The organism is Variovorax sp. GW821-FHT09B05, assembly GCF_059418265.1.
Window position 1 is genome coordinate 1 of sequence record NZ_JBWKPN010000003.1, and the last position, 441400, is coordinate 441400.

The 441400-nt window shown below is 70.4% G+C and carries 414 protein-coding genes, 1 pseudogene and 1 riboswitch (1 of these 416 cut by a window edge); of the genes and pseudogenes, 168 read left to right on the forward strand and 247 right to left on the reverse strand.

Features of this window, described 5'->3' with window-relative positions; all coding sequences use genetic code 11:
- Positions 1-107 precede the first annotated feature (107 nt).
- From kdpE to rrtA, 10 genes are all read right to left on the reverse strand, one after another.
- On the reverse strand, positions 108-800 hold the full coding sequence (gene kdpE, locus AC07RM_RS08395; protein ID WP_093355193.1) for a two-component system response regulator KdpE: 693 nt from the start codon (positions 798-800) through the stop codon (positions 108-110).
- A 5-nt stretch (positions 801-805) separates the two neighbouring features.
- Positions 806-3565, reverse strand: coding sequence for a DUF4118 domain-containing protein (locus AC07RM_RS08400; protein ID WP_495334174.1), 2760 nt, complete (start codon positions 3563-3565; stop codon positions 806-808).
- 25 nt (positions 3566-3590) lie between these two features.
- Positions 3591-3728 carry a hypothetical protein gene (locus AC07RM_RS08405; RefSeq protein ID WP_296793447.1) on the reverse strand — a complete coding sequence of 46 codons (138 nt, stop codon included), beginning with the start codon at positions 3726-3728 and terminating at the stop codon, positions 3591-3593.
- Positions 3718-4125 carry a hypothetical protein gene (locus AC07RM_RS08410; RefSeq protein WP_093355188.1) on the reverse strand — a complete coding sequence of 136 codons (408 nt, stop codon included), beginning with the start codon at positions 4123-4125 and terminating at the stop codon, positions 3718-3720. The genes AC07RM_RS08405 and AC07RM_RS08410 overlap by 11 nt, the downstream gene beginning before the upstream one ends.
- A gap of 61 nt (positions 4126-4186) precedes the next feature.
- Positions 4187-4768: a potassium-transporting ATPase subunit KdpC gene (gene kdpC / locus AC07RM_RS08415; RefSeq protein ID WP_296793449.1), complete on the reverse strand. Its 582-nt coding sequence runs from the start codon at positions 4766-4768 to the stop codon at positions 4187-4189.
- 12 nt (positions 4769-4780) lie between these two features.
- A complete protein-coding gene (kdpB, locus tag AC07RM_RS08420; protein WP_093355182.1) occupies positions 4781-6877 on the reverse strand; it encodes a potassium-transporting ATPase subunit KdpB in 2097 nt (698 codons plus the stop codon).
- A 13-nt stretch (positions 6878-6890) separates the two neighbouring features.
- Positions 6891-8696: a potassium-transporting ATPase subunit KdpA gene (gene kdpA / locus AC07RM_RS08425; RefSeq protein WP_495334175.1), complete on the reverse strand. Its 1806-nt coding sequence runs from the start codon at positions 8694-8696 to the stop codon at positions 6891-6893.
- A gap of 1 nt (position 8697) precedes the next feature.
- Positions 8698-8796 (reverse strand): K(+)-transporting ATPase subunit F, encoded by a 99-nt coding sequence (gene kdpF / locus AC07RM_RS08430; RefSeq protein WP_057593567.1) that lies wholly within the window; start codon positions 8794-8796, stop codon positions 8698-8700.
- Positions 8793-8915, reverse strand: coding sequence for a hypothetical protein (locus tag AC07RM_RS08435; RefSeq protein ID WP_256223059.1), 123 nt, complete (start codon positions 8913-8915; stop codon positions 8793-8795). Before AC07RM_RS08435 ends, kdpF begins: the two co-directional genes overlap by 4 nt.
- A 122-nt stretch (positions 8916-9037) precedes the next feature.
- On the reverse strand, positions 9038-9634 hold the full coding sequence (rrtA, locus tag AC07RM_RS08440) for a rhombosortase (protein ID WP_398497295.1): 597 nt from the start codon (positions 9632-9634) through the stop codon (positions 9038-9040).
- A 134-nt stretch (positions 9635-9768) separates the two neighbouring features.
- Here rrtA and AC07RM_RS08445 point away from each other — a divergent pair, with 134 nt between their 5' ends.
- A complete protein-coding gene (locus AC07RM_RS08445) occupies positions 9769-11901 on the forward strand; it encodes a M14 family zinc carboxypeptidase (protein WP_495334176.1) in 2133 nt (710 codons plus the stop codon).
- Between the two features lie 18 nt (positions 11902-11919).
- On the opposite strand, the gene AC07RM_RS08450 is transcribed toward AC07RM_RS08445, so the two are convergent.
- The 14 genes from AC07RM_RS08450 to AC07RM_RS08515 all read right to left on the reverse strand — a co-directional run bounded on the left by AC07RM_RS08450 (position 11920) and on the right by AC07RM_RS08515 (position 23858).
- Complete coding sequence (locus AC07RM_RS08450) at positions 11920-12321, reverse strand: PaaI family thioesterase (RefSeq protein WP_495334177.1); 402 nt, start codon at positions 12319-12321, stop codon at positions 11920-11922.
- Positions 12322-12383: 62 nt separating this feature from the next.
- Positions 12384-13097 (reverse strand): phytanoyl-CoA dioxygenase family protein, encoded by a 714-nt coding sequence (locus AC07RM_RS08455; protein ID WP_495334178.1) that lies wholly within the window; start codon positions 13095-13097, stop codon positions 12384-12386.
- 102 nt (positions 13098-13199) lie between these two features.
- The gene (locus tag AC07RM_RS08460) at positions 13200-14228 is read right to left on the reverse strand and encodes a MerR family transcriptional regulator (RefSeq protein ID WP_495334179.1); all 1029 of its coding nucleotides are present in this window, start codon (positions 14226-14228) and stop codon (positions 13200-13202) included.
- Positions 14229-14310: 82 nt separating this feature from the next.
- A complete protein-coding gene (locus tag AC07RM_RS08465) occupies positions 14311-15420 on the reverse strand; it encodes a YeeE/YedE family protein (protein ID WP_495334180.1) in 1110 nt (369 codons plus the stop codon).
- A 50-nt stretch (positions 15421-15470) separates the two neighbouring features.
- On the reverse strand, positions 15471-17198 hold the full coding sequence (gene soxB / locus AC07RM_RS08470) for a thiosulfohydrolase SoxB (RefSeq protein WP_495334181.1): 1728 nt from the start codon (positions 17196-17198) through the stop codon (positions 15471-15473).
- Between the two features lie 22 nt (positions 17199-17220).
- Positions 17221-17886: a sulfur oxidation c-type cytochrome SoxX gene (gene soxX / locus AC07RM_RS08475; RefSeq protein WP_093355166.1), complete on the reverse strand. Its 666-nt coding sequence runs from the start codon at positions 17884-17886 to the stop codon at positions 17221-17223.
- An 11-nt stretch (positions 17887-17897) separates the two neighbouring features.
- Positions 17898-18701, reverse strand: coding sequence for a sulfur oxidation c-type cytochrome SoxA (soxA, locus tag AC07RM_RS08480; RefSeq protein WP_093355164.1), 804 nt, complete (start codon positions 18699-18701; stop codon positions 17898-17900).
- A 9-nt stretch (positions 18702-18710) separates the two neighbouring features.
- A complete protein-coding gene (gene soxZ / locus AC07RM_RS08485) occupies positions 18711-19022 on the reverse strand; it encodes a thiosulfate oxidation carrier complex protein SoxZ (RefSeq protein ID WP_172705585.1) in 312 nt (103 codons plus the stop codon).
- Positions 19023-19072: 50 nt separating this feature from the next.
- Positions 19073-19528: a thiosulfate oxidation carrier protein SoxY gene (gene soxY / locus AC07RM_RS08490; protein ID WP_093355161.1), complete on the reverse strand. Its 456-nt coding sequence runs from the start codon at positions 19526-19528 to the stop codon at positions 19073-19075.
- Positions 19529-19577: 49 nt separating this feature from the next.
- Positions 19578-20636, reverse strand: coding sequence for a c-type cytochrome (locus tag AC07RM_RS08495; RefSeq protein WP_398501401.1), 1059 nt, complete (start codon positions 20634-20636; stop codon positions 19578-19580).
- Positions 20620-21963, reverse strand: a complete 1344-nt coding sequence (gene soxC / locus AC07RM_RS08500) for a sulfite dehydrogenase (RefSeq protein WP_495334182.1) — start codon at positions 21961-21963, stop codon at positions 20620-20622. Before soxC ends, AC07RM_RS08495 begins: the two co-directional genes overlap by 17 nt.
- A gap of 19 nt (positions 21964-21982) precedes the next feature.
- Positions 21983-22294 (reverse strand): c-type cytochrome, encoded by a 312-nt coding sequence (locus AC07RM_RS08505; RefSeq protein ID WP_093355153.1) that lies wholly within the window; start codon positions 22292-22294, stop codon positions 21983-21985.
- Between the two features lie 155 nt (positions 22295-22449).
- Entirely contained in the window at positions 22450-22920 is a 471-nt protein-coding gene (locus AC07RM_RS08510; RefSeq protein WP_495334183.1) for a thioredoxin domain-containing protein, read from the reverse strand.
- Positions 22917-23858, reverse strand: coding sequence for an MBL fold metallo-hydrolase (locus AC07RM_RS08515; RefSeq protein WP_495334184.1), 942 nt, complete (start codon positions 23856-23858; stop codon positions 22917-22919). The genes AC07RM_RS08510 and AC07RM_RS08515 overlap by 4 nt, the downstream gene beginning before the upstream one ends.
- Positions 23859-23982: 124 nt before the next feature.
- Here AC07RM_RS08515 and AC07RM_RS08520 point away from each other — a divergent pair, with 124 nt between their 5' ends.
- Positions 23983-24399: a DsrE family protein gene (locus tag AC07RM_RS08520; RefSeq protein WP_261215120.1), complete on the forward strand. Its 417-nt coding sequence runs from the start codon at positions 23983-23985 to the stop codon at positions 24397-24399.
- 22 nt (positions 24400-24421) lie between these two features.
- On the opposite strand, the gene AC07RM_RS08525 is transcribed toward AC07RM_RS08520, so the two are convergent.
- Positions 24422-24748, reverse strand: a complete 327-nt coding sequence (locus AC07RM_RS08525) for an ArsR/SmtB family transcription factor (protein ID WP_093355146.1) — start codon at positions 24746-24748, stop codon at positions 24422-24424.
- A gap of 284 nt (positions 24749-25032) precedes the next feature.
- Here AC07RM_RS08525 and AC07RM_RS08530 point away from each other — a divergent pair, with 284 nt between their 5' ends.
- The 5 genes from AC07RM_RS08530 to AC07RM_RS08550 are packed head-to-tail and all read left to right on the forward strand — an operon-like array spanning position 25033 to position 32131.
- A complete protein-coding gene (locus AC07RM_RS08530; RefSeq protein WP_495334185.1) occupies positions 25033-26139 on the forward strand; it encodes an efflux RND transporter periplasmic adaptor subunit in 1107 nt (368 codons plus the stop codon).
- Positions 26136-29246: a MexW/MexI family multidrug efflux RND transporter permease subunit gene (locus tag AC07RM_RS08535; protein ID WP_495334186.1), complete on the forward strand. Its 3111-nt coding sequence runs from the start codon at positions 26136-26138 to the stop codon at positions 29244-29246. The genes AC07RM_RS08530 and AC07RM_RS08535 overlap by 4 nt, the downstream gene beginning before the upstream one ends.
- Entirely contained in the window at positions 29243-30742 is a 1500-nt protein-coding gene (locus AC07RM_RS08540; protein WP_495334187.1) for an efflux transporter outer membrane subunit, read from the forward strand. The genes AC07RM_RS08535 and AC07RM_RS08540 overlap by 4 nt, the downstream gene beginning before the upstream one ends.
- Positions 30743-30792: 50 nt before the next feature.
- Complete coding sequence (locus AC07RM_RS08545; protein WP_495334188.1) at positions 30793-31503, forward strand: helix-turn-helix transcriptional regulator; 711 nt, start codon at positions 30793-30795, stop codon at positions 31501-31503.
- 46 nt (positions 31504-31549) lie between these two features.
- Positions 31550-32131, forward strand: coding sequence for a superoxide dismutase (locus AC07RM_RS08550; protein WP_296799746.1), 582 nt, complete (start codon positions 31550-31552; stop codon positions 32129-32131).
- Between the two features lie 58 nt (positions 32132-32189).
- Here AC07RM_RS08550 and speB read toward each other — a convergent pair whose 3' ends face one another.
- The 8 genes from speB to AC07RM_RS08590 are packed head-to-tail and all read right to left on the reverse strand — an operon-like array spanning position 32190 to position 38917.
- The gene (gene speB / locus AC07RM_RS08555; RefSeq protein WP_495334189.1) at positions 32190-33134 is read right to left on the reverse strand and encodes an agmatinase; all 945 of its coding nucleotides are present in this window, start codon (positions 33132-33134) and stop codon (positions 32190-32192) included.
- 13 nt (positions 33135-33147) lie between these two features.
- Positions 33148-33792: a cupin domain-containing protein gene (locus AC07RM_RS08560; RefSeq protein ID WP_093355130.1), complete on the reverse strand. Its 645-nt coding sequence runs from the start codon at positions 33790-33792 to the stop codon at positions 33148-33150.
- Positions 33793-33832: 40 nt separating this feature from the next.
- The gene (locus AC07RM_RS08565; RefSeq protein ID WP_495334190.1) at positions 33833-34549 is read right to left on the reverse strand and encodes a DUF1989 domain-containing protein; all 717 of its coding nucleotides are present in this window, start codon (positions 34547-34549) and stop codon (positions 33833-33835) included.
- A 7-nt stretch (positions 34550-34556) separates the two neighbouring features.
- The gene (locus AC07RM_RS08570; protein WP_495334191.1) at positions 34557-35894 is read right to left on the reverse strand and encodes a M20 family metallo-hydrolase; all 1338 of its coding nucleotides are present in this window, start codon (positions 35892-35894) and stop codon (positions 34557-34559) included.
- Positions 35891-36697 (reverse strand): amino acid ABC transporter ATP-binding protein, encoded by an 807-nt coding sequence (locus AC07RM_RS08575; protein WP_495334192.1) that lies wholly within the window; start codon positions 36695-36697, stop codon positions 35891-35893. The genes AC07RM_RS08570 and AC07RM_RS08575 overlap by 4 nt, the downstream gene beginning before the upstream one ends.
- Before the next feature lie 8 nt (positions 36698-36705).
- On the reverse strand, positions 36706-37371 hold the full coding sequence (locus AC07RM_RS08580; protein WP_093355121.1) for an amino acid ABC transporter permease: 666 nt from the start codon (positions 37369-37371) through the stop codon (positions 36706-36708).
- A complete protein-coding gene (locus tag AC07RM_RS08585; RefSeq protein WP_495334193.1) occupies positions 37368-38033 on the reverse strand; it encodes an amino acid ABC transporter permease in 666 nt (221 codons plus the stop codon). The genes AC07RM_RS08580 and AC07RM_RS08585 overlap by 4 nt, the downstream gene beginning before the upstream one ends.
- Positions 38034-38083: 50 nt before the next feature.
- Positions 38084-38917 carry a transporter substrate-binding domain-containing protein gene (locus AC07RM_RS08590; protein ID WP_495334194.1) on the reverse strand — a complete coding sequence of 278 codons (834 nt, stop codon included), beginning with the start codon at positions 38915-38917 and terminating at the stop codon, positions 38084-38086.
- 338 nt (positions 38918-39255) lie between these two features.
- Here AC07RM_RS08590 and AC07RM_RS08595 point away from each other — a divergent pair, with 338 nt between their 5' ends.
- Positions 39256-40239, forward strand: coding sequence for a Bug family tripartite tricarboxylate transporter substrate binding protein (locus AC07RM_RS08595; RefSeq protein ID WP_495334195.1), 984 nt, complete (start codon positions 39256-39258; stop codon positions 40237-40239).
- A gap of 63 nt (positions 40240-40302) precedes the next feature.
- On the opposite strand, the gene AC07RM_RS08600 is transcribed toward AC07RM_RS08595, so the two are convergent.
- From AC07RM_RS08600 to AC07RM_RS08650, 11 genes are all read right to left on the reverse strand, one after another.
- Complete coding sequence (locus tag AC07RM_RS08600; protein ID WP_495334196.1) at positions 40303-40701, reverse strand: hypothetical protein; 399 nt, start codon at positions 40699-40701, stop codon at positions 40303-40305.
- Between the two features lie 175 nt (positions 40702-40876).
- Positions 40877-41134: a hypothetical protein gene (locus AC07RM_RS08605; protein WP_203203827.1), complete on the reverse strand. Its 258-nt coding sequence runs from the start codon at positions 41132-41134 to the stop codon at positions 40877-40879.
- A gap of 11 nt (positions 41135-41145) precedes the next feature.
- A complete protein-coding gene (locus tag AC07RM_RS08610) occupies positions 41146-41910 on the reverse strand; it encodes an SDR family NAD(P)-dependent oxidoreductase (protein ID WP_495334197.1) in 765 nt (254 codons plus the stop codon).
- A gap of 73 nt (positions 41911-41983) precedes the next feature.
- On the reverse strand, positions 41984-43432 hold the full coding sequence (locus AC07RM_RS08615) for a GDSL-type esterase/lipase family protein (RefSeq protein ID WP_495334198.1): 1449 nt from the start codon (positions 43430-43432) through the stop codon (positions 41984-41986).
- Positions 43433-43533: 101 nt separating this feature from the next.
- Complete coding sequence (locus AC07RM_RS08620; RefSeq protein ID WP_495334199.1) at positions 43534-44523, reverse strand: branched-chain amino acid ABC transporter permease; 990 nt, start codon at positions 44521-44523, stop codon at positions 43534-43536.
- An 11-nt stretch (positions 44524-44534) separates the two neighbouring features.
- A complete protein-coding gene (locus AC07RM_RS08625) occupies positions 44535-45410 on the reverse strand; it encodes a branched-chain amino acid ABC transporter permease (RefSeq protein ID WP_495334200.1) in 876 nt (291 codons plus the stop codon).
- A gap of 45 nt (positions 45411-45455) precedes the next feature.
- A complete protein-coding gene (locus tag AC07RM_RS08630; RefSeq protein WP_495334201.1) occupies positions 45456-46661 on the reverse strand; it encodes an ABC transporter substrate-binding protein in 1206 nt (401 codons plus the stop codon).
- A 33-nt stretch (positions 46662-46694) separates the two neighbouring features.
- Positions 46695-47402: an ABC transporter ATP-binding protein gene (locus AC07RM_RS08635; RefSeq protein ID WP_495334202.1), complete on the reverse strand. Its 708-nt coding sequence runs from the start codon at positions 47400-47402 to the stop codon at positions 46695-46697.
- A complete protein-coding gene (locus AC07RM_RS08640) occupies positions 47402-48172 on the reverse strand; it encodes an ABC transporter ATP-binding protein (RefSeq protein WP_057598721.1) in 771 nt (256 codons plus the stop codon). Before AC07RM_RS08640 ends, AC07RM_RS08635 begins: the two co-directional genes overlap by 1 nt.
- A 46-nt stretch (positions 48173-48218) precedes the next feature.
- The gene (locus AC07RM_RS08645) at positions 48219-50024 is read right to left on the reverse strand and encodes a tannase/feruloyl esterase family alpha/beta hydrolase (RefSeq protein WP_495334203.1); all 1806 of its coding nucleotides are present in this window, start codon (positions 50022-50024) and stop codon (positions 48219-48221) included.
- A gap of 97 nt (positions 50025-50121) precedes the next feature.
- The gene (locus AC07RM_RS08650; protein ID WP_495334204.1) at positions 50122-51054 is read right to left on the reverse strand and encodes a 3-hydroxyacyl-CoA dehydrogenase family protein; all 933 of its coding nucleotides are present in this window, start codon (positions 51052-51054) and stop codon (positions 50122-50124) included.
- 299 nt (positions 51055-51353) lie between these two features.
- Here AC07RM_RS08650 and AC07RM_RS08655 point away from each other — a divergent pair, with 299 nt between their 5' ends.
- Complete coding sequence (locus AC07RM_RS08655; protein WP_495334205.1) at positions 51354-52778, forward strand: sigma-54 interaction domain-containing protein; 1425 nt, start codon at positions 51354-51356, stop codon at positions 52776-52778.
- 12 nt (positions 52779-52790) lie between these two features.
- Here the strand turns inward: AC07RM_RS08655 and AC07RM_RS08660 are convergent, their stop codons facing one another.
- Together AC07RM_RS08660 and AC07RM_RS08665 are read right to left on the reverse strand one after the other, a co-directional pair.
- Positions 52791-53261: a hypothetical protein gene (locus tag AC07RM_RS08660; protein ID WP_208509088.1), complete on the reverse strand. Its 471-nt coding sequence runs from the start codon at positions 53259-53261 to the stop codon at positions 52791-52793.
- Positions 53258-54046, reverse strand: coding sequence for a Crp/Fnr family transcriptional regulator (locus AC07RM_RS08665; protein WP_093344129.1), 789 nt, complete (start codon positions 54044-54046; stop codon positions 53258-53260). Before AC07RM_RS08665 ends, AC07RM_RS08660 begins: the two co-directional genes overlap by 4 nt.
- Before the next feature lie 85 nt (positions 54047-54131).
- On the opposite strand from AC07RM_RS08665, the gene AC07RM_RS08670 reads away from it, so the two are divergent.
- The 7 genes from AC07RM_RS08670 to AC07RM_RS08700 all read left to right on the forward strand — a co-directional run bounded on the left by AC07RM_RS08670 (position 54132) and on the right by AC07RM_RS08700 (position 62846).
- Complete coding sequence (locus AC07RM_RS08670; protein ID WP_093344192.1) at positions 54132-56105, forward strand: AMP-dependent synthetase/ligase; 1974 nt, start codon at positions 54132-54134, stop codon at positions 56103-56105.
- Between the two features lies 1 nt (position 56106).
- A complete protein-coding gene (locus AC07RM_RS08675; RefSeq protein WP_093344128.1) occupies positions 56107-56889 on the forward strand; it encodes an ABC transporter ATP-binding protein in 783 nt (260 codons plus the stop codon).
- Position 56890: 1 nt separating this feature from the next.
- Positions 56891-57820, forward strand: a complete 930-nt coding sequence (locus AC07RM_RS08680) for a branched-chain amino acid ABC transporter permease (RefSeq protein WP_422099660.1) — start codon at positions 56891-56893, stop codon at positions 57818-57820.
- Positions 57821-57823: 3 nt separating this feature from the next.
- The gene (locus tag AC07RM_RS08685; RefSeq protein ID WP_057597141.1) at positions 57824-58888 is read left to right on the forward strand and encodes a branched-chain amino acid ABC transporter permease; all 1065 of its coding nucleotides are present in this window, start codon (positions 57824-57826) and stop codon (positions 58886-58888) included.
- Between the two features lie 65 nt (positions 58889-58953).
- Positions 58954-60285 carry an ABC transporter substrate-binding protein gene (locus AC07RM_RS08690; RefSeq protein ID WP_093344125.1) on the forward strand — a complete coding sequence of 444 codons (1332 nt, stop codon included), beginning with the start codon at positions 58954-58956 and terminating at the stop codon, positions 60283-60285.
- A gap of 148 nt (positions 60286-60433) precedes the next feature.
- On the forward strand, positions 60434-61246 hold the full coding sequence (locus AC07RM_RS08695) for an ABC transporter ATP-binding protein (RefSeq protein WP_093344123.1): 813 nt from the start codon (positions 60434-60436) through the stop codon (positions 61244-61246).
- 352 nt (positions 61247-61598) lie between these two features.
- Positions 61599-62846, forward strand: a complete 1248-nt coding sequence (locus AC07RM_RS08700) for a phenylacetate--CoA ligase family protein (RefSeq protein WP_431511084.1) — start codon at positions 61599-61601, stop codon at positions 62844-62846.
- Here the strand turns inward: AC07RM_RS08700 and AC07RM_RS08705 are convergent.
- Together AC07RM_RS08705 and AC07RM_RS08710 are read right to left on the reverse strand one after the other, a co-directional pair.
- Entirely contained in the window at positions 62837-63862 is a 1026-nt protein-coding gene (locus AC07RM_RS08705) for a hypothetical protein (RefSeq protein WP_495334206.1), read from the reverse strand. The two genes, AC07RM_RS08700 and AC07RM_RS08705, sit on opposite strands and share 10 nt — an antisense overlap.
- A 75-nt stretch (positions 63863-63937) precedes the next feature.
- Complete coding sequence (locus AC07RM_RS08710) at positions 63938-65050, reverse strand: citrate synthase/methylcitrate synthase (protein ID WP_209540502.1); 1113 nt, start codon at positions 65048-65050, stop codon at positions 63938-63940.
- An 83-nt stretch (positions 65051-65133) separates the two neighbouring features.
- Between AC07RM_RS08710 and AC07RM_RS08715 the strand changes: the two genes are divergently transcribed.
- Positions 65134-66300: a citrate synthase gene (locus AC07RM_RS08715; protein ID WP_495334207.1), complete on the forward strand. Its 1167-nt coding sequence runs from the start codon at positions 65134-65136 to the stop codon at positions 66298-66300.
- 9 nt (positions 66301-66309) lie between these two features.
- Here the strand turns inward: AC07RM_RS08715 and AC07RM_RS08720 are convergent, their stop codons facing one another.
- From AC07RM_RS08720 to AC07RM_RS08730, 3 genes are all read right to left on the reverse strand, one after another.
- Positions 66310-66888, reverse strand: a complete 579-nt coding sequence (locus tag AC07RM_RS08720) for a type 1 glutamine amidotransferase domain-containing protein (protein WP_296774690.1) — start codon at positions 66886-66888, stop codon at positions 66310-66312.
- A gap of 125 nt (positions 66889-67013) precedes the next feature.
- Positions 67014-68480, reverse strand: a complete 1467-nt coding sequence (locus AC07RM_RS08725; RefSeq protein WP_495334208.1) for an NAD-dependent succinate-semialdehyde dehydrogenase — start codon at positions 68478-68480, stop codon at positions 67014-67016.
- 118 nt (positions 68481-68598) lie between these two features.
- On the reverse strand, positions 68599-69780 hold the full coding sequence (locus AC07RM_RS08730; RefSeq protein ID WP_093344114.1) for a M48 family metalloprotease: 1182 nt from the start codon (positions 69778-69780) through the stop codon (positions 68599-68601).
- 263 nt (positions 69781-70043) lie between these two features.
- On the opposite strand from AC07RM_RS08730, the gene AC07RM_RS08735 reads away from it, so the two are divergent.
- Complete coding sequence (locus AC07RM_RS08735; RefSeq protein ID WP_093344113.1) at positions 70044-71021, forward strand: tripartite tricarboxylate transporter substrate-binding protein; 978 nt, start codon at positions 70044-70046, stop codon at positions 71019-71021.
- 91 nt (positions 71022-71112) lie between these two features.
- Here AC07RM_RS08735 and AC07RM_RS08740 read toward each other — a convergent pair whose 3' ends face one another.
- Complete coding sequence (locus AC07RM_RS08740; RefSeq protein WP_495334209.1) at positions 71113-73242, reverse strand: PQQ-dependent dehydrogenase, methanol/ethanol family; 2130 nt, start codon at positions 73240-73242, stop codon at positions 71113-71115.
- Between the two features lie 134 nt (positions 73243-73376).
- On the opposite strand from AC07RM_RS08740, the gene AC07RM_RS08745 reads away from it, so the two are divergent.
- The gene (locus AC07RM_RS08745; protein WP_495334210.1) at positions 73377-74639 is read left to right on the forward strand and encodes a helix-turn-helix domain-containing protein; all 1263 of its coding nucleotides are present in this window, start codon (positions 73377-73379) and stop codon (positions 74637-74639) included.
- A 10-nt stretch (positions 74640-74649) separates the two neighbouring features.
- Here AC07RM_RS08745 and AC07RM_RS08750 read toward each other — a convergent pair whose 3' ends face one another.
- Positions 74650-75498 carry an IclR family transcriptional regulator gene (locus AC07RM_RS08750; RefSeq protein WP_495334211.1) on the reverse strand — a complete coding sequence of 283 codons (849 nt, stop codon included), beginning with the start codon at positions 75496-75498 and terminating at the stop codon, positions 74650-74652.
- A gap of 123 nt (positions 75499-75621) precedes the next feature.
- Here AC07RM_RS08750 and AC07RM_RS08755 point away from each other — a divergent pair, with 123 nt between their 5' ends.
- The 4 genes from AC07RM_RS08755 (at position 75622) to AC07RM_RS08770 (ending at position 79398) form a co-directional block, all read left to right on the forward strand.
- Complete coding sequence (locus AC07RM_RS08755; protein WP_495334212.1) at positions 75622-76893, forward strand: 3-isopropylmalate dehydratase large subunit; 1272 nt, start codon at positions 75622-75624, stop codon at positions 76891-76893.
- Positions 76890-77405 (forward strand): LeuD/DmdB family oxidoreductase small subunit, encoded by a 516-nt coding sequence (locus AC07RM_RS08760; RefSeq protein ID WP_261215390.1) that lies wholly within the window; start codon positions 76890-76892, stop codon positions 77403-77405. The genes AC07RM_RS08755 and AC07RM_RS08760 overlap by 4 nt, the downstream gene beginning before the upstream one ends.
- An 81-nt stretch (positions 77406-77486) precedes the next feature.
- On the forward strand, positions 77487-78359 hold the full coding sequence (locus AC07RM_RS08765; protein WP_093344104.1) for an isocitrate lyase/PEP mutase family protein: 873 nt from the start codon (positions 77487-77489) through the stop codon (positions 78357-78359).
- A 43-nt stretch (positions 78360-78402) separates the two neighbouring features.
- Positions 78403-79398: a Bug family tripartite tricarboxylate transporter substrate binding protein gene (locus tag AC07RM_RS08770; RefSeq protein ID WP_398499964.1), complete on the forward strand. Its 996-nt coding sequence runs from the start codon at positions 78403-78405 to the stop codon at positions 79396-79398.
- On the opposite strand, the gene AC07RM_RS08775 is transcribed toward AC07RM_RS08770, so the two are convergent.
- The 10 genes from AC07RM_RS08775 to AC07RM_RS08820 all read right to left on the reverse strand — a co-directional run bounded on the left by AC07RM_RS08775 (position 79395) and on the right by AC07RM_RS08820 (position 91971).
- Positions 79395-81794, reverse strand: coding sequence for a membrane-bound PQQ-dependent dehydrogenase, glucose/quinate/shikimate family (locus AC07RM_RS08775; protein ID WP_495334213.1), 2400 nt, complete (start codon positions 81792-81794; stop codon positions 79395-79397). The two genes, AC07RM_RS08770 and AC07RM_RS08775, sit on opposite strands and share 4 nt — an antisense overlap.
- Before the next feature lie 166 nt (positions 81795-81960).
- The gene (locus AC07RM_RS08780; RefSeq protein ID WP_093344100.1) at positions 81961-83136 is read right to left on the reverse strand and encodes an ROK family transcriptional regulator; all 1176 of its coding nucleotides are present in this window, start codon (positions 83134-83136) and stop codon (positions 81961-81963) included.
- Between the two features lie 23 nt (positions 83137-83159).
- Positions 83160-83960: an ATP-binding cassette domain-containing protein gene (locus tag AC07RM_RS08785; RefSeq protein WP_495334214.1), complete on the reverse strand. Its 801-nt coding sequence runs from the start codon at positions 83958-83960 to the stop codon at positions 83160-83162.
- 2 nt (positions 83961-83962) lie between these two features.
- On the reverse strand, positions 83963-85153 hold the full coding sequence (locus tag AC07RM_RS08790; protein WP_093344098.1) for a sugar ABC transporter permease: 1191 nt from the start codon (positions 85151-85153) through the stop codon (positions 83963-83965).
- A 135-nt stretch (positions 85154-85288) separates the two neighbouring features.
- Entirely contained in the window at positions 85289-86311 is a 1023-nt protein-coding gene (xylF, locus tag AC07RM_RS08795; protein ID WP_495334215.1) for a D-xylose ABC transporter substrate-binding protein, read from the reverse strand.
- Positions 86312-86544: 233 nt separating this feature from the next.
- Positions 86545-88515 (reverse strand): penicillin-binding protein 2, encoded by a 1971-nt coding sequence (gene mrdA, locus AC07RM_RS08800; protein WP_203203792.1) that lies wholly within the window; start codon positions 88513-88515, stop codon positions 86545-86547.
- A 26-nt stretch (positions 88516-88541) separates the two neighbouring features.
- Positions 88542-89324 carry a hypothetical protein gene (locus AC07RM_RS08805; protein WP_495334216.1) on the reverse strand — a complete coding sequence of 261 codons (783 nt, stop codon included), beginning with the start codon at positions 89322-89324 and terminating at the stop codon, positions 88542-88544.
- Positions 89321-89842, reverse strand: a complete 522-nt coding sequence (gene mreD, locus AC07RM_RS08810; protein WP_093344091.1) for a rod shape-determining protein MreD — start codon at positions 89840-89842, stop codon at positions 89321-89323. Before mreD ends, AC07RM_RS08805 begins: the two co-directional genes overlap by 4 nt.
- The gene (mreC, locus tag AC07RM_RS08815) at positions 89839-90843 is read right to left on the reverse strand and encodes a rod shape-determining protein MreC (protein ID WP_495334217.1); all 1005 of its coding nucleotides are present in this window, start codon (positions 90841-90843) and stop codon (positions 89839-89841) included. Before mreC ends, mreD begins: the two co-directional genes overlap by 4 nt.
- Positions 90844-90927: 84 nt before the next feature.
- Complete coding sequence (locus AC07RM_RS08820) at positions 90928-91971, reverse strand: rod shape-determining protein (RefSeq protein WP_057591261.1); 1044 nt, start codon at positions 91969-91971, stop codon at positions 90928-90930.
- A 224-nt stretch (positions 91972-92195) separates the two neighbouring features.
- Between AC07RM_RS08820 and gatC the strand changes: the two genes are divergently transcribed.
- From gatC to gatB, 3 genes are read left to right on the forward strand one after another with little or no spacing between them, the layout of a single operon-like run.
- Positions 92196-92495, forward strand: coding sequence for an Asp-tRNA(Asn)/Glu-tRNA(Gln) amidotransferase subunit GatC (gatC, locus tag AC07RM_RS08825; protein WP_057591262.1), 300 nt, complete (start codon positions 92196-92198; stop codon positions 92493-92495).
- Positions 92492-94006 carry an Asp-tRNA(Asn)/Glu-tRNA(Gln) amidotransferase subunit GatA gene (gene gatA, locus AC07RM_RS08830; protein ID WP_495334218.1) on the forward strand — a complete coding sequence of 505 codons (1515 nt, stop codon included), beginning with the start codon at positions 92492-92494 and terminating at the stop codon, positions 94004-94006. Before gatC ends, gatA begins: the two co-directional genes overlap by 4 nt.
- Before the next feature lies 1 nt (position 94007).
- Complete coding sequence (gene gatB / locus AC07RM_RS08835; protein ID WP_208511591.1) at positions 94008-95498, forward strand: Asp-tRNA(Asn)/Glu-tRNA(Gln) amidotransferase subunit GatB; 1491 nt, start codon at positions 94008-94010, stop codon at positions 95496-95498.
- A gap of 80 nt (positions 95499-95578) precedes the next feature.
- Here gatB and AC07RM_RS08840 read toward each other — a convergent pair whose 3' ends face one another.
- Entirely contained in the window at positions 95579-96289 is a 711-nt protein-coding gene (locus AC07RM_RS08840) for a DUF4124 domain-containing protein (protein ID WP_296774658.1), read from the reverse strand.
- Between the two features lie 12 nt (positions 96290-96301).
- Positions 96302-96985: an orotate phosphoribosyltransferase gene (pyrE, locus tag AC07RM_RS08845; protein WP_093344081.1), complete on the reverse strand. Its 684-nt coding sequence runs from the start codon at positions 96983-96985 to the stop codon at positions 96302-96304.
- 11 nt (positions 96986-96996) lie between these two features.
- Between pyrE and AC07RM_RS08850 the strand changes: the two genes are divergently transcribed.
- A complete protein-coding gene (locus AC07RM_RS08850; RefSeq protein WP_057591267.1) occupies positions 96997-97800 on the forward strand; it encodes an exodeoxyribonuclease III in 804 nt (267 codons plus the stop codon).
- Between the two features lie 64 nt (positions 97801-97864).
- Positions 97865-98509 carry a Fic/DOC family protein gene (locus AC07RM_RS08855; RefSeq protein ID WP_495334219.1) on the forward strand — a complete coding sequence of 215 codons (645 nt, stop codon included), beginning with the start codon at positions 97865-97867 and terminating at the stop codon, positions 98507-98509.
- On the opposite strand, the gene AC07RM_RS08860 is transcribed toward AC07RM_RS08855, so the two are convergent.
- The 11 genes from AC07RM_RS08860 to AC07RM_RS08910 all read right to left on the reverse strand — a co-directional run bounded on the left by AC07RM_RS08860 (position 98493) and on the right by AC07RM_RS08910 (position 108851).
- Complete coding sequence (locus AC07RM_RS08860; RefSeq protein ID WP_495334220.1) at positions 98493-98657, reverse strand: hypothetical protein; 165 nt, start codon at positions 98655-98657, stop codon at positions 98493-98495. The two genes, AC07RM_RS08855 and AC07RM_RS08860, sit on opposite strands and share 17 nt — an antisense overlap.
- An 82-nt stretch (positions 98658-98739) precedes the next feature.
- Positions 98740-100242 (reverse strand): amidohydrolase family protein, encoded by a 1503-nt coding sequence (locus AC07RM_RS08865; RefSeq protein WP_495334221.1) that lies wholly within the window; start codon positions 100240-100242, stop codon positions 98740-98742.
- An 8-nt stretch (positions 100243-100250) separates the two neighbouring features.
- A complete protein-coding gene (locus tag AC07RM_RS08870) occupies positions 100251-101294 on the reverse strand; it encodes an ABC transporter substrate-binding protein (RefSeq protein WP_495334222.1) in 1044 nt (347 codons plus the stop codon).
- A gap of 26 nt (positions 101295-101320) precedes the next feature.
- Positions 101321-101737: a DUF3830 family protein gene (locus AC07RM_RS08875; protein WP_203203782.1), complete on the reverse strand. Its 417-nt coding sequence runs from the start codon at positions 101735-101737 to the stop codon at positions 101321-101323.
- A gap of 21 nt (positions 101738-101758) precedes the next feature.
- Positions 101759-102541, reverse strand: a complete 783-nt coding sequence (locus tag AC07RM_RS08880) for an ABC transporter permease (RefSeq protein ID WP_495334223.1) — start codon at positions 102539-102541, stop codon at positions 101759-101761.
- Positions 102538-103422 carry an ABC transporter ATP-binding protein gene (locus AC07RM_RS08885; RefSeq protein WP_093344071.1) on the reverse strand — a complete coding sequence of 295 codons (885 nt, stop codon included), beginning with the start codon at positions 103420-103422 and terminating at the stop codon, positions 102538-102540. Before AC07RM_RS08885 ends, AC07RM_RS08880 begins: the two co-directional genes overlap by 4 nt.
- Positions 103423-103430: 8 nt before the next feature.
- On the reverse strand, positions 103431-104585 hold the full coding sequence (gene atzD / locus AC07RM_RS08890) for a cyanuric acid amidohydrolase (RefSeq protein WP_495334224.1): 1155 nt from the start codon (positions 104583-104585) through the stop codon (positions 103431-103433).
- Between the two features lie 61 nt (positions 104586-104646).
- The gene (allB, locus tag AC07RM_RS08895; protein ID WP_495334225.1) at positions 104647-106116 is read right to left on the reverse strand and encodes an allantoinase AllB; all 1470 of its coding nucleotides are present in this window, start codon (positions 106114-106116) and stop codon (positions 104647-104649) included.
- A gap of 17 nt (positions 106117-106133) precedes the next feature.
- Complete coding sequence (locus tag AC07RM_RS08900) at positions 106134-106925, reverse strand: SDR family NAD(P)-dependent oxidoreductase (RefSeq protein WP_495334226.1); 792 nt, start codon at positions 106923-106925, stop codon at positions 106134-106136.
- 38 nt (positions 106926-106963) lie between these two features.
- A complete protein-coding gene (locus AC07RM_RS08905; RefSeq protein WP_495334227.1) occupies positions 106964-108004 on the reverse strand; it encodes an ABC transporter substrate-binding protein in 1041 nt (346 codons plus the stop codon).
- A 1-nt stretch (position 108005) separates the two neighbouring features.
- Positions 108006-108851, reverse strand: coding sequence for a cysteine hydrolase family protein (locus AC07RM_RS08910; RefSeq protein ID WP_495334228.1), 846 nt, complete (start codon positions 108849-108851; stop codon positions 108006-108008).
- 155 nt (positions 108852-109006) lie between these two features.
- Between AC07RM_RS08910 and AC07RM_RS08915 the strand changes: the two genes are divergently transcribed.
- The gene (locus AC07RM_RS08915) at positions 109007-109912 is read left to right on the forward strand and encodes a LysR family transcriptional regulator (protein ID WP_296774638.1); all 906 of its coding nucleotides are present in this window, start codon (positions 109007-109009) and stop codon (positions 109910-109912) included.
- 1 nt (position 109913) lies between these two features.
- Here the strand turns inward: AC07RM_RS08915 and AC07RM_RS08920 are convergent, their stop codons facing one another.
- Positions 109914-110813, reverse strand: coding sequence for a LysR family transcriptional regulator (locus AC07RM_RS08920; RefSeq protein WP_296774636.1), 900 nt, complete (start codon positions 110811-110813; stop codon positions 109914-109916).
- A gap of 72 nt (positions 110814-110885) precedes the next feature.
- Here AC07RM_RS08920 and AC07RM_RS08925 point away from each other — a divergent pair, with 72 nt between their 5' ends.
- Entirely contained in the window at positions 110886-112136 is a 1251-nt protein-coding gene (locus AC07RM_RS08925) for a flavin-dependent oxidoreductase (protein ID WP_495334229.1), read from the forward strand.
- 34 nt (positions 112137-112170) lie between these two features.
- Positions 112171-113133 (forward strand): tripartite tricarboxylate transporter substrate binding protein, encoded by a 963-nt coding sequence (locus tag AC07RM_RS08930; protein WP_495334230.1) that lies wholly within the window; start codon positions 112171-112173, stop codon positions 113131-113133.
- Positions 113134-113154: 21 nt separating this feature from the next.
- On the opposite strand, the gene AC07RM_RS08935 is transcribed toward AC07RM_RS08930, so the two are convergent.
- The 16 genes from AC07RM_RS08935 to AC07RM_RS09010 all read right to left on the reverse strand — a co-directional run bounded on the left by AC07RM_RS08935 (position 113155) and on the right by AC07RM_RS09010 (position 129100).
- Positions 113155-113925: a GntR family transcriptional regulator gene (locus AC07RM_RS08935; protein ID WP_490878394.1), complete on the reverse strand. Its 771-nt coding sequence runs from the start codon at positions 113923-113925 to the stop codon at positions 113155-113157.
- 29 nt (positions 113926-113954) lie between these two features.
- The gene (locus tag AC07RM_RS08940) at positions 113955-114623 is read right to left on the reverse strand and encodes a cysteine hydrolase family protein (protein WP_203203771.1); all 669 of its coding nucleotides are present in this window, start codon (positions 114621-114623) and stop codon (positions 113955-113957) included.
- 13 nt (positions 114624-114636) lie between these two features.
- A complete protein-coding gene (locus AC07RM_RS08945; protein ID WP_495334231.1) occupies positions 114637-116202 on the reverse strand; it encodes an ABC transporter ATP-binding protein in 1566 nt (521 codons plus the stop codon).
- A gap of 295 nt (positions 116203-116497) precedes the next feature.
- Positions 116498-117208, reverse strand: coding sequence for a biuret amidohydrolase (gene biuH, locus AC07RM_RS08950; protein WP_495334232.1), 711 nt, complete (start codon positions 117206-117208; stop codon positions 116498-116500).
- On the reverse strand, positions 117205-118206 hold the full coding sequence (locus tag AC07RM_RS08955; RefSeq protein WP_209540466.1) for a formamidase: 1002 nt from the start codon (positions 118204-118206) through the stop codon (positions 117205-117207). Before AC07RM_RS08955 ends, biuH begins: the two co-directional genes overlap by 4 nt.
- Positions 118207-118249: 43 nt before the next feature.
- A complete protein-coding gene (locus AC07RM_RS08960; RefSeq protein WP_057592790.1) occupies positions 118250-119173 on the reverse strand; it encodes an ABC transporter permease in 924 nt (307 codons plus the stop codon).
- On the reverse strand, positions 119170-120246 hold the full coding sequence (locus AC07RM_RS08965) for an ABC transporter permease (RefSeq protein ID WP_495334233.1): 1077 nt from the start codon (positions 120244-120246) through the stop codon (positions 119170-119172). The genes AC07RM_RS08960 and AC07RM_RS08965 overlap by 4 nt, the downstream gene beginning before the upstream one ends.
- Before the next feature lie 117 nt (positions 120247-120363).
- Positions 120364-121482 carry a BMP family ABC transporter substrate-binding protein gene (locus AC07RM_RS08970; RefSeq protein WP_208508764.1) on the reverse strand — a complete coding sequence of 373 codons (1119 nt, stop codon included), beginning with the start codon at positions 121480-121482 and terminating at the stop codon, positions 120364-120366.
- A 45-nt stretch (positions 121483-121527) separates the two neighbouring features.
- Positions 121528-121914 (reverse strand): oxalurate catabolism protein HpxZ, encoded by a 387-nt coding sequence (hpxZ, locus tag AC07RM_RS08975; RefSeq protein WP_495318556.1) that lies wholly within the window; start codon positions 121912-121914, stop codon positions 121528-121530.
- 23 nt (positions 121915-121937) lie between these two features.
- Positions 121938-123365, reverse strand: coding sequence for an AtzE family amidohydrolase (locus AC07RM_RS08980; RefSeq protein ID WP_495334234.1), 1428 nt, complete (start codon positions 123363-123365; stop codon positions 121938-121940).
- Entirely contained in the window at positions 123362-123577 is a 216-nt protein-coding gene (locus AC07RM_RS08985) for a DUF4089 domain-containing protein (protein ID WP_203203763.1), read from the reverse strand. The genes AC07RM_RS08980 and AC07RM_RS08985 overlap by 4 nt, the downstream gene beginning before the upstream one ends.
- A 14-nt stretch (positions 123578-123591) precedes the next feature.
- Positions 123592-124425 carry an ABC transporter ATP-binding protein gene (locus AC07RM_RS08990; RefSeq protein ID WP_203203762.1) on the reverse strand — a complete coding sequence of 278 codons (834 nt, stop codon included), beginning with the start codon at positions 124423-124425 and terminating at the stop codon, positions 123592-123594.
- Positions 124422-125249 carry an ABC transporter permease gene (locus AC07RM_RS08995; protein WP_495334235.1) on the reverse strand — a complete coding sequence of 276 codons (828 nt, stop codon included), beginning with the start codon at positions 125247-125249 and terminating at the stop codon, positions 124422-124424. Before AC07RM_RS08995 ends, AC07RM_RS08990 begins: the two co-directional genes overlap by 4 nt.
- Positions 125250-125253: 4 nt before the next feature.
- Positions 125254-126255, reverse strand: a complete 1002-nt coding sequence (locus AC07RM_RS09000) for an ABC transporter substrate-binding protein (protein ID WP_495334236.1) — start codon at positions 126253-126255, stop codon at positions 125254-125256.
- A 38-nt stretch (positions 126256-126293) separates the two neighbouring features.
- Positions 126294-128009: an allophanate hydrolase gene (gene atzF, locus AC07RM_RS09005; RefSeq protein WP_495334237.1), complete on the reverse strand. Its 1716-nt coding sequence runs from the start codon at positions 128007-128009 to the stop codon at positions 126294-126296.
- 236 nt (positions 128010-128245) lie between these two features.
- Positions 128246-129100 carry a M48 family metallopeptidase gene (locus AC07RM_RS09010; protein WP_495334238.1) on the reverse strand — a complete coding sequence of 285 codons (855 nt, stop codon included), beginning with the start codon at positions 129098-129100 and terminating at the stop codon, positions 128246-128248.
- 89 nt (positions 129101-129189) lie between these two features.
- Between AC07RM_RS09010 and AC07RM_RS09015 the strand changes: the two genes are divergently transcribed.
- From AC07RM_RS09015 to curA, 9 genes are all read left to right on the forward strand, one after another.
- A complete protein-coding gene (locus AC07RM_RS09015) occupies positions 129190-130569 on the forward strand; it encodes an AmpG family muropeptide MFS transporter (protein WP_495334239.1) in 1380 nt (459 codons plus the stop codon).
- A gap of 127 nt (positions 130570-130696) precedes the next feature.
- Positions 130697-131902, forward strand: coding sequence for a beta-ketoacyl-[acyl-carrier-protein] synthase family protein (locus AC07RM_RS09020; protein ID WP_495334240.1), 1206 nt, complete (start codon positions 130697-130699; stop codon positions 131900-131902).
- Positions 131899-132720: a beta-ketoacyl synthase chain length factor gene (locus tag AC07RM_RS09025; protein ID WP_296774613.1), complete on the forward strand. Its 822-nt coding sequence runs from the start codon at positions 131899-131901 to the stop codon at positions 132718-132720. Before AC07RM_RS09020 ends, AC07RM_RS09025 begins: the two co-directional genes overlap by 4 nt.
- 13 nt (positions 132721-132733) lie before the next feature.
- Positions 132734-134383, forward strand: a complete 1650-nt coding sequence (locus AC07RM_RS09030) for an NAD(P)/FAD-dependent oxidoreductase (RefSeq protein ID WP_495334241.1) — start codon at positions 132734-132736, stop codon at positions 134381-134383.
- Between the two features lie 66 nt (positions 134384-134449).
- On the forward strand, positions 134450-135172 hold the full coding sequence (locus AC07RM_RS09035; RefSeq protein WP_093344026.1) for a response regulator: 723 nt from the start codon (positions 134450-134452) through the stop codon (positions 135170-135172).
- A gap of 85 nt (positions 135173-135257) precedes the next feature.
- On the forward strand, positions 135258-136442 hold the full coding sequence (locus AC07RM_RS09040; RefSeq protein WP_395349371.1) for an ATP-binding protein: 1185 nt from the start codon (positions 135258-135260) through the stop codon (positions 136440-136442).
- Positions 136443-136522: 80 nt separating this feature from the next.
- Positions 136523-137794, forward strand: coding sequence for an O-antigen ligase family protein (locus AC07RM_RS09045; protein ID WP_495334242.1), 1272 nt, complete (start codon positions 136523-136525; stop codon positions 137792-137794).
- Positions 137795-137847: 53 nt separating this feature from the next.
- On the forward strand, positions 137848-138483 hold the full coding sequence (locus tag AC07RM_RS09050; protein WP_495334243.1) for a TetR/AcrR family transcriptional regulator: 636 nt from the start codon (positions 137848-137850) through the stop codon (positions 138481-138483).
- A 109-nt stretch (positions 138484-138592) separates the two neighbouring features.
- Positions 138593-139630, forward strand: a complete 1038-nt coding sequence (gene curA / locus AC07RM_RS09055) for an NADPH-dependent curcumin/dihydrocurcumin reductase (protein ID WP_495334244.1) — start codon at positions 138593-138595, stop codon at positions 139628-139630.
- On the opposite strand, the gene AC07RM_RS09060 is transcribed toward curA, so the two are convergent.
- From AC07RM_RS09060 to AC07RM_RS09070, 3 genes are read right to left on the reverse strand one after another with little or no spacing between them, the layout of a single operon-like run.
- On the reverse strand, positions 139627-140751 hold the full coding sequence (locus tag AC07RM_RS09060; protein WP_495334245.1) for a DUF2827 family protein: 1125 nt from the start codon (positions 140749-140751) through the stop codon (positions 139627-139629). The two genes, curA and AC07RM_RS09060, sit on opposite strands and share 4 nt — an antisense overlap.
- Before the next feature lie 42 nt (positions 140752-140793).
- Positions 140794-141003 (reverse strand): zinc-finger domain-containing protein, encoded by a 210-nt coding sequence (locus AC07RM_RS09065; RefSeq protein WP_057592770.1) that lies wholly within the window; start codon positions 141001-141003, stop codon positions 140794-140796.
- A gap of 5 nt (positions 141004-141008) precedes the next feature.
- The gene (locus AC07RM_RS09070; protein ID WP_495334246.1) at positions 141009-141962 is read right to left on the reverse strand and encodes a branched-chain amino acid transaminase; all 954 of its coding nucleotides are present in this window, start codon (positions 141960-141962) and stop codon (positions 141009-141011) included.
- Between the two features lie 214 nt (positions 141963-142176).
- Here AC07RM_RS09070 and AC07RM_RS09075 point away from each other — a divergent pair, with 214 nt between their 5' ends.
- The gene (locus AC07RM_RS09075; protein ID WP_495334247.1) at positions 142177-143163 is read left to right on the forward strand and encodes a recombination-associated protein RdgC; all 987 of its coding nucleotides are present in this window, start codon (positions 142177-142179) and stop codon (positions 143161-143163) included.
- Positions 143164-143179: 16 nt separating this feature from the next.
- Here the strand turns inward: AC07RM_RS09075 and AC07RM_RS09080 are convergent, their stop codons facing one another.
- Complete coding sequence (locus AC07RM_RS09080) at positions 143180-144391, reverse strand: M20 aminoacylase family protein (protein ID WP_495334248.1); 1212 nt, start codon at positions 144389-144391, stop codon at positions 143180-143182.
- Positions 144392-144435: 44 nt separating this feature from the next.
- On the reverse strand, positions 144436-145749 hold the full coding sequence (locus tag AC07RM_RS09085) for an MFS transporter (protein ID WP_495334249.1): 1314 nt from the start codon (positions 145747-145749) through the stop codon (positions 144436-144438).
- Between the two features lie 290 nt (positions 145750-146039).
- Between AC07RM_RS09085 and AC07RM_RS09090 the strand changes: the two genes are divergently transcribed.
- Together AC07RM_RS09090 and AC07RM_RS09095 are read left to right on the forward strand one after the other, a co-directional pair.
- Complete coding sequence (locus AC07RM_RS09090; protein ID WP_422099616.1) at positions 146040-147098, forward strand: asparaginase; 1059 nt, start codon at positions 146040-146042, stop codon at positions 147096-147098.
- Positions 147099-147114: 16 nt separating this feature from the next.
- Positions 147115-148062 (forward strand): LysR family transcriptional regulator, encoded by a 948-nt coding sequence (locus tag AC07RM_RS09095; RefSeq protein WP_296774586.1) that lies wholly within the window; start codon positions 147115-147117, stop codon positions 148060-148062.
- On the opposite strand, the gene AC07RM_RS09100 is transcribed toward AC07RM_RS09095, so the two are convergent.
- From AC07RM_RS09100 to AC07RM_RS09120, 5 genes are all read right to left on the reverse strand, one after another.
- Positions 148059-148499, reverse strand: a complete 441-nt coding sequence (locus AC07RM_RS09100) for a glycerate kinase (RefSeq protein WP_495334250.1) — start codon at positions 148497-148499, stop codon at positions 148059-148061. The genes AC07RM_RS09095 and AC07RM_RS09100 overlap by 4 nt on opposite strands.
- A 460-nt stretch (positions 148500-148959) precedes the next feature.
- The gene (gene radA / locus AC07RM_RS09105) at positions 148960-150351 is read right to left on the reverse strand and encodes a DNA repair protein RadA (protein ID WP_490876689.1); all 1392 of its coding nucleotides are present in this window, start codon (positions 150349-150351) and stop codon (positions 148960-148962) included.
- Between the two features lie 52 nt (positions 150352-150403).
- Positions 150404-151357, reverse strand: coding sequence for a D-2-hydroxyacid dehydrogenase (locus tag AC07RM_RS09110; RefSeq protein ID WP_495334251.1), 954 nt, complete (start codon positions 151355-151357; stop codon positions 150404-150406).
- Entirely contained in the window at positions 151354-152355 is a 1002-nt protein-coding gene (locus AC07RM_RS09115) for a Bug family tripartite tricarboxylate transporter substrate binding protein (protein WP_495334252.1), read from the reverse strand. Before AC07RM_RS09115 ends, AC07RM_RS09110 begins: the two co-directional genes overlap by 4 nt.
- Positions 152356-152392: 37 nt before the next feature.
- On the reverse strand, positions 152393-153166 hold the full coding sequence (locus tag AC07RM_RS09120) for a class II aldolase/adducin family protein (RefSeq protein ID WP_203203739.1): 774 nt from the start codon (positions 153164-153166) through the stop codon (positions 152393-152395).
- 112 nt (positions 153167-153278) lie between these two features.
- Between AC07RM_RS09120 and AC07RM_RS09125 the strand changes: the two genes are divergently transcribed.
- The gene (locus AC07RM_RS09125; RefSeq protein ID WP_057592759.1) at positions 153279-154196 is read left to right on the forward strand and encodes a LysR family transcriptional regulator; all 918 of its coding nucleotides are present in this window, start codon (positions 153279-153281) and stop codon (positions 154194-154196) included.
- A gap of 4 nt (positions 154197-154200) precedes the next feature.
- Here the strand turns inward: AC07RM_RS09125 and AC07RM_RS09130 are convergent, their stop codons facing one another.
- A complete protein-coding gene (locus tag AC07RM_RS09130) occupies positions 154201-155127 on the reverse strand; it encodes a LysR family transcriptional regulator (protein ID WP_296774573.1) in 927 nt (308 codons plus the stop codon).
- Between the two features lie 74 nt (positions 155128-155201).
- On the opposite strand from AC07RM_RS09130, the gene AC07RM_RS09135 reads away from it, so the two are divergent.
- From AC07RM_RS09135 to AC07RM_RS09225, 19 genes are all read left to right on the forward strand, one after another.
- A complete protein-coding gene (locus AC07RM_RS09135; protein ID WP_495334253.1) occupies positions 155202-156902 on the forward strand; it encodes an FAD-dependent oxidoreductase in 1701 nt (566 codons plus the stop codon).
- The gene (locus tag AC07RM_RS09140) at positions 156899-157885 is read left to right on the forward strand and encodes a Bug family tripartite tricarboxylate transporter substrate binding protein (RefSeq protein WP_057592757.1); all 987 of its coding nucleotides are present in this window, start codon (positions 156899-156901) and stop codon (positions 157883-157885) included. The genes AC07RM_RS09135 and AC07RM_RS09140 overlap by 4 nt, the downstream gene beginning before the upstream one ends.
- An 89-nt stretch (positions 157886-157974) precedes the next feature.
- Positions 157975-158406 carry a homoprotocatechuate degradation operon regulator HpaR gene (gene hpaR, locus AC07RM_RS09145; RefSeq protein ID WP_093343992.1) on the forward strand — a complete coding sequence of 144 codons (432 nt, stop codon included), beginning with the start codon at positions 157975-157977 and terminating at the stop codon, positions 158404-158406.
- Positions 158403-159059: a fumarylacetoacetate hydrolase family protein gene (locus tag AC07RM_RS09150; protein WP_495334254.1), complete on the forward strand. Its 657-nt coding sequence runs from the start codon at positions 158403-158405 to the stop codon at positions 159057-159059. Before hpaR ends, AC07RM_RS09150 begins: the two co-directional genes overlap by 4 nt.
- Positions 159056-159808, forward strand: a complete 753-nt coding sequence (locus AC07RM_RS09155) for a fumarylacetoacetate hydrolase family protein (protein ID WP_261211948.1) — start codon at positions 159056-159058, stop codon at positions 159806-159808. Before AC07RM_RS09150 ends, AC07RM_RS09155 begins: the two co-directional genes overlap by 4 nt.
- 76 nt (positions 159809-159884) lie before the next feature.
- On the forward strand, positions 159885-160868 hold the full coding sequence (locus tag AC07RM_RS09160; protein WP_208513299.1) for a Bug family tripartite tricarboxylate transporter substrate binding protein: 984 nt from the start codon (positions 159885-159887) through the stop codon (positions 160866-160868).
- A gap of 13 nt (positions 160869-160881) precedes the next feature.
- Complete coding sequence (gene hpaE / locus AC07RM_RS09165) at positions 160882-162348, forward strand: 5-carboxymethyl-2-hydroxymuconate semialdehyde dehydrogenase (protein WP_057592752.1); 1467 nt, start codon at positions 160882-160884, stop codon at positions 162346-162348.
- Positions 162345-163319 (forward strand): tripartite tricarboxylate transporter substrate binding protein, encoded by a 975-nt coding sequence (locus AC07RM_RS09170; RefSeq protein ID WP_495334255.1) that lies wholly within the window; start codon positions 162345-162347, stop codon positions 163317-163319. Before hpaE ends, AC07RM_RS09170 begins: the two co-directional genes overlap by 4 nt.
- Before the next feature lie 2 nt (positions 163320-163321).
- The gene (locus AC07RM_RS09175; protein ID WP_489041056.1) at positions 163322-163657 is read left to right on the forward strand and encodes an aromatic ring-opening dioxygenase subunit LigA; all 336 of its coding nucleotides are present in this window, start codon (positions 163322-163324) and stop codon (positions 163655-163657) included.
- Positions 163654-164481 carry a DODA-type extradiol aromatic ring-opening family dioxygenase gene (locus tag AC07RM_RS09180; protein ID WP_093343981.1) on the forward strand — a complete coding sequence of 276 codons (828 nt, stop codon included), beginning with the start codon at positions 163654-163656 and terminating at the stop codon, positions 164479-164481. Before AC07RM_RS09175 ends, AC07RM_RS09180 begins: the two co-directional genes overlap by 4 nt.
- A gap of 13 nt (positions 164482-164494) precedes the next feature.
- A complete protein-coding gene (locus tag AC07RM_RS09185; protein WP_495334256.1) occupies positions 164495-164902 on the forward strand; it encodes a 5-carboxymethyl-2-hydroxymuconate Delta-isomerase in 408 nt (135 codons plus the stop codon).
- 17 nt (positions 164903-164919) lie between these two features.
- Complete coding sequence (hpaH, locus tag AC07RM_RS09190; protein WP_203203728.1) at positions 164920-165723, forward strand: 2-oxo-hept-4-ene-1,7-dioate hydratase; 804 nt, start codon at positions 164920-164922, stop codon at positions 165721-165723.
- 17 nt (positions 165724-165740) lie between these two features.
- Positions 165741-166565: a 4-hydroxy-2-oxoheptanedioate aldolase gene (gene hpaI, locus AC07RM_RS09195; RefSeq protein WP_209540432.1), complete on the forward strand. Its 825-nt coding sequence runs from the start codon at positions 165741-165743 to the stop codon at positions 166563-166565.
- A 69-nt stretch (positions 166566-166634) separates the two neighbouring features.
- Positions 166635-167831, forward strand: a complete 1197-nt coding sequence (locus tag AC07RM_RS09200) for an ATP-binding protein (protein ID WP_495334257.1) — start codon at positions 166635-166637, stop codon at positions 167829-167831.
- Positions 167828-169789 carry a hypothetical protein gene (locus tag AC07RM_RS09205; RefSeq protein ID WP_495334258.1) on the forward strand — a complete coding sequence of 654 codons (1962 nt, stop codon included), beginning with the start codon at positions 167828-167830 and terminating at the stop codon, positions 169787-169789. The genes AC07RM_RS09200 and AC07RM_RS09205 overlap by 4 nt, the downstream gene beginning before the upstream one ends.
- Positions 169789-171519, forward strand: coding sequence for a dihydroxy-acid dehydratase (ilvD, locus tag AC07RM_RS09210; RefSeq protein WP_495334259.1), 1731 nt, complete (start codon positions 169789-169791; stop codon positions 171517-171519). The genes AC07RM_RS09205 and ilvD overlap by 1 nt, the downstream gene beginning before the upstream one ends.
- Positions 171520-171553: 34 nt before the next feature.
- Positions 171554-172543, forward strand: coding sequence for a Bug family tripartite tricarboxylate transporter substrate binding protein (locus AC07RM_RS09215; protein ID WP_208510155.1), 990 nt, complete (start codon positions 171554-171556; stop codon positions 172541-172543).
- 18 nt (positions 172544-172561) lie between these two features.
- Positions 172562-173362: a class II aldolase/adducin family protein gene (locus tag AC07RM_RS09220; protein ID WP_495334260.1), complete on the forward strand. Its 801-nt coding sequence runs from the start codon at positions 172562-172564 to the stop codon at positions 173360-173362.
- Between the two features lie 16 nt (positions 173363-173378).
- Positions 173379-174356, forward strand: a complete 978-nt coding sequence (locus AC07RM_RS09225; protein ID WP_495334261.1) for a 2-dehydropantoate 2-reductase — start codon at positions 173379-173381, stop codon at positions 174354-174356.
- Positions 174357-174396: 40 nt separating this feature from the next.
- Here the strand turns inward: AC07RM_RS09225 and AC07RM_RS09230 are convergent, their stop codons facing one another.
- Positions 174397-175101: an alpha/beta hydrolase gene (locus tag AC07RM_RS09230; protein ID WP_495334262.1), complete on the reverse strand. Its 705-nt coding sequence runs from the start codon at positions 175099-175101 to the stop codon at positions 174397-174399.
- Positions 175102-175130: 29 nt separating this feature from the next.
- On the reverse strand, positions 175131-176072 hold the full coding sequence (locus tag AC07RM_RS09235) for a DMT family transporter (protein ID WP_495334263.1): 942 nt from the start codon (positions 176070-176072) through the stop codon (positions 175131-175133).
- A 112-nt stretch (positions 176073-176184) separates the two neighbouring features.
- Here AC07RM_RS09235 and AC07RM_RS09240 point away from each other — a divergent pair, with 112 nt between their 5' ends.
- A complete protein-coding gene (locus tag AC07RM_RS09240) occupies positions 176185-177105 on the forward strand; it encodes a LysR family transcriptional regulator (RefSeq protein ID WP_495334264.1) in 921 nt (306 codons plus the stop codon).
- A gap of 3 nt (positions 177106-177108) precedes the next feature.
- Here AC07RM_RS09240 and AC07RM_RS09245 read toward each other — a convergent pair whose 3' ends face one another.
- The 6 genes from AC07RM_RS09245 to alr all read right to left on the reverse strand — a co-directional run bounded on the left by AC07RM_RS09245 (position 177109) and on the right by alr (position 183920).
- Positions 177109-178104 carry a tripartite tricarboxylate transporter substrate binding protein gene (locus AC07RM_RS09245; protein WP_093343960.1) on the reverse strand — a complete coding sequence of 332 codons (996 nt, stop codon included), beginning with the start codon at positions 178102-178104 and terminating at the stop codon, positions 177109-177111.
- A 34-nt stretch (positions 178105-178138) separates the two neighbouring features.
- Complete coding sequence (locus tag AC07RM_RS09250) at positions 178139-179347, reverse strand: acyl-CoA dehydrogenase family protein (RefSeq protein WP_495334265.1); 1209 nt, start codon at positions 179345-179347, stop codon at positions 178139-178141.
- A gap of 14 nt (positions 179348-179361) precedes the next feature.
- Positions 179362-180972 carry an AMP-binding protein gene (locus AC07RM_RS09255; RefSeq protein ID WP_495334266.1) on the reverse strand — a complete coding sequence of 537 codons (1611 nt, stop codon included), beginning with the start codon at positions 180970-180972 and terminating at the stop codon, positions 179362-179364.
- Positions 180973-181077: 105 nt separating this feature from the next.
- A complete protein-coding gene (locus AC07RM_RS09260) occupies positions 181078-182070 on the reverse strand; it encodes a LysR family transcriptional regulator (RefSeq protein ID WP_495318486.1) in 993 nt (330 codons plus the stop codon).
- A 15-nt stretch (positions 182071-182085) separates the two neighbouring features.
- The gene (locus AC07RM_RS09265) at positions 182086-182814 is read right to left on the reverse strand and encodes a hypothetical protein (protein WP_495334267.1); all 729 of its coding nucleotides are present in this window, start codon (positions 182812-182814) and stop codon (positions 182086-182088) included.
- On the reverse strand, positions 182811-183920 hold the full coding sequence (alr, locus tag AC07RM_RS09270; protein ID WP_495334268.1) for an alanine racemase: 1110 nt from the start codon (positions 183918-183920) through the stop codon (positions 182811-182813). Before alr ends, AC07RM_RS09265 begins: the two co-directional genes overlap by 4 nt.
- Positions 183921-184098: 178 nt before the next feature.
- Between alr and lplT the strand changes: the two genes are divergently transcribed.
- Genes lplT through AC07RM_RS09285 form a run of 3 tightly spaced genes read left to right on the forward strand, consistent with a single transcriptional unit; the run spans position 184099 to position 186829 of the window.
- Positions 184099-185403 carry a lysophospholipid transporter LplT gene (lplT, locus tag AC07RM_RS09275; protein WP_093343952.1) on the forward strand — a complete coding sequence of 435 codons (1305 nt, stop codon included), beginning with the start codon at positions 184099-184101 and terminating at the stop codon, positions 185401-185403.
- 33 nt (positions 185404-185436) lie between these two features.
- Positions 185437-186327 (forward strand): DMT family transporter, encoded by an 891-nt coding sequence (locus AC07RM_RS09280; protein WP_495334269.1) that lies wholly within the window; start codon positions 185437-185439, stop codon positions 186325-186327.
- Positions 186328-186337: 10 nt separating this feature from the next.
- Entirely contained in the window at positions 186338-186829 is a 492-nt protein-coding gene (locus AC07RM_RS09285; RefSeq protein WP_208509048.1) for a glutathione peroxidase, read from the forward strand.
- A gap of 3 nt (positions 186830-186832) precedes the next feature.
- Here the strand turns inward: AC07RM_RS09285 and AC07RM_RS09290 are convergent, their stop codons facing one another.
- Positions 186833-187252, reverse strand: a complete 420-nt coding sequence (locus AC07RM_RS09290) for a carboxypeptidase regulatory-like domain-containing protein (protein ID WP_296774536.1) — start codon at positions 187250-187252, stop codon at positions 186833-186835.
- A gap of 184 nt (positions 187253-187436) precedes the next feature.
- Between AC07RM_RS09290 and AC07RM_RS09295 the strand changes: the two genes are divergently transcribed.
- Positions 187437-187664, forward strand: coding sequence for a hypothetical protein (locus AC07RM_RS09295; protein WP_495334270.1), 228 nt, complete (start codon positions 187437-187439; stop codon positions 187662-187664).
- Between the two features lie 4 nt (positions 187665-187668).
- Here the strand turns inward: AC07RM_RS09295 and glcF are convergent, their stop codons facing one another.
- The 9 genes from glcF to AC07RM_RS09340 form a co-directional block, all read right to left on the reverse strand.
- Complete coding sequence (gene glcF, locus AC07RM_RS09300) at positions 187669-188904, reverse strand: glycolate oxidase subunit GlcF (RefSeq protein ID WP_495334271.1); 1236 nt, start codon at positions 188902-188904, stop codon at positions 187669-187671.
- Positions 188905-188947: 43 nt separating this feature from the next.
- The gene (locus AC07RM_RS09305; RefSeq protein WP_093343938.1) at positions 188948-189760 is read right to left on the reverse strand and encodes a YoaK family protein; all 813 of its coding nucleotides are present in this window, start codon (positions 189758-189760) and stop codon (positions 188948-188950) included.
- A gap of 9 nt (positions 189761-189769) precedes the next feature.
- The gene (gene glcE / locus AC07RM_RS09310; RefSeq protein ID WP_495334272.1) at positions 189770-190891 is read right to left on the reverse strand and encodes a glycolate oxidase subunit GlcE; all 1122 of its coding nucleotides are present in this window, start codon (positions 190889-190891) and stop codon (positions 189770-189772) included.
- Positions 190891-192393 (reverse strand): FAD-linked oxidase C-terminal domain-containing protein, encoded by a 1503-nt coding sequence (locus AC07RM_RS09315; protein ID WP_495334273.1) that lies wholly within the window; start codon positions 192391-192393, stop codon positions 190891-190893. The genes glcE and AC07RM_RS09315 overlap by 1 nt, the downstream gene beginning before the upstream one ends.
- 145 nt (positions 192394-192538) lie before the next feature.
- Positions 192539-193432, reverse strand: coding sequence for a LysR substrate-binding domain-containing protein (locus AC07RM_RS09320; RefSeq protein WP_431511014.1), 894 nt, complete (start codon positions 193430-193432; stop codon positions 192539-192541).
- 10 nt (positions 193433-193442) lie between these two features.
- Entirely contained in the window at positions 193443-194372 is a 930-nt protein-coding gene (locus AC07RM_RS09325) for an SMP-30/gluconolactonase/LRE family protein (RefSeq protein WP_495334274.1), read from the reverse strand.
- Positions 194373-194647: 275 nt separating this feature from the next.
- Positions 194648-196069 (reverse strand): ammonium transporter, encoded by a 1422-nt coding sequence (locus AC07RM_RS09330; protein ID WP_495334275.1) that lies wholly within the window; start codon positions 196067-196069, stop codon positions 194648-194650.
- Between the two features lie 29 nt (positions 196070-196098).
- A complete protein-coding gene (glnK, locus tag AC07RM_RS09335; RefSeq protein WP_007833403.1) occupies positions 196099-196437 on the reverse strand; it encodes a P-II family nitrogen regulator in 339 nt (112 codons plus the stop codon).
- A gap of 66 nt (positions 196438-196503) precedes the next feature.
- A complete protein-coding gene (locus AC07RM_RS09340; protein WP_093343929.1) occupies positions 196504-197382 on the reverse strand; it encodes a TorF family putative porin in 879 nt (292 codons plus the stop codon).
- Between the two features lie 214 nt (positions 197383-197596).
- On the opposite strand from AC07RM_RS09340, the gene AC07RM_RS09345 reads away from it, so the two are divergent.
- On the forward strand, positions 197597-199135 hold the full coding sequence (locus tag AC07RM_RS09345) for a YifB family Mg chelatase-like AAA ATPase (protein ID WP_495334276.1): 1539 nt from the start codon (positions 197597-197599) through the stop codon (positions 199133-199135).
- A gap of 53 nt (positions 199136-199188) precedes the next feature.
- Entirely contained in the window at positions 199189-199731 is a 543-nt protein-coding gene (locus AC07RM_RS09350; RefSeq protein ID WP_495334277.1) for a cysteine hydrolase family protein, read from the forward strand.
- A 16-nt stretch (positions 199732-199747) separates the two neighbouring features.
- Here the strand turns inward: AC07RM_RS09350 and AC07RM_RS09355 are convergent, their stop codons facing one another.
- From AC07RM_RS09355 to tssJ, 6 genes are all read right to left on the reverse strand, one after another.
- Positions 199748-201742 (reverse strand): serine/threonine-protein kinase, encoded by a 1995-nt coding sequence (locus AC07RM_RS09355; protein WP_495334278.1) that lies wholly within the window; start codon positions 201740-201742, stop codon positions 199748-199750.
- Positions 201743-201770: 28 nt separating this feature from the next.
- Entirely contained in the window at positions 201771-202505 is a 735-nt protein-coding gene (gene tagF / locus AC07RM_RS09360; protein WP_371268813.1) for a type VI secretion system-associated protein TagF, read from the reverse strand.
- Entirely contained in the window at positions 202487-206167 is a 3681-nt protein-coding gene (gene tssM, locus AC07RM_RS09365; RefSeq protein ID WP_495334279.1) for a type VI secretion system membrane subunit TssM, read from the reverse strand. Before tssM ends, tagF begins: the two co-directional genes overlap by 19 nt.
- A 1-nt stretch (position 206168) precedes the next feature.
- Positions 206169-207506, reverse strand: coding sequence for a DotU family type VI secretion system protein (locus tag AC07RM_RS09370; protein ID WP_296774708.1), 1338 nt, complete (start codon positions 207504-207506; stop codon positions 206169-206171).
- A gap of 8 nt (positions 207507-207514) precedes the next feature.
- Entirely contained in the window at positions 207515-208897 is a 1383-nt protein-coding gene (tssK, locus tag AC07RM_RS09375; protein ID WP_398494808.1) for a type VI secretion system baseplate subunit TssK, read from the reverse strand.
- Between the two features lie 189 nt (positions 208898-209086).
- Positions 209087-209602 carry a type VI secretion system lipoprotein TssJ gene (gene tssJ, locus AC07RM_RS09380; protein ID WP_093343917.1) on the reverse strand — a complete coding sequence of 172 codons (516 nt, stop codon included), beginning with the start codon at positions 209600-209602 and terminating at the stop codon, positions 209087-209089.
- A 124-nt stretch (positions 209603-209726) separates the two neighbouring features.
- Between tssJ and AC07RM_RS09385 the strand changes: the two genes are divergently transcribed.
- The 3 genes from AC07RM_RS09385 to AC07RM_RS09395 are packed head-to-tail and all read left to right on the forward strand — an operon-like array spanning position 209727 to position 213168.
- Complete coding sequence (locus AC07RM_RS09385; protein ID WP_093343915.1) at positions 209727-210143, forward strand: TssQ family T6SS-associated lipoprotein; 417 nt, start codon at positions 209727-209729, stop codon at positions 210141-210143.
- A 45-nt stretch (positions 210144-210188) separates the two neighbouring features.
- Complete coding sequence (tagH, locus tag AC07RM_RS09390) at positions 210189-212357, forward strand: type VI secretion system-associated FHA domain protein TagH (protein ID WP_495334280.1); 2169 nt, start codon at positions 210189-210191, stop codon at positions 212355-212357.
- Positions 212350-213168 (forward strand): PP2C family protein-serine/threonine phosphatase, encoded by an 819-nt coding sequence (locus AC07RM_RS09395; RefSeq protein ID WP_296774505.1) that lies wholly within the window; start codon positions 212350-212352, stop codon positions 213166-213168. The genes tagH and AC07RM_RS09395 overlap by 8 nt, the downstream gene beginning before the upstream one ends.
- Before the next feature lie 25 nt (positions 213169-213193).
- Here AC07RM_RS09395 and AC07RM_RS09400 read toward each other — a convergent pair whose 3' ends face one another.
- The 28 genes from AC07RM_RS09400 to AC07RM_RS09535 all read right to left on the reverse strand — a co-directional run bounded on the left by AC07RM_RS09400 (position 213194) and on the right by AC07RM_RS09535 (position 248468).
- The gene (locus AC07RM_RS09400; protein ID WP_093343911.1) at positions 213194-213574 is read right to left on the reverse strand and encodes a DUF4150 domain-containing protein; all 381 of its coding nucleotides are present in this window, start codon (positions 213572-213574) and stop codon (positions 213194-213196) included.
- 13 nt (positions 213575-213587) lie between these two features.
- Entirely contained in the window at positions 213588-214250 is a 663-nt protein-coding gene (locus AC07RM_RS09405; RefSeq protein ID WP_495334281.1) for a DUF3540 domain-containing protein, read from the reverse strand.
- A gap of 43 nt (positions 214251-214293) precedes the next feature.
- The gene (locus AC07RM_RS09410; protein WP_495334282.1) at positions 214294-215343 is read right to left on the reverse strand and encodes a pentapeptide repeat-containing protein; all 1050 of its coding nucleotides are present in this window, start codon (positions 215341-215343) and stop codon (positions 214294-214296) included.
- Entirely contained in the window at positions 215340-217859 is a 2520-nt protein-coding gene (locus AC07RM_RS09415; RefSeq protein ID WP_495334283.1) for a DUF2169 family type VI secretion system accessory protein, read from the reverse strand. The genes AC07RM_RS09410 and AC07RM_RS09415 overlap by 4 nt, the downstream gene beginning before the upstream one ends.
- A gap of 45 nt (positions 217860-217904) precedes the next feature.
- Positions 217905-218366 carry a hypothetical protein gene (locus AC07RM_RS09420; RefSeq protein WP_296798780.1) on the reverse strand — a complete coding sequence of 154 codons (462 nt, stop codon included), beginning with the start codon at positions 218364-218366 and terminating at the stop codon, positions 217905-217907.
- Positions 218367-218380: 14 nt separating this feature from the next.
- Positions 218381-220774, reverse strand: a complete 2394-nt coding sequence (locus AC07RM_RS09425) for a type VI secretion system Vgr family protein (RefSeq protein WP_398494796.1) — start codon at positions 220772-220774, stop codon at positions 218381-218383.
- A gap of 15 nt (positions 220775-220789) precedes the next feature.
- A complete protein-coding gene (gene tssH / locus AC07RM_RS09430) occupies positions 220790-223510 on the reverse strand; it encodes a type VI secretion system ATPase TssH (RefSeq protein ID WP_495334284.1) in 2721 nt (906 codons plus the stop codon).
- On the reverse strand, positions 223507-224691 hold the full coding sequence (gene tssG / locus AC07RM_RS09435; RefSeq protein ID WP_495334285.1) for a type VI secretion system baseplate subunit TssG: 1185 nt from the start codon (positions 224689-224691) through the stop codon (positions 223507-223509). Before tssG ends, tssH begins: the two co-directional genes overlap by 4 nt.
- The gene (gene tssF / locus AC07RM_RS09440) at positions 224688-226568 is read right to left on the reverse strand and encodes a type VI secretion system baseplate subunit TssF (protein WP_495334286.1); all 1881 of its coding nucleotides are present in this window, start codon (positions 226566-226568) and stop codon (positions 224688-224690) included. The genes tssG and tssF overlap by 4 nt, the downstream gene beginning before the upstream one ends.
- Entirely contained in the window at positions 226568-227125 is a 558-nt protein-coding gene (tssE, locus tag AC07RM_RS09445; RefSeq protein WP_495334287.1) for a type VI secretion system baseplate subunit TssE, read from the reverse strand. The genes tssF and tssE overlap by 1 nt, the downstream gene beginning before the upstream one ends.
- Complete coding sequence (locus AC07RM_RS09450; protein ID WP_495334288.1) at positions 227125-227991, reverse strand: type VI secretion system accessory protein TagJ; 867 nt, start codon at positions 227989-227991, stop codon at positions 227125-227127. The genes tssE and AC07RM_RS09450 overlap by 1 nt, the downstream gene beginning before the upstream one ends.
- Before the next feature lie 257 nt (positions 227992-228248).
- Entirely contained in the window at positions 228249-228731 is a 483-nt protein-coding gene (locus AC07RM_RS09455) for an Hcp family type VI secretion system effector (protein ID WP_057593445.1), read from the reverse strand.
- Positions 228732-228776: 45 nt separating this feature from the next.
- Positions 228777-230282 carry a type VI secretion system contractile sheath large subunit gene (tssC, locus tag AC07RM_RS09460; RefSeq protein ID WP_093343894.1) on the reverse strand — a complete coding sequence of 502 codons (1506 nt, stop codon included), beginning with the start codon at positions 230280-230282 and terminating at the stop codon, positions 228777-228779.
- A 34-nt stretch (positions 230283-230316) separates the two neighbouring features.
- Positions 230317-230883 (reverse strand): type VI secretion system contractile sheath small subunit, encoded by a 567-nt coding sequence (gene tssB / locus AC07RM_RS09465; protein WP_093343892.1) that lies wholly within the window; start codon positions 230881-230883, stop codon positions 230317-230319.
- 60 nt (positions 230884-230943) lie between these two features.
- A complete protein-coding gene (gene tssA, locus AC07RM_RS09470; RefSeq protein ID WP_495334289.1) occupies positions 230944-232035 on the reverse strand; it encodes a type VI secretion system protein TssA in 1092 nt (363 codons plus the stop codon).
- A 180-nt stretch (positions 232036-232215) separates the two neighbouring features.
- Positions 232216-233406: a fumarylacetoacetate hydrolase family protein gene (locus AC07RM_RS09475; protein WP_495334290.1), complete on the reverse strand. Its 1191-nt coding sequence runs from the start codon at positions 233404-233406 to the stop codon at positions 232216-232218.
- A 98-nt stretch (positions 233407-233504) separates the two neighbouring features.
- Positions 233505-237260 carry a molybdopterin cofactor-binding domain-containing protein gene (locus AC07RM_RS09480; RefSeq protein WP_495334291.1) on the reverse strand — a complete coding sequence of 1252 codons (3756 nt, stop codon included), beginning with the start codon at positions 237258-237260 and terminating at the stop codon, positions 233505-233507.
- On the reverse strand, positions 237257-237763 hold the full coding sequence (locus AC07RM_RS09485; protein WP_495334292.1) for a (2Fe-2S)-binding protein: 507 nt from the start codon (positions 237761-237763) through the stop codon (positions 237257-237259). The genes AC07RM_RS09480 and AC07RM_RS09485 overlap by 4 nt, the downstream gene beginning before the upstream one ends.
- Positions 237741-238901 carry an ABC transporter substrate-binding protein gene (locus AC07RM_RS09490; protein ID WP_431510991.1) on the reverse strand — a complete coding sequence of 387 codons (1161 nt, stop codon included), beginning with the start codon at positions 238899-238901 and terminating at the stop codon, positions 237741-237743. The genes AC07RM_RS09485 and AC07RM_RS09490 overlap by 23 nt, the downstream gene beginning before the upstream one ends.
- Positions 238902-238981: 80 nt before the next feature.
- The gene (gene pncA, locus AC07RM_RS09495; RefSeq protein WP_495334293.1) at positions 238982-239707 is read right to left on the reverse strand and encodes a bifunctional nicotinamidase/pyrazinamidase; all 726 of its coding nucleotides are present in this window, start codon (positions 239705-239707) and stop codon (positions 238982-238984) included.
- Between the two features lie 76 nt (positions 239708-239783).
- Positions 239784-240527 carry an ABC transporter ATP-binding protein gene (locus AC07RM_RS09500; RefSeq protein WP_490878132.1) on the reverse strand — a complete coding sequence of 248 codons (744 nt, stop codon included), beginning with the start codon at positions 240525-240527 and terminating at the stop codon, positions 239784-239786.
- The gene (locus tag AC07RM_RS09505; protein ID WP_495318425.1) at positions 240524-241288 is read right to left on the reverse strand and encodes an ABC transporter ATP-binding protein; all 765 of its coding nucleotides are present in this window, start codon (positions 241286-241288) and stop codon (positions 240524-240526) included. The genes AC07RM_RS09500 and AC07RM_RS09505 overlap by 4 nt, the downstream gene beginning before the upstream one ends.
- The gene (locus AC07RM_RS09510; RefSeq protein WP_495334294.1) at positions 241285-243216 is read right to left on the reverse strand and encodes an ABC transporter permease; all 1932 of its coding nucleotides are present in this window, start codon (positions 243214-243216) and stop codon (positions 241285-241287) included. Before AC07RM_RS09510 ends, AC07RM_RS09505 begins: the two co-directional genes overlap by 4 nt.
- A gap of 142 nt (positions 243217-243358) precedes the next feature.
- Positions 243359-244564 (reverse strand): ABC transporter substrate-binding protein, encoded by a 1206-nt coding sequence (locus tag AC07RM_RS09515; protein ID WP_093343883.1) that lies wholly within the window; start codon positions 244562-244564, stop codon positions 243359-243361.
- A gap of 73 nt (positions 244565-244637) precedes the next feature.
- Positions 244638-245222, reverse strand: a complete 585-nt coding sequence (locus AC07RM_RS09520; protein WP_495334295.1) for an amino acid synthesis family protein — start codon at positions 245220-245222, stop codon at positions 244638-244640.
- Positions 245223-245268: 46 nt separating this feature from the next.
- Complete coding sequence (locus AC07RM_RS09525; protein ID WP_057593420.1) at positions 245269-245913, reverse strand: amino acid synthesis family protein; 645 nt, start codon at positions 245911-245913, stop codon at positions 245269-245271.
- A gap of 21 nt (positions 245914-245934) precedes the next feature.
- A complete protein-coding gene (locus AC07RM_RS09530) occupies positions 245935-246840 on the reverse strand; it encodes a UPF0280 family protein (RefSeq protein ID WP_495334296.1) in 906 nt (301 codons plus the stop codon).
- A gap of 2 nt (positions 246841-246842) precedes the next feature.
- Positions 246843-248468: a 6-hydroxynicotinate reductase gene (locus AC07RM_RS09535; protein WP_495334297.1), complete on the reverse strand. Its 1626-nt coding sequence runs from the start codon at positions 248466-248468 to the stop codon at positions 246843-246845.
- 305 nt (positions 248469-248773) lie between these two features.
- On the opposite strand from AC07RM_RS09535, the gene AC07RM_RS09540 reads away from it, so the two are divergent.
- From AC07RM_RS09540 to AC07RM_RS09550, 3 genes are read left to right on the forward strand one after another with little or no spacing between them, the layout of a single operon-like run.
- Entirely contained in the window at positions 248774-249547 is a 774-nt protein-coding gene (locus AC07RM_RS09540) for a ferredoxin--NADP reductase (protein ID WP_093343879.1), read from the forward strand.
- A gap of 19 nt (positions 249548-249566) precedes the next feature.
- Positions 249567-250337, forward strand: coding sequence for a TetR/AcrR family transcriptional regulator (locus AC07RM_RS09545; protein ID WP_093343877.1), 771 nt, complete (start codon positions 249567-249569; stop codon positions 250335-250337).
- The gene (locus AC07RM_RS09550; protein ID WP_296781948.1) at positions 250283-251482 is read left to right on the forward strand and encodes an amidohydrolase family protein; all 1200 of its coding nucleotides are present in this window, start codon (positions 250283-250285) and stop codon (positions 251480-251482) included. The genes AC07RM_RS09545 and AC07RM_RS09550 overlap by 55 nt, the downstream gene beginning before the upstream one ends.
- A gap of 12 nt (positions 251483-251494) precedes the next feature.
- Here AC07RM_RS09550 and AC07RM_RS09555 read toward each other — a convergent pair whose 3' ends face one another.
- The 5 genes from AC07RM_RS09555 to AC07RM_RS09575 form a co-directional block, all read right to left on the reverse strand.
- A complete protein-coding gene (locus AC07RM_RS09555; protein WP_495334298.1) occupies positions 251495-251896 on the reverse strand; it encodes a GtrA family protein in 402 nt (133 codons plus the stop codon).
- A gap of 4 nt (positions 251897-251900) precedes the next feature.
- Entirely contained in the window at positions 251901-252917 is a 1017-nt protein-coding gene (locus AC07RM_RS09560) for a glycosyltransferase family 2 protein (protein WP_296781950.1), read from the reverse strand.
- Positions 252914-254659, reverse strand: a complete 1746-nt coding sequence (locus AC07RM_RS09565; RefSeq protein WP_495334299.1) for an ArnT family glycosyltransferase — start codon at positions 254657-254659, stop codon at positions 252914-252916. The genes AC07RM_RS09560 and AC07RM_RS09565 overlap by 4 nt, the downstream gene beginning before the upstream one ends.
- A gap of 148 nt (positions 254660-254807) precedes the next feature.
- Positions 254808-257522: a methionine synthase gene (metH, locus tag AC07RM_RS09570; protein WP_495334300.1), complete on the reverse strand. Its 2715-nt coding sequence runs from the start codon at positions 257520-257522 to the stop codon at positions 254808-254810.
- Positions 257523-257582: 60 nt separating this feature from the next.
- A riboswitch (S-adenosyl-L-homocysteine riboswitch) is annotated at positions 257583-257712 on the reverse strand.
- A 69-nt stretch (positions 257713-257781) separates the two neighbouring features.
- Positions 257782-258219 carry a PACE efflux transporter gene (locus AC07RM_RS09575; RefSeq protein ID WP_093343867.1) on the reverse strand — a complete coding sequence of 146 codons (438 nt, stop codon included), beginning with the start codon at positions 258217-258219 and terminating at the stop codon, positions 257782-257784.
- A 116-nt stretch (positions 258220-258335) separates the two neighbouring features.
- On the opposite strand from AC07RM_RS09575, the gene AC07RM_RS09580 reads away from it, so the two are divergent.
- From AC07RM_RS09580 to AC07RM_RS09590, 3 genes are read left to right on the forward strand one after another with little or no spacing between them, the layout of a single operon-like run.
- The gene (locus AC07RM_RS09580; protein ID WP_296793981.1) at positions 258336-259253 is read left to right on the forward strand and encodes a LysR family transcriptional regulator; all 918 of its coding nucleotides are present in this window, start codon (positions 258336-258338) and stop codon (positions 259251-259253) included.
- A 53-nt stretch (positions 259254-259306) separates the two neighbouring features.
- On the forward strand, positions 259307-259567 hold the full coding sequence (locus tag AC07RM_RS09585; RefSeq protein ID WP_495318403.1) for a prevent-host-death protein: 261 nt from the start codon (positions 259307-259309) through the stop codon (positions 259565-259567).
- Complete coding sequence (locus AC07RM_RS09590; RefSeq protein ID WP_296781955.1) at positions 259567-259986, forward strand: type II toxin-antitoxin system VapC family toxin; 420 nt, start codon at positions 259567-259569, stop codon at positions 259984-259986. The genes AC07RM_RS09585 and AC07RM_RS09590 overlap by 1 nt, the downstream gene beginning before the upstream one ends.
- A 21-nt stretch (positions 259987-260007) precedes the next feature.
- Here the strand turns inward: AC07RM_RS09590 and AC07RM_RS09595 are convergent, their stop codons facing one another.
- From AC07RM_RS09595 to AC07RM_RS09660, 14 genes are all read right to left on the reverse strand, one after another.
- On the reverse strand, positions 260008-261057 hold the full coding sequence (locus tag AC07RM_RS09595; protein ID WP_495334301.1) for a homocysteine S-methyltransferase family protein: 1050 nt from the start codon (positions 261055-261057) through the stop codon (positions 260008-260010).
- 57 nt (positions 261058-261114) lie between these two features.
- Complete coding sequence (locus tag AC07RM_RS09600) at positions 261115-262320, reverse strand: MFS transporter (protein ID WP_495334302.1); 1206 nt, start codon at positions 262318-262320, stop codon at positions 261115-261117.
- On the reverse strand, positions 262317-263456 hold the full coding sequence (locus AC07RM_RS09605; RefSeq protein ID WP_495334303.1) for a histidinol-phosphate transaminase: 1140 nt from the start codon (positions 263454-263456) through the stop codon (positions 262317-262319). The genes AC07RM_RS09600 and AC07RM_RS09605 overlap by 4 nt, the downstream gene beginning before the upstream one ends.
- A complete protein-coding gene (locus AC07RM_RS09610; protein WP_495334304.1) occupies positions 263453-264841 on the reverse strand; it encodes an FAD-binding oxidoreductase in 1389 nt (462 codons plus the stop codon). Before AC07RM_RS09610 ends, AC07RM_RS09605 begins: the two co-directional genes overlap by 4 nt.
- Positions 264842-264848: 7 nt before the next feature.
- On the reverse strand, positions 264849-265664 hold the full coding sequence (hutG, locus tag AC07RM_RS09615) for an N-formylglutamate deformylase (RefSeq protein ID WP_495334305.1): 816 nt from the start codon (positions 265662-265664) through the stop codon (positions 264849-264851).
- 13 nt (positions 265665-265677) lie between these two features.
- Complete coding sequence (locus tag AC07RM_RS09620; protein WP_495334306.1) at positions 265678-267060, reverse strand: formimidoylglutamate deiminase; 1383 nt, start codon at positions 267058-267060, stop codon at positions 265678-265680.
- A complete protein-coding gene (hutI, locus tag AC07RM_RS09625) occupies positions 267057-268292 on the reverse strand; it encodes an imidazolonepropionase (protein ID WP_495334307.1) in 1236 nt (411 codons plus the stop codon). Before hutI ends, AC07RM_RS09620 begins: the two co-directional genes overlap by 4 nt.
- Before the next feature lie 25 nt (positions 268293-268317).
- A complete protein-coding gene (locus AC07RM_RS09630; RefSeq protein WP_495334308.1) occupies positions 268318-268899 on the reverse strand; it encodes a HutD/Ves family protein in 582 nt (193 codons plus the stop codon).
- Positions 268900-268901: 2 nt separating this feature from the next.
- Complete coding sequence (gene hutU, locus AC07RM_RS09635; protein ID WP_495334309.1) at positions 268902-270626, reverse strand: urocanate hydratase; 1725 nt, start codon at positions 270624-270626, stop codon at positions 268902-268904.
- 53 nt (positions 270627-270679) lie between these two features.
- The gene (gene hutH, locus AC07RM_RS09640; RefSeq protein WP_057593441.1) at positions 270680-272245 is read right to left on the reverse strand and encodes a histidine ammonia-lyase; all 1566 of its coding nucleotides are present in this window, start codon (positions 272243-272245) and stop codon (positions 270680-270682) included.
- A gap of 64 nt (positions 272246-272309) precedes the next feature.
- Positions 272310-273089, reverse strand: coding sequence for a histidine utilization transcriptional repressor HutC (gene hutC / locus AC07RM_RS09645; RefSeq protein WP_495318382.1), 780 nt, complete (start codon positions 273087-273089; stop codon positions 272310-272312).
- 4 nt (positions 273090-273093) lie between these two features.
- Complete coding sequence (locus AC07RM_RS09650; protein WP_208511007.1) at positions 273094-273882, reverse strand: ABC transporter ATP-binding protein; 789 nt, start codon at positions 273880-273882, stop codon at positions 273094-273096.
- 5 nt (positions 273883-273887) lie between these two features.
- The gene (locus tag AC07RM_RS09655; protein WP_431510975.1) at positions 273888-274763 is read right to left on the reverse strand and encodes an ABC transporter permease; all 876 of its coding nucleotides are present in this window, start codon (positions 274761-274763) and stop codon (positions 273888-273890) included.
- 43 nt (positions 274764-274806) lie between these two features.
- A complete protein-coding gene (locus AC07RM_RS09660; protein ID WP_495334310.1) occupies positions 274807-275769 on the reverse strand; it encodes an ABC transporter substrate-binding protein in 963 nt (320 codons plus the stop codon).
- Between the two features lie 373 nt (positions 275770-276142).
- Here AC07RM_RS09660 and recQ point away from each other — a divergent pair, with 373 nt between their 5' ends.
- Positions 276143-278017 carry a DNA helicase RecQ gene (recQ, locus tag AC07RM_RS09665; RefSeq protein WP_093343842.1) on the forward strand — a complete coding sequence of 625 codons (1875 nt, stop codon included), beginning with the start codon at positions 276143-276145 and terminating at the stop codon, positions 278015-278017.
- Positions 278018-278023: 6 nt separating this feature from the next.
- On the opposite strand, the gene AC07RM_RS09670 is transcribed toward recQ, so the two are convergent.
- The 3 genes from AC07RM_RS09670 to AC07RM_RS09680 form a co-directional block, all read right to left on the reverse strand.
- On the reverse strand, positions 278024-279214 hold the full coding sequence (locus AC07RM_RS09670) for a nucleoside hydrolase (RefSeq protein ID WP_495334311.1): 1191 nt from the start codon (positions 279212-279214) through the stop codon (positions 278024-278026).
- Positions 279215-279472: 258 nt separating this feature from the next.
- Positions 279473-281044, reverse strand: a complete 1572-nt coding sequence (locus AC07RM_RS09675; RefSeq protein WP_495334312.1) for a S41 family peptidase — start codon at positions 281042-281044, stop codon at positions 279473-279475.
- 148 nt (positions 281045-281192) lie between these two features.
- Positions 281193-283517, reverse strand: coding sequence for an ATP-binding protein (locus AC07RM_RS09680; protein WP_495334313.1), 2325 nt, complete (start codon positions 283515-283517; stop codon positions 281193-281195).
- Positions 283518-283633: 116 nt separating this feature from the next.
- On the opposite strand from AC07RM_RS09680, the gene AC07RM_RS09685 reads away from it, so the two are divergent.
- The 3 genes from AC07RM_RS09685 to AC07RM_RS09695 all read left to right on the forward strand — a co-directional run bounded on the left by AC07RM_RS09685 (position 283634) and on the right by AC07RM_RS09695 (position 287115).
- Positions 283634-284833 carry a threonine ammonia-lyase gene (locus AC07RM_RS09685; RefSeq protein ID WP_495334314.1) on the forward strand — a complete coding sequence of 400 codons (1200 nt, stop codon included), beginning with the start codon at positions 283634-283636 and terminating at the stop codon, positions 284831-284833.
- Positions 284834-284962: 129 nt separating this feature from the next.
- A complete protein-coding gene (locus AC07RM_RS09690) occupies positions 284963-285115 on the forward strand; it encodes a hypothetical protein (protein ID WP_177239348.1) in 153 nt (50 codons plus the stop codon).
- A gap of 149 nt (positions 285116-285264) precedes the next feature.
- Positions 285265-287115 (forward strand): phosphoenolpyruvate carboxykinase (GTP), encoded by a 1851-nt coding sequence (locus AC07RM_RS09695; protein ID WP_208511002.1) that lies wholly within the window; start codon positions 285265-285267, stop codon positions 287113-287115.
- A gap of 84 nt (positions 287116-287199) precedes the next feature.
- Here AC07RM_RS09695 and AC07RM_RS09700 read toward each other — a convergent pair whose 3' ends face one another.
- Positions 287200-287745 (reverse strand): hypothetical protein, encoded by a 546-nt coding sequence (locus AC07RM_RS09700; protein ID WP_093344175.1) that lies wholly within the window; start codon positions 287743-287745, stop codon positions 287200-287202.
- A 102-nt stretch (positions 287746-287847) separates the two neighbouring features.
- Here AC07RM_RS09700 and AC07RM_RS09705 point away from each other — a divergent pair, with 102 nt between their 5' ends.
- Complete coding sequence (locus AC07RM_RS09705; RefSeq protein ID WP_093343834.1) at positions 287848-288828, forward strand: LysR family transcriptional regulator; 981 nt, start codon at positions 287848-287850, stop codon at positions 288826-288828.
- Positions 288829-288857: 29 nt separating this feature from the next.
- On the opposite strand, the gene AC07RM_RS09710 is transcribed toward AC07RM_RS09705, so the two are convergent.
- A complete protein-coding gene (locus AC07RM_RS09710; RefSeq protein ID WP_177239347.1) occupies positions 288858-289031 on the reverse strand; it encodes a hypothetical protein in 174 nt (57 codons plus the stop codon).
- A 126-nt stretch (positions 289032-289157) separates the two neighbouring features.
- Between AC07RM_RS09710 and AC07RM_RS09715 the strand changes: the two genes are divergently transcribed.
- Complete coding sequence (locus AC07RM_RS09715; RefSeq protein ID WP_495334315.1) at positions 289158-289964, forward strand: metallophosphoesterase; 807 nt, start codon at positions 289158-289160, stop codon at positions 289962-289964.
- Between the two features lie 81 nt (positions 289965-290045).
- Positions 290046-290450: a phage holin family protein gene (locus AC07RM_RS09720; protein ID WP_093343829.1), complete on the forward strand. Its 405-nt coding sequence runs from the start codon at positions 290046-290048 to the stop codon at positions 290448-290450.
- Positions 290451-290463: 13 nt separating this feature from the next.
- On the opposite strand, the gene AC07RM_RS09725 is transcribed toward AC07RM_RS09720, so the two are convergent.
- From AC07RM_RS09725 to AC07RM_RS09740, 4 genes are all read right to left on the reverse strand, one after another.
- Positions 290464-291078, reverse strand: coding sequence for a TetR/AcrR family transcriptional regulator (locus AC07RM_RS09725; RefSeq protein ID WP_495334316.1), 615 nt, complete (start codon positions 291076-291078; stop codon positions 290464-290466).
- An 82-nt stretch (positions 291079-291160) separates the two neighbouring features.
- A complete protein-coding gene (locus AC07RM_RS09730; RefSeq protein WP_093343828.1) occupies positions 291161-292645 on the reverse strand; it encodes a sensor domain-containing diguanylate cyclase in 1485 nt (494 codons plus the stop codon).
- A 134-nt stretch (positions 292646-292779) separates the two neighbouring features.
- Positions 292780-293943, reverse strand: coding sequence for an ABC transporter substrate-binding protein (locus AC07RM_RS09735; protein ID WP_495334317.1), 1164 nt, complete (start codon positions 293941-293943; stop codon positions 292780-292782).
- 125 nt (positions 293944-294068) lie between these two features.
- Entirely contained in the window at positions 294069-295655 is a 1587-nt protein-coding gene (locus AC07RM_RS09740) for a phospholipase D family protein (protein ID WP_495334318.1), read from the reverse strand.
- 108 nt (positions 295656-295763) lie between these two features.
- On the opposite strand from AC07RM_RS09740, the gene AC07RM_RS09745 reads away from it, so the two are divergent.
- The gene (locus AC07RM_RS09745) at positions 295764-296993 is read left to right on the forward strand and encodes a nucleoside recognition domain-containing protein (protein ID WP_495334319.1); all 1230 of its coding nucleotides are present in this window, start codon (positions 295764-295766) and stop codon (positions 296991-296993) included.
- Here AC07RM_RS09745 and AC07RM_RS09750 read toward each other — a convergent pair.
- The 6 genes from AC07RM_RS09750 to AC07RM_RS09775 are packed head-to-tail and all read right to left on the reverse strand — an operon-like array spanning position 296975 to position 302869.
- On the reverse strand, positions 296975-297730 hold the full coding sequence (locus tag AC07RM_RS09750; RefSeq protein ID WP_203203635.1) for an IclR family transcriptional regulator: 756 nt from the start codon (positions 297728-297730) through the stop codon (positions 296975-296977). The genes AC07RM_RS09745 and AC07RM_RS09750 overlap by 19 nt on opposite strands.
- A gap of 56 nt (positions 297731-297786) precedes the next feature.
- Positions 297787-298662: an HpcH/HpaI aldolase/citrate lyase family protein gene (locus AC07RM_RS09755; protein WP_495334320.1), complete on the reverse strand. Its 876-nt coding sequence runs from the start codon at positions 298660-298662 to the stop codon at positions 297787-297789.
- On the reverse strand, positions 298662-299849 hold the full coding sequence (locus tag AC07RM_RS09760; protein WP_495334321.1) for a CaiB/BaiF CoA transferase family protein: 1188 nt from the start codon (positions 299847-299849) through the stop codon (positions 298662-298664). The genes AC07RM_RS09755 and AC07RM_RS09760 overlap by 1 nt, the downstream gene beginning before the upstream one ends.
- Positions 299840-301135 (reverse strand): acetyl-CoA hydrolase/transferase family protein, encoded by a 1296-nt coding sequence (locus AC07RM_RS09765; protein WP_495334322.1) that lies wholly within the window; start codon positions 301133-301135, stop codon positions 299840-299842. Before AC07RM_RS09765 ends, AC07RM_RS09760 begins: the two co-directional genes overlap by 10 nt.
- Entirely contained in the window at positions 301132-301596 is a 465-nt protein-coding gene (locus AC07RM_RS09770) for a MaoC family dehydratase (RefSeq protein WP_495334323.1), read from the reverse strand. Before AC07RM_RS09770 ends, AC07RM_RS09765 begins: the two co-directional genes overlap by 4 nt.
- A gap of 40 nt (positions 301597-301636) precedes the next feature.
- Entirely contained in the window at positions 301637-302869 is a 1233-nt protein-coding gene (locus tag AC07RM_RS09775; RefSeq protein WP_495334324.1) for a CaiB/BaiF CoA transferase family protein, read from the reverse strand.
- A 227-nt stretch (positions 302870-303096) separates the two neighbouring features.
- Between AC07RM_RS09775 and AC07RM_RS09780 the strand changes: the two genes are divergently transcribed.
- The 3 genes from AC07RM_RS09780 (at position 303097) to AC07RM_RS09790 (ending at position 305992) form a co-directional block, all read left to right on the forward strand.
- On the forward strand, positions 303097-304263 hold the full coding sequence (locus AC07RM_RS09780) for an acyl-CoA dehydrogenase family protein (protein WP_209540356.1): 1167 nt from the start codon (positions 303097-303099) through the stop codon (positions 304261-304263).
- Between the two features lie 72 nt (positions 304264-304335).
- Complete coding sequence (locus tag AC07RM_RS09785; RefSeq protein ID WP_398495517.1) at positions 304336-305304, forward strand: Bug family tripartite tricarboxylate transporter substrate binding protein; 969 nt, start codon at positions 304336-304338, stop codon at positions 305302-305304.
- Positions 305305-305308: 4 nt separating this feature from the next.
- Entirely contained in the window at positions 305309-305992 is a 684-nt protein-coding gene (locus tag AC07RM_RS09790; RefSeq protein ID WP_495334325.1) for a nitroreductase, read from the forward strand.
- A 12-nt stretch (positions 305993-306004) separates the two neighbouring features.
- Here AC07RM_RS09790 and AC07RM_RS09795 read toward each other — a convergent pair whose 3' ends face one another.
- Positions 306005-307009, reverse strand: coding sequence for an AraC family transcriptional regulator (locus AC07RM_RS09795; protein WP_495334326.1), 1005 nt, complete (start codon positions 307007-307009; stop codon positions 306005-306007).
- Positions 307010-307073: 64 nt separating this feature from the next.
- Here AC07RM_RS09795 and AC07RM_RS09800 point away from each other — a divergent pair, with 64 nt between their 5' ends.
- A complete protein-coding gene (locus AC07RM_RS09800) occupies positions 307074-308102 on the forward strand; it encodes an SDR family oxidoreductase (protein ID WP_495334327.1) in 1029 nt (342 codons plus the stop codon).
- An 18-nt stretch (positions 308103-308120) separates the two neighbouring features.
- Here AC07RM_RS09800 and AC07RM_RS09805 read toward each other — a convergent pair whose 3' ends face one another.
- The gene (locus AC07RM_RS09805; protein WP_495334328.1) at positions 308121-309011 is read right to left on the reverse strand and encodes a helix-turn-helix domain-containing protein; all 891 of its coding nucleotides are present in this window, start codon (positions 309009-309011) and stop codon (positions 308121-308123) included.
- A 187-nt stretch (positions 309012-309198) separates the two neighbouring features.
- On the opposite strand from AC07RM_RS09805, the gene AC07RM_RS09810 reads away from it, so the two are divergent.
- Entirely contained in the window at positions 309199-311400 is a 2202-nt protein-coding gene (locus AC07RM_RS09810; RefSeq protein WP_495334329.1) for a DUF6351 family protein, read from the forward strand.
- A gap of 7 nt (positions 311401-311407) precedes the next feature.
- Here the strand turns inward: AC07RM_RS09810 and AC07RM_RS09815 are convergent, their stop codons facing one another.
- The gene (locus AC07RM_RS09815) at positions 311408-313399 is read right to left on the reverse strand and encodes an alkyl/aryl-sulfatase (protein ID WP_495334330.1); all 1992 of its coding nucleotides are present in this window, start codon (positions 313397-313399) and stop codon (positions 311408-311410) included.
- A gap of 107 nt (positions 313400-313506) precedes the next feature.
- Here AC07RM_RS09815 and AC07RM_RS09820 point away from each other — a divergent pair, with 107 nt between their 5' ends.
- Genes AC07RM_RS09820 through AC07RM_RS09830 form a run of 3 tightly spaced genes read left to right on the forward strand, consistent with a single transcriptional unit; the run spans position 313507 to position 315473 of the window.
- The gene (locus AC07RM_RS09820) at positions 313507-314430 is read left to right on the forward strand and encodes a LysR family transcriptional regulator (RefSeq protein ID WP_495334331.1); all 924 of its coding nucleotides are present in this window, start codon (positions 313507-313509) and stop codon (positions 314428-314430) included.
- A 30-nt stretch (positions 314431-314460) separates the two neighbouring features.
- Positions 314461-314970: a flavin reductase family protein gene (locus tag AC07RM_RS09825; protein ID WP_208511032.1), complete on the forward strand. Its 510-nt coding sequence runs from the start codon at positions 314461-314463 to the stop codon at positions 314968-314970.
- Positions 314967-315473, forward strand: coding sequence for a BON domain-containing protein (locus AC07RM_RS09830; protein ID WP_093343813.1), 507 nt, complete (start codon positions 314967-314969; stop codon positions 315471-315473). The genes AC07RM_RS09825 and AC07RM_RS09830 overlap by 4 nt, the downstream gene beginning before the upstream one ends.
- Before the next feature lie 4 nt (positions 315474-315477).
- Here AC07RM_RS09830 and AC07RM_RS09835 read toward each other — a convergent pair whose 3' ends face one another.
- Entirely contained in the window at positions 315478-315810 is a 333-nt protein-coding gene (locus tag AC07RM_RS09835; protein ID WP_495334332.1) for a DMT family transporter, read from the reverse strand.
- A 164-nt stretch (positions 315811-315974) separates the two neighbouring features.
- On the opposite strand from AC07RM_RS09835, the gene AC07RM_RS09840 reads away from it, so the two are divergent.
- Entirely contained in the window at positions 315975-316877 is a 903-nt protein-coding gene (locus AC07RM_RS09840; protein ID WP_495334333.1) for a DMT family transporter, read from the forward strand.
- Positions 316878-316890: 13 nt separating this feature from the next.
- A complete protein-coding gene (locus AC07RM_RS09845) occupies positions 316891-317832 on the forward strand; it encodes a glutaminase (protein ID WP_208511028.1) in 942 nt (313 codons plus the stop codon).
- Between the two features lie 6 nt (positions 317833-317838).
- Here AC07RM_RS09845 and AC07RM_RS09850 read toward each other — a convergent pair whose 3' ends face one another.
- Positions 317839-319038 carry an AGE family epimerase/isomerase gene (locus tag AC07RM_RS09850; RefSeq protein WP_495334334.1) on the reverse strand — a complete coding sequence of 400 codons (1200 nt, stop codon included), beginning with the start codon at positions 319036-319038 and terminating at the stop codon, positions 317839-317841.
- A 218-nt stretch (positions 319039-319256) separates the two neighbouring features.
- Positions 319257-320243 carry an NAD(P)H-binding protein gene (locus tag AC07RM_RS09855; protein ID WP_495334335.1) on the reverse strand — a complete coding sequence of 329 codons (987 nt, stop codon included), beginning with the start codon at positions 320241-320243 and terminating at the stop codon, positions 319257-319259.
- Between the two features lie 96 nt (positions 320244-320339).
- On the opposite strand from AC07RM_RS09855, the gene AC07RM_RS09860 reads away from it, so the two are divergent.
- The 13 genes from AC07RM_RS09860 to AC07RM_RS09920 all read left to right on the forward strand — a co-directional run bounded on the left by AC07RM_RS09860 (position 320340) and on the right by AC07RM_RS09920 (position 333622).
- Positions 320340-321269: a LysR family transcriptional regulator gene (locus AC07RM_RS09860; protein ID WP_495334336.1), complete on the forward strand. Its 930-nt coding sequence runs from the start codon at positions 320340-320342 to the stop codon at positions 321267-321269.
- Positions 321266-321766 carry a hypothetical protein gene (locus AC07RM_RS09865; protein ID WP_495334337.1) on the forward strand — a complete coding sequence of 167 codons (501 nt, stop codon included), beginning with the start codon at positions 321266-321268 and terminating at the stop codon, positions 321764-321766. The genes AC07RM_RS09860 and AC07RM_RS09865 overlap by 4 nt, the downstream gene beginning before the upstream one ends.
- A 411-nt stretch (positions 321767-322177) precedes the next feature.
- The gene (urtA, locus tag AC07RM_RS09870; protein WP_495334338.1) at positions 322178-323371 is read left to right on the forward strand and encodes an urea ABC transporter substrate-binding protein; all 1194 of its coding nucleotides are present in this window, start codon (positions 322178-322180) and stop codon (positions 323369-323371) included.
- A gap of 5 nt (positions 323372-323376) precedes the next feature.
- Positions 323377-324279: an urea ABC transporter permease subunit UrtB gene (urtB, locus tag AC07RM_RS09875; protein ID WP_093343802.1), complete on the forward strand. Its 903-nt coding sequence runs from the start codon at positions 323377-323379 to the stop codon at positions 324277-324279.
- Between the two features lie 10 nt (positions 324280-324289).
- The gene (urtC, locus tag AC07RM_RS09880) at positions 324290-325339 is read left to right on the forward strand and encodes an urea ABC transporter permease subunit UrtC (RefSeq protein WP_296799857.1); all 1050 of its coding nucleotides are present in this window, start codon (positions 324290-324292) and stop codon (positions 325337-325339) included.
- 14 nt (positions 325340-325353) lie between these two features.
- Positions 325354-326136, forward strand: coding sequence for an urea ABC transporter ATP-binding protein UrtD (gene urtD, locus AC07RM_RS09885; protein ID WP_281081428.1), 783 nt, complete (start codon positions 325354-325356; stop codon positions 326134-326136).
- A gap of 13 nt (positions 326137-326149) precedes the next feature.
- Positions 326150-326839, forward strand: a complete 690-nt coding sequence (gene urtE / locus AC07RM_RS09890; protein ID WP_495334339.1) for an urea ABC transporter ATP-binding subunit UrtE — start codon at positions 326150-326152, stop codon at positions 326837-326839.
- Positions 326840-326884: 45 nt separating this feature from the next.
- Entirely contained in the window at positions 326885-327922 is a 1038-nt protein-coding gene (locus AC07RM_RS09895) for an aliphatic amidase (protein WP_057592372.1), read from the forward strand.
- A gap of 11 nt (positions 327923-327933) precedes the next feature.
- Positions 327934-328944, forward strand: coding sequence for an alpha/beta fold hydrolase (locus AC07RM_RS09900; protein ID WP_208511018.1), 1011 nt, complete (start codon positions 327934-327936; stop codon positions 328942-328944).
- Positions 328941-329759 (forward strand): CbbQ/NirQ/NorQ/GpvN family protein, encoded by an 819-nt coding sequence (locus tag AC07RM_RS09905; protein WP_093343794.1) that lies wholly within the window; start codon positions 328941-328943, stop codon positions 329757-329759. Before AC07RM_RS09900 ends, AC07RM_RS09905 begins: the two co-directional genes overlap by 4 nt.
- Complete coding sequence (locus AC07RM_RS09910) at positions 329756-331408, forward strand: nitric oxide reductase activation protein NorD (RefSeq protein ID WP_495334340.1); 1653 nt, start codon at positions 329756-329758, stop codon at positions 331406-331408. The genes AC07RM_RS09905 and AC07RM_RS09910 overlap by 4 nt, the downstream gene beginning before the upstream one ends.
- A 96-nt stretch (positions 331409-331504) precedes the next feature.
- Positions 331505-332659, forward strand: a complete 1155-nt coding sequence (locus tag AC07RM_RS09915) for an ABC transporter substrate-binding protein (protein WP_057592369.1) — start codon at positions 331505-331507, stop codon at positions 332657-332659.
- 345 nt (positions 332660-333004) lie between these two features.
- A complete protein-coding gene (locus tag AC07RM_RS09920; RefSeq protein WP_281081426.1) occupies positions 333005-333622 on the forward strand; it encodes an ANTAR domain-containing response regulator in 618 nt (205 codons plus the stop codon).
- Positions 333623-333628: 6 nt separating this feature from the next.
- Here AC07RM_RS09920 and AC07RM_RS09925 read toward each other — a convergent pair whose 3' ends face one another.
- Positions 333629-334519: a LysR family transcriptional regulator gene (locus tag AC07RM_RS09925; protein ID WP_495334341.1), complete on the reverse strand. Its 891-nt coding sequence runs from the start codon at positions 334517-334519 to the stop codon at positions 333629-333631.
- A 109-nt stretch (positions 334520-334628) separates the two neighbouring features.
- Here AC07RM_RS09925 and AC07RM_RS09930 point away from each other — a divergent pair, with 109 nt between their 5' ends.
- Positions 334629-334850, forward strand: a complete 222-nt coding sequence (locus AC07RM_RS09930) for a DUF1127 domain-containing protein (RefSeq protein WP_057598545.1) — start codon at positions 334629-334631, stop codon at positions 334848-334850.
- A gap of 53 nt (positions 334851-334903) precedes the next feature.
- Complete coding sequence (locus AC07RM_RS09935) at positions 334904-336613, forward strand: hypothetical protein (RefSeq protein ID WP_495334342.1); 1710 nt, start codon at positions 334904-334906, stop codon at positions 336611-336613.
- Positions 336614-336620: 7 nt separating this feature from the next.
- Here the strand turns inward: AC07RM_RS09935 and AC07RM_RS09940 are convergent, their stop codons facing one another.
- From AC07RM_RS09940 to AC07RM_RS09955, 4 genes and pseudogenes are all read right to left on the reverse strand, one after another.
- Positions 336621-337022: a RidA family protein gene (locus tag AC07RM_RS09940; protein ID WP_208511139.1), complete on the reverse strand. Its 402-nt coding sequence runs from the start codon at positions 337020-337022 to the stop codon at positions 336621-336623.
- An 84-nt stretch (positions 337023-337106) separates the two neighbouring features.
- Positions 337107-337700 (reverse strand): uracil-DNA glycosylase family protein, encoded by a 594-nt coding sequence (locus AC07RM_RS09945; protein ID WP_208511138.1) that lies wholly within the window; start codon positions 337698-337700, stop codon positions 337107-337109.
- A 5-nt stretch (positions 337701-337705) separates the two neighbouring features.
- Positions 337706-338545, reverse strand: a complete 840-nt coding sequence (locus AC07RM_RS09950; RefSeq protein ID WP_495334538.1) for an isocitrate lyase/PEP mutase family protein — start codon at positions 338543-338545, stop codon at positions 337706-337708.
- A gap of 111 nt (positions 338546-338656) precedes the next feature.
- Positions 338657-339523: pseudogene (locus tag AC07RM_RS09955) on the reverse strand (LysR substrate-binding domain-containing protein); the annotation flags it as partial.
- Positions 339524-339628: 105 nt separating this feature from the next.
- On the opposite strand from AC07RM_RS09955, the gene AC07RM_RS09960 reads away from it, so the two are divergent.
- On the forward strand, positions 339629-340504 hold the full coding sequence (locus tag AC07RM_RS09960) for a fumarylacetoacetate hydrolase family protein (protein ID WP_495334343.1): 876 nt from the start codon (positions 339629-339631) through the stop codon (positions 340502-340504).
- The gene (locus AC07RM_RS09965) at positions 340501-341100 is read left to right on the forward strand and encodes a VOC family protein (RefSeq protein WP_495334344.1); all 600 of its coding nucleotides are present in this window, start codon (positions 340501-340503) and stop codon (positions 341098-341100) included. The genes AC07RM_RS09960 and AC07RM_RS09965 overlap by 4 nt, the downstream gene beginning before the upstream one ends.
- 17 nt (positions 341101-341117) lie before the next feature.
- Here the strand turns inward: AC07RM_RS09965 and AC07RM_RS09970 are convergent, their stop codons facing one another.
- The 3 genes from AC07RM_RS09970 to AC07RM_RS09980 are packed head-to-tail and all read right to left on the reverse strand — an operon-like array spanning position 341118 to position 345029.
- Positions 341118-342497, reverse strand: a complete 1380-nt coding sequence (locus tag AC07RM_RS09970) for an L-serine ammonia-lyase (protein WP_495334539.1) — start codon at positions 342495-342497, stop codon at positions 341118-341120.
- A 4-nt stretch (positions 342498-342501) separates the two neighbouring features.
- Positions 342502-343671, reverse strand: coding sequence for a M20 aminoacylase family protein (locus AC07RM_RS09975; RefSeq protein ID WP_057592360.1), 1170 nt, complete (start codon positions 343669-343671; stop codon positions 342502-342504).
- A 20-nt stretch (positions 343672-343691) separates the two neighbouring features.
- Entirely contained in the window at positions 343692-345029 is a 1338-nt protein-coding gene (locus AC07RM_RS09980) for a DUF3100 domain-containing protein (protein ID WP_495334345.1), read from the reverse strand.
- Positions 345030-345167: 138 nt separating this feature from the next.
- Here AC07RM_RS09980 and AC07RM_RS09985 point away from each other — a divergent pair, with 138 nt between their 5' ends.
- Positions 345168-346142 (forward strand): LysR family transcriptional regulator, encoded by a 975-nt coding sequence (locus tag AC07RM_RS09985; RefSeq protein WP_495334346.1) that lies wholly within the window; start codon positions 345168-345170, stop codon positions 346140-346142.
- 56 nt (positions 346143-346198) lie between these two features.
- Positions 346199-346654, forward strand: a complete 456-nt coding sequence (locus AC07RM_RS09990; protein ID WP_495334347.1) for a CopD family protein — start codon at positions 346199-346201, stop codon at positions 346652-346654.
- Here AC07RM_RS09990 and AC07RM_RS09995 read toward each other — a convergent pair.
- From AC07RM_RS09995 to AC07RM_RS10005, 3 genes are all read right to left on the reverse strand, one after another.
- A complete protein-coding gene (locus AC07RM_RS09995) occupies positions 346651-347091 on the reverse strand; it encodes a VOC family protein (protein WP_495334348.1) in 441 nt (146 codons plus the stop codon). The genes AC07RM_RS09990 and AC07RM_RS09995 overlap by 4 nt on opposite strands.
- A 13-nt stretch (positions 347092-347104) precedes the next feature.
- Positions 347105-348337 carry a CaiB/BaiF CoA transferase family protein gene (locus AC07RM_RS10000; protein WP_495334349.1) on the reverse strand — a complete coding sequence of 411 codons (1233 nt, stop codon included), beginning with the start codon at positions 348335-348337 and terminating at the stop codon, positions 347105-347107.
- A 66-nt stretch (positions 348338-348403) separates the two neighbouring features.
- Positions 348404-349603 (reverse strand): acyl-CoA dehydrogenase, encoded by a 1200-nt coding sequence (locus AC07RM_RS10005; protein WP_495334350.1) that lies wholly within the window; start codon positions 349601-349603, stop codon positions 348404-348406.
- Positions 349604-349779: 176 nt separating this feature from the next.
- Here AC07RM_RS10005 and AC07RM_RS10010 point away from each other — a divergent pair, with 176 nt between their 5' ends.
- The 4 genes from AC07RM_RS10010 to AC07RM_RS10025 all read left to right on the forward strand — a co-directional run bounded on the left by AC07RM_RS10010 (position 349780) and on the right by AC07RM_RS10025 (position 354553).
- The gene (locus AC07RM_RS10010) at positions 349780-350682 is read left to right on the forward strand and encodes a LysR substrate-binding domain-containing protein (protein WP_493207219.1); all 903 of its coding nucleotides are present in this window, start codon (positions 349780-349782) and stop codon (positions 350680-350682) included.
- Between the two features lie 5 nt (positions 350683-350687).
- Complete coding sequence (locus AC07RM_RS10015; protein ID WP_495334351.1) at positions 350688-351620, forward strand: AraC family transcriptional regulator; 933 nt, start codon at positions 350688-350690, stop codon at positions 351618-351620.
- A gap of 66 nt (positions 351621-351686) precedes the next feature.
- Entirely contained in the window at positions 351687-352397 is a 711-nt protein-coding gene (locus tag AC07RM_RS10020) for a 2OG-Fe(II) oxygenase (protein ID WP_495334352.1), read from the forward strand.
- 188 nt (positions 352398-352585) lie between these two features.
- A complete protein-coding gene (locus tag AC07RM_RS10025) occupies positions 352586-354553 on the forward strand; it encodes an adenylate/guanylate cyclase domain-containing protein (protein WP_495334353.1) in 1968 nt (655 codons plus the stop codon).
- 126 nt (positions 354554-354679) lie between these two features.
- Here AC07RM_RS10025 and AC07RM_RS10030 read toward each other — a convergent pair whose 3' ends face one another.
- Positions 354680-355138, reverse strand: a complete 459-nt coding sequence (locus tag AC07RM_RS10030) for a YbaY family lipoprotein (protein WP_495334354.1) — start codon at positions 355136-355138, stop codon at positions 354680-354682.
- A 7-nt stretch (positions 355139-355145) separates the two neighbouring features.
- Positions 355146-357140: an acetoacetate--CoA ligase gene (locus tag AC07RM_RS10035; protein WP_495334355.1), complete on the reverse strand. Its 1995-nt coding sequence runs from the start codon at positions 357138-357140 to the stop codon at positions 355146-355148.
- Between the two features lie 100 nt (positions 357141-357240).
- On the opposite strand from AC07RM_RS10035, the gene AC07RM_RS10040 reads away from it, so the two are divergent.
- From AC07RM_RS10040 to fahA, 7 genes are read left to right on the forward strand one after another with little or no spacing between them, the layout of a single operon-like run.
- Positions 357241-357993, forward strand: a complete 753-nt coding sequence (locus AC07RM_RS10040) for a TetR/AcrR family transcriptional regulator (RefSeq protein WP_296788579.1) — start codon at positions 357241-357243, stop codon at positions 357991-357993.
- Positions 357990-358934, forward strand: a complete 945-nt coding sequence (locus tag AC07RM_RS10045) for an ABC transporter substrate-binding protein (RefSeq protein ID WP_495321176.1) — start codon at positions 357990-357992, stop codon at positions 358932-358934. Before AC07RM_RS10040 ends, AC07RM_RS10045 begins: the two co-directional genes overlap by 4 nt.
- Positions 358931-359788, forward strand: coding sequence for an ABC transporter ATP-binding protein (locus tag AC07RM_RS10050; RefSeq protein WP_495334356.1), 858 nt, complete (start codon positions 358931-358933; stop codon positions 359786-359788). Before AC07RM_RS10045 ends, AC07RM_RS10050 begins: the two co-directional genes overlap by 4 nt.
- Complete coding sequence (locus AC07RM_RS10055) at positions 359781-360551, forward strand: ABC transporter permease (RefSeq protein ID WP_495334357.1); 771 nt, start codon at positions 359781-359783, stop codon at positions 360549-360551. Before AC07RM_RS10050 ends, AC07RM_RS10055 begins: the two co-directional genes overlap by 8 nt.
- Positions 360548-361333 carry an ABC transporter permease gene (locus tag AC07RM_RS10060; RefSeq protein WP_398498275.1) on the forward strand — a complete coding sequence of 262 codons (786 nt, stop codon included), beginning with the start codon at positions 360548-360550 and terminating at the stop codon, positions 361331-361333. The genes AC07RM_RS10055 and AC07RM_RS10060 overlap by 4 nt, the downstream gene beginning before the upstream one ends.
- A gap of 56 nt (positions 361334-361389) precedes the next feature.
- Positions 361390-362196 carry a cyclase family protein gene (locus AC07RM_RS10065; protein WP_093343754.1) on the forward strand — a complete coding sequence of 269 codons (807 nt, stop codon included), beginning with the start codon at positions 361390-361392 and terminating at the stop codon, positions 362194-362196.
- 13 nt (positions 362197-362209) lie between these two features.
- A complete protein-coding gene (gene fahA / locus AC07RM_RS10070; RefSeq protein WP_495334358.1) occupies positions 362210-363544 on the forward strand; it encodes a fumarylacetoacetase in 1335 nt (444 codons plus the stop codon).
- 210 nt (positions 363545-363754) lie between these two features.
- Here fahA and AC07RM_RS10075 read toward each other — a convergent pair whose 3' ends face one another.
- The 3 genes from AC07RM_RS10075 to AC07RM_RS10085 form a co-directional block, all read right to left on the reverse strand.
- Positions 363755-364699 carry an NAD(P)/FAD-dependent oxidoreductase gene (locus AC07RM_RS10075; RefSeq protein ID WP_495334359.1) on the reverse strand — a complete coding sequence of 315 codons (945 nt, stop codon included), beginning with the start codon at positions 364697-364699 and terminating at the stop codon, positions 363755-363757.
- Positions 364692-365150, reverse strand: a complete 459-nt coding sequence (locus tag AC07RM_RS10080; protein WP_093343749.1) for an Rrf2 family transcriptional regulator — start codon at positions 365148-365150, stop codon at positions 364692-364694. Before AC07RM_RS10080 ends, AC07RM_RS10075 begins: the two co-directional genes overlap by 8 nt.
- Positions 365151-365226: 76 nt before the next feature.
- On the reverse strand, positions 365227-365901 hold the full coding sequence (locus AC07RM_RS10085; protein WP_495334360.1) for a 4'-phosphopantetheinyl transferase family protein: 675 nt from the start codon (positions 365899-365901) through the stop codon (positions 365227-365229).
- A 68-nt stretch (positions 365902-365969) separates the two neighbouring features.
- On the opposite strand from AC07RM_RS10085, the gene AC07RM_RS10090 reads away from it, so the two are divergent.
- The 3 genes from AC07RM_RS10090 (at position 365970) to AC07RM_RS10100 (ending at position 369184) form a co-directional block, all read left to right on the forward strand.
- Positions 365970-367169 carry a helix-turn-helix domain-containing protein gene (locus AC07RM_RS10090; RefSeq protein WP_495334361.1) on the forward strand — a complete coding sequence of 400 codons (1200 nt, stop codon included), beginning with the start codon at positions 365970-365972 and terminating at the stop codon, positions 367167-367169.
- A 148-nt stretch (positions 367170-367317) separates the two neighbouring features.
- Positions 367318-368331: an alpha/beta hydrolase family protein gene (locus tag AC07RM_RS10095; protein WP_495334362.1), complete on the forward strand. Its 1014-nt coding sequence runs from the start codon at positions 367318-367320 to the stop codon at positions 368329-368331.
- A gap of 196 nt (positions 368332-368527) precedes the next feature.
- Complete coding sequence (locus AC07RM_RS10100) at positions 368528-369184, forward strand: adhesin (RefSeq protein WP_495334363.1); 657 nt, start codon at positions 368528-368530, stop codon at positions 369182-369184.
- 65 nt (positions 369185-369249) lie between these two features.
- Here the strand turns inward: AC07RM_RS10100 and AC07RM_RS10105 are convergent, their stop codons facing one another.
- The 5 genes from AC07RM_RS10105 to AC07RM_RS10125 form a co-directional block, all read right to left on the reverse strand.
- On the reverse strand, positions 369250-369699 hold the full coding sequence (locus tag AC07RM_RS10105; RefSeq protein ID WP_495334364.1) for a MaoC family dehydratase: 450 nt from the start codon (positions 369697-369699) through the stop codon (positions 369250-369252).
- A gap of 31 nt (positions 369700-369730) precedes the next feature.
- A complete protein-coding gene (gene boxA / locus AC07RM_RS10110) occupies positions 369731-371014 on the reverse strand; it encodes a benzoyl-CoA 2,3-epoxidase subunit BoxA (RefSeq protein WP_495334365.1) in 1284 nt (427 codons plus the stop codon).
- Between the two features lie 50 nt (positions 371015-371064).
- Complete coding sequence (gene boxB, locus AC07RM_RS10115; protein WP_093343739.1) at positions 371065-372492, reverse strand: benzoyl-CoA 2,3-epoxidase subunit BoxB; 1428 nt, start codon at positions 372490-372492, stop codon at positions 371065-371067.
- A 31-nt stretch (positions 372493-372523) separates the two neighbouring features.
- Positions 372524-374200, reverse strand: coding sequence for a 2,3-epoxybenzoyl-CoA dihydrolase (gene boxC / locus AC07RM_RS10120; RefSeq protein ID WP_495334366.1), 1677 nt, complete (start codon positions 374198-374200; stop codon positions 372524-372526).
- 190 nt (positions 374201-374390) lie between these two features.
- Positions 374391-375326, reverse strand: coding sequence for a helix-turn-helix transcriptional regulator (locus AC07RM_RS10125; protein ID WP_495334367.1), 936 nt, complete (start codon positions 375324-375326; stop codon positions 374391-374393).
- A gap of 162 nt (positions 375327-375488) precedes the next feature.
- Here AC07RM_RS10125 and AC07RM_RS10130 point away from each other — a divergent pair, with 162 nt between their 5' ends.
- The 11 genes from AC07RM_RS10130 (at position 375489) to AC07RM_RS10180 (ending at position 387709) form a co-directional block, all read left to right on the forward strand.
- Entirely contained in the window at positions 375489-375989 is a 501-nt protein-coding gene (locus AC07RM_RS10130; protein ID WP_495334368.1) for a DUF4863 family protein, read from the forward strand.
- 124 nt (positions 375990-376113) lie between these two features.
- Positions 376114-377664 carry a 3,4-dehydroadipyl-CoA semialdehyde dehydrogenase gene (locus AC07RM_RS10135; protein ID WP_495334369.1) on the forward strand — a complete coding sequence of 517 codons (1551 nt, stop codon included), beginning with the start codon at positions 376114-376116 and terminating at the stop codon, positions 377662-377664.
- 59 nt (positions 377665-377723) lie between these two features.
- Positions 377724-379271, forward strand: coding sequence for a benzoate-CoA ligase family protein (locus AC07RM_RS10140; RefSeq protein ID WP_495334370.1), 1548 nt, complete (start codon positions 377724-377726; stop codon positions 379269-379271).
- Entirely contained in the window at positions 379268-380074 is an 807-nt protein-coding gene (locus tag AC07RM_RS10145) for an alpha/beta fold hydrolase (protein ID WP_495334371.1), read from the forward strand. The genes AC07RM_RS10140 and AC07RM_RS10145 overlap by 4 nt, the downstream gene beginning before the upstream one ends.
- A complete protein-coding gene (locus AC07RM_RS10150; protein WP_495334372.1) occupies positions 380071-381246 on the forward strand; it encodes an ABC transporter substrate-binding protein in 1176 nt (391 codons plus the stop codon). Before AC07RM_RS10145 ends, AC07RM_RS10150 begins: the two co-directional genes overlap by 4 nt.
- Positions 381247-381394: 148 nt before the next feature.
- Positions 381395-382267 carry a branched-chain amino acid ABC transporter permease gene (locus tag AC07RM_RS10155; protein WP_093343724.1) on the forward strand — a complete coding sequence of 291 codons (873 nt, stop codon included), beginning with the start codon at positions 381395-381397 and terminating at the stop codon, positions 382265-382267.
- A 26-nt stretch (positions 382268-382293) separates the two neighbouring features.
- Positions 382294-383286 carry a branched-chain amino acid ABC transporter permease gene (locus AC07RM_RS10160; RefSeq protein ID WP_495334373.1) on the forward strand — a complete coding sequence of 331 codons (993 nt, stop codon included), beginning with the start codon at positions 382294-382296 and terminating at the stop codon, positions 383284-383286.
- Between the two features lie 8 nt (positions 383287-383294).
- Complete coding sequence (locus tag AC07RM_RS10165) at positions 383295-384047, forward strand: ABC transporter ATP-binding protein (protein WP_093343723.1); 753 nt, start codon at positions 383295-383297, stop codon at positions 384045-384047.
- Between the two features lie 85 nt (positions 384048-384132).
- Positions 384133-384834, forward strand: coding sequence for an ABC transporter ATP-binding protein (locus AC07RM_RS10170; protein WP_057595313.1), 702 nt, complete (start codon positions 384133-384135; stop codon positions 384832-384834).
- A gap of 12 nt (positions 384835-384846) precedes the next feature.
- Entirely contained in the window at positions 384847-385746 is a 900-nt protein-coding gene (locus AC07RM_RS10175) for a helix-turn-helix domain-containing protein (RefSeq protein ID WP_093343721.1), read from the forward strand.
- An 88-nt stretch (positions 385747-385834) separates the two neighbouring features.
- The gene (locus AC07RM_RS10180) at positions 385835-387709 is read left to right on the forward strand and encodes a tannase/feruloyl esterase family alpha/beta hydrolase (protein WP_495334374.1); all 1875 of its coding nucleotides are present in this window, start codon (positions 385835-385837) and stop codon (positions 387707-387709) included.
- Between the two features lie 19 nt (positions 387710-387728).
- Here AC07RM_RS10180 and AC07RM_RS10185 read toward each other — a convergent pair whose 3' ends face one another.
- A complete protein-coding gene (locus AC07RM_RS10185; RefSeq protein WP_495334375.1) occupies positions 387729-388187 on the reverse strand; it encodes a hypothetical protein in 459 nt (152 codons plus the stop codon).
- A 160-nt stretch (positions 388188-388347) separates the two neighbouring features.
- Between AC07RM_RS10185 and AC07RM_RS10190 the strand changes: the two genes are divergently transcribed.
- Positions 388348-390279 carry a sigma-54-dependent Fis family transcriptional regulator gene (locus AC07RM_RS10190; RefSeq protein ID WP_495334376.1) on the forward strand — a complete coding sequence of 644 codons (1932 nt, stop codon included), beginning with the start codon at positions 388348-388350 and terminating at the stop codon, positions 390277-390279.
- A 10-nt stretch (positions 390280-390289) separates the two neighbouring features.
- Here AC07RM_RS10190 and AC07RM_RS10195 read toward each other — a convergent pair whose 3' ends face one another.
- The 3 genes from AC07RM_RS10195 to AC07RM_RS10205 are packed head-to-tail and all read right to left on the reverse strand — an operon-like array spanning position 390290 to position 393045.
- Positions 390290-391195, reverse strand: coding sequence for an aminotransferase class IV (locus AC07RM_RS10195; RefSeq protein WP_495334377.1), 906 nt, complete (start codon positions 391193-391195; stop codon positions 390290-390292).
- Between the two features lies 1 nt (position 391196).
- Positions 391197-392042 (reverse strand): alpha/beta fold hydrolase, encoded by an 846-nt coding sequence (locus AC07RM_RS10200; RefSeq protein ID WP_495334379.1) that lies wholly within the window; start codon positions 392040-392042, stop codon positions 391197-391199.
- A 22-nt stretch (positions 392043-392064) separates the two neighbouring features.
- Positions 392065-393045 carry a tripartite tricarboxylate transporter substrate binding protein gene (locus tag AC07RM_RS10205; RefSeq protein ID WP_495334380.1) on the reverse strand — a complete coding sequence of 327 codons (981 nt, stop codon included), beginning with the start codon at positions 393043-393045 and terminating at the stop codon, positions 392065-392067.
- 103 nt (positions 393046-393148) lie between these two features.
- Here AC07RM_RS10205 and AC07RM_RS10210 point away from each other — a divergent pair, with 103 nt between their 5' ends.
- Positions 393149-394222: a GlxA family transcriptional regulator gene (locus tag AC07RM_RS10210; protein ID WP_495334381.1), complete on the forward strand. Its 1074-nt coding sequence runs from the start codon at positions 393149-393151 to the stop codon at positions 394220-394222.
- Between the two features lie 48 nt (positions 394223-394270).
- On the opposite strand, the gene AC07RM_RS10215 is transcribed toward AC07RM_RS10210, so the two are convergent.
- Positions 394271-395632, reverse strand: coding sequence for a hypothetical protein (locus AC07RM_RS10215; RefSeq protein WP_495334382.1), 1362 nt, complete (start codon positions 395630-395632; stop codon positions 394271-394273).
- A gap of 351 nt (positions 395633-395983) precedes the next feature.
- Between AC07RM_RS10215 and AC07RM_RS10220 the strand changes: the two genes are divergently transcribed.
- The gene (locus AC07RM_RS10220) at positions 395984-397786 is read left to right on the forward strand and encodes an NAD(P)/FAD-dependent oxidoreductase (protein ID WP_495334384.1); all 1803 of its coding nucleotides are present in this window, start codon (positions 395984-395986) and stop codon (positions 397784-397786) included.
- Between the two features lie 12 nt (positions 397787-397798).
- Here AC07RM_RS10220 and AC07RM_RS10225 read toward each other — a convergent pair whose 3' ends face one another.
- Genes AC07RM_RS10225 through AC07RM_RS10235 form a run of 3 tightly spaced genes read right to left on the reverse strand, consistent with a single transcriptional unit; the run spans position 397799 to position 399088 of the window.
- Positions 397799-398509 carry a Crp/Fnr family transcriptional regulator gene (locus AC07RM_RS10225; protein ID WP_093343707.1) on the reverse strand — a complete coding sequence of 237 codons (711 nt, stop codon included), beginning with the start codon at positions 398507-398509 and terminating at the stop codon, positions 397799-397801.
- Between the two features lie 13 nt (positions 398510-398522).
- Entirely contained in the window at positions 398523-398903 is a 381-nt protein-coding gene (locus AC07RM_RS10230; protein ID WP_495334385.1) for a DUF1090 domain-containing protein, read from the reverse strand.
- Positions 398900-399088: a hypothetical protein gene (locus AC07RM_RS10235; RefSeq protein WP_143129162.1), complete on the reverse strand. Its 189-nt coding sequence runs from the start codon at positions 399086-399088 to the stop codon at positions 398900-398902. Before AC07RM_RS10235 ends, AC07RM_RS10230 begins: the two co-directional genes overlap by 4 nt.
- Between AC07RM_RS10235 and AC07RM_RS10240 the strand changes: the two genes are divergently transcribed.
- From AC07RM_RS10240 to AC07RM_RS10255, 4 genes are read left to right on the forward strand one after another with little or no spacing between them, the layout of a single operon-like run.
- Positions 399060-399980, forward strand: coding sequence for a beta-keto acid cleavage family enzyme (locus AC07RM_RS10240; protein ID WP_203203555.1), 921 nt, complete (start codon positions 399060-399062; stop codon positions 399978-399980). The two genes, AC07RM_RS10235 and AC07RM_RS10240, sit on opposite strands and share 29 nt — an antisense overlap.
- 38 nt (positions 399981-400018) lie before the next feature.
- Positions 400019-401224: an ABC transporter substrate-binding protein gene (locus tag AC07RM_RS10245; RefSeq protein ID WP_495334386.1), complete on the forward strand. Its 1206-nt coding sequence runs from the start codon at positions 400019-400021 to the stop codon at positions 401222-401224.
- Positions 401221-402168 carry a 3-hydroxyacyl-CoA dehydrogenase NAD-binding domain-containing protein gene (locus AC07RM_RS10250; protein WP_495334387.1) on the forward strand — a complete coding sequence of 316 codons (948 nt, stop codon included), beginning with the start codon at positions 401221-401223 and terminating at the stop codon, positions 402166-402168. Before AC07RM_RS10245 ends, AC07RM_RS10250 begins: the two co-directional genes overlap by 4 nt.
- Before the next feature lies 1 nt (position 402169).
- Positions 402170-403978 carry a feruloyl-CoA synthase gene (locus AC07RM_RS10255; protein ID WP_495334388.1) on the forward strand — a complete coding sequence of 603 codons (1809 nt, stop codon included), beginning with the start codon at positions 402170-402172 and terminating at the stop codon, positions 403976-403978.
- Positions 403979-403981: 3 nt separating this feature from the next.
- Here the strand turns inward: AC07RM_RS10255 and AC07RM_RS10260 are convergent, their stop codons facing one another.
- The gene (locus tag AC07RM_RS10260) at positions 403982-404794 is read right to left on the reverse strand and encodes a PaaX family transcriptional regulator (RefSeq protein ID WP_398500652.1); all 813 of its coding nucleotides are present in this window, start codon (positions 404792-404794) and stop codon (positions 403982-403984) included.
- Positions 404795-404873: 79 nt separating this feature from the next.
- Here AC07RM_RS10260 and AC07RM_RS10265 point away from each other — a divergent pair, with 79 nt between their 5' ends.
- Both AC07RM_RS10265 and AC07RM_RS10270 read left to right on the forward strand, forming a co-directional pair.
- A complete protein-coding gene (locus AC07RM_RS10265) occupies positions 404874-405665 on the forward strand; it encodes a crotonase/enoyl-CoA hydratase family protein (RefSeq protein ID WP_431510904.1) in 792 nt (263 codons plus the stop codon).
- Between the two features lie 37 nt (positions 405666-405702).
- Positions 405703-407229: a class I adenylate-forming enzyme family protein gene (locus tag AC07RM_RS10270; RefSeq protein ID WP_495334389.1), complete on the forward strand. Its 1527-nt coding sequence runs from the start codon at positions 405703-405705 to the stop codon at positions 407227-407229.
- On the opposite strand, the gene AC07RM_RS10275 is transcribed toward AC07RM_RS10270, so the two are convergent.
- Positions 407230-408654, reverse strand: a complete 1425-nt coding sequence (locus AC07RM_RS10275; RefSeq protein ID WP_495334390.1) for an aminotransferase-like domain-containing protein — start codon at positions 408652-408654, stop codon at positions 407230-407232.
- 143 nt (positions 408655-408797) lie between these two features.
- Here AC07RM_RS10275 and AC07RM_RS10280 point away from each other — a divergent pair, with 143 nt between their 5' ends.
- The 3 genes from AC07RM_RS10280 to AC07RM_RS10290 all read left to right on the forward strand — a co-directional run bounded on the left by AC07RM_RS10280 (position 408798) and on the right by AC07RM_RS10290 (position 412029).
- Positions 408798-410087, forward strand: coding sequence for a hydroxymethylglutaryl-CoA reductase, degradative (locus tag AC07RM_RS10280; RefSeq protein ID WP_495334391.1), 1290 nt, complete (start codon positions 408798-408800; stop codon positions 410085-410087).
- A gap of 101 nt (positions 410088-410188) precedes the next feature.
- Positions 410189-410644: a hypothetical protein gene (locus tag AC07RM_RS10285; protein WP_296788478.1), complete on the forward strand. Its 456-nt coding sequence runs from the start codon at positions 410189-410191 to the stop codon at positions 410642-410644.
- Positions 410641-412029 (forward strand): tripartite tricarboxylate transporter permease, encoded by a 1389-nt coding sequence (locus AC07RM_RS10290; protein WP_177239342.1) that lies wholly within the window; start codon positions 410641-410643, stop codon positions 412027-412029. Before AC07RM_RS10285 ends, AC07RM_RS10290 begins: the two co-directional genes overlap by 4 nt.
- On the opposite strand, the gene AC07RM_RS10295 is transcribed toward AC07RM_RS10290, so the two are convergent.
- The gene (locus AC07RM_RS10295) at positions 412026-413345 is read right to left on the reverse strand and encodes an AsmA family protein (protein WP_495334393.1); all 1320 of its coding nucleotides are present in this window, start codon (positions 413343-413345) and stop codon (positions 412026-412028) included. The two genes, AC07RM_RS10290 and AC07RM_RS10295, sit on opposite strands and share 4 nt — an antisense overlap.
- Before the next feature lie 365 nt (positions 413346-413710).
- On the opposite strand from AC07RM_RS10295, the gene AC07RM_RS10300 reads away from it, so the two are divergent.
- The 5 genes from AC07RM_RS10300 (at position 413711) to minE (ending at position 417553) form a co-directional block, all read left to right on the forward strand.
- Positions 413711-414136, forward strand: a complete 426-nt coding sequence (locus AC07RM_RS10300; protein ID WP_093343687.1) for a hotdog fold thioesterase — start codon at positions 413711-413713, stop codon at positions 414134-414136.
- Positions 414137-414185: 49 nt separating this feature from the next.
- The gene (locus AC07RM_RS10305) at positions 414186-415469 is read left to right on the forward strand and encodes a solute carrier family 23 protein (protein ID WP_431510899.1); all 1284 of its coding nucleotides are present in this window, start codon (positions 414186-414188) and stop codon (positions 415467-415469) included.
- A 154-nt stretch (positions 415470-415623) separates the two neighbouring features.
- Positions 415624-416391 (forward strand): septum site-determining protein MinC, encoded by a 768-nt coding sequence (minC, locus tag AC07RM_RS10310; protein ID WP_093343684.1) that lies wholly within the window; start codon positions 415624-415626, stop codon positions 416389-416391.
- A gap of 64 nt (positions 416392-416455) precedes the next feature.
- Positions 416456-417271 (forward strand): septum site-determining protein MinD, encoded by an 816-nt coding sequence (gene minD, locus AC07RM_RS10315; protein ID WP_093344160.1) that lies wholly within the window; start codon positions 416456-416458, stop codon positions 417269-417271.
- Positions 417272-417274: 3 nt separating this feature from the next.
- Positions 417275-417553, forward strand: a complete 279-nt coding sequence (gene minE, locus AC07RM_RS10320; protein WP_093343682.1) for a cell division topological specificity factor MinE — start codon at positions 417275-417277, stop codon at positions 417551-417553.
- A 1-nt stretch (position 417554) separates the two neighbouring features.
- Here minE and AC07RM_RS10325 read toward each other — a convergent pair whose 3' ends face one another.
- Entirely contained in the window at positions 417555-419162 is a 1608-nt protein-coding gene (locus AC07RM_RS10325) for a rhodanese-like domain-containing protein (protein ID WP_495334394.1), read from the reverse strand.
- Between the two features lie 2 nt (positions 419163-419164).
- Positions 419165-420145, reverse strand: coding sequence for a Bug family tripartite tricarboxylate transporter substrate binding protein (locus AC07RM_RS10330; RefSeq protein WP_495334396.1), 981 nt, complete (start codon positions 420143-420145; stop codon positions 419165-419167).
- Between the two features lie 136 nt (positions 420146-420281).
- Between AC07RM_RS10330 and AC07RM_RS10335 the strand changes: the two genes are divergently transcribed.
- Positions 420282-421259 carry a fatty acid desaturase gene (locus AC07RM_RS10335; RefSeq protein WP_431510896.1) on the forward strand — a complete coding sequence of 326 codons (978 nt, stop codon included), beginning with the start codon at positions 420282-420284 and terminating at the stop codon, positions 421257-421259.
- A 16-nt stretch (positions 421260-421275) separates the two neighbouring features.
- Here AC07RM_RS10335 and AC07RM_RS10340 read toward each other — a convergent pair whose 3' ends face one another.
- Together AC07RM_RS10340 and AC07RM_RS10345 are read right to left on the reverse strand one after the other, a co-directional pair.
- The gene (locus AC07RM_RS10340; protein WP_495334399.1) at positions 421276-422193 is read right to left on the reverse strand and encodes an alpha/beta hydrolase; all 918 of its coding nucleotides are present in this window, start codon (positions 422191-422193) and stop codon (positions 421276-421278) included.
- Positions 422194-422398: 205 nt separating this feature from the next.
- A complete protein-coding gene (locus AC07RM_RS10345) occupies positions 422399-423001 on the reverse strand; it encodes a TetR/AcrR family transcriptional regulator (RefSeq protein WP_093343675.1) in 603 nt (200 codons plus the stop codon).
- Positions 423002-423177: 176 nt separating this feature from the next.
- Here AC07RM_RS10345 and AC07RM_RS10350 point away from each other — a divergent pair, with 176 nt between their 5' ends.
- Positions 423178-424122, forward strand: coding sequence for a CysB family HTH-type transcriptional regulator (locus AC07RM_RS10350; protein ID WP_057591795.1), 945 nt, complete (start codon positions 423178-423180; stop codon positions 424120-424122).
- Positions 424123-424298: 176 nt separating this feature from the next.
- Positions 424299-424562, forward strand: a complete 264-nt coding sequence (locus AC07RM_RS10355) for a hypothetical protein (RefSeq protein ID WP_093343673.1) — start codon at positions 424299-424301, stop codon at positions 424560-424562.
- 92 nt (positions 424563-424654) lie between these two features.
- On the opposite strand, the gene AC07RM_RS10360 is transcribed toward AC07RM_RS10355, so the two are convergent.
- Together AC07RM_RS10360 and AC07RM_RS10365 are read right to left on the reverse strand one after the other, a co-directional pair.
- Positions 424655-425065 (reverse strand): RcnB family protein, encoded by a 411-nt coding sequence (locus tag AC07RM_RS10360; RefSeq protein WP_093343671.1) that lies wholly within the window; start codon positions 425063-425065, stop codon positions 424655-424657.
- A 155-nt stretch (positions 425066-425220) separates the two neighbouring features.
- Complete coding sequence (locus AC07RM_RS10365) at positions 425221-425817, reverse strand: dihydrofolate reductase family protein (RefSeq protein ID WP_093343670.1); 597 nt, start codon at positions 425815-425817, stop codon at positions 425221-425223.
- Positions 425818-425965: 148 nt separating this feature from the next.
- On the opposite strand from AC07RM_RS10365, the gene AC07RM_RS10370 reads away from it, so the two are divergent.
- The 4 genes from AC07RM_RS10370 to AC07RM_RS10385 all read left to right on the forward strand — a co-directional run bounded on the left by AC07RM_RS10370 (position 425966) and on the right by AC07RM_RS10385 (position 428039).
- Positions 425966-426394 carry a winged helix-turn-helix transcriptional regulator gene (locus tag AC07RM_RS10370; RefSeq protein WP_296788452.1) on the forward strand — a complete coding sequence of 143 codons (429 nt, stop codon included), beginning with the start codon at positions 425966-425968 and terminating at the stop codon, positions 426392-426394.
- 106 nt (positions 426395-426500) lie between these two features.
- Entirely contained in the window at positions 426501-426917 is a 417-nt protein-coding gene (locus AC07RM_RS10375; RefSeq protein WP_495334400.1) for a VOC family protein, read from the forward strand.
- Between the two features lie 20 nt (positions 426918-426937).
- Positions 426938-427291, forward strand: a complete 354-nt coding sequence (locus tag AC07RM_RS10380) for a DUF6176 family protein (RefSeq protein WP_495334402.1) — start codon at positions 426938-426940, stop codon at positions 427289-427291.
- Between the two features lie 109 nt (positions 427292-427400).
- Positions 427401-428039 carry a GDSL-type esterase/lipase family protein gene (locus AC07RM_RS10385; RefSeq protein ID WP_093344157.1) on the forward strand — a complete coding sequence of 213 codons (639 nt, stop codon included), beginning with the start codon at positions 427401-427403 and terminating at the stop codon, positions 428037-428039.
- A gap of 16 nt (positions 428040-428055) precedes the next feature.
- On the opposite strand, the gene AC07RM_RS10390 is transcribed toward AC07RM_RS10385, so the two are convergent.
- The 3 genes from AC07RM_RS10390 to AC07RM_RS10400 are packed head-to-tail and all read right to left on the reverse strand — an operon-like array spanning position 428056 to position 429564.
- Positions 428056-428430, reverse strand: coding sequence for a hypothetical protein (locus AC07RM_RS10390; RefSeq protein ID WP_495334403.1), 375 nt, complete (start codon positions 428428-428430; stop codon positions 428056-428058).
- A 29-nt stretch (positions 428431-428459) separates the two neighbouring features.
- Positions 428460-429041 (reverse strand): cob(I)yrinic acid a,c-diamide adenosyltransferase, encoded by a 582-nt coding sequence (locus AC07RM_RS10395; protein ID WP_208513809.1) that lies wholly within the window; start codon positions 429039-429041, stop codon positions 428460-428462.
- A gap of 13 nt (positions 429042-429054) precedes the next feature.
- A complete protein-coding gene (locus AC07RM_RS10400; RefSeq protein WP_296788655.1) occupies positions 429055-429564 on the reverse strand; it encodes a DinB family protein in 510 nt (169 codons plus the stop codon).
- Between the two features lie 212 nt (positions 429565-429776).
- Here AC07RM_RS10400 and AC07RM_RS10405 point away from each other — a divergent pair, with 212 nt between their 5' ends.
- Positions 429777-431201, forward strand: a complete 1425-nt coding sequence (locus AC07RM_RS10405; RefSeq protein ID WP_093343662.1) for an FAD-binding oxidoreductase — start codon at positions 429777-429779, stop codon at positions 431199-431201.
- Between the two features lie 100 nt (positions 431202-431301).
- Here AC07RM_RS10405 and AC07RM_RS10410 read toward each other — a convergent pair whose 3' ends face one another.
- The 10 genes from AC07RM_RS10410 to AC07RM_RS10455 all read right to left on the reverse strand — a co-directional run bounded on the left by AC07RM_RS10410 (position 431302) and on the right by AC07RM_RS10455 (position 439560).
- Entirely contained in the window at positions 431302-432207 is a 906-nt protein-coding gene (locus tag AC07RM_RS10410) for a CsgG/HfaB family protein (protein WP_093343661.1), read from the reverse strand.
- A gap of 105 nt (positions 432208-432312) precedes the next feature.
- A complete protein-coding gene (locus AC07RM_RS10415; RefSeq protein ID WP_495334405.1) occupies positions 432313-433275 on the reverse strand; it encodes a ParB/RepB/Spo0J family partition protein in 963 nt (320 codons plus the stop codon).
- Positions 433275-433823: an RBBP9/YdeN family alpha/beta hydrolase gene (locus AC07RM_RS10420; protein ID WP_490876244.1), complete on the reverse strand. Its 549-nt coding sequence runs from the start codon at positions 433821-433823 to the stop codon at positions 433275-433277. Before AC07RM_RS10420 ends, AC07RM_RS10415 begins: the two co-directional genes overlap by 1 nt.
- Before the next feature lie 42 nt (positions 433824-433865).
- A complete protein-coding gene (locus tag AC07RM_RS10425) occupies positions 433866-434783 on the reverse strand; it encodes a ParA family protein (protein ID WP_093343656.1) in 918 nt (305 codons plus the stop codon).
- A 9-nt stretch (positions 434784-434792) separates the two neighbouring features.
- Positions 434793-435407: a LysE family transporter gene (locus AC07RM_RS10430; RefSeq protein ID WP_490876246.1), complete on the reverse strand. Its 615-nt coding sequence runs from the start codon at positions 435405-435407 to the stop codon at positions 434793-434795.
- Positions 435408-435554: 147 nt separating this feature from the next.
- Positions 435555-436193: a 16S rRNA (guanine(527)-N(7))-methyltransferase RsmG gene (gene rsmG / locus AC07RM_RS10435; RefSeq protein WP_495334406.1), complete on the reverse strand. Its 639-nt coding sequence runs from the start codon at positions 436191-436193 to the stop codon at positions 435555-435557.
- On the reverse strand, positions 436190-438142 hold the full coding sequence (gene mnmG, locus AC07RM_RS10440; protein WP_495334408.1) for a tRNA uridine-5-carboxymethylaminomethyl(34) synthesis enzyme MnmG: 1953 nt from the start codon (positions 438140-438142) through the stop codon (positions 436190-436192). Before mnmG ends, rsmG begins: the two co-directional genes overlap by 4 nt.
- A gap of 170 nt (positions 438143-438312) precedes the next feature.
- On the reverse strand, positions 438313-439197 hold the full coding sequence (locus tag AC07RM_RS10445; RefSeq protein WP_495334409.1) for a transglutaminase-like domain-containing protein: 885 nt from the start codon (positions 439195-439197) through the stop codon (positions 438313-438315).
- Between the two features lie 28 nt (positions 439198-439225).
- Positions 439226-439375, reverse strand: coding sequence for a hypothetical protein (locus tag AC07RM_RS10450; protein ID WP_177239341.1), 150 nt, complete (start codon positions 439373-439375; stop codon positions 439226-439228).
- Positions 439375-439560 (reverse strand): DUF1328 domain-containing protein, encoded by a 186-nt coding sequence (locus AC07RM_RS10455; RefSeq protein ID WP_057591813.1) that lies wholly within the window; start codon positions 439558-439560, stop codon positions 439375-439377. Before AC07RM_RS10455 ends, AC07RM_RS10450 begins: the two co-directional genes overlap by 1 nt.
- 177 nt (positions 439561-439737) lie before the next feature.
- Here AC07RM_RS10455 and gstA point away from each other — a divergent pair, with 177 nt between their 5' ends.
- On the forward strand, positions 439738-440346 hold the full coding sequence (gene gstA / locus AC07RM_RS10460) for a glutathione transferase GstA (RefSeq protein WP_093343648.1): 609 nt from the start codon (positions 439738-439740) through the stop codon (positions 440344-440346).
- Between the two features lie 237 nt (positions 440347-440583).
- On the forward strand, positions 440584-441400 hold the 5' portion of the coding sequence (locus AC07RM_RS10465; RefSeq protein WP_495334411.1) for an alkene reductase. 287 nt of this gene lie beyond the right edge of the window; the window shows 817 of its 1104 coding nt (coding positions 1-817); it begins with the start codon at positions 440584-440586; its stop codon lies beyond the right edge, outside the window.

Sequence of the window (441400 nt, forward strand, 5' to 3'; positions counted from 1 at the left end):
GCGAAATCAAGGAGGAGGCCGAAGGCCGGGGGACATTCGCGGAGGGAAGTACCCGCTGTCCTGTGCACGCGCCCCGACTCGTCATCGGGTTTCAAGAAAGACGCGCCCTACACGACCAGCCGATACCCCACCGCAGTCTCCGTCAGCAGATGCCGCGGCTGCGCCGGATCGTCCTCGAGCTTCTGCCGCAGATGCCCCATGTAGATCCGCAGGTAGTGGCTCTGGTCCGTGTGCGACGGTCCCCAGACCTCGCGCAGCAGCTGGCGCTGCGTCAGCACGCGCCCCGCGTTCGCGGCCAGCACCGACAGCAGCCGGTACTCGGTCGGCGTGAGGTGCACCTCGGCACCCGCGCGGCGCACGATGCGCGCGGCGCGGTCGAGCTCGATCTCGCCGAAGCGGAACAGCGCCTCGGGCACCTCCTCGCTGCTGGCCGCGCGCGGGCGCCGCAGGTTGGCGCGCACGCGCGCGAGCAGTTCGCCGGTGCCGAAGGGCTTGGTCAGGTAGTCGTCGGCGCCGGCGTCGAGTGCGGCGATCTTGTCGGCCTCGTCGCTGCGCGCCGACAGCACGATGATCGGCACCGCCGACCAGCCGCGCACGTCGCGGATCAGCGAGACGCCGTCGCCGTCGGGCAGGCCCAGGTCGAGCACCAGCAGGTCGGGCTGTCGCGTGCCGGCCGCGGCGAGGCCATCGCGCAGCGTGCCGGCCTCGTGCACCAGCCAGCCCTCGGCCTCGAGCGCGCCGCGCACGAAGCGACGGATCTGCGGCTCGTCCTCGATCACGATGGCGGTGGGGGCTGGCATGGGGGTCAGAGCGGGGCTTCGGCCGGTTCGGGCGGCTCCCGGCGCGGGAGCGTGACCGTGAATTCTGCACCGCCGCCGCGCGCGTTGGCGGCCACGATCTCGCCGCCATGGGCGCTCACCACCGCCTTGCAGATCGCCAGCCCCAGCCCCACGCCCGGCGTGGCCGATTCGACCTCGCCGCGCGTGAACTTGTCGAACAGCTTCTGCTCGTGGCCCAGCAGCGCCGCGGGCAGGCCGGGGCCGTGGTCGCGCACGCTCAGCACCAGCGTGCCGGGCTCGGCGCGCGCGCCCACCACGATCGGCGGCGCGCCGTACTTGGTGGCGTTCTCGAGCAGGTTCACCAGCACGCGCTCGATCAGCACCGCATCGAACTCGACCAGCGGCAGCCCGGCATCGAGCGCGGTCTGGACCACGGTGGCGCCGAGCGCGGTGCGCGCCGCGCGGATGGCCGAGCCCACCACCTCCTCGACCGACTGCCAGTCGCGCCGCAGGTTGACCGCGCCGCCCGCGATGCCGCTCTCGAGCCGTGCCATGTCGAGCAGGTTGTTGACCAGCGCATGCAGCTCGTGCGCCTGCGCGACGATCGCGCGCGCCGCCTCGGCGTGTTCTTCCGCCGGCAAGGTCTGCAGCGATTCGGCCAGCGCGATCAGCGCGGTCAGCGGCGTGCGCACGTCGTGCGAGATCGCACCCAGCAGCGCATTGCGCAGCCGCTCCGATTCGATCTCGACCACCGCCTGCTGCGCCACCTCCACGTAGTGCACGCGCTCGAGCGCGATCGCGATCTGCCGCGCCAGCGTGTCGAGCTGCTGCGCCTGCTCGGGGATCAGCAGCCAGCGCGGCTGCGCCGGCTCGAGCGCGAGCACGCCGCGCACGCGCATCGGCGCCTGCAGCGGCACGTAGTGCCAGGGCTGCGCGGCCAGGGTGGCGGTGGCGAGGCCCGCGCTCTGGCCGTGGCGGAAGGCCCAGTCGGCCACCTGCGCGTCGAAGCCCGGCGGCGGATCGGGCGGCGCCACCAGCTGGTCGGCGGCATCGGTCACCAGCACCAGCGCATTGCCGCCGAAGTGGCCCTGCACCGCGGCCGCGCCGAGCGCGACCACCTGCGTGCTCTCGAGCGCGGCCGAGAGCTCGCGCGTGAGCTCGAACAGCGAGCGCGCGCGGCGCTCGCGGCTGGTCGACACGCCGGCCGCGAAGCGCAGCCCGGCCGTGAGCTGGCCCACCAGCAGGCCCACGCCCAGCATGATCGCGAAGGTCAGCACGTACTGCACATCGCTGACCGCGAACGACAGCCGCGGTGGCACGAAGAAATAGTCGAAGGCCGCGACGTTGAGCAGCGCCGCCAGCGCCGAGGGCCCGCGCCCGAAGCGCATCGCCACGCCCACCACGCCGAGCAGGAACAGCATCACGATGTTCGACAGCTCGAGCACGCCGGTCAGCGGCGTGCACAGCAGCGTGAGCGCCACGCTGGTGGCCGCGGCCCAGGCATAGCCGGGCCAGTGGATCGGCGCCTTCTCGTGGTCGTCGCTGTCGATGCGGGCCCCCGCTGCCCCCAGCGGCGAGCGCGACAGCCGCCGCGCGCTGTCGGCGCGGCCCACCTCGAGGATGTCGAGCGCCGGCGCCAGCTGCGCGAGCGCGCGCGCCAGCGGCACCTGCGCCGCCATCCACAGGCGACGCCAGCCGGTGGCCGGCTCGGCGCGCCCGAGCACCAGCGTCGCGCAGTTGAGCCGGCGCGCCTGCTCGGCGAGCTGCTCGGCCACGTCGGAACCGGTAAGCACCGCGGTGGCCGCGCCCAGCTCCTCGGCCAGCTGGAGCACCGCGAGGATGCGGTCGCGCTCGGCCGCGGCCAGCCGCTGCAGCCGCGGGGTTTCGACGTACACGGCATGCCAGCGCACGTTGAGTTGGCCCGCGAGCCGCGCCGCGGTGCGCACCGTCTGTGCCGCGCCCTCGTGCGGGCCGACGCACGCGAGGATCGCGCCCGAGGTGTGCCAGGCCTGCAGGCCGGTGCCCTTGCCGTGGCCGCCGGCGCCCGGGCCCGACTGCTCGATGCGCCAGCCGCGCACGTCGTCCTCCACGTGCTCGGCGGTGCGGCGCAACGCGATCTCGCGCAGCGCGATCAGGTTGCCCTTGCGGAAGAAGTTCTGCGCCGCGCGCTCGGCCTGCTGCGGCAGGTAGACCTTGCCGGCCGCGAGCCGCGCCGTGAGCTCGTCGGGCGTGACGTCGACCAGCACCACCTCGTCGGCCTCGTCGAGCACCGAGTCGGGCACGGTCTCGTGCACCCGCACGCCGGTGATGGCGCCGACCGTGCCGTTGAGGCTCTCGAGGTGCTGCACGTTGAGCGCCGACCAGACCTCGATGCCGGCGGCCAGCAGCTCCTGCACGTCCTGCCAGCGCTTGGCATGGCGCGAGCCGGGCGCGTTGGTGTGGGCCAGCTCGTCGACCAGCAGCACCGCGGGCTGGCGCGCCAGCGCGGCATCGAGGTCGAACTCGGCCAGCGTGCGGCCGCGGTAGGCGATCTCGCGCAGCGGCAGGGCATCGAGCCCCGCCAGCAGCGCGGCGGTCTCGCCGCGGCCGTGGGTCTCGACCACGCCGATCAGCACGTCGCGCCCGGCCTTGCGCTCGCGCTGCGCGGCGCTCAGCATGGCCCAGGTCTTGCCCACGCCGGCGCTGGCGCCGAAGTAGATGCGCAGCTTGCCGCGCCGCGCGCGCGCCTCGTCGCTGCGCAGCTGGGCGATCAGCGCGTCGGGGTCGGGGCGGGACAGCTCGCTCATCGGGAGCGCAGGTTAGCGCATCGGCTCATCGCGCGGCACCGTCCTTGCGCCGGGCGCGGTGCTCGTGGCGCCGCGCGGTGCGCGACAGCACCAGCCAGGCGAAGCCCAGCGGCACGAACAGCGCCGCCAGCGCGAGCAGCGCATGGAACCAGTCAGTGGCCATGGCGCAGTCCGCAGCGCGCGAGGTGCTCGCGCCAGCTCACCAGCCGGCCGATCTCGCCCGAGGGCACGCATTCGATCAGCCGGTGCAGCACGTCGGCGTAGCTGCGCATCGGCAGGCGGATCATCAGCCGCACGCAGGGTGCGTCGCTCTCCTGCGAGCTGCAGCCGTGCAGCAGCGGTTCGCAGCGCACCACGCCGGCGTCGGCGCAGCCGGCCAGGCTGCGGCGCACGCGCAGCGCGTCGGCACAGCTGACGGTGACGTCGAGCACGTGGAAGCTGTCGCCGCCGGCCTTGCGGGCAGCGGCCGGCACCGGCGCCGCCGTGGCGGCGATCGCGGCACCGGCCGCGGCGGGACTTCGGAAATACACGGGATGTTCACGGTAAGCGGCGTAGGCCATACAGGTCTCCTTTGCCTGGATCTGCTTTGCGGGTTGCGGGTTGCGGATTGCGATGCGGGGTTCAGCGCTTGTCGAGCGCGAGGTTCAGCGCCAGCACGTTCACGCGCGGCTCGCCGAGCAGCCCCCACAGCGGCTGCTGGGTCTGGCGATCGATCAGCGCGTTGACTTCCCCCAGCGGCAGGCCGCGCTCGCGCGCGACGCGCTGCGCCTGGTAGCGCGCCGCGGCGGGGCTGATGTCGGGGTCGAGGCCGCTGCCCGAGGCCGTCACCAGGTCGACCGGCACCGGCGCGGTGTTGCCCGGGTCGGCCGCGCGCAGCGCTTCCACGCGCGCCTTCACGGCGTCGGTCAGCGCCGGGTTCAGCGGGCCCTGGTTCGCGCCGCCCGAGGCGCTCGCGTTGTAGGGCTGCGGCGCGGTGGCCGAGGGGCGGCCCCAGAAGTGCTTGGGGTCGCTGAAGTTCTGGCCGATCAGCTTCGAGCCGACGGTGGTGCCGTCGAGCACGATCAGGCTGCCGGCCGCCTGCGCGGGGAAGGCCGCCTTGGCGGCGCCGGTGACGGCCATCGGGTAGATCAGGCCGGTGAGCGCGCTCAGCAGCGCGAAGACGACGATGGCGGGGCGGACGATGCCGCCGGTGGTGTTGCTCATGATGGGAACTCCTCAGACCAGGTGAATGGCGACCAGCAGCCAGTCGATCAGCTTGATGCCGATGAAGGGAACGAGCAGGCCGCCCAGGCCGTAGATGGCGAGGTTGCGGCGCAACAGCGCGGCGGCGCCCACCGGCCGGTAGCGCACGCCCTTGAGCGCCAGCGGGATCAGGAACACGATCACCAGCGCGTTGAAGATCACCGCCGACAGGATGGCCGACGACGGGCTCGCGAGGCGCATCACGTTGAGCGCCGCGAGCTGCGGATAGGTCGAGACGAAGATCGCGGGAATGATCGCGAAGTACTTCGCCACGTCGTTGGCGATCGAGAAGGTGGTCAGCGAGCCGCGCGTCATCAAGAGCGCCTTGCCGGTCTCCACCACCTCGAGCAGCTTGGTCGGGTTCGAGTCCAGGTCGACCATGTTGCCGGCCTCCTTCGCGGCCTGCGTGCCGCTGCCCATGGCCACCGCCACGTCGGCCTGCGCGAGCGCGGGCGCGTCGTTGGTGCCGTCGCCGGTCATCGCGACCAGCCGGCCCTCGGCCTGGTACTTGCGGATCAGCGCCAGCTTGTCCTCGGGCGTGGCCTCGGCCAGGAAGTCGTCCACGCCGGCCTCGGCCGCGATCGCGGCGGCGGTGAGCCGGTTGTCGCCGGTGATCATCACCGTCTTGATGCCCATGCGGCGCAGCTCGGCGAAACGCTCCTTGATGCCGGTCTTGACGATGTCCTTGAGCTCGACGATGCCGAGCACGCGGTCGCCCTCGGCCACCGCCAGCGGCGTGCTGCCGCGGCGCGAGGCTTCCTCGGAGGCGCGCAGCAGCTCGGGCGCCATCGTGCCGCCGAGCGCCTCGACGTGCCGGCGCACCGCCTCGACCGCGCCCTTGCGCAGCACGATGGGATCGGTGTCCAGGCTGTTCGGCGCGGCCGGCAGGTCGACGCCGCTCATGCGGGTCTGCGCGGTGAAGGCCACGAAGCGCGCGTCCTCGACCGGCGCGGGTTCCAGCCCGTCGCGGCGCGCGAGCTCCACGATGCTGCGGCCCTCGGGCGTCTCGTCGGCCATCGAGGCCAGCATGGCGGCGCGCGCGAGGCGTGCCTTGGTGACGCCGGGCGCCGGCAGGAAGGCGCTGGCCTGGCGGTTGCCGTGCGTGATGGTGCCGGTCTTGTCGAGCAGCAGCACGTCGACGTCGCCGGCGGCTTCCACCGCGCGGCCCGAGGTCGCGATCACGTTGGCCTGCATCATGCGGCTCATGCCCGCCACGCCCACGGCCGACAGCAGGCCGCCGATGGTGGTGGGGATCAGGCACACCAGCAGCGCGACCAGCGCGGTCAGCGAGACCACCGTGCCGGCGCCCGCGGCTTCCACGCTGAACACCGAGAACGGCAGCAGCGTGACCGTGACCATCAGGAACACCAGCGTGAGCGCCACCAGCAGGATGGTCAGCGCGATCTCGTTGGGCGTCTTCTGGCGGCGCGCGGCCTCGACCATGCCGATCATGCGGTCGAGGAAGGACTCGCCCGGGTTCACCGCGATGCGCACCACCAGCCAGTCGGACAACACGCGGGTGCCGCCGGTCACGGCCGAGAAGTCGCCGCCCGACTCGCGCACCACCGGTGCCGATTCGCCGGTGATGGCGCTCTCGTCGACCGAGGCCACGCCTTCGATCACCTCGCCGTCGAGCGGGACCACGTCGCCGGCCTCGACCAGCACCACGTCGCCCTTGCGCAGGTTGGGCGCCTGCTCCGGGAGCCACTTCGCGTCGCGCTGCGGCTCGGCCAGCTTCTTGGCCCAGGTGTCCTTGCGCAGCCCGCGCAGCGAGGCGGCCTGGGCCTTGCTGCGGCCCTCGGCCAGCGCCTCGGCGAAGTTGGCGAACAGCACCGTGAACCAGAGCCACACGGTGACCGCGAGCACGAAGGTCGGCGACATGCCGGTGTCGCCCGGGAAGCTCAGCGTGTGGATCCACAGCAGCGTGGTGAGGATGCTCCCGATGTAGACGATGAACATCACCGGGTTGCGCCACTGGGTGCGCGGGTTCAGCTTGGCGAAGGCGCCGCGCAGCGCGGGGCGCACCAGTGCCGCGTCGAACAGCGACAGGGAAGTCTTGGTTGTGGTCATGACGTGCTCCTCCTTACTTCCAGAGCACCAGGTGCTCGACGATCGGCCCGAGGGCCAATGCCGGCACGTAATTGAGCAGACCGACCAGCAGCACGGTGCCGATCAGCAGGGAAACGAACAGCGGCCCGTGCGTGGGCAGCGTGCCGGCCGTGACCGGAAGACGCTTCTTGGCGGCCAGCGAACCCGCGATGGCGAGCACCGGCACGATCATCGCGAAGCGGCCGAACCACATCGCCAGGCCCAGCAGCGCGTTGTAGAAGGGCGTGTTGGCCGACAGGCCCGCGAAGGCGCTGCCGTTGTTGTTGGCGGCCGAGGTCAGCGCATAGAGGATCTCGGAGAAGCCGTGCGCGCCGGGGTTGGCGATGCCGGCCTTGCCCGCGCCCGAGACCACCGCGATGGCGGTGCCCACGAGCACCAGGATCGGCGTCACCAGGATCGCGATCGACAGCAGCTTCATCTCGCGCACCTCGATCTTCTTGCCGAGGTACTCGGGCGTGCGGCCGATCATCAGCCCGGCGATGAACACCGCGAGCATCGCGAAGATCAGCATGCCGTACAGGCCCGAGCCGACGCCGCCGAACACCACCTCGCCGAGCTGCATCAGCACCAGCGGCACCATGCCGCCGATCGGCGTCAGCGAGTCGTGCATGAGGTTGACCGCGCCGCACGAGGCGGCCGTGGTCACGGCGGCGAACAGCGCCGAGGCGTCGATACCGAAGCGCACTTCCTTGCCTTCCATGTAGCCGCCCGACTGCAGCGTGCTCGCCACCTGGTCGACGCCCAGCGGGCCGAGCAGCGGGTTGCCGGCCTGCTCGGCGGGCGTGAGCACCATCACCGCGACCACGAACATGATCGCCATCGCCGCGAACACCGCCCAGCCCTGGCGCATGTCGCCCACCACGCGGCCGAAGGTGAAGCACAGCGCCGCGGGGATCAGGAAGATCGCCAGCATCTGCAGCAGGTTCGACAGCGCGGTCGGGTTCTCGTAGGGGTGCGCCGAGTTGGCGTTGAAGAAGCCGCCGCCGTTGGTGCCGATCATCTTGATCGCCTCCTGCGAGGCGACCGGGCCCATGGCCAGCGTCTGCGTGGTGGTGGTGGCGTCCTCCATCACCGGCGCGCCCTTGTCGTCCTTCAGCGGCTGGCCATCGGGGCCGGCCTTGGGCTGCTGGAACGCGGTCGTCTCGAGCGTGGTCGCTGCCTTGTACTCGTCGAAGTTCTGGATCACGCCCTGGCCCACCAGCACCACCGCCAGCACGAAGGAGATCGGCACCAGCACCCACAGCGTGACGCGCACGATGTCGGCCCAGAAGTTGCCGACCAGGCCCTTGCCCTGGCCTTCGCCGCGGCGCGCGAAGCCGCGCACCAGCGCGAACGCCACCGCGATGCCGGTCGCGGCCGACACGAAGTTCTGCACCGTGAGGCCGAGCATCTGCGTGAGGTAGCTCATCGTCGACTCGCCCGCGTAGCCCTGCCAGTTGGTGTTGGCGACGAAGCTCACGGCGGTGTTGAAGGCCGAGTCGGGCGACACCGCGCCCATGCCGGCCGGGTTGAGCGGCAGCAGCCCTTGCAGCCGCTGCAGGCCGTAGACCACGATCGCGCCGACCGTGTTGAAGGCCAGCAGCGCCATCGCGTAGACGCGCCAGTTCATCGACTGCGCCGGCGCCACGCCGGCCAGCTTGTAGAACGGGGATTCGACGCGCGCCATCCAGCGCGGCACGCGTTCGTTGCACAGCGCCGCGAGGAACCTGCCGACCGGCCAGGCCAGCAGCAGGAGCAGCGCGAAGAAGAGGGCCAGCAGGCCCCAGGCCGAGGCGCTCATCTCAGAACTCCTCGGCGCAGATCAGCGCGAAAACCAGGTAGGCGAACAGCACCACGGCGATCAGCGCGCCGAAGCCGTAGAGGACGTCGAGGCCGATCACGATGCGTCTCCCTCTTTGGCTGCCGGCGGGTTCGGTCCCTCGAGCCGGTTCAGCCCGACGACCATGGCCGCCACCACGACCCATAGCGCCAGCAAGGCGCTCATCCAGACGATGTCCATGCATCACTCCTGCTATCAAAAAGATGAATTGCAGTCTCGGCAGATGCGCGTCAAAACGGGGGAAAGAGTCGGTGGGGGGGCCGTAAAGAAAGCGTAAAAACGCCGCCCGGGGCGGCTTTGGATCAGGCGGGGGAACGGCTGCGCGGCGCCTGCGCGAGCACGAGCAGCACGGCGCATGCCGCGCCATAGAGATGCGCCTGCACCAGCACCTCGCCGCCGATCAGTGCACGCTGTGCCTCGGTGGGCTCGCTCCACAGCTGCCAGCCGATGCGGGCCGCCACGACGGCCAGTGCCAGCCGGGCCGGCAGGTCGCCGCGCCAGGCCTGCGGCGCGAGCACCCAGACGAACAGGCCGTACAGCACGCCCGACAGCCCCGCGTAGTCCGCGACCCGGGGCGATGCCAGCAGCAGCAAGGCGCTCACGCCGAGCGCCAGCGCGACGAAGGCGCCGGCCCAGGCGCGCGCGCCGGCGCGGTCCTTCGCGAACGCCGCGCACACGGCCAACCCGCCAAGGTTCAGCAGGCAATGCGTCCAGCCGAGGTGCACCAGGTGCGCCGTGAGCAGGCGCCAGAGTTGTCCGCCGAGCACGGCCGAGCGCTCGTAGCGCAGTGCCTCGTAGACCGGCTCGCCACCCGCCTGCAGCGCGAGCATCAGGCTCGCGAGCACGACGGGGCCGCGCCAGCGCGCGGGCACCGGCGAGGAGGACGGCGGGTCTTGCATGCGCGGCAGTGTATCGGCGCGACTTCCACAGCCTGCCCGCGCGCGGAATCCGGGTAATCACTATCGAACCCCGGCCGATGGGCCTTCAAGCTGTGGTCGGCCAATTTTTGTTCAACAAAACAAGGGGAATTGTCATGAGGATCAGTCATCGCATCTCACGTCCCACGCAATGGTCCATCGTGCTCGCCGCCGCCATCGCGGCCGGCCATCCGGTGTCGGCGCAATCGCCCGACACCGGCGACTGGGTCCAGGTCTATTCGATCGTCGTGCCCTACGCCAGCGACAACGATCTCAACGCCCTGACCCGGCTGCTCGACCATGCCTACGTGGACCAGAAGGCCCGCACGGTGTCGGCGGAGGTCGGCCCGGGCGAACTGGCGCAGCTGCGGATGCTGGGCCTTCCCGTGCAGATCAACGAGGCCGAGACGGCCCGGATCCGCGACTACATCACCAAGGGCGTGGGCAAGCAGGCCTCGCCCGCACCGGACACCACGCCGGGCACGAAGAAGATCTCCGACGGCGGTTCGCATGCGGCCTGCTACCGCACCGTCGGGCAGGTCTACAGCAGCTTCGACGAGCTGGCCGCCAAGTATCCGAAGCTGGTGAAGGTGCAGACGCTCGGCAAGACCTGGATGGGCGGCCAGTACCGGCAACCCGGCACGGACTCCGACAACAACACGAATTCGTCCTGGGTCAACCTGCTGGTCAAGTACCTGCCCGCGAGCGTTCTCAACACCTTCAACCTGAGCCTGTTTCCCACCGAGCCCTACCCGATCCGCGTGATCGTGGCCGGCAACTTCGAGAAGCAGGACGCGCAGGCGCAGAAGCCGCCGAACATGGTCTGGACCGGCGGCATCCATGCCCGCGAGTACGCCCCGCAGGAAGTCGGCATGAAGTACATCGAGTGGTTGCTCGACAACTACGAGACCGATGCGAACGCCCGCATGATGCTCGACACCAACCGCTACCACTTCGTCGTCCACAACCCCGACGGCCGCTCGATCGCCGAGCAGCAGATCACGGCCCGGCAGCGCAAGAACACCAACTACGCCACGGCCGCCTGCAGCACCGCACGCAGCGGCGGGGTCGACCTGAACCGCAACTACCCCTTCGGCTGGCGCACGGGCGGGCCCGGGGCTTCCGACAACCAGTGCGCCGAGGACTATCGCGGCACCGCGGCCGTTTCCGAGCCCGAGACGCAGGTGGTGCTCGACTACGTGCGCGGCAGCTGGAACCAGGCCGCCTGCAAGTGGGAGGGCGGCGCGCTGCCCGACGGGCGGCCCAAGAGCGCGACCTATTGCAACGCGCAGAACCGCGACAACGGCGGTGCCGGCGAGTTCGACTGGAAGACCGGCGCCGACGAGAACTACGGCGGCGGGGTGTTCATCGACCTGCACAGCGCGGCGCGCGCCATCCTCTGGTCCTGGGGCGTGCGGCGCTCCGAGAACGAGAACAACATCCAGACGCCCAACAACCTCGGGCTGGCCACCATCGCGCAGCGCATGGCCTATCACAACAAGTATTCGGCGCAGCAGGTGCTCGGCTACGACACCGAGGGAACGACCAAGGACGCCGTCTACGGCTACCTGGGCGCGCCTTCGTACACGGTGGAGATGGGCCGCTCCTTCTACGAGAGCTGCGACAACTTCAACAAGGAGGTCTATCCCGAGAACTTCAACGGCTTCCACTACCTGAGCCGCGTGCTGTACCGGCCCTACCAGTTGCCGCAGGGACCGGACACGGTCGACGTGAAGATCGCCGCCGAGGCCGTGCAGGCGGGAACGAAGGCGCTCGTCACCGCGACCGTGGACGACAACCGCTACCTCTATTCGAAGCCTGGCCAGTCGGACATTCCGGCGCCGCCGGTGCCGGTCGTCAAGAAGATCAAGACGGCGCTGGCCTATGTCGGCAAGCTGCCGTGGGAGGCCGGCGCGGTCGGCATCCCGCTGGCGCTCTCGGCCTCGGACCAGGCCAGCCCCGGCCTCGAGGAAGCGACCCGGACCGCGAGCGGCATGCTCGACACCACGGGCCTCGCACCGGGCCGCCACATGGTCTACGTGCAGGGCATCAACGAGGACGACAAGCCCGGCTCGGTGTCGGCCGCGTTCCTGAACGTCAAGGCCGCGCCCGAGGTGACGCCGGAACAGCCGGTGATGCCGATCGCATTCCCCTTCCGCAGGAGCGGCGGCGCGCTGGACCTGGTCGACCTGGCGCTGGCCGCGCTCGGCGTGGCGGGCCTGGTGGCCGCGCGCCGGCGGCGTCGCTGATCGCGCGCGGCGGGGCGCTCAGGCGCCTCGTCGCACGAGCTTGCCGGTGGACGAGGCGCGCGCGATCAGCCGGCCATCGAGCGACCAGAGGTCGGCCTCGAGGAACACCACGCTGCGGCCCCAGCGCAGGATGCGCGCCTCGGCCTCGAAAGTGGCGACGTCGGCCCGGTCGAGGAACGAGATCTTGAGCTCGAGGCTCGCGAGGCCGGCCGCAGCGTCCTTCGCGTTCACCGCGAAGGCCATCGCGCAATCGAGCCATGCGGTGACCAGCCCGCCCTGCACCACCGTGCCGTTGCTGTGCGCGAACTCGGGCCGCGCGGTGAAGCGCACGCGCGCGAGGCCGGCCTCGGCATCGCTGCGCAGCAGCTGCGAAAAGCCGATGGTGTGCATCAGCGCGCTCGGGAATTTTTCGATGTCCATGCGGGGATTTTCGCGTGGCCGATGCGCGCGGCCTTGACGCCTCGGCGTCTCGTCGCGGCGCGTCAGGTGCCGAAGATGCAGCGCGTGGTCGCCATCATCCGCGGCTGCTTCGTCGCATTGACCGAGGGCGTGTGCAGCACGCGCATGTCCATCAGGAACACGTCGCCGGCGCGGCCGCACATCTCGACGATGGCCAGGCCCTGCTCGCCCAGGCGGCGCTCCAGGTCCGCCGGGTCCTTGAGCAGTTCGCGCAGCGCGGGTTGCGAATCCGAGGCCGGCCGCCGCGTGTCGATGCGGTGCGAGCCCGCGAGCGCGAGCGTGGCGCCGCCATGCGGTGCCACGTCGTCGATCAGGAAGAAGGCCTGCACGCCGGGCAGCGTATCCTGCGGCCGCGCCGCGAGGTCCACATGCCAGTTCAGGGCCTGCAGGGTCCAGTCGCCTTGCCCTGGCGGCGACAGCAGCAGCTGCGTGCCCGGGTGGCCCGTGGCGGCGGCGGACGGCGGGGCGCGGTGGCCGAGCTTCGCGATGAAGTCGAGCAACGCCGGCGTGACCAGCGCCTCGTGCAAGCCGGGCAGGTTCACGAGCGCCGAGAGCTTGCCGATCTGCTGGAACAGCGGCAGGCGCTGCACCGCGCTCAGGCCACCCTTGGCGCCGGCCAGGCGCTTGAGTTCGTCGCGCAGCTTCTGGCGCAGCGGAGCCACGCGGGGCTTCGGGTGGAAGCCTTCGAGGTGGAGACAGCCGTGGGTCCTGAAATGATCGATCTGCGTGGGGCTCATGAAAGCATCCAGGGGAACTCCCGGCAGTGGAACACGCTGACGGCCCGGCGTCAGCCAGCGGGATCCGACATGCGCGCCGGCAGGATCGGGAGCGGGTCGTTCTCAGGCCACCTTCGGCCGCCACGCGATCACGCCCTGCGTGCGCGCGCGCACCTCGGGCGTCGCGAGGCAGGTGGCAACGGCCTCGTAGCCCGGTGCGCCTTCGAAGGGCGCGACATAGGTCGGCGGGCTGTGGTTGGCCGGGCACAGCAGGATCGACTCGTGCGCGCCGACCGCCGCGAGATCGAGGAAAGCGCTCGATCGCGTGAGCAGGAACAGCGGCCGCGCCTCGGCACCGCGGCGGCGCAGGTGGGCGATCAGCGCTTCCTGGGTCGCGTGGTCGAGGCCCTGCTCCACCATGTCGACGACGATGGCGGCGGGGCCTTCGGCCTCGAGGCCGGCCAGCAGCGCGGTCAGGGCCTCGGATCCGGTGGCGCCGTCCTCCACGAGCCAGGCCAGCGCGGCATCGACGCGCGATCGCAGGGCGGCGTCTTCACGCAACCGCGTGGCGGTGGCATCGCCCTCGGCGCGGTCGAGCGGCAGGAAGATCGCGCCCGGCAGCCGCTCGGCAATGCGCAACGCGAGCCGCGTCTTGCCGCTGCCCAGCGGGCCGACGATGTGGTTGATGGGCCGGATGTCGCTCAGCGCGAAGCGTTCGCCGCCCCAGGGCCAGGGCAGCTCGAATTCGAGCGCGGGCCGGGTGTCGGGCTGCAGCAGGCGCGCGAGTTCGCCGGGCGCGGGCAGGCGTCCGCGCGCGAGTTCGTCGCGCAGGCCACGCACTTTCTCCAGCGTGGCGTCGAGCTCTCGCGCCTTGGCTTCGAGCGCCGCCTGGTGCGCTGCCAGGGCCGGCGCCAGCCCTTGCGCATCGCCCTCGAGCACACGCGCCACCTGCGCGAGGCTGAGGCCCAGCGCGCGCAGCGCGACGATCTCGGTGGCGCGCGCCATCTCGGCGGGCCCGTAGGAACGCCAGCCTGCGGCCGTACGCGCCGGCACCAGCAGGCCGCGCTGCTCGTACAGCCGCAGGGCCTTGGCGGACACGCCGAGCCGGCGCGCGGCCTCGGACGGATTCAGGAAACGGGAAGAAGGGGTCACGGGATCACCTCGGTTTTGCTGCGATGCCGTGTTTATCGAGGTGGCCGCAGGGGCCGGGTCAAGCATGGCGCGCGCAACGCGATCAAAGGTCGCGCTGTAACTGCCAGGCTTGGTACTTGAGGCTCGCCACCGCGCCCGCGACGATGCCGACGATCGCCGGCAGGCTCGCGAGGCTCAGCGTGGAGAGCGCGCTCAAGCCCTGGCCGATGGTGCAGCCCATGGCGGTGACGCCGCCGATGCCCATCAGCACGGCGCCGCCCAGGTGGTGCGCGAGGTCGCCGCTGCCGGCGAAGCCCTCCCAGCGGAACTCGCGCGTCCACAGCGCCTGCGCGGCGGCACCCACGATCACGCCGGCCACCGAGGCGATACCCAGGGTCAGCAGCTTGTTGGCGTCGCTGTAGAACATCAGCCAGTCGAGCGCATAGGCCACGGGCGTGACGAAGCTCAGCGCCTCGGCGCGGCCGGAGTTGGTGGCGAGGAACACGTGCTCGAGCGTGAGCGGATGCTCCTCGACCACGGCCCAGTGGCCGCTGAGCCACCAGGCGGCCACCACCAGTGCGCCGATGGCGAGCCCGCCCGCGAGGCTGCGCGCATCGCGCCGGCCCCAGGTGGCCCAGGCGATCAGCGCGCCACCCGCGACCAGCCCGATCGCGAGCCGCAGCGGCGCGGCCTGCATGCGCAGCGCGCCGGCCAGCACCTCGGGCAGCGAGGCATTGACGGCCAGCTCCAGGTGCACCGCGTCGACGGTGGCCACGCGCAGCACGGCGGTGATGCCCTTGAGCGTGGCGAAGGCCGCGATGCCCATCACCAGCAGCACGACCAGCGCCTTGAGGCTGCCGCCGCCGACGCGCACCAGCGTCTTGTTGCCGCAGCCCGAGGCCAGCACCATGCCGAAGCCGAACAGCAGGCCGCCGACCAGCGCCGAGAGCCAGAGGATGCGGTTCGATGCATAGAGCGTGCGGTCGGCATCGACCCAGCCCGCGAACACCAGCGCCGAGAAACCGATCAGCGCGACGCCGCCGGCCGCGGCCCATTGCCGCACGCGCGTCCAGTCGCCGAGGTTGACCACGTCGCTGATGGCGCCCATGGTGCAAAAACGCGTGGCGCGCGCCACGGCGCCGAACACGGCCGAGAGCGCGAAGGCGGCCGCGAGCGCGAACGAGGTGAGGAGGGAGACCTGCTCGACAGACATGCGGCGATTCTAGGGAGCGCGGCGCGGGGCCACGCGCCCGCCGACGGCCGTCAGGCCAGCCCCGGATTGGGCGCGACGTTCTTCAGCACCGGCGCCTCGGGCGCGCGCGCGGCCACCAACTTGCGCGACTTCAGCCAGGGCTCGATCACCTCCCACACCGGCTTGTTGCCGGCGCTGCGCGCCTCCTCGCTGACCGGCGCCCAGCCCGCCACCTTGTAGGTGCGGCCGGCCTCGATGGGCTTGCCGTCCAGGCGCATGTCCTGGATGCGCTGGCCCATCGCGGCCGTGGGATCGCAGGCGTACTGCAGGCCGCCCACGCGCACCATGTCGCCGCCCTGCTGGTAGTAGGGGTCGGGGTTGAACAGGTTGTCGCAGACGTCCTCGAGCACGGTCTTGAGCATCTCGCCGCTCATCGGCGTGACGGTGGCGTACGAGTAGGTGGTGGCGGTCATGTCCATCAGCCATTCGCGCGTGATGGGCTGGCCCGGCAGCAGCGAGGTGCCCCAGCGGAAACCGGGCGAGAAGGCGATCGGCGCGTCCTGCACCTCCATCAGCGCGTCGAGCAGCAGCTGGTCGCCGGTGCCGTTGAAGTTGCCGCGCCGGTACAGCGTGCCGTCGGTGTGCGCCAGGGTTTCGGACAGCTTCGCTTCGTAGGGCGCGCGGATGCGCGTGATCAGCGCGTCCATCTCGCGGTCGGCCGGGATCAGGTCGGAGAACACCGGCAGCAGGCGATAGCGGAAGTCGCTGACCTTCTTGCCCTTGACCTCGAAATCGAGCACGCCGAGGAACTTGCCGTTGGAGCCGCCGTTGACCACGATGGTCTGGCCGCCGGCATTGCTCACCAGCGTGGGCATGGGCGTGCCGTCGTGCGTGTGACCGCCGAGGATGGCGTCGACGCCGCGCACGCGGCTGGCCATCTTGAGATCGACGTCCATGCCGTTGTGCGAGAGCACGACCACCACCTGCGCGCCCTTGGCACGCGCCTCGTCCACCACGCGCTGCAGGTTGTCGTCCTGGATGCCGAAGGTCCAGTCGGCCACCATGTAGCGCGGGTTGGCGATCGGCGTGTAGGGAAAGGCCTGGCCCACGATGGCGCAGGGCACGCCGTTGATCTCGCGCATGACGTAGGGCTTGAAGACCGGGTCGCCGAAGTCGGCGGTCTTGACGTTCTGCGCGACGAACTCGACGCGGCCCGCAAAGTCCTTCTCGATGATCTCCTTCACGCGCTCCATGCCGTAGGTGAACTCCCAGTGGCCGGTCATCACGTCGACGCCGAGCAGCTTGCAGGCATCGACCATGTCCTGCGCCTGGGTCCACAGCGAGGTGGCCGAGCCCTGCCAGGTGTCGCCGCCGTCGAGCAGCAGCGCGCCGGGCCGGCTGGCCTTGAGCTGCTTCACCAGGGTGGCGAGGTGCGCGAAGCCGCCGACCTTGCCGTAGCGCTGTGCCGCACGGTCGAAGTCGAGGTGCGTGAGCGCATGCGCCACGCGCGTGCCGGGCGCGACGCCCGCGGCCTTGAGCAACTGCTCGCCGACCAGGTGCGGCACCTTGCCGCGCATGCTGCCCAGGCCGATGTTCACGCTGGGTTCGCGGAAGTACAGCGGCTTGAGCTGCGCATGGCAGTCGGTCATGTGCAGCAGCGACACGTTGCCGAAGCGCGGCAGCACGTACATCGCATCGACGGCACCGGCCGCGCCGGCGCCGTCGTGGCGCCCCAGGCCCAGGCCGGCCACGCTGCCGGCGCCCAGCAGTTGCAGGAACTCGCGCTTGGAAAGGTTCATGGAAACGGCGGGCCCTCTGCGTCTATCGGTTGACCGGCGACTGCGGATCGAGCAGCAGCCCCATCACGTCGCGGATCTGTGCTTCGTCGAGGATGCCCGAATGGCCGACGCGCGGCATGTTCGAGCAGGCGTTGTAGGCGCGCGCGTTCCAGAGCTTGCCCCAGGTGTAGTCGACGATCGGCTTCGAGGCCGCGGCCGCCGGGTCGCTCACGCCGCGCAGCTTGCCGTACTGGTAGAGGCTGGGGCCGAGGGTGCCGAAGGAGATCTCCTCCTTCGACATCTGGTGGCAGTTGTAGCAGTTGCCGCCGTTGGCCGGGCCCTTGGCGGAGGCGGCCGCGTCGGTCCAGGTCAGGCCGCGCCCGTTCTGCGCGATCTTCTCGCCCTCGCGCCAGTCGCCGACGAACCTGCCGTCGGCGGGCCAGCGGATGGTCTTCATGTTGGCCGCCTCGATCTCCTTGGCGGTCTTCTCGTCGAGCGGCTTGCCGCTGGCGTCGGCCTCGCTGCAGGCGCGGTTGGCCGGGTCCTGCACGAGGCGGTCGACCTTGGCGATGCCCTGGTCACGGAACGAGCTCTTCAGGGCCTCGGCCGTGTAGCGGTCGATGTCGGCCGCGCTGTCGGCGCTCGCGCAGCCGAACAGGGCCAGCGCGCAGGCGACCGCGACGGCGCCCAGGATGTGGTCGGCATTCATGTCGCGTTCCTTCAGCGCTTGATGGCCGGGGCCGTGGTCTTCACGCCCTTGCCGTTGACGCCCATGTACACGGCCAGCGCGATGGTCACGTCGCTGGCATAGCCCGGGTAGGGAAAGCGCTGCTGGCGGAAGCAGTCGTTGAGCCGCCGCTGCATGCCCCAGAGCTCGCCCGAGGACACGCGGTAGGCCGGCCAGGCACCGAAGCCGTCGCCGGCACCGGGGCTCTTCGTGAGGTTCGGCAGGTCCTGCAGCCGGATGCGCTTGTCGTCGGCGCCATGGCAGGTGGCGCAGGCGAAGTCGTGCGGGCCGGCGCGCAGGAAGAACAGGCGCTTGCCCACCTCGTAGGCGCGACGCTCGCTCGCATGCGACTGCGGCAGGTTCAGCGCCATGCCCTTCGACTCGGCCGAGATCCAGGCCACCAGCGCCTCGAGGTTCTTCTGCTCGCCGCTGCCGAACGGCGTCTTCGCGATCTCGGCGGCATCGAAGCCCTGCAGGGTCTGCATGCAGGTCAACAGGCGCGACTCCATGTCCTGCACGCGGCCGGTGTCGGCGAAGTGGCGCGGCAGTTCGGCGAACGCGCCCTTGACCACGCCCGGGCCCTTGCCGAGGTCGCACTTCTCGAGCGAGGCCCCCTTGGGCCCGCGCTTCTGCTTCCAGAGGTCTTCGCCCTTGGCCTCGAACAGCTCGGCCGGGTTGCCGTCCTGCAGCAGCGCGCGGTACTCGGCGATGCCTTCGGCGGTGGTCTTCTGCGCGGCGGCATGCAGCGACAGGCTGCCCGCCAGCAGCAGCAGGCACGGGAGTGGGATCTTGCGCATGGCGACCGCCTAGCTGACGGTGGCTTCGTCGGTGCGGGTGTCGCCGCGGTTGTCCTTCCAGGTCACCGAGATCTTGTCGCCCGCCTTCGCGCCCTTGAGCGTGAACTGCATGAACGGGTTCTTCGAGACCGCGGGGCCCCAGTCGGCCGTGAGCACGGTCTTGCCGTTGAGCGAGGCCGTGACCTCCTGGATGAACCAGGCCGGGATGGTCTTGCCCGCGGCGTCCTTGCGCTGGCCGGTTTCCATCTCGTGCGCCATCAGGATGCGGACGGTCGTCTTGTCGCCCGCGGCCTGGGCGCGGATGCGCATGGGATCTGCCATGGTGGGTCTCCTTCTCTCGTTGTTTCTTCGTGGGGGGACTGGCGCCGGCGTCAGCCGCCGCAGCCGCCCAGCGTGACCTTGACTTCCTTCTTCGCGAACAGCGCCTTGCCGTCGTTCATGACGGCGATCGCGTACACGTCGGAGGACTGGCCCAGCTTGGCGCGCGTGGTGAAGTTCGCCTCGACGAACTCCGAGGTGTTGAAGATCGCGACCACCGCGTTCGGGTTCTTCTCGACCAGCAGCATCAGCTGCTTCACGCCGGCCAGCGAGGTCGCGACGCTCAGCGGCACCACGGCGCCGTTCTCGGCGATGTCGGGGCCGGTGATCGTGACCTCCTTGCTCTCGGTGGGCGTGCCCGCGCCGATGGCCTTGAGCGCATCGGCCACGCTCTTGGCCTCGAAGGCTTCCTTGGTATAGGCCAGCGCGCTGGCCGGCAGCCAGGCGCCGGTGGCGGCGAGGCCCGCGAGCGCGGCGGACTGCTGGAGGATCTGTCTGCGGTTCTTCATGGCTTGTCTCCTGTCGAATCGATGGTGGGCCGGGTGCGCCGTTGCGATGTCATGGCCCGGCGCTTTCGGCGAGCCAGCGCGCCACGGCCCTGGCATCGTCGTCGCCGATGGTCTGCGGCGGCATCGGGATCGCACCCCATACGCCGCTGCCGCCGCTCTTGATCTTCTCGAGCAGGTGGTCGACCTGGCCCGGGTATTTCTTCGCGATGTCGGAGAAGGCGGGGCCGACGAGCTTCTGCGTCATGCCGTGGCAGGCGACGCAACTGTTCTTCTCGAGCACGGCGAGCGGGGCCTTCGAGGTGGGCGCGGCGGCTGCCGGCGCGCCGGTCTTCGCGGCCGGCGCGGTGTCGATGCCGCGCTGCGGGCCCACCAGCCGGTTCTGCTCGGCGAGGTTGCCGTGGCTGCCGCGCGCATGCGGCGGCAGCTGCGACACGGTCTGCGTGGCAGGCACGCAGTCGCGCATGCAGGCGACCGCCGCCACGTCGGGTTTCGCCGCGCGGCCGAACTCGTTGCCCGGCCACATCGCATGCGCGGTGGTGGTGCCGTTGCGATTCGGCATGCGCGCCTGCACCTCGCGGATGTTGCGGTCCGACAGCGTGAAGTCGTCGGGCACGATGCCGCCGAGGTTCAGCATGTAGGCGGTGACGGCGAACACGTCGTCGGGCGTCAGCGACTTGGGCTGGTTCCAGGGCATGGCGCGGTAGACGTAGTCCCAGACGGTCGAGAGGCTCGCCACCTTCATCAGCGTGGTGCGGCCCGGGAAGGCCGGGTCCTTGAGCCGCGCGACGTGGCCGGTCTTGATGTCCTCGGCCGTGGTGCCGCCGACGATGGGGCTGAACACCTGGTTCGATTCGCCGAACACGCCGTGGCAGGAGGCGCACTTGCCCTCCCAGATGTCCTGGCCGCGCGCGACCGAGCCCGAGCCCTTGGGCAGGCCCTTGAAGTCGGGGCGCACGTCGATGTCCCAGGCCGCCACTTCCTTCGGCGTGGCGTCGCGCCCGATGCCCGGGTAGGCGGCCTTCGGTTGCGCCCAGGCGGCGATGCAGACGCCGCAGCCCGCGATCGCCAGCAGCGCGCGCAGCACGATGCGGCTAGCCGAGCTGGACATTCGCCACCTCCCCGCTCGCCTGCACCTGCCAGGACTGGATCGCGTTGTTGTGATAGATCGAGCGTGTGCCGCGCACCGCGCGCAGCTGGCGGTAGCTGGGCTGCACGTAGCCGGTGTCGTCCATCGCGCGGCTCTGGATGATCGCGGGCGAACCGTCCCACGCCCAGTCGATGTTGAAGCGCGTGAGGCACTTCGAGAGCACCGGCGACTCGAGCCGCGCGCTGCGCCAGTTGCGCCCGCCGTCCACGCTGACGTCGACGCGCTTCACCTTGCCGCGCCCCGACCAGGCCAGGCCGGTGATGTTGTAGAAGCCCTTGTCCAGCAGCGTCTGCCCGCCCGAGGGCGTGGTCACCACGCTCTTGCATTCCTGCACGCTGGTGTACTGGCGATGCTGGCCGTCGGGCATCAGGTCGACGTAGTGCACGGTCTCGTCCTTGGTGCCGTAGGGCATGTCGCCGAGCTCGATGCGGCGCAGGTACTTGACCCAGCTCACGCCCTGCACGCCCGGCACCACCAGGCGCAGCGGATAGCCCTGCTCCGGCCGCAGCATCTCGCCGTTCTGGCCGTAGGCCACCAGCACCTCGCCCGAGCGCACCAGGCTCATCGGGATGGTGCGCGTCATCGAGGAGCCGTCCGCGCCCTCGGCCAGCACGAAGCGCTCGCCCTTGAGGTCGGCGCCGGCCATCTCGAGCAGCGTGATCAACGGCACGCCCGTGAATTCGCTGCACGACAGCATGCCGTGCGTGTACTGCGCGGTGGGCACCGCGACATTGCCCCACTCCATGCCGGTGTTGGCGCCGCACTCGATGAAGTGGAAGCGCGACACCGAGGGCAGCCGCATCAGCTCGTCGAGCGTGAAGACCTTCGCGGCCTTCACGAGGCCGTTGATCATCAGGCGGTGCTTCGAAGGATCGATGTCCCACCAGCCCTGGTGATGGCGCTCGAAGTGCAGGCCGCTGGGCGTGACGATGCCGAACAGCGACTGCAGCGGCGCGAACGAGACCGAGGCCTGCGCGGTCGGCGTGAGGCCGGGGCTCTGGCGGCGCTGTACGTTGGCCTCGTACTTCGAGGGCTTGCCGTAGCCGTCGGTGACCACGGGCTGGCCGAGGCCGGTGCTGTGCGCGGGCAGTTGGAGGATCGCGGGATCGCCATCGGCCTGCGCGAACGCCGACGTTGCCGCGCCGCCCGCGACGGCGGCCGCGAAGGCACCGCGGATGAAATCGCGGCGGCCCTTGCGCGCTTCCGAGAACACGGTGCGCACGCCCTGCGCGTCGACGAAGTTCTCGGGCGCCTTGCGCACCTGGCCGGGCTGCTGGATGTTGCTCATCGCAGGCCTTCGCAACCGCCTACTTGGCGCCGCCCAGCACCCACGCGGCCAGCGACTTGGCGTCGGCCTCGCTCAGCGCGGGCTGGCCCGGCATCGGCACCGGGCCCCACTTGCCGCTGCTGCCCTTCTGGATGCTCGCGGTGAGCACGGCCAGCGCATCGGACTGGCCCGCGTACTTCTTCGCGACGTCCTGGTAGGCCGGGCCCACGAGCTTCTTGTCGGTCGCGTGGCAGGCGAGGCAGGCATTCTTCTGGGCCAGCTCCTTGCTCGCATGCGCCTGGACGCAGATCAGCAATGCGGCGGCGACCGCGAGCGACGGCAACAACTTCAATTTCGTCTCCTCGAAACTCGCATCGAAGCTGCCAGTTTCATCGTTAAATAAGTAAATCGTTATGTATTGATTTTAGGAGTCCGTGCGTCGATGGGAAGGGCTTCGTGCCTGGGGGAAACCCGCTCGGCACGCTCATGCATAACGCTAGCTCGCGATCACACGCGCACGGCCGCGCGGGCCTGGTTCAACCGCTGCTCGAGGTAGGCGCCGTAGAAATCCGAGGCCCCGCCCGCGAGCCGCTCGGCGACCTCGCGCGCGCCGCGGCCGAAGAACAGCAGCGTGGGCGCGACCGCGATGCCCCAGGCCGCGAGCATGGCCTCGTGCGTGCGCGGCGTGCCGTCGAAGTCGCGCACCATGCGGCGGTCGCGCAGGTCGATCTGCACCACGGGCAGGCCCGTCGCCAGCTCGGGCATCAGGTAGTGCTCGCGCACGATGCGGCAGAAGGGACAGCCGCGCAGGCTGGCCATCACGACCAAAGGCTGTGAACGCGCGAGCGCACTGGCGAGCGCATCGGCCAGCGAGTCCGGCGCGGGCAGCGCCGACTCGGCCGCATGCGCCACGGGCCATGCGCAAGACAGCGCGATGCCGGCGAGGGCCAGGCGCCGTGTCGGGCCGCGCGCGTTCATCGCGTCTCCTGCTCCATCAGCAGGTAGGTGTTGTAGGCATTCATGCGGTTCGCGGCCTTGAACAGCGGCATGGCTTCGTAGCGCGACCAGTCGGTGGCCGCATAGGCTTCCTCGAAGGGCGTCATGTCGGCCGCGGCCTTGCGCATGGCCTCGCGCAGGAACACGAGGTAGTCGCGTGTGAGCTGCAGGTCCTGCTTCGGATCGGAGGAGGCCGGCCCGTGGCCCGGCACGATGGTGCGCGCGTCGAGCGCGAGCAGCGCATCGAGCGCCGCGATCCAGTGGCGGCTGTCGGCCGTGCCCACGTAGGGAATGCGGTTGCGGAACACCACGTCGCCCGAGAACAGCACCTGCTGCCGCGGCAGGTAGATCGCGAGGTCCTCGGGCGTGTGGGCCGGGCCCGCGGGCTGGATCACGAAGCGCGTGCCGCCGATCGTCATCTCGGTGCGGCCCTCGAGCCAGACATCGGCCGGCACCAGCCGCGTGTTCTCGTCGATCCACGGCGCGAGGTCCTTGCGCGAGGCCTCCAGACGCAGCCGCGCCGCGTCGGAGTACAGGTAGGTCCTGGCCAGCGCATGCGCGATCACCCGCGCGCCCAGCGCCTTGAACACCTGCAGGCCGTAGATGTGGTCGGCGTGGTAGTGCGTGAGGATCACGTGGCTGATCGGCTTGGGCGTGATGCGGCGAATCTCCCGCACCAGCCGCTCGGCCGCGGCCGGCGAGCCGAGCGCATCGATCAGCACCACGCTGTCGCGCGTGACGACGAAGCCCGCGTTCGAGATGAAGTTCTGGTTCTCGGCCGAGCCCAGTGCCGGCACGCCCTGCACGTAGTAGACATCGGGCGCGACGGCGCGCGGCGCGATGTCGGGCGCGGCACCCGCGCTCGCCACGAAGAGGCCGAAGGCCAGCGGCAACAGCGCGCGAAGAAGGAGCGGGAACATCGTGGCGTCTCTCTTTTTTCCATCGTCGCGCGATGCATCGCCGCGCGACCCCGGACTTGCCCGGCTGTAAATATAAGTAGAAGATGATATTTTGGGGACCACGACAACGACCGAGGGTTTCCCCATGAGACAGGCATTCATCGCGTTCCTTCTCGCCATCGCGGCCTCGTTCGCCGGCGCGCAGCAGGTGGTCAAGGCGGTCTATCACGTCAACACCGGCGTGGAGACCAGCGCGGCCATCCTCGCCAACATCACGAACCACCTGAACGCCGACCCGAAGGCGAAGATCGTGGTGGTCACGCACGGGCCCGGCATCGATTTCCTGCTGAGCGACGCGAAGGACAGCAAGGGCCGCGAGTTCAGCGGCCCGGTGAGCGCGCTGGCCGCGCGCGGCGTGGTGTTCGACGTCTGCAACAACACGCTGACCACGCGCAACATCGACGCGGGCCGGCTGCTGATGGAAGCGAAGGTGGTGCCCTCGGGCGTGGCCGAGGTGGCACGGCTGCAGGCGCAGGAAGGCTACGTCTACCTGAAGCCCTGAGGGCGGCGGCCCGGCACGGGCCTCAGGCCTGCTCGATGGCGATCTGCACGCAGATGCTGCGGCACAGCGCCACCACGGTCTCGTTCGCGATGCTGTAGTAGATGCTCACGCCCTCGCGGCGCCGCGCGAGCACGCCTGCCTGGTAGAGGGTGTTGAGGTGCTGCGACATGTTGGGCTGCGTGGTGTCGATCTCGGCCAGCAGCTCGCTCACGTTCTTCTCGCCGTTGCACAGCAGGCTGACGATCTTCAGCCGCATGGGCGCGGCCATGGCCCGGAACAGCTCGGCAGCGATGTCGAAGACCTCGTCCTCGGTGACGGCCGCGGGCTTTTTTCGGGACTTGGTGGCCATGCTGAAAGATTCCTGAGCAGGCCGCAATGTACATCGGCCCCCGGCTCCGCGCGCAATGCACGGCCGCCGCGCCGGTGAATCGCGCGCGCCGCGCGCGTCACAAACCGCCCCCATGGCCCGTCTTCGAAGCAGCGGCATGTGCCGCTCGACTTTCGGAGATTCCAGATGCACGACACGACCCGGATAGCCCGCCTTCATCGGGGGCATTGCTTTCCTTTATTCGACAGGCCCGCGCGAGCCCGCCAATAATCCAAGCACTTTCTTTGATTAATAATGGTAAGATCATGAACGCACGATCAAGGGCCTGGCTCGGAGCCGGCCTCGCGGCAGTGGTGGTGGGAGGGGCCGGCTACGGCCTCGTGGCGAAATCGAAGGCGGCCGACGGCGGCGGTGGCGGCATGCCGCCGGCGCAGGTGGCGGTGGCCGTCGCGCGGCAGACCGAACTGCCGCGCTTCCTCGGCGGCATCGGCACGCTGGAGGCGAACCGGCAGGTGGAAGTGCCGGCCGAAGCGGAGGGGCGGATCGCGAAGATCCTCTTCACCGCGGGCGCCGAGGTGCGCGCGGGCCAGCTGCTGGTGCAGCTCAACGACGCGCCCGAGCAGGGCGACCTCGAACGCCTGCAGGCGCAGCGTGCCAATGCCAGGGCGCTGCTCGAGCGCACGCGCCGGCTGCTGCCGCAGCAGGCCGCCACGCAGGAGCAGCTCGACCAGGCGCAGGCCGGCTACGACCAGGCCAGCGGCGAACTGCGGCGGCTGCAGGCGCAGATCGCCCAGAAGCGCATCGTGGCGCCCTTCGACGGCCGGCTGGGCCTGCGCAAGGTCAACCTCGGGCAGTTCGTGCGTGCCGGCGATGCGCTGGTCTCGCTGACCGATGCCCGCACGCTGCTCGCGACCATCACCCTGCCCGAGGCCGCCCTGCCCGCGCTCCAGCGCAACCAGCAGGTGCTGCTCAACGTCGACGCCTGGCCCGGCCGCGCCTTCCAGGCCCGGCTCAGCGCGATCGAGCCGCAGATCGGCAGCGACACGCGCACCGTGCGGCTGCAGGCCGCGATCGACAACGCCGACGGCGCGCTCGCGCCCGGCATGTACGTGAGCGCGCGCGTGGCGCTGCCGCCGCGCGCCGACGCCATCACCGTGCCCGAGACCGCCCTCACCTACAGCACGCACGGCGACTCGGTCTACGTGGTGCGCCCGGCCGACAAGGGCGAAGGCTTCGTGGTGCAGCAGCTGTTCGTGACGGCCGGCGACCGGCAGGACGGCCAGGTGGTGATCGAGAAGGGCCTGAAGGCCGGCGAGCGCGTCGTGACCTCGGGCCAGCTGCGCCTGTACGGCGGCGCCGCGGTGCAGCCGATGGCGCAGGACACGCTGGCCGCGCAGGAGCGCAAGTCATGAGATTCACCGACCTGTTCGTGCGCCGGCCCGTGCTGGCGCTGGTGGTGAGCACGCTGATCCTGCTGCTGGGCGCGCGCGCCCTCGGCTCGCTGCCGGTGCGCCAGTACCCGCTGACCGAGAGCACCACGCTGACCATCACCACCCAGTACCCGGGCGCCTCGCCCGAGCTGATGCAGGGCTTCGTCACGCAGCCGATCGCGCAGGCGGTGGCCACGATCGAGAACGTCGACTACCTGTCGTCCTCGTCCACGCTGGGCCGCAGCGTGATCACCGTGCGCATGAAGCTCAACGCCGACGCCAACCAGGCGCTCACGCAGGCGATGGCGCAGGTGAGCCAGGTCAAGTACCGGCTGCCGCAGGAGGCCTTCGACCCGGTGATCCTCAAGTCATCGGGCGAGGCCACGGCCGTGGCCTACGTGGGTTTCTCGAGCAAGACCATGGGCGTGCCCGCGCTCACCGACTACCTCTCGCGCGTGGTGCAGCCGCAGTTCGCGTCGATCGAGGGCGTGTCGGGCGTGGAGGTCTCGGGCGGCCAGACGCTGGCGATGCGCGTGTGGCTCGACGCCAACCGCATGGCCGCGCGCGGCATCTCGGCCGGCGAGCTGGCCGACGCGCTGCGCCAGAACAACGTGCAGGCGGCGCCGGGGCAGGTCAAGGGCCTGTACGTGGTGTCGAACATCCGTGTCAACACCGACCTGGTGAACGTGGCCGAGTTCCGCGACATGGTGATCAAGCGCGACGGCGATGCGCTGGTGCGCCTGGGCGACGTGGCCACGGTCGAGCTGGGCGCGGCGAGCGCCGACGTCAGCGCGATGATGGACGGCGACAAGGCCATCTACCTCGGCCTGCAGGCCGCGCCCAACGGCAACCCGCTGGTGATCGTGAAGCGCATCCGCGAGCTGCTGCCCGGCATCAAGCAGAACCTGCCCGCGGGCGTGGAGGTGCAGCTGCCGTTCGAGCTCGCGCGCTTCATCGAGGCCTCGATCGACGAGGTGCGCCACACGCTGCTCGAGGCGGTGGTGATCGTGGTGCTGGTGATCTTCCTGTGCCTGGGCTCGGTGCGCGCGGTGCTGATCCCGGTGGTGACGATCCCGCTGTCGATGCTGGGCGCCGCGGCGCTGATGCTGGTGTTCGGCTTCTCGATCAACCTGCTCACCCTGCTGGCGATGGTGCTGGCGATCGGGCTGGTGGTGGACGACGCGATCGTGGTGGTGGAGAACGTGCACCGCCACATCGAGGAAGGCAAGTCGCGCGTGCAGGCCGCGCTGATCGGCGCGCGCGAGGTGGCCGGCCCGGTGATCGCGATGACGCTCACGCTGGCCGCGGTCTATGCACCCATCGGCCTGATGGGCGGGCTCACCGGCTCGCTGTTCAAGGAGTTCGCCTTCACGCTCGCGGGCGCGGTGGTGGTGTCGGGCGTGATCGCGCTCACGCTGTCGCCGGTGATGAGTTCCTTCCTGCTGCCTCAGGACGCCACCGGCACGCGCATGGCGCGGCTGGCCGAGGGCTTCTTCCACCGCCTGGCCACCGGCTACGGCCGCGTGCTCGACGTGTCGCTGCGCCACCGCTGGGTGACGGGCGCGCTGGCCGCGGTGGTGCTGGTGAGCCTGCCCTTCCTCTACAACGCCGCGCAGCGTGAGCTCGCGCCCGGCGAGGACCAGGCCATGGTGCTGACCGCGATCAAGTCGCCGCAGCACGCCAACATCGACTACGTCGAGAAGTTCGGCAAGAAGTGGGACGACGTGTTCGCCGCGCTGCCCGAGAACACCGGCCGCTGGCTGATCAACGGCTCCGACGGCGTGTCGAACTCGATCGGCGGCGTGCAGTTGTCCGACTGGAAGGACCGCAAGCGCAACGCCGACCAGATCCAGCACGAGGTGCAGGGCAGCATGGGCGCGGTGGAAGGCAGCAACATCTTCGCCTTCCAGCTGCCCTCGCTGCCGGGCTCCACCGGCGGGCTGCCGGTGCAGATGGTGATCCGCAGCCCGGGCGACCACCGCAGCGTGTTCGAGGCCATGGAGGCGCTCAAGAAGTCGGCGCGCGAGAGCGGCAAGTTCGCCGTGGTCGACAGCGACCTCGAGTTCAACAACCCGGTGGTCGAGGTGCGCGTGGACCGCGCCAAGGCCAACAGCCTGGGCGTGACCATGAAGTCGATCGGCGACACGCTGGCCGTGCTGGTGGGCGAGAACTACGTCAACCGCTTCGGCATGGACGGCCGCTCCTACGACGTGATTCCGCAGACGCCGCGCGAGCAGCGGCTGACGGCCGAGGCGCTGTCGCGCTACTTCGTGAAGAGCGCGAGCGGCCAGCCGGTGCCGCTGGCCAACCTGGTGCAGCTGTCGACCAGCGTGGGCCCGAACAAGCTCACGCAGTTCAACCAGCTCAATGCCGCCACCTTCCAGGCCATTCCGATGCCCGGCGTGACCATGGGCGACGCGGTGGCCTTCCTGAGCGCCGAGGCGAAGAAGCTGCCGGCCGGCTTCAGCTACGACTGGCAGTCCGACGCGCGCCAGTTCACGCAGGAGGGCTCGGCGCTGGTGCTGGCCTTCGTGTTCGCGATCGTCGTGATCTACCTGGTGCTGGCCGCGCAGTACGAGAGCCTGCGCGACCCGCTGATCATCCTGGTCAGCGTGCCGATGTCGATCTGCGGCGCGCTGGTGCCGCTGGCGCTGGGCTTCGCGACCATCAACATCTACACCCAGATCGGGCTGGTGACGCTGATCGGGCTGATCAGCAAGCACGGCATCCTGATGGTGGAGTTCGCCAACGAGATCCAGATGCGCAAGGGCTTCGACCGCCGCGCCTCGATCGAGGAGGCCGCGCGCATCCGCCTGCGGCCGATCCTGATGACCACGGCCGCGATGGTGGTGGGCCTGGTGCCGCTGCTGTTCGCGAGCGGCGCGGGCGCCAACAGCCGCTTCAGCATCGGGCTGGTGATCGTGGTCGGCATGCTGGTGGGCACGCTGTTCACGCTGTTCGTGCTGCCCACGATGTACACGCTGCTGGCGCGTGACCACCGCGCCGCGGGCCAGTCGAAGCGCGCGGCCGAGCTCGAGGCGCTGGAGGACGGCCCCGCCGCGCCGGCCACGGCAGGCGGCCACGCATGACGCATCGGAGAACGACCATGAAGGCCTTGACCCTTTCCCTGTCGACGCTGGCCACGGCGCTGCTGCTGGCCGGCTGCGCGGTCGGCCCGCGCTACGCGGCGCCCGAGACCTCGCCGGTGACGATCGCCGCGCCCGAACGCCACCTGTTCGCGCCCGACGCGGTGCAGCGCGACTGGTGGCGCCAGCTCGAGGATGCGCAGCTCGACGCGCTGATCGAGCGCACGCTGGCCGCCAACCACGACATCCGCATCGCGCAGGCGCGGCTGCTCGAAGCCCGCGCCGTGCAGGACGAGGCCGAGCTCGACCGCTGGCCCACCGTGACGATGGGTGCGAGCAAGACCCGCAGCATCGCGCAGGGCAACGGCGTGCCGGCCGAGGCCCGCACGCTGGCCGAGAGCAGCCGCCTCGGCTTCGACGCCGGCTGGGAGATCGACTTGTTCGGCCGCCTGCGCCGGCTCGACGAGGCCGCCAGCGCGCGCGCCGAGGCGCAGGCTGCCGACCTCGAGCAGGCGCGCATCGTGGTGGTGGCCGAGCTCGCGCGCAACTACTACGAGATGCGCGGCGCCGAGCAGCGGCTCGCGGTGACGCAGCGCACGCTGCAGAGCCTGCGCGACAGCCTGCGCGTGACCGAGGCCCAGGTCGGCATCGGCCGCGGCCTCGCGGGCGACCTCGCGAGCGCGCGCGCCAACCTCGCGAGCACCGAGGCCCAGCTGCCGCTGTTCGAGACCGCGCGCCGCCAGGCCGCGCACCGCGTGGCGGTGCTCGCGGCGCTGCAGCCGGCCGAGCTCGAGCCGATGCTCGCGCCGCGGCCGCTGCAGCTGCTCGCCAAGCGGCTGCCCGTGGGCGACCTCGGCGACCTGCTGCGCCGCCGGCCCGACGTGCTGCGCGCCGAGCGCGGCCTGGCCGCGAGCACGGCCGACGTGGGCGCGGCCACGGCCGCGCTGTACCCGCGGCTCGACATCGGCGGCTTCCTCGGCTTCATCGCGCTGCGCGGCTCGGACCTGGGCAGCGGGTCGAGCCGCGCCTTCAGCCTCACGCCGGGCCTGAGCTGGCCCGCGCTGCGGCTGGGCTCGGTGCGCGCGCAACTGCGCGGCGCGCAGGCCCGCGCGCAGGGCGAACGCGCAGCCTACGAGCAGACCGTGCTGCGCGCCATCGAGGACGTGGAGAACGCACTCACCGGCTACGGCCAGAACCAGCAGCGGCTGCAAAGCCTGGTGGTGGCCTCGGAACAGAGCGCGCGCGCGGCCGAGCTGGCCGAGGTGCGCTACCGCGAAGGCGCCGCGCCCTACCTGTCGGTGCTCGACGCGCAGCGCACGCTGCTGCGCGCGCAGGATGCGGTGGCCGAGGCCGAGACCGCCTCGTACACCAGCCTGGTCGCGCTCTACAAGGCCGTGGGCGGCGGATGGCAGGCACCCGATGCCTCGACCGCGGGCCGCGACGAGGGCGCGGCCAAGGGGCTTTCGGGCGTTTCTGCGAAGGACGCCCCAAGCACCTGACAATGCAAGGGTTGCCGCCTTTCCGTTCCGCTCCCCACGAAGACCGCGCCATGTCCGCCAACGACACCGCCGACGCCAAGCCCGCCTGGACCCCGCACCAGCCGGCCGACCGCATCCTCTCGACGCTCAAGACCCGCGGCGCGCTCGGCATTCCCGACATCGCCAAGGTGCTGCAGGTCACGGTGGAGGCGGTGCGCCAGCAGATGGCCAAGCTGCAGGCCGAGGGCCTGGTCGACGCCGAGAGCCGCAGCGCCGGGCGCGGCCGGCCGACGCAGATCTGGCGGCTCACGGCCTCGGGCCACGCACGCTTTCCCGACACGCATGCCGAGATGACGGTGCAGATGATCAGCGCCGTGATCCAGGTGTTCGGCGAGAAGGGCATGGACCAGCTGATCGGCGCGCGCGAGGAGACCATGCGCAGCACCTACCGCGAGGCCCTGCGCGGCGCGCGCGGCATCGGCGCGCGGCTCGAGCGGCTGGCCGAGGTGCGCAGCCGCGAGGGCTACATGGCCGAGTACCGCGCCGACGACGAGGGCGAGGGCTTCCTCTTCATCGAGAACCATTGCCCGATCTGCACCGCGGCGCGCGCCTGCACGGGCTTCTGCCGCAGCGAGTTGCAGCTCTTCGACGAGGTGCTCGGGCCCGACGTGAGCGTGAGCCGCGTCGAGCACGTGCTCGCGGGCGCGCGGCGCTGCGCCTACCGCGTCGTTCCCAAGGCCGGCGACAAGACCCGCATCAAACCAAGCAAGGGCGCCGACTGAGCGCCCCCCGCCTCTTTTTCTTTTTATCAACCAGAAGGACCCCACGATGGAACACACCCTGCCTCCCCTGCCCTACGCCCTCGACGCGCTGGCACCCGAGTACTCGAAGGAGACCCTCGAGTACCACTACGGCAAGCACCACAACGCCTATGTGGTGAACCTCAACAACCTGCAGAAGGGCACCGAGTTCGAGTCGCTCACGCTCGAAGAGATCGTCAAGAAGTCCAGCGGCGGCATCTACAACAACTCGGCCCAGATCTGGAACCACACCTTCTTCTGGAACTGCATGAAGCCGCAAGGCGGCGGTGCTCCCAGCGGCGCGCTGGCCAAGGCCATCGACGCCAAGTGGGGCAGCTTCGATGCCTTCAAGGAAGCCTTCGTGAAGTCGGCCGTGGGCAACTTCGGCTCGGGCTGGACCTGGCTGGTGAAGAAGCCCGACGGCAGCGTGGACATCGTGAACACCGGCGCCGCCGGCACCCCGCTGACGACCGCCGACACGGCGCTGCTGACGGTCGACGTCTGGGAACACGCCTACTACATCGACTACCGCAACCTGCGTCCCAAGTTCGTGGAGACCTTCCTGGCCAAGCTGGTCAACTGGGACTTCGCCGAGAAGAACTTCGGCTGATCGACCCCGGGGTCGATCGGGTTCGGGGCGTGCCCGCGAGGCGCCCCGAACCCCTGCTTCAGCGCCGCGAAGCCACGCTGCGCGCCAGCAGGCAGAGGATCTCGTACATCAGCGTCGCGCCCAGCAGCGCGGTGCTGCCCGAGGGGTCGTAGGGCGGCGACACCTCGACCACGTCCCCACCCACGAAGTCGAGCCCGTCGAGGCCGCGCAGCAGGCCCAGCGTCTCGCGCGTGGTCATGCCGCCGATCTCGGGCGTGCCGGTGCCCGGCGCGAACACCGGGTCCAGCCCATCGACATCGAGCGACAGGTAGGTCGGCCCGTCGCCGACGATGCGCCGCGCCTCCCGCACGATCGCCTCGACGCCCCTGGCCTCGAACTCCTCGATGAAGACCACGCGCATGCCGCTGTCGAGCGAATAGCGCCAGCCCTGGTCGGAGTTCTGCGCGCCGCGGATGCCGATCTGGATGGTGCGCTTCGGGTCGAGCAGCCCGGCCTCGACCGCGCGGCGGAATGGCGAGCCATGGCTGAACTTGGAACCGAGGAAGTCGTCCCAGGTGTCGGTGTGCGCATCGATGTGCACCATGCCCAGCGGCCGGAGCGGCTTCATCGCCTGGAACACCGGGAAGGTGATCGAGTGGTCGCCGCCCGCGGCCAGCACCGTCTTGCCGGCCGCGAACAAGGGCTCGAAGAAGCGGCGGATGTCCTCGTGCGAGCGCTCGAGGTGGAACACGTCGGTGAAGGGCACGTCGCCCACGTCGGCCACGCGGCAGGCCTCGAAGGGATTGAAGCCGGTGACGTGGTGGATGGCGCGCGTCATCGACGACATGTTGCGGATCTCGCGCGGGCCGTAGCGCGCGCCGGGACGCGCCGTCACGCCGCCGTCGAAGGGCACGCCGGCCAGGGCGATGTCGAAGTCCTCGAGGCGTTGCGCGAAGGGCACGCGCATGAAGGTCGGGATGCCGCTGTAGCGCGGCAGCGTCTGCATGGCGGTGTCTGTTTGCATGGCGGGAACGGGTTCAGAACGTGGCCGGGGTGTTGGTCCACAGCACCCGGGTCTGGGTCTTGCCGGGATTGCGGTAGCTGTGCGGCACGTCGCTGGAGAAATAGAAGGAGTCGCCGGCCGACAGCCGGTAGACCTCGTCGCCCAGGCGCAGCTCGAACTCGCCCTCGATCACGTAGCCCATTTCCTCGCCGACGTGCGCGATCTGCTCCAGGCTCTCGGCCTTGGGCTCGAGCACGTGGATGTCGGCCTGCAGCAGCTGGCCGCGGATCGGCACGATCACGCGCTCGAGCTTCACGCCGCGCTTCTTGCCGCGCAGGCCGGTGAACTCGATCACGGGGCGTTCGGAGGCGCGCGTCACCGGCGACATGGGCGGCGCGAACGAGGCCGTGAGCTCGGCGACGTTGGTGTCGAGCGCGCGCGCGAGGCGGTGCAGGTTGGCCAGCGAGGGCATGACCTGGCCGCGCTCCACGCGCGACAGCAGGCTTTCGGAACAGCCGGCGGCATCGGCGAGCGCCTTCAGCGTGAGACTTCGCACCATGCGCGCATGCTTGAGCCGCGGGCCCAGCGCCGACAGCGCGAGGTCCGGGTCTGCGTCCACCGGTGCCGGCGAGGCGGCGGCGGCAGCGGGAATGGCGGTGGTCTTCTTGGCAGTGCGCATGGCGTCGAGTCGTCAGTGGGCCGGCGGCGCGCCGGAAAGCTCAGGCATCCGCCAGCACGGTGAAGTGCACTTCGACCGGGCGGTTGTCGTTGATGGGAACGATGTCCTGCGGGCAGGCCGACATGACGACCACGCAGTCCATCTCGGCGCGCAGATCCACATGGTCGCCGGCCTTGGAGACGGGCGGCAGCCAGTCTACGCCGCCGCCCGGGCCCACCGGGATGTTCATCCACAGGTTGAGCGGCTGCGGCACCTCTCGCGCGCGCAGGCCGATGGCCTTGAGCGCCATGCGCATGTTGTCGGCGCAGTTGTCGTGGTACTCGGTCACGCCGAGGTTCTGGTAGCGGTAGGCGTCGCAGGCGGCCATGAGCGTGTCGTGCACGCCGGGCGAGGTGTCGGCCACGAGCGTCATGATGGGACGGCGGCGGTTGGTGGCGAGCGGATCGCCGGCCCTGGGCATGATGCGGTCGATCACGGCGCGCGCATGCTCCATCGACATGAACTCGCTGAGGTCGTCGGCCTTGAAGGCCCAGAAGTCGCACACCTGGCTGCCGTGCGTGTTGATGACGCGGATCACCTGGCCCTTGGAGAGCCGCACGGCGCGGCCGTTGCGCGCGGGCACTTCGTAGCGCTTGCCGAGTTCGGGCGTGCCGTCGGCCGACACGGGCTCGCGCAGCGTGCGGTTGGCGCCGACGGGTTCGCCGTTGTCGGCCACATGGGCATGGGTGTGGGAAGAGGAAGTGGCTTGGTCGTCCATGGTCTGGCTAGTCCTTTGAAGCTTCGGGAGGGGTGGAGGAAACGAGCGGCCCGGCCAGCCGCGCGAGGCACCAGGCCAGGGCGCGCGTGCAGGCCGCGAGGTCGTCGATGGGGGTGTCTTCGTCGGGGTGGTGGCTCACGCCGCCACGGCTGGGCGCGAACAGCATCGCGCTGGGGCAGAAGCCGGCCAGCGGCATGGCGTCGTGGAAGGCGCCCGACAGCATCTCGCGGTGGCTCAGTTGCAGCGCGGCGCAGGCCTCGCGCGCCAGGCCCGCGAGCGCGGCATCGAAGCGCACGGTGGGCTTGTCCTGCAGCACCTCGAGCTGGCCGCCGGCCGGCAGCGCCGTATCGACGAGCACGCGCACCGCATCGAGCGCGGCGGCCTCGGGATGGCGCGCATCGACGGTGAAGACGACCCGGTCGGCAATGGTGTTGATCGACCCGGGGCTGCACTCCCAGCGACCGATGGTGAGGCGCAGCCGGTCGTCGCCGCACCGCGCCGCGTGCTCGAGCAGCGCATGGGCCATGCGCACGGCCTTGGCCTGCGCGTCGTCGCGCGCGGCCAGCGGCGTGGTGCCCGCGTGCGCGCTGCGCCCCGGCACCGTGATGCGGAACCAGCGCACGCCCTGGATCGCGCTCACGCAGCCGACCTGCAGGCCCTCGGCCTCCAGCACCGGGCCCTGCTCGATGTGCGCCTCGATGTAGCCATGCACCGGGCGCGCGAGCGGCGTGTCCATCCAGGCCCAGCCCTGGCGCAGTGCTTCCGCGCGCAGGTCGTCCACGGCGGCATCGCGCGCGGCCTCGAAGCGCAGGCCGTCGCCGTCGCGCACGCCGAGGAAGGCCTCGAGCCGCTGCGGCGCGGTGAAGGCGACCGAGCCCATCAGCCCGGGCGCGAAGCGCGAGCCTTCCTCGTTGGTCCACATGGCGACGTCGATCGGCCGGCGGGTGCGCAGGCCGAGGCGGTCGAGCGCATCGAACACCTCCAGGCCCGCCGCGACGCCGAAGGCGCCGTCGAGCCAGCCGCCCAGGGGCTGGGTGTCGATGTGGCTGCCGGTCATGGCTGGAGACAACGTCGGGTCCTGCCCGTCGCGCCGGACGAACACGTTGGCGGCGGCGTCGATGCCGACGCGGTAGCCGGACCGGCGCGCGAACGGCTGCACCAGCCAGCGCCGCGCGGCCAGCTCGTGCGCGCACAGCGCCTGCCGCGCCACGCCGCCGCCGGTGCCCGCGCCGACGGCGCCATGCGCCGCCAGGCCACGCAGCCGGGCCTCGAGGCTCGCGGTGCCGACCGCGCGCGCCACGTCGCCCGCGAGGGCCGCGTCCCGCATCTCGTCGAGCGCGTTCATGCGAGCGCTCCCGCCGCGGGCTGGCCGAGGCTGCGGCGAATCCACGGCTGCAGGAAGGCCTGGATGCGCGGATGGGTCGGCGCGTGGATCACCTCGCGCGGCGTGCCGATCGTCACGATGCGGCCCTTCTCCATGAACACGATCCGGTCCGACACCTCGGCCGCGAAGCTCATCTCGTGCGTGACCATGATCATGGTCATGCCGCCGCGCGACAGCGACTTGATCACCTCGAGCACCTCGTCGACCAGCTCGGGATCGAGCGCGGAGGTCGGCTCGTCGAGCAGCATCACCTCGGGCCCGACCGCGAGCGCGCGCGCGATGCCCACGCGCTGCTGCTGGCCGCCGCTGAGCTGGGGCGGCCGCGCATCGGCCTTGGCCGACATGCCCACGCGCGCCAGCGCCTCGCCGGCCACGGCCCGGGCCTGGTCCGCGCGCAGCCCCTTGGCCAGCGTGAGCGGCGCCATCACGTTGGCCAGCACCGTCATGTGCGGCCACAGGTTGAACTGCTGGAACACCATGGCCACCGGCGCGCGCACCTCGGCGACGACGCGCTCGCTCTCGCGGGCCAGCGCGCCGGCCGCGTTGCGGCGGTAGCCGAGCAGCGCGCCGCGGATGCGGACCTCGCCCTCGTCGTAGGCCTCGAGGAAGTTCATGCAGCGCAGCAGCGTGGTCTTGCCCGAGCCCGAGGGGCCGATCAGCGACAGGACCTCGCCCTTGCGGATGTCCAGGTCGATGTCCGACAGCACGCGCTGCGGGCCGAAGGACTTGCCGACGCCGCGCAGGGAGACGATGGGAACGGTCACGGGAGCATTCATGGACGGGAGCTTTCTCGAAGGGCGGCCCAGGCGCGCAGCGTGCCGGCCGCGCGGTTGACGAGCAGCGACAGGCCCCAGTAGCTCAGCGCCAGCAGCAGGTAGGGCTCGACGTAGACGAACTGCTCCGACACCACCTTGCCGGCGGTCATCGTCAGTTCGGGATAGGTGATGACCGAGGCCAGCGCGGACTCCTTCATCAGCAGGATGGTCTGGCTCGCGATCAGCGGCAGGCTGGCGCGCAGGGCCTGCGGGCATTCGATGGTGGCGAAGATCTGGCGCGAGGACAGGCCCATGCAGCGCGCCGCCTCGATCTGGCCGCGCGGAATGCTCTGCCAGCAGGCGCGGAAGATCTCGGCGAAGTAGGCGCCGCCGTAGACCGCGAGCGTGAGGCCGGCGGCGGCGAAGGGGTCGAGCGACAGGCCCGCGCTCGGCAGGCCGAAGTAGACGATGAACAGGTGGATCAGGAACGGCACGCCGCGCCACACCGCGGTGTAGGCGGTGTAGAGCCAGCGCGCCGCGCGCCAGCCGGTTTCGCGCAGCGCATGGAAGGCGAAGCCCACGACCAGGCCACCCGCCAGTCCCGTCAGCGTGAGCAGCACGGTGCGCAGCGCGGCCGCGCCGAACGCGGGCAGCAGCTGGCCCAGGAGCGCCGTGTCGATCATGGCCGCTCCATCCGGCCGCGCAGCCAGTGGCCGAGCCACAGCACCGCGCCGGTCATCAGCAGGTAGCACAGGCCCACCGAGACATAGACCTCGAGCGGCCTGAAGTTGGCCGCCACGATCTGCCGCCCGCCGCGCGCCAGGTCGGCCACCGAGATCACCGAGACGATGGCCGAGCCCTTCACCACGTCGACGCCCTCGGACACCACGGCCGGCCACACGGCCCGCGCGAGCTGCGGCAGTTGCACGTGGCGGAAGATGCGCGCGGGCGGCAGGCCGAACGAGGCCGCGGCCTCGATCTGCCCGGCCGGCACCGCCACCAGCCCGGCGCGCAGGATCTCGCACTGGAACGCGGCGGAGTTCAGGCCCAGCGCGACGATGGCCACCAGCAGCGGCGGCAGGTCGAGGCCGTAGGCGCTGGGCAGGTAGAAGAGCATGAGCAGTTGCACCAGCAGCGGCGTGCCGCGAAAGAAGCTCAGGTAGGTTCGCACCGCGGCCGGCAGCACGCCCCGGCCGCCGCGCCGCAGCGACAGGCCCAGCAGCACCGCGCCCCAGGCGAAGCCCAGCGCGATGGCCGCGATCGCCACGCTCAGCGTGGTGACGGCGCCCTGCAACAGCACGGGCAGGTAGGCGGCCAGCCGCTCGAGAAGGGTCGTTGCGTTCATCGGGAGCGCGGTGGTACGGGGTCAGGAAGCGTCGTGCGGAGCAGGTCCGCTCACATCTGCGGCACCGGCACCGCGTCGGTGGGCACCTCCATCGGGAAGCCGAACCACTTCATCTGCAGTTCCTTGAGCTGGCCGCTCTTCTGCGCACGCGCGATGCCGTCGCTGAAGAACTTGACCAGCGGCGCGCTGTCGGCGTCCTTGCGGCCGACCCAGCCGAAGTAGGTCTTGGGACCGATGGGCGCGGGCATCACCGCGTAGATGTCGCCACGCGTCTTCACCAGCGTCGCCAGGTTGGAGAGCGACTGCGCCACCGCCACCAGCCGGCCGGCGGCCAGGTCGGCATAGGCCTCGTCGAAGCTCACGTACTCGCGGATCGTGACCGCGGGCTTGCCGTCGGCCTGCAGCTTCTTCGCATAGTCCTGCAGCGCGCGCAGCTGGGCCGAGCCGGCCTGCGAGCCGACCGTCTTGCCGGCGATGCCCGCGGGGTCGGTGAGCGCGGCGTCGTCCTTGCGCTTGACCAGCGCCGTCGTGGCGTCGGCGATCGGCACGGTGAACGCGAACTTGTCGGCGCGCTCCTTGGTGAGCGTGACCGAGGTCACGACGAAGTCGAAGCGCTTGGTCGCCAGGCCCGGCAGGATGCCCTGGAACGGCACGTCGAACTGCTTGACCTTGACCTCGGGCAGGTCGGCCAGGATCAGGCGCATCAGGTCGGGGCCGTAGCCCACGATCTTGCCGTCCTGCAGGTACTCGAAAGGCGCGAACTGCGCCTCGGTACCGATGACGATTTCTTTCTTGCTCTTCACCGTTTCCAGCATGTCGGCGCCGTGCGCGGCACCGAGCAGGAACAGGGAAAGAACGCCGGCGATTGCGCGATGGAACAGCATGAGCAGGGCCCTCGGGTGTGGATTGAAGCAGGTGTGGACAGATTCAGCAAGCAACTTGCATTCATGCAAGTCACTTGCTTGGACACACAAGTTCCATGCCAGCCCGAATCGGTCCAGCGGCACGGCCGTGGTGCCGACAGCGGCGCAAAAAGGAACAGGAGACGGCGCGAGGCGCACTAAGGGGGTGCAAAATCGGTGCAAGCCGCCACGCCTGGAGAAGACGGCCATCGCGAACCGCGAAATCCCGCACGGGGTCGTTCCGGCACACTGCACCCTGGTGCAGCGATGCGATGGCTTCCAGGCTGCAACCCGATTCGTCCAGATACAGAGACAAACCCATGATCCGACAACTCATCCGCCCGCTGGCCCTCGCGCTGGCGCTTCCGCTGGCCTTCGGCGCCGCCTCCACCGCCCAGGCCCAGGCCTGGCCTGCCAAGCCGATCCGCATGATCGTGCCCTTCCCGCCCGGCGGCGGCACCGACATCCTGGCGCGCCTGGTGGCCCAGAAGCTCACCGAGACCAACCACTGGACCGTGGTGCCCGACAACCGCGCGGGCGCCGGCGGCACCATCGGCATCGCCGAGGCCGCGCGCGCCGCGCCCACGGGCTACGACATCGTGATGGGCCAGAAGGACAACATGGTCGTCGCGCCCTGGCTCTACAAGAACCTCAGCTACGAGCCGACCAAGGACCTGGCCGCGGTGGCCCACGTGGCCTTCACGCCCGTGGTGATCGTCACGCAGGCCAACTCCAGGTACAAGACGCTCGACGACGTGGTGAAGGCCGCGCGCGCCGCGCCGGACACCATCACCTACGGCTCGCCCGGCAACGGCACCACCATCCACCTGGCCGGCGAGATCTTCAACGGCGCGGCCAAGATCAAGATGCGCCACGTGCCCTACAAGGGCTCGAACGCGGCCATGATGGACGTGCTCGCGGGCAACGTCGACCTGATGGTGTCGTCGGTGCCCTCGGCCATGGCCCAGATCAAGGCCGGCAAGCTGCGCCCGCTGGCCGTGACCTCGGCCAAGCGCAGCAGCTCGCTGCCCGACACGCCCACCGTGGCCGAGCTCGGCTACAAGGGCTTCGACGTGAGCACCTGGTATGGCCTGTTCGTGCCGGCCAAGACGCCCAAGGAAGTGATCGCCACGCTGAACGCCGAGGTCAACAAGCTGCTGGCCACGCCCGAGATGCAGGCCGCGATCATCGCGCAGGGCGCCGAGCCGCAGAGCATGACGCCCGAGCAGTTCGGCGCGCTGCTCAAGACCGACTACGAGAAGTGGAAGGGCATCGTGCAGGCCTCGGGCGCGACCATCGAGTAAGCGCGCGACCGCGGACGAAGAAGGAGGGCGCGCTGCGCCCTCTTTTCGTTGGAGGACGGCGCCTCAACGCGCGGACACGGGCATCGGCGCGGGCGGCAGTACCAGCGATGCGCCCGAGCGCGAGGCCCGCTCCCAGCCCGGATGCTGCTGCGCGCGCTCCAGCTCGGCCGTCACTTCGGCGCGGGTCTTCGGCTTGTCATTGCTCACCGGAACCGGCGCGCCATAGGCCAGGAAGCCCTTCCATTTCGGATCGTTCTGCGCGGTCGCCAGCTCCTGGTCGACCTGGCCCGTCGACTTGCCCGCGCCGGCCAGTTCCGCATGGGTCTTGATGCCCGTTTCGTTGGCCGCGAAGTGCGAGGGTGCATCGACGTGCTGCGAGCTCTGCTGGGCGGAGGCCATGAGCGGCATGAAGCCGGCGATGGCGGAGGCTGCCGCGAGCGCGGCGATTCTTCTGTTCGACATGCATATCTCCTTGGGATGTTCCCCGCGGCTGGATGTCAGGCGCGGGGGTGGAGATACGGCGATGCGTTCTGGCTTGCCATGCGCGGGGCGTCGATCTCTCCACGCCCACACACTAGAAACGCAAACGGACGCGGACTTATCCGCCCGGTTACGTTCTCGTCATCCGAGGCCCGGCTCAGTCCGGCACGAACTTGCGGTTGAACACCGCCACGTCCGACTCCAGCTCGAAGGCCGCGAGCTGGCCCATCTTGCCGTCGCTGAGGCGGCAGGCCGCGAACAGGCTGTGGCGGCCCTGGAAGCCGAACTCGTCCATCACGATCAGTGCGTACGGGTACGGCACGAAGACCTGGTGCGTGAAGACGATGCGGTGCTGGTTGCGCGGCGAGGGAAAGAGCTTGTACTCGCCGGTGTCGATGCCCTGGGCGGTGGCCATGGCGCGGGTGCTCAGTCCGGATCGCGCACGTCGGCCACCGGCTTGGCGCCGAAGTCCGCGCGCGCGAGGTACTTGAGCACCTTCGCGGCCGCGCTCGCGGGGCTGTCGAGCAGGCCCTCGCTCTTGAGCTTCTCGAAGCGCGTGCGGTCCGGGAAGTTCTCGGCCGAGGCGCCACGCAGTTGCACCTGCATGTCGGTGTCGACCACGCCGGGCGCCAGCGACACGATGCGCGCGCCGTTCGGCAGGTTCGCTTCCTCGAGCGCGACCGCGCGCGAGTAGTGGTCCATGCCGGCCTTGGCCGCGCAGTACGGCGCCTGGCTGCCCATGGCGTTGCGGCCCAGGCCCGAGGAGATGTTGAGCACCTTGCGCGCACCACGCCAGCCGCGCGTGCCGCCGAGGAAGGCCGCCGTCAGCAGCAGCGGCGCTTCGAGCCCGATGCGCAGCGCCTGCGACAGCTCGCCATCGACCGCGGACGCGAGCGGCGCCGGATTGCCGACCGTGCCCGCGTTGTTGATCAGCGTGACGGCGTCGAAGCGCTGCGCGTCCTGCGTGGCCAGCCATTCGCGCAGGCGCGCGGCGGAGGCGACGGGGTCGGACAGGTCCTGTTCCCATTGCACGAGTTCGACGCCGGCCGCCTTCGCCTGTTCGGCGAGTTCGGGGCTCTGGCGGCGCGAGATGCACAGCAGGACGTGGCCGGGTTGCAGCAGCTGTTCGGCCATGGCGCGGCCGAGGCCGCGCGATGCGCCGGTGATGAGGTAGAGGTGGGAGGTGGGCATGGGGGCGATGATAGTGAAGCGCCCGGAAACGGCAGCGCCAGGGTCTTCTGCCCCGCCTCCCCACCCGAAGCATTCAATTCGGCAACGGCGGAAACGCCAGCGCGTTGCAGGGCTCGGCCGGCTGCACCTTCTTTTCGTAGAGCATGTCGTAGGCCAGGGTGCCCATCACGTCGAGGCCCCGCGTGTTCAGGTGGATCGGGCTCCTGGGGTCGTAGCAGGCGGTCGCGATCCCCAGCGGCATGCGGTCCGGATTGCCGACGACGGTGGCGAAATCGATGACGCTGTCGAAATAGCCCGAGGTCTTGATCCAGTCGTTGATCTGCCGCCACTTGAGGTCGCTGGACGCCGAGTAGTAACCGGTCGGCACCGGGTTGCCATCGACACCGACGATGTCGCCGATCGGCGTGTTCACGCCGCCATGGATCCGAATCTTGCGAAAGCGCGCCAGGTCGATGAAGTACTTGTAGCGCTCGATGATGTCGGCCGCGGAGGACTTCGAAAGGTCGTTGTCGCCTGCGAGGATGATGATGTCCGTCGGATCGCGGGACAGCACGTCGCGCTGGAAGCGGTCGAACAGCGAGGGGCCGTTGTTCGCGTTGAACATCGAGTTGCCGCTGATGCCCGCGTTGCCCACGCCCAGCGGCTCGCCACTGCCGTTGGCCAGCTTCGACAGCACGGCGGGCCACGGACTCTGGATGCCCACGGCGCTGTAGCCGGCCGTGATCGATTCGCCCACGGCCACGACCACGCGTGTCTTCTCGGGCGCGAGCACCTTGACCTCGCTCAGGTGGAAGACGCCGTTGAAGGTCTCGAACGCTGGCGCGACGGCCGACAGCGAGGCTTCGGCCGCCACGTCGCGGTTCCTCACCACGTAGAAACCGGGCAGCGGAACGGCGGCGTTCATGTGCATGTCGGCGTACTGCACCTGGCCCTGGAAGTGCAGGCTGATCATCAGGTCGGAGAGCATGGGCACCGTCATCGCGACGGGGTCGCTCAGCAGCTCCTCGCCGGCGGGCACCTCGGCCAGCGTCTTGCCGCCATCGAAGGTCAGCACCCGGCGCGTGGCCAGATCGATGGCGGTCGGATCGGAGGGTTGCGAGCCATCGGGCAGCGCCACGCTCGCGTGGTCGATGCGCAGCGTGGTGGCGCCGAACACATTGGACAGCCGCACCCGGACGCCCTCGCCGCCCACGCTCGTGCGGATGCGCACGCGCACCGTGTCCGAGTCGTTGTTCTGCAGGCGGTTGGCATACATGGCGGCCTGCCATGTCGTGGCCCAGCGGGTCTTCTTTTCGGAGGGCACGGTCGGCGGCGGCTCCTCGGGCGGTGCGACCGTGGGCTGGGTGCCGGGCGGTGCCACGGCGTTGGCGGCGGCGATCGCCGCGGCATCAAGCCGCGCATTGCTGTCTCCGCCACCACCGCATGCCGTCAACAAGCCGACGGCCAGGGCCGCCAGCATCCGGCGCCAAGCCTTCTCGAAAGAACGCTGGCCTGCCCACACTGCTTCGAGTGCTTTCTTCATGATGCCTCCTTGGGTGTCCGGTTGCCCGGGTTGAGATGACTTCTGGGGTGGGATGCCTCGCTGCTGGTGATGAAGGTCGAAGGGCGGCGATCAGCGCGCCATCATTTCTTCTCCCGGCACCGGTCGATGAACGCGATGACCTCGCCCATGATTCCCTTGCGGAAGGCCAGCACGCAGATCACGAAGATCAGGCCCGTGACCATGGTCACCGACTCGCCCAGCGTGTTGAACCAGTCGATGGTGGTGATGCGCGCGAGCAGGTTGCCCAGCTCGCCGATCTTGTTCTCCAGCAGCACGACCACGGCCGAGCCCACCAGCGGACCCGACAAGGTGCCCAGGCCGCCCACCAGCGTCATCAGGATCACCTGGCCCGAGGCCGTCCAGTGCACGTCCGACAGGGTCGCGAAGCCCAGCACCAGCGTCTTGAGCGAACCCGCCAGGCCCGACAGCGCCGCCGAGATCACGAAGGCCAGCAGCTTGAAACGCGCCACGTCGTAGCCCAGCGACAACGCGCGCGGCTCGTTCTCCTTGATGCCCTTCAACACCTGGCCGAACGGCGAGTGGATGGTGCGCACGATCAGCAGGAAGGCGGCAGCCACGATCGCCAGCGCGACGTAGTACATCGTCAGGTCGTTGCTCAGGTCGAGCAGGCCGAACAGCTTGCCGCGCGGCACGCCCTGCAGGCCGTCCTCGCCGCCCGTGAACTTCGCCTGCAGCGCGACGAAGAACATCATCTGCGCCAGCGCCAGGGTGATCATCGCGAAGTAGATGCCCTGGCGGCGGATGGCCAGCACGCCGAACAGCCAGCCCAGCAGCGCACCCACCAGCGTGCCCGCGATCAGGCCCAGCTCGGGCGTGAGGCCCCAGACCTTGATCGCATGGCCGGCCACGTAGGCCGAGCCGCCGAGGAAGGCCGCATGGCCGAAGGACAGGAGACCGGTGAAGCCCAGCAGCAGGTTGAAGGCCGAGGCGAACAGCGCGAAGCACAAGAGCTTCATCACGAACACCGGGTAGGCGCCGAAGAACGGCGCCAGCACCAGCGCGACGAACAGCAGGCCGTAGACGACGGTGGAGATCTTTTTCATGTTCATGCCGCCTGCTCTCACTTCTCTTTGCCGAACAGGCCGGCAGGACGCACCAGCAGCACGATGACCATGATCACGAACACGACGGTGGACGAGGCCTCGGGATAGAAGACCTTGGTGAAGCCCTCGATCACGCCCAGCCCCAGCCCGGTGAGGATGGCGCCCATGATCGAGCCCATGCCGCCGATCACGACGACGGCGAACACCACGATGATCAGGTTCTGGCCCATCAGCGGCGAGACCTGGATCACCGGCGCGGCCAACACGCCCGCGAAGGCCGCCAGGCCCGCGCCGAAGGCGTAGGTCAGCGTGATCATCAGCGGCACGTTGACGCCGAAGGCCTCGACCAGCCGCGGGTTCTCGGTGCCCGCGCGCAGGTAGGCGCCGATGCGGGTCTTCTCGATCACGAACCAGGTGGCGATGCACACGACCAGCGAGGCCACGACCACCCAGGCGCGGTAGTTGGGCAGCACCATGAAGCCCAGGTCGGTGGCGCTCGACAGCGCCTCGGGCGCGTCGTAGGCCAGGCCCGAGACGCCGTAGATGGAGCGGAACACGCCCTCGATGAGCAGCGTGAGACCCAGCGTGAGCAAGAGGCCGTAGAGATGGTCGAGCTTGTAGATCCAGCGCAGCAGCAGCCGCTCGATCAGCACGCCGAACAGGCCGATGACGATGGGTGCCGCGATCAGCATCACCCAGTAGTTGATGCCGAAATGTTCCATCGCCATCCAGGTGAGCACCGCGCCGAGCATGAACAGCGCGCCGTGCGCGAAGTTGATGACGTTGAGCAGGCCGAAGATGACGGCCAGCCCGAGGCTCAGGATGGCATAGAAGGAGCCGTTGACCAGCCCCAGGAGGAGCTGGCTCAACAGGGCGGGGAGGGAAATGGTCATAGGGGATTCAGCAGGCGCGGGCCCGAGCGGGCCCGCGGGGGTCGGTCATTTCCAGAGCGCGCACTTGCTCTCGGCCTTGGTCGTGAAGATCTGGTCGCCCGGCAGCGTCTTGAGCACCTTCAGGTAGTCCCAGGGCTTCTTCGACTCGGACGGCGACTTCGCCTCCACCAGGTACATGTCGTGGATGAAGCTGCCGTCGGCGCGGATCTGGCCCTTGCCGTAGAAGTCGTCGATCTTCATGCTCTTGAGCTGTGCCATCACCTTGTCCGCGTCGGTGGTCTTGGCAGCGGCCACGGCCTTCAGATAGGTCATCGTGGCCGAGTAGTCGGCGGCCTGCACGTCGGTCGGCATGCGCTTGGTCTTCTCGTAGAAGCGGTTGGCGAACTTGCGCGTGTCGTCGTTCAGGTCCCAGTACCAGCTCGTGGTGTGCAGCAGGCCTTCGGTGTTCTTCAGGCCCAGGCTGTGGATGTCGGTGAGGAACACCAGCAGGCCGGCGGTCTTCATGGTCTTGTTGATGCCGAACTCCCTGGCGGCCTTGATCGAATTGATGGTGTCGCCGCCGGCATTGGCCAGGCCGAGGATCTGCGCCTTGGAGTTCTGCGCCTGCAGCAGGAAGGAGGAGAAGTCGGACGCGTTGAGCGGGTGCTTGACGCCGCCCACCACCGTGCCGCCCTTCTCCTTGATCACCGTGGTGGTGTCGGCCTCGAGCGCGGCGCCGAAGGCGTAGTCGGCCGTCAGGAAGAACCAGCTCTTGCCGCCGCGGTCGACCACCGCCGCGCCCGTGCCCTTGGCCAGCGCGACGGTGTCGTAGGCGTAGTGCACGGTGTAGGGACTGCACTGTTCGTTGGTGAGCGCGGAGGACGCGGCGCCGTTGTTGAAGTGCACGCGCTTCTTCTCGGTGGCCACCTTCGCGGTCGCGAGTGCGGTGCCGGAGTTGGTGCCGCTGAACACCATGCTCAGGCCCTGCGTGTCGATCCACTCGCGCGCCTTCGAGGCGGCGATGTCGGCCTTGTTCTGATGGTCGGCCGTCAGCAGCTCCACGGGCTGGCCGTTGACCTTGCCGCCGAAGTCGTCGATGGCCATCTGGATCGCCATCGCGGCGTTCTTGCCCTCGAGGTCGGCGTAGAGGCCGGACATGTCGGTGATGAAGCCGATCCGGACCTTCTCCTGCGCCTGTGCCGCGCTGGCCGCGCCGAGCGCCAGGATGCCGAGGCCGATGGCGGTGGCGATGAATGGGTTGCGTTGTTTCATGGGATTGCCTCCTTGGTGGATGAATGGGGGTCGCTAGACGCCGAGCAGCTCGGTGAGCACGGGCATCCTGGCTTCGAGTTCTGAAGCGCCGAACTTCAGGGCGATACGGCCGTGCTCCATCACGTAGAAGCGATCGGCCAGCGGCGCCGCGAAGCGGAAGTTCTGCTCCACCATCACGATGGTGTAGCCCTTGGAACGCAAGGTCGTGATCATTCGCGCCAGCGCCTGCACGATCACCGGCGCCAGGCCTTCGGAGATCTCGTCGAGCAACAGCAGCTTGGCGCCGGTGCGCAGGATGCGCGCCACCGCAAGCATCTGCTGCTCGCCCCCCGACAGCCGCGTGCCCTGGCTGTGGCGCCGCTCCGCCAGGTTCGGGAACATCGCGTAGATCTCGTCGACCGACATGCCCTGCCCCGCGCCCTTGAGCTCGGGCGGCAGCATCAGGTTCTCCTCGCACGACAGGCTCGCGAAGATGCCCCGTTCCTCGGGGCAGTAGCCGATGCCCAGGTGCGCGATGCGGTGCGTGGGCATCGCGATCGTTTCCTTGCCGTTGACTTCGATGCTGCCCTTGCGGGCGCCCGTCAGGCCCATGATCGCGCGCAGCGTGGTCGTGCGGCCCGCGCCGTTGCGGCCCAGCAAGGTGACGACCTCGCCCGGTTGCACCACCATGTCGACGCCGTGCAGCACATGCGATTCGCCGTACCAGGCCTGCAGGCCCTTGATCTCGAGTGCGGCGGTCATCAGTGCGCTCCCTGCAGTTGGCCGTCGGTGGTGCCCATGTAGGCTTCCATGACCTGCGGGTTCTTCGAGACCTCGGCGTAGGGGCCCTCGGCCAGCACGGCGCCACGCTGCAGCACGGTGATGGTGTCGGCGATGGTCGAGACCACGCTCATGTTGTGCTCGACCATCAGGATGGTGCGCCCGGCCGACACGCGCTTGATCAGCTCGGCCACGCGGTGCACGTCCTCATGGCCCATGCCCTGCGTGGGTTCGTCCAGCAGCATCAGCTCGGGCTCCATCGCGAGCGTGGTCGCGATCTCGAGCGCGCGCTTGCGGCCGTAAGGCAGGTTCACGGTCTGCTCTTCGGCGAGTTCTTCGAGGCCCACCTCCGCGAGCAGCTCGCGCGCCCGGGCGTTGAGCGGCTCGAGCGACTTCTCGCTCTTCCAGAAGTGGTACGAGGTGCCCAGGCGGCGCTGCAGCCCCAGGCGCACGTTCTCCAGCAGCGTGAGGTGCGGGAACACGGCCGAGATCTGGAACGAGCGGATGATGCCGCGCCGCGCGATCTGCGCGGGGCGCTCGCCCGTGATGTCCTGGCCGTTGAACAGGATCGTGCCGCTGGTGGGCTCGAGGAACTTCGTGAGCAGGTTGAAGCAGGTCGTCTTGCCTGCGCCGTTGGGTCCGATGAGCGCGTGGATCGAACCGCGCACGACCGAGAGGTCGACCTTGCTGACAGCAGTGAAGCCCTTGAACTCCTTGGTGAGCTGGCGTGTTTCGAGAATGCAGCCGCTCATCGACGGGCCTCTTCGCGCGGCGTGGTCTGGTTCATGCGCGCCTCGTTCATTCGTTGACGCACGAGAAGCTCGCCGCTGCATTGACATCGCCGCTGCCCTTGTATTGGGGCCAGGCCGGGTAGTCGCAAAGCGGCCGGGTGCGGCGGGGCACGCTCGCGGTCATGGTCACGGGGTCGATCGGGGCGTCGGTCACGGTCATCGCGGTCGGTGCCGTGCCCTTCTCCACCCAGTTCTCGAGCGCGCTCAGCGAATCCCAGCTGGCGTTGAACACCGTGCCGACGGCATGCGCGTAGCCCGGGATCTGGTAGTAGCGCATGAAGCCCTTCACGCGCTCCGCACCCATGGTGGCGCGCACCCGGTTGAAGTACTGGTCGGTGGCGCGCGTGCTGACCAGCTGATCGGCGGTGCCATGCGCCATCAGCAGCTTGCCGCCGTTCGCGGCGAACGCCGAGAGGTCGGCCTGGTTGATGTCCTGCAGCCCCGTGAGCTCGGCGATGCGTGCCTGCCAGGGGCCTGGATTCTCGGGATCGAGCGTCAGCGAATCGAAGCCGGGGTTCTTCGTCACGAAGAAGCGCACCCACTGGTCCCAGAAGTTCGAGTGGAAAGGCGCGAACGCGGGCATCGGCGAGGCGGGCGGCTGCGCTCCCAGGCCCAGGTAGGCGACGGTCGTCTGGCCGATGCCGGACCGACCGAACTCGGCGCCCCAGGCATTGAAGCCCGGATACTGGTTCTCGCCGCTGCCGAGCGGGTAGTTGAAGACGGCCGGCGTGTCGATCACCTTGAAGGCGGCGATCTGCGCATCCGACAGGCAGTCGTCTGCCGTGTCGGCACCGCCCGGGCAGCGCAGCGGCTTTCCATCGAGCAGCGCGGTCGCGGGATCGAAGCGCTGGTTGCAGGCGTTCTGGTTGCCGATCACTCCGTCCTTCACGCCGTCGATGGCATCGCAGGCCTGCATCGCCGCGTCGAACAGCGCGCCGCGCTTCGCGAGGCTGGGATAGGCACCGGGCTGGGCCAGCGCGCGCGTGATGCGGCCGAACTGCAGGTCGAGGCTGGCCGCGTTGAAGGCCGGGTAGAGGACGATGGCGCCGTTGAAATCGGTCGGCCATTTCTGCACCACCGCGAGCGCCTCGCGGCCGCCCGACGAGCCGCCCGCGAAGTAGCTGCGTTGCGGGCGCTGGGCATAGCGCTGCTCGATCAGGAACATGGCCGCGTCGCGCGTCTTCTTCAGCGCTTCGAACGAGAAATTGCGCAGCGCTTCCGTGTTGAGTGCGAAGGCCCCGGGGTTCTTGGCGTCCGTGTTCGCATCGTGGCCCGAGTCGCTCGCGAACACCGCATAGCCGCGCCCGACGGGGTCGAGTGCATCGACGGGACCGGCAGGCACGTTGCCGGCGACAGCGGGAATGCTGCCGTCATAGCCGCCACCGCCGTACATCATGGCCTTGCGGTTCCACTCGGTGGGCAGCAGCAGCGTCAGCTTGATCGGCGGCGCGGCGGGATCGACCGGCGCGATCTCGGCGCTGAGCTTGCAATGCTCGCCGTAGTTCTTCGGCGCCTTGCCGCCCGCGGGCACCAGCGTGGCCGCCGTCACCTTGGCGCCGCCGGTGGCGAGCGCGATCGCCGAGGCGGGAACGGTGAGCTTCGCCATCTGCTCGCAGTTCAGCGGCGTGGCCGCGGCCGGCGCGGGTGCCGGCGCCGGCGCCGGAACCGATGGCTGGGGGACGAAGGCCACGCCATTGCCGCTGCCGCCGCAGGCGCCCAGCAGGGCCGCGATGGCCAGCGTCGCGGCGACGGGAATGCGCGGCACGGCGCGCGTCGCGCGGCGTGGCGGTGGGAACGGGATGCTTCGGTTCATGCTTGTCTCTCTTTGGGGTGAAGTCGAGAAATCGCCATGCGCGCATGGCCTGCGGGAAACACGGGGCGTCGCGGTCGAAGGCCGCGAGCGGCGGGCATCAGCGCGGCGGACGTTCCCGCGCCAACATGCCCTGGCGGCGTTCGCGCACCGATTGCCAGTGCGCGTCGGTCCATTCGTAGAAGCCATGGCCGGAGCTCGCGCCGCATCGGCCGGCCGCCACCAGGGTCTGCAGCAACTGCAGCACCGATTCGTTCTTCTCGAGCTGCGGCATCAGGTGGCCGCCGATGTCGAGGAAGGTGTGCAGACCGCCGAGGTCGGCCGTCTCCAGCGGACCGAAGGACGCATAGCGCTTGCCGATGCAGGCGCGCACGACCGCGTCGACGGTGGCCGCGTCGGCCACGCCGCTTTGCACCAGGTGGAGCGCTTCGCGCAGCACCGCGAACTGGATCCGGTTGCCGACGAAGCCGGGCGCCGCCTTGCTCAGCAGCACCGCCTCGAAGCCCGCGCTTTCGAGCCGGCCGCGAAGGGCCGCGCAGGCCTCGGGCGCGGTGGCTTGCGCCGGCACGAGTTCGACGAACGGGATGACATGCGGCGGATTCCAGAAGTGCGCGACGAGAAAGCGCTCGGGATGTGCCATGCGCTCGCACAGCACGTCCGGCATGAAGCCGCTGGTGTTGCTCGCGATCAAGGCATAGGAGGGCAGCACGGCCTCGAGCTCGGCATAGAGCGCGTGCTTGACCTCGAGCCGCTCGACGACGGCCTCGAACACGAGCGTGGCATCGGCCAGCGCCGCGAGTTCGGCCACGACGCGAATGCGCGCGCGGGCCGCGTCGCGCTCGGCCTCAACGATGCGGCCCGCGGCCATCAATTCCTCGAGGATTTTGTCCGCCAGCGCGGGCAGCTCGGCGCGTCGCGCTTCGCTGAGATCGAACACATCGACCGCTTCACCGGCGAGTGCCAGGCAGCTCGCGATGCCCACGCCCATGAGGCCCGCTCCCACCACGGCCACGCGTCGATTGATCTCGTTCATGCAACTTGTCTCCAGCATCTTGTGGCGCCGAAATCGCTCGGCCCTTGGCGCTGGTTTTGCAGAAAGCGTGCCCGTCGATCGCGGCCGTCGCGGCGCGCGTGTTTCTCATTCGGGCGCTTCGCGTAAACCCGAATGCCGCGAGCGCGCGCGACGCTGTGCAAGCGATGTCCAATACTGTCCAGGCCAATGCACACGACGTCCAACAACTGGACATCGATTCGGAGCGTCTAAAGTCACGCCCCTGCGCGCCACCGCCGCGCGTCATGGACATTCGCACCCGCGAACCAAGGGAGTCAGCCATGCTGCAGATCAAGGGAGACCAGGCCTTCGACCTGGCGAGCATCCGGGGCCAGGCCCTGCAGTCCTTCTTCGAGCTGTTCGGCCAGCTCGCCGAGGGCGCCTTCGTGATCGGGCGCGATGGCAAGGTCATCTGGGCCAATGCGCGCTACCTGGCCTTCATCGGCCTGGAGCCCGACCGGCCGGTGGTCGGCCAGCACATCTCGACGGTGGTGCCCGCGACCCGCATGCCCGAGGTGGTCGAGACCGGCCGCTCGATCCCCTTCGACCTGGTCGAGGTCAACGGGCGCTGGGCCGTGGTGTCGCGCTTTCCGATCAAGAACGACGCGCAGGAAGTCATCGGCGGCTTCTGCTTCGTGCTGTTCGACGAGCTCGATCCGCTGCGGCCGATGCTCGCGCGCATCCAGCAGCTGCAGAACGAGCTCGAGCGCACGCGCTCGAAGCTCAACCAGCTGCGCCGCACGAAGTACGAGTTCAGCCACTTCGTCGGCTCGAGCCCGCAGGCCGCGCAGGTGCGGCGCAGCGCGCGGCAGGTGGCGGCCACCGACTCCACGGTGCTGCTGCTCGGCGAGACCGGCACGGGCAAGGAGATGGTCGCGCAGGGCATCCATGCGGCCTCGCGGCGCGCGCGGCAGAACTTCATCGGCGTCAACGTGGCGGCCATTCCCGAGGAGCTGATGGAGGCCGAGTTCTTCGGCTCCGCGCCGGGCGCCTACACCGGCGCCCATCCCAAGGGCCGCACCGGCAAGATGATGCTGGCCGACAAGGGCACCTTGTTCCTCGACGAGATCGGCGACATGCCGATGCGCATCCAGGTCAAGCTGCTGCGCGCGCTGCAGGAGCGCGAGATCGAGCCGATCGGCGGCAACACCGTGATCCCGCTCGACCTGCGCGTGATCGCGGCCACCAGCCGCGACCTCCGGCAACTGGTCGAGACCGGCCAGTTCCGCGCCGACCTCTACTACCGCCTGAGCGTGGTGCCGATCCAGATCCCGCCGCTGCGCGAGCGGCTCGAGGACCTGCCCGAGCTGGTCGACCTGCTGCTGGCCGAACTCTGCGCCACGCTCGGCATGCGCGAGAAGGACATCGCGCCCGACGCGCTGGCGCTGCTCGCGAAGTTCGGCTGGCCCGGCAACGTGCGCGAGCTGCGCAACGTGCTCGAGCGCGCCTGCGTGGTGTCTGGCGATGCCTCGGAGCTGCGCGCCGAGCACATGCTGCTCAACGACGGCGCGCGGCCAGCGGCAGTGCCTGCAACGGCCGCGCCGCTGCGCCACGACCTGCACGCCGCCGTGAACGAGACCGAACAGAAGGCCTTGCTCAATGCGCTGCAGGAGACCAAGGGCAACAAGCTGCTCGCGGCCCGCCTGCTCGGCATCAGCCGCTCGACGCTCTACAACAAGCTCAAGCAGATGGCGCTCGAGCGCTAGCGGCCCGCGCGTTCAGCCGCCGCGGAACTGCCCGCGCAGGAAGTTGCGGTGCCGCGCGATGTGCCCCATCTGCGCGGGCGCGATGGTGCCGCCCAGGTCGTTCTCGTCCGCGCCGTTGAGCACCGCGTTCGCATGCGCGAGCGCGCGCGCCACGATCTCCTCCTCGCTCACGCCGAGCTGCGCGCCCAGGTCCAGCGCCACGCGCCGCATCGCGCGCTGCGACAGCATCCACATCGCGCCGAAGCGGTCCCAGGCAAGTGCGGACTCGCCGGCCTTCTCGTGCTCGGCGAGGATGTCCTTGAGCGGCTTGGCGAGCAGCGCGTCCATCGCCTCGAGCCGCTCGCTCAGCGCGGCGTTGCGCTCGGCCAGCTGCTCGGGCGTGGGCCCCGGCTCCGCCGCCTTGGGCGCGGGTGGCGGCGGTGGCACGAAGCCGGCCACGTTGGCATCGGCGGGAACGATCTGGAGTTGGTCTTGCAGGCTCATGATTTCTTTCCGTGGCCGGTGTCTGTGGAGGAAGTCTTGCGGCTCGTCATCGCCGTCGCGCGCAGCCCGGGCAGGTCGAGCACGCGCAGGCCGCCGTACTCGACGCGGATCAGGCCCTGCGCCGACAGCCCGTTGAGCGCCTCGTTCACGCGCTGGCGCGACAGGCCCACGAGGTAGGCCAGTTCCTGCTGCGTGATGCGCAGGACCTCGCCCACGCCCGGATAGAGCACCGGGTTGAACAGCGAGACCAGGTTGCGCGCCACGCGCGCGTCGGGGTTGTTGAGGCGGTCGATCTCGAGCGCGGCGATGAACTGGCCCAGGCGCTCGTTGAGCTGGTTCATCACGAAGCGGTTGAAGCCGATCGAATGATCGAGCAGCCAGTGGAAGCTCTCGATCGGCAGGCCCGCGACGAGGCTGCGCCGCAGCGCCTGGATGTTGTAGCGGTAGGGCTCGCGCTTCATCACCGTGCCTTCGCCGAACCAGCCGCCGGGCGGCACGCCGGTGTAGGTGACCGAGCCGCCATCGGCGTTGTCGTTGCTCATCTTGAGCAGGCCCTCGACCACGCCGAACCAGTAGGTGGGCGAGCGCCCCACGCGGCACACGAGATCGCCGACCTCGGCCTCGCCGACCACCAGCGCGGCCTCGGCGCGGCGGCGCTCGGGCGCGGTGAGCGTGAGCAGCCAGGGGATGCCGTCGAGCTCGGCGGCATTGGGCGGACGCACGCGGTCCTTGATCGAACTGCCCGCGGCGAGGGGGAGGTTGAGCGAGGGGCTGCCGGTCGGCATCGGGAAACTCCGGGGAGTAGTGTCCCTAGGATTGTCGTTGGAACGACAACTGGACGTCAAAGTGCGGCCCTACGATCCGCGCACCGTGCAAACAAACGCCCTCACCTTTCCCCGCCTGCTGCTTGCGCATGCGCAAGCGCAGCCCGAGTCGCCCGCGGTGCGGGAGAAGGACCTCGGCATCTGGCAGACCTGGACCTGGCGCGCCGTGGCGCAGGAAGTGCGCGAGATCGCGTGCGGCCTCGCGAGCCTGGGCTTCCAATCCTTCGACAACCTCGCGATCGTCGGCGCCAACCGTCCGCACCTGTACATGGCGGTGGTCGCGGCGCAGAGCCTGCGCGGCGTGCCGGTGCCGCTGTACCAGGACGCGGTGGCCAACGAGATGGTGTTCATGCTCGACGACGCGGCCATCGACTTCGTGGTGGTCGAGGACCAGGAGCAGGTCGACAAGCTGCTCGAGTGCCGCGACCTGCAGGCCGAGCGCGTGGCGCGCGGCGAGGGCCGCCAGGGCATCCGCCACATCATCTACGACGACCCGAAGGGCCTGCGCCACTACGACCAGCCCGGGTTGATCGGCTACGAGCAGTTGCGCGAGCTCGGCCGCGCCTACGACCAGGCGCATCCGGGCGTGTTCGACGCCGCGGTGGCCAGCGGCGAGGCCACCGACGTGGGCGTGATCCTCTACACCTCGGGCACCACCGGCCGCCCCAAGGGCGTGTGCCAGACGCATGCGAGCTTCATCGCGGCGGGCCGCGGCGGCGTGGAGACCGACAGGCTCGGCCCCGGCGACAACATCATGAGCTACCTGCCGATGGCCTGGGTCGGCGACCACCTGTTCTCGGTGGCGCAGTGGCTGGTCGGCGGCTTCACGCTCAACTGCCCCGAGTCGGCCGCCACGGTGATGAACGACATGCGCGAGATCGGCCCGAGCTACTACTTCGGCCCGCCGCGCACCTTCGAGGGTCTGCTCACCGCCGTCTCGATCCGCATGGAGGACGCGGCGGCTCCGAAGCGCTGGCTCTATGCGAAGTTCATGGCGCTCGCGCAGCGCGTGGGCGCCGACATCCTCAACGGCCAGCCCGTGGGCGCCGGCGACCGGCTGCTGTACGGCCTGGGCAACCTGCTGGTCTACGGGCCGCTGCGCAACGTGCTGGGCATGAGCCGCATCCGCGTGGCCTATACCGCGGGCGCGGCGATCGGGCCCGACCTGTTCCGCTTCTACCGCTCGATCGGCGTCAACCTCAAGCAGTTCTACGGCCAGACCGAGACCTGCGCCTATGTCTGCCTGCAGCAGGACGGCAAGGTCAAGCTGCAGACCGTGGGCACGGCCGCGCCGGGCATCGAACTCAAGATCGCCGACGACGGCGAGGTGCTGGTGCGCGGCGTCTCGGTGCTCAAGGAGTACTACAAGCGCCCCGACGCCACGGCCGAGGTGCTCGATGCGAACGGCTACTTCCACACCGGCGACGCCGGCGTGCTCGACAGCGAGGGCCACCTGCGCATCATCGACCGCGCCAAGGACGTGGGGCGGCTCGCGGGCGGCGCGATGTTCGCGCCCAACTACATCGAGAACAAGCTCAAGTTCTTCCCGCAGATCAAGGAAGCCGTGTGCTTCGGCCATGCGCGCGACGAGGTCAGTGCCTTCGTCAACATCGACTTCGAGGCCGTGGGCAACTGGGCCGAGCGCCGCGGCCTGGCCTACGGCGGCTACGTCGACCTGGCCGGCAAGCCCGAGGTGCTGGCGCTGATCGCCGAGTGCCTCGGCAAGGTCAATGCCGACCTGGCCGCGGAAGCCGGCATGGGCGAGACGCAGATCGCGCGCTTCCTGGTGCTGCACAAGGAGCTCGACCCCGACGACGACGAGCTGACCCGCACGCGCAAGGTGCGCCGCGGCTTCATCGCCGAGAAATACGCGGTGCTGGTCGAGGCGCTGTATGGCGGCAAGACCGAGCAGTTCATCGAGACCCAGGTGAAGTTCGAGGACGGCCGCACCGGCGCGGTGAGCGCGACCCTGAAGATCGTCGAGGCGAAGCGCTTCCCCGGCATGGCAAAGGCGGCCTGACATGGCAAGAAAAACCGGCGACGTCATCCTGGACGTGCAGAACATCTCCCTGAGCTTCGGCGGCGTGAAGGCGCTGACGGACATCAGCTTCAACGTGCGCGAGCACGAGGTGCGGGCCATCATCGGGCCCAACGGCGCGGGCAAGAGCTCGATGCTCAACTGCATCAACGGCGTGTACTGGCCCCAGCAGGGCTCGATCACCTTCCGCGGCCAGACCTTCAAGCACATGAACTCGCGCCAGGTGGCAGAGATGGGCGTGGCGCGCACCTTCCAGAACCTCGCGCTGTTCAAGGGCATGAGCGTGCTCGACAACATCATGACGGGGCGCAACCTCAAGATGAAGAGCGGCCTGCTCGCGCAGGCGCTGCGCTGGGGCCCGGCCGAGCGCGAGGAGCTCAAGCAGCGCGAGTTCGTCGAGCACATCGTCGACTTCCTCGAGATCCAGGCGCACCGCAAGACGCCGGTCGGCCGCCTGCCCTACGGCCTGCAGAAGCGCGTGGACCTGGGCCGCGCGCTCGCGATGGAGCCGCAGGTGCTGCTGCTCGACGAGCCGATGGCCGGCATGAACGTGGAGGAGAAGCAGGACATGAGCCGCTTCATCCTCGACGTGAACGACGAGTTCGGCACCACCATCGTGCTGATCGAGCACGACATGGGCGTGGTGATGGACATCTCCGACCGCGTGGTGGTGCTCGACTACGGCAAGAAGATCGGCGACGGCACGCCCGACGAAGTGCGCAACAACGAAGACGTGATCCGGGCGTACCTGGGCGTGGAGCATTGACATGGGCTTTTTTCTTGAGACCCTCTTCGGCGGCCTGATGGTCGGCATGCTCTATTCGCTGATAGCGATCGGCTTCGTGCTGATCTACAAGGCCTCGGGCGTGTTCAATTTCGCGCAGGGCGCGATGGTGCTGTTCGCGGCGCTCGCGATGGCGCGCTTCGCCGAATGGATCCCGCAGTGGCTGGGCTTCCAGAGCCTGATCCTCGCGAACATCCTGGCCTTCGTCGCGGCGATGGCGATCATGGTGGTGGTGGCCTGGCTGATCGAGCGGCTCGCGCTCAGCAAGCTCGTGAACCAGGAAGGCATCACGCTGCTCATGGCCACGCTGGGCATCGCCTACTTCCTCGACGGCCTGGGCCAGACGCTGTTCGGCAACGACATCTACAAGATCGACGTCGGCATGCCGAAGGAACCGCTGATGGTGCTCGAGAGCACCTTCCAGGGCGGCCTGCTGCTGAGCCAGGAGGACCTGATCGCGGCGCTGGTGGCGGCGGCGCTGGTGGTGGTGCTCGCGATCTTCTTCCAGAAGACCGCCACCGGCCGCGCGCTGCGCGCCGTGGCCGACGACCACCAGGCGGCGCAGTCGATCGGCATTCCGCTCAACCGCATCTGGGTGATCGTGTGGTCGGTGGCCGGCTTCTCGGCACTGGTGGCCGGGATCATCTGGGGCTCCAAGCTCGGCGTGCAGTTCTCGCTCTCGCTGGTGGCGCTCAAGGCACTGCCGGTGGTGATCCTCGGCGGCCTGACCTCGATCCCCGGCGCGATCATCGGCGGCCTTTTGATCGGCGTGGGCGAGAAGCTCTCGGAGATCTACCTCGGGCCGATGCTCGGCGGCGGCATCGAGATCTGGTTCGCCTATGTGCTGGCGCTCGTGTTCCTGCTGGTGCGGCCGCAGGGGTTGTTCGGCGAGAAGATCATCGATCGGGTCTGAGACATGTTCTATAGAGAAAACGGGCAGTTCAAGTCGACCTACCGCGCCGACCAGCAGATCTTTCCGATCCTGCAGGACCGCGTGGCGATCCTCGCGCTGCTCGCGGTGGCCTTCATCGCGGTGCCGCTGGGCGTGTCGGACTACTGGATGCGCGCCATCCTCACGCCCTTCCTGATCCTTTCGCTCGCGGCCATCGGGCTCAACGTGCTGGTGGGCTACTGCGGCCAGATCTCGCTGGGCACCGGCGCCTTCATGGCGGTGGGCGCCTACGCGGCCTACAACTTCCACGTGCGCATAGACGGCATGCCGCTGATCGCCTCGCTGCTGCTGGGCGGCCTGTGCGCCACGGTGATCGGCGTGCTGTTCGGCATCCCGAGCCTGCGCATCAAGGGGCTGTACCTCGCGGTCGCCACGCTGGCGGCGCAGTTCTTCACCGACTGGGCCTTCCTGCGCATCCAGTGGTTCACCAACAACTCCTCGTCGGGTTCAGTCAGCGTGGCGGGCCTCAACGTGTTCGGCATCCCGATCGAGTCGCCGGTGCAGAAGTACCTGTTCTGCCTCGCGCTGGTGGTGATCTTCGCGCTGCTCGCGAAGAACCTGGTGCGCAGCGCGATCGGCCGCGAATGGATGGCGATGCGCGACATGGACGTGGCGGCCGCGGTGATCGGCATCCGCCCGGTCTACGCCAAGCTCACGGCCTTCGCGGTCAGCAGCTTCATCGTCGGCGTGGCCGGCGCGCTGTGGGGCTTCGTGCACCTGGGGGCCTGGGAGCCCGCGGCCTTCAGCATCGACCGCTCGTTCCAGCTGCTGTTCATGGTGATCATCGGCGGCCTCGGCTCGATCATGGGCTGCTTCTTCGGTGCCGCCTTCATCGTGCTGCTGCCGCTGCTGCTGAACCAGCTGCCTGGCTGGCTGGGCTTCTCGATCTCGACCGCCCTGGCCTCGCACCTCGAATACATGATCTTCGGCGCGCTCATCGTGTTCTTCCTGATCGTGGAACCGCACGGCCTCGCGCGGCTGTGGTCCACGGCCAAGGAGAAGCTGCGGCTGTGGCCCTTCCCCCATTGAGCTTTTCAAGCGTTTTTTCGGCGTTGACAACCCGGCACCGCGGTGCCCCCAAAAAGGAGACAGGCATGAAACTGAAATCGCTCGCTCTGACCGCCGCCCTGGTGGCCGGCACCCTCGGCACCGCGCTGGCGCCCTCGCTCGCACAGGCACAGGCCAAGGAGCAGTTCTTCCCGCTGCTGGTCTATCGCACCGGCCCCTATGCACCCAACGGCACGCCCTGGGCCAACGGCAAGCAGGACTACCTGAAGCTGGTGAATGCGCAAGGCGGCATCAACGGCGTGAAGATCTCGTACGAAGAGTGCGAGACCGGCTACGCCACCGACAAGGGCGTGGAATGCTACGAGCGCCTCAAGGGCCGCCCGGGCGTCGCGCTGTTCGACCCGCAGGCCACCGGCATCACCTTCGCGCTGACCGACAAGGTGCTGACCGACAAGATCCCGCTGATCACGCTGGGCTACGGCCTCGCGGCCTCGCAGGACGGCGGCGTGTTCAAGTGGAACTTCCCGCTGATGGGCAGCTACTGGACCGCGGCCGACATCCTGATCCAGCACATCGGCAAGAAGGAAGGCGGCCTCGACAAGCTCAAGGGCAAGAAGATCGCGCTGGTCTATCACGACTCGCCGTTCGGCAAGGAACCGATCCCGCTGCTGCAGGAGCGCGCGAAGCAGAACGGCTTCGAGCTCTCGCTGATCCCCGTGACCGCGCCCGGCGTCGAGCAGAAGTCGGCCTGGCTGCAGGTGCGCCAGCAGCGTCCCGACTACGTGCTGCTGTGGGGCTGGGGCGTGATGAACTCCACCGCGCTCAAGGAAGCCGTGGCCACGGGCTACCCGCGCGAGAAGATGTACGGCGTGTGGTGGGCCGGCGCCGAGCCCGACGTGAAGGACGTGGGCGCGAATGCCAAGGGCTACAACGCACTGGCGCTCAACACCTCGGGCACGCAGCCCAAGGTGATCCAGGACATCCTCAAGCAGGTGCACGAGAAGGGCCAGGGCACGGGTCCGAAGGACGAGGTGGGCTCGGTCCTCTACACGCGCGGCGTGATCATCCAGATGCTGTCGGTCGAGGCCGTGCGCCGCGCGCAGGAGCGCTTCGGCAAGGGCAAGGTCATGACCGGCGACCAGGTGCGCTGGGGCTTCGAGAACCTCGCGCTCGACCAGAAGAAGCTCGACGCACTGGGCTTCTCGGGCGTGATGCGTCCGGTGAGCACCTCGTGCCAGGACCACATGGGCTCGACCTGGGCGCGTGTCCACACCTGGGACGGCGCGCAGTGGGGCGGCATGTCGGACTGGTACCAGGCCGACGAGCAGATCATCAAGCCGATGGCGAAGGCCGCGGCCGACAAGTACGCAACCGAGAAGAAGCTCACGCGCCGCGACGCGGCTGACTGCCAGAGCTGACGCTCTGGCAGGTGCCAGGGACCGACGGCACCCTCCCCCTACCCCCTCCCGCCAGGCGGAAGGGGGCCTGCCTCCCCTTCATGGGAGGCGGCATCCGCAAGCGCAGCGTCTCGTTCCACGTGCGCTTGCGGATGTCCGAAAGAACACCATGAGCCAACCCAACATCCTTCTCGACGTCAATGGCATCGAGGTCATCTACAACCACGTGATCCTGGTGCTCAAGGGCGTGTCGCTGAGCGTGCCCGAGGGCGGGATCGTGGCGCTGCTGGGCGGCAACGGCGCGGGCAAGACGACGACGCTGCGCGCGGTGAGCAACCTGCTCGCGGGCGAGCGCGGCGCGGTCACCAAGGGCACGATCGAATTGCGCGGCGAGCGCATCGAGGCGCTGTCGCCGGCCGAGCTGGTGAAGCGCGGGCTGATCCAGGTGATGGAAGGCCGCCACTGCTTCGCGCACCTGACCATCGAGGAGAACCTGATGACGGGCGCCTACACGCGCACCGACGGCAAGGCCGCGGTGCAGCAGACGCTCGAGAAGGTCTATGCCTACTTCCCGCGCCTGAAGACGCGGCGCACCTCGCAGGCGGCCTACACCTCGGGCGGCGAGCAGCAGATGTGCGCGATCGGCCGCGCGCTGATGGCCAACCCGACGATGGTGCTGCTCGACGAGCCCTCGATGGGCCTGGCGCCGCAGATCGTGGAGGAGGTGTTCGAGATCGTGAAGGACCTCAACACCAAGGAACGCGTGACCTTCCTGCTGGCCGAGCAGAACACCAACATGGCGCTGCGCTACGCCGACTACGGCTACATCCTCGAGAACGGCCGCATCGTGATGGACGGCGCGGCGCAGAGCCTGCGCGAGAACGAGGACGTGAAGGAGTTCTACCTGGGCGTGGGGGGGGCGGATCGCAAGAGCTTCCGGGATGTGAAGAGCTACAAGCGGCGCAAGAGGTGGCTGGCTTGATGTTCTTTCCTGCCGTCTGTGCGGTCCCTGCCGTCTACGGGTGGGGGTGGGCTCGCGCCGACGGGGTACTCCCCTCCGCGAATGTCCCCCGCCCTTCGGGCTCCTCCTTTATTTCGCTGCGGGGAGTACCCCATCGACGCGAGCCTGGGCACGACCGTCGAACCGGCCGCACCACCCGAGCGCTTCTCGTGCACAGGGTATCGGGTGCTTCCCGCAGCGAAATCAAGGAGGAGGCCGAAGGCCGGGGGACATTCGCGGAGGGAAGTACCCGCTGTCCTGTGCACGCGCCCCGGACGCCCCTCTCGAAGCAAGACAGCAGAAATCCGAATTGAACAGATTGAAGGGTACGGACATGACCGACCACTACGACGCACTAGAGATCCGCGACCCTGCCGAACGCGAACGCGACCTGCTGGCCGCGCTGCCCCGACAGATCACCCAGGCCCAGACCGCCGCGCCCGCCCTCTCGAAGATCCTCGACGGCATCCAGGCCGCCGACGTCACCACGCGCGAGGCCCTCGCGAAGCTGCCGGTCACGCGCAAGTCGGAACTGCTCGAACTCCAGAAGCAAGGCCGCGAGAACGATCCCTTCGGCGGCTTCTCGGCCATTGCGCGCGGCACCCGCATGCCGCGCATATTCGCGAGCCCCGGCACCATCTACGAACCCGAGGGCGAGGCGCGCGACTACTGGCGCACCGCGCGCGCGCTGCATGCCGCGGGCTTTCGCAGCGGCGAGCTGATCCACAACAGTTTCAGTTATCACATGACACCGGCCGGCTCCATCATGGAGAGCGGCGCGCGCGCCGTCGGCTGCACCGTGTTCGCGGGCGGCACCGGCCAGACCGAGCAGCAGCTCGAGGCCATGGTCGACCTCAAGCCCGAAGGGTATGCCGGCACGCCGAGCTTTCTCAAGATCCTGCTCGAGAAGGCCGAGGAGAAGGGCCAGAAGCTGCCCTGGCTCACCAAGGCCCTGGTCTCGGGCGAGGCCTTCCCGCCGAGCCTGCACGACTGGATCGCCGCGCGCGGCGTGAAGGGCACCCAGTGCTATGCCACCGCCGACCTCGGCCTCATCGCCTACGAGACCAGCGCGCGCGAAGGCCTGGTGCTCGACGAGGGCGTGCTGGTCGAGATCGTGCGTCCCGGCACCGGCGACCCCGTGCCCGACGGCGAGGTCGGCGAGATCGTCGTGACCACCTTCAACCCCGACTATCCGCTGGTGCGCTTCGGCACCGGCGATCTCTCGGCCGTGCTCGCGGGCACCTGCCCCACGGGCCGTACCAACAAGCGTATCAAGGGCTGGCTCGGCCGCGCCGACCAGACCACCAAGGTGCGCGGCATGTTCGTGCATCCCTCGCAGGTGGCCGAGATCGCGCGGCGCTTTCCCGAGATCCAGCGCGCGCGGCTCGTCGTGTCGGGCGAGATGGGCGACGACCAGATGAACTTCCGGCTCGAATGCGCGGGCGCGCCCGAGGGCCTGGTGGTGCGCATCGCCGAGGCCGTGCGTGAAGTGACGAAACTGCGCGGCACCATCGAACTGGTGGCGCCCGGCAGCCTGCCGAACGACGGCAAGGTGATCGAGGACGCGCGCAGCTACAAGTAGCGCCGGTACAGCCGGCGCGTCATGCCGCGCGCCAGCAGCACCGTGAGCACCGCGTAGAGCGCGATCAGCACGGCCATGAAGCCGGCCATCGCGCCGATGCCCTGCAGCGCCTTGATCGTGCCCACCGCGAGCGCGAACCACAGGAACGCGAAGACGATGCAGCCGAGCTGCACCAGCACGAAGCTCAGCAGCGCCGCCGACACCGCGCGGAACGGGCGCACCGGCCACAGGCCCGGACGCGTGCCCAGCCAGCCGCCCCAGACCGCGAGCGCGCAGACCACGACCGGTGGCAGGGCCCAGGTCAGCAGCAGCGCCCAGGGCCCGCCATCCTGCGAAGCACCGGCCCAGCGCGCCACGGCGAGCGCGCTCCAGACCTGCAGCGACGCGAACAGCGCGCCCACCAGCAGCGCCACCGCGGCGCGCGGCGAGGCACCGGCCGGCACCGTCGAGACTTCATCGGGCGCGCGCGCATCGAGCGCCTCGGCCGTTGCGGAACGGCTGCGGCGCAGCGCGAAGCGGGCCGCGAGCCAGAGGCCCAGCACGAGCACCCCCAGTTGCACCAGCGACTGCAGCAGCGCCGCCAGCCCCAGGCTCAGGCGCGGCATGGCCTCGGCATAGCGGCCGCCCGGCATGAACATCAGCTGTAGCTCGTAGAACAGCGGCGTGAGCGCGAGGTGGTTGAGCACCAGCACCAGCAGCCAGGCACCGCCGAAACGCAGCCGCGCGCCGCTCGACAGCGCCACCCGCGGCACACCGAGCCGTTCGAGCGCCTGGCGGCCATGGCTCCAGGCCAGGCCGCCGATCAAGGCCCACGACATCGCCGTGCTCGCGACCAGCAGGATCCACACGCCGGCCTGCGCATAGGCGCGGCGGATCTGCGCCGCATCGTCGGTGCCCGGCAGCAGCAGCATCGCCAGGTTGATCACGAGCAGCACGGCATCGAGGCCGACCGCGATCAGCGCGAAGTCGCGCGGCAGGCGCAGCGCGCGGGCATGGGCGGGGTCGGCGGTCGTCATCGGTCGGTACGTCGTGTCGCTGGAAATGGCAGTCGACACGAGCGTATCGGAGGACGGCGGGACCGCCGTGTAGGCTCAGTGCGCGAGTGCGGGTTCCCGCGCGGCGGGTTCGGGCCCCACGTAGACCGACTGCGGCCGGATCAGCCGCCCCTTCTTCACCTGCTCGCGCGCATGCGCGAGCCAGCCCGCGGTGCGACCGGCCGCGAACACGCAGGTGAAGCTCTCGCGGCCGAAGCCCAGCGCCTCGAGCAGCAGCGCCGTGTAGAACTCGACGTTGGTCTCGAGCGGCCGGTCGGGCTTCTTCTCGCGCAGGATCGCGAGCGCGGCCTGCTCCGCGGCCTCGGCCAGCGCGAAGCGCGCGGCATCGACCCCGCCCTCGGCGCTGAGCCGCTTCAGCGCGCCCTTGAGCGCATCGGCGCGCGGATCGCGCACGCGGTAGATGCGATGGCCGAAGCCCATCAGGCGCTGGCCCTCGGCCACGGCCGCCTCGAGCCAGGCGCGCGCCCGCTCCGCGCTGCCGATGGCATCGAGCGCATCGAGCACCGGCCCGGGCGCGCCGCCATGCAGCGGCCCCTTGAGCGCGCTGATGCCCGCGAGCACCGCCGAGGCCAGGCCCGCGCCGGTGGACGCCACCACGCGCGCCGCGAAGGTCGAGGCATTGAGGCCGTGGTCGCAGACGGTGACGAGGTAGGTGTCGAGCGCCGCCGCCTGCGCGGCCGTGGGTGCGCGGCCATGCAGCATGCGCAGCATGTCGGCCGCGTGCCCCAGGCCTTCGTCGGGCGCGAGCGCCGGCACGCCGAGCCGCCAGCGCATCACCGCGCCGGTGTAGACCGCCGGGCCGGCCAGCAGGCGCAGCGCGGTCGCGAGGTCGTCGCCGTCGGGCAGCCGCGCGAGCAGCGCGCGCACCGCCTCGATCGCCGGCAGGCGGCGCAGCTGCGCCTCGTCGCCGGGCTGCAGCCGTTCGAAGGCTTCGCGCCGCGCGCGCCCCAGCGCGACGCGCAGGCTGGCGGCATCGGGCGCGCGTTCGAAGAAGCCCTCGAACAGCGCGGCCGCCACGTCCTCGAACTGCCAGCGGCGCGCGATCTCGTCGAGCGTGTGGCCGCGGATCACCAGCCGGCCCGCCGCGCCATCCACCTCCGACAGCACGGTGTGCGCCGCCACCACGCCTTCGAGTCCATCGTCGTTCATCGTTTCATGCTCCATTCGTGTTCACGATGCGGACGATTCTGGCGCCGCTAACATTGACGTCAATCTTGATCCATTTCATCAACATGACCCGCTCCTCGCCCTGGCTTCCCGCCGCCGAAGCGCTCGCCCTGATGCAGGTGCGGCCCCAGACGCTCTATGCCGGCGTGAGCCGCGGCCGCATCCGCGCCAAGCCCGATGCCGCCGACCCGCGGCGCAGCCTCTACCACCGCGACGACGTGCAGCGGCTCGCGGCGCGCGCGCAGGGGCGGCGCAGCAGCGAGGCGGTGGCGAGCGAGGCGATCCAGTGGGGCGAACCGGTGCTGCCCTCGGCCGTATCGACCGTGGCCGGCGGGCGGCTCTGGTACCGCGGGCAGGACGCCTGCGCGCTGTCGATCGAGGCCACGCTCGAGGACGTCGCGGGCCTGCTGTGGGAATGCGCGCCGCCGCGCCTGTCTTCCGATCAGGCCGGCGCGCGCGACGGCATGCCGCCGCTGCAGGCAGGCCTGCGCGCGCTCGCGCTGCGCGCGGCGGTCGACCCGCCCTCGCGCGGCCGCTCGCCGCAGGCCCTGCGCGCCGAGGCCGCCGATGTGGTGGGTACGCTGGCCGATGCGCTGATCGGCAAGGTGCCCGCGAATGCCGCCACGCAGCCGCTGCATGCGCGCCTCGCCGCGGCCTGGCGCCGGCCGCGCGCCGCTGCGCAACTGCGCCGCGCGCTGGTGCTGCTGGCCGACCACGAACTCAATGCCTCGACCTTCGCGGCGCGCGTGACGGCCTCCACCGGCGCCTCGATCGCGGCCTGCCTGCTGACCGGCCTTGCAACGCTGACCGGCCCGCTGCATGGCGGCGCGGCGCGCGCGGTGCAGGCGCTGGTGCGGCAAGCCGAGCAGTCGAGCGCCGACACGGCCGCGCGCGAATGGCTCGCGCACGACCGGCCGCTCGCGGCCTTCGGCCATCCGCTCTATCCGGCCGGCGATGTGCGCTGCGCCGCGTTGCTCGAGGAGCTCAAACTACCACCGGCCTTCGCGGCGCTGCGCGAGGCCGGCGAGCGCCTCGTGGGCGAGCCCGTCAACATCGACTTCGCGCTGGCCGCGCTCGCGGCCGTGCACAAGCTGCCGGCCGATGCGCCCCTGGTGCTGTTCGCGCTCGCGCGCAGCGTGGGCTGGACCGCGCATGTGCTCGAGCAGGCGGCGACGGGCCACCTGATCCGGCCGCGGGCGCGCTACACGGGGCCGGCCGTCGCGCAGGACTGAAGCGCGGACTCAGTGGTGCTGCAGCGCTGCCTCGTGCGCCAGCTCGAACAAGCGCACCATCTCGCGGTTGAAGGCCGGCAGGTCGTCGGGCTTGCGGCTGGTCACGAGCTCATGGTCGACCACGACCTCCTGGTCGCTCCAGCGCGCGCCCGCGTTGCGCAGGTCGGCGCGCAGCGAGGGCCACGAGGTCATGCGCCGGTCCTTCACGCCGCCGGCATCGATCAGGGTCCAAGGTCCGTGGCAGATCGCCGCGATCGGCTTGCCGGCTTCGACGAAGGCGCGCACGAACGCGACCGCCTTCTCGTCGATGCGCAGGGCATCGGGATTGACGACGCCGCCGGGCAGCAGCAGCGCATCGAAGTCGTCGGGGTTCGCGGTCTTGAGCGGCACGTCGACCTCGAAGGTGTCGGCCGGGTCGTGGTGGTTCCAGCCGCGCACGCTGCCGTCGAGCGGCGAGACGACCTGCGTCTTCGCGCCCGCAGCCTCCAGCGCCTTGCGCGGCTCGGTCATCTCGACCTGCTCGAAGCCGTCCGAGACGAGGATCGCGACCGTCATTCCGTCCAGTGAAGAGGTGGTGATGGTGGGCATGGTGAATCACTCCTTAGGTGGGTTTCTCGAGGCAATGAAACTTCACCCTAGGCCCGTGCCACGCATGCCGCATCGGCCGGCGCCGGCCGCCGTTGTCGGACAGTTCGACGGCCGGCAACCTCCGCTTACTTGTCGAGACCGGCGAGACAGACGTACTTCACCTCGAGGAAATCGTCGAGCCCGTACTTCGAGCCCTCGCGCCCCAGCCCCGACTGCTTGACGCCGCCGAACGGCGCCTCGGCGGTCGACACCAGGCCGGTGTTGACGCCGACGATGCCCGACTCCAACGACTCGGCCACGCGCATGATCCGGCCGATGTCGCGGCTGTAGAAGTACGCGGCGAGGCCGAACTCGGTGTCGTTGGCCGCGGCGACGGCCTCCTCCTCGGTGTCGAAGGCGAAGATCGGCGCCAGCGGGCCGAAGGTCTCCTCGCGCGCGAACAGCATGTCGGCGCTGGCGCCGCCGATCACGGTGGGTTCGTAGAACAGGCCGCCGAGCGCATGGCGCTTGCCGCCGGCCAGCACCTGGCCGCCCTTGGCCACGGCATCGGCCACGTGCTCCTCGATCTTCTCGACCGCCTTGGCATCGATCAGCGGACCCTGATTGACGCCGGCCTCGGTACCGTCGCCGACCTTGAGCGCCTGGACCTTGGCCACCAGCTTCTGCGTGAAGGCCTCGAGCACGCCGCGCTGCACGTAGAGGCGGTTGGCGCAGACGCAGGTCTGGCCGGTGTTGCGGTACTTCGAGACCATCGCGCCCTCGACGGCCGCGTCGATGTCGGCATCGTCGAACACGATGAAGGGCGCGTTGCCGCCGAGCTCGAGCGAGAGCTTCTTGATGGTGTCGGCCGACTGCTTCATCAGCGTGCGGCCGACCTCGGTGGAGCCGGTGAAGCTGAGCTTGCGCACGATCGGGCTGCGCGTCATCTCGCCGCCGATCTTGCTGGCCGAACCGGTGAGCACCGACAGCAGGCCCTTGGGCACGCCCGCGCGCTCGGCCAGTTCGGCGAAGGCCAGCGCCGAATACGGCGTCTGCGTGGCGGGCTTGACCACCATCGCGCAGCCCGCGGCCAGCGCCGGGCCGGCCTTGCGCGTGAGCATCGCGGCCGGGAAGTTCCAGGGCGTGATCGCGGCCGTCACGCCCACGGGCTGCTTGAGCGCGAGGATGCGGCGGTCGGCCTGCGGCGCGGGAATGGTGTCGCCGTAGACGCGGCGCGCCTCCTCGGCGAACCACTCGATGAACGAGGCGGCGTAGGCGATCTCGCCGCGGCTCTCGGCCAGCGGCTTGCCCTGCTCGGTGGTCATGATCAGCGCGAGGTCGTCGACGTTGGCCAGCATCAGGTCGTTGAGCTTGCGCAGGATCGCCGAGCGCTCCTTGGCGGGCAGCCGGGCCCAGCTCTTCTGCGCCTTCTCGGCGGCCGCGATGGCGCGCTCGGTCTCGGCCGTGCCGCACATCGGCACGGTGCCGATGGTCTCGCCGTTGGCGGGGTTGGTCACGGCGACGGTGGTGCCGTCGTCGGCATCGATCCAGGCGCCGGCAACGTAGGCCTGCTGGCGCAGCAGGGTCGGGTCTTTGAGTCGAAGGGCGGGCATCGGGCAGGGTCTCCGGGTCGTCGTTGCTGAAAGGGGAAACGACGAGGGGACCACGCCCGGGCCCGGGCCGCAAGCCGTGCGCGCCAAATCCGCGCGTGCGGCTCGGGTTTGGCGACGCCTACTTGCAGCTCGCGGGCAGCGCCTTCTCGGCCAGGCCCTCGCCCGCGCCGCAGGTCCAGCGCAGGCCGTTGCCCGAGGGCGCGGGCTCCATCAGCAGCGTGCCGCGCGCGGTCTGCACCTCGACCACCATGGTGTCGCTGTCGAGCCGCAGCGCGGTGCCGTCGGGCAGGGTCTCGGGCAGTCCCGCGGCCTCGAGGCTCTCGGGGATCTCCTCCTTCTCGCGGTAGTACTCGGCGAGCGCGAGGCGCACCGGCGCACCGTTGGCCCAGGCCTGCGCGACCACCGCGCGCGACTGGTAGTCCTGGTAGGCGGGCAGCGCCACCGCGGCCAGGATGCCGATCACGGCCACCGTCACCAGGATGCCGAGCGCGCCGCCGCCAGCGCGGCCCGCGTAGGGCACGAACAGGCCCAGCAGGTAGGCCGCGGGATTGCGCTCGGGCAGCCGCGCGGCCGGGTCGATGGCACGCGCCACGCGCTTGGTGAGCCAGGGGTAGCCGCCGACCACTTCGTGGAACGAGCCCCAGAAGCCGGCATTGGCGCGCGACTGCGCCGCATAGGCATTCATGTCGACGTTGCGCCACTGGTGCGCGCCGGCGGCCAGCGCGAGCAGCGCGCGCGGCGCGGAATCGAGCTGCTCGCAGCAGGCGGCGCCGTGCAGGTCGCAGGTGTATTCCTTGGCGCGCGCATAGGCCGCGCCCAGGAGCGGCAGCCACAGCACCGGCGCGCGCCAGAAGTGGCCCGTGAGGTGCTTGCGCCGGATGTGGCCGAGCTCGTGGCCGATGTAGAAGTTGATGCCGTCGGGCTGCGGCTCCATCGCGTCGACCACGTCCGACAGCAGGATCACGAAGTCGCGCCCGAGGAAGCGGGTGGCGAAGGCGTTGAACATGCCGTCGCCGTGCAGCAGGTAGGCCTCGGGCGGCGTGGCGATGCCGAGCCGGGCGCAGCAGGCCTCGAAGCGCGCGTTGAGTTCGGGCAGTTGGGTCGGCGAGAGCTTCACGCCGGTGCCCTTGATCCAGGCGATCAGCGCCGAGTGCGCGAAGCAGTAGCCGATGAAGCCCATCAGCAGGTAGAGCAGCAGGATGCCGAAGGTGCCCACCAGCAGGGCCAGCCAGACCAGCAGGCCGAGCACGAGCGTGATCGCGCCGAGCGTGCGCTCGCGCGGATAGACCAGAGGATCCATGTGTGTTTTCCCTTCTTTTGTCGCGGCCCGGCGGGCCGCACCGTCGTTGCGGTATGCGCGCCCCCCATGGCGCGTCTCCCAGGGAAACATCATGCCCGAGCCGCGCGGCGCAACGGTGGCGCCCCTCCTTCCGCAGGAGCCTCTGCCCGCCTTGCCATGTGGACTAGGGCTTGTGGGGATTCGTCAGGGCATGGTCAGCCTTTAAGATCGCGCCCGCTTTCAATTTCCCTTCATTCCTTTTTCCTCTTCCGGGGGTCCTCTCCATGAAAAAACTGCTAGCCCTGACGGCGATCGCCGCTGTTGCCATCGGCGCCCACGCCCAGGACTACCCGAGCGGCAAGCCCATCAGCATCGTGGTGCCCTTCGCCGCCGGCGGCCCCACCGACCGCGTCGCGCGCGACCTCGCCGAGGCGCTGCGCAAGCCGCTCGGCGGTGCCAGCGTGGTGATCGACAACGTGCCCGGCGCCGGCAGCTCGATCGGCGCGGCCAAGGTGGCGCGCGCGGCACCGGACGGCTACACGCTGCTGCTCAACCACATCGCGATGTCGACCATCCCGACGCTGGTGCGCAACGTGCCGTTCAAGGTCGAGAGCGACTTCGAGTACCTGGGCATCATCAACGACGTGCCGATGACGCTGATCGCCAAGCCCAGCCTGCCGGCCAACAACTACAAGGAACTGACCGACTGGATCGGCGCCAACAAGGGCAAGATCAACCTCGGCAACGCGGGCGTGGGCTCGGCCTCGCACCTGTGCGGCCTGCTCTACCAGAGCGCGATGAAGACCGAGATGACGCCCGTGCCCTACAAGGGAACGGCGCCGGCCATCACCGACCTGATCGGCGGCCAGATCGACCTGCTGTGCGACCAGACCACCAACACCTCGCCGCAGATCGAGGGCAAGAAGGTCAAGGCCTATGCCGTGACCACGCCCAAGCGCCTGACGGTGCCGCTGCTCAAGGACCTGCCCACGCTGCAGGAGTCGGGCCTGAAGGACTTCCAGGTCACGATCTGGCACGGCCTCTATGCGCCCAAGGGCACGCCGGCACCGGTGCTGAAGAAGCTCAACGACGCGCTGAAGGTCGCGCTCAAGGACCCCGACTTCCTGAAGAAGGAAGAAGCGCTGGGCGCCGTGGTGGCGGTCGACGGCCGCATCGAGCCCGATGGCCACAAGAAGTTCGTGCAGGCCGAGATCGCCAAGTGGAGCCCGATCATCAAGGCCGCGGGCGTGTACGCCGACTGATCGATCGCGTCGCTCGCATCAACGACGAAGCCGCCGGCCCTCGCGGGCCCGGCGGCTTTTTTCATGGGCCGCCGAGCGCGGCCCGGCCGGTTCACTTGGGGCGGATCGCGTCGGCCGTGCCCTGGATGAAGGCCTTGATGCTCTCGATGTCGTCGGCCGAGAGCTTGCCCGTGAAGTCGGGCATGCCGCGCGCCATCGCCGGGCCCTTGAGCACGAACTTGTCGAGGTTCTCGATGTAGGCGGAATCGAGGTAGCCGAGGTTCGGGATGTTGCCGCCGCGGTCCACGCCCGGCACGCCATGGCAGAAGACGCAGTTGCTGACGTAGAGCATGGTGCCGGCCTGGACCTTGGCCGGGTCGTACTTCACGCCCTGCACCAGCTTGCTCATGCGGTACTGCACGAAGTCCGGCATCTTGGCGGTGCCGCCGACCGCGAAGGTGTAGACGGTGCCCGGGCCCTGGCGCTCGGTGGCGCGCTGCGCGAGGCCGTACACGCCGCCCCAGCCCACGGCCACCGACACGTACTGCTTGCCGTCGACCATGTAGGTGGCGGGCGCGGCGACCACGCCGGTGCCGGTGGGCGTCTCCCAGAGCTTGTCGCCGTTGCGCGCGTCGTAGGCCACGAGCCGGCCGTCGGCCGTGCCCTGGAACACCAGGTTGCCCGCGGTGGTCAGGGTGCCGCCGTTCCACGGCGAGGCGTAGTCCACGCCCCAGGCCTCCTTCTGCTTGACCGGATCCCAGGCCACGAGGCGGCCGAAGGGCTTGCTGGTGGGCGGCTCGACGTTGGCGAACTTGCCGGTGTTCCAGCCCAGCGCCGCATGCGGGCGGCCCGGCGCGTTCTGGTCGAACTTCCAGTCCTTGTCGTCCATCAGGTTCAGCGGCACGTGCTGCGCGGGCAGGTAGGCCAGGCCGGTCTGCGGATTGAAGGACATCGGGTGCCAGTTGTGCGCGCCGAAGGGGCCGGGGATGCTGTCGCCGGGCTTCTCGTTCTGGCGCGCGGCGGCGATCTCGATCGGGCGGCCGTTCTTGTCGAAGCCGGTGGCCCAGTTGACCTCGACGAAGTTCTTCGCCGAGATGAACTTGCCGTTGGTGCGGTCGATGACGAAGAAGAAGCCGTTCTTCGGCGCATGCAGCACCACCTTGCGCTGCTTGCCGTCGACCTTGATGTTGGCCAGGATCATCGGCTGCGTGGAGGTGTAGTCCCAGTTGTCGCCGGGCGTCTCCTGGTAGTGCCAGACGTACTTGCCGGTGTCGGGATTGAGCGCGACCACCGAGCCCAGGTAGAGGTTGTCGCCGCCCTTGGGGCTGCGCGCCTTGTGGGCCCAGGGCGAGCCGTTGCCGGTGCCGATGTACATCAGGTTGAGCTCGGGGTCGAAGGCCATCGAGTCCCACACGGTGCCGCCGCCGCCGGCCTCCCAGTACTTGCCGTCGGGGTCCCAGGTCCTGGCGGCGCGCGCCATGGCCTCGTTCTCGAAGGGCTTGGCCGGATCGCCGGGCACGGTGAACCAGCGCCACTTCTGTTCGCCGCTGGCCGCGTCGTAGGCCGTGATGTAGCCGCGCACGCCGTACTCGGCGCCGCCGTTGCCGATGATCACCTTGCCCTTGAACACGCGCGGCGCGCCGGTGATGGTGTAGCTGCCCTTCTGGCCCTCGATGGTGTTCTTCTCCCAGAGCTTGCGGCCGCTGGCGGCATCGAGCGCGATCAGGCGGCCGTCGTAGGCGCCCACGTAGACCTTGCCCTCATACAACGCAACGCCTCGGTTCACCACGTCGCAGCAGCCCCTGAAGCCTTTGGACTTATCGACCTCGGGATCGAAGGTCCACAGCTTCTGGCCGGTGCGCGTGTCGATCGCATGCACCACGCTCCACGAGGCCGTGACGTACATGATGCCGTCGACCACCAGCGGCGTGGCCTCGACGCCGCGCGTGGACTGCAGGTCGTAGGACCAGACCAGGCCGAGCTGCTTCACGTTGCCCGCGTTCACCTGGTCGAGCTTGCTGAAGCGGGTCTCGGCGTAGTCCAGGCCGATGCTGGGCCAGTCGGGCGTCTGCTTCTGCGCCGCGTTGGCGCGGATGAAGCTGCCGTCGACACGCTGGGCGGCCGCGGCGGCACGGTCCTGCGGCGAGGGCCCGCTGCCCTGCGCCGCGGCGATCGATGCGACCGCGAACAGACATGCGGCGGCCAGCGCCGGCAGCCCGGAGGAATTCCTTCTTCTCGTCATCGTGGGTCTCCTTGTGCCCAGAGAATCGTCCGAGCGGCGCATGCGTTCACCTTCGGGATTTCCCCGATCCGGTGCTGTTCCATTGCGGAACACATTCGATGCTGGTCCCCGGTCCCCCAAGGAGGCGATGGCACATGACCCTCGACAGGCTGGGCACGGCGAACGCGCCGCGCCAACTCTTCGCCACCACGCCGGCACAGCGCGTGGCGCTCGCGCGGCAGCAGTTCTTCGAGGAAGGCGTGCGGCCCTCGGGCCTCGTCGGCGAGGCGGTGCTGCAGTCGTGGATGCGCTGCAGCCGCACCCACAGCGACCGCCAGCGCATCGTGCCCTTCGATCCCGTGACGCCGAGCCGGCTGCATGCCACGCTGGCGCGCAACCGCGAGCTGCTCGAGGTGGCGCGCCAGGAACTCGCGAGCATGGAGCACTCGCTCGCGGGCACCGACTGCCGCGTGATCCTCACCGACCGCGACGGCGTGGTGGTGCACGTCACGCACGAGCCCGCGCCCGCGCACCAGCCGGTGCTGCGCAAGACCGCGCGCGTGGGCGTGAACATCTCCGAGCGCGTGGTGGGCACCACCGCGCCCGGCATCGTCGCGAGCACCGGGCTGGCCTGCACGGTCGACGGCGCCGAGCACTACTTCGACGTGCTGCGCGAGATGCAGTGCGCGGCGGCGCCGATCCGCGACGTCGACGGCCGGCTCGCGGGCGTGCTCGACCTCACGGTGGAGGCGCAGCGCTTCGGCTTCGACGCGGCCTCGATGGTGGCGGTCTATGCGACCACGATCGAGAACCGCCTGCTGCAGGCGCAGTCGCGCGAGCACCTGATCCTGCGCTTCCAGGCCAGCCCCACGCTGCTGGGCACGCCGCTCGAGGGGCTGGCCGGCATCGCGGCCGACGGCACCATCGCCTGGCTCAACGGCGCGGGCGCGCGGCTGATCGGCCACCTGCCCGAGCATGCCGACGAGCGTGGCGTCGAATGCCTGCTGGGCCACGACCTCGCGAGCCTGCTGCGGCTGGGCCGGCGCGAATCGGCGCAGCCGCTGCGGCTGGCCAGCGGGCTCGGCGTGTGGGTGCAGGCGCAACTGCAGGGCGCGAACGGCATCGACTTCCGGCATGCGGTGGCGCTGCCGCAGCGTGTCGAGGTGCCGGCGCCGGCGCAGGAGCCGGTGCAGCAGATGCAGCAGGACGACGCAACAGTGTTGCAGCCCGCCGATGCGCCGGCCGCGCCGCAGGCCGGCACGCTGCGCGAGCACAGCCGCAAGCTGATCGAGGAGACGCTGGCCGCGCACGGCGGCAACGTGTCGCAGGCGGCGCGGCAGCTGCGCGTGTCGCGCGGCACGCTGTACCGGCGGCTGCGCAGTTGGGAACAGGGGGGCGACGAGCCGGGCGACGCCTAGCTCGTTCTCCTCACTCGCCCTCGCGGCCCGAGCCCGCCTCCACCGGCTGCGATTCGAGCAGCACGCAGATCGCGCGCACCTGCTGCTCGATGATCTTCGCCACCTCGGCGCGCCGCGCCGGTCCCATGCGGCTGGAGATCGCGGCCACGCTCACGGCCGCGATCGGGTTGTCGGGCGGAAAGGCGACGCCGATGGCCGCCGCGCCCGGCGTGGCCGCGCTGTCGAGGAAGGAGTGGCCCTGCGCGCGCGTCTGCGCGATCGCCTCGCGCAGGAAGCCCGGCGCGAAGGCGGCGCCGAACTTCGCATAGCGTGCCTCGTTGGAGGCCACGATCAGTTCGGCTTCGGCCTCGGGCAGCGCGCTGAGGATCGCGAGGCCGCCCGCGCCCACGCCCATCGGCCGGCGGATGCCGACGTCGAGCGTCAGCGCCTTGATCGGATAGGCACCGAGCGCGCGGCTGGTGCAGATCGATTCGGGGCCGCGCCGCTCGCTCAGGTAGACCGTGTCCTGCGTGAGTTCGGCGATGGTGCGCAGCGCCGGCTCGCAGAGCTCGCTCAGGTGGTAGCGCGGCTGGGCCAGCATGCCGAGCTCGTGCAGCAGCGGCCCCAGGTGGTACTTGCGCGTGAGCAGGTCGCGCACCAGCAGGCCCTCGACCTCGAGCCGCTGCAGCATGCGAAAGCAGGTCGACATCGGCAGGCCGCTCAAGTTCACGACGTCGGCGATGCGCATGCCGCGCCGCCCGCGCGAAGCCACCACGCGCAGCATGCCCACCACGCGCTCGATGCTCTGCGTACCCGAGCGCGCGCCGCCGGCGGTCGGTGGCGAATCGGTCTTGGCGGTGGTTCGGCGTTTAGTTTCCACGATGCGGCAGTAATTCGGGTTGCTCCCCAATAGGGAGGAAGTTGGCTCGACTGTAATCGGTGGATCGAAATACAAGGACTGCCACATCGTGGAAGTCGAAAGCCGAACAAGATGCCCCAGACGATGACCGAGAAGATCCTGGCCCGCGCCGCCGGCAGGCCGCGCGTGGTGCCCGGCGAGGAGATCACGGCGCGGCCCGATTTCGTGATCGCCTACGACTTCCCGGGCTACACCGACGTGTTCTTCAAGGAGACGCGCGAGGACTTCGGCATCGAGAAGGTGTCGAGCCCCAAGCGCTTCGTGCTGTTCATCGACCATATGGTGCCGGCCACCGCGCCGAAGGAAGAGGAGCTGCACAAGATCACCCGCGCCTGGGGCAAGGAACAGGGCGTGCCGGTGCACGAGCGCGAGGGCATCGGCCACCAGGTCGCGGCCGAGCTCGGCTATGCCACGCCGGGCGCCTTCGCCGTGCACTTCGACGGCCACGTGAGCCAGCTCGGCGCCTTCGGCACCTTCGCCTTCGGCGCGCGCAAGGGCGTGCTCGAGTCCTTCGTGACCGAGACGCTGACCCTGACCGTGCCCGCGACCGTGAAGGTCGAGCTCACGGGCACGCTGCAGCCCGGCGTGATGGCGCGCGACGTGTTCCATCACATGGTGCGCGTGATGGGCCCGGCCTCCTGCCGCTTCAAGGTGGTGGAACTCTGCGGCCCGGTGATCGACGCCATGAGCATCGAAGGCCGCCAGACGCTCTGCGGCCAGGCCATGTTCCTGGGCGCGACCACGATGCTGATCGCGCCCGATGCGAAGACGCTGGCCTATGTGCAGGGCCGCTCGAAGATCGCGCTCGATCCGGTCTACCCCGATGCCGATGCGACCTACGACAGCGTGGTGACGATCGACGTCTCGGCGCTCGAGCCCATCGTCGTGATTCCGCCGAGTCCCGCCAACACGCGCGACCTCAAGGACTACACCGGCGTGGAGGTGCACACCGGCTACCTGGGCTCGTGCGCCAGCGGCCGGCTCGAGGACCTGCGCATCGCGGCCGAGGTGCTGCGCGGGCGCCGCATCCAGCCGGGCTTCCAGCTGCACGTGGTGCCGACCTCCAAGGCCATCATGGCGGCGGCCGCGCGCGAGGGACTGATCGAGGTGCTGGTCGAGGCCGGCGCCTTCATCAGCTCGCCGAGCTGCGACTACTGCTTCGGCCGCATCGCGACCATGAGCGACGGCCAGCGCGCCGTGTCCACCGGCACGCTCAACACGCCCGGGCGCATGGGCAGCGTGGATTCGGAGATCTACATCTGCAACGCGGCGGTGGTCGCGGCCTCGGCGCTCGAGGGCCGCATCGCCGACCCGCGGCCCTACCTGGCGGCCGCGCGCGAAGGAGTTTCCGCATGAGCCTCGAGAACCTGCGCGGCCGCGCGGCCTGGGTCTTCGAGGAAGACGACTACGACATCGACCTGATCGTCGGCGTGCGCAACATCAAGATCACCGACGTGAAGGAACTGGCCGCGCTGGCCATGGCCGACTACATGCCCGGCTTCGCGGCCGGCGTGCACAAGGGCGACCTGCTGGTCGGCGGCCACAACTTCGGCTACGGCCATCCGCACTACCCGGCCATGCGCGCCATGCGGCACCTGGGCATCGCGGCGGTGATCGCCGAATCCTTCTCGCCGGGCTTCTTCCGCGGCGAGACCAGCATGGGCTTTCCGCTCGTGAGCTGCCCGGGTATCCGCGCGGCCACGGCGCGCGGCGACGAACTGACGGTCGACTGGGACACCAACGAAGTGAGGAACCTGCGCTCGGGTCAGACCTTGATGCTGCAGCCCTTCTCCGAATCCGAGCGCGGCATGCTCGACGCGGGCGGACTCATCCCCTACCTGAAGCGCCGCGTGGTCCCCGCGAGCTGAGCCCTTCTTCTTTTTCCTTGCAGTGAGTTCATGGCGCAGCGCCCATGTCGGGTCGCCACGCCCTTTTTCTGGAGACACACGATGACTTCATCCCGCCAGGCGCTGCGCCAGCGCATCACCCACGGCCCGACGCTCTGGTTCGGCGGCGCGCAGGACGCGCTGTCGGCCCTGCTGGTCGACCAGTCCGAGTTCGACGGCATCTTCAGCACCGGCTTCGGCGTCTCGGCCGCGCTGCTGGGCCAGCCCGACATGGAGCTCTACACGCTGAGCGAGAACGTCGCCACCGTGAACCGCATGGCGAACGTGGTGCGCAAGCCGATCTTCGTCGACGCCGACACGGGCTACGGCAGCGTGCTCAACGTGGGCCGGGCCGTGCGCGAATTCGAGAAGGCCGGCGCCGCGGCGCTGCAGCTCGAGGACCAGGTCAGCCCCAAGCGCTGCCCGGCCGCGGCGGCGCCCTCCACGCTGGTGTCCATCGACGACGCGGTGGCGCGCATCAAGGCGGCGCTCGATGCGCGCCTCGACCCCGACCTGCTGATCGTCGCGCGCACCGATGCCCAGGACCCGGGCGAGGCGCTCGAGCGCGCCGCGCGCTATGCCGAGGCCGGCGCCGACCTGATCCAGCCGATCTCGCGCACCTTCGAGCGCCACGAGCAGCTGGTGCAGCTGCGCGAGGCCTGCGGCCGCCGGCTGTCGCTGATGCTGATGGCCGGCACCTGGATGACGGCGCTGACGCGCGAGCAGATCGAGAGCGTGGCGGCCTTCGCGAGCTATCCGATCGCGGGCCTGCTGACCACCGTGCACACGGTGCAGGCCAACCTGCGCGAACTGGCGCGCCGCCGCTCGGGCGATTTCGCCGACCTGCCCTTCGCCCAGACCTCGATGGCCGACTTCAAGCACATCATCGGCTGGCATGCGCTCGAGGAGCGGCAGGCGCACTACGAGGTCCGCTGAGCCGGCACCACCCGTTTTCCCACCAGAAGAATCAGGAGCACACGTGCGTACCCTCACCCTCATCGGCCGTGTCCTCACGGCGGGATCCCTGGCCCTGGGCCTGGGCGGCGCCGCCCTGGCGCAGGACGCGGCCTATCCGACCAAGCCGATCCGCCTGGTCGTTCCCTACCCGCCGGGCGGCGCCACCGACGTGGCCGCGCGCATGCTGGGCCCGCGCCTGCAGGAGGAGCTGGGCCAGACCGTGCTGGTCGACAACCGGCCCGGCGCGGGCGGCAACATCGCCATGGTCAACGTGGTGCAGAGCCCGCCCGACGGCTACACGCTGGCGGTGACGCTCACGGGCATGCTGTCGATCAACCCGGTCATCTACAAGAAGGCGGGCTTCCAGGCGTCGGACTTCGTGCCGGTCGCGCGCGTGTCGCTGGCGCCGCTGCTGCTGGTGGTGCCCGAAAAGTCGCCGTACAAGAACGTGCAGGAGCTGCTGGCCGCGGGCAAGAAGGCCGGCAAGGGCGGCATGCCCTACGGCTCGGCCGGCGCGGGCGGGCTCTCGCACCTGGCGTCGGAAGCCTTCAACGCCAACGCCGACGGCAACTTCACGCACGTGCCCTACAAGGGCGGCGCGCCGCTGGTGCAGGCGCTGATGGCCAACGAAGTGAGCTGGGGCCTGCTGGGCACGGGCGACGTGCGCAGCTTCATCCAGTCGGGCAAGCTCAAGGCCATCGGCCAGCTGCGCAACGGCCGCTCCGAGCTGTGGCCCGAGGTGCCGACACTGACCGAGCAGGGCGTGCCCGGCGGCGTGGACTTCGACGTCTGGTTCGGCGTGGTCGCGCCCGCGAAGACGCCGCCCGCGGTGGTCAAGCTGCTCGGCGAGAAGATCGCCAAGATCACGGCCGAGCCGGCCTTCCGCAAGCGGCTCAACGACCTCGGCGGCGTGGCGCCCGCGACCGGCAACACGCCCGAGGCCTTCGCCGAGGTGCTCAAGCGCGAGCTCGCGATCCTGCCGAAGGCGGCGCAGGACGCGGGGCTGCAGCTGGACTAACGCTTGGGCAGCGCGTACGCGATCACGTGGTCGCCCGTGCGCGTGCCCAGCGAGCCATGGCCGCCCGCGGCCACCACCACGTACTGGCGGCCGTCGCCGCCCTCGTAGGTCATCGGCGTGGCCTGCCCGCCCGCGGGCAGGCGGCTGCGCCAGAGCTCCTTGCCGCTGTTCACGTCGTAGGCGCGCAGGTAGTAGTCGAGCGTGCCCGAGAGGAAGGCCACGCCGCCGCCCGTGAGGATCGGGCCGCCGAGGCTGGGCACGCCCATCGCGAAGGGCAGCGGCAGCGGCGAGCTGTCGCGCACGGTGCCGTTCTTGTGCTTCCAGAGGATTTGGCCGCTGCGCAAGTCGGCGGCGGCCACGTGGCCCCAGGGCGGCGCCTGGCACGGCAGGCCGAGCGCCGAGGTGAAGGGATGGAGCTTCACCGCGAAGGGCGCGCCGAAGTTCTCGTTGAGCGCGGGCAGGCTGCCCTCGGGCGGCTTGCCGCCCTGCACGTAGAGCGTGCTGTCGTCGGCGCGCGGGACCAGCGTGGAGACGAAGGCCAGCGAGGCCGGCGTGGCGAACGCGATCTGCCGCTGCGGATCGACCGCCACGCCGCCCCAGTTGAAGACGCCGAAGTTGCCCGGATAGATCAGCGAGCCCTGCGTCGACGGCGGCGTGAAGCGGCCCTCGTAGCGCAGCCGGTGGAAGGCGATGCGGCAGGCCAGCTGGTCGAACACGGTGGCGCCCCACATGTCGGCCGGCCGCAGCGCGGGCGGGTCGAAGGACAGGCCCGACACCGGCTGCGTCGGCGCCGTGCGGTCGCCCTGCGCGGCGCCCTGCGGCGCGGCCTGCTCGCGCACCGGCACCACGGGCTGGCCGGTGCGTCGGTCGAGCACGAACAGCTCGCCCTGCTTGGTCGGCTGCACCAGCGCCGGCACGCGCACGCTGCCCACGCGCAGGTCGACCAGGCTGGGCTGCGCGGGCACGTCGTAGTCCCAGAGGTCGTGGTGCACGGTCTGGAAATGCCAGCGCACGCGGCCGGTCGCGAGGTCGAGCGCGACCACCGACGACGCATAGCGCTCGGCCCCCTCGGTGCGCTTGCCGCCCCACTGGTCGGGCGGCTGGTTGCCCATGGGCACGTAGACCATGCCGAGCTTCTCGTCCACGCTCGAGATCGACCAGCTGTTGGGCGAGTTGACGGAGTAGGTCCGACCCGGGCCGATCGGCGCGGTGTCCTCGGGCCGGCCCGAGTCCCAGTTCCACACCAGCGCGCCGGTCTCGATGTCGAAGGCGCGGATCACGCCCGAGGTCTCCTGCGTCGAGACGTTGTCGAGCACGGTGCCGCCCACCACGATCAGCGAGCGCGTGACCACCACCGGCGAGGTCGCGTAGTACGAGCCCGGCTTCACGTTGGGCATGTTCTTCCACAGGTCGATCTGGCCGCTGCCGCCGCCGAAGCGCGCGCAGGGCTTGCCGCTCTCGGGATCGAGCGCGAGCACGCGGCCGTCGGCCGTGGGCATGAACAGCTTGGCGGCGCAGGCGCCGTCGGCCGAGAGGTTGGGCGACGGGGCCGCGGCCGGCGGCGGCTGGTACGAGAGGCCGCGGCAGGTGAGATGCTGCAGCGCGAGCGAGGGCGCGATCTTCGGCGTGTGGCGCCACAGCTCCTGGCCCGTGGTCGCGTTGAGCGCCACCACCGACTGGTGCGGCGTGCAGAGGAACAGCCGCTCGCCGACCTTCAGCGGCGTGACCTCGAAGGTGGTCTCCTCGGGATCGCCGGGCTGGCCGCGCACGTCGCCGGTGCGGTAGTGCCAGGCCTCCTGGAGCTGCGACACGTTGACCGGCGTGATCTGGCCCAGCGTCGAATAGCGCTGGCCCATGGCGGTGCCGCCGTAGGCGGTCCAGTCGGCGCCGGCGGGCGGCAGCGCCTCGCCGGTGAAGGGCGGATCGGCCTGCGGCGCGATGCCCTCGAGGCGCTCGTCGCCGCGCACCCACGACAGCACGGCCGCCACCGCGAAGGCCGCGAGCACCAGGCTCAGCGCCCGGCGCGACGCCACGATGCCGGCACCGTCGCGCCGCGCGAGCGCACGCGCGACCCAGGGCGTGAGCAGCAGCAGGCCGAGCAGGAAGAACAGGTCGCCGCGCGCGGCCATCGGCCACCATGCGAGCCCCACCTCCCACAGCGCCCAGGCCAGCGTGAACGCGACCACCAGCGCATAGACCATCAGGCCGCGCCCGCCGCCGCGCGGCAGCAGCAGCGCGGTGGCGACGAGGCCCAGGCCCGCGAGCAGGTAGTACCAGGAGCCGCCGAGCGCGATCAGCCAGCCGCCCGCGACGACGAGCCCCAGGCCGGCCAGTCCGATCAGCAGCGCGAGGACGAGGAGCAGCGCGCTGGCGCGGGGACGGGTGGACGAGGGCATGGCAGGGACTCCGGAACGGCGGGCAAGCGCGCACCGTAGTCCCGTGCGCGCCCCGCCGGCGTAGGCGGTTCGCGCATGTGCCTCCCGGCGCGGTGCGGCAGATCGCGCGCACGGGGACCAAGGTATGCAGCGCGCGGGCGCGGCGTGGACGAAGGTACTCGCGAACTCAGACCCGCGCGCTCAGGCCCGCGCGCGCATGGGCCAGCGCCGCCCGCGCGCGCCGCGCCCGCGCATCGGGCTGCAGCGGCCGCAGGTACTCGTGCAGCGCGAGCGCGGCCGCGCCCACCGCGGGCGCGAGCGCGTCGTAGCGCGCGGTGCGCAGCTCGGGCGCGGGCATGCCGGCGCCGTCGGCATGGTGCTTGACGCTCGCGAAGGCGGCCTGCGCGAAGCCGCGGTGCTCGGCGCAGGACTTGCCGCCGAGCACGATGGCGCGCGGATTGAAGGTGACCCAGAGGTTCTGCAGCAGCACGCCGAACAGCGCGGCGGCGCGCTGCATGTCCACGCCCTCGCGCGCCAGCACGCGGGCACCGAAGAAGGCCTCGGCGCAGCCGCGCCGGCCGCACGAGCACGGCGGGCCGTCGAGCTCGAGGATGGTGTGGCCGATCTCGCCGGCCATGCCCTGGGCGCCGGTGAACAGGCGGTCGTTGAGCACCACGCCCGCGCCCACGCCGACGTCGCAGTTGACGAAGATCAGCGGGTCCTCGCCCTCGCCCGCGGCGAACTCGTACTCGCCGAGCGCGGCGGCATCGGCATCGTTCTGCAGCTGCACCGTGACGCCCGTGAGGCCGGCCGCGGCCAACGCGTCCTCGAGCATCGGCAGCAGGCGCACGTTGCGCCAGCCGAGGTTGGGCGCGAAGCGGACCTCGCCGGTGCAGTCGTCGACCGCGCCCGGCACGCACACGCCGATGCTCGACAGCCGCAGCCCGCGCTCGGCCAGCCGGCGGTGCGCGGCCGCGGCCATGCGCGCGACCTGCGCGCAGGTGCCGGCCGGCGCGCTGTCGGCCAGCGCCTGCTCGTCGGAATGCAGCACCTCGCCCTGCAGCGAGACGCAGGCCAGCCGCGCCGTGTCGACCGCGATCTCGATGCCCATGAGCGCGCGCACGCCGACATTGATCTGCAGCGGGGTCGAGGGCCGCCCGAGCCCGTCGGCCACCGCGGCGCCCGATTCGCTGAGCCAGCCCTCGTCGAGCAGCTCGCGCACCAGCAGGCTCACGGTCGACTTGGTGAGGCCGCTCTCGCTCGCGAGCCGCGCGCGCGACAGCCCCGGCTGCGCGCGCAGGAGCCGCAGCAGCACGCTGCGGTTCATGCGCTTGAGCAGTTGCTGGTCGCCGATGGTCTTCATGCGCGGGGCCGGGTGGGAAAGCCTCAGGCCGTGGCCACCGCCGTCGCCGCATGCGGCGCCTGCTCGCGGCCCTCGGGCCGCTTGCCCGCGATGATCATGCCGAGCACCTCATCCTCGGTGACGTCGGCGGTGCGGTAGGTGCCGACCAGCTTGCCGTTCTTCATCACCGCGAGCCGGTCGCTCAGCGAGAACACGTCGGGCATGTCGTGGGTGATCAGGAAGATGCCCACGCCGTCGTCCTTGAGCTGCTTCACGAGCCGGCCGACCATCGCGGTCTCCTCGGGGCCGAGCGCGGCGCAGGGCTCGTCCATGATCAGGATGCGCGCGTTGAAGTACAGCGCGCGCGAGATCGCCACCACCTGGCGCTGGCCGCCCGAGAGGCGGCGCACCGGGATGCGGATGTTGGTGAAGTTCTTGTTCAGGCGCTGGAACACCTTGCGCGCCTGCACTTCCATGAAGTGGTCGTCGAGCGTGTTCCAGGCCGTCATCTTCTCGCGGCCCAGGAACAGGTTGGCCACCGAGTCGAGGTTGTCGGCCAGCGCCAGGGTCTGGTAGATGGTCTCGATGCCCTGCGCCTGCGCCTCGGCCGGGGTGCGGATGTTGACCTTGTCGCCCGCGATGCGCACCTCGCCCGAGTCGATCGGGTAGGCGCCCGCGAGCATCTTCATCAGCGTGGACTTGCCGGCGCCGTTGTGGCCCAGCAGCGCCACCACCTCGCCCGGATAGAGGTTGACGCTCACGCCGTCGACCGCCTTCACGCCGCCGAAGGCCTTGCGGATCTCCTGCAGCTCGACCAGCGGCCGGGTCTTGTCGATCTCGGCCATCTTCAGTTCTCCCCGAATTTGCGGCGATAGAGCACGTCGAACACCACGGCCACGATCAGCACCTGGCCGATGATCACCATGCGCTTGCCGATCGGCACGTCGAGCAGCAGCATGCCGCTGTCGAGCGACTGCATGATCAGCGCGCCCAGCACCGAGCCGAAGATCGAGCCGCTGCCGCCGGCCAGCGCGGTGCCGCCAATGACGGCCGCGGCGATCACGTAGAGCTCCATGCCGGTGCCCAGCGAGTTGGTGCCGGCGTTCAGGCGCGCGATCGAGACGATGGCCGCGATGGTCACCAGCACCGCGAGCAGCGCGAACAGCATCAGCGTGACGCGCTTGACCGGAATGCCCACCAGCGCCGCCGCATCGGGGTTGCCGCCCATCGCGAAGACGTAGCGGCCGAAGCGCGTGCGGTGCACGATGAACGACAGCACGATCGCCACCACGGCCCAGATCAGCACCGGGATCGGGATGCCCTGCGGCGCGTCCTTCGAGTCGATCTTGTAGTGGTTCATCACGGCCGCGAACAGCAGCACCACGGCCGCCGGCACCGCGGTCAGCAGCAGCTCGATCCACAGCGGCTCGTTGGGCATCTCGTGGCGCGTGCGCGCGCGGCGCTTCTGCACCATGCGCGCGAACAGCACCACGGCCACCAGCCCCGCGATCACCCAGCTGGCCGTGACGCCGATGCCGCCGTCGTAGCCGCCGCCCAGGCGCTGGAAGAACTCGTCGTTGACCGGCTGGGTCTTGCCGTCGGCCACCAGGAAGGCCGCGCCGCGGAACGACATCAGGCCGCCGAGCGTGACCACGAACGAGGGCACGCCGAGCACCGCCGTGAGCCAGCCCTGGTAGATGGCCACCAGCAGCGCCACCGCGAGCCCCGCGAGGCAGGCCGTGGGCCAGGACCAGCCCGAGGTGTACTGCAGGTAGGCGATCAGCACGCCCACGAAGCCCATCACCGAGCCGACCGACAGGTCGATGTGGCGCGCCACGATGATCAGCACCATCACGGTCGAGACGATGCCGACCACGGCCGTCTGCTGGGCCACGTTGTAGAGGTTCTCGGGCGTGAGGAACACGCCGCCCGACATGAGGTTGAAGGCGATCGCCAGCACCGCCAGCAGCACGCACATCAGCACGAGCCGCAGGTCGATGCCGGTGCGGCGCCACCAGCCTGGGGTTGGATTGCTCATTGGAGGACTCCCTCGGAGAAAACGGGATGGGCGGCGGCGGTCATGCCGGCCCGTCGGGGACGAGGCCCGCGCCCTGCCGCGGATCGCGCGCGGCGCGGCGGGACGCACCGCGCGGTGCGTCCCCCTGCCCTGTTCTTACTTGCAGGCCGCCGGCGCGTTCGCGCCCGAGACGCCCTTGCAGAGTTCGTCCTTCTTGATCCAGCCGGCCTTGACGACCACGTCGAGGTTGTCGCGCGTGACCGGCACCGGCGTCAGCAGGCGCGAGGACAGCGAGACCTTCTTCGGGCCCGAGTTCCAGGTGCCGGCCTTCTCGACCGGCTTGCCCTGCGACAGCGCCAGCGCGGCGCTGGCGGCCTCGCGGCCGAGCTCGCGCGAGTCCTTGAAGATGGTGGCGGTCTGCGTGCCCAGCGCGATGCGGTTGAGCGCCGCGAAGTCGGCGTCCTGGCCCGACACCGGGATGCCGCGCAGGCCCTTGGCCGTGAGCGCGGCCACCGCGCCGCCGGCCGTGCCGTCGTTGGCGGCCACCACGGCATCGACCTTGTTGCCGTTCTTGGTGAGGATCTGCTCCATGTTCTTCTGCGCCACCTCGGGTTTCCAGCCCTCGGTGTATTCGTCGCCGACGATCTTGATGTCGCCCTTCTTGATGGCATCGGCCAGCACTTCCTGCTGGCCCGCGCGCAGGAAGTCGGCGTTCGGGTCGCTCGGCGAGCCCTTGATGATCACGTAGTTGCCCTTGGGCTTGACCTTGAGCACCTCGCGCGCCTCCATGCGGCCGACCTCGACGTTGTCGAAGGTGATGTAGAACACGCCGGGCGCCTCGATCAGGCGGTCGTAGGCCACCACGGGCACCTTCTGGCGCGTGGCCTTGTTCACCGCGGGCAGGATCGCGTCCTTGTCCATCGCCAGCACGATCAGCGCCTTCGCGCCCTTGGCCATCAGGCCCTCGATGTCGCCGAGCTGCTTCTCGGGCGAGCCGCCCGCATCGGCACTGATGTACTTGGCGCCGAGCTTCTCGAGCTGCGCCTTGATCGCGGCCTCGTCGGTCTTCCAGCGTTCTTCCTGGAAGTTGGACCAGCTCACGCCGACCACGGTCTGGGCCATGGCGCCCACGGCCGTCAGACCGAAAGCCATGGCGGCCAGGGTGTGTTTCAGTTGCATCGATGTCTCTCCAGTGTTGAGTCGCCCGGTGCAGGCGGCCTGTGCGTCGGGACCGGCGCGAGAAGGCCGGAACCCGCCCCATGCCACGCCTGTTGTTCGCCGCGGACCCGATTGAGAACCTTGGCGCTACTTAGTTTGGCTGGCGAACTAACTATCCCATCGCAGGCGCGGCGGGGGCATCGGGGAATTCCCCGAGCAGGTCGGACGGACGGGGGAAAAGGAGGCGCCCCGGCTCAGGGCGCGGGTGCGTTCGCCGGCGCGGGGGCCGGCCAGGCGACCTCGCTGGCCACGCGCGGCTTGCCCATCGGCGCGCCGGCCTTGCCGATGCGCACGGCCGCCATGTCGGCCTCGCTCGGGTACTGGTCCGAGAGCCAGTAGTCGAACACGCGGCGCGCGATCGGCGCGGCGGCGCCGGCGCCCCAGCCGGCGTTCTCGACGATCACGGCGAGCGCGATCTTGGGATCGTTGACCGGCGCGAAGGCCATGAACAGCGCGTGGTCGCGCTGGTGCTCCTCGAGCGCGCGCGCGTTGTACTTGGTGTTCTGCGCCTGCGTCACGGCCTGCGCCGTGCCGGTCTTGCCGGCCGCCTGGTAGCCCGCGCCCGCGAACACGCTGCGCGCGGTGCCGCTGGTGACCACGCTGGTCAGGCCCTCGCGGATGACAGCGATGTTGGCCGCCGTGAGGCCCAGGTTCACGCCCGGCGGCTGCGGCAGCGGCACCACCTGGCCGCTGACGGTGTCGCGCGTGGCGAGCGCGAGGTGCGGCTTGTGCTTGATGCCGCCGTTGGCCACGATCGCGGTGGCCTGCGCGAGCTGCAGCATGGTGAAGGTGTTGTAGCCCTGGCCGATGCCCAGCGAGATGGTCTCGCCCGCGTACCACTTCTTCTGCTCGGGCCGCTTGTAGGTGTTGCGCTTCCACTCGGTGCTCGGCAGCACGCCGCGCACCTCGCCGCCGAGGTCGATGCCGGTGATCTGGCCGAAGCCCAGCGGCTTCATGAAGTCGTGGATCATGTCCACGCCCATCTCGTTGGCCAGCGAGTAGTAGTAGATGTTGCTCGACAGCTGGATCGAGCGGCGCATGTCGACGCCGCCCAAGTTGCCCTCGGGGCTGCCGAAGCGGTGGCCGCCGAAGTTGAAGTAGCCGGGGTCGTTGACCACCACGCTGGCGCCGCGCTTGCCGGTCTGCAGCGCGGCCAGCGCCATGAAGGGCTTGTAGGTGGAGCCGGGCGGGTAGGTGCCGCGCAGCGCGCGGTTGAGCAGCGGCTTGTCGATCGACTCGGTCAGCGCCTGCCAGCTCTCGGTGTCGATGCCCTCGACGAACAGGTTGGGGTCGAAGGTGGGCTTGCTCACGAAGGCCAGCACCTCGCCGGTCTTGGGATCGATCGCCACCAGCGCGCCGCGCCGGTCGCCGTACATCTCCTCGACCAGCTTCTGCAGCTTGATGTCGATCGACAGCATGACGGTGTTGCCCGGCGTGGCCGGATGGCTCGCGAGCCGGCGCACCGCGCGGCCGCCGGCCGAGGTCTCCATCTGCTCGACGCCGGTCTGGCCGTGCAGCGTCTTCTCGTAGCTCTGCTCGATGCCGAGCTTGCCGATGTAGTCGGTGCCCTTGTAGTTGGCCTGCTCTTCCTCGTCCCAGTCCTCCATCGCGATCTTCTCGCGCTGGTTGATGCGGCCGATGTAGCCGAGCACGTGCGAGCCCAGCTCGCCCTGCGGATAGTTGCGGAACAGCCGCGCCTTGATCTCCACCCCCGGAAAGCGGTAGCGCTGGGCCGCGAAGCGCGCGACCTCCTCGTCGCTCAGGCGGGTGCGGATCGGGATCGAGTCGAAGCTGCGCGAGTCCTCGCGCAGGCGCTTGAAGCGGCGCCGGTCGCGCGGCGAGACCTCGACCACCTGCGTCAGGTCGTCGATGGTCTGCTCCACGTCGCCCACCTTCGAGGGCGTGATCTCGAGCGTGTAGGCCGAGTAGTTGGAGGCCAGGATGATGCCGTTGCGATCGAGGATCAGCCCGCGGTTGGGCACCACCGGCACCACGGCCGTGCGGTTGCTCTCGGCCTGCTCGGCCAGGTCCTCGTGGCGCGTGACCTGCAGGTAGATCAGCCGCGACGACAGCAGCCCGAAGGCGAACAGCACCGTGAGGCCGATCACGATCACGCGGCGCTTGAAGCGCGCGAGGTCGGCGGCGACGTTGCGGATTTCGGTCATGGGCGGCGAACGGTCAATGGATGAGCTTAGGCTTCATGCGGTGGCGAGGCAACCGGCCCGGTATCGCCGGTGCCGGCGGGCACGAAGTCCACCGTGGCGCCGAGCGCGCGCAGGCTGCGCAGGTCGGCTTCCAGATGAGTTTGGAAACCGCTGCACAGTTCCAGCGGCAGCGCCTTGAGCAGCGCGAGCGCGCGTGCCGGCGCGACGCCGAGCAGCCGCACCAGGCATTGCGCGACCTCGACGCGGCGCGCGCCCGCGTCGCGCAGCACCAGCGCGCCGCGCGTCCAGTGCGCGGGGTCGACCGGCGCGGACGCCTCTTCCTCTTCGGGCGCGTCCATGGCCTCGGCGAGGTTGGCGCGGATCTCGCGCCAGGGCGCGCCCTCGGTGCCGGGCTCGCGCTCGATGCGCGCGAGCATCGCGCCCTGGTCGTCGCCCAGCGCCGCCAGCGCCTGCAGCAGCGCGCCGAAGCGCTCGATCGACGCGGCCACGGGCGACGGCGTCCAGCGGCCGGCCGAGGCCGGCGCCCACCAGACCGGATAGCCCGCGTCGGCCTCGCGCAGGTCGATGAAGTAGGGATCGCGAAAGTAGTTGGCCGCCACCGCGAGCCAGGCGGGATGCCACTGGCCCGGCGCCTCGCCGCTCAGGTCCTCGCCGGTGTGGCCGTGCGAGCGGTAGCCGACCTGGAAGGCCTCGATGCCGCCCGGCTCGGGATACCACTGCGGCAGCCCGAGGTCGCCGACCACGAGGGCGGCATCCACGAAGGCCTGCACGGACGGCGGCAGGGAAGGCCCGGCGACGGACATGCTCACAAGGGACGGTTTTCGTCGGGCTCAGGCGTGCGTCGCTGCGGCGCCAGCAGCACGAAGGTGGCCAGCGGCCACAGCGCGGCCTCGACCGCCGGCGAGATCAGCACCGACCAGCCCGGGAACACCCCGCCGCCGAGGATGCGCGTGACGATCTCGATCAGCTGCGACAGCGCGAACAGCGGCAGCACCTGCAGCGCCTGCGACAGCACCGGGTACCAGAGCAGGCGGCGGTGGATGGTGATCGCGAAGAAGCCCAGCGTGGTGTAGGACAGCGCATGCTGGCCGAGCATCGAGGCCTGGTGCACGTCCATCAGCAGGCCGAAGACGAAGGCGGCGCCGATACCCACGCGCATCGGCTGGTGCACGCCCCAGAACACGATCGCCAGCGCGAGCAGGTCGGGCATCCAGGCGGCGCGGCCGATCGGGACCATGTTGATCAGCAGGGCCACCACCAGGCTGCCCCACATGAACACGGGGCTGACGGGCAGCAACAGCTGCTGCTGGCCGGGTCGCTTGATCATCGCGCGGCCTCCGCGGGTTTCTTGGCGGCGGCGCCGTTCTTCTCGGACGCCTTCTCCGCGCCCTTGACGGCCGCGCCGGCCTTGCCTTCTGCCTTCTTCGGGCGCGGTGCCGGCGCGGCCGCGGCCGCCGGCGGCGGTGCCGAGGGCGCGCCCGTGGGCTGCAGCACCAGCACGTAGCGCGCGGCCATCACGTGCGCGAGCGGCACGCAGTAGATGCGCGCGAAGGCCGAGTCGGCGCGGCGCTCGATGCGCTCGATCTTCGCCACCGGCAGGCCGGCGGGATAGATGCCGTCGACGCCGCTGGTGGACAGCAGGTCGCCCTCCTGCAGGTCGGCGTTGGCGGCCATGAAGCGCAGCTCGAGCCCGCCGCCATGCGCCGAGGCATCGCCGAAGGCCACGCTGCGCACGCCGGTGCGGGTGTTCTGCACGGGAATGGAGAGGTCGCGGTCGATCACCAGCGTGACCTCGCTCGTGAAGGGCTGCACCGCCGTCACCTGGCCGAGCACGCCCTGCGCGTCGATCACCGGCGAACCCGGCGCCACGCCCTGGGCCAGGCCCTGGTCGATGACGATCTTGCGCGTGTAGGGGTCGGCCGCGTCGTACAGCACCTCGGCCGCGCGGCCCGGCGTCTGCTGCAGCTGGCGCAGCTCGAGCAGCGCGCGCAGCCGCGCGTTGTCCTGCGCCAGCGTGTCGGCCTGGCTCGCGCGCTCGGCCTGCAGCATCAGCGCCTTGCGCGCGTCGGCCTCGTTCTTCTGCGCGGTCTGCAGGTCCTCGAGGTAGCCGCCGGCGCCCACCACGAACTGCACGGGCTTGAGCGCCACCCACTGCACCGGGTAGAGCACGGCCGCGATGGCCTGGCGCACCGGCTGCACGATGTGGAAGCGGGCGTCCGCCACCATCAGGAAAAGCGCGAGCGTGCTGAAGAAGATCAGCTTGCTCAGCGCCGATGGCCCCTGGTTGAACAGGGGTGGCGCGGTGCGGTCGAGCGTGCCCAGGGGCATGGGATCAGGTCGGGTGCTGCGGCATCAGATGACAAAAGGCCGGCCCGCGCAAGCGGGGGCCGGCCGATGGAGGCGGCGCTGCATTCACTCGCTCGTGAAGATGCTTCCCAGCCGGTCCATGCGCTCGAGGGCTATGCCGCAGCCGCGCACCACGCAGGTCAGCGGGTCCTCGGCGACCAGCACCGGCAGGCCGGTTTCCTCGGCCAGCAGGCGGTCGAGGTCGCGCAGCAGCGCGCCGCCGCCGGTGAGCATCATGCCGCGCTCGGCGATGTCGGCGCCGAGTTCGGGCGGGGTCTGCTCGAGCGCGTTCTTGACGGCCGAGACGATGTTGTTGAGCGGGTCGGTCAGGGCTTCCAGCACTTCGTTGCTGCTGATCGTGAAGCTGCGCGGCACGCCCTCGGAGAGGTTGCGGCCCTTGACTTCCATTTCCTTGACCTCGGAGCCCGGGAAGGCCGAGCCGATGCTCTTCTTGATGACCTCGGCCGTGGGCTCGCCGATCAGCATGCCGTAGTTGCGGCGGATGTAGTTGATGATGGCCTCGTCGAAGCGGTCGCCGCCGACGCGCACCGAGCCCTTGTAGACCATGCCGCCGAGGCTGATGACGCCCACTTCGGTGGTGCCGCCGCCGATGTCGACCACCATCGAGCCCGAGGCTTCGCTCACGGGCAGGCCGGCGCCGATGGCCGCGGCCATGGGTTCCTCGATCAGGTAGACCGAGGTCGCGCCCGCGGCCTCGGCCGCGTCCTTGATGGCGCGGCGCTCGACCTGGGTGGAACCGCAGGGCACGCAGATGATGATGCGCGGGCTCGGCGTGAGCAGCGTGCGCGGGTGCACCATCTTGATGAACTGCTTGATCATCTGCTCGGTGATCACGAAGTCGGCGATCACGCCGTCCTTCATCGGGCGGATGGCTTCGATGTTGCCCGGCACCTTGCCGAGCATGGCCTTGGCCTCGCGGCCGACGGCCTGGATCACCTTCTTGCCATGCGGACCGCCTTCGTGGCGGATGGCGACGACCGAGGGTTCGTCCAGCACGATGCCCTTGTTGCGGGCGAAGATGAGCGTGTTGGCGGTGCCGAGGTCGATCGCGAGGTCGGTGGAGAAGTACCGACGGAAAGCTCCAAACATGTGCGGAATCCTCTGGAGCACGGGCTGCGCATCGGCAGAACGTCGCTCACTCTATGGGTGTTTTGGGGGTGCTGGAAGGGTGAATTTGATCGTTTTTGCAGCAAAAGCCGGCGCGTTCGCGGGGGTTGCGGCAAAGGCGGGATAATACCCGAATCCCCTCTGAATCCCGTGTTGGCGGCCCTTGCGGCGCGCTATTTACCTCCGGTTTTTCGGCCGGTTCCACCATGTCCCTTTCCGCTTCCGATATCGCCCGCATCGCCTCCCTGGCGCGGCTGCAGCTCGCCCCCGACGAAAGCGAGCGCATGCTCAGCCAGCTCAACGGCTTTTTCGACGTGGTCGAGCGCATGCGCTCGGTCGACACCACCGGCGTCGAGCCCCTGGCCCATCCCGTGGCCGCCATCGAGGACATCGTCCTGCGCCTGCGCGAGGACGTCGTGAGCGAGCCGGACAACCGCGAAGCCAACCAGCGCAGCGCCCCCGCCGTCGAAGCCGGCCTGTTCCTCGTGCCCAAGGTGATCGAATGAGCGGCGCCAAGGACCTGCACCACCTCGGGGTGGCCGCGCTGGCGAAGGCGCTGGCCGGACGCGAAGTCTCGGCCGTCGAGGCCGCGCAGCACTTCCTGGGCCGCATGAAGACCCACCAGGCGCTCGGCAGCTTCGTCGAAGTGAACGAGGACGCGACGCTGGCCCAGGCCCGCGCGGCCGACGCGTCGATCGCGGCCGGCAACGCCCCGGCGCTGGCCGGCGTGCCGATCGCGCACAAGGACATCTTCGTCACCACCGATTTCGCCACCACCGCGGGCTCGAAGATGCTCGCGGGCTATCGCTCGCCCTTCGACGCCACCGTGGTGCGCCGCCTCGCCGAGGCCGGCACCGTCACGCTGGGCAAGCTCAGCTGCGACGAGTTCGCGATGGGCTCGGCCAACGAGAACGTGGCCGTGCCCGCCGTCGGTAACGACCGGGCCGTGCCGGTGCGCAACCCCTGGAACCTCGAGCGCATCCCGGGCGGCTCCTCGGGCGCCAGCGCGGCCGCCGTGGCCGCTCGCCTCGCGCCGGCCGCCACCGGCACCGACACCGGTGGCTCGATCCGCCAGCCGGCCTCGTTCTGCGGCGTGACCGGCATCAAGCCCACCTACGGCCGCGCCTCGCGCTACGGCATGGTGGCCTTCGCCTCCAGCCTCGACCAAGCCGGCCCGATGGCCCGCTCGGCCGAGGACTGCGCGCTGCTGCTGTCGGCCTTCTGCGGCCCCGACCTCGACCGCGACTCGACCTCGCTCGACCGCCCGGCCGAGAACTTCGGCCGCTCGCTGAACGACTCGCTCGAGGGCCTGCGCATCGGCGTGCCCAAGGAGTTCTTCGGCGAGGGCGTGGCGCCCGGCGTGCGCGCCGCCATCGATGCAGCGCTGTTGCAATACGAGAAGCTCGGCGCGAAGCGCGTCGAGGTCTCGCTGCCGCGCACCGAGCTGTCGATCCCCGTCTACTACATCATTGCCGCGGCCGAGGCCTCGAGCAACCTGAGCCGCTTCGACGGCGTGAAGTTCGGCCACCGCGCCAAGGACTTCTTCGACCCCGCGAGCAAGAAGACCGCGCTCACGCAGATGTACGAGCGCACGCGCGCCGAAGGCTTCGGCGACGAGGTCAAGCGCCGCATCATGATCGGCACCTACGTGCTCTCGCACGGCTACTACGACGCCTACTACCTGCAGGCACAGAAGGTGCGCCGCATGATCGCCGACGACTTCCAGCAGGCCTTCAAGCAATGCGACGTGATCGCCGGCCCGGCCGCGCCGACCACCGCCTGGAAGATCGGCGAGCACGGCGACGATCCCGTGGCCGACTACCTGGCCGACATCTTCACCTTGCCGGCCTCGCTGGCCGGCCTGCCCGGCATGAGCCTGCCGGTGGGCTTCGACGGCGGCATGCCCGTGGGCCTGCAGCTGATCGGCAACTACTTCGGCGAAGCGAAGCTGCTCAACGCGGCACACCGCTTCCAGCAGGCCACCGACTGGCACACGCGCACGCCGGAGGGCTTCTGACATGAGCGAGACCGTGAACACCTTCGAAGCACAGCAACAGGGCCGCCCGACCGGCCCGCTGGTGCGCGGCTATGAAGTCATCATCGGCTTCGAGACCCACGCCCAGCTCTCGACCGCGAGCAAGATCTTCAGCCGCGCCTCCACGGCCTTCGGCGCCGAGCCCAACACGCAGGCCTGCGCGGTCGACCTCGCGCTGCCCGGCACGCTGCCCGTGATGAACAAGGGCGCGGTCGAGCGCGCGATCCGGCTCGGCCTCGCGCTCGGCTCGCACATCGCGCCGCGCAGCGTGTTCGCGCGCAAGAACTACTTCTATCCCGACCTGCCCAAGGGCTACCAGATCAGCCAGTTCGAGATCCCCGTGGTGCAGGGTGGCTCGGTGAGCTTCTTCGTCGGCGAGGAACAGAAGACCGTGCGCCTGGTGCGCGCCCACCTCGAGGAGGACGCGGGCAAGTCGCTGCACGAGGACTTCGTGGGCCAGAGCGGCATCGACCTCAACCGCGCCGGCACGCCGCTGCTCGAGATCGTGACCGAGCCCGACATGCGCTCCACCGCCGAGGCCGTGGCCTATGCGAAGGAGCTGCACAAGATCGTGACCTGGATCGGCATCTGCGACGGCAACATGCAGGAAGGCAGCTTCCGCTGCGACGCCAACGTCTCGGTGCGCCGCCCCGGCGAGAAGCTCGGCACGCGCCGCGAGATCAAGAACCTGAACAGCTTCAAGTTCATGCAGCAGGCGATCGACTACGAGATCAGCTGGCAGATCGACACGCTCGAGGACGGCGGCAAGATCGAGCAGGCCACCGTGCTGTTCAATCCCGACACCGGCGAGACGCGCGCGATGCGCGCCAAGGAAGACTCGTCCGACTACCGCTACTTCCCCGACCCGGACCTGCCGCCGCTGGTGATCGCCGCCGACTGGATCGAGCGCGTGAAGGCCGAGATGCCCGAGCTGCCGCGCGTGATGGCCGAGCGCTACGTGCGCGACCATGGCCTGTCGGCCTACGACGCCGCGCAGCTCACGCAGGGCCCCGCGCTCGCGCGCTACTTCGACGACGCGGTGAAGGCCGGCGCCACGCCCAAGCTCGCGAGCAACTGGATCACCGGCGAGATCGCACGCCGCCTCAATGCCCAGGAGATCGGCATCGAGGCCGCGCCGGTCAGCGCGGCGCAGCTCGGCCAGCTCGTGAAGCGCATCGCCGACGGCACCTTGCCGAACAACGCCGCGCGCCAGGTGTTCGAGGCGCTGTGGACCGGCGAAGGCAGCGACGTCGACGCGATCATCGAGGCCAAGGACCTGAAGCCGATGAACGACGCCGGCGCGCTCGACGCGATCCTCGACGAGGTGATCGCGAAGAACGCGAAGAACGTCGAGGAGTACCGCGGCGGCAAGGAAAAGGCGCTCAACGGCCTCGTGGGCCAGGTGATGAAGGCCAGCGGCGGCAAGGCCAATCCGGCGCAGGTCACGGAACTGCTGAAGGCCAAGCTGGCCTGAGCCCGGGCTTCGTCCCGGCACGACGGTGAAGCTGGCCCCGCGCGGGCCGCTTCACCGTTTTTTCTTTTGGGGAATGCCGGTCAGCGCGCGGTGGTCGCGGTCTCGCCCGACCACAGCTGCTTGAGCCGCACGCGCTCCTCGTCGAAGCGCGCGTTGACGCGCTTCTTCTCGTCTTCCTGCTCGCCGATGAAGCGGTTCTGCACCGCCACGCTCTTGGCGTTGTCGTCGAGCCGGCGCCGCAGCACGCCAGGCGCCTTGCTCGCGTCGCCCTTGTAGAACTCGAGTTCCTCGTCGATCTTCTTGCGGTCGTCGGCCAGTTCGGACAGCCGCTTGCGCGCCGCCTGGATCACCGCGTCGACCTGCACCAGCGCCTCGCCGCGCTCGCGCTCGTGGGCGGCGGCGTTCGGATAACGGATCAGCAGCGCGCGCTCGCGCCGGCGCTCGTCGGCGATGCGCGCGGCCTGCACCGCGGCCTCGCGCGCGCGGTCCTCGCGCTCGGCCTGCTCGCGCGCCGTGTAGGTGGGCTCGAGCCGGCGCCGCGTCATGCCGCTCGGGCTCAGCTCGCGCTGCTCGCGGTCGCTGCACTCGGCGATCGGCCGGTCGGCGGTCAGGGTGCGGCCCTTGGCATCGACGCACGAATAGATGCCCGCGGCGCTGGGCACCGGCGCGCCCTTCTGCGCCTGGGCCAGCGCCAGCGTGCAGCCGGCGGCGAGCACCGCGGCCAGCGCGGCACGGGCGTTTCCGATGGCGCGGAATCGGCTGTGGCGGGCGCGGCGCGGCAGGCGGTGCATCGGGCGTGTCCTTCAGAGGGCGCCGTAGCGCGTGCGGTAGGCGAGCACGCGCTCGCGGTGGGTGCCGAGGTCGGCGGCCGCGCCGCCCGAGAGGTAGCTCAGCAGGTCGTCGAGGGTGGCGATCGCCACCACCTGCAGGCCGAGCTGGTTGCGCACGTACTGCACGGCGCTGTGGTCCACGTCGACGCCGTTCTCGGTCGCCTTCTCCTGGCGGTCGAGCGCGATCGCCACCGCGTGCGGCACCGCGCCCGCGGCCTGGATCGCGGCGATCGACTCGCGCACCGCGGTGCCCGCGGACATCACGTCGTCGACGATCAGCACCCGGCCCTGGAGCGGCGCGCCGACCAGGTTGCCGCCCTCGCCGTGCGCCTTGGCTTCCTTGCGGTTGTAGGCGAAGGGCACGTTGCGCCCGCGCCGCGCGAGCTCGGCCGCCACCGTGGCGCCCAGCGGGATGCCCTTGTAGGCCGGGCCGAAGATCATGTCGAACTCGAGCCCGCTCTCGATCAGGCGGTCTGCATAGAATCCCGCGAGCCGCGCGATCTTGGCGCCGTCGTCGAAGAGGCCCGAATTGAAGAAATAAGGACTCATGCGGCCGGCCTTGGTCTTGAACTCGCCGAAGCGCAACACGCCCGCGTCGAGCGCGAACTGGACGAAGTCCTGCGCCACCGCACTGCTTTTCTCACCATCTACAGCCATCGGAATTCCTTGTGTTCAAACTGACCAGTCTCAATCTCAATGGCCTGCGTTCGGCCGCCACCAAGGGCGTTGCCGACTGGGTGGCCGAATTGGCGCCGGATTGTATTTGCATGCAGGAGATCCGGGTCCAGGCCAGCGACATCGAAGGCCGCTTCGAGGAGATGGCCGGCCTCAAGGGCCACTTCCATTTTGCCGAGAAGAAGGGCTATGCGGGCACCGCGATCTACACGAAGCACGTGCCCAGCGAGGTGGTGGTGGGCTGGGGCGACGCCGAATTCGACGCCGAGGGCCGCTACCTCGAACTGCGCTTCGACACGCCGAAGCGCAAGTTCTCGGTCATCAGCTGCTATTTCCCGAGCGGCAGCTCGGGCGAGGAGCGCCAGCAGGCCAAGTTCCGCTTCCTCAAGGGCTTCTTCCCGCACCTGGTGGCGCTGAAGAAGCAGCGCGAGTTCGTGCTGTGCGGTGACATCAACATCGCCCACAAGGAGATCGACCTCAAGAACTGGCGCGGCAACCAGAAGAACAGCGGCTTCCTGCCCGAGGAGCGCGCCTGGATGACGAAGCTGCTCGACGCCGGCGCCGAGGGCGCGGGGCTGGTCGACGTCTACCGCATGCTCAAGCCCGACACCACCGGCGAGGCCTACACCTGGTGGAGCAACCGCGGCCAGGCCTATGCCAACAACGTGGGATGGCGGCTCGACTACCACCTCGCCACGCCGAAGACCGCCGCGCTCGCGCGCACCGAGCAGATCTTCAAGACCATCAAGTTCAGCGACCACGCGCCGATCACGCTGGAGTACGACTTCACGCTCTGAGCGACGCCTGGGCGCTGGCAGTCATACCCACAGGCGCGCACCCGAGGGCCGGACCCGACGCGCAATGACCAACCGCTATCAAACCACCGGCCCCGAAGGCGAGTTCGAGCCCGGCTCGAACTGCCAGGTGCTGCGCAACCTGGTCGGCATCGCGTCCGCTGACGACATGAACGACCTCGAACTGCAGCTGCTGAGCGCGCTGTACGACGAGGTGCTCTTGCGGAATCTGCCCGACCGCCCGTTGACGGTGGCCGACCTTCGGCGCTGGCACCGCGTATGGCTGGGCAATGTGTACCCATGGGCGGGACAGGAACGCTCGGTCAACCTGGGCAAGGGCGGCTTCCAGTTCGCCACCGCCGCGCTGCTGCCGGGCTTGCTCAGCGACTTCGAACGGGAGTGCCTGACGAAATGGACGCCCTGCGGCGAGCTGGCGCCCGACGAACTGGTACATGCCATTGCCGTGACGCATGTGGAGCTGATCGTGATCCACCCGTTTCGTGAGGGCAATGGACGCTTGTCACGCCTGCTGGCCGATGTGATGGCCGTGCAGGCCGGCCATGAGCCGCTGGACTACAGCAGTTGGGAGCAGAACAAGCCGGCCTATATCGGCGCGATTCACTCTGGTTTTTCAGGGGACTACGGCCCCATGGGTCAGCTCGTGGCCCGGGCCATCGCCGATGGCGATGCCAGCCTCAGCGAGCCAGCTTGATGTGAGGAAAGCGCACGGCGGGTTGCTGCAACCGGCGCTCGAGCTGCGCGACATCCTGACCTGTTTCCACCGCCGTGGAACTGGCCACCGACCGCAGCACGGCCTTGCGGCTCGGTGCTTTGCGTTGCGGTACGGAGGGTTTGGTCATGCTGTGATTTCGCCAGGCGAAGGCTTGAATTTTATCGGAATCACATGCGTTGCGCCTCCCCGCCTCCCCTTGAGCACGGCCTTCAGCCGCAACAGCGCCCGATCCGCCCCTCGCGGTACAGCGGCCCCAGATCCTCCGCCAGCGCCCCCAGCGTGCGGCGCCATTGCGCATGCGAGGGATCGGCCGCCAGCGCCGCGCGCATGCGCGCCAGCAGCTCGGCGCGCAGCGCGGGCTCGTCGATGCCCAGCACCCGCCCGGCATCGACCGCCAGCCGCCCGCCGACCAGCACCTGCGCCACGTGACGGCCGCTGGCGCGCGCGAGCACCAGCTCGAGCGGATCGATGTCGTCGAACAGCGCGTCGTCGTCGAGCGCCTCGAGGTCCAGCAGCACCAGGTCGGCCGGGGCGCCGGTCGCGATGCGGCCGCCCGACACCAGCGCGCCGCCCACGCTGCGCGGGCCGTGGCCGGCCGCGAAGGACCAGAGCTGGGCCGGGGTCATCGCGCGCTCGTAGCCCCAGCCGCGGTGCAACGCGTAGGCCAGGCGCATCTCGCGCAGGGCGTCGTCGTCCTCGTCGAAGGCCATGCCGTCCAGCCCCATGGCCACGCGGCTGCCCTGGCGCAGCATCTCGGCCAGCGGCGCGATGCCCGACTGGAGGCCGAGGTTCGAGCTGGTGTTGACGGCGATGGTGGCGCCGCGCTCGGCGATCAGCGCGAGCTCGTCGGGCCGCGCCCAGGTGCAGTGGGCGAGCGTGAGGCGCGGGCTCAAGAGGCCGATCGCATCGAGGAAGCGCACGATGCCGCCCGGATGGTGGGCATCGGCCCAGTCGCGCTGGTAGCGCGTCTCGAGCAGGTGCATGTGGACCGGCCGGCCGGTATCGGCCGAGGCGCGCGCGATGGCCTCGAGCAGCGGCGTGCCGCACCACTGGACCGCGGTCGGGCCGTACTGCACGGTGACGTGCGCGCCCAGGCCCTCCTCCTCGACCATGCGGGCCACGGCGTCGACCTGCGCGAGCTGCCGCGCGGGCTCGACCGGCTGCACCGCGAGGCGCCGCGCGACCGCGTCGCGGATGCCGGGGCGCAGCAGGGCCAGCACGGCGGCATCGTCGTCGTAGGCGATGCCATGGCGGTCGCGCATCGCGACCGCGAAGCCGATGCGCACGCCGACGTCGCGCGCGGCACGCGCTACCGCCCGCGCCTCGTCGACGTAGTCCATGCCGCCCTGCACGCGCGTGTAATGGACCATCAGGTTCGTCACGCCATGGCGCAGCGAACGCGCGAACGAGGTGGCGGCGCAGAGGTAGGGGTCCATGCCCGGCACCGAGCCCAGGAAGGGCAGCCAGCTCTCGAGCGGCTGGCCGAAGGCGCCGAGCGTGGCGCTGCGGAAGGTGCGTGCATGGTCGTGCGCATTGGCCAGCGCCGGCAGCGCGAGCCGGCGCGGCGCGGGGCCGGCGGCATCGCGCGGCGCGATCGCGCCGAAGCGTTCGCCCTCGAGCACGATGCGCATGCCGGCCTGCGCGGGCCGCAGGCCCGGCTCGGCCAGCAGCCAGGCGCAATCGATGGCGTCGGAATGCGGGGCGAGGCTCATGCCGGGCCTCAGCTCGCCGCCACCCGGCGCGCGGCTGCGGGCGGCAGGAAGCGCCGGTCGAACACCTCTCCGGGCGCGGGCGCGCGCGGCAGCTCGAAGGCGGTGCGCAGCTGCGCGATGGCGCGGCCCATGCGCGCGTCGTCGACATCGCCGATGCCGGCCTGCGCGACCGCGGGCGTCAGCATCACGGTGCGCAGCGTGTAGAGCAGGCGCCGCTTCTCGAGCGCGGCATCGAGCAGCGGCTCGCGCTTGGCGAGCGCGGCGATGGCCGCGTCGGGATCGGCGATCGTGTCGAGCACCGCGCGGTGGATCGCGCGCACCAGCCCGGCCACGGCCTCGGGCCTGTCGCGCAGCAGTGCGCGCGACACCATCACGCCGTTGCCGTAGAGGTCCACGCCATGGTCGGCGTAGTGGAACCAGCGGATGTCGCGGTCGGGGTCGACGCCCTGCGCCACCAGGTTCATGTAGCTGGTGACCGAGAACACGGCCGAGCCGTCGACATGGTCCTTGAGCAGCATCTGCTCCTGCAGGTTGGGCGCCATGGCGGTCCACTGCACCTTGGCCGGGTCGATGCCCGCGCGCGCCGCGATCACCGGGAACATGCGCGCCGCGGCGCCGCCGGCCGGGCTGCCGAGCGTGCGGCCCTCGAGGTCCTTGAGCGTCTTGATCGGTCCCGACGCCTTCACGATCAACGCGAAGGGCGCACGGTCGTAGAGCATGTAGACCATCACCGGCGCGTCGGCCGGCCGCGTGGCGGCGTTCTGCACGATGGCGTTCATGTCGCCGAAGGCGGCCTGGTAGGCACCGTTCATCACCTTGGTGACGGCGGCCGCCGAGCCGTCGCCCTGGTCGATGCTCACGGCCAGCTTTTCGGCCGCGAAGTAGCCGCGGTCCTGCGCGAGGTAGTACCAGGCATGGATGCCCTGCAGCTTCCAGTCGAGCACGAACTTGATCGGCGTGGGCGCCTGCGCGAAGGCACGCGGCGCGCCGAGCGCGGCCGCGAGCGCGGGCAGGGCCGCGAGCGCGCCGCGGCGCGAGAGGGTTTGCAACATGGAAGCTCCTTGGTCTTGCGTGAAGTTCAGGCGGCCTCGAAGCGCACGTCCTGCGCGCCCTCCCACAGCACCCGCCGGCCGAGTTCGCGCAACTGCTCGCGCCCCTCGACGATGCTCAGGAAGTGGTTGCCCGCGAGCTGGCCCATGCGGCTCGAGAAGCTGCAGGCGCCATAGGCCAGGATGATCTCGGTCTCGCTGTAGCCGCCCGGATAGAACAGGATGTCGCCCACCGACGGATGGCTGGTGTGGTTCTCGAAGCCCACGCCGAGCTGGAAGTCGCCCAGCGGCACCCAGCAGCCCTCGCCGCTCCAGCGCACGTGGATCAGCTTCTGCCGGTAGGGCAAGAGCTTCGAGAACGCGGCCACGGTGAGGGGCGCGTCGGGATGGGTCTGGGCCACGAAGCGCAGGTCGCCCGCGGTGATGAGGATGCGTGTGGAAGTCATGTCGGTCTCGTCGTGGGGGAGTCAGGCCATGGCCATGTCGGTCTTGCGCTGGGCCCAGCCCGTCATGCGCCGTTCGACGAGGGCCGACACCGCATACAGCAGCACGCCCATCGCCGCGAGCAGGAACAGGCCCGCGAACACCATCGGCACGTCGAAGTTGCCGCTGGCGATCATCATCACGGTGCCGATGCCCTTGTTGGCCGCCACGGTCTCGCTGAGCACCGTGCCCACGAAGGCCAGCGTGATCGCGATCTTGAGCGAGGCGAACAGGTAGGGCAGCGTGCGCGGCAGACCCACGTTCCAGAGGATGTCGCGCTTGCGCGCGCCGAGCACGCGCAGCACGTCCTCGAGCTCGGGCTCGGTGCTCGCGAGGCCGGTGGCCACGTTGACCACCACCGGGAAGATGCTGATCACCATCGAGGTCAGGATCGCGGGCACGGCGCCGGCCCCGAACCACACCACGAACAGCGGCACCACCGCCACCTTCGGGATGCTCGAGAAGCCCACCAGCAGCGGATAGGTCACGTCGTAGGCCAGCTTCGAGGAACCGATGGCCACGCCGATCAGCACGCCCGCGGCCACGCCCAGCACGAAGCCCGCGAGCGTGGTGTAGAGCGTCTGCACGGTGTGCGGCCACAGCAGCGGCATCTTCTCGAGCAGCACGTGGGCGATCTGGCTCGGCCGCGGCAGCACCAGGTCGGAGATGCCGCCGGCCAGGCAGGCCAGCTCCCACAGCACGAAGAAGCCGAGCAGCGCGCCGGTCGACAGCAGGCGCTGGCGCAGCACGGGGGAGATCGCGTTCATGCCGCCACCTCCGCGACCAGCGGCTCGGCCGCCGCACCTTCGGGCACCGCATCGCCACCGCGGCGCGCCTGCGCGATGCGCATGCGCAGCTGCTGCACCAGCGCCGCGAACTCGGGCGCATAGCTGCTCTCCAGCGTGCGCGGCCGCGCGAAGCCGACCTCGCGCGTCTCGAGGATGCGGCCCGGCCGCGCGCTCATCACGCAGATGCGGTTGGCCAGGTAGGCCGACTCGCGCAGGTCGTGCGTCACCAGCAGCACCGTGGGCCGGCGCGCGATCCACAGCGACTGCATGATGTCCCACAGCTCCTCGCGCGTGAACTGGTCGAGCGCGCCGAAGGGCTCGTCGAGCAGCAGCAGCTCGGGCTCGTGCACCAGCGCGCGGCACAGCGAGGCGCGCTGCAGCATGCCGCCAGAGAGCTGCCAGGGCCGCTTGTCGCCGAAGCCCTTCAAGCCGACCTGGGCCAGCAGCGCATCGGCGCGCTCGGCGTACTCGCCGCGCTTCTTGCGCCGGTAGTCCTGGCGAAACGGCTCGACGATCTTCAGCGGGATCATCACGTTCTCGCGGATCGTGAGCCAGGGCAGCATGGTCGGGTTCTGGAACGCGAGGCCGATGCGCAGCCGCGGCGCGGCCGAGGCATGGCTGCCCGCGGGCGTGCGCACGCCGACGGCACCCACCTCGCGCCCGCCCGCGATCACGGCGCCGGCGCTGGGCCGCAGCAGCCCGGCCACCAGCTTGAGGATGGTCGACTTGCCGCAGCCGCTGGGGCCGACCAGCGCGACGAAGTCGCCCTTGTCGATGCCCAGCGTGGTGTGGTCCAGCGCGATGGTGCCGCCGCCGTAGCGCAGCATCACGTCCGACAGTTGGATGAAGGCTCGTTCCATGGTCGCTTTCAGGAAGAAGGAGAGGACGCGTGCGCGTCCTCGACGCGCACGATCGCGGCCACCGGACCGCCGCCCGCCGGCCCCTGGTGCTCCGCGCCGCCCGAGACATAGAGCGCGGTGTGGCCGGCCAGCGAGGCCAGCACGCCGCCGACCACCGCGCGCGCATGGCGCGTGGCGTGGATGTCGGAGTCGTTGAGCATGGTGTGGCGCTCGCCGCGCACGCGGCCGTCGGGACTGGCCTCGGCCTTGGCGAGCAGGTTCACGAGCCGGCGCGAGACGGCCTGCGCATCGCGCTCGGCATCGAGGCCGAAGGCGTCGCGCAACAGCGCGCGCACGCTGTGGCCATCGATCGCGTCGCGCATCACGCCGTGGGCGATGCGCAGCGCCGAGGCGCTGGCGCGCGCCTCGCCGAGCACGATGACCACGTTGCCCTCGAGCTCGATGCCGGCCGAGGCCGAGGCGCGCGCCGAGTAGGCGCTCCAGTCGGCCATCACGCTGGCGTCGCCGATCCCGGCGCGCGCCACCTCGCCGAGCGCGACCGCCACGCCGAGCGCCGAGGCGCCGCGCGAGTAGCCCATCGACTCGTAGCTGTCGTGCGTGACCGGCGCGGCACCGCGCGCGAGCGCGGCCGCCACCTTGGCCGAAGTCAGCAACGGGCACTTGACCTGCACGAAGTGCACGTCGTGCGTGCCCTCGATGCCCGCGTCGCGCATCGCCGCGGCCACGGCCTCGGCGGTGGCGTCGATCTGCGCGGCACGGCCCATCTCCTCGGGCAGGAAATCGCGCGTGTGCGCGACGCCGACCACCAGCCGCTTCTCGCCATGCGCGGGCACGGCCTCGTCGCGCCAGCGCCGCGCGAACACGGTGAAGTGCGGCGAGAGCACGCCCTCGGTGCCGCCCGACATCACGAGCGCCACCTGGCGGTGCACGGCTTCGGGCGTGCAGCCGAGCGCGCCCGCGAGCAGCTGGCACCAGGCCGCGGAGGCGTACTCGCGCGTGAAGTCGTTGACGCAGCCGTTGCCCTCGGTCTTGCCCATCACCGCGACGATCTCGGACGGCACCAGTTCGCCCGCGTCGATCAAGGCTCGCGCGCCGCGCAGGTCACCGGGCCCGCTGCACGGAATGCGCCAGACGCGCACCTCCTGGATGCGATCTGCGGTCATTGAAGTACCTTCGTGCTTCGCACTGCGGTGCGAGCTTGCTTGGGGCGGCCCGGCGCGGCGCTCATGCCGCGTTCCAGTCGATCTCGCCCACCGGCACCGCATTCGCGGGCACGCCCGGCGGCGTCTCGAGGATCGCGCTGCTGTAGTGCTCGGTGTTGCGCGGCCTGGCCACCGGCATGCGCTGCACGCTCTTCACCGAGCGGCCCCAGCCCGCGGCCTCGGCCACCAGCCGGCCGTCGCGCATCACGAAGCGCCCGCGCAGCAGGGTGTGCAGCGGATAGCCGCGCACCGCGCGGCCGTTCCACGGCGAGATCTTGCTGATGCTCTGCAGCTTGTTCTGCGACAGCACGCCCGCGCGGTTCATGTCGACGAAGGCGATGTCGGCATGCGCGCCCGGCGCGATCACGCCCTTGGTGCCGTACAGGCCCCAGGCCTTGGCCGGGTTGACCGAGCTCCAGCGCACGTAGTCCATCAGCGAGGCGCGGCCGCGGTTGACCTCGGTCAGCATCAGCGGCATCTGCGTCTCCACGCCCGGGAAGCCGCAGTCGCAGTCCCAGATGCTCTCGCGCGTCTTCTCCTCGGGCGCGTGCGGCGCATGGTCGGTGGCGATCATGTCGAGCGTGCCGTCCATCAACGCGTCCCACAGCGGCTGGTTGTGGCGCGGTTCGCGGATCGGCGGGTTCAGCCGCATCACGCCGCCGAGCGTGCGCATGTGGTCGGTGTTGAGCAGCAGGTACTGCGGGCAGGTCTCGGCCGTCACGTCGACGCCGCGCGCGCGCGCCGCGCGCAGCAGGTAGAGCGAATCGGCCGCGCTGTGGTGCGCGATGTGCACGCGCGCGCCGGTCCATTCGGCCAGGGTGAGCACGCGGCCGATGGCCTCGATCTCGGCCACCGCGGGCCGCGCCGCCAGGTGCGCCATCGCGTCGATGCGCCCGGCCGCCTGCATCTTCTTCTGGCGCCGGAACAGGATCGAGGAGTTCTCGGCATGCACCACGGTGCGGATGCCCAGCGGCGCGAGCTTCTCGAAGCCCTCGAGCAGCGCGCCGTCGGTGGGCGCGGGCAGGTTGCCGAAGGTGTTGCCGACGAAGGCCTTGAAGCTGGTCACGCCGGCCTCGAGCAGTTCCTCGAGCCGCTCGACGGTGTCGTCGCCCAGCAGGCCGTGGATGCCGAAGTCCACGTACGAGGACTCGGCCGCCTTCTGCTTGAGGCGCAGCGCCTCGACGGTGCCGGTCGGCGGGTTGGTGTTGGGCATCTCGAACACGGTGGTCACGCCGCCGAGCGCCGCGGCCGCCGAGCCGGTCTTCCAGGTCTCCTTGTTCGGATAGCCGGGATCGCGGAAATGCACGTGGCTGTCGATGGCGCCCGGCAGCAGGTGCAGGCCGTCGGCGCGCATCTCCTCGCGCGCGCTCGGCATGGTGTCGTCGTGGCCCACGGCCACGATGCGCTCGCCGGCGATCGCGACGGCGGCTTCGAAGATGCGGTCCGGCGACACCACCTGGGCGCCGCGGATGACGAGGTCGACTTCCTTCATGCTTCGTTCCCCCGCGTTCAGAGCATGGCCCAGCCGCCATCGACCGGCAGGTCGACGCCGGTGATCTGGCGCGAGACTTCGCTGGCCATGAACAGGCAGGCGTTGGCCACGTCGGCGTCGGTGGAGACGCGGCGCAGCGCGTAGTCGGCCGCATGGCGCGTCATCGCCTCCTCGAGCGTGATGCCCAGCTTCTCGGCCATGTTGGCGCACACCTTCTCGCGAAAGCGCGGCCCGTCGACCATGCCCGGCGCGACGCAGTTGACGTTGATGCCGTGCGGCCCGGCCTCGAGCGCGAAGCTCTTGGTGATGCCGCGCAGCCCCCACTTCGAGGCCGAGTAGGCGAGCCGGCCGGCGCGCCCGCGCATGCCGAAGGTGCCGCCGACGTTGACCACCTTGCCGCTGCGGCGCTCGATCATCGAGGGCAGCACCGCGTGCATGGTGTTGAAGCAGCCCGTCATGTTGAGCTGCACGATCTCGTCGAACTCCTCGCTCGTGGTCTCCCAGCCGGTCTTGCCGATCGGGCCCGAGCCGCCGGCCACGTTGACCAGGATGTCGATGCGGCCGAAGGCCTCGAGCGCATGCGCGGCCAGCGCCTCGGTCTGGGCGCTCTGCGTGAGGTCGCAGGGCACCACGATGGCGGCCACGCCGAGCGCGCGCGCTTCGGCGGCCACGGGCTCGATGGCGGCGGTGTCGCGGCCGGCCAGCACCAGCTTCGCGCCTTCGCGCGCGAAGGCCAGCGTCACGGCGCGCCCCATGCCCTTGGCGGGGCCGGTGATGAGCGCTACCTTGTCCTTGAGTTGCAGGTCCATGTTCGTGTCTTTCTCTGTTCGTGTCGTTGTGGCGGGGTTCAGGGCTGGCGGTCCAGGCTCGAGGGCCGCTCGGCGCGCGCGGGCAGGAAGCCGCGGTCGAAGACCTCGGCCACCGTGGGCTTGCGCGGCAGCTTGTTGGCATCGGCCACGATCTCGATCGCGCGCTGCATGCGCGCCTCGTCGATGTCGCCCAGGCCGATGCGCGCGATCTCGGGATGGCTCATGTCGTTGCGCAGGGTGGCGAGCAGCTTCTCCTTCTCGACCTCGCGCTTGAGCAGCGGCTCGCGCTTCATCACCGCGGCCACGCCGGCATCGGGATCGGCGATCACGTCCTTGATCGCGCGGTTGAGCGCCTTCACGAAACCCTGCACCGCCTTCGGGTTGTCCTTCACGAAGGCGCGCGAGAAGAACACGGCGTTCGAATAGAGGTCCATGCCGTGGTCGCCGTAGCGGATGAAGCGCAGGCCCTTCGCGGGATCGAGGCCCATGGCCTTGGCGCTGAAGCTCACGGTGGTCACGTAGCCGAAGGCAGCGTCGATCTGGCCGCGGCTGAGCATCTGCTCGCGCAGGTTGGGCGCCATGTTGGTGATGTTGACCTTGGCGGCGTCGACGTTGGCGATCTTCGCGAAGGCCGGGAACAGCTTGAGCGCGCCGTCGTTGGCCGGGCCGCCGATGGTCTTGCCCTCGAGGTCCTTGGGCGTGCGGATCGGGCTGTCCTGCTTCACCACCAGCGTGAAGGGCGGCGTGTTGTAGAGCATGTAGACCGCCACCGGCGCATCGGCCGGGCGCTTGGAGGCCAGGTCGATCAGCGCGTTCACATCGCCGAAGCCGGCCTGGTAGGCGCCCGCGGCCACCTTCGGGATCGAGGCGGCCGAGCCCTCGCCCTGGTCGATCTCGACGTCGAGGCCCTCGGCCTTGAAGTAGCCCTTGTCCTGCGCGGTGAAGAACCAGGCCTGCGCGCCTTCGTACTTCCAGTTGAGGACCATCTTGACCGAGGTCTGGGCGGCGGCGCCGGTGGCGGCCAGCGCGAGCGCGCAGGCCGAGAGCAGCGCGGGCATGGGGCGGCGGAAGAGGGACATGTCAGGACTCCTGGTGGGGCGGGGTGGATGCGGTGCGGCGCGAACGCTTCGGCAGCGAGGCCATGAGCGCTTCGGCCGTGGCGACGAAGCCGTGCAGCTGCTGCACGATGAAATGGATGCCGCGCGTGACGTAGGCCGGCGACGGCGTGTTGCAGGCGTCCTTCAGCAGCACGCAGTCGTAGCCGAGGAAGGCCGCGTCCTGCAGCGTGGAGAACACGCAGCGGTCGGTGTTGATGCCCGCGAACAGCAAGGTGGTGATGCCCTGCTGGCGCAGCAGGCTGTCGAACTCGTTGTCCCAGAAGCCGCTCAGGCGATGCTTGTGCACGGTGATGTCGGAGGCGGCGACCTCGAGCTCGTCGACCACGCGCGCGCCCCATTCGCCGCGCACCAGCGAGCGGCCGTGGTCGATCGGCGAGCGCTCGGCATAGCCCACGCCGTCGGCGCTGCGCTTGCCCTTGAAGTGGATGGTGGGGCTGAGGTTGCGCGCATCGGCGCGGATGCCCCAGTTGAGCCACACCACCGCGCCGCCGGCCGCGCGCCAGGCGGGCAGCAGGCGCGCGATGACGGGAATGGGCTTGCGCGCGGCCTTGGTGCCCAGGCCCTTCTGCGCGAACCAGCCCTCCGGGTGACAGAAGTCGTTCTGCATGTCGACCACCACGAGCGCGCTGCGCGCGAGGTCGAAGCGCACCGGCTGCGGCTGCGCATCGATGCGCACCGGAACGGGCCGCCTTGGTGCGCGCACCAGGCTCACGCCCTGCGCGTCGAGCGTCCAGGCGTTGTGCGCGGCGGGGCCGAAGCGCGCCGGCTGTTCGTCTTTGGTGCGTGGGGACGGCGATGGGCGTTTCATGCCCGACCACCACGCAGTCACCGTGCCAGAAGGTGCTCCGAATCCATACCGTTTCGCGGACCCTGCGTTGCCGCAACGGCAACGCACGTCCGGAGCCGCCATTGGCCCGGATCGTGCAATCGCCCGCGGCCACCCCCTCCACACGACGATCCGCCATGAACCACCTGCGCTTCCTGCGCTATGCCGACGAGGTCGCCCGTGCGGGCTCGATCCGCCAGGCCGCCGAACGGCTGCATGTCGCGCCCTCGGCGGTGAACCGCCGCATCCAGGACATCGAGGAGGAGCTCGGCACGCCGATCTTCGAGCGGTTGCCGCGCGGCATGCGGCTGACCACCGCGGGCGAGCTGTTCATGCGCTACGTGCGCGGGCGCGCGGCCGACCTCGAGCGCGTGCGCTCCGAGATCGAGGAGCTCAAGGGGCTGCGCCGCGGCACGGTGCGGGTGGTGGCGAGCCAGGCGCTGGCGCCGCGCTTCCTGCCCGCGGCGATCCACGACTTCCGCCGGAGCCATCCGCTGGTGGCCTTCGAGGTGCGCATCGGCGACCACGTGCAGGCCGCCGAGGCGCTGCGCAGCTTCGGCACCGACCTCGCGCTGGTGTTCAACCTCGCGCCCGAGAGCGACATCGAGCGCCTGACCTCGGTCGAGCAGCGGCTGATGGCGCTGATGCATGCGCGCCATCCGCTGGCCATCGCCACCGGCACGGCCACCGGCGTGCGGCTGCGCGACTGCGCCGAGTACCCGGTGGTGCTGCCCAACCGCGACACCGGCGGGCGCCAGCTGATCGAGCGCTTCCTCGCGCGCAGCTCGACCCGCATCGACGCCATGGTGGAGAGCAACAGCTTCGAGTTCCTGCGCGGCTGCGTCTACGACCGGCGCTCGATCTCGTTCCAGATGGCGATCGGCGCGCTGCCCGACGACCGCGAGGTGGTGGTGCGCGAGATCGAGGACCGCGGCTTTCCGCGCGGCGAGCTGGTGCTCGCGAACCTGCGCGGGCGGCAGCTGCCGGTGATCGCCTATGCGTTCGCGGAGTTCCTGGGCAAGCGGCTGGCGGCGCTCGACTGACTCAGTGCGAGAGCGCCGGCAGCGCTTTCCTCAGCGTCTCGCTGAAGGCCCGCAGCGCCTCGGTCTCGTGCGCGCCGCGCTTGGTCACGCGGAAGAAGTCCATGCCCACGCGCGGCTTCACGAGCACGTCGGTCCGCACGCGGTGGCGGCGGCAGGCCGCGAGCGCGAAGGTGGGCATCACGGCGGTGCCGAAGCCGGCCTCGACCATCGAGATCAGCGTGCCGAAGAAGTTGAAGGCGGGCCGCTGCGCGTCGGCCAGGCCCATCTCGCCGAGCTGGCGGTCGATCACCTTCTGGATCGGGTTGCCGGGCGGCAGGCCGATCAGCGCGGCGCCGCGCAGCGCCGACCAGGGCGCGCTGCCGACCGGCTCGCCGTCGGCCGCGGCCTGCGTCACGCGCATCAGCTCGAAGCGGCCCACGGGCGTGCGGTCGAGGCTGGGCGCGGCTCGGAAGAAGAAGCCCAGGCCGAGGTCGGCATCGCCCGCCTCCACCATCGCCTCGACGTCGCGCAGGTCGGCATCGAACAGCCGCAGCGCGACTTGCGGATGCGCCTCGCGGAAGCTCGCGAAGACCCAGGGCAGCAGGTGCGACGACACCAGCGGCGTGGCCGCGATGCGCAGGGTCTGGCGCGCCGCGTCGCCCTCGGCGCCGAGCTCGGCCGCCACGTCGTCGAGGTCGGTCAGCAGCCGCTCCACCACCGGCAGCAGGCGCCGGCCGGCCGGCGTGAGGCTCACCATGCGCGTGGTGCGGTCGAACAGGCGGCAGCCGAGCTGCTTCTCCATCTCGCGGATCAGGATGCTCAGGCCGGCCTGGGTGATGTGCGCCTGCTCGGCCGCGCGCGTGAAGTTGCCGATGCGCGCCACCTGCAGGAAGGCGCGCATCTGGCGCGTGCTCAGGTTCATAAGGATTCATGATAAATCCATATCACATCTAAATTTCCCCTATGGCTTGTTTCAGGTCCCAATACGGCCCCCATGAGCACCGCATCCAACGAAGTCATCATCCTGGGCGCCGGCATCGGCGGCCTGACCCTCGCGCTGAGCCTGCACCAGGCCGGCATCGCCTGCCGCCTCTACGAGGCCGTGCCCGAGTTGCGCCCGCTGGGCGTGGGCATCAACCTGCTGCCGCACGCGGTGCGCGAGCTGTCCGAGCTGGGCCTGCTCGAGGCGCTCGACCGGGTCGGCGTGCGCACGCAGGAGGCGGTGTTCTTCACCGAGCACGGCCAGCTGGTGTTCCGCGAACCCGCGGGCCGGCATGCGGGCTACGACTGGCCGCAGTACTCGATCCACCGCGGCGACCTGCAGACCGTGCTGCTCGAGGAGACGCTGAAGCGCCTCGGCCCCGACAGCGTGCGCTGCGGCCACCGCTGCACCGGCATCGAGCAGGACGACGCGGGCGTGACGGTGCATTTCGCCGACGGCCGCGCGCCGGTGCGCGGCGCGGTGGCGATCGGCTGCGACGGCATCCACTCGGCGCTGCGCAAGCAGCTCTATCCCAACGAAGGCGCGCCGCGCTACTCGGGCATCAACATGTGGCGCGGCACGGCCGCGTGGCAGCCGTTCCTCACCAGCGGCAGCATGGTGCGCGCGGGCTGGCTCACGGTCGGCAAGATGGTGATCTACCCGATCCGCAACGACATCGACGCGCAGGGGCGCCAGCTCGTGAACTGGGTGGCCGAGATCCACGCGCCGCAGCCCGCGATGCGCGACTGGAGCCGCGCCGGCCGGCTCGAGGACTTCCTGCCCGCCTTCGCCGACTGGCACTTCGACTGGCTCGACGTGCCGGCGCTGATCCAGGCCTCCGACACCATCCTCGAGTACCCGATGGTCGACCAGGACCCGCTGCCGCGCTGGACCCACGGCCGCCTCACGCTGCTGGGCGACGCCGCGCACCCGATGGTGCCGCGCGGCTCCAACGGCGCGGGCCAGGCGATCATCGACGCGCGTTTTCTCGCGGGCGCGATGAAGCGCGAGGGCGTCGGCCAGGCCGCGCTCGAGAGCTACGACCGGGTGCGCGTGAAGGCCACCACCGAGGTGGTGCTGACCAACCGCAGCAACCCGCCCGACACCATCCTGCGCGAGGTGTTCGAGCGTTCGGGCGGCAAGCGCTTCGACAGGCTCGACGAGATCGTGACGCAGCAGGAGCTGCAGGCGATCTCGGACCACTACAAGCGCGTGGCCGGCTACGACCCGGCCGCGCTCAAGCAGCGCGCCTCGTACCTTTGAACCCATCCCACAAGAACATGCCCACGGAGACACCATGCGCCTTCTGACCAAGACCCTCGCCACCCTGCTCACCGCCGCCAGCGCCATGGCGGCCCATGCCTGGCCCGACCAGGCCGTGACGCTGGTCGTGCCCTACACGCCCGGCACCGGCATCGACCTGATCGCGCGCCAGCTCTCGGCGCGGCTGCCCGCGGCGCTGGGCCAGCCGGTGGTGGTGGAGAACGTGGCCGGCGCCAGCGGCAACATCGGCAGCGAGAAGGTGGCGCGCGCCAAGCCCGACGGCTACACGCTGATGGTGCAGGTCAACACGCTGGTGATGAACAAGAGCCTCTACAAGACGCTGGCCTACGACCCGGTGGCGGACTTCACGCCGGTGTCGCTGACCTCCTGGGGCACGCTGCTGCTGGTGACCAACCCGAACACGCAGAAGGCCACCACGCTCGCGCAGCTCGTGGCCGCGGCCAAGTCGCATCCGGGCCAGCTGACCTACGCCACGCCCGGCGTCGGCACGCCGCACCACCTGTCGATGGCGCTCTTGATGCAGGGCACCGGCACCGAGCTGCTGCACGTGCCCTACAAGGGCACCGCGGGCGCCGTCACCGACCTGCTCGGCGGGCGCATCGACGCGATGTTCCTGCCGGTGCACGTGGCGCTGCAGCACATCCAGGCCGGCAAGCTCAAGGCGCTCGCCACCGGCAGCAGCCACCGCCTGCCTCAGCTGCCCGACGTGCCCACCCTGGCCGAGGCCGGCGTGACCGCCGACAACGTCGACATGTGGTACGGCGTGCTCGCGCCCAAGGGCACGCCGGCCGACGTGGTGGCGCGGCTCAACAAGGAGATCGCCGCGGTGCTGAAGTCGCCCGAGGTCGCGAAGTCCTTCGAGGCGCAGGGCATGGTGCCCGCGAGCTCGACGCCGGCGGAGTTCGGCACGCTGATCCAGAAGGATGCGCAGCGCTGGGCGGCGGTGGTGAAGAAGGGGAACATCACGGCGGATTGAGCCGGCGCCCCGAAAGCGCCCTCAGCGCGGCGCGCGCCCCGCGTGCCGCGCCAGGTGCACCTGGTGCAGCGTGATCTTGCGCACCTCGGCCTGGCTGGTCTCGATGTGGGCGCGCAGCAGCATCGCGGCCTGGTCGCCGCGGTTGGCGCGCACGGCCTTGAGGATCTTGGCGTGCTCGTCGTAGGTGGCGTCGATGCGCGGCTGCTGCGTGAAGTCGAGGCGGCGGATGATGCGGATGCGGTCGGTGACGTCGCGGTGCACGCGCGCCATCTCGGCATTGCCCGCGGCCGCGACCAGTGAGCAGTGGAAGGCCTCGTCCCAGGCAGCGACCTGCGCCATGTCGGTGCTGCGCTGCGCGGCGGGCACCAGCCAGATGGCCGCGAGCTCGTCGAGCAGGCTGCGGTCGACGCGGCGGTCGGCCTCGCACAGGCGGTGCACGGCCGATGTCTCCAGGATCATGCGCAGGTCGTAGAGCTGCTCGAACTGCTCGAAGTCGAAGGGCAGCACGCGCCAGCCGCTGCGGAACAGCACCTCGACGAAGCCCTCCTGCTGCAGCCGGAACAGCGCCTGGCGCACCGGCGTGCGCGAGACGCCGAGGCGGTCGCTGATCTCGTTCTCGGTGAAGCGGTCGCCCGGCACGAGGATGAACTCGGCCACGTCGCGCTTGAGTTGCGCATAGACCTCGTCGGCGCGCGTGCGGAACACGACCGCGTCGGCGGCCACCGGCGTGGACGCGGGGGCGGTGGGTTCGGCGGCTTCGGTGCCGGGGCGGGGACGGGCGATGGTCGACACGGGGCGAATGGTAGTCGCTGCGGCGCGCTTCATGCGCCGCCGAGCGCTTCGATGAGCTGGCCGCCGGTCGCGGTCCAGCCGACGATGCCGCCCTGGGCGCGCACCATCTCGACGGTGGCGGCCTTGAAGGCCGGGAAGTAGCTCTCGGTGCAGTCCTCGAGCAGCAGGCCGTCGTAGCCGCGGTCGTTGGCCTCGCGCATGCTGGTCTGCACGCAGACCTCGGTGGTGACGCCGCCGAACAGCAGGTGGGTGATGCCGCGTGCCTGCAACAGCTCGTGCAGCTCGGTGGCGTAAAAGGCCCCCTTGCCGGGCTTGTCGATCACGATCTCGCCGGCCACGGGCGCGAGCGCCTCGATGATCTGGTTGCCGGGCTCGCCGGCCACGAGGATGCGGCCCATCGGCCCCTCGTCGCCGATGCGCAGCGTGGGATTGCCGCGGTTGCGCTTGGCCGGCGGGCAGTCCGAGAGATCGGGCCGGTGCGCCTCGCGCGTGTGGACGACGAGACCGCCGGCCGCGCGCCACGCGGCGAGCACGCGCTGCGTGGCCGGCACGATGGCCTCGAGCAGCGAGACGTCGTTGCCCAGGGTCTCGCCGAAGCCGCCGGGCTCGATGAAGTCGCGCTGCATGTCGATCAGCACGAGCGCGGTGGTCTTCGGGTCGAAGTCGTAGGGGAAAGGAAGTGCCTGCGCGATCTGCATGTTGGATGTCCTTCTAGTGCCCGCCACCCATGTGCGCCCCGATCACGTGCCGCTCGGCGCCCGCGGCGGCGGTCTCGTGGACCACGCGGCCCTCGCTCATGACGACGATGCGGTCCGACAGCTCGAGCAGCTCGTCGAGGTCCTCGCTGACCAGCAGCACCGCCCCGCCCTTCTCGCGCACCTGCACGATGCGCGCATGGATCTCGGCCACGGCCGCGAAGTCGAGGCCGAACACGGGGTTGGCCGCGATCAGCACGTTGATGTCGCCCGCGAGTTCGCGCGCGAGCACGGCGCGCTGCACGTTGCCGCCCGAGAGGCTGCGGATGGGGGCGCCTTCGCCCTGCGTCTTGACGCCGTACTCGGCGATCCATTCGCGCGCCCGTGCGCGCCAGCGCGAGAAGCGCAGCAGGCCGCCGGCCGCGAGCGGCGCTCGGTCGAAGTCGCGCAGCGCCATGTTCTCGGCCACGCTGAGGTCGCCCACGCAGGCGTTGCGCAGCGGCTCCTCGGGCAGGCTGCGCACCTTGAGTTCGCGGTTCTCGGCGCGGCTCGCGCGGTAGGGCGTGCCCATCACGCGCACCCGGCCCGCGAGGCGCGGGCGCTGGCCGACCAGTGCCTCGACCAGTTCGCGCTGGCCGTTGCCCGAGACACCCGCCACGCCGAGGATCTCGCCCGCGCGCACCGACAGGCTCAGGTCGTGCAGCGCGAGCGTGCCGCGGTCGCCGAGCGCGCGCAGGCCCTCGACCTCGAGCGCGACGGGCGCATCGGCGGCCGGCGCGCGGCGCGTGGAGGCAGCGGCCTGCGCCGGGACCGCGGCGGTCTGCTGCGCGCCCATCATGGTCGCGGCGAGCAGCGCCGGGCTGGTGTCGGCCACGCGGCCGTGGTGCACGGCCTTGCCGCGCCGCAGCACCGTCACGCCGTCGGCATAGGCCATGACCTCGCGGAACTTGTGCGTGATGATCAGCACCGTGCACAGCCCGCTGCGCGCGAACTCGCGCACATGGCCCAGCACCTCGTCGGCCTCCTGCGGCGTGAGCACCGAGGTCGGCTCGTCGAGGATCAGCAGGCGCGGCTTCAGGTAGAGCTGCTTGAGCAGCTCGAGCTTCTGCTTCTCGCCCGCGGCCAGTTCGGACGGCCGCGCATCGAGGTCGAGGCGGAACGGCGTGGTGGCCAGGAAGGCCTCGAGCTCGGCGCGCTTGGCCTTCCAGTCGATCACCGCGGGCGTGCGGCCGCCGGCCAGCAGCAGGTTCTCGGCCACGGTCATGCCCGGCGCCAGCGTGAAGTGCTGGTAGACCATGCCGATGCCGAGCGCGCGCGCGACGATCGGGTTGGCGATGTCCTGCTCGCGGCCGTCGATCAGGATGCTGCCCTCCTCCGCGCGCTGGAAGCCGGCCACGCACTTGACCAGCGTGCTCTTGCCCGCGCCGTTCTCGCCGAGCAGCGCATGCACGCTGCCGGGTTCCACGCGCAGGGTCACGCTGTCCATCGCGGTGAAGGCGCCGAAGCGCTTGGTGAGGCGGTAAGTGTCGAGCGCGAGCGCGCCGGTGCCTGGGGGGAGGCCGCCGATGGCGTGGGTGCTCATGTCTTTACTCCGAGGCTTGGTTCGGGGCGCGTGCACAGGCCGCCGGGTACTCCCCTCCGCGAATGTCCCCCGCCTTCGGCTCCTCCTTGATTTCGCTGCGGGGAGTACCCGACGCCCTGTGCACGAGAGGCGCAGCGGTGGTGCGGCCGGCACAGGCGCTGCGCCCCTCGATCACGTCGCTGGGGTGCCTTGCGCAGCGAAATCAAGGAGGAGGCCGAAGGCCGGGGGACATTCGCGGAACAAGGCACCCCAGTGGCGTGATCGCGCCCCGGCCTGCCACAGAGAAGATCCGCGCTCATAACTCCGCCAGCAAAGCCTGCGACGAAGCATGCGCCCCGAACACCCCACCCTGCATCGTGATCATCTTGAGCGCCGCGAGGTGGTTGCCATGGTCGGTCGCCGCCGTGCAGTCCGACAGCAGCAGGCATTCGAAGCCGCGGTCGTTGGCGTCGCGCATGGTGGTGTGCACGCAGACGTCGGTGGTGATGCCCGCGAGGATCAGGTTCTCGATGCCGCGCGTGCGCAGGATCAGCTCGAGGTCGGTGGCATAGAACGAGCCCTTGCCGGGCTTGTCGATCACGGTCTCGCCGGGCAGCGGCGCGAGCTCGGGAATGATTTCCCAGCCCGGTTCGCCACGCACCAGGATGCGCCCGCAGGGACCGTCGTCGCCGATGCCCACGCCGTTGGCGCCGATCTGGCGCGAGCGCCAGCGCTTGTTGGCCGGCAGGTCGGCGAGATCGGGTCGGTGGCCCTCGCGCGTGTGGATCACGTGATAGCCCAGCGGCCGCAGCGCCGCGAGCGTGCGCGCGATCGGCTGGATCGGTGCCTGCACCAGCGACAGGTCGTAGCCCATCACGTCGACATAGCCGCCCTTGCCGCAGAAGTCGGTCTGCATGTCGATCACGATCAGCGCCGTGTTGTCGGGCCGAAGCGCGCCGTTGTAGGGCCAGGCATAGGGTTCGGCCGCGACGTGGCGCTGCACGGCGGCGGTGTCGGTGGTGCTCATTGCTCGGGTCCTGCGTAGCTGCGTTCGGGCGGCGCGAAGCCGCAAGGCGTGCCGTCGGTCACCTTCACCTCGGCGCTCCAGGGCAGCCGGTAGGTGCCCGCGGCCATGTCGCGCATGTAGGTGTAGGGACAGTCCTGCGCCCCGCCCTTCACCGCCACGTAGCCACGGTGGTAGAGCTGGTAGATGTTGTTCTCCACGCCCCAGCCGGTACGCGCCTCGCGCACCAGGTCGGGCCGCAGCTCGGCCGTGACGATCTCGTCGACGCGGCCCCCGCCCTCGACCAGCACGGTGCCGTCGAAGTTGCAGAACATGCCCTCGCCCATCGAGTCGAAGCTGCCGTCGCTGCCGCTGAGGCACACGCTGGCCGTGTAGGCGAGGTTGCAGAAGGCATTGGCCTGGTTGGTGATCTTCCAGGCATGGCGGATCGGCGCCGTGTAGCCGGCCGTGCGCAGGATGATCTCCGCGCCCTTGTACGCGGCCTCGCGCGCCATCTCGGGGAACATGCCGTCGTGGCAGATGATCAGCGCGAGCTTGCTGCCGTTGGGGCCGTCGCACACCGGCACGCCGAGGTTGCCGGGCTCCCAGGGCTCGACCGGCACCCACGGATGCAGCTTGCGGTAGTAGAGCCGGATCTCGCCCTGGTCGTCGATGATCAACCCGCTGTTGTAGGGGTTGCCGCGCGGGTTGGCTTCCATGATCGAGAAGCAGCCCCAGATGCGGTGCTCGATGCAGGCCCGCTTGAAGGCCGCGACCTCGGGGCCGTCGAGCGTGCACATGATCTCGGGGTTGGTGTCCATCGAGAGGCCGTGCAGCGCGTACTCGGGGAACACCACCAGGTCCATGGTCGACTGGTTGCGGCGCGCCTTGCCCACCAGCGCGCAGATGCGCGCGGTCTGGGCCGCGAGCTCGGCGCGCGTCTTCACGTTGGGCAGCTGCAGCTGCACCAGGCCGACGACGACGCCGTTGGCCGATTTGTTGAGTCCGCCGAGGCCGCTCATGGGCGATGTCCTTGTGTGATGGGTTCTGTGGTCATGTCGAAGCTCAGTTCCTGGTGGCCGACAGCTCGCCGGGGCTGCCCGCGGCCGCGCTGCCGGGGCGGCAGGTCAGCACCAGGATCGCCAGCGTGAGCACGTAGGGCACGGTGTTGAAGAGGTGGTAGCCCCAGCCGATGCCGATCGACTGCAGCGCGGGACCGATGGCGCCGGCGCCGCCGAAGAGGAAGGCCGCGCCCACGCAGCGCAGCGGGCTCCAGCGCGCGAAGATCACCAGCGCCACCGCGATCAGGCCCTGCCCGCTCGAGATGCCCTCGTTCCAGCTGCCCGGATAGAACAGCGTGAGCGAAGCGCCGCCGAGCCCCGCGATGAAACCGCCCGCGGTGGTGGCCGCGATGCGCAGGCCCGACACCGAATAGCCGAGCGCGCGCGTGGCCTGCGCCGAATCGCCGGCCATGCGCACCAGCAGGCCGATGCGCGTGCGCGCGAAGCCCCACCACAGCAGCAGCGCGAGCGCCAGGCCCACCGGCACCAGTGCGTTGAGCTGCAGCGCCGAACGCACCACCGGGTTGTCGCTCCAGAAGCCCAGCGGGATCGCGGGAATCTGCGGCGCCTGCGGCTGGATCAGCGGCTTGCCGAGGTAGAACGCCAGGCCGGTGCCCAGCAGCATCAGCGCGATGCCGGTGGCCACGTCGTTGACGCGGTCGAGCGAACACAACAGGCCGTGCAGCAGCGCGAGCGCCGCGCCCGCCGTGGCGCCGATCAGCACGCCGAGCCAGGCCGAGTCGGTAAGGTAGGCGCCGCCGAAGGCCGCCATGGCCGACAGCACCAGCACGCCTTCGAGGCCGAGGTTGATGCGGCCCGACTTCTCGGTGAGGCACTCGCCCAGGCTCACGAACAGGAAGGGCGCACCCACGCGCAGCGCGCCGCCGACGATGCCGGCCACGAGCGCGATCCACTGGTCGGCGGTCATGCTGCAGCGCTCCTGTCGTACTGCTTGGCTTCGGGCAGCATGCGATCACCGAACTTCTTCCAGTTGACCGTGCGCAGCCCCTCGCTCGCGAGGATCAGCACGAAGGCGATGCCCTGCAGCACCAGCACCGAGGCATCGGGCAGGCCGACGCGCCGCTGCAGCAGGCTGCCCGCGGCGCCGAAGCCGCCGAACAGGATCGCCACCGGCACGATGGCCGCGGGGTTGTGGCGCGCGATGAAGGAAACCAGGATGCCCGCGTAGCCGTAGCCCGCGATCAGCGAGGCGTTGGCGTTGGTGTGCACCGCCGCCACCTCGATCGCGCCGGCCACGCCCGCGCAGGCGCCGCCGAGGCCGCAGGCACCGAGGATCAGCCGCGTGGCCGGCAGCCCCACGAGCTGCGCGGTGCGCGGGTTGCCGCCCACCACGCGCACCGAGAAGCCGGAAGGCGTGGCGCGCAGCCAGGTCGCGAGGCCCAGGCAGGCGACGATGCCGACCACCAGGCCCCAGTGCACGTCGGAACCGCCGATGCCGCCGATCAGCAGGCCGTCGGGCAAGGTGTGGGTCGAGGGCTTGTTGAGGCTCGCGGGATCGCGCAGCGGCCCTTCGACCAGGTGCTTGAAGATGCCGATCGCGATGTAGGCCAGCAGCAGGCTGCTGATGGTCTCGTTGATGCCGCGGTACTGGCGCAGCCAGCCCGCGAGCATGATCCACAGCGCGCCCACGGCCGCGCCCGCGATGCACAGGAGCGTGATGCCGGCCACGCCCGAGGGCAGCGGCAGTGCATGCGCGAGCGCCGCGCAGGCCAGGCCGCCGAACACCAGCGCGCCCTCGCCGCCGATCACGATCAGCCCGGCGCGCGCGGGCAGCGCCACGCACAGGGCCGTGAGCATCAGCGGCGCCGCGCGCTGCAGCGTGTTCTGCCACGAGAACCAGTCGCCGAAGGCGCCCTTGAACAGCGTGGTCCAGACCTCCACCGGATCGACGCCCGCGAAGGCGACGACCAGGCCGAAGACCAGCAGCGCCGCCGCGATGGCGAAGACCGGGAGGGCGAATTCCTTGAATGCGCTACGCATGACCGCTTTCTCGAAAGGGGGAGAATCGGCCGCCGCCGGGCCGCCCCAAGGCGGGCCAAGCCTCCCCCTCGGGGGGTGGCGAAGCACACGCAGTGGCAAGCCGGGGGGCCAACATTGCTAGACCGAGCCGAGCACGCCTTCGACCAGGTAGTTCATCTTCTCGAGCTCGAGGTCGGTCTGCTTGAGCACCTTGCCCGCGGGCACCACCACCGCGCCCTTGTTGTCCTTGATGCCGTCCTTGAAGATGTCGAAGCTGCCCGCGATCATCTTCGCCTTGATGTCGTCGGCCTGCTTCTTCGCGGCGTCCGGCACCATCGGGCCGTAGGCCGACATCTTCACGTAGCCTTCCTTCAGGCCGCCGCGCAGGAAGTTGGGATGCGGCTTGCCGGTCTGCGCGGCCTCGATCGCGGTCTTGTAGGCGGTGAGCCAGTTCCACTCGGCGCCCGTGAGGTAGGCGTTCGGCGCGAGCTTGGCCTGGCTCGCGTGGTAGCCGCAGACCATCTTGCCGCGCTTGGCGGCCGTCTCGACCACCACCTTGGGGCCGTCCACGTGCATGGTGAACACGTCGCAGCCCTGGTCGGCCAGGCTGTTGGTGGCCTCGGCCTCCTTCACGGCCATCGACCAGTCACCCGTGAAGATCACGCTGCAGGTGATGTTCGGCTTGACCGAGCGCGCACCGAGCGTGAAGGCATTGATGTTGCGCAGCACCTGCGGGATCGGCTTGGCCGCGACGAAAGCGATCTTGTTGCTCTTCGTCATGTGGGCGGCGATCACGCCGTTGAGGAACTGGCACTCGTCGATGTAGCCGAAGAAGCTGCCGACGTTCTTCGGATGCTTGCCCTCGGTCCAGAGGCCGCCGCAGTGCGAGAAGCGCACGTCGGGGTTCTTGGGCGCGACGGCCAGGATGTGCGGATCGAAGTAGCCGAAGGAGGTCGGGAACAGCAGCTTGGCGCCGTCCTGCGCGATCATGCCCGACATGGTCTTCTGCACGGCCGCGGTCTCGGGCACGTTCTCCTCTTCCACCAGCTTGATGCCGGGCAGCTTCCTGATCTCGGCCGCGGCCTGCGCGTGCGCCTGGTTGTAGCCGTAGTCGTCGCGCGCGCCGACGTAGATCACGCCGACGGTGAGCGGCTTGGCCTGCGCGCGAGCGAAGGGGCTCAGCGCACCGAGGGTGCCGGCCGCGCCGAGGGCGGCCAGGGTCTTGAGGGAATCGCGGCGATTGGGTTGGCTCGTCATGCTGTGCTTTCGGGAGGGTGGAGGTGGGGGTGCAAGAAATGGGCCTCAGGCGCCGAGCAGGCTCACGTGCGCGGCGACCACGCGCCAGCCCTGGTCCGTGCGCATCCAGGTCTGGCTCTGGCGGCCGGTGCGTTCGCTGCCTTCGCGGCGGAACTCGCAGTTGGCGGTCGCGAAGTCGCGGCCGTAGGTGGTGACGACGACGCGCAGCAGCTCGCGCGCGAGCCCCTGCGCGGGGCGCGATGCGCGGAAGGCCTGGATCGCCTCGTAGCCGTAGAGGTTCTCGGTCGCGCCGTAGCGCAGCGTGGTCGGGCTGGCCCAGAACAGTTCGTCGAGCACCTCGACCTCGTTGTTCACCAGCGCGTGCTCGTAGCGCGCGAACACGGCCTCGACTTCGGCGAGCACGTCGGGCAGGTTGATCTCGGGAGTGGTCATGAAGCTGGGTTGTCCGTCGGTCGTCAAAGGGTGGCCACGGGCGCGCGCGCCACGCCCGCGTCCTCGAGCGCCGCGGCCACGCGCAGCGCGAGGTCTTCGCGCCAGGGCGCGGCGATCAGCTGCACGCCGATCGGCAGCCGCGCATGCGCGCCCCACACCGGCACGCTGCACACCGGCAGGCCGATGCACGAGATTGGCTGGGTGAGCAGCCCCATGTTGGGCCGCACCGGCAGGCTCTGGCCGTTGATCTCGAAGCGCTCGGCGCCCACCGGCGTGGCGGCGCTCGGCGTGGCGGGCGCGAGCAGCACGTCGAAGCGGCCGAACACGCGCGCCACCGCCTCGGCATAGGCGCGGCGCACGCGCTGGGCGCGCGCGATCCAGGCGGCCGGCAGCAGCGCGCCCGCGAGGAAGCGGTCGCGCGACAGCGGTTCGAAGTCGTGCGCGCGGCGGCGCAGGTCGCCGAGGTGCAGCGCCGCGCCTTCGGCGTTGGTGATCAGGAAGGCGGCCGCGCGGCCGGCCTCGACCAGCGGCAGCTCGACGCTGGCGTGCGCGGCGAGCGCATCGGCCACGCGGTCGACCGCGGCGTTGGCCTCGGCGCCCGCATTGGCGCGGAAGTAGCCGCCGAGCACGCCGATGCGCAGGCCCTGCGTGCCGCGCACCAGCAGCGGCGCCACCGGTTCGACCGCGCGCTGCGTGCAGCCGGGGTCGCGCCGCCCGGCGGGATCCTCCGGCCCCTGCATCGCGTCGTAGGCCAGCGCGAGATCGCGCGCCGAACGCGCGAAGGGCCCGAGGTGATCGAGGCTGGAGACGAAGGGATAGCTGCCGCTGCGCGGCAGCCGGCCGAAGGTGGGCTTGAGGCCGAACACGCCGCACAGCGAAGCCGGCACGCGGATCGAGCCGTTGGTGTCCGAGCCCAGCGTGAGCGCCACCTGCCCCGCAGCCACGGCCGCGCCCGAGCCGCCCGAGGAACCGCCCGCGATGCACGAGAGGTCGTGCGGATTGCGCGTCGGGCCCTCGTGGCTGTTCTCGGTGGTGAAGCCGTAGGCGTACTCGTCCATGTTGAGCGCGCCGACCAGCACCGCGCCCGCGCGCTCGAGCCGGCGCACCAGCAGCGCGTCGGCATTCGCGGGCGCGGCCTCGCGTTCGATCTTCGAGCCGGCCAGCGTGGCGATGCCCGCGATGTCGAACAGGTTCTTGACCGCGAAGGGCACGCCGAGCAGCGGCAGTTCGCGCGTGCGCTCGGCCGTGGCCGAAGCCAGCGAGGCATCGACTTGCGCGGCGCGGCGCAGCGCGCGTTCGCGCAGCACGGCGGTGAAGGCGTTGACGCGGCCGTCGGTGGCCTCGATGCGCGCGAGACTGGCTTCGGCCAGCGCGCTGGCGCTGACCTCGCCGCGGCGCACCGCCTCGGCCATGGCGCTTGCGTCGCTGGCGATCAGGCTGGCGGCGTTCATCGGCCGGCCTCCGAGGGCGAAGCCGGTGCCACGGGCACGAACTGCACCGCGGCCTCGTCGTGCACCGACAGTGGCACCGCCTCGACGGTGGCCGCGAAGCCGGCCGCGAGCGCGAAGTAGCGCAGCACGCCCTCGCGGTGGGCGGGCGAGAGCGGGAGGCCGAGCGCGGCCGCGGCCGCGTCGACGTGGCGTTCGATCTGTTCGGGCGTCATGGCGTCGTCTCCTCTCAACGGCGCACTTCGCGCTGGAAGATGTCGAGGCTGAGCTTCTTCATCGCGACGAAGCTCTCGGTGCTCAGGGTCTCGACCGTGCGCGGGCGCGCATCGCCGTAGCGCAGGATCTCGGCCACCTTGGTCGGGCGCTTGGTCAGCAGCAGCACCTCGTCGGCCAGGTACACCGCCTCCTCGAGGTCGTGCGAGACCAGCAGCATGGTGGTGCCGGTCTGCATGAACACCTCCTGCAGCTTCTCGCGGATGAACAGGGTCATCTCGAAGTCGAGCGCCGAGAAGGGCTCGTCGAGGAACAGCACCTCGGGGTTCGGCGCGAGCGCGCGCATGATCGACGCCGTCTGCTGCTGGCCGCCCGAGAGCTCGTAGGGAAAGCGCTTGAGGTCGAACTTGACGTCGAAGGAAGCGACCAGCTCCTCCATGCGGCGATCGACCTCGGCCTTGCTGCGGCCTTCCAGCTTCAGCGGATAGGCGATGTTGTCGATGGTGCGCATCCACGGGAACATCGCCTCGCGGTAGTTCTGGAACACGTAGCCGATCTTGGTGTCCTTGCGTTGCTTGCCGTCGAACAGGATCTCGCCGCTGTCGATGGGGATCAGCCCCGCGATCATGTTGATCAGCGTGGACTTGCCGCAGCCGTTGGGCCCGAACACCGAGACGATGCGGTGCTTGGGGATGTCGAGGTCGAAGTTCTCGTACAGCGGCCAGCCCGCGAAGTACTTGGTGAGGCCGCGGATGGTGATGTGGGTGCCCGCCGGGCCGGGCTTGAACACCGGCTTGGGCACGTCGGCATACACCGGGCCGTTGACGACGATGTCGGGCGTGGCTTTCATCGGCCGCTCCAGTGAACGATGCGGCGCTCGGCCACGAGGAAGAGGATGTTGAGCACGTAGCCCAGCGCGCCGGCCGCGAGGATGGCGGCATACATGCTCTTGACGTTGAGCACCTGCTGCGCGTCGATGATGCGGTGGCCCAGGCCGTTGTCGGAGCCGATGAACATCTCGGCCACGATCACGATCACCAGCGCCATCGAGACCGCCGAGCGCAGGCCCACGAAGCTGGGCTGCAGGCTCTCCCACACCAGCACGTCCTTGAAGATCTGCCAGCGCGAGGCGCCCATCACGCGCGCCGCCATCACGCGCTGCTTGCGCGCGTTGATCACGCCGTAGGCGCTGTTGAACACCACGATCAGCAGCGCGCCGAAGGCCGCGATCGCCACCTTGTTGATGTCGGACACGCCGAAGATCAACAGGAACAGCGGGATCAGCGCCGACGAGGGCGTGGAGCGGAAGAAGTCGATCAGGAACTCGACGCTGCGGTAGGCGCGCTCGTTGCTGCCCAGCAGCACGCCCAGCGGCATGCCGACGACGGCGGCGATCGCGAAGGCCTGCACGGTGCGCCACACGGTGACGGCGAAGTCGAGCAGCAGCGGCCCGCCGGCCAGGCCGGTGATGAGCGCGGCCACGGTGTCGGCCGGCGAAGGCAGCAGGATCGGCTTGATGAAGCCGAGCCGCACCACCAGGTCCCAGACGATGAACAGGACGACCGGCCCGATGGCCGGCAGCCAGCGCTCCCAGGCGGGCGCCTTCGGTGCCGCGGAGGCGGCGTTGCCCGCGGGCGGCGCCCAGGGCGAAGCGGTGGTGCTGCTGTCGGCCATGGCGTCAGGCCTTGTAGAGCAGGCCGTCCACCAGGACCTTCTTCTCGAAGATCCCCTTCTCGGTGAACAGGTCGTAGAACTTCTGGAAGTAGGCGACGTCGCTGGGCTTGAACTCGTTGTAGAGCATGTACGAGGCCAGCGGCACCTCGGCCGTGAGCTTGCCCTCGATGGCGGTGTAGCCCTTCATGTACTGGCGCGCCTCGTCGGGCTGGCCGCGCACCAGTTCCACGCCGCGCGCATAGGCGGCGATGTACTTCTTGGCGGCGTCGGGGTTCTTCTTGAGGAACTCGGTCGTGAGGCTGGCGGCGCCGCCGTGCCACGGCGCCATCGGGTCGCCGAGGATGTAGCGCGCGACCACGCCGGCCTCGAGCACGCGCGTGGTGCCGTTCATGCGGCCCACGGTGCCGGTGGGCTCGAGCGTGTAGCAGGCATCGACCTGCCCCGCCACCAGCGCGGCCACGTGCTGGCCGATCGGCAGCTCGCTGACCGACACGCCCTTGGCGCCCGCGCGCTCGAGCATGGTCTTGCACAGCGTGACGTTCTGGATGCCCGGACCCGAGGCCACCTTCTTGCCCGCGAGCTCGGCCATGGCCTTGATCGGGCTGTCCTTGGCGACGATGAACTCGTCGAGCACGAACTTCGCGTTGCTCGGGTTGGTGCAGAAGATCTTGAACAGGCCCGGCTGCGCGATCTCGCCGATCGCGAGGTTGGCCGAGCCGGTGCCGTTGGCGCTGCCGTCGCAGCGGCCCGCGAGCATGGCTTCCATCACCTGCTGCGCGCCCGCGAACTTCTGCGGTTCCACGTCGAGCCCCGCGTCCTTGAAGAAGCCGCGCTCGACCGCCGCGAAGAAGGGCAGGCCCGCGGCCACCGGCCAGAAGCCGACGCGGATCTTCGGTGCCGCCTGGGCGCGCACGATCGCCGGCGCGGCGAGCACCGCGAGGCCGGCGGCGCCGGCCTGCAGCAACTGCCGGCGCGAGGCGGTGGAAGGAAGGTCGGAGATGGACATGGAAGACTCCTCGGTCTGGGTTCGAAGACAACAGGGATTCAGGCGGCGCGGCTCGCGAGGTAGGCGCGCCAGCCGCCATGGCGCGTGACCTCTTCGGCGCCGGCCAGCGCATGGCCCTCGCAGATGAAGCCGTGCACCCAGCGGCCGTCGGCCAGTTCGACGCTGCCCAGGCCCAGCGGCGCGGGGATCAGCGCGAGGAAGCCGCCGACCTCGGCCAGCGGCAGGTCCCACACCTCGAGCGCGATCGCGGCGCCGCCCTCGGCGCTGCGCTGCAGGCCGGGCTTGGGCGGCACGGTGCCGGGCAGCGCGTACAGGCGGTAGCGCGGCGCGGTCTGGATGGCCTCGCGCAGCACGGCACCGCGCTCGGTGAGCTGGCCGTTGAGCGGCATGCCGCTGAGGTGCGCGCCGACCACCGCGATCGGCAGCGTCGCGGCCGGCACTGGTGCGAGGCCACGGATCGGCCGCGGCGCGGGCAGCGGCTCGCCGGTCGCGCCCTGCGCGAGGCCGGTGGCATGGTGGTAGCGCTGGCCCAGCTCGGCCAGCGCGAGGTCGCTGCCGCAGCGGCCGATCAGCGTGATGCCGAAGGGCAGGCCGTCGGGCCGCAGGCTGCTGGGCACCGAGAGCGCGGCGTAGTCGAGCAGGTTGACGAAGTTGGTGTAGGCGCCGAGATTGCGGTTGAGCGCCACCGGGTCGGCGCGCATCGCGTCGCGCGTGTAGTGCGTGGGCGCGGTGGGCACCAGCAGCACATCGATGTCGCGCCACATCGGCTCGGCCTGCTGCGCGAGCGCGCGCAGCCGGGTCTGGGCCTCGAACACGTCGGCGGCGTTGTAGCCACGGCCCTGCGCGAGGATGCCGCGCACGGGCTCGACCACCTCGGCCTCGTGGCGGTCGAAGAAGGCGCGCACCGCGGCATAGCGCTCGGCCACCAGCGCGCTGTCGTAGAGCAGCGCGGCGGCCTCGGCCAGCGGCGCGAAGGGCACGGTGATGGCGGTGCCGCCCAGCGCCTCGAGGCGCCGGCGCGCATCGGCGAAGGCGGCCTCGGCGAGCGTGTCGCCGAAGAAGGCGAGGCGGTCGGGCACGCCGAAGCGGAAGGCGGCGGGGAAGGGCTTGGCATCGAGCGCGATGTCGCGCGAATAGGGATCGCGCGCATCGAAGCCGAGCGCGGCCTGCAGCACCTCGACCGCGAGCGCGACGGTGCGCGCGAAGATCGAGACGCAGTCGACGCTCTGCGCAGCCGGCACCACGCCGGCGGTGCTCAGCAGCCCGCGCGAGGGCTTGAGGCCGACGATGTTGTTGAGGCCCGCGGGCACGCGGCCCGAGCCGGCCGTGTCGGTGCCGAGCGCGAAGTCGGCCTCGCCGGTGGCGACCACGCGCGCCGAGCCCGAGCTCGAGCCGCCCGAGACATAGCGTGCATCGAAGGCATTGCCGACCTCGCCATAGGGCGAGCGTGTGCCATTGAGGCCGCAGGCGAACTGGTCGAGGTTGGTCTTGCCGAGCAGCGACGCACCGGCGTCGAGCAGCCGCTGCACCACGGCCGCATGGGCGGCCGGCAGGCGGTCGAAGGCCGGGCAGGCGGCGGTGGTGGGCACGCCGGCGACGTCGATGTTGTCCTTGACGGCGAAGCGCAGGCCCGCGAGCGGGGCGGGGGCGGAAGCGGGCGTGGCTTCGTGCGTATCGTCGTTCTCGCGCGTCAGCGGCTGCGCGAAACGCAGGATCCACGCCGCGGCGGCCGGGTCTTTCTCGTCATGCACCATGATCAGGCATCCAAACTTGTGTACAAGTCGAGATGCAAGCAGCGTGCCAGCGCGCGCGGGCCGCTGATGGGCGCCTGCGGCGTCAGTCGCTCAGCTATCTATGTGTGTGGCTCCCTCCCCCGCTGGGGGAGGGTTGGGGTGGGGGCACCGGGCCTTGCAACAGCGCAGACCGCATCCACCGCCCGGAGCCCCCATCCCGGCCTTCCCCCAGCGGGGGAAGGAGGAAGACAGGGCTCTCAGCTCTTTTTCGCGTCCCGGTACAGGTTCTCCACCTTCGGCAGATTCGCCTGCAGCTTCGCGATCCGGTCCGGCCCGCTCGGGTGGGTGGAGAGGAAGCTCAGCCCGCCCTGGTTCTTCGAGGCCGTGGCCATCTTGTTCCACAGCGACACCGAGGCCTTCGGGTCGTAGCCGGCGCGCGCCGCGAGTTCCAGGCCGACGAGGTCGGCCTCGGTCTCGTCGCCGCGGCTGAACTTGAGCGTGAGCAGCTGGGTGCCCGCGCGCGCGGCGAGGTCGCCGACCTGCCCCAGGCCGAGCAGCTGCGCACCGATCGAGAGCGCGGCGCCGGTGCCCGCGCTCTTGGCCATGCGGGCGCGCGCATGCTCGCGCAGCGCATGGGCCATCTCGTGGCCCATCACCATCGCGACCTCGTCGTCGGTGAGCTTGAGCTGGTCGAGGATGCCGGTGAAGAAGGCGATCTTGCCGCCCGGCAGGCAGAAGGCGTTGATCTGCTTGCTGCCGATCAGGTTGACCTCCCACTTCCATTGCCGCGCCCGGCTGTTCCAGGGCGTGGCGAAGGGGATCAGCCGGTTGGCGATGGCGCGCAGCCGCTGCAGCTGCGGATTGCCGTCGCCCGCGAGCGCGTTCTTGGCGCGCGCCTGCTGCAGCAGCTCGCCGTACTGCTGGCCGCCCGCGGCCTCGATGCGGTCGGCCGGCACGAGGTTGCGCGCCACCGAGGCATTGCCGACGTCGACCTGCGCGAGTGCCGGCCCGCTCAATGCCGCGCCGGCCGCGGCCAGTAGAAAGGCCCGCCGCGGCTGCCAGGGGGAAGCGGGGGAGCCGATTGGAACGGAGCGATCGCAGCGTGTGCACATATGGGGCCGGATGATAGGAACAAATGAAGACGCCTTGGTGGATGACCCGGCGGCCGACAGGCGCGGCGCTCATGGACAATCGCCCCCACATGTCTTCCGTCCCGCCCGCCGAATCCACCGCCGCCGGTTCGCCGCCCTGGCGCGACGCCCTGAAGGTCTACCTCGAACCCGCCACCCTGCGCATGCTGGCGCTGGGCTTCTCGGCCGGGCTGCCGCTGCTGCTGGTGCTGGGCACGCTGAGCTTCCGGCTGCGCGAGGCCGGCATCGACCGCGCCACCATCGGCTACCTGAGCTGGGTCGGCCTGGCCTACGGCTTCAAATGGGTCTGGGCGCCGCTGGTCGACCGGCTGCCGCTGCCGCCGCTGACCACGCTGCTCGGGCGCCGGCGCGGCTGGCTGCTGCTCGCGCAGGGGATGGTGATCGCGGGGCTGGTCGGCATGGCGGTCAACGATCCGCGCCAGGGGCTCATGCCGATGATCTGGTGCGCGCTGCTGGTGGCCTTCGGCTCGGCCACGCAGGACATCGCGCTCGACGCCTTCCGCATCGAGTCGGCCGAAACCCGCAAGCAGGCGGCGCTGGCCGCGGCCTACCAGACGGGCTACCGGCTCGCGATGATCTGGGCCGGAGCCGGGGTGCTGTGGGTGGCGGCCTGGGCCGAGGTCGCGCCGGCCGCGGCAGCGGCGGGCGCGGCGGCCGGCGCAGCCTACCAGAACGGCGCCTGGAAGACGGCCTACCTCGTGATGGCCGGCTCCATGTTCGTGGGCGTGCTCACGGTGCTGCTGTCGCCCGAGCCCGCAAAGCGCTCGCTGTCGGCGCCGCGCAATGCCGCCGAATGGCTGCGCGACGTGCTGGTCGAGCCCTTCGCCGACTTCATCCGCCGCTACAAGTGGCAGGCGGTGCTGATCCTGTCGCTGATCGCGATCTACCGCATCAGCGACGTGGTGATGGGCATCATGGCCAACCCCTTCTACGTCGACATGGGCTTCACCAAGGACGAGGTGGCCACGGTCAGCAAGATCTACGGCGTGGTCATGACGCTGGTGGGCGCCTTCGTCGGCGGCGTGCTGTCGATGCGCCTGGGCGTGATGCGGGTGCTGATGCTGGGCGCGGTGCTCAGCGCGGCGAGCAACCTGCTGTTCGCCTGGCTGGCCTCGCGCGGCCACGACCTGACGGCGCTGATCGCCGTGGTCTCGGCCGACAACCTCGCGGGCGGCATCGCCTCGGCGGCCTTCATCGCCTACCTCTCGAGCCTCACCAACATCAGCTACTCGGCCACGCAGTACGCGCTGTTCAGCTCGCTGATGCTGCTGCTGCCGAAGTTCATCGCCGGCTACTCGGGCGTGTTCGTCGACGCCTACGGCTACAGCACCTTCTTCTATGCGACCGCCCTGCTCGGCGTGCCGGTGCTGGTGCTGGTGGCGCTGGCCTCGCGCACGCTGGCGGCGAGTCCGGACAGCGGGAAATCCTGACCCGGCCCCATAGGAAACCGCCGACACGGCCCCACCCCCGCAACTGGTAGGCTTTGCGCTGCTTTCCCCAGACCCGACCACAAGAACTACTCCTCCAACCGCGTCACCGCCCAGCCACGCCCACACCGTGCCCGCCCGCATTCCCCCCCTCCAGATCAGCGCCTACACGGCCACCTCGGCCGTCGGCGTCGGCAAGGAGCCGCTTGCCGAAGCGCTCGAGCATTCGCGCAGCGGCCTGCGCGCCAACGACTTCGGCCCCGCGCCGCTGCCGACCTGGATCGGCCGCGTCGACGGCCTCGAAGAGATCCGCCTGCCCGAGGCCTTCGCGCGCTGGGACTGCCGCAACAACCGGCTGGCCTGGCTCGGCCTGCAGGCCGACGGCTTCCTCGAGGCGGTGGCCGCGGCGCGCCGGCGCCATGGCGCGGCGCGCATCGCGCTGATCCTCGGCACCTCGACCTCGAGCATCGGCGAGACCGAGCTGGCCTACACCCAGCTCGACGCCGACGGCCATTTCCCGCCCGCGCAGCGCCGCCCGGCGGTGCACACGCCGCATTCGCTCGCGATGTTCGTGCAGGAAGTGCTGGGCCTCGAAGGGCCGAGCGAGACCATCTCCACCGCCTGCTCGTCGAGCGCCAAGGTGTTCGCCTCGGCCGAGCGGCTGATCCGCCTGGGCCTGGTCGACGCGGCCGTGGTCGGCGGCGTCGACACGCTGTGCGGCAGCGTGCTGTTCGGCTTCAACTCGCTCGAGCTGGTGTCCGGCGGGCCGTGCCGGCCCTTCGATCCGGACCGCGACGGCATCAGCCTGGGCGAGGCCGCGGGCTTCGCGCTGCTCGAGCGCGCCGACGCCGCTTCCGCCACCGGGCTGCAACTGCTGGGCTACGGCGAGGCCAGCGACGCGCACCACATGTCGACGCCGCATCCCGAGGGCCTGGGCGCCGAGCGCGCGCTCGACGAGGCGCTGGCGCGCGCCGGCCTCGCGCCCGAGGCGATCGACTACATCAACATGCACGGCACCGCGAGCCAGAAGAACGACGAGGTCGAGGGCGCGCTGGTGGCGCGCCGCTTCCCGGCGCGCACGCATGCGAGCTCGACCAAGGGCTTCACGGGCCACACGCTGGGCGCCGCGGGCATCGTCGAGGCGGTGATCAGCCTGCTGGCGATCGAGCGCGGCCTGATGCCGGGCACGGTCAACTCGGCCGCGCTGGACCCGGGCTTCGGCCCGCAGATCCGGCTCGCGCCGGCGCACGGCGAGGTGCGCTACGCGCTCTCCAATTCCTTCGGCTTCGGCGGCAACAACTGCGCGCTGGTGTTCGGCAAGGCGATGGGCGCATGAGCACCACACCGACGATCTACATCGAGGGCCCGGCCTTCTGGGCCCCCACCCTGCCCGGCTGGGAGGCCGCGCGCGCGGCCTTCCGCGGCGAGGGCGCGCTCACCGATCCGCCCGCGAAGCGCCCGGCGCCGCAGGTGCTGGCCCCGGCCGAGCGCCGCCGCGCGCCCGACACCGTGGCGCTGGCGCTCGAGGTGGCGGCCGCCGCCATCGCCGGCTCGGGCCGGCAGGCCGCCGACCTGCCCTGCGTGTTCGTCTCGGCGCACGGCGACCTGTCGATCAACGACTACATGTGCAGCACGCTCGCCACCGATCCCTCGGTGCTGTCGCCCACGCGCTTCCACAACTCGGTGCACAACGCCGCCGTGGGCTACTGGACCATCGGCACCGGCTGCATGGCCGCGAGCAATTCGATCTCGGCCTACGACAGCAGTTTCGGCGCGGCCCTGCTCGAGGCCGCGGCGCAGTGCGCGGCCGACCGCGAGGCGGTGCTGCTGGTGGGCTACGACGCGCCCGCCTCCGGCCCGCTGGCGGCCGTGACGGGCAGCCAGGGCCAGCTCGCGCTGGCGCTGGTGCTGGCGCCCGAGCCCACCGAACGCACGGTGGCGGCGCTCGACTGGTCGCTGGCCAGCGACGGCGCGGCCGGCACGGCGCCCACCTCCGAGGCAGCGAAAACGCTCGCGCAGGTCAACCCGATGGCGCAGGCGCTCGGCCTGTTCGAGGCGCTGGCGCGGCTCGACGGCCGCACCGATGCGCCGGTGACGCTGCCACTGTCCCCCACCCTCTCGCTGAGACTGCTGCTGCGGCCCGGCGGGCATTGACGGAAAACCCCGAATGAAGCCGACCGCCCCTCGTTACGACGCAGTGATCATGGGTGGCGGTCTGGCAGGGCTCACGCTCGCGCTGCAGCTGCGCCAGCGCTTCGACGACCTCTCGGTGCTGGTGCTCGAGCGCCGCGCGCACCCGGTGCCGCATGCGGCGCACAAGGTGGGCGAATCGTCGGTCGAGATCGGCGCCCACTACTTCGACACCGTGCTGGGCCTGAAGCCGCACTTCGAGAACGCGCAGCTGCGCAAGTTCGGCTTCCGCTTCTTCTTCAGCGAGGGCCGGCGCGACATCGACGGCGTGACCGAGATCGGCGCCAGCCGCTACCTGTCGGTGCCCAGCTACCAGATCGACCGCGGCATCCTCGAGAACTACCTCGCGCAGGAGGCCGCGCGCCACGGCGTGCACTTCGCCGACGACGCCTTCGTGCGCCGCATCGAACTGGCCGAGGACGGCGCCACCCACCACCGGCTGCAATGGACCCAGGGCGGCGAAACCCGCGACACCGAGGCGCGCTGGCTGATCGACGCCTGCGGGCGCGCCGGCCTGCTCAAGCGCAAGCTGGGGCTGGCGCAGCCCAACGACCACGACGTGAACGCCGTGTGGTTCCGCATCGGCGAGCGCATCACCATCGATCACTGGAGCGACGACGAGGCCTGGCGCGCGCGCTGCGACCCGCAGGCGCGCTGGCTCTCGACCAACCACCTGGTGGGCGCGGGCTACTGGGTGTGGCTGATCCCGCTGGCCTCGGGCTCGCACTCGGTGGGCATCGTGGCCGACCAGAAGCTGCATCCGCTGGCCACCATCGACACCTTCGACAAGGCGATGGACTGGTTCGCGACCTACCAGCCGCGACTGTTCGAGGCGCTCGACGGCAAGCGCCACCTGCTGCAGGACTTCGCGTTCCTGCGCCACTTCTCGTACGGCTGCAAGCAGGTGTTCTCGGACCGGCGCTGGGCGCTGACCGGCGAGGCCGGCCTGTTCCTCGACCCCTTCTATTCGCCGGGCAGCGACTTCATCGCGATCGGCAACACCTACATCACCGACCTGATCGCGCACGACCGGCGCGGCCGCTCGATCGAGGCGCGCGCGCAGCTCTACGACCAGATCTACCACTCGTTCTACGAGAGCACGCTGGCGCTCTACCAGGACCAGTACCCGCTGTTCGGCGATCCCGAGGTGCTGCCGGTGAAGGTGATCTGGGACTACGCCTACTACTGGGGCGTGCTGTCGCAGATCTTCTTCCAGGGCCGGCTCACCGACCTGGCACTGCTGGGCGCCGTGCGCGACGAGCTGCAGCATTGCCAGCGCCTCAACATCGCGGTGCAGGCGCTGCTGCGCGCCTGGTCGGGCGCGAGCGAGAAGCGCAACCGCGCGGCGATGCTCGACCAGGCCGCGATGCCGTGGTTCGCCGAGCTCAACCGCAGCCTCAACGACCGGCTCGACGACGCGGCCTTCAAGGCGCGCATCCGGGCCTCGACCGCGCAGCTGCGCCGGCTGGCCGGCGAGATCCTGGCGCGGGCGCGCGACTGCGACCCGGCGCTCGAGGCCGCCGCGCTCGAGGCCCTGCTCGCGCAGCCCGAATACCGCGGCGCCCAGCGGCTTTCGGCGGCCCCGCAGGACGACGGCGCTATGCTTTTCGCAGTGCCGGCCGGTTGACACCGCGGCACCAGGTTTACCCAACTTTACGGAGCGTTCAAGCCAGCTTGCTCCCGGTGGAACACCATGAAGCGCATGAGCACCCCCCAACTCCTGATGATCGAAGACGACCAGCGCCTGGCGCAGATGGTCGGCGAATACCTCACCCAGTCGGGCTTCGGCTTCAACCATGCCGGCGACGGCGCCAGCGGCCTCGAGCAGCTGCAGCAGCACGCGCCCGACCTCGTCATCCTCGACCTGATGCTGCCCGACACCGACGGCCTCGAGGTCTGCCGCCGCATCCGCGCGCTGCCGGGCGCGATCTCCAAGGTGTCGGTGCTGATGCTGACCGCCAAGGGCGACCCGATGGACCGCATCATCGGCCTGGAGATCGGCGCCGACGACTACCTGCCCAAGCCCTTCGAGCCGCGCGAGCTGCTGGCGCGCATCCGCGCCGTGCTGCGCCGCCGCGGCGAGAGCAGCACCGAGGCCGAGGCGGCGTCGATGATGCGTTTCGGCACGCTCGAGATCGACCGCAACGCGCGCACCGTCTCGGTGGCCGGCCAGGTGGCCGACCTCACCTCCTACCAGTTCGACCTGCTGGTCGCGATGGCCGAGCGCGCGGGCCGGGTGCTCACGCGCGACCAGATCATGGAAGCCGTGCGCGGCCGCGAGCTCGAGGCCTTCGACCGCTCGATCGACGTGCACATGGGCCGCATCCGCGCGGCGATCGAGGTCGACGCGAAGAATCCCAAGCGCATCCTCACGGTCCGCGGCGTGGGCTACGTGTTCGCCAAGCAGCAGGACTGAACGGCCGACGGATGATTTCCGTCCCGCTCGTGGCACCTCTCCAGAAAAAGCGGCCGGCCCCGGCCGCCGCACTCCCCACCTCCCCATGATCAATCTGTACTCCCGCCACCTCTACGTGCGCATCTGGCTCGCGGTGGTCGGCGGCGTGGTGATCCTCACGCTGATGGCCAACTGGATCGTGCGCGTGGCGGCCGAGGCCGAGCGCGAACGGCTGGCGCCGGTGCCGCGCGAGGTGGTGGTGCTCGACGCGCAGGACAAGCAGATCGGCGCCGGCAAGGCATTGCGCGTGCCGGGCCAGGGGCTGGAATTCGACGTGACGCTCAGCGACGGCAAGGAGATCACGCTGCGCGTGGCGCCGCGCGAGCGCGCCACCGGCACCAGCGGCTTCGCGCCCTGGCGCACGCCCTTCGGCCTCGGCTGGATGATCGCGCTGGTCGGCGTGGCGGTGGCGCTCGGCGTCTATCCGATCGTGCGCCGGCTCACCAAGCGGCTCGAGACGCTGCAGCGCGGCGTGCAGCGTTGGGGCGAGGGCGATCTGTCGGTGCGCGTCACCGAGGAAGGGCAGGACGAAGTGGCCGATCTCTCCAAGCGCTTCAATGCATCGGCGGTGCGCATCGAACAGCTGGTGCGCTCGCACAAGTCGCTGCTGGCGAATGCCTCGCACGAACTGCGCTCGCCGCTGACCCGCATCCGCATGAGCCTGGAGCTCATGGGCGACCAGCCGAGCCCCGCGGCGCGCGCCGAGATCTCGCGCAACATCGCCGAGCTCGACCAGCTGATCGACGAGATCCTGCTGGCCAGCCGGCTCGACGCCAGCGAGGCCGACATGGGCACCATCGAGGCGGTCGACCTGACCGGCCTGGCCGCCGAGGAATGCGCGCGCGTCGACGCCGAGCTCGACCTGGTGGAAGGCACCGACAACGCGGCGCTGACCGTGCCCGGCGTCTCGCGGCTGCTGCGCCGCGTGATCCGCAACCTGCTCGAGAACGCGCGCCGCTACGGCGCCGGCGAGATCTCGGTGGAGCTCGGCAGCGCCGACGGCCAGGCCACGGTGCGCGTGAACGACCGCGGCCCGGGCGTGCCGGCCGCGCTGCGCGAACGCATCTTCGAGCCCTTCTACCGGCTGCCGGGCGCGAGCGAGCGCAACGGCGGCGTCGGCCTCGGGCTGGCGCTGGTCAAGTCGATCACCGAGCGCCATGGCGGCACGGTGCGCTGCGAGGACCGGCCCGGCGGCGGCGCGAGCTTCGTGATCCGGCTGCCGCGCGGCTGAAGCACGGCGCGGCCAAGCCCCGCGCGCCCCGGGGTGAAGTCAGGTTGCGCCGGAATGCGGCCCCCTAGAATTCGCGCCCTATGCAGAGATCGCACATCGTCCGGCCCGCGGCCATGTTCTGGGGGCTCGCGGTGTACATGCCGGTCGGCGTCACCTACCTCTCGGCCCTGCTGCTGCTGGTCGCCCTGCTGGTCGCGGGCAGCGGCCGCGAACGCATCGCGCGGCTGCGCGCCAATCCGCTGTGGTGGCCGGTCGTGGCCTATGTGGCCTGGACCCTGATCGTGCTGGCCATCCGGCCGCACTACCCCGAGACCCCCTCGAACCTGGTGCACGGGCTGCGCATCGCGGCCACGCTGCTGATGGCGATGGCGCTCGCGCGCGACGAGGCGATGTGGGCGCTGCGCGGCTTCCTGCTGATCTCGGCGCTCAACCTGCTGCTGGTGGTGGTGTTCTACGCGGTCGGCGGCTTCCACATCTGGGCGCCGCTGCGCGGCGTGGTGATGGAGGTCGGCAACAAGTCGATCAGCAACGCGCTGCTGTTCAGCGTGGTGGCATCGACGGCGGCGGTCTGGGGCCTGTCGCAGATCGCGGCGCACCGGGCGCTGCGCGCGCTGCCGGCCTTCGCGCTGGTGCTGCTGCTGATGGCGGTGGTGGCGCTGCCGCTGACCTCGCGCACCTCGGTACTGGCGCTGCTGCTGGTGCTGCCGCTGGTGTGCATCCACCAGTGGCGCAGCCACCTGAAGGCGCTGTCGGCGGCGCTGATCGTGGGCGCCGTGGTGCTGGGTGCGGGCCTCTACCAGCTGCCGCAGCTGCAGCAGAAGGTCGAGGTCGGCATCCAGGAGATCGAGAAGGCGCAGGCCGGCGAGATCTTCCACGGCAGCATGGTCATCCGCTACTTCATGTACCGCGACACCGGCCGCATGATCGCCGACCGGCCGCTCACCGGCTGGGGCATCGGCGGCTGGACCGAGCAGTGGCACCAGCGCGGCCCCTCGCTGTTCGCCGACTCGAACATGCCGCACAACGACTTCCTCTGGATGGGCGCGCAGGGCGGCCTGCCGGGCCTCTTGAGCCTGCTCGCGATCATGGTCGCGGCCGTCTGGCAGGCCTGGAAGCGGCCCGACATCGCGGGCCGCTATGCGCTGGCCGCGACCCTGATCGCGCTGATCGCCTCCTGCGTGAACTCGGCGCTGCGCGACGCCCAGATCGGGCTGGCGCTGCTGTGGATCGCGATGGTCTACCTGCGGCTGGCGCAGGAGCGGCAGGACCCCGAGCCCTGGCGCGACCTCTGGCCGGGCCGGCGGATCGGCGGCGAATCCGAGGCCTCGAAGCGCGCGGCGGCGCCGGGCTGACTCCGGAATCTCGTACTAGACGACTGGTCTAATCGGCGCTAGAGTTCGGCGCCATGACTGCCGTCGCCACGCCTCCCGACGTTCGCCGCCACATCCTCGACGTGGCGCATCCGCTGCTGCTGCGCAAGGGCTTCACGGCCGTCGGGCTGGCCGAGGTGCTGAGCCTGGCCAAGGTGCCGAAGGGCTCGTTCTATCACTACTTCGGCTCGAAGGAGTCCTTCGGCGAGGCGGTGCTCGAGGCCTATTTCAGCGACTACCTCGCCCGCACCGACGCCCTGCTGGCCGAGTCGGGCACGGGCGCGCAGCAGCTGGTCGCCTACTTCCAGGACTGGCTCGACTCGCAGACCGGCGACGACGCCCAGAGCCGCTGCCTCGTGGTGAAGCTGGGCGCCGAGGTCTGCGACCTGTCCGAGACCATGCGCGCGGCGCTGGACCGCGGTATCCGCCAGATCACCGACCGGCTCGCGCGCTGCATCGAGACCGGCCGCGCCGACGGCTCGCTGCCGGCCGCCGAGGCCGGCGATCCCGCGCAGACCCAGGCCCAGACCCAAGCCGTTTCGCTCTACCAGAGCTGGCTCGGCGCCAGCCTGCTCGCGAAGATCGCGCGCGACCGCGCGCCGCTCGACCGCACCATGGCCGGCACCCGGCTGGCGCTGGGTCTGGTCCCCGTTCCCACCCCGGTCGGCTGAAAGGCGGGACGACCGATGTCGCTCCCGCCTTTTTTGCGGCCCTTTTCTAGACGACCGGTCTAATTACCTGCCAGGTCATCGCCCTTCCACCACCCAGGAGCTCCTGCCCATGCCCCAAAGCGACACCGTCAACCGCCGCCTCGTCCTCGCCGCGCGCCCGCGCGGGCTGCCCACACCCGCGCACTTCCGCCTCGAGGAGGGCGCCGTGCCCGCGCCCGCCGAGGGCCAGGTGCTGCTGCGCACGCTGTACCTCTCGCTCGACCCCTACATGCGCCAGCTGATGGACGAGGTCGCGCCGATCTACGCGGCCTCGGTGCCGCTGGGCCAGCCGATGGTGGGCGGCACGGTCAACCGCGTCGTGGCCTCGAGGCATCCGCGATTCAGCGTCGGCGAGCTCGTGCTCGGCAACGCCGGCTGGCAGGACTACGCGCTGTCCGACGGCCAGGACCTGATGCCGCTGGGCGACATGGCGCGCCCCTCGCTCGCGCTCGGCGCGCTCGGCATGCCGGCCTTCACCGCCCACGTCGGCCTGCTCGACATCGGCCAGCCCAGGCCCGGCGAGACCGTGGTCGTGGCCGCGGCCACCGGCGCCGTCGGCGCGATGGTCGGGCAGATCGCCCGCTTGAAGGGCGCGCGCGTGGTCGGCATCGCGGGCGGCGCGGACAAGTGCCGCCACGCGGTCGACGTGCTGGGCTTCGACGCCTGCCTCGACCGCCACGATCCCGCGCTGGCCGAGCGCCTCGCCGCGGCCTGCCCGAAAGGCATCGACGTCTATTTCGAGAACGTCGGCGGACCGGTGTTCGACGCGGTGCTGCCGCTCTTCAACATCGGCGCACGCGTGCCGGTCTGCGGCCATATCGCCGACTACAACGCCGACGGCGAAACCCAGGGGACGAACCGCCTGCCGCTGCTGATGGCCTCGCTGCTGCAGAAGCGCATCCGCATGCAGGGCTTCGTCATCCTCGACCACTACGGCGACCGCTTCGAGGCCTTCCGCCGCGAGATGGGCGACTGGATCGAACGCGGCGAGGTGCAGCCGATGGAAGACGTCGTCGAGGGCCTGGAGAACGCGCCGGCCGGCTTCATCGGCCTGCTGCAGGGGCACAACTTCGGCAAGCGCGTGGTGCGCGTGGCCGACAAGACCTAGCTCGAGAACAGCGCGCGGATGCGCGCGTCGTGCGCCTCGATGTTCGGCGCGTGCGCCGGAGCTAGCGTGCGCAGGAAGGCCGCGTTGGCCTGCGCCTGCGCATCCAGCTGCGCATCGTGCGTCTCGGCCGCGCGCTCGATCGCGGCGGCCGCCTCGAAGACCTCGAACTCGGGGTAGTAGTAGCCCACCTCGCGCAGGAACGGCGAGTTGTGCACCAGCGCGTAGTTGCCGTAGAGCGCCTCGTACAGCAGGTAATTGAGGCCGTTCTCCCACTGGTGCGACACCACGATGTCGGTGTGGTGCGCGGCCCATTCGACGAAGGGCCCCCGCGGATCGGCCGTGGCCTTGCCGTCCTGCACCATCCGCAGCCCCAGCGCGATGTGCTTGAAGGCCGTGTTCTCCTTCTTGTCGAAGGTGTTCGTCATGTAGACGTGCTGCACGAGCTCGGGCCGCCGCACATGGCATTCGTTGGCCGCCAGCATCGGGATCAGCGAACTCTTCACCACGTTGAGGTTCGGCTCGAAGAAGGCGATGCGCTTGGCCCGGCCCTGGTTGCGGTAGCCGAAGCGTGCCTTGAGCTCGGCGTTGGCCGCGAGGCTCCGGTCGAGGAAGTACGGCGACCACACGTGCGGCAGCACGTGCACCGGCGCGCGGTACACGGCCTCGAAGTAGCTCTTGCAGGTGTGGGCGTGCTGCGGGTTGGTCCAGAGCTCGTCGAACTGCACGCGGTGCGGGTTCGGCAGCCAGGGATTGGCCTGGAAGTTGATGGTCTCGACCGCCACCACGTAGTCGTTGCCGAAGCGGTACGACACGCAATGCCCGCCGCGCTGGCGCACCGCCTCGACGTGCGTCGGGTGCACCAGCGCATTCATCTCGATCAGCAGGTCGGTCTGGTGGACCACCGCCGAGAGCGGCCGCAGCGCGCCGGCCAGTTCGCCGAGCATCATGCCCTCGGCATAGGCGGCGACGCCGTCGCCGTGCACCAGCCAGACCTCGCCCACCAGCGGCGAGCGCTTCAGCAGCATGTAGAGGTACACGCAGTGCTGGTTGGCGCCGTTGAACCAGATCGATTGCCGTGCATCGGCCCGGATCTCCATCGTGATCGCGACGTTGATCTTCATGGATGTTCCGGGCCTCCCCCGGTCTCTTTTTCTAAGGTTGCGTCAGTGCCGCGCCGACACCACCTCGCCGGCCTTGAGCCGGTAGGTGGTGCCGCAGTACGGGCACCTGGCCTCGCCGGTGCGCGCCACGTCCAGGTAGACCTTGGGGTGGCTGTTCCAGAGCTTCATGTCGGCCTTGGGGCTGGGGCAGAACACGCCGCCCTGGTGGTTGAGCTCCTTCGCGAGGAGTTCGACGACTGCAGTGGTGGACATGTTCTTCAGACCTTCGTGAGCCAGTGGGCGTACTTGGGATTCTTGCCGTTCACGATGTCGAAGAAGGCCGCCTGGATCTTCTCGGTCACCGGGCCGCGCGCGCCGCCGTCGCCGCGGTTGCCGATCTCGACGCGGTCGAGTTCGCGGATCGGCGTGACTTCGGCCGCGGTGCCGGTGAAGAAGGCTTCGTCGGCGATGTAGACCTCGTCGCGCGTGATGCGCTTTTGCACCAGCTCGATGCCCAGGTCCTTGCACACGTGCAGGATGGTGTTGCGCGTGATGCCGTTGAGCGCGCCGGCCGACAGGTCGGGCGTGTAGACCACGCCGTTCTTGACCACGAACACGTTCTCGCCCGCGCCTTCCGACACGAAGCCGCTCGCGTCGAGCAGCAGCGCCTCGTCGTAGCCGTCGTCCAGCGCTTCCATGTTGGCGAGGATCGAGTTGGTGTAGTTGCTGACCGTCTTGGCCTGCGTCATCGTGATGTTGACGTGGTGGCGCGTGTAGCTCGAGGTCTTCACGCGGATGCCGCGGCGCATGCCTTCCTCGCCGAGGTAGGCGCCCCAGGACCAGGCCGCGACCATGGCGTGGATCTTGTTGCCCTTGGGGCTCACGCCGAGCTTCTCGGAGCCGATCCAGATCAGCGGGCGCAGGTAGCAGCTCTCGAGCTTGTTCTCGCGCACGACCTGCTTCTGGGCCTCGTTGAGCTGTTCCTGCGTGAACGGGATCTTCATGCGCAGGATCTTGGCGCTGTTGAACAGGCGCTCGGTGTGCTCGGCCAGGCGGAAGATCGACGTGCCGCCGTCGGCCGTCTTGTAGGCGCGCACGCCCTCGAAGGCGCCGCAGCCGTAGTGCAGCGTGTGGCTCAGCACGTGGATCTTGGCGTCGCGCCAGTCCACGAGTTCGCCATCCATCCAGATCTTGCCGTCACGGTCGTCGAGCGAGGGGGGGATCGAGCTCATTTCCTGATTCCTTTGGGAGCTTTTGCAGAAAGCCTTCAGCGGGGGGAGGCTGTGGGGTGCGGCCTGAAGGCCGCCAAAGCCGCCGATTTTACGGCGCCGTGCCACGCTTGCCTGACCGGCGCCCCGGGCCATGCACCGCCGGTGGCGCGAACCGGCCCGGGGCCGCGACAATGGCCGGTTCCGCCAAACAAGCGATTGAAGGGAAAGATTCTCCGTGTCCGTATTCAAGAACGTCATCGTCTACCGCATCGAGCCCGGCTGGTCGCAAACGCTGGCCGAGGCCGAGGAAGGCCTGGGCAAGCAGCGCTTCGAGCCCTGCGGCGCCTCGCAGGAGAAGTCGGCCGGCTGGGTCGAGCCGCGCGGCGAGGCCCACGGCCCGCTGGTGGAATCCATCGACGGCCAGTGGCTGCTCGAGTACATGATCGAGAGCAAGTCGGTGCCGGGCTCGGTGGTGCGCCGCAAGCTCGACGAGCGCTGCGCGCAGATCGAGGCCACCACCGGCCGCAAGCCCGGCAAGAAGGAAAAGAAGGACCTCAAGGAGGACATCACGCACGGGCTGCTGCCGATGGCCTTCACGCGCACCGCGCGCGTCACGGTGTGGGTCGACCAGGCCGAGCGCCGGCTGGTGGTCAACAGCTCCAACGCGGCGCGCGCCGACGAGGTGGTCAGCAGCCTGGTGCAGAACTTCACGGGCTTCGGCACCATGCAGCTCAACACCCAGATCGAGCCGGCCGCCGCCATGTCCGAATGGCTGGCCTCGCAGGAGCCGCCCGCGGGCTTCACCATCGACCGCGAGTGCGAGCTCAAGGCCACCGACGAGTCGAAGGCCGTGGTGCGCTATGCCAAGCACCCGCTCGACATCGACGAGGTCAAGCAGCACATCGCCGACGGCAAGCGCCCGACCCGCCTCGCGCTGACCTGGGACGACCGCGTGTCCTTCGAGCTCACGCACGGCCTGCAGATCCGCAAGATCGTGTTCCTCGAGGGCACCGACGAAGGCGCCGGCGGCGGCAAGAAGGAAGACAACTTCGACGCCGACGTGGCGATCGCCACCGGCGAGCTGGGCCAGCTGGTGCCGGCGCTGCTCGACGCGCTCGGCGGCGAGGCGGCCTTCACCGCGGCGCCGGCCGAGGAAGCGCCGAAGGCCGCTGCCAGCGCGACGGCCGTGACCACGGCCGAAGAGGAAGACGCGCCGTTCTGAGCCGGCGCGGCCGGCGTCAGGCCACCAGGTAGGTCTGCGCCAGCCGCACCCAACAGGCCGCGCCCAGCGGCAGCACCTCGTCGTTGAAGTCATAGCCGGGGTTGTGCACCATGCAGCCGCCGAACTCGCCTTCGCCGTTGCCCAGCAGCACGTAGCAGCCGGGCAGCTCGGCCAGCATCCAGGCGAAGTCCTCGCTGCCCGCGAAGCCGCGCGGCACCGTGGCCGCCACCTTGTCCGCGCCCACCAGCGCGGCGCACACCTCGGTCATCAGCCGGCTCTCGGCCTCGGTGTTGACCACCGGCGGCACCAGCGGCCGGTAGTCGATGGAGGCCTCCACGCCATGCGCCTGCGCGGTCAGCGCGACGATCTCGCGGATGCGCGACTCGACCAGCGCGCGCGTCTCGGGCCGGGCCGCGCGCACGTTGAGCCCGAGCGCGACGGACTGCGGAATCACGTTGTGGGTGGCACCGCCCCGGATGAAGCCGACCGACAGCACCGCCGTGTCGTCGGGCGCGACGTTGCGCGCCACCACGCTCTGCAGCGCGGTCACGGTGGCGGCGGCCGCCACCACCGGGTCCTGCGCGCGGTGCGGCATGGCGCCATGGCCGCCCTTGCCCTGGATCGTCACGTCGGCCACGTCGGATGAGAGCGTGACCGGCCCCGCCTGCACGATGAAGCTGCCGGCCGGCACGCCGGGCGCGTTGTGCAGCGCATAGACCGCGTCGCAGGGAAAGCGCTCGAACAGGCCGTCGGCGATCATCGCGCGCGCGCCGCAGAGGTTCTCCTCGTCGGGCTGGAAGATCAGGTTCAGCGTGCCGTCGAAGTCGCGGCTCTTGGCGAGCGCCTTCGCGGCCGCGAGCAGGATCGCCGTGTGGCCGTCGTGGCCGCAGGCATGCATGCGGCCGTGCTGCCGGCTCGCGTAGGGCAGGCCCGTGGCCTCGACGATCGGCAGCGCGTCCATGTCGGCGCGGATGCCCAGGCGCCGCGTGCCGCTGCCGAGCTTGAGCTGCCCCACCACGCCGGTCCTGCCGATGCCGGTGTGCACCTCGTAGCCCCATTCGCGCAGCAGCCGCGCGACCAGTTCGCTGGTCGCGCTCACCTCGAAGCCGAGTTCGGGCTCGGCATGGATCCGGCGCCGGATGTCGACGAAGGCCTCGGTGTCGATCTCGATCGGCGGCAGCAGGCGGGACAGGAGCTTGGTGGTCTGGAGGCTGAGTTCGCGGGTCATGGGAGGGATTCGTTTCGCGGGAAGGAGGGAGAGGAAGGCGGCGCTCAACCGACGCGCCGCTCGCGCAGGCTCAGCAGCGCGCCGATGCTCAGCACGCCGCAGGCCATCATGTAGAAGGCCGGCGAGAGCGGGTTGCCGGTCTGGGCCAGCAGCCAGGTCACGATGAACTGCGAGGAGCCGCCGAAGATCGTGACGCCCACGCTGTAGATCACCGAGATGCCGCTGGCGCGCACGCCGATCGGCAGCATCTCGAGCAGCATCAGGAACATCGGCGTGGTGCCGATGTTCACGCTCGCCGTGAGCAGCGCCGACAGGCACAGCACCAGCGGCACGCTCGGATGGTGGCTGATGAGCCAGAACACCGGGCCCACCGCGACCAGGCTGAACAGCAACGAGCCGATCGCCAGCGGCTTGCGGCGCTCGAGCCGGTCGGCCAGCCGGCCCGCCACCAGCGACACCACGAACAGCGTGATGCCGGTGACGCAGCCCGACAGCAGCGACAGCGAGGGCGGCATCTTCAGCACGCGGATCATGTAGGTGGGCATGAAGAACACCACCAGGTACATGGTGGCCGTGCCCGCGGTGGTCGCGAGGATGCCCTTGAACACGGTGCCGCCGTGCGCGCGCAGCAGCCGGCCGATCGGGCTCGACTCATGGCTCTCGGCCTGGTGCGTTTCCTCGAGGTGCGAGCGGATGTAAAGGCCCACCGGCGCGATCAGCAGCCCCAGCAGGAAGGGCAGGCGCCAGCCCCAGCTCTCGAGCGAGGCCTGCGGCAGCAGCGCATACAGCAGCGCGCCCGTGAGCGCGCCGGCCAGCGCCGACAGGCCCTGGCTCGCGAGCTGCCAGCTGACGCGGAAGCCGCGGCCCTTGACGCCGCCGGCCTCCATCAGCATCGAGGTCGCGGCGCCGACCTCGCCGCCGAGCGAGAAGCCCTGCAGCAGCCGGCCCGCGACGATCATCAGCGAGCCGAACACGCCGGCCGAGGCATAGGTGGGCGCGAGCGCGATGCACAGCGTGCCGGCCACCATCAGCGCGATGGTCAGCGTCATCGCGGCCTTGCGGCCCTTGCGGTCGGCGTAGTTGCCGATGATCACGCCGCCCAGCGGCCGCATCACGAAGCCGATGCCGAAGGTGGCGACCGCGAGCAGCAGCGAACCGAAGGCGCTCTCGGAGGGAAAGAACAGCTTGCCGATCAGCAGCGCGAAGAAGCTGTAGACGGTGAAGTCGTACATCTCGAGCGCGTTGCCGATCGAGCAGGCGGCGATCAGCCGGAACTGGCTCTGGCCGCCCTTGGTGGCGGTGGCGGGTGGGGAAGAGGCCAGCACGGGGCTGGCAGGCAGGGCGGCGGCTTCGCTCATTCGATCTCCACGGGGCGTTGTTGCGGACGACGGATTCGCGAAGCGCGAACTTCATGCGGCGCATGGCACCCCGAACCCGTGGCGGCGGAGTATTCAGGCAAAGCGCGGCGGCGAGGAATCACAAATTTTCATGCCGATAACCAAAAGGCATCCCCCGCAGAAGCAGGGCCGCGAAGCCATCGGTGGAACTACCGAGATGGCGCATCGCGCGCCATTCGCGGGCATGGCGCCTTCACAATGGCGCGTCGGCGCCCTGCCGCTTCCCAGCCCTCGAGAAAAAGGACAACACCATGAAGCTCATCCGCCACTGCCTCTGCCTGCTGGCCCTCGCGCCCTGCTGCATGATGGCCGCCTCGGCCCAGGGCAGCCGGCCCGTCGTGCAGTTCATCGCCACCGGCGGCACCATCGCGATGAAGGTCGACCCCGTCACCAAGGGCGTGGTGCCCGCGATCTCGGGCGACGACCTGATGCAGACCGTGCCCGATGCCGGCAAGTACGCCACCATCGAGGTCAACAACTTCTCGGCCATGTCGGCCAACTACGTCGAGCCCAAGTGGTGGACGCGCCTGACCAAGGCCGTGGACGACGCGCTCGCGCGCCCCGAGGTGGCGGGCGTGGTGATCGCGCACGGCACCGACACCATGGAGGAGACGGCCTACTGGCTCGACCTGACGGTCAAGTCGAACAAGCCCGTGATCCTGATCGGCGCGCAGCGCAATGCGTCCTCGAGCGACTTCGACGGCCCGCGCAACCTGCTCAACGCGATCCGCATCGCCACCACGCCCGAGGCCGTGGGCCAGGGCGTGATGCTCGCGATGAACAACCAGATCAATGCCGCGCGCACCGTGACCAAGACCCACACCGGCAACGTCGAGACCTTCAAGTCGGGCGACTTCGGCTTCATCGGCGAGGTCTGGGACGACAAGGTGGTGTTCTCGCGCACCGCGCTGCGCCGCCAGCACATCGACATCGGCAGCGCCGAGATGCCGCGCGTGGAGATCCTCGCGATGTTCGGCGGCGCCGACGGCTCGCTGCTGCGCTACGCGGTGGACCAGGGCGCGAAGGGCATCGTGGTGCAGGCCGTGGGCATGGGCAACATGAACGTCTCGATGTACGAGGCCGTGAAGTACGCGCTCGGGCGCGGCGTGCCGGTGGTGATCGCCACCCGCGTGCCGAACGGCCGCACCATGCCGCTGTACGGCTTCGTCGGCGGCGGCAAGACCACCTTCGATGCCGGCGCCGTGATGGCCGGCGACCTGAGCCCGCAGAAGGCGCGCCTGCTGCTGATGCTCAAGCTGCACCAGGGCGTGAGCGACAAGGCCGGCCTGCAGGCGGCCTTCGACCGTTGAGGCCCGGGCGCGCGCGATGAAGCTGCAGCAGTTGCGCGTGCTGCTCGCGGTGGCGCAGCACGGCAGCATCCACGAGGCGGCGCGCAGCCTGCACACCACCCAGCCGGCGCTGTCGAAGGCGATCGCCGAGCTCGAGCGCGAGCTCGGCGTCACGCTGATGTCGCGCTCCACGCGCGGCGTGAGCCTCACGCCCTACGGCGCGGCACTGGTCAAGCGCGCCAGCGTGGTCGAGCAGGAGCTGCGCCATGCGCTCGAGGACATCGAGGCGATCCGCGGCCACGACGAGGCGCGGCTGGACATCGGCTTCACCGCGGTGGCCTCGAACGGCCCGCTGCCCGAGGCCATGGCCGCGTTCCGCCAGCGCTTTCCCAACGTGGCGCTGCGCGCCTTCGAGATGCGGCCGCAGCAGATGCTCGAGGGCCTGCGCGAGGGCCGGCTCGACCTCGGCCTGATCTCGACCTGCAGCGGGCCCGGCTCGAACGTGTTCCAGTGGGAGCCGCTGTTCTCGGTGGCGATGCACCTGTCGGTGCGCGCCGGCCATCCGCTGCGTCGCGTGCGCAAGCTGCGGCCGCTGCTCGATGCCGACTGGCTGGTGCTCGACCCGGTCGACGATCCGTTCAGCCCGCTGGTCAGCACCATGCGCCTGCACGGGCTCGAGATGCCGCGGCGCATGGTGCAGAGCGCCTCGAACCTGCTGGGCCTGCAGCTCGCCACGCAGACCGACCTGGTCAGCATGTGGTCGGACGCGGTGTTCCACGGCGCCGGGCCGCTGCGGCTGAGCGGCGACGCGCTCGAGCGGCTGCCGATCACCGACGAGCTGCCCGACTTCGAGGTCTACCTGGTCTACCGCTCGGCCGACCTCATGACGCACGTGTGCACCGAGTTCGCGAAGGAGGCGCGCCACCATGCGCGCATCAACCCGCCGTGGCGCGCGCCGCGCGGCGCACGCAAGAGCGTCGATTAGGCCGACGGAGACGCCGGCGCCTCGGGCTCGTCGTCCTGGACCTCGGGCCGCGTCAGCGTCCAGCCCTGCAGCTTGCCGCCGTTGAACACCGTGTCGACGTACGAGCCGCCGGCATCGGTCCAGCGGTAGTGCTCGGGCTGCTGGTCCTGCGGCGAGCGCAGTTCGCCGAGCGCGCGCGTCATCGCGACCACGTGCATCAGCGTCACGCCCGGCTTGAGCTTGGCATTGAGCATCACCGAGCTGGCCACCGTGCCCACGGGCCGGTCGGCCGCGCGCTTGAGCACCTGCATCGCGCGGTTGAAGTGCATCAGCAGGAACATCACGATCACGCCGGCCGCCAGGGCCACGCCGCCCCAGCCATAGCTGCGCCAGGCCACGCCGAGCACGACGAGCGCCCCCACGGGCACGAGAAACTTCTGGAAATTCATGGCCCGCATTGTCGCCGCGCCGGCGCGCCGGGGTAGCGGACCCGGCTACCGCCAGGCGCATCTCGCGCTACCGGGCCACAAAGCCGCCCGCGCCGCGGGCCGTCGCGGGCACATTTCGCCGCACGGGCATCGGCCCGGGCCCCGCAGACACCGCAGATGAACATTCCACGCTCCGTCACCTTCGTCCGGCTCAGCCTCGCCGCCCTGCGCGGCGCCGGCGAACCCCGGCACGAAGGCGGCCGCGGCGGCCCACGTTGTCAGGGAGAGGCCGCCGTCGGCGGCCGGAACGCGATGGACCCGGCCCCGTCGCCCGGCGGCCAATGCCGGCGCGACGGCGGCCCGGCGTTCACGCCACGCAGCGACGCACGAATCAGGGGGTAGGAGGTTGGGAGCTCGCCGGGCGCGCCGCCACCGATGCGCCAGGCGTTTTTTCACGGGCCGTTGCGGCCCGTTTTTTTTGGGCGCTCGCTCACTCGAGCCCGCGCACCACGTCCATCGCCTCCTCGATGCGGTCCACCGCATGGATCGTCAGGCCCTCGATGTCCTTCGTGCCCTTGCGCGGCGCATTGGCCCTGGGCACCACCGCGATGCTGTAGCCCAGCTTGGCGGCCTCGCGCAGCCGCTCCTGGCCGCGCGGCGCGGGCCGCACCTCGCCCGCCAGGCCCACTTCGCCGAAGGCGATGAAGCCCTTGGGCAGCGGCTTGCCGCGCAGGCTCGAGGTGATGGCCAGCATCACCGCGAGGTCGGCCGCCGGTTCGCTGATGCGCACGCCGCCGACCGCGTTGACGAACACGTCCTGGTCCATGCAGGCCACGCCCGCGTGGCGGTGCAGCACCGCCAGCAGCATCGCGAGCCGGTCGCGGTCCAGGCCCACCGACAGCCGGCGCGGGCTCGGCCCGCCGTCGTCGACCAGCGCCTGGATCTCGACCAGCATCGGCCGCGTGCCCTCGAGCGTGACCAGCACCACGCTGCCGGGCACCGGCTCGGTGTGCTGGCTCAGGAAGATCGCGCTCGGATTGGCCACGCCCTTCAGGCCGCGCTCGGTCATCGCGAACACGCCGATCTCGTTGACCGCGCCGAAGCGGTTCTTGATCGCGCGCACCAGGCGGAAGCTCGAGTGCGTGTCGCCCTCGAAGTACAGCACCGTGTCGACCATGTGCTCGAGCACGCGCGGGCCCGCGAGCGCGCCCTCCTTCGTGACGTGGCCCACCAGCACCACGGCCGTGCCGCTGGTCTTGGCGAAGCGCGTGAGGTGCGCCGCGCATTCGCGCACCTGCGCCACCGAGCCCGGCGCCGAGGTGAGCTGGTCGGAGTAGACGGTCTGGATCGAGTCGATCACCGCGATGGCCGGGCGCGTGGCATCGAGCGTGGCGATGATCTTCTCGAGCTGGATCTCGGCCAGCACCTGCACCTGCGAATGGTCCAGGCCCAGCCGCTTGGAGCGCAGCGCCACCTGCGCGCCGCTCTCCTCGCCCGTGACGTAGAGCGCGTTCTGCCCCGCGCGCTGCAGCGCATCGACCGCCTGCAGCAGCAGGGTCGACTTGCCGATGCCCGGGTCGCCGCCGATCAGCGTGACGCCGCCGGCCACCACGCCGCCGCCGAGCACGCGGTCGAGCTCGTCGAGGCCGGTGGGCGTGCGCGCGACGTCGCTGGCCTCGATCTCCGAGAGCACCGCGAGTTCGGAAGCCCCGGCGAGCGACGCGAACTGCGTGCCGAAGCGGTTGTTGGCCGGGGCGTTCGCGCCGCCGGCCGCTTGTTCGATCAGTGTGTTCCAGGCGCCGCAGCTCGGGCACTTGCCGAGCCACTTGGCGCTGGTGCCGCCGCATTCGCTGCAGACGTAGATGGATTTGTCCTTGGCCATGGCCGGGAGTTTAGGGCGTGGCCCCGCGCCACCGCGGCGCGGGGACGCTCGCTCAGCACACGCGGTTGACCAGCGCGCCCACGTCGCCCGCCGCCAGGGCCGCCGCGTTGTCGAGCAGCATCGGCAGCACCTGCTGCGCATAGACGTCGCTCAGGCCGCCGATGTGCGGCGTGGCGATCACGTTCGGCAACCGGCGCAGCGGATGGCCGGCCGCGAGCGGCTCGGTCTCGTAGACGTCGAGCCCGGCGCCGGCGATCACGCCACCCTCGAGCGCCGCGAGCAGCGCGTGCTCGTCGACCACGCCGCCGCGCGAGAGGTTGACGAGGAAGGCATGCGCCGGCATGGCCGCTAGCACCGGCGCATCGATCAGGTGGTGGGTGCGCGCATCGTGCGCAGTCAGCACCACCACGAAATCGGCCTGCGCCACCACCTGTTGCAGCCGTTCGCGCCCCTGCACGTCGTCGAAGCCGTCGATAGGCGCGGGCGTGGCCGAGATGCCGCTGACCCGCATGCCCATCGCCTGGCAGCGCCGCGCCAGCTCGCGCGCTACATGACCGGTGCCGACCAGCACCGCGTGCCGGCGCCACAGCAGCGGCTGCGGCCAGCGGTTCCAGGCGCCTTCGCGCTGGTCGCGCAGCATGCGCGGCAGGTCGCGCGCCAGCGCCATCATCATCAGCAGCGCCAGCTCGGACATCTGCGGGCCATGCACGCCGCGCGACGAGGTCACGAGCGTGCCGGGCCGCAGCGCGGGCGAGCCGGTGATGGTGTCGGTGCCCGAGGTCAGCGCATGGACCCAGCGCAGCGCGGGCCCGGCCGCGAGCATCGCGTCGTCGACCCACGGGCCCGAGACCACCAGCGCCTCGACCTCGGCCAGCAGGCGCAGCGCCTCGGCCCGCTCGGTGGTGGCGTGCACCTCCAGCGCCGGGCAGCGCGCGCGCAGGGCCTGCGCATAGAACCCGGCCTCGCCGTTGAAGACCAGCAGCGAGCGCAGCGGCGGCGCCGTCATTCGAGCTTGATGCCGGCGGCCTGGATCACGGCGCGCCACTTGGCATTCTCCGAGGCGATGAACTCGGTGAAGCGGGCCTGCGAGGACGGCGCGGGCTCGACGCCGATGAGCGCCAGCTTCGCACGCACGGCCGGATCGGCGATGACCTTGTTGAGCTCCAGCGCCAGCCGGTCGACGATGGGCTGCGGCGTGCCCTTGGGCACGGCCAGGCCGGCCCAGGTGTCGAAGTCGATCTCGCCCACGCCCGCCTCGGCCAGGGTCGGCGCCTCGGGATAGAGCGCCGAGCGCGTCTTGCCCGCGGTCGCGATGATCTTCGCGCGGCCGCCCTGCACGTGCGGCAGCGCGGCCGGCAGGTCGGCGAACATGAACGACACGCGGCCGGTGGCGACCTCGGGCGCGGCCTGCACCATGGCCTTGAACGGCACCGCCGTCATGTCGGCCTTGAGCTGGCGCTTCATCAGCTCCGAGCCCAGGTGGCCGCCGCTGCCGCTGCCGCCGATCGCGAACAACAGCGGCTGGCTGCGCGCCGCCGCGAGGAACTTCGGCATGCTGTCGAGCGGCCCGCCGGCCTCGACCATCAGGAACAGCGGGAAGTGCACCAGCTGCGTCACCGGCGTCAGCGCATCGCTCGCATAGGGCAGCTTGTCGTAGAGGTTCGGGATCACGGCCATGGTCGACAGCGCCGCGAAGAACACGGTGTAGCCGTCGGGCGCCGCGGAAGCAGCCGCGGCCGCGCCGATCACCGTGTTGCCGCCGGGCCGGTTGTCGATCACGATCGGCTGGCCCAGCGCCACCGAGAGCTTCTCGGCAATGATGCGCGAGCTCTGGTCGGTGCCGCCACCGGGCGTGTAGGGCACCACCCAGCGGATCGGCTTGCTCGGCCAGGCGGCCTGCGCGCTCGCAGTCATGGCGCCCGCGGCCAACTGCAAGGCCACGGCGGCCATGCCCAGCAGCGCGGCCGCGCGGCGCGGCCATCCATCGGTCTTCTTCTTCGTCATCGTGTGTCTCCTGTCGTTCTCGTTGGGGCTGCCGGCTTCAGGTCGCGTACGACGGATCGATGCGGTCCAGCAGCCGGCGCAGCGCCGGCCAGTCGTTGTCGCGCGCCGAGCGGCCGGGCCGATCGAGCGCCTGCGCCACCTTCTCGGCGATCTCGTCGCTGCATTCGATGAGCTCGGCGCCACCCGACTGCGCGCGCACCTGCGCCTCGCAGGCGCGCTCGAGGTAGTAGAGGCGCTCGAAGGCCTCGCGGATGGTGTCGCCCGCGGCCAGCAGGCCGTGGTTGCGCAGGATCATCACGTTGTGCGGGCCGAGGTCGCGCACCAGCCGGTCTTGCTCGCTGAAGTCGAGCGCCACGCCTTCGTAGTCGTGATAGCCGATGCGGCGGTGGAAGCGCATGGCGTGCTGCGACAGGTTGAGCAGCCCGCGCCGCTGCGCCGCCACCGCGATGCCGGCGGCGGTGTGGGTGTGCAGCACCGCGTGCAGGTCGGGGCGCGCGCGGTGGATGCAGCTGTGGATCAGGAAGCCCGCGGGATTGATGCCGATGCCGGTCGGGTCGAACACCACCTCGCCGTCGATGTCGACCTTGACCAGGCAGGAGGCCGTGACCTCGTCGAACAGCACGCCGTAGGGGTTGATGAGGAAATGCGCCTGCGTGCCCGGCACCTTGGCCGTGAGGTGGGTGTAGATCTGGTCCGTCATGCGGTAGTAGCCGGCCAGCCTGAAGGCCGCCGCCAGATCGACGCGCTGCTGCCACTCCGCGTCGGACACGGCGGCGCGCGTGTGCGCGAATGAAAAGCCCGAGCCGTTCATCGAGTCTCCTGTTGTCGTTGGCGCCCTCCGGATGCAGGGCATGGGCGCGATTGGAGCGGAGGACGCAGCGCGAGAGAATCGAAACTTATTTTGCAAGCGTCGAAATAAATTCATGAATCACGATGGCTCGATCCCCGGCACCAGCCTGCGCCAGCTGCGCGCCTTCGTGGAGGTCTATCGCTGGCGCAAGCTCAGCGCGGCGGCCGACCGGCTCTACCTCACGCACTCGGCCGTCAGCGTGCTGGTCCGCCAGCTCGAGGCCGCCACCGGCACCAGCCTGTTCGACCGCACCACGCGCTCGCTGAGCCCGACCGAGGCCGCGCACGAGATGCTGCCGATCGCGGAGCGCATCCTGCGCGACGTGCGTTCGCTCGAGACCGGCTTCCGCGGCCAGGCCGCGCCCAGCGGGCGCATCGGCATCGCGGTCACGCCGACCATCGCGCTGACGCTGGTGCCGCCGGTGATCCGGCATTTCAACGACCTGCATCCGGGCGTGCGCGTGCAGCTGGTCGACTGCGAGACCGAGCAGTTCGTGCCGCGCATCCTCTCGGAGCAGGTGGACTTCGGCATCGGCTCGCCCGACCAGGAGGTGGCGGCGCTGAGCCAGCGCACGCTGATCCACGACCACCTGGCGCTGGTGTGCCTGCCCAGCCATCCGCTGGCGCGCCGCCGCCAGGTGCGCTGGAGCGACCTCGCGGGCCATGCGCTGATCACGGTGAAGGCCGGCTACGGCATCCGCAATGCCATCGACCGCACCGCGCGCGCGGCCAACGTGGCACTCGACATCCAGCAGGAGGTGTCGCTGTTGACCACCGCGCTCGCGATGAGCGCCTCGGGCCTGGGCGCGTCGATCGTGCCGGCCGAGCTGGTGGCGCAGTGCGGCTTCAAGGAACTGGTGGCGCGCAAGATCCACGCGCCGGTGGTGACGCGCAACATCTCGGTGGTCGCCAAGCGCGACCGCACGCTCTCGGTGGCCGCCAAGACCTTCATCGAGACCATGCAGGCCTACCTGGCACGGCCGCGCGCCTGAGCCTTCAGATCGCGAATTCGCTCGCCAGCAGGTCGGCGAAGGCGGCCGCGGCCGGCGACAGCGAGCGGCCCTGCCGCGTGACCACCGCGATGTTGCGCGCCACGGTCGGCCGGATCAGCCGGCGCGCGACCAGCCGCGAGGGATCGGCATGCGCGAGGATCGACGCCGGCAGCAGCGCCGGCCCGAGCCCGCCCGCAGCCATCGCGAGCGCGGTGGTCAGCAGCGTCACCTCGTAGGCGATCTCGAGCCGCACGCCGGCCTCGGCGGCCGCGGCATCGATGCTGTTGCGCACGCCGTAGCCGGGCTTGACCGTGATGAGCCGCAGCGCCGCGAGCTGGCGCCAGGTGATGCCCGCGGCGCCGCCGGGCAGCGGCAGGTCGCGGTCGGCGATCACGGCGAGGTGGTCGTGCACGAACACGCGCTCGTCCAGGCCCGGCGTGCGCGCCTGCAAGGTGCCGACGCCGAAGTCGACCTGGCCGCTGAGCACGGTCTCGACGAACTGGCTCGGCGCGCAGTCGTCGATCGCGACCTTCACCTCGGGATGCTGCTGCGTGTAGCGGCGCAGCGCGCGCGGCATCAGCGTCTGCGCGATGGTGGAGGTGACGGCGATGCGCAGGCGGCCGCGCCGCCCGGCCGCGAGCTCGGCCATGCCGCTGCCCAGCGCGTCGAGCTCGGCCAGCACGCGCTCGGCATGGCCGATGGCCTCGTCGGCCGCGGCGGTGCGGTGCAGGCTGCGCGTGGTGCGGTCGAACAGCCGCACGCCGAGCCGGTCCTCGAGCTCGCGCAGCAGCACGCTGACCGCCGGCTGGGTGAGCGACAGCGCCGCGGCGGCGCTCGACAGCTGGCCGCTGTGATAGACGGCCGCGAAGGCGCGCAGCTGGCGCACCGAGGGCACGCCGCGCATTGATAAAGGCTTTTTATGAATGGCCATGAAAGTTTCACTTCTGTCGGATGGCACTTCGGCACTGTAATGGCCGCCGTCCACAACGAGAGACAAACGAACCCATGACAGAACCATTGCAGGCGCAGGTGCTGATCGTCGGCGGCGGGCCGGTCGGCCTCACGCTGGCCATCGACCTGGCGCAACGCGGCATCGACGTGCTGGTCACCGAGATCCGCCACCGCGGCGAGCCGCCGAACGTGAAGTGCAACCACGTGTCGGCCCGCTCGATGGAGATCTTCCGCCGGCTCGGCGTGGCGCAGGCACTGCGCGACGCGGGCCTGCCGGCCGACTATCCGAACGACGTCGCCTACCGCACCACGGTGACGGGCCCCGAGCTCTCGCGCATCCCGATCCCCGCGCGGCGCGAGCGCTACACCGCCACCGGCGGCCCCGACACCTGGTGGCCCACGGCCGAACCGCCTCACCGCATCAACCAGATCTTCCTCGAGCCGGTGCTGTTCGCGCATGCCGAGGCCACGCCGGGCCTGCGCATCCGCAACCGCACGCGCATCGACGACTTCGAGCAGGACGACGAGGGCGTGTGGGCGACCGGCGTCGACCTCGACGACGGCAGCGCGGTGCGCATCCGCTGCAGCCACCTGATCGGCTGCGACGGCGGGCGCTCGACCGTGCGCAAGAAGATCGGCGCCAACCTGCGCGGCACCGACGTGGTGGGCCGCGTGCAGTCGACCTACTTCCGCGCACCCGCGCTGCTGGGCCTGCTGAAGAACAAGCCGGCCTGGGCCACCTTCGCGCTCAATCCGCGGCGCTGCGGCAACGTCTATGCGATCGACGGGCGCGAGACCTGGCTGCTGCACAACTACCTGCTGGCGGACGAGACCGACTTCGAATCGATCGACCGCGACTGGGCGATCCGCCAGATCCTCGGCGTGGGTGCCGACTTCGAATACGAGGTGATCTCGAAGGAGGACTGGATCGGCCGCCGCCTGGTGGCCGAGCGCTTCCGCGACCGCCGCGTCTTCATCTGCGGCGACGCGGCCCACCTGTGGATCCCGATGGCGGGCTACGGCATGAACGCCGGCATCGCCGACGCGATGAACCTGTCGTGGCTGCTCGCGGGCCACCTGCGCGGCTGGCTCGCCGAGGCCGCGCTCGGCGCGCACGAGGCCGAGCGCCAGCCGATCACCGAGCAGGTCTCGAAGTTCGCGATGAACCATGCGCTGGCCCTGCAGAAGCAGCGCGAGGGCGTGCCCGAGGGCATCGAGGCACCGGGCCCCGAGGGCGACGCGTTGCGCGCCGCGCGGGGCCAGGCGCTGTACGACCTCAACGTGCAGCAGTACTGCTGCGGCGGGCTGAACTTCGGCTACTTCTACGACGCCTCGCCGCTGATCGCCTACGACGGCGAGGCCGCGCCGGCCTACACCATGTACGACTTCAAGCCCTCGACCGTGCCCGGCTGCCGCACGCCGCACCTGTGGCTGGCCGACGGCCGCTCGCTCTACGACGCGATGGCCGCGCTCGGCGAGGGCTACGTGCTGCTGCGCCGCGACCCGGCGCTCGATGTGGCGCCGCTCGCGGCCGCGGCCGCCGCGCGCGGGCTGCCGCTGCGCGTGCTCGACATCGACGGCCCCGAGGCCGCCGCGCTCTACGACCGCGCGCTCGTGATCTCGCGCCCCGACCAGCACGTGGCCTGGCGCGGCGATGCCGTGCCGGCCGATCCCGCGGCGCTGGTCGACCTGCTGCGTGGCGCGACGCCAGCCGCCGCTTCCGAATCCAACGAAGAAAGAGAGACATCCGCATGAACCGCCGCCACGCCCTGCGCCAGCTCGGTGCCCTGTCCGCCGCCGCCTGCGCCGCCGGCCCGCTCGCCGCGCTGGCGCAGAACGACAAGCCCATCACCATCGTCGTGCCCTACGCGCCCGGCGGCACCACCGACATGCTCGGCCGGCTGATCGCGCAGCAGCTCGGCACGGCGCTCGGCCGCACCGTGATCGTCGACAACAAGCCCGGCGCGGGCACCGCCATCGGCGCGTCGCAAGTGGCGCGCTCGGCGCCCGACGGCTCGACCTTGCTGGTGGCCACCAGCACCACGCTCGCGATCAATCCCTGGCTCTACAAGAAGCTCTCGTACGACCCGGCCAAGGACTTCGCGCCCGTGGGCCTGATCGGCGCGGTGCCGCTGATGGTGGTGGTGCATCCCTCGGTGCCCGCGCGCACGCTGGCCGAGCTGGTGGCGCTCGCCAAGTCCAAACCTGAAGGCCTGAGCTACGGCTCGGCCGGCAACGGCAGCCCGCAGCACCTGGGCGCCGAGATGTTCAAGTTCGCGACCGGCACCGCGATGACCCACGTGCCCTACAAGGGCAGCGCGCTCGCGCTCACCGACCTGCTCGGCGGCCAGCTGCAGCTGATGTTCACCGACATCGCGCCGGCGCTGCAGCACGTGCGCAGCGGCAAGCTGCGCGCGCTGGCCGTGACCTCGAAGAAGCGCCAGCCCACCTTCCCCGACGTGCCGACGGTGGCCGAGTCGCGGCTGCCGGGCACCGCCGATTTCGAGGCCGTGGCCTGGCAGAGCATCGTCGCGCCCGCGGGCACGCCGGCGCCGGTGGTCGAGCGGCTGAGCCAGGAGATCGCGAAGGTGATCGCCCAGCCCGCGTTGCGCCAGAAGCTCGAGAACGACGGCTTCGAGCCCGGCTCGAGCACGCCCGCGCAGCTCGCGGCCTACATCCGCAGCGAATCGGAACGCTGGGGGCAGGTGATCCGCGCCTCGGGCGCGACCGTCGATTGACGCAAGCCACCCTGGCCCGCGCGGGCCAGGGTTATCCCGTAGCCGTGTTTTTTTGCCGATCATTTAACATGTTAAATAAATCGATCGACATGAGCACCGCCTTCACCCACCGCAACCTTCCGCGCCTGCTGCTGCAGGCGCGCGAAGCCGTCATGGCCCACACCCGGCCCAGCCTGCGCGTGCATGCGCTGTCGGACCAGCAGTGGCGCGTGCTGCGCGTGCTCGGCGAACACGGCGCGGTCGAAACCGGCCGCGTGGCGCGCGAGGCCTTCATCCTCGGGCCCAGCCTCACGGGCGTGCTCGCACGCATGGAGCGCGACGACCTGATCACGCGCAGCCGCGACCCGGCCGACCAGCGCCGCACCGTGGTCGAGGCCACGCCGCGCGGCATGAAGCTGGTGAACAAGCTGTCCTCGAGCATCGAGGCGCACTACCAGTGGATGGAGCAATCCCTGGGCAAGGACAAGCTCGGCCAGCTCTACGAGCTGCTCGACGAACTGATCGCACTGGAACAGCCATGAGCCCCCCTTCTTCACCTTCTCATTTCCTTCCCGCCGGCACCGTCTACGGCACGCTGCTCAACTTCCGCGCCGAGGTGGAGGCGCTCGCGCCGCAGATGAGCGCCCCGCCCCACAAGGCGCCGCCCAAGGCGCCGGTGCTCTACGTCAAGACCGCCAACACCTGGAGCCCGCATGGCGCCGCGATCCCGGTGCCGGCGAACGTGCCCGAGGTCGAGGTGGGCGCGAGCATCGGCATGGTGGTGGGCGCCGACGGCGACATCGAAGGCTTCGTGCCGATGAACGACCTGTCGGTACCGCATGCGAGCTTCTTCCGCCCGCCCGTCAAGTTCAAGTGCCTCGACGGCTTCCTTGGCATCGGCCCCGCGCTGCGCGACGCGCAGGAGGTGGACGATCCCGCGGCGTTCCGCGTCGAGGTGCGCATCAACGGCGAAGTCAGGCAGACGCTGGACTTCTCCACCCTGGTGCGCCCCGCGCGCCAACTGCTGGCCGAGGTCGGCGAATTCATGACGCTGGCGCACGGCGACGTGCTGATGCTCGGCTGCGGCGCGGGCCGGCCGCTGGCACGCGTGGGCGACCGCATCGAGATCTCGGCCCCGGGCTTCGAGACGCTCACCAACACCCTGGTTGCAGAAGAGACGGGAGCCGCCGCATGAAGCACGCACGCATCCGCTACGAGAACGCCGTGCACGAGGCCGTCGAACACGACGGCGCGCTGCGGCTGGCCGATGGCCGCGTGGTCGGCTTCGACGCCGTCGACTGGCTGCCGCCGCTCGCGCCCACGCCGCGCCCGCGCACCATCCTCGCGCTCGGCCTCAACTACGCCGACCATGCGAAGGAACTCGAGTTCAAGGCGCCCGAGGAGCCGCTGGTCTTCGTCAAGGGCCAGAGCGCGCTGATCGGCCACCGCCAGAAGACCTTCCGCCCGGCTGGCGTGCAGTTCATGCACTACGAGTGCGAGCTCGCGATCGTCATCGGCAAGACCGCGCGCCATGTGAAGCGCGACGACGCCTACGACTTCATCGGCGGCTACACCGTGGCCAACGACTACGCGATCCGCGACTACCTCGAGAACTGGTACCGCCCCAACCTGCGCGTGAAGAACCGCGACACCTGCACGCCGATCGGCCCCTGGCTGGTCGATGCGAAGGACGTGGCCGACCCGATGGCGCTCGCGCTGCGCACCACGGTCAACGGCCAGGTCACGCAGCAGGGCAACACGCGCGACATGATCTTCGACGCGCCCTTCCTGATCGAGTACTTCAGCCGCTTCATGACGCTGTCGCCGGGTGACCTGATCCTCACGGGCACGCCCGACGGCGTGGTCGACTGCCAGCCCGGCGACGAGATCGTGACCGAGATCGAGGGCATCGGCGCGCTGGTCAACACCATCGCGGCGGCCTGATTTTTTCCCGCGCGCCCGCGCGGCGCGCTCTCCTTTTCCATTCACACGCCCAAGAAATCAGCGGAGACGACACGACATGATCACCGGCAAGAAGCTCCTCCAGTCCGTGGCGGCCGCAACGATGGCGCTGGCCGTCTCGGCCCTCGCCGTCGCGCAGACCGCCTACCCCGCCAAGCCGGTGCGCTGGGTGGTCGGCTATCCGGCCGGCGGCGGCACCGACTTCCTCGCGCGCACCGTGGGCGCGCAGGTGTCGCAGCAGCTGGGCCAGCCTGTGCTGGTCGACAACCGGCCCGGTGCCGGCGCGATCATCGCGTCGGAGAACGTGGCGCGCTCGGCCGGCGATGGCTACACCGTGTTCTCGGCCGACAACGGCGTGCTGGTCTACAACCCCGCGCTCTACAAGAAGCTGCCCTACGACGCCGAGAAGGACTTCGCGCTGGTCGGCATGATGGGCCGCTCGCCGCTGATCATCACGGCCGCGCCCAATGCGGGCATCGCCGACGCCAAGGCGCTGCTGGCCGCGCTCAAGGCCTCGCCCGGCAAGTACAGCATCGCGACGCCGGGCACCGGCAGTCCGCACCATCTCGCCTACGAACTGTTCCAGCGCGAAGCCGGGGTGTCGATGCTGCACGTGCCCTACAAGGGCGGCGCGCCCGCGCTGCAGGACCTGATGGGCGGCCAGGTCGCGCTGATGATGCTCGACCTGCCCAGCGGCGTGAGCGCGGTCAAGGCCGGCAAGGTGGTGCCGCTGCTCGCCATGTCGGCCGAGCGCGTGCCGCAACTGCCGAACATTCCCACCGCCAGGGAACTGGGCTTCGCCAACGTCGAGGCCTACACCTGGCAGGGCCTGGTCACACCCGCGGCCACGCCGAAGGAAGTGCAGGCACGGCTCGGCACCGAGCTGCAGAAGGCCATGGCCGATGCCGGCGTGCGCCAGAAGCTCTACGACGCCGGCTGGGAGGCCCGCCCCGCCGACGCCACCGAAATGACGCGCTACACCGATGCGGAGCGCAAGAAATGGCATGCCTTGATCAAGGCACGCGACATCAAACTGGACTGAACCGGATTCCCTCATGCAACAGATCGACCATCTCATCGGCGGCAAGTCCGTCAAGGGCTCGGACTACTTCGAGACCGTCAACCCCGCCACGCAGGAAGTGCTGGCCGAAGTCGCCTCCGGCGGCGAGGCCGAGGTGAACGCGGCCGTGGCCGCCGCCAAGGAAGCCTTTCCCAAGTGGGCCGGCATGCCCGCGCCCGAACGCGCGAAGCTGATCCGCAAGCTAGGCGACCTGATCGCGAAGAACGTGCCCGAGATCGCGCAGACCGAGACCAACGACTGCGGCCAGGTCATCGCGCAGACGGGCAAGCAGCTGGTGCCGCGCGCGGCCGACAACTTCTACTACTTCGCCGAGATGTGCACGCGCGTCGACGGCCACACCTACCCCACGCCCACGCACCTGAACTACACGCTGTTCCACCCGGTCGGCGTGTGCGCGCTGATCAGCCCGTGGAACGTGCCCTTCATGACCGCCACCTGGAAGGTCGCGCCCTGCCTGGCCTTCGGCAACACGGCCGTGCTGAAGATGAGCGAGCTCTCGCCGCTGTCGGCCGCGCGCCTGGGCGAGCTGGCGCTCGAGGCCGGCATTCCGCCCGGCGTGCTGAACCTGGTGCACGGCTACGGCAAGGAAGCGGGCGAGCCGCTGGTGGCGCACCCCGATGTGCGCGCGATCTCGTTCACCGGCTCCACCGCCACCGGCAACCGCATCGTGAAGAGCGCGGGCCTCAAGAAGTTCAGCATGGAGCTCGGCGGCAAGAGCCCGTTCGTGATCTTCGACGACGCCGACCTCGACCGCGCGCTCGACGCGGCCGTGTTCATGATCTTCAGCAACAACGGCGAGCGCTGCACGGCCGGCTCGCGCATCCTGGTGCAGCAGTCGATCTACGCCGACTTCGCCGCCAAATTCGCCGAGCGCGCCAGGCGCATCACGGTGGGCGATCCGCTCGACGAGAAGACCATCGTCGGCCCGATGATCTCGCAGGCCCACCTGGCCAAGGTGCGCAGCTACATCGAGCTGGGCCCGAAGGAAGGCGCCACGCTGCTGTGCGGCGGCCTCGAAGCACCGAGCAACCTGCCCGACCGCGTGAAGAAGGGCAACTACGTGGTGCCCACGGTGTTCGCCGACGTCGACAACCGCATGAAGATCGCGCAGGACGAGATCTTCGGTCCGGTGGCCTGCCTGATCCCGTTCCGCGACGAGGCGCATGCCATCGAGCTCGCCAACGACATCCAGTACGGCCTGTCGAGCTACGTCTGGACCGAGAACATCGGCAAGGCGCACCGCGTGGCCGCGGCCGTGGAGGCCGGCATGTGCTTCGTCAACAGCCAGAACGTCAGAGACTTGCGCCAGCCCTTCGGCGGCACCAAGGCCTCGGGCACCGGCCGCGAAGGCGGCACTTGGAGCTACGAAGTGTTCTGCGAACCGAAGAACGTGGCGGTGTCGATGGGCTCGCACCACATTCCGCACTGGGGCGTGGCATGAGCCTCGGCCGTCGCACCCTGCTGCAGGGCACGGCGGCCCTGGCCGCGCTGCCGATGCTGGTGCGCGCCCAGGCCGCGTGGCCGGTCCGGCCGGTGCGCATCGTCGTGCCCTTCCCGCCCGGCGGCACCACCGACTTCGTCGCGCGGCTGGTCGGCACCGAGCTCGCGAAGACCCTGGGCCAGCCCGTGGTGATCGAGAACAAGCCCGGCGCGGGCACGGTGATCGGCGTCGACACGGTCGCCAAGGCCGCGCCCGACGGCTACAGCTTCGTCTGCGTGGCCAACAGCTTCGCGGCCAACCAGACGCTGGTGCGCAAGCTGCCCTACGACACGCTGAAGGACCTGCGCCCGGTGGCGCTGATGGGCATGTCGGAACACGTGCTCGCCACCCATCCGGGCAGCGGCCTCAAGACGCTGGCCGACCTGCGCGACCAGGCCAAGGCGAAGCCCGGCACGCTGAGCTTCGCCTCCTTCGGCAACGGCACCTCGGCCCACCTGTCGGGCGAGATGCTCAAGCTGCAGATGGGCCTGGACATCGTGCACGTGCCCTACAAGGGCCAGGGCCCGGCGCTGACCGACCTGCTCGGCGGCCAGGTCACGATGATGTTCGGCAACTGGCCCGAGTTCCGCGGCCACGTCGAGGGCGGCAAGCTGGTGGCGCTGGGCATGGCGACCGCGCAGCGCTCGCAGTACGCGCCGAACATTCCCACGCTGGCCGAACAGGGCGTGGCGATCGAGTCCAATTCGTGGAACGGCCTGCTGGCGCCCGCCGGCACGCCCGACGCCGTGGTGCAGCGCGTGAACGCCGAGGTCAACCGCGCGCTCGCGGGACCGGTGGTGACCGAGGCCTTCCGCAAGGGCGGCATCGCGTCGCTGTCGGGCTCGCCCGAGCGCTTCGCGGTCTTCGTCCAGAGCGAGATCGCGAAGTACGGCGACGTGATCCGCAAGGCCAACATCCAGATCGAGGGCTGACCATGAGCCTCTATGCGATGCAGAAATTCCTGTTCGCGCTCAACCGCGATGCCGAGGTGCAGCGGCGCTATGCCGAAGGCGGCGACACGCGCAAGGCGCTGCTCGGCGGCTACGACCTCAGCGACGAGGAGCGCGAGGCCATCGACGGCGGCGACGTCGGCAAGCTCTACGTGCTGGGCTGCAACGGGCAGCTCTTGATGCACTTCGCGCCGCTGCTGGGCATCCCGTGGGCCGACTACCTCGAGGCCATGCGCGAGGGCGTGCGCAAGTACGGGCCGGTGCGCGCCGGCATCTATGCAATGACGACAAGCACAGACGAAAAGGTGGCGGGCGTATGAGTCTCGTATTCGCAGGCGTGTGCAGCCACGCCCCCGGCATCACCGGCCGCGCGCATCTCGCCGACCCGGCGGTGAAGGACGAGTTCCACGCGCAGTTCCATCGCTTCGGCGAGGCCATGCGCGCGACCAAGCCCGACGCGGTGATCGTGATCGCGGCCGAGCATTTTGCGAACTTCTTCATGAACAACATGCCGGCCTATGCGATCGGCATGGCCGACAGCTACGAGGGCCCGATCGAGGACCCGAAGTGGCTCGGCATCGAGAAGCACACCATCCCGGGCGACGCCGCGCTGTCGCAGCGGCTGATCCGCGAGGTGATGCAGACGGTGGACGTGGCCTATGCCGAGGAATGGAAGTTCGACCACGGCATCATGGTGCCGCTGAATTTCCTCACGCCGAACTTCGACACCAAGGTGATCCCGGTCAACATCAACTGCCAGGGCCCGCCGCTCACGCCGCTGCACCGCGCCTGGGCCTTCGGCGAGGCGCTGCGCCGCGCCTGCGACAAGGTGCCCGAGCGCATCGCGCTGGTGGGCACCGGCGGCATCTCGCACTGGCCGGCCACGCCCGACTCGGGCAAGGTCAATGCCGAGTGGGACGCCGAGTTCATGCGCCGCTGGTGCGCCAACGACCGCGAGGCGCTGCTGTCGCTCGACGACTACGGCGACGAGGCGACCTACCGCGAGGCCGGCCAGGGCGGCTTCGAGATCCGCACCTTCCTCAGCGTGGCCGCGGCCGCGCGCGGCCAGGGAGAGATCTTCCACATGAAGGCCATTCCGATCTTCGCGGTGACCTGCACGGCCGCGACGATGTCGGTGGTTTGAACGGAGCACGACCATGCCGCACCTGGTGATCCTCTACACGCCCAACATCGAGGCCGAGACCGACATGTCGGCGCTGTGCCGCACGCTGGCCGACACCATGCTCGAACAGCGCGACGAGGCCGGCAAGCCCGTGTTCCCGATCGGCGGCACGCGCGTGCTGGCCTACCCGGCCGCGCACTACGCGGTGGCCGACGGCCAGGCCGACTACGCCTTCGTCTACCTCAACCTGCGCATGGCCGCGGGCCGCTCCGAGGCCGTGAAGAAGAAGGCCGGCGACGAGCTGCTGGCCAAGGTGCGAAGCCACTTCGAGCCCGTCTTCTCGCAACGCCACATCGGCATCACGCTGCAGATCGACGAGAGCCCCGGCCAGGTCTACGACGGCAAGCACAGCAACCTGCATCCCCTGTTCAACAAGAGCTGACCCCCCCACACACCGCCATGCTTTCTTCCGACACCATCGCCCGGCTCGCGGCCGAACTGCACGAGAGCGAACGCTCGCGCGTGCAGGTCGAGCACTTCTCCAAGCGCTTTCCCGAGATGACCATCGAGGACGGCTATGCGATCTCGCGCGCATGGGTCAAGCAGAAGATCGCCGAGGGCCGCGTGGCCAAGGGCCACAAGATCGGCCTGACCTCGCGCGCCATGCAGCAGTCGAGCCAGATCACCGAGCCCGACTACGGCACGCTGCTCGACGACATGTTCTTCGAGCAGGGCAGCGACATTCCCTTCGCGCGCTTCATCGCGCCGCGCATCGAGGTCGAGCTGGCCTTCATCCTCGGCAAGCCGCTCAAGGGCCCGGGCGTGACCATCTTCGACGTGCTCGCGGCCACCGACTACGTGGTGCCGGCGATCGAGATCATCGACGCGCGCATCGAGCAGTTCGACCGCCACACCAAGGCGCCGCGCAAGGTCTTCGACACCATCGCCGACAACGCGGCCAATGCCGGCATCGTGATCGGCGGGCGGCCCGTGAAGCCCGACGCGGTCGACCTGCGCTGGGTCAGCGCGCTGCTCTACAAGAACGGCGTGATCGAGGAATCGGGCGTGGCCGCGGCCGTGCTCAACCATCCGGCCACCGGCGTGGCCTGGCTCGCGAACAAGCTCGCGCCCTGGGACGAGCACCTGGAAGCCGGCGAGGTCGTGCTCGGCGGCTCGTTCACGCGCCCGACCACCGCGCTGCCCGGCGACACCTTCCATGCCGACTACGGCCCGCTGGGCGCCGTGTCGTTCCGCCTCGTCTGACCTCCTCGGAATACCTCATGCAAACCCCCATCAACCTGTTCAAGAAGGCCATGGCCGAGAAGCGCGCCCAGATCGGCCTGTGGGTCGGCCTGGCCGACGGCTACGCGGCCGAGATCCTGGCCGGCACCGGCTACGACTGGCTGCTGGTCGACGGCGAGCACGCGCCCAACGACGTGCGCTCGGTGCTCGCGCAGCTGCAGGGCATCTCGAGCGCCTGGTCGGCGCTGCCCGAGGGCGCGACCCGGCCGCAGCCGATCGTGCGCGTGCCCGTGGGCGACACCACGCTGCTCAAGCAGTACCTCGACATCGGCGCGCAGACGCTGCTGGTGCCGATGGTCGACACCGCCGAGCAGGCCGCGCGCATGGTGCAGGGCATGCGCTATCCGCCCGAGGGCATCCGCGGCATGGGCAGCGCGCTCGCGCGGGCCTCGCGCTGGCAGGCCTATCCCAATTACCTGCACGAAGCCAATGCCCAGACCTGCCTGCTGGTGCAGGCGGAGACGGTGGAGGCGATGAAGAACCTCGACGCGATCGCGGCCACGCCCGGCGTCGATGGCGTGTTCATCGGCCCGGCCGACCTGTCGGCCTCGATGGGCTTCGTGGGCCAGCCCAACCATCCCGAGGTGCAGGCGGTGATCGCCGACGCGGTCGCGCGCATCCAGAAGGCCGGCAAGGCCGCGGGCATCCTCTCGACCACCGAGGAGCAGGCGCGCAAGTGGCTCGCGGCCGGCGCCACCTTCGTGGCCGTGGGGGTGGACACCATCGTGCTGGCCGCGGCGGCGAAGCAGCTGCTCGCCAAGTACAAGGACCGTGCAGCAAGCCCCGAATCGTCGAGCTATTGAGCCGCGCCCGGACCGCTGTCGCCTTGAACGCATGATAAATTTGACGTACGTTAAATCCATCGTACTTCAATGAAAATCAATCCAGGCGGAGCGCTGGCGCTCGAAGACATCGTCGGCAGGGACACCCTGGTCGCCCAGGTCATGGACGCCCTGGAAACCCAGAGCCTGCAACTGGTCGCGGAGCGGCGCATGGGCAAGACCCATGTGCTCAGCAAGCTGGAGGCCCAGCGGCGCGATGGCTGGGTCATGGTCAAGCGCGATCTCGAAGGGGTCCGCAGCGCGAACGAGTTCGTGCAGTACGTGATGTCGGACCTGCACCCGCTGCTCGGCAAGGTCAAGCAGTTCAGGGAATGGCTCGCGAGCATCGGCTCGGAAGCGGCCGGGCTGAAGATCGGCCCGGTCACATTCCCCAACTTCACGGCCAAGACCTGGAAGCAGGGCCTGGTCGATACCCTGGCGCACCTCGGTGAATCGGCGCAGACCGAGCAGGTGGTGTTCCTGTGGGACGAGCTGCCCATGATGCTGCAGAACCTCGCGAAGACCGCGCCGCAGGAGGCGATGGAACTGCTGGACGTGCTGCGCAGCATCCGCCAGCAGAACCCCAAGGTGCGGATGGTGTTCACCGGCTCTGTCGGCCTGCATCACGTGGTCCGCCATCTGAAGCAGCAGGGCTATGTCAACGCGCCGGTCAACGACATGGCCACGATGGAAGTCCCGCCGCTGGCCCATGCCGATGCGGCCTCGCTCGCCCTGCGGCTGTTCAACGACAACCGCATCGCACTGGCCGACGATGCCGTGGCGGATACGGTGGCGACGGAGGTGGACGACATCCCGTTCTACATCCACCATGTGCTGAGCAAGCTCAAGTCGAAGCATGCGGGCTCGGGCTATCGCGTGACGAGCGACGACGTGCGCAAGGAAGTGGCCGAGGCCATCCGGTCCGCGCTCGATCCCTGGCATCTGAAGCACTACGAGGAGCGAACGCAGGAGTACTACGCCGGCGACCGCGCCGCTTGCCACGCCCTGCTGGACGCGGTGGCGTCCACGCCGGATTCGATGCCGATGCAGTCCGCCATCAACCGCGCCAAGGGCACCGTTGCGGCGCTGGAGCGGGAGAGCTGGCTCGAGCTCACGCACCTGCTCGAGCGCGACTACTACTTCGTTCGCGACCCCGACAGCGGCAACCTTCGGTACAAGTTCAGCATCGTGGCGCGCTGGTGGCGCTGGCATCGCGGTGTGTCCGTGAATGACGGAGCCGGCGCATGAAGAAGACCGGCAAGCCCTCCGCGGTGCCGACGCCGATGACGCAGAAGGCGTTGTACCTGTCGCACTTCACGCCGAGCATGATGCAGCCCGACACGCTGCAGCAGATGCTCGTGCAACGACAGCCGCTGATCGATGCATGCTACGACGACGTCGTGCACAGCGTGGCCACACGGTCGAAGCACCACTACCTCTTCGTCGGCCCGCGCGGCATCGGCAAGACGCACCTGATCTCGCTCCTGCATCACCGGCTTTCCCAGTCGAAAGAGGTTCGCGAGAAAGGCTTGATCGCCTGGATGCGCGAAGAGGAATGGGGCGTGACCAGCTTCTTCGAGCTGGTGCTGCGCATCCTGCGCACGCTCGACCAGAAGCAGCCGGAACTGGGCATCGCTGCGCGCACCACGCCGCTGTACGAGCTGACGCTCAAGCAAGCCGAGGCACAGGCCTCGTCGCTGCTGCTCGACGTGCTCGGCGACAAGACGCTGATCGTGCTGCTCGAGAACCTCGACGACCTGTTCGACCAGTTGGGCGACGCCGGGCAGCGGCAGTTCAGGGCCTTCATCCAGAACCACCCGCAGTTGGTGCTGGTCACCACGACGCCCTCGTTGTTCGCGGGCGTGAGCCTGCAGAAGTCGCCGTTCTACGGCTTTTTCGACATCCAGGCCCTGAAGGAATTCAGCCTCGAGGACGTCGTCGACCTGCTGAAGAAGATCGCCGTGGAACGCGGCGACGAGGCGCTGGCCGAGTTCATCGGAACGCCCGAAGGCCATGCACGCATCCGCGCCGTGCATCACCTTGCGGAAGGCAATCCGCGCATCTACGTGATCTTTGCGCAGTTCCTGAGCCGCGAGGCGCTCGACGAACTGGTGCAGGCCGTGATGCACACGCTGGACGAACTCACGCCCTACTACCAGGCGCGGATGAAGGAGCTTTCGGGCCAGCAGCGAAAGATCGTGGAATACCTCGTCAGCTATCGCGGCGCGGCACCGGTCAAGCAGATTGCCAAGGCCTGCTTCATCACGCACCAAACCTGTTCGGGGCAGCTCAAGCAGTTGCGCGAGAAGCGCTATGTGCGTTCGATCGAGCAGGGGCGCGAGAGCTACTACGAGCTGACCGAGCCGTTGATGCGGCTGTGCATGGAGGTCAAGTCGCAGCGAGGTGAGCCCATTGGGCTGTTCGCCGACTTTCTTCGGATCTGGTACTCGGAAGTAGAGCTACAGGAATGGCTTGACGGTCCTGAAAATTCGGGGGCATTGGAACACGCATATGTCTTGCGCGCGCTAACCTTGGCAAAGACAGATCAAGGCATTCATCCAGTTCTTGAAGCACAGATTGCTGTACTCCAAACACATTTCAAAGAAGATGATTTTGGAAAAGCGGCTGCCATCATCGATGAGATCGCAGCAACATCACCGATCAATGAGATCTCCAACCAGATTCGTTTGATCCTACTTCTGAGTTTGGCTCATACCTCACCAGCTGCCAAACACCAGATCCAGTTAGCTCCTGCAGCGGCATACCAATCGATCTCCTTCAGCATCCAAAAAAATGAAAGCGTGATCAGCAAGTCAAATGCTGTTTCCGTATATATCGGGTTATTGGCTGCAAGCATCAACCTCTTTCAAATCAATGAGTCTTTGGGAACAACCGCGCTGCGATTGCTTCGCAAGTTGTTGCAAAAATTCCCCTCTCATGCAGCCTTTGCTATTTTTAAAATTTCCACAGTCTTCGGCACCGAGGCGGCAGGGCAGATCCTTCGAGAAATTCTTTTGGGTGAGGGAACACTTTCGAAAGGCGATTCGCGCTTTAAGCTTTTGGACTCTCTCGAAAGAATGAGCAACTCGGCTGTAAATTGGCTCAAAACGCGTGACGATAGACATCTGTTGTCATTGCCCAGAGAGGAACGCAAGCTGGTCATGAGTCTTCGCCTCACAGAGAACGTATCCACCTTGGAACACTGATGACAACCCCATCTTTCAAGCCGCGCTTCCGTTCCGCCACCATCCGCGAGGGCACGATCCGCGCGACCACGCGCAGCTTCCTGCATGCGCTGGGCCAGGACGACGAGGACATCGAGCGCCCGCACGTCGGCGTGTTCCACACCGGCGGCGAGATGAGCCCGTGCAACCTGAACCTGCGCGAGCAGGCGCAGCATGCCAAGACCGGCATCTACGCGGGCGGCGGCACGCCGCACGAATGCCCGGTGGTGTCGGTCAGCGACGGGCTGACCATGGCGCACTCGGGCATGCGCTTCTCGCTGATCTCGCGCGAGCTGATCGCCGACAGCGTGGAGGCCTCGGTGCGCGGCCACCAGTGGGACGGCATCTTCGCGATCGGCGCCTGCGACAAGAACCTGCCGGGCCTGATGATGGGCATGGTGCGCTGCAACGTGCCGAGCGTGTTCGTGCACGGCGGCTCGGCGCTGCCGGGCCAGATGCCCGGGCCCGACGGGCGCGACCTCAACGTGGTCGACACCTACGAGACCATCGGCAAGGTGCTGGCCGGCACGGCCACGCACGACGAGCTCGACGCCATGAGCCGCGCCTGCCTGCCCACGGCCGGCGCCTGCGCGGGGCAGTTCACGGCCAACACCATGGGCATGGTGTCGGAGGCGCTGGGCCTCGCGCCGATCGGCTCGAGCATGGTGCCGGCGGTGTTCAGCGAGCGCGCGCCGCTGATGCGCCGCGCCGCGAAGACGCTGATGAAGGCGGTGATGGGCGACAGCCCGCTGCCGCGCGAGATCGTCACGCGCAAGGCGCTCGAGAACGCCTGCGCCGTGGTCTCGGCCACCGGCGGCTCGACCAATGCCGCGCTGCACCTGCCGGCGATCGCGCACGAGGCCGGCATCCGCTTCCACCTCGACGACGTGGCCGAGGTGTTCGCGCGCACGCCGCTCATCGCCGACCTGCGCCCGGGCGGGCGCTACCTCGCGCGCGACGTGTTCTACATCGGCGGCGCCGGCGTGATCCTGCGCACGCTGCTCGAGCAGGGCTTCCTGCACGGCGACGTGCTCACCTTCACCGGCCGCACCATGGCCGAGGAACTGGCCGACGCGCTGGCGCCCGACGGCCGCGTGGTGCGCGAGGCCGGCAACCCGATCACGCGCGACGGCGGGCTGGCGGTGCTCAAGGGCAACCTCTGCCCCGACGGCGCGTTGCTCAAGACCGCCGGCCTGCAGACGCTGGTGCACCGCGGCCCGGCGCGCGTCTTCGATTCGGAGGAACAGGCGCAGACGGCGGTGCAGAACCGGCTGTACGAGGCCGGCGACGTGATCGTGATCCGCAACGAGGGCCCCAAGGGCAGCCCCGGCATGCGCGAGATGCTGGGCATCACCGCCCTGCTCTACGGCCAGGGCATGGGCGACAAGGTGGCGCTGCTGACCGACGGGCGCTTCTCGGGCGCCACGCGCGGGCTGTGCATCGGCTATGCCGGGCCCGAGGCGGCCGACGGCGGCCCGATCGCGGCGCTGCGCGACGGCGACCTGATCGCGATCGACGCGCGCGCGGCGGCGCGCACCATTTCGGTGGAACTGACGGACGAGGAGATCGCGCGGCGCCTCGCCGGACGTGAGGTAAACGCGGGGGTCCCGCGCGGTGGCTTGCTGGAAAAATACGCGCTCACCGTGCGCCCGGCCCACCAGGGCGCGGTGACCCATTCGGGCGCGGTCACCTGGCTGCGCGACGAGTCCTGACCCCCAACCACCGTTACCCGGAGACAGAACCATCATGAGCTTCACCCGCCGCCAGCTGCTGCAGTCCACCGGCGCCTCCGCGCTGCTTGCCGGCATCGGCCAACGGGCCTTCGCGCAGGCCGGCATCGAGACCGCGACCATCGTCACCGGCTTCGCGGCCGGCGGCACCTCGGACACCATCTGCCGCCGGGTCGCGACCAAGCTGAGCCCCGACTACGCGCGCGCGGCCGTGGTGGAGAACCGCACCGGCGCGGGCGGCCAGATCGCGGTCGGCTACGTCAAGGGCCGCCCGGCCGACGGCACCACGATCCTGCAGACGCCGACCTCGATCCTCACGATCTATCCGCACATCTACAAGAAGCTGCCGTACGACCCGATGGTCGACCTCACGCCCGTGACCATCGGCTGCATCTTCGACTTCGGCTTCGCGGTCGGCCCGGCCGTGCCGGCCAGCGTGAAGACCGTGCCCGAATTCCTGGCCTGGGCCAAGGCCAACCCGGCCGGCGCCAACTACGGCTCGCCGGCGGCCGGCTCCACGCCGCACTTCATCGGCGCGCTGCTCGGCAAGAAGGGCGGCGTCGAGCTCAAGCACGCGGCCTACCGCGGCACGCAGCCGGCCATGCTCGACCTGCTGGGCGGCAACATCTCGGCGGTGTCGGGCCCGATCGGCGACATCACGCAGCACCTGCCCACGGGCAAGGTGCGCATCCTCGGCGTCTCGGGCGCCAAGCGCAGCCGCTTCGCGCCCGACGTGCCGACCTTCGGCGAGCAGGGCATCCAGGACATGGCGCACAGCGAGTGGTTCGCCTTCTTCCTGCCGGCCAAGGCCTCGCCCGAGCTGGTCGCGAGGCTCAATGCCTCGATGAAGAACGCGCTGGCGCAGAAGGACGTGGTCGACGGCCTCGGCACCTTCGGCCTGGAAGCCATGTCCTCCACGCCCGCCGAGCTGACCGAACTGTTGAAGAAAGACACCGCCAAGTGGGCGCCGATCGTCAAGGAAGTCGGCTTCACGGCTGAAGGCTAACCGTATGAAGGAACTGCAATGACCCCTCTCGCCACCACCACGCCGTCGTCCGCGTCGGCCCTGGTCCATCCCTCGATCCATCCCGACGAGCGCGCCGCGCGCGAAGAGCTCGCGGCCTGCTACCGCATCTTCGCGATGCTGGGCTGGACCGAGATGATCTACAACCACATCACGGTGCGGCTGCCCGACAGCGTGACCGGTGGCGAGAAGCAGTTCCTGATCAATCCCTTCGGCCTGCACTACAGCGAGGTCACGGCGAGCAACCTGGTGAAGATCGACCTGCAGGGCCGCGTGCTCGACGGCTCGACCTTCCCGGTCAACCCGGCCGGCTTCACGGTGCATGCCGCGATCCACGACGGCCTCGAGGGCGCGCACTGCGTGATGCACACGCACACCACCGCGGGCGTGGCCGTGGCCTGCCTGCAGGGCGGCCTGCAGCAGACCAACTTCTACACCGCGCAGCTGCACGGCATGGTGGCCTACCACGAGTTCGAGGGCATCACCATCCACGCCGACGAGGGCCCGCGCCTGCTGCGCAGCATCGGCGACCGCAACGCCGTGATCCTGCGCAACCACGGCCTGCTGGCCTGGGGCCAGACGCTGCCGCAGACCTTCGCGATCCTCTGGACGCTGCAGCGTGCCTGCGAGATCCAGATGGCGACCTTCTCGATGGGCGCCGCGATCCCCGTGAGCGAGGAGATCGCGCGCCGCTGCACGCGCGACGCGCTGCAGTTCAGCCCCGCGCACGGCGCCGGCCAGGACGTGTTCAATGCCCTGGTGCGCCAGGTCGACCGCATCGATCCTTCCTACCGCGCCTGACCGCTACGATCCGACCATGAAGATCTGCATTTACGGCGCCGGCGCGATCGGCGGATGGATCGGTGTCGGCCTCGCGCAAGCGGGCCAGCGCCTCAACGTGGTGGCGCGCGGCGCCACGCTCGAAGCGCTGCGGCGCGACGGCCTCTCGCTGATGCGCGGCGACGTGCGCACGCGCGTGCCGGTCAACGCGGTGGCCGACCCCGAGGAACTCGGCGTGCAGGACCTGGTGGTGATCGCCGTCAAGGCGCCGGCGCTGGCCGGCGTGGCCGAGCGCATCGCGCCGCTGATCGGTGCCGACACCATGGTGCTGACCGCGATGAACGGCGTGCCCTGGTGGTTCCTCGAAGGCGGCTTCGGCGGCCCCATCGCGGGCCACCGCCTGGGCGCGGTCGATCCCGACGGCGCAATCGCGAAAGCCATTCCCGCCGCCAACGTGATCGGCGGCGTGGTGCATTGCAGCTGCTCGCTCGACGCGCCCGGCGTGGTGCGGCACCACTTCGGCAACGGCCTGATCGTGGGCGAGCCCTCGGGCGAGGCCACGCCGCGCGTGAAGAAGCTGGTCGAGCTGCTGCAGGCCACGGGCATCGAGACCACGCTGTCGCCGCAGATCCAGCGCGACGTCTGGTTCAAGCTCTGGGGCAACATGACGGTGAACCCGATCAGCGCGCTGACCGGTGCCACCACCGACCTGATCATGGGCGACGACTACGTGCGCGGCTTCATCTCGGCCGTGATGCTCGAGGCCAAGGAGATCGGTCGCCGCATCGGCATCGAGATCGCGCAGAGCCCGGAAGACCGCCACGCGGTCACGCGCAAGCTCGGCGCCTTCAAGACCTCGATGCTGCAGGACGTGGAGGCCGGCCGCTCGGTCGAGCTCGACGCCCTCGTGACCGTGGTGCGCGAGCTCGGCGAGCTGACCGCCGTGGCAACGCCGTTCACCGATGCGCTGCTGGGGCTGGCGCGCCTGAAGACGCGGCAGCTCGGCCTGTACTGAGCTGCACCGAGCGGCGCTGGCCCTGGCCCTGGCGCTGGCGTTATGCCAGCGTGCGCAGCGCGGCCTCGAGCACGCGCGCGTGGTCCCGCGGATGCGCGGGCAGCCATTCGTGCAGCTTGTGGCCCGCGCCCGCGAGCCGCAGCACTTCCACGCTCTTCGCGCGCCGCGCCCGCTGCGCGTACTGCGCGAGCACCGCGGCGGGAATGACCGCGTCCTCGCCGCCGAGCACCAGCAGCAGCCGGCCCTCGAAGCGATCGAGCGCGGCGAAGGCCGGCGAGGCCGCGTAGTCCTCGTCGCGGGTCGCGCGCAGGAGGCCCTGGAAGCGCGGGCCGAAGGGCGCGCCCTCGGCCTCGGCCACGTAGGCGGCCGGGCAGAACAGCACCAGCGCGGGCGGGTTCAGCACCGGGATCAGCGCGCAGGCGATGTGGCCGCCCATGCTGCTGGCGATCAGCGACATCGGCCGGCCCGGCGCCACCTGCTCGGCGACCGTCCGTGCCTGCGCCACGCGGTGCGCGAGGCTCGAGCCCTCGAGCTGCCCATCGCTCTCGCCATGGCCGCGGAAGTCGAAGGAGGCGCAGGGCACGCCGCCCTGTACCAAGCCGTCGAGCAGGTAGCGGATGCCGCGCCGCGAGGCCTGGACGCCGCCGCCATGCAGCGCCAGCACGCGCGGCGGCTCGCCCGCGGCATTCGGAAGGATCGAGCCCCGCAGGGTGTGGGGGCCGTGGGCCACGGAGAAATCGGTCATGCGCTCCGAGGATGCCATGCCCGGCGGGCTCAGCCTCGGCGCGGCGGCAGCGTGACCCACCACGCGGCCGCGACGATCATCGCGCCGCCGATCCAGCCGCCGGGCCCTACCCGTTCGCCGAAACCCCAGACCGCGATCAGCGCGCCGAACACCGGCTCGCTGCCCATCAGCAGCGACACCCGGCTCGGGCTGGTGCGCGAGGCCGCATGGTTCTGCGCGAAGAAGGCGAACACGGTGCACAGCAGCACGAGATAGGCCATGCCCCACCAGAACGAGGCCGTGGCCGGCGGCATATGCCAGGTGCCGCCCGACACCGCGAGCGCCAGCGCGGCCGCGCCCAGGGCCATGGTGCCCGCCTGCACCGCGGTCAGCGTGAGCGCCGGCAGCGCATGGCGGCCCGCGAGACGGCGCGTCAGGCAGACCATGAGGGCGCGCAGCACGGCGGCCGCGACCATCAGCGCATCGCCCCAGCCCAGGCCGGCCGAGCTGGCCGAGGCATGCGCGCTCAGCGACAGCAGCGCGGCGCCCGCGAGCGAGATCGCCGCGGCCGCGAACACGCGCGGCGCGGGCCGCTCGCCGAGCAGCCACCATTCGGCCAGCGGCGTGAAGGCCACGCACAGGCTGATCAGGAAGGCGGCGTTGCTCGCGCTGGTGAGCGAGACGCCGAAGGTCTCGCAGACGAAGATCGCGAGCAGGTTCGCGCCCAGCAGCCCGCCCACCGCGAGCCCCTGCCGCCACTGCGGCCCCACCAGCGGGCGCAGCGCGGGCAGCAGCACGAGGAAGGTCAGGCCGAAGCGCAGCGCGATGAATTCGAGCACCGGCAGTTGCAGCGTGGCCTGCTTGGCGACCGCATAGCTGCCGCCCCAGACCGCCGCCACCAGCAGCAGCATGAGTTCGGCCATGCCGAAGCCGGGCCGGGCCGGCACGCCGCCGGGGGTGAGGGCGATGCCGCCCGCGCGCTTTGAATCCATACTCCGCCTGTTCGATGCCGGTGCCCGCGCGCCATGCGCAGGGCCCGAGGCGGAATTGTTCCGGGCATCGATCGCGGCGAGTAGCCATCCGCAGGAACAGGACTGTTGCACCGTGGGACCGAATTCATTCCTCAAGGTACTGCCCGAGATGGTGGCCTTCCTGCGCGTGGCCGAGCTCGGCAGCTTCTCGGCCGCGGCCGACCTGCTGGGCATCACGCCCTCGGCCGCGAGCCGGCAGGTGAAGCGGCTCGAGAGGGAGATCGGCGTGCAGCTGCTGCAGCGCACGACGCGCCAACTGCGCCTGACCGAGGCCGGCGCCGAGGCCTTCGAGCGCTGCCGCGAACTGGCGGCCGCGGCGCAGGACACGATGGCGCTGGCGCAGCGCTTCTCGGCCGAACCGCGCGGGCTGGTGCGGCTGAGCGCGCCCAAGGCCTTCGCGCGCCGGGTGCTGCATCCGCTGGTGCTGGACTTCCTCGCGCGCCATCCCGCGGTCGACGTGCAACTGATCGTGGAGGACCGCGACATCGATCCGATCCGCGAGGGCGTCGACCTCGTGGTGCGGCTCACCACCGAGCCGCCCGAGGGGCTGGTGGCGCGCCGGCTGATGGCGGTGGCGCACATCCTGGTGGCCGCGCCCGCGTACCTCGAGGGCCATGCGGCCATCGCGCACCCGCGCGACCTCGCGGCCCACAGCTGCCTGTCGCTGGGCGAGCACGAGCGCGACAACCACTGGCGCTTCAGCCGCCCCGGCGAGGACGACGTGGAGGTGACGGTGCATGGCCGCTACATCGCCAACCACAGCGAGATGCGCATGGAGGCCGCGATGGCCGGCCTGGGCGTGGCCTGCGTGCCGGCCTTCTCGGCGCAGCAGGCCCTGGGCGAGGGCCGCGTGGCGCGCGTGCTCGGCGACTGGGAGTTCCGCGGCAACTACCACGGCCATGCGTGGATCCTCTATCCGCCGAACCGCTTCACCGTGCCCAAGTGCCGGGTGCTGATCGACCACCTCGTGGCGCACCTCGGCACCGAGGGCTGAGCCTCACTGCGGCTGCAGCCCCGCCTGCTTCATCATCGTCTCGGTCAGCGCCATCTCCTGCGTGAAGCCGCGCGTGTACTCGCGCGCGCCCTGCGGGCTGGCCAGGCCGCCGTTCTCGGCCAGCGTGGCCTGCACCGCGGGCTGCGCGAGCGCCTTCTCGAAGGCCGCGCGGATGCGCTCGGCGATCGCATCGGGCGTGCCGGCCGGCACCGAGATGCCGCCCCAGGAGGTCAGCTCGACGCCCTTCACGCCGAGCTCGGCCAGCGTGGGCACCTCGGGCAGTGTCGGGTTGCGGCGCGCGCCCGCGATCGCGAGCGCCTTGAGCCTGCCGGCCTGGATCTGCGGCGCGGCCACCGACAGGATCGGCGTGCCGAACACCACCTGCTGGCCGAGGATGGCGTTGACCAGCTCCGAGGCGCCCTTGTAGGGCACGTGCGTGGCCTGCGCGCCGAGCGCGTTCAGCAGCAGCTCCACGCCGAGGTGCGAGGGCGTGCCGACGCCGCCCGAGGCGTAGTCGAGCTTGCCGGGGTTCGCGCGCGCCTTCGCGGCCAGCTCGGCCAGGCTCGCGATGCCGGCGTTGGCGTTCACCACCAGCACGATGTCGGAGGTGGTGAGCCGCATGAGGTGGCGGAAGTCCTTGAGCGCGTCGTAGCCGGGGCTGCGGTACATGCGCATGTTGGCGGCCATCGGCGCGGCCGAGTAGATCCAGGTGTAGCCGTCGGCCGGCGCGCGCGCCACCAGCCGCGCGCCGATGTTGCCGCCCGCGCCGCCCTTGTTCTCGATCACCACCGGCTGGCCCAGCAACGGGCCCACGGCCTCGGCCAGCACGCGTGCCGTGATGTCGGGGCCGGTGCCCGCGAGGTAGGGCACGACCCACTTGATCGGGCGCTCGGGCCAGGGCGCGGCGGCCGCGCGGGCACGCGAGGCGGCCGGCAGCGCGAAGGCGGCCAGCGCGGCGGAAGCGGTGCCGAGGAAGCGGCGGCGGTCCGTGAAGCACATGGGGTTGTCTCCTTGTCGTTCTTGGTTGATGCGTTCAGCCCGGAAGCTCGCCGAGCAGCTCGCGCGCGATGGTGTTGCGCTGGATCTCGCTGGTGCCGGTCAGCACGCGGTACATGCGCAGCATGCGGAACAGGAACTCCACGCGCCGGCCCTGCACGATGCCCTCGCCGCCATGGATCTGCACCGCGCGGTCGGCGATGCGGAAGGCCGACTCGGAGCAGAACAGCTTGGCCATCGAGGCCTCGGCGCGCGCCTCCGAGCCGGCATCGATCTGGCGCGCGGTCGCGAGCATCAGCGCGCGCGCGGCCGCCAGCTCGGTCGCCATGTCGGCGAGCATGTGCTGGATCGCCTGGAACTGGCCGATGGCGCGGCCGAACTGGCGCCGCCGGCTCGCGTACTCGCAGGCATCGCGCAGCGCCACCGCGGCCAGCCCCACCATCGCGGGGCAGTGCAAGAGGCGGTTGACCGTGATGCGCCCGAGCGCGAGCGCGAGGCCGCGGCCGGGTTCGCCGACGAGGTTCGCCACCGGGATGCGGCAGTCCTCGAGCACGATGTCGCCGGTGTGCGACTGGCCCGCCATGGTCTTGTAGCCGGCCTCCACGCGCACGCCGGGCTGCGCCAGGTCGACGAAGAAGGCGCTGACCTCGCGCAGCGCCGGGTCGCTCGCGGTGGAGGCCATCAGCACCGCGAAGTCGGCGAAGGGCGAGCCCGAGATGAAGCGCTTGCGGCCGTTGAGCACGAAGTGCTCGCCCTCGCGCACGGCGCGCGTCTGCACCGCGCCCGCGTCGGAGCCGGCCTCGGCCTCGGTCAGCGCGAAGCAGATCGCCTTCTCGGCGCGCGCCACCGGCACGATGAAGCGCTCCATGTGGTGCGGCGTGGCCTTGCGCACCAGCGCGCCCACGCGCGGCGGGCCGCTGAGCTCGCCGAGCACGTGCGGTGCCAGCGGCGAGCCGCTCGCGTAGATCGCTTCCTTCACGAGCGCGTGGTCGAGCACCGAGAGGCCGAGCCCGCCCATGGCTTCGGGCAGGGTCATGCCGTAGAAGCCCAGCGCCTGCGAGCGGCGCCAGACCTGTCGCAGCAGTTCGCGGCTCGCGCCGTGCTCGTGGTCGATGCCGTGCGCGCGCACCAGGTCGGCGAGCTCGCCATGCAGGAAGTCCTCGATGCGCGCGATCAGCTCGGCCGCGCGCGCGGAACCTTCGAAGGGCCGCGCGTTCGCGCCGGACGACGAAAGGGATGCGTTCATGTCCTTTCCTTCCTTCAATTGACCATGCGGCTCTGGCCGGCCCAGTACGGCGCCTGGATCGCCTTGCGCGCGACCTTGCCGTTCGGGTTCTTCGGCAGCGTGCCCACGAACTCCACGCGGCGCGGCCGCTTGAAGCCGCCGAGCCGCTCGGCGCAGAAGGCATCGAGCGCGCCGCTGTCGAGCGCATGGCCGGGCTTGAGCACCACGTGCGCGGCCACGGCCTCGCCCCACTTGTCGTCGGGCACGGCGAACACGCAGGCATCGGCGACGGCCTCGTGCTGGTAGAGCACGGCCTCGACCTCCGAGGGATAGACGTTGAAGCCGCCGCTGATCACCATGTCCTTCTTGCGGTCGACGATGTAGACGAAGCCCTGGTCGTCGGCGCGCGCGAGATCGCCCGTGTGGTAGCGGCCGTCCTTCAGCACCTCGGCCGTGAGCTCGGGCGCGCGCCAGTAGCCGGCGAACACGTCGGGGCCGCTGACCACGATCTCGCCGATCTCGCCGCGGGCCACGGGCTGGCCCGCGTCGTCGACGATCTCCACCAGCGACTCGAGGAAGGGCCGGCCGCACGAGGCCAGCCGCCCGGGCGCGGCGGCGCGCGCGAACAGGTGGTCCTCGACGCCGAGGCCGCAGACGCCCGAGGTGGTCTCGCCCGCGCCATAGCCCTGCGACAGCACCGGGCCGAACACGTCCATGGCGCGCAGGATGCGCGCGGGCGCCATCGGCGCGGCGCCGTAGCCCAGGCGCTGCAGGTCGGGCAGCGGGCGGTAGCGACCCTCGAGCTCGGCCAGCAGCATGTTGATCATGGTCGGCACCATGAAGGTGTGGGTCACGCGCTCGGCCTTCATGTCGGCGAGGAAGCGGCCGGGCTCGAAGCCCGCGAACAGCCGGATGGTGGCGCCGCTGCACAGCGCGGGCACGATCTGCATGCCCGAGGCATGGGTGACCGGACCGACCAGGCCCAGCAGGTGGCCTTCGCGCATGCCTTCGGAGCGCACGAGGAACTTGCGCAGCTGCGCGAGCCGGTTGCCGAAGGTCTGCATCGCGGCCTTGAGCACGCCCGAGGAGCCCGAGGTGTAGTGCAGCACGGCGAGTTCGTCGGCCTCGACGCGCGCGGCCTCGAAGGCGTCGCTGGCGCGGCCGAGCGCGCCCTCATACGAAGCGGCGTCGCCCTCGGGCACGTCGACGAACAGCAGCATGGGGCGCGCGTCGCCTTTCAGGTGCGGCAGGAAGCTTTCCGCGCGCTCGGCCGTGGTGACGATCAACGCGGCGCCGCTGTTGGCGACGATCTCGCCGACCTCGGCGGGCGAGAGCCGCGCATTGAACGGCGCCTTGACCAGCGCGGCCTTGTAGCAGGCCAGCTCGACCTCGACGATCTCGATGCAGTTCGGCAGGTAGATGCCGACGCTGTCGCCGCGCGCGAGGCCCAGCCCCAGCAGCGCGTTGGCGAGCCGGTTGGAACGGCGATCGAGCGCCTCGTAGCTGAGGCTGCGGGATTCGGTGCGCAGCGCGATCCGCGGGCCGTGCAGGCGCGCGCAGCGCGAAACGAGTTCGCCGACGTTGGCGACCCGGGGGGTGGTCTGTGGCAAGGGGTGTCTCCTGGAGGCAGGCATGCGTTCGTGCATGCGATGCGCCACTGTCCGCCAAAGCGCTTCGTCACAGGAAATACCGTTTGCTGATGCCGAGCCATCAATCGCATTGATGGCCTGGCTTGCGAGAAGCGCGTCGCGCTATGCCTCGGGCTCGACCTCGGCGAGCAGCTCGGCCTCCCAGCGGCCCTCGGCGATCAGCCGCGCGGCCTGCCGCACCAGCGCGCGCGCCACCACCTGGGCGGCGGGATCGGGCGCGCGGTCGGCCGGCGTGGCGATGGCGTAGCTGCGCTGCAGCGCGGGCCGCACCACGCGCGCCGCGATCCAGCCTTCGCCCGCGGGCGGGTTGTCCGACAGCGCGCAGGCCGGCGTGAAGGTGAAGCCGGCGCCGCAGACATAGAGCGAGCGGATCACGCGCGCCGAATCGTGCTCGTGCGCGAGGTTGAGCGCCACGCCGAGCGTGGCCGCGGCCTCCTCCACGCGCTGGCGGATCGCGAAGCGGCGCGACTGCAGCACCAGCGGCAGCCGGGCCGCGTCGGCGAAGTCGATCTCGGGTCGCGGCGCGGGCCGGGCCTTGCTGCGCCGGCCGGCGCGCAGGCGCGGCGCCACGCTGCCGTCGCGGTCGAAGCCGCAGGCGAAGATGGCCTCGCGCGCGAGCGGGCGGCAGGCCAGGCCCTCGACCTGCGGCGTGTCGACCAGGATGCCGACGTCGGCGCGGCGGTCGAGCATGGCCTTCTTCACCATCAGGCTCAGGTCGTCGAGCACGAACACGCGGATGCGCGGATGCGAGGCCTTGAGCTCGGCCAGCACCGGCCCGAGCAGCAGCGAGGCCAGCAGGAAGGGCACGGCCACCGTGACCGAGCCCTCGGGACCCTGCGGCAGGCGCTGGATGCGCTCGCGCACCGCGTCGGCATCGGACAGCAGGCGCCGCGCGTCCTCGTAGAGCTGCAGGCCCGCGGGCGTGGGCGTGACGCCCGCGTGCGAGCGGTCGAACAGCTGCGCGCCGAGCTCGGCCTCGAGCTTCTTGATCTGCGCCGTGAGCGCCGGCTGCGCGATGTAGAGCGTGCCCGCGGCGCGCGAGAGGCTGCCGGCCTCGAGCACGGCGATGAAGTAGCGCAGGGTGCGCAGGTCCACGGTGCGGGCCTCGCCTCAGCGCCCGAGCAGCATGCGCACCGCCTCGGGCAGGCTGCGCGCCTCGGGCAGGAAATGGTCGAGGGTGGCGCCGAGGATCACGGCGCAGGCGACCGCGCCCAGCAGCGGCTTCCAGGTCAGCCGCACCGCCGCCAGGAGCCAGCCCTCGCGCGCCACGCGCACCGCGGCGCGCGCCGAGACGTACGAGAACGCCACCTCGATCGCCACGGCCAGCAGCGCGTCCCAGCTGAAATACAGCAGCACCAGCGAACCGGCGCCGAGCACGACCGCGATGCCGACCAGGAAGATCGCGACCACCGGCACGACCACCACGGCGCCCTCGTCGGCACCGCCGGCGACCTCGAGCGCGCCGCTGGCGGCGTCGGACAGCAGGCCGCCGTCCGCCCTGGCCCCCGAGCGCGCGAGCGCGCTGCCCGCGTCGAAGGCCAGCTCGCCGGCATCGGCCGCGTCACCGAGGTCGGCGCGCCCCTCCACCAGCCGCTGCGCCCACCAGCGCAGCACCAGCAGGTAGCCGAGGTAGCCCACGCCCAGGGTCATGAAGTAGCGCACCGCCAGCGACTGCACGCCCAGCAGATGCATCTGCAGCGCCGAGGCGCCCCACATCAGCAGCAGCGTGAAGCTGCCGATCAGGATGCCGTGCGTGCGCAGGCTGTGGTGGCGGTGCAGGTCGCGCTCGACCTGCGTCTCCCAAAGGCGCACCGAGCGCCAGTTGGAGAGGACCTTCATCGGTCGTGGTCGACGGTCTCGGGTGCGAAGGGCACGCGCTGGGCCACCGCGCACATCAGCTCGTAGCCCACGGTGCCCGCGGCCCGCGCCACCTCGTCGATGGGCAGCACCGCATCGTTGACGGCCGAGCGGCCCCACAGCGTGACCTCGCTGCCGAACTGCGCGTCGGGCACGGGCGTGAGGTCGACCGTGATCATGTCCATGCTGACGCGCCCGACCATGCGCGTGCGCACGCCGTTGACCAGCACCGGGGTGCCGGTGTCGCAGTGGCGCGGATAGCCGTCGGCATAGCCGACCGCCGCGATGCCGATGTGGAGCGGCGCATCGGCCGTGAAGCGCGAGCCGTAGCCGATGGTGTCGCCCGGTTGCAGGGTCTGCACGCCGATCAGCTTGGTCGACAGCGTCATGGTGGGCTGCAGCTGCCAATGGGCGGCATCGTTGGCCGGGAAGTCGGGGGCGCTGCCGTACAGCACGATGCCGGGGCGCACCCAGTCGGCGCGCGTGCTGTCGGCATGGCGCAGGGTGGCGGCGCTGTTGGCGATCGAACGCTCGCCCGGCAGGTCGCGCGCGGCGCGCTCGAAGGCCTCGACCTGGTGCGCGATGCCGCGCTCGCCGTCGGCGTCGCTGAAGTGGGTCATCAGCGAGATCTCGTCGACCTGGGTCAGCGCGTTGAGGCGGGTCCAGGCGGCGGCGAAGCGCTCGGGCGTGAAGCCCAGGCGGTTCATGCCCGAGTTCATCTTGAGGAATACGCGGTGCGGCTGCAGGGTCTTGTGGGCCGCGAGCATGTCGATCTGCTCGTCGCAGTGCACCGTGTGCCAGAGGTCGAGCCGCGAGCACAGCTCGAGGTCGCGCGCCTCGAACACGCCCTCGAGCAGCAGCACCGGGCCGCGCCAGCCCAGCGCGCGCACGCGCTGCGCCTCGGCCAGGTCGAGCAGCGCGAAGCCGTCGGCGCCGCGCAGCCCCTCGTAGACGCGCTCGATGCCGTGGCCGTAGGCATTGGCCTTGACCACCGCCCAGACGCGGGAATCGAGCGCATTGCGGCGCACGCGCTCGAGGTTGTGGCGCAAGGCGGCGGTGTGAACCGTGGCGAGAATGGGGCGGGGCATGGCGAAGGGTCTTTGAAAACGATTTGCAGACCACGTTTTAGCATCTTCGGGAATGGGGTCGAATACGCAGAAGCTGCCTGCAGGGCCTGTCGTACCCCCATGCTATAACCGCCCACTCGCCTTCCACGCGACACTTTTTCACTACTGCCAGCGACCCCCCTGGCCAGCCAGCCCATCGATGAAGCGCGGTTTCTACACGATCATGTCGGCCCAGTTCTTTTCGTCGCTGGCCGACCAAGCGCTCTTCGTCGTTGCGGTCGATCTCATGCGAAACGCCGGCGCGCCCGAATGGCAGCGCGCGGCGCTGGTGCCGATCTTCGCCGTCTTCTACGTGGTGCTCGCGCCGCTGGTGGGCGCCTTCGCCGATGCGCTGCCCAAGGGGCGGGTGATGTTCGTCAGCAACGCCATCAAGGTGTTCGGCTGCCTGATGATGCTGTTCGGCTCGCACCCGCTCCTGTCCTATTCGATCGTCGGCCTGGGCGCGGCCGCCTATTCGCCGGCCAAGTACGGCATCCTCACCGAGCTGCTGCCGGCCTCGCAGCTGGTCAAGGCCAACGGCTGGATCGAGGGCCTGACGATCGCCTCGATCCTGCTGGGCATCGTGCTCGGCGGCTCGCTGGTGGGGCACGCGGTGTCGAGCAAGCTGCTGGCCTTCGACATGCCCTTCATCGACACCGGCATCGATTCGCCGGCCGAGGCCGCGCTCTCGGTGCTGATCGTGGTCTACATGGTCGCGGCCTGGTTCAACACGCGCATTCCGCACACCGGCGTCGAGATGCGGCCGATGCGCTCCAACCCCGAGCACAGCCTGGCGCGCAACCTGGTCGGCCTGCTGCCCGACTTCTGGCACTGCAACGCCCGCCTGTGGCGCGACCGCCTGGGCCAGATCTCGCTGGCCACCACCACCCTGTTCTGGGGCGCGGGCGGCAACCTCAAGTACATCGTGCTGGCCTGGGCCTCGCTGGCGCTGGGCTACAACACCACGCAGGCCTCGATCCTCACTGGCGTGGTGACCATCGGCACCGCCGTGGGCGCCATCGTGGCCTCGATGCGCATGCGGCTGGACATGGCCACCCGCGTGATCCCCATGGGCATCGCGATGGGGCTGATGGTGATCTGCATGAACTTCATCGGCAACGTGTGGCTCGCGGTGCCCTTCCTCATCATCCTGGGCGGCCTCGGCGGCTTCCTGGTGGTGCCGATGAACGCGCTGCTGCAGCACCGCGGCCACAACCTGATGGGCGCCGGCCGCTCGATCGCGGTGCAGAACTTCAACGAGCAGGCCTGCATCCTGCTGCTCGGCGGCTTCTACAGCGTGTGCACCGGCCTGGGCCTGTCGGCCTACGGCGCGATCAGCGCCTTCGGCTTCGTGGTGGCGGGCTGCATGTGGATCATCAAGCGCTGGCACGAGAACAACCTCAAGAAGTACCCCGAGGAAGTCGAGCACCTGCTCGCCATCGCCCGCAGCGACAAGCACCACTGAGGGCCCGGCTATGCTCGGCGGTTTGCCCGCCCGATGCCCGCCCTCGCCCTGATCTTCAATGCCTTCGTCTGGGGGCTGTCGTGGTTTCCGTTCCGCCACATCGAAGGCCATGGCCTGCATCCGGTGTGGACCACCTGCCTGATCTACCTCGCGATCGCCACCGTGGTGGGCCTGCTGCGCCGCGGCGCCTGGGCCGGTTTCGCCGCCTATCCGATGCTGGTGCTGCTGGGCCTCGCGGCCGGCTTCACCAACGTGGGCTTCAACTGGGCCGTGACGCAGGGCGACGTGGTGCGCGTGGTGCTGCTGTTCTACCTGATGCCGCTGTGGAGCGTGCTGCTGGGCTGGGCCGTGCTGGGCGAGCGGCCCACGGGCGGATCGCTGGCGCGCGTGGCGCTGGCGCTGGCCGGCGTGGCGGTGGTGCTCAAGACGCCGGGCACCGACTGGCCCGTGCCCTCGAGCCTGCCCGACTGGCTCGGCGTGGCGGCGGGCTTCGGCTTCGCGGTCACCAACATCGTGCTGCGCCAGCTGCGCGCGGCGCCCGGCGAATCGCGCGCGCTCGCGATGTTCTGCGGCTGCGCGGTGGTGGCGGGCACGGCCGCGCTGACCGGCACCGCGCTCGGCGCCTTCGCGCCGCCCACTACCGCTTCGCCGGGCTGGATCGGCTGGGCCGCGCTGCTGGGCTTCGGCTTCGTGATCGCCAACGTCTGCCTGCAGTACGGCGCCGCGCGGCTGGCGGCCAGCGCGACGGCGGTGATCATGCTGTCGGAGGTGCTGTTCGCGAGCGTGTCGTCGGTGGCGCTGGGCGCGGCCACGATGAACTCGCGCATCCTCGCGGGCGGCGCGCTGATCGTGGCGGCCGCGGTCTGGTCCTCGTTTGCGCGAACGCCCGCCGCGAGCGAAGATCGCGCTCCTTCGACCCCTTGAGGAAATCCCCATGACCAGCGTCTACGACTTCGAGGCCAGACAGATCGACGGCCAGCCCGTGAGCCTCGCCGCCTACAAGGGCAAGGTGCTGCTCATCGTCAACACCGCGAGCAAGTGCGGCTTCACGCCGCAGTTCGCGGGCCTCGAGGAACTGCACGAGAAGTACGCCGGCCAGGGCCTCGCGGTGCTGGGCTTCCCGTCGAACCAGTTCGGCGGCCAGGACCCGGGCACCAACGAGGAGATCGGCGCCTTCTGCATGAAGAACTACGGCGTGAGCTTCCAGATGATGGAGAAGATCGACGTCAACGGCAGCGGCGCCGCGCCGCTGTACCAGTGGCTGGTGAAGGAGAAGCCGGGCCTGCTGGGCAGCACCGCCATCAAGTGGAACTTCACCAAGTTCCTGGTCGGGCGCGACGGCCAGGTGCGCAAGCGCTATGCGCCGCTCGACACGCCGGCCTCGCTCTCGCGCGACATCGAGGCGGCGCTCGCCGCCTCCGCCTGACGCTCAGTACCTGAAGCTCGCGGTCGTCGAGCCGCTGCCGACCGTGACGGCCTGGCTCTTCGACTCGCCGCCCTGGGTGGTCGCGACCACCGTATAGCGGCCCGCGGGTATGTCGACCAGGCACACCGGCCCCGAGGCGCGCAGCGAGAGCGCGGCGGCGCCGTCCGCCCCCTTGATCTCGACCTGCAGGTCGGCCAGGTAGGCGCCGTCGGCGCGCGCGAACAGCAGCGCCAGCGGGTGTTCCTTCATCGCGGCGCGCATGGCCTTCGACTCGTCGGAGCCGATGCCGCCGCAGACGTAGCGCGTGGCGCCCTCGCCCTTCCAGGCGGGCATGGCGGATTGCGCCTGGGCGCTGGTGAAGGCACCGGCCGCGAGCGACAGGAAGGCGGCCGCGAGCGCGGCACGGGTGGGAAAGCGGGACATGGGATGTACTCCTTGGCGCGATGGATGCAGAAATGATGCGCCGGCGCCACAGTCGAGCGAGTCGGACCAGGGCGCGGCAGCGTGTGCGGCGGTGGCGCAGCCGGCCGGAAGCGCCAGGACGACCGGACCCGCTACAGTCGGCGCTCCCGCACTTCCACGCCGCCGTCCTGGCGCCCGTCACGCCATGCGCCATCGCGCCACTCCGCTGATCCTCCTGGCCCTGGCGGCCGTTCTCGCCGGCTGCGCGACCCGCACCGCGCCGCGCGTGACCATGCTCGGCGACGGCGTGCTGCGTTCGCCGAGCCCCGAGGAGGCCGAGGCCTACTGCCGCAACTTCGGCGCGCCGCTGCGCTTCGTGCCGCCGACCACGGGCCGCGCGCCGCAGGGCGAGGTCACCTACCGCTGCGATTGAGCCGTCACGCAGCCGGCTGCAGCGCCGCGTCGAGCAGCTCGACCCAGTGCCGCACCGGCAGCTCGCCGCTGCCGCTCTGCAGGTGCGTGATGCAGCCGATGTTGGCCGAGGCGATCGCCACCGGCTGCAGCTGCTTCAAGTGGCCCAGCTTGCGGTCGCGCAGCGGATAGGCGAGCTCGGGCTGCAGCACCGAGTAGGTGCCGGCCGAACCGCAGCACAGGTGCGATTCGTTCATCGCCACGCGCACATCGAAGCCCAAGGCACGCAGATGAGTCTCGATGCCGCCGCGCAGCTTCTGGCCGTGCTGCAGGGTGCAGGGCGGGTGGTAGGCGATGGTGCCGGGCGTCGCGCGCACGCGTGGCTTGAGCGCGGGCACCAGGTCGGGAAGCAGCTCGCCGAGGTCGCGCGTGAGCTCGCTGATGCGCGCAGCCTTCAGCGCGTAGGCCGGATCGTTGCGCAGCACGTGGCCGTACTCGCGCACGGTGACGCCGCAGCCCGAGGCGTTCATCACGATGGCCTCCACCTCGTTGCGTTCGACCAGCGGCCACCAGGCGTCGATGTTGGCGCGCATCTGCGCCTTGCCGCCCTCCTGGTCGTTGAGGTGGAACTTCACCGCGCCGCAGCAGCCGGCCTCGGGCGCGAGCACGGCCTGGATGCCGCCCGCGTCGAGCACGCGCGCGGTGGCGGTGTTGATGTTCGGCATCATCGAGGGCTGCACGCAGCCCGCGAGCATCAGCACCTTGCGCGCATGCGTGGCGGTGGGCCAGGCACCGGCCGCCTGCTTCGCGGGCACCTTGGCCTTCAGTGCCTCGGGCAGCAGGCCGCGCACCGACTGGCCCAGCTTCATCGCGGGGCCGAACAGCGGCGAGGGCAGGCCTTCCTTGAGCACCCAGCGCGTGGCCGATTCCATCGCGGGACGCGGCACCTTCTCGTCGACGATGCGCCGGCCGATGTCGACCAGGTGGCCGTACTGCACGCCGCTCGGGCAGGTGCTCTCGCAGTTGCGGCAGGTCAGGCAGCGGTCGAGGTGCAGCTGCGTGCTGCGCGTGGGCGCCTGGCCCTCGAGCACCTGCTTGATCAGGTAGATGCGCCCGCGCGGGCCGTCGAGCTCGTCGCCGAGCAGCTGGTAGGTCGGGCAGGTGGCGGTGCAGAAGCCGCAGTGCACGCACTTGCGCAGGATGGCCTCGGCCTCGCGGCCGTCGTCGGTGCCGCGGAATTCGGGAGCGAGCTCGGTTTGCATCGTGGGGTCGGTTCTTGTCGTTGTCTCGTGAAACTCGCCGGCCTCAGGGGCCGGAGGACGCGTCGTTCTTGCGCCGCGGGCGGATCGCGCCGAGCAGTTGGCGCAGGTGGGCCGAACGCCGCACGTCCTCGATGAAGGGCGGCAGCGACAGCGCCAGCAGCAGCGCCGCCAGCGGCACCACGCAGACGAAGCCGACGTAGGTGAAGCCGGCCGCGCCGACGATGCCGCCCGTGACGAACATGCCGACCAGCCCCGCGAACAGCCGCAGCCGCGCGCCGTTGTGGCGCACCGGTCCCGCCAGGGTTTCGCCGGGCTTCGCGCGGCGGTTCCAGTACAGCAGCTTGCCGAGCTCGATGCCGAGGTCGGTGAGGTTGCCGGTCATGTGGGTGGTGCGGATGCGGCCGCCCGAGGTCTTGGAGCCCACCGCGTTCTGCAGCCCCATGATGAAGGACAGCAGCAGCACCGTGAGCGGCACCGCGAAGGGCGTGTGCCAGGTCAGCGTGATCGCGCCCATCAGGCCGAAGGGCAGCATCAGCGCCGACTCGAGCAGCAGCGGCAGCGCATAGACGCTGCGCAGATGGTGCTGGCGCGCCCAGTTGACCAGCAGCGCCGAGACCGCCGCGCCCGCCACGAAGGCCAGGATCGCGCCCAGCGCATTGAGCAGCAGGGTCGCGTTGCCGAGCACCAGGCCGTCGGCCACCTGCGAGGTGAAGCCGGTCATGTGCGAGGTGTACATGTGCAGCACCAGGAAGCCACCCGCATTGACGGCGCCGGCGTTGAACGCGAGCAGCAGGCCGAGCATGTGGTTGGTCGAGGGCGCGCGATGGCGGCCGGTGAGAAAGCGCAGGCGCCGCATGGGGGTCGTTCAGTCGAAGGCGTGGAGCCGGCCGCAGTCGAACACGGCGTGCGGATCGAACTCGCGCATCAGCGCGCGGTGGATGCGCTCGACGGCGGGCTCGAGCCGGTCGAAGCGCGGCACCGCGGCTTCGCTGCCCGCAGGCAGGCGGAACAGCGTCGCATGCCCGCCCGCCGCGCGCGCGGCCTCGCGGAGGCGCGCGGCCGCGGCCGGCGTGGGCGGTGCCTTGTACCAGCGCTGGCCACCATGCCACTCGACCAGCGGCGCGCCGAAGGCCTCGAGCCCCAGCACCGGCGCGGTCTGCGGCACCGACAGGCGCCACAGCGCATCGGGTCCGGCCGCGGTGTCGAACCACGGCAGGCTCTGCTCGCGCAGCGACTGCCAGTCGGCCGCGGCGCGCTCCTTGTCCTTGCGTTCGCCGCCGAGGTGCGCGCACGCGGCCTCGACCGCCGCCACCGCGCCACGCAGCCGCAGGTAGAGCGCGCCGGCGCCCGCGTACTCGAACCAGCAGCTCGCGTTGAGCGGCAGCGGCCGGCCGCCCCATTCGTTGAGCAGCCGCAGCGCATCGGCCTGGTCGCAGGCGAACTCCAGCGTGGCCTCGGCCGGCGGCACCGGCAGCACCTTGAGGCTGACCTCGGCGATCAGGCCCAGCGTGCCGAGCGAACCCGCGAGCACGCGCGAGACGTCGTAGCCCGCCACGTTCTTCATCACCTGGCCGCCGAAGCTCAACACCTCGCCGCGGCCGTTGACCAGCGTGGCGCCGAGCACGTAGTCGCGCACATTGCCCACGCTGGCGCGCGACGGGCCCGCGAGGCCCGCGGCGACCATGCCGCCGACGGTGGCATCCGCCGCGAAGTGCGGCGGCTCGAAGGCCAGGCACTGGCCCTTCTCGGCCAGCGCCGCCTCGAGCTCGGCCAGCGGCGTGCTCGCGCGCACGGTCACGACCAGCTCGCTGGGCTCGTAGCTCGCGATGCCCGCGAGCAGGCGCGTGTCGAGCAGCTCGCCGCGCGGCGCCTCGCCGTAGAAATCCTTGCTGCCGCCGCCGCGGATGCGCAGCACGGTGCCGTCGGCGGCCGCGGCGCGGATGCGCTCGACGGCCTGGCCCAATGCGTGATCGATGCCGCTGCTCATCAGAACCTCGGCAGCTCGGGATGCGGCAGCCGGCCGCCGCGCACCACCTGCTTGCCGTACTCGGCGCAGCGCTGCAGCGTGGGGATCACCTTGCCGGGGTTCAGCATGCCCTCGGGATCGAAGGCGCGCTTGACGCCGAACATCTGCTCGTTCTCGGCGGCCGTGAACTGCACGCACATGCTGTTGAGCTTCTCGACGCCCACGCCGTGCTCGCCCGAGACGGTGCCGCCCATCGCGACGCTGGTCTCGAGGATGTCGGCGCCGAACAGCTCGCAGCGGTGCAGCTCGTCGGGGTCGTTGGCATCGAACAGCACCAGCGGATGCAGGTTGCCGTCGCCCGCGTGGAACACGTTGCAGCAGCGCAGGCCGTACTTCTGCTCCATCGCCTGGATCGCGAGCAGGATGTCGGCCAGCCGCTTGCGCGGGATGGTGGAGTCGAGGCACATGTAGTCGGGGCTGATGCGGCCCGAGGCCGGAAAGGCGTTCTTGCGCCCGCTCCAGAAGCGCATGCGCTCGTCCTCGCTGTTGCTGACCGCGATGGCGGTGGCGCCGCAGCCGCGCAGCACGGCCGTCATGCGGCCGATCTCCTCCTCGACCTCCTCGGGCGTGCCGTCGGATTCGCACAGCAGGATGGCGGCCGCGTCGAGGTCGTAGCCCGCGTGCACGAAGTCCTCGACGGCGGCGGTCATGGGCTTGTCCATCATCTCGAGCCCCGCGGGGATGATGCCCGCGGCGATCACCGCGGCCACCGCGTCGCCGGCTTTGCGCACGTCGTCGAAGCTGGCCATGATGCAGCGCGCCAGCTGCGGCTTGGGCACCAGCTTCACCGTGACCTCGGTGGTGACGGCGAGCATGCCCTCGCTGCCGATCACCAGCGCCAGCAGGTCGAGGCCGGCGGCATCGAGCGCCTCGCTGCCGAACGCCACCGGCTCGCCCTCGGCCGTGAAGCCGCGCACCTGGAGCACGTTGTGCAGCGTGAGGCCGTACTTGAGGCAGTGCACGCCGCCCGAGTTCTCGGCCACGTTGCCGCCGATCGAGCAGGCGATCTGGCTCGAGGGATCGGGCGCGTAGTAGAGGTTGTAGGGCGCGGCCGCCTCGCTGATGGCGAGGTTGCGCACGCCGCACTGCACGAGCGCGGTGCGCGCGACCGGGTCGATCTTGAGGATGCGGTTGAACTTGGCGAGCGACAAGGTCACGCCCATCTCGTGCGGCATGGCGCCGCCCGACAGCCCCGTGCCCGAGCCGCGCGCCACCACCGGCACGCCCAGCCCGTGGCAGGTGCGCAGCACGGCGGCCACCTGCGCCTCGGTCTCGGGCAGCGCCACCACCAGCGGCCGCTGGCGGTAGGCCGTGAGGCCGTCGCACTCGTAGGGCGTGGTGTCCTCGGCATGCCAGATCAGCGCATGCGCCGGCAGGTGGGCCTGCAGCGCGCGCACGACCTGCGACTGGCGTTCTGTCTTCTGGAGCGACGCATGCTGCGTCGGGCTCGGGGGCGCGTTCATGGGCGAAGTCTCTTCTCGGTGTTCTTCTGCGGATGCCTGGCGGGGGCCGGCCCCCCACTCTAAGGAAATGCGCGGCCTCCGGGTTGAAGGATTTTTGCGGCGGACTTGAGGAATCTTCGCCGCGCCGCGCGGGCCCGGACCGTGTTCAGCGCAGCGCCTGCACCAGCCAGTCGGCGAAGGCCGCGCACTCCCAGCGCTCGAGCGCGCCCGGCTGCCAGCACAGCGTGTGGCGGTGCGGCGAGCGCACGGCATGCTCCGACAGCGCCACCAGCCGGCCCGATTCGAACCAGGCCGCGCCCATCTTCTGGCGCACCAGCGCCACGCCGAAGCCGCTGGCGGCCGCGTCGTAGACCAGGCCCAGGTCGTTGAACTGCGAGCCCAGCTGCGGCTCGGGCTGGTCGATGCCGCAGCTCGCGAACCAGGTGCCCCAGGGTTCGAGGGGGCTGCGGATCAGCCGCGCGGCCGCGATCTCGGCCGCGGTGCGGAAACCGTGGAACGGGCCGAACTCGTTGAGGTAGCTCGGGCTGCAGGCCGGCACCACCAGTTCCTCGAGCAGCGGGCGGTGCTCGCAGTCGGCGTAGTTGCCGCCGCCGTAGCGCACCTCGAGGTCGGCCGGCTCGGCGGTCACGTCGAGCAGCGGGATCGACACCTGCAGCACCAGGTCGATGTCGGGATAGATGTTGCGGAACAGTTCGAGCCGCGGCATGAGGAACTGGCGGCTGAAGGTCGGCGTGACCGCGAGCCGCAGCCGCGTGGCGGCGCGCTGGCCCGCCGCCGCGTTGCCGCCGCCGGCATGCGCCTGCAGCGCGGCCAGGCCGGTGCGCACGTTGGCGAGGTAGGCCGCGCCGTCGGCCGTGAGGCTGAAGTCGCCGCGGCCGAACAGCTTGAAGCCCACGTGCGACTCGAGCTGGCGGATGCGGTGGCTGACAGCGCTGGCGGTCACGCAGAGCTCGTCGGCCGCGCGGCCCGCGTGGCGCAGCCGCGCCAGCGCCTCGAAGGTCACGAGGCACTGGATCGGCGGGATGTGCTGCAGGGCCATGCGGCGCGGACTAGTCCTCGAAGAAATGGACCGGCAGGCCGGGCGTCTCGACGCGCATCGACAGCACCATGCCCGAGGCGGGTTTCTGCGCCAGTTCGGCCTCGGGCCGGCCCTTGCGCGCGGTGGTGACGAACAGCGTGCGCAGGTCGTCGCCGCCGAGGCAGGGCATGGTCGGGCACTGCACCGGCAGCGCGAAGGCCGCCACGACCTCGCCCGAGGGCGCGAGGCGCAGCAGCTGCGCGCCCTCGAACATCGCGACCCAGTAGTGGCCCTCGGCATCGACCGTGGCGCCGTCGGGCCGCCCGCCATAGGCCAGCGCCGAACCGGGCGCCCAGCCTTCGGGCTTGGCGTCGAACTGCTTGAAAACGCGGCCGTGCGAGAGCGTGTTGTGCGCGGCGTCCCAGTCCCAGGCGCGCACCGCGTGGGCCGGCGTGTCGGCCCAGTAGAGCGTGCGCGCGTCGGGCGAGAACGCGAGGCCGTTGGCCGTGGTCACGCCCTCGGCCATCTGCGAGAGCATTGGCGACTGGCCGTCGTCGCGGCGCGCGTCGAGGCAGTAGAGCGCGGCATTGGCCCGGTCCTTCGCCTCGTTGATGCTGCCGGCCCAGAAGCGGCCCAGCGCGTCGCACTTGCCGTCGTTGAAGCGCATGGTGGCCGCGTCGTGCTCCACGCGCGCGATCGCGGCCAGCGTGCCGCCCCATTCACGCGCGCGGTAGATGCCGTCGCGCAGCGCGATCACCAGGCCGCCGCTGCGCGCGGGCGCCATGCAGCCGGGTTCGGTCGGCAGGTCCCAGCGCTCGACCGCGCCGCCGGGGCCGACCTCGCCGCGCGTGCGCAGCACCGCGCGGCCGGGAATGTCGAGCCAGTACAGGGAACGTTCCTGCGGGTGCCAGAACGGCGATTCGCCGAGGGCGCTGAGGCTGTTGTCCAGGGGGGTCCACATGACGGGGATTGTGCCCCCGCGCCACGGCCCGCCGCTGTCGGACCGCACCGGGCCGCGCCGGGCCGAGGACAAAAAAAAGCCCGCTCGCACCGGAGTGCTTGCGGGCTGAACATCCAAAGGAGACTCTCGCTGAAAAAAATGGGCTTCAGGAAACCTTGGAAGGACCTTGGAAGTACCTTGGAAAAACAGGGTGGTGGTCTGGTGGTGGACCGCGGGTCCCTTCCTCTGGAGCGAGGAACCCGCGGTGTCCTTGTCGCGTGTCGGAGCTTGTCCGATCAGCGGTTGTAGGCGGTTTCGCCGTGCGACGAGATGTCGAGGCCTTCGCGCTCTTCCTCTTCGGTCACACGCAGGCCGAGCACCAGGTCGGCGATCTTGAAGGCGATGAACGCCACGACGCCGGACCAGACGATGGTGAACAGCACGCTCTTGATCTGGATCCAGACCTGGGCGCCCATCGAGAAGGTGTCGGGGGTCAGGCCGCCGGTGCCGCCGAGGCCCTGGGCCGCGAACACGCCGGTCAGGATGGCACCCAGGATACCGCCCACGCCGTGGACGCCGAACACGTCGAACGCGTCGTCGGCACCGAGCATGCGCTTGAGACCGCCCACGCCCCAGAGGCAGACCAGGCCGGCCAGCAGGCCCAGCACGATCGAACCCATCGGGCCGACGAAGCCGGCGGCAGGGGTCACTGCGACGAGGCCGGCGACGGCGCCCGAGGCGGCACCCAGCATCGAGGCCTTGCCCTTGTGCAGGCTCTCGCCCAGGATCCAGGACAGCGCGGCGGCGGCGGTGGCGAGCACCGTGTTCACGAAGGCCAGGCCGGCGGCGGCGTTGGCGGCACCCGCCGAGCCGGCGTTGAAGCCGAACCAGCCGACCCACAGCAGCGAGGCGCCGACCATGGTGAGCGTGAGCGAGTGCGGCGTGAAGGCTTCCTTGCCGTAGCCCACGCGCTTGCCGATCATGTAGGCACCGACCAGGCCGGCCACGCCGGCGTTGATGTGCACCACGGTGCCGCCCGCGAAGTCGAGCGCTCCGTCCTTGCCGAGCAGGCCGCCGCCCCAGACGATGTGGGCCATCGGCACGTAGGCGAAGGTGAACCACAGCACCGAGAACAGCAGCACGGCCGAGAACTTGGCGCGTTCGGCGAAGGCGCCGACGATCAGCGCCACGGTGATGGCGGCGAAGGTGCCCTGGAACGCGACGAACACGTACTCGGGGATCGTCGTGAGCGCACCGAAGGTCTCCTGCGACACGCCCTTGAGGAAGATCTTGTCGAAGGTACCGACGAAGCTTCCTTCACCCGTGAAGGCGAGGCTGTAGCCGTAGATGGCCCACAGGATGCTGATCAGCGAGAAGATCACGAAGACCTGCATCAGCACCGACAGCATGTTCTTCGAGCGGCCCAGGCCGCCGTAGAACAGCGCGAGGCCGGGGATGGTCATCAGGATCACGAGCAGCGTGGAGGTCAGCATCCAGGCGGTGTCGCCCGAATCGACCTTGGGTGCCGGTGCCGCGGCCGGTGCGGCGGCGGGCGCGGCAGCAGCCGGTGCCGCTGCGGCGGGCGCCGCGGCCGGTGCCGAGGCCTCGGCGGCCGGCGCCGAAGCGGCGGCGGCGGGCGCGGGCGTCTGCGCGAAGCCGGTGGTGCCGGCGGCAAGCACGCTCAAGCCGAGCGCGAGGGAGACAAACAGTTTTTTCATGGACGTTGTTCTTTCGGGCCTGGACTCGATCAAAGGGCTTCGCGGCCCGTTTCGCCGGTGCGGATGCGCACGACCTGCTCGAGGTTGTAGACAAAGATCTTGCCGTCGCCGATCTTGCCGGTGCGCGCGGCACCTTCGACGGCTTCGATCACGCGGTCGACGAGGTCATCCGAGACCGCCGCCTCGATCTTGACCTTGGGCAGGAAGTCGACGACGTACTCCGCGCCGCGGTAGAGCTCGGTGTGGCCCTTCTGGCGGCCGAAACCCTTGACCTCGGTGACGGTGATCCCCTGCACGCCGATGGCCGAGAGGGCTTCGCGCACTTCGTCGAGCTTGAACGGTTTGATGATGGCTGTGACCAGCTTCATGAGTTGCTCCTTTGGATGGAAAGAATTCGCGCGGCAGCATGGGCCGCGCCTCGTTGTGTTGCGTGCTTACAGCGTCTTCGTCAGCGTGAGGATGAAGCGCGGCTTGTTGGGCGAGTAGACCTGCTGCACGGTGTAGAAGCCGAAGTCGTACAGCGGGCCGGCCGCGACGTTGAACGCGTCCTTCTTGTTCGCGCCCTGCACCGAGCCGGTGAGCGTGAGACCGCCGCCGAAGTCGTAGGTGGCGCCCACGTTGTAGTCGACGTAGTTCTTGGCGGCCGTGTTGTGGCGGATGTCGCTGGAGAAGCGGGTGAAGCCCACGGCGGCCTTGAGCGTGACCTTGGGCACGATCTCCTTGCTGTAGCTCAGGTTCAGGTAGCCGGTGTTGCGGCCCTTGAGGCCCGAACCGTTCTTGTTGCCGGCGTAGCCGAAGTAGTCCTTCGACACCGTGTGCGAGTACTTGGCCGTGAACGAGCCGAAGGTTTCGTTGGCGTAGGTGGCCGCGCCGTAGAGCTCGGTGGTGTTGCCGAGGGAGTTGCCCGGGTAGATGTAGGTCAGCGCACCGACGTCCATGTCCAGCGGGCCGGCCTTGAACTTGTAGCCGCCGTACAGGTCGACCTCGACGCTGTTGCCCTTGAGCCAGTTGACGCTGGAGTTCCAGTTGCCGACATAGAAGCCGCTCTCGCCGAAGGCGTAGTCGAAGCCGCCCTGGATGGCGGGCTTCACGCCGCGGGTCTTGGCGAAGTCGTCCCGGCCGATCATGTCCTGGTCCTGGCCGCGGAACTTGTAGTTCGTGGTCAGCGAGATGTTGGCCGTGATCGGAGAAGCAGCGGGTGCCGCTGCAGGCGCCGCCGCAGCGTCTGGGGTGGCCTGCGCCAGGGCGGCGCCCGACGTGGTCAATGCGGTGGCCAGGACGATCAGGGCCTGGGCGGCGGAACGGTGCGTCATCGGGAACTCCTCGCAAGTAGTGTTGTGGAACCTGATGACCCTCAAAGCAGGGAGCGTGCCAAAGTGCACATCCCCCGGTGACCGGTTGAAGCGCGCCCAAGGAAGCCAGCCAAAAATGGTTACAAGCGCAAGGCTTTGTGCCTTGCACCGAAAAAAGAACAAGACGCCCGCGACGACCGGAATCGGGCGCACCAATATAGGGAGGAAGCAGAGAATGAGTCTGTCTTTGGTGCAAAGCCGCGCCTTGCTCGGGCTGGAAGCGGCCAGTGTCACGGTCGAGGTGCATCTGGCCAACGGCCTGCCGAGCTTCACGCTGGTCGGGCTGGCCGAAACCGAGGTCAAGGAAGCGCGCGAGCGCGTGCGCTCGGCCATCCAGAACGCCGGGCTGGAGTTCCCGCACAACAAGCGCATCACCGTCAACCTGGCGCCGGCCGACCTGCCCAAGGACTCGGGCCGCTTCGACCTGCCGATGGCTCTGGGCATCCTCGCGGCCAGCGGCCAGATCGAGGGCGCGCGGCTCGCGGGCCACGAGTTCGCGGGCGAGCTCTCGCTGTCGGGCGAGCTGCGGCCGGTGCGCGGCGCGCTCGCGATGGCGCTCGCGCTGCACACGCGCGGCATCGCCACCCGGCTGGTGCTGCCCGCGCCCAGCGCCGACGAGGCCGCGCTGGTGCCCGGCGGCGAGGTCTACGGCGCCAGGCACCTGCTCGACGTGGTGCGGCGCTTCCTGCCGGCCGATGCGCAAGCCGACCTGGAGGCGGACGACGAGGGCTGGTCGCGCGCCCATGCGTCCACGCAAGCCGATGCCCCCGCCTATGCCGACATGGCCGACGTGAAGGGCCATGCCGGCGCCAAACGCGCGCTCGAGATCGCCGCGGCCGGCGGCCACAGCCTGCTGATGATGGGCGAGCCGGGCTCGGGCAAGTCGATGCTGGGCCAGCGCTTCGCGGGCCTGCTGCCGCCGATGCGCATCGATGAAGCACTCGAGAGCGCCGCCATCGCGAGCCTCGGCGGCCGCTTCTCGACCGAGCGCTGGATGCACCGGCCGACCGCGTCGCCGCACCACACCTCGAGCGCGGTGGCGCTGGTCGGCGGCGGTTCGCCGCCGCGGCCCGGCGAGATCTCGATGGCGCACCACGGCGTGCTGTTCCTCGACGAATTCCCCGAGTTCTCGCGCGCCGCGCTCGAGGCGCTGCGCGAGCCGCTCGAGACCGGCACCATCACCATCGCGCGGGCCGCGCGGCGGGCGGATTTTCCGGCGCGCTTCCAGCTCATCGCCGCGATGAACCCCTGCCCTTGCGGTTTTCTGGGCGCGCCCACGAAAGCCTGCCGCTGCACGCCCGACCAGGTGGCGCGCTACCAGCGCAAGCTCAGCGGCCCCTTGCTCGACCGCATCGACCTGCACATCGAAGTGCCCGCGGTGTCGGCGCAGCAACTGCTCGACGCACCCGCGGGCGAGACCACGGCCGCCATCCGCGCGCGCGCAGCCGCCGCGCGCGAGCGCGCGATCGAACGCCAGGGCCGGCCCAACCAGGCGCTGCAGGGCGCCGACATCGATCGCCATGCGTCGCTCGGCGACGAGGCGCGCCGCTTCATGCACACGGCCGCCGCCCGGCTCGGCTGGTCGGCGCGCAGCACGCACCGCGCGCTCAAGGTGGCGCGCACCATCGCCGATCTCGCGGGGGCACCGGTCATCGAGACGGCGCACGTGGCCGAGGCGGTGCAGTACCGGCGGGCGCTGCAGAAGGGCCTGTAGCGCCCGGCACATCGCTTAGAGTGCGGCGCAGTCCCGCTCACTTCAGGCTCGCCATGACCGACCGCGCCCTCCTCGTCATCGACATGCAGAAAGGCATGCAGGAACCGCGCGCGGGCCGCCGCAACAACCCCGACGCGGAAGCCCAGGTGCAGCGCCTGCTCATGCACTGGCGCACCACCGGCCGCCCCGTGGTCCATGTGCGTCACATGTCGCGCTTCGCCGAGTCGGTGTTCTTCCCGGGCCAGCCCGGCGCGGAATTCCAGGACGCACTGGCACCGCTGCGCGCCGAGCACGTGGTCGAGAAGAACGTGACCGATGCCTTCACGCACACGGGCCTCGAGCGCTGGCTGCGCGTGCGCGGCATCGAGGCGCTCGTGGTGGTCGGCGTGGCCACCAACATGTCGGTCGAGGCCACGGCGCGCACCGCGAGCTGCCTCGGCTTCGCGGTCACGGTGGTGTCCGATGCCAGCTTCGCCTTCGACCGCGCGGGCATCGATGGCGCAACTTTCGGCGCGGAGCAGGTCCATGCGATGGCGCTGGCCAACCTGCAGGGCGAGTACGCGCAGGTGGTGACCGCGGCCAGCCTGCTCGGCTGACCGCCGCCTTCGCCCCTTACTTGAACTCGTGGCTCACCACCGGCGCTGACTTGCTGTCCTGCACCGTCACGCGCTGCCGGTAGACCTCGAGGTCGCCGTTGCGCACCTCGATGTTGTAGATGCCGGGGCGCAGCGACAGCGACTTGAGCGGCGGGCTCACGCCGCGGTCGGCGCCGTCGACGAAGACCTGGCCCCAGGGCCGGATGTTGAGCGTCACGCGGCCCATGCCGGCCGCGGCGCCCGGCACGGGCGGAACCGCCGTGCCGCCCGCGACCGGGGTTGTTGCACCCGGCGCTCCCGGCACGCCAGGCGTGCCCGGCGGCACGGTGCCCGGCACCACGGGCTGCGTGGAGGCCGGCTGCGCGAGCCGGTTGAGCTCGGCGATGGCATTGCGCGCATCGCGCGCATGCGGGCCGCGGCGGTAGCGGCGCAGGTAGGCCTCGTAGCCCTCGCGCGTGTTCTCGGCCTGCGCGAGGTTCCAGTCCTCGGCCTCGCTGATCGCCAGCGCGGGCTCGGGCGGCGGGCTCGCGGGCGTCACGGGCACGTTGTCGAGCGGGCTCAGCGCGCCGTTGCTGCCCGGCGCGGTGGCCGGCGGCACGGCGGTCGGCGAGTTGCCGCCGGTGGGCGCGGCCGCGACGCCGGCACCGCCATCGGTCGACGGCGGCTGCGAGGCGGCGGGCACCGTGGCCGAAGCCGGCGCGGCGGGCGGCATCACGGCGGGCGGCGAGGCGGGGTTCGACATCGGCGCGCCCGGCGGCGGCACCGGCGGTGCCATCGCGGTGCTGGTGGGCGGCGGCGACTGCGTGATGCGCAGGCCGATCCAGCTGCCGACCGCGACCAGCGCCACCAGCAGCACGCCGACCAGGCCCCAGCGCGGCAGCGAGGATTTCTTCGCGGGCCGGCGCGCGGCCGGCGCGCGGGCCGGCGGCGCGACCGGCGGCAATGCCTCGAAGGGCGCGGGCGCGGAGACAGGCGCATACGACTCGGGCAACGCGACGGGCACCACGGGCGCCGCTGCCGGCGCAGGCACCGCGGCCACGCCCGCCGCGTGCACCGGCGCCGCGAGCCCGCCTACGTAGATGTCACCGAGCTTGCTGAGCCCGAGCTCGGCCGCGAAGGCCGCCACGGTCTGCGTGCGGTCCTTGCTGTGCACGGCCAGCGTGTGGTCGACCGCGGCGCAGAAGGCCGGGCTCAGGTCGGGCCGGTTCAGGCTCGCGAGCGGCACGTAGGCGTCCTGCACGCTGCGCACCACGGCCGAGGGCGGCGGGTGGCCGGTGACGGCGCGGTAGAGCACCGCGCCCAGCGCGTAGAGATCGGTCCAGGCGCCCTGCAGCAGCGTGTTGTCGTCGGCGTACTGCTCGATCGGCGAGTAGCCCGACTTCACCATCACCGCCACCTCGTCGACCAGGTCGGCGATCGACTTGCGCGCCGCGCCGAAGTCCAGCAGCACCGGCAGGCCGTCCTGCTGGATGAAGATGTTGTCGGGCGCGATGTCGCGGTGGAAGCAGCCGCTGCGGTGCAGCGTCTCGAGCGCGCCGAGCAGCGGCCCGAGCATGCCGAGCAGCCAGGCTTCGGAGATGGTGCCGGGCTCCTCGTCGGCCAGCCGGCGCAGGGTGCGACCCTTGTAGAGCTGGATCGCCATGTAGGCGGTCGAATTCGATTCCCAGAAGCGATGCACGCGCACCAGCGCGGGATGGCTGAACTGCGCGAGCGTGCGCGCCTCGTTGATGAAGCTGCGCAGCCCGGCCTGGAAGGTGGCCGTGAGCCGGTCGGAACGCACGTGCACGCTGTCGTCGCCGATGCGCCGCGCGAGCATCGAGGGCATGTACTCCTTGATCGCGACCTCGCGCTGCAGCGAGTGGTCGTAGGCCCGGTAGACGATGCCGAAGCCGCCTTCGCCGATCACCTCGAGCAGCTCGAACTCGTCGAGCCGGTGGCCGATGGCCAGCGGGTGGGGCCGCTCCTGCGGGTCGGTGCCCACCGGAGGGCCGGTGCGTCCTTCCGTCGTCATTCTTGTTCCTCCTCATGCATCGGGACTCTCACGCCCATGGCACGTGCCCCTGGGAAAAAAGCTTCGAGAACAGCGGCGTGTTGAGCCCGCCGCCATGCGCCGCGGTCCGCAGCGGCGAGCCGTCGGCCTGGTTGGTCCACCAGTAGCTCGTGCTTCCGAACGCGTCGAAGCACAGTGGAAGCTCCGGCCAGCCCAGCCGCTGCTGGGCGCCCTCGCCCGCCGACGTAGGCCCGAGGATCGAAAGAATGTCGTCCGAGCCGCCACTGGCCGGCTGGAAGCCGCCATGGCCCGCGGCCAGCACCTGCGCGTCGAACTGCTCGGGCGCCACGCCATGGCGGATCGCCTGCAGCATGGCGTTGCCGCAGCGCCAGTACCAGGCGGCCGCGCCTTCGAGCACCGCGGGCCGGTAGGCGCGCGCATCCACCTGCAGGCTCACGCACACCGGGTAGTAGCGGCCCACGCGGTCGCAGCTCGGCGCGATGCAACCGAACTGCACCGCGTTCACGCCCTGGGTGGCGGGGATCGCGAAGTTCCACACCGGCGCCACCGCGTAGTGGCGCGTCATGGCATCGGGCCAGCGCTTGAAGGCACCCAGGCCGTTCTGCATCCAGCGATCCCACCAGGCCTGCAGCTCGCGCGACATGCGCCGGTGCAGGAAGTCGCCGGCCGCGGGCAGCTTGCCGTACCAGCCGACCTGCTCGTCGCCCGGCACCCAGGCCGGCTGCGCCGCCGCGCCGGGGTTCGTCACGAGCGCCCCGGGCACGAGAAGCCGCTCATCTGCGACAGCCGCAGCGGGTTGTAGACGCTGTTGGCGGTCACGTTGAGCACCACCTTGCGGCCCTGCAGGTCGAAGCTGGCATTGAACGATTCGCTCGAGCCGCCCGGCGAGATCGAGGCCTTGTCGAACAGCCGGTGCAGCGCCCACGGGCCCTCGGTGACGATGCCGCCGGCCGGCGTGCCGCTCGAGGTCGTGACCTGCAGCCGCACCTGGTTGCTGTTGCGCGGACCGGGCCACTTGACGGTGGTGGGCGCCTGCGGCCCGTGCGCGTAGCGCACCGTCTGGCCGTCGATGTCCAGCGTCATCTGCGTGAGGCCGGCGTCCATGTCCTCGGGCCGGATGTCGATCGAGAACGAGGGCGTGCGCCCGCCCGCCATGCCCGAGAAGAACACGTCGCGGATCGCCTGCGCCTTCTGGAACGCATCGAGGTAGGCCGAGCGGCCCGAGGCACTGCCGTCGACGCCGCGCTTCCAGGTCCACGGGTTGCTCGAGGTGTCGACCTGCGTCATGAGGTTCTTCTGGAAGAAGTCGTCCATCATCCCGCCCGGCGCGAACAGGTTGGCGAAGTCGCCCGCGGCCACGTCGCGGCTGGAGCCGCGCGAGAACGGATAGCGGCCCGCGATCGCCTGGTTGCAGAAGTTGCCGATGGTGGCGGCCGCGTTCTGCCCGATGTTCTGGCGCGTGACCGCGGCCGCCTTCGACGAGGCGGTGGCCGAGAGGTCGTTGAGCATGCCCTGGAACGGCACCGGCATGCGGCCGGCCTCGGCCTGCACCTTGGTCACGGCGTCGCTGGTCGGCGGGATGTTGCCGCTGCGCAGCGCGGTGTCGGTGGCCGTGAGGTAGTTGTAGAGCTCGTTGATCAACGCGGCGGTGGCATCGATCGGTGCCTGCCCGCCCTGCTTGGGCGCGGTCACCATGCGGCGCAGCGGCTCGAAGTGGTTGTCCACCAGCGACTCGGGCCGGTCGGGCACGGTGTTGCGGCGCTGGCTGCCGTCGGGCTGGCCGATGAGCTGCTCGATGCGCTCGCGCGTGGTCTGCACGCGGTTCTGCGCCTGGTCGAGCAGGCTGCGCGCGGCCTCGTCGTGGTTGCGCAGCAGGTCGGTCTCGCGCGCGGCGCCGCGGATGATGCGCGACATCGGCGACTCCGAGGTCGAGAGCACGCGCGTCATCTGGATGCTCTGCAACAGCGAGCGGCTGTCGGCCAGCCGGATGTCGGCCAGGTAGTCGTCCCAGACCCGGATGTAGTCGGTGAGATAGAGCCGGCGCACCTCGCGCAGCAGCAGCTCGCGCGAGGTGATGTCGGTGATGCCGGGCGCGCGGATCTGCAGCACCCAGCGGTCCTCCTGCTCGAGCGCGAGCGTGGTCTCGGCCATGCGCTTGTCGAAGATGTCCCAGTAGCCGCGGTAGGTGAACAGCGTGGGGATGCCGTCGGTCAGCGGCTTGCCGCTGGCGCGCCGCACCACCAGCGCCGACTCGGCGCCACCGGCCTCGGCGATGGTGAAGGCATTGGGCTGGCTGGTCTGCAGCAGGATGCGGCGCAGCCGCGCGTACGAGCGCTGCGCCAGCGGCACGCCCGCGAGGCGCTCGCGCGTCTCGGTGATCAGGCGCTCGTCCTTCGCGAACGGCGAGCTCACGACGCGGCCACCGAACAGCGCCTTCAGGTGCGACTCGAGGTTGGTGCGCTGCTCGCGCGTGAGCGCGGCGCCGACCTTGCGGTCCACGTCGGTCAGCAGCCAGGCCTGCAGGAAGTCGGCGTCGTAGCGCTCGGCGTCGTACAGCATCAGGTAGGCCTTGAGCGCCTCGTAGCTGTACTCGGGGTTGTTCTTCGAGGCCTCGCGCAGCGACTGCTCCACGCGCTGCGCGGCCTGCGGCAGCAGCACGCTCTCGAGCGCGCGCTGGTAGACGCCATCGGTCGCGGCCTGCAGCTTCTCGCCCTGGTAGAGGCCGAAGCGGTAGCCCAGTGGCGGATCGCCGATGTCGAACTTCTCCGACTTCGGCAGGTCGCGCAGCCGGTCGAGGATCAAGAGCGAACTCGCGAGGTCGCCGCTCGAGTCGACCACGGTCGGCAGCTCGCCGCGCGCCGCGGCGCGGTTGAAGGACTTCGCGTTGCCGTCGACCTCGGCCACGTACTCCTTGTTGTTGTGCCAGCTGTTGACGCAAGCGCCCAGCAGCGCCACCAGCAGCACGCCGATCACGCTGTAGCCCACCAGGTCGGCCGCGCGCTTGCGCCGGTACCAGCGCAGGTTGGTGCCGGCCACGCCCGCGTCGCGGAAGATCACCTGCTGCAGCAGCTCCTTGAGGAAGTAGCTCTTGCCCGGGCCCGGCGGCGGCGCCGGCGGCGCGTTGACCTGCAGGTAGCGCTTGATCGCGCCCATCACGCGGTCGAAGGCCGTGCCCTCCTGCGTTCCGCTGGTGAAGTAGACGCCGCGCAGCATCGGCGCGGTCTCGAACTTCGACGGGTTGAAGACGTCGGCCAGGAAGGTGCCGAGGATGTCCTCGAAGCTCGCGAACTGCTGCGGCAGCAGGTAGGCCTGCGCGCGGCGCATCGGGTCGGGCTCGGCGGCCAGCAGCTCGGGCAGGCGCTCGTCGAGCCGCTGGTGCAGCAGCCGGTACTCCTGCTGGAAGCGCTCGCGCAGGTCGCTGCCCTCGAGCGTGGTGGCGGTGCCCGCGCGCTGGTCGCCCTTGGCGGGCTTGGCGCTGGCGGCGCTCGCGTCGATCGGGAAGGTGAAGCCCCAGACCTGCGCGCGCTCGGCGCGGCTCAGGCCGCCGAAGTACTCGTTGAAGCCGGCCAGCAGGTCGGCCTTGGTCACCATCACGTAGACCGGGAAGTTGATGCCCAGGTCGTTGCGCAGCTCGAGCAGCCGCTTGCGCAGCGCCATCGCGTGACGCGCGCGCTGCGCGTCGTCGGCCAGCGGCAGGTCGGCGATGCTGATGGTGAGGATCGCACCGTTGATCGGCTGGCGCGGACGGAACTTCTTGAGCAGCTCGAGGAAGCCCTTCCACTCGCCTTCGTCGGTCTCGCGGTTGCTCTCGTGCGTGGTGTAGCGCCCGGCCGTGTCGATCAGCACCGCGTCGTTGGTGAACCACCAGTCGCAGTTGCGCGTGCCGCCGATGCCGCGCACCGCGGCCTTGCCGAGCTGGTCGGCGAGCGGGAAGTCGAGGTCGGAGTTGACCAGCGCCGTGGTCTTGCCCGAGCCCGGCGCGCCGATGAAGATGTACCAGGGCAGCTGGTAGAGGTACTGGCGGTCGAAGACCGAGAAGCGGCCCGCGGCCTTGCCCTCCTCGCCCGGCCCGAAGCGCATGTTGCGCAGGATCGAGGTGGCGTCGTTGAAGCCGGTCTGCAGCTCCTTGATCTCGGGCGCCTCCTCGGGCTTGGCCTCCTTCTCCTTCTTGGAGGGCGTGCGCAGCTGGTTCAGCAGCTGCGCGTTGAGGCGGCGCTCGCGCCACTTGCGGTAGGCCACGCGCACCAGCCAGATCGCGAACATCAGCGCGATCACGACGATGCGCACGAACTCGCTCTCGAGCGGCCGGTAGCGGCCGACCGCGATCACCGGGCCGATGATCCAGATCAGGAAGGCCAGCGCGACCAGGCCGAAGAAGACCCAGAGGTCGCGGCTGACGAGGAAACGGAAGAACGCGCGCAGCATCTCAGCGTCCTCCCTGCGGTGCCACCGGCGCGACCAGCAAGGTCACTTCCACGCGGCGGTTGCGCGCGCGGTTGGCCGGCGAGTCGTTCGGCACGATCGGGTCGGCATCGCCGCGGCCCTCGGCGCGCAGCCGGTCGGGGCGCGTCATGCGCGCGCCGATCATCTTGCGCACCGAGTCGGCCCGCGCCTGCGACAGGTGCCAGTTCGACGGGAAGCGCACGCTGCGGATCGGCTGGTCGTCGGAGTAGCCGTTGATCAGCACGCTGCCATCGACCGCGTTGAGCGCCTCGGCCACGCGGTTGAGCACCGGCACGTAGCGGTCGAGCACCTTGTCGGCGCCCGAGGCGAACAGGCCGTCGCCGCGCAGGATCACCACGCTGCGGTCGGCCTCGTCGCGCACGCTGACCAGGCCCTCGCGGATCTCGGCCTCGAGGAAGCGCTGCAGCCGCGGTTGCGGCGCGGGCTGTGCCACCGCGCGCTGCGTCTGCGGCAGGCGCACCGCGTTGATCGCGGAGAAGGCGCCGTCGGAGGTGCCGCCGAGGTTGAAGGTCAGGAGCGCGAAGGCGATCATCAGCAGCACCGCTGCCACCGCGCCCACGGCCCACACCGGCAGCCAGTTGCGCGTGCGGCGCACCGGCGCGCTGGTGTCCTGCCAGTGCGGCGACAGCGGCACGGCGATCTCGCCGCGCGTCTGGCGGATGATCTGCAGCAGGCGCTGCTTGAGGGTCTCGAGCTGCGAGCGGCCGTTGTCGATGACGCGGAAGCGCCCCTCGAAGCCCATCGCGAGGCAGAAGTAGATCAGCTCGATCAGGTGCAGGTGCTGCTGCGGGTTCTGCACCAGGCGCGAGAGCAGCTGGAAGAACTTCTCGCCGCCCCAGGTCTCGTTGTGGAACATCACCAGCAGGCTCTGCGAGGACCAGATGCTGCCGCCCCAGGGCGTGAGCGCGGCCGCCTCGTCGACGGCGGTGCACAGGCAGTAGCGCGCGCCGATGATGACCTCGGGCGAGATGCCGCTGTGCTGCGCGCGCGTCTCGAAGCGGCGCACCTCGTCGACCAGGTGCTCGCGCAGCTGCGCGGGCGAATCGTGGTGGCCGGTGGCGCGGATCTGCGGGATCAGGTCGAGCAGCGGGTTGGCGGCGGCCACCAGCGGGTTGTTGCCGGCCAGCGCGGTGTCGCCCGCATGCGGGCGCCGCGTGTCGTGGAAGGCGGTGAAGGCCTGCGGCTGCTCGCCGAGGCCGCGCGGCGCGTTCAGCGGGTTGTTGCCCGCGTTGCTGCCGCCGCCCGGATTCGGCGGCACGAAGCCGCCCGGCCCGACGGCCACGTCGTTGATGCCGTTCATGCGATCGCTCACGGACGGATGGCCCAGAACTCCATGGCCAGGCCGGGGAACTCGCCGGCCAGGTGCATGGCCACGCCGCCCGACTTCTCGAGCTGGCGCCACATGTCGCCGCTCTTGTCGAGCTCGAAGTAGTGGTAGCCCGCGTTGTAGGGAATCTGCCGCGGCGCCACCGGCAGCGGCCGCACGGTCACGCCCGGCAGCTGCAGCTGTACCAGGTCGCGGATGCGCTCGACCGAGCCGATCTTCACCTGCGTGGGGAAGCGCTGCTGGATCGCATCGGCCGGCAGGTCGGCATGCACCGCGAGCACGAAGCCCGCGTTGCGCACCAGCACCGGGTCGGGCATGCGGCCCACGCGCACGCCGTGGCTGCGTTCCTCGAGCTCGATCGCGATCGCGCTCTGCTCGAGCACCGCCGACAGCGAGCGGCGCAGCTCCTCCATCAGCGGGCGGATGCTCTCGTTGAGGTTGTCGTGGTCGTACACCGGCCACACCACGGGCCGCCGCGTGGGCGAGGTGTGCGTGGCCAGGTGGCAGGCGAGCTTGAACCAGTCGATGAACAGTTCCTCGGGATGCACCTGCACCGCCTGCTGCGCATGCCAGGTGAGCGCGAGGTAGCGGTTCACGAGCTCGAGCAGCAGGAAGTCGGACACCTCGCTGACGCCGCCGCGCCCCGGCTGCGAGAGCCGCGAGGCCAGCGCCTCGGAACGCTGCGTGAGCAGGCCGTGCAGCTCGGCCACCATGCTGCGCAGCATCGGCTGCGCCGACACGTCGAGCACCGGCGGGATGTAGTTCGCGTCGATCACCAGCTTGTGGTCGGTGCGGCGCTCGATCACGCGCAGCGCGCCGATCGCCTGCCACTCCGCGGTCAGCGACGAGGCGCGCACCAGCCGCAGCCGCGGCGCCGCAAGCTGCAGCACCGCCGGTCCCAATGCAACTGCGTTGCCATCGGCGACTTCGCGCTCGACCACGTGGAAGCGCGCGGCCGAGGTCGTGTCCTCCGCGAAGATGACCTCCTCGCCTCCGGGCCGGCGCAGCGGCAGCGCGAGCACCACGAGCTCGTCGGTCAGGTCGCCGGGCACGTCGTAGGGAACGGGTGCGTCCTCGACGCCGAAGGAGAACGGCGTGCCATCGGGCATCACGCCCGCGCCGCCGAGCAGCGAGACGCGGCCCAGCGCATGCGCATCGCGATCGATGTCCAGGTGCAGCCAGCCCCAGTACGCACCCTGCAGCCCCGCGGTGCGGCGCGTCACGTACTGCTCGACATAGCGCTCCAGTTGCTGGAAGTGCTGCGGCCGCAGGTACATGCCCTCGGACCACACCACGCGATTCGCCAATGCCTGCGGATGGGCGCCCGTTCTGCTGATGGCGCCCGGATTGCGAACTGTCACCAAAGAAAACCTCCTGGAGTGCGGCCACTGTCGTGCGGGCGGTCCATCGTCGCGACGGCCTCCCTGCATGGGCGCAATGCGTGTCGATGCTACACGGCGATGTTTACGATTTGCACCGTTTTTGCAGCGTCGAGGTGTCGGCCTACGTGCGGCGCACTTTCGTACTAGGGCGTTCGTGCAAGTGCTACGAAATCACGTAGTCGGCAACAGTTCGATACCGCTCTTGCGGATCACGATGCGAACCTTTTGTTCACTCGGAGAGAACTGCCAGACCTTGTAGAGGTTCGTCTGCTTGGGCTCCTTGAGCGGCAGCACGAGGCGCCAGCGTGCGTTCTCGAGCTTGCGGTAGCCCGCGATCACGCCGATGGCGCGCGAATCGAGGCCGGCCTCGCGCTTGAATGTGCGCTCCTCGCCGCTGCGCAGAATGGCCTGGTCGGCATTCACGAGTTCGGCCGCGAGCGTCTCGCGATCGCGGTCCTGCAGTGCAAAGTAGTCAGCCGTTTCGAAGTTGCCCGAGGACTTGAGTTCGAAGACCTTCACGAGGATCGGCGCGGCCTGCCCGCGGCCATCGGGATTGACGCCGTCGTCGACCTTGATCGACACCGCGTAGGGCGTGGGCATGGACTTGGCCGTCGATGCACAGCCGCCGAGTCCGGCGAGCCATGGCGACGTCACGATCGCACTTCGCAACAGGGTTCGTCGATGCATGGGTTCTCCATCGAAGTTCGCACCTATAGTATCGAGACGTCATGCAGGGCCGATGTCGGCCGACGTGCCGTCATATCGATGCGGCACAGTATCCAGGCTTAACTTTGCAAGGCAGGAGAGAAGATTGAAGTCATTGCTGTGCGCTCTGTTGATCCCGCTCTTTCTGATCGCAGGCTGCGACACCACGCCGAAGGCCCCCGTCGATCCAGGCCCGCCGCAACCCGAACGCCTGAGCCAGCAGGTCGCGCGCACCACGCTCGAACGCGCGCAGCAGGCCTATGACGACGGCGACTACGCGAAGGCCATCTCCACGCTCAAGAGCGGCGGCGTGTCGGTGTTCGATGCAGCCGAGCCCACCACGCGGCTCGCCGCGATGAAGCTCGAGGCCTTCAGCTACTGCGTGGCCAACCAGCTGCCCGAGTGCCGCACGCAGTTCCTCAAGATCCTCGACGCCTTCCCCTCCTTCGATCTCAGCATCGCCGAGCGCAAGCATCCCGTGTGGGGCCCCGCGTTCGAAGCCGCCAAGAAGATGAAGCGCTGACGGGTCTCCCACGCCAGGAGCCCGTGTCATGAATTGGGAGATGCCATGCGTTGGACGGTGATCGAACATGCGGGCAGGCCGGTGGCCGCGGGCCCGTCGGCCCTGCTCGCGGCCCCGGGCGGCACCATCGGCCGCAGCCCCGACAACCACCTCGTGCTGCCCGACGAACAGCGGCAGATCTCGCGCCTGCAGGCCACGGTGCGCTTCGACGACGAAGGCCGCGCGGTGCTGCGCAACATGAGCGCGGTGCTGCCGATCAGCGTGAACGGACAGACGCTGCGGCACGACCAGGAGTCGCCGATCGCCGAGGGCGATCGCGTGACCATCGGCAGCTACGTGCTCGAGGCCGCGCCCGCGAGTGCAGCAGCCACGAGCCGCGCGGCGCCATCGATCGCGGCCGCCGAGCCCACCATCGCATGGCCCCCCGCGATCGAGCCCGCGAGTTCGCGCCTGGCGTCGGCGCCCGTGAGCTCGCGCATCGCATCGACACCGGACTTCGGCGCTCAGGCCGCGTCGCTGCCGACATCGATGCCACCGCCCGCACCGGCCCATCCATCACCGATGCCCGCGGCAGCGCCGCTCGATGCGCTGCTGCCGCAGGCACCGGTGTCCGATGTGTTCGCCGACCTGTTCGGCGCGGGCGCGCTGCCGATCGGCGACACGCATGCCGCGCCGCCGCGCGAGGTGCCCGCGCCGCAACCGGTGCCGCCACCGGTGCAGCGGCCGCCTGCGCCCGCGCCCGTGGCCGCACCGGTCTTCGCGCCGGCGCCGCCCCCCGCGTTCGCGCCTCCGCCCGCCGCAACGCCGTCGCCCTTCGCGGTGCCCGCACCGGCACCGGCCGCGCGCTCGGCCATGCCCACCGCCGCCGACTGGGACGCGATCCTCGCCAATGCGCCGCGCCGCGTCGACAGCACGCCCGAGCCCATGCCCGACCCGTTCGCGCACGAGCCCTTCGAGCTGCCCTCGCAGGCGCGCAGGAACCCGGCCGATCCGCTGGCGCAGCTCAATCCCGGCGCCACCACCGACGTGTCCGACTTCGCGCTCAAGCGCGGCATCGATCCGCTGTCGCTGTTCGCGGCCGACCAGCACGCGCCCTCGCCGCTGTCCGATCCGCGCCCCACCGCGCTGACGCATGCGCCCGCGCTCGAGGACGTGCATCCCGCGATGGACCTGCTCGAGAAGCGACCGACGGTGCCGGGCTACAGCCAGTCGAACCATGCGCGCGAGGTGTCGGGCCAGTTCCGTCCGCCGACGCCGATGCCGCTGCCCGTGGCGCAGCCGCCCGCGCGCATGGTCGAGCCCGAGCCCGTGCGCGAGGCAGCGCCCGCGGCGCCGGTCGCCGCGCCGCCCACCGCATCGATGCAGGGCGCGCCCGTCGAGGCCGCGCTCGCGTCGATGCCGACGCGCGCACCCGCCACGCCCGCCGAAGCACCGCTGCCGGCGGCGCTCTCGACCATGGCCCCGGTGGCGGCGCCCGTGATGGCACCCGCGCCGGCCGTGCTCGAGGTGCCTGTCGAAGTCGCCGCTCCGAAGGCGAACCCCGAACCGGTCGCCGTGGTTGCGCCCCCGAGCCCCGCCGCCGACACCGCGCCCGCGCTGCCCGCGGCCTCCTGCGAGGCGCTGTTCCGCGCCTTCCTCGACGGCGCCGGCGTGCCCGATGTCGCGGGCCAGCAGCAGCTCGATGCCGAGATGATGCGCCGGCTCGGCCGGCTGATGCGGGCCTTCACCGACGGCACCATCGAACTGCTGTCCTCGCGCGCGATGCTCAAGCGCGAGGTGCGCGCCGAGATCACGATGATCGTGGACGAGGAGAACAACCCGTTCAAGATCCTGCCCAACGGCCGCGCGGTGCTGATGCAGATGTTCGGCGCGCGCATGCCGGGCTTCCTGCCGCCCGAGGCCGCGGTGCACGACGCGCTCGGCGACCTGCAGTCGCACCAGCTCGGCATGGTCGCGGGCATGCGCGCCGCGCTGCTGATGGTGCTGCAGCGCTTCGACCCCGAGGCGCTCAAGAAGGACACGCCGCACGACGGCGGCCTCGGCGAGAAGCTGCTGCCCGGCGGGCGCGAGGCGCGCCTGTGGCGCCAGCTGCAGCAGCTGCATGCCGAGACCACGGCCGCCGTCGAGGACGACTTCCAGGCCGTGTTCGGCCGGGCCTTCCAGCAGGCCTACGACCGGGAAATGGAACGATTGAAGGAGGCACGCCGTGCTTGAAGCGACCCGCACGACCCCGTTCGCCGTCCCGCTGTCCACGTCGCAGTTCTCCTGCGTGGGCGAGCGCAGCGGCAACCAGGATGCGATCGGCTACCACCTCGACGACTGGTTCGGCTGCTTCGTCGTGAGCGACGGCGTGGGCGGCAATGCCGGCGGCGAGCAGGCCGCACGCACCGCGGTCGACACCGCGCTCAATGCCTTCGTCGCCAACCCCTCGGTGGCCGCCGAGGACATCCAGCAGTGCGTGACGCGCGCCAACGACGCGATCCTCGCGCGCCAGCGCGCGCAGGCCGAGCAGGGGAAGATGAGCGCGACCTTCGTCTCGCTGTTCGTCGACCGCAGCAACGGCCAGGCGCGCTGGGCCCACGTGGGCGACAGCCGCCTCTACTGGTTCCGTCGCGGCGTGCTGATGGAACGCACCGAGGACCACAGCCTGTCGCAGCGCTCGCGCGAGGGCATGGCGCAGGGCGAGGCCGTGCCCGCCAACGGCGCGCAGGCGCTGATCCAGAGCAACCTGCTCTACCGCGCGCTGGGCGCGCGCGAGCGCGCCGAGGCCACCGTCTCGGGCACGCAGCGGCTGGCCGACGGCGATGCCTTCCTGCTGTGCACCGACGGGCTGTGGCAACTGATCTCGCAGCAGGTCATGGAGCGCTCGCTGCAGCTGGCCGACAGCGCCGAGGAATGGCTCGCGCTGCTGCGCCGCGCGGCCGAGGCCAAGGCCGACGAGTCGCGCGACAACTTCTCGGCGCTCGCGGTGTGGGTGGGCTTTCCGCAGCAGGTGACGCTGGCGGGCACCGCCACGCCGCGCTGAGCGCTGGGCGCGAGGCCCGGCCGCTTCAGGCCGCGAGCACCAGCACCTTGAGCTGGCTCGGCACCAGCCGCATGCCGACGATGTTGCAGCGGTTCTGCAGCGTGATGCTGGTGACGCGCGTGGCGGGCGTGCCCTTGAGCAGCACCGTGAAGGCGCCCGTCAGGTGGCGCGACTGCTGCATGAAGGTCTGCGAGATCATGCCGCCGAGCACCCCGGGCTGGTCGCCGAGCGTGATCGGCGTGACGGTCGCCATGTTGTGGGCCGGCATGCCCATGAACAGGATGTTCCAGGCATTGGGAATGGCCATCGGCCCCAACGCCATGTTGGGAAAGGGAATGGGCACCGGCGTGCGGCACACGTCGGGGAACGCGAGGTCCATCCCGAACAGCTGGCAATTGGCGAACATGCGGCCTCCCTCCTCAACCCATGTGGATCTGCGCGGCATCGACCTTCACCAGGTCCTGCCCGGTGACGGTCGTGTGCCGGCCGTGGATGCGCACCGTCTCGCTGGCCTTGCAGTCGAGGTGGCGCACGCGGGACTGATCCATCTCGTCGACGATGCGCAGCGTGTTGCGCGCCATCTGCACGATGCGGTCGGCCACGGTCTCGAAGACCTTGCCGAACAGCTTCGCCGTGCCGGTGGTCGCCTCGACCTCCTTCGCCGTGAGGCGCAGCGCGTCGGTGCGGCAGTCGGCCCTGTTGGCCTGCATCGACCACTGCTCGGCGCTCATGGCGAGCCGCGTGCCGCTGCGCAGCCGCACCTCGCCCTCGCTCTCGATCGCGACCGGGTGCGCGTTGCCGCCGAGCACCAGCGCGCCGTCGACCTCGATGCGGCTGACGGCGGCATCGGCCTGCTCGAGCACCGCGATCAGGAACACGCGGTAGGCGTCCGGCCCCGAGACCAGCACGGTGTCGCCGAGCTGCGGCTTGAGCAGGCAGCTGGCCGCGCGGCGGCAGGTGCGCAGGCCGCCGGCCTCGTCCTCGATGGCGAACTGCCCGTCGGCCAGCAGGCTGCGAACCGTGCCGATCGAATGAACCGGGGACGAGGCGTCGGAGGCGACGCGCAACGGAACGACGTTCATGGTGATTTCCCTTTTCGAGCTCGGATGAAACGATGGCGCGGCATCAGCGGGCGTCGGACCACGACTGCGCGCGGTGCAGGTCCGGGTCGTTTTCGATGATGCCGCCGCGCCTGGAGAAACGGGTGCCCTGCTGGATGGCGCGGTGCAGGCGGGTGCGCAGGAAGCGGGCATCGACGAGGTCCGCGTCCGTGAGGTCGGCATAGGAGAAGTCGGCGTCCTCCAGCCCGGCCTGCGCGAAGCTCGCGCCCCGGCAGCGCGCACGGTGGAAGACGGCGAGCGGCAGCCGCGCCTGCGCGAAGTTCACGCCCTCGAGCGTGGCATCCACCCACAGCGACTGGTCGAAGCGCCCCGCGCCGCAGTCGGCGCCGGCCAGGTCGGCCTCCGCGAAGATCGTCATGCAGGCCTCGGCCCCGCCGAAGCGCGCGCCGCGCAGCGAGGCGCCCTTGAAGTTGCTCTGCGTCAGCGTGGCCTCGCGGAAGTCGACCTCGTCGAGCCGCGAGTCGGTGAACTGGCAGCGCGGCAGCACGAGCCCGGCGAACTGCTGGCGCGCGAGCTCGCATTCGAGGAACACCACGCCATCGCCCTGGAACTGCGCGAAGACGGTGCTGCGCAGGTCGAGCTTGAACATCGTCACGGACTGCAGGCTGGCGCCGGTGAAGTCGCTGCGCGCCAGGTTCGATTCCGTGACGGTGGCCTGCGCCATGCGCCGGGTGCGCAGCGAGGCCTCGGACAGGTCGCAGCGGAAGAAGGTGACGCGGTCGAGCACCGCGTCGTCGAAGCGCGCGAGCGCCAGGTGCGACTCGACGAACCCGGCCTGCTCGAGCAGGGCGCCCGAGAAGTTCGCGCGCTCCAAACGCCCGCGGAACAGCTGCAGCTGCCCGCCCTTGGCGCCCGCGAAATCGCAGTCCGCCATCGTGCAATGGCTGAGGATGCCGCCCGAGAGGTCGGCGCCGCGGAAATCAGCACCGGTGAAGTCGATGCGGTCCCACAGCGCGCCCGACAGGTCGAGCCCGCGCAGGTCCCAGCCGCGGCAGTCGAGGCCCTGGAGCTGCACGCCGTGGCGCACCGCATCGAGCAGTTCGTCGAGGGTCATGGCGTGGCCTCCGGATCGCGCCGCGGCCAGACCTTGGCATGCTGCGTGTAGGCGTCCTCGAGCAGCGTGGTGGCATCGATGAAGGCCTGCGACACGTCGGCGCGGAACAGGTTGGCCTCGCGCAGGTCGCAGCCCAGCAGGTTCGACTTCGAGAAGTTGGCGTCGATCAGGTTGGCCCCGCGCAGCGAGGCGCGCGCGAGGTTGGCGCGCACGAACAGGCTCTCGCCCGCGACGAAGCCGTCGAGCCGCGCGTCCGACAGGTCACATTCCGACAGGTCGCAGTTCTCCAGCCGCACCGCGCTCAGGTCCGCGCCCGCGAAGGAGGTGCCGCGCATGCCGCACTGCTTCATGAAGGCGCCCACCGCCGTCACGCCCGCGAACACGCTGCCCAGCGCGATGCTGCAGGCATCGAAGCGCGCATGCGAGAGATCGACCTGCGCCACCAGCCGGACCGTGACGAAGCCGCAGCGCACCAGCCGCGCGGCATTCAGCGACACGCGCTCCAGGCTGCATTCGAGCAGCAGCACCTGGTTGAGCTCGGCCTGGTCCAGCACCAGGTCGCGCAGCGTCATGCGGCGCAGCGCGACCTGCGTCCAGCGCGAGGACTGCATGGCGCATTCCACCATCTCGGTCTCGTGCAGCTGGGTCTGGTCGAGCTGCGCGCCGCGCAGGTTGCAGCCCGTGAAGCGCGTGCCGTGGCACAGGGTCTCCCGCAGGCTGGCCGACGAGAGGTCGCAGTCCTGCAGGTGCGCGCCGCCGAGGTTGGCCTTGTCGAGCCGGCTGCCCGCCAGCAACGTGCCGGTCAGCAGCGCGCGCGCGAGCACGGCTTCGGTGAAGTCGCAGCCCTCGAGGTTGGCGCCCTGCAGGTTCGCATCAGCCAGCACCGCGTGGCTGAAGTCGGCGCCGCGCAGGTCCATGCCCGAGAGGTCGGCGCCCGTGAGGTTCATCTTCGAGAAGCGGCGCGCCTCGGGCGCGGCCGCTTCCAGCCGGCGCCGCAGCTTGGCGGCGCGGAAGCTGGTCACGCGCGGAGCCTCGGGCGCCAGGTGCGCCGAGTACAGGCGGCCCTGCAGCTTCAGCGGATCGGTCTCCAGCGGCGGGTCGGCGTCATCGTCGGCCTGGCCTTGCTCGTCCTCCTCGAAGGCCGACGGCACCGGCGCCTGGGGTGCCGTCGCGCGCTCGGCCTCGACGCGCGCCGCCTCGCCCTCGAGCCGTTCGCGCGCCTGCTGCGCCTGCGCCTCGGCACGCTCGAGGTACTCGGGCAGGTCGTCGAAGCCCGGCAGCACCTCGGGCACCGGCAGCGGCGCGAGGTACTCGGCGGGGTCGAGCCCCTGCGCGAGCAGCTCGGCGCGCTGCTGCTCGTGGTGCCGGCGCATGCCGGCCTGCAGGTTGCGCGGCAAGGGTTCGGCCAGGGTGTCGGGCATGCGCATCGCGGTCCACTCCGCGAGCAGCGCGCGCGGCACCAGGTCGCTGTCGCGCAGCACGTGGACAGCGCTCTTCTCCGGATCGATGCGCTTGCGCAGCACGTCAGCGTAGTGCGCGTCCGTGCGCGGCGCATCGGGCAGTTCGAGCGACGGCATGATGTGCTTCACGTCGGCCGCGTCGTCCTCGCGGATCGGCGTCGAGCCGTGCCACACCAGCACCACGCGCTCGCGGTCGGGAAAGAACCAGGCGGTGCTGAGCCCGAGCTCGACCCGGCGCAGCGCGCCGACCTCCTGGTCGAAGTTGAGGTGGCACACGGCCTGCCACGGCGGCAGGTGGCCGCGCAGCACCGGGATGCTCGGGTGCATGTTCCAGATCTCGTAGGGCGCGCCCGCGGGCAGCGCCGGCTGGCCGAAGCGCTGCTCGGGGCCGGCCGCATTGAAGAAGCGCCAGTCGAGGTCGTCGGCGAAACCCGGGAAGCCGTTCTGCAGCCAGGCGTCGTCGTAGCGCGTGCCGACCAGCGCCATGCGCTGCGGCGCATCGGGCAGCAAGCCCGAGAACGAGGCCGGCCGCGGCCGCTGCCCGCGGCGCTGGATCTGCTGCCCCACCACCTCGACGTTGGGCAGCCGGCAGGTCGGTACGCCGTTGACGAGCTCGTCGACCGTGCCCAGACCCAGCGGATTCTCGGGCACGTCGGGGCCGCCGAAGGCATGGCGCCAGTCGAGCGGCATCCGCTCGAACGCGGCCGGCTCGGTGATGTGGCCGCCGAGCCAGAAGCGGTCACCGAACACGGCCAGCGAACGATCGACCGTGCCCACGCGCAGCCGCGCCGCGCAGCGCGTCTTGTCCTCCTGGTGCGCGGTGTAGGCGAAGCCGCTGGCCAGCACCTCGGCCTCGCCCTTGGGCATGCTCATGTCGAGCACGCTGCCGGGGTCGAGCACCTGGCCCGCCATCTGCCAGAGCTCCTGCTCGGGCTGCAGCCGCGGCTCGGCCTCCAGGCTGGCGCAGGCCAGCACGGCGATGCCGAGGTGGTTGCCGGAGCGCCAGCGATAGGGGCGGGTGAGCAGGCTGAGGCGAAAGGGCTTGACGATCTTCAAGGGTCGGCTTCGGAAGGGAAGGCTGCGCGCGATGCCGGCGCGGGATCAGAAGGAAAAGCCGGCCGGCCCGGCGATCGGCGAGATCACGAGGTCGGTGGCGGGCGAGGCGGAGGCGAAGCGCACGAGCACCGGGCGGCCCACCGCGTACAGCGGCAGCTCGTTGAGCATCACCACCTGCTGCACGCCGACCTGGCGCTCGATGCCGCCGCGGTCGGCGAAGCGCACGGTGAGGTTCATCAGCGGGCTGGTATCGCTGTAGGCATCGCCGATCTCGCTGCCGACGATCACGCCCTGCGCCTGCGCGTCGAAGCCGCGGCTGCGTGCCTCGCGGCGGCGGATCTCGAGCAGCTCCCAGGCACCGCACAGCAGCGCCGAGCCCGCGAACATCAGCGCGATGCAGGGCAGCGCCAGCCACATCGGGAAGGTTTCCAGCGGCACCAACATCGGCACCAGGCCCGCGGCCACCAGCACGGCACCCAGGACCCGGATCCAACGTCGGCGGGGCATGGCGGTCGCTGCCATCACATGATCAGCACCAGGATCTTGATGTCCACGTAGATCGGGCCGATCGAGATCTTGGTTTCGGTCTTCTGGTTCAGCGCGCGGTTCGACCAGCGGTAGGCCTTGATGTCGAAGCTCGCGCCGCCGATGTTGGTGGAGGCCAGGTTGAAGGTCTCCGACAGCGAGGCGTAGGTGAAGGAGTTCACGAAGGCGATCGAGAACAGCAGCGGCGCCTGCGAGCGGATGTAGCTCGAGGCCTTGGTGGTGGCGCTGCCGCCGGCCACGGTCTCGATGCTGCCGTCGTACTTGTTGGTGTGCTTCTCGGTCGAATGCAGCAGGATCTTCTTGGCCTTGACGTTGAAGTCGGTCTCGGCCTCGATCGACACGTTCTTGGCCCAGCCCTTGTAGTCGCCGGCCGAGACGGTGGAGGTGTGGTTGCCGGTCGAGATCGTCTCCGTGAGGCCGTCCTTGATCGTGTCCTTGCCGCCGCCGCTCAGGATGTCGCGCTCCCACCCGGTCTTGTAGCTCTCGAAGCGCTTGCCGGTCCAGGTCTCCAGCCTGGAGTCGCCGGTCTTGACGTGCTCGATCATCCCCTCCTTCACGTCCACGTGCAGCGCCTGGTCGAAGGTCTCCTGCCGCAGGTCGGCCATCACGTGCACCTCGGAGCGCCCGGTCTCGACCGTTTCCTTGGCGCCTTCCTTGGTCGTGATCTCGATGCTGTTGTTGAAGAAGTGCTCGGTCTTCTTCGTCACCTCGAGCTTCGAGCCCGACTTGTAGATCGCGTGGTCGAGGCCCTCGTTGACCGTGGTGGTCCGCGCCTGGTCCACGGTCAGCTCGTCGTTCTTCTGGACGTGGGTGGTGCGGTTGCCGTCCACCGTGTGGGTCTCGTCGTTCTCGACCTCGATGACGAAATCCTTCTGCGCATGGATCTTGATCGACTCGTTGCTCGGGTCGTCGTCGATCACGAAGTGGTTGGCCAGCTCGCCGTTGCCCTTGAGGGTGCGGCTGATGAAGCCGCTGACCGTGGCCTTGGCCGGCAGCTCGAGCGGCGGCATCTGGTCGGCGTTGTAGACGCGGCCGATGATCAGCGGCCGATCGGGGCAGCCGGCGATGAAGTCGACCACCACCTCCTGGCCGATGCGCGGATGGTTGACCGCGCCGAAGTTCGAGCCGGCCCAGGCGCTCGACACGCGCACCCAGCACGAGCTGTCCTCGTTGCGCTGGCCGTAGCGGTCCCAGCGGAACTGCACCTTCACGCGGCCGTACTTGTCGATCCAGATGTCCTCGCCGGCCGGCCCCACCACGGTGGCGGTCTGCGGCCCGTTGGTGGTCGGGATGCGCGTCACGCGCGGCGCGCGGTAGGGGAACGAGGTCGGCTGCACGCCGAACTGGAAGCCGTAGTCGCCGTCGCCGTTGCCCGAGGCGTAGCCGCCCTCGCGCAGGTTGTAGAGCACCGAGACGATCAGGTATTCGCGGTTGTCCTCGTCGCGCGGCGCGTTCTGCATCGTGAAGCGGTAGCCGGGCGCCATGCCGCGCACGGTGGCGTGCCCGATGTCGAGCTCGGCCTGGGCCTGCGCCTCCTCGAGCCGGATGCGCGCGTAGTGCTCGCCCTGGCCGGCGTCGCTGTAGCCGCCGAGCCATTCGTACATCTCGTACTGGCCGTGGTCGTTGCCGCGCGGCTGGCTGCGCGTGGTGAGCAGGTCGGCCTTGGGCTTCTTGAAGTCGAAGTCGTCGACCACGTAGGTGCCGGGACGGATCTCCTCGGTCACCTCCCACTGGTCGATGGCCTCGCGGCCCGGATCGCCCACGCGGTCGGTCGAGACGTAGCTGATCCTCGGGTACTCGGGCAGCGTCTCGTGTGCGCTCATGTCGTCGGCCAGCACCAGCGTGTGCTGGTTCTTCTCGTGCTTGAAGAAGTAGTAGATGCCCTCGTGCTCCATGAGCCGGCTCACGAACGCGAAGTCGGTTTCCTGGTACTGCACGCAGTAGTCCCATTGCCGGTACGAGGCCGTGAGCTTCTTCTCGAGCGCGAAGCCGTACTCGCCGAGCACCTCCTCGAGGATCTCGACCACCGACTTGTTCTGGAAGATCTTGCAGTCGCTGGTGCGCGTGAGATACCACAGCCACGGCCGCACCGAGGCGCGGTACACCATGTAGCGCGACGAGGCCGCGTCGCGCCCGACCAGCGTGAAGCGCGTGATCTGGCCGTTGAGGTAGCGCGGCGTGCCGGTGAGCGTGCGGATCTCGAGCGTGAGCGGCTTGCCGAGCATGGCCTTCATGTCGACCGAGGTGTTCGGACTCAGCAGGTCGACCTCGAACTCGAACAGCTGGGACAGGCCCTCGCTGCCGTGCATCGAGCGGAACAGCAGCTGGTCTTCTGCGAGCGGTGTGTGGGCGGTGACGACACGGGCCATGGCAACTCCCTTCGCTTAGCTGGCTTCGGAAAATTCGTAGTGGAAGTCGTCGCCCTGCGCCGAGAGTTCGACGCCCGCGAGCTTGCGCGCACTGACCGTGGCGCCGATGACTTCCTCGCTCAATCGCGGCAGGATGGTGTGCGTGAGGATCGCATCGATCATCCGTCCGCCCGACTCGATGGCCGTGCACCGGCGCGCCACCAGCGCCACGGCGCTGTCGGTGTAACCCAGGGCAATGCCGTGGTTGGCCTGCAGCCGCGCGGCCACGCGGTCGAGCTGCAGCCGGATGATGCGGTGCAGCGCATCGGCATGCAGCGGGTAGTAGGGCACCACCACCAGCCGCCCGAGCAGCGCGGGCGCGAACACCTTGAGCAGCGGCTCGCGCAGCGCCTGCGCCAGCGGCTCGGGGTCGGGGCGCAGCACCGGGTCCTCGCACAGCTGCATGACCAGGTCGGTGCCGACGTTCGAGGTCATGATGATCACGGTGTTGCGGAAGTCGATGTGGCGGCCCTCGCCGTCCTCCATCCAGCCCTTGTCGAAGACCTGGAAGAAGATCTCGTGCACGTCGGGGTGGGCCTTCTCGATCTCGTCGAGCAGCACCACGCTGTAGGGCCGCCGGCGCACCGCCTCGGTCAGCACGCCGCCTTCGCCGTAGCCCACGTAGCCGGGCGGCGCGCCCTTGAGCGTGGAGACGGTATGCGACTCCTGGAACTCGCTCATGTTGATGGTGACGAGGTTCTGCTCGCCGCCGTAGAGCGCCTCCGACAGCGCGAGCGCGGTCTCGGTCTTGCCCACGCCCGAGGGGCCGCACAGCAGGAACACGCCGACCGGCTTGTTGGGGTTGTCCAGTCGCGCGCGCGCGGTGCGGATGCGCCGCGCGATGGTGTCGAGCGCATCGGTCTGCGCGACCACGCGCTGCGACAGGATCTCGCCGAGCCGCAGCACCGACTGCGCATCGTCGCGCACCATGCGCCCGATCGGGATGCCGGTCCAGTCGGCCACCACCGTGGCCACGGCCTGCGCGTCGACCGCGGCGAGGATCAGCGGCGATTCGCCCTGCAGCTGCGAGAGCTTGCGCTGCGCCGCGTCGAGCTCGGCGCGCATCTGCTCGGGCGAGGCCGGCGGCTCGGCGGGCGCCGCCTCTTCTTCGCTTTCTTCATCGCCGTCTTCGGCGACCTCTTCAGCCTGCACCGGCACCGCCGCCGGCGAGAGCCGACGGCGCAGCGCCACGATGCGCTCGACCAGCTCGGCCTCCTCGGTGCGCCTTTGCTCGAGCGTCGCGAGCTCGGCCTTGGCGGCATCGACCTGCGCCGCGATGTCCTGCACGCGCTGCGCCTCGCCCACGCCGATCGCGGCCTCGCGCTGCGCGATGCCCGATTCGATGCCCAGCACCTCGATGCGCCGCTGCAGGTCCTCGAGCGCGGCCGGCAGCGCATGCTGGCTCAGCGCCACGCGCGCGCAGGCGGTGTCGAGCAGGCTCACGGCCTTGTCGGGCAGCTGGCGCGCGGGAATGTATCGGTGCGACAGGCTCACGGCGGCCTCGAGCGCGGCGTCGAGGATCAGCACGCCGTGGTGCTTCTCGAGCTCGGCGGAGATGCCGCGCAGCATGATCACGGCCTTGGGCTCGGTCGGCTCCTGCACCTGGATGGTCTGGAAGCGCCGCGTGAGCGCCGGGTCCTTCTCGATGTACTTCTTGTACTCCGACCAGGTGGTGGCGCCGATGGTGCGCAGCCGGCCGCGCGCGAGCGCGGGCTTCAGCAGGTTGGCGGCGTCGCCGGTGCCGGCGGTGCCGCCCGCGCCCACCAGCGTGTGGACCTCGTCGACGAACAGCACGATGGGCTTCGGGCTCTTCTCGACCTCGTCGATGACCTGGCGCAGCCGCTGCTCGAACTCGCCCTTGACGCCCGCGCCGGCCTGCAGCAGCGTGGGATCGAGCACCCACAGCGAGACCTCGCGCAGCGAGGGCGGCACGTCGCCCGCGGCCAGGCGCTGCGCCAGGCCCTCGACCACCGCGGTCTTGCCCACGCCGGCCTCGCCCGTGAGCAGCGGATTGTTCTGGCGCCGCCGCATCAGGATGTCGACGATCTGGCGGATCTCGTCGTCGCGGCCGTAGACCGGATCGAGCTCGCCCGCGCGCGCCTTGGCCGTGAGGTCGCTCGCGTACTTGGCCAGCGCCGAGCCGCCCGCGGCCTGCGGTGCGGCACCGGCCGGCGCCGGCGCGCCGCCGGCCACCGGTTCGGCCGCGATGTCGTAGTCGTCCTCGGGCGAGCCTTCGGTCCAGGCCGGCAGTTGCGCGATCAGCACGTCGGGCACCAGCTTGTCGAACTCGCGCGAGATGCCCGAGAGCACCTGGCGCAGCCCCGGCGTCTTGACGATGCCCGCGAGCAGGTAGGCGCCGCGGATCGAGGTCGCCTCGAAGCGCAGGCTCGCATAGACCCAGGCCCGCTCGACCGCGCTGTCGACGTGTTCGGAGATGTCGCTGATCGAGGTCGCGCCGTGCGGCAGCCGGTCGAGCGCGCGCACCAGGTCCTGCTCGACCGCGTCGAGGTTGAGGCCGGCGCGCTTGACGATGCGCAGCAGGTCGCTGTCCTGCAGCTGCAGGATCTGGTGCAGCCAGTGCACGAGTTCGACGTAGGCATTGCCGCGCAACTTGGCGAAGGCGGTGGCGGTCTCCAATGCCTTGTAGAGCATCGGGTTGAGCTTGGAGAACAGCGAGACGCGGCGGATGTCGGTCATGAGGCCTGGGTGAAGGAAGCGGAGGTGTGGGAAGCGGTGGCTGCGGAACGCGAATGCAGGGTCTCGGGCGCGAACACCAGGTCGCCGGCGTCGCTGTCGGACAGGCGGGTGCCGAGCCAGCTGCCCCAGCCCAGGCGCTGGCCGCCGTTGAGCTGCATGCCGCCGGCCTCCTCCTTGCGCAGCACGAGCCGCAGCTCCCACGCGAATTCGATGCCGACGTACTGGCGCACCCAGTCGACCACCTGCTGCAGCCGCTGGCTGCCCGGCAGGAAGGCGCGGTACTGCTCGAGCGTGAGCGGCCCGAGCTCGAGGCGGAACTTGCTCTGCGCATCGCGCACGGCAAGGCCGATGGTGGCGCCGGCACCGAGCCGGTGGTTGCGCCCGAACAGGCCGATGCGGCTGACCTGCGGTTCGTCGATGGTCACCCAGTCGCTCACGAACTCCTCGACGCGCACCGGCAGGTCGAAGTACAGGCGCAGGATCTGGATCAGGCCCTCGGGGTTGCGCGTCTGGCGCACCAGGTGGCCCGCCATGTGGGTGCGCGCATGGTCGGCGATGCGGTCGCGTTCCTTCAGGCCGGGCTGGCCCATGTTCATGAGGCTCGCGACGTACTCGACGAAGCGGTGGCCGTCGGGCCGGTCGAGGCTGTTGACCGACTGCGCATCGGCCCAGGCACGGTAGAACAGCAGGATCAGCCGGTGGTGGAACAGGTCGGCGAAGGCACTGAGCGTGTGGTCGTTGTGGTGCCGCTTGCGCTCGCGCGCGTACTCGGTCAGGTGCAGCGGCAGCGGACCGTTGGGGCCGAACAGGCCGAAGCCGTAGATCGAGATCTGCGGCGGGCCGTCGCGGCTGTCGTCCACGCCCGAGACGTTCGAGGGCGCGAAGGCCATCGAGGGCTCCTGCCCGAGGCGCAGCGGCTCGTCGAGCGGGCGCGGCGCGCGGCCCAGCAGCGGATGGTCGCCGTGCGCGTCGAGCCGGCGCAGCAGCATGAAGAGGTCGTGCTCGAAGGGCTGCTCGACCAGGCCGGCCCACAGCGCCGGATCGACCTGCGGCAGGCCGCGCGCGGGCGGCGGCGCGGCCTCGGACCGTGCCTCGTGGTCGACCGCCCGATCCGCCGCGTCGCTCGCCGGCGCCTGTTGCGCGGCGTCCGTGTCCTCGCGGAGGTCGGTGGTGCTGTTCATACGGCGGGGCGGCGTCCGATGCGCGGCGTCCAGCGCGCGATCTCGCCGCGCTGCAGGCTGGCCAGCGCGAACTCGGTGAAGGCGTTGAGCGACACGTGGCGGCTGAAGAACTGTTCGAGCACGGCGCCGAACAGGTACGGGCTCGCACCCGAGAACGCGGTCTCGTCGAGCTTCAGCGCGATCTCCACGCCGCGGCCGAAGACGATCGGGCCCGGCTCGGGCAGGCGGCGGAACACCGGCGCCAGCTTCATCGAGCGCACGCCCTGGATCTGCCGGCGCACCGCGGGATCGGCGAGGTTGCCGTAGAGGTCGAGCATCTCGCGCAGCGCGGCCGCGCCCTGGTCGGCATCGACGTCAGTGAGGCTCAGGTAGTTGAGGCCCAGGTGGCTGATGAGGCGCCAGGTCAGCGCGCCCTCGGCCAGCGCCGGGTAGGGCCGCGAGGGCCCGCGCAGGATGCGGATCGCGCGCACCGGTGCCGACACGCGCAGCGTGAAGTCCGACTCCAGCCCGGTGGGCAGCAGCAGCGGCAGGTCGCGGTTGGTGCACAGCGCATCGAGCGTGATGTGGCGCAGGCTGTGTGGAAAGGGCGCGTCGTGCTGGTCCACCAGCGAGACGTAGACCTCGCTGCCGGTGTAGCTGGTGCGCGTGCCCTGCGCGCGTGCGCGGTCCGACACCAGCCGCGGTTCGCGCCGCACCGAGAAGTAGGCGCCGAAGTCGCCGTCGTCGGAGGCGAAGGAGCCGAGGAAGGGCCGGAACTCGCGCTCCTCGGAGCCGTTGCTCATGTGGCCGACCACGCGCTCGACGGTGAAGATCTCGAAGTCGCGCGGCCGCGTGCGGTCGATCACCGCATGGTGCTCGTGCTGGCCCGGGCCCACCGGGATGCGGTCGCTGCGGCGCGGCACCAGGTTGACGATCGGCGTGCAGAACAGCGAGAACTGGCGCGCGTCGATCAGCCGCTCGAGGTCGCCGTCGGCGCGGTCGAGCAGGATCACGATCTCCATCGTGGTGCCGCTCATCGCCGCGGCCGCGGCACGCAGCTTTTTGACGCTGAAGAACAGGTAGCGGTCGGGAAAGGCGAAGTACTCGTGCAGCAGCCGGTAGCCCTGGAACGAGCGCGCGTCGTAGGGCAGGAGCGCCTGGTCGGGGTCGAAGCCCTCGTGGCGGATCGCCTCCTCGCCCAGCGGCACGATGCGCGCGCCCTGCCCCGCGGTGCCGGGCCCGCTGCGGCAGACGGTGCCGATCGAGTGGTGCACCGCGAGCTCGAGCACGCGCAGCGCATGCAGCTCGGCGCCCGAGAGGAAGAACTCGAGCCGATCGAGCGGCATCTCGGCGAAGCGCGCGCCGCCCACGGCCTCGAGCTTGATCGTGATCGCGCTCTTGGCCTGCCGCGCGACGATCGGCAGCGCATGCAGGATCTCGGCCGGCACCGGCCCCAGGCTGGCCTCGGCGATGCGGATCGGCCACAGCGTGACCGCATGGCCGGTGCGGAACTCGCAGGCCGTCTGCTCGCCCTTGATCATGCGGCCGCGCAGGATCGTGTGGCGCGGCAGCTCGTAGCCGGCCTTCAGCGAGCCCTCGTTGAGGTTGCCGTCGATCTGCACCACGCCCATGGCGGGCAGCGGCGCGAGGAAGTTCGGATAGACCACCTCGAGCAGCCGCTGCGAGAAGCGCGGGAACTCCGCGTCCATCTTGAGCTGGATGCGCGCGGTGAGGAAGCTGAAGCCCTCGAGCAGCCGCTCGACGTAGGGATCGCTGACCTCGATGCCGCGCATGCCCAGGCGGCCCGCGATCTTCGGATAGCGCTGCGCGAACTCGGCACCGAGCTCGTGCATGTAGGTGAGTTCGCGGTTGTAGTAGTCGAGCAGCCGCGCGTCCATCAGAGGCCTCCGGTGGGGCGCAGCATCATGTGGCCGCTTTCCAGGTCCAGCTCCGAGCGCAGGATGAACTCGATCGGATAGGGCACCGACCACAGCGTGCCGCGGATCTCGAGCGCGAGCAGGTTGTGGTGCTCGAGCTCGGTGGCGTCGGTCACGCAGCGCACGTCGATGCTGTCCTTCATGATGCGCGGCTCGAAGTCGATGATGGCGGTGCGGATGGCGGCCTCGACGTCGGCGAAGTCGACCTCCGACATGCGCCCGCCGGCCCAGCCGCGCACGCCGTAGTTGACGACCGAGCGGCGCGCGCGCGGCAGGTCCTGGATCGAATGCGCGGTGCCGAAGTTGGTGGTGTTCAGAAGCCACTGCAGGTCGCGCAGCACCGAGTCGCGCAGCAGCTTGCCGCTCATCAGGAAGGCGCCCGCGCGCTCCTGGCGGTTGCTCGGCTGCTTGTCGGTCAGGCGGTCGAGCAGCACCGGCTGCAGCCGGTCGCGCGCGACGCTCTCCTGCTCGCCCTCGGCATCGGGCCCCGACCAGACGGAGGCGCCGGCCGTGGCCATCAGGCGGCCTCCCCGGCGGTGAATTCGATGGTGCGCAGCTCGAGCAGCGCATGGTCGCCCGCGTCGCTGATCAAGGTGCGCTGGCCCGCGCCCGCGAACGCGGCTTCGCCGGGCAGCGGCAGCCAGTCGGTGCGGCGCGCGAGCGCGAGGCCGTCCTCGAGCGCGGCCAGATCGCCCGCATAGCGCACCGGCACCAGCACGCCCAGGCCGCGGCCATCGGCCAGCTCGACCTGCACCGGCGACCACAGCAGGTCGACCAGGTGCTGCGGCCGCTGGAAGCTCAGGCGGCGCACCGAGGGCAGCGGCAGCCAGCCATAGCCCGCGGGCGTGATGACCTCGAGCGCGGCGCCCAGGCGCGCGTCGCCGTCGCAGAGCCAGTCGAAGTCGATGCGCTCGAGCGCTTCGCCATCGACGCGTTCGCTCGCCGCATCGCCCGATCGGTCCACGGCCTGCAGCAGGCCGCGCAGCGCGGGCGTGGCATCGCGCGCCGACTCGCGCAGCCGGGTGGCCTCGTCGGCCTGGTCGGCCGGCAGCGCGGCGGCCGCGATCAAGGCATCGACCCAGTCCGCGCCGTCGCCGAGCACCGCGGGCGCGCGCGCCGCATCGCCGGCCCAGAAGGCGCTGCGCTGGCGCTCGCCGGCCAGCGCCATCGAGCAGGTGGCGCTCGCGGGCGTGAACGAGGGATCGAACTTGACGGCCGCCTTGAGCTGGTCCTCGGCGCGCTGCCACTCGCCGCGCAGCGCGAGGAAGTGGCACAGCGCGAGCCGCAGGCTGGCGTTCTGGGGATCGGCGCGGATCTGCCGCTGTATCCCCTCGGTGTGCTCGGCCACCGAGCGCTCGCCCAGCACTGCAAACGCATCGCCCATGAAGCAGCTTCCTCTGTCGTTTCGCCAATGCGCGGTCCCGGCCCTGATGAAGCCAGAGCCGCCGCCGTGGTCGGTGGTTGGATATCGCTCGTGGCCGCCGGCGCCCGCCTCGCGGGGCCGCGGACCTGTCGCGGATGGCGGCGCGATGCGCCGCCTTCGCCGCTCGGCCTTCGGCTGGCGGCCCGAAGACCGTCAGCCGGAGACCGGCTCGCGCGCGGCGCCGAGGCACCGCCCGCGAACCCGGCCGGGCCCGCGGATCAGGCTTCCTTGTTTTCCTTGATGTTCCAGCCGAGCTGGGTTTCGGCGCCCTTGCCGCCCTTGTCGGTCTGTTCCCAGTACTGCTGCTTGACCTTGGCGGCCTGGAACGCGTACTGCACGAACACCGCGTCGCTGCCCTGCTCGGCCGTGTACTGCACCGAGGTGACCAGCACTTCCTCGAGCGTCACGCGCGTGTATTCGATCTGTCCGCCGCCGGCCTTGCAGACCGAGACCTCGACCTTGCTCAGGTGCTTGCCGCTGGCGCAATTCTTCATGACGGACGGGGCCGCCTTGTCGATGCGCGCGAGCACCTGCAGATCGTTGAAGCTGGCCTTGCCCACGCCACCGCCACCACCGCTGACCATGTTGCCAGGCTGCGTCGCACCCCATGCGAACGACTTGATATCCGTCCAGTCCTTGTGGTTCGAGTCTTTGGATTCGCCGTTCGCGCCTTCGACGCGCATGAACATGTCTACTGCCATCATTAACCCCCGGAGTTGTGCGTGCCCCATCGAGGCACTGTTGAATTAGCTGCTGTCCTTCTTGTTGGACGGCAACTTCGAAACCAGCCGCAAAGACACCGTGAGCCCTTCGAGCTGGTAGTGCGGCCGGAGAAAAAACTTGGCGGCGTAGTAGCCGGGGTTGTCCTCGATCGGTTCCACCTGGACCTCGGCGGCCGCCAGCGGCTTCATCGCCTTGGTGTCCTGCGACGAGGTGCCGGGGCTGCCGTCGACGTAGTTCATGATCCAGTCGTTGAGCCAGCGCTCCATGTCCTCGCGCTCGCGGAACGAGCCGATCTTGTCGCGGACGATGCACTTCAGGTAGTGCGCGAAGCGGCAGCAGGCGAACAGGTACGGCAGGCGCGCCGCGAGGTTCGCGTTGGCCGAGGCATCGGCGTCGTAGTACTCGGCCGGCTGCTGCAGCGACTGCGCGCCGATGAAGGCCGCGAAGTCGGAGTTCTTGCGGTGCACCAGCGGCATGAAGCCGTTCTTCGCGAGCTCTGCCTCGCGCCGGTCGCTGATCGCGATCTCGGTCGGGCACTTCATGTCGACGCCGCCGTCGTCGGTCGGGAAGGTGTGGGTCGGCAGGTTCTCGACCGCGCCGCCCGATTCCACGCCGCGGATCGAGGTGCACCAGCCGTACTGCTTGAACGAGCGGTTGATGTTCACGCCCATCGCATAGGCCGAGTTGGCCCAGGTGTAGCGGCTGTGCGCGGCCGAATCGGTCTCTTCCTCGAACTCGAACTCGTCGACCGGGTTGGTGCGCGCGCCATAGGGCAGGCGCGCGAGGAAGCGCGGCATGGCCAGGCCGATGTAGCGCGCGTCTTCCGAGTCGCGCAGCGAGCGCCACGCGGTGTGCTCGGTGTTGTGGAAGATCTTGGTCAGGTCGCGCGGGTTCGACAGCTCCTGCCACGAGTCCATCTGCATCACGGTCGGCGAGGCGCCCGCGATGAAGGGGCAGTGCGCGGCCGCGGCGATCTTGGCCATCTCGCCGAGCATCTCGACGTCGGGCGGGCTGTGGTCGAAATGGAAGTCGCCGATCAGCGCGCCGAAGGGCTCGCCGCCGAACTGGCCGTACTCGGCCTCGTAGATCTTCTTGAACAGCGGGCTCTGGTCCCAGCCGATGCCCTTGTGGCGCTTGAGCGAGCGCGCCACTTCGCGCTTGGAGGCGCACATCACGCGGATCTTGAGCTGCTCGTCGGTCTCGGTGTTGTTCACGAGGTAGTGCAGGCCGCGCCAGGCCCCCTCGAGCTGCTGGAAGTCCTCGTGGTGCAGGATCTGGTTGATCTGCTCGGAGAGCTTGCGGTCGATCTCCGTGATGATGGCCTGCACCGTGCGATAGGCATCGTTGGAGATGGTGACGGAGCTCTCGAGCGCCTGCACCGCCAGCGTCTTGACGGCGTTCTGCACCGCCTCGCGCGCCTGGTCGGTCTTGGGCTTGAACTCGCGCTGGAGCAGGTCCGAGAACTCGTTCGGCTCGAGCGCCTCGACGGTCTGCTGCGCGCGAGCGGATTGTTTTTGCACGGTACTCATGGTGGTGGTCCTGTCGACGTGATCGGCTCGCGCCTTATTCGGAACTGCCGGCCGGCTTCTCGCTGGCCGCCGCCGCATCCAGCGCACCGGCCACGGCCGGGTTCGGGCTGGTGGCCAGCGACTTCAGCAACGCCGGGTTCTGCAGCGCCTGCGCGATGAGCTGCTCGGCGCCGTTCTTGCCGTCCATGTAGGACAGCAGGTTCGACAGTTCGGTGCGCGCATCGAGCAGCTGCTGCAGCGCGTCGACCTGGCGCGCGATGCGCGCGGGCGAGAAGTCGTCCATGCTGTCGAAGGTGATGTCGACATTGAGCTGGCCGTCGCCGGTCAGCGTGTTGGGCACCTGGAAGGCCACGCGCGGCTTGATCGACTTCATGCGGTCGTCGAAGTTGTCGATGTCCACCGCCATGAACTCGCGCTCGGCGAGGTCGGGCATCGGGTCGACCTGCTTGCCCGCGAGGTCGGCGATCACGCCCATCACGAAGGGCAGCTGGATCTTGCGTTCGCTGCCGTAGATCTCGACGTCGTACTCGATCTGCACGCGCGGCGCGCGATTGCGCGCGATGAACTTCTGACCACTGTTCCTGACACGGTTGTCTGCCATAAAGCTTCCTCTTGATTCTTCGATCGAATGCGTGCGGACCGCGTGCGCCGCCGCCGGCGCCTACCGCGATGCGTCGGACCCCGAAGGCCGGCCCGCCAGGCTCTCCAGCTTCTGCAGTCCCTCGGGCATGAGCTCCTCGATGATCTGGAAGAAGTTGAGCGCCAGCAGCTTCTGCGCCCTGCGTATCAACAGGGGCGCGGGATGGCTGGGCTCCGCGCGCTCCAGATACCGGCACGCCTTTTCCAACAACACCTGCACATCTTCGCGGCTCGTTATTTCAATATCGTTGATACCGATCGCGCGTAGGCCGGGACCGCCACTTGCAGCGGTCTCGATCGCGCCCGGCGACGAAGACGTCGCGGCCGGATCGATCGCCGATGGGCTCTGGCGTGCGGTCTGTGGCGCTTCGACCGCGCTCTGCAATGCCTGCTCGGGCAGCAGTTGCGCCACCGTGCGCATCGATCGTTCGAGGCGCGAGAAATCGGGGGCCCAGCTCTGGCCCAGTGCACGTTCGGAGGTCTCGCGGATGCGCTGCAGCAGCGCGAGCGCCGCGCGCAGCGCGACGATCGGCGGTGCGTCGTTGTCGTAGGCGCGGCGCGCGGCCTCGCGCAGGCGGCCCACGCCGCCCGGGTAGTCGATCTGGTCGGCCTTGCTCGAATCGAGCAGCGCCTCGACCTGTCGCAAGGTCATCGTCACGCCACCGTCATCGAGCAACCGCGCATCGCGCACGCTGCGCCCGATGCCTTCGCTCTCGGCCAGCGCGGCCAATGCATTCATGCGCGGCAACGGGTCCTCGTCGCCACCGTCGACCACGCGCGGATGCACGTCGTCCCAGTAGGTCTGCAGCACCACGTCGACCAGCTGCAGGCCCTCGACATAGCCCGGCAGGCCGCGGTTCTCGGTCCATGCGAGCGTGAGCGGCACCAGCACGCGCAGGTCGCGCGTGCGTTCGCACAACTGCCTGGCGATGCGCTCGACCTTGGTCCAGTCGGGCGGCTCGGCCGGAATGATGGTGTTGCCGAACTGCTGCTCGCGCTTGCCGAGCGTTGCCTGCTGCAACGCCATGAAATCGGCGTCGTATTCCAGATCCTCACCGCACGGAAGCGGGCCCTCGACGGGCTTTTGCAAAAGCTCGATCTCTGCCTGCGACACCCGATCTCCCTCGTTCAACCAATCAAAACATTAACGAATCATTAGTTATCTTGAGTGGAAGCGAGGAGCCGGTCAACTACATCAGAGGTCATCATGCCGTCTCTGAATCACAAAGAAGTACATCTTCCATTAACGTTACACAGTACGGCTTAACGGTGCATGACGACACCGTGACAGAACTCAGCGCAGCAGGCCGCGCGCGCCCAGGTTGCGCATCAGCGCGCCGATGCCGAAGGTCCAGCGCGGGGCCTTGTCGGCATGCGCGACGCGATTGACGAGCGCACCGAGTTCGGGCGCCGCGATGCGCACGATGTCGCCGACCGTGTGCGTGAAGCCCTGGCCCGGACCGTGGCGGTCCTGCGTGGGCGCGAACATCGTGCCGAGGAACAGCATCAGCCCATCGGGGTAGTCGTGATGGATGCCGATGGCCTGCGCCACGAGGTCGAGCGGATCGCGGCTGATCTTCGCGAGCGAGCTCGAGCCCTCGAGCACGAAGCCCTCGGGCCCGCGCACTTCGAGCGCGACCGTGATGCGGCGCACCTGCGCGATGCCGAAGTGCGCATCGAACAGGCGGATGAACGGACCGATGGCGCACGAGGCGTTGTTGTCCTTCGCCTTGCCCAGCAGCAGTGCGCTGCGGCCTTCGAAGTCGCGCAGGTTGACGTCGTTGCCGAGCGCGGCGCCCAAGGTCTCGCCGCGGCTGTTGACGGCGAGCACGACCTCGGGCTCCGGGTTGTTCCACACCGAGGCCGCATGGATGCCGATGTCGGCCCCCGTGCCCACCGACGAGAGCACGGGCGCCTTGGTGAAGATCTCCGCATCGGGCCCGATGCCGACCTCGAGGTACTGCGACCACGCGCCCTGCGCGATCAGCACCTCCTTGGCCTTCATCGCCTCGGGCGAGCCCGGCACGATGTCGGCGAGGTTGTCGCCGAGCACGCCGCCGAGCGCCGCGCGCGTGGCCTCGGCCTTCGATGCATCGCCGCGCGCCTGCTCCTCGATCACGCGCTCGAGCAGGCTCGCGACGAAGGTCACGCCGCTGGCCTTGACGGCCTGCAGGTCGCAGGGCGCGAGCAGCCAGGGCCGGTCGTCGTTGCGCGCGCCGCCGTCGCTGTTGGCGAGCACCTCGGCCAGATCCGCGATGCGCGGTGCCTGGCCGCTGCGCAGCACGCGCCGCACGGCATCGGCGGGCGACTCCTGCAGCTCGAGCAGGTCGCTCATGGTGGGCGCGAGCCGCGACAGATCGTGCAGGCCGTCGCCCTGCACGGCCACGAGCACGGGGCCCACGCCCGGTTGCCAGAGGCGCCCGACGAGGGTGGCCTGGTCGACGTCTTGCGGGAGGCTGGTGGCGGTCTGGAGATCGAGTGGCATGGCGGTGGTTGTCTCTGGAGGTTGGAAGGAATGCGCGGGCATCGTAGCGCCGCACGCGCCGCGGCGTGCGGTCTTCCACCGACAGGGACTCCGTGGCCTCAGTGCCCAGGCGCCGCGCGCACGCGCGCGACCTCGGCCTGCAGGTCGGGCCAGGCGGGCTCCTGCGGCGCGAAGCGTGCGCGCATGTAGCCCGCGAGCTCGGCGATCTGGCGGTCGTCGAGCGCGTCGCGGAAGGCCGGCATGAAGCCGATGTCGCGCGTCGCGGGATCGCGCACGCCATCGAGGATGGTGCGCAGCAGGTTGTCGGGCTTCGCGCTCGCGAGGTTGCCGTTGAGCGCGAGCGGCGTGTTCACGCCCAGCAGCGTGGGACCGTCGCCATCGTGATGGCAGGCGGCGCAGGCGCTGTCGAACATGCGCTGCGCGGGACCGAGCAGCTGGCCCTGCGTGCGCGCCGCCGTGTCGACGATGCGCCGTGCCTGGGCCTGCGCGGTGGCCTCGGGCACGGGCTCGGGGTTGAACGAGGCGAGGTAGGTCGCCATCGCGCGGATGTCGGCATCGGGCACGGCGCCGAGCTCGCGCACCACCTCGGCCATCGGGCCGCCCGCGATGCCGTGGCGCGGCGAATGGCCGTCGCGCAGGTAGAGGTAGAGCGAATCGGCGTCCCAGGGCATGGCGGACTTCGAACGCGCCGTGAGCGCCGGTGCCTCCCAGCCGTCGACCATCGCGCCCGACAGGAAGGCGCTGCCGCCCTGCTCCGCGCCCAGCGCGTTGCGCGGCGTGTGGCAGGCGCCGCAATGGCCGAGGCCGTTGACGAGGTAGGCACCGCGGTTCCACTCGGCGCTCTGCGTGGCCACGGGCGCGAGCGGCGCGGGATCGTGGAAGAGCGCGTTCCATCCGGCCATCAGCGGCCGCAGACTGAACGGGAACTTGAGTTCGGACTTCGGCGTTTCGGCGCGCACCGCGGGCATCGCCATGAAATAGGCATAGAGCGCCTGCAGGTCGTCGTCGCTGGTCTTCGCGAAGGCGGTGTAGGGGAAGGCCGGATAGAGGTGATGGCCGTCGCGCGAGACGCCCTCGCGCATCGCGCGCTGGAAGGCGCTGAAGGACCAGCGGCCGAGGCCGGTCTCGGCATCGGGCGTGAGGTTGGTGGTGTAGAGCGTGCCGAAGGGCGTGTCCATCGCGCGGCCGCCGGCGTTGGGCGCGCCGCCCGGCGCGGTGTGGCAGACCGCGCAGTCGCCGAGCGCCGCGAGCACGCGGCCGCGCTCGATGGTGGCCTCGCTGTAGACCGGCGCGGTGAGCGACACCGGCGCGATCGCCGAGCGCCAGCCGAGCAGGCCCGCGACCACGCCGATGCCGCCGACCACGAGCGCCGCGCCCGTGGCCCACAGGTCCTTGCGCCGTGGCCAGATGGCATTGCTCCTTCCCCCCCTGGGGGAAGGTCGGGATGGGGGCACCGCGGCATCACCATCGACCTGCGGCGTACCCCCTCCCCCACCGTCTCCTGCGGGGGAAGGCAGCAGCCCGCGATTCAATTCCGCCAGCACCGTCTCCGGCGTGAACGGCGGCGCCCTGAAGCGCACGCCCGTCGCATCGAAGATGGCGTTCGCGATCGCCGCCGTGCCCGGCACCGACGAGGACTCGCCCGCGCCCAGCGAAGGCTCGCCGGGACGCGGCATGTGCATCACCTCGATCACCGGCACTTCGCGGAAGTTGATGATCGGGTAGCTGCCCCATTCGCGGCTCGCGACCACGCCCGAAGGCAATACGCCGGGCAGGCGTTCGCCGCCCTCGGCAGGCCCGGACTGCGGCGCGAACTGCACCTGCTCCTTGAGCGCGCGGCTCGTGGTCTGGATCACGTTGCCGTGCACCTGGTGCTCGACGCCCGCGGGATTGACCAGCAGGCCCGCGTCGTGCCCCACCACCACGCGGCGCACGTGCACCTCGCCGGTCCGGCGGTTGACCTCGACGTCGGCCACCCAGGCCGCCCAGGCGGCACCGAAGCCCGGCCACTTGCTGTGCACGTAGCGCGCATAGGCGAAGCCCTGGCCGAACAGGATGTCGCCGCCGGGGCCGAGCCCGCCCTCGGCGTTCTCCTGCGGGCCGGTGCGCAGCCGCCAGCCGGCCTTCTGCGCGGTGGCCTGCACCAGCTCGACCGCGCGCGGATCGTCGAGGTGGCGCAGCCGGAACTGCACCGGGTCGACGCCGGCCGCGGTCGCGAGCTCGTCGATGTACGACTCGTGCGCGAACGAGCTCGGCAGCGCCGACACGCCGCGCAGCCACGAGGCGCGCACGATCGGCGCCATGTCGTTGACCTTCACGCGCAGGTTGTCGTAGCCGTAGGGCGGGCGCGCGGTGCGGTCGCCCATCTCGTAGGCCTGCGCCACCGGTTCGATGGCGCGCGTGAGCAGCAGCGCGAGCGTGGGCGCGCCGTTCGACGGATAGGAAGTCTGGAAGTCGTAGGCCGCGACGCTGCCGTCGGCCGCGAGGCCGCCGTCGATCTCCATCAGTTGCGCGGCGCCCTTGGGCTCCCACGCATGCTCCTGCTCGCGCGTGAGCTGCACGCGCACCGGCGCGCCCACCGCGCGCGCGAGCAGCGCGGCATCGGCGGCCACGTCGTCGGCGCCGTTGCGGCCGTAGCAGCCCGCGGCTTCCATGCGCACCACGTCGACCTGCAGGTCCTGCACGCCGAGCAGCTTCGCGAGATCGGCGCGCAGCACGTGCGGGTTCTGCGTGCCGGCCCAGCAGCGCAGTTGGATGCCGCTGCCAACGTCGTCCGCGGGCTGCCATTCGGCCAGCGCGCACGAGGGCCCGATCGAGGCATGCATCTGGTAGGGCCAGACATAGGTGCGCGGCATCGGATGCGCGGCGCGCGCGATCGCGCCGTCGACGTCGCCCTCGTCGACCAGCAGGCGCTGCGTCGAGGGGTTGTCGCGCAGGGCCTGCGCGAGGTCGTCGAGGCCGGGCATGCCGGGCCAGGGCTTCCAGCGCACGCGCAGTTCGCGCAGCGCCTGCTCGGCGTGCTCCTCGCGTTCGGCCACGATGCCGACGAAATCGCGGATCACCACCACCGCGCGGATGCCGGGGATGTGCGCGATCGACGATTCGTCGACCGATTCGAGCGTGTTGCCGATGAAGTCGCCATGGTCGGCGCCCGCGTAGGGCGGGCGCACCACGCGCCCGTGCAGCATGCCGGGCACGCGCATGTCGTGCACGAAGACCAGTTCTCCCGCGAGCTTGGCCGGGATATCGACGCGCGCCTGCCGCGTACCGACCACGCGGTAGTCGGCCGGGTCCTTGGTGGCGGCCTTCGCATCGAGCTTGAGCACGGTGCGCTGGCCCGCCACCAGTTCGGCATAGTTCAGGTGCCGCTCGGGCGCCTCGGCCACGCGCACGATGCCGTTGCGCGCCTGCAATGCCTCGACGGCCACGCCCAATTGCTCGGCCGCGCTCGCAAGCAGCCACGCACGCGCCTGCGCGGCCGCGAGGCGCAGCGGCTGCGCATGGATCTGGATCGAGGCGCTCGCGATGGTCGCGCCCTGGTTGGGCGCGCGCGCGGTGTCGCCGAGCATCACGCGCACGCAGGGCATGCCGAGCTCGAGCTCCTCGGCCACGATCTGGCCCAGCGCGGTCTGGATGCCGGTGCCGAGGTCGACGTGGCCGTTGAGCGCCGAGGCGCTGCCGTCGTCCCACACCGCGAGCAGCACCTCGTCGCCCTCGGCGGGATTGCCCGCGATGAAGGCCGGCTGGCCCTGGGCCGGCGGCGGTGCCGGCGGGGTCTCGCGCACCACCAGCAGCACGCCCTCGGCGGCGAGGAACTCCGCGCGCGTGCGCGGCAGGTCGGCGCGCCGCGTCATGGCTGCGCCGCCCGCAGCCGGCGCGCCGCGCGCTGCGCCGCGTCGAGGATCTCGATGTGCGTGCCGCAGCGGCACAGGTTGCCCGAGAGCTCGCTGCGGATGCGCGCCTCGCTGGCGCCCGGCTCGCGCGCCAGCAACGCCGCCACCTGCATCACCATGCCGTTGAGGCAGTAGCCGCACTGCGCGGCCTGCGCCTGCTCGAAGGCGACCTGCACCGGATGCCAGTCGCCGCGCGTTCCCAGGCCCTCGAGCGTGGTGATGGCGCGGCCCGCGACGCCGTGCGCGGGGATCACGCAGGCGCGCGCGGCCATGCCGTCGACATGCACCGTGCAGGCGCCGCACTGGCCGAGGCCGCAGCCGTACTTGGGACCGTTGAGCCCGAGGTCGTTGCGCAGCACCTGCAGCAGCGAGGCCTCGCGCGGCACCGCGAGCGCGCGCGCGTGGCCGTTGACCCTCAGCTGCAGCGGCTCGGCACGGCCTTCAGCGCCGCAGCTGGCCGTCACGGGTGTACATCTCCAGGTCCACGAAGTTCGAGCCGTTGTGGTTCTTCGGCCCGTACTCGATCGGGAAGTCGCCGAAGCGCGTGCTGCCGATGCTCTCGAGGCCCGCGACGAAGCTCTCGCGCGTGAGCGCCTTGCCGCCGCGGCGCAGGCCCTCTGCCATCACGCGCGCGACGATGTAGCCCTCGAGCGCGGTGTAGCTGTCGATCTTCTCGCCGAACTCGGCGCGGTCGCGCTGGTACTCGGCCACGATGGGCACGCGCACGGCCTGCGGCGGCGGCACGATGCTGGCCGTGACCAGGCCCGCGAGCTTGCCCTCGAGCCGCTGCGCCGAGCCGGCCGCGTCGGTGATGCCCACCGACAGCGTGTACAGCGGCGCGCCGCCCGCGCTCGCGCGGTAGTCGCGCATGAAGACCTCGACCTGGCGCCCGGCCATGATCATCACGACCGCGCCCGGCCTGGCCTCGGCGAGGCCCGCGACCACCGGCTTCGCATCCTCGGCGGCGATCGCCAGCGGGAAGGTCTTGACCACCTTCACCTTGTAGTCGGCCGCGAGCTCCTCGCAGGTCGCGAGGTTCGACTTGCCGAAGGCGCTGTCCTGGTGCACCACCGCGATCGACTGGATGCCGATGGTCGACAGGTGGCTGATGATCTTGCGCAGCTCGAGGTCGTAGCCCGCGCGCACGTGGAACAGCAGCCGGTTGGTCTTCGTGCGGAACGAGGTGGTGCCCACCAGCGGCGCGAACATCGGCACGCCCGCCTTCTCGGCCAGCGGCATCGCGGCCGCGAGGTTGCCGGTGGCGACGTAGCCCGTGAGCGCGAACACCTTGTCCTCGTCGATCAGCTTCGCGGTGTTGAGCGCGGTCTTCGCGGGTTCGTAGACGTCGTCGTAGCTCACCAGCTCGAGCCGGCGCCCGTTGATGCCGCCGCCCTTGTTGACGCGGTCGAAGTGCAGCTTGATGCCCGCGCGGTAGTCGATGCCGAAGTCCTTGGCCGGGCCGCTGAACACGGCCGACTGGCCGATGCGGATGGCGCCGTCGCTCACGCCGTTCTCGGCGCGCGCGGCGGCCAGCAGGCCGGGGCCGAGCGCGAGGGCCGCGCCGCCGGCCACCAGGGAGCGCCTGGAGAGGGAAATCGTCATGGGGTCGTCTTGTCTCGCAGTTGTGGTGTGTCGGGTGCGCGGCACGGGCCCGCGCACCGACGGGCTTCCCTGTCGTCTTCTTAGGCGCCCTGGATGTCGGCCGACTGGATGCGCTTCACGCCCTTGGCGCTCATCTGCTTCCAGGCCGCGGCCAGCGAGCCGTTGAGGTCGATGGCGCGCGTGGCGTCCTCGATCACGTAGGCATCGAAGCCGGCCTTGCGCGCATCGAGCGCGGTCCAGGCGACGCAGAAGTCGGTCGCCAGGCCGGTCACGAACACGGTCTTGATGCCGCGCGCCTTGAGGTAGCCGGCGAGGCCGGTCGAGGTCTTGCGGTCGGCCTCCTCGAAGGCCGAGTAGCTGTCGACGTCGGCGTGGAAGCCCTTGCGGATGATCAGCTGCGCGGTCGGCAGCTTGAGGTCCTTGTGCAGCGCCGCGTCGTCCGTGCCCTGCACGCAGTGGTCGGGCCACAGCACCTGGTTGCCGTAGTTCAGCTTGATGCTGCTGAAGGGCTTCTGGCCCGCATGCGCGCTCGCGAACGAGGCATGGCCCTGGGTGTGCCAGTCCTGCGTGACCACGATGTTCTGGAACGAGGCCGCCAGCTGGTTGATGACCGGCACCACCTCGGCGCCGCCCTTGACCGGCAGCGTGCCGCCGTCGATGAAGCAGTTCTGCACGTCGACCACGATCAGCACGGCCTTGTCGCCGGGCTTGATCTTCGCGCCGGCGGCGAAGAGCGCGCCCGAGGCGCCGAGCAGGCCGAGGGCGGCCGTGGATTGGAGGAAGCGTCTGCGGTGCGTGTCGTTCATGGTCTGTGCTCCGTGCTTGCGTTGATGGAAACGAAACCCTGCAAGGAATGCGCCCGAAGGCGCATCGACTGACTGACTAGACGCTCAGGTACGCGCGCCGCACTTCCTCGTTGGCCGCGAGCTCGGCCATGGTGGCGTGGTAGCGGATCTGGCCCTTCTCGAGCACGTAGGCACGGTCGGAGACCAGCTCCGCGAAGTGCATGTTCTGCTCCGACAGCAGGATGCTCACGCCCTGCGCCTTGAGCTCGAGGATCATGTTCGCCATCTGCTCGACGATGACCGGCGCCACGCCTTCGGAGGGTTCGTCGAGCAGCACCAGGTAGGGGTTGCCCATCAGCGTGCGCGCCACGGTCAGCATCTGCTGCTCGCCGCCGCTCATGCGACCGCCGGGGCGGTGGGGCATCTCGCCGAGGTTGGGGAACAGCTTGAACAGCCGCTCGGGCGTCCACAGCGGCGCGTCGCTGCCGTCGGCCCAGCGGCGCGCCGCCTGCTTGCCGACCTCGAGGTTCTCCATCACCGTGAGGTCGGTGAACACGCGCCGGTCCTCGGGCACGAAGCCCAGGCCCAGGCGCGCCGCGTGGTGCGGCTCGCTCTTCGAGATGTCGTGGCCCAGGAAGCGCACCGCGCCGCGGCGCTTGCCGAGCATGCCGATCAGCGCCTTGAGCGTGGTCGACTTGCCGGCGCCGTTGCGGCCCATGAGCGCGACCACCTCGCCGCGCCGCACCTCGAGGTCGACGTCGTAGAGGATCTGGGCGGCGCCGTACCAGGCGCACAGGGCCTTGGCCTGGAGCAGGGGTTCGGAGGCGTTCGTCGTGTTCATGCCGCTGCTTTCTCGAAGGTCTTGCCGCTGCCGAAGTACACCTCCTGCACCTTGGGGTGGTCGCGGATCTCGAGCGGCTTGCCCTGCGCGATGAGGCGGCCGCGCGCCAGCACGATCATGCGGTCGGCATAGGCGAACACCACGTCCATGCTGTGCTCGGTGAACAGCACGGCCATGCCGCGGTCGATGACCAGCTGCTTGGTCAGCGCCATCAGCGAGTTGCGTTCCTTCGGCGCCATGCCGGCCGTGGGCTCGTCCATCAGCAGCAGCTTGGGGCTGTTGGCCATCGCGATCGCGAGCTCCACGCGCTTGACGTCGCCATAGGCCAGCACGCTGCAGGGCCGGTCGGCCTGCGACTTCATGCCGACCTGGTCGAGCAGCGCCAGCGCCTCGTCGCGCTGGTGCTCGGCGGCGCGGCGCCACATCGAGAACAGCTTGCGGTCGTGCGAGAGCAGCGCCATCTGCACGTTCTCGACCACCGTGAGCGAGGCGAAGGTCTCGGCGATCTGGAAGGTGCGGCCCACGCCCATGCGCCAGATCTCGCGCGGCTTGCGGCCCACGAGTTCCTGGCTGTCGAGCGTGATCGAGCCCTGGTCGGCCTTGAGCTGGCCATTGACCATGTTGAAGGTGGTGGACTTGCCGGCGCCGTTGGGGCCGATCAGCGCGAGCAGTTCGCCCGGGGGCAGCTCGAAGCTGATGCCGTCGACGGCCTTCACGCCGCCGAAGGACTTGCCGAGGTTGTTGACCTTGAGCAGGCTCATGCCTTCACCTCCTCGAGCTTGGCATCGACGGCCTTCTTCTCTTCCTTCGGCGCGCGGAAACGCTCCGCGAGCTGCTTGATCGATCCCGCGATGCCCTGCGGGAACAACAGCACCAGGATCAGGATGATGGCGCCGAGCATCGCGCGCCAGTAGTCGGTGTTGCGCGCCACGGTGTCGTGCAGCCAGGTGAAGGTGACGGCGCCGACCACCGGGCCCGCGAGCGTCTGGATGCCGCCGAGCAGCACCATCACGAGGCCGTCGACCGACTTGCCGACCGACAGCGTCTCGGGCGAGATGCTGCCCTTGGAGAAAGCGAACAGCGCGCCGGCCAGGCCCGCCACCGCGCCCGCGATGACGAAGGCGGCCCACTGCATGCGCTTGACGTCGATGCCGATGGCATCGGCGCGCAGCACCGAGTCGCGGCCCGCGCGCAGGGTGTAGCCGAAGGGCGAATACAGCACGCGACGCAGCCACCAGACGCCGGCCGACACCAGCACCAGCGTGAGCCAGTAGTAGGCGCGCTTGTCCGACAGCCAGGCCGAGGGCCAGACGCCCGTGAGGCCGTTGCTGCCGCCCGTGAAGCTGTCCCACTGGTAGGTGATGGCCCAGGTGATCTGCGCGAAGGCCAGCGTGAGCATCGCGAGGTACACGCCCGACAGCCGCACCGCGAACCAGCCGTAGACGAAGGCACCGAGCGCGGCCACCAGCGGCGCGACCACCAGCGTGAGTTCCATCGGCAGGCCCAGCGAACGCGCGAGCAGCGCGGCGCCGTAGGCCCCGAGGCCGAAGTAGGCGGCATGGCCGAACGAATGCATGCCGGCCGGGCCCATGATGAAGTGCAGGCTGGCGGCGAACAGGGCCGCGATCAGCAGGTCGATCATCAGCACCAGGGTGTAGGGCGAGCCGGCCGTCAGCACTGGCAGCGCGGCGAGCACCAGCGCGAGCACCGCGGCGCCGGCCAGGTAGAGGTTGCCGGCGCGGCGCAGCGGTTCCTCCTGCATGCCGACGTAGCGGCTCGGCGCCTGCGCGCGGCCGAACAAGCCCCACGGGCGCCACACCAGCACGGCCGCCATCACGAGGAAGTCGACCATCAGCGTGAGCTTGGAGAAGGACACGTCGATGCCGAAGATCTGCACCACGCCGAGCCAGATGCACACGGCCTTGATCTCGGCGATCAGCAGCGCGGCCACGTAGGCGCCGGGCAGCGAGCCCATGCCGCCGACCACCACCACCACGAAGGCGGCGCCGATGGTGTTGAGGTCCATCTCGAGCGTGGCGGGCTCGCGCGGCAGCTGCAGCGCGCCGCCCAGGCCCGCGAGCAGCGCGCCGAGCGCGAACACCGCGGTGAAGAGCCAGGCCTGGTTGACGCCCAGCGCGCTGACCATCTCGCGGTCCTGCGTGGCGGCGCGCACCAGCGTGCCGAAGCGCGTGCGCGTGAGCAGCAGCCAGACCAGGCCCAGCACCACCGGGCCGACCACGATCAGGAACAGGTCGTACGAGGGGAACTGGCGCCCGAGGATCTCGACCGAGCCCTTGAGGCCGGGCGCGCGCGGGCCCAGCAGCTCGTCGGGGCCCCAGAGCCACAGCACCGCGTCCTTGATGACCAGCACCAGCGCGAAGGTGGCGAGCAGCTGGAACAGCTCGGGTGCCTTGTAGATGCGGCGCAGCAGCAGCACCTCGATCAGCGCGCCGAGCACGCCGACCGCGACCGCCGCGATCAGCAGCGCGGGCCAGAAGCCCAGGCTCCCGCCGAGCTTGTCGACCAGCGTGTACGCGAGGTAGATGCCGACCATGAAGAAGGATCCATGGGCGAAATTGACGATGCGCGTCACGCCGAAGATCAACGAGAGGCCGGCCGCCACGAAGAACAGCGACGAGGCGCCGGCCAACCCGTTGAGCAACTGAACAACGAAGCCTGAAAAGCTCATTCAAGGATCCCGAGGAACTGGAAACTCCCGCCCCCGCCAGGCGCCCGAGGCGCATGGCTGAAGCGGTGGTGGTGCCACCTGCTGCCCATGCCGTGCACGCGCGGACCGTTCGGGCAATGCCCGCGGTCCGCGCGCAGCGGCATCAGTCGGCGGGGCGCATCTTCTTGACTTCGTCGTCGCTCGGCTGGAACTTGGCACCGTCGAGGTAGACGTAGTCCACCATCACGCCCTTGCCGCCGTCGTTCTTGGTCTTGCCCACGTACGCGCCCATGGTCGACTGGTTGTCCTGCGCGCGGTAGCTGATCTTGCCGAAGGGGCTGTCGAGCTGCAGGCCCTTGAAGGCCGCGACCAGCTTCTCGGTGTCGGTGCTGCCGGCCTTCTGGATGCCGGCCGCGATCGAGTGGATGGCGCTGTAGCCGACCACCGAGCCCAGGCGCGGGTAGTCCTTGAACTTGGCCTGGTAGGCATCGAGGAAGGCCTTGTGCTCGGGCGTCTTGATGCCGCTCCACGGATAGCCGGTCACGATCCAGCCGTTGGGCGCCTCGTCCTTCAGCGGATCGAGGTACTCGGGTTCGCCGGTCAGCACGCTGACCACTTCACGGTCCTTGAACAGGCCGCGGGTGTTGCCCTCGCGCACGAACTTCGAGAGGTCGGCGCCGAACAGCACGTTGAAGATCGCGTCGGGCTTGGCATCGGCGAGCGCCTGCACCACGCTGCCCGAATCGACCTTGCCCAGTGGCGGCGCCTGCTCGGCGACGAATTCCACGTCGGGCTGCGCGGCCTTCAGCAGGGTCTTGAAGGTCGCGACCGAGGACTGGCCGTACTCGTAGTTGGGGTAGACGATGGCCCAGCGCTTCTTCTTGAGCTTGGCGGCCTCGGGCACCAGCATCGCGACCTGCATGTAGGTCGAGGGACGCAGGCGGTAGGTGTATCGGTTGCCGTTGCTCCAGACGATCTTGTCGGTCAGCGGTTCGGCGGCCAGATAGAAGAACTTCTTCTGCTTCGCGAAGTCGGTCAGCGCCAGGCCGGTATTCGAGAGGAAGGCGCCCGCGAGCACGTCGACCTTCTCGCGCGAGATCAGCTCCTCGGCCACGCGCACCGCGTCGCCGGGGTTGGCGTTGTCGTCGCGGCTGATCAGTTCGATCTTCCGGCCGTTGACCCCGCCCTTGGCGTTGATCTCGTCGACCGCGAGTTCCATGCCCTTCTTGTAGGGCTCGAGGAAGGCCGGCTGCGCCTTGTAGCTGTTGATCTCGCCGATCTTGATCACGCCCTGGGCGTGCGCGGGAACGAGGGCGCAGGTCAGGGTCAGGACGGAAGCCGCGCTGAAAACATGGCGCAAGGGGATCATCGGGAAGCTCCTGGTGGGGTTCGAGAAAAACGGGAAAGGAACGAGGAAATCGGTGGAAAGGTGGAGTGTCGCCTCAGCGCAGGCCGTCTTCGCCCTTGATCTCGCCGGCCTGCAGGCCGCCGATGCGCGGCAGTGGGCGGCCACTGTCGGTGATCGCCACGGCCACCACGATCTCGCCGGCGCGCGGGGCGTCGGAGACGCGGGCCTCGATGGCGTCGAAATGGCTGCGCACGAAGGCCGCGTCCTTGTGGCCCAGCGGCACGTCGATGGCGGTGCCGAGGGTGCCGAGCTTCTTGGCCGAGGGCACGAGCGCCGCGCCCTTCTCGACCGCCACGCGCAGCGGCGCGCCGAGCTTGGGATGCAGGATCGCGGCCGCGTGCTCGAGCTCGCCGCCTTCGCCGACGATCGCGGCCTTGCCGTAGCTCTGCGCCTGGCCGGGCTCGATGCCCAGCGCCTTCACGGCCTTCTGGCCCAGCAGCGCGCCGAGCTCCTCGCCGATCGCGATCAGCTCGTCGAGGTTCTCGCTGTAGCGGCCCGCGTAGGGGTTGGCGATCACGGCGATGGCAACGGCGCGGCGCGTGGGCGGCGCGATGTCGCGGCCCATTTCCTTGCGGGTTTCGTCGACCTGGACGACGAGCTTGCGGATGTTGGCGGTCATGTCTGGATTTCCTTTGGCTTCTCTTCTTGTCTCTTCGTACACGGGCTCAGCGCAAGCCGTCCCACTTGGCGATGTTTTCGGCCAGCAGGCCGCCGACGCGTGCATGCACGCGGTAGCCGGTGCTCATCGCGAGGATGAACACGATCTCGTCGGCCGCGGGCGCGCCGGGCACGCGCACTTCGATCGCGTCGAACTGGCCGCGCACGTAGCTGGCGTTGATGTTGGTCAGCGGCACGTCGAGCGTGGTGCCGGGCGCGCCGACCTTCTTGGTCGAGGGCACGATCGACAGCGCGTTGCCGGGCTGGCCGGTCTTCTTCTCGTCGACGGTGCCCTTGGCATAGGCAACGCGGTCGCCCTTCCAGCCGAGCAGCTCGCGCATCGCATAGCCGCCGGGCACGTGCCACAGCGCGCCATGCTCGAGCTCGCCCGCGGCACCGACGATGGCGCCCTTGCCGTAGGTGGCGAGCTGCTCGAGCGGCACGTCCATCGCGGCGTGCAGCTTGTGCGCCATCTCGAGGCCCACCGGATCGAGCAGGCTCATCATCGGCAGGATGTCGGGCTCGTAGCGGCCCGCGAAGGGATTGGTCAGCACGGCGGCGATGGCACCACGCACCAAAGGCGTCTGGGCACGCGGCCCGAACTCGTGGTGGATGTGCTCGACCTGGGTGAAGACTCGGCGGATATCGATCATGAAAAAGAACCTTGCTTTTCGTTAAGCAATTACTGAACCAACTGCGCGCGGGAGCCTGGCTCCAAGCGGCTTCGAGCATAAGGGCTCGACCAGTCGCCACTGCCCCTGGCAAACGAGCAGAGCGGCCCATGCGAGCCCGCCTTTTTGCAGGACGCGGGCGCACACCGCGCCCGTATCGAGTGCGCTGCGCACCTGCGCGGGGGGCAGTGGCGGCACGTCGACGGTGACCAGCGTGTCGCCGAGGTCGCTGTTGTCCTTGCGCTCGCTCGCGGGCACGCGGCGGATCGCATCGTTGTCGACGTCGACCGCGTTGGCGATCACGGTGGCGGCCGCGTCGGCCTGCGCCGCGGTGGCCGCCAGCACCGTCACGCTGTCGGCGATGCCGAGCGAGAAGCTGCGCCCGCGCCAGCCGCTGGTGGCGACGCCGCGCACCGGCTGGTCGGCGCGCAGTTCGAACTGGCCGTCGGTGTCGACGAGGCCGTTGGCATCGCGCCAGTCGAAGCGCGCGAGGTCCGCGTAGACGCCCACGCGCGCCGTCTGGCCCGGCGCGAGATGCACGGCGATGTCGCCGCCGTTGTTGATCCAGGCGCGCTCGATGCCGGGGCGCTGGTAGAAGGCGATCAGCTCCTGCGCCACCGAGCCCGCGACCGCGGCCATCGGCGTGATGAAGGTCGGCGCGAACGCCGCGCAGGCATCCCACATGCGGCGCGCCACCACGCCGCGCGGACGCATCTTGTCGGTGACCGGCAGCCGCAGCAGCGGCAGTTCGTGCACCAGTTCGTCGAGCACGTGCGCGAAGCGCGCCCAGGCCGCATCGTGCGCGGCCGCCACCGCGTAGCGGTCGCCGTGCGCCTCGGCCACGATGTCGATCGGGCCGTGGTTGAAGTGCCAGCGGTGCTCGTCGAGCGCCGTGCGTTGGGCAGACATGGTTATCCCAGCATGGGGGCGTGACCGAGGGGCCAGGGATTGGCTTCGTCGATGACGAGCCATTGGCGCGCGAGCGGCGCGCCGTCTTCCTGCCAGGCACCGCGCGCGAGCGCCTGCTCGAGCGGGAAGACATGCTCCATGTGGCCGCCGAGCGCCTCGTAGTCGGCGCGCCGCATGCTGAACTCGATGGGCGCGACGATCGCGGGCGTGGGCACCGTGCCGAAGCTGTTGTCGGGCATGCGCATGACGTCGGCCATCACCGTGATGCCGCCGCCCGGCCACACATAGGCCGGCGCGCCGCCGCACGTGACGTTGACCAGCGCGCGCTTGATGGCGCGCGTGAGCAGCACCGGGTTCTCGGTGACGCCCGCGCGCAAGCTGCCGCCGGCACCGCCGAGGAACAGCACGGTGCACAGCGAAGGCTCGCAGTTCTCGCCGATGCGCTCGACGATGCGCTTGACTTCGCTCGGCATCGGCTGCTCGACGGGCCGCAGCGCGTCGTCGAGCACGTACCACTGCGCATGCTCGCCGGTGGTCGAGGTCATGAGCAGGCGCAGGCCGGGTTGGGCCACGCCCTCCTCCCAGCCCTCGATGATCGACAGCGGATCGGCGATGTCGGTGCCGCCCCAGCCGTTGCCCGGATTCGCGACCTGGAAGTAGCGCCCCGGCGTCGACTTGCGGCCCAGCATCTGGATGCCCGAGGGCGGCATGTCGAGGCAGCGGCCGGCCTGGTGCTCGGTCAGCACGCCGGTGATGTGGTCGTCGACCACCACCACCTCGTCGGCCACGCCGGCGAACTGGCGCGCGAAGATGCCGACCGCCGCGGAGCCGCAGCCCACGCGCATGCGCTGCTCTTCCACGCCGTTGACGATCGGCGCCTTGCCGGCCTGGATCACCAGGCTGGCGCCGCCGTCGATGGTGCATTCGATGGCCTTCTTGTTGCCCAGCAGCTGCATCAGCTCGGCCGTCATGCGGCCTTCCTTCTTGCTGCCGCCCGTGAGGTGGTGCACGCCGCCCAGCGACAGCATCTGCGAGCCGTACTCGGCCGTGGTGACGTGGCCCACCACCTCGCCGCGGTAGCGCACGTTGGCCTGCTCGGCGCCGAGGAAGCGGTCGGTGTCGATCTTCACCTTGAAGCTGCAGTAGCTGAAGATGCCCTCGGTGACCACGGTGACCATGTCCACGCCCTGCGCCTTCGAGGCGACGATGAAGGGCGCGGGCTTGTAGTCGGGATAGGTGGTGGAGGAACCGACGCCGGTGACGAAGACCTCGTCGGCATGCAGCAGGTCGCCGTTCCAGTCGGGCGATGACTCTTCGGCCTTGCCGTCTTCGGCCGCCGCCGTGCGGTCGAAAGCCACCAGCGCGGGCGCATCGCTCGCGAGCTGGCGGCGCAGCAGCACCACGGGGTCGACGCGCACCAGCACGCCCTCGCGGTTGGCATAGCGGTCGCAGGCACCGGTGCGGCCGTCGGAGATCTGGCACAGCACCGGGCAGGCATTGCATTCGACCTTGGCCGCGCTCATGCGCTCGTTGCGCAACGGCGCCTTGCCGAAACCGCCGGGGCCGGCCTCGGCGACCACTGGCACGTCCATGCCCGGCAGTCCGTCTGTCTTCGTGTGTTCCGTCATCGGGGGGCGACCTCTTGTTGGCTGCAAATCGTGGTGGCGGGGTTTGCAACAAACGTGCCGCATGTCCGCTTGTGCCGGGGCTTTCGTTTGTGTAGCATCCCCTACACTTTCATGTTGCATTCACTACATTGAAGGTCAATGTAGCAAACGGGCCCGATGCTTGCAATGGTGTTTTCTCGCGATGTTCATCGGGGTTTTTCCGACCAACGACAATGGAGGGTTCGGAGCCGGCCGGCAGCTGGCGCCCCAAGGGCGTGCATCCCGGCTCAGCCAACCCCCCGTCATTCACCACTATTGAGTTCCGTATGAGTGCATTCAGCGAAGAGAAGGTCCTGAGCGTCCACCACTGGACCGACCGCCTGTTCACCTTCACCACCACGCGCGACCCGGCGCTGCGTTTCTCCAACGGCCACTTCACGATGATCGGCCTGCGCGTCAACGACAAGCCGCTGCTGCGCGCCTACAGCATCGTGAGCCCGAACTACGAGGAGCATCTCGAGTTCCTGAGCATCAAGGTGGAAGACGGCCCGCTGACCTCGCGGCTGCAGCACATCCAGGTGGGCGACACCATCATCGTGGGCCGCAAGCCCACCGGCACGCTGCTGATCGACTACACGCTGCCCGGCAAGCGCCTCTACCTGTTCGGCACCGGCACCGGCCTGGCACCGTTCATGAGCGTGATCCGCGACCCCGAGACCTACGAGAAGTTCGAGCAGGTCATCCTGGTGCACGGCGTGCGCCAGGTCGACGAGCTGGCCTACCACGACCTCGTGACCGACCACCTGCCCAAGCACGAGTTCCTCGGCGAGATGGTCGCCAAGCAGCTGCTGTACTACCCCACGGTCACGCGCGAGGAGTTCCGCAACCAGGGCCGCATCACCGACCTGATCGCGAGCAACAAGCTCACCGACGACCTCGGCCTGCCGCCGATCAACGCCGCCGAAGACCGCGTGATGCTGTGCGGCAGCCCGGGCCTGCTGGTCGACCTCAAGCACATCCTCGAGGCACGCGGCTTCAAGGAAGGCAACACCTCGACGCCGGGCGACTTCGTCGTCGAACGCGCCTTCGCCGAGAAGTAAGCAGGACGCCGCGCGATCGATGGCCGACAGCCGCTCCATCACCAAGCCCAAGCCCCAGCGCCGCACCGGCGTGCGCGAGGCCGCGGCCCAGGCCACGCGCGACAGCATCCTCAAGTCGGCGACCAAGGTGTTCGCCAAGTACGGCTACGACGGCGGCAGCGTGGAGAAGATCTCCAAGGCCGCCAAGTCGTACGACCGGATGATCTACTACTACTTCGGCAGCAAGGAAGGCCTGTTCATCGCGGTGCTCGAGGGCATCTACCAGCGCATGGACGACGCCGAGGCCGCGATCGCGCTCGACGCCTCGCGCCCGGTGGAGGCGCTCACCGAAGTGATCCGCTTCGTGCTCGGCTACTACCGCAAGAACCCCGAGTTCGTGACGCTGCTCAACACCGAGAACCTGCACAAGGGCCGGCACATCTCGAAGTCGCTGCGCGCGCGCGAGTATTCGTCGCGGGCGGTGGCGATCATCGCGGAGATCCTCGCGAGCGGCGCGGCCCAGGGGCTGTTCCGCAAGGACCTCGTGGCGCGCGACATCTACCTGCTGATCGCGTCCACCGGCTATTTCTACACCTCCAACCGCCACACGCTCACGGCCTTCCTCGGCGAGCCGCTGGAGTCGCCGGACGCGATCCGGCACTGGGAAGACTTCGTGATCGAGACCGTGCTGCGCACCGTGCGCGCGGACGATCTGCAGGACAACAACACTCCCCCCCACGACGAGGACAACACGAAATGGCAGAAATCGCGAGCAGCGGAAAGTCGGGCAAGGTCGTCATCCAGAACATAGGGCTGCTGCTCTCGGGCGACATCGACAAGCCCATCCTCGACGCCGACACCATCGTGGTGAACGATGGCCTGATCGTCGCCATCGGCAAGCAGAAGGACTGCGACATCGAGGGCGCGAAGACCGTCATCGACGCGCGCCGGACCTGCGTCGCGCCCGGCCTGATCGACAGCCACGTGCACCCGGTGTTCGGCGACTGGACGCCGCGCCAGGGCCAGATCGGCTGGATCGACTCCACCATGCACGGCGGCGTGACCACCATGATCTCGGCCGGCGAGGTGCACCTGCCCGGCCGCCCCAAGGACATCGTGGGCCTGAAGGCCCTGGCCATCACGGCGCAGCGCGCCTTCGACAACTTCCGCCCCGGCGGCGTGAAGGTGCTGGCCGGCGCGCCGGTGATCGAGAAGGGCATGGTCGAGAGCGACTTCAAGGAACTCGCCGAGGCCGGCGTGGGCCTGCTCGGCGAGGTCGGCCTGGGCTCGGTGAAGGCCGGCTACGAGGCCAAGGAGATGGTGGCCTGGGCGCGCAAGTACGGCATCCAGAGCACGATCCACACGGGCGGCCCGTCGATCCCGGGCTCGGGCCTGATCGACAAGGACGTGGTGCTCGAGGCCGACGCCGACGTCATCGGCCACATCAACGGCGGCCACACCTCGCTGCCCGAGGCCCATGTGTGCGAGCTCTGCGAGAAGAGCTCGCGCGCGATCGAGATCGTGCACAACGGCAACGAGAAGGTGGCGATCGCGGCGGCCAAGGCGGCGCTCGAGCTCAAGTGCCCGCACCGCGTGATCCTCGGCACCGACGGCCCCGCGGGCTCGGGCGTGCAGCCGCTGGGCATCCTGCGCATGGTCGCGATGCTGTCGTCGATCGCGAACATCCCGGCCGAGCTGGTGTTCTGCTTCGCGACCGGCAACACCGCGAAGATCCGCAAGCTCAACTGCGGCCTGATCGAGATCGGCCGCGATGCCGACTTCGTCTTCATGGACCGCGCGCAGCATTCGCCCGCGCCGGGCCTGCTCGAGAGCGTGCAGCTCGGCGACATCCCGGGCGTGGGCATGGTGATGATCGACGGCATCGTGCGCTGCGGCCGCAGCCGCAACACGCCGCCGGCGACCGAGATTCCGGTGGTGGTGTCGGGCGCGCACTGAGGCGCCCCGCGTTCAGGGCGAGCGCCGCGCCTTGAAGACCAGGTAGCGCGCGGCGAAGAAGTTCACGACCATGCCCGCGCCGCTGCCCACGGCCACGCCGAGCATCGGCGCCCAGCGGCCGCTCACAGAATGCAGCACCAGCACGTAGGCGCCGTAGTTCACGACCGCGCCGCCGAGCATGGTCGCGAGGTAGCTCGCATATTCACGCCACACCGTGGTCTCGGAATGACGGTCGCCGAAGGCCAGGTGGCGGTTCATCACCCAGGTGGTGGTGGCCGCCGCGAGGAAGGACAGCACGCGCGCGCCATACCAGCCCAGCAGCGGCGCGGCGAGGTACAGCACCGCCACGTCGACGCCGAAGCCCACCACGCCGGCCACGGCGAACAGCAGGAACTGGCGCCCGGCCTGCTTCATCGGCTCAACCGCAGGCGCCGTCTTGCCACGAGGCCGACCCGGCCGCGGGCATGGCGAGGTAGCGCAGCCGCTTGGCCTCCTGCCGCCCGATGGTCACGGTGTGCAGCACCGCGCCGCAGACCAGCGCGAGCATCGCGCTGAGCATCAGGCCGGTGGCCAGCACGGCGGTGGGCAGGCGCGGCACCAGGCCGGTCTCCCAGAAGGTCATCGCGAGCGGGATCGCGAGCCCCACCGAGGCCAGCGCGAGCAGGCCCGCGAGGATCGCGAAGAACATCAGCGGCCGCTCGCTCACGAACAGCTTGGAGATGGTGACGAGGATGCGCCAGCCGTCGCGGTAGGTCGACAGCTTGCTCACCGAGCCCTCGGGCCGCGAGCGGTAGACCGAGGGCACCTCGGCATAGGGCATGCGCAGTTCGAGCGCGTGCACGGTCAGTTCGGTCTCGATCTCGAAGCCCTTGGCCAGCGCGGGGAAGGACTTCACGTAGCGGCGCGAGAAGACGCGAAAGCCCGACAGCATGTCGGTGAAGCTGCCGCCGAACAGGCCCGCGACCGCGCCGGTCAGCATCTGGTTGCCCAGCCGATGGCCGCGACGGTAGGTCTGGGCATCGGTCTGGTCGTCGACGCGCGCGCCCACCACCATGTCGAGCTTCTGCTCGACCAGCATGCGGATCATCTCGCGCACCGTCGAGAGGTCGTAGGTGGCGTCGCCGTCGACCATGACGTAGATGTCGGCCTCGACGTCGGCGAACATGCGCCGCACCACGTTGCCCTTGCCGCGCAGCGGCACGTGCACGACGTGCGCGCCATGGGCGCGCGCGACCTCGGCGGTGCCGTCGGTGGAGTTGTTGTCGAAGATGTGGATCTGCGCCTCGGGCAGGTCGGCACGGAAGTCGGCCACCACCTTGGGAATGGCCAGCGCCTCGTTGTAGCAGGGGATGATGGCGGCGATGCGCAGCGCCGGCGGCAGCGGCGAGAGCGCGGCGGCGGCCGTGGGGGAAGCGAGGCGGTCGGCGGTCGTCATGGCGTGGGCGCGAGTATGCGGTAGGCCTTCACACCGTCCTTCTCGACGATCAGGCTGAAGTACTTGTCGAAGTCGGGCTTGGTGTGGACATAGGGCGCGAGCGCGGTCTGGATCACGATCGAGCCGAACTGCTGCGAGGCCAGCTTGCGCGCGAGCTGGTCGGCCGGCAGGTACAGGTAGTCCGAGTAGCGGAAGGGCCCGAAGATGTCGCCCCACACCGGGTTGGGCGCGAAGTAGATCGAGTCGTTGAGGCCGACCTGGTAGAGCCGGCCCACGGGGTTGGCGCGCAGGTGGCTCAGCACCTCGTAGCCCGGCACATGCCGGGCGAGGAAGGCCTCGCGCGAGGCGGGCGTGGGCGAGATCATGCGCACGTCGCGCACCGAATGCGCGAGCGCGAAGCCCGCGAGCACCACCATCAGCAGCCCGCCGAAGACGCCCGGCGTGCGCCCGCGCGCGAGCGCCGGCAGCCGGCGCCGCACGAAGGCACCGGCCCAGCCCAGCAGCGTGTGCCAGCCCACGGCGGCCATCAGCGCGAGCAGCGGGAACGAGGCCATCATGTAGCGCGGATAGCGCGAGGTCGCGACCCAGATCACCAGCGAGTAGAGGCAGAACACGAAGGCCGCGCGCACCGGGCCCGGGCGCCACAGCGGGCTGAACGGCACCAGCAGCAGCGGCCAGAACAGGCCGTTGGGCATGTTGGCGTGGTCGCGCACGTCGGCCAGCTGCTGCGTGTAGTCGGCCATGTTCCAGTTGGTGAAGCCGAACACGCGCGCGCCGATCGGGTTGAACGGATCGCCGGTCTGCAGGTAGTTGCGCGCATACCAGTAGATGCACGGCACGAGGAACAGCGCGAGGGCCGCGAGCCACGGCAGCGGCCGGCGCTCGCGCCGCGCCACGAACACCGCCACCAGCGGCAGGAAGATCAGCGCCTGGTACTTGGAGCCCGCCGCCACGCCGAGGAAGAAGGCGGCCAGCAGCAGCCAGCGCGCGCGCCCGTGGCGCGCTGCGCCGGGCGCCGGTTCGAGCACGTGGCCCTCGTCCCACCACCACAGCGCGACGAAGGCCGCGAGCACGAACAGCGCCACGCCCATGTCGATGTACGAGTTGGGATAGTCGCCCAGCGCGAGCCAGATGCCGGCGCCCAGGCAGGCGATGTAGCGGTTGGCGTGCAGCCGGCCGAGGCGATGGATCATCAGCACCGACAGCCAGCCCGCGAGGCCGTGGATGAAGTGGGTGAAGACGTCGTCGTAGACCGTCAGCGCGGCGGCGTAAAGCAGGTCGTAGTTGTAGGGGAACCAGGGGTAGCGCAGCCACTCGTAGACGCCCAGCGTGCCGCTTTGCGCGACCTGGCGCGCATAGGGCAGGTGGTACATCACCTCGTCGAAGGCCACCGGCGGCGCCAGCGGCGAGAACAACGTGGGCAGGCCCACGAGCAGCAGCGCGGCGAACGCGCATTTCTCGCCGAGGGTGGCTGCCGGCTGCGCGGGCGCGAGCGCGGCGCGCGTCTTCAGCTCGCGGCGCCAGCCGGGCAGCCGCAGCAGCGCCAGCACGATGCCCGCGCCCAGCAGCGCGAGCACCGCGCCCTGGCGCAGCGCGCCGGCGATCGCCAGCGCCTGGAAGGCCACGATGAACAGGCCGACGCCGAGCGTGGTCGCGATCGCGCCCTCGAGCCAGGCGTCGCGGCGCGCGGGCGCCCCGAAGCGCGCCAGCACGGTGGCGCCGAAGCCCCAGGCGCCGGCCACGAAGAGCGCCAGCGCCGCGTGGTGCGCGAGGATGAAGAGCAGTGTCTGAATGGGAATCCCCCGGAAGCCTGGATCGGTTCAGCGGCCCGCGGGGCGGGCGGCGTGGATGGCGGCGGCGCGGGGGAACGGAAGGGCCCGCCGCGCGCCGTCAGAGGTTGGGCGCCAGCAGCCGCTCCAGTTCGGATTCGCTCGCCTTGCGGCGCACCGCCTGGTCCTGCAGCTGGTCATGGCCGATTTTGCCTACGTTGAAGTACGTGCTGTCGGGGTGCCCGAGGTAGAACCCCGACACGCTGGCGGCCGGCATCATAGCGAGGCTTTCGGTCAGGCTCATGCCAATGTCCGTGCAGTTCAGGAGGTCGAACATCGGCTTCTTCACGCTGTGGTCGGGGCAGGCCGGGTAGCCGGGCGCGGGCCGGATGCCGCGGTACTTCTCGGCGATCATCTGCTCGTTGCTCAGCGCCTCGTCGGCCGCGTAGCCCCAGAGGTCGGTGCGCACGCGGTGGTGCATGGCCTCGGCGAAGGCCTCGGCCAGCCGGTCGGCCAGCGCCTTGAGCATGATCGCGGAGTAGTCGTCGAGGTCGTCGACGAAGTACTTCTCCTTCTTCTCCACGCCCAGGCCCGCGGTCACGGCGAACATGCCCACGTAGTCCTTCAGGCCGCTCTCGCGCGGCGCGACGAAGTCGGCCAGGCAGCGGCTCGGGCGCATCGTGCCCTCGATCTCCTGCTTCTCGGTCTGCTGGCGCAGGCCGTACCAGGTGAGCGCGGCCTCGCTGCGCGACTCGTCGGTGTAGAGCACGATGTCGTCGTCGTTCTCGGTGTTGGCCGGCCAGAAGCCGACCACGCCGCTCGCGCTGAGCCAGCGGCCCTCGATCAGGCGCTTGAGCATGCGCTGGCCGTCGGCGTAGACGCGCACGGCCTCGATACCGACGATCTCGTCCTTGAGGATGGCCGGGAACGGCCCCGCGAGGTCCCAGGTCTGGAAGAACGGACCCCAGTCGATGTACTTGGCGAGCTCGGTCAGGTCGAAGTTGCGGAACACGCGCCGGCCGATGAACTTGGGCGCGGGCGGCACGTAGCTCGACCAGTCGATGGGCGTCTTGTTGGCGCGCGCCTTGGCCAGCGGCCACAGCGGCACCTGCTTCTTGTTGGCGTGCTGCGTGCGCACCTTCTCGTAGTCGGCGTTGATCTCGCCGATGTAGGCCGCGGCCTGGTCGCTCAGCAGCGACTGCGCCACGCTCACGCTGCGCGAGGCGTCGGGCACGTAGACCACCGGGCCTTCGTAGTGCGGCGCGATCTTCACGGCCGTGTGCACGCGGCTGGTGGTGGCGCCGCCGATCAGCAGCGGGATCTTCTTGATGCGGAAGTGGTCGTCCTTCTGCATCTCGCCGGCCACGTACTGCATCTCTTCCAGGCTCGGCGTGATCAGGCCCGACAGGCCCACGATGTCCGCGCCCTCGACCTTCGCCTTGGCGAGGATCTCGTGGCACGGGACCATCACGCCCATGTTCACCACCTCGAAGTTGTTGCACTGGAGCACGACGGTGACGATGTTCTTGCCGATGTCGTGCACGTCGCCCTTCACGGTGGCGATGATGATCTTGCCCTTGGTGCGCACGTCGCGGCCCGCGGCCTCGTCCTGGCGCTTCTCTTCCTCGATGTAGGGGATGAGGTGGGCCACGGCCGACTTCATCACGCGCGCCGACTTCACCACCTGCGGCAGGAACATCTTGCCCTGGCCGAACAGGTCGCCCACGATGTTCATGCCGTCCATCAGCGGCCCCTCGATCACGTGCAGCGGACGGCCGCCCTTGGCGAGGATCTGCTGGTAGGCCTCCTCGGTGTCCTCCACGATGAAGTCGGTGATGCCGTGCACCATCGCGTGCGACAGCCGCTGGTTGACGTGCACCGGCTGCTCGGGCGTGCCGCGCCACTCGAGCTTCTTGCTGTCGTCCTTGGCGCCGCTCTTGGCGCTCTCGGCCACTTCGACCAGGCGCTCGCCGGCATCGGGCCGGCGGTTGAGCACCACGTCCTCCACGCGCTCGCGCAGCTCGGGCTCGAGGTCGTCGTAGACGCCGACCATGCCGGCGTTGACGATGCCCATGTCCATGCCGGCCTGGATCGCGTGGTACAGGAACACGGTGTGGATCGCCTCGCGCACCGGGTCGTTGCCGCGGAAGCTGAAGCTCACGTTCGACACCCCGCCCGAGACCTTGGCGCCCGGCAGGTTCTGCTTGATCCAGCGCACGGCGTTGATGAAGTCGACCGCGTAGTTGTCGTGCTCCTCGATGCCGGTGGCGATCGCGAAGATGTTCGGGTCGAAGATGATGTCCTCGGGCGGGAAGCCCACCTCGTCGACCAGGATGCGGTAGGCGCGCTCGCAGATCTCGACCTTGCGCTCGTAGGTGTCGGCCTGGCCCTTCTCGTCGAAGGCCATCACCACGGCAGCCGCGCCGTAGCGCTTCACGAGCTTCGCCTCGTGCTTGAACTTGTCCACGCCCTCCTTCATGGAGATCGAGTTGACGATGCCCTTGCCCTGGATGCAGCGCAGGCCGGCCTCGATCACTTCCCACTTGGAGCTGTCGACCATCACCGGCACGCGCGCGATGTCGGGCTCGCTGGCGATCAGGTTGAGGAAGCGCACCATCGCGGCCTTGCTGTCGAGCATGGCCTCGTCCATGTTGATGTCGATCACCTGCGCGCCGTTCTCGACCTGCTGGCGCGCGACCGCCAGCGCCTCCTCGAACTGGCCGTTGAGGATCATGCGCGCGAAGGCCTTGGAACCGGTGACGTTGGTGCGCTCGCCGATGTTGACGAACAGGGATCCCTCGCCGATGGCCACCGGTTCGAGACCGGACAGCTTCATGGGAGAAACGAAAGGCGCGGGGACATCGCTCATGGGGCTCACCTGGGCAGGGGAAGACACGTCAGGTGAGCGTCGTTGCAACCGGGCCTTCCGGGCAGGTTCTGCGAGAAGGCGCCTTCCAAGCCTGACGGCGGGTGCGCGGACCCGCACCGGGGTCCCGCGCGCCGCCGCTGCAACGCTCCTTGGAAGGGGTGGCGATTTTACCGGCTGCCGGCCGTGCCAACGGCCCGCGGGTGTATCCGCGGGCCGCCGGAAAGGCTCAGGCCGCCTGCGCGACCGGCGCCGCCGAGGCCGGCAGCCCGAAGGCGCGGTCGAAGGCCCAGTTGAAGACGAAGGTGTAGACCAGGAAGAAGACCACCAGCCCCAGGTCCATCACCAGCGCCTGCCACAGCGAGATGCCCAGGCCCCAGGCGAACATCGGCACCAGCAGCCCGATCAGGCCGCCCTCGAAGCCGATCGCATGGGCGATGCGGCGCTTGAGGCTGCGCCCGCGCACCGCCTGGCGCGCCTCCCAGCGCTCGAACAGGCTGTTGAAGATCAGGTTCCAGATCACCGCGATGACCGAGGCCGCCACCGCCAGCGCGCCCGAATGGCCGAGGCCGGCGCCCGTCAGCAGTGCCAGCCCGGCGCTGGCGGCCACGATGGCGATCCCTTCGTAGAGGGTGATGTAGACGATGCGACGCTGGATTCCCTGCATGACGGACTCTCTTGGCTTGTTGTGTGACTGCGATCCGTGGACTTTATGTGTCTCTTGCTGATATAAAAAGTCAACTTGTTTCAGTTTTATTGAAAGATCGACCCTATGAGGCGGCCATGAGCTTCTCCAGCGACAGCGTCGAGGTCTTCCTGGCCGTGATCGACCACGGCTCCTTCTCGGCCGCCGCCCGCGCCCTGCGCCGCGTGCCGTCGGCGGTCAGCATGGCCATCGCCCACCTCGAGGCCGAGCTCGACCTGCAGCTGTTCGACCGCAAGGGCCGCGAGCCCCGGCCCACGGCCGCCGCGCGCTCGCTCGAGCCGCAGGCGCGCGCGCTGGCGGCGCAGCTGCGCCAGCTCGACGCGCAGGCGCTGGCGCTCACGCAGGGGCTGGAGGAGCGGCTCACGCTGGCGATCGCGCCCGAGCTGCTGGCCGCGCCCTGGAGCGGCGCGCTGGCCGAGCTGGCGCACGAATACCCGCTGCTGCAGGTCGAGGTGCTGGCCGCGCCGCAGGCCGACGCGCTCGCGCTGCTGCACAGCGGCCGGGCCCAGCTCGCGCTGGTGTTCGAGCGACCCAGCCTCGACGGGCGCGAGGGCTTCCAGGAGGTGGGCAGCGACACCATGGTCGCGGTGATGGCGCCGGGCCACCCGGTGCTGGCCGCCGCGCCCGGCGGCCGCCTGCGCGAGGAGCACCTGATCGCCACCCGCCAGATCGTGGTGGCCGGCCGCGACCTGGTCACGGCCATGGACCCGCGCAGCGTCTTCGCGCGCCACCTCTGGCGCACCGACAACGCGCTGGCCGCCCTGAGCCTGATCACCGCCGGCGTCGGCTGGGGCTGGCTGCCGCGCAATTTCGTGCGGCCGCACGTGGCGGCGGGCGCGCTGGTCGAGATCCCGCTCGAGAACCTCAGCAACGGCCTGAACCTGTGGGTGGACGTGGTGTGGTCGCGCGAACGACCGCTGGGGCTGGGGGCGCAGCGCTTCGTGGCGTTGATTTCGCGGGAGCGGGTGGCGGCCAAGTCGATGGGGGTGGATTGACGCGCGCCCGCTGATTGTCATAACATACAAACAAACTAGACCAGGGAGCTGCCATGACCATCACCAGCATTTCCAGCCGGGACTTCACCCGCGACGTGGCCGCCGCCAAGCGTGCGGCCACCCACGGGCCGGTCTACATCACGAACCGCGGCGTGCCCGAGTACGTGCTCCAGCGCATCGAGGACTACCGCCGCGAAAGCGGGGAAGCCGAGGAGTCCTTGCTCGCCCTCATGGACAGCCTGCCCGCCACGGACGACGAACCCTTCGATCCGCCGCGCGCCGAGATCGTGCCGAAGACACCGGACCTCGGCTGATGTACGTCCTCGACACCAACGTCGTGTCGGAACTCCGGCACGGCAAGCCGAACCCGTCGCCCGCCGTGCGCGACTGGGCGGCCTCGATCCCGCAGCGCCATTTCTTCCTGAGCGCGATCACCGTGCTCGAGATCGAGACGGGCATCCTGCGGATGGAGCGCCGCTCACCGCCGCAAGGGGGATCGCTGCGCCGCTGGTTCGACGCCCTGCGCGAAGCCTTCGACGGCCGGATTCTTCCTTTCGGGGCGGAAGCCGCGCTGCTGTGCGCGCCGATGCACGTTCCCGATCCGCGCGACTACCGCGATTCGATGATCGCGGCCACGGCGCTGGCGCACGGCTTCACGCTGGTCACGCGCAACCTGCGCGATTTCGAGAGAAGCGGCGCGAAGCTGCTCAACCCCTGGCCGGCCGAAGGCTGAGCGCCCTGGGCCGCAACGAACTCAAGCGGCTTCCTTGTAGAACCCGGCCGCATTGTTCAGCAGCCGCCCCGCCACCGGCGACACCGCGCGCCCGATCGCCGCGATGTGGTCCGGCGTGGTGCCGCAGCAGCCGCCGACGATGTTGACCAACCCTTCGGCCGCGAACTCGTGCAGCAGGCGCGAGGTCACGTCGGGCGTCTCGTCGAAGCCGGTGTCGCTCATCGGGTTGGGCAGGCCGGCGTTGGGGTAGCAGCTGATGAAGGTGTCGTCGGCCACGCGCGCCAGTTCCTGGATGTAGGGGCGCATCAGCGCCGCGCCCAGCGCGCAGTTCAGGCCGATGGCCAGCGGCCGCGCATGGCGCACGCTGTGCCAGAAGGCGGTCACGGTCTGGCCGCTGAGGATGCGGCCCGAGGCGTCGGTCACGGTGCCGCTGATGATCAGCGGCAGGCGCTCGCCGCTGTTCTCGAAGTACTCGTCGACCGCGAACAGCGCGGCCTTGGCGTTGAGCGTGTCGAAGATGGTCTCGACCAGGATCACGTCGGCGCCGCCCTCGACCAGCGCCTCGGTCTGCTCGTAGTAGGCGGCGCGCAGCGCCTCGAAATCGACATTGCGCGCGCCCGGATCGTTGACGTCGGGGCTGATGCTCGCGGTCTTGGGCGTCGGGCCGAGGGCGCCGGCCACGAAGCGCGGCTTGTCGGGCGTGGAGTACTTGTCGCAGGCCGCGCGCGCCAGCTTCGCGGACTCGAGGTTCATCTCGCACGCCAGGTGCGCCATCTTGTAGTCCTCCTGCGCGATGGTGGTCGCGCCGAAGGTGTTGGTCTCGATCAGGTCGGCGCCGGCCGCGAGGTAGCCCTCGTGGATGTCGGAGATGACGTCGGGCCGGGTCAGCGACAGCAGCTCGTTGTTGCCCTTCACGTCGCGCTCGAAGTCCTTGAAGCGCTCGCCGCGGTACTGGGCCTCGGTGAGCTTGAAGCGCTGGATCATGGTGCCCATGGCGCCGTCGAGGATGGCGATGCGGCGCCCGAGGATCTCGGGCAGTTGCTGGGCACGGGTGTAGACGATCGGCTTCATGGGTCCGGATTGTAGAAAACGAGCCCCCGCCGCACCGCCGAAGCGGTCTTCGGGACTTCAGGCCGGCGCGTACCGGGCCGCGCGCGCCAGGCAGCCGACCGACAGCAGCGCCAGCAGGCCGCTGGCGGCGATGGCCAGGTCGTAGCTGCCGCGCAGGTCGAACAGCAGGCCGGCCGCGCTGGCGCCGATCGATGCGGCCACGCCGACCGCGATGTAGAGCGTGCCGAGGATGGCGCCCAGCGCGCGCGTGCCGTACCAGCGCGCCGCCAGCGCCGGGTAGAGCGCGATGCAGCCGCCGTTGGCCGCGCCGAACAGCAGCGCGAACAGCGCCAGCGCAGCGAAGCCGCCGGCCGCCCACCACAGCAGGTGCAGCACGGCCAGCGCCAGCGTGAGCAGCGAGAGCAGCCGGCGCGCGCCGAGCCGGTCGCCGAGCCCGCCGAGCACCAGCCGGCCGCCGACGTTGCCCACGCCGATCAGTCCGATCAGCAAGGTGGCGTCGGCCGCGCCGATGCCCAGCCCCTGCGCCGCCGGCGCCACGTGGACCAGCGCGACGAACAGCCCGATCGAGCCCCAGCCGATGGCCGCGAAGTACCACCAGAAGCAGGCGCCGTGCACCGCCTCGCGCCAGCGCAGGCCGGTCTCGGCGGGCGCGCCCGCCGACGCGGACACCCGGTCGCCATCGGGCAGCAGGCCGAGCTCCTGCGGCCGGGCCCGGATCGCCCGGGCCGCCACGCCGCCGAGCAGCAGGATGCCGAGCGCGAACAGCTGCATCGTGGCCTGCCACGACAGGTGCTGCTGCAGCGCGCCGGCCGTCACCGGGCCGACGAAGGTGCCGAGACCGGTGCCGGCCAGCGCCAGCCCCGAGGCCCGGCTGCGCCGGCGCACGAACCAGCGCTGCACCGCGGCCACCGCCGGCACGTAGACCAGCCCGACGCCGAAGCCGACGAACAGGCCGAACAGCGCGAACAGCACGGCCAGCGACGGCGCCAGGCTGGCCAGCGCGAAGCCGGCCGCGAGCAGCACGATGCCGGTGCCGACCACCGCGCGCAGCGGGAAGCGGTCGGCCAGCGCGCCCGAGAAGGCGCCGACGATGTAATAGAGCAGCGCCGTGGCCGAGAACAGCGAGGCGACCGGGAAGCGGCCGGCGCCGAAGCTGGCCTGGATGCCGGCGAAGAAGGCGCCGAAGGAATAGGCGGCGCCGAACACCAGCGCCAGCAGCACATGGGCCGCCGCGACGACGCCCCAGCCGCGAAAGAGCCTCATGGCACCTTCGACATGATCGCGTCCATCGCCGCGACGAAACGCTCGAGCTCGTGCGGCGCGCCGACCGAGACGCGGATGAAGCGCTCGAAGCCCGGCTCCTTCCACGGCTTGACGATGATGCCGCGCGCCAGCAGCGCCTCGTTGACCGGCCCGTTCGGCCGGCCCAGGTCGATGAACAGGAAGTTGGCCGCCGAGGGCGCGATGCGCAGCCCCGGCCAATCGCGCGCGCGCAACTGTGCGGCCAGCGCGTCGCGCAGCCGCACCGTTTGTTCCACGGCCGCCTGCATGCAGGCCTCGTCGCCCCAGGCCGCGAGCGCCGCGGCCTGCGCCGCGAGGTTCACGTTGAAGGGCGTGCGCACGCGGTCGAGCAGCTGCACCAGCGCCGCGTCGGACGCGATGCCGTAGCCCACGCGCAGGCCGGCCAGGCCCCAGGCCTTGGAGAAGGTGCGCAGCACGATCCACGGGAAGGCCACCGCTTCGCCGCGCAGCCGCGCGAGCACGTCGGGGTAGCCGCTCGCGAGCCGCGCGTATTCGTAGTAGGCCTCGTCGACCACCAGCAGCGTGCCCGCGGGCACGGCGGCCAGCAGGCGCTCGAAGTCCCGCGCGTCGAACATGCAGCCGACCGGGTTCGAGGGATTGGCCAGCATCACCAGCTTGGGGCCGCGCGCGAGCGCCGCGCACCAGGCCTCGATGTCGAAGCCCAGTTCGGGCGTGAGCGCCAGCAGCTCGACCTGCGCGCCCATCATGCGCGGATAGATCTCGTGCAGACCGAAGGCCGGGCGCTGCGTGAGCACGCGGTCGCCGGGGCCCAGGAAGGCCTGGCACAGCATCTGGAGGATGTCCTCCGAGCCGTTGCCGATCACCAGTTCCGCGGGCTGCGCGCCGCAGCGTTCGGCGATCGCGGCGCGCAGCGCGGTGCAATGGGCATCGGGGTAGGTGCCCGCGCGCGCCGCCAGGTCGACCAGCGCGCGCGCCACCGCGGGACTCGCGCCGTAGGGGTTCTCGTTGCTCGCGAGCCGCGCGATCTCGTCGACGCCGTAGCGCGCGCGCACGGCCTCCGAGGACAGGCCGGCGTTGTAGGCCGGCAGCGGCGCGACTTCGGGCCGCGCGAGGGCATGGATGGCGGTCGTGTTCACAGGTCGAATACCTTGCCGGGGTTGAGCAGGTGGAGGGGATCGAGCGCCTGCTTGATGGCGCGCATCGCGGCCAGTTCGTCGGGGCTGCGGCTCGCGCCCAGGTAGGGCTTCTTGTGCAGGCCGATGCCGTGCTCGGCCGAGATGCTGCCGCCGCGGGCCTCGACCTGCGCGTAGACCATGCGCTCGAAGGCCTCGGCCTCGCCGCCGATGGCCTGGCCGTCGGTGGTCACGTGCAGGTTGCTGTCGCCCACGTGGCCGAAGAACAGCGAATGGTGCCCGGGCCAGCGCGCATCGAGCGCCGCGCGGCAGTCGTCGGCGAAGCGGCCGATGCTGGCCATCGGCAGGCTCACGTCGAGGTTGATCGGCGGATGCATGTGCACCGGCAGCTCGGCCGTGGCCTCGCGGATCTTCCAGAAGGCGCGCGCCTGCGATTGCGACTGGGCGATGGCGGCATCGACCGCCGCGCCCTCCTCCATCGCGCCGGCCAGCGCCGCCTCGAGCGCCTCGCGCAGCGCGGCCTCGTCCTCGCCGGTCACGTCGACCAGCGCCACCAGCGGATGCGCCGCGTCGAAGGGCTCGCGCAGCTGCTGCCAGCGCAGCGAGGTCTGCACGAAGTCGCGCCACATCAGCTCGAAGGCCGCGAGCGCGCCCGGAAAGCGCGCGCCGAGGCGGCGCAACAGCACCAGCGCGGCCTCGAAGTCCGGCAGCGCGACCAGCGCGGTGGCCTTGGCGCGCGGCGCCGGATGCAGCCGCAGCAGCGCACGCGTGATCACGCCCAGCGTGCCCTCGGCGCCGATGAAGAACTGCTTGAGGTCGTAGCCGGTGTTGTTCTTGAGCATGGGCCGCAGCATCGGCAGCACGCGGCCGTCGGCCAGCACCACCTCCAGGCCCAGCGCCTGCTCGCGCATCATCCCGAACTGCAGCACGCCGTTGCCGCCCGCGTTGGTCGACAGCGCGCCGCCGATCTGGCACGAACCGCGCGCGCCGAAGTCCACGCCGAACAGCAGGCCCTGCGCGGCCGCCGCCTCCTGCACCGACTGCAGGGTGGCGCCTGCCTGCACGGTCAGCGTGCCGGCGGCGGCATCGAGCGACTCGATGGCGTTCATGCGCTCGAGCGACAACGCGATCGCATCCGCGCGCGGCACCGCCGCGCCGGCCAGCCCGGTGAGCCCGCCCTGCGGCACCACGGGCACGCGGTGCTCGCTGCACAGGCGCAGCACGGCCGACACCTCGCGCGTGTCGCGCGGCCGAACCAGCGCCAGCGGCAGCACCGGTGCCACGCCGCTCCAGTCGCTGCGGTGGCGCTCGGCGATGGCCTCGCCGCGCAGCACCTGGCCGGCGCCCAGCGCCTCGCCGAGCGCGGCGAGAAAGGCCTCCTCGCTCATTGCCGGCTCACCTGCGGCCTTCGACGAAATCGAGCACCGCCTCGAGCATGCGGCGCACCTGCGGCTGCACACCGGCCGCCACCTGGGGCAGGTAGGCGAAGGGCAGTGCCTCCTGCATGTAGCTCGACTGCGTCATCTCGAGCTGCACCGCGTGCACGCCCCCCGCGGGGTTGCCGTACTGGCGCGTGATGTGGCCGCCCTTGAAGCGGCCGTTGAGCACGCCGGTGTAGCCGGGGTTCGAGCTCGCGATGCCCAGCAGCGTGGCGGCGAGCGCGGGGTCGCAGCTCCTGCCGTCGGCGGTGCCGAGGTTGAGGTCGGGCAGCTTGCCTTCGAAGAAGCGCGGCAGCACCGAGCGGATCGAGTGCGCGTCCCACAGCGCGATGGTGCCGTGCGCGGCCTGGAGCCGGGCCAGCTCGGCCGCGAGCTGCGCGTGGTAGGGCTGCCAGATCGCCTCGCGGCGCGCGGCGATCTCGGCCTCGCCGGGCACGTCGCCCGCGGCGTACAGCGGCGTGTCGTCGAAGGTGTCGACCGGGCACAGGCCGGTGACGCTCTGGCCCGGGTAGAGGCTGGCGCCGTCGGGCGGACGGTTGAGGTCGATCACGTAGCGGGAGTGCGTGGCCACCAGCACCGAGGCGCCGAGTGCGTCGGCGAAGTCGTAGAGCTGCTCGAGGTGCCAGTCGGTATCGGGCACATGGCGCGCCTCCTCGGTGAAGCGCGCGAGCAGCGCGCCCGGCACGTGGGTGCCCACGTGCGGCATCGAGATCAGCAGCGGGCGCGTGCCCTGGCGAAAGCGGAAGGCCGGTTCGGTGGTGGGGAAAGTCATGGCGTGGGGTTCCTCAGTCTTGAAGCAGTTGGGTGCGCGCGGCCACGAAGGCGGACGCGGCCTCGGCGTGCAGCGCATGGCGCCCGGCGGCGACGCGCGGGCGGCCCGCCACCCACACGGCGTCGATGGCGCGGGTGCGGTGGCTCGCGAAGACGTGCGCCGACAGCATGTCGGGCGCCGACAGCCCCTGCAGCGCGAGCTGCTGCGCGTCGAGCACCACGAAGTCGGCCTGCTGGCCTGCCGCGAGGCCGCCGATGGCGCGGCCCGCGGCCTGCGCGCCGCCCTGCACCGCCTGCAGGGTCAACGCGGTCGCCACGTGCGGCTGCGCCGCGGTCGCGCCCACGTTGCGCTGGCGCGTGCGCAGGCGCTGGCCGTACTCGAGCATCAGCAGCTCCTCGGCCGCATCGACGCAGGCATGGCTGTCGGAGCCCAGGCCCCAGGCGCCGCCGTGCTGGCGCCAGGCCGCGAAGTCGAACAGGCCGTCGCCGAGGTTGGCCTCGGTGGTCGGGCAGAGGCCGGCGACCGCGCCGCTGCGCGCACCGCGCCGGTACTCGTCGGCGTCCATGTGCGTGGCATGCACCAGGCACCAGCGCGCGTCGACCGGCGCGTGCTCGAGCAGCCATGCCACGGGACGCTGGCCGCTCCAGGCGATGCAGTCGTCGACCTCCTTGGTCTGCTCGGCGATGTGGATGTGGACCGGCGCGCCGGCCTCGATCGCATCGAGCCCCGCGAGCGCCTCGCGCAACGCCTCGGGCGGCACCGCGCGCAGCGAGTGCGGCGCGAGGCCGAGCCGCGCGCCCTGCGCGTCGCAGGCGGGCTTCAGCGCCTCGAGCAGCCGCAGCATCGAGTCGGTGGAACGAATGAAGCGCCGCTGCCCCTCGTTGGGCGGCAGGCCGCCGAAGCCGCTGGTCTGGTAGAGCACCGGCAGCAGGGTGAAGCCGATGCCGGTCTTGTGGGCGGCGCGCAGCAGCGCGCGGCTCAGCGTGGCGTCGTCGGCATAGGGCTTGCCGTCGGCGTCGTGGTGCACGTACTGGAACTCGCAGACGCTGGTGTAGCCGGCCTCGAGCATCTCGGCATAGAGCCAGGTCGCGATGTCCTCCATCTGCCGCGGGCCGAGGCGCGCGGCGAAGCGGTACATCAGCGTGCGCCAGCTCCAGAAGCTGTCCTGCTGCTCGGCGCGGTGCTCGGTCAGGCCCGCGAAGGCGCGCTGGAAGGCGTGCGAGTGCAGGTTGGGCATGCCGGGGATCACGGGGCCGTTGGCGGTGTCGGCAGCGGCGGGCTTGTCGGCGCCGGCCCTCGCCTCGACGAGCTGGCCGGCCTCGTTCCAGGCCAGCAGCACGTTCTTCGCCCAGCCGGTGGGCAGCAGCGCGTCGGCCGCGAACAGCGCGCGCGTCATGCCGCCGCTCCCACGGCGATGCGACCCTGCCGCACCACGGTGCGCACGGGCCGCTGGCCGAACCAGTAGGCGAGTTCGGCCGCGTCGCGCACCGACCAGAGCACGAAGTTCGCGGGCCGGCCCACGGCGATCGCGCCGTGCGTGGCCTCGAGGCCGAGCGCGCGCGCCGCATGCACCGTGACGCCGGCCAGCGCCTCGGGCACGGTGAGGCGGAACAGGGTGCAGGCCATGTTGACCATCAGCAGCAGGCTCAGCGCGGGCGAGGTGCCGGGGTTGTGGTCGGTCGAGACCGCCATCGGCACGCCAGCGGCGCGCAGCGCCTCGATCGGCGGCAGGTGGGTGTCGCGCAGCGTGTAGTAGGCGCCGGGCAGCAGCACGGCCACGGTGCCGGCCGCGCGCATCGCCTCGATGCCCTCGGCCGACAGGTGCTCGATGTGGTCGCAGGACAGCGCGCCGTAGCGCGCGGCCAGCGCGGCGCCGCCCATGTCCGAGAGCTGCTCGGCATGCAGCTTGACCGGCAGGCCCAGCGCCCGGGCGGCCTGGAACACGCGCTCGGTTTCGTCGAGCGAGAAGGCAATGCGCTCGCAGAACACGTCGACCGCGTCGACCAGCCCCTCGGCCGCGAGCGCCGGCAGCATCTCGCGGCAGACCAGTTCGATGTACTCGCCGCTGCGGCCCGCGTATTCGGGCGGCAGCGCATGGGCGCCGAGGAAGGTGGTGCGCACCGTCACGCCGTAGTGTTCGCCGAGCCGCCGCGCCACGCGCAGCTGCTTGCGCTCGTGCTCGAGCGCGAGGCCGTAGCCCGACTTGATCTCGATCGCGCAGACGCCGTCGGCCAGCAATGCCTCGAGCCGCGGCGCGGCCTGGGCGAACAGCGTGTCCTCGTCGGCCTCGCGCGTGGCGCGCACCGAGGAGACGATGCCGCCGCCGGCCTTCGCAACCTCCTCGTAGCTCGCGCCCGCGAGCCGCATCGCGAACTCGTTGGCGCGCTGGCCGCCGTAGACCAGGTGGGTGTGGCAGTCGACCAGGCCCGGCGTGGCCAGCGCGCCGCCGCCGTTGTGCACGGGCAATGCGGCGTATTCGGCCGGCAGCGCGGCGCGTGCGCCGACCCAGCGGATCGTGCCCTGCGCGACGACGAGGGCGGCATCGTCCGATTCGATGCCGGGCGCGGCGCCCGGCGCGAGGCGCAGGCCGGTCCAGAGGCCGTCGGCGGAAGGATGGGAAAGGGTCATGGGTCTGTGGTCTCGGGTTGCGGCCTCAGGCGGGAACGATGCGCACGGCCACGAGGCGTGCCGTCGCGTCCTCGGGCGCGAGCTGCCAGGCGCGCGGTGCATCGGACCAGCACAGGCCCTCGCCTTCGCGGCACGCCGTGCCGCCGGCATCGAGCCGCCAGCCGCCGCGCAGCGCGAGCAGCACGCCATGCGGCGCGGCTTCGAGCGCGGTGGCGCCGTCGAGCACGCGCACTTCGGCGCGCCAGGCGCCGCGACGGGTCATCACGTTGAAATCGCTCGAGGCGCCGCCCAGCAGCGTGCAGTCGAGCGCGGTGTCGCCGCTGAAGGCGAAGGGCCGGTGCGGCGCGTCGAGCGGATGGTCGATGGCGCCGTCGGCCGAGCGCAGCCGCACGCCGTCGCCCTCGAGCAGCATGATGCTGCGGTCGATGCCCGCGAAGCGCGAGAACGGTCCGGCCTGCGCGATGCTGGCGATGCTCACGCGCCAGCCGAAGTCCTCGAGCCCGGCGCCGGCCGGCCAGCAGGCGATCTCCTGCGTGGTGCCGCCGCCGTTCTTCCACGGCGTGACGGGCAAGGTGGCGCGCGAGAAGCGCTGCGTGCCGCCGGCCATGCTCAGCCCTTGATCATCGGCAGCTTCAGGCCCTGCTTCTTCGCGGTGGCCACGGCGATGTCGTAGCCCGCGTCGGCATGGCGCATCACGCCGGTGGCGGGGTCGTTGAACAGCACGCGCTCGATGCGCTTGGCGGCGGCATCGGTGCCGTCGCAGACGATCACCACGCCCGAATGCTGCGAGTAGCCCATGCCCACGCCACCACCGTGGTGCAGGCTGACCCAGGTGGCGCCGCCCGCGGTGTTGAGCAGCGCGTTGAGCAGCGGCCAGTCGCTCACGGCATCGGTGCCGTCCTTCATCGCCTCGGTCTCGCGGTTGGGGCTGGCGACCGAGCCGGTGTCGAGGTGGTCGCGGCCGATCACGATCGGGCCCTTGAGCTCGCCCGACTTCACCATCTCGTTGAAGGCCAGGCCGGCCCTGTGGCGCTCGCCCAGGCCGAGCCAGCAGATGCGCGCGGGCAGGCCCTGGAAGCTGATGCGCTCGCGCGCCATGTCGAGCCAGCGGTGCGTGTGGGTGTTCTCGGGGAACAGCTCCTTGATCTTGGCGTCGGTCTTGTAGATGTCCTCCGGATCGCCCGAGAGCGCGACCCAGCGGAACGGGCCCTTGCCCTCGCAGAACAGCGGCCGGATGTAGGCCGGCACGAAGCCCGGGAAGTCGAAGGCGTTCTTCACGCCCTCGTCGAAGGCCACCTGGCGGATGTTGTTGCCGTAGTCCACGGTCGGGATGCCCATGGCCTGGAAGTCGAGCATGGCCTGCACGTGCACCGCGCACGACTGCGCGGCCGCCTTCTTGAGCGCGGCATGCTGCGACTCGTCCTTCATCGCGGCCTGCCATTGCGCCACGCTCCAGCCCGCGGGCAGGTAGCCGTTGATCAGGTCGTGCGCCGAGGTCTGGTCGGTCACGAGGTCGGGCTTGAGACCGCCGGCCTTCGCGCGCTTCACCAGTTCCGGCAGGATCTCGGCCGCGTTGCCGAGCAGCGCGATCGACACGGCTTCCTTGGCGTCGCAGTGCTGCTTGATCAGTTCGAACGCATGGTCGATGTCGCGCGCCTGCTTGTCGACATAGCGGGTGCGCAGGCGGAAGTCGATGCTCGACTGCTGGCATTCGATGTTGAGCGACACCGCGCCCGCGAGCGTGGCCGCGAGCGGCTGCGCGCCGCCCATGCCGCCGAGGCCGGCCGTGAGGATCCACTTGCCCGCGAGGCTGTTGCCGTAGTGCTGCCGGCCGGCCTCGACGAAGGTCTCGAAGGTGCCCTGCACGATGCCCTGGCTGCCGATGTAGATCCAGCTGCCGGCCGTCATCTGGCCGTACATGAAGAGGCCCTTGCGGTCGAGCTCGTTGAAGTGCTCCCAGTTGGCCCACTGCGGCACCAGGTTCGAGTTGGCGAGCAGCACGCGCGGCGCGTTCTCGTGCGTCTTGAACACGCCCACCGGCTTGCCCGACTGGATCAGCAGGGTCTCGTCGTCCTCGAGCTCCTTCAGCGAGGCGAGGATCTGGTCGAAGCATTCCCAGTTGCGCGCGGCGCGGCCGATGCCACCGTAGACCACGAGGTCCTGCGGCCGCTCGGCCACCTCGGGGTCGAGGTTGTTCTGCAGCATGCGAAACGGCGCCTCGGTGAGCCAGCTCTTGCAGTTCAGCTGGCTGCCGCGCGGGGCGCGGATCACGCGCGTGGGGTCGTGGCGCGGATCGGCGGCGTTGGCGGCGATGAATTTGTCGGGTGCGTTCATGGCGGGAGTCCTTTCGATGGCAAGGAAGGTCGGACGAGGAATCGGGGGAAGGTTCAGGCGCGGCTCGGCAGCACGGCGGCCAGCGGCGCGGCCCAGTCGCCGCGGCGGGCCCACAGGCGCATGGCTTCCACGTCGGGCGCCATGAAGCGGTCCTGCTCGATGAAGGCCACGCGCTCGCGGATGGCGGCGAACTCGGCCTCGACCAGCGCGGAGCTGCGCGGGCTGTCGGCGTTGCGCTTGAGCTCGATGCCCTGGCAGGCGCCCATGGCCTCGATGCCGACCACCACCGCGGTGTTGTCGACCATCTCGGCCAGGCGGCGGCCCGCGAAGGTGGCCATCGACACGTGGTCTTCCTGGTTGGCCGAGGTCGGCAGGCTGTCGACGCTGGCCGGATGGGCCAGCGACTTGTTCTCGGAGGCCAGCGCCGCGGCCGTGACCTGCGCGATCATGAAACCGGAGTTGACGCCGCCGTCGCGCACCAGGAAGGGCGGCAGGCCCGAGAGGCCCGAGTCGAGCAGCAGCGCGAGCCGGCGCTCGGAGATGGCGCCGATCTCGCTCACCGCCAGCGCGATGATGTCGGCCGCGAAGGCCACGGGCTCGGCGTGGAAGTTGCCGCCCGAGATCACGTCGCCGGTGTCGCTGAAGACCAGCGGGTTGTCCGACGCCGCGTTGGCCTCGATGCGCAGCACCCGCGCCGCATGCGCGAGGTTGTCGAGGCAGGCGCCCATGACCTGGGGCACGCAGCGGATCGAGTACGGGTCCTGCACCCGGCCGCAGTCGGCATGCGAAGGCACGATGGCGCTGCCCTCGAGCAGCGCGCGCACCGCGCCCGCCACCGCGATCTGGCCCGGCTGGCCGCGCGCAGCGTGGATGCGCTCGTCGAAGGGCTTGATCGAGCCCTGGATCGCCTCGAGCGAAAGCGCACCCGCCATCAGGCCGGCCGCGAACACGTCCTCGGCGCCGAACAGGCCCGCCAGCGCGAGCGCGGTCGACACCTGCGTGCCGTTGAGCAGCGCCAGGCCTTCCTTGGGGCCGAGCACGAAGGGCGCGAGGCCGATGCGGCGCATGGCCTCGGTGCCGCCGATGGTCTCGCCCTCGGGCGTGCCGACCTCGCCCTCGCCGATCAGCACGCAGGCCATGTGGGCCAGCGGCGCGAGGTCGCCCGAGGCGCCGACCGAGCCCTTGCTCGGGATGCGCGGCAGCAGGCCGGCGTTGAACAGCGCGAGCAGCGCATCGACGATCTCGGGCCGCACGCCCGAATGGCCGCGCGCCAGGCTCACGGCCTTGGTGGCGAGCACCAGCCGCACCACGCCGTCGGGCAGCGGCACGCCGGTGCCCACGCTGTGCGAGAGCACGAGGTTGCGCTGCAGCTCGGCCAGGCGCTCGGGCGGGATGATGGTCTGCGCGAGCTTGCCGAAGCCGGTGTTGATGCCGTAGACCACCTCGCCGGCCTCGACGATGCGGCGCACGGTGGCCTGGGCGGCCAGCAGGCCGGCGCGCGCGGCGCCGGCGAGCTCGAGCCGCGCGCCGCCCGCATGGATGCGGCGCAGCGCGGGCAGGTCGACCTCGCCGGGCGAGAGCACGAGCGGTTCGGTGGCGGCGTTGGGAGCAAGCTTCATGGTGCGATCCTGTATATACAAGTAGGTGCGAAAAAAATCGAAGGCCGGAATGGCGTGCGTGGATTCAGCCGAAGGCCTGGTTGCCGTCGACGCGGAAGCGGCTGCCGAGCCGGTAGCGCGAGGCCGGGTGCAGGCAGCGCACCAGCGTCACGGGCAGGTCGCGGGTCCAGGTGCGGCGGGTCAGCAGCAGGCAGGGGTCGGCCGGCGGCATGTCGAGGCGCTCGGCCTGTTCGGCGGTGGGCAGCACCGCGTCGACCACGTGCTCGATCTGGTCGAAGGGCACGTTGCGCACCAGGTACTCGCCGGGCGAGACGACCGAGAAGTCCTGGTCGAGGAACTCGGGCACGGCGCGCGGATTGACGTAGCGGTCCTCGATCTGCACCGGCGTGCCGTTCTCCAGGTGCAGACAGACGGTGTGAAACACCGACTCGCCGGGCCGCAGGTCGAGCCACACGGCGATGTCGGGCGAGGCGGCGATGCGCTCGAGCGCGATGAACTCGCAGTGGTAGTCGTGGCCGCGCTGGCGGATCTCGCTCGCGATGTTGGCGATCTGCAGCAGCGTGGACTGCGGCTTGTTCTCGGCCACGAAGCTGCCCACGCCGGCCACGCGCACGATGCGGCCCTGCTCCGAGAGCTCGCGCAGCGCGCGGTTGGCGGTCATGCGCGAGATGGCGAACTGCGCCACCAGCTCGTGCTCGGACGGCAGCCGGTGGCCGGGCGGCCAGGTGCCGTCCTGGATCTTGCGCGAGATGTGGTCCTTGACCTGCGCATAGAGCGCGAGCGACGGCGCGGCCGCGGGCGCGCCGGCGGGGTTCGGTGCGGAGGACGGCAGGTCGCGCTTCATGGTCTCAATGCTCCGCCGCCGCCATCGATTCGGCGCGGATCTCCTCGGTCAGCCGGGCCTTGATCTCCATGAACTCGGGCGAGGTCTTGATCGTGTAGTGGCGCGGATGCGGGAAGTCGACCGCGATCTCAGTCTTGATGCGGCCGGGCCGGGCGCTGAACACGGCCACGCGGTTGGCCATGAAGATGGCCTCGTCGATGTCGTGCGTGACGAACAGCACCGTCTTCTGCGCCGACTCCCAGATGCCCAGCAGCAGTTCCTGCATCAGCACGCGGGTCTGGTTGTCGAGCGCGCCGAAGGGCTCGTCGAGCAGCAGCATCTTGGGGTCGTTGGCCAGCGCGCGCGCGATCGCGGTGCGCTGCTGCATGCCGCCCGAGAGCTGCTTGGGATAGTGATGCTCGAAGCCGCGCAAGCCGACCTTGGCGATGAAGAACTCGCTGCGCTCCTTCTGCTCGGCCTCGCTCATGCCGCGCTCGCGCAGGCCGAAGCGGATGTTCTGCGCGATCGTGAGCCAGGGGAACAGGGTGTAGCTCTGGAACACCACGCCGCGGTCGGCGCCCGGCCCCTCGATCGGCTGGCCGTCGAGCAGCACCTCGCCGGTGGTCGGGAAGTCGAGCCCCGCGACGATGCGCAGCAGGGTGGACTTGCCGCAGCCCGAGGGGCCGAGGATGGTGACGAAGTCGTTCTCGCGCACCTCGAAGTCGACCGGCAGCAGCGCCTGCGTGCGCTGGCCGCGCGTGCCGGTGAAGGTGCGCGAGACGCCGTGGATCGACAACTGGGCCGGCTTGACGATGGCGCTCACAGCGTGCTCCAGGCGAAGAGGCGGCGGTTGACCGCCTTGAAGGCGAAGTCGGACACGAGGCCGATCACCCCGATGACGATGATCCCGAAGATGATCTGGCCGGTGTTCAGGAGCGCCTGGCTGTCGGTGATCATGTGGCCGATGCCCGAGGAGGAACCGATGAGCTCGGCCACGATGACGTAGGTCCAGGCCCAGCCCAGCACCAGGCGCAGGGTCTCGGCGATGCCGGGCGCGGCGCCCGGGATCAGCACGCGGCGCACGATGCCCCGGCTGCTGGCGCCCAGCGTGTAGGCGGCCTCCACCAGGTCCTTGCGCGCGCTGCCCACGGTCACGGCCACCATCAGGATCACCTGGAACACCGAGCCGATGAAGATCACCAGCAGCTTCTGGCTCTCGCCGATGCCGGCCCAGAGGATCAGCAGCGGAATGAAGGCCGAGGCCGGCAGGTAGCGGCAGAACGAGACGAAGGGCTCGAGGAAGGCCTCGATCGGCTTGTAGGCGCCCATCGCGATGCCCAGCGGCACGGCGATGACCGAGGCCAGCACGAAGCCGCCGACCACGCGCCACACCGTCATCCCGATGTCCTGGATGAAGTTGTACTCGGTGAACAGCAGCCAGCCTTCGCGCAGCATCGTGACCGGGCTGGCCAGGAAGGTCGGCGAGACGAAGCCGCCGAGCGTGAAGAAGGCCCAGACGGCGAAGAACAGCACGAAGAAGCCGACACCGAGCATCCAGCGCGCGCGCGGGCTCACGGGTTCGAGCGGGGCCATCGCGCGGCGGCGCCGCGCGGCGGCCACGCGCACGGCGGCGGGGGGAACGGAGGCCGCCGCGGGAGCGGCTGGCGCGGAGGGGATGACGGTCGTCGCTTCCATGGCGGGCGATGCGTGGCGCTTCGTCGTTATGCGTCGAGGTGGCTTACTTGATGAAGCTCGCGTCGAAGGTCGCGGCCAGGTCCTCGGGCGCCTTGCGGATCACGCCGGCCTCCAGCAGGATCGGCACCGACTCCTTCATGAACTGGGTCAGCTCGGCGCTGAAGAACTTCTGGTTCGCCGCCTTGTCCTGCCAGCGCAGGTAGGCCGAGGACTTGGCGAACTGCTCGCCGCTCTGCTTGACCGCGCTGCCCATCAGCTCGTTGGACTTGGCCGGGTCGGACTTGATCATCTCGAGCGCCTCGAAGTAGGAGTCGGTCAGCGCCTGGGCGGCCTTGGCGTTGGCCTTGAGCCAGGTCGGCGCGCAGCCCACGGTGTCCATCACCATCGGGTAGTCGAGCGTGGTCGCGAGGATCTTGCCGGCCTGCGGGTTGGCGCGCACGGTCGACAGGTAGGGCTCGTAGGTCATGGCGGCATCGTTCTGGCCCGCGACGAAGGCCTGCGCGGCCGGCTGGGGCTCGAGCGAGACGGTCTTCACGTCCTTGATGCTCATGCCGTTCTTCGACAGCATCCAGGCCAGGCCGAAGTACGGCGCGGTGCCGGGCGCGCTCACGCCGACGGTCTTGCCCTTGAGGTCGGAGAAGCCCTTGACGTCGTTGCGCACCGCGATGCCGTCGGCGCCGTAGGACTTGTCCATCTGGAAGATCTGCACGATCGGCACGCCGTTGGCGTTCCAGGCCACGTGCGTCTCGATGGTGGTGGCGGCGCACTGGATCGCGCCCGCGGCCAGCGCCAGGTGGCGGTCCTTCTGCGGAATCATCTTGAGCTCCACGTCGAGCCCGTTCTTCTTGAAGATGCCGGCCTTGTCGGCCAGCGACAGCGGCGCGAAGCCGGTCCAGCCCGACATGCCGAGCGTGATCTTGGTCTGGGCGGCGGCGCCTCCGGCCGCGCCCGCGATACATGCACCGGCTGCCAGCAGCGTGGCGATCTTTGCGACTGTCTTGGCCATCGAGGCCCTCCTGTTCGTGTGAAGCGTCAATTGAATCGGCTGGCAGCGCCCGTCGGAGCTTTCCGTGGTGCGCGGCCGCAGTGTCATTCGCCTGAACACCCCTGTATATACAGGATAACCCGAAAAAGCCGCGGCGAGAACGGTGCAAGCCGGCGCGGAGCGCACCTTGTATTGGTGCGAACCGCCCGACGCATGCACCAGTATGCTGTCTATACAGGCGTTTCAGGCGAATGCCGACCGCTTGCAAACGGCGTGCCAGCCGGGCCTGGCACCCAGGCCGACGGGCGGTCGCGCCCGGCCCCGCGACCGCGGCGGCGCGCGTGCTGCGCTGCGGCGACAATCGACCCCTTCCGTCGCCACCCAGCCCGCCGCCTTGTCCAATTCACCTTCCGCCGACCCCGCGCAGATCCTGCACGAGGTCTTCGGCTACGCCGCCTTCCGCGGCCCGCAGGCCCCGATCGTCGACCACGTGACCGGCGGCGGCGACGCCCTGGTGCTGATGCCCACCGGCGGCGGCAAGTCGCTGTGCTACCAGATCCCCGCGATCGCGCGCCAGCGCGCCGGGCACGGCATCGCGGTGGTGGTGTCGCCGCTGATCGCGCTGATGCACGACCAGGTCGGCGCGCTGCACGAGGCCGGCGTGGACGCCGCCTTCCTCAATTCCACGCTCGACTGGCAGCAGACGCAGGACGTCGAGCGCCGCATGGCGCGCGCCGAGGTCACGCTGCTGTACGCCGCCCCCGAGCGCGTGACCACGCCACGCTTCCTCGAGCTGATGGACGCGCTTGCCGCGCGCGGCAAGCTGTCGATGTTCGCGATCGACGAGGCGCATTGCGTGAGCCAGTGGGGCCACGACTTCCGTCCCGAGTACCGCGCGCTCACGGTGCTGCACGAGCGCTACCCGGGCGTGCCGCGCATCGCGCTGACCGCCACCGCCGACGCGCTCACGCGCGCCGACATCGTCGAGCGGCTGCAGCTCGAGCAGGCGCAGCAGTTCGTCTCGAGCTTCGACCGGCCGAACATCCGCTACACCATCGTCGAGAAGAAGGAAGCCACCACGCAGCTGCTGCGCTTCATCGAGCGCGAGCACGAGGGCGATGCCGGCGTGGTCTATTGCCAGTCGCGCAAGCGCGTGGAAGACGTGGCGGTGGCGCTGCGCGACGCGGGCATCAACGCCCTGCCCTACCACGCGGGGCTCGACGCCTCGGTGCGCCAGGCGCACCAGGACCGCTTCCTGCGCGAGGAAGGCATCGTGATGTGCGCCACCATCGCTTTCGGCATGGGCATCGACAAGCCCGACGTGCGCTTCGTGGCCCACCTCGACATGCCCAAGAACATCGAGGGCTACTACCAGGAGACCGGCCGCGCGGGCCGCGACGGCGAGCCGGCCCAGGCCTGGATGGCCTACGGCCTGCAGGACGTGGTGAACCAGCGCCGCATGATCGACGAGAGCCCGGCCGGCGAGGAATTCAAGCAGGTGATGCGCGGCAAGCTCGACGCGCTGCTCTCGCTGGCCGAGGCCAGCGACTGCCGGCGCGTGCGCCTCTTGGGCTACTTCGGCGAGCAGAGCACGCCCTGCGGCAACTGCGACAACTGCATCGCGCCGCCGCAGGTCTGGGACGGCACCGACGCGGCGCGCAAGCTGCTGTCCACCGTCTACCGCGTGCAGCAGCAAAGCGGCATCAGCTTCGGCGCCGGCCACGTGATGGACATCCTGCGCGGCAAGGAGACCGAGAAGGTCAAGCAGTTCGGCCACGAGCGCATCAGCACCTTCGGGCTCGGCGCGGAATTCAGCGAGGTGCAGCTGCGCGGCGTGCTGCGCCAGCTGATCGCGATCGGCGCGGTGGCGGTCGACGCCGAGGCCTACAACACGCTCAAGCTCACCGAGGGCTCGCGCGCGGTGCTGCGCGGCGAGACCACGGTGTCGCTGCGCGAGTCGATCTCCTCGCCGACGGCGCGCGGCGGCAAGGCGCGGCGCGAGAAGACCGCGCGCGGCGCGCCCTCGCCGGCCGCGGCCACGCTCGACGCGCAGGGCCAGTCGCGCTTCGACGCGCTCAAGGCCTGGCGCGCCGAGGTGGCGCGCGAGCACAACCTGCCGGCCTACGTGATCTTCCACGACGCCACGCTGGCCGCGATCGCCGAGCGGGCACCGGCCACGCTCGAGGACCTGAAGGGCATCAGCGGCATCGGCACCAAGAAGCTCGAGGCCTACGGCAGCGAGGTGCTGCGGGTGTGCTCGGCGTTCTAGCCGGCCTCAGTTCGCGACGGGCAGCTTCACCGGCACCGGCCGCGTGAGCAGGTCGACGTAGAGGTCGTAGAAGCGCGCGTTGTCGAACTTCTTCACCACCTTCATCTTCTGCAGCGGCACGCCCGCGGGCGGCGTGGCATAGCCGACCGAGCGGCCGTTCTCGGGATCGCCGGGCTTGGCGATCACGTCGACGTACTCCTCGCTGACCTCGGTCGCGTAGCTCGGGTCGAGCAGGTAGGCGATGGTCAGCGTGTCCCAGATGTTCGAGGTGTAGCCCGGCTTGGTCTCGAACGAATCCGCGAACCACTCCTTGCGGAAGACCTCGGTGACCGGCGTGGGCGTGGCCGGGTGCGCGACCTTGTCGTAGATGGCCTTGGTCATCAGCACGGTGTCGGTCACGTCCAGCGGCAGCACCACCTGCGGGATCGGCAAGCGCACCACGTACTGCGCCGCGTCGGGATCGAACCACCAGTTGAACTCGGCCGTCTTGGTGGTGTTGCCGGCCACGTGGACCGCGCCGCCCATGTAGATGATCTCCTTGATCAGCGGCACGATCTCGGGCGCGCGCTTGACGGCCAGCGCGATGTTCGTGAGCGGGCCGATCGCGAGGATGCTGACCTCCTTCGGGTTCGCCTTGATGGCGTCGATCAGGAAGTCGACCGCGCCCTTGGCCTGCGCCTTGGTGTGGGTGGCGAAGCCGTCGGGGATCGGCACCAGGTCGGCGTCGCTCTTGGGCTCGGGCGAGCTCCAGGCGCCCAGGTAGCCGTCGCCGCCGGCACCGGCCTTCATCTCGGCGTCGATGTCCGCCTTGGTGTGGTTCAGCGCGTAGTTCTCGCCCACGTAGACGCCGATGCGCTCGCCCACGCCGAGCCGCTCGACCGACTTCAGCGCCTCGGCCACGCCCTGGCGCAGCCACTTGTTGCCCGACACCACGCTGATGCCCAGCACGTCGACCTTGCCCTCGGCCTGCAGCTGCGCGGCCATGGCGCCGAGCTGGCCGTCGTCGCTCATCGTGTTGTAGTCGCTGTCGATGATGATCTTGCGCGCCGGCGGAGGGGGTGGCGGCGGAGGCGGCGGGGGTGGGGGCGGCGGCGCGCTGCCGGTCGGCACGAACGCGAAGCCGTTGCTGCCACCGCCGCCGCAGGCGGTGAGCACCGCGGCCGACAGGGCCGACACGATCCATCGTCTTCTGGGCATCTGCATTTCTCTCTCTCCTTGGAATAGTGGTGTCTCTTCAGGGGGAAGCCGTCGAACGGATGCTCGAACGAAAACGTTTGCGCAAACGTTTGCCGAATTCTGGGCGCGAGGGCACGGCGCAGGCAAGGGCCGGGACCTAGGGGTTTTCCGCGAGGCGGATGGCGCGCGGCGGGCGCGCTTGGACACGTGAAAACGGGCCCGTCGGGCCCGTTGTCGGTTCGGCAAGAAAGGCGCCGTCGCGGCGGCGCCGGCCGGGGATCAGTCGGTCTCGATCAACCGGTTCTCGCGCAGCGGCGAGCGCAGCAGCAGCGTCGGCCCCGCGTCGGGCGCCGCCTCCGCCTTCTCGAGTTCCGGCGCGGCGCGCGCCGCGGCCGCGACCGGCACCGGGCAACTGCCGGTGCTGCGCAGCGCGAGCGCGGCCGAGAAGCGGGCCTCGCTCGGGTCGCCCAGCGCATGCGCGAAGTCGTCGGCCACCGTGCAGTTGGGCGTGAAGCCGTCGCCGTAGTCGCCGAAGCCCTTGTTGTTCACGCCCTGGAACTGGATCGCGAAGTAGGTGGTGCCGCAGTTGTCCTGCGGATAGAAGCCATAGGGCTTGCCGCAGGTGGCGCCGCCCACGAGGCTGACCCGGACGTCCACGCCGCGCAGGCCGTTGATGACCGACTCGCTGGCCGAGCAGGTGTCGGGGCTGGTGAGCACCGTGACCTGCGACAGGCCGAGCTGCGGCAGCGGCTGGCTGTTGCGCGAGGTGCCGAGGAAAGGCAGCGGCGGCTGGAAGCCGAACGGACTCTTGTTGTTGAAAGCGAGCCGCTCGAAGGTCTTGCCCGCGGTCGCGGCCGGCGAGGCCACCATGTAGGCGAGCCGGCTCGCGATGTTGAGCTGGCCGCCGCCGTTGTAGCGCATGTCGAGCACCAGGTCCTGCACGCCGTCGGCCTGGAACTTGTTCATGGCCGAGATCAGTTGCGCCTCGGAGGTCGTGATGTGGTCGTTGAACAGCAGGTAGCCGACGCGCCCGCTCGGCGTGTCGACGGTCTTCACGTTCTGCACCGGCGTGCGCGTGATCCGCGCCGAGGTCAGCGTGACGGTGCGCGTGGCGCCGCCGGCCTCCTCGAGCTTGAAGCTGTGCGACTCGCCGAGGGCGTCGGGCGACAGCGCGTTGTTGATGGCGGTGGTGTTGGTGCTGTTGACCACGCTGATGCCGTCGACCTCGAGGATCTTGGCGCCGCGCGCGATGCCGGCGTTGGCGGCCGGCGAGTTCGGTTCGGTGAAGGCCACGCGCAGGTCGCGCGGACGCGAGTTGCGCACGAACGCGAACTCGATGCCGTAGCCGGCCGAGACCCCGGCCTCGGACAGCTGGCGGTAGACCTCGGTGTCGTAGATGTAGTGGAAGCGGTCCTTGGCCCGGCCCGAGGACGTGGTGAGCGGAGTCTTCAGCACGTTGAAATAGGCCACCGGCGTCGCGTAGTCGGCCGCCTTCAGCGTGGTCGGCACTTCGTTGTACCAGAGGTAGGTTTCGTCGATCCAGGCGCGCACCCAGCGCTTCTCGATCGCCAGCGAACCGGCGCGGTCGGGGTAGCCGATGCCGGTGGCCGGGTTGATGCCGGGACGCGGCGCGGCGCACTGGCCGGCCACGCTCGAGGAGGCGACGATCGCGTCGTCGTCGCCGGGCGTGCCGCCGCCCGGGCCCGGAATGAACGGCAGGCCACCGCCTCCGCCGCCGCCCCCACCGCCGCAACCGGCGAGCAGCCCCGCGAGGGCCAGGGCACCGGCCAGGGCCCAGGGGGTCGAAGCCCCGGCATGTTGCCGCGCGCGGCCTGCGTTGCGAAACCTCATCGAACATCTCCCTCATGCGGGCCCGCGAACGCGGGCGGACGTCTGGAACCCGGAAGCGCCCGGCCGCCCTCGGCGCGTGTCTCCCGGCGTGATGGCGGCTTCCCCTCCGCCTTTTTTCTTGCTGCGCCCCGGCGGCGGCGCGGGGCCGCTACTGCACGAAGCCGATGCCGCGCGATTCGCGCACTTCGGGCTTGATGCGGTGTTCGGCCTCGAGCTGGTCGAGGAATTCGGCCGCCGAGAACTCGGTCGCCAGGATATCGGTCTGCCGTTTCACCGCCGCGAAATCGCCGGGACACAGCTGCGAAAGCTGCGCCAGCCGCGCGCGGACCTCGCCCGTGAGCAGCGACGCGTCGCCCGCGAGCGCCTCGGTCACGAACATGCGCTCGCGCTGCGCCACGGTCAGCGGCATGAACTTGATCTTGAAGGTGAAGCGCCGCAGCGCCGCCTGGTCGAGCCGCTCGAGCAGGTTGGTGGTGCACACGAAGATGCCGTTGAAGCGCTCCATGCCCTGCAGCATCTCGTTGACCTCGGTGACCTCGTAGGTGCGCTGGGCGCCGCGGCGGTCCTGCAGGAAGCTGTCGGCCTCGTCGAGCAGCAGCACGGCCTTCTCGCTCTCGGCCTCGCGGAACATGGCGGCCATGTTCTGCTCGGTCTCGCCGACGTACTTGCTCATGAGGTCGCTGGCCTGGCGCACGATCAGCGGCCGCGCGATGGCCTTGGCGATGTGCTCGGCGAGCGCGGTCTTGCCGGTGCCGGGCGCGCCGTAGAAGCACAGCGTGCCGTGGCCGCGCGCCTTCAGCGCCTCGACCACGCGCGGGATCTCGAAGCGGGTTTCGACGTTGAGCATGTCGAGGTCGTAGGTGGTCACGGTGCGGCGCTCGCCGCGGCCGGTGTCGCTGGTGCCCAGCGCGAGGTCGGCATTGCGCAGCTGGCGTTCGATCAGCGCCTCGACCGAGGCGCCGTCGGTCCGGGCCAGGCCCGCGAAGCGCACCGCGGTGCGGATCTGCGCCGGCGTCAGGCCCTTGCGCTCGGCCAGCTTGGCGGTGAAGGCCTCGGACACCGTCACGCCCTCGAGCGTCTTCTTCACGAGCTGCTCGCGCGCGCCCGGCGGCGGCGACTTGAGCTCGAGGTGGTAGGCGAAGCGGCGGCGGAACGCCGGATCGATCTGTTCGATGCGGTTGGTGACCCACAGCGTGGGCACCGGGTTGGCCTCGAGGATCTGGTTGACCCAGGCCTTGCCGCTGACGCTGCCGTTGGCCGGCGCGGGAATCTGTTCGGCGCGCGCCATGTACTGCGCGGCCTCGGTGCTGATCGGCGGGAACACGTCCTCGACCTCGTCGAACAGCAGCGCGGCCTGGGCGCTGCCCTTGAGGAACACCTGCGCGATCTGCAGCGAGCGGTAGCGGTCGCGGCCCGACAGCGAATTGCCGTCGCGGTCGGCGTACTCGACCTCGAACAGCTCGAGCCCCGCGGCCTGCGCCACCACCTTGGCCAGTTCGGTCTTGCCGGTGCCGGGCGGGCCGTAGAGCAGCACGTTCACGCCGAGCTCCTTGCGCGCGACCGCCGCGCGCAGCAGCGTGACGAGCACGCGCACCTCCTCGTCGACGAAGGAGAAGTCGTTGGGCAGCAGCGCGCTCTTGGCCGAGGGCCGCGTGAACACGGCCATCAGCTCGTTGTGGTCGCGGTACTCGCGCATCAGCACCGGCGGCAGCTTCTCGCTGACCTTCATCAGGTCGGCGAGGTCGGTGATGTTGTGTTCGGAGATCAGGTTCTCGACCAGCCCGATGCGCTCGAGCCGCGAGCCGGCCCGCAGCGCCTCGCCGACCTCGCTCGCGTTGACGCCCGCGATGTCGGCGATCGCGGCATAGGCCTCGGGCGCGTTGTTGACCTTGAACTCGACCAGCAGCGAGCGCAGGTCGCGCTGGTAGCGCGCGAGCGTGCCGTACAGCAGCAGCGCGCGCTCGGCCTTGTTGAGCTGCAGCAGGCCCGCGAGCGCGTCGATGTTCTTCTCGACCAAGGTGGACTGCTTGCGCAGCGCATGCGTGAGCCAGTCGCGCGTGACGGCCAGCACCGACAGCAGGTCCTTGGGCTGGTCCTTCGCGTACTCGTCGAGATAGAAGAACAGCGTGCCTTCCTCGTACGGGCCGCGCCAGACGCCGTGGCGCTCGAGCAGCGTGCGGCCGTCGAGGTTCTCGATGCCCTTCCAGGCCTCGTTGCCCGCGCAGCGGCGGCCGAGGAATTCGCGCAGCCGCTGCAGCACCGCGGCCGGCCACACCAGGTGGCGGCCGGTCAGCGAGAGCAGGCCGTTGATGTCGCGCCGCACGTTGAAGCGCGGCCCCTGCTTGGCGGCGAGCGTGAGCACGAAGTGCGAGCACATGAGCTCGAGCACCGGTGCTTCCTTGAGACCGGGCGACGGCAATGCCTGCCCGCGAACCGCAGCAGCCACTACATCGACACCCGCACGCTTGACCATCGGACGAACCTCCAGAGAGGGGAATTACCGGCCAGACCATAACGCAGACTTTTGGCTTCGGGAAGACGCCGAAAGGGTAAAAACCCTGGTGTCCGATTCCGTCCACAATGCGCGCCATGGTCGAAATCGAAGAAATACGCCGCGCCGCGGCACGCCTCGCGGGACAGGTGCTCGACACGCCCTGCGTGGAATCGCGCACGCTGTCGGAGATCGTGGGCGCGCAGGTGTTCCTCAAGTTCGAGAACCTGCAGTTCACCTCCTCCTTCAAGGAGCGCGGCGCCTGCAACAAGCTGGTCGACCTGTCGGAGAGCGGCACCCGCGGCGTGATCGCGATGTCGGCCGGCAACCATGCACAGGGTGTGGCCTATCACGCGCAGCGGCTCGGGCTGCGCGCACTGATCGTGATGCCGCGCTTCACGCCCGGCGTGAAGATCGAGCGCACGCGCGGCTTCGGCGCCGAGGTGGTGCTGTTCGGCGACACGCTCGACGCGGCGCGCGCCCACGCGGTCGAACTGGCGCAGCGCGAGGGCCTGGCCTTCGTGCATCCCTACGACGACGAGGCCATCATCGCCGGCCAGGGCACGGTGGCGCTCGAGATGCTCGCGGCCGAGCCCGAGCTCGACACCCTGGTGGTGTCGGTCGGCGGCGGCGGCCTGATCGCGGGCATGGCCGTGGCCGCGCGCGCGCTCAAGCCCGGCATCGAGATCGTGGGCGTGCAGACCACGCGCTTCCCGGCCATGGTCAACGCGGTCCAGGGCACACAGCATCCGCAGGGCAAGAGCACCATCGCCGAGGGCATCGCCGTCGGCACGCCGGGCGTGCTGACGCGCGAGATCATCGCGCGCCATGTCGACGACCTGGTGCTGGTCGACGAAGGCGACATCGAGCAGGGCGTGCTGATGCTGCTCGAGATCGAGAAGACGCTGGTCGAAGGCGCCGGCGCCGCCGGGCTGGCCGCGCTGATCCGGCACCCCGAACGCTTCAAGGGCAAGCGCGTGGGCCTGGTGCTGTCGGGCGGCAACATCGATCCGCTGCTGCTCGCGGCCATCATCGAGCGCGGCATGGTGCGCGCCGGCCGGCTTGCGCGGGTGCGCGTCAGCGCGCGCGACGTGCCGGGCTCGCTGGCCCAGATCACGGCCACCGTGGCCGAAGCGGGCGCTAACGTCGACGAGGTCCACCACCAACGGGCCTTCACCATGCTGGCGGCGCAGAACGTCGACATCGAGCTGGTACTGCAGACCCGCGGCCGCGAACACCTGGCCAGCGTGCTGGAAGCGCTGGCCACGGCGGGCTTCGAGGCGCAGGAGCAGCACTGAGCCAGGCCGGGCCGGCTCGTCCAGTTACGTCTGGTTCCAGGGGTCTGGCAACCCCCTAGACCGCGGGCATGCACCCCACCGGTAAAATGCCATCAGTTCGTGTCATTCAAAGTATCAGAGGTATTTCCGATGTCCCACCCCACTCCTGTCGAGCCCGCACACGGCGCCGCCGCCGAGCAAGACACGGTCGAGTCGATCGTTCACCTGATGCCGCTCGTGCTGCCGATCGCCGGCGGCGTGCTGATGCTGCTGCTGGCATCGATCGCCGTCTTCCTGGCCTGACAGGCATTTGCGCTTTCGTCCGCGGGTCGTGCGGCCCGCGCTGACGCATCCTCCTCTCCCGAGCCGAAACGTTTTCTCAAACGGACCTCCACGCCGCCAGGCGTGGCGCACCGTTCGGAAAGACGATTTTTCAACTTAGGAGATTTCCGATGAACGCACCCACGACGAAGGGCCTTGGCATTCAGGCGCCCGCCTACGTCAAGAACGCCAAGCTGATTGCCTGGGTGGCCGAGATGGCCGCGCTGTGCAAACCCGAATCCATCTACTGGTGCGACGGCAGCAACGAAGAGTACGACCGTCTCTGCCAGCAGCTGGTGGACGCCGGCACCTTCCAGAAGCTCAATCCCGCCAAGCGCCCGAACTCGTTCCTCGCCTCGTCCGACCCGAGCGACGTGGCGCGCGTCGAGGACCGCACCTACATCTGCTCCGCCAACAAGGAAGACGCCGGCCCCACCAACAACTGGATGGCCCCGGCCGAGATGCGTGCCACTCTGCAGCCTCTTTTTGACGGCTGCATGAAGGGCCGCACGATGTACGTCGTGCCGTTCAGCATGGGCCCGCTGGGCTCGCCGATCGCGCACATCGGCATCGAGCTGTCGGACAGCCCCTACGTCGCGGTCAACATGAAGATCATGACCCGCATGGGCAAGGCCGTGTACGAGGTGCTGGGCGCCGACGGCGAGTTCGTGCCCTGCGTGCACACCGTGGGCGCGCCGCTCGAGGCCGGCCAGAAGGACGTCGCCTGGCCCTGCAACAAGACCAAGTACATCGTCCATTACCCCGAGACGCGCGAGATCTGGAGCTTCGGCTCGGGCTACGGCGGCAACGCGCTGCTGGGCAAGAAGTGCTTCGCGCTGCGCATCGCCTCGAACATGGGCCGCGACGAAGGCTGGCTCGCCGAGCACATGCTGATCCTGGGCGTGACCAGCCCCGCGGGCAAGAAGCACCACGTGGCCGCCGCCTTCCCCAGCGCCTGCGGCAAGACCAACTTCGCGATGCTGATCCCGCCGGCCGGCTTCGACGGCTGGAAGGTCACGACCATCGGCGACGACATCGCCTGGATCAAGCCCCAGGCCGACGGCACCCTGCGCGCCATCAACCCCGAGGCCGGCTACTTCGGCGTGGCCCCGGGCACCAACGACCTGACCAACCCGAACTGCATGGCCAGCCTCGACCGCGACGTGATCTTCACGAACGTGGCGCTGACCGACGACGGCGACGTCTGGTGGGAAGGCATGGGCGACGCGCCCGCGCATTGCATCGACTGGCAGGGCAAGGACTGGACGCCGCAGATCGCCAAGGAAACCGGCGCCAAGGCCGCCCATCCGAACGCGCGCTTCACCGTGGCCGCCACCAACAACCCCGCGCTCGACGACGCCTGGGACGATCCGAAGGGCGTGAAGATCGACGCCTTCATCTTCGGCGGCCGCCGCTCGACCACCGTGCCGCTGGTGACCGAGGCCCGCAACTGGGTCGAGGGCGTCTACATGGCCGCGACCATGGGCTCGGAAACCACCGCCGCGGCCGCCGGCCAGCAGGGCGTGGTGCGCCGCGATCCGTTCGCGATGCTGCCGTTCATGGGCTACAACATGAGCGACTACTTCCAGCACTGGCTCGACCTGGGCAAGAAGCTGCAGGCCTCGGGCGCCACGCTGCCGCGCATCTACACCACCAACTGGTTCCGCAAGGGCGCCGACGGCAAGTTCGTCTGGCCCGGCTACGGCGAGAACATGCGCGTGCTCAAGTGGATGATCGACCGCATCGAAGGCAAGGCCGACGGCGTCGACCACATCACCGGCGTGAGCCCGCGCTACGAGGACCTCAACTGGACCGGCCTGGACTTCAGCGCCGAGCAGTTCGCCACCGTCACCAGCATCGACAAGGCCGCCTGGCAGGCCGAGCTCAAGCTGCACGACGAGCTGTTCGAGCAACTGGCCCATCACCTGCCGAAGGAACTGCCCGCGACCAAGGCGGCGATCGAGCAGCGCCTCGCGGCCTGATGTCAAAGCGCCCCGCAAGGGGCGTTCCAGACGCAAAAAGCCGCCCGAGGGCGGCTTTTTCGTGGGCGCGATCGCCCGCTCCGATCAGTAGTAGCGCGAGCTGTTCATGCGGCGCATCGCTTCGTACAGCGTGGGCATGCGGGCCGCTTGCGTACGGGCGGCGGCACCGGCCAGCGCGTCGATCCTGGCCACGTCGGCCACGCTCGCCGTGCCTTCGGACTGCTGGCGCCAGACGGCGGCTTGCAGTTCGGCCATCACGCGCGGGTCGCTTTGCGCGGTGTCGAGGAAGCGGGCGTCGGCACGGGCCGAAGCGCGGCGCTGTGCGGCGGCGAGCCAGAGCGCGCCCAGCTTGTTGGCACCGTTGGCCAGCGAGCCGGCGAACAGGGCGATGACCGCGAAGGCACCGGCGCAGACCAGGGCCCAGGCCGCGAGCAGCGCGCCTTCGTCCCAGTGGGCGACGATGGTGTCGGCCACCACGAGCACCGCCGAGACGATGGCGACGATCAGCAGCAGGATCAGCGGACGGGCGCTGTTGCCGCCGCGTGCGGCCTTCAGGTGTCCGAACAGGACTTCGGCGCGTTGGACGCCGGGGTGGACGGTGGGTTGGTCGACGTGAATGAAGCTGGTCATGGTGCCCTCCAAGGCGTGTTTCTATTTCCGATGCCTCGATATTAGGGTTTGCCCTAGTAAGTTTCCACTTTATCTTTCTGATGTTTATCATTCACAAGACTGATGGACGTCAATTTCCGCACACTCGACCTCAACCTGCTGCGCGTCTTCGACGAGGTGATGGCGGAACGCAACCTCACGCGCGCCGCGCGCAACCTGTCGATCACGCAGCCGGCCGTGAGCAATGCGCTGCGGCGGCTGCGCGAGGTGCTGGGCGACGAGCTGGTGCGCCGCGCCGGTGCCGGCGTGGAGCCCACGCCGCGCGCGCTGGCGCTGTGGCCCACGGTGCGCGACGCGCTGCGCCAGCTGCAGCACACGCTGGCGCCGGGCGAGTTCGATGCCGGCACCGCCGACACCACCTTCCTGCTGGCGATGGCCGATGCCACCGCGGCCGAGCTGATGCCGGGCCTGGTGCGGATCGCCGAGACCGAGGCGCCGGGCATTTCGATGCGGGTGCTGCCGCTGACCACGCGCGACCCGCGCCGCATGCTCGAGCACGAGGAGGTCGACATGGCGATCGGCTACTTTCCGGCCGTGATCGCGAGCCTGGCGGCGCGCGGCCAGTCGGGCGTGGGCGTGCCCTTCGAGACCCAGCGGCTGTACCTGGGCCAGTACGTGTGCGTGATGCGCCGCGGCCATCCGCTGGCCGAACGGCCGCTCACGCTCGACGACTACTGCGCCGCGCGACACCTGCTGGTGAGTTTCTCGGGCCGGCCCTATGGCTTCATCGACCAGACGCTGGGTGCGCTCGGGCGCGAGCGGCGCATCGTGGTCACGGTGAACCAGTTCTTCACGGCCGGCCAGGTGGTCGCGACCACCGATCTGCTGACCGTGCTGCCGCGCCATTTCGTGACGGTCACGGGCATCGGCGACCAGCTGGTGCTGCGCGACCTGCCCTTCGACCAGCCGCCGGTGCACGTCGATGCCATCTGGCACCGGCGCGCCCAGCACGCCCATTCGCACGAATGGCTGCGGCAATCGCTGCTGCGCTCGGCGGCGGCCGCTTTCGCGGGCTCGATACTCGGGCAGCAGGTGCCGGGCTGAAACGCCCGGCGGTTGGAATCGCTCGCGGGTCAGCGAACGACGCGCAGCCAGGCGGCTGCCGCGCCGCGCAGTTCCTGCGCGTGGTGGGCGTCGAGGCCCGCGCGCACATCGGCGCTTTCCATCAGCGCCGCGGCGTGGCTGGCCGGCGCAGAATTGGCGGAGGAACGGAAGAAACGTGCCACTTGGGCAATGAGGCTGAACATGATGGTGCGCGGCTCTTGGCTGCGCTGCAGTGGTTGATGCCCCATAGATTAGGGGTTAACCCTAGTTAAAAAATGCCACATCTATGCGTGATACGCATAGACTGATCCACCTAGATAGAAACCCTGATGAAACTGCAGCTGCTCTCGGACCTGCATCTCGAGTCCCACCCGCGCTTCCACGCCGAGCCCGTGCCGGGCGCCGACCTGCTGGTGCTCGCGGGCGACGTGGGCTCCTACCAGGAAGGCTCGCGCCTGGAGGATCCCGACTTCGGCCTCGGCCGCTTCTCGCCCAAAAAGGGCTGGCCGACGCCCGTGATCTACGTGCCGGGCAACCACGAATACGACAACCTCGATTTCGACGAGACCCACGTTCGGCTGCGCGCGCTGTGCGAGGAGCTCGGCATCCTCTGGCTCGAGCGCGAAACGCTGGTGATCGAGGGCATCCGCTTCATCGGCACCACGCTGTGGGCCGATTTCGACGCGCTCGTGACGCCCACCGACGGCCTCGCCGAAGCGCTCAAGAAGCGCGGCAAGGCGATGCGCGCGGCCGACTTCTATCTCGAGAAGATGTCCTCGCGGCGCAATGGCATGCCCTTCCTGTCGGCCGAGCTGCGAGAGCAAGGGCTCACATGCCAGGCCTGGCTGCGCGAGGCGCTGGCCCGGCCTTTCGACGGCACCACGGTCGCCATCACCCATTTCGCGCCTTCGCTGGCCAGCGCCGACCCGCGCTACGGGCTCACGCCCGGTACCGCGGGCTTCTGCAACTCGCTCGACGAGCTGCTGCCGCAGGCCAGCCTCTGGCTGCACGGCCACCTGCACTGCGCCTTCGACTACGTGAAGGACGGCTGCCGCGTGGTCGCCAATCCGCTGGGCTACCGCAGCAAGGGCGAGCAGGAGGGCTTCCGGCCCGAGCTGCTGATCGAGATCCGCTGAGTCCGAAAGCCACCGCGATGCCGCCGATATGATGGCCCGCACTCCTCCAACCACCGCCCTTCGGCCTCTTGCCGCCCGCGCATGCTCGACAACCTCGCACCCTTCCTCATCCACTGGGCCATCACCGCGCTTTCGCTCTGGGTCGCCAGCCGCATCTTCAAGGGGCTGAGCTTCGAGAGCACCGGCGCGCTGATCATCTCGGCGCTGCTGCTGGGCCTGGCGAACGCGGTCGTGAAACCGCTGCTGATCGTGCTGACCCTGCCGCTCACGCTGGTGACCTTCGGCCTGTTCCTGCTGGTGATCAACGCGCTGATGATCCTGCTGGTGGCGGCGCTGGTGCGCGGCTTCCGGGTCTCGGGCTTCTGGACCGCGCTGTTCGCGAGCCTGTTCGTCTCGATCCTCAGCATCCTGATCGGCGCCTTCGTCGGCGGCAGCGATCCCGCCACCACGATCCAGATGCCGCAGGGCACCGGCAACTGGCTCTAGCCAGCGCCGCGCTTCAGCGCGCGGCCAGCCCGTCGAAGCAGGTCGAGAGCACGAGTTCGACGATCTGCGCGTCGCTGTGCTGCCCGCCGCCCTGGAGAAAACCCAGCACCGGATCGCAGCCGCGCGCATAGAGCGTGTAGAGCACGCCGATCGCGGGCAGCTTGGGATTCATCGAGCCGTTGGCCTGGGCCGCCTGGATCCAGCCGCCGAGGGTGTCGCTGATGGTCACCAGCCGGTCGATGTAGCCGCGGTTGCCCAGCAGGGTCGCACGCAGGCTGGAGTTCTGGTGCGGCAGCGTGGGCATCTCGCCCGCGAGCTGCAGCTCGAGCGCCCAGCGCACCGTGGCGCGCAGCTTGCCGATCGGCGGCTCCTCGGCCGGCAGCGCCGCGAGCATGTCGAGCGTGCGCTGCATCAGCCGCACCATCGCGGCGGCCGCCAGGTCTTCCTTGCTCGGGAAATGCTTGTAGAGGCTGGCCTTGGCAATGCCCACCGCGGCCGCGACCTCGTCGACCGTCATCGACTCGAAACCCTTCTGCGCCAGCAGCCGGTTGGCGGTCTGCACGATGGCCTCTTCCCGCGCAGCCAGCATCTGCGCCTTGAAGGAAGGCTTGGCGGTCGAAACGGTCATGCCGAAATTCTAGTCTCGCGCGTCATCCGGCATACGGCGCGCGTGCCGAATTACCAAGCAGTCTGAAGTTCCACCCCGGGGCTCAGGCGCCGCGGCGCTCGTGCGCGCTGTCCTTGTAGTGCTGTGCCTTGTCCGCGTACATCGCGCGGTCGGCGCGCTGCAGCGCGGCCTCGAGCGAATCGCCCACGTGGCAGGTCGCCAGCCCGATCGCCAGGCTCAGCGCATGGCCGCTCTGGCCGGCATGGAACTGGTTGTTGAGCTCCAGCAGCGCGAGGATGCGCTCGCGCATCGCCTCGGCGCCGCGCTCGTCGGTCTGCGGCATCAGCACCGCGAACTCGTCGCCGCCGATGCGCGCGGGCCAGGACGGCGTGTCGACCGCCTTGTCGAGCACCTCGCCCATGCGGCGCAGCATGGTGTCGCCGGCGGCGTGGCCTTCCTGGTCGTTGAGCTGCTTCAGGCCGTTGAGGTCGATCGCCACGATCGACACCGGCCACGGCCCCTTGCGCGCGAGCCGGTTGAGCTCCTCGGTGTAGAAGGTGCGGTTGCACAGCTGCGTGAGCACGTCGTGCTTGCCCAGGTACTCGAGGTAGGCCTCGGCCTTCTTGCGCGCGGTGATGTCGACCAGCGAGACCAGCACCAGGTCCCAGCTGTCGAGCCGGTCTTCCTGCACCGCGAACTGCATGTGGATGTTGAGCAGCTCGCCCGAGAGCGAATAGTTGATCACCTCGCGCTGCTGCAGCGTCTTGTGGTTCCACAGGTCGTTGAGCTGCTCGGCGAAGGACTCGCGCATCTCGTCGCGGAAGATGCGCGACAGGCTGCCCAGCAGGGTGCGCAGGTCGGGCGCGCCGAACATGCGCAGGGTCTCGTGGTTCACGTCGATGACGCGGATCTCCTGCATGCAGCGGGTCACGAACTCGGGATGCACCTTGAGGAAGGTGGCGAAGTCGGTTATGCCGCGCGCGCGCAGGTTGTCGAGCAGGCCGCGCACCGCGCTGAAGTCCTCCACCCACAGCGAGACCGGCGAGTGGTCGAACAGGCTGCGCGCATAGCGCTCGCTCTCGGCCTGCCGGCGCTGGGCCGCCACGCGCTCGGTCACGTCGTCGAGCGCGACCAGCACGCGGTCCCAGTGCGCCTCGTGGCCCGGCAGCACGCGCGCGCGCACCCGCACGTCGAGCCGGCGGCCGTCGAGCGCGTAGTTCACGGTCTCGCTCTCGAAGCGCATCTGGCCGCGCCAGAGCTGGTCGAGCTCGTGCACCACGGTGGCCGACATGTCGCCGCGGAACACGCTGTCGAGCGACCCGAGCAGCTGCGCCTGGCTCTCGGCCGCGAACAGCTCGAGCGTGTGGCGGTTCACGCGCAGCACCTTCAGCGAGGCCATGCAGTCGCGCACCCGCTGCGGATCCTCGGCCAGGAAGGCGACGAGGTCGGTCACGCCCTGCGCGCGCCAGCCGTCGAGCATGCGCCGCAGCGCGCTGTAGTCCTCGATCCAGAGCGAGACCGGCGCCAGATCGAAGGTGGCGTCGAGGTCGTCGACGGGAGCGGCATCGGTCGCGTCGGTCAGGTCCATCCGTGAAGCTTTCGAAAGAAGAGGCGGGACAAGCGGGGCAGCGCGGACTAAAACCTAATTATTACCCTGCCAAGACACCATGGCGCATCCCGCAACCGGGGATTCTGCCTGCCGCCCGTCCAGAAAAGCCCCGCTCAGCTCAGCATCTGGCCGCGGCTTCCGATCACCGCCACGTCCACGAAATTACCGCCTTCGCGGTTCGCGCGGCCGTAGTTCAGCTTCAGGCCGCCGAGGTCGAAGCCCTCGATGCGCTCGAGCCCCTGCAACACCGAGGCACGATTCAGCGACGGCCCGGCGCGGCGCATGCCCTCGGCCAGCACGGCGGCATTCACGTAGCCCTCGAGGCTCGCGAGCGAGAACTCGCGCGTGCCGTTGGCGACCATGTCGGCCTGGTAGCGGCGCACGATCTCGAACTTGGTCGCGTTCGGCGACGGCACCACGATCGTGAAGCCCAGCCCGCGCGACAGCTCGCCGAGCGCGCCGAGCGAACTCGCCGTGATCGACAGCCCGTAGGCCGAGCTGTTGCCGCCCGCCTCGCGCAGCGCCTTGAGGAACACCGGCGCCGTGCCCGCGAGGCCGACGATCACCACCTGCGGCTTCGCCTGGGCGATGGCCGTGGCGGCCGGGCCGACCTCCATGCTGGTGGTGTTGGGCGTGGTCGCGACCACGGCTGGCTCGAGCTTCGCCTTCGCGAGCGAGGCCTTGAAGGCCGCCAGCAGCGACTGGCCCAGCGGGTCGTCGGAGTGCACGAGGCCGATGCGGTCCTGGCCCAGCACCCGGGCCGTGCTCACCAGCTTCTCGATCTCCTGCGCGTAGTTGACGCGCACCCAGAAGGTGTTGGGCGCGTTCTTCTTGCGCAGCGCGAGGGTGCCGGTCAGCGGCCCCACCACCGCCATGCCCGGCACCGCGTCCATCACTTCCGAGGACGGGCGCGTGCCCAGCGGATGCAGCAGCGCGAGCACCGAGGCGTCCTTCTCGAAGGCCAGCGCATTGGCCTTGGCCAGTTCGGGCTTGAACTGGTCATCGGCCATCACGAGCTCGACCCTGGTGCCGTTGAAGCCGCCCGCGCGGTTCATCGCCGCGAAGAAGGCCGAGGAGCCCTGGAACAGTCCCTGGCCGTTGACCTTCTCCACGCTGCTGTTGTCGAAGGTGGCGCCGATGCGCAGCGGCCGGTTCTGCGCGAAGGCCGGCAGGCCCAGGCCCGCGGCGAAGGCCGTGGCCGCGATACGGCCCAGGGCCCGGCGGCGGCCGGTGGGCAGGACGGGGGATGGCGGCACGCGCGGCGTCGCGACGGTCATGGTTCGAGGCTCCCTGGCGACATCCTGGCGATGTCTTGGTGACAAAACTTCACACTTTTGCCAGGAATGTAACTCACACCGCTCGCACCGGAATGACAGGCCGGCCCCCCGCCCGCCGCGGCGTGTCAGAGCAGCTCTTCGCCCACGATCGGCAGCAGCAGCCAGTTCTTGAAGCGCAGCCAGATGAACTCGCCGGGCTCGTCCTCGTGGACGATGTCGCCGCCCGCGTCGTCGTACTCGAGCCACTGCACGCGGCGGCCGTCGGGCCCCAGCCGCAGGCGGTAGCCGATGTTGACGCGCGCGGTGGTGCGCATCAGCCGGTCGTAGTCGTTGACCATGTCGGGGCTGTCGATCACCAGCCCCATCTCGGTGTTGACCGCGGCCGAGCGGTGGTCGAGGTTCATCGAGCCGACGAAGAAGCGCTCGTCGTCCACGATCGCGAGCTTGGCGTGCAGCCGGCTGATGGTCTTGCCGAAGTCGCCGAACTGGCCCGAGCGCCCGCTGAGCAGCGGCGCGATCTCGAAGATGTTGACGCCGATCTTCAGCATGTCGGCGCGGTAGCGCTCGTAGCCCGCGTAGGCCAGCGGCTCGTCGGTGGCGCCCAGCGAATTGGTGATCACCGTGATGCGCGCGCCCGAGGCGATGTTCTTCTTCATCTGCGCCATGCCGCGCGCGCCCGGGATGAAGTAGGGCGAAGCGATCTTCACGTCGTGCTGCGCCGAGTCGATGACGCCGAGCGCGCCCTCGGTCACGCTGCCGCGGTAGGCCAGCTCGGGCTTGCGCGTGATCTTCTCGGGGTCGTCCACGAACAGCGTGAACGGCGCCCAGTAGCGGTCGAGCTTGCCGGTGATGAGCTGCTCGCCCACCGGCGACTTGTCGAGGATGTCGCGCGGGCGGATCGGCACGTCGGGCACCGCGGTGCGCGCGATCTCGTCGAAGCGGCGCTGCGCCGCCTCGGGCGTCATCGCCAGCGGCGCGATGTTCTCGATCGGGCGCACGTGCGGGCTGTTCCAGTAGCGGTCGAAGCCGTCCGACATCTGGCGCACCACCGGGCCGCACGAGATCACGTCCATGTCGATGAAGTTCGCCGCGGTGCTGCGCATGAAGTACTCGTTGGCGATGTTGCGCCCGCCCGAGACCGCGAAGCTGTTGTCGGCGATCAGCAGCTTGTTGTGCATGCGGTGGTTGATGCGGCCGAAGTCGGTGATCGACAGCGCCAGCCGCGTGGCCAGCGAGCTCGCGCGCGAAGGCAGCGGGTTGAACAGCCGCACCTCCACGTTCGGGAAGGCCGAGAAGGTGCTGAAGACCTCGTCGGAGCCGCCGGTGTAGAGGTCGTCGACCAGCAGGCGCACGCGCACGCCGCGCGCGGCCGCCTCGCGCAGCTCCTTGAGGAACAGCAGGCCGACGTCGTCGTTCTCGATCAGGTAGTACTGGACGTCGAGCGACTTCTCGGCGTGGCGCGCCAGCGAGATGCGCGCGTCGAAGGCGAAGGCCGCCTCGGGCAGCAGCCGGAAGCCCGACAGCGGGGTTTCGCTGCCGCCCGGCGCGTCCTTGTAGGCGAGCTGGCCCAGCTCGGTCTGCGTCACGTCGGTGAAGGCCAGCGTCGGCGGCTTGTCGGGCGGCGGTGGCGGCAGGCTCGCGCAACCCGAAATCCATGCGGCCGCGGCGCACAGGGCGAGCGCGGCAAGGCGGCGGAGCGAGGTGGCGGACATGGCTCGAAATGTAGCTCGCGGCGGTGACGAACGTCACCCCTATGATCGGCGCGGCGCCACCGGCGCATGCAGGGGTAAGAGAAGGCTAAGAAAAGGGGTCGGAAAAGAGTGCTCAACGGCTTGTGGCTGGGTTTCTTCCTGGTGGCGGCGCTGGCCGCCTTCGGCCGCTGGCTGCTCGGCGGCGACCCGGCCGTCTTCGCGGCGCTGGTCGAGAGCCTGTTCGCGATGGCCAGGCTCGCGGTCGAGGTCATGGTGCTGCTGTTCGGCACCCTCACCCTGTGGCTGGGCTTCCTGCGCATCGCCGAAGCGGCCGGCCTCGTGGCCTGGCTCGCGCGCATGCTCGGCCCGCTGTTCCGCCGGCTCATGCCCGGCGTGCCGGCCGGCCATCCGGCGCTGGGCCTGATCACCATGAACTTCGCGGCCAACGCGCTGGGCCTGGACAACGCCGCCACGCCGATCGGCCTGAAGGCGATGCGCGAGCTGCAGCGGCTCAACCCCGACCCGGTCACGGCCACCAACGCGCAGATCCTGTTCCTGGTGCTCAACGCGTCCTCGCTCACGCTGCTGCCGGTCACCATCTTCATGTACCGCGCGCAGCAGGGCGCGGCCGATCCCACGCTGGTGTTCCTGCCGATCCTGCTGGCCACCAGCGCCTCCACGCTGGTCGGGCTGCTGTCGGTGGCCGCCGTGCAGCGGCTCAGGCTGTGGGACCCGGTGGTGCTGGCCTACCTGCTGCCGGGCGCGCTGCTGCTCGGCGGCTTCATGGCCCTGCTGGGCACGCTCTCGGCCGCAGCCATCGCCTCGCTCTCCTCGCTGCTGGGCAACCTCACGCTGTTCGGCGTGCTCGTCGCCTTCCTGCTGGCCGGCGCGCTGAAACGCGTGAAGGTCTACGAATGCTTCATCGAGGGCGCCAAGGAAGGCTTCGACATCGCGAAGAACCTGCTGCCCTACCTGGTCGCGATGCTGTGCGCGATCGGCGTGCTGCGCGCCTCGGGCGCGCTCGACCTCGCGCTCGAGGGCGTGCGCTGGCTGGTCCACGCGGGCGGCTTCGATGCGCGCTTCGTCGACGCCCTGCCGACCGCGCTGGTCAAGCCCTTCTCGGGCAGCGCGGCGCGCGCGATGCTGATCGAGACCATGAAGAGCCAGGGTGTCGACAGCTTTCCCGCGCTCGCGGCCGCCACCATCCAGGGCAGCACCGAGACCACCTTCTACGTGCTGGCCGTGTACTTCGGCGCGGTCGGCATCCAGCGCGCGCGGCACACGGTGGCCTGCGCGCTGCTGGCCGAGCTGGCAGGCGTGGTCGCGGCGATCGCGGTCTGCTACTGGTTCTTCGGCTGAAGACCGGCGTCCGGCAGGTGCGCCGCGATCTCCTCGCGCATGATGCGCGCCAGCTCTTCACGGCGCGGCTGGATCCTGAACATCGGACCGCCCACCAGCAGCGCGAACTGGCGCTGCCCCACCTGCAGCGGCAGCGCCACGCCGCCGAGGTCGGCCGTGAACTCCGCGGCGCCCTCGAACCATCCACGCTGGATCGAGCGCGCGATCTCGATCTCGACCGCCTCCACGCTCATCAGCGTGGTCGGCGTGTAGCGCTCGAACACGGCCTTGCGCAGCACGGTGGCGCGGTCGGCGTCGGACAGCTGCGACAGCAGCGCGCGGCCGGTGGCGGTGACGTGCAGCGGCACCAGCTTGCCGGGCGCGGCCGAATAGCGCACGGCATGCGGCGACTCGACCGCGTCGATGAACAGCGCCTGGCCGCCGCTGATGGCGCCGAGCACGGCCGTCTCCTGGGTGCGTTTCGACAGCGCCTCCAGCAGCGTGCGCAGGCTCGGCGGCAGCGGCGCGGCGCGCTCGATCGCATCGATGAGCTGCTGCCAGCGCGGCGACGGATAGACGCCTTCGCGCGCGCGCGGCTCGTAGAGGTAGCCGCGATTGGCCAGCGTGCCCAGCAGGTTGAAGGTGCTCGAGCGCGGCCAGCCGAAGTGCTTCGAGATCTCGGCCAGCGTGGCCGGCCGTCGATGCGTCGCGAAGAACTCGATCAGCTCCAGGGCATTGACGACCTGCTTGACATCCACGGATGAAAAATTCCTTCTGACTGACGACGGAGTGGGGCCCGGTACCGGCGGGAAGTCTAGCCGGAGCCCACCGGCCCGCCCGGAGCGGCCAAGCCGAGGATGCGGCGCGCCTGCACCTCGTGCGGCCGGTCGATCATCCGGCCGTCGAGGCTCGCCACGCCCGCGGGCGTGGCGGCGAGCGCGTCCAGCACGGCGCGGGCCCAGTGGCGCTCGGCCTGCGACGGTTCGAAGGCCGCGTTGACGATGGCGCACTGGTCCGGATGGATCGCCGCCTTGGCGCGAAAGCCGTCGACGCGCGCGGCCGAGGCCTCGGCGCGCAACCCCTCGCCATCGGCGAAGTCGGTGTAGACCGCGTCGATGGCCATCACCTCGGCCGCCGCCGCGCCGAGCAGGCACAGGTTGCGCGCGAGCTCGAACGGCGCGCGGTAGCGTCCGTCCGTGCGGTTCGACGATGCGCCCAGCGCGCCCGCCAGGTCCTCGGCGCCCCACATCAGGCCGCACAGCCGCGCGCTGCTTCCCGCATAGCCGGCGAGCCCCAGCACGGCGGCCGGCGTCTCGGTCGCCACGGCGATGATCGAGGTGCGGCCCGGCGGCAGCGCGAGGGCCGCCTCCATGCCGTCGAGCACGTGGTCCAGGTGGACGATGTCCTCGCGCCCCGCGCACTTGGGCAGCACCACGCCATCGGGCCCGCCGGGCATCACGGCGCCGAGGTCGGCGAGCGTGAGGCCGGTGTCGAAGGCATTGACGCGCACGAACACCCGGCGCGCGCCCCGCTCGCGGCCCAGGGCCTCGCGCGCCAGCCGCCGGGCCTCGTCCTTGCGTTGCGGCGCCACCGCGTCCTCGAGGTCGAGGATCAGCGCGTCGGCCGCGCTCGTGAACGACTTGTCGATCTTGCGCGGGCTGTCCGCGGGCACGAAGAGAAAGGATCGCATCAGGGCATCTCGTGGGGTTGGGAATCGAGGGAGCCGGCGACCGCGCCGGCCTGCAGGAGGCCATCGAGCCGGTCGCCACCGATGCCCCAGGCGCGCGCGACGGCCAGGCCGCCCGCGCCGGTTTCGGGTGGCGGGCGCTGGATGGCGCCCGGCGTGCGCGACAGCCGCGGCGCCGGCGCGGGCTGCGCGACGCCGTCGACCCGCACGAAGCTCGCGCGTGCCCGGTTGTGCGGATGCGCCGCCGCCTGCTCGTGCGACAGCACGGGCGTGACGCAGGCATCGCAGTCCTCGAACAGCGCGCACCAGTCGGCCTGCGTGCGGCTCGCGAACAGCGCGCCGAGCATGGCCTTGGCCGCGGGCCAGGTGGCAGGCTCGTCGAGCCCCGCGAGCGCATCGGGCGCGAGGCCGGCGCGTTCGGCGAACACCGCGCGGAACTTGCGCTCGATCGCGGCGAAGGCGACCCAGGCACCGTCCGCGCAGCGGTAGACCTCGTAGAACGGCGCGCCCGAATCGAGCAGGTTGCAGCCGCGCGGCGCCGCGTGCATGCCGGCCGCATAGAGGCCGAAGAACGAGGTCATGAGCAGGGCCGCGCCCTCGACCATCGAGGCATCGATGACCTGGCCGCGGCCCGAGCGGCCGCGCTCGACCAGCGCGCAGGCGATGCCGAAGGCCAGGTTCAGCGCCCCGCCCGCATAGTCGCCGACCAGGTTCAGCGGCGGCGTGGGCGCCTGCCCGGCCCGGCCCATGGCATGCAGCGCGCCGGCCAGCGCGATGTAGTTGAGGTCGTGTCCCGCGGTGCGGCTCATCGGCCCGTCCTGCCCGTAGCCGGTCATGCGGCCGTAGACCAGCGCCGGCTGGCGCGCCAGGCAGGGCTCGGGGCCGAGTCCCAGCCGCTCCATCGTGCCGGGCCGGAAGCCCTCGACGAGCACGTCGGCCGCGCCGGCGAGATCGGCCGCGAGCGCGACGCCCTCGGGCGCCTTGAGGTCGATCGCGATCGATTGCTTGCCGCGGTGCGGCAGCTCGAAGCGCCGCGGCCGCGGCAGCCCGATGTCGGCCGCCTCCCTGCGCTCGACCAGCAGCACCTCGGCACCCATGTCCGCGAGCAGCATGCCGCACAGCGGCCCCGGGCCGATGCCCGCGAACTCGAGCACGCGGATGCCGGCGAGCGGTCCCTGCGTCAATGCCATGCTCTTCTCCCCCCGATGGATGCGCGCCAGCCGCGGGCCAGCGTTTCACGAAATTCGGGCGCGGCGATCGCGACCAGCCGCTCGGCCCGCTGGTCCAGCGTGGCGTGGCGCAGGTCGGCGGCGCCGAACTCGGTGACGACCAGGTCCACGTCCGCGCGGCCGATGGTGGCCGGGTTGCCCGCGAGGTCGAGCACGATGCGGCTGCGCCGTCCGCCGTCGGCGGTGGCCGGCAGCACCGTGATCGCGCGCCCGCCCGGCGACTGCCGCGCGGCGCGCGCGAAATCCAGCAGGCCGCCAACACCGCCGCGCTGGCGTCCGCCGATGGCCTCGCAGTTGACCTGGCCCGACAGGTCGACCTCGAGCGCGCCGTTGATCGCGCACAGGCGATGCAGCCGCGCCATGACCTCGGCCGCGTGCGTGTAGCAGGCGGGGCGCACCTCGACGGCCCGGTTGTCGTCGACCCAGCGATAGAGCTCGGCGCTGCCGATCACGGTGTTGGTGACCGAGATGCCGGCGTCGATGCCCTTGCGGCTGTTGTTCGCCGCGCCCGTGCGCACGAGCCGCGCGCCGGCGTCGCCGAGCACGCCCGAATGGATGCCGAGGTCGCGGTGCCCGCCGAGTTCGGCCAGCGCGGCATCGGGCAGGCTGCCGATGCCGGTCTGCAGCGTGGCGCCATCGGGGATGGCGGCCGCGACATGGCGCGCGATCGCCTGCTCCACCGGCCCGGAACGTGCCGGCGCCAGTTCGACCGGCGGTCCGTCGGCCGCCACCCAGTGGTCGACGCGCAGGTCGCCCGGCAGCGTCGCGCCATGGGTCCAGGGCACGGCCGGGTTCACCTCCGCGATCACGACGCGCGCGCGCCGCGCGGCGGCCAGCGTGTAGTCGTTGGCCAGGCCCAGGCTCGGCGGCCGGTGCGCTCCGCCCGGCGCCACCTGCAGCAGCACCACGTCGGCGCGCAGCGTGCCCTCGGCGAACAGCCCGGCCAGCAGCGCGTAGCGCTCGGGCAGCACCTCGAGCAGGCCGCGGTCGGCCAGGCCGCAGGTGCGCGCCATCGCGCCGTACGAGAGGAAGCGCATGCCTGGCGGCACCGGGCCGTCGAAGCTCGCCGACAGGGTGGTGCCGAGGAACACCGTCGACGGCAGCGCCGCGCCGTCGTCCGCCATCAGCCGCCGCGTCAGCGTCAGCGGCTCGGCCGCGGCCTGGCCGCAGACGATCCAGTCGTCCGCGCGCAGCAGGCCGCGCAGGTCGAAGTCGCGCGCGTCGACCGGCGACGACCCGCCCGTCATGCGAGGGCCGGCTCGGGCTGCCGGCGCATGAAGGCGGCGCGCTGGCAGACGCAGACGATCTCGCCGCGCTGGTTGTAGCCGCGGTGCTCGAAGTCGACGATGCCCGCGTCGGGTCGCGACTTCGAGACGCGCATGCTCTTGACCGTGGTCTCGATGCGCAGCGTGTCGCCCGCGAACACCGGCTTCGGGAACGTGACCTCGCGCATGCCGAGGTTGCCGATGGTGGTGCCCAGCGTGGTCTCGCTGACCGACAGGCCGATGACCAGCGCCAGCGTGAAGGTGCTGTTGACCAGCGGGCGGCCGAACTCGGTCTTGGCCGCGAACTCGACGTCCAGGTGCAGCGGCTGCGGATTCATGCTCAGCACGGTCGCCAGCAGGTTGTCGGTTTCGGTGACGGTGCGCGTGGTCGCGTGCTGGAAGATGTGTCCGATCTCGAACTGCTCGAAGTAGAGGCCTGCCATGGTGGGTCCTGTGCGTGGGTGGAAGCGGAGGGAAAGAAATTCAGTCGCGCGGCCCGGGGCGGCCATCGACCGTGCTGCCTTCGGCCAGCATCGCGTCGATGCGCCCGGCATCGAAGCCGGCCTCGGCCAGCAGCTCGACGCTCTGTTCGCCGATGCGCGGCGCATGCCGCCGGATCGAGACGTCGGCGCTGCTCCAGCGCGTGCTGGGCCGCATCTGCACGATGCGGCCTTCGGACGGATGCTCGCCGCGCTCGAAGAAGCCCACCGCCTCGAGGTGCGGATCGACCAGCAGGTCGTCGATCGAGTTGACGCGCGCGCACGGCACCTCGTGCGCGCGGCACAGCGCGAGCCACTCGTCGGTGCTGCGGGTGGCGATGATCTCGGCGAGCTGCGCGTAGGTCGCGTGATAGTTGCTGGCGCGCGCGCTCTGGCTGCCCAAAAGCGGATTGCTGTCGATCTCGTCGGCGCGGCCGATCGCGGCGTAGAAGGCCCGGAACTGCTTGTCGTTGTAGGGCGTGGCGGCGATGTAGCCGTCGAGCGTCCTGTAGGGCCGGCGGTGCGGCGTGAGCAGGCGGCTGTAGCCCGACTCGCCGATCGGCGGCTCGAAGGCCTGCCCGTTGAGATGGTCGCCGAGCACGGTCTGCACCAGCGTCTCGAACATCGGCACCTCGATCGCCTGGCCGATGCCGGTGCGCTCGCGCATCAGCAGCGCGGCCAGCGTGGCGTGTGCCGCCGTCAGCCCGGTCACGCGGTCGGCGACGGTCATCGGCACGAACACCGGCTCGTCCAGGCCCGCGCGCACGAACAGCCCCGACACGCCGGCGCCGGCCTGGATGATGTCGTCGAAGGCCGGCTGGTTGGCATAGGGGCCGTGCTCGCTGTAGCCCACGAGCGCGACGTAGACGATCGACGGATTGATCGCGCGCAGGTCCTCGTAGCCGAGCCCCGCACGCTGCATCGCGGCCGGACGCACGTTGTGGATGAACACGTCGGCCGAGCGGCAGAGCGCGAACAGCGCCTCCTTCGCGGCCGGCTGCTTGATGTCCAGCACGATGCTGCGCTTGTTGCGGCCGTTCGCCAGGTACATCGCCCCCATGCGCGGCGTGCGCGCCATGCCGGCGTGGCGCATCACGTCGCCCTCGGGCGGCTCGACCTTGATGACGTCGGCGCCGTAGTCGCCCAGCACCTGGGTCGCGACCGGGCCCATGAGCACCGTGCTCATGTCGACGATGCGGAAGCCCGCGAGCGGCGCGGGCGTGGGGGGAACTGTCATGCGTCTCCTGGGAATTGTTCTTTATCGTGTACGAATAGTACACATAGATGAACAACAAAGCCAAGCTCTCAAGACGCTCCTGTTGACTCTGGAAACTCTTTTGACTTCAGGTCTTTGCTCACCTCCAGAGGAAAAACATCTCCGCCGCCGACCAGCCTAGGTGTTCTCCCTCATGTCAATATTGAACACATAGATGAATGATTGGGTTTTCAACCTGTCGCCCGTCCATGAATTTCCAGCTCAGCGCCGAACAGGAATCCATCCGCGATTCCATCCAGAAGATCTGCCGCCGTTTCGACGATGCCTACTGGCTCGAACGCGACCGGGAAGGCGGCTTCCCCACGGCGTTCGCCGACAGCCTGGCCAAGGACGGCTGGCTGGGCATCTGCATTCCCGAGCAGTACGGCGGCTCGGGGCTGTCGATCGCGGATGCGGCCGTGATGATGCAGACCATCTCGCGCTCGGGCGCCGGGATGTCGGGGGCCTCGGCGGTGCACATCAACGTGTTCGGGCTCAACCCCGTGGTCGTGTTCGGCAGCGAAGCCCAGAAGCAGCGCATGCTGCCGCCGATGGCGCGCGGCGAGGTCAAGACCTGCTTCGCCGTGACCGAGCCGAACACCGGCCTCAACACCACCCAACTGCGTACGCGCGCGCAGCGCCGCGGCGACCGCTATGTGGTCAACGGCAGCAAGGTCTGGATCTCGACCGCCCAGGTCGCGCAGAAGGTGCTGCTGCTCGCGCGCACCACGCCGCTGGAGGAGGTCGAGAAGCCCACGCACGGGCTCACCCTGTTCTACACCGACCTCGACCGCAGTCGCATCGAGGTGCGCGAGATCGAGAAGATGGGCCGCAAGTGCGTCGACTCGAACGAGCTGTTCATCGAGGACTTCGAGATTCCCGTGGAAGACCGCATCGGCGAGGAAGGCCGCGGCTTCGAATACATCCTGCACGGCATGAACCCCGAGCGCGTGCTGATCGCCGCCGAGGCCGTGGGCCTGGGCCAGCTCGCGCTCGAGCGCGCCACCGCCTATGCCAACGAGCGCGTGGTCTTCAACCGCCCGATCGGCCAGAACCAGGGCATCCAGCATCCGCTGGCCCGCAACTGGATCGAGCTCGAGGCGGCCTGGCTCATGGTGATGCAGGCGGCCTGGCAGTACGACAGCGGACTGCCCTGCGGCGCGGCCGCGAACGCCGCCAAGTACCTGGCCGGCGAGGCCGGTTTCAATGCCTGCCAGCAGGCGGTGATGACGCACGGCGGCTTCGGCTACGCGAAGGAATACCACGTGGAGCGCTACCTGCGCGAGATCATGATTCCGCGCATCGCGCCCATCAGCCCCGAGCTGGTGCTGTGCTTCATCGCGGAGAAGGTGCTGGGGCTGCCCAAGTCCTACTGAGACACACGGCACGCACGCCACGCATCGACCGACCGGACCCACAACAAGCCCTCAGCGGCACAGGAGACAAGCATGCAGATTCTGGATTCCTTCCTGGCGAAGGCGCTCGCGGCGGGCGCGCTCGCCCTGGCCTGCGCCGCGGCCTCGGCCCAGCCCTATCCGGCCAAGCCGATCCGCGTCGTGGTGCCCTTCGCCGCGGGCAGCGGCACCGACGTGATGACGCGCGTGCTCATGGAAGACGTGCACAAGGGACTGGGCGCCCCGATCGTGATCGACAACAAGCCCGGCGCCAACGGCTCGATCGCCGCCGAGGCCGTGAGCAAGGCCGCGCCCGACGGCTACACCCTGCTGCTGGGCACGAGCTCGGCCCACTCGGCCAATCCCTGGCTCTACAAGAAGCTCAACTACGCGCCGATCAAGGACTTCACCGCGATCGCGCGCACCACCAACTTTCCGTTCGTGCTGGTGGTCAATGGCACCTCGCCCCTGACCAACGTCGCCGACTTCCTCAAGGCCGTGCGCGGCGGCGCGAAGAACACCATGGGCTACGGCAACGCCACCGGCCAGGTGGCGGGCGCCCACCTGATGAACGTCGGCAAGTTCTCGGCGATCGCGGTGCCCTACCGCAGCACGCCGCCGGCGCTGGTCGACCTGGTGGGCGGCCAGTTCGACTTCATGTTCGTGGACCTGGCGTCGTCGCAGGGGCTGGTCAAGGACGGCAAGGTGCGGCCGCTGGCCATGATGGCCGACAAGGGCTCGGTCCTGATGCCGGGCCTGCCGGCGCTGGGCGAGACCTTTCCGGGCTTCTCGTACATCGCCTGGGGCGGGCTGATGGGGCCGGCCGGCATCCCGCCGGACATCGTCGCGAAGCTCAGCGCCGAAGTCGTCAAGTCGCTCAACAAGCCCGCGATCAAGGAACGCTTCGCGGCGCTGGGCCTCGAGCCCTATCCCGCGCCGCCCGAGGAATTCGCGCGCTTCATGGTCGAGCAGGAAGCAGCCTGGGGCACGCGCATCAAGGACGCCGGCATCCAGGCGGAGTGAGCCGGTGTCGAGCACATCCGAAGTCCAGACGCTCGCGCACCTGGCGTCGCGCCGCCGCAGCTGCCGGGCCTTCCTGGACGAGCCGCTGCCCGACGCCACCATCGAGTGCCTGTTCGAGACCGCGCGCCACACGGCCTCGTGGTGCAACACGCAGCCCTGGCGCATCGTCGTGACACGCGGCGCGGGCACCGAGCGCTTCCGCGCGGCCATGCAGGCCGCGGCGCGCGCGCAGCCGCCGGCCAGCGACTTTCCCTTTCCCGCCGAGTACCGCGGCGTGCACCTCGAGCGGCGCCGCGAAGCCGGCCTGCAGCTCTACGACGCCGTCGGCGTGCGCCGCGGCGATCGCGACGCCTCGGCGGTCCAGGCGCTGCGCAACTTCGACTTCTTCGGCGCGCCCCACGTGCTGGTCGTCACCGTGCCGGCCGAGCTCGGGCCCTATGCGCTGGTCGACGCCGGCGGCTGGGTCGCGAACTTCCTGCTGGCGGCCGAGGCGCACGGCGTCGCGGCCATCGCGCAGGCCGCGCTGGCGCGGCACGCCGCGGCGATCCGCGCGCATTTCGGCCTGCCCGCCGACCAGCAGGTCGTGTGCGGCATCTCCTTCGGCCACGCCGATGCGGACGATCCGGCGAACGGCTACAGGACTTCGCGCGCGCCCATCGACGCGACCCTGCAGTGGTCGCGCGACTGAAGGGCGCGGTGCCTAGGATTCCTGCGGCACCGCCTCGCGGCCCGTGAGTCCCACCCTCGCCCCCGCGCGCAGCGCCTGCCTGTAGGCCGTCGGCGAACTCCCGGTGACGCGCTTGAACGCATGGCTGAAGGCGCTCTCGGAGGTATAGCCCAGGCTCTGCGCCACGAGCGCGACCGGCGTGTCGTCCTCGCCCAGCGCGCGCTCGGCCAGGCGCATGCGCCACTCGGTCAGGTAGCCCAGCGGCGCGATGCCGGCCACGGCCTTGAAGTGCGAGGCGAAGGTGGTGCGCGACATGGCGCAGGCGCTGGCCAGCTCCTCGAGGTGCCAGGCACGCGCCGGATCGTCGTGCATCGCCCGCAGGGCCGGCGCGATGCGCGGCTCGCTCAGGGCGCGCAGCCAGCCCGCGACCAGCGGCCCCGAGGTTCCCAGGTGCGCGCGCAGGATCTGGATGAACAGCAGCTGCGCGAGCTGGGCCGCGGCGAGTTGCGCACCCGGCTGTGCCTGCGTGCGCTCCTCCATCAGGTGATCGAGCAGCCAGCGGAACACCGGGGCCTGCGGCGCCGACGCGCGGACATGGATCCACGGCGGCAGCGCATTCAACAACAAGGGCCCGCTGACCGGGTCGAGCAGCACATGGCCGCCGATGTGCGCGAACTCGCTGCCGTCGCCGAGCTGCGCCGAGGAGCGGCCCGCGCCCGAGAACAGGCCCATGGCATCGACGGGCTCGACCTCGGGGTCGCTGGACAGGATCGACCAGCGGTGCGCCGACAGCAGCCCCACGTCGCCGGTCTCGAAGCGCGCGGGCTCGGGCTCGCCCTCGATGCGAACCCAGCAGTGGCCCTTCACGACGGCGAAGAACTTGATCTTGTCGGGCGCCGGAAACCGGATCGCCCAGGTGCCGCCGGCCGTGAAGCCGCCGGTCACCAGGCTCTGCGCATGGGTCAGCTTGAGGATGTCGGAGAAGGGATCGGCGCTCATCTTCGTACTATCGCGCAAGCAAAGCGTACTCCCAAGCATTCACAGTCCGAGCCCCTCGAAATATCGTTCCCCACCTCGCATCACGGACGAACAAGGAACGGACATGGAACAGGCTTTGGTATTGGTCACCGGCGGCACCGGCTTCATCGCGCAGCACTGCATCCTCGCGCTGCTGGCCCAGGGATTTCGCGTCCGCACGACCGTGCGCACGCTCGCACGGGAAGCGGAGGTCCGCGAACACCTCAGGACGGGCGGCGCCGAGCCGGGCGAGCGGCTGGGCTTCGTGGTCGCGGACCTGGGCGCGGACGCCGGCTGGGCCGAGGCCGCGAAGGGATGCACCTACGTGATCCACGGCGCCTCGCCCACGCCATCGGGCAGCTATGCCACCGACGAGGACTGGGTCCGGCCGGCCGTCGACGGCAACCTGCGCGTGCTGCGCGCCGCGCGCGATGCCGGCGTCAAGCGCGTGGTCCTCACCTCGGCCTTCGGCGCGGTCGGCGTCGGCCATGGGCCGATGGGCCGGCCCTTCAATGAAGAGGACTGGAGCAACCTCGCGGGCGACGTCGCGCCCTATCAGCGGTCGAAGACGCTGTCCGAGCGCGCCGCGTGGGCCTTCGTCGAGAAGGAAGGCCGCGGCCTCGAGCTCGCGGCCGTCAATCCGACCGCGGTGCTGGGCCCCGCGCTCGGTGCCGACTTCTCGCACTCGATCCAGATCATCAAGGGAATGATGGACGGCCAGCCCGGCTCGCCGAAGATCAACTCGGGCTTCGTCGACGTGCGCGATGTGGCGGACCTGCACCTGCTCGCAATGACGCATCCGGCCGGCAAGGGCGAGCGCTTCCTCGCGATCGCGGGCGAGAGCCTGTGGCTGGCCGACGTGGCGGGCATCCTGCGCGAGCGCATGGGCACGGCGGCACAGAAGGTGTCGACGCGGGCCCTGCCGAACTGGCTGGTGCGGCTCGGCGCGAAGACCGACCCGCGCATGAAGGCCGTCGTGCCGATGCTCGGCGTGAACATGAACGCCACCAGCGAGAAGGCCCGGCGGCTGCTCGGATGGAATCCGCGCCCGGCCGAGGAGGCGATCGTCGCCACGGCCGAGAGCCTGGTGCGGCTCCAGCTGCTGAAGGCGTGAGCGGCGCACGCCGCCGCCTCATTCCCTCCCGCGCGCCCGGTAGCTGCCGGGCGCGATGCCGGCGAAGCGCCGGAACGCGCTCGACAGGTGGCTCTGGCTGCTGAAGCCGCACTGCAGCGCGATCTCGACCAGGCTCAGCTCGGTGCGCAGCAGCAGCGTCCGCGCGCGCGCGATCCGCGCGGCCATCAGGTAGCGGTGCGGCGGCATGCCGAAGGCGCGCTTGAACCAGCGCGCGAACGAATAGACATCGAGTTGCACGAAGGCCGCCATCTCGGCGAGCGTGAGCTTCTCCTGCAACTGGTCGAGGATGAACTGCTGCACGCGCCGGCGCAGCGCGTCGCCGGCCTCGATGCGCTCGACCTGCAGCCGCGGATCGGCCGTATGGTGCCGCCGCAAGTAGGCCGCCAGCGCCACCGCGATGCTTTCCCCGTAGATCGCGCCGCCCGGATAGCCCTCGCGGATGTCGGCGGCGAGCGCGAGGCTGGCCTGCCAGACGAAGCCGTCGCGGATGCCGTTGCCCGGCACCAGCTCGACCGTCCTCGCGCCCGGCGAGCTCGAGACGGCCTGCACCAGGCCCGGCGTCAGCCCCAGCACCACGCCGCGCCAGCGGCCGCGCGCATGCCCGCTGTACGACAGCCCGGCGGGAAAGATGCCGAAGCTGCCCGGCGCGAAGTCACCCGTCACCGGCCGGTGCCCCGACCAGTGGATGCGCGCGGAGGTCAGTGCCTCGTGGTGCAGCATCACGCCGTGCTGGAACAGCACGGTCTCGGGCATCTCCCCACCCGAGCCGCGCCACTCCTCGAGCCGCAGCCCGGGCCAGAGGCCCTGGTCCTGCAGCAGGACCGCCTCGGGTTCGAACTTCGTGCGGGACGCGGTCGTGGTGTCGAATCGCTCGGCGAAGGTCTGCACGGGCGTCTTGTCTTTCTGTCGGGGAAGGAAGGCACGAGTGTCCGACGCGCGGCCCGCCGCGGGCATGCAGGTTTGCCCGCAGCGCCCGCAAGCAATTGCAAGATTCTGAAAAGCCGCGCCGTTTCGTGGAAGCCATGGCCGCGCGCGCTGCCTAGCATCGCGCCGCCAATCAATACCTGGAGACACGATGAGCGAGAAGACATGGAGCGGCCGCGGCAGCGTGCTGCTGGCGGCGTGGTGCATCGGCGGCGGCGCGCTGCTTGCCGGCTGCGGCGGCGGCGATGGCGGCGCGCGCTTCGCGGGCCTTCCGCCCGCGAGCACGGGCAACCCCGCGCAGCCGCCCGCAACGACGACCAAGGCGGCCGACATCAAGGTGCTGTCGAACCGCGCGGACCTCGTCAGCGGCGGCGACGCGCTGGTCGAGATCGTGCCGGCCGCGGGCATCGCGGCGAGCGCGCTGCGCATCGAGCTCGACGGCACCGACGTGTCGTCCGCGTTCGCGATGCGGCCCGGCGAGCGCTTCATGGGGCTGGTCACCGGCATGAGCGAGGGCCGCCACCTGCTGACCGCGCGCGCCGGCGACACGGCGCTGTCGTCGCTAGTGATCACCAACCACGCCAACGGCGGGCGCATCCTCTACGGCCCGCAGATCCAGCCCTGGGCCTGCGATGCCGGCGCGCAGGACGCCGACTGCAACCGCCCCGTGAGCTACGGCTTCAAGTACCTGTCGAGCGATCCGGCGGTCGCGGGCTTCCAGCCCTACGACCCGGCCCGGCCGCCGGCCGACATCGCCACCACCACCACCGACCAGGGCCGCACCGTGCCCTTCGTGGTGCGCATCGAGACCGGCGTGCAGGACCGCGACTACTACGACGTGGCGGTGCTGTTCGATCCCGCGAAGCCCTGGGCGCCGTGGCAGCCGCAGGCCGCGTGGAACCGCAAGCTGCTGATCCAGCATGGCTCGGGCTGCGGCAACGGCTACGGCCAGTCCAACGCCCTGTCCTCGCAGCGCGTGCTCGACCGCGATGCGCTCTCGCGCGGCTTCGCGGTGCTGGCCGTGTCGCTCAACGACTCGGGCCACAACTGCAACATCGCCGTGCAGGCCGAGGCCACGATGATGGCCAAGGAGCGCATCGTCGAGGCCTACGGCGAGCTGCGCTACACCTTCGGCTACGGCAGCTCGGGCGGCGCCATCGCCCAGCAGTGGATGGCCAACGCCTATCCGGGCCTCTACCAGGGGATCATCGTCGGCGCCTCCTTTCCCGATGCGGGATCGACCGGCAACGAGGTCGAGGACTGCGCGCTGCTGCGCAACTACTTCGGCCGCACCGCCACCGCGTGGACGCCCGACCAGCAGGCCGCCGCCTCGGGCCACCTGAACACCGCCGTGTGCACCGAGTGGATCGACTTCTACAAGTTCAACAACAACCTGAACCCCTACGCGACCAACATCGCGAACATCCCCGGCACCTCGCCCACCGCGCTCGGCGGCTGCGACGCGCCCCCGGGCGCGCGCTACGACGCCACCTTCAACCCCGGCGGCGCGCGCTGCACCTCGGCCGACTCGGCGATCTCGATCTTCGGCAAGCGGCCCGACGGCTTCGCCAACCGGCCCTACTCGAACGTGGGCCTGCAGTACGGCCTGCTCGCGCTGAAGGCGGGCCGCATCAGCGCCGAGCAGTTCGTGGACCTCAACGCGAACATCGGCTCGCACACCATCGACTACGCGCTGCAGGCGCCGCGCGTGGCGGCCGACCCGGGCGCGATCGAGGCCTCGTACCGCTCGGGCTCGTTCAACCAGGCCAACGGCCTGGGCCAGGTGGCGATCATCGACATCCGCACGCTCGACATCAGCGGCATCCATCACCAGCACCGCTCGTGGACCCTGCGCGCGCGGCTCGACCGCGCCAACGGCGGCCACGCCAACCAGGCGATCTGGTACCAAGCCGGCAGCCAGCGCGAGGCCTACGACACGATGGACGCCTGGCTCGGCGCGATCGAGCGGGACGGCGGCGCCACGCCGCTCGCGCAGAAGGTGATTGCCCATCGCCCCGCCAGCGCCAACGACCGCTGCGGCAGCGCCGACGGCACGGGGCTCTCGATGCTCGAATGCAACGGTCTGGCCGACGGCTCGACGCGGATGGCGGCCGGCGAGGCCATCACGGGCGACGTGCTCGAGTGCCAGCTCGCGCCGCTCGACCGCGCGAGCTACGGCACGGTGGTGTTCTCGGACACGCAATGGTCGCGCCTGAAGGCCGCCTTCCCCACCGGCGTGTGCGACTTCGGCCGGCCCGGCAAGGGCCAGCAGCCCACGCGCTTCTGGCAGACCTACCTGGACACGCTGGGCCAGGTCGTCGTCGGCGGCATGCCGCTGCCCGACCTGCCCTGAGCCGGGTTCATCGCGGCTCCACCACCGGGAACATCGGCTCGAAGCTGTCGAGCATCGCCATCAGCTCGGCCAGCTTCGCGCGATCGCCCTCGATGCGCACTTGGCCGGCCAGCACCGCGGCCGGAAAGCTGGTCTGCTTCAGCGTCACGGCGTCGAGCATGGCGCGGCTCAGCGTCACCGTGGCGTCGGCATCCGGCTGCCGCCCGGCGATGTGGGTCAGGGCCGAGTTCTCGAGCGTCAGCACGAACTGCTGCTTCGAGTCCGTGAAGTTCCAGTTGATGACCAGCCGCTTGCCCTCGGCCTTCGCGGCATCGAGGCGCACGCCGAGGTAGTCGAAGAACAGGTCGTTGCTCACGGCCTTGAGCGTGTCGGCGTTGGCGGTGCCGCCCGACGGGATCTTCGGTACGCCGTTGCGCAGCTCCATCGCGCCCACCAGGTAGGCGCTGCGCCAGGTGCCGGCCTCCGACTGGTAGCCCAGCTGCTCCAGCGCATCGGCGCCGAGCTCGCGCGCCGCGCGGTTCGAGGGATCGGCATAGACCACCTGGCTCATCGCGCTCGCGACCCAGCGGTACTCGCCCTTGGCGAAATCGCCGCGGGCGCGCGCGATCACCGCCTCGGCGCCGCCCATGTACTCCACCGTCTTGCGGGCCTGGGCCACGGGCGGCAGCGGATTCAGGTTGGCGGGATTGGCGTCGTACCAGCCCAGGTACTTCTGGTAGACCGCCTTCGCGTTGTGGCGCAGGGTGCCGTAGTAGCCGCGCGCCGACCATTCCTGTTCGAGGCTCGCGGGCATGCGCAGGGTCTCGGCGATGTCGGCCGCGGTGTAGCCGTGGTTGAGCAGCCGCAGCGACTGGTCGTTGATGAACTTGTACATGTCGCGCTGCTTCTTCAGCAGCTCGACGATGCGATCGCGCCCCGTGGTGGGCCAGTGGTGCTGGGCGATCAGCACGTCGGTCCTGTCGCCGAAGGCCACGCGCGCCTGGTCGATGTACTTCGACCACAGGCTGCCGTCGCGCACCTCGGCGCCGCGAATCGTGTAGAGGTTGTGCATGGTGTGCGTCACGTCCTCGGCCATGTTGAGCACGCGGAACTGCGGCAGGTACATCAGCATCTCGGACGGCGCCTCCGAGCCCGGCACGAGCTGGAACACGAACTGCACGCCGTCGATGGTGCGCTCCTCGGTCGGCTTGTCGATGGTGGCGGTGGGCGCGATCAGCGTGACGGTGCCGCGCGCCAGCGCCTTGCCCAGCCCGGTGTCGACCTGGCCGCGCACGCCGGGCGGCAGCAGCGAGCCGAACTGGTACTGCGAGCGCCGGCTCATCGCATTGCCCGCGAGGATGTTCTCGGCCACCGCGGTCTCCATGAAGCCCGAGGGCGCGATCACCTGCACCCTGCCGGCCGCCACGTCGGCCTCGTCGACCACGCCCTTGACGCCGCCGAAGTGGTCGGCGTGGCCGTGCGTGTAGACCACGGTGCCGACCGGCTTGCGCGGCCGGTGCTGGTAGTACAGCGCGAGCGCGGCGCGCGCGGTCTCGGCGGCGAGCAGCGGGTCGATCACGATCAGCGTGCTGTCGCCCTCGACGATGGTCATGTTCGCGATGTCGAAGCCGCGCACCTGGTAGACCCGGTCGGTCACGCGGAACAGCCCGTGGATCGCATTGAGCTGCGCCTGGCGCCACAGGCTCGGGTTGACGCTGTCGGCCGGCGCGTCGGCCTGCAGGAAGCCGTAGGGCTTCATGCTCCATGCCGGGCGCTCGCCGGCGCCGGGCACCAGCGCGTCGGGCACGGTGCCGACGAAGCCGCGCATCGCGTCCTCGAAATCGCGCCGGTCGGCGAAGGGCAGCGTCTTCGCGAACTCGGCGTTGGCGGCCAGCGTGGCGGGCTCCGGCGGCTTGGGCGCGAGGGGCGTTGCCGGCTGCGCCAAGGCCATGGCGCAGGCCAGCGCGGCGCAGGCGGCGGCGGCGCGGTGCGCGCGTGGAAGGACGTGGAGGAGATGCATGGTGCGGCCTGGCGCGAAGCTGGAAAGTGGCGCGATTCTGGGCAGCCCCCAAACCATTGGCAAATGCAAAATACGTCGATCGATTTAAAGAAAAACACAAGATCGCCATGCAGCTGCGCCAGCTCCAGCACCTCGTCGCCCTCGCCGAGCAGGGCAGCTTCGGCCGCGCGGCCCAGGCCTCGCACCTCTCGCAGCCCGCGCTCTCGCGCAGCATCGAGGCGCTCGAGGAAGGCCTGCAGGTCCGGCTGATCGACCGCGCCTACGGCACGGTGCGCTTCACGCAGGCCGGCGAGCTGGTGCTGGCGCGCGCCCGCGAGCTGCTCATCGACGCGCGCCAGCTCAAGGAGGACGTGCTGCAGCTCGAGGGCCTGGCCGCCGGCAGCCTGCAGGTGGGCCTGGGGCCGTTCGCGGCCGGCATTCTCGGGCGCGCGGCGCTGACGCTGCTGGTGCAACGGCATCCGCAGCTCTCGGTGCGCACCGAGGTGGCCGACACCGCCACCCTGGCCGAGCGGCTGCACCGGCGCGAGATCGACCTGTTCATCGCCGACACGCGCGACCTCGCGCGCCAGGGCGGCCTCGAAACCATGCGGCTGCCCGACGTGCCGGTGTCGTTCTTCGTGCAGCCGCGCCATCCGCTGCGCAGGCTGGCGTCGGTCACGCTCGAGCAGGCGATGGACTACCCGGTCGCCGGCCCGAAGCTGCCGGCGCGCGTAGCAGCGCAGTTCGAACGCCAGGCGAAGCGCGCCGGCCGCGGCGTGTTCAACCTGGTCTGCGACGACACCGGCACCCTGCGCCATCTCGCGCTCACGGCGCGCGCCGTGGTGCTGGCGCCCGATGCGCCGGCCTTCCGCCACGAGACCCAGCCGCTGGTGCCGTTGCCCATCGCGGGCCTCGAAGGCATGCGCACCCACTACGGCCTGGTCACGCTCGCGGGCCGCACGCCCTCGCCGGCCGCGGCGGCCTACACCCGCTTCGTGACCGAGGTGATGTCGGCCGCGCCGGGGGCGGGAAGGACGGGTGCGCCAGAATAGGCCCCTGCCCTCCACCGTTCCCGCTCCTTCGTGACCACCTTGCGCAGCGCCCAGCCGCCCACCTTCTCGTCCGCTGAATTCCGCGCGGCGCTCGGCATGTTCGCCACCGGCGTGACCATCGTCACGGCACGCGCGGCCAACGGCACGCTGGTCGGGCTCACCGCCAACTCCTTCAATTCGGTCTCGCTGTCGCCGCCGCTGGTGCTCTGGAGCCTGTCGCGCAGCGCCGCCTCGATGGCCGCGCTGCGGGCCGGCTCGCACTACACGGTGAACATCCTCGCGGCCAGCCAGAAGACGCTGGCCGAGCGCTTCGCCACCAAGGACATCGATCGCTGGGCCGACGTGGCCTTCACCGAGGGCCTGGGCGGCGCGCCGGTGCTCGCGGGCGCCGCGGCGAGCTTCGAGTGCTTCAACCGCAGCCGCTACGACGAGGGCGACCACGTGATCTTCGTCGGCGAGGTGGAGCGCTGCAGCCACGACGCCGGCGCCTCGCCGCTGTTGTTCCACGGCGGCCGCTTCTACACGGAACATCCCTTGTGAAGCACGCGGCGCCGGTGCTCGCCCTGCTGTGCGCCGTTGCCGCGCCGCATGCGGCGAGCGCGCAGGACGCCGCCGCGCCACTCAAGCAGAACTGGTTCGACGATCCCTTCTTCCGCGTCTCGGCCGGACTGCCGGGCTGCCCCGAACCCGAAGGCCCGTTCTACACGGCCGAGGAGCGCCGCATCCAGATCCATTCGCGGCTCGAGCGCGGCACCAGCTGCTGGCTCGCGGGCAAATGCAGCGACAGCAACGCCTACCGCTACGACAAGCCGCTCGCGCCCAAGGTGCGCGCCGCGCTCGAGGCGGTGCCGGGTGTGCGCCGGGGCAGCGTGTGGGTCATGGTGCAGCGGCGCTGGGTCTACCTGCAGGGCTGCGTGCCCTCGCCCGCGCTGGCGCGCCAGCTCGAACGCGCGGCGCGCGCGCTGCCCGACGTCGAGGCAGTGGTGCCCGACCTGATGGTGGGCACGCGCGGCAAGCCGCCGTACCCGGTCGCGGGGCGCTGAAGCCTCAGCGCGGGTCGAGGTGGAGCACCACCACGCCGAGCACGATCATCGCCACGCCGAGGCAGCGCGCGAGCGTGACCGCTTCGCCGAACAGCAAGACCCCGCAGACGGCGATCAGCGCGGTGCCGGCGCCGGCCCAGACCGCGTAGGCCAGGCCGACCTCGAGCTGCCGCACCGCCAGCGCCATGAGCCAGATCGCGAGCGCATAGGCCGCCGCCACCACGGCCGAAGGCAGTGCGCGCGTGAAGCCGTCGGCGTGACGCAGCGCGATAGTTCCGACGACCTCCGCCGCGATGCTGGCCGCGAGCAGCAGCCACGAGAAATTCCGCATGCCCATGCATGCCTCCCGGGCCCCGCATCTATACCGGATGCGGAACCAGGAACGGGAGGGGCGGTACCCGGGAACGAAACCCGGATGGTAGCGGGGAAGCGCCCGCGCGCTAGGATCGTCGGCGCCGCCGCGCGATGCGGGCGGGCCGCCTTGCGAAGAACGAACAACAGATGATCCAGAGAAAAACCCACCTCGACGCGCTCGCCATCGGCCTGCTCGTCGTCTGCTGCGCCTTCTGGGGCCTGCAGCAGATCCTCATCAAGACCACCGTGGCCGAGGTACCGCCGATGTGGCAGGCCTCGATGCGCATGGCCGGCGCGGTCGTGCTGCTGGGGCTGTGGTGCGCCTGGCGCAAGGTGCCGCTGTTCGAGCGCGACGGCACGCTGCCCGGCGGGCTGCTCGCGGGGCTGCTGTTCGCGGGCGAGTTCGCGGGCATCTACCTGGGCCTGCAGCTCACCAGCGCCTCGCGGCTCACGGTGTTCCTCTACACGGCGCCGTTCTGGGTCTCGCTGTTCCTGCCGCGCTGGGTGCCGGCCGAGCGGCTGCGCGGCCTGCAGTGGGCCGGGCTCGCGATCGCCTTCGCGGCCGTGGTGCTGGCCTTCAGCGAAGGCTTCGGCCACACCTCCTCGTCGCAGCTGCGCGGCGACGCGCTGGCGCTCGCCGCCGGCATGCTGTGGGGACTGACCACGCTGACCCTGCGCGCCACCCGGCTCGCCACCGCGAGCGCCGAGAAGACGCTGTTCTACCAAGTCGCGGTGACGGCCGCGGTCTGCCCCGTGATTTCGCTGCTGCTCGGCGAGACCTGGGGCACGCACTACTCGGCCTGGGCCTGGACCTCGATCGCGCTGCAGACCGTGATCGGCGCCTTCGCGAGCTACCTCGCGTGGATGTGGATGCTGCGCCACTACCCGGCCACGCAGATGTCCTCCTTCACTTTCCTCACGCCGCTGTTCGCGCTGGTGTTCGGCGTGCTGCTGCTGTCCGAGCCGCTCACGCCGCAGCTGGTGGTGGCGCTGGCCGGCGTGGCGGTGGGCATCGTGCTGGTGAACCGTGGCGGCGCGCGCCGCGCCTGAAGGAACGAGCGACATGGCGACATCCACCCGATTCCAGCCCGTGCTCGACGAGATCGCGGCCGCGATGCAACCGCTGCTGGGCCAGGCCGGCACGGTGGCCAGCTACATCCCGGCGCTCGCGCGCGTCGACGCGCGGCAGTTCGGCATCGCGCTGCGCACCTGCGACGGCGAGGAGGCCGCGGCCGGCGATGCCGACACGCCGTTCTCGATCCAGAGCGTGTCCAAGCTGTTCACGCTCACGCTCGCCATGCAGGCCGTGGGCGACGCGCTGTGGGAACGCATCGGCCGCGAGCCCTCGGGCAATCCGTTCAACTCGCTGGTGCAGCTCGAGAACGAGCAGGGCAAGCCGCGCAACCCCTTCATCAATGCGGGCGCGATCGCGGTCGCCGACCGGCTCGTGAGCCATGCGCGCGCCGAGGGCGGCAGCGCCAAGGCGCGCATCCTCGCGCTCATGGCCAGCCTGGCGGGCGAGCCCGTGGGCTTCGACGAGGAGGTCGCGCGCTCGGAGGCCGAGACCGGCTTTCGCAACGTGGCGCTGGCCAACTTCATGAAGAGCTTCGGCAAGCTCGACAACGACGTGACCGAGGTGCTCGACACCTACTTCCACCAGTGCGCGCTGCGCATGAGCTGCCGCCAGCTCGCGCGCGCCGCCGGCTACCTGTGCCGCGACGGCGCGCACCCGATCGACGGCGAGGCCGCGATCACCAGCGAGCGCCAGACCCGGCGCATCAACGCGCTGATGCTCACCTGCGGCACCTACGACGCCGCGGGCGACGTGGCCTTCTCGATCGGCCTGCCCTGCAAGAGCGGCGTGGGCGGCGGCATCGTGGCCGTGGTGCCCGACCGGCTCACGCTCAGCGTGTGGTCGCCCGCGCTCGATGCCACCGGCAACTCGCTGCTGGGCATGAAGGCGCTCGAGATGTTCGTGGCGCGCACGGGGCTGTCGGTGTTCTGAGTTGCTTCAGGCGCGGAGGGCGCGCAGCACGTCGTGGCAGGCGCCCATCGTGTGGTAGTCGGTCTTGCCGGCCGGGCTCTTCTCGTCGCCGAGCTTGCGGTTGTCGCGCGACAGGATGCGAAACCACGCGCCATGCTCGTGGTCGACCATGTGCCGCCAGGCGTAGTCCCAGATCCGGTCGTACCAGTCCCAGTAGCGCGGCTCGCCGGTGCGCACCGCGAGCAGCGCGGCGGCCGCGAAGCTCTCGGCCTGCACCCAGAAGTACTTGTCGCCGTCGTAGAGCGCGCCCTCGGGATCGAAGCCGTAGACCAGGCCGCCGAACTCGGCGTCCCAGCCGTGGCGCATCGCCGCCTCGAACAGCGACTGCGCGCGCGGCAGCATCCAGCCGGTCTCCACGCCCCGGCCGGCGAGCAGGCCCTCGAGCTGCAGCAGCAGCTTGGCCCACTCGGTCAGGTGGCCGGTCTGGAAGCCCCAGGGCTTGAAGATGTCAGCGCGGTTGCCGCGGTTGTGGTCGGCATCGACCGACCAGTCCTCGTGGAAGTGCTCCCAGACCCGGCCCCCGGTCAGGTCGGCCTGGCGCAGCGCGATCGCCTGCGCCAGCGTCGCCGCGCGGTCCAGGTACTTCGCGTCGCCCGTGGCCTCGAAGGCCGCCATCATCGCCTCGCAGGCATGCATGTTGGCGTTCTGGCCGCGGTAGGGAGACACGGTCCAGTCGGCAGTGGCTTCGTTCGCATAGAGCTGATGGCGCGGCTCCCAGAAATGCCGCTCGAGCAGCTGCCAGGTGCTCTCGATGCCCGCGCGCGCCTCGTCCACGCCGGCCATCGCCGCGTGCGCGTGCGCGAGCAGCACGAAGGCCAGGCCATAGCAGTAGTGGGTGCCGTCGCGCAGCTGCGCGCGGCCCTCGTGCCAGTCGAGCTCCCACAGGTAACCGCCCTGCGGATGCGCATGGGCGCGCTGCAGGAACGCGAGGCCGTGGCGCGTCGCCGCCAGGTGCTCGGGCCGGCCGAAGCGGCGCCAGGCGGTGGCATTGTTGAAGACGAAGCGCGTGCTGCTCACCAGGTGGCGCGTGCGGCGGTCGTAGACCGTGCCGTCGTCCTTGAAGAAGTGGAAGAAGCCGCCTTGCGGATCGAGGCTGCGGCCGTCGTAGAACGCGAGCGTGTGCTGCACGTGGCCGATCAGGAATTCGGGCGAGCGGAAGTCGGGCATGGCAGGAAGGGCTGGGTTGCGATGGCTGAGCGCGGCACCTCAGGCTATCAGCATCCCGGCCCGATCGTCGAGAAACGACGCCCTTGCGCAGTGCTCACAAGGTGTGAAGAAACCGTAGCGAGCGCCCCGAGGTCGTGCCGAGGACCGCAGCCGTACTCACGTACGGTGGGGACCGCAGGTGCGAGATCGGGGCGCGCAGTAGGTTTATTCACACCTTGTCAGGCCAGCGCCGCGCGCGGCCCCGCCTGCAGGCAGCCCATGCCCTCGAGCGCGGCCTCTACCGCCTCGTCGAGCGGCGTGTGCGGCTCGCGGCCGAGCAGCGCCACCAGCTTCGCGTTGTCCATGGCCACGGGCGTGCGCCACAGGTAGCGCATCTCGCGCAGCTCGCGGAAGGTGGCGACGAAGGGCGAGGCCAGCAGCAGCGGCCACCACGGGAAGGCCGACACGCGCACCTGCGTGCCGATGCGGCGCGCCACCACGCGCCGGATGGCATCGGCCATGCGCGTGCCGTCGGCATCCCAGTGGCCGGCCATGTGGAAGCTGGCGAAGGGCTCGAGCCGGTCGCGCCGCGCCAGCAGCTCGACCATGGTGCGGGCCACGTCGGGCAGGTACGACCACAGGTGGCCGACGCCGGCATCGCCGGGATAGCTCACGCCCCTGACCGGCTGCCCCGCCTTCACCAGGCCCTGCGAGAACCAGTTGTTGCCGGCCTTGGGGCCGAAGAAGTCGCCGGCGCGCACGATCAGCACGCGCGCGCCCTCGCGGCTCGCCAGTTCGAGGCGGCGCTCCATCTCGACCCGGATCGCGCCCTTGCGCGTGGCCGGATGCTGGGGCGCAGCCTCGGCCAGCAGCGGGAAGGCGTCGGCGCCGTAGTTGTAGACATTGCCGGGCAGCACGATGGTCGCGCCCTCGGCCTTGGCGGCGGCGATCGTGTGGTCGAGCATCGGCAGCACCAGCTCCGACCAGCGGCGGTAGCCGGGCGGATTGACCGCATGCACGATGACGGCGCAGCCGCGCGCTGCCTCGCGCACGTCGCGCGCCTCCATCGCGTCGCCGCCCACCCAGTCGATGCCGTCGCGCCGCTGCGACTCCGCGCCGCGCTTCATCGCGCGCACCCGCCACCCCGCGTCGCGCAGCTGGCGGGCCATCTCGCCGCCGACGCCGCCCGTCGCGCCCAGAACCAGAACCGTGTCGTTGCTTGCCATGAAACATCTCCAGAACAGTGATCGATGGATGAATTCTGGGCAGAGTCGGGCTCCAATGGAATTGCCGAACATGAGCCATCGGCCATACATTTATGTATGACCTGGACCATCAGCTGGGAGCTCTACCGCTCCTTCCTCGGCGTGCTGCGCGAGGGCTCCCTCTCGGGCGCGGCGCGCGCGCTCGGCATCACGCAACCCACCGTCGGACGCCACGTCGCGGCGCTCGAGGAGGCGCTCGAGGTCGTGCTCTTCACGCGCTCGCAGGTCGGGCTGCTGCCCACCGAGGTGGCGCTGGCGCTGCGCACGCACGCCGAGGCCATGGAGAGCACGGCCGCCTCGCTGCAGCGCGCGGCCAGCGGCCAGGGCGAAGGCGTGCGCGGCGTGGTGCGGGTGTCGACCAGCGAGGTGGTCGCGGTGGAGGTGCTGCCGCCGATCGTGACGAAGCTGCGCGAGGCCCATCCGGCGCTCAAGGTCGAGCTGGTCTCGACCAACCGCGTGCAGGACCTGCTGCGGCGCGAGGCCGACATCGCGGTGCGCATGGTGCGCCCGCGCCAGGAACAATTGGTGGCGCGCCGCATCGGCGACATCGAGCTGGGCTTCCATGCCCATCCCGACTACCTCGCGCGCCACGGCACGCCGCGCACGGCCGAGGAGCTGATGCGCCACACGCTGATCGGCTACGACCAGCCCACGGCCTTCGTGCGCGACGCGATCAAGTCCTTCAAGGGCTTCACGCGCGACGCCTTCTCGCTGCGCACCGACAGCGACCTCGCGCAGATGGCGCTGATCCGCGCCGGCGCCGGCATCGGCGTGTGCCAGGTCGCGCTGGCGCGGCGCGGCCCGGCGCTGGTGCGGCTGCTGCCGCGCGCGCTGTCGCTGAAGCTCGAGACCTGGGTCACGATGCACGAGGACCTGCGCGCGAGCCCGCGCTGCCGCGTCACCTTCGACGCGCTGGCCGAGGGGCTGCTGGCCTACATCGCCGGCCAGGGGACAATGGCACGCGCAAGAACCTCCGCCTCCGAATGACCGACACGACCCCGACCACCGAATCCGACGACATCCTCCCGCTGCAACAGGACCGCCTCTGGCGCGACGAGCGCTGGACCGCCCGCATCATCAAGAACGAGGAAGACGACGGCTGGGCCGTCGAGATGACGCGCCATGGCGACCCCGAGCCCGCGCTGGTCGGCCCCTGGACCATGGGCCGCGACAAGAAGAACCCCAAGCCGCTCGACGGCCCCGCCTTCTCCACCCTGGTGAAGACCGCGGCCGAGGTGATCCGCCGCCACGAGCAGCAGCTGCACGCCACGCTCAACCGCAGCGTGACCGTGAGCGCCAGCGACCGGCGCATCCGCGTCACGCTGGCCATCGTGCCCGACGAGGACAACCCCTCGGCCACGCTGAGCGCCTTCGACGAGGCCGACGACAGCGAGCTCGCGCGCGTGAACGTGCCGGCCTCGTTCAAGCTCAGCGCCACCAGCGCCTCGGCCTGGATCGACGCGGACTTCGCGCGGCCGCGCTGACCTCCGTCGAAGTGGTCTCTGGCGCGCCTGTGCGCGCAAATAGCACAGTCCCCGCCGGCCCGCCAATCCGCACAACAACGTATTTGCAGACCGGCGCGGGTTGAGAAGAATCCGCCGCAACGAGCAATCGTTACCAGTCATGCGACGCCCGCTGCCAATGCTGCCAGCGAGGTGTCGGGCAACAAGGCCCGAATCGGTTTGAACACCGGTTCGGGCCTTTTTGTTTTTTCGGTCGCAACAGGGCTTTCGTCGAAACGGATGCATGCATCCGCTGGCGGAGCTTTGCCCGAAGCAAGAGCACTGGCGACGAAGCGCCCGTTTGCAGGGCCGCGTGGCGGGAGGAGACACCCCGAGCGCGGTTCCGAAGGTCGGATCTTCCTGACGACTCGCACAACCACAAAGGAATTTGACATGACGAACGCTTTCAACCGCCGCCAGATCGTGAAGACCGGCGGCTCGATGATCGTGCTGGGCGCCGCGGGCGGCGTGGCACCGCTGGCCTTCGCGCAGGACGGCGGCACGGTGAAGCTCGGGCTGCTGCATTCGCTCTCGGGCACGATCGCGATCGCCGAGGCCTCGCTGGTCGACGCCGAGAAGCTCGCGATCGAGGAGATCAACGCCGCCGGCGGCGTGCTCGGCAAGAAGATCGAGGCCGTGGTGGAAGACGGCGCGAGCGAGAACCCGGTGTTCGCCGAGAAGGCGCGCAAGCTGCTCGAGCGCGACAAGGTGGCGGCCATCATCGGCTGCTACACCTCGGCCTCGCGCAAGGCGCTGCTGCCGGTGCTCGCCCAGGCCAAGGGCCTGCTGTTCTACCCCACCTACTACGAGGGCCAGGAGCAGGACAAGCGCGTGTTCTATCCCTCGCAGGAAGCCACGCAGTCGGTGATCGCGGCGGTCGAATGGATGGCGCGCGAGAAGGGCAAGAACTTCTTCCTCGTGGGCTCCGACTACATCTATCCGCGCACCTGCAACAAGATCGCCAAGCCCGCGATCGCCAAGGCCGGCGGCAAGGTGCTCGGCGAGGAATACGCGCCGCTGGGCCACACCGAGTTCTCCTCGATCATCAACAAGATCAAGGCCGCCAGGCCCGACTGCATCTACAGCACGGTGGTCGGCGGCTCGAACGTGGCCTTCTACAAGCAGCTGCGCGCGGCCGGGCTCGACGGCATGAAGCAGGTGCTGCTGTCGACCGTGGTGTCGGAGAACGAGATCGAGGGCATCGGCAAGGACAACGCCGCGGGCTACTACGCCTGCATGGGCTACTTCCAGAGCATCAAGTCGCCGGCCAACGAGAAGTTCGTGAAGGCCTTCAAGGCCAAGTACGGCCAGGACCGCGTGATCGGCGACCCGATGGAGGTGGCCTACAACAGCGTCTACCTCTGGAAGCTGGCGGTGGAGAAGGCCAAGTCCTTCGAGGTCGACAAGGTCACGGCCGCCGCCGCGGGCGTGGAGATCGAGGCGCCCGAGGGCACGGTGCGCGTGCACGCCACCAACCACCACGTGTGGAAGAAGGTGCGCGTGGGCCGCGCGCGGCCCGACGGGCAGTTCGACATCGTCTGGGAATCGCCGCAGCTGGTCGAGCCCAACCCGTTCCCGAAGGTCTGAGCGCGATGAACTTCGACATCGCGGTGATGCAGGTGTTCAACGGCGTGAGCCTGTTCACCATCCTGCTTCTGATGGCGATCGGGCTGGCCATCGTGTTCGGCCTGATGGGCGTCATCAACATGGCGCACGGCGAGCTGATGGCGCTCGGTGCCTACATGACCTACCTGGCGTCGCGCTTCTTCGAGCACTACGCGCCGGGCTTCATGGACCTCTACCTGTTCGCCGCGATTCCGTTCGCGTTCGCCGTGACCTTCGCGTTCGGCTATGTGCTGGAGCGCGGCTTCATCCGCTTCTTCTACGACCGGCCGCTCGACACCCTGCTCGCGACCTGGGGCCTGAGCCTCATGCTGCAGCAGGCCTACCGCTCGCTGTTCGGCGCGCAGGAAGTCAGCGTGCCGCTGGCCTCCTGGCTCGCCGGCGCGTGGGAGCCGACGCCGGGCATCCAGCTGCCGCTCACGCGCCTGTTCATCGTCGGGCTCACGGCCATCGTCGCCATCGGCGTCTACCTGCTGCTCTACCGCACCTCCTGGGGGCTGAAGGTGCGCGCGGTGACGCAGAACCGCGCGATCGCGGGCGCGGTCGGCATCGACACGCAGCGCGTCGATGCGCTGACCTTCGCGCTGGGCGCGGGCCTGGCGGGCATCGCGGGCGCGGTGTTCACGATGATCGGCTCGACCAACCCCGGCACCGGCCAGCTCTACATCGTCGACTCCTTCATCGTGGTGGTGTTCGGCGGCGTGCAGAGCCTGATCGGCACCGCGCTCTCGGGCTTCGCCATCGCGCAGTCGCAGACCTGGCTCGAGTACCTGATGAGCGGCTCGATGGCCAAGGCCACGATCCTGCTGCTGGTGATCGCGGTGCTCTACGTGCGGCCCAACGGGCTGTTCGCGACCCGCTCGAGGAGCTGAGCGCATGGGCATGAAGCTTTCTCCCCAACGCCGCGGCGACCTCGTCGGGCTGGCGGCCGTGCTGCTGCTGCTGGCCGTGGTGCTGCCGGCCACGCTCGACCCGTTCCGCCTCAACCTCGTGAGCAAGTACCTGGCCTTCGCTTTCGTCGCGATCGGCGTGGTGCTGACCTGGGGCTACGGCGGCGTGCTGAGCCTGGGCCAGGGCCTGTTCTTCGGCCTCGGCGGCTACATGATGGCGATGTTCCTCAAGCTCGAGGCCTCGGCGCCCGAGCTGCCGGACTTCATGGTCTGGAGCAGCGTCGAGCAGCTGCCCTCGTGGTGGATCCCCTTCCACTCGCTGGGCTGGACCCTGGTCGGCATCCTCGCGATCCCCGCTCTGCTCGCCTACGTGTTCTCGTACGCGATCTTCAAGCGGCGCGTGAGCGGCGTGTACTTCGCGATCGTCACGCTGTCGCTGGCGCTCACGCTCACCGTGGTGGTGATCGGCCAGCAGGGCGACACCGGCGGCGCCAACGGCATCACCGACTTCCGCACGCTGCTGGGGTGGGACATCGCGGGCGACGCGGCCAAGCGGACCATGTACTTCATCGAGGTGGCGGCCGTCGCGCTCGCCATGGTGGGTGCGTTGCTGATCGTGCGCAGCCGCTTCGGCAAGATCCTGATCGCCATCCGCGACCGCGAGGACCGCGTGCGCTTCAGCGGCTACAACACGGCGCACATGAAGGCCTTCGTGTTCGCGGTGGCGGCCCTGCTGTCGGCCATCGGGGGCGCCTTCTACAGCCTGCAGGTGGGGCTGATCGCGCCGGGCGTGATCGGCGTGGTGGCCTCGGTCGAGATGGTGATCTACGCGGCCGTGGGCGGGCGGCTTTCGATCCCGGGCGCGGTGATCGGCGCGCTGCTGATCGGCTTCCTCAAGTCCTACCTGTCGGAGACCTTCCCCGAGGGCTGGCTCTACTTCCTCGGCGCGGTCTTCATCCTCGTGGTGTGGGCGATGCCGAACGGCCTGGCGGGCCTGGGCGAGAAGCTGCTGCGCCGCCGCGGCGCGGAGGCCGCGCCATGAACGCGACGCTGACGATGCCCAACGGCGGCCTGCCGCAGGCGGCCTCGGCCGTGCCGCCCTCGAACGAGCAGATCCTGCGCGTCGAGGACCTCACGGTCTCCTTCGACGGCTTCAAGGCGGTCGACGGCCTGAGCCTCTCGGTCGAGCGCAACGAGCTGCGCGTGATCATCGGCCCGAACGGCGCGGGCAAGACCACGCTGCTCGACATGGTCTGCGGCAAGACCCGGCCCAGCGCGGGCCGGGTGCTGTTCAACGGCCAGGACCTGGGCCGCATGAACGAGCACGAGATCGTGCGCGCCGGCGTGGGCCGCAAGTTCCAGACGCCCTCGGTCTACGAGGACCTCACGGTGCTCGAGAACTTCGAGATCTCGCTGCCGCGCATGCACGGCCTGTGGCAGTCGCTGAGCTTTCGCCGCACGCGCGCGCTGCGCGAGCGCATCGAGGCGATGGCCACCGAGGTGTTCCTGGTCGAACGGCTCGACCGCCGCGCGGGCCAGCTGAGCCACGGCCAGAAGCAGTGGCTCGAGATCGGGATGCTGCTGATGCAGGAGCCCGAGCTGCTGCTGCTCGACGAGCCCGTGGCCGGCATGAGCCCGCGCGAGCGCGAGCAGACCGGCGACCTGCTGCGCCGCATCTCGGTGGGCAAGTCGGTGGTGGTGATCGAGCACGACATGGATTTCGTCAAGCGCATCGCGCACCGCGTGACCGTGCTGCACCAGGGCCGGCTGCTCAGCGAGGGCACGGCCGCCGAGGTGCAGGCCGACCCGCGCGTGATCGACGTCTACCTCGGCCATTGAAGGAGCCCACCGCATGCTCGAAGTCTCCGCACTCGATGTCGCCTACGGCGAGTCGCACGTGATCCACGATGTCTCGCTGCGCGTCGCGCCCGACGAGGCGGTCGCCGTCATGGGCCGCAACGGCATGGGCAAGACCACGCTGCTGAAGTCGCTGATCGGCCTCTTGCCCGCGCGCGGCGGCAGCATCCGCCTGAACGGCACCGAGCTCACCCGGCTGCCGAGCCACCAGCGCGTGGCGCACGGCCTGGCCTTCGTGCCGCAGGGGCGCATGGTGTTCCCGCACCTCACGGTGGAACAGAACATCCTCTCGGGTGCCGCGCGCTCGGGCCACCACGCGGTGCCCGACTACCTCTACCGCTTCTTCCCGGTGCTGCAGGACATGAAGCAGCGCAAGGCCGGCAACCTCTCGGGCGGCCAGCAGCAGATGCTGGCGATCGCGCGTGCGCTGATCTCCGAGCCCAGGGTGCTGATCCTCGACGAGCCCACCGAAGGCATCCAGCCTTCGATCATCAAGGAGATCGCGCAGACGCTGAACGTGCTGCGCGCCGAGCGCGGCTTCGCGATCGTGGTGTCGGAGCAGGTGCTGAGCTTCGCGCTCGCGCTGGCCGACCGCTTCCTCGTGATCGACCGCGGCCGCCTGGTGCACGACGAGGCGCGCGCCACGCTCGACCAGGACAAGGTCCGGTCCTTCCTCACGGTCTGAACCCTTCTTCCTTCCCTTCCCAACCACCCCTTCAGGAGCAGCGTCATGAGACATGGTGATATTTCGAGCAGCAACGATTGCGTCGGCGTCGCGGTCGTCAACTACAAGATGCCCCGCCTTCACACCAAGGCCGAGGTGCTCGACAACGCGCGCAAGATCGGCGAGATGCTGGTCGGCATGAAGAAAGGCCTGCCGGGCATGGACCTGGTGATCTTTCCCGAGTACTCCACGCACGGGATCATGTACGACGCCAAGGAGATGTACGACACGGCCGCCTCGGTGCCCGGCGAGGAGACCGCGATCTTCGCCGACGCCTGCCGGCGCGCCAACGTCTGGGGCGTGTTCTCGCTGACCGGCGAGCGCCACGAGGAGCATCCGAACAAGGCGCCCTACAACACGCTGATCCTCATGAACAACCAGGGCGAGATCGTCCAGAAGTACCGCAAGATCATGCCGTGGGTGCCGATCGAGGGCTGGTACCCGGGCGACTGCACCTACGTCAGCGAAGGCCCGAAGGGCATGAAGATGAGCCTGATCATCTGCGACGACGGCAACTACCCCGAGATCTGGCGCGACTGCGCGATGCGCGGCGCCGAGCTCATCATCCGCTGCCAGGGCTACATGTACCCGGCCAAGGAGCAGCAGATCCTGGTGTCGAAGGCCATGGCCTTCATGAACAACACCTACGTGGCGGTGGCCAACGCGGCCGGCTTCGACGGCGTGTACTCGTACTTCGGCCACTCGGCGCTGATCGGCTTCGACGGCCGCACGCTCGGCGAATGCGGCGAGGAGGAGATGGGCATCAACTACGCCGAGCTCTCGATGGGCCTGATCCGCGACGCGCGGCGCAACGGCCAGTCGCAGAACCACCTGTTCAAGCTGGTGCACCGCGGCTACACCGGCACCATCAACTCGGGCGACGGCGACAAGGGCGTGGCGGCCTGCCCCTACAACTTCTACACGCAGTGGATCAACGACCCCGAGGGCACGCGCGAGAGGGTGGAGTCGTTCACGCGCAGCACCGTGGGCACGCCCGAGTGCCCGATCGAGGGGATTCCGAACGAGCCGGCCAAGCACCGCTGAAGCGCCGCCCCATGGATCACCAGATCTTCGAGCTCGGCGACGTCGTGCTGCAGCGGGGCGCCACCCTGCGCGGCGCGAAGCTCGCCTACAAGACCTACGGCACGCTGAATGCCGACAAGAGCAACGTCGTCGTCTACCCGACCTGGTACTCGGGCCAGCACCACGACAACGAGTGGCTGATCGGCGAGGGCATGGCGCTCGACCCGGCGAAGTACTTCATCATCGTGCCCAACATGCTGGGCAACGGCCTGTCGTCCTCGCCGAGCAACACGCCGCCGCCCTACGACCTGGCGCGCTTCCCGCACGTGACGCTCTACGACAACGTGAGACTGCAGCACCGGCTGGTGACCGAGCAGTTCGGCATCGAGCGCATCGCGCTGGTGGTGGGCTGGTCGATGGGCGCGCAGCAGACCAACCAGTGGGGCTGCCTCTACCCCGAGATGGTCGAGCGCATCGCGCCCTTCTGCGGCTCGGCCAGGACGGCGCCGCACAACATCGTGTTCCTCGAGGGCGTGAAGGCGGCGCTCACCAGCGACGCGGCCTGGAACGGCGGCTGGTACACGACGCCGCCGACGCGCGGGCTGCGCGCGGTAGGGCGGGTCTATGCGGGCTGGGGCCTGTCGCAGCCCTTCTACCGGCAGGAGCTGTGGCGCGAACTGGGCTTCAGCTCGCTCGAGGACTTCCTGGTCGGCTACTGGGAGGGCTTCTTCCTGAAGAAGGATGCGAACAACCTGCTCGCGATGCTGTGGTCGTGGCAGCACGGCGACATCAGCGCCAACCCGGTGTTCGGCGGCGACTTCAAGAAGGCGCTGGGCGCGATCCGCGCGCGCGCGATCGTGATGCCGGCCGAGCGCGACCTGTACTTTCCGGCCGCCGACAACGAATGGGAGGTGGCGCAGATGCCGAACGCCGAGTACCGGCCGATCCCGGGCGTGTGGGGCCACTTCGCGGGCGGCGGCAGCAGCCCGGTGGACACCCGCTTCATCGACGATGCCCTGCGGGAACTGCTCGCCACGCCATGAACGCACCCGTGCACGATCCGCTCGCGGCCTGGCGCATCGAGTCCGAGCCCTTCTACCGGCCCGCCGGCAACGAGGTGGCGCTGTACCGGCAGGCCTGGCGCCACCGCATGCCGCTGATCCTCAAGGGGCCGACCGGCTGCGGCAAGACGCGCTTCGTCGAGCACATGGCGTGGTCGCTGGGCCGGCCGCTGGTGACGCTGGCCTGCAACGAGGACATGACGGCCTCGGACCTGGTCGGGCGCTACCTGCTCGACGCCGACGGCACGGCCTGGCACGACGGGCCGCTGACGCTGGCGGTGCGCCACGGCGGCATCTGCTACCTCGACGAGGTGGTGGAGGCGCGGCAGGACACGACGGTGGTGATCCATCCGCTGACCGACGCGCGCCGCATCCTGCCGCTCGACAAGAAGGGCGAGCTGGTGCGCGCGCACCCCGACTTCCAGCTCGTGGTGTCGTACAACCCCGGCTACCAGAGCAGCGCCAAGGACCTCAAGCCCTCGACGCGCCAGCGCTTCGCGGCGCTGGAGTTCGACTATCCCGACGGCGCGCTCGAGGCCGAGATCGTGGCGCACGAGGCCGGCATCGACACCGCGCTGGCCGCGAAGCTGGTGGCCGTCGCGCACTGCTCGCGCGAACTCAAGCACCGCGGGCTCGACGAGGGCGTGTCGACGCGCATGCTGATCTACGCGGGGGTGCTGATCCGCGACGGCGTGACGCCGCGCGAGAGCTGCGAGATGACGATGACGCGCGCGCTGACCGACGACCCCGACATGGCGAGCGCGCTGCAGGGCTTCGTCGAGGCCCAGTTCGGATGACGCGCGACACGGGCAGCTTCGCCGCGCTGGGGCTGCTCGCGCGCGGGCTGGCCGGCATGGCGGTCGAGGTGCAGCCGCTGGTGGCCGGCGCGAAGCCGGGCACGCGCGCGGTGCTCGCGGCCGGGCGGCTGCTGGTTCCCGAGGACAGCCCGCCGGCGCTGCGCCGCGCGATGGTCGCGCATGCGGTGGCGCACCTGCGGCATTCGACGCCCGCGCGCCGCGCGAACACGCTGCGGCCGATGGGCATCGCGCTGGTGTCGGCGATCGAGGACGCGCGCGTCGAGCGGCTGCTGGTGCGCGACTTCCCCGGCCTGCACCGCTGGTTCGCCGAAGCGCTGCCGCCCGCGCCCGATCCGCTCGACCTGCGCTTCGAGGCGCTGCTGCTGCGCATGGACCGGCTGCTGCTGCGGCCCGAGCTGCACGACGGCAGCCACTGGGTCGAGAAGGCGCGCCGGCTGTTCGAGGACACCGCGGCGCGCGCGGGCCTGGCGGACTACGAGGCCTTCCGCGCGATCGCCTCGATCCTGGCCAACGACCTGGGCCAGATGCGCGTGCGCTTCGAGCCCCAGGGCTACGCGGTGCCCGCGCCCTGGCGCGACGACAACAGCTGGCTCTGGGACTTCGGCGCCGATGCGACGCCGCCACCGCCCGACGAGGCGATCGCGCTGCAGCAGTCGGGCGCGCGCATGCCGCCACCCTCCGAGGCGGGCGATGCGGCCGCCGGAGCGCCGCCCAAGTTCGGCGACATGGAGCTGGGCCGCTATACCTACCCCGAATGGGACCGCCGCCTCGAGCGCCTGCGCCCCGACTGGTGCACGGTGATCGAGAAGCTGCCCGCCTGGCAGGGCCTGTTGCCGGCGCAGGCACAGGCGGCCCTGCGCGCCGAGAGCCTGCCGCCGCTGGCACTGCCGCGCGCGCGCCACCTCGACCGCCGGCACCGGCTGCGGCGCCAATGGGAGGGCGACGACATCGACCTCAATGCGGCGATCGAGGTGCTGGTCGACCGGCGCCAGCGGCTGCGCCCCGACGCACGCTTGTTCATGCGCCCCGGCAAGGCGCCGCGACCATCGAGCGTGCTGGTGCTGCTCGACCTGTCGGCCTCGGCCAACGATGCGGGCCCGCACGGCCTGTCGCTGCTCGAGATCGAGAAGCAGGCCGCGCTGATGCTGGCGGCGGCGCGGCCGCGCGGCGCGGACCGGCTCGCGGTGCACGGCTTCTCGTCGAACACGCGTGCCGAGGTCTACTACTACCGGCTGCTCGAGTTCGGCCAGCCGCTCTCGCCGCCCGCGCGCGCGACGATCGGCGCGGTGCGCGGGCGCTACTCGACGCGCATGGGCGCGGCGCTGCGACATGCGGCGGCGCTGCTCGAGGACGAGCCCGCGGGCCAGCGCGCGATCCTTTTGGTGACCGACGGCGCGCCGGCCGACATCGACGTGCACGATCCCAAGTACCTCGTCGAGGATGCGCGCGAAGCGGTGGCCGAGGCGCGCGGTGCGGGCGTGCGCACCGCCTGCATCGCGGTCGATGCCGCGGCCGACGCCTATGTGCGGCGCATCTTCGGCTGGCGCAACTATTGCATCGCCGACGATGCGCGCAGCCTGCCCGCGCGGCTCGCGCGCATGAGCGCGCGGCTGGCCGCGGCCCACTGACGAAAGCATCGAACTGCGATAGGGTGGAGCCCCGAACGAATCCCACACGAGACAGAAAAGACATGACGGCCCCTCACCCCTCACGGACGACCGCCCATGGCTGACAAGGATCCCATCCGCGTCGGCATCCTCTATTCGGAAACCGGCGTCACCTCGACCATCGGCCTGTCGCAGCTGCAGGGCGCGCTGCTCGGCATCGAGGAGATCAACGCGGCCGGCGGCATCGACGGCCGCGAGCTGGTGGCGGTGCGCCACGACCCGCAGTCGAACCCGGCGCGCTATGCGCAGCTGGCCGAGAAGCTGATCGTGCAGGACCGGGTCAACGTGATCTTCGGCTGCTACATGTCGAGCAGCCGCAAGGCGGTGATCCCGGTGATCGAGAAGTGGAACAAGCTGCTGTTCTACCCGACGCTCTACGAGGGCTTCGAGTACTCGGGCAACGTGATCTACACGGGCGCGGCGCCCAACCAGAACAGCGTGCAACTGGCCGAGTTCATGACGACGAACTTCGGCGCACGGGTCTACCTGATCGGCTCCGACTACATCTACCCCTACGAGTCGAACCGGATCATGGGCGAGCTGGTGATGCAGCGCCCCGGCAGCGAGAAGCTCGGCGAGCACTACGCGGCGCTCGACGCGACCGAGAAGGACTACCGGGCCATCATGGCCGACATCCGCGACAAGCAGCCCGACTTCATCTTCTCGACGGTGGTGGGCGACTCCACCGCGAGCCTGTACCGCGCCTATGCCGAGGCCGGCTTCGACCCGAAGCGCATGCCGATCGCGAGCCTCACGACCTCCGAGGCCGAGATCTCGCAGATGGGGCGCGGGGTGGCGACGGGGCACTTCACGGCGGCACCCTACTTCCAGTCGATCGACTCGCCGGCCAACCAGCGCTGCCTGGCGCAGCTGCGCGCGCGCTTCGGCGACGGCTGCGTGCCCAACCTGTGCTGGGAAGCGGCCTACTTCCAGATGCACATCTACGCCAATGCCTTCGCGCAGGCGGGCAGCGACGGGATCGCGGAAATCCTGCCGCACATCCTGGGGGCCGAGTTCGATGCGCCGCAGGGGCGGGTGAAGATCGATCCGTCGAACCACCACACCTGTCTCTATCCGCGCATCGGGCGCGTGGATGCGCAGGGGCAGTTCACCATCGTTCGGCAGGCTACGCGTGCCGTGTATCCCGATCCGTATCTGGTGACGCATTCGCTGGGGGACTGGACGGCGCGGCTCGATACGCTGGAGGTTTAGGGTGGAACGTGCTTTCTACCGTTGTGAGGGGGCTCACGCCGACGGGGTACTCCCCTCCGCGAATGTCCCCCGGCCTGCGGCCTCCTCCTTTATTTCGCTGCGGGGAGTACCCCATCGACGTGAGCCTGGACGCGGCCGTGGAACCGGCTGCACAACGACTGCGCCCACGTGCACAGGGCAGTGGGTGCTTCCCGCAGCGAAATCAAGGAGGAGCCCGAAGGGCGGGGGACATTCGCGGAGGGAAGTACCCGCTGTCCTGTGCACGCGCCCCGAACAACAGCCTCAAAACCAGAACCAACAAAAACAAGAGGCCTGACGGTGGAAAGCCCCCCAAAGAGACACACCCTGCGAGTGACGCCACCGCAGTTGAAGGAACTGCGCCTGCTGAAGATCGCGGTCATTCACCCCGACGACAGCGACGGCCGACAGCTGACCCAGCAACTGCAGCGCATCGGCTGCCAGGTGCAGGCCTTCTGGCCACCGGTGCAGGCGCTGCCCGAGGGCATCGACGTGGCTTTCATGGCGGTGCAGCCCGACTTCATCAACCTGCGCTTCGAGTGGACCAAGAGCGAGGACGCGCCGGCCATCATCGCCGTCGTGACCTACGAGAACCCGACCATCGTCGAGGCCGTGCTCGAGATCGGCGCCAAGGCCGTGCTGCCCTCGCCGGTGCGCTCCTTCGGCCTGTTGTCGGCGCTGGTGGTGGCGCGCGAAGCGCACAAGCAGAACCGCTCGCTCGCGCGGCGCCTGCGCAAGACCGAGGCCAAGCTGCTGGGCGTGCGGCAGCTCGCGGAGGCCAAGGCGATTCTCATGAAGACGCACGGCGTGTCGGAGGGCCAGGCCTACGACCTGATCCGCGAACAGGCGATGAGCAAGCGCACGACCATGGAAGAGATCGCGGCCGCCATCGTCAACGCCAACGAGATCCTCTCGCTCGGCGCGCGCAAGCCCGACGCTTCCTAAGACCGTTCAGGCCTGGCGGAACCCCGCCAGCACCTCGAGCACCCGCAGCGTGGCGCCGTCGAGCAGCGCGCGCGGCCGGTGCGCGATGCACAGGCGGCGCGTGAGCTTCGGCACGATCGGCAGGATCTGCAGGCGCTCGCCGAGTTCCGCGTCGGTCGTCGGCTGCAGCGGCAGCAGCGCGGCGCCATAGCCGGCCGCCACCAGGCTGCGGATGGCCGCGTCGTAGTTGAGCTCGATGCGTGCGCGCGGCGCGAAGCCCGCGGCCGCGAACCACTCCATCGTGAGCCGGTACATGTGGGTAGTCGCGTCGTTGAAGATCAACGGCTGCTCGGCCAGCCAGGCCGGCGTGACGCGCCTGGGCGCCTTCGTGCGCTGCGGCACGAAGGCCATCATCGGCTGCGTGCGCCAGGGCGTGAACACCAGGTCGCGCAGCGGCGGCTGCGGCAGCGCCACCAGGCCGATGTCGAGCGTGCCCGCGGCCAGCCGCGCCAGCGCCTCGCCCGAGCCGAGGATCGCCACCTCGACGTCGATGCCCGCGTCCTGCGCGCCCAGCGCCTCGAGCACCTGCGGCAGCAGGTCGACCACCACGCCGGTCGACGTGCCCAGCCGCACGCGGCCGCTGCGGCCCTCGGCCTGCCGCTTGACCGCGTCGAGCGCATCGTCGGTGTCGCGCAGCAGCTTGCGCCCGCGCTCTACCAGTGCCGCGCCGGCCGCCGTGGGCGTGATGCCGCGCGCGCCGCGCACCACCAGCTTGGCATCGAGCCGCGACTCGAGCTCGGAGACGTGCAGGCTGACCGTGGGCTGCGCGAGGTGCAGCGCCTGCGCCGCGGCCGAGAAGCTGCCGAGGTCGGCGATCGCGATCAGGGTGCGCAGCTGGTCGAGGTTGAGGTGGCGCATGGGCGTCGGATCAGGAAAGCTGATGAGAAGGCTCAGAAATCTCAACTTCCACAATAGCACGGCGACGCCGAAGATGAGCGCACCGACACCGCAACCCCAGGAGCCCATCGTGAAGACCGCATCGTCCCCGAGCTTTCGCCAACGCCTTCTGCATGCCCTGCGCGGCTGGCGCCGGCACGCGGCGAATCGCCGCCGGGCCCGCGCCGATGCGTGCCAGCTCGCCGGCATGAGCGAGCACGACCTGCGCGACCTCGGCGTCGGCCGCAGCGAGCTGCCGGGGCTGATGCAGCCCGCGCCCTCGCACTGCGAGCACGGCCACCGCGCAAGCTGAAGGAAGCGCGCCCGGCCCTTGCCGCGGCCTCGATTTGAGGTCCAATGCGGGGCGTGCCAAGTCCCGCTTCCGCTTCATCCCCGCTCGTCGTCGAGCTCACTTCCCCGCAGTCGGTCGACGGCCGGCGCGCGGCCTTCCAGTCGCTGTGGCTGCTGGTGCGCATGCGCCATGCGCACGATAGCCAGACCCCGATGGTGCGGCTGGCCGACCTGCGCGGCGAAGTGTCGGACGCGAGCACCCTGCGCATGGTCGTGAGCCGTGCCTTCCGCGACTTCAAGGCCTGGGGCATCGAGGTCGGCTGGGGCGAGGACAGCACGCGCGAGCCGCGCTTCCTCAACGCCGAGCGGCGCAGCCAGGGCCCTTTCTGGCTGCCGCCGGCCGAGGCGCGGCGCGTGCGCTGCGAGGTCGAGGGGCGCGCCGCCAGCGCGGCCGAGATCGCCTCGTTCCTCGGCCTGCGCGCGCGCACGGGCGCGGCGGCCGGCGCCTCGGCGCCGCCCGAGGCGGTGCACCTGCAGGACGCCGCCTTCTGGAAACAGCTCGTGTCCGCGCAGCGGGCCGCGCGCCAGGGCCGGCTGATGACGCCGGTGGCTGCCGGTGCCGGCGATGGCGCCGGCCAGCCGAGCGCGCTCGAATCGATACGGCTCGCCGGCACGCTCGCGGCCAGCGGCTTCCAGCGCGCGCTGGTCACGCTCAACGAAGCCATGCTGTGGCGCCGCCTCGGCGACAACGAACAGGCGCGCCGCCAGCTCGAGGTGCTCAAGAAGCAGCGCCTCGCGCACCACGTGGCGGGCAACGACTACCTCGGCGCGATGGAATGCATCGTCTCGGCCTGGTGCGCCTACACCGCGCGCGACCTGCCGCTGGCGCAGTCGCTGCTCGGCGGCATGGCCGACGACCCGGCGCGCAGCGTGGTGCTGCGCCACCATCCCGACGTGCGCTTCGAATGGTGCAACCTGTGGGCGCTCGGTTGCCGCTCGCGCGCGCTGGCGCTCGCGGCCGAGGATGCGCCGGCCGCCCGCCTGCTCGCCGAGGAATCGCTGCGCCGCTTCGGCGACGCGCTGACCGCGGCCTTCGAGTCGCACTCCTTCGATGCCGCCCAGCACGTGGCGGCCAACCTCGGCATGGCGGTGTGGCTGTTCGACCGCGTGGGCCTCGCGCTGCCCGCGCTCCCCTCGGCGCCGGCGGGCGGCCCGAAGCGGCGCGGCGATGCCCCGGCAGCGTCCGACACCACGCGCCATGCAGCGCAGTGGATCGCCTTCAGCGAATGGCTCTGCGGCCAGGCCGACGGCCAGGGCCGCTCGGCCTGGAACGCGATCTACCTGATGCGCATCGCGCGCGGCCACTGCGGCGCCGAGCCCCGGCCCACGCTCGCGCAGTTCCGCGCCCAGGCGCCGCTCGACCCGGCCGCGATCTCGGCGCTGGCCGGTCCGCTCGCCGATGCCTTCGACGCCACGCACTGGCCCGCGCGCTGGGTCGAGGTGGCGCAGGCGCGGCTGGCCGACCACCAGGCCGGCCGGCGCCGCTACCCGGGCCTGCAGCATTGCAGCCTGCTGTTCGAGCATGCGTGGTACGCGGCCCATGCGGGCGACCTGAAGGCGGCCGAGCGCTCGCTGGTCACGCTGCGCGAGGCACTGCCGCAGCTGGTGCCCAGCGACCGCGCCTACTTCGCCGGGTCGTGGAACGACGGCCTGCCGGCCGAGCTGGTGCTCGAGGCGAAGCCGCCGCGAAGGCCGGCGGCGCGGCCGAGGAAGGCCGCGCGCTGAAGCGGCCTCAGCCGCGCGCCGCGATGCAGTCGATCTCGATGTCGAAGGGCCCGAACCAGGCCGGCACGCAGACGAAGATGCGCGCGGGCGGCGACTCGGGAAAGTAGCGCGCATAGACCGCGTTGACCGCGGCGAACTTCTCCGCCGAGGTGCAGTACACGTTGCACTTGAGCGCATTCGCGAGCGACGAGCCGGCCGTCTCCAGGCACAGCTTCAGCTGTTCGAGCACCAGCTCGGCCTGCCGCTCGACCGAGGCGCCGACCGCCACCTGCCCGGTCTCGGGATCGAAGGGCGGCAGGCCCGAGACATAGACGGTGTCGCCATGGCGCGTGACGATGGAGGCCGGTGCCTTCCAGCGATCGAGCCAGGTGGAGAGGGGTTCGACACGGATGACTTCGCGCGCGGGCATGGGAATCCTTCTGTTGCGGTGGATGACGATGGCCGCGATGGTGCGGCCTTCGTCCCCCGCACGCTTCGTCCCGCGACGAAGCGTTCAGCCGCCCGTGCCCGCACCCATGCCCAGTGCCAGCCGCACGCGCTCGCGCAGCACCGGCAGCACCTCGCTCTCGAACCACGGATGGCGCTGCTGCCAGCCGGTGTTGCGCGGCGAGGGATGCGGCAGCGGGATGACGCGCGGCGCGAATTCCGCGAAGGCGCGCACGGTCTCGGTCACGCCGTCGCGCGCCCGGCTGCCGAGGTGGCGGCGCTGCGCGTACTGGCCGATCAGCAGCGTGAGCTCGACGCGCGGCATCTGCGCCAGCAGCCGCTCGTGCCACAGCGGCGCGCACTCCTTGCGCGGCGGCAGGTCGCCGCTGGTGCCGCGGCCCGGGTAGCAGAAGCCCATGGGCACGAGCGCGATGCGCGAGGCGTCGTAGAACAGCTCGCGCTCCACGCCGAGCCAGCGCCGCAGCTGGTCGCCGCTGCGGTCGTCCCAGGGCACGCCCGTGCGGTGCACCGTCATGCTCGGCGCCTGGCCGACGATCAGCAGCCGCGCCTGCGCGCCGGCCTGCACCACCGGGCGCGGGCCCAGCGGCAGATGTGCCTCGCAGACGCGGCAGGCGCGGATCTCGGCGAGCAGCGGCTCCACGCGCTTCAGCGGCCGAAGGGCTTGAAGAAGGCGTTGAGCTCGGCCCCGGGCGCGGCGTCGGCGAAGCCGTCGAAACGGCCCTCGTCGGCCAGCGTGCGCGCGGCGCGGATGAAGCCGCCCCAGGCCGCGCGCGCCATCGCGCCGCCCACGCTGACGCGGCGCACGCCGAGCGCCTCGATGTCCTTCATCGTGAGTTCGCTGGTCGCGCCGACCAGCAGGTTCACCGGCTTGGGCGCGACCGCCGCGACCACGGCCGCGATCTGCTCGCGCGTCTTGATGCCGGGCGCGTAGAGGCAGTCGGCGCCGGCTTCGGCATAGGCCTTGAGGCGCGCGATCGCGTCGTCGAGGTCGGGCCGGCCGGCGAAGAAGTTCTCGGCGCGGCCGATCAGCAGCGTGTCGCCGCCCGCCGCATCGATGGCGCCGCGCGCGGCGCGCATGCGCTCGACGGCGACCTCGATGGGGAACAGCGGTGCGTCGGCGTTGCCGGTCGAGTCCTCGATCGACAGGCCGGCCACGCCGGTCTCGACCGCGAGCCGCACGCTCTGGGCCACGGCCTGCGGATCGGCGCCGAAACCGTTCTCGAAATCGGCATTGACCGGCAGCGAGGTGGCCGCCACCAGTTCGCGCAGATGCGCGAGCACCGCGTCGCGCGCGATGGCGCCGTCGGCCTGGCCATGCGACCAGGCGAAGCCCGAGCTGGTGGTGGCGAGCGCCTTGTAGCCCAGGCCCTCGAGGTAGCGCGCGCTGCCGGTGTCCCAGGGGTTGGGGATGACGAAGCAGCCCTGGGCATGCAGCGCGCGGAAGGCCGCGCGTTTCTCGGCGACGGTGGGGTTCGTGGGGGTCATGGGGTCTGTTCCTTCTTTCGATGAAATTCGATGCAAGGGCGGCGAAAGGCGCGAAGCCGTCCAGGATAAGCCAGCGCCCGGCTGCGGCGCGCCGGGCGGATGGGCCAGCAGGTGGTCGATGAAGGCGCGCACCGCCGGCAGCATGCCGCGGCGCGTGGCGAAGGCCGCCTGGATCTCGCTCGCGGTGCAGGCCCAGTCGGGAAACAGGCGCACCAGGCGACCCTCGCGCAACTCGTCGCGGCACAGGATCTCGGGCAGCAGCGCCACGCCCAGGCCCTGCAGCGCCACGTGCCGGAGCGCGAACATGTCGTCGGTGACCAGGCGCGGCACGAAGCCCAGCTCGTGCACCTGCTTTCCCCGCTCCAGCCGCCACAGGTGGCGCTCGCCGGTGTCGGGCAGCGAGAGCATCGGCCACGCGGCCAAGTCGTCGAGGCTCGCGGGCGTGCCCAGGCGCTCGAGCAGCGCCGGGCTCGCGAGCAGCACGTCGACCGTGCGGCCCAGCGGCCGCGCGACCAGGCTCGAGTCCTCGAACGGCGGGCGCCGCACGCGCAGCACCACGTCGACGTTCTCCTGCAGCGGATCGACGCGCCGGTGGCTCACTTCCAGCGAGAGCCGCACCTCGGGAAAGGCGCGCATGAAATCGGGGATCAGCGGCGTGAGCCAGAACTGCGCGAGCGTGAAGGGCGCGCTCACGCGCAGCGGCCCCTGCGGCCGCGCGACGGCCTGGCGCACCACGTCGAAGGCTTCCTCGCCCGCGGCCACCGTGGCCTGGCAGCGCTCGTAGAACTGCTCGCCGACATGGGTCAGCAGCAGCCGGCGCGAACTGCGCTGCAGCAGCCGCACGCCCAGCCGTTCCTCGAGCTGCGCGACGCGGCGGCTCAGGCGCGACTTGGGAATGCCCAGGTGCCGGCTCGCGGCGCTGAAGCCCTGCTGCTGCACCACGTGCGCGAACAGCGCGAGGTCGTTGAAATCGTCCATGTCTCCTGTTCCGCTGGCAGAACGATCCGTTCTTTTTCGGCGGATTGTTGCCGCTTCGTTCCATCAGCATCATCGATCGCCTCGTATCGGTCAACGTCCACGCCCATGAAAATCGCCAGCTTCCATCACCGCGGTGCCCTTCGCTTCGGCGTGGTCCGAAACGACGACGTGCTCGACGCCAGCGCCCTGCCCGGCGCGCCGGCCGGCGTGCGCGAGCTGCTGGCGCGCGGCGACGAGGGCCTGGCCTGGCTGCGCGCGGCCATCGGGACGGCACCGCGGCTTCCGCTGGCCGATGTACGGCTCGCGGCGCCGGTGCCCGCGCCACGCAAGTTCCTCGGCCTCGGCGGCAACTACGCCTCGCACCTCGAGGAGGCCGCGAAGCTGGGCCTGACACGGCCGCCGGGACAGGTGTGGTTCAACAAGCAGGTGTCGTGCGTGGCCGGCCCCTTCGACGACGTGCACCGGCCGCGCGTGTCGGCACAGTTCGACTACGAGGGCGAGCTCGGCGTGGTCATCGGCCGGCGCTGCCGCCATGTGCGCGCCGAAGAGGCGATGGCCATGGTCGCGGGCTACGTGGTGGTCAACGACATGAGCGTGCGCGACTGGCAGCTGCGCGCGCCCACGCACACCTTGGGCAAGTCCTTCGACACCCACGGCCCCTTCGGCCCCTGGCTGGTGACGCGCGACGAGATTCCCGATCCGCATGCGCTGCGGCTGCGCACCTGGGTCAACGGCGAGCTGCGCCAGGACGGCAACACGGCCCAGATGATCCATCGCATCGAGGCCATGCTGGTCGAACTGAGCACCGCCTTCACGCTCGAGCCCGGCGACGTGCTGAGCACCGGCAGCCCCGCCGGCGTCGGCGGCCTGATGGACCCGCCACGCTACCTGGTGGCGGGCGACGTGGTGCGCGTGGAGATCGAGGGCATCGGCCACATCGAGAACCGCGTGGTGGAAGAACCCCTGGAGACCGCCCGATGAACGAACCCAAGCGCGCCCTGCCCGACCTCGCCTCTTCCGACTTGCGGCCCGTCAAGCTCGCCCACGTGGTGCTGCGCGTGGCCGAGCTCGCGCATTCGCGCGCCTGGTACCTCGCGGTGCTGCAGGCGCGCGTGGCCTTCGAGAACGAGATGCTGTGCTTCCTGAGCTACGACGACGAGCACCACCGCATCGGCCTGATCGCGCGCCCCGACCTGGGCCGCGAGGCCGATGCGAACACCGGGCTCGAGCACATCGCCTTCACCTACGGCTCGCTGGCCGCGCTGCTCGCCAACCACCGGCGGCTGGCCGCGCTCGGCATCGTGCCCTACTGGTGCATCAACCACGGGCCGACGATCTCGATGTACTACCGCGACCCCGACGGCCACCGGCTCGAGCTGCAGCACGACGTGTTCGAGACCGCCGCCGAGGTCGACGCCTTCTTCGCGGGCGGCGCCTATGCCGAGAACTTCATGGGCGTGGTGTTCGACCCCGCGGACCTGGCCGCGCGCTTCGAGGCCGGCGAGCCGCTGGCCTCGCTGACCGCGCGGCCCGGCCTGCCAGTAGGCAAGGGGCCGTGGGACATGTTCGTGCCCTGACAAGGTGTGAGGCGGGCTCAGCACTCCACCACGTTGACCGCGAGCCCGCCGAGCGAGGTCTCCTTGTAGGTCGACTTCATGTCCTCGCCGGTCTGCTTCATGGTGCGGATCACGGCATCGAGCGAAACGTAGTGACTGCCGTCGCCGCGCAGCGCCATGCGCGCCGCGTTGATGGCCTTCACCGCGCCCATCGCATTGCGTTCCACGCAGGGGATCTGCACCATGCCGCCGACCGGGTCGCAGGTCAGGCCGAGGTTGTGCTCCATGCCGATCTCGGCCGCGTTCTCGACCTGCGCCGGCGTGCCGCCGAGCACCGCGGCCAGCGCGCCGGCCGCCATCGAGCAGGCCACGCCGACCTCGCCCTGGCAGCCGACCTCGGCGCCCGAGATCGAGGCGTTGGTCTTGTAGAGCATGCCGATCGCCGCGGCCGTGAGCAGGAAGTCGACGATGCCCGCGTCGCTCGCGCGCGGCACGAAGCGCTGGTAGTAGTGCATCACGGCCGGCACCACGCCGGCCGCGCCGTTGGTGGGCGCGGTCACCACGCGACCGCCGGCCGCGTTCTCCTCGTTCACGGCCATCGCGAAGGCATTGACCCAGTCCATGGCCGCGAGCGGATCGGCCGCGCCGGCCTGCGCCAGCAGCTCGCGGTGCAGCTCGCCCGCGCGCCGGCGCATGCGCAGCGGGCCGGGCAGCGCTTGGGCGGCCAGCGGGTTGTCGATGCCGAAGCCGCGCTGCACGCACTGCTGCATCACGCCCCAGATGCGCAGCAGGCCCGCGCGCACCTCGGCCTCGGGCCGCCAGGCGCATTCGTTGCGCAGCACCAGCGCGGCCACCGAGAGGCCGTGGGCCTCGCATTGCGCCATGAGTTCGTCGCCGGTAGCGAACGGATGCGGCACCGCCACCGCCGCGGTCTGCGCCACGGCCTGGCCGCCCTCGACGACGAAGCCGCCGCCGACCGAGAAATAACGGCCCTCGGCGAGCACCGCATCGTCGGTGGCGAAGGCGGTGAAGCGCATCGCGTTGGGATGCTCGGGCAGCGACTCCTCGCCGCGAAACACGATGTCGCGCACGCGGTCGAAGGCGATCGGCGTGGTGCCCAGCAGCATCAGCGTGCCGCCGCGGCGCAGCGCCTCGAGCCGCGGCTGCACGGTCTCGGGCCGCACCGTGTCGGGCGCGTCGCCGAACAGGCCGAGGATCACGCCCTGGTCGGTCGCGTGGCCATGGCCGGTGGCGCCGAGCGAGCCGAACAGGTCGACGCGCAATCGCGCGACGCGCTCGAGCAGGCCCCGCTGCTCGAGCGAGCGCGCGAACAACAGCGCCGCGCGCATCGGGCCCACGGTGTGCGAGCTCGAGGGCCCGATGCCGATCTTGAAGATGTCGAAGGCGGACAGCATCAGCGCATCATGCGGCCGGAAGCTGCTGCTTGACCAGTGCCACCCAGTAGGCCGCGCCGAGCGGCAGGATGTTGTCGTTGAAGTCGTAGTAGGGGTTGTGCACGTTCGGATCGTTCGGGCCCTCGCCCGCGCCGATGCCGATGTAGGCGCCCGGGCGCTTCTGCAGCATGAAGGCGAAGTCCTCCGAGCCCATGGCCGGCGGGATGTCGGTCAGCACCTGTTCGCGCTCGACCAGGCTGGCGGCCGCGGCGATCGCCGCATCGGTCTCGGCCGGCGTGTTGACCACGCCCGGATAGCCGCGGCGGTAGTCGAGCGCCACCTTCGCGCCGTGGGTGGCGGCCACGCCCTCGCAGATCTGCTGCATCGCGGCCTGGGTCTTGTCCTGGATCGCGGCGTCGAGCGTGCGCACGGTGCCGCGCAGCACCACGGTCTCGGGGATCACGTTCCAGGTGTCGCCGCCATGGATCTGCGTGACGCTGACCACGGCCGAGTCGGTGGCGCCGGTGCGGCGGCTCACGATGGTCTGCAGTGCGTTGATGAGCTGCGCCGAGACCACCACCGAGTCGATGCCGGTCTCGGGCATGGCGCCGTGGCTGCCCTTGCCGGTGACCACGATCTCGAAGGTGTCGAGGTAGGCGGTCATGGTGCCCTTGCGGATCGCGAAGCGGCCGCGCGGCAGGCTCGGGAAGTTGTGCATGCCGTAGACGGCATCGGCCGGGAACTGGTCGAACAGGCCTTCCTCGACCATCACGCGGCCGCCGCCCTCGTTCTCCTCGGCCGGCTGGAACACGAAGTGCACCGTGCCCTTGAAGGGCTTGTGGCGCGACAGGTGCTCGGCCGCGCCCAGCAGCATCGCGGTGTGGCCATCGTGGCCGCAGGCGTGCATCTTGCCCACGCACTTCGAGGCATGGGCCTGCGTGCCCAGCTCCTGCATGTTGAGCGCGTCGAGGTCGGCGCGCAGCGCGATGCTCGGGCCGTCGCCGTTCGAAAGCGTGCCGACCACGCCGGTGCCGGCCAGGCCGCGGTGCACCGGCAGGCCCATCAGCATCAGCGCGTTGGCGACCACGTTGGCGGTGCGGTGCTCCTCGAACGCGGTCTCGGGATTGGCATGGATGTCGCGGCGCCAGGCCTGCATGCGCGCGCGGGTGTCTTCGGCGATTTCGGGGTCGCGGTACATGGTGGGGTTCTCTCGTGGGGTCAGTGGAAAAATTCGGCGATCAGGGTCGCGCCGAGGAAGGTACCGGCCGTGGCGGTCAGCGACACCACCACGATGCGCCAGCCGAGCTGGCGGAACACCGGCAGGTCCTTCGCGACCGAGAAGCCGGCCAGCGCCAGCACCGGCGTGGTAAAGGCCAGGAAGTTGAGCTTGGCGGTGAGCGCGATCAGCGCGTCGGAGAACGGCAGCAGGCCCGGGATGCCCACTACCGTGGCCACCACCGACAGCACCAGCACCATCGGCAGCCGCGGCACCAGGCGCTTGAGGCCCTCGACCGCCAGCGCGATCGCCACCACGGCCAGCATGCCCTCGAGCGAGACCAGCGGCGGCACCTTGTAGGTCAGCGAGTTGCCGATCAGCACGCCGCCGCCCACCACGGCCCAGGCGATCAGCGTGTCGCGCAGCGGCAATGCGCCGCCGTGCGCCACGCTGACCTGCGCCACGGCGGCGGTGCCCGCATCGGATGCGCCGCGCTTCGAGAAGCGGCCCAGCACCGGCTCGAGCTTGCCGTAGAGCCACGAGCACAGCGGCAGCGAGAGGAACAGCGTGAAGTAGAAGCCCGCGACGGTGGTCAGCAGGTTCGAGGCGGCGGCGATGGCCGTGAGCTGCGGCAACATCTCGGCCGGCTGCTGCGCGGCGATGGCGCCCAGCGCGGCCGCCATCAGGCTGCCCGAGCCCACGCCGGCGCCCATGGCCAGCGAGCGCGGATCGAAGACGTGCAGGCTGGCGATGAAGCCCGCCAGCACCGCGATGAACAGCGCGCCCAGCACCGTGCCGGTGATGTATTCGGCCAGCACGCCGCGGCCCTCGGGCGAGGCCATGCCGTACTTCTCGCCGATGATCACGAGGTTGCCTTCGCGCCCCACCGAGAAGGTGGCGCCCACGGCCTCGCGCTTGATGCCCAGCAGCAGCGCCAGCGGCAGGCCCAGCGCCAGGGTGCCGAGCGCATGGCCGAACTCCTGGAACAGCAGCGCCCAGCCGGCCTGCTTGACCTGCGGCAGCGCGGCGCCGACCGTGAGGCCCAGCTTCACCACGAACAGCAGCAGGCCGGCATTGAGCAGGCCGCCCGCGAAGGACTGCTCGGCGGTGGCGACGCGCGCCACGCCCGGCACGCGGCGGTGCGCGATGCCCCAGACCGCGGCGATCAGCAGCGCCCACAGCATCGGCAGCAGCGCCACCTTGCCCGGGCCGACGCTGAACTGCACCGGGCCGACCAGCTCGGCCGCGGCCACGATGGCCAGCGTGACGGCCGCGAGCTTGAGTTTTCCGGAAGCGCCGGAGGGCGCGGCCGTGACGGGAACGGAGGCGGCGGAGGTCATGGGTGGGGCGTCGGTCTGGAGCCGTGGGTGAGCCTTTGCTGGCGGATGGCGGCGAGTTTCTCCATGTAGGCCTATTGCATCAATGACCGCAAATCGGGATATTCGATGCATTGAATGCAACACTCAGGAGACCGGGCGATGGACGACAGGCTCGACACGCGCCGCGTGCGCTACTTCATGCAGGTGCTCGACAGCGGCTCGGTGCGCGGCGCGGCCGACGTGCTCGACATGGACCCCTCGGCCGTCAGCCGCGCGATCGGCATCCTCGAGCAGGAGTGCGGCGTGCCGCTGCTCGAGCGCCATGGCCGCGGCGTGGTGCCCACCGACGCGGGCGAGATGCTGGCCGGCTACGTGCGCCGCCAGAACAGCCAGAAGCAGCACCTGATGGCGCAGATGGACAGCATCCGCAAGATCGAGCGCGGCCACATCGACATCGTGGTGGGCGAGGGCTACGTGGACTGGCTGATGCGCCACAGCCTGCGCGAGTTCATGACCACGCATCCGGGGATCACCATCGACCTCGACGTGGCCAGCACCGACGAGATCGTGCGCCGCGTGGTCGAGGAGCGCGCCCACATCGGCATGCTGTTCCAGCCGCCGCGCGACGAGCGGCTGACCTCGCACCAGTCGCATCCGCAGCCGATCCAGGCGCTGGTGCTGCGCTCGCACCCGCTCGCGCAGCTGGGCCGGCCGCTCAAGCTCGCCGACCTGCTGCCCTACCCGGGCGCCACCCTGCACCGCAACTTCGGCGTGCGCCAGCACATCGAGGCCGCCGAGATCAGCGAGGGCGTGCGGCTGCCCTCGCTGCTGACCACCACCTCGTTCAGCGCGCTCGGCCATTTCGTCTCGGCCGGGCTCGGCTACACGCTGGGCACGCGGATCTCGCTGACGCCGAATGCCGACCATCCCGAACTGATCGAGCTGCCGATGAAGAACCCGCTGCTGTCGCAGGGCCGCTCGCACATCGTGTCGCGCCACGGGCGCCTGCTGTCGCCGGCCGCGGCCGAGCTGCTGCGCTGCGTGGTGCGCGACATGAAGCGCTACGCGGACACCGGGCCGCCCAAGGCGCGCAGGCCGGCGCCACGCGCACGCGCGGCCGCCGCCACCGCTTGAGGAAGGCGCGGGGAGATCGTTGCGCGCGGCGGGCATCGGTGGTCTGATCGCCCCCCATGTCCTACCTGCTCCCGCTCTTCGTCCACCTGCTGTGCGCCGCCTTCTGGGTCGGCGGCATGGCCCTCATGCACTTCGCGGTGCGCCCGGCCGCCGTCGCCACGCTCGAGCCGCCGCTGCGCCTGCGCATGATGGCCGCGACCCTGCGTCGCTTCTTCGTCGGGGTCGATGCCTCGGTCACGCTGCTGTTCCTGACGGGCGTGGCGATGATCCTGGCCACGGGCGGCTTCCGCGGCGTGCACTGGCGCGTCGAGGCGATGATGGGCCTCGCGATCGTGATGGCCGCGATCTACGTCTACATCCGCGCCTCGGTGTTCCGCGCGATGCGGCGCGCGGTCGACGACGGCGCCTGGCCGGTGGCCGCGGGCCGGCTCGACCTGGTGCGCAAGCTCGTGAGCCTGAACCTGGTGCTGGGCGTGGCGGTGTTCGCCGTGGCGGTGCTCGGGCGCGGCTAGACCGCTGGCCCCTTGAGCTCGACGCCGTTGCCGTCGGGGTCGCGCAGGTAGATCGAGGGCCCCGTGCCCTCGGCCCCGTAGTTGTTCTGCACCTCGCCGTCGACCTCGACGCCATGGCGCGCCATGCGCTCGCGGATCGCGGCCTCGTCGAAGGGCTCGATGCGCAGGCACAGGTGGTCGAGGTTGCGGCCCTCGCGGCCGGCCAGCGCGCCACCCGCGCGGCCCAGCTTGCCGTCATGCGTGACGAGGTCGATCAGGCTCTCGCCCGCGCGCAGGTGCACCAGGCCGAGGTCGTCGCGCCGCTTGTCGACCGTGCAGCCGAGCACGCCGACGTAGAAGGCGATGGCGCGCTCGGCATCGCGCACGCGCAGCACCAGGTGATCGATGCGCCGCAGCGCGAACGGCGCGGCATCGGAAGGATCGTGCGGGCGGGTCATGCCCGCCAGTGTGTCAGACCACGCCCGAAGCGCGCAATGCCTCGAAGCGCGCCGCGTCGATGCCCAGCTCGGCGAGCACCTCGCGCGTGTGCTGGCCCAGCGCGGGCGGCGCGCGGCGCAGCACCGGCGGCGTGGCCGACAGGCGCAGCGGGCTCGCCACGCCGGTGATGGCCGTGATGCCGTCGCCCGCGTCGCGCGGCAGCGTGACCGCGAGGCCGCGCGCCTTGACCTGCGCATCGTCGAAGGCCTGCGCGATGTCGTTGATCGGGCCGCAGGGCACGGCCTTGTCCTCGAGCAGCGCGACCCAGTCGGCCGTGGTGCGCGTGCGCGTGAGCTCCTCCATCATCGGGATCAGCACGCCGCGGTGTTTCACGCGCAGCGTGTTGGTCGCGAAGCGCGCGTCGCTGGCCCAGCCGGGCTGGCCCGCGGCCTCGCAGAAGCGCGCGAACTGGCCGTTGTTGCCGATCGCCAGCAGCATCGCGCCGTCCAGCGTCGGGAAGTCCTGGTAGGGCGCGAGGCTCGGATGGGTGTTGCCCTGGCGCGCCGGCGCCTTGCCGGTGTTGAGGAAGGCGCTGGCCTGGTTGGCGAGGATCGCCATGCCCACGTCGAGCAGCGCCATGTCGATGTGCTGGCCTTCGCCGGTGCGGTGCCTCACCTGCAGCGCGGCGAGGATCGCGGTGCTCGCGTAGACGCCGGTGAAGATGTCGGTGAGCGCGACGCCCACGCGCAGCGGACCGCCGCCGGGCTCGCCGTCGGGGCGGCCGGTGATGCTCATCATGCCGGTCATGGCCTGGATCATCAGGTCGTAGCCCGCGCGCTCGGCATAGGGGCCGTCGTTGCCGAAGCCGGTGACGCTGCAGTAGATGAGCCGCGGGTTGGCGCGGCGCAGCGTCTCCTGGTCGAGGCCGTACTGCCTGAGGCCGCCGGTCTTGAAGTTCTCCACCACCACGTCGGCCTGCGCCGCCATCTGCCTGAGCAGCGCCTGGCCGTCGGGCGTGGCCATGTCGATGGTGACCGAGCGCTTGTTGCGGTTGCAGGCGGTGAAGTAGCTGGCCTGGTCGCTGTCGTTGCCGTTCGCGTCCTTCACGAAGGGCGGACCCCAGGTGCGGGTGTCGTCGCCGACGCCGGGACGCTCGATCTTGACGACATCGGCGCCCAGGTCCGCGAGGATCTGCGTGCACCACGGGCCCGCGAGCACGCGGGACAGATCGAGAACCTTGATGCCGTCGAGGGCTGCTTGGGTCATGTCGGGAATGCAGGGGCCGAACGCGGAAGTCGCTTGGATCTTCCTTCCGCGTTCGGCTGTCCGTTTTCAGTTGGCGAACGCGGCGATGCCGGTGATGGCACGGCCCAGGATCAGCGCATGGATGTCGTGCGTGCCTTCGTAGGTGTTCACGACCTCGAGGTTCACGAGGTGGCGCGCCACGCCGAACTCGTCGCTGATGCCGTTGCCGCCCAACATGTCGCGCGCCAGGCGGGCGATGTCGAGGGCCTTGCCGCAGTTGTTGCGCTTCATGATCGAGGTGATCTCGACCGCGGCCGTGCCTTCGTCCTTCATGCGGCCCAGGCGCAGGCTGCCCAGCAGGCCCAGCGAGATCTCGGTCTGCATGTCGGCCAGCTTCTTCTGGATCAGCTGGTTGGCGGCCAGCGGGCGGCCGAACTGCTTGCGGTCCAGCGTGTACTGGCGCGCACGGTGCCAGCAGTCCTCGGCGGCACCGAGCGCGCCCCACGAGATGCCGTAGCGGGCGCTGTTGAGGCAGGTGAACGGACCCTTGAGGCCCTGCACCTCGGGGAAGGCGTTCTCCTCGGGGCAGAACACGTTGTCCATCACGATCTCGCCGGTGATGCTGGCGCGCAGGCCGACCTTGCCGTGGATCGCCGGGGCGCTCAGGCCCTTCATGCCCTTCTCGAGCACGAAGCCGCGGATCGGGCCGACGGCGCCGCTCTCGCTGACTTCCTTGGCCCAGACCACGAACACGTCGGCGATCGGCGAGTTGCTGATCCACATCTTGCTGCCGGTGAGCGCGTAGCCGCCCGGCACCTTCTTGGCGCGCGTGGCCATGCTGCCGGGGTCGGAGCCGTGGTCGGGCTCGGTCAGGCCGAAGCAGCCGATCCATTCGCCGGTGGCGAGCTTGGGCAGGAACTTCTGCTTCTGGCCTTCGGTGCCGAATTCGAAGATCGGCACCATCACCAGCGAGCTCTGCACGCTGGCCATCGAGCGGTAGCCCGAATCGACACGCTCGACCTCGCGCGCGATCAGGCCGTAGGCCACGTAGTTGAGGCCGGGGCCGCCGTACTGCTCGGGGATCGTCGGGCCCAGCAGGCCCAGCGAACCCATCTCGCGGAAGATCGCCGGATCGGTCTCGCCGGTGCGGAAGCCCTCGAGCACGCGCGGTGCCAGGCGTTCCTGGCAGTAGGCATTGGCCGCGTCGCGGATCATGCGCTCGTCGTCGGTGAGCTGCTGGTCGAGCAGGAAGGGGTCGTCCCAGTGGAAGGAAGCTTTGGCGGCCATGCGGCTGTCTCCGGAAAAGGGGAAAAGAGGGGGATCGGGCGATCCTAGCGAGGCAGGGGGCGCGGCGCAAACGATGAATCCTCACCCAGATATGCGGATCCAGAATGTCTTGGGCGTTGCCGGAGCCGTGCTTTCATTGATGAAAGCCCTGCGCCAGTCATACACTCGCGGCATACATGCGCCGCAAGATCCCGCCCCTGCAGACCCTCGTGTGCTTCGACGCGGCCGCGCGCCACGAGAGCTACACGCGCGCCGCGCAGGAACTCGCGCTCACCCAGAGCGCGGTGTCGCGCCAGATCGGCACGCTCGAGGCCTTCCTCGGCGTGGCGCTGTTCCGCCGCACGCGCCACGGCGTGGCGCTGACCGCGAGCGGCGCGGCCTATGCGCGGCAGACCGCCAAGCGGCTCGAGGCGATGGAGCGCGACACGCTCGACGCGATGGCGCACCAGGGCGAGGGCGGCTCGCTGTCGCTGGCGGCCGTGCCCACCTTCGCCACGCGCTGGCTGATGCCGCGGCTCAAGGGCTTCGCGGCGCTGCAGCCCGACGTGGTGGTGCACATCGAGACGCGCACCCGGCCCTTCCTGTTCGCCGACGCGGAGTTCGACGCCGCGCTCTACGCGGGCACTGTGGCGCAGGTGCAGAACTGGGCCGGCACGCATGCGCTGCCGCTGATGCAGGAGGACGTGGTGCCGGTCTGCAGCCCCGCGCTGCTGCCCCGCGGCAAGCCGGTCTCGCCCACGGCCATCGCGCACATGCCGCTGCTGCAGCAGAGCACGCGGCCCGACGGCTGGCGCCAGTGGTTCGATGCGCAGCAGGTCGACGCGCCCAATGCGCGCGGCGGCCCGCGCTACGAGCTGTTCTCGATCCTGGCCGCGGCCGCCTCGCAGGGCCTGGGCGTGGCGCTGATGCCGACCATGCTGGTGGCCGACGAGCTCGCGCGCGGCGAGCTGGTGGTGGCCTGCCCGCGGCCGCTCGCGGGCGAGCGCGCCTACTACCTCGTGACGCCCGAGCGCGCCGACCAGCGGCCGCTGCTGAAGTTCTTCAGCGACTGGCTGCTCGCGCAGGCCCGCGAGGCTTGAAGCCGATGCCGCGCGACAGCCGGTCCGAGTACGAGTGGCGCATGCACAAGGTGGTGACGCACATCGACGACCACCTCGAGCGCCCGCTCGACCTCGCGGAGCTGGCCGACGTCGCGCATTTCTCGGCCTTCCATTTCCATCGCCTGTTCGCGGCCTGGGCCGGCGAGACGCTGGGCGACTACGTGCGCCGGCGCCGGCTCGAGGTGGCCGCGCTGCGGCTCGCGACGCAGCCGCGGCTGTCGGTGCTCGAGGCCGCGGTGTCGGTCGGCTTCGGCTCGGGCGAGGCCTTCTCGCGCGCCTTCCGCGCGCGCTTCGGCAGCGCGCCCAGCAGCTGGCGCGCGGCCCACGACTGGTCGCTGCTGCCCGAGGCGAACAGCAATCCCGATCAGATCGAACGGCACGGCTTCACGAAGAAGGGGCCCGGTCCGCGCCGCGATCCCGACGGCGCGGCTTCCCCGGAGCCCCCCATGAACGTCGAACTGATCATCCGCCCGCCCGTCACCATCGCCTACCTGCGCTACGTCGGCCCGTTCGGCGCGCCCGTGGGCGCGTTCTGGGGCGAGCAGGTGGCGCCCTGGATCACCCGGCACCGGCTGTGGTCGGGCGCGCGCTACGGCATCAGCCACGACGACCCGAGCATCACGCCGCCCGAGCAGTCGCGCTACGACGCCTGCGTGGAGGTGCCCGAAGACTTCGTGCCCGACGGCGGCTTCCAGAAGACGGTGCTGCCGGGCGGGCGCTATGCGGCGCTTCGCTTCCATGGCCTGCCGGCCGAGATCAACACGGCCTGGACGCGCCTCTTGCGCGACTGGCTGCCGGGCAGCGGCTTCCAGTTCGACAACCGGCCGGCCTTCGAGCACTACGCGGCGAGCTACGCCTACGACGACAACACGCACGCCTTCGAATGCGACATCTGCATTCCGATCGCGCCGCTCTGAGCGCGGCCTGAAAGCCGCGTCCGGAAACGGCGAGCCCGCGCCCGCCGGCCGCGCCACACTCGCCCCATGCCTTCTCCCGCTTCCGTGATCGATGCGCTCGACTGGCCCCGCATCGAAGCCGACCTCGCCGCGCGCGGCTGCGCCACCACCGGCCGCCTGCTCGGTCCGCGCCAGTGCGCGGCGCTGGCCGCGATGTACGACGAACCACAACATTTCCGCAGCCGCGTGGTGATGCAGCGCCATGGCTTCGGCCAGGGCGAATACCAGTACCTCGCCTATCCGCTGCCCGAGCCGGTCGCGGCGTGGCGCGCCGCGCTCTACGAACGACTCGCGCCGCTGGCCAATGCCTGGGCCGGGGCGATGGGCCTGCCGGCGGACTATCCCGCCACGCATGCGGACTACCTCGCGCGCTGCCACGCGGCCGGCCAGCAACGGCCGACGCCGCTGCTGCTGCGCTACGACGAGAGCGACTACAACTGCCTGCACCAGGACCTGTACGGCGAACTGCAGTTCCCGCTGCAGCTCACGGTGCTCCTGAGCCGGCCCGGCGAGGACTTCACGGGCGGCGAGTTCGTCCTGACCGAGCAGCGCCCGCGCATGCAGTCGCGCGCCGAGGTGGTGCCGCTGGCGCAGGGCGAGGCCGTGATCTTCGCGGTCAACCAGCGGCCCGTGGCGGGCACGCGCGGCAGCTACCGCGTGACGATGCGCCATGGCGTGAGCCGCGTGCGCTCGGGCCGGCGCCAGACGCTGGGGCTGATCTTCCACGACGCCCAGTAGGCGCGCGGCGTCGCCGAATCTCCGACTGTCCCGGCACAGCTTTCGCCCGCTTCGAGGGAGTGGAGCGAGAATCCGCCCCGCATCCGGCACTCGCCAGCATTTCCGACGCACTGATCGGACAGCGAGACCGCCGGCTGCCGATCCGTGGCCCTCCGGCCGCGGATGCGCTTGGGCAGACAGGGAGCAGTATGAACAGATATCCGTCCGGCGCGCCGGACCCGGCCGCGCGGCCGTCTTCCGAAGCGACCGCGTCTGTCACACGGCCATGGACCTTCGGCTTCGCCTCGAACCCGGCGCCTTCGCGGCGCCGTACCCGTCACTTCCGGGTCGACGTGGGCACCATCGTGAGCGTGGTCGCGCTCACGCAATCGCTGCTGCTGGTCTCGCTCGGCTACTGGGGTTCGCAGCGGCTGGTCTCGCGCATCGGGGTGTCGGCCCACAAGTCGAACCACGACCGCACCGAGGACAAGGTGAACGCCTTCCTCTCGAAGGCCGAGTCGGTGGTCGGCGCGGTCGCCGGCACGCCGAGCCTGCGGCCCGCGGGCGAACAGGGCGAATGGACGGCCGAGATGCTCTGGACCATGCTGCAGCAGTCGCCCGAGCTCGACAGCCTCTACGTCGCGAACGACGAGGGCCAGATGCTGATGGCGCTGCGCTATCCCGCGCCGGCGATCCGCCACATCGCGCCCGAGCGCGGCATCACCACCGAGACCTGGCAGTACAAGCGCCCGCTCGAGGTCGATGCCGAGCCGCAGCAGCGCTACCAGACGATCCGCCTCGAGGCCTTCCAGAGCGACTACGACCCGCGCACGCGCAGCTGGTACATCGGGGCCCGCGCGGCCAAGGGACCGGTGTGGACGCAGCCCTATGTCTTCGCGGCCGCGCAGGAACTCGGCGTGACCTACGCGCTGCCGAGCCGGCGCCGCTACGCCGACGGCAATCCGCAGGCGCTGGTGGTGGCCGGCGACGTGTCGCTGGGCCGGCTCTCGGACTTCGTGCGCCAGTTCAGCAGCAGCGGCTTCGGCGGCAGCGCGCTGCTGTCGGCCGACCACCGCGTGCTCGCGCGCAGCGACATGCCGGGCGTGCGGCACCAGCTCGAGGCGCCCACGGGCGTGCTCGGAGAACTGCACCAGCACATGGTGAACGACGGCACCGCGGGCCACGCGGCCGACACCGCCTTCTCGTTCCGCCACGAAGGGCGGCGCTACCTGGCGCAGACCTCGCGCATCGAGATCACGGGTTGGGAACTGGTGAGCTGGGTGCCCGAGGACGCGTTGCTCGGCGACCTGCGCCGTGCGGTGCTATGGTCGATGCTGCTGGTGCTGGGCTTCCTCGCGGTGGCGCTCGCGATCTCGCTGCGGCTTTCGAAGCTGGTGACGGCGCCGGTCGAGAACCTGTCGCGCATCGCGCGCCGCATCGGCATGCTCGAGCTCGACAGCCTGCCGCGCGAGCCGAGCCGGGTGCTCGAGATCCAGCACCTGGACCAGGCGCTCGACGAGTCGGCGCGCAGCCTCAAGGCCTTCAGCAAGTTCGTGCCGGTGGACGTGATCAACCAGCTCATCGCGCAGGGCCATGCGCTCGCGCCCAACGGCTCGCCGCGCCGCGTGACGGTGATGTTCACCGACGTGGAGGGCTTCACGAGCATCTCCGAGTCGATGCCGCCGGCCGTGCTGGTGGGCCAGCTCACCGACTACTTCAACCTCGCGGCGCGCGTGTTCGCGCGCCATGGCGGCGTGATCGACAAGTTCATCGGCGACGGGATCATGGTGCTGTGGGGCGCGCCCGCCGACCTGCCCGATGCCGAGTACAAGGCCTGCCTCGCGGCGCGCGAGCTGCAGGCCGAGATGCGCGCGCTCAACCGCCAGTGGCACAGCCAGGCGCTGCCCGAGTTCCGCACCCGCGTGGGCATCCACACCGGCATGGTGATCGCGGGCGTGCTGGGCTCGAACGACCGGCTGTCGTACACGGCCTTCGGCGACGTGATCAACGTGGCGAGCCGCATCGAGGGCATCAACAAGCAGCTCGGCACCCAGCTGCTGGTGTCGGAAGTGACCCATGCCGGGATCAAGGGCCGGCTCGCGACGCGCCGCGTCGAGGAGCAGGTGGAACTGCGCGGCCGGCAGACGAAGATGGTGCTCTACGAGCTGCTGGCCTGACGAGGTGTGAATCAACCTACTGCGCGCCCCGATCTCGCACCTGCGGTCCTCACCGTACAAGGTACGGCTCCGGTCCTCGGCGCGACCTCGGGGCGCTCGCTACGGTTTCTTCACACCTCGTGAAACTCAGCGCGGCGGCGTTGGCGTGACGCGCACCAGCACCAGGTCCGCGCGCGTGCCCTGGCCCTGCGTGAGCACGCTGTACTGCGTGTCGTTGATGAACAGCAGCTGCTCGCCGCGCACGATGCGCGCGGCCACGGCGTAGCGCATGCGCGGATCGATGCGCGCCGCGTCGACCTGCAGCGTGTAGGCGAACGGCGGCTGGCGGCCGTCGGCGCGGATGCGCTGCTCGGCCAGCACGACCGAGGGCGCGTCCATGCGCGAGACGTCGAGCAGCTGCACGCGCACCTCGGCGGCGGGATCGAGCGCGATGCGCTCGCGGTAGCTCACGGTGCCGCTCACGACGAGCGGCGCGGCCGAGGCCGAAGGCGCCGACGGGGAGGAGGCCGCGCAGGCACTCAGGAGCGCGGCGCCGGCCACGCCGGTGGCGATTGCGAGAAGGAATACGTTGCGTCTGGAAAGCATCGCGCCATCATACGGACGCGCGCTGCGCCGCGAAGGCCACGTACCAGTCGAGGCTGCCGGGGTTGGCCATCGCCTCGCGGTTCACCACCTTCTCGATCGGCTGGCCCAGCAGCAGCTTCTTGATCGGCAGCTCCTGCTTCTTGCCCGAGAGCGTGCGCGGAATCTCGGCCACCTGGAAGATGTCGTTGGGCACGAAGCGCGGCGACAGCGAGGTCTTGATCGCATGGTTGAGCCGCGCGCGCACCGCATCGTCGAGCGCGACGCCGGGGCGCAGCACCACGAACAGCGGCATGTAGCTCTCGCGGCCCAGGTACTCGAGGTCGACCACCATCGAGTCGAGCACCTCGGGCAGGCCCTCGACCGCGCTGTAGATCTCGCTGGTGCCCATGCGCAGGCCCTGGCGGTTGATGGTGGCGTCGCTGCGGCCGTAGATGATGCAGCCGCCGTCGTTGCCGATCCGGATCCAGTCGCCGTGGCGCCAGACGCCGGGGTAGGTGTCGAAGTAGCTCGAGACGTAGCGCGCATTGCCCTCGTCGCCCCAGAAGTAGAGCGGCATCGACGGGATGGGCTGGGTGCAGACCAGCTCGCCGACCTCGCCGATCACCGGCTGGCCCTGCTCGTTCCAGGCCTCGACCGCATGGCCGAGCTCGCGGCACTGCATCTGGCCCGGCACCTCGGGCAGCTCGCGGTGGCCGCCGACGAAGGCGCCGCAGAAATCGGTGCCGCCCGAGATGTTGCACCACCACACGTCCTTCGAGCCCGCGTCGAGCAACTGCTGCGTGCCCCAGCGCTGCACCTCCTCGGGCAGCGGCGAGCCGGTGCTGCCGAGCGCGCGCACGCGCGAGAGGTCGCCGCAGTCCTTCGCGACCAGCCCGGCCTTCATGCAGTTGCTGAAGTAGGCCGCGCCCGCGCCGAAGAAGGTGACCTCGTGCCGCGCGACGAAGCGCCACAGCACGCCCCAGTCGGGCTTCTCCTTGCTGCCGGCCGGGTTGCCGTCGTAGATGCAGATGGTGGCGCCGAAGGCCATGCCCGAGAGCTGCGAGTTCCACATCACCCAGCCGGTGGAGCTGTACCAGTGGTAGCGCTCGCCGAAGTTGTTGGCGCCGTAGCTCGCGCCCACGTCGTTGTGCAGGCCGCAGGCATGCATGGTGAGGATGATGCCGCCCTGGCCGTGCACGATGGGCTTGGGCAGGCCGGTGGTGCCGCTCGAGTAGACGATCCAGATCGGATGGTCGAAGGGCAGCGATTCGGGTTCGAAGGCGGCGACCTCGGCGTCGTCGCGCGCGGTGGCCCGGGCCCAGTCGACGTCGTGCGCCACCTGGCCCGTGGCATGGGGCGAGGGCACGAGCAGCAGCCGGCGCACGCTCGGCAGCTGCTCGCGCAGTTCCTGCAGCACGGCGCTGCGGTCGAGCGGCTTGCCGCCGTAGTGCACGCCGTCGACCGCGATCAGCAGGGTGGGCTCGATCTGGCGGAAGCGGTCGGCCACGGCGGCCGTGCCCATGTCGGGCGCGCACACGCTCCAGATCGCACCGATGCTCGAGCAGGCCAGGAAGGCCACCATGGTCTCGGGCACGTTGGGCATGTAGGCCGCGACGCGGTCGCCGCGCTTCACGCCGAGCGACTTCAGCGTGAGCGCGACCGACGCGACCTGGCGCCGCATCTCGGGCCACGACAGCTCGCGCACCTCGCCGCGCTCGTTGTCGCTGACGATCGCGGGCATGCCGGCCGCATGGGCCGCGTCGACGTGGCGCAACACCTCGCGCGCATAGTTGACCTGGGCCCCGGGGAACCAGCGCGCACCCGGCATGCGCGACTCGGCGAGCACCGCCGTGTGCGGCGTGGGCGACTCGATGCGGGCGTAGTCCCAGATGCTCTGCCAGAAGGCATCGAGCTCGGTGACGGACCAGCGCCACAGGGCGTCGTAGCTGTCGAAAGCGAGGCCGCGCGTCTCGCGCAGCCAGTCTTGATAGAGGCGGATCTGGGGGATGTTGGGAGCGGGCATGGAGCGAGCGTAGCGCCGTGACGGAGTGCGCTCAAGAGGGGTTGACCTCAGGGTTTGTACGCGTGTTCAACATTTTTGTACAAGTGTTCAATACGCCTCCATGAGCACCCGCACACCCACCGCCAAGCGCCGCGCCGCGCGCCCGAGCGCATCGTCCGCCGCCGCAGTCGCCATCGAGACGGCACGGCCCGACCGCAGGCAGGCGATCCTGCTGGCGGCCGAGAAGCTGTTCGCGCAGCACGGCTACCACGCGGTGACGATCCGCCAGATCGCCGAGGAGGCCGGCGTGCCGTTGGCGCTGGTGGGCTACTACCACGGCCAGAAGCACGAGCTGTTCCACGCCATCTTCGAGCACTGGGCCCCCTCGATCGAGGCGCGGCTCGCGGGGCTGGCGGCGGTGAACCTCGACCCCGACGACGCGCGCACGCTGCCGCGCATCATCGAGGCCTTCACCACGCCGGTGCTGGCGCTGCGCGCGAGCCCCGAGGGCGAGTACTACGCGCTGCTGGTGGCGCGCGAACTCGCCAACACCACCGAAGAGGCCGACCGCGTGCTGCGCGCCTACTTCGATCCGCTGGCCGAGGCCTTCATCGATGCGCTGCACGTCGTGCTGCCGCATGCCACGCGCGGCGAAGTCGCCTGGGGCTACCAGTTCGCGCTCGGCGCCCTCATGAACCACCTGAACAGCAGCCGCATCGCGCGCCTGTCGCGCGGCGAGAACACGCCCGGCGATCCGGCCATGGCGCCGATGCTCGTGAACTTCATCGTCGGCGGCCTGCGCCATGCGCTGCCACGGCCGAAGAGCGCCAAGTCACCCCAGAAGAAAGCACCCCTCAGGAGAGAAAAACCATGATGAAGAGACGCACCCTGCTGTCAGCATTGGCCGCGGCATCGGCGGCCGCCGCATTGCCCGCGCGCGCCCAGCCCCTGACGAAGATCGTGTTCGGCTACACGGCCGTGACCGACTTCGCCTCGGTGTTCGTGGCAGCCGACGAAGGCTATTTCAAGAAGCGCAGCCTCGAGGTCGAGCTCAAGTTCATCCCGCTCAACTCCACCATTCCCGCGGCGCTGCAGTCCGACTCGCTGCAGCTCGGCGGCCCCACGCCCTCGGTGTTCCTGCAGGCGGTCGACGGCGGGCTCGACCTGGTGGTGGTGGCCGGCGGCGGCCTCACCTCGAAGACCATCACGGGCGCGGGCCTGGTGGCGCGCGCGGGCAGCGGCATCAAGAGCGCGCAGGACTGCGTGGGCAGGAAGATCGGCGTGCCGGGCCTGGGCGCCTTCCTGCACGTGACCTTCCGCGCCTGGCTCAAGGACAGCGGCGTGGACCACCGCAAGGTCAACTTCGTCGAGGCGGCCTTCCCGCAGCATGCCGACCTGCTGCGCGGCGGCTCGGTCGATGCGGTCGTGTCGACCGACCCGTTCATGACCCGCATCACCGACAGCGGCGCGGGCTACGTGGCCTCGTACTACTCGACCTTCCTGCCCGACAACAACCTGACCATCGTGCACGCGGCCAAGCGCGAATGGGTGGCGAAGAATCCGGGCGCGGCGCGCGCCTTCCGCGAGGCGCTGGTCGAGGCCGCGGCCTTCATGCAGCAGCCGAAGAACGAAGCGAAGCTGCGCGCCTCGATCGGCAAGTACACCCGGCTGCCGGCCGACGTGCTCGCGAAGATCCAGATCTCGCCACCGGGCCCGGTGGCGAGCGAGAAGCAGCTCGCCTACTGGACCGGCCTGATGAAGGAGCAGGGCATGCTGCGCTCGGACATCGACGTCGCGAAGCTGGTGGCCAAATGATCGCGACGCCCGTTCCCAACCTGGCGCGCAGCGCGCTGTCGTCGGGCGCCGCGCTGCCGGGCAGCGGCCCCGCGCGGCATGCCGCGCCCTTCTTGCGCTTCGACGGCGTGACCATCCGCCTCGGGGGCCGCGAGATCCTCTCGCCCACCTCCTTCGACGTGGCGCGCGGCGAATTCGTCTGCATCGTCGGCCCCAGCGGCTGCGGCAAGACCACGCTGCTGCGCGCGGCCAGCGGGCTGGTCACCGCGAGCGCGGGCGAGGTGCGGCGCAACGGCGTGAAGATGCTCGAGCCCTCGCGCGAAGTGGCTTTCGTGTTCCAGGACTACGGCCGCGCGCTGCTGCCCTGGCGCACGGTCGAGGGCAACGTGAGCCTCGCGCTCGAGGCCGGTGGCGTGCCCATGGCCGAGCGCGCGCCGCGCATCGCCGACGTGCTCGCCAAGGTCGGGCTCGCGAAGCATGCCCACAAGTTCCCGGTGCAGCTCTCGGGCGGCATGCAGCAGCGCGCGCAGATCGCGCGCTGCCTCGCGCAGAAGCCCGAGCTGATGATGATGGACGAGCCCTTCGGCGCGCTCGACGCGCTGACGCGGCAGAGCCTGCAGGACGAGCTCGCGCGGCTGGTGCGCGAGGACGGCCTCACGGTGCTGTTCGTCACGCACGACCTCGAGGAGGCGATCTACCTCGGCGACCGCGTGATCGCGCTGCAGGCCAACCCCGGTCCCGGCCGGCCCAGCCTCGCGCGCATGATCGACGTGAAGATCCCGCGCCCGCGCGACCAGCTCACGACCAAGGAGCATCCCGACTACCTGCGGCTGCGGCGCGAGCTGTTCGCCTTCATCGAGCACGGCCATGACTGAGAACCGGCTCCTGCGCGCGCTGCGGCCCTGGGTGTTTCCGGCGCTGCTGATCGGCGCCTTCGAGTGGTACGCGCGCCGCGCGGCCGCCTTGGGCAGCGATGCGCTGGCGCCGCCGAGCGCCGCGGCCAGGGCCTTCGCCGGCGCCGCGCTCGACGGCTCGCTGTGGCAGGCCACCGGCTTCACGCTCGGCACCGCCGCGCTGGGCCTGCTGCTGGGCGCGTTGCTCGGCATCGCGCTGGGGCTGGTGCTCGGGCTGTCGCGCCGCGCGGCCCGGCTCGGCTCGGTCACCATCGAGGTGCTGCGCCCCGTGCCCTCGGTCGCGCTGATCCCGCTCGCGATGCTGGGCTTCGGCTTCGGCGTGCGCATGGAGCTCGCGATCGTCGCCTTCGCCACCTTCTGGCCGTTGCTGGTGCTGGTGCAGGCGGCGGTGCAGCAGGTCGAGCCGCGGCTGCTCGAGGTCAGCCGCGTGCTGGGCCTGTCGGCGCGCGAACGCGCCTTCAAGATCGTGCTGCCGGCCATCGTGCCGCGCCTGTTCGTCGCGCTGCGACTCGGCGTGGCGGTGGCGCTGGTGGTGGCCGTGACGGTGGAGATCGCGGCCAATCCCAACGGCATGGGCTACGCGATGATGATCGCGCAGCAGAGCTTCGACCCCGCGCTGATGCTGGCCTGGCTGGGCTGGATCGGCGTGGTGGGCTTCGCGATCAACGCGGCCATGCTGCGGCTGCAGCGCGGCGTGTCGCGCCGCATGGGAGTCGTGTCATGAACGGCCACGCCGAACGCAAGGGCCTGGAGCAATTCGGCGCGCTGGGCGTGCTGCTGGCGCTGATCGCGCTGTGGTGGATCGCGAGCAACGCGGGCTGGGTCAGCCGCGTATTCCTGCCGACCCCGCAAGCCACCTTCGCGAGCCTGCGCGAAGGACTGAACCTGTCGGGCGAAGGCGGCGGCGAGCTGCTCGCCTTCACCGGCGCGACGGTGGGCCGCATGGTCCAGGGCTGGCTGCTGGCCTCGCTGGCCGGCGTGCTGCTGGGCGCGGCCATCGGCGTTTCGCCCGCGGTGCGTGCCTGGGTCCAGCCCACGCTGGAGTTCGTGCGCCCGCTGCCGGCCTCGGCGCTGCTGCCGCTGGCGATCTCGATCTTCGGGCTCAACCCCGGCATGGTGCTGTTCGTGGTCGCCTTCGGCGCGATGTGGCCGGTGCTGCTGGCCACGGTGCACGGCTTCGCGGCCGTGGAGCCGCGCCTGGCCGAGGTGGCGCGCTGCCTGCAGATGTCGCGCGCGGCCTATGTCTGGAAGATGGGCCTGCCCAATGCGATGCCCGACATCCTGGCCGGCATGCGGCTCGCGCTGACCATCGCGCTGATCGTCGCGGTGGTGGGCGAAATGATCGCCTCGCAAAGCGGCCTGGGCCAGGCCATCCTGCTGGCCGCGCGCGCCTTCCGCGCCAGCGAGCTGTTCGCCGGCATCGTGCTGCTCGGACTCATCGGCTTCGCGAGCAATGCGCTGCTGGCCCTGGCCGAACGGCGCCTGCTGCGCTGGCAGCAACCCTGATTTCCTTTTCCCTCTCTTCCCTCCGCTCGAACGAACACCCCACAAGGAGCCCACCCATGCCACGCAAACTGGTCGACCTCTCGATCTTCCTGGAGAACGACGTGCTCTCCGACCCGCCGGCCTTCGGCCCGAAGATCCAGTACTTCACCCACGAGAACACCTACGAACAGATCGAGCCCTTCTTCCCCGGCCTCAAGAAGGAAGACCTGCCCGACGGCGAAGGCTGGGCGGTCGAGCTGGTGCACCTGTCCACGCACAACGGCACCCACCTCGACGCGCCCTACCACTTCCACTCGACCATGGACAAGGCGCTGGGCGAGAAGAAGCCCGCGATCGCGATCCACGACGTGCCGCTCGACTGGTGCTTCCAGCCCGGCGTGAAGCTCGACTTCCGCCACTTCGCCGACGGCTACGTGGTGCGCGCGGCCGACGTCGAGGCCGAGCTCAAGCGCATCGGCCACACGCTCAAGCCGCTGGAGATCGTGGTGATCAACACGCGCGCCGGCTCGCGCTACGGCAACCCCGACTACGTCTCGGCCGGCGCCGGCATGGGCTACGAGGCGACGATGTACCTGCTCGAGCGCGGCGTGCGCCTCACGGGCACCGATGCCTGGAGCTGGGATGCGCCCTTCGTCCACACCGCGAAGAAGTACGGCGAGACGCACGACGCGTCGCTGATCTGGGAAGGCCACAAGGCCGGCCGCGACATCGGCTACTGCCACATCGAGAAGCTGCACAACCTCGAGGTGCTGCCGCCCACGGGCTTCTTCATCAGCTGCTTCCCGCACAAGATCCGCGGCGCCTCGGCCGGCTGGACGCGCGCGGTCGCGATCTTCGACGACGCATTGATGGCCTCGGTCTAAGGAATCCTCTTTCATGCACACGCTCAACCACACGCACGACGTTCACGCCCGCAGCTGGGTCGAATCGGCCAACCCCACGGCCACCCACGGCAGCGACTTCCCGATCCAGAACCTGCCGCATGCGGTGTTCCGCCGCGCCGGCGGCAGTGAAGCCTTTCGCGGTGGCGTCGCGATCGGCGACCAGGTGCTCGACCTGGCCGCGCTGGTGCAGGCGCAGCAGCTCGACGGCCTCGCGCTCGAAGCGGCCACGGCGGCCGCGCAACCTGCGCTCAACGACTTCTTCGCGCTGGGCCCCGCCGCCTGGAAGACGCTGCGCCATGCGCTGTTCGCGCTGCTGAAGAACGATGCGCCGGTGGCGGCGGTGCAGGCCGTGCGCGCCTGCCTGGTGCCGCAGGCCGAGGCCGAGTACGCGATCCCCGCGCGCATCGGCGACTACACCGACTTCTACACCTCGATCGACCATGCGCTCAACATCACGCGCCTGCTGAACCCCGGCGGCGACGTGACCTCGAACTTCCGCTGGATCCCGATCGCCTACCACGGGCGCGTGTCGACCATCGGCGTGAGCGGCCAGCAGTTCCGCCGGCCCATGGGGCAGGCGATGGCGCCGGGCGCGAAGGCACCGACCTACCAGGCCTGCGCGCGGCTCGACTACGAGCTCGAGCTCGGCGTCTGGATCGGCACCGGCAATGCGCACGGCGAGGCCATCGCACTCGAGGACGCGGAGCAACACATCTTCGGCATCTGCCTGCTCAACGACTGGTCGGCGCGCGACATCCAGTTCTGGGAGATGGCGCCGCTCGGCCCCTTCCTCGCGAAGAACTTCGCGACCACGATCTCGCCGTGGATCGTGACCATGGAAGCGCTCGCGCCCTACCGCCAGCCCTGGACGCGCGCGGCCGCCGATCCGCAGCCGCTGGCCTACCTCGAGGATGCGGCCAACCGCGAGGCCGGCGCGATCGACATCCGGCTCGAGGTCTGGCTCGAGAGCGAGAAGGCGCGCGCCGAGAAGCGCGGCCCGTCGCGCCTGTCGTCCACGAGCTTTCGCCACCAGTACTGGAGCGTGGCGCAGATGGTGGCGCACCACACGGTGGGCGGCTGCCAGCTCAACCCCGGCGACCTGTTCGGCAGCGGCACCATCTCGGGCCCCGGCGAGGGCGAGGCCGGCGCCATCATCGAACTCGCGCGCGGCGGCCAGACGCCCGTGGCGCTGGGCGACAGCGGCGAGCAGCGCAGCTTCATCGAGGACGGCGATGCCGTGCTGCTGCGCGGCTGGTGCGAGAAGCCCGGCCACGCGCGCATCGGCTTCGGCGAGAGCCGCGGCACGGTGCTGCCGGCGCGCGGCTGAGGCGGAGCGCGGTCCATGGACTTGCCGCGTAGGAGCGATCGCGCCGAGGCGATCCAGGTGTCGATCTGGCAAGCCATTTCGCAAGCGGGTGCGGCACCGCCCGCAACCACCCGCGTGCGCCCGGCGGCTCGCCCCCGGCCTGCCGCGCCCGCCACGCCGGATCGGCGCCTGGCGCGAGCGCCGATCAAGACCACGAAGCTTCTTCTGCCCTCAGTTGCCGAAGATCAGTGAGCGGTGCAGCGAGGCTCCAGCCCGCACGCCATCGGCCGAGGCCAGCGTGGCGTTCTGCATCGCGAGCGCCGCATCGCCGGCCGCGAACACGCCGGGCACCGTGCTCGTCTTCATCATCGGATCGGTGCGCACCACGAGGCCCAGCGGCCCCTCGTCGAAGGCGCAACCGAGTTGCGCGGCCAGCGTGCTGCCCTGGCGCTGGGCCGGCGCCACGAACAGCGCGTCGAGCGGCAGCCGGCGCCCGTCGTCGAAGCGCACCGCTTCGAGCGCGCTCGCGGGGCCTTCGAGCGCGACCACGCGGCCCGTGTCGATCGTGATGCCGCGCGCATCGAGCTGCGCGCGCGTCTTGTCATCGAGCGGCGGCATGCCGTGCGTGAACAGCGTCAGCGGGCCCCAGTCGGCCACCAGCATCGCCTGGTGCACCGACAGCTCGCCGCTGCCGAGCACGCCGAGGCGGCGGTCGATGAACTCGTAGCCATGGCAGTAGGGGCAGTGCAGCACGCTGGAACCCCAGCGTGGCGCGAGGCCCTCGATGCCCTCGGGCAGCAGGTCGTGCACGCCCGTGGCCAGCAGCAGCCGGCGCGTCACCAGGGTCTGGCCCGACGCCAGCGTGACGGCGAAGCGGGTGTCGCCCTCTTCGGCCGGCAGCACGCGCGCCGTCTCTGCCGCGTCCGCGACGAAATCGACCGAGGGATAGGCCAGCAGTTGCGCGCGCGCCTGGTCGCGCAGTGCCAGCGGCGCCGCGCCATCGTGGCCGAAGAAGCCGTGCGAGGCCTCGGCGAAGCGGTTGCGCGGCTGGCCCGCATCGACCACGCAGATGCGCCGGCGGGCGCGCGCGAGCTGCATCGCGGCCGAGAGGCCCGCGAAGCTGCCGCCGACGATCAGCGCGTCGTAAGGGATGGGAGAACTCGTGGAATCAGGCATGGGCAATGTCCTTGGCAGTGAAGCCGCCTTCGTGCATGCGGCGGTGGAAATCCTTCGAGAGATCGGCCAGCGTGATGCGGCCCAGGCGCGCGAGCAGCAGCGCCTCGGCCTCGCGGCAGGCGCCGTCGAGGGCGGTGTTGACCGCCTGCTCGACGATGCAGCCCGGGCTCTCGGTGCGGTTGCCGAAGGCCAGCAGCGCGGGCGCGCCCACGGCCGCGTGGATGTCGGCCAGCGTCACCTTCGACAGCGGGCACGACAGCACCCAGCCGCCGCCATGGCCCTTGGCCGAGCTCACGAAGCCGGCCTGCCGCAGCCCGGCCATGAGGCGGCGCACCACCACCGGGTTGGTGTGCATCGCCTGCGCGAGCGATTCGGAGGTCGCGGGTTCGTCCATCTCGGCCATGTGCAGCAGCACGTGCAGGATGGCGGAAAGCTTGCTGTCTCGTTTCATGCAACATTATGAGTTGCTTGAAATGAAAGGCGTGGCGAAGCCGGGCCAAAGCCCCTTCGGGAAAAGCGGTTGCGGCTCAGGCCACCGGATGCCAGGCGAGCGCCGCGGCATAGCCCGCGGGCGCATCGAGCCGGATCGCACGCACCGCCTGCCAGTCCGGCACGCGCATGACGATGTCGATCGCCGCGCCGGCACCGGCCGCGATGTCGAGCGACTGCAGGTGCTCGGTGATGCCGACGCCGATCGCCTTGAGCACCGCCTCCTTGCCGGTCCAGCGCAGGTAGAAGGCCGCGAGCCGGTCGTCGGCCACGCGCAGCGCGGCGCGCTCGGCGGGCGTGAACACGAGTTCGCCCAGGGCCTCGATGTCGATGTCCTCGCTGCGGTGCTCGATGTCCACGCCGACCTCGAGCCCCACGGCGGGGTCGGCCAGCGCGATCAGCGCCTGCGTGCCCGAATGCGCGACGTTGAAGCGCGGCGCCTCGCGCACGAAGGGCTTGCCCTGCGGGCCCGCCTCGAAGCGCAGCCCGAGCGGATCGCGGCCCATGCGCTCGGCCAGCAGGCGGCGCAGCGCCGAGCGCGCGGCGGCGAAGCGCACGCGATCGGCACGCTGCACGAAGCGCTGCAGGCGGGCGTCCTCGTCGCTCGAGAGCGCGGCGCGCAGCGCGGTGGGTTCGGTGGCCAGGTCCAGCTCGAGACGGAACAGCTCGATGCCGGCCGGCAGGGCGGCATCGGCCAGGGGAAGGATGCGCATGCGGCATTGTCTTGCACGCGCTGCTATCGTCCGGCCCGCGGCGACTGCGCCTTCATCGCCGCGCCCGCATGCCTCTTTCCGACCCCGCCCTCCTGCTGCTCGATGCCGCCCTGCGCGGCGTGCTGACCGCCCTGCTGCTCCTGCTGGCGCTGGTGCTCGGCCGCGACCGGCCGAGGCTGCCGGCGGCGCGCGTCGGGGTGGCCCTGGCGCTAGGCCTCGCGCTGCAGGTGGCGGGCTCGACGCCGTCCTTCGAGGCCTGGGCGCCGCGGCTGTGGCAGGCACCGCTGGTGGCGGTGGCGGCGGGCAATGCGGTGCTGTTCTGGGTGTTCGCGCGGGCCCTGTTCGACGACGACTTCGCGCCGCGGCCGCTGCATGCCCTGGCCTGGGCCGCGGTGGCGCTGCTCGCGGGCGCCAACTGCGCCGTGCTGGTCGGAAGCGGCCTGGCGATCGCGCCCCTCGCGCTGGGCCTGCAGCGCGCGGCACCGCTGGTGTTCGCGCTGCTGGCCATGGCCGCGGCGGCCGCGCGCTGGCGTGTCGACCTGGTGGAACGGCGGCGCCGGCTGCGCGCCTTCATCGTGGGGGCCGGCGCGCTCTACAGCATCGCCATGATCGGCGCGCGCTGGCAGTCGCCGCGCTGGCAGCTCAGCGGAACGATGGCGACGCTGGACGTCGCGCTGCTGCTGGCGATCGTGGCGGTGGTCGCCTGGCGGATGCTGCGGCTCGCGGGGTCGGACCTGTTCCCGGCCGCGACGCCCGTGCCGGCATTGCCTGCGATGGAACCCGCGGCGGGCCTCGTTCCGGTGGCCGGTGCCGAATCGACCGCGGTTTCCGAGGCCGGCGTCGAGCGCACCGAATCCGCGCCGGCCGATCCGGCCCCGGCGGCGTCGCCCGAGCCCACGCCCGAGGTCGACCCGGCCGAGGACCGCCTCGCCGACGCCCTGCACCGCCTCATGACGGCCGAACGCGCCTACCGCGACGAAGACCTGGGCATCGCCCAGCTCGCCGCGCGGCTCGCGGTGCCCGAGTACCGGCTGCGCCGGCTCATCAACCAGCGGCTCGGCCACCGCAACTTCAACGCCTACATCAATGGCTTCCGCCTGCAGGAAGCGCTGGCGGCGCTGGCCGATCCGGCGAAGCGCGAGCGGCCGGTGCTGAGCATCGCGCTCGAGGCCGGCTTCCAGTCGATCGGCCCGTTCAACCGCGCCTTCAAGGCCGCCACCGGGCTCACGCCGACCGAATTCCGGCGGCAGAAGCTGGCCGATTCCTGAAATCGCCGGGCCCGAAGCCGCCGTCGCGGTTTTCGGCGAGACGCGGCCCGGGCGGCGCCGGCATCGTGCCGGCTTCGTTCCATCACCAGGAGTTTTCTTGCTTCACCGTTGCTCATCGCTCGGCCGGATCGCCGGTCTCGCTGCCGGCATGCTGGCGCTCTTCGCCTTCCTCACCGGCCTGGCCCAGGCCGCCACGCTCGGCTTTGACCAGCTTCCCGCCACCCCCACCGATGGCCTCATCACGCTGTTCTATCCCGCCGAGTCACCGCCGCAACGCGTGCAGCGCGGCCCCTTCGCCTTCGACGCCGCCCCCGGCGCGGCGCCCGTGCGCAGCAACGGCCGGCTCGTCGTGGTGTCGCACGGCTCGGGCGGTGCGCCGTGGGTGCATGTGGACCAGGCGCGCAGCCTGGTCGCGGCCGGCTTCGTGGTCGCGATGCCCGAGCACCGCGCCGACAACGCGCGCGACGGCAGCGACCCCGGCCCCGACAGCTGGACGCAGCGGCCGGCCGAGGTCTCGCGCGCGATCGACGCCGTGGGCCGCGACCCGCGCTTCGCTCCGCTGCTGCGGCTCGACCGCGTCGGCCTCTACGGCATCTCGGCCGGCGGGCACACGGCACTGAGCCTCGCGGGCGGGCGCTGGTCGCCGGCGGCGTTCGCGCGCCATTGCGACACCCACCTGGACGAGGATTTCCAGTTCTGCGTCGGGCTGATCACGCGGCTCACGGGCGGCCCGCTCGATGGCCTCAAGCGCTGGGGTGCGCGCACGGTGATACGCCACCGCTTCGCGGCCGACACACGGATGCGCGAGGATCACGACCCGCGCCTCGCGGCCGCGGTGGCCGGCGTGCCGGGCGCGGCCGATTTCGACCTGGATTCGCTGGTGACGCCGCGCATCCCGCTGGCACTGATCGGTGCCCGGCAGGACCGCTGGCTGATCCCGCGCTTTCATGGCGACGCCGTGCTGGCGGCCTGCCGGCCGCGCTGCGAACTGCTGGCCGACCTGGCACTCGGCAGCCATGGTTCGCTGCTGTCACCGCAGCCGCCGGCGCTCGATGGGCTGATCGGCGACCTGTTGAACGACCCGCCGGGCTTTGACCGGGCGGCGGTGCGTGCGGCCGAAACCGGAACAACGGCCTTCTTCAGCCGCCATCTTCTGCCTTGAACACCTCATTTCCGCGCCGAACGGGCTAACGCACGAGCCTCCGATTCCGCCGACGGACAGCTCCCACAGCCAGGCGCGGCCCCGGCGCTCACGGCCCCCACCGCGCCCTTCCCTATGTTTCATTCCGAGCCGGCACCCTGCCGGCTCTGTGTTTTCAGCGATCCCCGTATCACTCGAAAAGGAAGGAATCCCAGCCATGAAACAACAACACCATCGCATCGTCTTCGGCGCCCTGCTCGCCGGCCTGCTGGCCACCGCGGGCATTCAGGCAAGCGCACAGGTCTCGACCCCGAACGTCGGCGTCGGCGTCGGCGTGGGCGTGAACGCCGGGGTCGGCGCATCGGGCGGCGGCAATGCAGGCGGCGCACAGGCCGGCGCGCGTGGCGATGCCGCGGCGCAGACGCGCGCCAATGCCGGCGGCACCGGCGTCAATGCCGGAACCAACGCCGGCGGGGGTGCTGCCGCTTCAGGCCAGGCGAACGGCCATGGCGCGAGCGCTGGCGGCAACGCCGGCGCGGGCGGCAATGCCTCGGGCAACGCGAACGGCGGCGGCCTCGGCAATGCCGTGGGCGGCGTGCTCGGCGGCGCGACCGGCGCGGTGGGCAATGTCGGCAACACGGTCGGCGGCGCCACGGGGGCGGTGAACGGCGCCACCAATGCGGTCGGCGGCGTGGCGGGCACGGCCAATGGCGCGACCGGTGCGCTCGGCGGTGCGACCAACACCGTCGGCGGCGCGGTGAACGGCGTGACCGGTGCAGCCGGTTCCGCGGGCGGCGCGCTCAAGCCGATCGGCACCGGGGCCGGCGCGGCCGGTCAGGCCGGTGGCAGCGGTGGCGTGAAGCTGGGCAAGTAAGCACGCCCGCCCGGTGCAACAAGGCCCGTGGCCCTTTCGAGGCCACGGGCCTTTTTCGTGCGCGCTCAGTTCGACGTGTCGTCGCGCAGCCTGAACAGGCTCGTCACCTCCACATCGAGCACCATCAGCTCGCGCTGGTTGAACAGCCGCCAGCGCCAGCGCAGGATGCCCAGCGTGGGCTTGCTCTCGGAGCGGCGCACCTCGATCACGTCGGCCACCAGCCGCAGCGCGTCACCGGGGCGCACGGGGTTCGGCCAGCGCACGTGCTCGAGGCCCGGCGAGGCGAAGGATTCGGAGCCTGCGAGCGCGGCTTCGACCACCAAGCGCATCGCGATGGCGCAGGTGTGCCAGCCGCTCGCGATCAGGCCGCCGAAGGGGCTCTCGCGCGAGGCCTCGGCGTCGGTGTGGAACCACTGCGGGTCGTAGCTGCGGGCGAAGCCGACCAGCTCCTCCTCGCTGAGCAGGTAGGGGCCGGCCTCGATGACCTGGCCCGCGTGGAAATCGGCGAACTTCATCGGCGCAGCGTACCCGGCTCCAGGATGAAGATCAGTAGGTCTCGAGGTGCAGCCGGCCTTCGCGCTTGAGCGCGGCGCCCACGGTGTCCCAGTCCAGGCCCGCGTCCCGCGCCACGTCGCGCAGCGCGAGCACCACGCCCTCCTCCATGCTCTTGAGGCCGCAGACGTAGAAATGGCTGGCGCCATCCTTCAGCAGCGCGGCGAGGTCGGCCGCGCGCTCGCGCATCAGGTCCTGCACGTAGCGCTTGGGGCTTCCCGGCGTGCGCGAGAACGCGAGGTTGATGTCGATGAAATCCTTGGGCAGCGACTGCAGCGGGCCGAAGTAGGGCAGCTCCTGCTGCGTGCGCGCGCCGAAGAACAGCATGAGCTTGCCGCCCTCGAACTTGCCGCTCTTGCGCAGCCGGCGGCGCCACTCGGTCATGGCGCGCATCGGCGCGCTGCCGGTGCCGGTGCAGATCATCACGATGTGCGACTTCGGATGGTTCGGCATCAGGAACGAGGCGCCGAAGGGGCCGACCACCTGCACGGTGTCGCCGACCTTGAGGTCGCAGACGTAGTTCGAGGCCAGGCCGCGCACCGGGTTGCCCTGGTGGTCCTCGGTCACGCGCTTCACGGTGAGCGAGACGTTGTTGTAGCCGGGCCGCTCGCCGTTGCGCGGGCTGGCCACCGAGTACTGGCGTGCGTGGTGGCGTTTGCCGATGGCGTCGACGCCGGGCGGCACGATGCCGATCGACTGGCCCTCGAGCACGGGGAACGGGATGGCGCCGAAGTCCAGCACGATGTGGTGGGTCTCGCTGTCGAAGCCGGCCTCGGTGCAGTTGAAGTTGCCCACCACGGTGGCGGTGGTCGGGGTCTTCGGCGGGAACAGGTTGGTGTAGGCATGCGCGGCCGACCACGGCGGCACGGTGGCGCCGTACTGGGCCGAGTGGAAGACCGGCTCGGCCGCTTCCGCGCTCGCGGCCTGCGCCGGTACCGCTTCGGCCACCTCCGCGGCATCGGCCGCGTCGGCCGTCACGCCCGCGGCCTCGAGCTCCTCGGGCGTGAGTTCGGCCGGCAGCGATTCCCAGCCGAGCTGTTCCTCGATCGAGTAGGCGCGCACCACGGGCATGGTGCGCCAGTTGTCGATCGAGCCCGTGGGGCACGGCGAGATGCATGCCATGCAGCCGTTGCAGACGTCGGCGCGCACGACGTAGTTGTTGTCGTCGTGCGTGATCGCGTTGACGGGGCAGGTGGCCTCGCAGGTGTTGCAGCGGATGCAGATCTCGGGGTCGATCAGGTGCTGCTTGATGACCCCGGCTTCAACGGCCATGTCCATGTTGTTCTCCATCCCCTCGCCGTGGGGACGAGGGATTCATATCCAGGCGCTTAGCCGAAGCGGACGTATTCGAAGTCCACCGGCTGGCGGTTGATGCCCATCACCGGCGGCGCGATCCAGCCCGCGAACTTGCCCGGCTCGATGACGCGGCCCATCAACGATGCCACGAAAGCGAAGTCTTCGGTGCTCGGCAGCCATTCGTCGCGCTTGGCAGCCCATTCCATGTCGTTCACCACGCGGCCCTCGGGCGACATCTTGATGCCGGCGAGCGCGCCGATCTGGCGGTTGAAGGCCTTGTGCGGCACGACCAGGCGGGTCGGAATGCCGGCCTTCTCGAGCACCTTGTTCCAGCGGCCGACGCCGGCCACCGAGTCCTTGATGAAGTCGTCGCGCAGCACTTCGTTGAGCGCGTTGAGCATCGGCACGTCCTTCTCGACGAGCTGGCCGTCCTTCACCTCGAGCACCTTGTAGGTCTGGCCCTTGAGCACGTGGTCGTCGGTGCGCTTGCCTTCCTCGTAGCGGCCCTTGAGGCCCGAGCTGTAGAAGATGGCGGCGTTGCTCGACTGGTCGGCGCCGAACAGGTCGATGGTCACGCTGTAGTGGAAGTTCAGGTAGCGCTGGATGGTGCCGAGGTCGATGGCACCGGCCGCGCGCACCTTCTGCGCGTCGTCGGTCTTCAGTTCGTTCATGACCTGCGCGGTGCGCGCGATCACGCGCGACACGCCGCTCTCGCCCACGAACATGTGGTGGGCTTCCTCGGTCAGCATGAACTTGGTGGTGCGCGCCAGCGGATCGAAGGCGCTCTCGGCCAGCGCGGAGAGCTGGAACTTGCCGTCGCGGTCGGTGAAGTAGGTGAACATGAAGAACGCGAGCCAGTCGGGCGTGCGTTCGTTGAAGGCACCGAGGATGCGCGGGTTGTTCTCGTCGCCCGAGGTGCGCTGCAGCAGTGCATCGGCCTCTTCGCGGCCGTCGCGGCCGAAGTGCTTCTGCAGCAGGTAGACCATGGCCCACAGGTGGCGGCCTTCTTCCACGTTGATCTGGAACAGGTTGCGCAGGTCGTACATCGACGGCGCGGTCAGGCCCAGGTGGCGCTGCTGCTCGACCGACGCGGGCTCGGTGTCGCCCTGGGTGACGATGATGCGGCGCAGGTTGGCGCGGTGTTCGCCGGGCACGTCCTGCCAGGCCTTCTCGCCCTTGTGGTCGCCGAAGTGGATTTCGCGGTTGGCGTCGCCCGGGTTCAGGAAGATGCCCCAGCGGTAGTCGCGCATCTTCACGTGGCCGAACTGGGCCCAGCCCTGCGGGTCGACGCTCACGGCGGTGCGCAGGTAGACCTCGTGGTTGGTCGATCCCTCGGGGCCGACGTCGTCCCACCAGTTGATGAAGTTGGGCTGCCAGCCTTCGAGCGCGCGCTGCAGCGTGCGGTCTTCGCCGAGGTTGACGTTGTTGGGGATCTTCTCGCTGTAGTTGATCGTGCTCATCGTTGTTCCTTGGGTTGTACGGGCTGCAGGTTCAGACGCGGTTGAGATCGAAGCCGGCCTTCTCGCCGGTGCCGTAGACCTTGAGCGCGCCCTTCTCGCCGACGGCGTTGGGGCGGTTGAAGATCCAGTTCTGCCAGGCCGAGAGGCGGCCGAACACGCGCGTGATCATGTTCTCCTTGCTCGCGAAGCGCAGGTTGGCCTCAAGGCCGGTCAGCGAATCGGGCGACATGGCGGCACGTTCCTCGATCGCGATGCGGATCTCGTCGTCCCAGTCGATGTCGTCGGGCGCGGCGGTGACCAGGCCGAGCTGGAGGGCCTCGTCGGCATCGAGCGGCTTGCCGGCGGCGCCGCGCGCGGCCTCGAGCGGCGCGGCCTCTTCGTAGAAGCGGCGCTGCAGGCGGCTCTGGTCGTTGACCATCGGGAAGAAGCCGAAGTTGAATTCGTTGAGCACCAGCCTGGGCGCGCGCTCGGCGTCGTCGGGCAGCGCGAGCATGTAGGTGCGGTCGGCCGCGAAGGCCAGCTCGGCCAGCGTGCCGGCGAAGCAGGAACCGGCCTCGACCAGCGCGAACAAGCTGCGCGAGGAGACGTCGAAGCGCGCCAGCGTGCGGCGCAGCGCACCGATGGTTTCGCGCACCAGCCAGTGGTCCTTGTTCGCGAGCATCACGGCGTCCGAGGCCAGCACGGCCTGGGCGTCGCCCTCGGTCTTCAGCAGCCAGGTGCCGATGTCGAGTTCGTTGGTACGCAGGTTGAGGATCGCGTCGTCGAGTTCGCGGCACACGGCCAGCGGCCACCAGGCGGCGCCCGCGGCTTCGATGGCGGCGATGTCGGCCGGCTGCGCGCCGCTCGGCGCCTTCACGGTGATCGCCGCGGTGCGCTTGCTGCGGTCGATCTGCACGTTGACGTGCGAGTAGGCAATGCCGTCGGCGCTGTCGGTGCGCTCGAGGCGCGTGAGGGCCACGCCCTTGGCGCCGGCGGGGCGGTCGCTGCCGGCCGCGAGCTGCGAGGCGCGTTCCTGCACGGCGGCGGCGAACTGCGCGGGCTTGGCGACCGCGTCGACCAGGCGCCATTCGACGGCACGCTGGCCGCGCACGCCTTCGACGCTGGTGCAGAAGATGTCGGCCAGGTCGTGGCGCACGTGGCGCTTGTCGGTCACGCGGGTCAGGCCGCCGGTGCCGGGCAGCACGCCGAGCAGCGGCACTTCGGGCAGCGAGACGGAGGAGGAGCGGTCGTCGACCAGCAGGATCTCGTCGCAGGCCAGCGCCAGTTCGTAGCCGCCGCCGGCGCAGGCGCCGTTCACGGCCGCGAGGAACTTCAGGCCCGAGTGCTTCGACGAGTCTTCCATGCCGTTGCGGGTCTCGTTGGTGAACTTGCAGAAGTTCACCTTCCAGGCGTGGCTCGAGACGCCGAGCATGAAGATGTTGGCGCCCGAACAGAAGATGCGGTCCTTGCCGCTGGTCACGATCACGCTGCGCACCTCGGGGTGCTCGAAGCGGATGCGGTTGAGCGCGTCGTTGAGCTCGATGTCGACGCCGAGGTCGTAGCTGTTGAGCTTGAGCTTGTAGCCGGGGCGGATGCCGCCGTCCTCGGCGATGTCGAGCGTGAGGCGCGCGATCTCGCCGTCGAAGCCGATCGACCAGTGGCGGTACTGGGAAGGCTCGATGCGGTAGTCGACGCGCGGGGCGGCGGTGGATGCGGTGGTGTCGGTCATGGCGGGGGTCTCCTGGGTCTTCCGTGGGCTTGAAAGGCCGCGGGACAAGGTCGATGCACGAATAATAATGCACTTTCCTGCGGCGATGACATGCATCATGCTGCATGTTTACGGGCACGTCAATGCCTGATGCGGTTTTTTTCGAGAACGTGACCGAAGCCCGGGCCGGCGCGCGGCGGCGCCGGCCGGGTCAGGCCTTCAGGCCCATGGCCTGGCGGGCCGCGGCGCGCAGATTCTGGAAGCTCTGCGGCAGGGTCTGGCGGCTGGTGTCGACCGTGAGATCGGCCTTCGAATAGAAGGCGGCGCGGCCGTTGAGGATGCGGCGCAGGTCGTCCATGGCCTCGCGGCTGGCGGCCATCGGGCGGGTGTCGCCCTGGGCGGCCACGCGGCCCATGTGCTCCTCGGGCGCGGCCTGCAGCCAGACGGTGGTGCAGTGCGCGAGCAGCTCGTTGAAGGTGGCGGGGTCGGAGACGATGCCGCCGGGCGTGGCGATCACCACCTCGCTGTAGATCTGGATCGCCTCCTCGAGCGCGCGGCGCTCGTAGCGGCGGTAGGCGTTGGTGCCGTAGAGGTCGTGGATCTCGCGCACGCTGCAGCCGGCGAGCTTCTCGATCTCGCGGCTCAGCTCGACGAAGGGCACCTCGAGGTCGTCGGCCAGCATCTGGCCCAGGGTGGACTTGCCCGCGCCGCGCAGGCCCACGAGCGCGATGCGCCGGTGCCGCGCCGGGTCGACCGAGGCCGTGCCCAGCAGTTCGCCGAGCGCCACGCGCACCCGGCGCAGGTCGGCCTCGCTGCGGTGCTCGAGCAGCTCGCGGATCAGCAGCCACTCGGGCGAGCTGGTGGTCACGTCGCCGACCAGTTCGGCCAGCGAGCAGTGCAGCGCGCCCGCCACCTGCTGCAGCACCAGGATCGAGGCGTTGCCGATGCCGTACTCGAGGTTGGCGAGATGGCGCTCCGACACCTCGGCCGCGATCGCCACCGCCTTGCGCGTGAGCCCGCGCTGCGCGCGCAGGTTGCGCACGCGCTCGCCGAGCGCGACCAGCAGCGGGTTCTTCACCTCCCCGGGCGCGGCGGGGGCGACGCCTTCCGGCGCGGTGGCCAGCACCGCGTCTACATGCTCATTCATGCCATTCCTCTTGTTTCGCCGGCATTGTGCGCGCTCAGGGTAAACACCATAGATGCACTATATTGCTTGACACTGGTTGTCTCGATGCTTATTGTTCGGCCACACGCAAGATACTGCACGTGCAGCATTCCTGCAAGGCAATACCAAAGTTCGAGGCCCACGATGTCCGACAGCAGCCAGTCCGCCAGCCCCGGCGGCAAGGAAGCCTTCCACCAACTGATCGCCGGCCTGACCGCCGAGATCGCCGGCCGGCCGCTCGACGCCGAGCTCGACCGCTGGCTCAACGCGAACCACGGCGCCGGCAGCCCCACCTTCGCGCGGCTCGGCGCCGCCTGCCGCCAGGGCGTGGCCGAAGGCTGGCTCTGCGAGCGCGAAGGTGGCGGCATCAGGTACGGCCGCGTCTTCAAGGCCGAGGACGCGCTGCACCGCTTCTCGGTCGACGTGGTCGACATGCAGGACATCGCCGGCCCGCACCACACCCATCCCCAGGGCGAGATCGACCTGATCATGCCGCTGGACGACAGCCCCGCCGCCAGCTTCGACGGACGGCCCGCGGGCTGGTGCGTCTACGGCCCCGGCAGCGCGCACCGCCCGACCGTCGCGCAAGGCCGCGCGCTCGTTCTCTACCTCCTGCCCGAAGGGCAGATCAAGTTCACGGTATGAGGCACTCCCCCAGGCTTGCCCACTTCGTGTGGCCGCCAACCCCCTCGCCGGGGGCAACACCAGCGGCCCGGCAAAGCCGGTTCCGCGGTGTTCCCCGAATCTGCACACATCGAGAGCCCATCGAATGACCGAGCTTCTTCCCAATCACGTCGCCGGCCGCTGGCAAAGCGGCTCGGGCGCCGGCACGCCCCTCTTCGACCCGGTGCTCGGCACCGAGCTCGTGCGCGTCGACGCCACCGGGCTCGACCTGCCCGGGGCCTTCTCGTTCGCCCGCGAACAGGGCGGCCACGCCCTGCGCGCCCTCACCTACCGCCAGCGCGCCGGCTTGCTGGCCGCCATCGTCAAGGTGCTGCAGGCGAACCGCGATGCCTATTACGAGATCGCGACCGCGAACTCGGGCACGGTGAAGAACGACTCGGCCGTCGACATCGACGGCGCGATCTTCACGCTGGGCCAGTATGCGAAATGGGGCGACGCGCTCGGCGACGTGCGCGCACTGCGCGACGGCGAGGCCGCCAGGCTCGGCAAGGAGCCGCTGTTCCAGTCGCAGCACCTTCAGGTACCCACGCATGGCGTGGCGCTGTTCATCAACGCCTTCAACTTCCCCTCGTGGGGCCTGTGGGAGAAGGCCGCGCCCGCGCTGCTCTCGGGCGTGCCGGTGATCGTGAAGCCGGCCACCGCCACCGCCTGGCTCACGCAGCGCATGGTCAAGGACGTGGTCGACGCGGGCGTGCTGCCCGCGGGCGCGCTGTCGGTGATCTGCGGCAGCTCGGCCGGCCTGATGGACCAGCTCCAGCCCTTCGACGTGGTCTCGTTCACCGGCTCGGCCGACACCGCCGCGCTGATCCGCTCGCACGACGCCGTGGCGCGGCGCTCGGTGCGCGTGAACATCGAGGCCGACAGCCTCAACAGCGCGCTGCTGCTGCCCGGTGCCGCGCCCGGCAGCGAAGCCTTCAACCTGCTGGTGCGCGAAGTGGTGCGCGAGATGACGGTGAAGGCGGGCCAGAAGTGCACCGCGATCCGCCGCATCCTCGTGCCGGCCGAGCTCTACGACGCCGCCGCCGAGGCGATCGGCGCCAAGCTCGCGGGCGTGAGCGTGGGCAACCCGCGCAACGAGGGCGTGCGCATGGGCTCGCTGGTGAGCCGCGCGCAGCTGGCCGCGGTGTGCGAGGGCCTCGATGCGCTCGCCGCGCAGACCCAGGTGCTGCACGATGGCCGCGACCGCCCGCTGGTCGACGCCGACCCCGCCGTGGCCGCCTGCATCGGCCCGGTGCTGCTGGGCGCGCGCGATGCCGACGCGGCGCAGCAGGTGCACGACATCGAGGTCTTCGGCCCGGTCGCCACGCTGCTGCCCTACCGCGACACGGCCCATGCCTTCGCGCTCGCCCACCGCGGCCAGGGCTCGCTCGTGACCTCGCTCTACGGCGCCGACGAGACGGCGCTTGCGCAGGCGGCGGTCGAACTCGCGGCCAGCCATGGCCGCGTGCACGTGATCACGCCCGAGGTGGCGCAGGCCCAGACCGGCCACGGCAACGTGATGCCGATGTCGCTGCACGGCGGCCCGGGCCGCGCGGGCGGCGGCGCCGAACTCGGCGGCCTGCGCGCGCTGGACTTCTACCACCGCCGCAGCGCGGTGCAGGCGGGCAACGGCGTGCTCGCCGCCCTGGGGCTGTAGCCGCCCCTCTATCTAGATACCGACGCAGCGCCCCCACAGAGGCCCCAAGGAGACACACGATGAGCCTGCCACCCCGCTTCAACTTCGCCGAGCACCTGTTCGCGCTCAACCGCGAGCGCGCCGCGCGCACCGCCTACGTCGACGACCGCGGCACGCTGAGCTACGGCCAGCTCGAGGACCGCGCGCGCCGCCTCGCCGCAGCGCTCAGGGCCGCGGGCCTGCGCCGCGAGGAACGCGTGCTGCTGCTGATGCTCGACGGCAACGACTGGCCCGTGAGCTTCCTCGGCTGCCTCTACGCCGGCATCGTGCCGGTGGCCGTCAACACGCTGCTCACGCCCGAGGACTACGCCTACATGCTCGACCACAGCCGCGCGCAGGCCGCGCTGGTGTCGGGCGCGCTGCTGCCGGTGCTGCAGGAAGCGATGGCGCGCGGCGGCCACGAGCTGCACACGCTGCTGGTGTCGCAACCCGTGGGCGCGCTGCCCGAGGGCGCGCGGGACTTCGAGGCCGCGCTCGCCGCCGCCGAGCCCCTGGCCACGCCCGCGCTCACGGCCTCCGACGATCCGGGCTTCTGGCTCTACTCCTCGGGCTCCACCGGCAAGCCCAAGGGCACGGTGCACACGCAGGCCAACCTCTGGTGGACCGCCGAGCTCTACGGCAAGCCGGTGCTGGGCCTGACCGAGAACGACGTCTGCTTCTCGGCCGCCAAGATGTACTTCGCCTACGGCCTGGGCAATGCGCTGACCTTCCCGCTGTCGGTGGGCGCCACCGTGGTGCTGATGGCCGAGCGCCCCACGCCCGATGCAACGTTCCGCCGCTGGGTCGAGCACAAGCCCACGGTCTTCTTCGGCGCGCCCACCGGCTTCGCGGGCATGCTCGCCTCGCCGAAGCTGCCGGCGCGCGAAGCGGTGGCGCTGCGCATGTGCTCGTCGGCCGGCGAGGCGCTGCCCGGCGAGATCGCGCAGCGCTTCAAGACGCACTTCGGTTGCGACATCATCGATGGCATCGGCTCCACCGAGATGCTGCACATCTTCATCTCGAACCGGCCCGACGACGTGCGCTACGGCACCACGGGCAAGCCGGTCGAGGGCTACGAGGTCGAGCTGCGCGGCGAGGACGGCCGCGCCGTGCCCGACGGCGAGGTCGGCGACCTCTACATCCGCGGCCCGAGCTCGGCGCTGATGTACTGGACCAACCGCGAGAAGTCGCGCGAGACCTTCCAGGGCGGCTGGACCAAGAGCGGCGACAAGTACACGCGCGACGCCGACGGCTACTTCACCTATGCGGGCCGCAGCGACGACATGCTCAAGGTCAGCGGCATCTACGTCTCGCCCTTCGAGGTCGAGGCCACGCTGATGCAGCACCCGGCCGTGCTCGAGGCCGCCGTGATCGGCAAGGAGGACGGCGAGGGCCTCACGAAGACCAAGGCCTTCGTGGTGCTCAAGGACGGCGGCACCACCACCGAGGACGAGCTCAAGGCCTTCGTGAAGGAGCGCCTCGCGCCCTACAAGTACCCGCGCTTCCTCGAGTTCGTGGCCGAGCTGCCGAAGACGGCGACCGGCAAGATCCAGCGCTTCCGGCTGCGCGAGCGCGAGAAGCAGGCATGAGCCTTCCCGACTTTGCCACCATCGACTGGCGCGGCCGCGCGGTGCGCATCGAGTGCCAGTGGATCGCGCCCGAGCGCGGCGACGCGCCGCTCGTCGTGTTCCTGCACGAGGGCCTCGGCTCGGTCGCGATGTGGAAGGACTTCCCCGGGCGCCTGTGCGAAGCCGCCGGCGTGCGCGGCCTGGTGTTCTCGCGCCCCGGCTACGGCCGCTCGACGCCGCGCGCCGACGACGAGATCTGGGACGTCGACTTCATGCACCGCCAGGCGCACGAGGTGCTGCCCGCGCTGTTCAGCGCGCTCGCGCTCGACGGCGAGCAGCCCTGGCTGTTCGGCCACAGCGACGGCGGCTCGATCTCGCTGCTCTACGCCGCGCGTTTCCCCGAGCGCGTCGCGGGCCTGGTCGTGCTGGCGCCGCACATCTTCGTGGAAGACGTGACGGTGGCGAACATCGAGCTCGCGCGCACCGCCTACCTCGGCACCGACCTGCCGCAGAAGCTCGGCCGCTACCACGACAGCGCCGACTCGGCCTTCTGGGGCTGGAACCGCATCTGGCTGCATCCGCCGTTCCGCGACTGGAACATCGAGGCCGAGCTCGACGCGATCCGCTGCCCCGTGCTCGCCGTGCAGGGCCTCGGCGACGAGTACGGCAGCCTCGCGCAGATCCGCGGCATCGCCGCGCGCGTGCCCGGCTGCGAGCTGCTCGAGATCCCCGAATGCGGGCATTCCCCGCATCGCGATCAGCCGGATCGTGTCATCGTCGCGGCCACTTCGTTCATCACCAAAAACAGGAGACAGAGTTCATGACCATTCGCCACACCACCCGCCTCGCGCTGACCGCGCTGTCCTTCGCCGCGCTGTGCACGGCCGCCTCGGCCCAGGGCACGGGCAAGCTCAAGGTCGGCCTGATGCTGCCCTACAGCGGCACCTTCACCGCGCTCGGCGTGGCGATCGAGAACGGCTTCAAGCTCTACGTCGACGAGCAGGGCGGCAAGCTCGCGGGCCGCGAGATCGAGTACTTCAAGGTCGACGACGAGTCCGATCCCGCCAAGGCCACCGACAACGTCAACAAGCTCATCAAGCGCGACAACGTCGACGTGATCGTGGGCACCGTGCACTCGGGCGTGGCGATGGCCATGGCCAAGGCCGCCAAGGAAAGCGGCACCGTGCTGATCGTGCCCAATGCCGGCGCCGACGCCGTGACCGGCCCGATGTGCGCGCCCAACATCTTCCGCAGCTCGTTCAGCAACTGGCAGCCGGCCTACGCCATGGGCGAGGTGGCGGCAAAGCAGCAGGGCAAGAAGAAGGTCATGACCATCACCTGGAAGTACGCGGCCGGCGAGGAGTCGGTCAACGGCTTCAAGGAAGGCTTCGAGAAGGCCGGCGGCAAGGTCGACAAGCAGCTCACGCTGCCGTTCCCGAACGTGGAGTTCCAGGCCCTGCTGACCGAGATCGCGGCGGCCAAGCCCGATGCGGTCTATGCCTTCTTCGCGGGCGGCGGCGCGGTCAAGTTCGTCAAGGACTACCAGGCCGCGGGCCTGAACAAGACCATCCCGCTGTACGGCCCGGGCTTCCTGACCGACGGCACGCTCGAGGCGCAGGGCGAATCTGCGCAGGGCATGCTCACCACGCTGCACTACGCCGACGGCCTGAACACGCCACGCGACACCGCCTTCCGCACCGCCTACGCCAAGACCTTCAAGCTGCAGCCCGACGTGTACGCGGTGCAAGGCTACGACGCCGCGCAGATGCTGGGCGTGGGCCTCGCCGCCACCAAGGGCGACATCACGAAGAAGGCCGACTTCGCGGCCGCGGTCGAGAAGGCCAAGATCGACAGCCCGCGCGGCGCGTTCACGGTCAGCAAGTCGCACAACCCGGTGCAGGACATCTATCTGCGCAAGGTGGAGGGCAAGGAGAACAAGCTGGTGAGCACGGCGATCAAGGGTCTGGCCGATCCCGCGCGCGGCTGCCGCATGTAACCCACCTCCGTCCCTCGCTCGCTTCGTGCAGCTCGACGCCCCCCTCGAGGGGGCGACACCCGCGGACCGGCCAAGCCGGATCCGCGGTGTCTCCCGAACATCGCGGCGCTTCGCGCCTGCTTCTCCAGCCCAACCCGGATGACCTAACGTGGACTTCGGCACCTTCCTCGTCCAGTGCCTGAACTCGGTTCAGTACGGACTGCTGCTCTTTCTCGTGGCCTCGGGCCTGACGCTGATCTTCGGGATCATGGGCGTGATCAACCTCGCGCACGGCAGCTTCTACATGATCGGCGCCTACATGGCGTTCTCGCTGGCGCCGCTGTTCGGCGACCAGTTCCTGCTGATGCTGGTCGCCGGCGTGGTGCTCGCCGCCATCTTCGGCTACCTGCTCGAGTGGGCCTTCTTCAGCTACCTCTACCAGCGCGACCACCTGCAGCAGGTGCTCATGACCTACGGCCTGATCCTGGTGTTCGAGGAACTGCGCTCGATCCTGGTGGGCAACGACGTGCACGGCGTGAAGGTGCCGGCCTGGCTCGACGGCAGCTTCGCGCTGGGCAGCGTGATGAGCTATCCCTGGTACCGCCTGTTCGCCTCGGCCGCCTGCATCGTGCTGGCGCTGGCGCTGTACTGGGTGGTCAACCGCACGCGCCTGGGCATGATGATCCGCGCCGGCGCGAGCAACCGCGACATGGTGCGCGGCCTGGGCATCGACGTGAAGCGGCTCTACCGCATCGTCTTCGCCGCCGGCGTGGCGCTCGCGGCGCTGGCCGGCATGATCGCCGCGCCGATGTCCTCGGTCTATCCGAACATGGGCGCGAGCGTGCTGATCATCTGCTTCGTGCTGGTGGTGATCGGCGGCATCGGCTCGATCACCGGCGCGCTCGTCGCCTCGCTGCTGGTGGGCTTCGTCGACACCTTCGGCAAGGTGTTCTTCGCCGACTTGAGCGGCATCGGCATCTACCTGCTGATGGCGATCGTGCTGATCTGGAAGCCCGAGGGGCTGATGGGACGGCGTCCATGAGTTCGATCCCCAGGACCTCCACGCGCATGATTGCCTCCACGCCCTCTTCTTCACCCGCCCGGGACGCCGGCTCGTTCGGCGGCGCGGCGCTGCCGCTGGCCTGCGCGCTGGCCATCGGCATCGCCGGCCCGCTGCTGGGCAACTACGCCTCGGACTTCATCGTCAAGGTGATGATCCTGTCGATCTTCGCGCTGAGCCTCGAGCTGCTGGTCGGCATGACCGGCCTCGTGAGCCTGGGCCACGCGGCCTTCTACGGCATTGGCGCCTACGTCACGGTGCTGGCCTCGGGCGCCGAGGGCGGCAACTTCGCGCTGCTGCTGCCCGCGGCCATGGGCGCGGCCGGGCTCTATGCCCTGTTCGTCGGCGCGCTGAGCCTGCGCACGCGCGGCGTCTACTTCATCATGGTGACGCTGGCCTTCGCGCAGATGGCCTTCTTCGTGTTCCATGACACCAAGGTCGGCGGCGGCAGCGACGGCATCTACCTCTACGTGCGCCCGGCCCTCGGCGCGCTCGACCTCGAGAACCGCACGGTGCTGTTCTACGTGGTGCTGGCGGCGCTGGTGTTCACCTACGCGCTGCTCGCGCTGCTGCGCCGCTCGCGCTTCGGCGCGGCGCTCGCGGGCATCCGCGTCAACGAACAGCGCATGCGCGCGGCGGGCTTCCCCACCTACGCCTACAAGCTCGCGGCCTTCGTGCTGGCCGGCGCGCTGGCCGGCCTCGCGGGCTTCCTGCTGGCCTCGCGCGACGGCGTGGTCAACCCCGAGCTGATGGCCTGGCACAACTCGGGCGAGGTGCTGCTGATGGTGATCCTCGGCGGCCTGGGCCACCTGCGCGGCGCGGTGATCGGCGCCATCGCCTTCACGCTGCTCAAGGAGATCTTCTCGACCCACGCGCTGCTCGGGCCGCTGGCCGACCACTGGCAGCTCACGCTGGGGCTGACCATCATCGTGTTCGTGGCGCTGCTGCCCAAGGGCCTGATCGGGCTGGTGCAGCGGCTGTCGCCGAGGAGCGGGGCATGAACGCACGCATGAACGATTCAGTGCTGCTGTCGGTCGAGGGCCTCACGCGCCGCTTCGGCGGCCTGGTCGCGGTCAACGCGGTCACGCTCGACCTGCACGTGGGCGAGGTGCATGCGGTGATCGGCACCAACGGCGCGGGCAAGTCGACCCTGATCAACATGCTCTCGGGCGAGATCGAGGCCTCGGCCGGCCGCATCCGTCTCGACGGCGAGGACATCACGACGCGCGCGCAGTTCCGCCGCGCGCTCGCGGGCGTGGGCCGCAGCTACCAGCGCACCACCATCTTCCCGGAGTTCAGCGTGCACGAGAACTGCCGCCTCGCGGCGCAGGCGGCCACGCCGCGGCCCTGGGCGATCTGGCAGCCGTCGCGCGGCTGCGCCGCGAGCTCGGCCTCGGCCGATGCGGCGCTCGAAGCCGCGGGCCTCGCCGCCGAGGCGCACCGCATTGCCGGCACGCTGAGCCACGGCGCGCAGCGCCAGCTCGAGGTGGCGATGTGCTTGGCCACGCATCCGCGCGTGCTGCTGCTTGACGAGCCGCTGGCCGGCATGGGCGCGGAGGAGACCGACCGCATGCTGAACCTGCTCGCGCAGCTCAAGGCCACGCACGCCATCCTGCTGGTGGAGCACGACATGGACGCGGTGTTCCGCGTGGCCGACCGCATCACGGTGATGGTCAACGGCACGGTGATCGCCACCGGCAGCCCCGACGCGATCCGCGAGAACCCCGAAGTCCGCACCGCCTACCTGGGAGAGGAACACTGATGCCCCCACGCTCTGCACTTCGTGTCATCGCTGCCCCCCGGGGGGGCGCAGGCCTGCCTTGGGGCGGCCCGGCGGGAGGCCTCTGATGCTCAACGTCAAGGACCTCAACACCTACTACGGCAACAGCCACATCCTGCGCGGCGTGCATGCCGAGATCCCGGCCGCGACCTCGGTCGGGCTGCTGGGGCGCAACGGCATGGGCAAGACCACGCTGATCCGCACGATCATGGGCTACGTGCGCCCCGCCTCGGGCGAGGTGCAGGTCGACGGCCGCACGGTCACGGGCCTGCCGCCCGAGAAGATGGCGCGCCTGGGCATCGGCTACGTGCCCGAGGGCCGCGGCATCTTCCCCAACCTCTCGGTGCGCGAGAACCTCGTGATGAGCGAGCGCGCGGGCATCGACGGCCAGCGCGCCTGGACCTTCGAGCGCGTGATGGCCACCTTCCCGCGGCTGGCCGAGCGGCTGTCGCACGGCGGCCAGCAGCTCTCGGGCGGCGAGCAGCAGATGCTGTCGATCGGCCGCGCGCTGATGACCAACCCGCGCCTGCTGATCCTCGACGAAGCGACCGAAGGCCTGGCGCCGCTGATCGTGGCCGAGATCTGGCGCGTGATCGAGCAGATCCGCCAGACCGGCATCGCCACCCTGATCGTGGACCGCGACTACCGCAAGGTGCTGGCCCACACCGAGCTCGCGGTGGTGATGGAGAAGGGCCAGATCGTGCGCCAGGGCGCCTCGGGCGCACTGCTCGCGCAGCCTCAGGCGCTGGAGGCGCTGCTCGGGGTCTGAGGGCCCACCGCCATGACGCGCGAGATCAGCCTGCTCGACACCACGGGCAAGCCGTTGCGCATGGACGGCCGGCTGCTGCTGAACGCGGGCGCCACGCCATGGCAGGGCTTCGCCTTCGAGGTGCGCGCGATGATCGGCGACGGCGAGAACCCGGCCTGCTACAACCCGCATCCGCTGATCGGGCTGTGCGTGCGCGGCCATCTGAGCGGCGTCATGACGCAGGGCCGGCGTTCGCACCGCATCGAGACGCGCGCGGGCAGCATGAGCATCTTCGAGCGGGGCTACGAGGTCGACCGCGCGAGCTGGACCGGCTGCCTCGAGGAGATGATTGCGATCGAGATCCGCCCCGAGGCGCTGCGCAGCCTCATGCCCGAGAGCGACGGCGAGCTGCACCTGCAGACCCAGCTGTCGACCACCGACGCCACCTTGCAGCTGCTGGCCACCGCCATGCGCGACGAGATCGAGCGCGGCTGCAGCTCGGGCCGGCTGCATGCGCAGGGACTGTCGATGGCGCTCGCGAGCTACCTGCAGGGCCGCTACGGTTGCGCGCGCAGCACGCAGCGACCGCGCGGCCGGCTCTCGCAGGCCGACCTGCGCCGCGTCTACGACTGGGTGATGGCGCACCTGGCCGAGGACTTCGGCATCGACACGCTCGCGGCCGAGCTGCAGATGAGCGCGGTGCACTTCACGCGGCTGTTCCGCGCCAGCACCGGCGCCACGCCCTATCGCTACGTGATGGAGCAGCGCGTGCGGCAGGCACTCGCGCTGCTCGACGGCCCGCTCGCGCTGGCCGAGATCGCGCACGCGGTGGGCTTCTCGAGCCAGGCGCATTTCACGCAGGTGTTCCGCCAGCTCGTGGGCAGCACGCCCGCGCGCACGCGTGCATCGCGGGTAAGTCCGAGGGCCGGTTGAGGGAATCCTGCAAGCGCTGATCGCATGTCGATAGACCGTGCGAGGCACGCTCGGCACATTCGATGTCTGCCAACACAGGAGACAGAAGATGCGCCACCACAACAGATCCCACACCCGTTCCGTTCCACCCTCCATCGCCCTGCTGTGCCTCGCCGCGGCCGCCGCGCTCTCGGCCTGCGGCGGCAGCGGCTCGTCGAACACCGTGCTGCCGATCGTGCCGGCCGCGCCGCCACCCGCGGCACCGGTCGCGCTGACTTGCGACGACAGCCTCAAGACCGCGTTCAAGCCCGATGCGAACACCACCGTGCGGCTGGTGAAGCAGTTCAGGAAGGGCGACGACCTCAACCTCGACGGCAAGGCCACCGGCACGCTCGCGGCCAGCGACCTGTGCATGGTCAAGCTCAACGTCGGGCCGGGCCACGCCGGTCCCGCCGGCGCGCCTTCGACCTCGCCGGGCATCGGCATCGAGGTCTGGCTGCCCGCCAAGGCCGCGTGGAACCAGCGCGTGCGCGTGCTCGGCGGCGGCGGCTTCGCGGGCGAACCCTCGATCAGCGCGCTCGATCGCATCGGCAACGCCGGCGGCATCGATTCGCCTTCACGCGTGGCCGGCACCGAGGGCTCGGTCAGCGCCATCACCGACACCGGCCATGCCTCGTCGAGCCCCGTGGCCGGCACCGACGGCGCCTTCGCGATGAACCCCGACGGCACTGTCAACACCGCGCTGTGGACCGACTTCGCGAGCCGCGGCATCCACGAGATGGCGGTCAAGGCCAAGGCGCTCGCGGCCGGCTTCTACGGCGATGCGCCGAAGTACTCGTACTGGGACGGCTGCTCCACCGGCGGGCGCCAGGGCCACATGCAGGCACAGGTCAACCCCGACGACTTCGACGGCATCCTCGCGGGCAACAGCGCGATCAACTGGAGCACCTTCATCACGGCCGAGCTCTATCCGCAGGTCGTGATGCAGCGCGACCTCGGTGGCACGCCGCTCACGCCCGAGCAGGCCACGCTGGTGTCCTCGGCCGCGGTCAGCGCCTGCGACAGCCAGCTCACCGGCAAGCACGAGGGCTTCATCAGCGACCCGGCCGCCTGCCGCTACGACCCGGTGCAGGACAAGGCCGTGCTGTGCACCGCGAGCGGCGGCAGCAATGCCACCGCGGCCTGCCTGAGCACCGCGCAGGCGCAGGCCGTCAACAAGATCTGGTACGGCCAGACCCGCGACGGCAGCGCCCCCGCGGCCGCGGGCGACATCGGCTACGGCCCCACGCTGGCGTCGAACCAGCTCTGGTACGGCCCCACGCGCGGCACCGCGCTCTCGGGCCTGGCCGGCTCGGCCGGCGGCGTGCCCGCGCCCTTCCCCATCGCCGTGCACCAGGTCGCGCTGAACCTGCAGGACCCGACGCTCGCCACGCCCGATTTCATCAACGCCACCGGCAACGGCGCCGACCGCTGGAAGGGCCTGGGCTACGCGCAGCTCGCCAACGCCAGCGACCGCGGCAAGGCGCTGCAGGGCGCGTTCGCGAACATCAACGCCGACAACCCCGACCTCGCGCGCTTCCGCGACCGCGGCGCGAAGATGCTGACCTACCACGGCCTGGCCGACCAGGTGATCCCGAACTCGGGCACCGCCCACTACTACGAGCGCGCGGCCGGCGCGATGGGCGGCATCGATGCGCTGCAGAAGTTCTACCGCTACCTCGAGATCCCCGCGATGGGCCATTGCATGGGCGTGGGCTCGGTCGACGGCCTGCCCGGCACCAGCCCCGCGGCCAACCCGCCGCTGCCCGCGCCGAACCAGCTGTTCACCGCGCTCACCGACTGGGTCGAGAAGGGCATCCCACCCGAGAACCTCGTGCTGCGCAACGGCGACAAGTCGCTCGCGCGGCCGCTGTGCACCTATCCGAAGAAGATCGCGTACCTGGGCGGGGACACGTCGAAGGCGGAGAGCTTCGCCTGCCGCTGAGCGGCGCGCTCAAGCCTTGTCAGGCCGCGCGCTGCTTGAGGATCGTGGGCTCGATGGCCGGCGCCGGCCACAGCGCGAGGTGGTAGCGGTCCTCGCCCTCGAGCCCGTCCTCGGACAGCGTCGCGAGCCCCGCGTAGCAGGCGCGCACGCGGTAGGTGCCCGGCGCGATCGCTATGCGCGCGGCGTCCGGGAAGTAGTCGGTGCAACCCGCGATCGCGAGGCGCCCGCTCGCCGTCGCGAGCGTGCATTCGACGATGTGCTCCCAGGCATCGGCAGCGAGCGGCGGCTCGGCCTCGAGGATCTCGAGCGTGACCGGCACGTTCATGTTGCGCGCCGTGCCGATGCCGACCACGCCGGGCGCGGTCGCGAGCATGCGTTCCACGGCCTCGTCGCTCCATGCATCGGAAAGATCGCCTTCGGCGGATTCGTCCTGGATGTAGAACTGAAAGTAGTCGGCGAAGAGCTGGAAGGTGTGCATGCGTCGGTCTCCGATGGAAACGAAGCGTAGCGCGTCCCGGTGAAAGTCCGGCGGCGCACCGGGTTTCACCTCTGTGCTGCGACAGCGCGACAGCCGAATGATGTCCGGCTGCACGTGCGCTCCGATCCCCCGGCGGCCGCGTGCCATCGCGAGGTCGAGCATGCCTTCCCTGCAATCGCGCCACATCGACAACGTCTATTCGATCGCCACCGGCACCGCGCTGGCCGATCCGGCGACCAGCCTGGTCCACAAGTCGTGGGCGCGCTGCGTGCGCGACCATGGCCTCGATCCCTCGCGGCCCACGCCCGCGCGCATCCTGCCGGCGCACGAGGTGCGCGCGCACCAGCAGCAGCTCGAGCACTTCCTGTGCACCGCGCGCGCGGGCATGGAGGACATCTACCGCCGCGTGGCCGACCTCGGCTACATGGTGCTGCTGACCGATGCCGAGGGCATCACGGTCGACTACATCGGCAACCCGGCCTGGGACGACCAGTTGCGCAAGGCCGGCCTCTACCTCGGCGCCGACTGGAACGAGGCCCATGCGGGCACCTGCGGCGTGGGCACCTGCCTGGTCGAGCAGGCACCGATGACCTGCCACCAGACCGAGCACTTCGATGCCACCCACATCGCGCTGACCTGCACCACCGCGCCGCTGTTCGACCATGGCGGGCGGCTCACGGCGGTGCTCGACGTGTCGGCGCTGCATTCGCCCGAGGCCAAGGAGAGCCAGCACCTGGTGCGGCACCTGGTCGCGATCTACGCGCGCATGATCGAGGACGCCGATTTCCTGCGCCACTTCCGCGGCCACTGGGTGCTGCGGCTGGGCAGCGCCTTCGGCCTGGTCGACGTCGCCGGCGAACTGATGCTCGCGCTCGACGAGGCGGGCACGGTGGTCGGCGCGAACAGCAGCGCGCGGCGGCTGTTCGCGGCCCATCCGGTCGGCACCTGCGTGGCCGAGCTGCTGCGCATGCCGCTCGATGCGATCTGGCGCCTGGGCGCGAGCGCATCGGCCATGCCCTTCGCCCACACGGTGCTGCTGCCGGACGGCGGCGAGTACCACGCCTCGCTGCTCGCGCCGCGCGTGGCGCGCCGCACGGCCGCGCCGGTGGCGCCCGCCGAGCGCAAGACCTCCCATGCCGCCGACCGGCTGCCGCCGCTCGAGGGCATCGCGGGCGACGATCCCGCGATGCAGTCGCTGCTCGCGCAGGCGCGCCGGCTGGTCGACCGCGGCATCCACGTGCTGATCGAGGGCGAGACCGGCAGCGGCAAGGAGGTGCTGGCGCGCGCACTGCACGGCGCGAGCCGCCGCGCGGCCCTGCCCTTCGTGGCCGTGAACTGCGCGGCCATTCCCGATTCGCTGATCGAGAGCGAGCTGTTCGGCTACCTGCCCGGGACCTTCACCGGCGGCCGCAGCAAGGGCATGAAGGGCCTGATCGCGCAGGCCGACCGCGGCACGCTGTTCCTCGACGAGATCGGCGACATGCCGATGGCCCTGCAGACGCGGCTGCTGCGCGTGCTGTCGGAGGGCGAGGTGCTGCCGCTGGGCGGCGACGCGCCGCAGCGCGTGGACCTCGCGGTGGTGGCCGCCACGCACCGGGGCCTGAGTGACCTCGTCGCGGCAGGCCGCTTCCGCGAGGACCTCTACTACCGCCTGTGCGGCGCCGTGCTGAAGCTGCCGCCGCTGCGCGAGCGCGGTGATCGGCGCCACCTGATCGATCGCCTGTTCGCCGACGAAGCCGCGGCGATGGATTCGAACGCGCGGCTGTCGGCCGAAGCGATCGAGGCGCTGATGGCGCACCGCTGGCCCGGCAACCTGCGCGAGCTGCGCAACGTGCTGCGGCTCGCGCTGGCGCTGTGCACGGGGCGTGAAGTCATGGTGGAGGACCTGCGGTTGCCGGAGCGGGTCGCGACGACGATGCCCGCAACGGTCGATGAGGCCGAGGACATGGCCGCCGAATCGGAGCGGCTGCTCGCCGCGCTGCGCCAGCATCGCTGGCGCGTCGCGCAGGCGGCCGACGCGCTGGGCCTGAGCCGGGCCACCGTGTACCGGCACATGAAGCGGCTCGGCATCGTCGCGCCCCGGCGCGGCTGATCGCACACCGCTACAACGCGGTCCATGCGTTCGATTCGTAGCAGGCCTTCAGGCGCTCGTGCAGCGGATGCGACACCGAGAATTCGGTCGCGTCGATGCGCCGCAGCGGCCGCACGGTGTCGGGCACGTTGGTCCAGAAGGCCAGCTCGAAATCCTTGATCTCGTCGATGCGGATGTCGCGCTCGACGAAGGGAATGCCATGCGAGCGCATGCCCAGCCGCAGCAGGTGGATCGCACCGCCGGGCAGCGCGGGCGCGGTCGGCAGCACCACGCGACGCCCGTCGTAGAAGCCGACGTTCCACGTGCTTCCCTCCGAGATGCTGCGCCGCGCATCGAGGAACAGCGCGTCGTCGAAACCCGCCGCCTGCGCGAGCTTGCGGTGGTGGAACAGGCCGAAGGTGCCGACGTGCTTGACCTCGGGCAGCACGCGCTCGTGCTGCACCGAGCGCACGGCGCGCGGCGGCGGCGCCTCGGCCGCGAGCGGCGACTGGGTGACGAACACCCCGGCGGGCATCGGCTTGGTGAGGTCGGCGAAGCCCGCCACGCGCGGGAAGACGTTGATGCGCACCAGCCAGGTCCTGTCGTCGTCGGGCACGGCCTCGCGCACCAGCCGGCGCACCCGCTCGCCATCGAGTTCGCTGCCGAACAGGAGCCGCGTGCTGCGGTCCAGCCGGGCCAGCTGGAAGTCCAGCCCCTGCACGCTGCGCCGGCGGATGCGCATGGTGCTGAAGTGCCCGTAGTTGGCGAGCGCCATCGCGCGCAGGTCGCCGACCGAGGGCGGCTCGCCGTCGATGCGGCCCACGGCCGGTGCGGCTGCGGGCGCAGGCGCATCGGCCGCGCTGGCGCCGCCCATGGCCGACAGGCCCGCGGCGAGCAGCGCCCGGCGCCCGAGGAAGGAAACGTTGTCGACTTGCATCTCAAGCTCCTGCAGTTGGAAAACCATGGCGCGCCCCGGCCCAGGCATCGACGAGAAAGGCCAGCACCGCGGCATTGAAGTTCTGCGCCTGTTCGAAGTACGGCGAGTGCCCCGCGGCCGCGATCTCGGCCACGCGGCTGCCCTCGACCTGGCGCGCGATGTCGCGCACCACCGCGGGCGTGACCACGCGGTCCTCGGCACCGACCACGAACAGCGTCGGGCAGCGCAGGCGTTGCAGGTCGTCGAGCGCGAGCAGCTGCTCCGGCGCGAACAGCGCTGCGAGGCGCTCGCCCCATCCCGGGCCGCCGCGGCCGGCCGCGGCGCCGTGCACCGCGGGATTGAACTGGTTGATCTGCCGGTACAGCCAGGCCATCGCGGGCCGCTCGCGCACGAAGGCCGGGCTCAGCGCGCGGTCCTCGAGCTCGGTCGCCGCCACCTCGCCGAGAAAGGCCGCGACGTTGGCCAGCATCCGCGGATGGTCGATCGCCAGCGGCGAGTCGCAGCAGGCGAAGGCCCACACCCGCTCGGGATGGCGCAGCGCGAGCCGCGCGCCGGTCATGCCGCCGAGCGACTGGCACACCAGCGCGGCGCTGTCGATGCCCTCGGCATCGAGCACCGCGAGCGCATCGGCCACCAGCGCCTCGTGCCCGAAGGCTTCGAGCGGCGCGACCGAACGGCCGAAGCAGCGCGCGTCGAACGCGATGCAGGTGAAGCGCTGCGAGAACGCAGGAATCTGCTGCCACCAGGTCGCGGCATTCGATCCCGCGCCATGGCAGAACAGCAGCGCCGGCCCCTGGCCCGTGCGCTCGTAGTAGATGTCGACGCCGCCGGAATGCACGAAGCTCATGCCAATGCTCCTCGCGCGGCGCTCATTCGGGTCGCACGCCGATGCGGCGCGCGAGCGTGCGGTAGCGCTCGGCCTCGGCGGCCAGGAAGCGCGCGGCCTCGGCCAGGCTCATGCGCTCGGACACCTGCGAGCCCGAGGCCTCGAGGGTCGTGCGCACCTGCGGGTCGGCCAGGCTCGCCTGCAGCGCCTTGTGCAGGCGCTCGACCACGGCCTCGGGCGTGCCCTTGCGCACCATCGGCCCGGCCCAGGCACCGGCCTCGTAGTCGGCGGCGACGCGGCTTTCCGCGAAGGTCGGCACGCTCTTCATCTGCGCGAGGCGCTGCTTCGAGGCGACCGCGAGGATCTTGAGCCGGCCGGTCTCGGCCAGTCCCAGGTAGCCGGTGGTGAAGGGCATCAGCGCGAAGTCGAGGTTGGCGCCGCCCAGGTCCTGGATCAGCGGCGCACCGCCGCTGTAGGGCACGTGCATGACCCTGGCATCCATGCGCGCGGCCAGGTCCTCGGCCGCGAGGTGGAACATCGAGCCCACGCCCACGCTGCCGTAGGTCAGCGGCTGCGCGGCGGAAGAGCGCGCGAGCGCCGCGAAGGCATCGAGGTCGTCGGCCGCGAGCGCCTTGCGCGTCAGCAGCACCAGCGGGTTGTTGGTGGCCGGCGAGACCAGCACGAAGTCCTCGAGCTTGAGCTTCACCGCGGCCCGCGCGAGCGGCGCGAGGATGACTTCGTTGGGCGAGCCCTGCAGCACCGTGTAGCCGTCGGCCGGCGCGTTCAGCACCTTCTGCGCGGCCAGCGCGCCGCCCACGCCGCCGAGGTTCTCCACCAGCACCGGCTGGCCCAGCTCGCGGGCCATGCGCGGCGCGATGGCCCGGGCGATCACGTCGGCCGGGCCGCCCGCGGGATAGGGCACGACCCAGTTGACCGGCCTGGCGGGCCAGGCCTGCGCACCCGCGACCAGGGGAAGCACCGCGAGGCCGATGGCCAGGCGGCGCGCGATCCATGTGAGGCTCATCTCGAACTCCGGCTGTGGTTGACGTGGGAGCGGATGCTACAAACGCGGTCCCGCGCGGCACAGGACCTTTTCAGCCACTCGAGGTACACAATCCGCCAAGCCCATGATCCGCTTCGACCTCTACCTGCCGCATGGCGGCCTGCCCGGCAGCGTCTTCGGTGCCATCGACATCCTGCGCGAGGCGAACTCGCTGGCGCGTGCGCGCGCGGGGCGGCGCATCGACGCGCCGGTGTCCTGGCGGCTGCTCGGGCCCGACGGCGGACCGCATGCGATGCGGCGCCTCGCGTTCCAGTCGGACGAGGAGGCGAAGCGCTCGCGCCGCGCGCCCGCCACCGCGCTCGCCGTGGTGCCGCCGCTGATGATGGTGACCATTCCGGGCCTGCGCCGGCTGGTGGCGCAGAACGCCGCGCTCTGCGCGCAGCTCGCGAGCCGCCACGCGGCCGGCGACTGGATCGGTGCCTGCGGCACCGGCCTGTGGCTGGCCGGGCGCGCGGGGCTGCTCGCGCACCAGCCGGTGCCGCTGTCGTGGCTCTACCAGTCGGGCTTCGCGCACGACTTCCCCGACACGCCGATCCACAGCGAGACACCGCTGACGCTCGGCCCGCACATGGTGCTGGCGGCCACGCCCGACCTGATGCACGCGATGGTGCTCAAGCTGCTCGACGGCGTGGGCCTGTCGGACCTCGCCTCGGCCTGCCGCGACAAGTTCCTCGCCAACCCCGAACGCCAGCACCTGGTGCTCGACATTCCCGAGCAGGTGGTGGGTACCTCGCGCGATGCGCCGCTGCACCGCGCCATCGCCTTCATCGAGGCCAACGCGGGCCGGCCGCTGACGGTGGCCGAGATGGCCTCGGCCGCGGCGGTCAGCGAACGCACGCTGGTGCGGCTGTTCGCGCGCCACATCGAGCGCTCGCCGATCCAGTTCCTGCACGAGCTGCGCGTGAAGCGCGCGCGCATGTGGCTCGAGGCCACCTGGCGCTCGATGCACGAGATCGCCGACGCCTCGGGCTACGCGGACGTCTCGACCTTCCGGCGCACCTTCAAGCGCATCGCCGGCATGAGCCCGTCGGAATACCGCGAGCGCTACACGGTGCGCACGCCGCGCGCGGTGTGGCAGTTGCAGGCTTTCGACGACGTGCTGGCGCCGGGCAAGGGAAAGCCGGCGGCCCGCCCATGAAAAAAGCCCGCACCCTGGGGGCGCGGGCTTGTCGCGGAGTGGACGCGATCAGTCGACCAGGCCCAGGTGCAGGAAGCCAGCTTTCGCCGTGCCGCGCTCGCCGATCAGCAGCTCGAGCCGCTTCGAACGCATTGCGACGTAGGCATCCCCGCCCTGCGTCGCCGAGCGCATGCCCAGCGGACCGTAGGAAGGTTGGGGCGCCAGGGTGAGATCGGCCTGCGTGGTGATGGCGCCGATCGAAGTCGACAGCGTGTACTTCGAGCCGGCCGCCACCGCGACGTCGGTCGAGCCGTCGGCCGACCAGCCCCTGCTGTTGAAGTCGGCGTAGTCCGGTGCGGCCGGCACGCCCACCGCCAGCACCTGGGAGTTGTAGGTCGACGGACCCGCGCTCAGGTACACGGTTTCGCCGCCGAAGTCGGCGAGCGCGAAGCGGCCGAACAGGCTGCCGTCGACGGCGCTCTTCATCATCCACAGCCCGGGCTGCTGCGGGTCGGGCTCGATGTTGCTGACGGACACGTCGGCGCTCGGACAGCGTTCGATCTTGTAGACGGTCAGGCTGAGGCACTGCTTCATCACCTTGCCGCCGCCCGAGACCTGGATCTGCGTGATCGTTGACTCCTTGCCCGTGGCCGAGTAGTCGATGCGGCCGCGGTCGTAGGTGCCGTCGAGCTTGCCCTGCTGCAGGACCAGCGCGCGCGACGCGATGAAGGGGAACGGTTCGTAGGTGGTCGGCGACTTGTAGCCCACCGCGAACGCAAGCGAGCCGACGATGTTGTCGCCGAGGCCGCGCAGCGCGAGGACGCTGCTCTTGCTGCGGCTGCTCTGCACCTTCCAGTAGCCGTCGCTCGACGCGCCCGCGGTCAGGGTGCCCGAGCTCGCATCGCCCGCCGTGTCGGTCAGGGTGTAGGTGGCCTTGTCGAAATCGATGGCGAGCACCTGGCGCGAGCCGTTGGCCGCGTACACGGTGTAGCGGCCGTTGCGGTAGTCGCCGTTGCCGACCGAGAAGCTCAGTTCCTTGCGGCGGTTGCCCGATGCGCTGGCCGTCAGCTTGAACTCGGCGCTGCCCGTCGCGTTGGGATTCTTGAAGCGCGACAGCCACTGCGAGCCGGAGGTATCGACCTCGACGCGCTGGGCCACGCCGCTGCGGCTGTCGCCGGTCCAGGTGATCTCGCTGCCATCGCTGGACTTGACCGTCACGAGCTGGCCCGGCGCCACCTGGTACTTGCCCGCGCTGTCGGGACTCGCGGCGCTGCCTTCGACCTCGACGGACAGCTTGGCTTCCGACTCGGCGGGCGTCTGCGGCAGCGCGCCGAACGGCAGCCCACCACCGCCACCTCCCCCGCCACCGCATCCCGCGATGACCGCCACCAGTGCCGTGGCGCACAGGGACTTCGTTGTGCTTCTCCTCATCTCTTCATCTCTTTCTGTTGGATTGACCCGATGCCCCGCCGACCTCGTCGGCAGACGGCGGCCAAATCTATACGCGGTGGAATACTTTTGCATCATCATGAAACGCGGTCGTCGCCACCCTGCAACGCTCCTCCCAATGGGTGATTGAAGGACATCGCAAGAGCGAGCGGCCGTCGCGCTGTCTCATCGCCGTCGCACCGGGATCGCGACAACGCATCCCACCCGCGACAAAACCCCCGCCAAGTCCTTGATCCACCGTGCGCCGCCGCGCGGCACGAAAGCTGCGCAACGCAACCCGCGCCGTCCGCGGCGCAGCGTTCGTTCTCATCCATTCATACACGGAGACATTCGATGACCGCATCCACCGCCGCCCCCACGCGGGCTGCCGCCACCTGGCTGGCCGACTTCGGCGCCGCGCTCGCGCGCAACGACGTCGAGGCCACGGTCGCGCTGTTCGAGGCCGAGGGCTTCTGGCGCGACCTCGTGGCCTTCACCTGGAACATCCGCACGCAGGAAGGCGCGGGCGCGATCCGCGCGATGCTGGCGGCGCGGCTGGCCGACACGCAGCCCTCGAACTTCGCGCTCGAGGGCGAGGCCAGCGAGGCCGACGGGGTGACCGAGGCCTGGTTCACGTTCGAGACCCGGGTGGCGCGCGGCCGCGGCCACCTGCGGCTGCGCAACGGCAAGGCCTGGACGCTGCTGACCACCATGACCGAGCTCAAGGGCTTCGAGGAGAAGACCGGCGCGAACCGCATCAAGGGCGCGGAGCACGGCGTGCACAAGGGCCGCCAGAGCTGGCTCGAGAAGCGCGAGGAGGAAGCGCGCACGCTGGGCTACACCGAGCAGCCCGAGGTGGTGATCGTGGGCGGCGGCCAGGGCGGGATCGCGCTCGGCGCGCGGCTGCGCCGGCTCGGGGTGCCGACCATCATCATCGAGCGCAACGCGCGCGCGGGGGACTCCTGGCGCAACCGCTACAAGTCGCTGTGCCTGCACGACCCGGTCTGGTACGACCACCTGCCCTACATGCCCTTCCCCGACGACTGGCCGGTGTTCGCGCCCAAGGACAAGGTCGGCGACTGGCTCGAGATGTATACGAAGGTGATGGAGCTCAACTACTGGAGCTCGACCACGGCGAAGAAGGCGCGCTTCGACGAGGCCACGCAGCGCTGGGAAGTGCGCGTGGAGCGCGACGGCAAGGAAGTGGTGCTGCGGCCGAAGCAACTGGTGTTCGCGCTCGGCGTGTCGGGCTATCCGAACGTGCCCGCGCTCGCGGGCGCCGAGAACTTCCAGGGCGACCAGCACCATTCGAGCAAGCACCCCGGGCCCGAGGCCTACGCGGGCAAGAAGTGCGTGGTGCTGGGCTCGAACAACTCGGCGCACGACATCTGCGCCGCGCTGTGGGAACACGGCGCCGACGTGACCATGATCCAGCGCTCGTCGACCCACATCGCGCCCTCCGACTCGCTGATGGAACTCGCGCTCGGCGGCCTGTATTCCGAGCAGGCGGTGAAGAGCGGCATCGACCACCACAAGGCCGACCTGATCTTCGCCTCGGTGCCCTACCAGGTGATGCACACCTTCCACATCCCGGTCTACGACGAGATGAAGAAGCGCGATGCCGACCTCTATGCGCGGCTGGAGAAGGCGGGCTTCATGCTCGACTTCGGCGCCGACGGCTCGGGCCTGTTCATGAAGTACCTGCGGCGCGGCTCGGGCTACTACATCGACGTGGGCGCCTCGGAGCTGGTGGCCAACGGCAGCGTGAAGCTCAGGAGCGGCGTGAACATCGAGCGCGTGAACGAACGCTCGGTGACGCTGACCGACGGCAGCGAGCTGCCGGCCGACCTGCTGGTCTATGCCACCGGCTACGGCTCGATGAACGGCTGGCTCGCCGACCTGATCTCGCCCGAGGTCGCCGACCGGGTCGGCAAGTGCTGGGGCCTGGGCTCCGACACGCCGAAGGATCCCGGCCCGTGGGAAGGCGAGCTGCGCAACATGTGGAAGCCGACGCAGGTGCCCAACCTCTGGATCCACGGCGGCAACCTGCACCAGTCGCGCCACTACTCGCAGTTCCTCGCGCTGCAGCTCAAGGCACGCGCCGAAGGGCTCGACACGCCGGTGTACGAACTCGCGCCCTCGCACCACCGGCGCTGAGGCGCGCGGCGCTCAGCCGTCGATGCGGCGGCGCAAGCCGTCGAGATCAGTCACGGTGATGCCGCCGTACTCGATGCGCAGCAGTCCGGCCGATGCCAGCCGCCGCAACGCCGCGTTGCAGCGCTGGCGCGACAGGCCCGAGAGGTTGGCGATCTCCTCCTGGGACACCTCCAGGTGCGGATCGCTGCCCGGATGCAGCCACTCGTGGAACAGGCCGACGAGCGCGCGCGCGACCTGGCTGTCGGTGTCCAGCAGGTGGTGGGCGGCGAAGTTGCCGAGGAACCAGTGCATGCGCTCGTTGATCTGGCGCAGCAGGAAGTCGTCGAAGCTGCGGTGCGTGGCGCGCAGCCAGTCGAAGGTCTCCAGCGGCATCAGCGCGACCCGGCTGGGGCGCAGCGCGATGATGTCCGCGGTGCGCGGCACGCCGCGCAGCAGCGTGCCTTCGCCGAACCAGCTGCCGGTCGACAGGCCGCCCAGGGTGACCGAGCGTCCGTCGGGCGAGCTCACGCACCACTTGAGCAGGCCGTCGATGGTGCCGTACCAGTGCAGCGGGGTGTCGCCGCAGCGGCACAGCGCGGCGCCGGTCGCCACCTCGACCTCGCGCATCTCCTCGAGCACGCGCTCGCCGGCGGCCACGCCGAGCTGCGGAAACCAGGCCGAGCCCTGCAGCAGTTGAGCCAGGGTCAGCGAGGCGGGGGGAGGAACAGGCCGGGCAGCGGGCATCTTCTCTCGAGGCTCAGGGCAGGTCCCTGACGCGCTGCAGCTCGGCCTGGGCTTCGCGCAGCTTGTCCTCGCGGCGCGCGATCTTGTCGCGATCGCCCTTGCGGCGTGCCTCGGCCAGCTCGCGTTCGCGCTGCGCGACCTTGCGTTCCTCGCCACGGATGCGCTCCTGGTGGCGCGCGGCCAGCTTGGCATCGCTGCAGTTGCGCCGCACCTCGGCCAGCGCGCGTTCGAGGCCGCGCACGCGGTGGTCCTGGCCCTCGGCCTTGGCCGCTTCGATGTCGCGCGAGATGGCCTCGCGCTTGGCGGCGCAGCCCGCTTCGGGACCACCCTGCGCGAAGGCCTGGCCCGATGCGAGGACGGCGGCGGCCGCGAGGACCAGCGATGACAGTTTCATGAGCGCTCCTTGTTGTGGATGAATGCGAACGACAGGGGCGACTGTAGCCCCTGCACGCCGCGTAAACCCTGCCCCCGAATGTCGTCGCGATGACTGAGTGCGCTGCCCGCGCCAAAAATAATGGCGCGCTCCACGAAGGACTCCAGGAACCCCGCCATGTCGAAGCGCAAAGTGATCGTGACCATCGCCCCCACCGGCGGCATGGCGCACAAGTCCCAGAACCCCCACCTGCCCACCCAGCCCGCCGAGATCGCGGCCGATGTCTTGCGCTGCTGGAATGCCGGCGCCAGCGTGGCGGCGATCCATGCGCGCCGCCCCGACGACGGCGCGACCTGCGACGCCGAGGTCTACCGCGAGATCAACAGCCGCATCCGCGCAGGCGGCTGCGACATCGTGCTCAACAACTCCACCGGCGGCGGCGTGCACGGCGACATGGTCAAGCCGCTGGCCGGCGACCGCTGGGAGATCGCGTGGGAGGAACGCATCAAGGGCATGGACGCGGGCGCCGAGATGTGCACGCTCGACGCCACCACGCTGAACCTCAGTTTCGAGGGCAAGCAGATCCTGATGGACACGCCGATCACGCGCGGACGCGAGCTCGCCGCCGGCATGAAGGCGCGCGGCATCAAGCCCGAGTGGGAGGTGTTCAGCCCCACGCACATCCTGCAGGACGCGACCACGCTGATCGGCGAGGGCCACGACGACGAGCCCTACTTCATCAACCTGGTGATGAACGTGCACCGCAACTTCCAGAACGCGATGCCCTACTCGCCGCGCTTCCTGCAGATGATGGTCGACACGCTGCCCAAGGGCAGCATCTTCGGCGTCAGCGGCATCGGCACCTCGCAGCTCGAGGCCAACGTGGCGGCGCTGCTGCTGGGCGGCCATGCGCGTGTCGGCCTCGAGGACAACCTCTACTTCCGCCAGGGCGAGCTGGCCACCAACGTGCAGCTCACCGAGCGCATCGTGCGCGTGATCCGCGAGCTCGACATGGAAGTAGCGACACCCGCCGAGGCACGCCAGCTCATGGGCCTGCCGCGCGTGGGCACGCCGCGGCCCGAGTTCGCGCTCGGGTGAACCGGCCCCCGCCACAACAACGAACGGAGACAGATCGAATGAACCTTTCCCGCACCGCCCTGGCCCTCGCGCTCGGCACCGCCCTGGCCGCGAGCGCATCGGCCCAGGTGTCCGACGACGTGATCCGCATCGGCTTCATCAGCGACATGTCGGGCCTGTACCGCGACTACGACGGCCCGGCCGGCGCCGAGGCCATCCGCATGGCGATCGCCGACATGGACGGCGCCATCGGCGGCAAGAAGATCGAGCTGGTCACGGCCGACCACCAGAACAAGCCCGACATCGCCGCCGCCAAGGCGCGCGAGTGGTTCGACGTGCAGAAGGTCGACATGCTGATCGGCGGCGTCAACTCGGGCGCGGCCATCGCCATGGCCGGCGTGGCGGCGGACAAGAAGAAGCCCTACTTCGTGGTGGGCTCGGGCGCGTCGAGCCTCACCAACGAGTACTGCTCGCCGTACACGGTGCACTACGCCTACGACACGGTGGCGATGGCGCGCGGCACCGCGAGCGCGGTGGTCAAGGCCGGCGGCAAGAGCTGGTACTTCGTGGCGGCCGACTATGCCTTCGGCGCCGCGCTGCAGAACGACGCGACCAAGACGGTGCTGGCGAACGGCGGCACGGTGGCGGGCTCGGTCAAGCATCCGCTGGGCGCGAGCGACTTCTCGTCGTTCATGCTGCAGGCGCAGAGCTCGAAGGCGCAGGTGCTGGCGCTGGCCAACGCGGGCGGCGACACGGTCAACGCGATCAAGTCGGCGGCCGAGTTCGGCATCGGCAAGAACATGAAGCTGGCCGGCATGATCATCACCATCAACGACGTGCATGCGCTGGGCCTCAAGGCCTCGCAGGGCATGTACCTGACCGACAGCTGGTACTGGAACCAGAGCCCCGAGGCACGCACCTGGGCGCGCCGCTTCTTCGACAAGCACAAGCGCATGCCCTCCTCCTTCCATGCGGGCGACTACTCGGCCGCGCTGCAGTACCTGCAGGCCGTGAAGGCCGCGGGCAGCGACGATGCCGACAAGGTGATGGCGCAGCTGCGCAAGACGAAGTTCGACGACATGTTCGTCAAGGGCGGCTGGCTGCGCGACGACGGCCTGATGGTGCACGACATGCACCTGATGCAGGTGAAGTCGCCCGAGGAATCGAAGGAACCCTGGGACTACTACAAGGTGGTGGAAGCGATCCGCGGCGAGGCTGCCTGGACGACCAAGGCCGAGAGCCGCTGCGCGCGGTGGAAGTCATGAGCGGGGCGCACGGCGTACGGCGCGTCGCGGTGGTCGGCACCGGCGTGATCGGCGCGAGCTGGACCGCCTACTTCCTCGCGCAGGGCCTCGATGTCAACGCGACCGATCCCTCGCCCGGCGCCGAGGAGCGGCTGCGCCAAGCGGTGGCGCAGCACTGGCCCACGCTCGAGCGCTTCGGGCTGGCGGCGGGCGCCTCGGTCGACCGGCTGCGCTTCCACGACAGCCTGGAGGACGCGGTTTCGGTGGCCGACTTCGTGCAGGAGAACGGCCCCGAGCGCATGGATTTCAAGATCGAGCTGTTCCGCCGCATGGACGCGGCCGCGCCGCCCGACGCGATCCTGGCCTCGAGCTCCTCGGGCCTGGCGATCAGCGGCGTGCAGTCGGGCTGCGCGCACCCGCAACGCGTGGTGCTCGGCCATCCGTTCAACCCGCCGCACCTGATCCCGCTGGTGGAAGTGATCGGCGGCGAGCGCACGTCGGCCGACACCATCGAGCGCACCATGGCCTTCTACGCGGCCATCGGCAAGCGGCCGATCCACGTGAAGCGCGAGGTCAAGGGCCACATCGCGAACCGGCTGCAGGCCGCGCTGTGGCGCGAGGCCTTCCACCTGGTCGAGCAGGGCGTGGCCTCGGTGGCCGACATCGACACCGCGATCGCGCACGGCCCGGGCCTGCGCTGGGCCGTGATGGGACCGTTCATGAACCTGCACCTGTCGGGTGGCGCGGGCGGCATCGCGCACGTGCTCGCGCACCTGGGCGGGCCGATCGAGGACTGGTGGAAGGACCTGGGCGCGCCCTCGATGACGCCTGCGCTCCAGGCGCAGGTGAGCGAAGGCGTGGCGCAGGAGCTGGGCGCGCGCCGCACGGCCGAGCTCGAAGCCGCGCGCGACACCCTGCTGTTGAACCTGATTCGCGCCAAGGCCGGCACCGGCACACTCGATTGACATGACCGACTTCCTCCAGGACGACAGCCTGATCGCCCCGCCCCGCACGGTGCGCATCGACTTCGACGACGGCTCCTTCGCGCTGCGCTCGCCGCAGGCCCTGAAACCCTATGCACGCTGCATCGGCGAATGGATCGAGCGCTGGGCGCGCGAGACGCCCGGGGCACTGGCCTTCGCCGAGCGCGACGACAGTGGCGAGGACTGGCGCCGGCTCGACTACCGCGCGCTGCGCCAGGCCGTCGGCGCGGTGGCGCAGGGCCTGCTCGACCTCGACCTGCCGGCCGACGCGCCAATCGTGATCCTGTCGGACAACGCGATCGACCATGCGGTGCTGATGCTGGCCACGATGCACATCGGCCGAGCGGCCTGCTCGCTGTCGAGTGCCTATTCGCGCATGGCCAAGGATCCCTCGCGGCTGCACGAGATGCTGCGCGCGCTGCGGCCGGGGCTGGTCTATGCCTCGGACGCCAGGGCCTACGGCGCCGCGCTCGCGGGCAGCGGCGTGGAAGCGGTCACTGTGTTCAGCCGCCATGCCGACGCGCACCCCGGCGCGCTGGCCTTCGCGCAACTGCTCGCCAGCGCCGAGACGCCCGCCGTGATGCAGGCCTTCGAGGCGGTGCTGCCCGACACCCATGCCAAGTACCTGCTGACCTCGGGCTCGACCGGCAAGCCCAAGGTGGTGATCAACACCCACCGCATGCTGTGCGCCAACCAGCAGATGATGGCCCAGACCTGGCGCTTCCTCGCGCACGAGAAGCCGGTGCTGGTCGACTGGCTGCCCTGGAGCCACACCTTCGGCGCCAACCACGACCTGAACATGGTGCTGGCGAACGGCGGCGCGCTCTACATCGACGAGGGCCGGCCCGCGCCGAGCCTGATCGAGAAGACGGTGCGCAACCTGCGCGAGGTGAAACCCACGCTGCTGTTCAATGTGCCGCGCGGCTACGACATGCTGCTGCCCTTCCTCGAGGCCGACGACGCGCTGGCCACCGAGGTGTTCTCGCGCCTGCGCCTGGCCTTCTACGCGGCCGCGGCGCTCGCGCCCTCGACCTGGCAGCGGCTCGAGGCGGTGGCGCGGCGCGTGCGACCCGACCGGCCGCTGTGGCTCACCACCTCCTGGGGCGCCACCGAGACCTCGCCCGCGATCACCTCGGCGCACTGGAAGCTCGATGGCGCGGGCTGCATCGGCGCACCGCTGCCGGGGCTGGAACTGAAGTTCGTGCCCAACGGCGAGAAGCTCGAGATGCGCGTGAAGGGCGTGTCGGTGTTCCCCGGCTACCGCGGCGCGCCGCGCGAGACCGCGCAGGCCTTCGACGCGGAGGGCTACTACCGGCTCGGCGACGCGGGCTTCCTGGCCGACCCGGCCGATCCGGCGCGCGGCGTGATCTTCAACGGTCGCGTGGCGGAGGACTTCAAGCTCTCGACCGGCACCTGGGTCTCGGTCGGCACGCTGCGCGTGAAGCTGGTGTCGCTGCTGGCGCCGCATGCGCAGGACGTGGTGCTCACGGGCCACGACCGCGACGAGATCGGCATGCTGGTGTTCGCGAGCCCGCAGGGCGCGGCGCTCGCGCCCGAGGCGCTGGCCGAGCGCATCGCGGGCGTGCTGCGCACCTTGCGCGCGGAGGGCGCGGGCTCCTCGCAGTGCCCGGCCTGCGCGCTGGTGCTGAACGAACCGCCGAGCCTCGATGCGGGCGAGATCACCGACAAGGGCTACATCAACCAGCGCGCGGTGCTGGTGCGGCGCGCGGCCGAGGTACAGCGGCTGCATGCGCGCGCGCCGGAAGATGCGCTGGTGGTGCGGCTGGGCTGAGCCTCAGGCCACCGGCAGCGCCAGCCACTGCCGCCACAGCTGCCGCGCCGTGTCCTGGTAGCGGCGCGTGACCGCGAGCAGCTCGGCGCGCGGCTCGGGCGGCATCAGTTCGGCCGGCAGCAGCGGATCGCGGATCAGGTGCGCGATCACCGCGCGGCCCAGCAGCAGCGATTCGCGCACGGCCGTTTCGAGCGGCCGCGTGCGCAGGCGCTGCTCGCTGCGCTCGAGGCCGGCCTGCAGGCGGCGGCATTGCGCGGCCAGCGCGCGCACGTCCCACAGCCGGCGCGCGCTCGCCTGCGCCGCCTCGTCGAGGTCGGCGAGCCGGAACACCGGCGCGCCCGGCGAGAGCCCCAGTTCCTTGAGCTTGCGGCGCTCGGCCTCGAGGCCGCCCGCCAGGTTGTCGGGCCGGATCTGCAGGCCGGGCCGCAGCGGCGCGAAGCCGCGCAGCGAGAGCGCGAGGCCATGGCGGCGCCAGGCGGTCTTGTCGGCGCGCGCCACGCCGGCATCGTGCACGGCCAGCCAGTCGCCGCGCCAGCCGACGGCCTGCGCCTGCTTGTGCAGCCAGCCGTCGACCGCGCGCGACAGCGCCGGGCCCTCGCGCTCGAGCCGGTAGTTGCCGCGCTCGCCGCGCGCGATCTTGCCCTCGGCCGCGAGCCGCGTGAGACCCACGCGCATCGTGGTCTCGCCGATGCCCAGCAGCGCGCCCGCGCGGCACAGCGCCTGCGAACTCAGCGTGCCGCCGTCGGCCACCAGCAGGTCGAGGATCAGGTCGGGCGCGCTCGGCAGGCTGACGGAGACATTACATATCTTGTCCATGTTTGCGAAATGATGAAATGTTTCCTACGATGACCGGGACCGACCCATTCCGTAATTTTGTGTCCGAAGGAGCCCCTCCATGGCATCCGAACAAACCCCTTGTGTACGCGCCGAATCCGACGGCGCCATCCTGACCGTCACCATCGACCGGCCCGCCCAGCGCAACGCGGTCGACGGCGCGGTGGCCGCCGAGCTGCGCGCGGCCTTCGAGCGCTTCGAGGCCGACGACGCCCTGCGCGTGGCGGTGCTGACCGGCGCGGGCGGCCACTTCTGCGCCGGCGCCGACCTCACGGCCGTCGGCGACCCCGCGCGGCGCAACGAGCTCGACCCCGAAGGCGGCGGCAGCGGACCGATGGGGCCGACGCGCATGGCGCTGTCCAAGCCGCTGATCGCCGCGATCAACGGCTACGCGGTGGCGGGCGGGCTCGAGCTGGCGCTGCTGGCCGACCTGCGCGTGGCCGACGAGGACGCGGTGTTCGGCGTGTTCTGCCGCCGCTGGGGCGTGCCGCTGATCGACGGCGGCACGGTGCGGCTGCCGCGGCTGGTGGGCATGGGCCGCGCGCTCGACATGATCCTGACCGGCCGCCCCGTGGGCGCGGCCGAGGCGCTGGCCATGGGCCTCGCGAACCGCGTCGTGCCGCCCGGCGGCGCGCTGGCCGCGGCGCAGGAGCTGGCGCGCCAGATCGCCGCCTTCCCGCAGCAATGCATGCTGGCCGACCGCCGCTCGGCCTTCGAGCAATGGGACCTGCCGCTGGCCGAGGCGCTGCGCCGCGAGGGCGCGCGCGGCGTGCCGATCGTCGCGGCCGAGGGCGAGGCAGGCGCCGCGCGCTTCGCGGGCGGCGCGGGCCGGCACGGCGAATTCGGGCGCTGAGCGCGCCCTCATCGAAGAACACACAGGAGACACGGACTTGCACCAACCCACCTATCTCGAACTGATTCGCCGTGGCGCGCTGCAGCATGGCCCGCGCACCGCCATCGTGTTCGGCGAGCGCAGCCTGAGCTTCACCGAGGTCGACCAGCTCAGCAGCCGGCTCGCGCAGGCGCTGCACGCGGCCGGCGCGGAACCGCGCACGCGCGTGGCGCTGCTGCTCAACAACGGCCTGCACAGCGTGCCGCTGGACTTCGCCTGCGTGAAGGCCGGCATCAACCGCGTGCCGCTCAATGCGCGGCTCTCGCTGGCCGAGCATGCGCGCATGCTGGCCGATACCGGCTGCACCCACCTGGTGTTCGGCCCCGACCTGGCCGAGCGCGCGGCGGCGCTGCGCGAGGCGGCACCGGGCCTGGCCTGCCTGGGCCTCGGCGCGGCGCTCGAGGGCGCGCCCGACCTGCTCGCGCGGGCGGCGACGCTGCCCGCCACGGCGCCCGACTTCGAGCCTTCGCCCGACGACGTGGTGCTCACGCTCTTCACCTCGGGCACCACCGGCACGCTGAAGGCCGCGCAGCACACGCAGGCCTCGTACGCGGCGATCTGCCGCAACGTGCTGCTGAACCTGCTGAACGCCACGCCCGAGGACGCGATGCTGCACGCGGCCTCGCTGATCCATGCCAGCGGCGTGTTCGTGCTGCCGTTCTGGCTGCGCGGCGGCCGCACCGTGATCCTGCCGGGCTTCGAGCCGGGCCTGTTCCTGCGCACGCTGCGGGCCGAGCGCATCACGGCGATCAACCTGGTGCCGACCATGCTGCAGATGCTGTTCGAGCACCCGGAACTGGCCGCCACCGACGTGAGCGCGCTGCGCTACGTGATCTACGGCGCCTCGCCGATGCCGCGCAGCGTGATCCAGCGCGCGATGGCGGCCTGGGGCCGGCACCGCTTCTGGCAGTACTACGGCCAGACCGAGGTGCCGCTGTGCCTCGCGGTGCTGCGGCCCGAGGACCATGTCGACGAACTGCTGGGCGCCTGCGGCCAGCCCGCGCTCGAGGTCGAGATGCGCCTGGTCGACGAGGCCGGCAACGAGGTGCCCGCCGGCACGCCGGGCGAGATCGCGGTGCGCGCGCCCTCGGCCGTGGCGGGCTACCACGATGCGCCCGCGCTCAATGCCGAGACCTTCGTCGCGGGCGGCTGGGTGCGCACGCGCGACGTCGGCGTGTTCGACGCGCGCGGCTTCCTGCACCTGAAGGACCGCACCTCCGACATGATCATCAGCGGCGGCTACAACGTCTATCCGCGCGAGGTCGAGGATGCGCTGATGACGCACCCCGCGGTGCGCGAGTGCGCGGTGATCGGCCTGCCGCACGAGAAGTGGGTGGAGGTGGTCACGGCGGTGGTGGTGCTACGCGCGGGCCAGGCCGTCGACGAGGCGGCGCTGATCGCGCACGTGGCCGGGCGGCTCGCCTCGTACAAGAAGCCGCAGCGCGTGATCTTCGCCGAGGAGATTCCGAAGACCGCGGTCGGCAAGCTCGACCGGCGCGCGCTGCGCGAGCGCCACCGGGGTTGATCAGCCGCCCACGCGCTTGAGCGTGGCGCGCATCGCCTTCGCGAAGCGCGGGTCGGCCATGGCGCCGACGTTGAAGCGCGACCAGCGCGAGACCTGCGTCGAGTCGACGCTGAAGATGCGGCCCGGCGCCATCACGATGCGCCGCGGCAGCAGCTCCCTGGCGAAGGCCAGCGAGTCGGCCACGCCCGGCAGCGCGGCCCAGACGTAGAGCGACTGCGGGCTGCGCGCGAACACCTCGGCGCCCACCGAATCGAAGAAGCGCAGCGCCTCGCGCGTGGCCTCGCCCAGGCGGTTCTGCAGCCGGTTCAGGTGGCGCTGGTAGTGGCCCTCGCTGAGGATCACGTCGACCGTGCGCTCGGCGTACTCCGAGCTGCTCACGTGGATCAGCGCCTTGAGGTCGGCGAGGTCGCTCGCGAGGTCGGCGCCGCAGGCGACGAAGCCCACGCGCAGCGCGGCCGAGAAGGACTTGGAGAAGCTGCCGATGTAGATGGTGCGCTCGAGCTGGTCGAGCGCCGCCAGGCGCGGCAGCGCGGTGGGCTTGAAGTCGGCCAGCGGGTCGTTCTCGACGATCAGCAGGTCGTGCTTCTGCGCCAGCTGCAGCACGCGGAAGGCCTTGGCCGGCGAGATGTCGGAGCCGGTCGGGTTGTGGGCCAGCGACTGGGTGAAGAACAGGCGCGGCCGCTCGGCCACCAGCAGTTGCTCGAGCACCTCGAGGTCGGGCCCGTCGGCCAGCCGCGGCACCGCGAGCATCTGCGCGCCCGCGAGCTTGAGCTTGCCGAACAGCGGGTAGTAGCCGGGATCGTCGACCAGCACCTTGCCGCCGGGCGGCACGAAGTAGCGGATGACGATGTCCATGGCCTCGTTGGCGCCGTGCGTGAGCACGATCTGCCGCGGCTCGGCGCCGATGCCGAAGTCGGCCAGCTTGCGCACCAGGTGCTCGCGCAGCGGGCCGTAGCCGAAGCGGCTGCCGTAGCGGAACAGCGCGCCGAGCCCCGTGCGCACCACCTTCGGGTGGTACTTGTCCAGCCGCACGTCGGCCAGCCATTCGACCGGCGGGAAGCCGTCGCCCACGGCCACCGCGTCGGGCTCGGTCTTGAGCTGCTCGCGCATCAGCCACACGATGTCCATCGCGCGGCCCAGGCTGCCGGCATCGTCCTCGGGCGGCCTGGCGCTCGCGGGCTTGGCCTGCGCGCGCACGAAGTAGCCCGAGCCCCGGCGCGGCTCGACCAGGCCGCGCGAGACCAGGTTCTCGAAGGCCGCCACCACGGTGTTCTTGGCGTAGCCGTGCAGCTGCGCGAGCTCGCGCAGCGAGGGCAGCTTGTCGCCGGCCTTGTAGGCGCCGCTGGCGATCTGGCGCGCGAGGGCCTCGGCGAGCGAATCGGCGATGGGGGCGGCGCGCGGGCCGCGGCTGGAAGATGCGCTCATGGCCGGCGACTGTGACACAGCGGGCACTGGACGCGCCGCACTGTCCCGACTGTCCCGCGAAACTGTGCCTGCCGAGGCTGGTACAGCGGGCCTAGATTCGCACGCTTCCGAATCCACCCCTTGCACGAACCGAAGCACGAACGATGGTCGCCGACGCCCGCCTCCCCAATTTCCGAGCCCTGACACCCGCGCAGCGCCTCGATCACATCGCGCAGGCCGCTGCGCTCACGCCCGAGGAGAAGGCGCTGCTCGCCACGCCCGGCGCGCTCGGCATCGAGCGCGCCAACGGCATGGTCGAGAACGTGATCGGCACCTTCGAGCTGCCGCTGGGCGTGGCCGGCAACTTCACGGTCAACGGCCGCGAGTACCTGGTGCCGATGGCGGTGGAGGAGCCCTCGGTGGTGGCCGCCGCCTCCTTCATGGCCAAGCTGGCGCGCGAGGGCGGCGGCTTCGAGGCCTCGAGCAGCGGGCCGCTGATGCGCGCGCAGGTCCAGCTGCTGGGCCTGGGCGATCCGCACGGCGCGCGGCTGGCGCTGCTGCGCGCGCGCGATCGCATCCTCGAGGTGGCGAACAGCCGCGACAAGGTGCTGATCGGCCTGGGCGGCGGCTGCCGCGACATCGAGGTGCACGTGTTCGAGGACACGCCGCGCGGCGCGATGGTGGTGCTGCACCTGGTGGTCGACGTGCGCGACGCGATGGGCGCGAACACGGTCAACACCATGGCCGAGGCGGTGTCGCCGCTGGTCGAGCAGCTCACGGGCGGCACGGTGCGGCTGCGCATCCTCTCGAACCTGGCCGACCTGCGGCTGGCGCGCGCCCGCGTGCGGCTCACGCCCGCGGTGCTCAAGACCGCCGAGCGCGGCGGCGAGGAGATCGTCGAGGGCGTGCTCGACGCCTACACCTTCGCGGCCGTCGACCCCTACCGCGCGGCCACGCACAACAAGGGGATCATGAACGGCATCGACCCGGTGATCGTCGCCACCGGCAACGACTGGCGCGCGGTCGAGGCCGGCGCGCATGCCTATGCCTGCCGCCATGGCCGCTACGGCTCGCTCACCACCTGGGAGAAGGACAGCAGCGGCGCGCTGGTCGGCACCATCGAGATGCCGATGCCCGTGGGGCTGGTCGGCGGCGCCACCAAGACCCATCCGCTCGCGCGGCTGGCGCTCAAGATCCTCGGCGTGCAGTCGGCGCAGGAGCTCGGCGAGGTGGCGGTGGCCGTGGGCCTGGCGCAGAACCTCGGCGCGCTGCGCGCGCTCGCCACCGAGGGCATCCAGCGCGGCCACATGGCGCTGCATGCGCGAAACATCGCGCTGGTGGCCGGTGCCACGGGCGACGAGATCGATGCCGTCGCCAAACAGATGGCCACCGAGCACGACGTGCGCACCGACCGCGCGGTGGCGCTGCTCGAAGCCCTGCGCGCCAAAAACTGAATCTCACGGATCGCGGGAAGGGCCCGCACCACGGACCGCGGCCGATACCGCGGCGGCACGCGAGGCGCGTGCCGTCACACCAGCAAGAACGGAGACAAGCAATGAACCCGAACGGCACGACGCAGGCGCGATGGCGCCTGGTGGAAATCTGGGGCGACACGGCGGACCTGCGCCATCTCGCGGGCGCGATCGCGATCGGCATCGCCGTGAGCCTGGCCGGCTTCCTGCTGGCCAACCGCCTGCTCGCGGGCGCCGTGCGCTCGCCCGAGCTGGCGCGTGCCTACGCGATGCTGGCGGGCCTCGCGGGCTGCGTGATCGCGGGCCTGATCTGCGCGCTGCTGTTCGCGCCCAAGCGCGAGGTGGTGGAAGGCGGCGCGGCCGATCCGCGCTGGCGCGAGGAGGTGCTGGCCGAACTGGCCGGCGAGCATGGCGACCTGGGCGCGATGAGCGACCTGCCGCCCGCCGCGCTGCGCGAGCTCCAGGAGCTGGGCCTGCACGACCTGTTCGCCAACCACCGCCCGCGCACCCGCGCCGCCGCCGAAGGAGCCGCCTCGTGATCGACGCCGCACTGCTGAACCAGATCCTCGTCGCCACCGGCATGGGCCTCGTGGGCGCCGTGGTGTTCGCCGCCATCGGCCTCGTGTCGGGCACCGACGAGACCACCACGCTCGCGCCGCTGACCCTGCTGGTGGTGCTGCTGGGCGTGCCGCCCGAGGGCGTGTTCACCTTCTTCCTCGCGGCCGCGGTGGCCAAGCACATGACGCACGCGGTGCCGACGGCGCTGCTGGGCATTCCGGGCGACACCATGGCCACGCCGCTGCTGCAGGACGCCAACATGCTGCGCAACCTCGGCGTGCCGCACATCGCGCTGCGCAAGATGGTGTCGGGCGCGATCATCGCGGCCTTCGTCGCGGTGCCGCTGGCCGTGCTGTTCGCGGTGCTGCTCGCGCCCTACGGCGCGGCCATCACCAAGGCGGCGCCATGGATCTTCGTGGTGGCGGCCGTCGCCATCGCCTGGTTCTCGAGCGGTCGCTGGGCCTCGGTGGCGACGCTGGTGCCGTTCGTGATCGTGATCGTGGCGCTGCAGTCGCTGACCGCCAAGTACGGCGTGAAGCTCAGCATCAGCTACTTCCTGGGTATCGCGATCGGGCCGCTGGTGGCCGACCTGTTCTCGGTGCTGTCGCCGACGGCCAGGGCGCGCATGGCGCGCGAGAAGGTGCGCACCTTCTCGCTGGCGCCCGACGTGAAGGGCTGGAGCGGCTACTTCCCGAATCCCTTCAAGGTGCTCGACCGCGGCCAGGTGAAATGGACGCTGGCCACCGCCACCATCTCGAGCGCCACCTTCGTCTTCAGCCCGGTCGCGATGACAGTGGTGCTCGGCGAGCTGGTCGGCTCGCGCATCAAGCATGCCTACCACCGGCTCACCACCACGCTGGCCGCGCGCAACGGCGTGACCGAGGCCACCTACGTGGCCGAGGCGCTGATCCCGCTGATCGCGATCGGCCTGCCGCTGAGCCCGGTGGCCGCGGGCCCGGCCGCGCCGCTGTTCAATGCGCCACCGGTGTTCACCATCGACGCCGCCACCGGCCAGACCCACAACCTGCACAACCTGCTGAGCCACTGGGAGTTCCTGGGCTACGGCATGCTGGCGGTGATCCTCGCGGCGCTGGTGGCCTATCCCTTCACCATGAACTTCGCGCGCCGCGCGGCGCTGTTCGTCTCGCGCAAGGTCAGCCACGAGGCGATCATCGCCACCTTCGTCGGCCTGATCGTGGTGATCAGCGTCTGGGAAGGGCAGCTGCTGGGGCTGTTCGTGATCCTCACCATGGGCCTGCTCGGCGGGCTGCTGTCGCGCGCCATCGGCTTCAACACCGGGGTGCAGTTCATGGGCTATTACACGGCGGTGCTGACGGTGCCCGCGGTGCTCAAGGCGATCGGCTAGGGCTTGGCCTTCTTCTTCGAGCCGGGCGGCTCGTCGAGCCCGAACAGCCGCTCCACCTGCTGCCCCACGCGCGCACCGATCGCGGTGCCCACGCCCGGCAGCACCGCGCTGCCGACGGCCGCGCCCGCGAGCGCGCCGCCGGTCAGCGAGAGCTCGGGATCGCTCAGGGTGCCGCCGATCTTGAGTGGCACGCCGACCACGCCGTCGATCAGGTCGACCGCGGCATCGCCCTGGATGCGCCGGTTGAACAGCCGCACGTTGCCGCTGGCGGTGAGCACGCCCGAACGCGCCTTGAGGTTGGTGTAGCGCAGCACGGTGCCGTCGGGCGTGGCCTCGGTGTCGAGCGTGCCGTTGAGCTCGTCGAGCGCGGTGCGCCCGCCGCGGCTGATGCCGGCGGTGCTCACGGCCTTGGCGAGGTCGAGCTTGGTCAGGGTGGCCGGGCTGACCGAGAACACGGTGCGCGTGCGCAGGCCGCGCATCAGGGCGCCGGCCTTGTCGGCCTCGGCCGTCAGCGTGGTCTGGCCGTGCAGCTTGCCGGCGACGAAGGTGCGGCGGCCGAAGGTCTGGACCAGCGCCTCGATGTCGACGTCGCGCGGCGCGAGCTCGGCCGACACGCGCAGGCGGCCGTTGTCCAGCGTCTCGAAGCGGCTGACGCCGTTCCAGCTGCCGCCCGCCACGTCGATGCGGGTCTGCCAGCGGTCGTTGCGGCCCTCGCGGTCCAGCCGCAGCCGGGCCGGCGGCGAGGCCTGCGTGCGCTCGGCCAGCGCATGGCGCGGGCGCCAGCCGGGGTCGAAGTCGATCTGGCCGTCGTAGGCGAGTTCGATGTCGCGCCGGTCGATCCAGCGCACGTCGCGCCAGCGCAGCTGCTCGAGCGGCGTCTCGGCCAGCGTCCAGGGCGCGGGCAGGGCGATCTGCCCTTTCTCGATGGTCTCGGGCGCGCGGCCGCGGAAGGCGCGGATCGATTCGCCCGGCAGCACCGCGCCCTCGACCTCGAGCGTGTCGGCCGCGACCACGCGCTTCCACAGCGGCGCGAGCTGCAGCCGCAGCGCGATGCGGTGCACGGTGACCGGGCGCGGCTGGTCGGTGGCGACGTCGGTCAGCACCAGCACCGGCATCGGCAGCAGCGACCAGTGGGCGCCACCGATCCTGAGGCCGATGCCGTAGTGCTTCTCGAAGCCCTCGGCGATGCGTTGCGACACCTCGGCGTCGCTGGGCAGCAGCCAGCGCGCGGCCCCCCACAGCGCGAGGGCGCCCGCCAGCAGCACCAGGGCCGAGCCGGCGAGCCAGAACCGGACGCGCCGGGAGAGGGGTTTCATCCACGCAAGCTAGCACGCCTAGGCGACTGCCGATGTCAGCCGCCGTCGCCAGGGCCTGTTAACTCTATAGAAGGGGTCGCGCTGCTTCGCCAAGGGGCTGGATGCAAGGCGCCCGCGCGCAGCAAGGCGTCCGCCTTGCAAGCGCGGGCAACGCCGCAGACGGCCCCTTGGCGAAGCAGCCCGGAGGGAAGCTTGCCATAGCCCGCCCCTCGGCGTTGCGCTCCTAGCGTGTGCGGACGCACACGCGTCGTCGCGCGCCTTGATGGGCAGGCTATGGCAAGCTTCGCGACCCCTTCTATAGAGTTAACAGGCCCTAGTTTCCGCCACCCTTTTCGAAGCACACCAAGACGAAAGACGAGCACGCCATGCGCATCTGGAAGAAAGACATCTCGGTCGAGGCCCTGACCCAAAGCCACGTCGGCACCACCGTGGAACACCTGGGCATCGAATTCCTCGAGGTCGGCGACGACTTCATCCGCGCCCGCTGCCCGGTCGACAACCGCACGCGCCAGCCCTACGGCATCCTGCACGGCGGCGTGTCGGTGGTGCTGGCCGAGACGCTGGGCTCGTGCGGCGCCCACTACTCGGCGCCCGACGGCGAGCGCGCCGTGGGCCTGGACATCAACGCCAACCACATCCGCTCGGCCTCGAGCGGCTGGGTGATCGGCACCGCCCGCCCGGTGCACCGCGGGCGCAGCACCCAGGTCTGGCAGATCGACCTGACCAACGAAGCGGGCGAGCTGACCTGCGTTTCGCGCATCACAATGGCGGTGCTCCAGCCCCGCGGCTGAGCACGACCGGCACCCTACAAGCCTGGACCACGACACGAGGAGACAAGCCATGAGCAATCCATTCACCTGGCGCGAAGTCGCCGCCACCGAGGGGCGCGTGGTCGCGCCCGACGAACGCCTGCCCTGGGTCCAGACCGGATTCATGGGCGTGCAGCACGTGATCGCGATGTTCGGCGCCACCGTGCTGGCGCCGATCCTGATGGGCTTCAGCCCCAACATCGCGATCCTGATGAGCGGCATCGGCACGCTGATCTTCTTCCTGATCACGGGCGGCAAGGTGCCCAGCTACCTGGGCTCGAGCTTCGCCTTCATCGGCGTGGTGATCGCGGCCAGCGGCTACGCCGGCAAGGGGCCCAACGCCAACATCGCGGTGGCGCTGGGCGGCATCGTGGCCTGCGGCGTGGTCTACATCGTGATCGGCGCCATCGTGCAGGCCGTGGGCACGGGCTGGATCGAGCGCTTCATGCCGCCGGTGGTGACCGGCGCGGTGGTGGCGGTGATCGGGCTCAACCTCGCGAACGTGCCGATCAAGAACATGGCGGCCGGCAACTTCGACGCCTGGATGCAGGCCCTGACCTTCCTCTGCGTCGGCCTGGTGGCGGTGTTCACGCGCGGCATGGTGCAGCGGCTGCTGATCCTGGTGGGGCTGATCCTGGCCACCGTCGTCTATGCCGTGCTGACCAACGGCATGGGCCTGGGCAAGCCGGTGGACCTCAGCGGCATCGCCAACGCGGCCTGGTTCGGCCTGCCGGCCTTCACCGCGCCGGTGTTCACGGCCAACGCGATGCTGCTGATCGCGCCGGTGGCGATCATCCTGGTGGCCGAGAACCTGGGCCACCTGAAGGCGGTGACGGCCATGACCGGGCGCAACCTCGACGGCTACATGGGCCGCGCCTTCATCGGCGACGGCATCGCCACCGTGGTCAGCGGCGCGGCCGGTGGCACCGGCGTGACCACCTATGCCGAGAACATCGGCGTGATGGCCGCCACCCGCATCTATTCGACCGCGGTGTTCGTGGTGGCGGCGGTGATCGCGCTGGTGCTGGGCTTCAGCCCCAAGTTCGGCGCGCTGATCCAGGCCATCCCGCTGCCGGTGATGGGCGGCGTGAGCATCGTGGTGTTCGGCCTGATCGCGGTGGCGGGCGCCAAGATCTGGGTCGACAACAAGGTCGACTTCTCGCAGAACAAGAACCTGATCGTGGCCGCGATCACGCTGATCATCGGCACCGGCGACTTCACGCTGAAGTTCGGCGACTTCGCGCTGGGCGGCATCGGCACCGCCACCTTCGGGGCCATCATTCTTTACGCACTGCTGGGCCGCACGAAGAACTGAGGCGCTCCCGGGGGCCCGCGCAAGCCCCCAAAGTGAAACCTCGTGCAATAAATGTGCTTCCGGGCCGGCCCGGGCCGCGGCGCTGCACCGCCGCGCGCCCCGCGCCCGTTAGACTCCCAGGCTTTTCGCACCGACGTTTTCCAGACGTTTTCCAATGGCCGATGTTTCCGCCGCGCGCACCAGGGCGGTATTCGAATTCAAGAGCGCCACGCTGCCGCTGATCGCAGTCATCCTCAAGACGACCGATCTGGGCGTGCTGGCCGAGGCGCTCGACGCCCAGCTGGCGGATTCCCCCGATTTCTTCGAACAGGAACCGGTGGTCATCGATCTCTCGCAACTGCCGGAAGCCTCGGCCGAGGGCGGGGCGGGCGACGCGCTCGATTTCGAGGCCCTGCGCGGCCTCTTGGCGCGCCACCAGACCCAGCCGATCGCGGTGCGCGGCGGCAGCGAGGCCCAGCACGCCGCGGCCCGCGCCGCCGGCCTGGTGGTGACCGACATGCCCGCCGCCCCGGCCCCGCGCCCGGCCGAGCCGCCGCCGGCCACCCCGTCGCCCGCGCCGCAGATCGTGCGCGAGGTGCCGGTGCCGGCCAACGGCACGCTCCTGATCGACCGGCCGCTGCGCTCGGGCCAGCAGGTCTATGCCCGCGGCGGCGACGTGATCGTGACGGCCGTGGTGAGCCATGGCGCGGAGGTCATCGCCGACGGCAACGTGCACGTGTACGCGCCGCTGCGCGGCAAGGCGATCGCCGGCGCGCGCGGCAACACCGAGGCGCGGATCTTCTCGACCTGCCTCGAAGCCCAGCTGGTGGCGGTGGCCGGCATCTACCGGACCTCGGAAGTGCCGCTGCCCGACTCGGTGCTCGCGAAGGCGGCCCAGATCCGGCTCGATGGCAAGAAAATCGTGATCGAGCCCATTGCCTGACGGCAGGGCGGGACGACGCGGCAGCGATCCAGCAACAACCGAATCGAAACAAGAAGGAATGGCCATGGCCAAGATAGTGGTGGTGACCTCGGGCAAGGGCGGCGTCGGCAAGACGACCACGAGCGCCAGCTTCTCCTCGGGCCTCGCGCTCGCGGGCAAGAAGACGGCCGTGATCGACTTCGACGTGGGCCTGCGCAACCTCGACCTGATCATGGGTTGCGAACGCCGCGTGGTGTACGACCTGATCAACGTGATCCAGGGCGAGGCCAACCTGAGCCAGGCCCTGATCAAGGACAAGCAGTGCGAGAACCTGTTCGTTCTCGCCGCCTCGCAGACGCGCGACAAGGAAGCGCTGACGCAGGAAGGCGTGGAGAAGGTGCTGACCGACCTGGCGGCGATGGACTTCGACTACATCGTCTGCGACTCGCCTGCGGGCATCGAGACCGGCGCGATGATGGCCATGCACTTCGCCGACGAGGCGCTGGTGGTGACCAATCCCGAGGTCTCGTCGGTGCGCGACTCGGACCGCATCCTGGGCATGCTCAGCAGCAAGACCAAGCGCGCCAAGGACGGCGGCGATCCGGTCAAGGAGCACCTGCTGATCACGCGCTACAACCCGAACCGGGTGGCGGGCGGCCAGATGCTCTCGCTCGAGGACATCCAGGACATCCTGCGCATTCCGCTGATCGGCGTGATCCCCGAGTCGGAGAGCGTGCTGCACGCTTCCAACCAGGGCGTGCCCGCGATCCACGACAAGGACACGGACGTGGCCCAGGCCTACAGCGACGTGGTGGCGCGTTTCCTCGGCGAGGACAGGCCGATGCGTTTCGTCGAGGCCGAGAAGCCGGGCTTCTTCAAGCGGATTTTCGGAGGCAGATAAGGCATGTCGTTCCTCTCGTTCCTCCTTGGCGAAAAGAAGAAGACTGCCAGCGTTGCCAAGGAACGCCTGCAGATCATCCTCGCCCACGAGCGTTCCAGCCTCAGCGGCAAGAGGCGGCCCGACTATCTGCCCGAACTCCAGCGCGAGCTGGTGGCGGTGATCTCGAAGTACGTGGCCATCAATCCCGAGGACATCAAGGTCCACCTGGAAACGCAGGACAACCTCGAGGTGCTCGACATCAAGATCGAGCTGCCCGACCCGGCGCCCACGCCGGCGCGCTGAGTCAGTCCGGCGCGAAGAAGCGGAAGCGGACCGTCGGGTCCGCGACCACGCGCGCCGACAGGGCGCGCTCCCACGCCAGGTAGTCGGCCCAGGCCGGGTCGCGCCGCGGCCCGAACACGCGCATCACCGAGCCCCAGTCGTCGTCGAACGGGGTCAGCAGGCGCGCCGCCTCGAGCGTGGTCGACAGCGGCCGCCCCGAGGCCTTCCAGGCCTGGGTGCCGCCCGCGAGCCAGCCGAAGCGCGCGCCGGCCCCGGGCCAGCGGCGTTGCGCATCGCGCGCCACGCGGCTCGCCGCGATGCCGTCGGGCGAGGTGAAGACCAGCGTGCGGCCCGGCACGATCCATGGAGAGAGCGGTGCCAGCGAGGCCGGCAACAGGTAGAGCGCGCCCGGCAGGTGGCCGCGTTCGTACTCGAGGCTGGGGCCGACGTCGACCACCGTGGCGCCTTCGAGCGCCTCGGCCTCGATGGCGGGCGGGGCATCGGCGATCGCGGCGGAAGGGGCCTGCGGCAGGCCCTGGGAGGGCAGCGGGCCGTCGAACACATGCACCTCGGCCTGGCCGAGCTGCGTGAGCCAGAAGCTCGTGATGGCGGCGCGCAGCCGGTGCGCCGGGTCGTCGAACAGCACGATGCGCGCGCCGCGCGTGCCCACGAGGTTCTCGAAATGCATCAGCAGCTGCCCGCCGGGCACCTGCTGCACCGCCGTGCCCGCGAAGGCCGGGTCGGGCTGCGGGCGCACGTCGAACAGGTAGAGGCTGCGCCGCGGGTCGGCCTGCCAGCGCGCGAGCTGCGCGGCATCGGCGAGCGGCAGGCGGTGGCGCGCGATCAGGCCGTCGGCCAGTTCGCGCAGCCGTTCGGGCGACTCGGCCGGCAGCAGGTCGGCCGGCGCGGCGTTCTGCACCACGGGGCCGCCCTGCAGGCCCCAGTCCATCACGCCGTCCTCGACGAACACCGCATCGCGCGCGCGGCCCAGCAGCCGCAGGGTGGTGGCGCCGACGATGCCACGCGTGCGGCTGAAGCAATTGATGGCCCAGAGGTGGTCGGCAGCGGCGGGCGTCTCGAAGCGCCGCAGCGCGAGCTCGGTGCCCGCATGGTTGCGCGCGCCCGGCAGCGAGAGGAATTCGAATTCGGCGCGCGGCCGCGCATCGACCAGCGTGGTGGGCCGGCCGTCGCGCAGCCGCTCGCGCAGCGCCTCGACACCGACCGAGGGCGTGCCGAAGTGCAGCCGCGCGCGGTCGCCGAAAGCCTTGACCAGCGTGCCGTAACCGTCGATGAACGGCAGCCCCTGCGCGGCCCAGGCCTCGATGCCGCCGGCCAGCAGGCGCACGCCGGTGTAGCCCAGGCGTTCGAGCACGGCCGCGGCCTCGTGCGCGGGGCCATCGGGCGCCGCGCGGTCGTCGTAGAGCACGATCGCCGTGGAACGGCGCGGCACCAGCGTGGCGACCTGCGGCTCGAGGCCGCTCAGCGGCGCATTGCGCGCGAGGTTCGGATGCCGCGCGACGTAGTGGCGGGTCTCGCGCACGTCGAGCAGCGCGAGCTCGGGGCCGTCGGCGTCCAGCAGCAGCGCATGCAACGCCGCGGCATCGAGGGTGGGGCGGTCGTGCGCGCTCATGCTCAGTTCGGCTGGATGCCGGCCTGCTTCACCACCGCGGTCCACTTGACGGTCTCGGTCTGGATGAAGCGAGCGAACTCCTCGGGCGAGCTGCCGACCGTGAAGGCGCCGATGTCGTCGTAGCGCTTGCGGAAGTCGGCCGACTGCACGATCTCGCGCAGCTCGCGCGAGAGGCGCTGCACCAGCGGCGCGGGCGTGCCACTGCGCACCACCACGCCGTACCACGAGGTGACCTCGAAGTCGCCGAGGCCGGCCTCGGCGGCGGTGGGCACCTCGGGCAGCCAGGGCGCGCGGCTGCGGTAGGCCACGGCCAGCGGCTTGAGCGTGCCGGCCTTGACGAAGGGGATCGCGGTCACGACCTCGTTGAAGATGAACTGGGTCTGGCCCGCCAGCAGGTCGTTGATGGCGGGCGCGCTGCCCTGGTAGGGGATGGGCGTGAAGTCGGCGCCGGTCCGGGACTTGAGCAGCTCGCCCGCGAGGTGCGAATAGGCACCCACGCTGATGCCGTAGTTGACCTTGCCGGGGTTCGTCTTCGAGTAGTCGATGAGCTCGCGCGGGCTGTTGACCGGCACCTTGGGATTGACCAGCAGCAGCTGCGGCGTCTGCACCAGCAGCGACACCGGCGTGAAGTCGCGCGCGAGGTCGTAGCTCAGCTGTTTGAACAGCGCGGGCTGCACCGTGAGGTTGGAGGCCGGCGCGAGCAGCAGCGTGTAGCCGTCGGCCGGCTGGCGCGCCACGTAGTCGAAGCCGATGTTGCCGGCCGCGCCGCTGCGGTTCTCGACCACCACGGGCTGCTTCAAGCGCTGCTGCAGCTGCTCGGCGACCTCGCGCCCGATCTTGTCGGCGATGCCGCCCGCGGGGTAGGGCACGACCACGCGCACGGTGCGCTGCGGATAGTCGTCGGGCGCGGCGGCCCGGGCCGGCAGCACGGTCGACAGGGCGAGCAGCAAGGCGGCGAGGCCGCGCGAGGGGAGGGTGTTCATGGGACGACGCAAAAAGCCAGCGAGCCTAGGGCGCGGGGGCGGCGGCGCGAACGAAGTTTCGCACCCTTGCTTATGCGGAATGGGCGCATGCGGCGCGGCCCAGGCTTCCTAGCATCGCAGGCCGGACCGCCTCCTCATGAACACCGCCGCCCGCACCTCCACCCAGCCGCTGCAACCCGCGGCCATCGCGCCCGCCGTTGCGGCGCTCCCCGCACGCGGCCGCCGCCACTGGTGGTGGCACTACGAGGTGCCCACCCTGCTGCTCGCGGGCGCGCTCTACCTGGCCTGGGCCGCGCTGGTCTGGTGGCATGCGGCGCTGCCGGGCTGGGCGCTGTTCGCGGCCGGCGGCTACCTCGCGCAGCTGCACTTCTCGCTGCAGCACGAGAGCATCCACGCGATGCGCCAGCTGCCGCAGTGGCTGCGCTGGGCCGTGGTGTGGCCGCCGCTCAACCTGTGGCTGCCGTACCCGTTCTACAACCGCGGCCACAGCGCGCACCACGTCAACTTCCACCTCACGCATCCCGAGCGCGACACCGAGAGCGCCTACCACTCGGCACCGGCCTGGGCCGGCTACGGACGCTTCTGGCGCTGGATCTACCTGGCGAACCAGACGGTGGCCTTCCGCGTCGTGCTGGGGCCCTTCCTGCGGCTGTGGAAGCTGGTGCGCTTCGAGACCGGCCGGGTCGCCGCCGGCGACTTCTCGCGCTTGCCGACCTGGGGCTGGCATGCGCTGAGCGTGGCGCCGGTGCTGTACTTCGTGATCGGCGTGGCCGGCATGAGCCTGGGCGAGTACCTGCTGTGCTTCGTCTACCCGGGGATGATGCTGGGCTCGCTGCGCACCTTCACCGAGCACCGCTGGGCCGACACGCCGCACGAGCGCGTGGCGATCGTCGAATCGAACGCGGTGTTCGGCCTGCTCTACCTCTTCAACAACCTGCACCACGTGCACCACCGCGCGCCGACCATGCCCTGGTACGAGATCCCGGTGTACTTCCGGCGCCACCGCGCGGCGGTGCTGGCGGCCAACGGCCACTTCTACTACCGCGGCTATGGGCAGATCGTGCGGCGGCACCTGTTCCGGCCGGTGTTCGTGCCGGTGCATCCGGCCTGGTAGCCAGGGCCCGTCAGCCTTATCCGGCGACGAAGCCCAGCACGCGCTCGATCACCTCGGCCTCCTTGAGGATGCGGCGGTGCCCCAGCCCCTGCGTGGCGACGAGCCGCGCGCCCGCGATCGCATCGCGGTAGGCCTCGCTGTCGGCGAAGCGGTTCACGCGATCGTCGCGGTCGTGCACGATCAGGGTCGGCCGCGCGATGCGCGGGCCCACGGCGGGCGGCTCGAACTGCGGCATCAGGATGCCCTCGCGCGATTCGATGCGCCGCTGCATCGCGGCGCGCGTGCGCTCGCGCAGGCCGAACACATGGGCGAAGTAGCGCGTGTATTCGCGCGGCGAGGCGGGCGGTGCCAGCAGCACCAGCCGGTCGGCCGGCAGTCCGCGCGCCGCCGCGTAGGCCAGCGCGTTGCCGCCCATCGAGTGCGCGATGGCCGCGCGCAGCGCATGGCCCTCGGCCGCGAGCCGTGCCGCGACGTACTCGAGCGCGCGCGCGAACTGCGGCAGGTTGCTGGCCCAGCCCGCGCTGCGGCCGTGCGCCGGCAGCTCGAGCAACACCGGCCGCAGCCCCGCCGCGGCGATGGCCTGGGCCAGCGGCAGCATCTGGCCCGCATGGCCGCCCCAGCCGTGCATCAGCAGCACCACGGGCGTCTCGTCGACGGCCGAGGCCTGCGAGGCGAGGTGGTAGAGGCCGAGGCTGCCCTGCTCGAAGGCCCAGGTCTCGCGCCGCCACTCGGCGCCCGGCCCCTGGCCGCGGTAGAGCCACTTGGGCGGCAGCGGCGTGCGGAACACGCGGCTGGCCGCGCGCACGCCGAGCGCGGGCCAGAGGCGCTCGATGGCGCCGAGCGTCCAGCGCACGGCGCGCAGGCGGAGGCTGGCGCCGTAGTAGCCGGAACGCGCGGCGTGGGTGGAGGCCGAAGGCGTGGCGCTGCTCGTCATGCCGTGCGCCCCTTCAGTACCAGACCCAGTCCTGGTTGCTGCCGGGCAGCGCACGCAGGGCTTCGCGCAGGGTTTCGACGCCGAGGGCCAGCGCGTAGACGGCCAGGCAGAGGGCAATGATCAGCATGGTGTTTCTCCTTTTTTATCGCACGATTGTGCGAAATTCAGATAAGCAAAGACGAAAGGCGTGCGCCCGGGACCTGCCTCAGGCGCGGTAGTCGGAAAGGATGCGCCGCCAGCTGCGCGCGGCATGCTCGCCGGCCAGAGGGTCGCGCAGGAAGCGCGCGTCGTGCAGCAGGGTCATCACGAGGCCGTTGAGCTCGCTGACCAGCAGCGCGGCGTCGGTGCCGGCCTTGAGCTCGCCGCTGTCCACCGCCTGCAGCACGGTGCGGCGCAGCGCGGCGCGCCAGCGGGTGATCTCGGCGAGCAGCAGCTCGCGCAGCTCGCCCTCGCGGTCGTCGTACTCGAAGGCACCGGCCATGTAGAGGCAGCCGGTCTCGCTCTCGACGTCGCGCGTGCGCGCGATCCAGCGCTCGACGATGTCGGTCAGCCGCGCCAGGCCCTTGGGCTTCTGCATCGCGGGCACGAACACGTCGGCCAGGAAGCGGCGGCCGTATTCCTCGATGACGGCCTTCTGCAGCGCCTCGCGCGATCCCACGCGCGAGAACACGCCGCTCTTGGACAGGGCCAGCCGGCTCGCGATCGCCTGCAGCGTGATCGCCTCCAGGCCCTCGGCCAGCGCGAGATCCATCGCCGCGCCGACGATGGCGGTGCGGGTCAGTTCGCTCTTCTGGGTCTTGGCGTCCATGCGGCGAACTTTAGCACAGTCGTGCGAAATGGCAAGCCAACGCGAAGGCCGCCTTGCCAGGGGGCCCAAAGATGATTTGCTCATGTGAAACCAACAAACGCATCGTTCCCCGCATAAGCCGTTGTGCAGAGAATTCCCGGTCCGTCCCGCTCCGGGACATGACCCTTCCGCGCCAGATGAACTTCCAACAACTGCGCTCGGTACGCGAGGCCGTTCGTTGCGGCTTCAACCTGACCGAGGTCGCCCATACCCTCCACACCTCGCAGCCCGGCGTGAGCCGGCAGATCCGCGAACTCGAGGAGGAGCTCGGCATCGAGCTCTTCGTGCGGGCCGGCAAGCGGCTCACCGGCCTCACCGAACCCGGCGGCCACGTGCTGCCGATCATCGAGCGCATGCTGCTCGAGAGCAGCAACCTGCGGCATGCCGGGCAGGAGTTCGTCGCGCAGCAGAGCGGCCTGCTGTCGGTGACGGCCACGCACTCGCAGGCGCGCTATGCGATGCCGGTGGCGGTGCAGGAATTCCGCGCCCAGTTTCCCAACGTGAAGCTGCACCTGCACCAGGGCTCGCCCAAGCAGATCGCGCAGATGCTGATCGACGGCGAGGCCGACGTGGGCATCGCCACCGAGGCGCTGGGCGACTACCCGCAGCTGGTCGCCCTGCCCTGCTACCGCTGGACCCATTCGGTGATCGTGCCGCCGGGCCATCCGCTGCTCGACGCGCCGCTCACGCTCGATGCGCTCACGCGCTATCCGCTGATCACCTACGACACCGGCTTCACGGGCCGCTCGCGCATCGACGAGGCCTTCGCGCAGCGCGGGCTCACGCCCAACATCGTGCTGGCCGCAATGGATGCCGACGTGATCAAGACCTACGTGCAGCTCGGCATGGGCGTGGGCATCGTGGCCGGCGTCGCCTACGAGGCCGAGCGCGACACGCAGCTGCGCGCGATCGACGCGGGGCGCCACTTCGGCATCAACCTCACGAAGCTCGCGGTGCGGCGCGGCAACTACCTGCGCAAGTACGTCTACGCCTTCATCGAGTCCTTCGCGCCGACCCTCACGCGCGCTGTGGTGGAAAAGGCACTGACTGACGAGACCCGCGCTTCGCACTACGAAATCTGAAAAGCGTGGCCCGACAAGGGCTTGGCGCGTGGACTTCGCACGGCGGATGCGAGGCTTCGGTCACGATGTCGACCGAAGCGGCGAGACTTCCATACGAAAGCATGAAAAAGCTGCCAGTTGCTTCACACAAGGAGCGTACATTCGCATTCATCCCAGCTTTCCGGAACGGATCAGCAATGGCATCGATTTCGCAGCAGCACCCCACAGCGAAGGCCAAGGCCCTCAAGGCCGCCGAAGCCAGCGAACGGCGCGAACGCCTGCGACGAGGGCTGCCCGCCACGGTGGAACTGCTGCAGCAACGCCATGCCGACCGCATCGACGACAGCGACATCGATGCCTACGTGAACCTCAACTGGCTCGAATGGCACGGCGGCGGGCTGCGGCTCACGATCACGGGCCGCAACGTCTGCGCGCAGCTCGCGCCCACGGCACTCGTCTGAGACACCCCCAAGAGAAAGCCGCCGCGGCGTGAAGCCTGCGGCGGCTTTCGTGCGGGCTCCTCTCGGAGCCCTGCGGCAGTGGGCACTTGTCGTTATTGGCCAGCGATGATCTGCGAGATCACGCCCGTGGCGATCGCGGCCAGCACGAAGTCGCCGCCCACGCCCATCCACTGGTAGCCGCGCGGCGGCGGCTGCAGGCGGTAGGCGCGGTAGTCGTTGACCACGTAGTTGCGCGTGCGGTACTCGCTCGGCACGCGGCCGCCGCGGCGCCATTCGGCATGCGGCTGCGGGAAGCCGCGGCGATCGAACTGGCGTCCGTCGCGGAAGTCCTGGTTGCCCCAGTGGCCGGGCGGCGGGCCGCGGCGCTCCATGCGGTCATGGCCCGGAGGGCCGCCGCGATGACCGTCATGGCCGCGGCCCTGCGCGAAGGCGCTGCCCGCTGCCATGCACATGGCGAGTGCCGCGGCGGCCACGGCCATGCTCTTCGTCTTGTTGATGAACATCTGGAACTCCTTCGTGCGTGTTGTGATGACGAGTCCATTGTGGGCGGCCTGTGTGTCGGTCAGCCGGCGCTCAGGTAGGCGCGAAGTGAAACAAGGTAAGCGGCGGTATCCGCGCCTCCTGCACTCCTACAGCCGCGCGGCGCCATGGTGCCGTTTCAGGGCAGGCCGGGCACGTAGCGGTTGACCACGATGCCGCATTCGTAGGCGTCGGAGCGCAGCAGCGCGAGCCGGTGGCCCTTGCTGCGGTCGTTGAACACCGACAGCCCGCCACCCACCGCGGCCGGATTGACGAAGAACTGGAACTCGTCGACCACGCCGGCCTCGACCAGCGCCGACGCGAAGCCCACGCCGCCGATCGAGAGGATGTCGCCGCCCTCCTGGCGCTTGAGCGTCTCGACCGCCTCGGCCAGGTCGCCATGGACCACCGCGGTGCGCTCCCAGCGCGAGGCCTCGAGCTTGTTCGAGAGCACCACCTTGTCGGCATTGACGATCTTCTGGGCGAAGGCGTAGTGGCGATCGGCCGGAAAGCGCTGCGCCGCGCGGCCCCAGTGGTCGAGATAGCCCTCCTCCGCGATCTTGCGGCTCAGGAGGATGGTGCCCACGCTGTCGAACACGGTGTTGAAGTCCTGCTTGAGGCGCTCGTCCCAGGGCCAGGGATCGCCCCAGCCCCAGAGCTGCCAGTCGAGGTGGGCGTGGGCCGCCGACACATAGCCGTCGACGGACATCTGCATCTGAAGGATCAGCTTTCTCATGCGCGTTCTCCTCATGGGTCTGGAAGGGATCGAAGCGCCCTGCTTTCTGCTTGCGAATTGCAATCGGTTTCCGGCGGGCGGTTGCAGTGTCTTCCGACCGATGCAAGAATGCAAGCGGTTCCGAAAGAAAAGCGTAGGAGCGCGCGCCATGGCATCCCAGGAAAAATCCCTCTGCCCGATCAACCTCGCGCTGGAAGTCTTCGGCGACCGCTGGAGCCTGCTGATCGTGCGCGACATGATGTTCGCAGGCAAGCGCCATTTCCGCGAGTTCCTGCAGTCCGACGAAGGCATCTCGACCAACATCCTCACCGAACGGCTCGGCAAGCTCGTCGAGCAGGGCGTGCTGCGCAAGAGCGACGATCCCACGCACCGGCAGAAGGCGCTCTACAGCCTCACGCCCATGGGCATCGACCTGCTGCCGGTGGTGGCGCAGATCGGCATCTGGGGCCGCAAGCACACGGCGGCCACGAAGGACAGCGCCGCCGATGCCGCCGCGCTCGACAAGGGCGGGCCCGCGCTCTGGAAGAAGCTGCAGGCGGAGCTGCGGCGCGCGCATGCCGAGGGCCGCGCGGCCTGAAAGACACGCGTCACGTCCGGTCACCAGACTCGCGCGGGAGCGCTGGCAGAATGCCGCCCGGCACCCTGCCAAACCCGAACGCAGCAACCACACACCGAGGGGTCCGATGACCGAACACACCGTCGCGGCAGCCGTCGTCTACGCCAAGGACGTGACGCGCCTGAGCACGTTCTACACGCGCGTCGCCGGCCTGTCGCTCGCCCATGCCGAAGGCGGATTCAGCACCCTCGAATCGCCCGCGCTGCAGCTGTTCGTGGTCGCGATGCATGGCGACATCGCGGCCCGGGTCCATGTGTCGCAGCCGCCGGTACGGCGCGAGAACACGGCGCTGAAGTTCGTCTTTCCGGTCGAGAGCCTGCGCGATGCGCGGCGCGCGGCCGCCGAGCACGGCGGCGCATTGAAGCCGGCCGAGGCCGAATGGGCGTTCGGCGGCCATCGCTACTGCGACGGGCACGACACCGAGGGCAATGTGTTCCAGCTGCGCGAGCGCGCGGTTGGCACGGGCGACGAGACGAACGATTGAGCGGGCGCGGCCACAGCCCCATGCCCGGATCGCTCGACGTCCCCGAGGGTAGCGACAGCGCCGTCTGCGCACGCGTGCGCCTGAACCCCGGCTCGCTCGAACGCGTGCGCGCATGGGCCCGCTACATCGCCGAACACCGGGAGGAGGCGCTGCGAACGCTGGCCGCGGAAGGCGTCACCATCGAGTCGGTGTTCCTCGACAGCGGCACCGAAGGCGACTTCCTCGTCTATTACATGCGCGCCGCCTCGCACGAGAAGGCGCAGCAGATCGCGACGCAGTCGACCGCGGCCATCGATCGCTATCACCAGGCCTTCAAGCGCGAGACCTGGGCCGAGGTGAAGCGGCTCGAAGCGCTGGTGGACCTGCGCCGCTGACCGCCCTCCTCCGCCCTGCCCGGTTGTCGCCAGACCCGGTACGGTCTTTCAGGCGCGCGCGAAATGCGCCGCTATGCTGGCGCCCGCCTTCACTTTCGCCTACCCACGCATGAACCGACGCCACCTGCTGCAGCTCCTCGCCGGCGGCATCGCCGCCTCCACGCTCGCCGCCTGCGGCCGGCGCAAGGCCTCGGAGCCGGCCCTGAAGTCCGATGCCAAGCTGCTCGCGCTGGGCGACAGCCTGACCTTCGGCTATGGTGCCCCGCCCGGCGAGGACTGGCCCGCAAGGCTCGCGACGCTCACGGGCTGGCAGGTGGTCAACGAAGGCATCAACGGCGACACCTCGGCAGGCGCGCTGAAGCGGCTCGACGCGCTGCTCGCGGCCGACAGCTACGACGCGGTGCTGGTGGGCATCGGCGGCAACGACATGCTGCGCGGCGTGCCGCTGCAGACCACGCGCGACAACATCGCGGCGATCGTGCGCCAGGCGCGCACGCACACGCCGCGCGTGGCACTGATCGCCACGCCCGCGCCCGAACTGCTGCGCGCGACCATCGGCGCGCTCAGCGATGCGCCGCTCTACGAAGAGGTCGCGACCGCCGAGCAGGCGCTGCTGATCCCGGCGGTGTATGCGGGCGTGCTGTCCGATCCCGCGCTGCGCTCCGACCGCATCCATGCGAATGCGCAGGGCTACGAGAAGATCGCGCAGCAGATCGCCGAGCAGTTGCAGAAGGCCGGCTGGCGCTGAACGGCCCCGATGCGCCTCAGGGCGCGTTGCCCTGCGGTCCGACCGGCGGCGGCGCGGTGCGGCCGCTGGAGCCCGGCGCGAGCTTGCGGCCGAAGGCCTCGCCCACGTTGCGCACCGGGCGGCTCGCGCGCTGCGACACGTTGTCGACGCCGCGGCGCGTGGCATCGTCGGCGCGGTCGATGCCGCGGCCCGCGGCGTTGGTGCCGCGCTGCACGCCGCCGATCACCTTGCTGTCGCGCGGCGGCGGCTTGAGCGTATGGGCGCGCTGCGCGCGCGGCGGGTTGTCGGCGCTCTGGGCCTGCACTGCGGCGGCCGGCAGCAGCAGCAGCAGCAGCAGCAGCGCGGCGAGCGACGCGGCGGCCGCAAAGCGGAAGTGAGGACGAAGGGTCATCGGATCTCCTCGAAACGTCGGGTTCATCGTCACGCGGGCTCGTCGCCCGCGGCCGCGGCGCGCGCCATGCGCTCGCTCTTCCAGTAGACGTCGTCGCCGCCATCGACGCGGTTGAGCACGCGCGCGAGCACGAACAGCAGGTCGCTCAGGCGGTTGAGGTACTGGCGCAGCGTGTCGTTGAGCGTGGCCGTGGCGCCGAGCGCGACCACGGCCCGTTCCGCGCGGCGCGCGATGGTGCGGCACACATGGGCCTGCGCCGCGCCGCGGGTGCCGGCCGGCAGGATGAATTCGGCCAGCCGCGGCAGCGTGGCGTTGTGGTCGGCCAGCGCGTTGTCGAGCTGCAGCAGGGCCTCGGGCTTGAGCAGCGCATAGCCGGGCATCGAGAGCTCGCCGCCGAGGTTGAACAGCTGGTGCTGCACGTCGACCAGCAGCTCGCGCACCGCCTCGGGCAGCGGCTCGCACAGCAGCAGGCCGATGTGCGAGTTGAGCTCGTCGACGTCGCCCATCGCGTGCACGCGCAGGTGGTCCTTGGGCACGCGCGTGTTGTCGCCGAGGCCGGTGGTGCCGTCGTCGCCGGTGCGCGTGGCGATCTGCGAGAGTCGGTTGCCCATGGTGTGTTCGTTCCTATGCCGAAGGGGTGGAGGCGGTCTGTGCCTCGATCTTGCCGCGCAGCCATTGCAGGCCCGCGAGGTGCTGCTGGTCGTGGCTGCACAGATAGTGCACCAGGCTGCGCAGCGTGAGCGGACCATAGCCTTCGAACACCGCGGTGCGCGCGAACTGCGCGGCATCGAGCGTGCCCAGCAGCGCCAGCGTGTGGGCGCGCGCGGCACGGAACTCGACCAGCGCGCGCTCGGCATCGGCCGCGCCGTAGGGGCGCTGCGCGTTCACGGCCTCGCTGTCGATCGAGGCCAGCACCGGGCGCTCTTCGTCGAGCGTGCGGCGAAAGCGCAGGTGGTAGCCCTCGACCTCGATGTCGCGCACATGGCAGACCTGCTGCAGCGGCGTGAAGGGCTCGCTCGGCACGCCCTCCCACGAGGCCGGCGCGAAGTCGCGCGAAGCGGCGGGGATCGCGGCATAGTGGGCTTCGAGCTGGGCCGGAAAGGCGGCCAGTGCCTGCAGGGTCGTGGGATCGATGGTCATCGCGGCACGCGGCCCGTGCATCGCGGGCCGCGGAGAAAAGCGGGAGGAGGATTTTGCGGCATCGGCGTCCCGGGCACGGCCGCTTAACCCCCTCGGCCGACTGCCGTACGGGGATCGGCCCGATGCCGATTCGCGCCCCGCTTCGTAGAATGGTCCGTTCGCCCCCGCGCCTCTTTTCCCCCTCTTCCACAGCCAGGAGACCTCCGATGAACGCCCCGACCTCGACCTCGCATCTGCTGCCGGAGCTTCATCTGCGCGAGGTGCCGGCAGTGCTGATCGATGCGCTCAAGGCCCGCTTCGGCGAACGCTGTTCCACGGCGCTCGCGGTGCGCACGCAGCACGGGCGCGACGAGTCCTCGTTCGATGCACCGCCGCCCTCGGCCGTGGTGTTCGCCGAGAGCACGCAGGACGTGGCCGATGCCGTGAAGCTCGCGAGCGAGTACAGCGTGCCCGTCATCCCCTTCGGCGTGGGCTCCTCGCTCGAAGGCCACCTGCTCGCGGTGCAGGGCGGCATCAGCATCGACGTGTCGCGCATGAACCGCGTGCTGTCGGTCAATGCCGACGACCTCACGGTCACGGTGCAGCCGGGCGTCACGCGCAAGCAGCTCAACGAGGAGATCAAGAGCACCGGCCTGTTCTTCCCGATCGACCCGGGCGCCGACGCCTCCATCGGCGGCATGACGGCCACGCGCGCCAGCGGCACGAACGCGGTGCGCTACGGCACGATGCGCGAGAACGTGCTGGCGCTCGAGGTGGTGACGGCCGCCGGCGACACGATCCGCACCGGCACGCGCGCGAAGAAGTCCTCGGCCGGCTACGACCTCACGCGCCTGATGGTGGGCAGCGAAGGCACGCTGGGCGTGGTCACCGAGATCACGCTGCGCATCTATCCGCTGCCCGAGGCGGTGTCGGCCGCGATCTGTTCGTTCCCGAGCATCGAGGCGGCCGTGCGCACCACCATCGAGACCATCCAGCTCGGCGTGCCGATCGCGCGCGTGGAGCTGATCGACGTGAACACGGTGCGCATGGTGAATGCCTACGCCAAGCTGAACCTGCGCGAGGAACCGATGCTGCTGATGGAGTTCCACGGCTCGCCCGCGGGCGTGAAGGAACAGGCCGAGACGGTGCAGGAACTCGCGAGCGGCCACGGCGGCAATGCCTTCGAATGGGCCAGCACGCCGGAAGAACGCACGCGCCTGTGGACCGCGCGGCACAACAGCTACTTCGCCGCGGTGCAGTCGCGCCCGGGCTGCCGCGTGATCTCGACCGACACCTGCGTGCCGATCTCGCGCCTGGCCGACTGCCTGCTCGACTCGGTGGCCGAGGCCGATGCCAGCGGCATCCCCTACTTCCTGGTCGGCCACGTGGGCGACGGCAACTTCCACTTCGGCTACCTGCTCGATCCGAACGTGCCCGAGGAGCGCGTGAAGGCCGAGGCGCTCAACCACGCGCTGGTGAGCCGCGCGCTCGCGCTCGAGGGCACCTGCACCGGCGAGCACGGCGTGGGCCTGCACAAGATGGACTTCCTGGTGACCGAGGCCGGCGCCGGCGCGATCGACATGATGCGCACGATCAAGCGCGCGCTCGATCCGAAGAACATCATGAACCCGGGCAAGATCTTCCAGCTCTGAGCGCACGCTGCGCATCCGGCAAAAAGCCCGGCGGCTTCGAAGGAAGCCCCGGGCTTTTTGCATGGCGTGAAGCAAGGGGCCCCGAAGGCCCCACGCCCGATTACTTGCGGCGGCGCGCCGGCTGCTGCGGCTGCTCGGCCGGCACGTAGGTCTGCGACGGTGCCGCGCCGCCATCCACGCCGAGGCGCCCACCGCCGCCCAGGCCCTGGCCCCGCACCGTCTGCGCCTTGTAGTTGCGCAGCGAACGGACCATCTGGTTGAAAGCGTCCATGAAGGCCGCCGCGATCACCTTGCCCTGCGCGGTGTTGGTGTAGCCGCCGAGGCCGCCGCCGGCACTGCGGCCGACGATGGAGCCGAAGGCGCCGAAGTCGGTCTTGGAGGCGCTGCCTTCGGAGGCCGCGACCTGCACGCCCGAACGGTTGTCGATCAGGGTCAGCAGCGCCGAGGCTTCCTTGGTCTGCATGCTGCCGCCGATCGCGGCCAGCGCGCGGCCGCGGTTGCCGCCCACCAGGCCGCCGAGCGAGCCGCCAAGGCCGCCCGCATCGCTGTTGCTGAACACGATCTCGGGCGACAGGCCGTAGTCCGACGCGACCATCTGGCCGCGGCCGAAGTTGCTGCCGCCGCGCATCTCGCCCGACTGCTGCAGCGCGCGTTCGCGCGTCATCGCGTTCATGCCGGCCGCGCCGCGCTCGACCACCACGAAGCAGTTCGACTGCTGCACCAGCAAACGCAACAGATTTGCAGTAGGCGGCAGGCGGTATTCGCCCGTGAGGATGGTGTACCAGCCCGCGTTGACGTTCTCGATCAGCGAGACGGTGCCCAGCGGCGATTCGCAGCGCTCGAGCTGGCTGCTCTCGCCCGAGGTGGCGCCGCCGGCGGCGCTGCCGGTGGCCATGGTCTTGGCCGACTGGCTGCCCATCTGCATGTCGGTGGTGGCGCAGCCCGTGAGCAGCAGCGCGCCCACGGCCACGGCCGCGAACGGGAAACGGGTGGTGATGAACTTCATGGAGAGCTCCCTCGGCAGTAGCGGGTGGAAAAAAGCTGCGGCGAGGATACGCGCAATGGATGACTGGAACAATCAAGCGGACGTCGGAGGACGCCGCGAAGCGGCTTAGGCCGTTCGGCGGATCCGCTCGATCAGGCCGTTGAGCGCATCGATCGAGCCGAAGTGGATCGCGAGCTCGCCGCTCTCCTCGATCTTGCCGCCACGCTTGCTGCGCTTCTTGATCCGCACCTCGACCTCGGCGGTCAGCAGGTCGGCCAGTTCTTCCTCGACCCGCTCGAGGTCGCGCGACTTCTCGCCGGTCTGGCCGCTGCGCCGCGGCGTGGCCGTGAGGCTGAATTCAGCCGCGAGCTTCTTCACCAGCGCCTCGGCCTCGCGCACCGACATCTTCTTGGCGGCGATCTGGTTGGCCGCCGTGATCTGGGTGCCGCGGTCCAGCGACAGCAGCGCGCGCGCATGGCCCATGTCGATGTCGCCGGCCATCAGCATCGCCTGCGCGGGCTCGGCCAGGTTGAGCAGGCGCAGCAGGTTGCTGGCGGCGCTGCGCGAGCGGCCCACGGCCTGGGCGGCGGCCTCGTGCGTGAGGCCGAACTCGCTGACCAGGCGCTGCAGGCCCTGGGCCTCTTCGAGCGGGTTCAGGTCCTCGCGCTGGATGTTCTCGATCAGCGACATTGCCGCGGCGGCCTCGTTGGGCACGTCGCGCACCAGCACCGGCACGCTCTCGAGACCGGCCAGCCTGGCGGCGCGGAAGCGGCGTTCGCCCGCGATGATTTCGAACTCGGCGTTCTTGGCGGCGGCCGAGGCCTCGTCGAGCCGGCGCACCAGGATCGGCTGCATGATCCCCTGCGCCTTGATGCTCTCGGCCAGCTCGTAGAGCGCGCCCTCGTCCATGCGGGTGCGCGGCTGGTAGACGCCGGCCACCATCTGGTCGAGCCGCAGGCTGTTGGGGTTCTGCGGCGCGCCGTTCTCACCGGAGCTGCCGTCGCCGGCGTTGTCGCTGGAAGGGGCGGCCGTCGGGCCGAGCAGCGCTTCGAGGCCGCGGCCCAGGCCCTTGGGTTTCTTGGTCGCCATCAGTTCTTTTCTTTCGACACGTCGTTCAGGAGTTGCCGGCCCTCGGGCCAGTCGCCCAGGCCGGATTCGGCATTGAGGTGGCCGCGCGCGCCCGCGTCGACGAAGCGCGCGCCCCAGTCGCTCGCCATCTGGCGCGAGCGGGCGGCCTCGCAGTACGGGTCGTCGTTGGCGGCGATCAGCACGGCGGGAAAAGGCAGCGGCTGGCGCACGATCGGCGCCCAGCCCGGGATCATCTGGCGCACGTCCTCGCGCTCGAGGTCGCCGGGCGCGACCAGCAGCGCGCCGCGTACCCGCGCGGTGTTGCGCGAATGAGCGGCCCAGGCCGCCACCAGGATGCAGCCCAGGCTGTGGGCGGCGAAGACCACCTCGCCAGGCGAAGCCAGCACTTCCTCCTCGAGCCGCGCCGACCAGTCGCCGCGCAGCGGCCGCATCCATTCATGCTGTTCCACGCGGTGGTCGTGGTGCTTTTCTTCCCAGAGGGTCTGCCAGTGGCCGGGGCCGCTGTTCTGCCAGCCAGGCAGCAGGAGGACGCGGGGTTCAACACTCATTTGCTATTATTTTTATAGCTAACTATAGAGACTGGATAGGGGTCAGACGTTGTTTTCGCTGCTGGACTTGGGCTCGCCCACCGGCGCCAGCACGTCCTCGGGAATCGGCAGGTCGGGCGAGGTGCGGCCCGGCGCCGGCGGCGTGCTGGGCGCCACCGCGCCCGAGGCGAAGGCGCTCGCGGGCGGCATCTTGGCGATCAACTCCTCGGCGAAGGCGATGAAAGCCTGGCTGCCGCGCGCCGCCGGATCGAAGACCACGCCCGGCAGTCCATAGCTCGGCGCCTCGGCCAGCCGCACATTGCGCGGGATCACGGTGTCGAACACCTTGTCGCCGAAGTGCGCCTTGAGCTGCTCGCTGACCTGCTGCTGCAGCGTGATGCGCGGATCGAACATCACGCGCAGCAGGCCGATGATCTGCAGGTTCTTGTTGAGGTTGGCGTGCACCTGCTTGATGGTGTTGACCAGGTCGGTCAGGCCCTCGAGCGCGAAGTACTCGCACTGCATCGGCACGATCACGCCATGCGCCGCGCACAGGCCGTTGAGCGTCAGCAGGCTCAGGCTGGGCGGACAGTCGATCAGCACGAAGTCGTATTCGGCACCGACCGCGGCCAGCGCGGTGCGCAGGCGTTTCTCGCGGCGGTCGAGCGCGACCATCTCGACCTCGGCACCGGCCAGCTCGCGGTTGGCACCCAGCACGTCGTAGGCGTAGCCGCCCTCCGCCAGCTTGTCGGCCTTGACCCGCGCCTCGGCCACCGAAGCCGACTCGAGCAGCACGTCGTACACCGTGGTCTCGAGCTGGCGCTTGTCGATGCCCGAACCCATGGTGGCATTGCCCTGCGGGTCGAGGTCGATCATCAGCACGCGCTGGCCCACCTTGGCCAGGCCGGCGGCGAGGTTGACGGTGGTGGTGGTCTTGCCGACGCCGCCCTTCTGGTTGGCGATGCAGAAAATCTTGGCCATGGAGGAGGATCAGTTCGAGGCGGCGAGCTTGACGCCGAAGGCGATCAGGAAGACACCGGCCAGCTTCTCGAGCGTGGCCGAGATCCGCGGATTGGCGCGGATGCGCTCGGCCAGGAAGTGGGTCAGCAGCGTGGAAGTCAGGCCGTAGAGAAAGGTCAGCGCCGCGATCGTGACCGCCATCGCGCCGAAAGTGACCACGCCCTGGTGGCGGGCCGGGTCGACGAACAGCGGGAAGAAGGCCATGTAGAACACGATCGCCTTGGGGTTCAGCAAGGTGATCATCAGCGCCTGCCGCATGAAGTGGCGCGGGCGGATGTTGAGGATGGGCGCGGCACCGGGCTTGGCGCGCAGCATCTTGAAGCCCAGCCAGGCCAGGTAGCCGGCGCCGAGCCACTGCACCGCCTTGAAGGCGGTCGGATAGGTGGCCAGCACGGCCGACACGCCCGCCACCGCGGCCCACATCAGCACCTGGTCGCCGGCAATCACGCCCAGGGTCGCCGCCAGGCCGCCGCGAATTCCGCCTTTGCTGGTCGACGTGATCAGCGCCAGGTTGCCCGGGCCGGGAATCAGGAGGAACAGGATGATGGCGACGACGAACGCGCCGTAGTCAGCGATGCCGAACATGGGAATTGCCTCGTGGAAAGAGGGAAAGGGGAGCCGTCGAGTCTAAGCGAGGCAGGTGGCGCGGCGATTGGCCGAACGGCCGGTTTTGCGCGGCCCGCGCGTTTCTTTTGGCAAGACGACGAGCAGCGCCGTCTTGCCGAGCACGGATCAGGCCTGTTTTCGCGCCCAGACGATGCAACGCTCGGCGTCGAGGCCGGGCACCGTCAGTTGTTCCACGTGAAACACTGCGACTTCAGCGGGCAATCCGGCGAGTTCATCGGCCGGATTCTTGCCCTTCATCGCGAGCCACTTGCCACTCTCGGCCAGCAGGTGCGAGGAGCCCGAGAAGAAATCGGGCAGAGACGCGAAGGCGCGCGAGCTGATCAGGTCGAAGCGGCCTTCGAGCTTTTCGACCCGGGCGTGCAGCCCGCGCAGGTTCGGCAGCACCAGCTCGCCGGCCACCTGCTGCACGAAAGCCATCTTCTTCGCGACCGCGTCGAGGCAGGTGACGTCGAGATCGGGTCGCAGGATCGCGATGACCACGCCCGGCAATCCGGCCCCCGATCCCACGTCGAGCAGCTTGCCCTGCCCTGCCCACTCGCGCTGCAGCGGCGGAATCACCGCGAGGCTGTCGAGCAGGTGATGGGTCAGCACGCTGTCGGGGTCGCGCAGCGCCGTGAGGTTGTAGACCTTGTTCCACTTGAGCATCAGCGCGCCATAGGCCGTGAGCTGCTCGGCCTGGCGCTGGGACAAGGCCACGCCCAGCGTCTCCGCGCCCGCGCGCAGCCGTTCGATCGTCGCCGTCATTCGGCGGACTGCGGCTCGGTGGCTGCTTCCTTGGTCGCGGAAAAGGCCTTGTGGCCGCCCTTGCGCAGGTGGATCAGCAGCAGCGAGATGGCCGCCGGCGTCACGCCCGAGATGCGCGAGGCCAGACCCAAGGTCTCGGGCTTGTGCTTCGCGAGCTTCTGGCGCACCTCGAAACTCAGGGCCTTGACCTGGCCATAGTCGAAATCGGCCGGCATCTTGAGGCTCTCGAAGTGGGCAGCGCGCTCCACTTCGTCGTTCTGCCGCTCGATGTAGCCCGAATATTTGGCCGAGATTTCGATCTGCTCGATCTCGGTCTCGCTGAGTGGGGCCTCGGCACCGTACTTGCCGCCGTCCAGCGACATCAGGGTCTGGTAGTTCACATCGGGCCGGCGCAGCAGGTCGGCCAGGTTGTATTCGTGCTCGATCGCCTTGCCGAGCACCCGCACCGACTCGGTCGCCGGAAGGTTGCGCGGGTTCACCCAGATCGACTTGAGCCGCTCTGTTTCACGTGAAACAGCGTCGCGCTTGCGGCTGAAAGCAGCCCAGCGCACGTCGTCGACCAGGCCCAGCTTGCGCCCTGCTTCCGTCAGGCGCATGTCGGCGTTGTCTTCGCGCAGCTGCAGCCGGAACTCGGCGCGGCTTGTGAACATGCGGTAGGGCTCGGTCACGCCCTTGGTGATCAGGTCGTCGACCAGCACGCCGAGGTAGGCTTCGTCGCGGCGCGGCAGCCAGGCGTCTTCGCCCCGGCATTGCAGCGCGGCGTTGATACCGGCGAACAGGCCCTGGGCGGCCGCTTCTTCGTAGCCCGTGGTGCCGTTGATCTGCCCGGCGAAGAACAGCCCCTGGATCGCGCGGGATTCGAAGCTGCTCTTGAGTTCGCGCGGATCGAAGTAGTCGTACTCGATCGCGTAGCCGGGGCGCAGGATGTGAGCGTTCTCCAGCCCGGGCATCGAGCGCACCAGCTGGTACTGGATGTCGAAAGGCAGGCTGGTCGAGATGCCGTTCGGGTAGTACTCGTTGGTGGTCAGGCCCTCGGGCTCGAGGAAGATCTGGTGGCTGTCCTTGTCGGCGAAGCGATTGATCTTGTCCTCGACGCTCGGGCAGTAGCGCGGACCGACGCCGTCGATCTTGCCGGTGAACATCGGGCTGCGGTCGAAGCCCGAGCGGATGATCTCGTGCGTGCGCGCGTTGGTGTGCGTGATCCAGCACGGCATCTGTTGCGGATGCATCTCGACCTTGCCGAGGAAGCTGAACACCGGCATCGGCCCTGCCCCACCGGGCATGCCGTCGCCGGGTTGCTCGGTGCACTTCGAGAAGTCGATGCTGCGGCCGTCGAGCCGCGGCGGCGTGCCGGTCTTGAGCCGGCCCTGCGGCAGCTTGAGTTCCTTGAGACGCGCCGAGAGGCTCACGGCCGGCGGGTCGCCCGCGCGGCCGGCCTGGTAGTTGTCGAGGCCGACATGGATGCGGCCGTCGAGGAAGGTGCCCGCGGTCAGCACCACCGTGCGCGCGCGGAAAGCGATGCCGACCTGCGTGACCGCGCCCACCACGCGATCGCCCTCGACCATCAGGTCGTCGACCGCCTGCTGGAACAGGCTCAGGTTCGGCTGGTTCTCGAGCCGGCGGCGGATCGCCGCCTTGTAGAGCACGCGGTCGGCCTGGGCACGCGTGGCGCGCACGGCCGGACCCTTGCTCGAGTTGAGGATGCGGAACTGGATGCCGGCCTCGTCGGTGGCGATCGCCATCGCGCCACCGAGCGCGTCGACCTCCTTCACCAGGTGGCCCTTGCCGATGCCGCCGATCGAGGGGTTGCAGCTCATCTGGCCCAGCGTCTCGATGTTGTGGGACAGCAGCAGCGTCTTCGCGCCCATGCGGGCGGCAGCGAGCGCGGCTTCGGTGCCGGCATGGCCGCCACCGACGACGATCACGTCGAATTCTTCGGGATAAAGCATGAGAGGGGGCGCACTGACGCGTGCGCGGCGCAAAGGAGGGCCATGATTTTAATCGGCCCACCCTGCTCGCGCCCACTGTGGGGGCAAGCTGGTCACTAGACTCTAAAAGTCCGCCAAACCCTTCACGGCCTCGATAGTTTGCTATCTTTTTTGTAGCAAACTATCATAGGTCAAGCCGACGTGGCCAGCTCCACCACCGGCACCGGCTTCTCGATGCCCACGAGTGCGCCGCTGGCCGGCGGTTCCACGGGCGGCGCCACGCTCTGGTCCTGCAGCTCGGTCACCACGATCTGCTTGTCGCGCATGCTCACGCTGCCGAAGATGGTGCAGAAGGCCACGTCCTTCGCATCGCGCCCGGTGCCCACGCGCACGAGGCGATCGACCGGCGCCATGCGCGTGGCGTCGAACAGCACCCAGCGCCCGCCGAGCCAGGCCTCGAACACGGCATGGAAATCCTGCGGCGGTTCCTCGAAGGCCACGTAGCCCACGACCAGCCGCGCCGGGATGTTGAGCGCGCGGCAGAAGGTGATGCCCAGGTGCGCGAAGTCGCGGCACACGCCCGCGCGCTGCACGAAGACCTCGCGCGCGGTGGTGGTCGAGTCGGTGCTGCCCGACTCGTAGGTGATGCTGTCGTGGATCCAGTCGACGATCGCCTGCACGCGGCCGATGCCCGGCGGCAGGTCGCCGAAGAGCTGGTAGGCGCAGCGCGCCATCAGGTCCGACTCGCAATAGCGCGTCGGCATCATGTAGTGCAGCACCTCGTCGGGCACTTCGTTGACGGGCACTTCGGGCAGGTCGTGCGGCACGTCGACCTGGGTGCGCTGCACGGTCGCGGTGTAGGCGATCTTCAGCGGCCCCGGCGCCACGTCGAAGCGCAGGAAGCGGTTGCCGCTGGCCTCGTCGCAGAACACCTGCACCTCGGCCGCCGGCTCGATCGTGAGGGTCTCGCGGATCACCGCCTGCGCGCCCGCGCGGGCCGCCTCGATGTTCAGCAGCAGATGGGCCGGCGCGCTGACTTCGTAATCCAGCTGCGCCTCGATGTGCGAGATGTGCATGTGGCTCCCCTTCCCTTCTTCGCCTGGCTCAGGCGCGCCTTCGGCGCGAACGGTGCTCGGGCAACTGCCAGTGCGTCTGCGTCACCAGCAGCACCCGCAGGACGCAATGCGCGGGGCTCTGCAGCAGCAGGCGCAGCGAGCGCGTGCGCGGCCAGCGCACCGACCGGTGCCGGTGCATCAGTCGAGCGCCTTCTTCACCGCGCCCACGCCCAGCGCGGCGAGCACGATGAAGATCACGGCCAGAATGAGGAACAGGCCGAACAGCACCTTGGCAATGCCCGCGGCGCCCGCCGCGATGCCGCCGAAACCCAGCAGGCCGGCCACCAGGGAGATGACCGCGAAAATGATGGCGTACTTCAACATCGAGTGACTCCTTTACCGCGGGTCGCAGCCCTCGGTGCCCGAAGAATAAAAAAGGGTGCGCTACGCCCCGATAGTCACCGAGCCCAAGCACCCGTAGGACAAACCCGCGCCGCCCAAACCCGCTAGCATCCGGTGCGTTCCAAAGAACCATTTCAACGATCGATTGGAGTTTTTCGCATGAAGCTGTACTACTCGCCGGGCGCCTGCTCGCTCTCGCCGCACATCGCGATGCACGAAGCCGGCCTCGCCTTCGAACCCGTGCTCGCCAGCACCAAGAGCCACAAGCTGCAGGACGGCACGGACTACTACGGCATCAACCCGCTGGGTTACGTGCCGATGCTCGAACTCGACGACGGCACGCGCCTGCGCGAAGGCCCTGCGATCCTGCAATACATCGCCGACCTCGTGCCCACCAAGAACCTCGCGCCCGCCGCCGGCACCCTGCAGCGCTACCGCCTGCAGGAGTGGCTGACCTTCATCGGCACCGAGATCCACAAGGGCTTCAGCCCGCTGTTCAACCCGGCCATGCCCGAGGAAGCCAAGACCATCAGCCGCGACAAGCTCACTTCGCGCTTCACCTGGCTCGACGGTGAACTCGCGAACAAGCAGTACCTGATGGGCGACCAGTTCAGCGTGGCCGACGGCTACCTGTTCACCGTGACCAACTGGGCCAAGCCCACCGGCGTGGACCTCGCGGGCTTCGCGAACATCCAGGCCTGGCGCGCGCGCGTGAGCGAGCGTCCCGCCGTGCAGGAAGCGATGAAGGCCGAAGGCCTGCTGAAGTAATCCAGCACCACCGGGGCGCACCATCGCGCTTCGCCCCCAGCGGCCGGCACCTCGCCGGCCGTTTGCTTTTTGGCGGGCCACCCGCGCAATGCCACCCGATTGCATTTGCACCGCCGCATCGCCTAGCACCAAGACTACAACCCCGTGGCAGCAGGGTTGAGGCCCCGCCCCTACCCTTGCGCCTGCGTTTGCCGTTCACACCTTCTTTTTCATTCCACTTCCCAAAGAGCCTCGGCCATGTCCACCCTTTTCGACCCCGTCCAAGCCGGCGACCTGAAGCTCGCCAACCGCATCGTGATGGCGCCGCTCACGCGCAATCGCTCGCCCAACGCCATCCCGACCGCGCTCGCGCCCACCTACTACGCGCAGCGCGCGAGCGCCGGCCTGCTGATCACCGAGGCCACCGCCATCAGCCAGCAGGGCCAGGGCTACGCCGACGTGCCCGGCCTCTACGGCACCGAGCAGCTCGACGGCTGGAAGAAGGTGACCGACGCCGTGCATGCCGAGGGCGGCAAGATCGTGGTGCAGCTGTGGCACGTGGGCCGCGTCTCGCACAACAGCCTGCAGCCCGACAACGGCCAACCGGTCGCGCCCTCGGCCATCACCGCCAAGACCAAGACCGTGCTGATCCATGACGGCGTGCCGACCTTCACCGAGACCTCCGAACCGCGCGCGCTCGACGCCGCGGAGATCCCCGGCATCGTCCACGGCTTCGCCACCGCCGCGCGCAACGCGGTCGAGACCGCGGGCTTCGACGGCGTCGAGATCCACGGCGCCAATGGCTACCTGCTCGACCAGTTCCTCAAGGACGGCAGCAACCAGCGCAGCGACGACTACGGCGGCAGCATCGAGAACCGCGCGCGCTTCCTGCTCGAGATCACGCGCGTAGTGGCCGATGCCGTGGGCGCGCGCCGCACCGGCATCCGCCTGTCGCCGGTCACGCCCGCCAACGACGTGCACGACAGCAACCCGCAGCCGCTGTTCACCTACGTGGTGAAGGAACTGGCCAAGCTCGACCTGGCCTACGTCCACATCATCGAAGGCGCCACCGGCG

Excerpts from the sequence above, each read along its gene's own strand:
- hutC (WP_495318382.1), bottom strand. The coding sequence starts at position 273,089 with ATGAAGCGCGACCTGCCGTCCTCCGCACCGAACCCCGCCGGCGCGCCC.
- rsmG (WP_495334406.1), bottom strand. The coding sequence starts at position 436,193 with ATGACGGCGACGATCGAACGGCTGCGCGCGGGCGCGGAGACGCTGGGC.
- AC07RM_RS09480 (WP_495334291.1), bottom strand. The coding sequence starts at position 237,260 with ATGACGCGGCGCGCCGACCTGCCGCGCACGCGCGCGGAGTTCCTCGCC.
- AC07RM_RS08605 (WP_203203827.1), bottom strand. The coding sequence starts at position 41,134 with ATGGCCACCGCCCAGGGCATCGACACCGGCGAGTACAAGCTCTTTCCC.
- AC07RM_RS09070 (WP_495334246.1), bottom strand. The coding sequence starts at position 141,962 with ATGAGCTCGATCCCCCCCTCGCTCGACGACCGTGACGGCAAGATCTGG.
- urtE (WP_495334339.1), top strand. The coding sequence starts at position 326,150 with ATGCTCGAAGTCTCCGCACTCGATGTCGCCTACGGCGAGTCGCACGTG.
- AC07RM_RS09675 (WP_495334312.1), bottom strand. The coding sequence starts at position 281,044 with ATGAGGTTTCGCAACGCAGGCCGCGCGCGGCAACATGCCGGGGCTTCG.
- AC07RM_RS08495 (WP_398501401.1), bottom strand. The coding sequence starts at position 20,636 with ATGTCCAGCTCGGCTAGCCGCATCGTGCTGCGCGCGCTGCTGGCGATC.
- AC07RM_RS08525 (WP_093355146.1), bottom strand. The coding sequence starts at position 24,748 with ATGGCCACCAAGTCCCGAAAAAAGCCCGCGGCCGTCACCGAGGACGAG.
- AC07RM_RS10230 (WP_495334385.1), bottom strand. The coding sequence starts at position 398,903 with ATGAAACTGTCATCGCTGGTCCTCGCGGCCGCCGCCGTCCTCGCATCG.
- AC07RM_RS08965 (WP_495334233.1), bottom strand. The coding sequence starts at position 120,246 with ATGCGTAGCGCATTCAAGGAATTCGCCCTCCCGGTCTTCGCCATCGCG.
- tssG (WP_495334285.1), bottom strand. The coding sequence starts at position 224,691 with ATGAACAGCACCACCGACCTCCGCGAGGACACGGACGCCGCGCAACAG.
- gatA (WP_495334218.1), top strand. The coding sequence starts at position 92,492 with ATGAGCGGCGCCAAGGACCTGCACCACCTCGGGGTGGCCGCGCTGGCG.
- tssH (WP_495334284.1), bottom strand. The coding sequence starts at position 223,510 with ATGACCGACATCCGCCGCGTCTCGCTGTTCTCCAAGCTCAACCCGATG.
- AC07RM_RS08590 (WP_495334194.1), bottom strand. The coding sequence starts at position 38,917 with ATGCTGTTCCATCGCGCAATCGCCGGCGTTCTTTCCCTGTTCCTGCTC.
- AC07RM_RS08610 (WP_495334197.1), bottom strand. The coding sequence starts at position 41,910 with ATGCCCACCTCCCACCTCTACCTCATCACCGGCGCATCGCGCGGCCTC.
- AC07RM_RS10030 (WP_495334354.1), bottom strand. The coding sequence starts at position 355,138 with ATGCTTTCCAGACGCAACGTATTCCTTCTCGCAATCGCCACCGGCGTG.
- AC07RM_RS09715 (WP_495334315.1), top strand. The coding sequence starts at position 289,158 with ATGAAACTGCAGCTGCTCTCGGACCTGCATCTCGAGTCCCACCCGCGC.
- AC07RM_RS09835 (WP_495334332.1), bottom strand. The coding sequence starts at position 315,810 with ATGGGCATGCGGAATTTCTCGTGGCTGCTGCTCGCGGCCAGCATCGCG.
- AC07RM_RS09940 (WP_208511139.1), bottom strand. The coding sequence starts at position 337,022 with ATGCCCGCGCGCGAAGTCATCCGTGTCGAACCCCTCTCCACCTGGCTC.
- AC07RM_RS09770 (WP_495334323.1), bottom strand. The coding sequence starts at position 301,596 with ATGGCAGGCCTCTACTTCGAGCAGTTCGAGATCGGACACATCTTCCAG.
- hutH (WP_057593441.1), bottom strand. The coding sequence starts at position 272,245 with ATGAAGCTTGCTCCCAACGCCGCCACCGAACCGCTCGTGCTCTCGCCC.
- AC07RM_RS09015 (WP_495334239.1), top strand. The coding sequence starts at position 129,190 with ATGTCTTCCGTCCCGCCCGCCGAATCCACCGCCGCCGGTTCGCCGCCC.
- AC07RM_RS10135 (WP_495334369.1), top strand. The coding sequence starts at position 376,114 with ATGACCGAGCTTCTTCCCAATCACGTCGCCGGCCGCTGGCAAAGCGGC.
- AC07RM_RS08915 (WP_296774638.1), top strand. The coding sequence starts at position 109,007 with ATGAACCACCTGCGCTTCCTGCGCTATGCCGACGAGGTCGCCCGTGCG.
- AC07RM_RS08775 (WP_495334213.1), bottom strand. The coding sequence starts at position 81,794 with ATGCCCTCGTCCACCCGTCCCCGCGCCAGCGCGCTGCTCCTCGTCCTC.
- AC07RM_RS08665 (WP_093344129.1), bottom strand. The coding sequence starts at position 54,046 with ATGCCGACCGGCAGCCCCTCGCTCAACCTCCCCCTCGCCGCGGGCAGT.
- AC07RM_RS09985 (WP_495334346.1), top strand. The coding sequence starts at position 345,168 with ATGGACGACAGGCTCGACACGCGCCGCGTGCGCTACTTCATGCAGGTG.
- AC07RM_RS09705 (WP_093343834.1), top strand. The coding sequence starts at position 287,848 with ATGGACGTCAATTTCCGCACACTCGACCTCAACCTGCTGCGCGTCTTC.
- biuH (WP_495334232.1), bottom strand. The coding sequence starts at position 117,208 with ATGAGCACCACCGACACCGCCGCCGTGCAGCGCCACGTCGCGGCCGAA.
- AC07RM_RS09315 (WP_495334273.1), bottom strand. The coding sequence starts at position 192,393 with ATGAACGCGCCCCCGAGCCCGACGCAGCATGCGTCGCTCCAGAAGACA.
- AC07RM_RS08960 (WP_057592790.1), bottom strand. The coding sequence starts at position 119,173 with ATGACCGCCGACCAGTGGATCGCGCTCGTGGCCGGCATCGTCGGCGGC.
- AC07RM_RS10000 (WP_495334349.1), bottom strand. The coding sequence starts at position 348,337 with ATGACCCAAGCAGCCCTCGACGGCATCAAGGTTCTCGATCTGTCCCGC.
- AC07RM_RS09295 (WP_495334270.1), top strand. The coding sequence starts at position 187,437 with ATGCGCCATCGCGCCACTCCGCTGATCCTCCTGGCCCTGGCGGCCGTT.
- AC07RM_RS08885 (WP_093344071.1), bottom strand. The coding sequence starts at position 103,422 with ATGGAACGAGCCTTCATCCAACTGTCGGACGTGATGCTGCGCTACGGC.
- AC07RM_RS08545 (WP_495334188.1), top strand. The coding sequence starts at position 30,793 with ATGTCCGCCAACGACACCGCCGACGCCAAGCCCGCCTGGACCCCGCAC.
- tssJ (WP_093343917.1), bottom strand. The coding sequence starts at position 209,602 with ATGCATCGACGAACCCTGTTGCGAAGTGCGATCGTGACGTCGCCATGG.
- soxA (WP_093355164.1), bottom strand. The coding sequence starts at position 18,701 with ATGCGCAAGATCCCACTCCCGTGCCTGCTGCTGCTGGCGGGCAGCCTG.
- atzF (WP_495334237.1), bottom strand. The coding sequence starts at position 128,009 with ATGGTGCATGACGAGAAAGACCCGGCCGCCGCGGCGTGGATCCTGCGT.
- AC07RM_RS09205 (WP_495334258.1), top strand. The coding sequence starts at position 167,828 with ATGAAGAAGACCGGCAAGCCCTCCGCGGTGCCGACGCCGATGACGCAG.
- AC07RM_RS09540 (WP_093343879.1), top strand. The coding sequence starts at position 248,774 with ATGAGTGCATTCAGCGAAGAGAAGGTCCTGAGCGTCCACCACTGGACC.
- gstA (WP_093343648.1), top strand. The coding sequence starts at position 439,738 with ATGAAGCTGTACTACTCGCCGGGCGCCTGCTCGCTCTCGCCGCACATC.
- AC07RM_RS09950 (WP_495334538.1), bottom strand. The coding sequence starts at position 338,545 with ATGACCCCCACGAACCCCACCGTCGCCGAGAAACGCGCGGCCTTCCGC.
- AC07RM_RS09785 (WP_398495517.1), top strand. The coding sequence starts at position 304,336 with ATGCAGATTCTGGATTCCTTCCTGGCGAAGGCGCTCGCGGCGGGCGCG.
- AC07RM_RS10050 (WP_495334356.1), top strand. The coding sequence starts at position 358,931 with ATGATCGCGACGCCCGTTCCCAACCTGGCGCGCAGCGCGCTGTCGTCG.
- AC07RM_RS10340 (WP_495334399.1), bottom strand. The coding sequence starts at position 422,193 with ATGACGAGCAGCGCCACGCCTTCGGCCTCCACCCACGCCGCGCGTTCC.
- AC07RM_RS08930 (WP_495334230.1), top strand. The coding sequence starts at position 112,171 with ATGCGCCTTCTGACCAAGACCCTCGCCACCCTGCTCACCGCCGCCAGC.
- AC07RM_RS08970 (WP_208508764.1), bottom strand. The coding sequence starts at position 121,482 with ATGACGAGCCAACCCAATCGCCGCGATTCCCTCAAGACCCTGGCCGCC.
- AC07RM_RS09370 (WP_296774708.1), bottom strand. The coding sequence starts at position 207,506 with ATGAACGGCATCAACGACGTGGCCGTCGGGCCGGGCGGCTTCGTGCCG.
- AC07RM_RS08455 (WP_495334178.1), bottom strand. The coding sequence starts at position 13,097 with ATGAGCCCCACGCAGATCGATCATTTCAGGACCCACGGCTGTCTCCAC.
- AC07RM_RS09630 (WP_495334308.1), bottom strand. The coding sequence starts at position 268,899 with ATGGCCGGCGGCACGCAGCGCTTCTCGCGCGCCACCTTGCCCGTCACG.
- AC07RM_RS08520 (WP_261215120.1), top strand. The coding sequence starts at position 23,983 with ATGAGACAGGCATTCATCGCGTTCCTTCTCGCCATCGCGGCCTCGTTC.
- AC07RM_RS09865 (WP_495334337.1), top strand. The coding sequence starts at position 321,266 with ATGACCGACACGACCCCGACCACCGAATCCGACGACATCCTCCCGCTG.
- tssE (WP_495334287.1), bottom strand. The coding sequence starts at position 227,125 with ATGGCCACGGCCGGCGCCTCCGTCTGGTCGGGGCCCGATGCCGAGGGC.
- AC07RM_RS08730 (WP_093344114.1), bottom strand. The coding sequence starts at position 69,780 with ATGGATCCTCTGGTCTATCCGCGCGAGCGCACGCTCGGCGCGATCACG.
- AC07RM_RS09090 (WP_422099616.1), top strand. The coding sequence starts at position 146,040 with ATGAAGCTCATCCGCCACTGCCTCTGCCTGCTGGCCCTCGCGCCCTGC.
- AC07RM_RS10305 (WP_431510899.1), top strand. The coding sequence starts at position 414,186 with ATGAGCAATCCATTCACCTGGCGCGAAGTCGCCGCCACCGAGGGGCGC.
- AC07RM_RS09795 (WP_495334326.1), bottom strand. The coding sequence starts at position 307,009 with ATGCTTGGGAGTACGCTTTGCTTGCGCGATAGTACGAAGATGAGCGCC.
- AC07RM_RS08535 (WP_495334186.1), top strand. The coding sequence starts at position 26,136 with ATGAGATTCACCGACCTGTTCGTGCGCCGGCCCGTGCTGGCGCTGGTG.
- AC07RM_RS09860 (WP_495334336.1), top strand. The coding sequence starts at position 320,340 with ATGACCTGGACCATCAGCTGGGAGCTCTACCGCTCCTTCCTCGGCGTG.
- alr (WP_495334268.1), bottom strand. The coding sequence starts at position 183,920 with ATGCCCCGCCCCATTCTCGCCACGGTTCACACCGCCGCCTTGCGCCAC.
- tagH (WP_495334280.1), top strand. The coding sequence starts at position 210,189 with ATGCGTTGGACGGTGATCGAACATGCGGGCAGGCCGGTGGCCGCGGGC.
- hpxZ (WP_495318556.1), bottom strand. The coding sequence starts at position 121,914 with ATGACCACTCCCGAGATCAACCTGCCCGACGTGCTCGCCGAAGTCGAG.
- AC07RM_RS08905 (WP_495334227.1), bottom strand. The coding sequence starts at position 108,004 with ATGTCCCTCTTCCGCCGCCCCATGCCCGCGCTGCTCTCGGCCTGCGCG.
- AC07RM_RS10420 (WP_490876244.1), bottom strand. The coding sequence starts at position 433,823 with ATGAGTGTTGAACCCCGCGTCCTCCTGCTGCCTGGCTGGCAGAACAGC.
- AC07RM_RS08910 (WP_495334228.1), bottom strand. The coding sequence starts at position 108,851 with ATGAAACGCCCATCGCCGTCCCCACGCACCAAAGACGAACAGCCGGCG.
- AC07RM_RS09010 (WP_495334238.1), bottom strand. The coding sequence starts at position 129,100 with ATGTGCACACGCTGCGATCGCTCCGTTCCAATCGGCTCCCCCGCTTCC.
- hpaH (WP_203203728.1), top strand. The coding sequence starts at position 164,920 with ATGCTTTCTTCCGACACCATCGCCCGGCTCGCGGCCGAACTGCACGAG.
- AC07RM_RS08760 (WP_261215390.1), top strand. The coding sequence starts at position 76,890 with ATGAGCCTCGAGAACCTGCGCGGCCGCGCGGCCTGGGTCTTCGAGGAA.
- AC07RM_RS09510 (WP_495334294.1), bottom strand. The coding sequence starts at position 243,216 with ATGAGCTTTTCAGGCTTCGTTGTTCAGTTGCTCAACGGGTTGGCCGGC.
- AC07RM_RS08745 (WP_495334210.1), top strand. The coding sequence starts at position 73,377 with ATGACCCTCGACAGGCTGGGCACGGCGAACGCGCCGCGCCAACTCTTC.
- AC07RM_RS08660 (WP_208509088.1), bottom strand. The coding sequence starts at position 53,261 with ATGAGCCTGCAAGACCAACTCCAGATCGTTCCCGCCGATGCCAACGTG.
- AC07RM_RS09250 (WP_495334265.1), bottom strand. The coding sequence starts at position 179,347 with ATGAACGCATCCCTTTCGTCGTCCGGCGCGAACGCGCGGCCCTTCGAA.
- AC07RM_RS09670 (WP_495334311.1), bottom strand. The coding sequence starts at position 279,214 with ATGCCCAGAAGACGATGGATCGTGTCGGCCCTGTCGGCCGCGGTGCTC.
- AC07RM_RS09420 (WP_296798780.1), bottom strand. The coding sequence starts at position 218,366 with ATGCCCCGCCGACGTTGGATCCGGGTCCTGGGTGCCGTGCTGGTGGCC.
- AC07RM_RS10180 (WP_495334374.1), top strand. The coding sequence starts at position 385,835 with ATGCGCCACCACAACAGATCCCACACCCGTTCCGTTCCACCCTCCATC.
- AC07RM_RS08655 (WP_495334205.1), top strand. The coding sequence starts at position 51,354 with ATGCTGCAGATCAAGGGAGACCAGGCCTTCGACCTGGCGAGCATCCGG.
- AC07RM_RS09355 (WP_495334278.1), bottom strand. The coding sequence starts at position 201,742 with ATGACGACGGAAGGACGCACCGGCCCTCCGGTGGGCACCGACCCGCAG.
- AC07RM_RS08740 (WP_495334209.1), bottom strand. The coding sequence starts at position 73,242 with ATGACGAGAAGAAGGAATTCCTCCGGGCTGCCGGCGCTGGCCGCCGCA.
- AC07RM_RS09200 (WP_495334257.1), top strand. The coding sequence starts at position 166,635 with ATGAAAATCAATCCAGGCGGAGCGCTGGCGCTCGAAGACATCGTCGGC.
- AC07RM_RS10065 (WP_093343754.1), top strand. The coding sequence starts at position 361,390 with ATGCCACGCAAACTGGTCGACCTCTCGATCTTCCTGGAGAACGACGTG.
- AC07RM_RS09325 (WP_495334274.1), bottom strand. The coding sequence starts at position 194,372 with ATGTGGACCCCCCTGGACAACAGCCTCAGCGCCCTCGGCGAATCGCCG.
- hpaE (WP_057592752.1), top strand. The coding sequence starts at position 160,882 with ATGCAACAGATCGACCATCTCATCGGCGGCAAGTCCGTCAAGGGCTCG.
- AC07RM_RS09740 (WP_495334318.1), bottom strand. The coding sequence starts at position 295,655 with ATGTCCGCCACCTCGCTCCGCCGCCTTGCCGCGCTCGCCCTGTGCGCC.
- allB (WP_495334225.1), bottom strand. The coding sequence starts at position 106,116 with ATGAAGGAAGTCGACCTCGTCATCCGCGGCGCCCAGGTGGTGTCGCCG.
- AC07RM_RS09780 (WP_209540356.1), top strand. The coding sequence starts at position 303,097 with ATGAATTTCCAGCTCAGCGCCGAACAGGAATCCATCCGCGATTCCATC.
- AC07RM_RS08985 (WP_203203763.1), bottom strand. The coding sequence starts at position 123,577 with ATGACGCCCGAACAGATCGAACGCCACGTCGACGCGGCCGCGGCCGCG.
- AC07RM_RS09215 (WP_208510155.1), top strand. The coding sequence starts at position 171,554 with ATGAGCTTCACCCGCCGCCAGCTGCTGCAGTCCACCGGCGCCTCCGCG.
- AC07RM_RS10455 (WP_057591813.1), bottom strand. The coding sequence starts at position 439,560 with ATGTTGAAGTACGCCATCATTTTCGCGGTCATCTCCCTGGTGGCCGGC.
- AC07RM_RS08600 (WP_495334196.1), bottom strand. The coding sequence starts at position 40,701 with ATGTCGAACAGAAGAATCGCCGCGCTCGCGGCAGCCTCCGCCATCGCC.
- boxC (WP_495334366.1), bottom strand. The coding sequence starts at position 374,200 with ATGACCGACACCACCGCATCCACCGCCGCCCCGCGCGTCGACTACCGC.
- minE (WP_093343682.1), top strand. The coding sequence starts at position 417,275 with ATGTCGTTCCTCTCGTTCCTCCTTGGCGAAAAGAAGAAGACTGCCAGC.
- pncA (WP_495334293.1), bottom strand. The coding sequence starts at position 239,707 with ATGAACGACACGCACCGCAGACGCTTCCTCCAATCCACGGCCGCCCTC.
- AC07RM_RS08635 (WP_495334202.1), bottom strand. The coding sequence starts at position 47,402 with ATGACCGCCGCACTCGAGATCAAGGGCCTGCAGGCCTGGTACGGCGAA.
- AC07RM_RS09925 (WP_495334341.1), bottom strand. The coding sequence starts at position 334,519 with ATGCGCCACCTCAACCTCGACCAGCTGCGCACCCTGATCGCGATCGCC.
- hutI (WP_495334307.1), bottom strand. The coding sequence starts at position 268,292 with ATGACCCTTTCCCATCCTTCCGCCGACGGCCTCTGGACCGGCCTGCGC.
- urtC (WP_296799857.1), top strand. The coding sequence starts at position 324,290 with ATGAAGCTTTCTCCCCAACGCCGCGGCGACCTCGTCGGGCTGGCGGCC.
- AC07RM_RS09230 (WP_495334262.1), bottom strand. The coding sequence starts at position 175,101 with ATGACCGATTTCTCCGTGGCCCACGGCCCCCACACCCTGCGGGGCTCG.
- AC07RM_RS09350 (WP_495334277.1), top strand. The coding sequence starts at position 199,189 with ATGACCGACCGCGCCCTCCTCGTCATCGACATGCAGAAAGGCATGCAG.
- AC07RM_RS09700 (WP_093344175.1), bottom strand. The coding sequence starts at position 287,745 with ATGACCAGCTTCATTCACGTCGACCAACCCACCGTCCACCCCGGCGTC.
- AC07RM_RS10300 (WP_093343687.1), top strand. The coding sequence starts at position 413,711 with ATGCGCATCTGGAAGAAAGACATCTCGGTCGAGGCCCTGACCCAAAGC.
- AC07RM_RS08675 (WP_093344128.1), top strand. The coding sequence starts at position 56,107 with ATGGCAAGAAAAACCGGCGACGTCATCCTGGACGTGCAGAACATCTCC.
- AC07RM_RS09185 (WP_495334256.1), top strand. The coding sequence starts at position 164,495 with ATGCCGCACCTGGTGATCCTCTACACGCCCAACATCGAGGCCGAGACC.
- AC07RM_RS09730 (WP_093343828.1), bottom strand. The coding sequence starts at position 292,645 with ATGGACCTGACCGACGCGACCGATGCCGCTCCCGTCGACGACCTCGAC.
- AC07RM_RS09505 (WP_495318425.1), bottom strand. The coding sequence starts at position 241,288 with ATGAGCCTGCTCAAGGTCAACAACCTCGGCAAGTCCTTCGGCGGCGTG.
- kdpE (WP_093355193.1), bottom strand. The coding sequence starts at position 800 with ATGCCAGCCCCCACCGCCATCGTGATCGAGGACGAGCCGCAGATCCGT.
- AC07RM_RS08790 (WP_093344098.1), bottom strand. The coding sequence starts at position 85,153 with ATGAGCAATCCAACCCCAGGCTGGTGGCGCCGCACCGGCATCGACCTG.
- AC07RM_RS09900 (WP_208511018.1), top strand. The coding sequence starts at position 327,934 with ATGGATCACCAGATCTTCGAGCTCGGCGACGTCGTGCTGCAGCGGGGC.
- AC07RM_RS09050 (WP_495334243.1), top strand. The coding sequence starts at position 137,848 with ATGACTGCCGTCGCCACGCCTCCCGACGTTCGCCGCCACATCCTCGAC.
- AC07RM_RS09595 (WP_495334301.1), bottom strand. The coding sequence starts at position 261,057 with ATGAAGCCGATCGTCTACACCCGTGCCCAGCAACTGCCCGAGATCCTC.
- AC07RM_RS10150 (WP_495334372.1), top strand. The coding sequence starts at position 380,071 with ATGACCATTCGCCACACCACCCGCCTCGCGCTGACCGCGCTGTCCTTC.
- AC07RM_RS09080 (WP_495334248.1), bottom strand. The coding sequence starts at position 144,391 with ATGACCCGCGAACTCAGCCTCCAGACCACCAAGCTCCTGTCCCGCCTG.
- AC07RM_RS10005 (WP_495334350.1), bottom strand. The coding sequence starts at position 349,603 with ATGGCCGCCAAAGCTTCCTTCCACTGGGACGACCCCTTCCTGCTCGAC.
- AC07RM_RS09580 (WP_296793981.1), top strand. The coding sequence starts at position 258,336 with ATGAGCTTCTCCAGCGACAGCGTCGAGGTCTTCCTGGCCGTGATCGAC.
- AC07RM_RS10395 (WP_208513809.1), bottom strand. The coding sequence starts at position 429,041 with ATGGGCAACCGACTCTCGCAGATCGCCACGCGCACCGGCGACGACGGC.
- AC07RM_RS10035 (WP_495334355.1), bottom strand. The coding sequence starts at position 357,140 with ATGCCCGCTCCCAACATCCCCCAGATCCGCCTCTATCAAGACTGGCTG.
- AC07RM_RS08640 (WP_057598721.1), bottom strand. The coding sequence starts at position 48,172 with ATGAGCGGCTGCATTCTCGAAACACGCCAGCTCACCAAGGAGTTCAAG.
- AC07RM_RS09155 (WP_261211948.1), top strand. The coding sequence starts at position 159,056 with ATGAAGCACGCACGCATCCGCTACGAGAACGCCGTGCACGAGGCCGTC.
- AC07RM_RS08880 (WP_495334223.1), bottom strand. The coding sequence starts at position 102,541 with ATGAACGCGATCTCCCCCGTGCTGCGCCAGCGCCTGCTGTCGACCGGC.
- minD (WP_093344160.1), top strand. The coding sequence starts at position 416,456 with ATGGCCAAGATAGTGGTGGTGACCTCGGGCAAGGGCGGCGTCGGCAAG.
- AC07RM_RS09755 (WP_495334320.1), bottom strand. The coding sequence starts at position 298,662 with ATGCGATCCTTTCTCTTCGTGCCCGCGGACAGCCCGCGCAAGATCGAC.
- xylF (WP_495334215.1), bottom strand. The coding sequence starts at position 86,311 with ATGCAACTGAAACACACCCTGGCCGCCATGGCTTTCGGTCTGACGGCC.
- AC07RM_RS10195 (WP_495334377.1), bottom strand. The coding sequence starts at position 391,195 with ATGCAAGTCGACAACGTTTCCTTCCTCGGGCGCCGGGCGCTGCTCGCC.
- AC07RM_RS08445 (WP_495334176.1), top strand. The coding sequence starts at position 9,769 with ATGAGGATCAGTCATCGCATCTCACGTCCCACGCAATGGTCCATCGTG.
- AC07RM_RS09995 (WP_495334348.1), bottom strand. The coding sequence starts at position 347,091 with ATGACCCGCCCGCACGATCCTTCCGATGCCGCGCCGTTCGCGCTGCGG.
- AC07RM_RS10360 (WP_093343671.1), bottom strand. The coding sequence starts at position 425,065 with ATGTTCATCAACAAGACGAAGAGCATGGCCGTGGCCGCCGCGGCACTC.
- tssB (WP_093343892.1), bottom strand. The coding sequence starts at position 230,883 with ATGGCAGACAACCGTGTCAGGAACAGTGGTCAGAAGTTCATCGCGCGC.
- AC07RM_RS08735 (WP_093344113.1), top strand. The coding sequence starts at position 70,044 with ATGAAAAAACTGCTAGCCCTGACGGCGATCGCCGCTGTTGCCATCGGC.
- AC07RM_RS10090 (WP_495334361.1), top strand. The coding sequence starts at position 365,970 with ATGCCTCTTTCCGACCCCGCCCTCCTGCTGCTCGATGCCGCCCTGCGC.
- AC07RM_RS09265 (WP_495334267.1), bottom strand. The coding sequence starts at position 182,814 with ATGAAGGTCCTCTCCAACTGGCGCTCGGTGCGCCTTTGGGAGACGCAG.
- AC07RM_RS10280 (WP_495334391.1), top strand. The coding sequence starts at position 408,798 with ATGGTCGCCGACGCCCGCCTCCCCAATTTCCGAGCCCTGACACCCGCG.
- AC07RM_RS08615 (WP_495334198.1), bottom strand. The coding sequence starts at position 43,432 with ATGAAGAAAGCACTCGAAGCAGTGTGGGCAGGCCAGCGTTCTTTCGAG.
- AC07RM_RS09620 (WP_495334306.1), bottom strand. The coding sequence starts at position 267,060 with ATGACGCGCGCGCTGTTCGCGGCCGACGCGCTGCTGCCCACCGGCTGG.
- AC07RM_RS08990 (WP_203203762.1), bottom strand. The coding sequence starts at position 124,425 with ATGAAAGCCACGCCCGACATCGTCGTCAACGGCCCGGTGTATGCCGAC.
- AC07RM_RS08650 (WP_495334204.1), bottom strand. The coding sequence starts at position 51,054 with ATGAACGAGATCAATCGACGCGTGGCCGTGGTGGGAGCGGGCCTCATG.
- AC07RM_RS09150 (WP_495334254.1), top strand. The coding sequence starts at position 158,403 with ATGAGCCCCCCTTCTTCACCTTCTCATTTCCTTCCCGCCGGCACCGTC.
- AC07RM_RS09915 (WP_057592369.1), top strand. The coding sequence starts at position 331,505 with ATGGCTGACAAGGATCCCATCCGCGTCGGCATCCTCTATTCGGAAACC.
- soxZ (WP_172705585.1), bottom strand. The coding sequence starts at position 19,022 with ATGGCAGATCCCATGCGCATCCGCGCCCAGGCCGCGGGCGACAAGACG.
- AC07RM_RS09845 (WP_208511028.1), top strand. The coding sequence starts at position 316,891 with ATGGCGACATCCACCCGATTCCAGCCCGTGCTCGACGAGATCGCGGCC.
- AC07RM_RS10235 (WP_143129162.1), bottom strand. The coding sequence starts at position 399,088 with ATGGTCACGATCACTTTGCGCTTCGACATGGCGGGGTTCCTGGAGTCC.
- AC07RM_RS09220 (WP_495334260.1), top strand. The coding sequence starts at position 172,562 with ATGACCCCTCTCGCCACCACCACGCCGTCGTCCGCGTCGGCCCTGGTC.
- AC07RM_RS10295 (WP_495334393.1), bottom strand. The coding sequence starts at position 413,345 with ATGAAACCCCTCTCCCGGCGCGTCCGGTTCTGGCTCGCCGGCTCGGCC.
- AC07RM_RS08550 (WP_296799746.1), top strand. The coding sequence starts at position 31,550 with ATGGAACACACCCTGCCTCCCCTGCCCTACGCCCTCGACGCGCTGGCA.
- AC07RM_RS09895 (WP_057592372.1), top strand. The coding sequence starts at position 326,885 with ATGAGACATGGTGATATTTCGAGCAGCAACGATTGCGTCGGCGTCGCG.
- AC07RM_RS10010 (WP_493207219.1), top strand. The coding sequence starts at position 349,780 with ATGCGCCGCAAGATCCCGCCCCTGCAGACCCTCGTGTGCTTCGACGCG.
- AC07RM_RS08920 (WP_296774636.1), bottom strand. The coding sequence starts at position 110,813 with ATGAACCTGAGCACGCGCCAGATGCGCGCCTTCCTGCAGGTGGCGCGC.
- atzD (WP_495334224.1), bottom strand. The coding sequence starts at position 104,585 with ATGACCGCAGATCGCATCCAGGAGGTGCGCGTCTGGCGCATTCCGTGC.
- AC07RM_RS09285 (WP_208509048.1), top strand. The coding sequence starts at position 186,338 with ATGACCAGCGTCTACGACTTCGAGGCCAGACAGATCGACGGCCAGCCC.
- AC07RM_RS08925 (WP_495334229.1), top strand. The coding sequence starts at position 110,886 with ATGAGCACCGCATCCAACGAAGTCATCATCCTGGGCGCCGGCATCGGC.
- minC (WP_093343684.1), top strand. The coding sequence starts at position 415,624 with ATGGCCGATGTTTCCGCCGCGCGCACCAGGGCGGTATTCGAATTCAAG.
- AC07RM_RS09975 (WP_057592360.1), bottom strand. The coding sequence starts at position 343,671 with ATGTACCGCGACCCCGAAATCGCCGAAGACACCCGCGCGCGCATGCAG.
- AC07RM_RS09815 (WP_495334330.1), bottom strand. The coding sequence starts at position 313,399 with ATGCATCTCCTCCACGTCCTTCCACGCGCGCACCGCGCCGCCGCCGCC.
- AC07RM_RS09555 (WP_495334298.1), bottom strand. The coding sequence starts at position 251,896 with ATGAAGCAGGCCGGGCGCCAGTTCCTGCTGTTCGCCGTGGCCGGCGTG.
- mreD (WP_093344091.1), bottom strand. The coding sequence starts at position 89,842 with ATGATCAAGCGACCCGGCCAGCAGCAGCTGTTGCTGCCCGTCAGCCCC.
- AC07RM_RS09850 (WP_495334334.1), bottom strand. The coding sequence starts at position 319,038 with ATGCCCGACTTCCGCTCGCCCGAATTCCTGATCGGCCACGTGCAGCAC.
- AC07RM_RS08465 (WP_495334180.1), bottom strand. The coding sequence starts at position 15,420 with ATGTCTGTCGAGCAGGTCTCCCTCCTCACCTCGTTCGCGCTCGCGGCC.
- AC07RM_RS09140 (WP_057592757.1), top strand. The coding sequence starts at position 156,899 with ATGAACCGCCGCCACGCCCTGCGCCAGCTCGGTGCCCTGTCCGCCGCC.
- AC07RM_RS10020 (WP_495334352.1), top strand. The coding sequence starts at position 351,687 with ATGCCTTCTCCCGCTTCCGTGATCGATGCGCTCGACTGGCCCCGCATC.
- AC07RM_RS10060 (WP_398498275.1), top strand. The coding sequence starts at position 360,548 with ATGAACGGCCACGCCGAACGCAAGGGCCTGGAGCAATTCGGCGCGCTG.
- urtD (WP_281081428.1), top strand. The coding sequence starts at position 325,354 with ATGCCCAACGGCGGCCTGCCGCAGGCGGCCTCGGCCGTGCCGCCCTCG.
- AC07RM_RS09600 (WP_495334302.1), bottom strand. The coding sequence starts at position 262,320 with ATGAGGCTCTTTCGCGGCTGGGGCGTCGTCGCGGCGGCCCATGTGCTG.
- tssC (WP_093343894.1), bottom strand. The coding sequence starts at position 230,282 with ATGAGTACCGTGCAAAAACAATCCGCTCGCGCGCAGCAGACCGTCGAG.
- AC07RM_RS08705 (WP_495334206.1), bottom strand. The coding sequence starts at position 63,862 with ATGACGACCGCCGACCCCGCCCATGCCCGCGCGCTGCGCCTGCCGCGC.
- AC07RM_RS10140 (WP_495334370.1), top strand. The coding sequence starts at position 377,724 with ATGAGCCTGCCACCCCGCTTCAACTTCGCCGAGCACCTGTTCGCGCTC.
- kdpB (WP_093355182.1), bottom strand. The coding sequence starts at position 6,877 with ATGACCACAACCAAGACTTCCCTGTCGCTGTTCGACGCGGCACTGGTG.
- AC07RM_RS09500 (WP_490878132.1), bottom strand. The coding sequence starts at position 240,527 with ATGAACACGACGAACGCCTCCGAACCCCTGCTCCAGGCCAAGGCCCTG.
- AC07RM_RS09535 (WP_495334297.1), bottom strand. The coding sequence starts at position 248,468 with ATGACGGAACACACGAAGACAGACGGACTGCCGGGCATGGACGTGCCA.
- AC07RM_RS10185 (WP_495334375.1), bottom strand. The coding sequence starts at position 388,187 with ATGCACACCTTCCAGCTCTTCGCCGACTACTTTCAGTTCTACATCCAG.
- AC07RM_RS09045 (WP_495334242.1), top strand. The coding sequence starts at position 136,523 with ATGCAGAGATCGCACATCGTCCGGCCCGCGGCCATGTTCTGGGGGCTC.
- AC07RM_RS10220 (WP_495334384.1), top strand. The coding sequence starts at position 395,984 with ATGACCGCATCCACCGCCGCCCCCACGCGGGCTGCCGCCACCTGGCTG.
- mrdA (WP_203203792.1), bottom strand. The coding sequence starts at position 88,515 with ATGACCGAAATCCGCAACGTCGCCGCCGACCTCGCGCGCTTCAAGCGC.
- AC07RM_RS09425 (WP_398494796.1), bottom strand. The coding sequence starts at position 220,774 with ATGGCCCGTGTCGTCACCGCCCACACACCGCTCGCAGAAGACCAGCTG.
- AC07RM_RS09760 (WP_495334321.1), bottom strand. The coding sequence starts at position 299,849 with ATGGCATTGACGCAGGGACCGCTCGCCGGCATCCGCGTGCTCGAGTTC.
- AC07RM_RS08560 (WP_093355130.1), bottom strand. The coding sequence starts at position 33,792 with ATGCGCACTGCCAAGAAGACCACCGCCATTCCCGCTGCCGCCGCCGCC.
- lplT (WP_093343952.1), top strand. The coding sequence starts at position 184,099 with ATGAAGCGCGGTTTCTACACGATCATGTCGGCCCAGTTCTTTTCGTCG.
- AC07RM_RS10415 (WP_495334405.1), bottom strand. The coding sequence starts at position 433,275 with ATGGCGACCAAGAAACCCAAGGGCCTGGGCCGCGGCCTCGAAGCGCTG.
- AC07RM_RS09910 (WP_495334340.1), top strand. The coding sequence starts at position 329,756 with ATGACGCGCGACACGGGCAGCTTCGCCGCGCTGGGGCTGCTCGCGCGC.
- AC07RM_RS09660 (WP_495334310.1), bottom strand. The coding sequence starts at position 275,769 with ATGGCCAAGACAGTCGCAAAGATCGCCACGCTGCTGGCAGCCGGTGCA.
- AC07RM_RS09245 (WP_093343960.1), bottom strand. The coding sequence starts at position 178,104 with ATGTGCTTCACGGACCGCCGCCGCTTCCTCGGCACCGCTTCCGCCGCG.
- speB (WP_495334189.1), bottom strand. The coding sequence starts at position 33,134 with ATGCAAACAGACACCGCCATGCAGACGCTGCCGCGCTACAGCGGCATC.
- AC07RM_RS10055 (WP_495334357.1), top strand. The coding sequence starts at position 359,781 with ATGACTGAGAACCGGCTCCTGCGCGCGCTGCGGCCCTGGGTGTTTCCG.
- AC07RM_RS09120 (WP_203203739.1), bottom strand. The coding sequence starts at position 153,166 with ATGAACGGCTCGGGCTTTTCATTCGCGCACACGCGCGCCGCCGTGTCC.
- AC07RM_RS08690 (WP_093344125.1), top strand. The coding sequence starts at position 58,954 with ATGAAACTGAAATCGCTCGCTCTGACCGCCGCCCTGGTGGCCGGCACC.
- AC07RM_RS09305 (WP_093343938.1), bottom strand. The coding sequence starts at position 189,760 with ATGCGGCGCCTGCGCTTTCTCACCGGCCGCCATCGCGCGCCCTCGACC.
- AC07RM_RS10165 (WP_093343723.1), top strand. The coding sequence starts at position 383,295 with ATGAACGATTCAGTGCTGCTGTCGGTCGAGGGCCTCACGCGCCGCTTC.
- AC07RM_RS09820 (WP_495334331.1), top strand. The coding sequence starts at position 313,507 with ATGCAGCTGCGCCAGCTCCAGCACCTCGTCGCCCTCGCCGAGCAGGGC.
- AC07RM_RS09130 (WP_296774573.1), bottom strand. The coding sequence starts at position 155,127 with ATGGCCATTCATAAAAAGCCTTTATCAATGCGCGGCGTGCCCTCGGTG.
- AC07RM_RS09000 (WP_495334236.1), bottom strand. The coding sequence starts at position 126,255 with ATGTCCATCTCCGACCTTCCTTCCACCGCCTCGCGCCGGCAGTTGCTG.
- AC07RM_RS08765 (WP_093344104.1), top strand. The coding sequence starts at position 77,487 with ATGACTTCATCCCGCCAGGCGCTGCGCCAGCGCATCACCCACGGCCCG.
- AC07RM_RS08870 (WP_495334222.1), bottom strand. The coding sequence starts at position 101,294 with ATGTTGCAAACCCTCTCGCGCCGCGGCGCGCTCGCGGCCCTGCCCGCG.
- AC07RM_RS08410 (WP_093355188.1), bottom strand. The coding sequence starts at position 4,125 with ATGGCCTACGCCGCTTACCGTGAACATCCCGTGTATTTCCGAAGTCCC.
- AC07RM_RS10040 (WP_296788579.1), top strand. The coding sequence starts at position 357,241 with ATGAGCACCCGCACACCCACCGCCAAGCGCCGCGCCGCGCGCCCGAGC.
- AC07RM_RS09115 (WP_495334252.1), bottom strand. The coding sequence starts at position 152,355 with ATGACGAAGAAGAAGACCGATGGATGGCCGCGCCGCGCGGCCGCGCTG.
- AC07RM_RS10355 (WP_093343673.1), top strand. The coding sequence starts at position 424,299 with ATGGCATCGATTTCGCAGCAGCACCCCACAGCGAAGGCCAAGGCCCTC.
- AC07RM_RS09175 (WP_489041056.1), top strand. The coding sequence starts at position 163,322 with ATGAGCCTCTATGCGATGCAGAAATTCCTGTTCGCGCTCAACCGCGAT.
- AC07RM_RS10225 (WP_093343707.1), bottom strand. The coding sequence starts at position 398,509 with ATGCCCGCTGCCCGGCCTGTTCCTCCCCCCGCCTCGCTGACCCTGGCT.
- radA (WP_490876689.1), bottom strand. The coding sequence starts at position 150,351 with ATGGCCAAGGACAAATCCATCTACGTCTGCAGCGAATGCGGCGGCACC.
- AC07RM_RS08900 (WP_495334226.1), bottom strand. The coding sequence starts at position 106,925 with ATGGACCTGCAACTCAAGGACAAGGTAGCGCTCATCACCGGCCCCGCC.
- AC07RM_RS09475 (WP_495334290.1), bottom strand. The coding sequence starts at position 233,406 with ATGCCACTCGATCTCCAGACCGCCACCAGCCTCCCGCAAGACGTCGAC.
- AC07RM_RS09525 (WP_057593420.1), bottom strand. The coding sequence starts at position 245,913 with ATGATCGATATCCGCCGAGTCTTCACCCAGGTCGAGCACATCCACCAC.
- AC07RM_RS09235 (WP_495334263.1), bottom strand. The coding sequence starts at position 176,072 with ATGGATTCAAAGCGCGCGGGCGGCATCGCCCTCACCCCCGGCGGCGTG.
- AC07RM_RS10380 (WP_495334402.1), top strand. The coding sequence starts at position 426,938 with ATGCCCGGATCGCTCGACGTCCCCGAGGGTAGCGACAGCGCCGTCTGC.
- boxB (WP_093343739.1), bottom strand. The coding sequence starts at position 372,492 with ATGAGCACGATCAACTACAGCGAGAAGATCCCCAACAACGTCAACCTC.
- AC07RM_RS08955 (WP_209540466.1), bottom strand. The coding sequence starts at position 118,206 with ATGAGCGGCCTCGGCGGACTCAACAAATCGGCCAACGGCGTCGTCGTC.
- AC07RM_RS10160 (WP_495334373.1), top strand. The coding sequence starts at position 382,294 with ATGATTGCCTCCACGCCCTCTTCTTCACCCGCCCGGGACGCCGGCTCG.
- AC07RM_RS10275 (WP_495334390.1), bottom strand. The coding sequence starts at position 408,654 with ATGAGCGCATCTTCCAGCCGCGGCCCGCGCGCCGCCCCCATCGCCGAT.
- AC07RM_RS09710 (WP_177239347.1), bottom strand. The coding sequence starts at position 289,031 with ATGTTCAGCCTCATTGCCCAAGTGGCACGTTTCTTCCGTTCCTCCGCC.
- AC07RM_RS09035 (WP_093344026.1), top strand. The coding sequence starts at position 134,450 with ATGAAGCGCATGAGCACCCCCCAACTCCTGATGATCGAAGACGACCAG.
- AC07RM_RS08725 (WP_495334208.1), bottom strand. The coding sequence starts at position 68,480 with ATGCCCGCCCTTCGACTCAAAGACCCGACCCTGCTGCGCCAGCAGGCC.
- soxC (WP_495334182.1), bottom strand. The coding sequence starts at position 21,963 with ATGAGCAACATCCAGCAGCCCGGCCAGGTGCGCAAGGCGCCCGAGAAC.
- AC07RM_RS10045 (WP_495321176.1), top strand. The coding sequence starts at position 357,990 with ATGATGAAGAGACGCACCCTGCTGTCAGCATTGGCCGCGGCATCGGCG.
- AC07RM_RS10145 (WP_495334371.1), top strand. The coding sequence starts at position 379,268 with ATGAGCCTTCCCGACTTTGCCACCATCGACTGGCGCGGCCGCGCGGTG.
- AC07RM_RS09840 (WP_495334333.1), top strand. The coding sequence starts at position 315,975 with ATGATCCAGAGAAAAACCCACCTCGACGCGCTCGCCATCGGCCTGCTC.
- AC07RM_RS09905 (WP_093343794.1), top strand. The coding sequence starts at position 328,941 with ATGAACGCACCCGTGCACGATCCGCTCGCGGCCTGGCGCATCGAGTCC.
- AC07RM_RS09410 (WP_495334282.1), bottom strand. The coding sequence starts at position 215,343 with ATGACCCTCGACGAACTGCTCGATGCGGTGCGCCACGGCGTGCAGCTC.
- rrtA (WP_398497295.1), bottom strand. The coding sequence starts at position 9,634 with ATGCAAGACCCGCCGTCCTCCTCGCCGGTGCCCGCGCGCTGGCGCGGC.
- hutG (WP_495334305.1), bottom strand. The coding sequence starts at position 265,664 with ATGACTTTCCCCACCACCGAACCGGCCTTCCGCTTTCGCCAGGGCACG.
- AC07RM_RS09800 (WP_495334327.1), top strand. The coding sequence starts at position 307,074 with ATGGAACAGGCTTTGGTATTGGTCACCGGCGGCACCGGCTTCATCGCG.
- AC07RM_RS09725 (WP_495334316.1), bottom strand. The coding sequence starts at position 291,078 with ATGACCGTTTCGACCGCCAAGCCTTCCTTCAAGGCGCAGATGCTGGCT.
- AC07RM_RS08820 (WP_057591261.1), bottom strand. The coding sequence starts at position 91,971 with ATGTTTGGAGCTTTCCGTCGGTACTTCTCCACCGACCTCGCGATCGAC.
- AC07RM_RS09170 (WP_495334255.1), top strand. The coding sequence starts at position 162,345 with ATGAGCCTCGGCCGTCGCACCCTGCTGCAGGGCACGGCGGCCCTGGCC.
- AC07RM_RS09125 (WP_057592759.1), top strand. The coding sequence starts at position 153,279 with ATGAATCACGATGGCTCGATCCCCGGCACCAGCCTGCGCCAGCTGCGC.
- AC07RM_RS08780 (WP_093344100.1), bottom strand. The coding sequence starts at position 83,136 with ATGAAGACCATCGGCGACCAGCAACTGCTCAAGCGCATGAACCGCAGC.
- AC07RM_RS10450 (WP_177239341.1), bottom strand. The coding sequence starts at position 439,375 with ATGCACCGGCACCGGTCGGTGCGCTGGCCGCGCACGCGCTCGCTGCGC.
- AC07RM_RS09960 (WP_495334343.1), top strand. The coding sequence starts at position 339,629 with ATGAAAATCGCCAGCTTCCATCACCGCGGTGCCCTTCGCTTCGGCGTG.
- AC07RM_RS10075 (WP_495334359.1), bottom strand. The coding sequence starts at position 364,699 with ATGCCTGATTCCACGAGTTCTCCCATCCCTTACGACGCGCTGATCGTC.
- hpaR (WP_093343992.1), top strand. The coding sequence starts at position 157,975 with ATGAGCACCGCCTTCACCCACCGCAACCTTCCGCGCCTGCTGCTGCAG.
- AC07RM_RS08630 (WP_495334201.1), bottom strand. The coding sequence starts at position 46,661 with ATGAAACAACGCAACCCATTCATCGCCACCGCCATCGGCCTCGGCATC.
- AC07RM_RS08540 (WP_495334187.1), top strand. The coding sequence starts at position 29,243 with ATGACGCATCGGAGAACGACCATGAAGGCCTTGACCCTTTCCCTGTCG.
- AC07RM_RS09610 (WP_495334304.1), bottom strand. The coding sequence starts at position 264,841 with ATGAGCGAGGAGGCCTTTCTCGCCGCGCTCGGCGAGGCGCTGGGCGCC.
- AC07RM_RS10330 (WP_495334396.1), bottom strand. The coding sequence starts at position 420,145 with ATGAACACCCTCCCCTCGCGCGGCCTCGCCGCCTTGCTGCTCGCCCTG.
- gatB (WP_208511591.1), top strand. The coding sequence starts at position 94,008 with ATGAGCGAGACCGTGAACACCTTCGAAGCACAGCAACAGGGCCGCCCG.
- gatC (WP_057591262.1), top strand. The coding sequence starts at position 92,196 with ATGTCCCTTTCCGCTTCCGATATCGCCCGCATCGCCTCCCTGGCGCGG.
- AC07RM_RS08685 (WP_057597141.1), top strand. The coding sequence starts at position 57,824 with ATGTTCTATAGAGAAAACGGGCAGTTCAAGTCGACCTACCGCGCCGAC.
- AC07RM_RS09255 (WP_495334266.1), bottom strand. The coding sequence starts at position 180,972 with ATGCACGAACGCATGCCTGCCTCCAGGAGACACCCCTTGCCACAGACC.
- AC07RM_RS08710 (WP_209540502.1), bottom strand. The coding sequence starts at position 65,050 with ATGAACGACGATGGACTCGAAGGCGTGGTGGCGGCGCACACCGTGCTG.
- AC07RM_RS09695 (WP_208511002.1), top strand. The coding sequence starts at position 285,265 with ATGAACGCACCCACGACGAAGGGCCTTGGCATTCAGGCGCCCGCCTAC.
- AC07RM_RS08625 (WP_495334200.1), bottom strand. The coding sequence starts at position 45,410 with ATGACCATTTCCCTCCCCGCCCTGTTGAGCCAGCTCCTCCTGGGGCTG.
- AC07RM_RS08565 (WP_495334190.1), bottom strand. The coding sequence starts at position 34,549 with ATGGACGACCAAGCCACTTCCTCTTCCCACACCCATGCCCATGTGGCC.
- AC07RM_RS10175 (WP_093343721.1), top strand. The coding sequence starts at position 384,847 with ATGACGCGCGAGATCAGCCTGCTCGACACCACGGGCAAGCCGTTGCGC.
- AC07RM_RS09225 (WP_495334261.1), top strand. The coding sequence starts at position 173,379 with ATGAAGATCTGCATTTACGGCGCCGGCGCGATCGGCGGATGGATCGGT.
- AC07RM_RS08405 (WP_296793447.1), bottom strand. The coding sequence starts at position 3,728 with ATGGCCACTGACTGGTTCCATGCGCTGCTCGCGCTGGCGGCGCTGTTC.
- AC07RM_RS10100 (WP_495334363.1), top strand. The coding sequence starts at position 368,528 with ATGAAACAACAACACCATCGCATCGTCTTCGGCGCCCTGCTCGCCGGC.
- AC07RM_RS09690 (WP_177239348.1), top strand. The coding sequence starts at position 284,963 with ATGTCCCACCCCACTCCTGTCGAGCCCGCACACGGCGCCGCCGCCGAG.
- AC07RM_RS08570 (WP_495334191.1), bottom strand. The coding sequence starts at position 35,894 with ATGAACGCGCTCGACGAGATGCGGGACGCGGCCCTCGCGGGCGACGTG.
- metH (WP_495334300.1), bottom strand. The coding sequence starts at position 257,522 with ATGAAGCTGTCCGGTCTCGAACCGGTGGCCATCGGCGAGGGATCCCTG.
- AC07RM_RS10370 (WP_296788452.1), top strand. The coding sequence starts at position 425,966 with ATGGCATCCCAGGAAAAATCCCTCTGCCCGATCAACCTCGCGCTGGAA.
- AC07RM_RS09855 (WP_495334335.1), bottom strand. The coding sequence starts at position 320,243 with ATGGCAAGCAACGACACGGTTCTGGTTCTGGGCGCGACGGGCGGCGTC.
- AC07RM_RS08995 (WP_495334235.1), bottom strand. The coding sequence starts at position 125,249 with ATGGCCGACAGCAGCACCACCGCTTCGCCCTGGGCGCCGCCCGCGGGC.
- soxB (WP_495334181.1), bottom strand. The coding sequence starts at position 17,198 with ATGAACCTTTCCAAGCGCGAGTTCCTGCAACTGCTGGGCGCCGGCAGC.
- AC07RM_RS10125 (WP_495334367.1), bottom strand. The coding sequence starts at position 375,326 with ATGAATGAGCATGTAGACGCGGTGCTGGCCACCGCGCCGGAAGGCGTC.
- AC07RM_RS08435 (WP_256223059.1), bottom strand. The coding sequence starts at position 8,915 with ATGGACATCGTCTGGATGAGCGCCTTGCTGGCGCTATGGGTCGTGGTG.
- AC07RM_RS08595 (WP_495334195.1), top strand. The coding sequence starts at position 39,256 with ATGATCCGACAACTCATCCGCCCGCTGGCCCTCGCGCTGGCGCTTCCG.
- hutU (WP_495334309.1), bottom strand. The coding sequence starts at position 270,626 with ATGAACGCACCCGACAAATTCATCGCCGCCAACGCCGCCGATCCGCGC.
- AC07RM_RS10335 (WP_431510896.1), top strand. The coding sequence starts at position 420,282 with ATGAACACCGCCGCCCGCACCTCCACCCAGCCGCTGCAACCCGCGGCC.
- pyrE (WP_093344081.1), bottom strand. The coding sequence starts at position 96,985 with ATGGCTGTAGATGGTGAGAAAAGCAGTGCGGTGGCGCAGGACTTCGTC.
- AC07RM_RS08875 (WP_203203782.1), bottom strand. The coding sequence starts at position 101,737 with ATGACTTCCACACGCATCCTCATCACCGCGGGCGACCTGCGCTTCGTG.
- AC07RM_RS08530 (WP_495334185.1), top strand. The coding sequence starts at position 25,033 with ATGAACGCACGATCAAGGGCCTGGCTCGGAGCCGGCCTCGCGGCAGTG.
- glcE (WP_495334272.1), bottom strand. The coding sequence starts at position 190,891 with ATGAGCAGCGGCATCGATCACGCATTGGGCCAGGCCGTCGAGCGCATC.
- AC07RM_RS09655 (WP_431510975.1), bottom strand. The coding sequence starts at position 274,763 with ATGGAAGCGACGACCGTCATCCCCTCCGCGCCAGCCGCTCCCGCGGCG.
- AC07RM_RS09550 (WP_296781948.1), top strand. The coding sequence starts at position 250,283 with ATGGCAGAAATCGCGAGCAGCGGAAAGTCGGGCAAGGTCGTCATCCAG.
- urtB (WP_093343802.1), top strand. The coding sequence starts at position 323,377 with ATGAACTTCGACATCGCGGTGATGCAGGTGTTCAACGGCGTGAGCCTG.
- AC07RM_RS09025 (WP_296774613.1), top strand. The coding sequence starts at position 131,899 with ATGAGCACCACACCGACGATCTACATCGAGGGCCCGGCCTTCTGGGCC.
- AC07RM_RS09030 (WP_495334241.1), top strand. The coding sequence starts at position 132,734 with ATGAAGCCGACCGCCCCTCGTTACGACGCAGTGATCATGGGTGGCGGT.
- AC07RM_RS09040 (WP_395349371.1), top strand. The coding sequence starts at position 135,258 with ATGATCAATCTGTACTCCCGCCACCTCTACGTGCGCATCTGGCTCGCG.
- AC07RM_RS09330 (WP_495334275.1), bottom strand. The coding sequence starts at position 196,069 with ATGAAAAAACTGTTTGTCTCCCTCGCGCTCGGCTTGAGCGTGCTTGCC.
- AC07RM_RS10200 (WP_495334379.1), bottom strand. The coding sequence starts at position 392,042 with ATGAGCTTCGTGCATTCCGGCGGCGTCGACATCTACTACGAGCGCACG.
- AC07RM_RS08785 (WP_495334214.1), bottom strand. The coding sequence starts at position 83,960 with ATGGCCGAGATCGACAAGACCCGGCCGCTGGTCGAGCTGCAGGAGATC.
- AC07RM_RS10410 (WP_093343661.1), bottom strand. The coding sequence starts at position 432,207 with ATGAAGTTCATCACCACCCGTTTCCCGTTCGCGGCCGTGGCCGTGGGC.
- glnK (WP_007833403.1), bottom strand. The coding sequence starts at position 196,437 with ATGAAGCTGGTCACAGCCATCATCAAACCGTTCAAGCTCGACGAAGTG.
- AC07RM_RS09450 (WP_495334288.1), bottom strand. The coding sequence starts at position 227,991 with ATGGGCGATGCGTTTGCAGTGCTGGGCGAGCGCTCGGTGGCCGAGCAC.
- AC07RM_RS10025 (WP_495334353.1), top strand. The coding sequence starts at position 352,586 with ATGAACAGATATCCGTCCGGCGCGCCGGACCCGGCCGCGCGGCCGTCT.
- AC07RM_RS09345 (WP_495334276.1), top strand. The coding sequence starts at position 197,597 with ATGAGTCTGTCTTTGGTGCAAAGCCGCGCCTTGCTCGGGCTGGAAGCG.
- AC07RM_RS10345 (WP_093343675.1), bottom strand. The coding sequence starts at position 423,001 with ATGGACGCCAAGACCCAGAAGAGCGAACTGACCCGCACCGCCATCGTC.
- AC07RM_RS09520 (WP_495334295.1), bottom strand. The coding sequence starts at position 245,222 with ATGACCGCCAACATCCGCAAGCTCGTCGTCCAGGTCGACGAAACCCGC.
- AC07RM_RS09490 (WP_431510991.1), bottom strand. The coding sequence starts at position 238,901 with ATGACGATTTCCCTCTCCAGGCGCTCCCTGGTGGCCGGCGGCGCGGCC.
- AC07RM_RS08840 (WP_296774658.1), bottom strand. The coding sequence starts at position 96,289 with ATGCACCGCCTGCCGCGCCGCGCCCGCCACAGCCGATTCCGCGCCATC.
- AC07RM_RS08700 (WP_431511084.1), top strand. The coding sequence starts at position 61,599 with ATGACCGACCACTACGACGCACTAGAGATCCGCGACCCTGCCGAACGC.
- AC07RM_RS08695 (WP_093344123.1), top strand. The coding sequence starts at position 60,434 with ATGAGCCAACCCAACATCCTTCTCGACGTCAATGGCATCGAGGTCATC.
- AC07RM_RS09575 (WP_093343867.1), bottom strand. The coding sequence starts at position 258,219 with ATGCAGGGAATCCAGCGTCGCATCGTCTACATCACCCTCTACGAAGGG.
- AC07RM_RS08645 (WP_495334203.1), bottom strand. The coding sequence starts at position 50,024 with ATGAACCGAAGCATCCCGTTCCCACCGCCACGCCGCGCGACGCGCGCC.
- AC07RM_RS10255 (WP_495334388.1), top strand. The coding sequence starts at position 402,170 with ATGACCGACTTCCTCCAGGACGACAGCCTGATCGCCCCGCCCCGCACG.
- AC07RM_RS10260 (WP_398500652.1), bottom strand. The coding sequence starts at position 404,794 with ATGGACAAGATATGTAATGTCTCCGTCAGCCTGCCGAGCGCGCCCGAC.
- AC07RM_RS10430 (WP_490876246.1), bottom strand. The coding sequence starts at position 435,407 with ATGTTCGGCATCGCTGACTACGGCGCGTTCGTCGTCGCCATCATCCTG.
- AC07RM_RS10095 (WP_495334362.1), top strand. The coding sequence starts at position 367,318 with ATGCTGGCGCTCTTCGCCTTCCTCACCGGCCTGGCCCAGGCCGCCACG.
- AC07RM_RS08940 (WP_203203771.1), bottom strand. The coding sequence starts at position 114,623 with ATGCAGATCGCGCAGGCACTTCCTTTCCCCTACGACTTCGACCCGAAG.
- AC07RM_RS09810 (WP_495334329.1), top strand. The coding sequence starts at position 309,199 with ATGAGCGAGAAGACATGGAGCGGCCGCGGCAGCGTGCTGCTGGCGGCG.
- AC07RM_RS08865 (WP_495334221.1), bottom strand. The coding sequence starts at position 100,242 with ATGAGCCTCGCCCCGCATTCCGACGCCATCGATTGCGCCTGGCTGCTG.
- AC07RM_RS09515 (WP_093343883.1), bottom strand. The coding sequence starts at position 244,564 with ATGATCCCCTTGCGCCATGTTTTCAGCGCGGCTTCCGTCCTGACCCTG.
- AC07RM_RS09110 (WP_495334251.1), bottom strand. The coding sequence starts at position 151,357 with ATGACGGCGCCGCCGCTGCGCTCGCTGCTGGTCTTCAACGGCGAGGCC.
- AC07RM_RS10210 (WP_495334381.1), top strand. The coding sequence starts at position 393,149 with ATGATCCGCTTCGACCTCTACCTGCCGCATGGCGGCCTGCCCGGCAGC.
- AC07RM_RS09980 (WP_495334345.1), bottom strand. The coding sequence starts at position 345,029 with ATGACCTCCGCCGCCTCCGTTCCCGTCACGGCCGCGCCCTCCGGCGCT.
- AC07RM_RS10265 (WP_431510904.1), top strand. The coding sequence starts at position 404,874 with ATGGCATCCGAACAAACCCCTTGTGTACGCGCCGAATCCGACGGCGCC.
- AC07RM_RS10365 (WP_093343670.1), bottom strand. The coding sequence starts at position 425,817 with ATGAGAAAGCTGATCCTTCAGATGCAGATGTCCGTCGACGGCTATGTG.
- boxA (WP_495334365.1), bottom strand. The coding sequence starts at position 371,014 with ATGGACATGGCCGTTGAAGCCGGGGTCATCAAGCAGCACCTGATCGAC.
- AC07RM_RS08515 (WP_495334184.1), bottom strand. The coding sequence starts at position 23,858 with ATGTTCCCGCTCCTTCTTCGCGCGCTGTTGCCGCTGGCCTTCGGCCTC.
- AC07RM_RS10240 (WP_203203555.1), top strand. The coding sequence starts at position 399,060 with ATGTCGAAGCGCAAAGTGATCGTGACCATCGCCCCCACCGGCGGCATG.
- AC07RM_RS08980 (WP_495334234.1), bottom strand. The coding sequence starts at position 123,365 with ATGAACGCCGCCAGCCTGATCGCCAGCGACGCAAGCGCCATGGCCGAG.
- AC07RM_RS09720 (WP_093343829.1), top strand. The coding sequence starts at position 290,046 with ATGCTCGACAACCTCGCACCCTTCCTCATCCACTGGGCCATCACCGCG.
- AC07RM_RS09455 (WP_057593445.1), bottom strand. The coding sequence starts at position 228,731 with ATGGCAGTAGACATGTTCATGCGCGTCGAAGGCGCGAACGGCGAATCC.
- kdpA (WP_495334175.1), bottom strand. The coding sequence starts at position 8,696 with ATGAGCGCCTCGGCCTGGGGCCTGCTGGCCCTCTTCTTCGCGCTGCTC.
- AC07RM_RS09065 (WP_057592770.1), bottom strand. The coding sequence starts at position 141,003 with ATGTCCACCACTGCAGTCGTCGAACTCCTCGCGAAGGAGCTCAACCAC.
- mnmG (WP_495334408.1), bottom strand. The coding sequence starts at position 438,142 with ATGCTTTATCCCGAAGAATTCGACGTGATCGTCGTCGGTGGCGGCCAT.
- AC07RM_RS10170 (WP_057595313.1), top strand. The coding sequence starts at position 384,133 with ATGCTCAACGTCAAGGACCTCAACACCTACTACGGCAACAGCCACATC.
- AC07RM_RS10445 (WP_495334409.1), bottom strand. The coding sequence starts at position 439,197 with ATGCACATCTCGCACATCGAGGCGCAGCTGGATTACGAAGTCAGCGCG.
- AC07RM_RS09095 (WP_296774586.1), top strand. The coding sequence starts at position 147,115 with ATGAAGCTGCAGCAGTTGCGCGTGCTGCTCGCGGTGGCGCAGCACGGC.
- AC07RM_RS09775 (WP_495334324.1), bottom strand. The coding sequence starts at position 302,869 with ATGACAGTTCCCCCCACGCCCGCGCCGCTCGCGGGCTTCCGCATCGTC.
- AC07RM_RS09680 (WP_495334313.1), bottom strand. The coding sequence starts at position 283,517 with ATGGTCAAGCGTGCGGGTGTCGATGTAGTGGCTGCTGCGGTTCGCGGG.
- AC07RM_RS08755 (WP_495334212.1), top strand. The coding sequence starts at position 75,622 with ATGACCGAGAAGATCCTGGCCCGCGCCGCCGGCAGGCCGCGCGTGGTG.
- AC07RM_RS10085 (WP_495334360.1), bottom strand. The coding sequence starts at position 365,901 with ATGCGCATCCTTCCCCTGGCCGATGCCGCCCTGCCGGCCGGCATCGAG.
- AC07RM_RS09585 (WP_495318403.1), top strand. The coding sequence starts at position 259,307 with ATGACCATCACCAGCATTTCCAGCCGGGACTTCACCCGCGACGTGGCC.
- AC07RM_RS10390 (WP_495334403.1), bottom strand. The coding sequence starts at position 428,430 with ATGACCCTTCGTCCTCACTTCCGCTTTGCGGCCGCCGCGTCGCTCGCC.
- AC07RM_RS09990 (WP_495334347.1), top strand. The coding sequence starts at position 346,199 with ATGTCCTACCTGCTCCCGCTCTTCGTCCACCTGCTGTGCGCCGCCTTC.
- AC07RM_RS09085 (WP_495334249.1), bottom strand. The coding sequence starts at position 145,749 with ATGAGCGAAGCCGCCGCCCTGCCTGCCAGCCCCGTGCTGGCCTCTTCC.
- AC07RM_RS08860 (WP_495334220.1), bottom strand. The coding sequence starts at position 98,657 with ATGACCAAACCCTCCGTACCGCAACGCAAAGCACCGAGCCGCAAGGCC.
- AC07RM_RS09320 (WP_431511014.1), bottom strand. The coding sequence starts at position 193,432 with ATGGCCCTGCAGCACATCCCGCCGATCCAGTGCCTCGTGACCTTCGAG.
- AC07RM_RS10385 (WP_093344157.1), top strand. The coding sequence starts at position 427,401 with ATGAACCGACGCCACCTGCTGCAGCTCCTCGCCGGCGGCATCGCCGCC.
- kdpC (WP_296793449.1), bottom strand. The coding sequence starts at position 4,768 with ATGAGCAACACCACCGGCGGCATCGTCCGCCCCGCCATCGTCGTCTTC.
- AC07RM_RS09340 (WP_093343929.1), bottom strand. The coding sequence starts at position 197,382 with ATGACGCACCGTTCCGCCGCCCAGGCCCTGATCGTCCTGGCCACCGCA.
- AC07RM_RS09160 (WP_208513299.1), top strand. The coding sequence starts at position 159,885 with ATGATCACCGGCAAGAAGCTCCTCCAGTCCGTGGCGGCCGCAACGATG.
- AC07RM_RS10405 (WP_093343662.1), top strand. The coding sequence starts at position 429,777 with ATGAACGCCCCGACCTCGACCTCGCATCTGCTGCCGGAGCTTCATCTG.
- fahA (WP_495334358.1), top strand. The coding sequence starts at position 362,210 with ATGCACACGCTCAACCACACGCACGACGTTCACGCCCGCAGCTGGGTC.
- AC07RM_RS09530 (WP_495334296.1), bottom strand. The coding sequence starts at position 246,840 with ATGTCTGCCCAACGCACGGCGCTCGACGAGCACCGCTGGCACTTCAAC.
- AC07RM_RS08720 (WP_296774690.1), bottom strand. The coding sequence starts at position 66,888 with ATGCCCACCATCACCACCTCTTCACTGGACGGAATGACGGTCGCGATC.
- curA (WP_495334244.1), top strand. The coding sequence starts at position 138,593 with ATGCCCCAAAGCGACACCGTCAACCGCCGCCTCGTCCTCGCCGCGCGC.
- AC07RM_RS09590 (WP_296781955.1), top strand. The coding sequence starts at position 259,567 with ATGTACGTCCTCGACACCAACGTCGTGTCGGAACTCCGGCACGGCAAG.
- AC07RM_RS09135 (WP_495334253.1), top strand. The coding sequence starts at position 155,202 with ATGACAGAACCATTGCAGGCGCAGGTGCTGATCGTCGGCGGCGGGCCG.
- ilvD (WP_495334259.1), top strand. The coding sequence starts at position 169,789 with ATGACAACCCCATCTTTCAAGCCGCGCTTCCGTTCCGCCACCATCCGC.
- glcF (WP_495334271.1), bottom strand. The coding sequence starts at position 188,904 with ATGCAAACCGAGCTCGCTCCCGAATTCCGCGGCACCGACGACGGCCGC.
- AC07RM_RS09400 (WP_093343911.1), bottom strand. The coding sequence starts at position 213,574 with ATGTTCGCCAATTGCCAGCTGTTCGGGATGGACCTCGCGTTCCCCGAC.
- AC07RM_RS10350 (WP_057591795.1), top strand. The coding sequence starts at position 423,178 with ATGAACTTCCAACAACTGCGCTCGGTACGCGAGGCCGTTCGTTGCGGC.
- soxY (WP_093355161.1), bottom strand. The coding sequence starts at position 19,528 with ATGAAGAACCGCAGACAGATCCTCCAGCAGTCCGCCGCGCTCGCGGGC.
- AC07RM_RS08580 (WP_093355121.1), bottom strand. The coding sequence starts at position 37,371 with ATGATCGACACGGCGCTCCTGGGCCAGCTGCTGCCCGCGTTCGGCGCG.
- tssF (WP_495334286.1), bottom strand. The coding sequence starts at position 226,568 with ATGGACGCGCGGCTGCTCGACTACTACAACCGCGAACTCACCTACATG.
- AC07RM_RS09290 (WP_296774536.1), bottom strand. The coding sequence starts at position 187,252 with ATGTCCCGCTTTCCCACCCGTGCCGCGCTCGCGGCCGCCTTCCTGTCG.
- AC07RM_RS09735 (WP_495334317.1), bottom strand. The coding sequence starts at position 293,943 with ATGACCGTCGCGACGCCGCGCGTGCCGCCATCCCCCGTCCTGCCCACC.
- AC07RM_RS09060 (WP_495334245.1), bottom strand. The coding sequence starts at position 140,751 with ATGAAGATCAACGTCGCGATCACGATGGAGATCCGGGCCGATGCACGG.
- AC07RM_RS10250 (WP_495334387.1), top strand. The coding sequence starts at position 401,221 with ATGAGCGGGGCGCACGGCGTACGGCGCGTCGCGGTGGTCGGCACCGGC.
- AC07RM_RS08585 (WP_495334193.1), bottom strand. The coding sequence starts at position 38,033 with ATGAACGCAACGACCCTTCTCGAGCGGCTGGCCGCCTACCTGCCCGTG.
- AC07RM_RS10245 (WP_495334386.1), top strand. The coding sequence starts at position 400,019 with ATGAACCTTTCCCGCACCGCCCTGGCCCTCGCGCTCGGCACCGCCCTG.
- AC07RM_RS08715 (WP_495334207.1), top strand. The coding sequence starts at position 65,134 with ATGACCCGCTCCTCGCCCTGGCTTCCCGCCGCCGAAGCGCTCGCCCTG.
- AC07RM_RS10080 (WP_093343749.1), bottom strand. The coding sequence starts at position 365,150 with ATGAAACGAGACAGCAAGCTTTCCGCCATCCTGCACGTGCTGCTGCAC.
- AC07RM_RS10105 (WP_495334364.1), bottom strand. The coding sequence starts at position 369,699 with ATGAAGTTCGCCGATTTCCACGCGGGCCAGGTCATCGAGGCCGGCCCC.
- AC07RM_RS08400 (WP_495334174.1), bottom strand. The coding sequence starts at position 3,565 with ATGAGCGAGCTGTCCCGCCCCGACCCCGACGCGCTGATCGCCCAGCTG.
- AC07RM_RS09545 (WP_093343877.1), top strand. The coding sequence starts at position 249,567 with ATGGCCGACAGCCGCTCCATCACCAAGCCCAAGCCCCAGCGCCGCACC.
- AC07RM_RS10425 (WP_093343656.1), bottom strand. The coding sequence starts at position 434,783 with ATGGCCAAGATTTTCTGCATCGCCAACCAGAAGGGCGGCGTCGGCAAG.
- AC07RM_RS08855 (WP_495334219.1), top strand. The coding sequence starts at position 97,865 with ATGACCAACCGCTATCAAACCACCGGCCCCGAAGGCGAGTTCGAGCCC.
- soxX (WP_093355166.1), bottom strand. The coding sequence starts at position 17,886 with ATGAATGCCGACCACATCCTGGGCGCCGTCGCGGTCGCCTGCGCGCTG.
- hpaI (WP_209540432.1), top strand. The coding sequence starts at position 165,741 with ATGCAAACCCCCATCAACCTGTTCAAGAAGGCCATGGCCGAGAAGCGC.
- urtA (WP_495334338.1), top strand. The coding sequence starts at position 322,178 with ATGACGAACGCTTTCAACCGCCGCCAGATCGTGAAGACCGGCGGCTCG.
- AC07RM_RS08945 (WP_495334231.1), bottom strand. The coding sequence starts at position 116,202 with ATGAGCACCCACGCCATCGGCGGCCTCCCCCCAGGCACCGGCGCGCTC.
- AC07RM_RS10375 (WP_495334400.1), top strand. The coding sequence starts at position 426,501 with ATGACCGAACACACCGTCGCGGCAGCCGTCGTCTACGCCAAGGACGTG.
- AC07RM_RS09100 (WP_495334250.1), bottom strand. The coding sequence starts at position 148,499 with ATGCGGGCCATGAATTTCCAGAAGTTTCTCGTGCCCGTGGGGGCGCTC.
- AC07RM_RS10205 (WP_495334380.1), bottom strand. The coding sequence starts at position 393,045 with ATGAGCCTCACATGGATCGCGCGCCGCCTGGCCATCGGCCTCGCGGTG.
- AC07RM_RS09765 (WP_495334322.1), bottom strand. The coding sequence starts at position 301,135 with ATGACGGGCGGGTCGTCGCCGGTCGACGCGCGCGACTTCGACCTGCGC.
- AC07RM_RS08510 (WP_495334183.1), bottom strand. The coding sequence starts at position 22,920 with ATGAACGCGCGCGGCCCGACACGGCGCCTGGCCCTCGCCGGCATCGCG.
- AC07RM_RS10190 (WP_495334376.1), top strand. The coding sequence starts at position 388,348 with ATGCCTTCCCTGCAATCGCGCCACATCGACAACGTCTATTCGATCGCC.
- AC07RM_RS08680 (WP_422099660.1), top strand. The coding sequence starts at position 56,891 with ATGGGCTTTTTTCTTGAGACCCTCTTCGGCGGCCTGATGGTCGGCATG.
- mreC (WP_495334217.1), bottom strand. The coding sequence starts at position 90,843 with ATGCCCCTGGGCACGCTCGACCGCACCGCGCCACCCCTGTTCAACCAG.
- AC07RM_RS09560 (WP_296781950.1), bottom strand. The coding sequence starts at position 252,917 with ATGACGACCGCCGACCGCCTCGCTTCCCCCACGGCCGCCGCCGCGCTC.
- AC07RM_RS08450 (WP_495334177.1), bottom strand. The coding sequence starts at position 12,321 with ATGGACATCGAAAAATTCCCGAGCGCGCTGATGCACACCATCGGCTTT.
- tssM (WP_495334279.1), bottom strand. The coding sequence starts at position 206,167 with ATGCTGCGCGCGTTCTTCCGTTTCCTCGTCAGCCGCGACCTCTGGGTC.
- AC07RM_RS10215 (WP_495334382.1), bottom strand. The coding sequence starts at position 395,632 with ATGAGGAGAAGCACAACGAAGTCCCTGTGCGCCACGGCACTGGTGGCG.
- AC07RM_RS10015 (WP_495334351.1), top strand. The coding sequence starts at position 350,688 with ATGCCGCGCGACAGCCGGTCCGAGTACGAGTGGCGCATGCACAAGGTG.
- AC07RM_RS09405 (WP_495334281.1), bottom strand. The coding sequence starts at position 214,250 with ATGAACGTCGTTCCGTTGCGCGTCGCCTCCGACGCCTCGTCCCCGGTT.
- AC07RM_RS10130 (WP_495334368.1), top strand. The coding sequence starts at position 375,489 with ATGTCCGACAGCAGCCAGTCCGCCAGCCCCGGCGGCAAGGAAGCCTTC.
- AC07RM_RS10285 (WP_296788478.1), top strand. The coding sequence starts at position 410,189 with ATGAACCCGAACGGCACGACGCAGGCGCGATGGCGCCTGGTGGAAATC.
- AC07RM_RS09685 (WP_495334314.1), top strand. The coding sequence starts at position 283,634 with ATGGTCGAAATCGAAGAAATACGCCGCGCCGCGGCACGCCTCGCGGGA.
- AC07RM_RS10325 (WP_495334394.1), bottom strand. The coding sequence starts at position 419,162 with ATGAGCGCGCACGACCGCCCCACCCTCGATGCCGCGGCGTTGCATGCG.
- AC07RM_RS08620 (WP_495334199.1), bottom strand. The coding sequence starts at position 44,523 with ATGAACATGAAAAAGATCTCCACCGTCGTCTACGGCCTGCTGTTCGTC.
- AC07RM_RS09280 (WP_495334269.1), top strand. The coding sequence starts at position 185,437 with ATGCCCGCCCTCGCCCTGATCTTCAATGCCTTCGTCTGGGGGCTGTCG.
- AC07RM_RS09965 (WP_495334344.1), top strand. The coding sequence starts at position 340,501 with ATGAACGAACCCAAGCGCGCCCTGCCCGACCTCGCCTCTTCCGACTTG.
- AC07RM_RS09180 (WP_093343981.1), top strand. The coding sequence starts at position 163,654 with ATGAGTCTCGTATTCGCAGGCGTGTGCAGCCACGCCCCCGGCATCACC.